The following is a 461373-nucleotide window of genomic DNA, read 5'->3' as shown; positions in this document are numbered from 1 at the left end:
CTATTAATCTACGGGTGTTTAATAAATTACTTACTAAAAGTAGCCCTGCCAACCCTACCATTTAAAGGGTCTGCTTACATGTAAACTCTCATACATTTTCTACTTCTATCCACACCCGCCGCTTCCAAATAATAGTCATCTTCATTTTATGCAAATATAATATATGGGAGGTGTAACTTAATGCCTTGTGTCCGAAAAGACTTACAGCAACCGGTTTGTTTAACTATTGTCTATAATCTTTCCACCGGCTCACTCATTTCTTCTTCTGTTAAATGTGGTAGGTGTACTCGAAGCACTAAGTATAATTCAGAAACTAAGAATCTAACCATTAAGGTTCCATTGATTGTCGAAGGTATTCTAACAATCAACGATAACTTCCAAGCAAGCTGTGTTACGGCGAATATAACCCTACCAAAAAATAACCGGCAGAATAAGTAGTATGTTTAACTAGGAAGAACACGCCCAAGCTATATATCTAAAAACAGATGATGTTGCCTTTTGCATTAATTCTGTTTGTGATCGTTCGAATCAGGGCTCATGCTAGCGGCTCTAAGGCAAAAAAGGATCGCCCCTAAGAGCCGCTACGCACCAGTCCTTTTCGGCAATCGGTACAGGTTCATGTCTCTTTTCAACAAACAAGCGGCTACAGCTCACGCTTTTATCATTTCAAATAATAATTAAACCCACTAATTTATAGTGAGTTTATAATGATTATTTGTAATTGGAATGCTAGCTTAGTTTTTTACCATTTCCTTTTCTTGTTATATCCAAATAAAGCGAGCTTCAGCAAATAGGCTCCGTCTTTTTTGATAAAAGGGATGATTGCAATTCCTAGTGCAACGAGATATATAAACGCAGCCGTAAAACAAGCTGAGGTAATTTCAGAGTACTTGAACAAACTCGGAGTATCCGTAAAGTAGCAAATGATTTTCAAGATGAATATGTTCAGGGCTGTGGAGACCAAGGAGACAAAACCTGAGAATGTACGTCTCCCCTCATTTTCAAATTTTTGGGCACGAAAGATGAGCGACCAGAACAACGATGTCCATAAATAATATAGTATAACAATCACAAACCAAATTAGCCATAAAAATCCTAAGATTACCATAATCATGAATCCCAACTCCCTTCGGTGAAAGCGCAGCTTGGTGGATGATGTCGTTGTTTGGAGGATGGGTGTCTGTTCTCCATCAGACCATATCCAGCATCCTCTTCTGTAAAAATATTAACGGCTTCTACGATCATTTTCAAATCTGTCAAGTCAATAAGCAGGATTGGATCTGATATACACATAACAAAAAGACCGCAAATGATGCGGCTCTCACGGTTATCTGTTTCCTCTCGGTCCGCCCGTTAACCAACAGACTACAGCTTCAATCGATATACCCCAGCCTCACCGGGAAAATCTTCCCGGGTCAATCCTTTTTCTCCAAGCAATATCCGATAATTCGTTATGGTACCATCATGTGATATCACGAATACTCTATTATATCTTTCCCCGATCCACTCTATTAACCGCTTAGCATATCTTTCAAAGATATCTTGCCCAATCTGGTTAATTCCTTCTTTCCAGCACTCCACATTGAGATCAAGAATTTCTGTATCTCCATACAGAATTCGAATTTCAGTTTTAGAAAGGATATGATCACATGCTAGAAAAGGGAGTTCGGGGTTCAGAGGAAACATTCTCGGACCAACAAACGGAGAAATCACAAAGTCCAAATCATTTTTTAAAATAGCTGCCGTCTCTATTGTGCGTTTGGTTGGACTGACAAGAACTAAATCATCAGAATCGATATTAATGTCATTTCGCAACTGCCCTACTTGAAATTTGCCGTACTCCGTAAGACCAGGATGCAGAGTATTCAACCGATTTGGATAATCGATCAGATGCTCTCCGTGACCGTGCCGGATAAATATGATTTCCAATTTTCTCCCCCTTAACGACATGTCCCGATTTGGTTTTCCATGCTTGGATGGAGCAATCCAGCCGTTAACGTAATGAAACTTCCGATCAGGGCTTCTTCTACGTTGGAAATTCAGCTATTTGTCCGCCTTACCTTAACATCTATTTGTCCGCCAGGATCGTAAATTCCCAAGGGATATTTTCATTATTCCATCCACGATGCTCATCGAACCTTTTCAATCTGAACCCGGATGCGACGACCGAATTTATAATATCGCTCAACGTGTACAATCGAATGGAAACATCGGGGAAATCCTTCTGTTCGTCGACATCAAATGCCCCTTTATACGCCACGTCTCCATTTTTTAATTCCGTATCAAAATAATTGACCTCGCCGTCAGAAGAGATACATCTTCCTAAAGGATGGAAATCACTTAAAATCAATTGTCCACCATCATGCAATAAACCGTAAAGAATATTCATGAACTTGTCCAAATCACCGAAATAGTGTAGGATCCCTCCCTCTAAATATAAAATATCGAAGTATCCTCCGTACGCTTTTAGGTCAATCTCATATATGTCGGTGACGATGAATTCTAATGGAATACCAGCGCTTGCAGCCAGCTCAAAAGCATACTTTCTGTTTTCCTCAGAGATATCGAATACAGTCACCTCTGCTCCTAGTAAAGCTAACGGAACAGCTTTTCTTCCATTGGAGCCGCAAAGGTTAGCAATCCTTTTACCTCGAACATGTTCGAATAGGCTTTTATGCTTTTTAAGCGCTGCTAGTGGGTTTTCTAATATCTGACGAGCTTTTTCCTGAGGAGAACCATCTCGTTTATGCCAAAATTCATAAGCACGATGCTCCCAAGCTTTCTTATTCATTCTACTTTGTTCACGCACTTCTTTTCCCCTCCTTTTTACGTACGTATCACCTCATGATACCACATATTGGAACCGCCATGCGGTTAGCATAACAAAAAGGCAACCGATCACCAATGATGATCAGCTGCCTTCTTCATTTGATTGATTGACCTAGCGTTTTGCCGTTCCTTTTAATAAACCTCATTTATTGTCTTATGCAACCGAGCCCTTATCGATTAATCTCCCTTAACTTCATTATCGATCGGAACTAACTCATATAATGCACGAACATCACAACCGATGGAATCGGCGATCGATATGGCAATCTTGAGTGGCATTACTCGTTTGTTTTCAATAAAATCGTAAACTCGTTCCGGTTTCATTAACAGGTCTTTGGCCAGCCATTCCGCTGACTTTCCGGATTCCATCAATCGTTCATTCAGTAAGCAGCGTCCTAGTTCATATTTCAAGAAGCGATAACCTCCCGCATAAGATAATCCTTAACCTTAAGCGTTGTCCGTTGCCAGTATGAATATACTTCCTATAAGAGACTCTTCACGATGAAGTTCCTCGTCATAAAAAGGAAAGCGAGAGACCATCTGCATTAATGAAGGTTAGAATGATGATTAGCACAAGAAACACAACGGGTGTCACCGTTTTGCCGAACGGATCCTTAACCCTTATATGCGCAAGGAACGCCACCAGCATCGTAATTCCAAGCCAAATCCCGGCCCATGCGACCGCTCCATCAACCCAGTAGCCGATGATGAGTACTATGGCACCTACTAACTGAACTAATCCGGTGACGATCCGAAACCACTGAGGCAATCTAAGCGTGTTGAAAATATCGACCCAATATTTTGCGCCCATAACCTTTGCAGAACCTGAAAAGAGGTAGTACAGGATCAATAAACTTTGAATTACAATCGAAAATACAGTCATTAGGTAACCCACCTTTTACTTACCGGTCTACTAACATTAGAACTGTCCAACCATGTTCACAAAATCATAAACCACTTCGCTTATTTTCAGAAAATGGGGATTCAAACAGCGGTCATACCCATCAACTCCCTGAAATCGTTTTGTTTGATACAATTCAGCCTCTGGTAAAAGTATAGAGGAATTGCGAATTGCGGGATTGTAAGAAACAAACATCTTTTTGTACAAAATTACCATCCCATGACATTCGTAAAAAGAAAAAAGCCACAATGAATTGTGGCTCCAGGCTGTCGAGAAAGTCTCGACAGCTATTTTCTTGTGAATTTAATTCAACACGACACCGCGTTAATGTTGTATAATAATAGTAAATAAACCGTTCGGAAGGGTGTTACATATGTTGCGTTCGAATCGAGAAAAACAGCAGGCTTACGAATTTGTTTCGATTGAAGAATTGGTTCCTCAAGATCATCTGCTCCGTAAAGTGGACAAGTATATCGATTTCTCTTTCATCGACGAAAAGGTTCGTCCGCTTTACTGTGCGGATACTGGGCGGCCTGCTATCGACCCTGTCGTGTTATTTAAGATGATTTTCCTCGGTTATTTTTATGGCATCCGTTCCGAACGCCAACTCGAACGTGAAATTCAAACCAACCTTGCTTACCGCTGGTTTTTGGGGTTAGGTTTAACCGACAAAGTGCCGGACCACTCTACGATTAGCTGGAATCGTCGCACGCGCTTTAAAGACACCGAGATTTTTCAGGAGATCTTCGATGAGATTGTGCTTCAAGCTATCCAGCACCGTATGGTGGGCGGACGTGTCTTAGTTACCGACTCAACCCACGTCAAAGCGAATGCGAACAAGCATAAATACACAAAAGAACAGGTTTTGCAAAACACTCGTGGTTATGTGAGTGAACTTAATGCGGCCGTAGGGGCTGACCGGAATGCACATGGAAAAAAGCGCTAAAGCCAAGAGAGGACGTGATCGAGGAAAAGGAAGTTAAAGTGAGCATGACAGATCCCGACAGCGGTTATATGATTCGTGATGGGAAACCGGAAGGATTCTTCTATTTAGACCACCGTACCGTGGACCTGAAATATAATATGATTACGGATGTCCATGTCACCGCCGGAAATGTCCATGATTCTGTACCGTATTTGTCCCGTTTGGATCGTCAACAAGAACGATTTGGTTTTAAAGTCGAAGCCGTTGCTCTGGACTCCGGGTACTTGACTTCACCCATCTGCAAAGGGCTGCAAAGCCGAAACATTTTTGCCGTTATTGCTCACCGAAGATTTCACCCGACCCAGGGTTTATTCCCTAAATGGAAGTTCACGTATGATGCGGAGCGCAATCTTTATGTTTGCCCTGCAAAGCACGAATTACCATACAAGACGACCAACCGTGAGGGATACCGACAGTACGCTTCGGATCCACAGCACTGCAAGAACTGCCCGTTATTAAATGAATGCACGCGGTCTCGCAACCACCGAAAGGTGGTAACTCGTCATGTCTGGGAGGACAGCAAAGAGTGGGTGCGAGGCAACCGGTTGAGTCGATCCGGGAAATATCTCTACCGAAAACGAAAAGAAACGATTGAGCGAAGCTTCGCGGATGCCAAAGAGCTCCATGGGTTTCGCTATTGCCGTTTGCGCGGGCTGCAAAACGTCAGGGAACAGGCCCTGATGACAGCAGCTGTACAGAACATGAAGAAGATGGCGATCCACCTGGATCGCCTGGAAAAACGGGGGTAATCTCCCCGTTTTCACTTTTGAAGTGACCACTTGAAATTGAGAAACCCTGCACTTTAGAAAAAAGTACAGGGTTTCTCGACAATCTGAAGCCACAATGAATTGTGGCTCTCATGTTCTTTAAACGATCCAAGTTGACATGTATTCTCTCGGAGACAACCCAGTAATTCGCTTAAAATGGCGATTCAAATGACTTTGGTCGGTAAATCCGAGAATCCCTGCAATTTCTCCCACTGTAAATTCACGGCTCTTGATAAGCGTCTTCGCTTTATCAATCCTTAAGTGCAAGAAATATTGATAAGGACTTAATCCCGTCGTTTGTTTAAACATTCGAATCAAATGGGTTTGACTTAAATTGACCAGTTTAGCCAACTCTTCAAGCGAAATATCCCGATCAAAATGGACATTCATAAACTCAATGGCTCTTGCCAGTTGTTGTTCTGATAAGTTCTTCGAAACATAAAGCTGCTTATGAGGGGAGGTTTTATTCATCTCCAACAGATGAAGGGCCATCAGATTGGATAATGATTCGACGTATAGCTTTCCTCTTGCTCCGTTGTTATTGATTCCATCTTCTAACCATTGACTTAATTGAAATAGTTTCGAATCATATAAAGATATTTTGTTTATTAATTCACCATGATCGACTATATTCAAGTCAGCTTGAGTTGCCACTTGTTCAACCAACGAAGGAGACAGCATAATACAACTAAAAGAAGCCTCCACCTTCTCCAAACGAAAGTATTCTAAATTGCCAGGCATGAATATAGCGGTCTCACCAACTCTCGCCAGTCGCTCGTTGTCACGTCCTTCGAAACGCGACACCGCCTTAATCGGTTCTGGGGTTGAATTTACGGTAATCAAATAATAAGGCATTGATTCAACGTAGCTTTCCTGAGGGGCAACTTTACTCCACTTCACGTATTGAATATGTTCCCATTCCAGATGATTGCTGTTTAATGCAGGCTTGCCATCTATCATATAACGTATCGTCATCTCGATTCCCCTTCTCAATGGCTCAGCCAATCAGAATATACAACAATTATAATCCATTGCAGAAAAGTTGGGTACATTTTCCTCCTTATGTAGGGAAAACTGACCTCAGTATGTTACCCCGTTGTTAGCTGTCGAGTTTTTAATTAGATATGTGTTCATTCGAAAAAAACGAGTTCATATCCATTTCGGGCAATCGGAACAAGAACCTGTACCAATAAAATAAAAAAGCCGCTAAATAGCGACTTTCAATCGAATGATGTTCATGTGCCTCCTAAATCGGACGCCCCTGTCTACTCAAACGCCTCTGCGTCCCCAGCCAAAAACTTTGACGTGCACGATCGCTTTGGTTACCCAATGCAAGAGCACATACAACACGATGAACAAAATGAGCAAAGGCCTAAATAATAGCATTGCCACAACCCAGGTGAGCAGAATCTGCCAGTTCTTCATTTTCCGCAAAAATTTTACAGGCCACAAGCATATTTTAAATAACTTTTCGTTATGCTGAAGCGCATCTAAATATTCATCCTGGAACTGTTTGCTGTCCGGGTCCAAGCGGACGGCATTTCGCATATACGTCTCTTTCAGCTTGTATTCCCCACGCTGGCCAGACGCCAAGCCGAGGAAAAAATATACATTTGGCGATTCCATATTATTGTTGAGGGCTTGCCTTTCCAACCTGGCAGAATCCTCTAAGTTTGTCAGCAACGCTTCCGTATAGCTTAACAAAGCCAAATATAATGGTGATTCCGGACGCAGTTCAAGCGCATGTGAAAGTGCCGTCTTTGCTTGCTTTGGCCTCCCCTTTTTGTTCAACGTATTTGCCTGCAGATAATAATAATGAGGCTCATAGGGATCTATCCGTAAAGCTTCTTGCAGAGCTTCTTCGAAAGCCCGATCCTTATCCGTATAGTAGTAAACGCTGACGCGCACAAACCAGGCCAGCTCGTGCTGTGGTTCCCGTTTAAGCGCCTGATTGGACCAATGCAGTGCTTTGTCGTATTCATCCATGAATAAGTGAATTTGCGAGATCAGCGCAAAGACGTCCGGGTGCTCCGGTACTTGGCTTATTAACTGCTCAGCTTCCTTTAAAGCTTCTTTATACCGCCTCCATTTGATAAGCTGCTGCGCTTTCGTATAAGCGGCGTAATTATGTACGTCCTCCACCAGCCCTATCCCCTCCTATACATTACGACTTGACGCCATGCTTCTTAATGTAATCCAATACGGTTTGATAATCCCCGTTAACGTCACTGAACGTCGCGTAATTCTTTGCAGTAGCAAACCAATCCAGCGTTGTTGCCTTCCGGCCCTTTGCGGATCTCTTTAAATCGTCCTGAGTGATAGGCTGGATCTCACCCTTCTCAAACGTACGCTCCATCGCTGATTCTACGGCATCATGGACTAACTGCTCTAAGTCGGCTCCGGAATAAAACTTCGTCTCTGCAGCAATTCTGGGCAGGTTCAGCGAGCCCAGCGGCTTACCGGATAGCTTCAGTTCCAGAATGGTTTGACGCTCTGCCTCTTCAGGCGGCGGTACAAAAACCAGATGGTTAAAGCGTCCGGGACGTCTCAATGCGGAATCAAGGTACCAAGGCGTATTGGTTGCTCCGATGACAAACACGTTATCGTTCTCCGCCTGCAGACCGTCAAGCTCCAGCAGTAATTGGTTAACAAGCATGCGGTCATGATGCTGGCGCATTTGATGCCGGCTGCCTCCAAGGGCATCGATTTCATCAATGAAAATAACGCAAGGTTTGTTTTCCCGCGCTTTTTCAAATATATCGTGTAAATTATGTTCGCTCTGGCCAGAATACATCGAAAGAATTGACTGAAGCTCTACTTGAAAGAAATTAGCATCGATCTCGCCTGCCACCGCTCGTGCCAAAAATGTTTTGCCGCATCCGGGTGGCCCGTACAGGAGCAAGCTCCCTCCAGCTTGTTTGCCGTATGCAGCATATACTTCCGGCTGCTTCAGAGGTAATATAAAATTCATTCTGATTTTCTTCTTAACCTCTTCCAAGCCTCCGACGTCGGCAAACGTCTCTTTTGGCTTCTCAGACTCGACAAGCGATTGATCCTCTTTGCTGAAATGAATAAGCCTTAAATTTTTGCGTCTTTGCGCTGCTAGTTCATCATGTTCCGACATCCTGCTCTCTCCTCTGTAATATTCTCTCATAAGAATATCATATTCCCATAAATTAGGGAGCTGCTAAACAAAAAAAGACTGCTCACAAGAGCAGCCTCTACCTTATCTTCATTATTTCCCTTCATATATCGCGTTTGGAATGCCAGTCATCACCCTTTTCTTCGGGACCACAAGACAACCGGTATAAGAAGCAATGACAGAAAACCTCCGGTCAAGGAGAGCATCGAATAACTGGACTGAGCCACAACCATCCCCGACAAAGCACCTCCGGATGCACCAGCCAAAGCGATAAGAACATCCACAGTTCCTTGAGTCTTCGCGCGCATCTGCGGAGGCGCGGCATCGACTATCGCTGCAGTACCGCTAATTAAGCCAAAATTCCATCCTAATCCGAGAAGCGCAAGCGCAAGAATGAGCAGGATCATCGAATCCCCGGGTGCAAATGCAGCTAGTAAACCCGCCAAAAGCAAAGTAATGCCGGAGGCATAGGACATCGGCAATCTTCCGTACTTATCAACGAGAACACCCGTCAGCAGCGATGGCAGATACATGGCTGCAACATGGATTCCGATCACAACGCCAACCTCCTTTAGTCCGTGTCCGTGATGCTTCATGTGAACGGGTGTCATGGTCATAATAGCAATCATAACAACCTGGGTTAGCACCATGACTGACGCACCAACTATGATTCCTCGCTTATTAATATTCGCTTCCAAAGCATGCACTGGCTGTGGGTTGTTTTGATTATCTTTTGCCAACTGAACTTCTGTAATGGCTTTGGCCACGATTAAAGGATCAGGCCGCAGAAAAATGAGAAGTACTAATCCTGCTAAAATATACGCGATAGCTGCCAGAATAAATGGCCCGGATAAAGCAGGAGCGCCAAGAGAAGTCGCTATCCGGCCTGTAATATTTACAAGATTCGGTCCGGCAACCGCACCAAACGTCGTGAAGACCATAGCCGTACTAATGGCTTTAGCCCGTCCTGTCGGGAGTGCCAGATCCGTACCGGCATATCTTGCCTGCAGGTTAGTTGCGGTCCCTGCCCCATAAACCAGCAGCGAAAGAAAGAGCAGCATTATATTATTGAGGTTGGCTGCCAAGACGACGCCTGCAGCACCAATTCCGCCAGTTAAGAAGCCGGCAGACAGCCCGGCACGACGGCCCAAGCGTTGGGACAAGCGACCGACGGTTAACGCTGCAGCAGCAGAGCCTAGCGTAAACAATGCTGTTGGTACGCCAGCATATTTGTCTGTTCCGAGCATATCCTGCGCAAGCAGCGCCCCTACCGTGATCCCTGCAGCCAATCCCGCGCCACCAAAAATTTGAGAGACAATAACGATAATCATCGTTCTTTTGTGCAACTGATGCAGCTTTCGGGGGGAATCCAGAAATGGCCTCAGTGATTCCCCAATGTTGTCTATTTTCTCTTTAACTAACGCCGTATGGGTCGACATGCTTCCATCCCTCCTCAACTTTATACCATTGTTTCCATTTCATCGAACCGGTGCCACACTTCCATCATGCATGACCTCCTATCCATTCAGAAATCTCTGAAACTGCCTTTTCAGCTGATCGAAGTGCACCTTCCAAATGCCCGCCGAATTGCGAATCCGTCTCTGTACCAGCAAAGGAGATTTTCTTCTCCCAATTCCCGACTAATGGCGGTTGGCCGTATACCGGATAATTCTTAAGTGGATAGGAATCTTCTTTAACAGCCGTTTCTTCATCTTCAGACCAATCTTTGTAAAGAAACGCGTTTATTTGATGAGACGCGGGTCCAAACATCCGAACCAATTGGCCAATGACCATTTTTTTCAACTCCTCCTGCCCCAGCTCATGGCGTACTTTTGCCGGTATTCCGAAGAAACCGAATAGTGCTCCAGAGGAGCCTGCATCAGGAGAAGAATCATGGATTTCCTGCAAGGGTCCGACTCGGCTCGACGCGAAACCGGAAAGCCCCAGTTCTCTCCAAAAAGGACGATCGTAGATGACAACTGCCTTGGCCTGTCCTGCCATCCACGTAGGTTTGCTGACAAGATCAGTAATCAGCTCTGGGGGAAGCGGCGGGGAGAATTCCATATGTCGGGCTGCAATCCGAGGTGGCAGGGCTAGGATCACCGCACTTGCTGATATTCGTCTTCTCTCTCCATCAGAAAGCTCCGCTTCTATCGTAACTGCACCACCTTTATCGAGCTCCAGGGCTGTAACACGTGTTCCTAACTTGATTGTCCCGGGAGGTATTCTATCGGCCAATGCATCGATAAGAGATTGCACCCCACCTCTTAATCGAAATGAGCTTATATTCGCGTTAGCTGGCAGCATATATCGCTCGGGCGATTTGTTGTGCGACCGTTCCAGCAGCATCGCTCCATTGGCATATTGAATAAATGTTTCCAGGTTCAGTTCATTAACGAGCTTGGCAATCCTGGTCTCATACTGCGGCCAGAACCATGTCGGTCCAAGATCATATTTGCCCAAGTCAGGCCGGTCAAGAACCGAAGTGCTCAAGACTCTGCCGCCAATCCGGTCTCTTGCCTCTAGCACCCTGCATGGGATACCATGCTCATGCAGTAGAGACGCAGCTCGAAGGCCGCTTAAACCAGCCCCAACGATAACCACTTGATTGTTCATTTCGTGCCTTCTTTCCTCCAGAAAGGGCTGCACCCAACCCTCTAATCAGATTTGCCCCATCATAACACGCGCAAAAAAACCATACAATATTATAATTGTATGGCAAACAATATTTCTATTAAGTCAGCTCTTTAAGTAAACATTGAAGGATCCTCAATCCTTCCTCTAGTTCTTCAAGTGTTTCTGGTGCACAGACTGCAATCCTTACTGCCCGCTCCGGGGAACTATTCCCCACAACGAAGCGATCTGCCGCATACACCTGTACCCCCCGCTGAGCTGCCAGCCTTTCGAACTCTGCGCCTGTGATCACGCCTGGTAACAGCAGCCAACGAAAGATGCCTGCTTCAGCCCCAAAGCACGTATAGTCTGCTAAATACCGGTTTACGATTTGGTTTCTGCGAATGGCTTGTTCCCGATGCCCCTTAATTAATCCCTCGAATTGATTCGATACAATCGTACGTGCTGCCAGTTCAGTAAATAACGGCGAAACGGACACATTCAAATTATAAATCGCCTTTGAAATCGGGTCCTTGAAGGCACTCGGAACGGCTGCATAAGCTAGTCGCAGCCCCGGTGCGATTGATTTGGATAAACTCGCAATATAGATCGTATGCTCTGGTGCAAAGGAGGCGACTGCTGGAAGCGAATATTCGCATTGGAGACTGTAAGCCGCATCCTCAATCACGAACTGATTATACTTTTTTGCAATTGCTGCAATCCTTTTGCGATTGTCTACGGACATCGTGATAGCTGTCGGATTATGATAATCTGGAATCAAGTAGATCCCTTTTATATTGTCATTTTTACACGCATATTCCAAGGCGATTGGATTCATTACATTGTTCTCGGACTTTATCGGTACAATCTGGATACTGAGCATCGCTGCTGCTGTTTTTAAGCCGGGGTAAGTATGTGTATCGGCACCAATGCGGTCTCCGGGCTTGCATAAACTAGCAAGTGTGGCCGCTATGACGTTTTGCCCCCCATTAGCCAATAAGATTCGGTCAACTGTTGTTTCAAAGCCGCTTCTTCGGATTAACTTAATCGCTGCGTCCTTTTGCCAAAGGCTTTCACCTGCCCGGCCATAGCCAAACCACTTTGCATAATCCGTTTCTTGCAGCATGCTTTTGAGTTGCAGCAACAACGGCTCGTATGAAGCATTATCTGGCAATGTGGCTCCCATTTCGATTAAATGTTTCGGCTTCGCCTCTTCAAGTAAATAGGCATTCGATAACGCATCATAAGATACGAATGTCCCACTGCCAACTGCTGCACTTAACAAGCCTTTCAACTCGCACATTTTAAACGCTTTTGATATCGTGCTCAAATTCAAGTCTAAATAATCGGCCAGTTCACGCTGTGAGGGAAGTCTTGTTCCAGGTAATAAAACGCCGTTCAAAATGTCCTGGTACAACTGCCTTGCGAGTGCTTTATAAATAGGTTTTTGCGTTTTATCAATCGATGGTTTCCAGCTCATTGGATAGTTTTCAAATGAATTAATTGGCAAAATCATCGACATCCTTTTTCAATTTGGTAGTTTTGTAGTCGGCTGGGCTTTAACCCTCCTACTGTTCCTATGTTTGCTCAAAGCGCGGGTTGCAGTGCGCATTCGTTTTTAATTTTTTGTAAGCCAGCGGCGTCATGTTCATCGACTTTTTGAATGTTTCGATAAAATAGCTGGTGCTGTTAAATCCAACCTTGTATGCCACTTCGGTAACGTTAGAACCGGATTGCTGCAGCAGGAGCAAACTTTTCTGAAGTCTGTAATCGATCACATAATTCATCGGTGTCGTGTTTAGCATTCGTTTGAAATAGCGGCAGCATTCCGAACGGCTCAAATGGCCGGCTCTGGCAATATCATCTAACGTGATTTTTTCGGCGTAATGGTTATCGATCCAGCTTAGCATCCGCTTCATCCGCTGACTCCTGACAGCCTCCGACTGGTCGTAAGTGAGTTGAAAGCCATTCATGATTAGGTTTCTCCAAATGAACGTAAGATTCATGGCAACATCGATTTCATAGTAAGGCTGTTGTTGTTGAACCGATTGATAGATATTCACGATGGCATCTAAAATGTTTTTCGCCCAAGCCTGATTAGAATCCATACACAAATATGGCAAATTCGTAGCTTGGGTATACGGAACAACATGAGTTGCGTAAAGCTCTCTCGGTACAACAAAATGAGGGGAAACATTTAAACAAATATAAACACAGTCCGATTGATTCATATCTTCCGCCATGTGCAAACAGCCGCTGTTGATAAAGATCCCTTCGCTTTGCCGAAGGGTTAATTTCACTTCATTGACTTGAAAAACCGCTTCCCCTTTAACAATCCGAACAAACTGGATTTCATCATGCCAATGGAGCGGAATATGACCGTGAATATTTTGGTTAATGGTCGTTTGGTAACAGGCAAAAGGCAGTACGACCGTTCGATGCTCGGTTTGTTCCTTCAAGTTCTGATCGATCCTGAAATCTTTTATTTGCAAGGGATCTCTACCTCAATATCCTTATATTTTTATATCCAATTACGGTATCCTTGTACGATTTTTTCACCTATTATAACACTATTATTACATTTAGGGTGGAGAATCAGCCATGGATAAAGCAGCTAGGCGAAAAGGATTATTTCTTGTTACAACAGGAGCGCTATTTTGGGGGATCAGCGGTACCGTCTCCAAGAGGCTCTTTCAGCAAACCGCAATTGATGTCAATTGGCTTGTAACGACACGTTTGCTCATCGCCGGGATTTTACTATTAACTGTTCATTTTCTAGCCAAGGATCGCTCGCAAATCATTGGCGTTTGGAAAAACCGGAGGTCTGCGATTCAACTTATTGTTTTCGGTTTGGTTGGTATGCTTTCGGTTCAATATACGTATATGGCATCGATTCAGCACGGTAATGCTGCTGTAGCGACGCTGCTGCAGTACTTAGCGCCTGTCATGATCATCATCTATTTGATCCTGCGGAGACAAATGACTCTAACGCTAAAAGATTTGGTATCCGTGCTCCTTGCTGCAGCAGGCTGTTTTTTCTTGTTAACCAACGGCTCCATATCCGGAATTTCCGTGCCGCCCACTGCCATCGTTTGGGGTATTTTATCTGGGATAGCCCTGGCCTTCTATACCTTGTACGCAGTTCCGTTATTAAAGCAATATGATTCCCTCGTCATTGTCGGATGGGCGATGATCATCGGCGGTTTGGGATTAAGCTTGATCCACCCGCCTTGGCAAATGGATTTTAGAAGTCTGTCGATCGGCACCTATTTGTATCTTATATTCGTAATCCTATTCGGCACGATGCTCGCATTTTGGTTTTATATCGAAAGTCTGCAAAGCCTTACACCTAAAGAAACAAGTCTCCTAAGCAGCATAGAGCCGCTGGCGGCCGTGATCACAACCGTATTTTGGTTAAAAGAGCCCTTTGGTTCGTTTCAATGGCTGGGTACTGCCTGTATTATCGGATTGATTTTGGTATTGGCATGGAGTAAAAAGCCCCGCATCTCATAAATATCAAGCCACAAACGAAAAAAGGCCATCTCCGCGCGATTGAACGGAGATGACCGGTATGACATGACAATACACGGGGGGCTTTCCCCTTAGCTTGCTTTCGCGAGTTTCGTGCCCCGAACGGATGCCGCTGCGTACACGACGAGTGCTGTCCAGATGAGGGCGAAGCCGATGAGCAGAACCGGCGAGACCGATTCCTTGAACACGAATACGCTCAGTAACAGCATGATCGTCGGCCCGATGTATTGTACGAAGCCGAGCGTGGACAGCGTCATCCGGGCAGCCGCCCGGGCAAAGAAAAGCAGCGGCAGCGCCGTTACCACGCCGGAAAGAAGCAGTTCGATGAACATCGACGGAGGCAGCGTCCATGCCGTTGTCTTTCCTACGGCAGCCAGATAGATCCAGTAGCCGAGCGCGACGGGCAGGACGACAGCCGTCTCCGATAGCAACCCTACGGAAGCGTCTTGCGCGATCTTCTTCTTCGCAAGACCGTACAAGCCGAACGACACGGCCAGCGAGATCGCAACCCACGGGAACCGCCCGTAGTCAATGGCGATGATGAGCACCGCGGCACCCGCGATGGCAATCGCAAGCCATTGGCCGCGGCTTGGCTTCTCGCGAAGGAATACCACCGCAAGCAGTACATTCAGCAACGGGTTCAAATAATAGCCGAGACTTGTCTCGACAACATGGCCGTTGTTGACCGCCCAGATGAAGATCAGCCAATTCGCAGCGATCAGTAATCCGCTGGCAGTGAGCGACAGCAGCAGCGAGCGGCTAGCTGCAATCTTCCTGAGTTCACCCCAACGGCGCTGGAGCGCGACAAGAATGCCCATGAAGACGAACGACCAGACAACCCGATGTGACAGAATTTCGCCTGCCGGCACATCGTCAAACAACTTCCAATATAGTGGGAGAATACCCCACATGATATACGCAATAATAGCGTTGACCAATCCATTATTCATGATTACGTCCCCTCTTCTCTCTCCGATGTCTGAAACGGATTATACGCCTCGATCCTCGTTTAAGTAAAGTAAATAATCCTGTATGTGCTTACGCAAAAGAAAAAAGACCGCAATATGCGGCTTTTAAAGTCCATAGGTTCTAAACGTTCAAATATCGCAGCTGCCCGGTACGCACATACCGTTCCGATTCTAATTTGTCTCGTTCCTTTTTGTCAATATTCAGTGAGCATGAAAGCATTGTCTAAATCAATACTATAAATTATGATGGTGTTATCTTGAAAGGGAGGAAAACTGTGCTAATACCGACAAACATAATCAGAAAACGAAATACCTGTGTTGTGCTTTTGCTTTGTTTATTGATTACATATCTCGTGCTTCTGAATACCGTCATCTTGTTCGACCTTTTAGGCAGCCTCACAGCCTCTTATGAAAACGGATTCGGATTGATGATTGCACTTGTCCCTATTACTTGGTTGTACTCCCTCTTATGCATCTCCAGCATCGTATTCTATGTGCTCTATCTTTCCTTTAGAAAACCTAAGTTCATCTTAATCGGGACCCTGCTGCATTTAGTGTTTACTTTGCTGTATCATTTGATTGTTGAATCAATGACATCCTCCCGCTCCTTTACCTGGGGATATCTCGTGATCGTCATTGAAATCGCTGTTTATTCTTATTTCATTCGGAGAAGCCCGGAAAGATCGTCTTGAAATAGCCAGCAATATCCGAACTATTTCTGTAACTTTCAACAACTCTTCGTTATTAACAACAAAACCGCAAGGAATATTCTGAGACCCATAGCCCATTTGACAATGGGCTGTTTGCCGTTGTGCTTTTTTACGTGTAGTGAAGGGATGAACCCTGCTCTTTGCACAAAATCACCATCCGTTCATGAACAGTCATCCCTCCCCATGTAATCGTAATGAATTGCCAATTCATCACATACTGTATTAGCGGTCAATTTTTAGCAAGAGAAATTCTTCTCGGATCATCTGGTTACAATTGGCGATTCAGCATCGCAGCTTTCTTATACATCAGCTTAAGTTAATCATTTACGTGGAGAGGATGAATGAAATGAGTCAAGAGGTATTAAACATCGAAGCCGCAGGAGGCAACAATGTTCTGGCTTTTGTGGATTTGACGATTCTGAACTGTAATCTCAAGGGCGTCTATCAGTATCAAGTGATCAAGGGGCAAAACGGGGAAGACGAAAAGAAAACAAAGATCCTCGTGATGCCTACCGATCCTGAGGCTCAGAGCATGACGCTGACGGAGCTGGTCACCGAAATCAATAACATTATCGAATCGTTTGGCGGCGGTCAGAAGGTCACCGAAGAAAGCATGAAGTCTACGCTTGAATCGCTGGGCCTGAAAAACCTCGCGGATATTCAGGTACAAATCCGCCAGCTCTTCGTTTACGTTGATTCGTCCAGCATCAAGGCCAACTCCAAGCCTTGCGAGTATGCCTTTAACTTTGTCATCTTAAATCCGGTTCATCCGGATGAAAGCTTGAAGCTCTTTAATATCAAGTCTCTCGGCATCGCCGTCTATAACACCAACCGCCAAAAAATTATAGAACGCATGAAGCTTGAAGATATTAACCAGCTCTTAACTTAAACCAAGGAGTCGTCAAAAAGATGAAAGCTTACGATGCTGAATTCGCCAAATCATTGACTGTCGTGCTTCACAGCGAGTTTTATATCGGGGAGGCCCTCTTTCAAATTGTTTTTCTCAAGAAAAAGGAAGGCCTTGTCGTTGCAGGGAAATGGGTCAACCCGAACATCTCCTTCGAATTGAATGAGGTGGCCGATAATTTTGGTATCCTGCTTCCGGAGTTTTTGAACTTCGAATTGGTAATCGAATCCATCGGAATCCAATATTTTTCCGACGAAAACAGGTTTGTTTTTCAAGGTGACATACGTCATTTTGGCAATTTGTCGCTGGAAGCGTGGAAAAACCCGAACCAACCGGCAGGAAGCTATAAATTGGCTTTGGACTATGATCGGAGGTTGGAACTCTCCAGCCTTCCGATCATCGGTCGGTTCTGTAATCCCGGAGACGGCTTCATCTTTAAAGGATTGGATTTGCGTTACACGGCAAATGTTGATTTCAAATTCTCATTTCTTGCTCAGCTAGTCATTAAACAGCTTGCCGTTAACCTGGATATCGAGTATATCCAATCCTTGAAAAATAAGCTTGCACTTCCTCAGTTACCGGAAAATGCTTCTCAGCTTCCGAAAAACACCATCCATTGGCTTGATATCCATAAAGGCTTCGGTGTCCTGTATTTCTCCAAAATCGGAGTCAGTCTGGTCGAATCCGAGGTTACGTTATATCTCGACGCAAGCTTTACGATCTCGTTAATCCGGCTGGACTTTTATGAACTGAACGTGTCGACTTCTTTAAAAGACCTGAGTGATTTCGACTTTGGACTGAGCGGTTTGATGGTCACGCTGGAGAAACCCGGGTTCAGCCTGACGGGCGGATTATATAAATCACCCGAAGAAAAGACGCTTTACAACGGGGTTTTGGGCATAAAAATCGGCCAATACAGCCTGCAGGCTCTCGGCTCCTACGGCGAGATGCCCGGCAGCGGAGAAATGACCTTTTTTGCTTACCTGATGCTGGGATTACCGCTCGGGGGCCCGCCCTTCTTCTTTGTTAACGGCCTGGCGTTTGGGCTCGGGGTGAATCGGTCCTTAAAGCTGCCCGACTTGACCCAAGTCCGATCCTTCCCTTTGGTGCAAGCTGCTATGGGAGATAACACGGCACTCCGGCCGGACACACCGCCGATGGTGGTCTTGGGTGCCTTGAGCAAGTCGATTGTCCCCGCCTCGGGCCAATATTTCATATCGGCAGGGGTTCGTTTTACGACATATGGCGTATTGGAGAGCTTTGCGCTGCTCAATATCGAAATGGGTAATCGGCTGGTCATTTCCCTGCTCGGTCTATCTAATGCATCGATGCCGCCAAAAGTGACCGGAGTAAGCCCGATTATGCGGGCCGAACTTGCACTGAAAGCCGTATTTGATCCGGGAAATGGCGAACTGTTGATCATGGCGGCTTTGACAGACCGATCTTTCTTGTTTGACCCGGCTTGTAAGCTCAAGGGAGGCTTTGCAATCGGGTTCTGGTTCAGCGGGACCTATAAAGGCGACTTCATCATCACCTTGGGGGGATGCCACCATCCGGCATTCCATAACATCCATTATCCAATCATTCCGACGCTCGGTGTTTCCTGGATCATCAACCGCAATATCTCAATTAAAGGCGACGCTTATTTTGCCGTGACCCCTTCTTGTATGATGGCCGGCGTCAGCCTGCAGCTGTTGTTTGAGTCGGGAAATCTGAAAGCCTGGTTCTATGCTGCAGCCGATTTTATTTTGAAGTGGAAGCCGTTCTTTTACCAAGCCAGAGTTCGGGTATCCGTCGGCGTATCCTACCGCGTTAAAATCTTCGGCATCGGCAAAACGTTCAAGGTGGAGATGGGAGCAGATTTATCGCTCTGGGGGCCCAAATTTTCCGGAAAAGTCAGAATCAATTGGACCATTATCTCCTTCACCATCGGTTTCGGGGATGACCATCCTCGTGAGACCCGAACCATCGGCTGGGACGAATTCGCGGACAGCTTTATTCCCGGTTCCTTCGGAGACGGAAGAGCCAGGCTTGCGCTGGGGAGTTCTACAGCAGCCGGAGCTGCCAGACTGGGCAGCATCTCTATTATCAGCGGACTTCTCAACCAATATCAAAAAGCGGACGGCAAGGTGGTATATATCGTCGATGGTTTCAGAGCAGGATTTAAGATCGAGCAAAAAACGCCTTGCTCTGATTTGTACTTTAACGGACAGAGGCTGCTTCGGAACAAAACGGAATTTGGGATCGTGCCCATGGGGCTGAGCAATGTTCGCATGGAACAGCACGTCACCATCAAGAGACTGGAGGATGATCAAGCCCTACCGTTTCTGCAAGCCGTTCCCGAGGTGAGAAATATGCCTTCCGCCTTATGGGGAAACCGAGCCCCGGGGCCGGACGCTCCTTTGATGAGGGATATGCCCGTTGGCATGTCCATTACCGTTCAAAATCCGGTTTCGTTAATTCATATCCTTCCCCGGGAAGGCAGCTATGCCGAATCGGTTCTAAGCTCATCAGAGCTGATTATCAGAACAGCCGTTTATCACTCTCCCGCATTTGAACCGCCAAAGGTGTTTCCCAGCGAGCCTGAAACTGTACTAAATGTCATTAAAACCACGATAGGCAGCAATCCCCGACGGGACCAGCTTCTTATGGATACGGCGGCGGCCTTTGGAACATGGAATCAGGTACAAACGCGAGCTTTGTCTGATGATCCGCAGGCCGTGCTTTTCGCAGTTCCCGTTCTTCGTACCACAGGCAGTCATGGAAGCTAGGTCTAACCGATAACACGAAAGGAGCCTGATTATGGGAGAATCCATTCGTTTCTCACAAAGATGTGAACCGCCGTTAAAAGCCGGGACCTACCGGGTCCAGGTTGAGCAGGTTACCAATATCAACTGCCGGCTCTCCAGTGAAACAACCGACTTCAAGGTTTCATCCGAAAGATTTCAACTGTCTCCAGAACAAATCTATTCCGTCTACCCGCCTAGGGAAGCTGTAGGCAACTATGCGGAATGCCTTCCCCATATTGTGCTGAACCGCAGAACCCTTCCCTGGGAAAGGGCTTTGCTGAAGGGCCAGTCCCACATGCCCTGGCTGGCGCTCCTTGTGTTTGACGAGACGGAAAGCATTAAGCTCCACGAAAGCACGATAGGAAAAGCGTTGCAGCCGGAAGGCGGTGTTTTTGTTCCTTCTCTCCTCCTCGAGGATCATGAGAAGCCGGAAGATCCATGCACCTATGTACATATTCCGGCGAAGCTTCTTTCGGAAATATTGCCGTACCCTGAAGCATTATCGCTGCTTGCCCACGGAAAGGGCGTAAGCCTGGATCGTAAGGTAACCGACGCTTCCGTCAAGGATGACTGGTTCGCATCGATTGTTTCAAATCGGTTCTGCCTGGCCCCTGACGACGACAGCCAAACCATTCGACATACTGCCTGCCTCGTATCATTGGAAGGATACGAGGCCTGTCTCAGCAGCAAGCAAGGCCGATCGGACACCTTGGCACATGTCCAGACGGCCAGGATGATCGTGCTGGCAAACTGGAGCTTTTCTATGGCAAAAGTTGACTTTGATTTCGGGTCGGCCTTCACGTCACTAAATGCAGCTATGCTGTCCACCCCTTATCAGGGAAGCAGTGAACAAATTCAAAAGCTGTGCAAACTCGGCTACTTTCCAATCAATCATGTTGTTCGGGACGGAAGCCAGGTTGTATCCTGGTACCAGTCTCCGCTCCTTCCTTATGAGGAGACGAAGGCCCCGGTCAAGTGTGCTCGCTTCGCTGACCAGCTTCTGGCTTATGATCCCGATATAGGGATGATGGATATTCGCTATTCCAGCGCATGGCAGATCGGCAAGTCGATGGCACTGGCGGATCAGTCTTTTGCCCAAAAGCTGTATACATGGCGTCAAAGCAATGAAACGCTGGCCCGGACTTCAGTCTATCAAGGGCTCTTGAGCCTGCACCTTACTTCACCTTCCAATGAAAAACGGGTTCAGGATTGGAAGGAAGAGAGCTCCATCGGGTATTCTTTTGTCAAAACAGCCCTGGCGCCAGAGGGAATGGACCCTCAAACCAAATCCAGCGGAAAACAAATCCTGTTAGAGCAGTTGAACGATCGATACAAAACTTTGCTGAATGAGGTGATTACAGATGCACGTCCGGATGGATTGGGATAATTCGCCTCAGCTTGTCCGCACGCATGTCCGCCGTGTGTTTGGTGAGCTTGCTGCACTCACGAAAGATCAACCTGTGAGCCTGGAACATCAGGACGATGAATTGATCGGCTGGCTGAGTCAATTATGCCTGCTGGTGAACTTGCCTTTTCATTATCTGATCCCTACGGAATCGATGCTGCCGGATGACTCTATACGTTTGTTTTATGTAAACCCCAACTGGCTTCAGGCGTTGGTTGACGGGGCTTGCAGCTTAGGAAGAAACGCTTCCCTCGATCTGACCCATGACCAGGAATTAATCGATGCGGTCATTTCCCAAATCGGCAAAAGAATGAAGGCGGTCCGCCCCTTGCTTCAAAGCAAGTCCGTTACGGCAAAGGAACTGGACGAGGAAGTACAAGCTATCGGGGGATTTCTCCTTCGATCGCCTTTGGTCCGCGGCTGGCGCGGGCTGGAGTTTAAGGCCCTTTCTTCCCAAGGCACCCCTTTGCGTCCGCTGCGAATCGAATTGTTGTCCGACGATGTGTTGATCGGATTGTTTGAAGGGATCCCCTATACGCTCGAACTGGATCAACCGCCGGAAGGATATTTTTTCGGGTTCAACCATATTAACGGCAGGTACATGAAACGGCTCAGAAATTTGGACAGCGGCGAGCTGCTCTCTGAATCGGATTCGATTGAGGTCGCCGTGCAAAACGAAAAGATGCGAACTATTGATGTCTATCAAACGGCGAAGCATATGGAGGCTTATTTTAAAAAGGAGATAACCTCCGCCGAGTTTGCACTTCAAATGATCAAAACTCCGTATATCGGAAAAGTGGTCCGGAAAGACGAATAAAGATTGAATTGCTTTCGCGGTATTAAACATGGAATGAGGCGAGGTGCCGGGGAATGGAGATACCAAGTTTACCCAAAAATAATATATTGTGCGTTCCGATGAAGGTCCAGGCGATGATGGTCGGAAGAACCCCAACGCCTACCGTTTTTGCCGATATCGCCGATAATTTCTCCAAAATCGGCAGAGATCCGCTGGGCAATCAAGTTCCCGCTCCGGTGATGAGTGAAAAGGCGCAGGAAAAGCCTGGAATCCATCTGAGCTGGATTTTGCCTGAGGGCCTGAGACAGGGATATCAAACGCACGAAGAGCTTGAGCCCGAATATCCTAGAGTTCCTAACCGGTGGATCGTCTCCCGGCTGTGGTCGACGAAAACCCAGCCCGAACGGGTATCCTGCAAGCACTGGGTTGTGGAGAGCGATGCGATGGAAAAGAAAAAAGGCCCGGAATTCGGAAATGAAGACAGCTTGACGTTTCCCAAGCTTGATGATCCCGACTTTCCTTACAGGATCCTGGGCCGGTCCTTCCCGATTGAAACGAACATGAGTGAGCCTTTGGAAAGATTTCAGCAGCTTCATGCGCTGGGACCCGGGAACCCCGCTTTCTCTGCTATGTATCCGTATCATGTCAATGTATTCGGCTTTTATGATGATTTATTGGCGGGCGACAAATTTGGGAATCGTCTTGAAGATATCAGAGTGAGTTATGTGATACGGGGTTACTATCAAAATCAGCCGGCACTGATCGAATCGGAGGAAATTTGCAGGTACCGGTTTGGCTGGAAGCCCCCCGAGGGCTTGATTTACCCCGCCTTTCCGGTTCTGCACGGGGTTGTCACCGGCCTTCACTGGGTGGATGACGAGAAGGATTACAACGGCCACTTCATCTTAAGACTTCCTATGCCGAAGCTGGCTGTCGGAAATACTTCCGTTGAAGCGGTTTCCGCTCTGCATGCGACAAACCAATCCTCGAACGAGCGTTTAATGCGCGTGTTACTAAATGATCAGAGTCATAAGCTTGTGAACCTGGACGGGATTTATCAGGCTGACTATATGGATCATAAGAAACGTTTCCAAATCGTTGCGGAACAAAACAGCTTTACGCTTCAGAGCAAAATCAGCAACAGCGACAGTGATCATCAAGAGCTGCCGGAATTAACCCCAGACGAGCAGCATCTGTACCGGAGCCTGCAGCAGGGACTTGATGAGCTTTATAAGCAGCGATTTAATGCTGATGCAAAGCGATCGTTAATCTATGATCTTTGGTGTAAATATATCATTACTGCCTACACCGTCGAACCGTTGGGAAATGACCAGGCAAGAACAAGTATGAAGGAATATGAGGAGGCTCTGGCAAAGGAAATCCATGCGCTGGGACTTACAGAGTCCGCCTTGGAGGAGCTCGGGGAACACCTCAAGATCCTTGAACAACAATTGGTCGGGTCTATTCACAGCTTCTATAATCTGGAGCAAACGGCAGACCACCGGTTCTACGAGCCGAATTCGCCGGTTCTTCTTCTCTCGGGCGCAAGCCGGGGAAATCTCTTTGATTCGAACCTAGCCCCGGGAGAGCTTTTAAAATGCAGATTACTCGGAGAAACGATCCGGTCCTTTACCATTGACTTTAAATTCAGAGAAAACGCGTATTCGGTATCCTGTCATACTGATCAGCTGCTCGCCAGGAAGCAAGTTAAAGGAAACTATCCTGAATTGCTGCTTGAAGCGGTGCTGTTTACATCGGACTGTGCCGAGCTTTTGGTTACTTTTATCGCTCAGCAGCTCGATCTTTTGCCATTGTCGGAAGATGAGCATGCCTATTTGCATACTGTTGTTAACCAGGCACTGGAGAACATCACCAAGAGAGGGATATTGGATAAAGGGCAGGAGCTGCCTGCCCCGCTGTTTTTAAATGTTTGGAGTGAACCTTGGAATCCTGTAATCCTTAGCTGGCGGGCGCTGTATTATCCGGACCAAAATCTTGTCAGCAGTCATCCGAAGCTTGATCACTGGAATTTTCAAGGCACTGACTATGTATATCACAATTCGGAGCCGGATACCCGTGAGTCTGTGGTGATTGAGGGCAGCATTTTTTTGACCCCCATATAGCGGAGCAGCTTCATGCGATGACGCTCAAGCAATTGGGCGCAGAGGAAGCGCGGAAATTTGGGAACCTGACCCAGATGGATTACCTGTCCCAGACCCTGGAAGGCTTTAATGAACGATTCTTGATGAGTCAGCTTGCACTGCGTTTTCCTATTATGGTTTTCAATGTTGGAAGTGCGGAGCTGGCATCCCGGGTCAGGGAGGCATTAGGGGAGTATAGCGTAGAAAAACCATTGTTCAATACGTTTTTTTCTCCTTTAAGGGGAGGCTGGTTTAAACTGGATAAACTCAGATTGATTGATACCTTCGGACAATTTCAGGAGGTTCAATGCAGCCAATATGCCATCGCTGAAGATATGAGAATGTCGCCTCTCCCGATTGGACAGTACATGATGCTTCCTCCGCGCTTCATGCAGCCCACCCGGCTGGACTTCAACTGGATTCAGGCCCGCAGCGGGGAAAAATGCGATTTTAATCTTCCGGATTCCCCCATTTGCGGCTGGATGATTCCGAATTATATGGATCAAAGCTTGCTGATTTACGATGAGGACGGCTATATGCTTGGAAGTCTAATCGTGACGGCCTACGAAGGGGACCGGGTCCATTGGAGAAATGCGCCGGGCACACCGGAGAGTGCGCCTTCGATAGGAGGATCCGCAGAACTGCCAGATGGTATAAATCCGGATATGAAAGCTTTCTTAAGTGAGTTTTTGCGCCGAAGCCGTGAACATAAGGAAGATGTGCTCACCCCTTTTCTTGACCTGGTCGACTCGGCCTTGTGGGTAATCCATCAGCCCGATTCCACTGGCTCAACCGGTTTAAGCCAATATGCTGGAAAACCGCTGGCTTTGGTGAAAGCACGTGTCGAGCTGGTGCAGGCCGGGCCCCCTGCGGCTTATAAATTTTTTGAAACCTTTAAGGGGCCGGATTCCCCTCCGGATATCTCCATTAACCAGTTTAAGATGCCGTTATGGATTGGCGAAACCCATCATACGGGGGACGGTATGATCGGCTTTTTTGTTCATGACGACGACCATGACCACACGGGATATAAGCAGTTCAACAGCGCTTTTGCCGATACGGGGTACACATCCGATTATTTCAGGCATAATCGTCAGGTCGATGTTCCCGCTAGTGAATATACGGGCGGAACGGCCTTGTCCCTGATTATGGACCCGTATGCAACGATACATCTCATAAGCGGTATGCTGCCTGTCGTTGAACACCGCCTCCCTCCGGATCGGATTGAAGCTGCATTAAACAGGCTCTATCTGACCTTTTATTTAGGTCCACTGCTGGCCGGAGGACAAAGCTATGTAATGCCGCTGACGCAGCTGCCCAACAGAGAATGGGAATTTATCACGCCCGGAGAGAATGGAGCATGGGTTGAAACTTCCAATCTCTACCCATCCAACGGAAACGCCTTTCTGGTTCCGTCTCCCATCAAAGCGGTAGAAGGCTGGCTGAAGTTAAGGTTAGGAGAATCGCCTGAATCTCAATAAGGAGACAATTGGATACAGCAAAAACCTCTCCTCCAGCTATAGATGGTTGTACTTCCATCTCACCGAAGGAGAGGTTTCTTTTTTCGTTGCTTTCTCGGCTAGCAGCGGGAACATGTATACTGGTCGACGTTATGCGATGACGCTGCCGAGGACGAATTAGCTACTTCCGTGTATAATAACATGCAGGTACCTTCTCCTCCGCTTCGGGATGTGGCCGCGATCCGCAATATATTATCGGCATCTGGACCAGCCGGATCGCCCTACAAGGTATGTTACAAGTTCATCGTCGAAGCCGATCCCGAAACCCGGTGTGGTCGGAATATGGATCTCGCCATTTTCGATTCGATATCCAGATACGTCCATTCCCTCAATTGTAATATCATCATATTCCACAAATTCGAAGTTACGTACCGCTGCTGCCAAATGTCCCGACGCGTAAATGCCGTAGGCATTGCCGTAACAATGAGGCGCAGACCGCAAGCCATGGGCATCCAGCTTCTCGCCTAATTCCATCCAATGCGTGAAGCCGGGCCAAATGATATCGTACTGCAGCACATCTACACGGCCGCGAATCGCCCACTCAACAAGATGAGGTGCTGCAAGACCTTCCCCATCGGCGATAAGCACATTCTGTCCGCGTTGGCGGAGCCATTCCTTCAGGTCCTCGTACAAGGCTTCATCCTCATGAAAGGCTTCTTCCACCCAGTATAAATTCACGTCAGCCAAAGCTGCCAAAACCTCTTTGGTCAAGTTCAAATTATATGCATTATTCGCATCGATCATGATCTTGCCTGCGGGACCTGCCACTTCCGATATCCCATGTACGATCGCGATATCTCGTTTGGTCCCTTCCCAGAGCGGCATATGGCGTCCGCCTCGGCCAACCTTAATCTTAAAATGACGTTGGCCCTTCGCATAACCTTGCATGGCTTCTTCTTGCATCAATGCGACTGCAGCCCGCTCATCGGGCAAATGCAAATCATCGAAGTAAAGCGAGGTATCGTAACAAGGGACAACCACAGGAGTTCCCGATACCATGTGGGCACCGGATACTAATTGGTACACGGGTTTACCTTCCCGCTTCCCTAACCAATCGAACACGGGATATTCCAATTGTAAATGATACGCTTCATGCAGTCGGCCACGCTCATCGAATAAGTCAAGCAATCGGCGGCCAATTATGTTTTCGGCCCACTCCGGCGTTATATGAATCGAGCTGCCGTAACCTGTTTGTCCATCGATCGTAATTCTGGCGATATCCACTGTGCAGCTTTTGCCATGAATGCCGATTCTGCCATTGGCCCCCGCGCTTCTGGCTCGTTCTCCGGTTAACTTGGCGAATTCGATTTTTTCCACTTTCCAATCAGCCTGTATGCCCGCAATGTTCATAGGATCCTCCTTAACCGACTCGACGGTATCATGTCCCTATTTAATTCGTGTGCAGAACACTGTTTTAGATTTATATTGTTAGTAGATAAGAAAAATTCTTCATCCATGGAGTTCTGTAATAAAAGTTCACGGTTTCAACAGTCGTGAGTAAAAAAATTACCCGTCCCATTTTGTTATTGGATTATCATGACAAGTACTGTCACTATTATGAGACTTAATGTAGATGTATCCATGAGTGGAGCTACGAATAGACATGTAAAGGAGACGGGTAACAATGTTGAAAGCGATCCCTTTTATTATGCTGGACGGAAAGGTTGAAGAGGCAATCCGATACTATGAGGAAGCGTTAGGCGCGACAATCCTGTTTAAGCAGACGCTCGGAGAATCGCCAGGCGGCGAAAAACTGTCCAAAACGGAGAGAGCCCGACTCGCTCACTCTATTTTGCGAATCGGCGACACGGAGCTTTTTGCGGCTGACATTGATGCGGATTTTCCCTACAAGGAAGGAAATCAGGTGAATATTTGCTTGACAACACCAGATGTAAATCAATCAAAGCGTTTCTTCCAAGCTCTGCAGCAAGGAGGTCAAGTGAATATCCCTCTTGGAGAAGTTCATTTTAGTCCTGCATATGGCGTTGTGACCGACCGGTACGGCATTACGTTTCAGATTTTCACAGTGAAACCGCAATAACAAACTGTCACAGGCTGCCCTAACTACAAGCTGGAGGGCAGCCCTTTTAAATTCTGCCTGGCAGGCAAGTAGATTAATTAAACGAATGGATTCGCCTAAAGTTTAACACCTAATATCCTGCTCTTTGGCTAATGATTTGGGAGCATTGATAAGAAAAGTATCATCGACGTTTGCTGTTCCGGTGGTGTTCACGCGTAACGACGCCAAGGGAACAAGGCCGGAGTGTCAATCCATCGGAGGATGTATTGAATCAATCATCTACCCCTTAGCTTTATAAGACATTTTGGCTTCACTCATAAAATTAGCGCTCGCCCACTTCCCCTCCATCTTAAACAACTCATAAACAGCCTTATGGTCCATTGGCGGTCCATCAATCCAATTAAGCAGAGTGTGAATGATGGATTTCTTTTCTGGGAAGTGCTGAAGAAAGACTTCAGCTTGCTCGTGAAGTCGAGTCGTCCATATCTGAGAACGCACCATCACCATGGAATAGAATGTTCGGATTAGTTTACGAGCGAAGCTTTTTGTTATGGTTTTATAAGCTTCTCCAGACGCTGTTGTTAACCTTGCTAACTTCCGCTCAAGGACCTGTTCAATATCGCCATTAAAACGGATTGGTATCTCTGCTGTAAGCTTATAAGGGCCAAACCGTTCTCCTAGATCCTCTCCATATACACAAACACAGAGCTCTTTAAGAAAGGCATTTTCGAAATAATTTGCAGGGTCAAGCGTATAATCATAATACGCTACAGCTATACCGACATCACGAACTAAAGAACGATAATTTTTAGATAGTTCTCCAGCAAGTAAGTTTAATTCTGCTAACTTATCTGAACTCAATTGGGTATTGAACATAGCGATAAGGTCTAAATCGGATTTAATTGGAATCGCTTCTCCTCTCGCTACACTACCATACAGATAAACACTATGAAGTTGTTGATGAAATGCCTGTTTAAGGCACTCGATCGATTCGTGGATGCAAGTCATATAGACATCATCAATTTTGTCTTTGCTAACATCGCTTACTATGAAACCATTAGGGTCCAGACCATAACCAGCTATCAATATTCTCATTCCAATCACCGCCTTACATCAAAACAAGTTGCGAGCTGCTGTAATCTCCTGAAAATGAATGATGATATCAAACCATTTGGCGAGAGGCCCAACCATGTGAAATGTTGAATCTTTCTCCGGGTCGTAATAAGGACCAATCACCCGTATTTTGGTTGGTGTGTTGAGCCATGCTCGGACTGTGTCCGGTTGAGTAGCATTCAGATTCAGGAGGTAAGAATCCAAATCGACTTCTCCCAGGACTGCTTCTGCAAACTCTGCCGACGGTTCAGGAATGTAGTCTGCACCCAATCCGTGATGGAAGGTTACGCCCAGAGATGTGTAACCCGATCCAAAGTATTCATGCAGATAGCTTCCAGCACTGCGCCCCGTCGCGAGGAGACTGTCTTTGGCTGTATGTGCAATCCCTCCCCAATAAACCACTTTGTCACTTGTGTTCTCCTGCCACCAAATCATGTTATTTGCCATTCGATGATCGAGGTCAAGGCTCTCAAAGCCCTCGTACTCATAGAAGCCTAAGATGAAACGAGAGTGTTGAAGCGCCAATTCGTGCCCGTCATTTCTCGGGAGCTTGGCAATGAGCTGGTAGGCCAGTCGTGCGTGATCAATGAATGGCTGTTTATTTAGCTGGCTGGAGTACCACTCGACATGCTTGTCTATTTCACCCGAGGGACGAAGAAACAAATAATGAGTCTCTAGCTCATCCAGCTGTTCCGGCGCATTTATACGCACATAGTTAGCTACTTCGTCGAATACCTGAACATGCCCTGCACCGAAGTACCCACCAAAAACTCGAATGGTATCGTCCGGGTTCTGTACATTATAGGAGCGCATCCAACATAGAGCATCGAGAACCTCTTCTGTCTGTAAAGGGCCCCAAGCTGCAGTAAGCAAAGCTTCTGGGTCCCCCTTGCCTGTACGCAAGTACTCATTAAGCTGCATACCTACAGTCCAGTCCGTTTCCAGAAAGAGCGTACGGAATCCTAGATATTCAACAAGAAATCTCGTAAGTCGGTCCTTAATGAGATATATCTGGTGAGCGCTTCGGGCACCGCGAGTCGACTCTCCAATCCCGATGACAGTACTGTTGCGAAAGATATTGGCTAAGGGCTCTAAATCAGTGTAAGGAGCCTGGGGATCAATTGTGGCGATAGCGTAAGCATTACTCCTGATCCACTGGGTCACCGCTTCCTCTGCTGAATCTGAGTTGGTTCGTACTTCTTCCACAGTAATCATCCCCTTGACTTTTTAAACTTCACCTTATGCTATATACTATCCGAACGTTCACTGATTGCTTTATTTGCTTGGCGCAACCCCTTTTATCAGCAATTCCGTCCATTGGGCGGTATAGGGCATTATCTTCGAGTAGATATGCGGGCTGGAGATCCCTTCAACCAGGGCCTGGAAATAAATCAGCAGAAACTCATCCGAATATTTCAGATCGACCTTCCCTTCTTTACGACCGCGGTGAAACAAATCCAACATGAGACTGTAGCTCTCCTTAACGTGCTCCTGCATCATCAATGATAATCCGTCATCGTCCTTCTTTGTAAAATAATCCATTAAATCCAAATAAAACTGCTTGTTGATCTTCTCCAGAAAGTGAATTTTCATCTGACTCATGGCAATGATCGTTTCTTCGAACGGTTTATTTTCGGCCATAATTTTTCGGGCCTCATCCCCCATTTGAGTTATAAAATACTTAAACACCTCATGGATCAGGTTTTCTTTGCTCCCAAAATACTTGAAGATTGTCGTTTTACCGACATTGGCATGTCTAGCAATCTCATCCACCGTTACATTTTCGATGCCGACTTCAGTATTTATCAAGTTAAAAGTTGCCTCCAGAACTTGATATTTCTTCGCTTGTGTCCTCTTTTCAAAACCATTCATTCCTTATTCCTGCTTTCTGACGATTATGACTAAAAAAAATTTTAAGGAAGATTTAGTTCGTATTTTCCCTTCCTATTTATTATATAGCGAAATTATGAATGATCAAACAAATATGAGTTCTAAACTTATGTTTTTTTGCATTGACTATGCGGAAATTCGGGTGTATAACTGAAACTGTAAATGAACTTTGGTTTAAAACAAGGCGATTATCATATAAATACGAACTAATATTAATAATATAGTTCGCTAATTATGAGATTGAAGCTTTGTATTAAACTGGAAAGCACGTTACTAAAACTGGTTATGAAGGAGTTTTAGTGCTATGACAAACATTGTGAAAGTGCAAGGCCTGCAAAAAAGCTTCGGGAAATTCAAGGCGTTGCATGACGTTTCATTTACGGTAGATGCCGGGGAAGTTGTCGGCTTTATCGGGCCGAACGGGGCGGGGAAATCCACAACGATTCGTACACTCCTCGGGATCATCCATCGGGATGCCGGGGATGCGAAGATCTTTGGCAAGGATGTATGGAAGGACAGCCTTGAGATTCACAAACGACTTTCTTATGTTCCTGGGGATGTGGCGCTTTGGGGCAGCTTAACAGGCGGCGAAATCATTGATTTATTTATGAAATTGCATGGCGGTGGAGACAAAAATAAACGCGACTATTTGATTAAACGGTTTGAATTGGATCCTAAGAAGAAGGCCAAGGGCTATTCCAAAGGAAATCGGCAAAAGGTCGGCTTGATCGCGGCTTTATCCGTTGACTCTGATCTGTATATTTTCGATGAACCGACTTCCGGCCTTGATCCTTTGATGGAAGCCGTCTTCCAGGATGAAGTCGAAAAAATCAAGCTTGCAGGAAAAGCCATCTTACTGTCCTCCCATATTTTAAGCGAAGTGGAACGACTGGCCGATAAAGTGGTTATCATTCGCCAAGGCAAAGTGGTTGAAACCGGGACATTGGATGAGCTTCGTCACTTAACCCGTTCTACAGTAACTATGGTAACGCAAGGCAATGTCGCTAAAATGGCATCCGTGAACGGTGTCCATGATTTCAAGCAATCCGGCAATCAAGCGACATTCTCTGCGGATAACGAGTTTATCAACGATATTTTGTCCGAAGCGGCAAAATTGGGCGTCAAGAAGTTTGAATCCGTGCCGCCTACGCTGGAAGACTTATTCATGCGTCATTATGAAGTCTAAGAGCGGAAACGGAGGAGACTAAAATGCAAGAAAAATTTGCGCGTTCGCGTATACTACTCGCCCAATATTTGAAACGTGATTGGAAAAAAATCATCATCTGGGTTTTAGGCTTAGGCTTGTTTTCTGCCGGATTTGTCCCGGCTTTTGTAGAAATCGGCAAAGGGCAAGGTTCACAGGGAATGTATGAAACCTTGCAAAATCCTGCCATGATTTCCATGGTTGGTCCGACACCGGTTGAGACGGGAGCGGATTACACATTAGGTGCGATGTATGCGCACGAAATGTTGTTATTCTGCGGTTTGTTTGCAATGATCATCGCTGCTTTGCATGTGGTAAGCCATACTCGCAAAGAAGAAGATCTCGGGCTTACTGAACTCGTACGCTCTTTTCAAGTTGGTCGTCAAGCCAATTCGCTTGCGGTGATCGCCGAAGTCGTTATGATTAATATTCTATTGGCGCTTGTGATTGGTGGAGTCATGACCAGCTATGGCGTAGATACGATTTCGGCCGAAGGATCCTTTTTGTTTGGCGCATCCATCGGGATGGCCGGGATCCTGGGAGCCGTGATCGCTTTGGTTATGGCGCAATTGATGCCGACCTCCTCCGGGGCAACCGGTTCATCGCTCGGAATTGTAGGCTTGCTTTACATCTTCCGTGCCGGAACGGATGTGTCGAATGTTGATTTTTCTATGATCAATCCTATGGGTTGGACATATCTGACCTATCCTTTTACGGATAACAATTGGTTCCCTCTCATTTTGGCCGTAGTCTTCAGCGTCATTGCCGTGATCATCGCGTTTGCCCTTGAAGACGGCCGAGATATGGGGGCCGGTTATTTGCCAGAGCGTGAAGGGCGGGAGTCGGCAAAAAAATCATTACTGTCCGTACCCGGTCTGTTTGCCAAGCTGAATAAAGGCGTAATGATCAGCTGGTTGATTGCCTTCGTTATCATGGGAGCGGCCTATGGTTCGATTTATGGAGATATGCAGGCTTTCCTTGAAAGCAATGAAGTCATGAGTCAAATGTTTACGATATCCGGCGTTTCCATCGAAGAATCCTTCACCGGGACCATTATGATGGTCATGATCGGAATGGTTTCCATTTTGCCGATTGCGATCGTGAACAAACTGTTCTCGGAAGAAACGCGGCTGCATTTAAGTCAGCTTTATGCTACCAAAGTGACGCGAGCTCAGCTCTATTGGACGAGTGTCATTTTGGCCATCGTCGCTGGAATCGTTGGCATTTTGCTCGCTTCTAGCGGTCTAGGCGGGACGGCCATTTCTGCCATGGGTGACCGCTCGTCCATGAATATGCGGGATTTTTTCGTGGCTGGTTATAACTTCTTCCCTTCCGTGTTATTCTTTACGGGACTTGCCGCTTTGGCTTTAGGCTGGGCCCCAAGACTAGGGAAAGCGGTATATGGGTATCTTGGCTATTCTTTTGCATTAAACTACTTTGGCGGCATTTTGGATTTGCCGAAATGGTTCGCAAAGACAGCCGTTCAAAGCTGGATTCCGCGGATGCCTGTAGATCCGTTTGATCCGGCAACCTTTATTACGATCTCGGTGATCAGTGTTGCTTTGATGGTTATGGGCTATATGGGATATCGCAAACGGGATATGGTGGAAGGAGCTTAGCTGAGACATTCAGGCTTTGAGAGTGATTATGAACAAAACGGGCTGAAACGTGTATTTTCGGCCCGTTTTTTGTGCATTAACGAAGTTTATCCGAAGAGCAAACCGATATTGCCAAACTGCTCGCCCGCCATCATTCGCTGAAACGCGCTTCGTGTCTCATCTATCGCGTACATACGGTCGATCAGCGGACGAATCCTGTGCTTGTCCATGAACTGAAGCATCTCAGCAAACTCCTCCCTGCTCCCCATCGATGTACCGATCCAGGACAGCTGAGGAAAAAACAAAGCCCTAAGCGGCACCTCTACCGTATCGCCGGAGCTGGCCCCGAAACTGATAATCCGCCCATTGGGCTTAATCACCTTTAAGTACTGGGAAAAGGTAGCCGGACCGATGCTATCCAGGATCACGTCCACCTTCTCCCCTTCCAGCTCTTCGTTCCAATCCCCGTCGCTTGAAAAAGCCCTATGTAAAGAATTCCTACGAGCTTCAACAAGCTTGGCTTCACTGCGGGATGTAACACTCACGACAGCCCCCGCAGCTTGGGCCATAAGCATAGCATAGGTTGCAACCCCGCCTCCTATGCCCGGAATGAGCACATGCTCGCCTGCCTTGATTTGGGCCCTTGTAAACAGCGCACGGTAGGCTGTCAGAGCCGACAAAGGAAGTACTCCCGCTTCCTCCCAACTCAGATATAATGGCTTTCTGAAGGCATTGCCCGCCGGGATCACTGCCGTCTCGGCAAACGTGCCGTCCATCGGTCCTCCCAAAATCTCCGGTACCTCCGGGACCTCTTGGGTCCGCTCCCAGCCGATCGTCGGATGGATGATAACCTCGGTGCCGATAGTGAGATCGCTAACTCCCTCACCCACTTCATCAATGATCCCTGCCCCGTCTGAACCTAGAATGAGCGGCCTGTCCGCTGCCTGCCTTCCCTCCATTAAAAATAAATCGCGGTGATTGAGACCAGCCGCCTTCAAGCGGACTCTAACTTCACCTAGCCCCGGTTGTTTCATTTCCACATCACGGACCCGAAGTCCGTTCAGGCCGCTTGAGCCATGATGAATAACTGCTTTCATATGAACCCCTCTCTTTCCTCCAGCCTGTTGGCCGTCCTGGGTTCATTGTAAGATTCACCCCGATGCATGTAAAATTGTTAGTAATGAATATGACATTCAGTAAAAATGAATCCTGGAAGGTGAACCGAATGGAAAGTGGAGATTTACGGATATTTTGCACAGTAGCGGAGGAAGGCAGCATCACCCGGGCTGCCCAGCGTCTCCAGTATGTGCCCTCCAACGTCACGGGTCGGATCCGCCAGTTGGAAGAAGGTCTGCAAACAACACTGTTTATCCGAAGCAACCGAGGGATGGAATTGACTCCAGCGGGCAAGATCCTGCTTGGATATGCGCGTGAAATTTTAAATTTGCTGGATGAAGCTAAGAAATCCGTTCAGGCTGAGGATAAGCCGCGGGGACAGCTGCGAATTGGAGCGATTGAATCGACCGCTGCGGCTTATCTTCCGGAACGCCTCGCCGATTATTATGCTCGATACCCTGAGGTCAGTCTGTCTCTTAACACGGGCAATTCAGCCGTACTCATGCAGCAAGTACTGAACCGTGAACTCGACGGGGCTTTCGTGTACGGCCCTGTAACGCATCCTCAACTGAAACAGATTCCTTCCTATCATGAAGAACTAGTGTTGCTCACCGGAGTTGAGGCCGAGAGTCTGCAGGAGCAATTGCACAAGCCAATGCTGATCTTATCGACGGGCTGCACACACCGGTCCAGAGTGGAGCGCCTGCTGGCAGAAGCCGGAGTCCATCATCCTCGTATCATGGAGTTCGGTTCGCTCGAAGCCGTGATCGGAGGAGTTGCTTCGGGACTCGGCGTAGCTCTCCTTCCGAGGTCCAATGCCGTAACAATTTCCAAGGAGAGCAACATGAAAGCCATGACGCTTCCAAAGTCCTATCGTGAGCTAGTGGTGCATTTTATTTTTCACCGGAACGTCCCGGTCAGCAGCGCTCTTCGAGCTTTTCTAAAGCTAGATAATCCATAGTGGTTGAAGTTTCTCTCTCTGAAACTTCAACTCCTCTTTCTCTAAAAACGCCGACTTCCCCTCCGTGTTAGGGCTTACTTGCCTTGATTACAGCTGATACGATGTAATCCTCGATATTCGATCCTTGAACCCAATCTTTAATAAAAGCTTTGGACTCATCCTTCGGTTCGATGGAGATATCGGTATATATGCTTTGTTGAAGCATGGTATATATCTCGCTGATTGAAGATGCTCCTGATATGCAGCCTGAATACAGTTCATCCAAGTCATTCTTTATTTCTGAAGGAAGCACGGCTGTTGTCACAATATCGGAAATCGCCAGTCGGCCGCCACTTTTAAGAACACGAAACGAATCATTAAACACCTGCTGCTTATCTGGCGAGAGGTTGATAACACAGTTTGAAATGATGACATCCACGGTGTTATCAGCAACAGGAAGATGCTCAATTTCTCCTAAACGAAAATCTGTATTCGAATACTCCCCTCTAATAGCATTGTTACGTGCACGGCTAACCATTTCAGGTGTCATGTCAACGCCGATCACTTTACCGGTCTCCCCCACCTGCCGGGCCGCTAAGAAACAGTCAAAGCCCCCGCCGCTGCCTAAGTCGAGTACGACTTCACCAGGCTTTAATGACGCAATAGCTTGGGGATTGCCGCACCCCAAACCAAGATTTGCACCTTCAGGCACCGCGCTTAGTTCATCATTCGAATATCCAAGCTTACTGGAGATCGAATTGAAGTCGGAAGGTGTGCTGCAGCAGCTGGTTGCTTGCGTGTCGGTTTGACAACATGAACCGGCATAACTTTCTTGAACAGCCACTTGTTTATAACGGTTACGCACATTCTGACGGATTTGATCCTTCGTTACTTGATTCATAGATATCCTCTCTCCTTCAAGTTTTTTATACAATCAGCAACAGCTAGGTGCACAACAGGCTATTGTATTCGTAGGTTGCCGTCTCCAAAGAAGTTGGTTCAACACTCCCTCCTTTGGCTCCTTCCATTTCCAGGCTTCCCTTACGGAGCGCTCAATTTCGAGCTGCTGCTGTTTCAAAAGATATTCTTCGGCCCACCAATTTAAATACATAGGTAATACCCTCCCTACAAATGATTTCTTATTTTCAAATAACGCATAAGCTTGCGTACAACGTATTTCGCGTCCGGCCCCACCCCCCTTAATGTTGCGGAAGCAAAGGAACGCTGTCCTTCTAAACCGACATAATAAAGTCCTGGAACCGTAAGGCTTATTCCTGCTTTATGGGTCGGTTTTCCCTCAATGTCAAGTGCCCCGATGGGTTGCAGGTTAGATAGATTGGGGCGATAGCCGGTCGCAAAAATGACGGTATCTACCGGTTCTTTCGTTCCATCTGGCCAGATGACGCCCTCGGCGTAAAAAGAGGTAAATATCAACCTTTGATCTGGCTTCCGAGCCTTTAATCGTGCACGGTAATCATCCAAGTCGGCAACGGAATTCGGGATTGGCGGCTTTTTGCCGAATCTCCAGAAAGGAAATGTATCCAAACCGACGGCTCTAAGCCAAAAGTGCAGATCAATTCCTAGTACTTTTGTTTTCGTAAGTTGAACGGGCCGAAGCACAGCAAGCGATGTATGGCTGTTGTCAGCAAGCTCGACCGCAATTTGAACCGCAGAATTCCCACGCCCAACGACCACGACTCGTTGTCCCCGGTAACGAGTCGGATTTCGATACGCGGAAGAGTGCAGGATTTCCCCTTGAAAAACCTCCGCTCCGTTTATGTCAGGCGTATGTGGATTATGAAAGGAACCTGTCGCATTGATGATCGTGCGGGCCAGATAGACGTCTCCTGCTGCTGCCTGGACAGAAAAACCGTTCTCTGTTTTCTCCACGGCAATAACTCTTTGATTCGTTCGAATCGGTAAGTCCAAACGCTGGGCATACGCTTTAAGGTACTGAATCACTTCATTTCGGGACGGATAGTGGGTTGCAGCCCCGGATATCCTCATCCCTGGCAATGAGGACAGCCTTACAGGCGAAAACAGCTTTAAACTATCGTAATAATTTGGCCAGGACCCCGTTGCATGCTCGCCTGCTTCCAGGATCAAAAATTTCAGTCCGTTTTTCTTCAAGTAATACCCGGATGCAAGACCGGCTTGCCCGCCTCCGATAACTATTGCATCTAATTCTGATGCCATCTTATTACCTCCCCTTATTAATTGCACTTTGCAAGTAATTGAGGTTAAAAAAATTTAACCGATAATGGGGTTGCAGCAATTATCCGATTTAGCCATGGCCTCATTCATTAGCTTGATGGAGCGAAGGACCGTCTCTTTCTCAAATTCGGTCATAAATGAGAATACTTCATCAAAATAAGCATTCATTTGCTGGTCGATCGTGGTAGCTACGTATTTGCCCTCGACCGTTAAGGTGAGTATGGATATCCGTCGATCAGTAGGATCAGGCGTCTTTTTAATTAAATTCATTTTGATTAGAGACTGTACTTGTCTGCTGAATGTTGTAATATCAGTCCCCAAAGTATCTGCGATTTGCTGGATCGAAGGATGATGCTGACGGTCGACTTCAAACAAAATATGACTTTGGACAGGAGTGATATCATTTCCACCCACAGTGCAGCAGTTTTTGTTCAATAAGCCGAAACGGCGTGTCATAATCTGAAATAGTTCGCGAGTGCTTTCCATGTTCTGTTCACCTCTTGATTCATTTATACACGAATAATTTGCAAAATGCAAATGTTATTTTGGAGATGAAAAAAATTTTCTTTCATTTGATTTTTTATTGGAATCCGAATATTATATAATCGTTCACTTATATAATGATCTTTAAACCGATAAGGAGGCGTTGGCTTGGAGCAGATCCACCAAATGGCTGATAAGTTGAAGCTGCTAAGCGATGGTACCCGTCTCACCATTCTATCCTTGTTGAAGGAGCGGGAATATTGCGTATGCGAGCTCGTTGATGTCCTGGAGATTTCTCAACCGGGCGTAAGTCAGCATTTAAGGAAGTTAAAATCCCAAGGCCTTGTAAAGGAAGACAAACGCGGTCAGTGGGTATATTATTCCTTGAGCGTAGATGTTCCGCCGTATATTAAGTCGGTACTCGATTATACGCCTGATTCTATGGCCATTCTAGCCGCACTTAACAAGAAAGGAATAGTTACGGTTTGCAAGTAAGACCATTGCAACATCCTGAAGTCAGTTATTTCTTGTTGTTTATAGTTGTTTATATAAGTATATAGTTATATAATGATTCGCGATGTTCATCGATGACAAAGACTTTCGCAATAAACGGAGGACGAGATGGTAACTGTTGTATTAGCATGTCTCATTTTTTTGATCACCCTGGCCTTGGTCATCTGGCAGCCTAGAAATTTATCCATCGGATGGTCGGCCTGCGGCGGTGCTGTGCTAGCGTTACTTGCAGGAGTAGTTAGCATTCAAGACGTTTGGGATGTAACCCAAATTGTATGGAATGCCACATTAGCATTCGTAGCGATCATCATCATCTCTCTAATTTTAGACAGGGTCGGATTCTTTGAGTGGGCTGCCCTACATATGGCACGCGCTGCACAAGAAAACGGAATCCGCATGTTTGTATATGTTAGCATTTTGGGGGCTGTTGTTGCCGCCTTTTTTGCGAATGACGGAGCAGCACTCATTTTGACACCGATCGTATTGGCCATGGTAAGGGCACTTGACTTTGATGAGAACAAGGTGTTCCCTTTCATAATCGCGAGCGGGTTTATCGCCGATACCACTTCACTTCCGCTGGTCGTAAGCAACCTGGTCAATATCGTATCCGCTGATTTTTTTGGAATCGGCTTCGCGGAGTACGCCGGCCGTATGATCATTCCGAATTTGTTTTCACTAATTGCCAGCATCCTGGTCCTGTATTTCTTCTTCCGTAAAAGTATTCCGCGGCGATTTGAAGCCGCCCGTTTGAAGGAGCCTGCCGATGCCATCAAGGACCCCTTCATGTTCCGGATCTCCTGGTATGTTTTAATTGTTCTTTTAATCGGTTACTTTATCAGCGAGTTTCTTAGTATACCTGTATCCCTTATAGCGGGTGTCACAGCTGTTTTGTTTCTACTACTTGCCCAGCGCAGTCGTGTCGTTCCAACCAAGGAAGTCCTTAAAGGAGCTCCGTGGGCAATTGTCTTTTTCTCCATCGGCATGTATGTCGTGGTATATGGTCTCCGAAACGCGGGGCTTACAGATTTGCTCTCACAAGTTATACAAGCCGTTGCTGACCAAGGATTATTTGTAGCGACAATAGGGATGGGGTTTATTGCGGCTCTTCTGTCATCTGTCATGAACAATATGCCTACGGTTATGATTGATGCGCTTGCCATCGACGCTACCCAGACGTCCGGAGCAATTCGAGAAGCATTAATTTATGCTAATGTGATCGGCTCTGATTTGGGGCCTAAAATCACGCCGATCGGTTCACTGGCAACATTGCTTTGGCTTCATGTGCTTTCCACCAAAGGGGTCAAAATTTCTTGGGGAACTTACTTTAAAACCGGGATTATCCTCACGATCCCAACGCTGTTTATAACTTTGCTCGGGCTCTATTTGTGGTTAGCCGTTTTGTAGTTTATATAAAAGGAGACGATTCATTATGGAAAAGAAAACCATTTACTTTCTCTGCACCGGCAACTCATGCCGCAGTCAGATGGCTGAAGGCTGGGCTAAACAGCATCTAGGGGACAGCTGGAATGTATACAGTGCCGGTATCGAGGCTCACGGGCTGAATCCCAATGCTGTTCGAGCTATGAATGAGGTTGGGATCGATATTTCCAACCAAACCTCGGACATGATTGATCCGAAGATACTGAACAACGCGGATTTGGTTGTAACGCTGTGCGGTGATGCTGCAGATAAATGCCCTGTTACCCCGCCGACCGTAAAAAGGGTTCATTGGGGATTTGATGATCCTGCGAAAGCTCAAGGTACAGATGCAGAAAAGTGGGCTGTATTCCAGAGAGTTCGGGATGAGATTCGGGATCGAATACTTAAGTTTGCTGAATCAGGCGAATAAACTTGTACCCGACAGATGCCGACGGGGGCATTGGCCAAGTCGACCGACTACGGCGAAAGCTGCGACGTCCTTCCCACCAAAGCCCTCGTCATCATGTGCAATGGGTGTCCGATCAAAATGGTCGGACGTCGCTGCTAACTGCCGCTTCATTTTTTTCATTACAATTGGTTGTAATGCTCATCCGTTACAGGTTCCAACCATTCGGGCGTACCTGCTGTGATTGCGATATGTCGAACCAGCCGTCTTGGCTGCACCATGCCAGTGTTTTACACCATCATGGGTAACAATCACATCTCCGGCTTTCAGGATTGGGCAGGTTTTCCGTCTTCCTGATACCAGGCAACGAGAATATGTATCGGATTGTCCATTAAATGCTCCTTTACCACCTCTTCGTTCCCGATCAAAATTTTTGCCATCCAAATACCGGCCTCAACATCTTGCGAATCCAATATGCAATGATCGTCCCTGGGTTCCATGAACCGGGATTCTGCAAGTACTCCATGCATTGATCGTTGATAATATAAGTCCAAGTGGAGGTAGGGCTCTTCAGGCCGAACTTTTCCCACTCCTCAGGATCGTTTGAACCTCCGAGCTTTTGGAGCATATTTGCATGCAGCGCGCAATTTAACGACGATAGCAAATGACTATTATGGCTATCATACAAATTGCCGCATCCCAGCAGCGATTCCGCTTTCGCAGCGCCCGCTTCATTCAAATAAACATTGCGCTTGAACTCATCGAAATCGTAATGCTTATCTTGCTCAAGCTGCCGAGCCACCTCAGCGAAGCGAGTATCGTTGTCCTTGGAAAAGCCCGGCTCACCGGCGATGACCAGCGGCACCCGCGCTTCGTCGAGAAGCAGCGAGTCCGCTTCGTCGACGATGACGTAGCGAAAAGGACGATGCACGGTATCGGCTTCGTTTAGTGCGATCGTGTCGCGCAAATAATCGAATCCTGCTTCTTTGGCCGTAACATAGGTTATATCTGCGGCGTACGCTTGCCGTTTTTCCAACAGACTCATGCCCGCTTTAACCGATTTTACCGTTAACCCGAGGAAACGATAGATAGGGCCCATCCACTCCGCATCCCGATGTGCCAGTCAGCACATGAACGCCTTCGCCGGTTAACGCATTTAAATATGCAGGCATAACCGCAGAGAGCGTTTTTCCTTCGCCGGTATGCTGCTCGATCAATAATCCTTCATGAAGAGCGATGGCGGCCATGATCTGGACATCGTAGGGTTGTAATCCAAGCCTTCTCTTCGCTGCCAGACCAGCGCATAGGCATCGACAAGCAGCTTGTCCAACGGTGTGCCAGATCGTGCTTCTTGTTTCAACCGGAGAGATTCCGCTTGAAGCCTTTGATCGTCCCAGGCTTCCAAATTCCGCTGCCTGATGAGCACCACTTTGCCCCGGTAGCCTTTCAGCTTTGTCTGGGTATCAAAGTCTTTGATTTTTTGCATCAACTTGACGGCTAAATTCATCGATAATCGATCTTAATTCATATCGATTCTCCCCTTACAATATGTAATGAAAGTAAAAATCAGGATTTCATGAAATAGTATACTATAGTTCGAGCACATCTCCTAACTTGTACCGATACACAAAAAGACGCCAATATGGCGGCTTTCTATGGCCCAAATTTGGCCTCAACAATATTTTAAATAGGTTGTTATCCATTATACTGACATGAGCTTGATGCTTAAACGACAAAGTCGTTAAGACGCTGCAATCAGCCCTTTAAAATGGCTTCATGACCATAAGCACCAGTATGGCAATCATCAGCAGCTGCGCTGCCGTCTCGATGGGCACGAGCTTCTTTTTGATCAGCAGTCCGAACTCGGCGGGTATTTCATTACCCTGGTCGTAATTTTCAGAAATGCTCTTCTCGATCTTGTTCAAACGGGGCTCGATCCATCCGTCAATCAGGACGACCGTGAGCAGCGATAAAAGGATGGACACATTCAGCCACATCTGGGATAACCCCATCTTGGTTATGATCATAAGCCAAACCCCGGTTAAAATAAGGACGGTCCCGCCGATTTTAGGTAGGATAGACAGTCTGTTTGCTATACCAAATGCAAAGTGCAGCTGTCCGACGGTCTTGGCGGACCTTCGTATGATGGGCAACACGAAAGTGGGGCCAATGATAGCGATTGAAGCCAATATATGCAAAACGAGCAGGATTCCAAACAAACCCATAGTCCCCTCCTCCTTAGCCCACCGTCGTATTATGGGTTTGATAGGCTAGACCGATCCTTTTTCCATTAAACGGTCCTCCAAGCTCAAGATGTTCCAGCATACATGTGACCACATCGTCATACGCAACATTCAGCTCATGAAATCGACTGAACAAGTAACCGGCAATATCCGCCTCGGAATATTCCTTGATCGTCTCTTGAACCGGAACGGGTAAGGTTTCCGTTGTTACAAGAAGAGGAACCGAATCCGGCTGCTCTCTCGACACTGTCATGGTTCCCGGACACATCATGGACCAATCGAGTCCAGTCTGCTGCAGCCTTTCGAAGTTCCGGTTGTGATTCCTGTATTCAGGTGGGAAGCCGGGTAAATTGTTGCCGATAAGATCTGTATAGGGTATATCCAGCAGTCCGGCTCCCCCCATTACCCATACCCTCCCGGAGAAACTTGGCACCGATTCACATTGGCTTATAATGTTATCGACGATCCGAATAAATTCGTCTCCCTGCCCCGCATGTCCGGCTGCAAGAATAGCGGCGTCTTGGTGCGCCAGCGCCTCACCGACGCTAACCGGGTCCATCATATCGCCCGCGATAACCTTCACATGCTTGGCGGAATGCTCGCCTAGTTGTTCATAAAGTTTCTCCGAATTTCGCACAAAAGCGGTCATTTCATGACCCATTTTTATCCCTTGTAGCAGCACTCTCTTCCCTGTATTCCCTGTCGCTCCAAACACAACAATCTTCATTGGTCGTTCCTCCTCTTTCGTGTCCCCATTATTTGGTTAGCTCAAGCTTAGCATCGCCCTTGCATGATGTTAAGAACCCACTTTAAAGTAGGGTCCTTACTAAAAAGTAAGCATGACAGGAAAGATATCAATATTGACGTGGACGCCGGGAGGATTGGAATCTTTTGTAGGCAGATTGATGGCAATTCTACTAAAATGGGCATTTATGATCTAAATCCCGTTAATGCATGCCACATGCCAAGAGGGATCGAGTTCAATTATTTGACGCAGACGTTCATCATAGGATGGTGCATATATTTTAAAAAAATGTTGTCATTTTGCGACCGTAGGTAAAAATAAAAGCCGCCCGGGATTCCGTGGCAGCTTTTGTTTGGATTATTGAATTCGTGAAAAGGTACCTTGAGACCCGTGTATTACGCTGACTCTTCAACACTCCGCTTATTATGATTCTCTCCCCAAGCACACATGACTTCTGCTACAGGAATCAATGTTGTTCCGTACTCACTGAGAGAGTATTCTACTTTTGGAGGAACCGTAGGGTAGACCGTTCTTTCGACAATGCCTTCTCGCTCAAGATCCCGGAGATGTTGGGAGAGCATTTTTTGTGAAACCTCAGGTATAAGCTTCTCCAGATCATTGAATCGCTTATTGGAGTCCATCAAATGCCATAGAATCATGGGCTTCCATTTGCCGCCTAAAACATGAATGAGTGTCTCAATCGGACACTGACGCTGATGAATCATGGATGGATCATCCCCTTACTTTCAAGTAAGTGCATTACCTAAAAATTGCCATAAGTAAATCTTACGTCAGCTCTGCAATCAAGTCAATCATGAAAACAAAAAAGGATTCAGACTTTAACCAATACAGGCTACACCTCTCCCTCCTTGTGATATCCATCTAGAATGAGATGAAGTCTTCTTAAGATTGGAAATGGAAGGTCCTCTAATCCCTTCCCTTCAAATATTATTCTACACATAGTTGGAATCCCTTTAACGGATATGGTTATCCAGAGCATCGATGGCTGCTTCAATAGAAGCAATGCGTCTTACCAGAAGCGTCTTTTGCGGGCTGCCTTCTTTAGCGTTTTCATACTGGCTCTTAACGGAAGGAAGAATTCCGGCTATAACCGTTCGGGCTTCGAGGATGTCGGACATCTCATATGGAAAATCCGTTCCGTGCCAAGCATGTTCTAGACTATCTAAGGCGATTTTCACTGCATCCCGTCGTTTCTTAATGAGCGATGTGTTCGCTTCTTTCTCGGTCATCCTTTTAAAGCCGCTTTCGAGTTTTCTTAAAGTTGACTGCATCGATTGTATCAGCAATTTTTGGCGTTCTGTGGTTACAGCTTTCATGTTCATCCCTCGCTTTTTATATATTTAATCGAGTGTGGACCTCTATTCCTATGGGCCTCCCAAATCCATGGGAATGCTGCTCCCTTCTCTACAAGGTGCCACCGGGTATTAGCGCTGTACCTAGGAACTCCGGAAGAATCCCTTTCTTTCGTTTCCAAATATAACTGTACAACATTCATGCAAGTGCAAAGAAAAAGCGGCGTATCATTGATTCTGGCTCTAAAAAGATTATCAATGTACTTTAATGTTTAAGCTTAAGCTCTATGACAGCTTATCCAGTCAGCTAAGCATCCGGTTCTTATCGATGCCAAAGAAAAAAGCGCTAAAACCTAAGGTTTTAACGCTTGCCTGATTTACTACCGGTCCACTCTTCATGCAACCTGTCTGTCGGACTCCCCTGTACGCGATATCAAAACGGTTCTAATCAGCCGCCGTCGCCATGCTCTCAAGAAATCCGACGATCAGTTCACATTGCACCGTAGCCGGTGGCATCAAAAATCCCGCATTATTAATCCGCTAGCTAGTAATCCGCCTGCTTGGCCCGATGCACCGTCAAAGTCACCCGATTGGTTTCACACATGAACGTGGAGAGATGTACAGGCTCGTCCTTGGCGTCGAAGGCGACCTTCAAAATCCGAAACAAATTGGCCCCGACATCGCATTCCAGCAGCTTGGCATAGTCTTGTGTCGCGCTAATGACATCGATTTCTTTATCGTTGCTTACGATCTCCGTCCCGTATTCCTCGGCCAAAATTTTATACGTGGACTCATTCATCGCGATTTTCTTCTCCAGATCGGGGAATCGGGTCAAGGAATAATGCGCGATATCGTAGAACAGCGGACGTTCATTGACATACATGAGACGCTCCAGCTCCAGGACAGGGCTGCCGGCTTCAATGGCAAGATGCCCGGCCACCTCTTCCGTCGCTTCAATGACATTGCTTCGTAGAATGCGGGAATTCGGAATCATGCCAAGCTGGTGGCTGAACTCCGAGAATCCGCTTACAGACAGCAGCTCGTTGTGAAATTTGTTGGAGGCCACAAAGGTCCCCCGTCGCGGAATCCGGGTAAGGGCTCCTTCCCGCACCAGTTCCTCAATCGCTTTGCGGATCGTTATCCGGCTTACGTTATAAATATCGCACAGCTCTGCTTCCGTCGGTATTTGCTCATCCGGTTTGTAGCGTCCGTGCTGGATGTCATTCTTCAACATCTGCCGGATCTGCATATACAGCGGTTGAGGGGTCGAAGGATTTAAATTCATCGAACATTCATCCTTATCCATCAATGATCATTTTCTTATCCCTCTATTATACATTGATGGCCGCCCCCAGTCACCATGCGGCAAAATAGCTTATCGTTTTCGCGGCCCTTTGCGCGCCTTGCTCCAGGCATTTATCGACCGGAAGCCCGTTCAGCGTCCCGTAAAGAAACCCGGCAATAAAAGAATCCCCGGCCCCCAGCGTATCGACGACCTCCACTTCAACGATCCCATGCTTATAAAATTGGACGCCGTCATAAGCCAGCGAGCCGTTTTCACCCAGGGTGGCCACGACAATTCGGGGACCCCGGGCCTTAATTTCCCTCATCAGATTCCGGATATGCTCGTCATCCTGCGTATAAGACAAAAACGGATAGTCCACATAAGGCGCAAGCGTCGTTACGAGTTCATGGTCCAGCTTATCGGCAAAGTCAAAAGAGGTCAGCAGCCCCTTTTCTTTAAAATAAGGAAAATAGCGGTCGGCATGGCCCCATATTGCGGAATGGACGAGCTGGAACGACTCCGTAAACCGAAGATCCTCCGGACTGAGGGAGAAGCCGGACATTACGCCTTCCTCATAGTCTCCCAGCTTTCTTTCGCTGCCTGCCATTTCGACGTAGGTCACCGCAGTGGTTCCTTCTTTGGCCGATACCCTTGACGTATTGACGCCCTTCTCCTGGATCGCCCGGACCATGATCTCCCCATAACGGTCGGTTCCCACCCAGCCAATATAAGCGGTGTCCGCGCCCAATTCAGTCAAATAGACGGCCACGTTCACCGGGTTTCCTCCAGGGTAAGCCTCACCGGTAGACTGATACACGTCCATGCAGTTGTCTCCGACGGTCACGATTCGCATCTTCTTTCACCTTCCCTCTGTTCAAAGAAGGAGTGCCGCATGGTATTACAGCAATTACAGCACTCCCGATGCATATTAATATTCCATCTTGCGGTAATATCTTCTCAGCGTTAGCGGATGGTTTCTTTCACGTTCTAAGTAGACGCTGATCCGGCTGAGCAGTGCCCAGTTGATGCTGACTGCGAAATGCTTCCGGAACTCTTCGCTGATACCTTCCATGGCAAAATCCTTGGTATCGATGACCGTCAGCCGCTTCGTGACTTTTTCGGCAAAACGTTCTACGCGATCTGTCAGCGGCCGAGTCTCATCCTCGCCCTTCAGCAGGATGACGCTGGTATCTTCCACCACAAGCTCGAGCGTACCGTGGAAGAACTCGGCTGCATGAATCGATTTGGCCTTGATCCACTGCATCTCTTCCAGCACACACATGGCATAGGAATACGTATTCCCCCACAGGTTACCGGAGCCGACCATCATGTGGTAGTCGGTGTCTTTATGCTCAATGGCAAAAGCTTCCGCCTTGGGGTCGAATGCTTTGACGGCGTCCAGAATGGCCCGCGGAAGGAGGGATACTTCTTTCGTGAACTGCTCGTATTGAGGGAACTCGTTACGGTTATGCATGAACCGGAATACGACCATATACAGCAGCATGAAAAACGTATCAAAGGAATGTTTCTCCGATCCCGTCGTGATGCAGTGGTCCACCAGCTTGGTGATCGGCGTATCCGGCTCGGCCACCAAAGCAAATGTTGTTGCTCCCCGAGATTTGCAGTATTCGATCGCCTCGATCGTCTCCTTGGTGGTTCCCGATACCGAGGTGAAGATACATATCGAATCTTTGCTGAAATGCTTGTTGTTCATCACCACGAATTCGGCGGCAATTTCGGCGTGCACGTCGATCGTCGAATTGGATTTGAGGATATATTCGTAAGGGTACATCATGGCAATCGTGCCGCCGGCACCGATCATGAAAATGTTGCTGTATCCTTTCCGGCAGATCCCGTCCACAATCTCCTCGATTTGGCTTCGGTACGCCAGCCCTTCTGTTTCAACAAGTCTTAGGAAAAGCTCTTCGTCAAATTTAAACATCGATCGATTCCTCCTGTACTGGAGCAGGCACGCTCCATTGATTATTTGTTATGTCTTGTATTATATTTTGACGATACATTTGTTGCAATCATTTTTTAACGACAGATAGTTACGCCACGATATGCGGTTTGTTGTCCTGATCCCTTGTTCGGCCATATTTCTTTTCCCAGTAATAGTAGACGGGCAGGCCGGTAGCGATGACGATCAAAGCCGCGATCATTCCTTCAAGCGGAGCCCAGGTAAACGTCCCCCAGGCCAGCCACGCCGCTCCAACAATGGCCAGAATCGTTGTCACCCTCCAAACGGGCATTCGGTAGATCGGTTTATAATCCTCCCTCTTCCGGCATTTATAGACGGCCGCGAAGTCCATAATGTTGATGACCAGCTGAATTAGCGTAAAATACCCGAGCAGGGAAGTTAAGTCGCTGAAGAACACGAGGATGCAAGCATAGGTCACCTGGGCCACAATCGAAAAACTTGGCGTTTCATATTTGGGGTGGACCTTGGCAAACCGCCGAAAGAACAGCCCGTCCTTGGCCATGGCGTATTCCAGGCGAGGCTGGAACATGATGCAAGAGCTTAAGGAGCCTAGGATGACAATGATGGCCGTGACCGCCACGAATGGGGACGCGATGTTGGCCAACCCCGGAATATAGCTGACAGCATCGGATACGGCGGCGCTGGAACCCAGCAACTTGTCAAAAGGCATGAGCCCCGTAATGCACACCGAAAGCAGCGTGTATAATCCCAGGACTATCAGCACCGAGCTAATGAGCGCTTTCGGCAGCACTTTGCCCGGATTTCGGATTTCTCCCGCCATGAAGCAGATCGAGGCCATGCCCGTGTAGGCCCAGGTTGTGGCTGAGATGCCTCCAATTAAGCTGCCGCTAGCGGAGCCGGGCTCGGGGGTGTAGGAAAAGTGATCGTAGTTCATGTACATCAAACCTAAAACAATCACGATCAGAAACGGAATGATTTTGATCAACGTAATGACGACTTGAAAACGCCCCCCCTCCTTCACGCTGCGGTAGTGAATGGAGGTGATGAACAGAATGATCGCGATCCCCAGCAATTTGCCGGCGATTCCCGAGAAAAACGGGAAAAAGGTTGCCAGATACGTGACGATCGCCAGTGCCATGATCGAAATGGACGGGGGATCCAGCGCCCAGAACGTCGCCCAGCCATACAGGAACGCAAGCGGTCGCCAGCCCGCCTTGTTCAGATATACGTAACCGCTTCCATTTTCGGGATAGGCCGTTGACAGCTCCGCTAGCACCATGACTTGCGGTATGGCAATCACGCCGCCGATAATCCAGGCCAGTATCGATATCGAGGGCAATCCCGCGGCTCTGGCTACGTCTCCGGTCGAGACGAATATCCCGGAGCCGATCGTCGTTCCGACAGCCAAAGCCAAAGCGGACCAAAAGCCCAGCTTTCTTGTAAGTGTGCCATTACTCATCGTGAGTTCCTCCAATCAAGATGATAAGAAGCCCAGGTCCCTTATCTTTCGGATCGAATGCATAACGGTATCGTGCGGGTCTTGATAATAATGGAATCCCATGATTTCCAAAGTACAGGTGCCTTGATATCCATTACGCTTGAGGCTTTCAAGGTAACCTCTCCAATCCAGCGCCCCGTCATCCAAGGCCAAGTGAGCGTCCGTCGATCCATCTCCGTCGATCAAGTGGAAATGGCACAGCTCCGGCAGCGTGGAGAAATAATCCTCCGGCGTCTCCCCGGCCAACTGCATCGCTACGGCATCGATCATTCCATGGAGTGACGGTGACCGGATCTCGTCCATCATTCTTTGAATGCCTTTGACGTCGGTGATGAGGTTCGATTCGAAGCGGGTTAAAGGTTCCAAAGCAAGCGTGACTCCCTCCCGCTCAGCCACCTTGCTCAGCTGGCCAAGCGAGTCGGCGGCATATTTCCAGGATTCCTCGCCGGCTGCATGAAAGCTCCCGATTCCCGAAGTGACCAGCATCATGTTGGCATCCAATTCCAGCGCCGCGTATACATTTTCGACAAAGTAATCCACGCTTTTCTGCCGCAGCTCCTGATCGGAAGCCGCCAGATTAAACGGATAGACGCATTGTTCGGGGGTGTAGCAAACCACCTTCATGTTTCTTGACTTGAGATTCTTTCTAATGCTCCTTAATCGGCCAATCCCTCCCCGGTAAACGTAAAAATGGGGTTCGCCTGCCCACAGCTCAATCTGGTCCACGCCCAACTCCGTCATGGAATCGAGAAAGTGCTCGAACGGAAAATGCCTGTACGTAATATTCATCCCTGCAACTTTCATAGCTTCACCCCCTCTTTGAAAACGCTTTTATTTGTTATGTCTTGTATTATATTCAATCAAGACATCGATTTCAATCTATTTTGCAAAAAAAATCCCGTCAAGACTTCCCTAAAAAGGGATGTTCTCTTGACGGGGTGTAACTTCAGGAAGATGCAGGCAGAAGCTGCTCGCATTCGGTTCCTTGTTGCCGCAGAATGAATTAGTTCATGGAAGGGGAAGGATTTTCGGGAGGACCTTGGATTACAATTGCTTTGCTGATCCTGCCCCAAATCTCCCTTCACTTTTTATTCGCGTTCTTATTTACCGCTTTGTAAACCTCATGATCAATAGATTCACGATAGACGTCAGCGTAGGTTTTTGAATCTTTGATTAGATCATCGCAGAAAGCCGCCACGTCACGGCCCGTCACTTCGAGCACGCCCTTCCCTGACGCCGCGCCCTCTTCAAATAAATCGACAAGCCCTGAGAGCAATCCCGTCCCTTCGGTAAGTTCAACAGGGCCGACCTTAAAGAGATATTTTTGAATTTCTTTATAAACAATCTGATAATCTTGCGGGAGCGCTTTGACGCGAGCCACATGCGCTCGCCACTCTTTTTTGCCTTCGATGATATCTCGAATTCTCATGTTATCCTCCCTCCTATTTCCCTAATTTTTTTGCTATATTCTGGTTGAGCTGCTCGCGCCACTTGTCGCGTATTGATTTTGCTCCTTCTTCGCCTGCCAGCGCTGAACAGAAGCCTTGGATATCGTCTCCCAAAACCTCTTGCACGCTTTGTCCGTCCGCTGCCGTTTCTTCGAGCAGTCCAAGCACACCATCAAGAATGGGCATGAGGTTGCGACCGGTAAAATCGGAGTGGGGCCACAGATAGGCATTGATTTGTTCCCATGCCGCTTGATAATCAGGCGGCAGCTTTTTGGCTCGCGATTCAAATGATTTCATTTCCTTAGTCATATCGCTGCCGGTGATTCTTTCCCAAAAATTCATGGTCTCGTCTCCTTTAATTCATTTATTTTTGATGATAAGAACTCCCATTTTTCCCAAAACTTCCGCAGCTCCTCGCGCCCCTCGTCGTTAATGGCGAAGAACTTTCGGGGAGGTCCCATGTCAGAGGGCTTCTTGGTGATCTGCACTAATTTATTTTTTTCAAGCCGGATCAAGATGGTGTACACCGTACCCTCCACCACATCGGTGAAGCCCAGAGCGTTCAGCCTTCGCGTGATTTCGTAGCCGTAGGTTTCATTACGGCTTATTATTTCAAGGACACAGCCCTCAAGCACTCCTTTGAGCATTTCCGTTAGGTTTTCCAGCATACTCACTCCTTGCTATTCTGTAAGACTGGTATGAAGTATTACTGACTACTTCTATAAAGTATCACGTAGTAGTTGAATTGTCAATAGCGATTGCCACGAAACCGCCAGCGCGGATGTTGATCGTCCGTTTCGATACGCTTACGGTCCGTGTTCATGTAAAAGCCCTAGGTTTTAACAAGTACCTTACCGATAAAACAAAAAAAGCCGCAGCTACGCGGCTAAATCAGCTGGAATCAAGCTTGCTCCTCTAAATGATACCTTTAAATAACTGGAAACAATACACGTCTCACGCCTAAAACTTGAGACAATAAACCTCTCGCGCCTAAAAATTGAACTTGAATATGGACTAAACGACATAATAATACAATGTCTTCTCTACTGTGCCGTCAATATAATCGGACCATCCGCAGTAACGGCAATCGTGTGCTCGTACTGTGCGGAGAGCGAGCCGTCGGCGGTTCTGGCGGTCCATCCGTCGGCATCAATCGTCATTAATGGTGTTCCGGCATTTAGCATCGGCTCGATCGTTAATACCATCCCTTCCTTCAAGCGGAACCCTTTGCCCGGTTTCCCGATGTGGGGATAATTAGGTTCCTCGTGCATCTCCCTTCCTACGCCATGACCGAGCAGATCGCGAACCACGGAGAATCCGTTGTGCTCGGCATGAGTTTGAACCGCATGCATGACATCCCCAATCCGGTTTCCGACGACCGCTTGTTCGATGCCAAGGTATAAGCATTCCTTCGTTATCTGCATCAGTTTACGGGCTTCATCCGAAACCTCGCCGACCGCATAACTCCAAGCTGAATCGCCGATCCAGCCATCCGCTTCCGCGACGATGTCGATTGTGACGATATCGCCCTCCTTGAGCGGCTTCCGGCTCGGAAAACCATGCGCAATGACGTCGTTGACGGAAGCACATGTCGCAAACGGATAACCGTTGTAGCCCATCGTATAAGCCTTGGCTCCATTCTCCTTCAGGAATCGCACAGCGAACGACTCGATATCGAGCGTTGTGACACCCGGACGGATCATATCTGCGATGGCTTGATGAAAAGCCGCGACAATGCGGCCGGCTTTTCTCATTTCTTCAATATCTGCTCTCGATTTTAGGATGACCATGCCATTCATCTCTCCTTTGACTGTATTCCTGAATACACCATATCGACAAACCCTTCCACATCCATCTCGCTTTGCATATTGTGGTGGATGTTCAAGGCTGCACAGCCAACAAGAGAGCCAAAGATCAGATTAGCTGTTTTCTCTGGTGATTGGGAATCGATTCCTTCACGAATCATTTCCACGAAAGGCGAATAGATCCGTTCCTGAAATTCGGCAAACAGCTTGATGAACCGGTTACCGGGGAAATGGTGAAAGTTATCCGCAACCGACTTAAGCAAAATAAATACGGAAGGATCCTGGATGCACTTTCGCAAGAGCAGCGTGGAGAACGGCTTGGCTTTTATTGAACTCCCATTATCCCCCGCCAACGCGGCCTGTACTGCCGACTCCGTGCGACTCAGGGCATCCCACAATAAATCTTCCAGAAGCATGTGCTTATTTTTGTAATAATGATACACGGTTCCGTAGCCGAGCTCTGCCTTGACCGCAACATCGCGTATTTCCAATTGAATGCCCTTCTCCAAATATACTTCCGCAGCTGCTTGCATAATTTGGTTCATCCGCATCTCCCGGATCGCATCATTCTGTTCTTTGGTACGTGGTGACATGGCTCCTCCTTTTTTTGACCTGCTGTAATGTCAATGCAAAATCAATATACATCATGTGGAAATATAGTTCAAGTGCCTCATCATTCGTTGCTCTCTTCTGCATAAATAAGTTACACTGACACATGATCACCCTTTTCCAACCTTTACCTACTCTATTTTATTGGAGGATTTCATGAAGCTCGCTACCTTTTTCCCTTATCGAAACGACGCAAGAAAGATATTGATCCCTTATTTAAATCATTTAACTGAAGAACAGTGGTATGCAAGGCATCCGGATCACCCGAATTCCATCGCTTGGATCATGGAGCACATCGCGCGCAGCGAAGACGAATGGATTAACGTGATTGCTCTTAAGGAAGAGTGTCGGCTCCAATGCGTTCTGGATCAGCCCCAGCAGATTCTCCAAGCATATATCGACATACGGGATCATACGGACCTTAAACTCAGCAGCATGGAATACGATGAACATGAGCCAGCCTTACAGCTCCCTTCATATTCAGACGGCTGGGAACCGCCTTCGCTCCCGACGCTACGATGGGTTTTCCATCATGTTTTCGACCATGAGGCATACCACATCGGTCAAATCGGCGTCATCGCACGTTTGAACGGGTTCGACGGGCCGCTTTTCTGAACGCTAAGATCATTTTAGTAGACAAGGCTCATGTTGGATTGATAAAAAAGCACGCTTAGTGTATGGGAAGGAGTAAACCAATTGCTTTCAAATCAACAATTAGTTATAGCCAATTTTGAAGATAAATTGAAAAAATTCACTCGTGCAGTTCATGGGGACTTTACAGTGGAAGATGACTTTGTCATAGCCAATACAAATTTTCCTACGGATACCTTCAATGTTCTATTACCTAAATCCCCGACGATTCAAAATTCCTTCGAGTTAAGACATGGAATTAGCCACTTCTTCATTAAAAACAAATTTCCATTCAGTACATGGATTGATGCTCGGTATTTAAACGATGACTGGAAGAAGCTCATGCAAGAATATGGCCTGAAAGAAGCGGAACGTAATGTCATGATGAAACTGGATCATACGCTTCATGTTGAACCAAGAAGTTCTTATGGCCTTAAGATTTCCCATGTAGAGGCGCAAGAAGAACTGGTGAAGTATGAAGAGGTCTTTATGAGTCTATTCCAAGGTACACCGGAGAAAGAGGCGTTGCAAAGCTACTTTAATGCATTTTTTTCGCCGGCTGATTTAGGGTCATCTGTTCGAATGTTTATTGGATGCATAGGTGAAGTGAACTGTGACCCATAAGATGGACACTTTGAAAAAAGTGACTTCTTGTGGGTCATTTGTGTTTTAATCAAGGTATGTGACGAGGAGTGATACGAGAATGGGGAAGTTGAAACGGGTGCTCTTTACCGAGGAGCAAATGAGGAAGCTGGAGGAGAATCCAAACGTACACCATGTGACCGAGGCGGCCATTACATACACACCTGCATTCAAGCTGGAGGCGCTGAAAGCCTACAAGCAGGGGCAGACACCTTCAGAAATCTTTATTCGTGCCGGCTTCGACCTGGACGTTATTGGTCATAAGAAGCCCAAGGACAGCTTAAAACGGTGGCGTGAAACCTTCGAACTGTACGGTGAGGAAGGTTTGGCTACAGAGCGGCGCGGTAAGGGCAGTACAGGGCGCAAGCCAGCTGGTCAGTTGTCAGCCGAAGAAGAATTGAAACGGGCTAAGGCCCAGATCAAACTGCTTGAAGCTCAAGTGGACATGCTAAAAAAGCTCGAAGCGCTCGATCGGCAGAAGAAGAAACGCTGACGCCCTCCGAGCGCTATGAGATCATAAATCGCACCATTCGGGCATATGGCCTGAAACGAATGACACGCTATCTATGCGAGCTCGTGGAAGTAAGTCCAAGCGGCTATTACAGGTGGCTGGGGACGGAAGAAGATCGTCAACTTCGTGCTGCCGCCGACGAGCAGGACATCCTTCTCATCAAGCAGCACTTTGACGCGCTCCGCGGCAAAGCAGGTGCGCTTGTGATTAAGATGCGGCTGGAACAGATAAGCGGCGTTGTCATGAACCACAAGAAGATTCGCCGGCTTATGAAAAAGGCAGGCTTGGTGGCCGTAATCCGTCAGGCGAACCCCTACCGCAAGATGGCTAAGGCAACTCAAGAGCACAAGACGTGTCCGAACCTGCTGGAGCGAAAGTTTAACCAAGGCGAACCTGAGAAAGTGTTTCTCACTGACATCACTTATTTGCGCTATGGAAGCGGACACTGGGCATACCTTTCCTGCGTGAAGGACGGGGCGACCAGGCAGATCCTTGCCGACAGCGTGGCAGCAACACTCGAGCTTCCAATTGTCGAGCGGACGCTACAGCGTCTTTTAGAGCGATTAGATGGAAACATTCATCCAGAAGCGATTCTGCACTCCGACCAAGGGATGCACTACACGCATCCTAAAACCCGTCTTCTCATTGCTAAGGCAGGATTTAAGCAGTCGATGTCGCGCAAAGGCAATTGCTGGGACAACGCCCCGATGGAATCATTCTTCGGTCACTTGAAAGACGACGTTGATTTTAGCGATTGCCAAACTATTGATGAAGTGAGGGTGCGAGTGAAGGAGTACATAAGCTACTACAACTCAGAACGATACCAGTGGACATTAAAAAAGATGACCCCCGATGAATTCAGAGGTCATCTGCTTGCTAGCTAAGCTCTAGGCGGTTTATTTCAAACTGTCCACAAATCGGGTCACAGTTCAAAGTGGCTGTTACTGCTGGTTTATTAATAGAGAGTAAGAATAGTTACGGCATTTATGATGTGATGACCAAAGAAGCCTTTAGAGGTAGCGGATATGGCAGTGAAATGTTTCATTTCCTTCTGAATCAAACCATGGATAAACAAAAACCAGTGGTTCTGCAGGCATCAGAGGACGGGAAAAACCTGTATAAACGCTTTGGATTTATAGAGGTTGGTGAAATGGTTGTATTTGAAAAAAAATATTGAACTACAACCTAACCATGTGAGCCAGCAGGGTAAAGCCGGCTTGAACACAGACCTGTTCACCCGCCAGACCTTACGGTCGGCGGGTGGTGTCGCTGATTATCATTTATCGAATAGTCCTCTGCGAATCAAATTTGCGGTAACCGGCTTCTTTCCGATTTCTCGTGCCCATATGGACAATTGACCGATATGGTGAATCTCATGGGCGATCACGTGCCGCATCACTTCACCGAATGTAAATCTTTCCTGCTCCCCATCCTGGTTAGTATCAACCATAATACGATCTTCCAGGCTATCATTCCATGCATAGATGAAAGGTGCAATGGCCAGATGGGTCCGGGCCGAATAATCTCGTAAACCTTGCACGCTGGCACAATCCTCGAATGAAGGGATGTCGAGCTCTTTCCCTTGCAAATCCCCGTATAACCAGGCATATTCTACGGTCACGATGTGATATAGTGTGTAGAGAATGCTGCCTATCCCGCCGGTGCGTCTTGCCAGTAGCTCTTCCTCGCTCACCGTGTCGCACCAGTCAAACCAATCTTTGCGAACTTGCCAGTTATATTCGAATAGCTTCAACATGTCGCCGCCTCCTATTATAAGAACTTTGTTACTACTAACCATAGTTCGCGATCTAATCCAATTATCCTCCGTCTGTGAAGATATGCTCAGATGCATCCACGCTCTAGGAACTTACATCTCAACTATAGGGTTGAAACACTGACAGCATAATGTCAGTGTTTCATACGTCGGGTTACACAACCAATAGCTGTTCTTAACCGGCTCCATGGTTTTATCAGAGGCCATGAAACTGACTGGTCGTCCGGAAGGATTCGACAATGTTCTGCGAATGGTGATGTCCGGTGAATTATCAATTCCTTCAAGGGTCATTTCAGCTTCGAATATCTCTGGAATGGCGTTGTGAAAGGGCAGACGAACATCATTACGCGATCATTTCAAAACGAATCCCATTTTATTTCCCGTGTTACCCTTGCTGATCCGTTCGAGCATAATGAGCGCAAAAAAGGTCAACCCTTGCGGATTGACCTTTTCTTGACTATAGATATTTATTTACTGATGGGCTGTCCCGCAAAAGCTTGAACATCTAGCGGAGCTGTCAAGTATTTTGGTGCTTGGGCTACGAACGCCTGAAAATGGCTGCTTGCATTGTGAGCCCCTACTGCATCTTGATCTTTCCACTGTTCAACCATCACATAGGTGTCATTCTCTTCCGTATCCTTCAAGAGCTTATACGACACATTCCCCGCTTCCGCGCGGGATGATGCAATAAGATCTTGAACGGTCTCCAGAAATTCTGATTCCAGTTCGCGGTTAACCTTCATGTTTGCATGAATAATAATCATGGACATAACCTCACTCACTTCCACTCTGCAACGCGGTCAACCGAGAGACGAGTCGTTCGACGCGCCTCTTTCGCGGCTTTACCTACAGAAATAAGCATAACCGGAACATAACGTTCCTTATCCATTCCAAATGCTTCCGCAATTCTGGATTTGTCGTATCCGCCGATCGGGTTCGTATCATAGCCACGGGCACGAGCAGAAAGCATAAGCTGCATGGATACCAAGCCGCAATCAATAAGAATCATTTCGCGGAAAGCTTGTGCCGGTATACGTGCAAAAAGATCCGTATAGTTTGCCATCATTTGATCTTTAATCTCTTGCGGCATATATCCTTTTTCCACAGCGGTCCCCATAATTTCGTCGGCATTGTCAAATGCGTTCATATCTCCGAAGACGGCAATGACGGCAGAGGAAGTTGTAACTTGCGTTTTGTTGCCTGGTGCAAGCTCTTCAAGCGTAGCTTTACCTTCTGGACTGTCTACAACCAGAAATCTCCAAGGCTGAAGGTTTACGGATGACGGTGCCAAAGTTGCTTCCTCCAGAATTTCAGTCATTTCTTCACGGCTGATTTTGACCGCTGGATCGTATACGCGCACAGAGCGACGCGAAGTAATAATTTCTTTATAGTCATTGTTCAGTGAAGTTACAGTCATGATATTCTCTCCTTTTATCTCTATAATGAATGGGTCTTACTTATTTTCTTTCATTTGTTGAATCTTGCTGTTCAGCTTCTGTAGAGCTTGAATAAAGCCAAGTCGTTCCGATTGCGTGAGGTCTGCCTGCAGTTCCTCCATAAATCGATCTTTCTCCGCTTTAAACATCGCTACCTTTCTCTTGCCTTCATCGGTTAGCTGAACTAACGTAATCCGATTATCGCTCTCACATCTTGTTCGCAGAAGTATTCCTTCCGCTTCCAGCTGCTGAACATGACGGGTCACCGCAGCCGGATCAATAGACACTGCCTTCTGCAGATCCGATTGGCTAATCTGGCCGCCCGTCAGTTTGCATAGGAGTTCGAGCCGATTGGGACTAACCCCGGCACACCGTTCAAATCGGGTCGCAATATGCTTGTTTAGATGCATTAGCAAGTACAGCAGGTCTTCTGTATGACATGTAGAGATGGCCTACACCTCCTCCAATTCATTGACTCATCAATAATTGATGGGTCAATCATACATCTTTGTTTATAGAAAATCAAGTCCCTTGAATCGTTTTAAGCTCAATCCGTTAATTTTTCCTCTGAAGCAGTGATCCAACGGACACTATTTATAATGATCTGTTTGATCGGATCGGCTTTAATCACATTTTCCCTGTGACCTGGATGTAAGTAGACGACCTTCCCCAACCCATATTTCTGTTCCCACGCAGACGGCCATCTTTTTCCTTCGTGCTCATATTCGAGAAATACGTTACGAGGTGTGTACGAATCAAATTCGAACCTATAAGGCTCCTCCTCAAGCGTAAAATTCTCTACTCCTTGTAACAGAGGATGCTCAAGTGTTGTCCTGTGAAAGTGAAGTGGTTGATATGGGGGATGAGTTACAAACTTGGCACCGATGACCTGCAGCAATTCATATCTGCCCGCCAATGAAATGCCATTATGAATCGCTAGCAAACCTCCTCCACCTGCCACGTATTTCAATAAACCGGCAATTTGCTCGGATGTAAGCGGTCGATTCCAACTATCTGCATAGGAAATGCACGCATCAAATTGATGCGTATCGAGACTCGATAAATCCTCATAATTGGTAGATACGGTTAACCGAAATTCTCCATCTAGTATCTTTTCTAGTTCTTTGGCTACAGGGCCGAGAGGATGCCAGGCACCTACATGATCATCGCCGATCAGCATAATTTTCTTTCTATCCATTTCAACCACTCCTCCACAAATTTAATGTTACGCTTGGAAGACGGCTTGAAATAGCAAATGGACGCAAAATTTCAGAAAAAAAATTTATTTGGCGGACGGGTTGCTTAATTTTAAACAAGAAATGTTTGTCTTCCAATTAGATTCTTCAGTCGATCCCGAATGCCAGGCGAACTCAGCCGGCGGTGCCCGACCCGTCTGCGCCAGGCGAATGATTCGAAACTGCCGCCTGCCGCTTTATGCGCCGTTCCAGGCCCATGCTTACCGCAAACACGAGGAGTGACAGCGCCGTCATAGCACCTGAGAAATAGCCAATTTGCCCGACGGTGGCGAAGCGCACGACTGCTCCTCCAGCCGACGCACCTAAAGCGCTCCCCACGTAAATGACGGAAGACTGTAACGACAAGACAATGCCTGATGAGGGCCCCGACAGTCCAATCAGCCGATGCTGCTGCGCAGGATTGAACATGTAACCGCTGAAGCCGTACAGTGCCATGGCACCTACCGCCAGGGCGAGAATGCCAGGACGTCCGGCAAAGCCGTATAACGCCGACAGAAGGAATAACGAGACTGTAAGAAGGGTCAACGCCAGCGGGATCGCACGGTTGGGGCCAATCCTGTCCGCGGCTATACCACCCGTCCGCACCCCGATGAAGCTGGCAATACCGGAGAGGCACAGCACGACGCTGATCATCCGGCCGCCGCCCCCGTAGCCGGAGAAAAGCTCGGACACGTATGTAAAGAGCGAAAAAATTCCGGTCGCCCAAGCCAATGTTGTCATCAAGGCGAACAGCAGCTCCGGCTGCTTCAGATATGACAGGCGCTCGCGCATGCCGACCGCCCCGGACGGCGCCACCCGCGGGAACTGCAGCTGGATGGCTAGCGCAGCGAGCAGTGCAACCACGCCCACGATCCAGAACGTTGTGCGCCAGTCGAACGTCAGGGCGACCCAAGTGCCAAATGGGACTCCCAAGATCAGGGAGACGGTCTGCCCAGCAATGACGATCGATACGGCACGCCCTCGCTTCTCGGGCGCGGCCAGCGTGGAGGCAACAGCTACGGCACCAGGTGAGAACAGGCCTGCTCCCAGTGCAGCGACGATCCGCCCGGTCAGCATCAAGCCGTACGAGGAAGCGACCCCACACACGACGTTTCCGACGGCGAGCAGTAGCAGCGACCCGAATAACAGCTTCCTGCGCTCCATTCGCCCGGTCAGTGTCGTCAGCAGCGGCGACGAAACGGCATAAACGACTGAGAACGCAAACACCAGCTGTCCGGCAAGCGCCGTTGAGACGTGCAGCGCCTCCGCCAGTGTCGGCAGCAGACCACCGATCATAAACCCCTCCGTGCCGATGGCGAACGATCCGAGTGCTAACCAAAAAATTCGTTTGTCCATGATATCCCTCTCCTTATTAAGGAATCGATTGTTCATTGTAACCGCATTAGTTGCAATGGAGGATAGAACATGCTCGTTCGAACCTATACATTGAACTCTTCTTGCCATCAACGAAACCAAACCAATTACATTGAAGACCGAACTGCGCCGATTCGCTATCCGAAATGCAGCTACCGTCCTAATTGGGATGCAGTTTATCAGCCTCTCATTGAAACTGAACCAGTTACATTGAAGGCCACAGGAAAAAACGCGGATCGGTCTTCAAACGTCCGGTGCCGAGCCACTCGTTGTTTCCTATGGTTTCTCTTTCCTGACCGCCCCCGCAAGAGATTCTCCTCGGATGCTTGCCGCTGCCGGCGGCGTTACCGCTTCCCGTGCTCCAGCGACGAAGCAAGCAGATCGGCGATCGATTCCTGGGCCAGCTGGCGCTTCAACGCTTCCTCGCTGTCTCCGTAGACCCGTTGCAGAGCTGGCTGAATGCCGTTACCGATGATACAGCGCGGGTTCGGCTCGCTGTGGTGCAGCTCGAACAGGGGGGCAGGCACAACGGCTTCATACACGTCCAGCAGGCTGATCTCCTCCGGACGACGCGCCAGCTTCCATCCGGCCCCGGTCCCGCCGTGCTGCACGAGAACCAAGCCCGCCTTCCCGAGCTGTCCGAGGATCCGCCTCAGAAAAACCGGGCTCGTTCCCACGCTGTTCGCTATCCGATCGGATGGGAAAAATTCATCCTTTTCTGCTGAGAAGGCAAGCCAAGTCAAAATATGAAGAGCGATTGTATAGCGGCTTACGATAGCCATGTTCGGCATCCCCTTTCAATAATACCATTGTAGTTTCATTGAATCCCTTCGTCAACGACTCCTTTGCCAAAGACTGTTAAAGAAATCCATGGGTTCATCATGATCCTGAGCTTTCAAGCGTATCAATACTGAGGCAGAGGCTTGCAGCTTAAATCATTTTTCTAATAAGACTGTGATCGAGCCTGATAAATTTAAGGATCCCTATCTGCATTTTTACATCCTTATCGACGCCAAACAGGAAGGCGCCATCCAGAGTGTACTTTTTACTTGTCAAATGGGACATCCCCCAACTGCTGCGAACCACATCCCGTCCATCGAAGAAATGGATTTCGATGCTCCTCATCCTTCTCCGTCCTGAGACGGAGACGAAAACCATCCTCCCGCCCGTCACTTCCCATCAGACCGATACGATATCTTTAATGTAAAGCCTGTTGATGTACCGCTAATCACGCTGAGGCATCATCTCATCTACGGCATTAGGCAGCCAATGAATTCATTCGCACTTTGGGTTAGACACCCATCAGCAAAAACATAGTACGAACAGAAAGGGGCAAGAATCTTGAAGCTGATCTATCAATTGGAGCAGGTCAATAAAACGTACAGAAAAGGTAAGGTTGTCGCCAATCAAGACATAAGCTTCGACGTTCAGCAAGGTGAAATTCTCGGTTTGCTCGGGCCGAATGGCGCTGGTAAATCAACGCTAATCAAGCAAATGGTGGGTCACATGGCTCCCACCTCAGGTACTGTACGATATAAAGGAACAAGCGTACAGACACAAACCAAGCGAGTTGCCCAGGAGGTGGCCTACTATTCGCAAGAGCCTCATGCCCTGACCAGTTTAAAAACCTGGGAGGCATTGTATTTTACAGGAAGATTGCGGGGATTAACGAAGGAGTCCGCCGTAAAGCAAACAGAGGAATTGTTGGACCGCTTTGGAATGCAGGACCTCCGCCATAAGCTGCTGAAGAACGTCTCCGGCGGACAGAAGCGGTTAATCGGGATCGGCACTTGCTTAATCGGATTTTCCCCCGTTATGATCCTGGATGAACCGACCAACGAGCTGGACCCGAAAAAGAGAAGGCTCGTATGGGATCTGATCCAGGAACGTAATCGCCAAGGGGTAACCGTAATTCTAGTGACGCACAACGTGCTGGAAGCCGAACAGGTCGTGGACAGAGTAGCTGTCGTAAATCACGGCAAGCTGCTTGCCATCGATCATGTGAGTGTTTTGAAACAAAGAGTCGATCAGCGGATGAAGCTGGAAATCACGACCTCCTTCGGCGAAAGCGACTATGTGTGCCGTAGCTTAAGTGCACTGGGAACGTGGACCAAAACGGGAGAAAACCGAATCCGGACGCTGATCGAGAAGCAAGACGCCAGTCACGCGATTGACGTCCTGACTCAGCAGCCATTGCCGATTGAAGAATATTCTTTGGTTCCGCCGAATCTTGAAGATGTCTATTTTCATATCGATGACGAACAGGATAAGACTGCGAAAGCGGAGGTGGTCTAAACATGGAGAAGACTCAAGCATCCCTGCAAAGCCAAGACTTCCAGCTGCAAGAAGCGATCTTTCTCCAAGGGCAGAAGCATCAGGGCACGGTTCGGCGCCGCATCATGGAATGGCTGATCCTGGCCCGCATTCAGTTCACGATCATCCGTGAGGCCTGGGTTTGGATTTTCATTATGGCATGCATGTTTCCATTAACGACGCTGCTGTTCCTCAAATTCTTTACCGTTGATCCCACGCCGGCCGTCATGACTCGGATTATTACGGGTAATATGCTCTTCGGTTTAGTCGTAATGGGACTCAATTCCATGGCTCAGGAGATTTCTTATCAGAAGCACCAAGGGCATTTCACGTACTATTCGTCCCTGCCGATTGCAAAGGTAAACTTCATTTTTGCCAATCTGCTGCGCGGCTTGATCATGAGCGCACCCTCTTTTATCATCCTGGCGATGATAGGTCAGATGGCTTATGGCATTCAATTCCACTACAGCTGGGGACTTATCCCTGTACTGCTGCTCACCGTCTTTAGCGTGGTTGGCGCGGGTGTGCTGATCGGCTTCTGGTCGCCCAGTCATCAATTGACGAATATGCTAGTTCAGGCATTAATGATGTTCATCTCGTTTTTGACGCCTGTCATGGTGGATATGGATCAATTACCTCCGCTCCTGCAGTGGTGTTCATATATCTTCCCAACCACTTACGCAGCCGAAGCCATGCGGGAGGTGCTGATTTCGGGCTGGTCCAGCTCCGTCGCCTGGAACACACTTGTACTCATGTTATTCTCCTTGGTATCCATTGTTCTTATCTTGAAAAAGGTAGATTGGCGTGTAGAGAAGTAGGAGATGTTCAATCTCTGGATCTACTAATGTGTGTTAGTCCGAAATATGAATAGGCCGTCCTTGATTGGACGGCCTATTAAATAGCTCAGTCCGCATTGGGCTGAGACAAGCTGTTATGGAGAGATGATGAGATGTCCAATCTGGTTGCACTCCTCAGCGAACCAAATGTCACCCTTGGCATCAAATGCTATACCGTGGGGCTCGGCGTGAGGTGTTGGGATCGGATACTCCGTAATCAAGCCTTGTACCGTAATCCGTCCGATCTGGTTAGCCCCCCATTCCGTGAACCAGAGATCCCCATTCTCCCCCGATATGATCGCATGCGGCTTGGCATTCGATGTCGGTATCAGATATTCGGTTACCTCGCCTGAAGTTGTCATTCTTCCGATTCTATTGCTCATAATTTGCGCAAACCATAATGCCCCGTCAGGACCGCTCGTTATGCCTACAGGACCGGAATCCCGGGTAGGAATCGGATATTCCGTTACCTCCCCTTCGGCGGTTATTCTGCCGATCGAATTACCTCGATTCTGTGTAAACCATAATGCCCCGTCTGAGCCAGGAACAATAAATGATGGGAATGTGTCTGCAGTAGGCAGTTCAAACTCGGTCAATTCCCCCGATGTGGATAATCTTCCGATCCTGCCGCTGTTCATTTCCGTAAACCAAATTGCACCTTCCCTGTCTTCCGTTATGCCGAAAGGTGCTGAATTTGCGACAGGAAGCTCATATTCCGTAAAATTGCCCTCCAACGACATTCTTCCAATTTTATTAGCCTGGTACTCGGTAAACCACAAGTCTCCGGCCAGATCCGATATGATCGACATCACTCCGGCGTTCTTTGTCGGCAGATTGAATGAATTGACCTCGCCTGCGTTATCGATTCGTCCGATCCGATTGCCTCTTTGCTCCGTAAACCACATGGCACCGTCCTTTCCCCTCGTTATACCGTATGGCCCGGAATCCTGCGTTTTGACTAAATATTCCTGTATCATAACTCTCATGCGTATCAACTCCTCAAAATGAATCATGTTAAGAGCGTTGCTTCTTTAATTCGTCGAATCCCGATTGCGATCTGTTCCCTTTCATGTTCGATCAGCGAATAAAGTTCAGGTGCTCTAGGGATGTCGAATTTCAGATGAGAATGAGGGATTTCGGTCAATAACGTTCCAATGGGCTGCCGGTTATTCTTCCTACGTATAACATTCCAGAACATTCTGGACCTATTTTCTTCGGTCCCCCATCTTTCAAGAGAGTTGCGGAACAGCAGACATCTCCCGATTACGAAATCATTCTCCTTCATAGGCTCCGCAGCTTCGAACCCGGCAGCCTCCAGGCTATCAAACAGTGCGGGCATTAGCTGATCCAAATAGAGACCATAGGCTGCATCCTCAATTTCTTGAAAAGCGATCGTCAACTCATCATACATTGCGTTGTATCGGTTTTTCCATACGGATCCGATATACTGATTACCTGCCTCACAAATTTCCTCGATGGTCATATCGGAACGCAATACTGGTTTTACGGTCATGTGAACGCCTCCTTGAATTGGATTATTTCCATCATACAACATGTAAGCCAATTGGAAGGTTCAATGAATTTATATAAAGGAAATCAATACATCATACAGAATAACATTACAAAGATTTTAAAGTTGCGCATTTTTTGCGAAGGTGGGATTAACACATGATCTTACGGCCGAAAGAGCTGGCAGAAAAATACGGGTTGAGCGGCAACACGATACGGAATTACGAAGCGAAGGGGCTGATTCCACCTGCTGAACGATCATCCAACGGGTATCGCATGTATACGGAACGACATGAAGCTTATCTGGCATGTATTCAAGCCATGACTGCCGCATTCGGTATGGAATTAACAATCGAGGTGATGCATTGTATTGGGCGAAATGCGTTGGATGACGCATTGTGGCTCGTGAGGGATCGAGAGGTTATGCTGCACAGGGAAAAAGCAAGTTTAGATCAACTCGTAAAGGAGTTGAAATCGTATACTGAAGGCAGGCAAGCTTTCGACTTAAACCAACATTTCAGTATCCATGAGATTTCCAGACGGACGGGGGCTGCGAAATCGGCCATCCGTTACTGGGAGCAGAGCGGTATGTTCACTAGCGAACGAGACCCAGATAACGGTTACCGTCTTTTTAATCAAGGGCATCTCTTTAAAATCAGAATGATTCTGGTTCTGCAGAGCTCTGTTTATTCCGAAGAAACCGTGGGCCTAAAACAAGCCATAGCACGCTTGGATTTTGAGAACATCGAGCACGCGATGAAGCTTTCTGAAAGTATCCAAGCTTACTTGCACAAAACGATCAAACTCCAAGTGCGGGCTCTTTACTTTCTGTATCGCTTGATTCAAGCATCAGGATTAGCCGCCGAATGAGTTGGCGAACAATGGAGTTCGTTCATTTATTTAAACGAGCCCAGATCCGATCCAAGCCTAAGCAAGCGGTCAGGGCTCGTACCGAGAAGGATCTCGGTTTCTTAAGTTGTAAGCAGGATTTCGATTCGTGTTCCACGGTGAAGCTTGCTGTCTACATGAATATGTCCTCCATGCGCCTTCACGATATCGTTCGCGATGGCCATCCCAAGACCGGATCCCTTATGCAGCTCTCCCGTATGGGTCCCGCGGTAATACCGGTCAAAGATCCGCTCCAGCTCTTCTTCCCGGATCCCCTTGCCATGATCCTCGACAACGATTCGAACCGCGTCGTTTATCTTATCGACGCGAACCAGAATGGAAACATCCTCATCGTTATGAACCACCGCGTTGTAGATCAGATTGGTGACTGCACGGCGAATCAGGATGTCGTCCGCCTCCAACAGGATGACTTCCTCACAGTACTGGAAATCGATATTGCGGTTACCGTAACGGGCATCGTTCAACGTATCGATGACAGCGCTTCGGACGAGGCTGACGATGTTAACTTTTTTCAAATTCAGCGTCAATCCCTTGTTTCTAAGACGGGTGGAAAGGTTCAGGTCCTCGATCACCTCTTTCAAATAGTGCGACTTCCGTTCAATAATTTCCGCGTAATCCCGCATTTCCTCGACTGTAAACTCATAATCCCTGTCCCGCATCATTTCGGCGTACCCCTGAATCGAAGCAAGCGGCGTTTTGATATCATGCGATATGTTCGCGATCCACTCCTCTTTCATCCGGTCCAGCCTTTTCCGTTCCATTTCGCTTGTCCGAAGCTCCTCGGTCAGCATGTTGACATTGAAAAACACGTCCTTGTAGATGCCTTTCGTTTCGTAATGAACCCGGTAGTTTTTATGGGCCAGCTGCTTAATCCCGTCGATGAGCGCGGAAAGCGGCCGGGTTAACCTCTTGCTGAACAGATAAGCGATGCAGAGCGCAATGAAACCGTCGACGCAAATCACGGTCACGATTCCGATTTGAAGAAACCGTCCAACCTTCCGAATATCATAGGTGAAAATATTCCGCTCCAGATAAGGGTCCTGAAAGCCGATCAAATAGCTCAAGCGCTCCCCGTTCGCCTGCTTTTCCCCGATAAATACGGTCGACATCAGTTCTTTTTCCATGTACTTGTAAGTCTGAACGATATCCATCGGCGTATATTTGGTTTTGGCTTCCCGCGGCACACGAAAGCCATAGACCTGATTACCGTTTTCGTCCAGGACTTGAATCCAGGCCTGATTGCGCTCAAGCGTCTCCTTTCCCTGTGCGGTGATATCCATTCCCGATTCGGAAAGGACGATCTCTTGTCCGAACGAGCGGGTGATGGCCTCAGCTGAATGGTCTCCGTGACGAAGCGGATACTTTGGCGATTCACTCTGATATACATAAAGCCCGATGATCACGAAAAGGTTAATGAAAATGACGATAACGACAATGAGAACGACGGATGCCAAATATCTCCCGGTCAGCCGCCATTTCATCGCACGATTTCCTCCACGGCCAGCTTATATCCGAGCCCCTTTACAGTCACCAAAAATTGCGGGCTTGAGGGATCCTCCTCGATCTTTTCCCTCAGCCGCCGAATATGGACCATGACCGTGTTGTCATAACCGAAGGAATCCTCCCCCCACACCTGATCGTACAGGCTTTCCTTGCTTATAATCCGGTTCGGGTGCTTCAGCAAATAGCTAATCAGGCCAAGCTCTTTCGGTTTGAGCTCAATAATTTCGCCGTTTTTCTTCAGTTCCAATGTATGTTCGTCAAGCTCGAACGGGCCGGCCTTCAGCGTATGTTCTTTCTTTATCTCATCCTGCGCAGTCTCCGTTCTTCTGAAGCGGGCTTTGATCCGGTAAGCGACTTCCTTCGGACTGAACGGTTTGGTGATGTAATCATCACCGCCGATGGCAAATCCGAGGATTTTATCGATTTCCTCGTTCTTGGCCGACAAGAAGAATATCGGCACGTTCGAAACGCGCCGGATTTTTTTGCATACATCATACCCTTCGCCATCCGGGAGCATGATATCTAAAATGACGAGGTCGGGCTGCTTGTCCTGAAACCGAATCCATCCTTCTTCGGCGGAAGAGGCGGCATACACATGCTCGAAGCCTTCCTTATGGAGTACGGTTTGCAGAAGCTTAACGATATCCTCCTCATCGTCGACGATGAGGATTGTTTGACTTAGGGGCAATCGGTTCGATCTCCTTTCTGTAAGCAGGGAAAAAGACCGGCAGCTGAAAACTGCCGAGTCTTTAGTAATCATCTTCTCCGCACTTCCAATACTATAACCATATAACGGAATGGGCAATATTGGCCAGAGACTCTATTATTCGCCGAAAAATTTCGCCATCGGGTTAGTGATCTTTTTATCGGCTGCGACATGACCTGTTGTGCTCAAAACGTAATACTGATAAAAGTCACTGCTAAAAACGAGCGATAGCAGCATTTGCTCCGCAAACGGCTCGACCGGGCTGCCGTTCAGGGCGTCACCATTCCAGAAAAAATGCAGCAGCAGGCGATTTTGATTATAAGGATGCTTAATGACGTATGCCCCTGAAGATGCTTTTTGGTTCATCCTGCTTTTCCAGTCGAAGCCGATGGCCTTCGATTTCTGAATGATTCCGGGCTTGAGAGCCTGAATGAGCCCGTTCGTCTTCGCGCTGCCGATGGCAATGATATTGCTGGTTCCGAGCTCCTTTTTCAGCTTTTTCTTAAGGGTTTGCCGGTCGGAGACGACCTCGTATCGAATGCCCATAATCCCAAGGGTCCCTTCAAGCTGAGCCAAGATGGTCTGCTGCTGCTTTTTCGCTTGGCGGCCAGCCTGATCACTAACCACGATCGTCAACGGTTCGCCTTGCAGCGCCTTATTCACGATGCGGCTCATCGTTTCCGCCGGAAGATTCGCAGCTTGGGTCAGGGACAAATGGTATGATTGTTTGAACTGCTCATGAAAATACGCGGCTGTTTCCGCCTCGGACAATTGAAATTCGGGTTTCAGGACAAAATGAGGATCGTGCAGAATCTTGTCCATGTCCTTTCGTGCTTCTTCTCCTAACGTATCCTGGATTGTTTGCAGCAATCCGCTGATCGTTGCGTTTTTGTACACGTACCGTTTGTAATATTCTTTCATGAACATGTCGAATTTCTCTTCGCCCACGGTTCGGTACAGCTGGTAGATGGCCTGGCGTCCTTTATTGTAAAAGGTTGGACTATGCAAGTCCTCTACTTCCGTATTGGTGGCCGCGATCGGCTTGTCTAATGAGGACAAATCATCGATTTGGATCGATTTGAATCCGTTCAAGTCGTCACCTTGTTTTTCAGCGAAGTAGACCTTTGAAAAATCGGCAAACCCTTCATCCAAAAACGATTCGGTCTCCGAGTTATTGCCGATCAAAGCATGGAACCATTGGTGGGCGATTTCATGTACGAACACATAATCATGCGCCGGATCACTGTTGGGCCGGATTTGCCCCATTTGGATAACCCGGGCAAACTCGACCGCCACACCCTCTACGTACGACTCCGCAATCCGGAATTCAGGGTAAGGGTAATTCCCGAATTTTTCGCTAAAAAACGAAATAGCCTTAAACGCTGTATCAATGTACTCATTCACGAGTTTATTCTTGTCGGGCATGTTGTCGAAATAATAATACTCAACCGTCAAGCCATCACGCGTTACGCGCTCAACCTTGTAATTCGGGCTGGCAAAAAAGACGAGCTCACGAGTGTTATCCGCGACGGCGGTTACAATTTTACGGCCGGGCTCCTTCGGGTCCACCTGCGTCGTAATGTTCCCCGGCAACAGGATTTGATAGGCTTCCGGCACGTTAAAATGCACTTCGAAATCCGATAACTCGTAATAATCCGTCTCAAAGGACTGGCTGTACGGCGTTTTGTCCCATGCATGCTGATCTTCGTTGTAGACCGACATGACCGGGAACCAGTGTGCGCCGTTGATGATGTCTTTGTAGTAGGATAGCCGCTGCATGCCGTAAGGGATCTTGACTTCAAAGCCGATATCGAGCGTTACTGCTTCTCCGGGCTTTAGCTCCTGTTGCAGCTTCACGGTCAAGGCCTGATTGCTGTTCGAGAAGGACAGGGATTGTCCGTCAGCAGCCGCGCTCCGGATATCGATGCCGCCAAGAAAGTCTTCCGGCTTCTTCTGCGGATTTTCCTTCCGGATCTCCTCGTTGTTTCGTTTAAACATCGAAGTTTGGGTCGCTTGGGATCGGTTGGCATCGGCAAACGTATGGAATACGATTTCCCGCAGCGTGTCTTTGGACATGTTCCGGTAAGTGACCGTTTCGCTTCCCTGGATTCGCATATTTTTCTCATCCAGCTTTGCATGGATCCGGTACTGGACCTGAGCATGCTGAGCATGATCTGCCAGGACTGACCGGGCGGATGAAGCCGCCGGCGCGGCCCAGGCTTGGGTGACTTGAATCAAGGGACATGCCGCAAGCGCGACAGCCAGCGAGCAAGTCAGTGCTTTTTGGGATACCGATTTGAAGTTTGTTTGAACCATAAGTTTCTCTCCTCATTAATATGTTTAGTAGACGGTATCCGGTTATCCCGGATGAAGCATTTATTGCCCGGCACCGACCAGCTTCTGTTTCGCTTGCTCGGGCAGATCACTGGCCGATACTTCCTGGTAGGAGCTGACTTGATCCTTTTTCACATAGATCCGCAAATAAGCGTCCTTGCGCAGCTCCTTGCCAGCCGTAAAGGTGAGGCTTTTCTCCTTTCCGTCAGAATCGAAGCCTTCCAATGTGTACTCGTACGATACGTACTTCTGTCCACGGTCCGACTTATCTTCCATTTTCTTTCCGTCATGAGTAATCTGCACGTAATACTGCTGCGCGCCGATGCGGTTCAAATTTACGTTTTGGATGAATACGACAAATCCCACCAGTACGATCAATATGGCAGCTGTAGCGATAAACCCCTTTTTCATTCCTGTTCACTCCTATTTTGTATTGGTAACGATTTTGCAGTACGCATGCACAGTCAAGAAATAATAGATCAAGTAGATGCCGACGTAGACACCCATGCAGGTCACGACCGGAACGACCAGATTGGTCATCATCATTTTCGATAAGGCCGATAGGGCGACGGCGCAGTGGGCAATTCCGAAAGCAAGCGGCAGAGCAAATATGAACAGCACTTGCTTGGCGACGGATTTGTGGATTTCCCGTTTCTTGACGCCGATTTTGTGCAATATCAAATAACGGGCCTTGTCGCTGCCGGCTTCCGTCAGCTGTTTGAAGTAAATGATGCTGCCCGTCGCCGCCAGGAATACGAGTCCGAGGAATCCGCCCATAAACATCAAGAGACCGGAGGATTCCATTCCCCGTGAATAATCGCTGTAAAAGCTTGAAAGCCCGGCTGTCTCCGGTACTATTCCTTCCAATTGCTTTGTCAGCTCTTTCGCCTTGTCCTGATGCGTGATGCCGTAAGCTTCCGCTACCAGAGCCTTGGCACTATGCTTAAGCTCCGCAAACAAGTCATCGCTCACGACAATGGTGGAATAGACCGATCCAAGATTCAGCACATTGTATTTTTTTAAGGTATTGAAATGGATGGTTTTTTTGATTCCGCTAACCTTCAGCTCGATCGATGAACCGACATACTCCGGCGAAATGCCTTCCATATAGGCAGGTTCGAGCGCTGCGGCTTCGCTGCCTTCAAGGCTTATCGTGTCGTCCCGCCCCTGCAGCTTGGCCATCCGGTTAAAATCTCGGCTTGATATGACCGTAAACGACTGCTCCTCCTCTCCTAAAGCGTTATTCATGCCGGAGATGTCGGCATCCACCTCGAGCAGAGGAATGGACACATGGTAAAGCAATTTATGTCCCTCAGCCTGCTCGATCACCTTATCGGTTTTTGCTGCGGCCGCACTGTCAGCTCCGATAAACATATAGCTGTTCGGATTCGCAAGCTCCGCATTCGTCCGGGTGTTGTAATACGTGCTGTACGCCGTTCCGACCGCCGTCAGCGTTGTTGCGCTCAGCACGGCGATGATCGTGAGCGTCCGGGCGTTGCCCTTCATCCGGTACAGCAGCTGGGAAGTCCCAATTAGGTTCAGTCCACGCCAGTAGCTTGTTTTGTGTTTGCGGGCCAGCTTCAGCAGCGTTACGGTTAACGTGTTAAACAGCAGGTATGTGCCCAGGATGACCGAGATCAGTATAACGAGCGGAGTGAGCATATACCCGATCGCAGCCCATGCTTTGGACGTCAGCAAATTTTGCAGCGCAAGCCAGTATCCGAACCCAATCATCGCTACGGATAGTAACGCAATGACCGCCGAAGACTTCGGCTCCTTCTCACGCTCCTGATCCGCCCGGAACAGCTCGATCAGCTTGAACCGGTATATCAGGCGATAGCCTTGAACCGATGTGATCAGCGAGATAATCATGAACACCAGGAACGTATTCAAGATGGCAGCCGGTGAAATGGAGAAATCCGCCATGACGGCGTAACCCATCACCTTCATTAGAATCATGACGAAAAACCGGCTAAGCACCGCTCCAAGCGCGATTCCGACAATCAGAGCCAGAATGCCCATCAGGAAATTTTCATAAAACAGCATTCGCCCGATCTGTTTTTTACGGACACCCAGCAGCGAGTACAATCCGACCTCCTTTTTCCGCTTGCGCGTGAAAAACGAGTTGGAGTACCAGATGAAAACTGCCACGAACACGATCAGCACCACCGCCGCTCCGCTGAAAGCCGAGCTGATTTTCTGCGATCCATCTGATGCCGTTTGGATGGTGCTGTCGTATTTCAAGGATACGAACGTAAAATAAATGACGATGCTGAAAATCATCGATGCGAAGTAAAGAAAATAATTCGTGAAGTTCTTCCGGATATTTTTCCCGGCAATCTTAAACAGCGTCATGATGTCCACCTCCGAGCATCGCTAACACCTCAAGAATCCGCCCGAAAAATTCTTTTCTGGTCATGCCTTCCTTATGAAGCTCTTTGAACAGCTGGCCGTCGTTAATGAAAATGACTCGGTTGCAGAAGCTCGCCGCATAAGCGTCATGTGTCACCATCAGGATGGTCGCTTGGTTATGCTGGTTCAGCTTGCTCAAGCTTTCCAGCAGGCCGGTTGCCGATTTCGAATCCAGCGCGCCGGTTGGCTCGTCCGCCAATATCAGACTTGGATTCGTGACGATTGCCCGCGAAGCGGCCGCACGCTGCTTTTGTCCTCCCGAAATGTGGTACGGGTACTTATCGAGAATCTCGCGAATACTGAACATATCGGCGATTTCTTCCACCCGCCTTTCGATTTCGGCTGGCGGGACTTTGGAAAGAGCAAGCGGCAGCAGGATGTTTTCCTTGACCGTCAGCGTATCGAGCAGATTGTAGTCCTGAAAAATAAAGCCGAGTTTATGACGGCGGAAATCGGACAGCTTTTCTTCGTTCATGGAAACGATGTTTTGCCCGTCGATCGTGATTTCGCCGGAGGTCGGCGTATCGATGGTCGAGAAGATATTCAGCAGGGTCGACTTTCCAGCTCCTGATGGGCCCATGATGCCGACATATTCTCCTTCTTTTATGCTCAGATTGATGTTTTGAAGTGCCGTATACAGGTTTCCTTTCGTGCCGAAGGTTTTGTTTACGTTGGTTGCTTGCAGTATGGTTTTCATGGTTTCTCTCCTTAGGCGTTAGGTTTCATGAATGTATATCCAATCTTAAAGATCGCATCTTACACCGTGTTAATCCCAACCTTACAGCAACCTTAAAATTAAGCTAAAACCCCCAGGATACGCTCCGCAAGCGTTCCTGGGGGTTATGAATTCGAACTATTAAATATTATGAAGCCTACTTTAATGAAAGTTAATTTTAACTCTCAACGCCGATTCAGAGCAGAGATGTCGTTAGTGTGCCATCATTTCATGGGCAATGCTGTGTCCGTCCATGTCGGACGGGTAATAAGTAGGCCAATTCGTAACTTCTTCAAGTAGAGCCTTGCGATCGTCTCCCCAGTATAAATGGAAATGATCCGACTTGCTGGGGTTGATCCGGTGGTCGCTAAATTGAATGTAACGAGGCAGTCCCTCGACTTCTTCAACCGACTTAAATATGTATCGAACCCCGCGGTTGCCGGCCTCGTAGGTCAGTATTTCGTATCCATCGGATTGGTACTTCCCTGAATGTTGCTGGCCCTTCGTGAAGAACGTGACCGTGTCTCCTTCAATCACAATGCGTTCGGTATCTGTCTTGTAGCCGACGTCATAATATTCCTTATACTCCTCCGCCGTCATTTTCCCGGAATCCTCCGCTTTATGCGCAAACACCTCATCCAATGTACCATCCAGCAAATATGGATAAACCGATTGCCAGTCTCCTTCCCAATCTGAAAGCGTACGGTTCTGGACTTGGCTGTCCTCAAAGAATCCCTTGTAGATCGCCTCTGCTTCCTCATCATGATCATGATTATGTCCGTGGTTGTGGTCATGGTTATGTTCATGGTCATGGTCATGGTTATGGTCGTCCTCCTCGTCATGAACATGATTCGTGTTGCTTTCATTAGTACTGCTGCTTTCTTGTGTACCGCTGCTCTCCTGAGTGCTACTGCTTCCATTCGTACCGCTGACTGCCTCGGTTTGATTCAAAGCGCCACTGTCGTTAGAACCAGCGCTTTGACACCCGGTAAGCCACAACCCCATTACTGCTAAAATGACTCCAATCCCAAGTTTTAGTTTCATATTCTCCTCCATTTAATTGTAATGTTTACGATTAAAGATTATACGGAGGCTGGATTTCTTTGTCAATGAAAATCGTAATCTTTTTTAATTACATCTTAAAATAATTGCCTCACGCTGATTGATGCCTTAATTGAGCACGCCTGCAACTACTTGTTCTGCATGGACATTTAAACATTATTTTTCCTTGGTACTAAATTCGCCACATCGTCAAAATAAAAATTTCGCTTCCCTTTCTTGAAGAGGACGACGGTTACATGGATAACTAATATGACCCACATCATAAACAGGAATGCGATTGCAGCCACGCTGATCCATACATGATAAGGATAAAGTTTTGAATCCATATCTAACTCAATACCATTAAAAAAGCGCAGTAACCATGATGCCGCTAAAGGCAAGTAAAGCGCAAAGGATCTTTTTAAAAAGGACGGCCACGGAGGTGTTCCCCCATCCAATGTAGTCAGGTTAAATCGCAGTATATGGGTTCCGATGGTTTTTCCACCCCAATAAAATGGAACTACAGCGAAAAGAATAACAAATAAAATCGTTGTATAAAGAAATTCTGCAAATTCGCTAGTGCTAAATAAACCTAGAGTAAGTGTCCAACTAATCTTAATCAACAGATAATCGACAAGCACAGCAAGTAATTGCGGCATCGGAGGTACGAGCGGACTTTCCTGCATTTTTTCTGCCTTAGCAATAAGGTTACGACGAGACGGAAAAAGAGCAAGTATGACAGGTGCAATGATGAATCCAAACAAAGCACCCGTACTGTTTAGTATAAGATCATCCACATCGAAGATTCGATATGGGCAATTGTAGATCCCGTAGATCCCGGTAATTTGGGTTGTTTCATAGAAAAGGGATAACGCAAATCCCAATCCAAGCGCTTTCTTCCAATTTCCTCTATGCTGAAAAAAATACCTTAGATAAACGCCAAACGGCAATAACAATAGGAAATTGAACGCCGCCTGCAAAAGTACACTGTCCTTAAGTACCCGCACGTAAGTCGATGGCTGAGGCCAAACAATTGAACGACTATGAATAATCTCCCAAATGAAATGAAATGGGACAAGCGAATAATGAACGGTATCGGGTGATTGCAAAGCGCAGGTATTTCGTGTTTCCGGAAGTGGCAGGAGAACTAAAAACAATGCCGATAACATATAAAAAACAAAGGAATACGCGACGATGGAAGCCCAAAGGAGGAATCAAACTCTGCATTCAAACATAATGAAGAAGACACCCCACTACGGGGTGCCTCTTGTTGAAATGCGAGTCATTCCATTATTTGTTGAATGTGACCTTCTCCGTACCGCTCTCAAGAACGATTGAGGTGTCCCGCGGCTTCGTTTCCGCGATTTTGCGTCCGCCTCTGAACGAATAAAGCACTGCTGCCTGTTTGCGTATAGCCTCGTATTCGTTCTCCGCTTCAAGAACGATGAAGTTGGCAGGCTTGCCTTCTTCAATCCCGTACACATCCTGGATATGCAGCGTTCTTGCGCTATTTTTCGTAATAAGATCGATCGAGTTCACGATTTGGTCGTAACCGAGCAGCTGCGAAGCATGGATGCCCATGTGCAGCACCTGAAGCATGTTGCCCGTGCCTAACGGATACCATGGATCGAAGATGTCATCGTGACCGAAGCACACGTTAAGGCCAGCTTCTTGCAGTTCTTTAACGCGAGTCAGCCCTCTTCTTTTCGGATACGTGTCGAAGCGTCCCTGCAGGTGAATGTTAACCAAAGGATTGGAGACGAAATTCAGGTCAGCCAGCTTCAGCAATCTAAACAATTTGTACGTATAGGCATCGTTATATGATCCCATCGCCGTGGTGTGGCTTGCCGTTGTACGGGAGCCCAATCCGCGTTCGTAGGCTTCTTTGGCGACAACCTCCACGAAACGGGATTGCTCATCATCGATTTCGTCGCAATGGATGTCGATAAGCCGGTCATATTTTTCCGCGAGATCAAAAGCAACCTTCATCGAATCGACGCCATATTCCCTTGTGAATTCGAAGTGCGGAATGCCGCCAACGACGTCAACGCCCATCTTAAGCGACTCCTCCAACAGTTCCGCGCCGTTCGGGTAGGAGTGAATGCCTTCCTGCGGAAAAGCAACAAGCTGGATGTCAATATAGGGTGCCATTTCCTCTTTCACTTCTAGCATCGCTTTAACTGCGGTCAAGCTCGGATCCGTGACGTCCACGTGGGTCCGAACGTGCTGGATCCCCTGAGCCATCTGCCACTTCAGCGCCGTTTTGGAGCGCGTTTTGACGTCTTCATGCGTCAGGAACGCTTTGCGTTCGGACCAACGCTGGATCCCTTCGAACAGCGTGCCGCTCAAATTCCACTCCGGTTCACCGGCCGTAAGCGTTGTATCCAGATGAATATGAGGTTCAATGAACGGCGGCAGCACAAGCGAACCGCCCACATCAAGGACTTCCTCGTTCGCCGTTGGCTCCAGCGACTGCGTAATTCGTTCAAACTTCCCGTCCTTCACGACGATATTCCATAATCCTTCTTTACCCCGCAATTTTGCGTTCTGTATAATCATTGGTTTTCCCCTTTTCTATGGTTTCTTTGGCAGGAACAATCAACATGAGCACGAAGTAAACCACCGCCGTGCCGATCAGTGCGTTCAATGGCGTTACTCCCGGAGCCAGCTGGGCGAAGGCTACGCCGATGGCCCAAGCTGCCATCGCTATCCAGTTTACCTTCTTAAAAGTCATATCGGCAAACGGTTTATAGTTTCTGCGCTTTACAAAGAAGTAGTCCGCGATGATGATCGCCCCGATGGACGGGATCGCCGCCCCCAGTACATTCAGAAACCCGACGAAATTGTTGTACATCCACATGGCGAATACGGTACCTATGATACCATTGACTACGACGAAGAACTTTTTCGAAATCTTCGTGATGTTGGCAAAGCCCAGCCCGGAAGCATACAAGGCATTGTCGTTAGTCGTCCAGATGTTCAGCCCCAGCACGATAATCGCCGGAATGATCAGACCTTGCAGGAACATGACCTCCGAGATATCTGCCAGATTATAAGCCATTGCGCCAACCGCACCGAACAGGAACATGAGTGAGTTCCCCAGGAAGAACGATATGACCGTTGCGATCACCGCCTGACGGGAAGTCCGTGAAAACCGGGCGAAATCGGGCGTCAGCGTTCCGCCGCTGATGAAAGACCCGATACAAATGGTCAACGCTGCTGCAACGGTCAGCGACTGTGTCGGCGTGTAATCGAGCAATCCTTGCAGGCCGCCCAGTGAATTTGTTCCTTCGAACACGGAGTATCCGCCAAGAATGGCAATGGCCGGAACTGCAACATAGCCCAGAATGACAAGCGACTTCATGCCGAAGATCGCGGATGCTGTCATGGCGAGACCAAACAAGAAGATCAACAGGTACACGTTCCAATCCATCGCCCTTGCGACCGGAACCGCGAACATGGCTACGCCGACCCCGAACCACCCGACCTGCGTGAAGCCGAGCAGGAACGATGGCAAGTAAGAGCCTTTCTCCCCAAACGCGTATTTTGCAAGCAAATGCGTGGAAAGGCCCGTTTTGGCAGCGATATGCGCCAGAGCTCCCGTATAGATGCCGAGTACTAAATTACCTCCAAGCACAATAGCGATGAATTCCATGAACGTCAAGCCGACTCCCAACGTCCCCCCTGCCATCATGCTGGCCGAGAAGAAGGTGAACGCCAGCATTACGGAGAACGTCTTAATAAAATTGTTTCTCTGCGTTTTCGGTACCGCTTGCCACGAAAACTCTTGATCTTGTTTGCTCATCAGAATACCTCCAGGTTCAAGTTTCCTGATACCAAAAAAGCAGAAAAAAGAGGCTACTCGTCAAGTCTTGAACTGACAAGTAGCCTCTCCTGTACATCATAATCCGCACGAAGACACAGAGCATCCCCTGACGGGAAATGCACTAAATCTCGTGAGATTATAAACATCCGCTGCCCTTGCCAGCCTCTCTGGACTGATTTAAAGGTACCAGTATTCAATTACATACTATTATTTTGGAAAAGCATGCGATTGTCAATGTTATAATTATCCAATGGTCAAGGTACGGCTATCTTCCATGTGGTCCTGGGGAATTCAATGCAAGCTTTAATAGTCGTAAAAGCACAATCCATTAGTCGTCAAATCGGTAGTTAACCGCAGGCAAAGTGCCATAGAATACGTTTGAGAATCATTTAAGAGCTTCCAGGAGAGGTGGACACGGATGGAACTATGGTTACGATCTAGAGAATTAACCCAAGCATACTGTCGGAAAATTTTAATGCCTGAAGGGGCGACCGAAATTTTGGTGGACATCACCGATAAAATAAACCAGGATCCTCGACTTTTTGAAATTTATCGGGATTTCTATAAGAGTTATATAGACAGCGGATACTGGACGACGATTTGGGAACCGTTGACGATCCATCCCTACGTAAGAGAAGTCATCGGAAAGGAAGCTTCGCTGTTTTATTTGCATGCAGCACTGCAAAGGCTGCCTCTTACAGAGCAAAAGTATTCCGAAAAAGGGCTGAGTCAAGAGCTGTTTGTAGAAACCCTTAAAGATATCGGTGTATGGGTCCAACATGCCTATCAGTTAGTCGGTTACTATGCCATTGGTAATTTCGGGTGGATCTGGCGGCATCTCGAGGCCAAGATGTTTCGGCTGGGCGGAATGCAATTCATGGCAACCCCATTTTCCGGTGTCGTAAAAGGCTTTTACAACTTCAAAGAAGATGTCCTTCTGCTCCTATGCGGCGATGGGCTCGAGCTAAGGGCAAACGGCGATATGCAGGGCGTATGTAATAAAGAGAAGACAACCGATGGCTTCGTAACGGAATATCTGGAAACGGAAGATTATTACATCGGACATCCCGTTACTTCAATTGGCAAAGGCCTGAACACACAAGTCAAGCTGGAAAAGACGAAGTGGACAAAAGTGCTGGACAAGGATGATATTTTGCTTGAGGTTCACATTCCAAGAGATACCAAGTTTGATATGGACTCTCTCCAAGACACCTATAAGCAAGCTAAGGCGTTTTATGCAGCCTACTTCCCGGAAATCGAATACAAAGGTATGGTAAGCCATTCTTGGCTCTTTACCCCTCAGCTCCAAGAGATGCTGCCTTCGTCCAGCAATATCGTAAAGTTCCAAAAGCAGTTCTACCTCTATCCGACCGCGGGTTCCGAGCGTTTTTTATGGAATTTCGTATTTAATGAATTGACCGAGATTAAGGATGCAAAACCCGACACCTTGTTGAGGAAACAAGTCCTACGCTATCTTGAAGAGGGTAAAGAGATATTCGATATGAATGGCGTATTTCTTGATATATGCGGAGACTTCGGAACCGTAACCTACGAAAGATGAGATTGGAGAGGCCCAGCTGTATTGATATTTCTGTGCGACTTACGCGATATTCTCAATCGGCCTATTCCCAGACGGACAAAGCGGTGTCCATGAATTATGGAGGCGTATTTGGGGGGAATGGTTTCCGAGCTCTGATTACGAATTCGCAAACGGTCCCGAGTTTGAAATGACTTATGATCGAGGCAGCCATTTGTATGAAATTGAAGTCTGGATCCCTGTTATTAAGAAGCCAAGTGCTTAAAACAGAGGGCAGCACAAGTGCCTGACACGACATGCTGCTCTCTACATATCTCACTCGTATATCCGTTTAGAAACGCGTTCCCCAATCCCCTATATAGTTATTCCTTTATTAACAAGCAGCCATGTTATAAAGCTGTCTTCCGAGCTTATCTTATCTTCAAGGACGGCCGTATAAATATCTACACTAAAGAATTGTTTCCGGTATAGCGGGTGATTATAGAAGCTCTTCTTTAAACTTAAAATCGCTATCCGTTGTTCCGGATTCACTTTTGCTTTCAATTCTTGAATCTCTTTATGTTTTTGGGCAAATTCATCCGAGGATATCGCCCAGATATCAACCTTCCAGGCACTTGCAGTAATATTTGTGTAACAACCCCAATAGAAGCCCCGTGGCAAGCGTTCAGTACGACCAATATACTCATTTCGGTAATTCATCTTGGATGGCCTAATTCACAATGAGATGTTTTTGCCCAATTCAAAAAAAGACTCTTCATTCATTATATCGCTAGATAAATAAATGTCTAAATCTCTCCAAGTCATTAAATTGAGGAAGTAGCTTCCGCTTACAAATGGCTTCCCGAAACTATGTAATACTCCCATTAAACCATATTCGTAAAGGATTTCATCCGCTTCTGTTTGGATCATTAAATTAAGCTCTTCCAGTTCAGAAATCACCACCCCAGCCTCCTATTCATCGATTTCCGCTTGTTTTTTTATTGAATGAACCGTGTGTGTGAATGCTTCAGCAGCTTTATATGCATCTAATGCATGTTGAAGACGTTTGACTTGTTGATTCAACTCATTCCTGTTGTCTTTTGCTTTTATTGTTGCTCGCGCAGTCTCAATAAGATCTTCCATTGCTGCCTTTATCGCACGATTATGAGCTTTTTCAATGAGCTGTACGGCCATATGAGTATAAATCGCTGCAAACTCTTTATCGCCGATCTGCTGCTCACGGGCAGCCAAGTCGCTCTCACTTATTATCCAATCTCTGGAGTCACTTTTCGAAGCGGATAATCGCCCGTCATTAATCATGTTAAGAATGGTTTTATAATGAACCCCAAGTAACGACGCTGCCTCTTTAGCATTCATTATTACTCAGCTCCTTATCCATAGTTATCCATATATTAAGAGATAACATAATGCAAGTAAACAAAAATAATAAGGTCCTGGTTTCGTTTCGCAGACCAGCATAATGAAAAAGCCGCTCAAGTGAGCGACTTTCTTTGCTGTGTATGTTACTCAGGTTTTGTTCAGGGTTTTCGCCAGTTCGCTCATATCGCGTCCTTGCAGCGCGCCTGCTACAAGCTCTGGCAGCATGGCAGGCGTGCAGGCGAAGCACGGCGTGCCGTCCCGGGATAGCTGTCTCGCCAGCCGCTCGTCATAGAACGGCCGTCCGCTATCCGAGAGCGACAGCAGGCAAAGTGTCTGCACACCCGATTCACGCATCTCCCGCATGCGGCGCACCAAGGCTGCTTGATTGCCTCCCTCGTAAAGGTCGGTCACCAAAATAAACAGCGTCTTTTTCGGTTCCTCGATAAACGACTCGCAATACGCAACCGATTTGTTGATGTCCGTTCCCCCGCCAAGCTGGACGCCGAACAACATATCGACGGGATCATCAGCGCACTGCTCCGTCAGGTCGACAACTTCGGTATCAAACACAACGACGCGGGTATCCAGTGCCGGCATGCTGGCGAAGATTGCGCCCGTTACCGACGCCCAAATGACCGACTCCGCCATGGAGCCGCTTTGGTCGATATCGAGAATAACGGTCCATTCCTTGTTGCGACGGGCCCGGTCGAAATAATAAAACTTTTCCGGAATCAGGATGTTACGCTCCCGGTCGTAATGCTTGAGGTTGCGCTGAATCGTTCGCTTCCAGTCCAGCCCGGTGAGCGAGGGCAGCGGCGTATGCTGCCGTTTGTTTAACGCTCCGGTTACCGCTCGCCGCATGTCTTCCTGTAAGCGGGCCATCAGGTCGTCAACGACGGCCTTAACGAGGAGGCGCGCGGTCTCCTTCGTCCGCTCAGGAATCTTCCCCTTGAGTGCCATCAACGTACCGACCATCTGAATGTCCGGCTTTACCGATGCCAATAGCTCCGGCTCGAACAACAGCTGCTTCCACCCCCTGCGCTCGATCGCATCGTTCTGGATAATGGAGACGACATCCTCCGCAAACAGGCTGCGTACGTCTCCGAGCCAGCGGGACAGATTAACCGAGCCTCTTCCTCCACCCACTCCTCGGCCGGAGGCGCTCCCCGAGCCCCGGCCGGAACCACCGCCGGAGCTGCTTGCTTCCGTGTCGTCGTAAATCGCGGCCAGCGCGGCATCCATGATTGCTTCTTCTTCCGTCAACTGCAAGGCCTCGCTTCCCGCCAGCTCTTCCAGCTTACCCTGAGCGGCCTCACCTAGGATCAAGCGCCAGCGGGATACGGAGGGTTCCAGTCTTTCATTCGTTTGATCTGTCATATTAAAAGTCCCCAAAATCGAATTCATTCAATTCATCAAGCATCTTATCCTCTTCCTCCTTCAGATCCCCGGTCAAAATTTCTGCCGCCTGCTCTGCATGAACGCCCCACAACTCACCCAGCGTCTCGGCGATCATCGTTTTTTCGTGCGGCGAGAAGGAGCTGAACGCCCGGCGCAGAAATACGAGCGCCCGCTTGAATTGTTCATCGTCCAGCGAAAGGATGTAATCGTTCAGCTGCTCCCACAGGCTCATTCGAGACAGCAAGGCGTAACGGTTACGCATGGACAGCCCTTCGAACCAGCCTGCCCCGAGGTCGGACGGAATGCCCGGCGACAGCCGTCTCGACACTTCGGCAGCGCATTGTTCTGCATCCATCTCCCCTCGTTCCAGCAGAAGGGCGCAAGCGAAGCCGGAAAGCTTCGGATTACGGTCGTCCCGCTCGGACAGTTCATTCAGACCGGCTAACCAGAGCGGCACATCGACAATTTCGTCATGCTCCTGGGCGATCCGGTTCAGGTCACCCATGGCGGCGACCATGCCGTACGCCGCCTCGTCGCTGCAATTAGCCGAATCGGACAGGTACAGACAAGCGCGATAGAAAAGCTGCTCCAGCAGCGGCACGAGAGGTGCAGTATCCGCTCGGCGAATATCGCCGTAGGCGATTATGCGCGACAGCTCGGCAGCAGCGGCTGCGATCTGCGCCACGTCACGGCTGTCCGCAGCCAGCGACTGCAGCACGCGGCGTCCGTCCTCCATTTGGGCGGTCATGCCGCAGCGGACGGAGACGCCGATCAGCTCGGAGGCCTCCGCGATGGAGGTGCAGCCTTCCAGCTTCTCCCTAAGCCGATGAGCACAGGCAATCTCGATCGTTTCGCCTAGCAAGGTGGACTCGATCACCCGGATCTCAGCCTCCGGGGTCCATTGGATAATCCAGTCCTCGGCCCATACAGCACGGTCTCCGGCTGCTGGACGGGAACGCACAAACGGAATCTCCAGCAGTTCCAGCCGCCGGAACAGGAAGGATCGGTGCAGGTCGAGGAATGCCGCCTCCTGCGACGTTACCCGGCGATTCTCGCGCAGGTCAAGCGACAAGTCCGTTGCGACGGCGGTCTTGTATTGGGTCAGCTTGAGCCGCTTCAGCTCGCGGTTCAAGTCGTCCTGCAGCGGCGTTTGGCTGACGCCTTCGGCCAGGGAGCCGATCTCCGTCCCGACGTCGACGCGTGCCAGCGCCTCGGCCACCACCGACAGCTCGCCGCGGCCGAGCAGCGTTTGGGCCGCGTCTCGCAGCTCCATCAGCGTCGGTGCGCTTCCGCCGTGCAGCGAAGCCAGCCCTTCGGCCAAGCGCACGGCTTCAATGACCTCGGCAGTGGAGCGGTGCGTGCCGGATGCCCGCAGCAGACGGGCAGCACTCGAGAGGTATAGTCTCGACAGCTCCTCCGGCCGCCCGTTCTCCATCGCCTCCCACATCATCTGGTAGTAATGCGGAGCGGCGTTGCCAGCCCCGTAGCCTGACAGGCTGGACAGCCGATAATACGAATACGGCATCAACGTCAGCTTGGTCCGACGCGAAGGTATCGCTGCCAGTTCTTCGTCGCTCATCGAACCGGACGAAGGATATTCCAATGCAGCTGCATGGTACGCGCCACAGACGACCACGATCTTCGCAGGATCATGTCCCGATTCGATCGTTTTCATAATCTGCCGCCGCATATAGGCTTCCCGCACTTGGTTGTATGCGAACTCTTCCGGTTGCTCGGCTCGCTCTCGCGCTTCACCGAGACTTCGTATCTCTGCGGAGAAGGTCAGGATGGCTTCCCGGTACGCGTCCGAATTGGCGTTGTGCTCATAATGCCGTTCCCAATAAGATTCGTAATCGTGCTCGCCGGCCAATTCGGCGATCCGTTCGTAAACGGAGCGTTCCGATAGCGAGTTCTCGGGCCCGGCTGTCGACGTGCCGGTAGTTGGCACCATTTCCTGGGCTGCTCCCTGAACCAATGGCGACTCGCTGCCCATCCCTTCCGGCACAAGGCTCTTCCGGCGAGCGCGTTCTACCTCATTGCGCCGCCGCCGATCCTCCAGAGCGATTGCCGCGTCCGACGGCAGATCGATCAACTCGCAGTGTGCGCCGTTCTTGGCTGCCCACCGCATCGCCTGCAGCTCCGGCGAATAGATGGCGAACGGCCACAGCGCTGTCCGCACAGGCATTTCATCCGTAAAGGCCAGCACGGCCACAGGCGGCACGGACAACGGATGGATCAGGTCGCCGATCCGATCCGTCGCATCCGATGGTCCTTCGATCAAGACGGCTGTTGGCCGGACTCTGTCAAGATACTCCAGGAGATGGCGGGCACCTCCGGGGGAGAGGTGCCGGACGCCGAAGACGGAGACCCGGACGTCTTCCGAAGCGGTCTTCACTCGTTCAACTCCCTGCACGCCTGATACAGTCCGCGCCACTCCGATCCCCGTTTCTTCATGACGTTGTCAAGGTACTCCTTCCAGACCAATTTGTCTTTGTCGTCGTCTTTCACGATGGCACCCTGCAGACCGGCAGCCAAATCTTCGTCTGTTAGTTCGCCGCTACCGAAGCTCGCCGCCAGCGCCATGCTGTTGGTGAGTAGCGATATGGCTTCAGCGGTAGAGATCACGCCCCCCGGAGATTTCAGTTTCTCCTTGCGGTCAAGCGTCATGCCGCTGCGCAGCTCGCGGAAGATGGTAACAACCTTCAGCAGCGCTTCGTCTGCCGGAGGAGCCGCCTGCAGCTGATACGAAGCGGCGATTTCGCCCACGCGCTTTTTGACGATGGAAAGCTCAGTCTCCAGATCGGAAGGCGACGGCAGTACAATGATGTTAAACCGCCGCTTGAGGGCGGCGGACATCTCGTTGACGCCGCGATCGCGCGTATTCGCCGTGGCGATGATCGAGAAGCCTTTGCGGGCACTTGTCTCACTGCCGAGCTCTGGAACCGAGACGGTCTTCTCGGACAAAATGGAGATCAGCGCGTCTTGAACTTCTGAGGCGCAGCGCGAAATTTCCTCAAAACGGGCGATGCTGCCACTTTCCATCGCGCGCATGATCGGGCTTCGTACCAACGCTTCCGGCGTTGGGCCGTTCGCAAGCAGCATCGCGTAGTTCCACGAATAACGGACCTGTTCTTCGGTCGTCCCGGCCGTGCCCTGCACGACAAGCCCGGAATTTCCGCTGACGGCGGCCGACAGGTTCTCGGACAGCCAGGATTTGGCCGTGCCCGGCTCGCCGATCAGCAGCAGCGCGCGGTCGGTGACGAGCGTCGCGATCGCCATTTCAACCAGCCGCCGATTGCCGATGTACTTAGGCGTGATATCCAATTTGCCGGCTTTGCCACCGGTAATATACTTCAACACGGCGCGGGGCGACATCTGCCACCCCGGGGGAACCGCTCCCTTATCTTCTTTAATAAGCGCTTCGATTTCATCTCGGTACAGCTGTTCCGCCGGAAGGCGCATGGCATCCTGCGCTTGCTTATTCGCTAACGTCATATCACGTTCTCCTCTCGATAATGAATCTGTTGGTTAAAGGATTTGCACTCCAATGCTGCCGTTTTTAATCCGGCAACGACCTTACGGACCAGTCCGTAGCAGATCGGTCATGTCTTACATGCGCCGGTTATACCGAAGCAGCCCGCCGGCGGAGCGCATGAATAATCTCTTCGAGCTTTTCTTTTAAGCTGTCATACCGGACATCCTTAAGCAGCGCCTCCAGGCGGTCCGCGCCTTCCGCAGCCTTATGATCGGGGACGCGAAGCAGCCGCTCGCTCTCCTCCTCATACATGCTGTACGTGCGTTTCCAGTCTTTACGCTCCATCCATTTCATGAGAAGTTCAAATTTGGTGTCTCCATCCGCGTCGCACGCATCAAGCGAGGTGAAAATATAGTGAGCTTCATGATGGTTTGCTTTCTCCATTGTCCGCTCAATATACGGCAGCAGCCTCGGATTACCGGGAGCAGCCAGCGCGGATACCAGCTGCAGGTCGTCGCGCTCGATGAGCCAATCGAGCCAGCGCGGATCCCATTCCGCCTCGATCTGCTCCTGCGGCAGCCGGATGCGGACATACCCTTGGTAGGAATATAATTCATCTCTAAGCGTATCCAGCAGCGCTTTTTGGGCCCGCTGGGATTTTTTCGATACAACGGTTTTAAGGCGTCCCCAACCGGAACCGACGTACTGATCATACAGCTCAGCTGGTGTGAGCCTCCGCTTTGACGCATGGAAGGCGTAGGGCAAATAAATCGGGTCCTGCTCCTCCAGACGCTTAAGCACATCCAGCGCCTCATCTGTATCCGTATTTTCAAGGTAGGTTGCAGCGTGCCTCAGGATGCGAATGCAGTCCCCTCCATGGAGCCTTCCCAGCGCAGGGTAAGCCGACTGGTTCCCCGCCAGATCCAGGTACAGACGCTCCAGGTCGGGATGGCGCGCATATTCGAACGCAGTCAGGAACGGCTCCAGCTCACTCCACTGCTTTTCTTTCGCCTTCTTATCCACCTCGCCAGCGTCTTCCTTCCGAAGCCGCTCCTCGAACAGCGGAAGCAGCATGTCGATCATTTCGGCGGAGGGTGCATAGCCGATCGCTTCGGCCGCAAGCAACGCATCCTTCCCCTTGAACGCATCGTACAGCCGGTCTCGAGCCGCTTCCGAGTTACAGACCGCCAGTGCTCTGAGTGCGCCTTCCCGGACCGCCTTTTTCTTATCCTGCGACCACTCCAGCAGCCGTTCTTCATAAGCCGGGTGCGGGCCCAAGCAGGCGATGGCCGCGGAACGAATCTTATCAGCCCCTTCCTCGGCCGCATGGACAAGCCGTTTCAGTGACTGGGCGTCATCCGGATCGACGCCAAGCTCCCTTACAACCTGCAAGCGCCGTTCTTCCTCACGCCCGCCTTGAATATCCATCTCAGACAGAAGATATGGCACGATGGCGCGGCCGTAGCTAGGCAGAATGTTACGGGCGGCGAAGTCCGCGATTTCCGAATACGAATCGCCGAGCGCCTTCATGGCAAAAGGAAACAGCCGCAAATCACGAAACAGCCCCTGCTCGTACGCCGACGTCACAATTTCATAGCGGCCTCCCCCAGATTCAGACAACGCGTTCTGTACCTCCGCTAATTGACGGTACGAATGCATTGTCGTCAGCTCAGGCAGCTCGTTATCCTTCTCCCGTTCTGTTACAACCTGTGTTTCTGCTGCCGTGGCTCCCTGCGTCGACAGCACTGAATTCAGCAACAACGATACGTCCTGAAGGCGGACCGCTCTCGCTTCCGGTTCCGAAGGGCCTGTCAGGGCAGCCACTCCTTCGGCCAGCTTTTTGAATACAGGCGCCCGTTCCCCTAGCTGTTCCAGCTTCGGCTCCAGCCGTTTGAGGCGGAAATCGTCAGCCGCCAGGTCGCTGCCTGCTATATATAGTCGGCGCAGCTCGCCTTGAAGTTCCTGCAATAAAGTCGTGCTCATTCGTTTCTCCTCCCGATTCCCCGTTTTCCATATTGTTTCATGGCGCCGATGGCAGACGATCAGTACAGCAGCCGGGCGATCCGGCCTCCTTGCAGGACCGTGAGCGGCTGGGCAATGAGCCTGCCTGTATCCATCCGGTGCTCAAGCATGACAAGCACGCAGCAGTCGGCCATGAACGATGAATCGACCAGCGACAGAAGCTGCGTCGAAGCCTGCGGCAGCCGGTTCACGTCGCCGAGCTGCAGCGTGTTACCCGCGGAATCCATCAGCGCATATTCGCCGTTTTCTGTGGACGCAATTTGAGATACCTTTAGCAGAATGACCGGCGAGCGGTCGGCCAGCGGATCTTTCAACTGGTTTTTAACGGCCTTGACCGCTTCGGGAATCGATGCCCATGCGGCGGCATATGCAGCTTCCAGGTCGGCGTGTTCCATCGTGCGAGGCAGAATCCCCTCAAAGCGCACCCTTGCGTTCATGCCGCCAGGATAACGATAAAGCTCGGCGATTTTCGCAACGTCGAAAAAGCTGTCTTCCTCCTTCATAAACTTTACCGCTTTGAACGGCCGATACTGCATGGTACGGTGAATGCGATCGCTGCCGAGCTCCAGCCAGAAACCGGTGTCCACGTATTCCCGCCGCGCTTCATCTTTGTAGCTGTAGAAAGCGAGCTGAAGCAGCTCGACGTTCTCGCTTATCCGTCCAGCCTCTTTCAATTCAGCCAATTGCCAGGCGTGACCCAGCCACTCCTCGATCGTTGACTCCGTATCCGGCTTCAGGTCGGGGTCTTCATGCTTGGCCTGCAAATATGACCTGCCCTTCTTGATAAAAGCGTGCAGCAGCGTTAACTGCTCCGCCGCATATGTATAACTGCTCTCGCGGTCATGCTCTTCCAGGAGCAGCGCGAGCCTGCGCAGCTCGTTCTCCGCCCCGGTCAAATAGCTGCTGCCAAGCCGCTTGGCGTGCTCGTTTAAGCTTTTAACCGTCCGGGCATCCGTTGTACCTAGACCACCGCGCACCAGTGACAGCACGAGCTTCTCCAGTTCATCCAGCGCTTCGAGCTGCTTCGCGATCTTCTTCTTCAGCGCACTTTTGTTGACTTTCTTCGGCTTATCGGTCAGTTCCCCGCTTTCCCGTTTAGCCTTGCTTTCCTCCCGCTTCTCCGCTTTCTCCCGCTTGGACGCAATGTCCTCCGGCACAGAGCCCTTCTCGAAGCTCAAGCCATCTGCGTAGGCGTACATCAAACCAAGCGCATGCTTGCACGGAAATTGCCGGCTCGGGCAGCTGCAGCGCGCGACTGGGTCGTCCGGCGCGATAAAATCAACGGAGCAGACGTAATTGGATTTCCCGCTGCCCAAGCACTCCCCGAACAGCAGGTCTTCTTCCTCGGATACGTTGAGCTTAATAAACTTGCTTTTCTGTACAAGTCCCCGTCCATTCTTGGCCGCGGCCGCATTCGGTGCAAGTGAATCGATGTAAGATGCTGTCAGTTGAAGCAAATGAAACGTCTCCTTCCCTGTGATTCCTCTTCCAATGAAATGAATATTAATCTTTGCAGAGCTGTATGAACACTTGATATTCTCGCTAGTAATTAATTTGCTATCCGCATTCTCTAATTTCATAGACAACGATAGAATGCAGTATCTTCTCCGAACGATTGCGCTGCATAAATCAGCCCACAACTATAATGAAAACTTTTTATTCGCGAATAATATATGTAGAGCGCCAATGCATCTTATCGTAACGAACTTGTTCCAATCACATCCCTTCTGCTTCAAAGGCAAGGTAATCCATATTCATCCATTATATCAAATATTGATCTATTGCAGATAACCGATCATTGGGGATGCTGTGCACGGCCAGATTGCTCGCTGCCGAATCCGGAAATAACCCCTTCCCTTCCCACCTAAACAGGCATCTTCTCTCACGCATATCTAAGGGAACATCGCAGCATTTAGCCTGAATTAACGGAGCCGAACAAAACACAAAAAAGCTTCCGTGAGGAAGCGTTTTGTGTTAGTAACTGAGCTTCGCGTTGCTTACGAAAAATTCCTCCGCAAATATCAAGCCTTCCAATCGCTTACAGATGGGAGCTCTTCGACGAGGGCATTCCTTACCGGGTGCCTCTTCCGGCGCGCGGTGTATTGATGACTGCTGGACGATGCTTAGCGTCGACGCTCGCAGGACCGAGCTTACCTCTTTAGGATCAACGGTAAAAAGCTGGTCCCGTATTCGGGAGCTCCAATCCCGGCATACTCCGCCATCGTGGCTGCAATATCCGCCATCGTGCTCCGTTCACCGATGGATACCGGCTGAATCTGCTTGCCGACAATCAGAATCGGCGTCTGCTCCCGCGTGTGATTGGAATGACCGATCGTCGGATCATTGCCGTGATCGGCCGTAATGATAAGCATATCATCTTCCCCCATCTCAGGTATGAAGGTTTCCAGGAACCGGTCCGATGCTTCGAGCACTTCCTTATACCATTGGCAATCTTCTTTGTGACCGGCTAGATCGGTCTCCTGAACATTCACCAGAAAAATGGCATTCTCCTCGGCCTCCAAATACTTCCGGCGGTATGTTGCCAAGACGTCTTTCGTCTCCACGACCGGATCACCGAACCCGCCGGCCTGAATGACGTCTGCCGTTTTACCGATGCGGTATACGGGCAGCCCGCATTCCTCGGCCATATAAGCGAATTGTTTTTCAAAATCAACCCCGTAACCGAGATGCACCACCTGGTAGCCTTCGCCGTATACGTTGGCCTTGGGCGCGTCCACCCCCCATTGGCCCGGATGTCGTTCCCTTACAACCGATAGAATCGTATCGATATCGGTCTTTTTATTACCGAATACGATCACCCGGCTTGTTTCCACATGGGCGCGGACGACTTTTCCGATTTTCACGACTTCTTCAAAAGGCAGCTTATTCAAATCTCCGACGACATTGATAATGTTGCCGAGCTGAGATTCGAGGTTATCGCCTACAACGACGGCGCCTTCCACCAGCAGAACCGTTGCTTCCGCAATAGGGAGCTCTACCCGATATCCGGCTGCCTCCAGCGCAGACCTGATCCTTGGACCGATCTCCGACATTAGGCGCTGGGCCGGCATCCCGGGCTTGCTGCCCATCAGCTCCTGATGTCCCATAAAGGTATCGGCCCCGTAATGAGCCAGATTGCTCCGGCCATAGGCCCCGAGCGGCTCGCCGGCATCGTCCACCAGCTTGCCGAGCCCTAAGCGGTACAAGACCGGAATCGTAAGTGGCACCGTTTCCCGAATATGGTTATACGTATGGGCATCCACATCCTCGGGCTTAAGCGTCCGGCAATCCCTCATTGCGCCAATACCGAAACCATCGAGTACAAGTAAGGAGAGTTTTCCCATGTTACATCCCTCTTTTCTGGAAATGAACCAGTTCCGGCTTGAGGCTGTTCACTCCTCTTACATAAGCGACATGAGCCCGGGTTACGAAAATTTGCGTGCGGAACGCATAGATCACGGTATCGCCGACCTTCATCGGCTGCTCCCGTTCCAAGCATCCGTAGTAATCGATATTTTCCGCCGAGTATTGGCTGACCTTCGCCTTTTGGAACGTAATATCGCGCGGGGTTGAACCGTAAAGCGCCTGCTGCATATGCGACCTCGGATAAAATCCGCCGGCTATCGTATAGGCGTATTCGTCGTCCATGTGGGAAATCTCCGATGCATAGACGATGCTCGGGAGTTCGGGAAGCCGATCGTTGAATGCATGAAGCGGCGTCGTGCCTGTCAGGGCATGACCGGGCTCGCCATGGGTGACGCCGTGTCGTTTCAACAGCGGGATGGTGTGACAGCTCGTCGCGCTTGGAGCATTCACTTGCCGAATCTCAATGCCGTGCGTCCGTAGGGTCTCCACGGCGGTCAGAAGCGTCTCCAGATTCGGCGTAAATGCAAAATCCGTGTTCTCGGCGTTGATTTGCAGCACTGGAAAGCTGGTCGCCCCCGCGATTCGGATGCCCTTCAGCTTCATCAGCTCCGGGAGGAGCCGCTCAAGCTCATGGAGCAAAAATCCGCCGAATTGGCCGGGGAATATCGCATCGCCGGGACGGATGACTCTCAGAATGACATCTTGTACCCGTCCAAGTGCCACAGCGGCTTCCGACAATTGGACCGCCCGTTCAAGAGAGAACAAGGTGACCACTTCGGGCTTGATCTGGCGCAGCACATCCGCCCATTGGCTTTTGCTCGGCTGTACAATATGTCCGATGTTACCGATGCGGCAGCCGGCTTCGGACAGGGCATAAGCTTCATCGATGTCCACCGCCACCGCTTGCCTGATTCCGCATTGTTCGATCAGCTTTCCGGCATAACCGCTTCGGCCAATTTGTTTGGTCATGTAATAGAGCGTCATGTCATACTGTTCCGCCATTTCGGAAAGAACTCGGGCGTTATGCATGAGACCATCCGCATCGATTACATACGTATTGGCCGGTATATCCCCCCTCTGGTGAAGGATTGCCGCCGTACGAATCAATCCCTCATTCCGTTGTAAAGTCATATCTACAAACATGCAGTTACCCCCTAAATTCCTGCAGAACATTTTCTAAGATGCGGATAACCGTATCTGCCGATGCTTTCATCGGATTGATGCGCAGACCATAATCCCTGAGCTTGGGCTCGCTCTCGAGAAAGCTTCCCGATACCCGGTATATCATCGGAACCAGCTCAAAGCGCGATTCCGCCCCTACCGGATAAGTGGCCGCGCCATAATGGGATGCGCGCTCGATAACCGCCGAGGCAATCGGCTGCTCCAGCTCAACGATGACATTCTTCGACTGCGAATTGGTGATATAGGCCTCCTTGATGCCCGCTACTTCACCTACTGCCAGACGCTGGCACAGTTTCTCTACCTGCTCGTTTTGAATCGCCAGCATGACGGGGGCAAACACCATGCTGCGCAGCAGCTCGTGCGCTTCGTATCCCTGCACTTGTCCACCGCCGGAGTAGTTGCGCTCGTGCAGTTTCTCGATCCCTTCCCGTTTGCCGATAATCACGCCGATTCCTTGGGGTCCCATCAGCTTGAATCCGGAGAAAGTGGAATAGTCAGCCCCATATTCCGAACCGATACCAAGCATTTTCATCGCGCAGTAGTTATCATCCACTACGATCGGCATATCGGGACGCTTCTCTTTCACGAGCGTGATCAGGTCCTGGAGAAGATACGTATCCGTAGGCTGCTGCCGCGCATGCTGTACATAAAATACCTTGGAAATCCGATCGTTCTCGAGCAGCTTCGCCACGGCATCCATGTCATTAAAGTCGGCTTGGGACTGCCGCAGTCCCATTAAACGAAAGGTTTCCTTGGTCGTGGTGTACATCGGTGCCGTGTGTACGATAACCGAATCCCCAGGCTCGGCCAGCACGCTTAATATCCCCCGGATCGCCCCGGTGCCGCTGCCCCGCACCAGCGCGCAATGCTCGCCTCCAAACGTACGGGCAAGCACCCTCTCGACGCGGGCCGTAACAAGCGGCCTGTGGAACTCCGGATGCAGTCCCACATCGCCGACTTGGAAAAATTCGTTGTTCGCAAACTCTCTCGTAATTTCATCGATCAATGTAAACTGCAGCTGCTGAGCTTGCTCCATCGTGCGGTTTTTCAATACCGATTGTTCATATTTCATGCTGACATGTCACCCGCCTTTCGAATACTGAAAGCCCGCTGCGGATTGCCCACCAGCAATTTGTTGATCACTTCATCCGTGATTCCCCGTCCGCGCAGGGCAGGTATGAACGACCTCAATACCACGTCATAGCCCTGTCCACCAAACGCTCGCAAATGCGATTTTCGCGTCAGGTCGGTGGATAACAGCAGACGGTTCTCGTACCCATGCTCGATAAACTTCAATAAGGATTCCAGGCGAGCATTGTCGCTGCGGTAGTTTTCCTTGCCGATCGTATCCAGCGCGACGTAAACGCCTGCCTTCAGCACCTCGAGCACCACTTCATCCTGCTCGTTCAGATCCTGGTGACCGATAATCACCTGATCCAGCGGCATCCCTTCAGCAGTAAACAGCTCGATCTGCTCCAGCGCACAGGTTCCCAGCGTTGTATGCGTGGATAACGGAAGCCCGGTTTCCTTGGCCGCGGCGACGGCTCCGTGGAACAGCTCCGTCTCGACCGGTTTGAATTCGTTCAGGCTGCTGCCGATCTCGCCGATTACCCCCGGTCTGATCCCCGTATCCGCGATACCGGATCGAATCTCTCGAATCATCCATTCGGCGAATTGATCCCGGTTCCAATGCTGCTTCTCTTCGGGAATGAAAGGGTCTTTATAACACCCCGTGCTAGCAACAATATGAATATTGGAGGCTTTACTAATCTCGACAAGCTTACGTGCATCCCTGCCCATTCCGTCGTTGGTCACCTCGATGACGGCACGGCCGCCATAGGCGTAAAAGCTTTTCAGATCATCCATAACAAGCTCCGTGTCTTGCAGGCAGGTATCCTCGTTCTTCTTAATGCGGCTCAAATCCACGTATAGATGCTCGTGACAGGCGCATACGCCAAGCTCCTCCGGTTGTATGGGCCCAAGTACGGTCTGGATGTGCATTTCTCTCTCTCCTTACTGTGGTGGTGTATACAATCCAAGCAGAACCAGTATGTTCCCGAGAATACCGACGGCGATAGCTCCCACAGGACCTACGGCCATCCGAACGATCGGACGTCCCGCCGCCTCATTCAACAGATAGAAGCCGGCAATTCCAAAGTAACCGAGCCCCGGCACGATGGCATTGGCTGCATTCGCTCCCCCGATCAGAAGCGCGACCTCAAGAACGCGGGTCATCGAAGTCCGGATGCTTTCGCCCGAGGCGCGGATACCGGGGTACCGATCCAGAAATTTGGCCATTTTGGACAATAACTGAATTTCCAGGAAGATGACAAGGGCGCCGAGCAGCGCTGCAACGAGCGGATTCGGAGAAAATATCCCCACTCCGAATACGAACGTAAACCCGACTGGGCCGAATACGCCGGTAGCGATCGCCGTACTGGCGATCAGCGGGACAAATCCAATGGCTTTGGCCAGGGAGGCAATGCCGCCTTCCGAGATTTTTCCGTCAGCCAGCAGGCTCAGCGAGATCGGATCGCCGGCAATTAGCAGAAGATTGGTGGCTGCCGCGGCTAAACCCCCGCTGATCATGACGATCCACGAAAACTTTTTAATGCGTGTCACACGATCCGTAAACATGGAGGCGAGCGTGGAAAGGCTCTGATCCTCGGATTTTTCCTTCATCGCAAACGTGATAAGAAACGCCATGCCCACGATCAACGCGATGCCTTCCGGACTCAAAACAACCGGCGTGCCGTCAATTTGAATAAGTCCTTTTGTGTTGCTGAAAACAACGAGCTGTCTGGCCAACGCCGCCACCAGAAAAGCAATGACGCCTTTTTTGATCGAAAATTGAAGCGCGATGGCCAGGGCGGGAAATACCATAAAGGATACAACGACGGGCTCGCCAATTTTGTTGAATCCGTCAATAAAATTAAGCGGCAGCATTTCAAACGCCTTCACAACTGCCTGAAGTCCGAAATAAATACCAGCCCCGTACACGCCGCCTAAAACTCCGGCAGCAGCTGTGCTCAGTTTGCCTCGTTTGAAAGACAAGCCGATGATATCCGTCCCGAGCAGAATGCTATGGATTAGCAAAATGCTGCCTGATATCGAAATGGGGATTCCATAACCGATCACGAGCCCAAAGCTCATGGCAAAAGCGGTGACGCCAAGCTCCTTCCGGCTCATCCGCCCTTCAAGATTTTCAGGGACGATCGGTCTAAGACCGTCATTAAATACGGCGATCCCCAAATTGGCCATAATTGCAGTCACGATTCCTAGCCCGATTAACAATAAAGCTTCCAGCATACGATGTCCCCCTAATCATTTGACGTAACGCTTACTTGGTAAGTGCTTTCATAAGAAGCTCCACGGCCTTCTCTTTATGGTCACCGGTAAAACCGAATGCTTTTGCGCCTTGCGCGACGGCCTGATCCACTTTCTCCTGCGTCGGCGGCTGCCCCGGCATGGATATCGTAGCGCAGTTCGACTTGCCTACCATTGCGATGGCCATGGCCAAAGCGCCGCCTCCGCCGGTATAACAGGCACCCACATAATAATCCGCTTGTCCCATCTTCAGAGCCATTGCGGCCTCCAAATCCGATTTAACGGTTACTTCTACGCTCGCTCCGCCGTGCTGTTTGACCAAAGCTTCGATTTCTTTCTTTTCCACTTGCCCGCCAATCACGATTTTCATAACAATTCTCCTCTTTTCATATGTTTTTTACATTTCTGAAGCGTTAACAAAATGCATGATCAGATACTGTCTTTCCTCATCCGGAAGCTCGACGTCCATCTGGGATTCGATCCACTTTACATTCTCTACAGCTTGGGGAAAATGCTGAGAGCATCTGATTTCCTGCATGATCTCTTCAGGGGGAGCGTTCAGCTCCTCGTCCCGCTCGATCCGTGTGACGGCCATCCCCAGATGCGTCACCAGCTTTTTATATCGCTTCTCATTGTCCGGCTGTACAAAATTTTCAATCGTGGCCTCGCATAGCTTCATGGCACCGGGTGTAATCGTATTGGTTGAAAATAAAATATCAAGTCGTTCCCTCAAAGCACTCACGCTTCTCCACGCTCCCTGTCAGTATTTCGGAATGAGCACGCCAAGCTCCACCTGTTTCTGAATCTGCATGACATGATCGGTTGAGATCTGGTTGAACATAAACTCCATTTTCTTATTGTTCTTGTTTATGACGCACACAGCCTGACTCATTTCTTTGTCCATTTCCAACGCTTCCTTGGAGGATAGCTCGGACAAAAAGAACGAACCTTTGTCGATTTCATCCACATTCCAAACCATAGCGTCAATCGACTTGGCTTTTAAATGCTCCAGCAAATGCATGTAGTTCAGGTTGATGAGCTCGACATCCTTGTCCTTTACTTCAAGATTCGTTAATACTTGCTGGTCGATCGAGTAACTGTCGATGCCGATTTTCATCCCATCCCGGATTCCGTTTGTTTCCTCCGCAAAGACAACCGCATGACGGGAAACGTATGAACCGCCTCCAAATTCCTTTACAATAACGAGATCATCCGATTTGCGGATCGCCGACATCGCGGCATATTTGGATACCAGCGCGAAATCATATCGGCCACCAATGACATTGTCCAGACGAACGGTCGCTCCGCGCATAAAAGCACAGTGCAGAGGGATCCCGATTTTTTCGAAGCTGGCATGCATTGCCGTAGCCAGTCCCTCGTATTTACGGGAGTACGGAAGCGGCATAACGCCGATAATGCTGCTCACCCCGCAGCATTGAAGCAGCAGGTCCATGTTTTTATTTCGGAGAAAGGTGCCGAGATGACCTCTGGACTCTAGCGTAATGCATTGGCTTTCCTCCATTTTTTTCAAAACATTTTGAATCGTGCCACGGCCCACGCCATATTTGCCCGACAACTCCTCGATTCGGGGAATCCGGGAATCCAGTTCGATAAAGAGGAGCTCTTCCGCTAGGCTTTTAAGAACGACGCTGCTTTTCGAATTCAATCCTTGAATCACGATTTCGGTTCACCTCCTCAATATACAATATTCTGTATTTTGTATTTGCACACATCATACCATCGCACTTCATGGACTTCAATACTTTTTACTAAATTTAAGTCAACTTATTTCACATCAACCTCGGGAGGTGTTCGGTCAACTTTGATTGTTAATGCGTTTTCATACGGGGTTTTGAGCATTTATCCAGGGATTAGGGGCCGTTTCGGCTTTTCTGTTTGCAAATGTTGAAGATATTGTTTTCTGAAAATTTCACGGGTTGTCATTATATATAACATGTCCTGATATTCCTTACATGGTTCACAGCAGGAGATCGGATACAACAAACCATGGGAGCAAATGGACCTGAACTGCCTCGTTGTTACTTAATCAATTTACGATTTTAGCCATGTTCCAACTGATGCTGGACAAGACCTAATATAAATAAACAAAAAGAAAGCCGCATGTTATGCGACTTTCAAAGGAAAACGTCGATCCCTTGCTTCACCACCTGGTAATGGATCCCTCAAAACGATCTGCCAGGCAGTTGGATGCCCTGCCAACCGGTAACATCGCATTGGCCGGTACGATTTCCACCAACAGCAACCACCGTGCCGTCCGATTTAAGACCGAGCGAATGAGTGCAGCCTGCCGCAACCGCCACAATATCCCGCCAGTCGCTTACATTGCATTGGCCATGCTCATTCATCCCCACAGCCTCTACTGTGCCGTCCGATTTAAGGCCAAGCGTATGATAACTTCCCGCCGCGATGGCGACAATACCACGCCAGCCGCTTACTTCACATTGACCATGCTTATTCAAGCCCACTGCCGACACGGTGCGGTCCGATTTAAGGCCGACAGTATGAAGGTAGCCCGCTGCTGCAGCCACGATGTCACGCCATCCCTCAACATCGCATTGGCTGTAGCGATTATTACCTGCAGTCACGACCGTACCGTCAAATTTAAGACCAACGGTATGCCAGTCACCCGCTGCAACAGCCGCAATATCGCACCACCCGCTTACATTACATTGACCCTCATTATTCCGACCTGCAGCAACCACCGTACCATCCGATTGAAGGCCGAACGTACGGCGCCAACCTGCTGCTACTGCCGCAATATCCCGCCATTCGCTTACATTGCATTGGCCGTAATTATTCCAGCCCACAGCGACCACGGTGCCATCCGATTTAAGCCCGACGGAATGAGCTCGCCCCGTGTTCGTCGCCATATGAACATTACCGACCGCAACCGCGACGATATCGTGCCAGCCGCTTACATCACATTGGCCGTCTTTATTATCCCCCACTGCTGTCACCGTCCCGTCCGAACTAAGAGCAACGGTATGACGGCGACCCGCCGCAATGGTATGTTTAGGCCACCGCTTCACCTCTAGCACGGCTTCATTCGGTAAAGTAAAGTCCATGTTTTACCTCCTTGAACATAAGAAATATTCTACTGTAAAAACGTCTCTTTACGTGCAAATGCCGCGCAATCGGACTTCAGGGCTTAGCATCTTATTTCTTTACGGCGTGAATAAAGTGGATGGTCTCGAATGCAGATAAATAATCCGTCCGATCGCGGAAGAAAAGCTCCTGGATCTTTGTTGGCGAGAGATGTTCATAAATCAACAAACCCGATCTTTCCAGTAATTTTTCGATTTTTTGATAAGAGAAGCATGCTTTCATCGGTTCTCCACTTGCTGCAGCCATTTTCACCATATTTTCAACGCGATTAAACTTTCCTTTTTCTACGAAGAAATTCTCATCCGCATAATCAAAAACGATCGAGCTTCCTGATGGGACATTGGCAAACAATTGATGCAGCAAGGTTTCATTTTCTTCTTCAGATAGGTAGTAGGAAACGCCCAAGAGGCTGAAGAACGTTTTTTGGTGTTCAAATCCTATGTTTGATAAAGATTCATAGGAGAACTGCGTGGTAAAGTCTGTTGAAACAAAATAAAGATTACTCGGAATATTGAGTTCTGCAGTCTCCAACCTCTTCTTTTTCATCTCCTGAGTAGCCGGGTGATCGATTTCAAATACATTTAAGCTGTGCTCCAGCTCCGGGTATCGGAAACAGAATGTGTCCATGCCTGCTCCCAGTATGACATACTGTTTGACACCTAGCATGATTTCATTGAGCAATACTTTTTCACAATAGGCGGAGCGTGCTAGGGAAACCGGGGAAAGCTGGATCTGTGTGATCCATTTCAAAATTTCAGCTGGAGCCTCTTTAAATTGCTGCCCGATCTCACGATTGAAAAACTGTATGCCATTAATCATGTTTTTGCTGATTGCCGAGAATTCTTCTTCGGATATCAAACGGTTTGCCATAAAATCATCAAAAATTATCGGTGTGTCATATTTGCTGTGATATGCCCGGCCAAAAGCCGATATCAAGGACGTTAAACTGGATTCATTTTGTTTCATGCTTTGTTCTCCCATAAAAATAAGATTCCCCTGGCCAGGAGAATCTTATTGTAAATCAAATGTTTATGGATGTAAATTATAGCATAAATAAATAATTTTGTCAAGTTTTTTCACTCGCAGTCCGCTTCCCACGTTTTCACCTTAGCACCTAAGATATACTTTTTAACTCTCCTCCTCTATAGCCATAAGCTCCCTGGCTGTCTCTATGAAGGATAATATGATCGGTGAAAGCCACTTGTCTTTATGCCATAGCATCTGTGTATACACGTGCAAGTCGGGAATTTGCCAAGGAAGTGCAACAAGCTCCCAGCGTTCAACCTCGGCTTCTACGACGATTTCAGGAAGAAAAGCAATGCCGATACCCGTAATTGCGCATTGTTTAATGGCTTCGGCACTTTGAAACTCCAAATACGTAATGCTATCAATGCCCTCTTTCTCAAATGACCGGTCAAACATGGTTCGATAGGGACACCCTTTTTCATTCGTCAGGAACACTTCCCCGTGAAAATCCTCTAACTGCAGCTCCGTTCGTTGCGCTAGCGGGTGGTCCGGAGCGGCAAACAATCGGAACGTTTCTTCCAGCATCGGCTCCACTGCAAGTCCGCTTGAGCGAATGGGCTCGTCCAACATAAAGACGACATCCGCAGTTCCATCAAAGAGCGATTGCTTGAGTTCCTGATTGGGAACGGAGCGGAAGATGAGGCGCACACCCGGATGACGCGAACGAAAACGTTGAAAAACTGCGGGAAGCCGATAAGCGCAAAGAACCTCGTTGGCACTGATCGTCAGGATACCGCTTAAGCTTTCATTGTTATGAACGACGCTGCGAGCTTCGTCCAATTGGTTCAGCACGCCTTCGATATGCGTCAAAAAGCGTTGGCCCGCCGTCGTGAGAACGAGTTGCTTGCCCAAACGGTCAAACAGACGAACGCCAAGCTCATCCTCCAATGCTTTTATTTGCATCGTGACGTTGGAGGGGACATAGTTCAGCACTTCCGCAGCTCGACTGAAATTTAATGTGGATGCAACCGTGCGGAACGTATTCAGTTGACGCAATTCCATCCTCCGATCCTCCGTTTACTGTCAAATTTATTGAACATAGCTTTGAATTTCAATCACTTTTATTGAGAGTATCACGGATCTATACTAACAACAAGAATTCCATTCTTATATCTAGGATTACATTTCTGAAGGGAGCAAACAATACGATGGATTATGAAATTTTTAATTTGGGCGACGTTGCCTTGCAGTCCGGGGTGACGCTACCAAACGCTTTTCTTGCTTATAAAACCTATGGACAATTGAATGAAAAGAAAGATAATGTCATCGTCTATCCTACGGCTTTTGGTGACCAGCATGTTCAGAATGAATGGTTGATTGGTAATGGTATGGCGCTCGATCCAAGAGACTACTTCATTATCGTTCCAAATCTGTTGGGCAATGGCTTATCCTCGTCTCCCAGCAACACGCCTCCCCCATTCGACCGGGCTCATTTTCCGCAGGTAACCATCTATGATAACGTTAATTTCCAGCATCGGCTGGTGACCGAAGCATTCGGCATTGAAAAAATCGCGCTCGTCGTTGGATGGTCCATGGGAGGCATTCAGGCATTCCAATGGGGAGCAAGCTATCCCGATATGGTGGAGAGAATTGCCCCTTTCGCCGGCGTTGCGAAGACCTGGCCTCAAACGTATGTGGTCTTGGAAGGAATGAAAGCCGCGCTTATGGCTGCAGTCCGCTTCGACTCCCATCAACTAAACGAGTTGACCGCTGCTGACATGCGCGCCGTAGGCCGCGTCTATGCGGGATGGGGCTTATCGCAGGCGTTTTACAGGGAGGAGCTTTATCGTGAGCTGGGATTTGATGCATTGACGGATTTTGTGGCTGGCTTCTGGGAAGATAGCTTTATGCAGATGGATCCGCACAATGTTCTCGCCATGCTATGGACAGGGCAACATGCAGATATTAGTGCAAATCCCACCTATAACGGAGATTTCGATAAGGCGCTCAGAAGCATTCGAGCACTTGCCTGCGTCATGCCAGGGAGCACGGATCTCTTCTGCCCGGCGGACGATAACGAATACGAGGCGAAGCGTATACCTAATGCTGTATTTATGCCGATCGCGTCGATCTGGGGACATTTTGCGGGTCGGGGAATCAACCGTGCTGATAATGAGTGGATTGATGACAATCTTAAACGCTTATTAGCGCTTCGTAAGAACGGATAGTTTAACAATTACTTGATCGATCCATTTAATATGTGATCGTACTTGCCGGGCCTGCCCGAAGGCAGCCAATCCTGGATTGGCTGCCTGCTTGTTTTATAAATGTTCCTTGATGAGTCGCACAATCATTTATTAATGCTCCCTTTTTCAAGAATATAGTCTTCGTTGGAATTCTTTATGACCAAGTCAAAGTTACGATGATAAGGATGCATAAATAGATCATATTGAATTCTTCGCTCTTCATGCGATTTTCTTAAATAATGGATATCCGTCCCTCTTTCAGCAACATCACGACTGCTCCCTCTCAAGAGCTCGGTTTCCCCATCCGTATATAAGTAAATTTTCAGATCATACAGATTGGGATCCGTAAAGGCAACGGTCATGCCCTCCACGATATTAATTTTCTTTTCAGAAGAGACCAACACACTCTTTGTGAAGTTCGTTCCTATCGTATAAAAATCCAGCCCGTCTCTCAACATATGAATGTCTCTTTCTAATGCGAAAACATGATGAGCGGCAGGATGACAAGCCGTCATTTTCGCTTGATGCTGTTCATTCCTGTATTCGTAGTCTATTAACGTGTATTTCCTAAGTTGAGAACCGATAATATAAGGATCGGTGTTGATGTAATTTACGCTGTCATGCCCCAGAAGCTTTACAAGATTATGGGCAAACGTTGTTTTCCCAGACGCGCCATGACCTGATATCCCAATGATAACTCTGTTATCTTCTCCTCTAACCGAATTGGCTATGGTTTGTAAAATAAGGTCCATTTCCCCCCCCATTTGCTTTTATTATTTTATGGTCGATATTTTACCATACGTTCTTTAGTTTTCTGTTCAACTAATCTCTCCGTTCGTGTTTGGCGATGGCATAATTTTGAATGGCTTCTTTGAAGCACGAGATCGTTTCTTAAAATACAAACGGTACGCAAAGCATACGGGATTCCTAATGGAGAGAGCATCCAAAGGCTCGGGAAAGTAGCTGCTTGGATTTATACCTGAAGTACATTTCAGTTAGTTCCTTTCAGTTAGTTCCAATACTCACTTGATGCACCCGCTAAAGAATCCTCTCTAATAAGTCCCCCACTTTTTCTGCCATTACCCGCGGTGGGTAAGGCATCTTATTCTTGAGCCACCATTCCACAACGCCAACATAAGCATTGGCTGCAAACTCAACTACAATATCTTCATTTTGACCTAGATTTTTACCTTTGGTGATATCCACGTCTTTTTTAAACTCTTCGATATGATGCTGGACAAACCGGCTGCGGAAATATCGGGCTCCTTCACTCGCCAGCATTGTCGAAAAAAACAAGTAGTTCCGTTCAAGATATTCCATGCAGTGTACCGTTCCTTCAATCCAATCCAGATCGGCTTCAGCTTCGCAAAGATCACTCATGTTCTTGACATGTTCTTCAATGATCTTATCCAGCAAATCAAATTTGTCCAAATAATGAAGATAAACCGTCGCACGGTTAATATTGGCGCGATCCGAAATTTCCTGAATGGTAATGCTGTCGAAATCCTTTTCGGCCATCAATTCAAGAAATGCCTTTTTAATGGCTTCCTGGGTTCTAATTATTCGGCGATCCACTTTTACCAAAATTACCCCTCCTGCATTCCATGAGATCATCGACAATTTTTATTGATTTGTTGTTTAAACAATAAAATCGATGAAATTAACGATTTATAAGCCTTGTCTTCCATTTTCATATATTTTAAATTATAGACAGATGTCGTGAATGCATCAATCGTAGTTTTATTGCATCCTTGGCAAACATGATGAGGCTTCGCCCAAAAGACTTCTAGATTCCAAACCATAGGAGGTATTATTCATGATAATTGCTAAAGCAAGAGCTGTGGATGGTCCGGACAAACCGTTTCGAGCTGCTGAAATACAAAGACGTGATCTTGATTCGCACGATGTGCTGATTGAAATTAAATATGCCGGCATCTGCCATTCTGACATTCATACGGCTCACGGTGAATGGGGACCTGTGAACTATCCGCTCGTACCTGGACATGAGATCGCGGGAATAGTCACGGATGTTGGCCCGGAGGTCACAAAGTACAAGGTAGGCGACCGGGTTGGGGTCGGCTGTATGGTGGATTCCTGCGGCGAATGTGAGAACTGCCGTAAGGGCGAAGAACAATACTGCCTTAAAGGAAATGTCCCCACCTACGCCGGCGTTGACAAATACGGCGAGCCTACACAGGGTGGATATTCTACCCATATTGTTGTTACCGAGAACTTTGTAGTCCGAATCCCGGATAACATCGCGCTTGATGCAGCTGCTCCATTGCTTTGCGCAGGAATTACGACATATTCGCCGTTGAACCACTGGGGTGCGGGTCCGGGTAAAAAAGTAGCGGTGGTTGGTATGGGCGGTCTCGGCCATATGGCTGTCCAAATAGCTCATGCCATGGGTGCCGAGGTGACCGTTCTCTCGCAATCCTTAAAGAAAAAAGAGGATGGGCTGCAATTGGGCGCGGATCACTACTTCGCCACAAGCAACCCGGAAACTTTCGAGAAGCTTGTGGGATCCTTTGACTTAATTATTAACACGGTCAGCGCCAAAATCGACATGGACGCATATTTTTCATTGCTCACGCTTGACGGAACCTTGGTTAATGTCGGTGCTCCCGGCGAACCTTTGTCCTTGAACGTGATGTCGCTCATCGGTCATCGCCGTTCGTTCGCCGGATCAATGATTGGAGGTATTCAAGAGACTCAGGAAATGTTAAACTTCTGTGCCAAGCATAACATTTCCCCTAGGATCGAAGTGATCTCAGCGGACCAAATTGACGAAGCTTACGAACGCGTATTAGCCTCCGATGTGAAATATCGCTTCGTCATTGACACTAGTACGATGTAAGGAATGGATGTGTCCGAACGTTAACTTAATACCCTTATCGTTATTTATTAACAATGCCCCCATGCTTCATGGGGGCATTGTATATTGAAGACAGGACCAGATTTTATCTCGCTAAATCTTATTGATATTCTTATTGACTGTGTGAATTTTCGGCATTCATATTTTCAAAAAGTCTATTGCTTCAGTGACATTTACGACAGTTTCGGTCATTTCATTCATGTCTTTTAATCTTAGGTTACCAGCCGAAGCCTCATTCTCGCCAATAAATATCACATAAGGGATGGCTTTTGATGAGACACTTGCAAGTGATTTTTTCAATTTCCGTTTACTATTGTCTATTCGTACCCTTATCCCGCTATTCCTTAGTTCGGCCGATACTCTTAGTGCCTCAGCGATTGTGTCCCCAATGGGTATGACAACGACTGAAGGTGGCTTTATTGGAGTGTTGCGGTTACTCATCATCTCTATGATCGATTCCATACCGAATGAAAGTCCTACTGTGGGATATCGAACGTCTTTTTTGCCGACCAACTGCCCAATGATGGAATCATATCTGCCTCCCCCGCCTAGGCTTGACTTATATGAATTTGTAGCATCGAAAATCTCATAAACCGTGCCTGTATAGAATGATAATCCACGTGAAAGAAATGGATCAAATTTGCAGATTCGCTCTAATCCCAGTTTCACGATAAGCTCTTGGAGAGCCACCACTTCTAAGGCACCTGGATATTTCTGTATTCCACACTTGCCTGATATTTGTTCAAACGTTGGGTTTTCTATAGCAATTAACTCTAATATTTCACTAATTGATGAGGTATTCAGCCCTTTGCTTTCGAGTTCCTTGATAATATCCTCCCTTCCGATTTTATTGATTTTATCGAGAGTCAACATAACGGTAAGTTTTTTTTCAGGAGAAATACCGATGGATTCAAGAACTTCGCCCAAAAATCGTCTGTTGTTCCATCGTAGAACTATTGGTATCTCCAATCTTTTAAACGCCTCAGTGGCTAATTGCATTAATTCTGCTTCTGCCTCGGGGCCTACTACACCAACAACATCCACATCACACTGTATAAACTCGCGTAAGCGTCCTCGTTTGACAGGTCCATCCCTAAAAACTTTTCCGATTTCGTATCTTTTGAACGGAAGCTCAATGCCTGGGTTAAGCGCAATTACTTTTGCAAAAGGAATCGTCAGGTCATAGCGGAGTCCGAGGCTCCGCTTACCTTGATCGGTTAATTGGTACATTTCCTTTAGTATTTCATCACCACCCGCATATTTCGATGTTAAAAGATCGAGCTCATTCAATACCGATGTATCCATTCCATCAAAATCATACAACTCGAATACTTCCTCGAGGGTTGCTTGAACATTTTTTCGGATCGCTTGCTCCAATCCAAAATAATCGTAGGTACCTTTAACATTTTGCATACCATCGTTCTCCTTTCTTTTTTGGAAAATAAAAAACGCGCCGGACCTCATGGTCCTGCGCGTTTGATATGCCGCAGGGAGGCCAACGCGAGAAGCGTTAGCCCGCCCTGTTGTTTACAGGTGTGCTAACGCTGTTTGTGATGATGAAGTTGATTTATCATGATTGAATACATGGCTGATCTCCTCCAAAAATCCTTAATTATGGAAACTATAACAGACTCTGAAGTCCCATGCAAGATTGTTCAGTCTCTTATTACAAACATTCCCAAGTTAAATGTAAATATATCCGAGGATTTTTATTCTGAATGAAGATCGTTATATAATTCAATCGGGACGGAAAACTGGTGTATTACTCAAAGCCCACACTTCAAATAAGCATCATTGCTGCGAGGAGGATGATTATGGACATCCCCAAAGGGACATACGGCTTTCGATTCGCTGAAGATCAGGAGCTCCAGCTGTGCGTGTTGTTTGCGGCCGGCTATGATTCGATCACAACTTCTTCCTATCGCTGGGACGGACTGGAGCGGACGGATGGACCTCTCCTGCTGTTCCAATATACCCTCTCTGGCGAAGGCGTATATGAATCCGGGAACCGGGCGTATCGCGTCACTTCCGGACAGGCGATTCTCGCCGAAATTCCGGGCAACCATCGCTATTATTACCCCGCGGCGTCCAAAGAGCCTTGGGAATTTATCTTTTTGCTGTTCCGGCCCAATCTGATTCTCCCCCATTGGCGCAGATTTCTGCGTGAAGCCGGTGAAGTTCCTTTTCTGCCCATAGACAGTGCGCCGGTCCGCTTATCGCGAATGATTGTGGCCGATGCCGGGGCAGGAAGAATCTCCGATCCCCTGATCGCATCGTCTTGCGTCTATCAGTTTGTGACAGAACTGGCCAGAGTGCAGGTTGCTACGCTGCGGGACAGGGAGAACTGGCCGCAGAACGTAAGACGCGCAGCTGAATTCATCGAGCTCAATTACTCCCGGATGATCAGCATCGACCAGCTTTCCGAGCATGTATCCCTATCCAAATACCATTTGATCCGCCGGTTTTCCGCCAGTACGGGTATGACGCCCGTCGCTTATTTAACGCGTGTTCGTATCGAAAAAGCCATGGAGCTGCTTCGGGGAACCGAGCTTAGCATTGAGGCCATTGCCGAGCATATCGGATATTCCAGCGGAAGTTATTTTATCAAAGCATTTCGTAACTTGACGGGGCTCACCCCGGGAGAATTCCGCAGCGGAGAAGATAGCCTTGCTTATCGCAAGCTGTTCTTCGATTAACCGCAATATTGTGCTACTAACTCTTCAAAATTACTATAGAAGTTGCCAATCTCCTTTATTATGATGAACATGAAAAGAGCAATAATGAATGAGTAAAGGAGCTTTGAAATGAATCATAAGCTTGCAGCACCTACTCCGCCGCTTGGCTGGAACAGCTGGGATTGCTACGGCGCAGCCGTTACGGAAGAGGAGATTCGAGGCAATGCGCAATACATGGCGAAGCATCTCAAAGCCTTCGGCTGGAGCTACATTACCGTCGATATCCAGTGGTACGAGCCCTATGCGAATTCCTCCCAGTATCGACCGTTTGTTCCGCTCGTCATGGATGAATATTCGCGGCTCATGCCCGCCGAGAATCGGTTTCCCTCAGCAGCGGGCGGCCAAGGCTTCAAGCCGTTAGCCGATTATGTACACAGTCTCGGATTGCAATTCGGCATACATATCATGCGCGGCATTCCCCGGCAGGCTGTTCACGCAGCGACTCCGATTCTGGGAACGACGGCAACGGCGCGCGATATTGCGCATCCGAATTCGATCTGCCCTTGGAACACGGATATGTACGGCGTCGATGCTTCGAAGGAAGGAGCACAGGCCTACTACGATTCGCTCTTTGAATTGTACGCAGAATGGGGCGTCGACCTTGTAAAGGTTGACGACATCGCCGCCTCCAAATTGTACGACACCCATCAGCCGGAGATCGCCATGATCTCCAAAGCGATCGAGCGATGCGGCCGGCCCATGGTGCTAAGTCTGTCTCCAGGCCCTTCCCCGGTGGAATATTCAACGTTCTTCGCCGAGCATGCCAACATGTGGCGAATTACAGATGACTTCTGGGATCAGTGGCCGCTCTTGCTTGATATGTTTGACCGGTGCCGGACATGGCAAGGCATACCGCAAGCAGGCTGCTGGCCGGACTGCGACATGCTGCCGCTCGGTCACATCGGCATTCGCTCGGTGGATAGCGGGGGCTCGGACCGCTGGACCCGCTTCACGCGCGACGAGCAATTGACGATGATGTCGCTCTGGAGCATCTTCCGCTCACCTCTGATCTTCGGCGGTGAGCTGCGAGATTGCGACGACTGGACGCTGTCGCTGCTGACCAACCGCGAGGTTCTGCGCATGCACCAGGAGAGCGGCGGCGCCAAAGAAGCAATGCGTGAGGGCGATCTCATCGTTTGGACGGCGGAAGGCGCCGAAGGCTCCCGCTATGCGGCCTTTTTTAACATTGGCGAGCCCCCCCTGCCGTTGGACCTGTCCCTTGAACAGATCGCCCTGGCGGGCGCTGCCTCAGGCATCGAGCTGTGGAGCGGTGCGTCAGCCGATCTTTCATCAGATGTGCTGCGGGCCACGGTGCCGCCGCATGGGGTACGTCTCTATCGGTTCTTTTATTCATAACGTCTCGACGTACGCTTAAAGAAGCCAAGCTGCGTTCATCGGTCGTTTTCTTACGTATCAGGTGGCTGAGCTTCCGAAATTGATTCATACTGATGTCATACAAAGAGATCCGTCCACTAAGACGGATCTCTTCCGCATTGATATCAACCGAACATTCTCCAAAATGACGATAACTCCCCTGCTGATCCGTCCCGAAACCGAATTAATGGTCGTCGTTAAGGTATGCACGGATCACAATGTCTTGGTCGTGATTGCCGAATCCGGCCCCATAGAGCGTCAAGCCCCCTACGTTGATCGCATGCTCATCCACCGCGAAACGAAGCGTCCAGAACGGTTCCCACAGCTTGATATCCCCGAGGGTCACCTCTGACATCCTTACATCATCCAAATACGTACCCGTTGCATCAATTCGAATCGTCTTCAATAACCCATATTGATTCACGTTCCGATGCCACCATTCAGGTGTATATCTCCCCCGCGCCGCTCTTCCGAAATCAGCCGGACTTGTCCACGTGCCGAGGGGGATCCCGTTGAATGTGAATTCGATATCCGATGGCCAATAATCTCTTAAACCTGGAGCCTCCGAAGCAATCTCCATGGAGATTTCAACGGCTTCCGCGGTTTGATCGGCCAACAAAAAGTTAGGCATCTTGTATTCAACATAGCCCCACCCAAACCACAGAATGGCGGCGTGTACCCGTTCGGGGTCCAGAAAGTACCGCGGGTCGTCCCACACTCCGATTTCTTTCTCGCGGGTGCCAAGCCCGCAAGTCGGATGGATCTCGAATGCCGTGTAATGACCGACTGAAATATGCTGCTCTCTGATCTTCGGGGGCTGGCTGGCAAAAGGCAGCTCAATCTCGATGGTTTTTTGTTTGAGGAAGCACATTTTGTGCGTTCCCCCGCCCTGCCGCACCCTGCGACTTCCAATGAGTCTGGCTTGTTCGAGTTTCCGGATGTGCATCGTGACGATCGATGGACTGAGCTCCAATCGATTGGCAATGTCCTTCACATTCATTTCCTGATCGGCAACGAGACGCATGATGTTCCATCTGACCTCGCTGGCTAACGCTTCATATAACGGCATAAATTTCGGTTCCCCGTTTGCTTTGATGATCATCTCAATCTCCCCGCCGCTTTTTTTGAAATCACATATACATTAATTTAATAGATTTAACAAGGATGATCAAACTGTATCCATTGCAAGAGTTTAAACCTTGGTGTTTAATTTTCTTTAGCTGCTAATCGCTTTAGATTTATATACTTGTGAATTTATGAAAGAGGTGCTCATATGAAATACAGTAACCCGGTCATCAAAGGCTTCTATCCGGACCCCAGTGTATGCAAAGTAGAAGATACCTATTATTTAGTATGCAGTTCCTTTCAATACTTCCCCGGTGTTCCGATTTTCGAGAGCAAAGACCTGATCAACTGGAAGCAAATCGGTCATTGCCTGACCAGAGAGAGTCAGATTCAGCTTGGCAACGTAAGCAGTTCCGGCGGAGTGTTCGCCCCCACGATACGGCATCATAACGGAAGATTCTTTATGACCACGACCAACGATACCACCCGTCAAAATTTCTATGTTTGGACGGACGACATCTACGGGGAATGGTCCGAGCCGATTTATGTAGATCAAGGGGGGATCGATCCCGATTTATATTTTGAAGACGGAAAAGTATTCTTTATGAGCAACGGAAAAGACGATAACGGGATTGGCGGCATTGTTCAGTGTGAAATTGACATTGAAACCGGCGTCAAGCTGTCGCCAAGCCGTTGCATATGGCAAGGAACCGGAGGACGTTATTTGGAAAGCCCTCATATGTATAATATCAATGGCCGGTACTACCTGATGGCGGCTGAAGGCGGTACGGAATATGGACATATGGTCACTTATGCACGGGGGGATTCGATCTCCGGCCCGTTCGAAGCCTACCCGAACAATCCCGTATTGACCAATCGTAATCTGGGCGGGTATGAGCTGCAGGGCGTTGGACATGGCGATCTGATTCAAGATAACGACGGAAATTGGTGGATGCTCCATCTGGGATTCCGGCAAATCGGCCAATGGCTTACCTACCATCATCTTGGGCGCGAAGTTTTCCTAACGCCGGTTACATTTGGCGAGGATGGCTGGTTTACGGCAGGACATAACGGCACCGTCCTAACGAGTTTTGAGACCGACCGGATTCCCAGTGATGTTGTCCAGCAGGAAAAGAAAACCTTTACGTTCGAGAACACGGACTGGAATCTGGACTGGTGCTTCCTCCGCCATCCTGATGCCGGGAACTATCGGTTAACATTCGATAAGGCACAGCTTACAGGGACTGAAGTGAGCTTGGATCTACCGGAGTCCCCGACATTTATCGGCATTCGCCAAAGAGACTTCAATGCGGAAATTTCATGCGACGTACAGCTTACGAGCGGAGAAGCGGGCATCACGCTTTATATGGATGAACATCATCATTACGATTTAGCCATTCGTAAGGAGGAGACCGGTTATAAAGTGATCGTGCGCCTGAATATCGGTGATATTAAATCCATTCAAACTGAAGTAGAACTGGGAAATGTCAACCATGCTACTTTGAATATACGGGCAAGTCATGAGCGATACAGCTTCTTCATTCACGCTAACGGCAAGGACACTCTCTTAGGAACGGCGCAAACCAGATACCTTTCCTCTGAGGTCGCCGGAGGATTTACAGGCGTACTCATCGGTTTATATGTCTTTGGAGAAGGCTCCATGGCTGAGTTTTCACAATTTTCATGCAATTATTTTTGAAATTTCTACCTCCTGAACGGGTTGTATAAATAAATAGAGAGCCGGTTACTCAGGCTTAGCCTGGGTACCGGCTTTCATTGTAACCATGGTTTATTTTATTTTCTTAAAAAAATCAACCAAAATCGTACCTTTTCAGCATCCTCATCACGGTTTGCTGCATACAGCACCCCTCTTCGCCAAGTTGTGTGGCTGCCTTATTATATACAGAGGAGCGTTTATTTTGCCCAAGGTTTCCTCCTGATTAAATCCTTTAAACCAATAACCTGTATAAAAAGTCTCTGATCTAAATACGTGAATTACTCTCCTGTTTTTAATTCGGGACCATGTTCGTAGACATATCGTTTGCCGATGCAAGCGGATTTATATGAACTTATCGTCCGTATCATTTGACGAGGATCAAGCAGAGAGACTTTTCTTCTTCACGCGTCGCATCAACAACCATCCGATTCCGTTGACCAATATGAGCCCAAAAATCGTATTTCCTAAAGGCGCCCAACCGTCCTCCCCGGTCAACACAACGCTCAGCACAACTTTTCCGATTAACGCTATATTCAGAATGATCAATCCCATTTTCAAAGAATGCTTCCAAAATGCAGTACCAATCGCAACGACGAATGCCATCATTAACGTTAAAGTGATCAAGGCCGTAACCGGATCGCTTAACAGCATCTTTTCATATTCCAAAACGGTTTGCATTTGCGGATTGATTGTATCCGGAGCCGGGAACCAAACCATGCTGCTCATCATCAGAATAAAAGTAAGCAGGAGCCCTTTCCAACTGCGTTTGTAAGCGTAAAAAGCCAGAATTACAAGAAATACAGGGCGGATATACCAGCTTAGAGGGTTTAAGTGGCGCTGAAACGCCCAATCTAGCCACTCCTGGATCATCATGTTCTTATTCTCCTTTCACCGTTCCACTTTTGTGTGTTTTGAATTATTATCATTCATTATATTCATTTTATTCACAAAACTACATGGCGTCAATAAATTTTGAATGATTTAACTTGTTTTTATTCAAAACATTGCGTATGCTAAGCATGGAGGTGTACTAAGAATGAACGGATATCAAGCCCGTACAGAGATGAAAAAGGAACGTATTCGTAAAGCGGCGCTCGAGTTGTTTAATAAATGGGGGGTCGAGAAGGTAAGTCTTGCCGAAATTGCCAAGCATGCGGACGTCTCCCCTGTAACTATTTATAATTATTTTGGAACAAAGCCTCAGCTTGTGCGGCATGTCCTCATAACGATGCTGGAAGAAGCGTGGCAGCAGCGCATCGTCTTGTTGCAAAGCAACCTGCCATTTCATGAAAAAATTGAAAAGATGTTCTTCTCCACCACGGAGATGGCGGAAAACGTGGCACCTGAATTGCTGGAACCGTTATTGTCGAACGATCCAGAAATTGTCAATGCAGTGGAAGACATCTATCGGAAATATGAACCGGAGCTCATCAGCTTCATCGAAACCGGCCGGGATGAAGGTTACGTAAATCCGGGTGTCTCATCGGAAACGATTCTGTTGTACTTCACGATCCTGAAGGAGGTCAGCGCTAAAATCAAACGATTCGACGGAAGCGAAGAAGCTGCCCGACAGACGCGTGAATTAATGGAGATCGTATTTTATGGTTTCCTGGTCAAACCTTCCCGCTAATTTCCCGCCTGGTAATGACCTACCTTTACATCTCGTCCTAAACGAAAAAAATGACCGGCAGTTCGACCGGTCATGCTCCATTAAACTTCCGATGACAGCATAAATCTCTTCATTCGTGCAAGAACCCGATGTTCACCCATAACTTTCATCAAATCAAATAAATCAGGTGTATGGGTTCTGTTGGTTAGAGCAACTCTAATGACCATCGCGACATCACCGACATGCCCTTTGTACCGGTTAGGATCAGCTTTATATTGTTTCATGTCTTTGGCATATCCGAGTTCCGCAGCAAGCTCTTTCAAGGTTTCGAACCAAGCCTCCTTGTCATGATTAAACCTATACGATGTGCTGAAGCCCCGTACAATTTCTTTCGCAGCATCGAAGCTCACATTGGCAGGTAACTTATAGCCGCTTGTGACTTCCATCTCAAACCATTCGTCATAAAAGAATGCAATCATGGTCTTCACATCTGACCACTTGGCATAATCCTTTCTTGGTTTTTCGATCGTTCGACCTATGTTTAGAATGTTAATCGTGTATTCCTGGTTCTTGCCGATAAAAGCAAATAGCTCAGGATCATGTTCCTTAGACCAAGTGGATACATGGTCAACAACTTGTTGATCCGTGAGCCTTGAGATCACATCCTTGCTGATATCATGAAGTTTATTCATGTCTAACAAGGCACCACTGGCATTCATTTTGTCCGTATCGATCACAAAATCTCTAAACGAAGCATTAGGGTTTGCCTTCCTCCATTCTTCGAAGTCCGAATTGGCCAGAGTCATAAAGTATTCGCCAATTGCTATTCCGGGGTATCCTTGTTCTTGGTAATACATAGCGGTACCATCAAGATCCTTGCGTTTACTGAACTTCCGTTTCGAAGCTCCGACTTGCTTCATGATGGGGGCAATATGTCCGTATTCCGGTATTTTGAAACCTAGTGTCTCAAACAGCTGAATATGGACAGGCACAGAGGAAAGCCATTCATCGCCCCGAATGACATGGGTTGTACCCATCAGATAATCATCTATTACATGAGCAAAATGATAGGTTGGTAAACCATCCGTTTTCATAATAACAATATCTTGCTCATTTTCAGGTAACTCCATCGGGCCTTTCACCAAATCAGTGAACAACACCCTTCTGTCGGATGAACCTGAAGATCGAAGTCGAATCACAAACGATTTGCCATTTAATATCTGTTCCTGGGCTTGCTCAACCGTGATATCCCGATGTTTAGCCCAGCTGCCATAATAACCAGTTGTAACTTTTAACTTTTGCTGGGTTATTCTTAACTGTTGTAAATCGCCCGAATCACAGAAACATGGATAAGCCAATCCGTTTCGAACCAAGCCCTTCATAAATACTTTATAGATTTGGATTCGCTCGCTCTGTTTATAGGGTCCGTATGCTCCTTGATCGACACCTGAAAGGTCAGGTCCCTCATCATAAGGAATCCTGAAGTATGACAATGAATGGATCATGTTTTCAATGCTGCCTTGTACCTCCCGCTTTTTATCGGTGTCCTCGATCCGAAAGATAAAGACTCCATTGCTTTGGTGAGCTAACCGTTCCGATATGAGAGCTGCATAAAGCCCGCCAATATTCAACGGTCCCGTTGGGCTCGGCGCAAAGCGCGTCACCATAGCCGATGAAGGCAGATTTCTCGGCGGATACAGGGACTCCATATCAGTCGGTAACTGCTTAACATCCGGAAACAACAGGTCCGCCATTCTATCATTTGACAAATTATATCCCTCCCTGGTCCAATAAAAAAAGCCCCTCATCCTGTCAAAGGACGAAAGGCTTTGCTTCCGCGTTACCACCTAAATTGGTTATACACCCGCTCATCATGCAGCAATCATGACGGTTGCCGCACATTTCGTTAACGGGAAATTCCCGATAGACCTACTCCGATTACTTTCGGTCTACAGCTCCAAGGCTTCCTTCATTAAGCTCGAATACCCAATCTCACCAGCATGGGCTCTCTAAGATTCGAGGGATTAACTACTCTTCCTCTTCCTTGCATTTTACAATATGTGGTTATGTTTGCTATTACAATAATGGATCATATTCAGGTTGTCAAGAATTGATTCGAATGGATGAAGTTAACTATGACTTACGATGGGATTGAAATATTGATTCGCAGCCGGGCGATACATAAAGATTATTGCAGCAATTACGGCCGCTATATGAACGAACCGGCTTATTCCAAACAAACTGGAGAATACCGTCATGCCGGTAAAGGCTGTATCCAGCGAATTTCCCTCCAGTAACCATTGAATGGGGTCTACTAACAAGCTAACCGTTCCAATTCCCCCTAGGAGGACGGTTAAAGCGATGCGGGCCCAACGTTTTCCACGTTGCATTTTAACAATAACATATACGAGTGCGGCAAAAATGAGGCTTCTGATTCCCACTTGAATCATAAGGCCAAACCCGGCTTCTGATCCGCTTGACAGCGTTTGAGCGACAGCTATAGCCATTTCAAATACCCCCGCTCCGATTGCAACAAGCCACAACAAATAAGACTTTTTAATATCAGATGGAATCCTTTTATTCATCATACACTATTCCTTCCATTGGGTTGTTATCGTTATGTTACTCGAATGAGGGCTTGCTGCAAAACCGCCTCAAGACGGATTGAAGGCTCAATCTTCAGCATCAAATTCCGAACTCAAATTATTCAAGAGAAATGATTTATCTCGACCCTATATGGTTTTCCATAAAATCGAACGCCAAACTCTATCAAAGATGTATAATAGAACATCATATGGTAAAGGGATGTCTACTTCTATGCTGCAGGTTCTGAACCAACGCTTGAATCGTATCATGCCCCTGATTACACCGGCCAGCATTCTGATTGGCGTGCTTTGCGGCGGGTTGCTCTCTCCTTATACCTTCCTGTCTCCATGGCTGTTTGCTTTTATGACCTTTGCAGGCAGCATCAGCCTTAGCTTTCGCGATTTGGTCGGAGTACTTCGCAAGCCGCTTCCTCTCTTTGTATGTCTGTTCATCTTGCATCTTGCCATGCCTCTAGTCGCTCTCGGACTCGGCCAAATCGTCTATCCTGCAGATGCTTACACCATTACAGGAATGGTGCTGGCCGCCGTGATCCCTACGGGGATATCCAGCTTTGTCTGGGTGTCGATTTATCGCGGCAACATCGCGCTCACGCTGAGCATCATTCTGATTGATACACTGCTTGCGCCGTTTATCGTTCCAGGAATCATGTCACTGCTGCTTGGTACGAGCATTCATCTGGATTCGGCAGCCATGATGGGCAGCCTGTTCTGGATGATCGTGGTTCCCTCCCTGCTCGGCATGCTATTGAATGAGTGGACCAAAGGTGCCATCGCACCGGTTTGGGGCCCCAGGCTGAATCCCTTTTCGAAGCTGTTCATGGCTATCGTGGTAGCTATTAACGGATCCGTGGTTGCCCCTTATCTAACGGATATTGACTGGCCTCTCGTTGGCATGGCCCTTGTCATCATTCTGCTGGCTGCCACGGGATATCTGTTATGCTATCTGAGTTCCCGCCTGCTGAGATGGAATGACGCCGATCAGGTAGCTCTCATGTTCAACGGGGGGATGCGAAACATTAGCGCGGGTGCCGTACTGGCTGTTGCCTATTTCCCTCCCCCGGTCGCGGTTCCGGTCATCCTGGGGATGGTTTTTCAACAAATGATGGCTTCGCTGATCGGTTATTTGATCGGTCGCCGCTCGGAGCTTCAGCAGCGTTCCAATAATGCCAATGCAGCTTAGGTGCAGACCACCGGAAACGTATAACAAACCTGGCTGTAGTAACACACATAATTTGGGTCTACAAATAAAGATCCCCTTCTGTCAACAGAAGGGGATCTTTATATCACATTGTATGTCGTCATTTCATCCGATGCTATGAATTACGATTCGTTTGATCACGAATTGAAGCAGCCTTGCCTACCCCAAAAGCGAAATAACTGATCGCCACAATGCCTAAGAAAATTATGCCGGAAATCAGGGAAATCCGGGTTTCGTCGTTGATCCACATACCGACTAACACCATCAGCAGGAAGGCAATCGTCACATAGTTGGTCACTGGAGCAAAGGGCATTTTGAACGGATGACCCTCCAACGACTTCCCCTTGATTTTTCTGAATTTGATTTGACTGATCAGAATGACGAACCATGGCACCATACCGGGCAGCACGCTGGCGCTGTAGACGTGCACAAACAGATTTTCCGGTGCGATATAGCTTAAAATCACGCCAATGCCTAATCCCGCTAGTACGCCTATCGTTCCCAGCAAGGGCACGCCATTCCGCGACAATTTCGTAAATATCTTGGGCGCCTGTCCATTGACTCCTAATGTATAAAGCATGCGTCCTGCGCTAAAAATTCCGCTGTTACATCCTGACATGGCCGCGGTGATGACGACAAAGTTGATGATGCCTGCCGCTGCGGTAATGCCGATCTTCGAAAATGTGGCAACGAACGGGCTGCCGATCGCTTGCAATTGATCCCAAGGGTAGACCGTTACAATCACAAAAATCGCCCCGATATAGAAGATCAGAATCCGCCAAATAATGCTTTGGGTCGCGCTCATTAGCGTTTTTTGCGGATTTTTTGCCTCACCTGCCGTAATGCCGATCAGTTCGACGCCTTGATAGGCACCGATCACGAGCGAAAGCGCAAAGAAAAAGCCCGACCACCCACCGGCAAAAAAGCCCCCATGCTCCCACAAGTTGGATAATCCGATTGCATTCCCGCTATTACCTATCCCGAAAAAAATCAGACCTATGCCTGCAACAATCATCAATAGGATCGTTACAATCTTAATCAGCGCAAACCAAAACTCAAACTCTCCGAAGGATTTCACGGAGAACAGGTTGGCTGCACCAAGGATCGCCATGGCGATTATCCCTGGTATCCAACCGGGCAGGTCCGGAAACCAATAGTTCATATAGGTCCCGACGGCAATGATCTCTGCCATCCCGACAATCACCCATTGAAACCAGTTGCTCCAAGCCGTCATATACCCTGCTAAAGGATGAATGTACTTATGGCCAAAGGTTGCAAAGGAACCCGTGCTCGGTTCAACGTACTGCATTTCCCCCATGGCGCGCATGATGAAAAATATAAATATCCCTACAATGGCATATGCAAGCATTACCGATGGACCTGTCCATTGGATCGTGCTTGCAGAGCCCATAAACAGACCGACACCGATTGTGCCGCCCAAAGCGATCATCTGAATATGACGTGCTTCGAGCCCCCTCTTTAATTCATTGTTTTTCATTGCAGGTTCCCCCTCTGCTGCTCTCTTTGCTGTTCATTTGGACAAATTGCAATATTTCATAACGAGAAAAAATAGCCGACAATTTTATATTGTAAGCGATAATCCAATTGTAGTCTCTTCTTTATTTGAAGACAATTATTTTCATTTGGTAACGAAAGCCCGAAGGGAAACCGCAAAATGCCCTCATTCAGATAAAGGCTCACCTGAAAGAGGACATTTTCATACGATGTGAATCAAACCCTGTTCACATAAAATGATGCTTGACTATGATATCGGCGACGGCATATACATCAACCATCCAGCAACCTCCTTGCGTATCTTGTTCCTCCACTCCAAATGAAGGTTTACGGTCTCATTTTTCTCAGTATCTCCATATCACCGCTTACAATCGCGCCCATATATTGATTGATAACTTCGATCTCGCAATCCCACCATCTGATTTCCAGTAACTCTTGAATAACTTCGGTGGAATATCGCTTGCGGATTTCCCTGGCAGGATTTCCTCCAACGATCGTATAGGGTTCCACATCCTTTGCAACGACCGCTTCAGCGGCAATGATCGCCCCGTCGCCGATCCGCACACCTGGCATGATCGTGGCCCGCCTTCCAATCCAGACGTCATTTCCGACGACCGTATCTCCCTTGATCGGCAATTGATCTAAAGAGGGAGTAAAGGTTTCCCAACCGTTTCCAAAAATATTAAACGGAAAGGTTGAACCGTCCATCCGATGGTTCCCTCCATCCATCATAAATCTGGCTTCGGAAGCGATGGAGCAAAACTTGCCGATCCTTAATTTCGTTCCAATGAATTCATAATGGTACAGTACTTGATCTTCGAAGGATTCTCCGTTTAATGCATAGTAGTAGGAGTAATCCCCTGCAATAATATTAGGCTTGGTGATCGTATTCTTAATAAATTGGAGATTTTTATCCCCAGGTATAGGATATCGCTCGTTTGGATTTGGTCCTGCCATGGTTACATCATCCCTTCTCTTCGCAATGGATCCGGCCGGAACGCTACTATTTTTCACCCCATAATCGGCGCATAACAAAAAGCCCCCTTTCCGGTCATCGGATAGGAGGCAGGTATACAACCATAAAGACGTACTGCAAGCCAAAAAAGCAGTCGTACTCTAGGTTAATATAAAAAAGCCCGCACGAATCCTATCCCGAAAACCTGTAAACATAGCTTTCTTTTGTGGATAGGATTAGTAAATCATCGGCTTTTGGTCACCCTTTCTTTACTGAATAAGACAAATTTACCATACCCTATAGGTCGAATCAACTCCAATTTACCAATGATAACCCTACGACTAGTAGTAGAAAGCCAAAGAGACCTCGCTTAACAGACATGCTTAGCCTTCCGTAGCTGCTCCTACGGCAATCTCATTCTCCTCATAGCTGATCCAATCGCTCCAACTTCCTGCATACAATTTTACCTTGCGGTATCCGGCTTCCTGCAAAGCCAGTACATTCGGGCAAGCCGAGAGCCCCGAGCCGCAATACACGATCACTTCATGCTCAGGAGGTATCGCGGCAAAGCGCTGCCTTTGCAGCTCGGTCCCCTTCAGCATCCCATGCTCATCGACCCCGTCCTTCCAGAAAGCGTGAACCGCCCCCGGAATATGGCCGGCCACCGGATCAAGCGGCGCCGTTTCTCCCGTGTACTGTTTCCAGTCCCTTGAATCGAGCAGGGTTATACCGGCCGCACCAATCTTTGCTCTCACCTCGTCCACGTCAGCCAGCCAATCCTTCCGTACGTTTGCGCGGAACACACGCGGGGCTGAATGGCTAATCGCCGGTGTGAGCGGATATCCGGCCGACTTCCAGCCCGAGAACCCTCCATCCAAAATATATGCCGATTCGTGGCCCAGGTATTTCAAAACCCACCATAACCTCGCAGCTTCAGGCCGAAGGTCATCGTCATAGACAACGACAGGCGTATCCGCATCGATCCCAAGCTTCCCGAGTCGCCGGGCCAGCTTTTCCGGGGACGGCAGCGGGCTCCGGCCGCCGTGCTTCTGTGGGGTATCCATTAAATCCTTTTTCAAATCAACGAATACGGCACCGGGCAGATGCTCGCGCTGATAGGCTTCGAAACCGTAACCCGCATCATCCGGACGAAAGCGGACATCCGCAACGATCATTCCACGCGGATCGGACCGCAGCAGCTCGAGCACCCATTCTTTACTCACGACATTTGACACAAGCTCCTCATCCCTTCTGATTTCAAGCTGCTGTTGCCGTTTAAATCGTAATTTCCAAATCTGCTTCCGTCTTCACGTCATAAATCGCGGAGTAGATTTCGTTCTGAATCTTCAGAAGGCGGGCATCCTCCCGCTTCCTTGGACGCTCGTTGGAAACGTCAAAAATATGATGAATGCGGCCTGGACGCGGGGACAACAGGACAACCCTGTCCGCAAGAAAGACAGCTTCAGATACGTCATGCGTAACAAAAACCACCGTCTTCCTCTCCTCTTGCCAGATGCGGAGCAAATCTTGCTGAAGCTGAAGCCGGGTAAGATGATCCACTGCACCGAACGGCTCGTCCATTAAGAGGATATTCGGACTGCCCGCGAGCGCCCTTGCGATTCCTGCACGCTGCCGCATGCCTCCGGATAGATGATGGGGATATTTCGCACCGAATCCCTGCAGGCCAACCATGCTCAGGTATTTGTCTACAAGCTCCTCCCGCTCCGCCTTTCTCATGCCGCTCAGCTCCAGGCCGAGACCCACGTTCTGCGATATCGTTCGCCATGGGTACAGGGATGCATCCTGGAATACAACGCCTGAGCTCCGCGAGGGGCCCTGTACCTTCGCGCCATCCAGTCGAATTTCGCCTTCCGTCGGAAGCTGCAAACCCGCCAGCAGCTCCAGCAGCGTGCTCTTCCCGCAGCCGCTTGGACCGAGGATGCACAGGAATTCGCCGTCCCTAACCTCCAAGTTGATATGCTGAAGCGAGACCGTAGGAAGATCGCCGTCATACACTTTCGAGACATTCTCCACCGTAAAGCCGGCCATATGCAAGCCTCCTGCCATAACTTTATTTTTTCGGAATAAACCTCAAATCAAGAATGTCCTCCAGCTCGTAAATCTCGTCCTGGAAGCCCAAATCCTTCTGAATTTGCTGGGTGTCGTTCAGCGCGTTGATGTCAACGTCCGGATTGTTCTCCCACAGCACCTCTTCACGCTTTAGCGCGAGATCCAGCACCTCGGGATCGATCTCGATATTTTTCAGATAGTAAGCCTTATACTCGTCCGGATGGCTTTTCGCATATTCCTGCGATTTGAAGTAGGCCCGCAGCAGTTTCTCAACCAATTCCGGCTTTTCTTCCAAAATGCCATCGCGTGCTGCCAGCACCCCGGTGTGGAAGGTCGGCAGATAGTCCCAGCCTGTTGCGATGATATGACCTTTTCCCTGCTTCTCCGCCAGGGACGCGAACGGCTCATGGATGATGGTTGCGTCGACCTGTCCGGTCTCCAAACTCGCGTAAGCGGCCTGATGCGTGCTGTTGGCAATGAAAGTCACATCGTCTGGCGTCAATCCGTGTTCCTTCAGGATAAACTGCGTATACACCTCCAGCCCGCTGCCAAACACGGCAATCCCCACCTTCTTGCCCTTCAGGTCTTCCACGTTCTGGACCTCCGGCGAGGCGATCAGGTAGAACGGTCCTTTGGTCCGAAACATGGAGGAGACGATTTTGACAGGTGCGCCTTTACCTGCAGCCACAATCGCCGTCGTTGTAGCAACGTCCACCACGTCAATGTCCTTGCTGGTCAAGCCTGCAATCGGATCCTTGGTAGAGATAAACTCGACATCGAGTCCTTCCTCTTCAAAGAAACCCTTCTCGGCCCCGAAGGACACCCCTAATCCGCTGATGCCGCTAAGCGGTGCGTAACGGATCTTCTCCAGCTTGCTGCCTGCCGCGCTTTCTCCGTCCCCACCGGACGCAGCCGCTCCATTGCCGCTGTTTGGACCGCTTGCGCAGCCTGCCGTCATGGCGATCAGCCATATCGCCGCAAACGCAATTATGTATGAACGTAATTCTCTTCTGAACATATGGATCTCTCCCCCCGTAAGTAAGCCATTTTCGATGATCTATGACGATTTCCATTTCAAAAACACGCTGCGTTCCAACCAATCGATCAATGCAATGATGAGTACGGATACGACGGTAACGAGCGCTACGATAGCAAAGGCCTGGGCCGTATTATACAGCGACGTAGCCTTCACAAGTATGTTGCCAAGGCCATCCTTCGAGGCGAGCATCTCCCCAAACAGAGCTCCGACTAATCCGGTTGCCGCCGATAATCGAAGACCGGCAAAAATCGTGGGCGCAGCTGATGGCAGAATTACCTTCATGATCGTTTGGTAGCGCGTAGCCTCAAATACTTTGGCGACCTTCAGATGATTATCCGCCGTCTGCTTGATCCCGGTCATCGTATTGACTGTAATCGTAAAGAAACAGAACAGGAACACAATGGATATTTTATGCGTGATCCCGATCCCGAGCCAAAGCGCAAGCAAAGGAACGATCGTGACCTTCGGAATAGCCATCAATGCCGAGAGATACGGTCGAAAGAATTGCTCTGCCCAAGGGATCAGCACCAGAGCCATGCCGACGGCCAAACCGCCAAAGGCGGCTAAGCCGTAGCCTACAGTGAACTCGGCCAATGTAACGTACAGATGCTTCCAGATTTCCCCGTCGCCTAACAGTTTGAGCAGCTCTCGAAATACCTGGGAGGGTGCGGGCAGATACAAGCTGCTGACGGTCTCCGTGCGAACCAGAAGCTCGCAGATCCCCAATACGACCAGAAGCAAGCCGGCTTGTCCCGCCCAGATCATCTTCTTTTTCTTGGCTTTCCTTGCTTTCATCAGGCTCACCCCTTGGCAATCCGTTCAAAACGGTTCCGCGGGCGACTTAATCCCAGATGCTCACGGAAGGTTCTGCCTTCATACTCGGTACGGAACAAGCCCCGACGCTGAAGCTCGGGCACAACCAGCTCCAGGAACAGGTCCAGACCGCCCGGCATATAAGGAGGACATACATTGAACCCGTCGGCGGCTTCATCCCTGAACCATTCCTCGATAATATCCGCAACCTGCTGCGCGCTTCCGACCACGAGCAAATGTCCCCGCACCGTTACGGTAAAGAAATAGAACAGATCCCGGACCGTAATATCCTCTCGCCCGTTAGCCGCTCTGGCCAAGTCAGCCCACTGCAGCGCGGTTTCCGAAGCGGATACATCCGGCAGCGGATCGTCCAGCGAGTATCCCCTGAGGTCGATTCCGATCTTATCGGACAGCGGCCCCAAATCGTAATCGGTAACGACCAGTTCATTCATTTCCGCATATTTAGCACGGGCCTCTTCTTCCGTTCGGCCGACGATCGGAACTAAGCCGGGAAGGATCTTCAAATCCGAATCCTTCCTCCCATACTCCCGCAAACGCCCCTTCACTTCCTTGTAAAATGTCACGGCGACTTCCTTCACATTCGTTCCTGTAAAGACCATGTCGGAATATTTGGCGGCCAGCATTTGACTGCGCAAGGAGGTTCCAGCCGTGATCAGCGGCAGCTGTCCCTGTATCGGACGCTGAATGTTCAGCGGCCCCGCAACGGAAAAGTGTTCTCCGACATGGTTCAGCTCGTGCACCTTGCTGCCATCGGCGAATACGCCGCTAGCCTTGTCCCGCTGGAGTGCATCGTCCTCCCAGGTGTCCCACAGCCCGCTGACGATTTCGATAAACTCCTCGGCATAATCGTAGCGCTTGGCGTTATCCCAATGCTTCTCCCGGCTGAAATTCAGCGCAGCCCGGGTATCGGAGCCAGTCACGACATTCCATGAAGCTCTGCCCCGGCTCAAATGATCCAGCGAGGCGGTAAACCGCGCGATGTTGTAAGGCTCAGCATAGGTGGTATTCACCGTTCCGATCAAACCGATTTTATCCGTTGCCGCTGCCAGGTAGGACAGCATGGTGAACGGCTCGAGCCGCGTCATTTGCGAAGGAAATAAGTACTGCATATCTGTGCTCGTGGCCAGTCTGTCTCCCAGGAAAAAGAAATCGAACTTGGCTTTCTCGAGCTTTTGGGCAACCTCCTTCAGGAATTGGGGATCGTAAGCGCCGTCGGTTTTCCCTTCGGGCAGCCTCCAGCCCGCGGGATGATAGCCTGTCCCGAATAGAAACAATCCAAGATGCAATTGACGTTGATTAGAACTCATAATGATGTCACCTTCCTGATCTGTAATGGTGCCCGGACTCCGGTTCTCCCCAGTGCTCTATACTGCATAGTCGCTGCATCCTCTTAAAGAACCGAATAAAAAACAACCGGAAGACGCACCTCGGACCACATTCATGATCCAAGGATGCATCTCCGGTTGTCCGGTAGAATACGCATCTCATAATGCTATTGATTTTGATATAAAAGTTATCGAGCGCTACAGACCAATCGTTCACTTCCAGCAGTTCGGTAAGTGAAATTGACTGTAATTATATTATTTCCGATAAGTTAAGTAGGATTATAGCACCGTCTAAATCCCTCGTCAATGGATTTCTTGTTGAGTTCAGCATGAACATCAGAGTGCCAAAACGGTGATTAGCTCATCCCCTATAATCTCGCCGTTGTCAATGAATCCGAAGCTCTCATATAGTTTTTTGGCGGGTAAATTATCTGCCTTATATGAAATCCAGCAATATCGCGCAGGCCCAGCAGGAAATGTGCGAATAAACTCCAAGATTTTGTTCATCGCTTCCCGCCCGTAGCCCCGATTCTGGTGATGCTTGTCAATCATCAGCCGTAAAATACAATAGCCGTCGTGCGCCACTGACGGGAGTTCATACCCGGTAATTCCATAAGTCATCAGAACGAAACCGACCGGCTGCCCATCCGAGTAAATGGCGAACGGAAATGGACGGCCTCCATTGGTTTCTAAAACATAGCACGAAGCCACGCTCGACAAGTTAGACGCAACGAAGCGCCTTTGTTCCTCGGCTACTTCCAGGTTGAAGATGTCACGTCGGTTATCCAGGGTTATTTTTCTTAACGTAATCATGCATATCATGTCCCTTCGTAGGTTCTCGAATTGCGCCGCGGTCGCATAAATAACATACGGTTTTTACCGGAAAATAAATAGACTTATGTTGATTTTTTTTATATATTATTATGTACCCATGTCTTTTTTAGAGGTTTTTTTACATATCAAAATGGATAAACCGGCACATCATTGTGCCGGTTTTATGCTTATATTCATTTTTCGTACGTTAAGTTCCCGGTTAAGTCAATGCAATAATACAGCTGCTCATGTTCCTCGATCCAAATTATATTCAAGCCATCCTATAAATTTTTCGCAGCCTCCACCAGCTGCTCTTTACTCATTGCAGGCGAGTCGCTGCCTAAACGATAAATGACCGACTTGCCGCCCTGTTCAATCATCCAGCTGATTTCTTGATAGAAATGACTATCGGTGTATACATAGGAATCGTTTTTAAAATAATGAGCCGCGTGTCCATTTAGGTCCAGCTCTTCATGTTCAGCTGAGGGCGGGGCTAACAACTGTATTTTCACTCTGGAATCGGGGGCGTTTTCCATGATCAAATATAACGTTGCATGATCTGCATTGCGGTACACGGTGGTGTACGTTAACAACGGTAATGAGGCTGGTGCGGGCGTTTTTCTCCAAATGTAGTCTTGTCCCGTCTCCTCAATCTCGGCCTTTAACTCTTCCAGCAAAGCTGCGCTATCCGTTTCGGAGCCCATATAAGTACCGAAAGGAGAAAGCTCCATTCCCCCAGCGAACCTGTACGTTCCAAGTATGGAATCCGGAGGCATCCTATCAAAATGACGCTCCTTTAATGCCTTTCGCCAGGCATCGAGGTCCTCGTTCACGTCCGGTTGCGAGACTGGAATGAACGGCAAGCTTCTAACGTTGCCCAAATCGGTTAAATAGACAACGGCGGATTCTCCCGGATTCAACTGGGCTTTCACCTCATTTCGGGCCTGGCTGATCCGCTCGAGCTGAGACTTGCTTAACTTTAACTCCTCCAGCGTTATGGCAGACATCGTCATATTGCCTCTCGTATCTTCGAACAGCAGCGTTCTCCCCGCATAAGCAAATCCGCTTACGACCGCGATCATCAAAATGACCATTACCGCCTTGGGCCATCTCCGCCTTCTTTCCATAGGTTGATCCCCCTTCTTCTCCTTCACTTGCTCCTTGTAGGCGCTCATTACTCGCATATCGATAGAAGGAGGACACACCACGTTTTTGGCGTTATGTTGAAACTCATCTTTCAATTGCTGCTCAATAGACATAGCCGTCCCGCTCCTTTCTGTGGTCGCGCTGGCCATACATGTGGCGCAGCCGCTTCAGGGCATGATGGTGCCTTGATTTTACCGTCCCTATTGGAACCTTCACCAAATCGGCGATTTCTTCAAGCGTCAAATCCTGATAATACCTGAGGACGACAACCTCTTTCAGCTTCAAAGGCAGCGCTTCGAGCATCGGAATCAGCTCCAGCCGATCACTCAGGAGGGATACGCGATCTTCCAACGCCAAAGGAGGCGGTTCGGAGAATACTCCCTTCACCCTTTCCAGCATACGGCTCCTTCGCCAGCTTTTTCGCTTCCAGTTCCGAACTTGCCGGATAATCAAGCCGTTGAACCAAGAGCTGAATTTCTGCTCTTGCTCATAATTGTCCAGGCTCTTGATCAGCTCGATATATACCTCGCTCATAATGTCGGGGACATCTTGTTTGTTGGGAGCCAGGTAATAGATTAATCCATATGCCTGATCGCGCGTGAAATCATAAACTGCCCGGAACGCTTCTTCATCGCCCTGGCTCATCCGGATGAGCCAAGGTTTAATATCCATTTCATTCATAGGGCCTGCCTCCATTTTCGGACTTACACTTGATATTGGCTCCATCGCCCAATAAGGTTCAAATTTGATAAAAAAACTTCAAGTGTCTCTTCCTCCGTTCAAAACCGCAGCCTTGGATAAGCTTGCTCTCATCCAACGAAAAAGCGCAGCATTCCCGCTGCGCTTCATCGAAATATGAAGTTAGGGTCATTATGGGTTTATCGCCATATATCTGACTAGCGGTTGATTCCCAGCTCCGCTCCACCCTCAAGAAGTGCCGACTGCAATTGATCAATCGGCACTTCGGCGGCACGGCAATCGATACGAGCTGCCAGAGCCGCCGCCGCGCCCGCCGCTTCGCCTATGGCCATGCAGCTCGGCGTCAGGCGCGTCGTTGCTTGCGCTTCATGGGTAGTTGAGATACAGCGTCCGGCAAGCAGCAGATTATCGACATCTCGTGGAACGATGCTGCGGTAAGGAATGTCGTAAGCACCGCCTTCGCGGATGAAGTTAGCCGTAACGCCTGCCCCTTCCGGATTGTGAATATCGATCGGGTATCCGCTTCTTGCAATGACGTCAGGGAACCGCCTCCCATCCAATACATCCAAACCGCTCAGCACATATTCGCCAAGGATTCGTCTTGTCTCCCTGATGCCGATCTGCGTGCCGACTGCGCTGACAACGGCCTTCTCGAACCCCGCGATGTGCTCCCGGAAAAACCGTTCGAGCAGGAGCACCTGTTTCCTGCCTTCAATCTCTGCAGCGGTAAGATGTTCCGCATCCGTCGGATCTAATCCCGAGACCCGCGATACGTTAACTAACACCTCATCGAGACCAGGTCCGGTAAAGAACAGCACGCCATCTCTAGGAATCGGCAGTCCCGCCTCTTCCCACGCTTTGTAGAATCCCATCACTCCCGTCAACGGAAGCTGATCCAGTTCGGAGATTAGCGACTTCTCATAAAATTGTTCCGGATTACGCTGCATGTATGCCTTGACCGCTGCAAGATCAACGCCGCGCATCCGGAATTTCATGGTCATCGGCTGCACTTTCTTGCTCTGATTCCCCTGCTCCCAAGCCGCGCCGGCTGCGAAGGCAACATCCCCGTCACCCGTCGCGTCGACGAATACTTTGGCAGCGATCCGCCTGCGACCGCTTTTATTCTGAACGGTTACCGCTGTAATGCGCTGGTCTTGTACATCAACGTCTGTAACATATGAATGCAGCAGCAAGTTTGCCCCCGCTTCTTGCAGCATGTCAAAGGCCAACACTTTATACACTTCCGGGTGATAGGGAGTTAATGAATATACAAAACCGACCGTATCCCGCAAATGTCCCGGAGATGCTCCAAGCTGCATTAATCGATCCACAATTTCTTGCGCAATGCCCTTAATGACCTGATCCCCAACAGCCGTGTGGAACGTCATCCATGGATAAACCAATGCCAATGTAGACATACCACCAAGGAAGCCGTAACGCTCGATCAGAATCGTTCGTGCTCCGCTCCGGGCCGCACGGATGGCTGCAGCGATGCCGGCCGGTCCTCCTCCCAGAACTGCGACGTCATAATGTTCACTTTGTTGCAAACTGATCCCAACCTCTCTTTTACAGCTGTGACGAGCCTAATGTAACAATCGATACTGTCCTCTTCCTGCTGCAAGTCCTTCGAAGAATGGATCCCTTGATGTTGCTTATTTTTCTTATTCGATACATTGGTTTTCAATCCTATGTAACCGGATATTTTAAAAGAAAAAAAGAAAGAGCGGTTCATTCCCGCTCACAGCATGATGATAAAATAGAAGAGTGCCGCCAAAACAAACCGGTACAGCGCAAACCATTCCAACCGAAGCCGCTTAATCAGCTTGATAAACGTTACGACTGCAATCATGGCCACTAGAAAGGATGTCGCAAAGCCAATTAACATCAATACGACATCATCCGAGCTTAGCAAATCCCGACTATCGTATAAATCCAGCAGGGTCGCACCAAACATAACCGGCACGGAGATTAGGAAGGTAAAATCTGCAGCGGCTTTTTGGCTGGTCCCTAGCAAAAGTCCGCCGGATATCGTCGAACCCGATCTCGAGAATCCCGGCCATAGTGCCAAGCATTGGAACAGGCCGATCCCGCAGGCTTGTTTATAATTTATCCGATCCATCGTATCGGCGGTTTCGGTTCTCCTGCTCCTGGCTGCGATGATCATCAATACGGCACCGGCCACTAGACCGATCAAGACAGGGGTTGGGCCGAACAAATGACTTTTTATCGTGTCCTTGAGCAGAAGATATACGATTAACGCCGGTAACATAGCCAAAACCATATGTATGACATTTAATCCTCGGCTTCGGGAAAAATCCATGCGAATCAGATTAGACCCAATCGCCATATACCTTTTCCAATAAAGGATGAGAACGGCCATGACCGCACCCAACTGAATAACAATTTTAAAAGTTATCGCAGCGTCTCCCTCAAAGCTTAGCAAGCTGCCTGCTAATATCAAATGTCCAGTAGAAGATACCGGCAAAAATTCGGTTAAGCCCTCTATAATGCCGAGTATGATTGCTTTAATTACATCACTCATTAGTGGATGCCCCCTTCGGAAATCTAACATTTCCAGTATAAGGGGGACATCAATCTTTTCCCATCGATTCCTATTACAAAACGATGTTTCGAGTGACAACATTGTCACATAGCTCATTCCTTACGCTTGCTGTCCGCCCTGATAGATCGTTTCATCCTGACGCACGCTGCGTCCTGCTGCCTTGGCCAGCTCAAGCAGCTTTGTCGCATCATCCTCAGGTTTGTATCCGATCAGTTCCTCCAGATAATCGATGTTGTAATAGTTATCGCTGTTGGCTGATGTACCGTACAGATTCAAATATTTCAGCTCGTCGTCAGCTTCAATACAACAAATGATCAATTGAAGCATATCACGCTCGGATATCCAGATATGACCCGCACGCTCAGAATGAGGACGATCATCCCCGGGAAAGTTGCCAATACGAATATTGAACGAGGAGATCTTGCCTTGATCCGAGTAAAGCCTGCCCAGCAGTTCAATATAACATTTGCTGAGCCCGTAAAAGCTATCCGGACGGTATGGATCATGGGGACCAACCTTCTCGTCAGTCCTGTAATATCCGGTTGCGTGATTGGAGCTGGCAAATATCATACGGCGCACGCCGTTTTTCACCGCCGCCTCGAATAACTTGTAGGCACCGCTCACATTGCCAGCCAGGACCTTTCCTAGAAAATCGCCCTCGTCTTTGATCCAGGCAAAATGAATCACTGTGTCAATCCCCTGCGTTAGCTCTACCAGCCGGGCTTCATCACCGATATCCATTTGTATAATGCCCTGCATTTCGTCCGCCTGTATATCCGCTCCGACAACGTCATATCGGTGGTCCTGTTGAAGCCCCTTGAATATTGCGCTTCCTATAGTACCTGCCGCTCCCGTAATTAACACTCTACGCTTCATTTCCTCCAACCCCTCTCTCCTTCACGTGATTACTGTCCTGTTAGTTATTACCCGCTGGGAAAAGGAAGTATACGGAAATATTCCGGGGTGGTTGCTTTTCAAACCGATTCGTGCACGGACAAGCGGAACCTTGGCTATTACTTTTTCTCGCGGATATCCTTCAAAACTTGGTCCTTGAAATCGTCCACTAGCTGTACTCCAAGGTCTCCTTCGCCACGTTTCCTCACGGCGACGGTACCGGAGGCAACTTCGTTTTCTCCGAGTACGAGCGTAAAGGGAACCTTCTGCAGCTGAGCCTCTCTTATTTTATAGCCTAGCTTTTCGCTGCGCCCGTCCACTTCTACCCGAATGCCCGCATCGCTAAGGGCTGCCTTAACTTGAAGCGCATAATTGAGATGATGATCCGATACAGGCAACAGTTTGACCTGAACCGGAGCCAGCCAGAGCGGAAACGCGCCGCTATAATGCTCTGTCAAAATGCCGACAAAGCGGTCGATGGAGCCAAAGATCGCCCGATGAATCACAACGGGCCGGTATTTCCGGTTATCTTCCCCGATGTACGAAAGATCAAATTTCTCCGGCATTTGAAAATCAAGCTGGATCGTCCCGCACTGCCAGCTTCGCTTTAGAGCATCAAGAATGTGGAAATCAATTTTGGGCCCGTAGAATGCCCCATCGCCTTCATTCAATCGATAAACGATTCCCATGCGATCCAAGACATTTTGCAGGGCAGATTCAGCCTGGTCCCACAATTCCTCGGAGCCCATTGATTGTTCTGGCCGAGTCGACAGCTCAATTGTGTATTCAAAGCCAAACACTTGGTAAATCCGGTCAATCAATTCGATGACTCGGCCGATTTCATCCTCGATCTGGTCGGGTCTTACAAAGATGTGCGCATCGTCCTGACAGAATGTACGCACACGCATCATTCCGTTTAAGGCACCCGAAAACTCATGTCGGTGTACTTGACCGAATTCGGAAATGCGGATCGGAAGTTCCCGGTAGGAATGCAGGCTGTTTTTAAAAATCAGCATATGTCCCGGACAATTCATTGGCTTCAGGGCAAATTTTGTTTCGTCGACTTCCGTGAAGTACATGTTTTCATGATAATGATCCCAGTGACCGGATTGCTCCCACAGCTTCTGGTTCATCATAAACGGTGTGCGGACTTCTTCGTAGTCCTGCTTCCGCTGTTCTTCACGCGAGAAATGTTCAAGTTCATTGCGGATGACCATTCCTTTTGGCAAATAAAAAGGCATGCCGGGCGCTTCTTCGGAGAACATAAATAATCCGAGCTCTTTGCCCAGCTTCCGGTGATCGCGCTTCCTGGCTTGTTCGAGCATCTGTAAATGTTCATTCAGCTGAGCCTTTTTCGGAAACGCCGTTCCGTATATCCGCTGAAGCATTGGATTGTTGGAATCCCCACGCCAATATGCGCCCGCAACGCTCATCAATTTAAAGGCCTTGATTCGACCTGTAGAGGGCAAATGCGGTCCGCGGCAAAGGTCAAAAAACTCGCCCTGATCATAAATCGTAATGACGGCATCCTCAGGCAGATCCTGAATTAGCTCCAGCTTTAACGGATCTTCGCTGAAAATCTTTACTGCTTCTTCACGGCTGACAACACGGCGAACGATAGGAAGATCCTCTTGGACGATCCGCTCCATCTCTTTCTCGATAGATGCAAGATCATCGGTAGATAACGGTTGACCGAGGTCTATGTCGTAGTAGAAGCCGTCTTCGATGACAGGTCCTATTCCAAGCTTGACTGCCTGGTTTCCGTATAAGCGTTTGATGGCCTGCGCCATTAAATGGGCCGTGCTGTGTCTGAGGATTTCGATCCCCTCTTTACTGTCAAGCGTAATAATTTCGACCTGACAGTCCTCCTCGATCGTCCGGCTTAAATCAACCGGTGTGCCGTTGATTTTTCCGGCAGCCGCATGCTTCATCAAGCTTGCACCTATAGATTTTGCAACTTGCTCAAGCGTTGTGCCCCGCTCATATTCCCGAATACCTCCATCGGGCAGCATTACTTTCAATTTCATGTGAGTTCCTCCATTCAAATAGCGAAAATTTTGAACGCAAAAAGGCGCACCTGCCCGCAAGGGACGAGTGCGCTCGTGGTTCCACCCTAATTTGACCCGCTGGTGAAGCGAATCCTCATATCATCCTGTAACGGGAATCCCCGGCGACGTTTACACTCAAGGGTCATCCTTGATTTCCACATCGCAGCTGCAAGGCGGTAAATCCTTAGAATTGCCGAAGAGGATTTCAGCCCATGTCCTCTTTCTCTGTACGGCACTTGTCTAAGGATTCATGTCCTTGGTCAACGCTTTTCTTTCTTTTCATTTCATTTCGATCCACGCAAAAAAGCACGCTAATCCCGCAAAGGGACGAGCGCGCTCGTGGTTCCACCCTAATTCGACCCGCTGATGAAGCGAATCCTCATCTCATCCTGTAACGGGAATCCCCGGCGACGTTTACACTCAAGGGTCATCCTTGATTTCCACATCGCAGCTACAAGGTGGTAAATCCTTACGGTTACCGAAGAGGATTTCAGCCCGTGTCCTCTTTCTCTGAACGGCACTCGTTTAAAGATTCGTGTCCTTGATTACAGCTTTTATTGTTTTTACATGGTACTTGAAATCTTTGCCGGCGTCAAGCTGGAAGTTACTCCACACGTACAAGCCCGCCATCTCTTCACTACATACATCTGATCGGCTGCAACTAGATTCACTCATTTATAATTGTTGCGTCCTAATCAATTCCAGCCACTTTTCAAGCGTTTCTTTTATCTCGTAGCGATTTCTAGACCGCATTTCCTTTAATGTATCCCAGTTATCATTTACGACCACCAACAGATATTCTCCGCTGGCACTCGAGTCCGGTGACCAGCCTAAGTCGATAATCAATCTCTCCTGCCCGCTTTTGGGCACGCTCCATTCACCCTTCTCCAGCCTCATCTGAATGATTTGCAGCAGATCCTCGGTGAAATAGTGCCAGTTCTTGATAAATCCATCTGCATCCGGCTCAGGTTCAACATCATAAAACTTATTGTAGCAAACGGCAAAACCCGCCGGAATTCGAAGCTCCATCATTTCCAATGTTCATGTACTCCTTATCAATGTCCGCCAAGCTTCTCAAACTCTTTTCTGTACCATTCATATTTAACCGCCCACGCATCTTTGCGGGATTCTATCGGTCTCTCGTCAACTCCACGGAATGATTCAATCGGCGTTCGAACCGGACGCTCGTTCCAAACTCGTCTTGCTCTACAACAGCCCACATCAGATACCTCCTTCTCGTCATCGACAATGTATCGAAATTGTTGTTTACATTTGATCCATTGAACCAAAAACCTCGTAGGTCATCTTAAGCAATATCTCCAGATCATCCAGTTTAACCTGCCAAAAATACCGCCAAGCTCCAACCAATGAAGAATGACCGTCAGGAGCTTTGCAATCAAAATTATACAATAATTAAGTGAATTTCAGAATGATTCCATTGACTTTAAGCTAAACCTACGCTTCCCTTAATTTAGGAAGAACTATCGCTTCATACACATCTGTCCCATAACAACCGTTGGCTTCATATCATTTTCGGTTTTGAAAGGAGTTAGCTCTATGTCCGGAATAACCTTCGTTCGCAGCCCCGAATTGCCGTTTCTGGAGCTGAAGCAATGCGATTCCCTGAATCAGCTATCTTATAAAAAACATTTTCATGAAGAGCTCTCCATCGGTTTGGTTGAGGAAGGATCCACTCGCGTCTGGTCAGAAGGACAGCAGTTTCAGGCTTCAGCGGGACAAGTCGTCTGCTTCCCCCCGCTGGTTCCTCATGCCTGTCATCCGGACAATCCCTCCATTTGGAAATATACCATGATATTTATTCATCCCGAATGGTTTGCCGGTGTGCCTTGCGATCTTGAGATCCATCGTCCGCATTTTCCGGTTCTTCTCCAAGGGGCTCGGGGGAACCGATGCCGACAATTGATCCTTGCTTGCCGGTCGCTGCTTCGCGAGGATGCCTCGCCCCTAGAGATCGAGTCGATGCTTCTGGAATTGATGCATCTCACGGAGGTCGTTGTGCAGCCCTCCCCTCCCGTCCCGGACATGGATCGTGCAGCTCCGGCCGTACTTCAGGTCAAATCATATCTAGACCTTCATTACAAAGAGCGCATCACGCTGGATACATTGCAAGAGATCTCGGGTGTCAGCAAATTCCATCTGATCCGGCTGTTTAATGCGACGTTTCACCTTGCTCCCCATGCCTATCAAAATTTATTGCGCATCAATTATGCCAAGCGGGAGCTGCTAAACGGCCGGCCGATTGCCGACGTGGCTTTTGACGCGGGATTCTACGATCAAAGCCATTTTACGAGAACTTTCTCGGGCTGTGTCGGCACGACTCCGCTTCAATATATAAGGGCAGCTTCAAGTTGACCGCAATTTTTTACAAGACCGCCTTGCACGCGAATTGTACAATCAAAAAAAACTCATAAGATGCGAGGTGTGTTATGAACCTGCCGATATCGGAACAGATGTTTGCTGACGCTTTGAAGTCCATCGCCCGAAATTTACAGCTTAAAGACCAAATACGGCAATCGAAGGAGCTGTATCCGTTGCTGCTGCGCGTTGCCGAGCGTTTTGTTGCAGGCGAGCATCGCCTGCAGGGACTTGCATGCAATAAGTCCTTGCTTAACAAGGGCTATCTCACCTCACTGGAGTACATCGGGGAGAATACACTCACAGAAGAAGAGTGCACGAAAGCCGTTATGGAGTTCTCATCGATCATCCAGACTTGTTCGAATGAATCGACGGAGGGACTCCGCATTTCGCTCGACCTGTCTCACATTGGATTATCCGTCGATCCCGGTCTCGCTTGCCATCATCTGCTTTGTCTCGCCGAACAAGCAGAACAAGCCGGATTACAGCTCATGATCAGCATGGAGGAATCGGCGAAGACGGATGCCATTCTCTCCATTGTTAACAAGGTATCTCCTGCATACCCTAATGTCGGGATCACACTGCAGGCCCATCTTCCCCGTACGCTTACTGATCTGGAGATGATCCTTTCCGGGGGCAGCGCGCCGATCCGGATCGTAAAGGGAGCCTATCAGGAACGGGAAGGCGAGTACATCCCGCGCTCGCCGCTACTTAACGAACGCTACATTCAGCTTGTGGACATGGGGATCCGGGCAGGCAGAAAGGTTTCGGTAGCGACCCACGATGACCGGCTCATCGAACATATCCTCTGCAATTTCCAGGAAGTCCAGGGTGCCGTCGAAATCGAGATGCTGTACGGCATCCGCCCGGAATTATCCAAGCGCCTGAAGAATCAAGGCGTACCCGTACGCATTTATCTGACATACGGCGAGGAGTGGTTTCTCTATCTGTGCCATCGTATCGCCGAGCATCCGCCGAATCTCTACGATGCGGTGACGAGAATGATCCAGGGTGGAGAGGACAGTTTAACGCTCTATTGACGCGAATTGCTCCAGGACAACCAAGGAAGATACCCCGTCATTTCGGGTTACTTCCCTTGGCAGTCCTCCCCAATGCATTAGTGACTGTTCGGATGGGATGCCGTCTATCAGGTCAAAGCCTTTTTCCTTGAATTAACCGTTCATTCCAATACTTCAACATAGCCTTCGGTTCCATTCACCCGAATATGCTGCCCATCCTTTATCCGTTTGGTAGCATCCTCAACGCCGACTACGGCCGGTAAGCCATATTCACGCGCAATGACCGCGCCATGGGTCATTAATCCGCCAACTTCGGTGACCAGGCCTTTGATGGATACAAACAACGGTGTCCAGCTCGGGTCGGTAAAGGAGGTGACTAAAATATCCCCTTCTTCCAGATCCGCGTCTTCCATGTTTAAGATAACGCGAGCTTTTCCCTCGATAACGCCGGAGGAAACGGCCAGACCTGCCATGGCCTCGTCCGGAAGGTTTTCTCGATTGTACTCCCCCCTGATGATTTCGCCATCTGATGTCATGACACGCGGTGGGGACAGTTTTTCATATACCTTGTACTCTTCTTTCCGTTTGCTGATGATCTGTCTGGTCGCAAGCGTTGCTTGCTGTTCTGCCCTGCAACCCGGATCATCAAGCTGGTTTGTGCGTACGACTTCGTGAAGCTCATCGAAGAAGAGGTAGAAGATATCTTCTTGTTCGTGAATAACGCCCGCTTGTACGAGGCGTTTGGCTTCTTTCAGCAAACTCTGCTTATAAACGAAATAGCGACTCACCATGCCGTACTTCGGGTATTCCCGGTAGCCGATGAAATTCCGGATGAGATCGATCATTCGTTTCGTTTCTTTGGCTTTTTGCTCGCCGTCCGGCAGCTGCTTCAGCCGCTCTAACAATTCATTTTCCTTGTCCAAAGCTTCGAGCTTGCCTTGCTCAAATCTCCGGCTGCTTTCATTAGGCTCAAAGTGTTTGATGTTGCCCAGAATCAAAGGGACGAGCGTACTTGGATTTTCGCTCCAACGGGTTCTGGTGATATCGATTTCTCCGGCACAACGCATGCCATATTTGTCAAGGAAACCTTGGATCGCGTCACGGGCTTCCTGCCCGCCATCCAGCTTAACCAATTCATCCATAAAGTTGTCATCTTTGACATGCTGCATATAATCAATGACTTCCGGATAAGGACGAATCACATCCGCGACATCCAATAGCGCCAGCCCCATTTCCGAGGTAATATTGCCCGGCACTGATTGAGAAAGGGTGTCTGCCGCGTTCTTTTCGCCCAACCACGCATTCATGTTCTCATTGGTCCATGCTGAAGCATTCATGGCAGCCATAAACACGGCCGTGCTTTGCGGGTCAAACAAAATCCTTCTTAACTCCTGGATATCTTCCAAGATAAAATCCAGCAAATCCGATCCCGACTTCGTTCGGATGTTTTGTTTTAATTCTTCGATCGAAGCCTGACTACGCTGAATCAAATCCAAAACGATTACGGGATCGTTATCGATCAGCGACGTCGAATCTGTATTACCTCTTCCCGGAACCTGTACTGTTGGATCATCGGGTAACAATTTTATATAATCCCGCTTGATGATGGTCATGAGGGCTCCTTTTATAAGCGGATCCGATCCTAATGTATGCATTAAAGCTTCCCGGCCGGCACGCGTGGCCAGCCGGGGTGCGATATCAACAAACAACCTTCCGCCCGCCGTACGCATGGGTGCGGGTGTGGTTAACAGGTAAAAAGACAATCCCAATGGTTTTATGGGATCCGTCATCATTTGTTGATGACCCACAGAGATGTAGACGTGGTTGTCTTGGTCCTTCGCTTCAGGGATCGGAAATAATGTCGTAATGGGCCGACTCTGAACAATATAGAAGTTATCCTGAGCCAAACACCACTCGATATCTTGGGGCTGACCGTAATAGGCTTCAATCTGTCTTCCGATGCGTCCCAGCTGTAAAATTTGCTCATCCGTAAGGGTCTGAGACTTTTGCTGGTCGGGATGGATCGGTTTTGTTTCGGTTCCGCCTTCGCTTCGAGCATAGATCGCCATCGTTTTGGCTGCGACCCGCTTCTCGATGATTTCATCTTCCCTTATCTTGTAACCATCGGCGGATACCAAGCCAGAGACCAGCGCTTCCCCAAGTCCATAACCTGCATCGATAGAGACCACCTTGCGGCTTCCGGTCATCGGATCTGCGGTAAACATAATTCCCGAAGCCTCCGGGAAAACCATTTTTTGTATGATCACGGACAAATAAACCTGACCATGGCCGAAGCCATTTTGCATTCGGTAGATGACCGCGCGATCCGTAAATAGGGAAGCCCAGCATTTGCGGATGTGCTGCAGGATAGCATCTTTACCGATGATGTTTAAATAGGTGTCCTGCTGCCCCGCAAAAGAGGCATGCGGCAAATCCTCGGCGGTCGCGCTGGATCGCACGGCATAAGCATGCTCCTCCCCGAACCGGGAGAGAGAGTCCGATACTGCTGTCACTACTTCGGGAGGGATCTCAGCCTCCAGAAGGGTTTGGCGTATCTGCTTGCTGATCTCACCAATGTGATCTCGATCTTCTGCGGATAACATGGTTAGCCGATGGAGCAAGGCGTGATAGGTTTCGTTGTGTTCGATGGCTCTTTGATATCCCTCGGTCGTCAAGCAAAATCCTTCAGGAACCAGGATTCCTTCGATTTTTGATAATTCCCCTAAATGTAACCCTTTTCCGCCAATCAGCCAAAGCTGATTGCTTGCCATTTCCTTAAAATCGAGAACCAACGAACTCATTCCACATCTCTCCTAACCATGAATTTTCAAAAAAAAACATTTGACAAGAGATTTTCGGGCATGATACAATAAAAATGTAAGATGAGATACTTATGACTATTTATAAAACCTCAGGTGTTTTCTGATTATATCATCACGCCTGCTCATATGCAATACTAAAGAACCTGGTCCGGCGACTCAGGTTCTTTTTTGTGATTTCTATTTGATTTTGTCATATTCAAACCAATCAAAGCGTTCATTTGATACAATGAAAAATAAATGATTTGTTTTCAGGACTTGCTTGTTTAAACTCCCAATCACCATACGTTGTGACTTGCTTAAAACCTGCCTTTATCAGCGAATCGGTAAGCTCTTCCCGCTTCCGGAACCTGATCTGCATTTTTTCATGAATCAGCACTTCGCCTGTTCCTGCATGTTTGACGGTTTCATAAAAAGTGAAGATATCTCCCTCGAACCCTTCATATTGCGTATGGATTTCAAGCGGCTCTCCGGTTTCCATGTTTTGGGCTAATTCAGGAGCCGTATCCTTCTCCCACTCTTCCCAAGCCTTAGCTAACGGGTTTCGTGTATCAAAAATATAATGTCCCCCGGCTTTCAAGGACCGGTAAACATCTGAGACCGTTTGCTCCCAGCTCTCATCGGTCAAAAATACCTGTGCAACATTGGCTGTCATTATAACGGCATCATAAGCATTGGTTTGCAATTTCGTGCTATCTCCAATAATCCAGGTGACACGGCTTGCATCGTCTTTGGCTCTCGCCACTTCAATTGCTTCCGCATTGGGGTCAATAGCTGTAATTTCATAGCCTTTCTGAGCAAGATGCATTGTCCATCTTCCTGTGCCGCAGCCTAAGTCAGCAACCATTTTCACATCCAAGCCCTTTAGCAGGGCCAGGAAAAATTCATCGTCTTTTCCCCAATGATTAATCTGGTCATACACCAAGGGTATCATATGAGAAGTCCACCCGCTTTCTTCTAGATATTGTCCGAAGACGAACGATATCGCCTTGCAGGAAAATCAACATGAATCGATTTACTTCCTAACGACCGGAATCCACATTTCACCAAACACAAGACCGTTTCGCTGCCCCATTTCCACCGTTGCGTTGGGCCCGCCGACATAGGCAACTTCCTGTGTTTCCGGCAGCGCTTGTCCAAAGGCGATGCCTGTAAGCATCTGACTCAACTCATCAGCGCTCTGCGCTTCTCCCTTTACAACAAGGTACTCCCCTTTTGGGAATTGGATCACTCTCGTCGCTTCCGGCAGCGCTGCGTCAGTCATTACGCCTGCATAATACATCATTTTGTTATTCACTGCTTCGTTTACGGCAAAAATGTAGTCGTTCGCGGCTACGGACTTTAACGTATCAAGCCTTCCATCCTGTTTGACAGCTTCCCAAAAGTCGGTCTTTTCCTTGTTGATGCCGGCATAGTCTGTGTAATCGCTTTGCAGCTCCGTTCCAAACCCTAATACGATAAAGCTGTCTTTTTCCTCAAGCGTGTAATTGGTCATATTCAAACCCTTCCTCTTCTTAAAATTTATCAAATGATTTGTCTTTTCACTTGATAGGTTTATAATAACTTTAAACCATGTCAAAAAGTGATACCGTTTAGGGGGACCCGATGAAAAAAGTTGAACGGATCAATACCATCATGCGGTATATCAACAACCGTGCCCACTTTACCATTTCGGAAATCATGCGGGAATTTAACATCTCTCGCTCAACCGCGATTCGGGATATCAGGGAAATCGAAGCGATGGGGATGCCGCTTGTTGCTGAAGTCGGGAGGGATGGGGGGTATTTTGTCATGAATAACTCTGTCCTCCCGACGGTCCGCTTTACCGATAATGAAATTAAAGCATTGTTTATTGCCTTTATGGCCACAAGAAATCAACAGCTGCCTTATTTAAAGAGCCGTCACTCTTTAGCTGAAAAATTGCTGGGCCTCATCTCGGAAAACCAGCAAGATGACCTTGTGCTCTTAAATCAAATCCTGCTGTTCGAAGGGACGAACCCCCATAATCCAGACCTGCTCGATCTGTCTGACCTTCCGCATCCGATGCTGGAGCATCTCATTCAAATTCTTCTTGGGGACAGGTATTTACTCCTCTCCGTCAAAGAAGATCAGGGAATCACCTCTTCCCCTATATATCTCCTGCATCTGTATCGGGAAAAAAGCCAATGGCAAATTGACGGCTTTGACCTAGAGCATGGAAAAAGGCGGATCATTCCTGTGGATCATCTCACTCATGTAGAACCTTACCCTGCAAAGAAAAGAATCGATAAGAAAAAGATTTTAGAACTAAGTAAGCAGGAGGAAGCAGCCAACCTTGTCCTTGATCTCGGTCCGAAGGCGATTGCCCAGTTTAAAAAATACCACCCGTTAAAGTTTTCGATTGCTTATACGAATCCGTATCAAACCACGGCCACTTTAAAAACTTTTATTAATGTTCATCATTCGGGAGAAGTAACCGAAACCACCAATTGGCTGCTTTTCCTAGGGGAAGATATCAAGATCAGGGAGTTGCCTAGAGAAGTTGCAGAAGGCATCAAAGACAGATTAAGCTTATACGCGCCCTAAAGAGCAGTCGATCAAGGAGGATGTAGCCGGCGTCTGGTCAGGAAGGTTTAATCATCCTTACAAACCGGCAGCGTAAAATAAAATTCGGCTCCGGTGCCCTCTGTACTCCTGACCCCTATCCGGCCGCCATGATCTTCCACGATTTGTTTGCAAATGGCCAGTCCCAGACCAGCGCCTCCGAACGCTCTGGAACGGGACTTTTCACCTCGGTAAAACCGTTCAAACAAATAAGGCACATCCGCTTCAGCGATGCCGTTCCCATTGTCTTTGACCGCAATGAGCAGCCATTCTCCTTCATCTTTCATATTAACGGTAATTTCCGTAAATTCTCCAGCATATCTTTTGGCGTTTTCGATCAAATTCTCAAACACTTGGGCAATACGATCAGCATCCGCCTTTACAAGTCTGGAGGGAAATGGCCGTTTAACGGACAATCCAACCGGAGCATCCTGAAACTCGATCTCGTAAGGAGCTATGATTGCTTCAAGCAAAACTTGGCTATCCATGACCGCAGCGTCCATACTTAAATGCCCCGCCTCCAACTGGGCGAATTGAAAAAGGTCTTCAATCATGCGATCCAGCTGATCGGTTTTATTTTTAATCACGACCAAGTATTTGCTCACCTTTTGTTCATCGCGCGCTATACCATCCTGCAAACCTTCGACATAGCCGCGGATCGAGGTTATCGGCGTTCGCAAATCATGGGAGATATTGGCGATCAGTTCATTGCGGGAACGTTCGTAAGCGGTTTGCTGATCCAGGGATTCCTTCAACCTTGCACGCATTAATTCGAATACCTCGCTGAAGCGTCCTACCTCGTCATGGTAGCGATTGCGGATTTGAAAATCCAAGTTGCCGTTTATAATTTGGTCCGCAGCATGGCTCAGCTCCTTTAGCGGCAGAAGGACACGTCTTGTAATCACATACGCCAGTATATATGCGCATAAAAGATACGCCATCACTAGCGTGCCGATGACGAAAATAAACATCCCCATAGCTCCGCCGCTTGGGCCCTGCTCTTTCACGTGCACCCCGGATATACTCATCAAGATTACAGGAACAAATATAATACCGGTAAGTGAAGCGATCAGTTTAAAGCGGATTCCGATCTTCATCGCAAACCACCATCAAGCTTGTAGCCTACGCCCCATACCGTTTTGATCAAGGTCGGGTTGGCGGGATCCCGCTCAATTTTCTCCCGAATTTTCTTAATATGGACGGTTACCGTGTTCAAGTCTCCGCGTTCATCGAACCCCCAAACATTTTGAAAGATCTGTTCGCGAGTTAACACCTGATTGGGATGAAGGGCCAAAAAGCGGAGCACTTCAAACTCCTTCGCCGAGCATTGAACAGGTCGATTTCGAACGCTCACTTCATAAGCTTTGAGATCGAGCTCCAAATCTTGATATCGGATGAGATCCGATTGCGGCATAGGTGACGACAGCTGATTCACTCTGCGAAGCTGCGCCCTGACCCTTGCAATCACCTCGCCGGGACTGAAAGGCTTGACCACATAATCGTCCGCGCCGATTCCTAGCCCGAGAATTTTATCGACATCGCTCTTCTTGGCGCTAAGCATGATAATTGGTATGGACGACTCGGAGCGAATCGTTCGGCACACTTCAATCCCGTTTAAATGGGGCAGCATAATATCCAAAATCATCAATTGCGGCCGGGTTTCCCTGAACAATCGAACGGCCTCAAGCCCGTCTTTAGCTACGATGACTTCGAAGTGCTCTTCTACCAGGTAATCCTTTAACAAATCCGCAATTTCTTTCTCATCTTCCACAATCATAATCCGGTCAAGCTGCACGGGTTCACCTCATTCCTATCAATATACATCCTTCTCCAATATCATAACACTCGCTTCGTAGTTGTTACCATAAAACCGAGAGTGAACATGCCTTCCTTGCCAAAATTGCCTTGAAGGGTTTATCGAAAACCATGAGCAGGAAGGGCCCCTCCTATTGGATTAGATCTTTTTTCTTGATGATCAAAGCACTGGCTGCATAGAACAATACGATGTATGCTGCGATAATCGCGGTGTTCTGAAACACGGCATCCCAAGTAGCCTTAAGGACGATTTCATGAAAATAGTACATGTGATTCACAACGGAATAGGGCTTGATCTTCTCGAACGCATTCAGGGATTGTGCAGCAGTCAAAATTCCGATGGAGAGCCCGATGGTTGTACTGATGTTCGTGGCCATGACGGCAAATAAAACGACAATCATTCCGCACGCCATGTACGGCAGCAGCATCGAGAACGTCAGCCGAAGCGTTAACCATACCCCTTCCGCCCCCGTATACTTCTCTCCAGCATAGAATGTATACTTGCCCCAACCGAATGAAAGCGTTCCGATCGCGTATTCTGCTGCGAGGGATAAAACAACCAGGACCAAGATGAATACGAATAATGAGGCGATTTTGGCATTGAGCCATTCGATCCGTCCGACGGGTCGCAGCAGCGTCAGCTTGAACGTGCCTGCTTTTATATCACCAGTAATCAAGTCCGCCACATACACGGGAATGAAAATGGTCATGAATTGGGCCATGCTGTTTATGAGCGCTAAAGGAAGGGATTGCCCATTCGGCGTAACAATGACCGACTTCCATTCCCCGCCAGACTGATAAAAATAGACGGTCATGCAAGCATGGATGATCAGGATGGCTATAAAAATATACATTTTCTTTAATCTGAATGTTTTATAAAGCTCGTTTTGAATCAACCGAATCACAACCTACCCTCTCCTTCCGTTATGTTCAAAAAGTATTGCTCGAGCGTTCTGGATCCACCGGATGCGAGCAGCTGCTGGACATCGCCTTCCGCCACCAGCTTACCGCATCGGATAATGCCGATTTTGTTGCACATTTGTTCGACTTCATGCAGCAGATGGCTAGAGATGAGGAAAGTGATGCCTTGCTCTGCAGCAAGCTGTCCGATCATTACTCTGATCTCCTTCATGCCTTGCGGATCAAGGCCATTCGTAGGTTCATCGAGAATGATCAGCTTCGGCTCGTTTAGAAGTGAACCCGCGATCCCAAGTCGCTGCCTCATGCCCAGCGAATAGGATCCAACCTTGTCTTTTGCCCGATCGGTCAAACCAACGAGCTCCAGAACTTCCAGCACGCGTGTTCGAGTCACGTCCTTCAGAAGGTTCGCTGCTAACATGAGATTGTCATAGGCGGAAAGATAGGCATAAAAGGCCGGTTGCTCTACAATAGCGCCAACAAGCGCTATTGCATCTTTAAAATGCGATCTCAGACGATATCCTCCAATCCTCACCTCTCCTGCATCGGGATGAATCAGTCCCGTCAGCATCCGGATCGTTGTAGTTTTTCCGGATCCGTTCGTTCCGAGGAAACCGTAAATATCGCCTTGCTCAATCCGAAGATCGAGACGATCGACAGCGGTTCTGGTACCGAAGGTTTTCGTCAATCCCTTTGCATCAAGTAGGATATTGTTTTCCATAAGCGTTCTCCTCCACATTTTATTGACCTTGTTTTCTTAATCTTAAAGACAGGACATAAAGAGTTGATTTTAGATTAATGAAAGATTGATATTAAAAATATGAACATTCCATAAAGGAGGGGGATATGATCCATTGTTTATTGAGGGGGCATATCATGATCATGATCCCTGACAGGCAACTCTCTTAAGCTAGAGAAGATCACAATAATGACTCCGATGCTTAAGAAGGAATCAGCTGCATTAAAAACGGGGAAGTTGATAAAGTAAACTTGAATCATGTCCACGACGCTATTATGTAGTAAAGGACCACTTCGACAACTCCTCTCTGTATTTTTTAAATCCTTCTCATCAGAATAAATGCATGTTCTTAAGAGCGGGCTTTATAGAAATTAACAGTTTATATTGAAAGGATTAACATTCGATAAACTCGCAAAAAAGCACCCCCCAACTCATTATGATTGGGGAGTGCTCCAGACATTCACTAAAATCATATATCTTCCGTCTTAATAATGTTCTTGAGATCGCTACAATATCGACTTATATCTTACGTTCCTCATATTCAAAGGGTTCTTTGCACGAATAGATCTCATGGAAAAATCCTATATACGGGATATCGTCCTCCATGCATTTTATTAGATACGACAGCTCCTCGTCACACCCCGGCTCCTCACCCGTATTGTGCATCACTTCGAATGCATCCACAATATTTTCCATGACGCATGCCTGAATAAATAATGGCAGCTGATCCAACATCGTATCTTCGAGCTTGGTCTCAGATCTGTATCCCTCAAGGACCGTTTCAAAGTAATCATCCATAAAGGCTTTACGTTTACCGGCGTCTGGTTCGAACTGGATCCAGCCCATTCCGTTTCTCCATACACTGGCCAAGTCATACATATACCAGCCGAAGCATGAATTATCGAAATCGTATACCGTGATTTGCCCGGTATCATAATCGATCGAATAATTTCCATCGTTGTAATCAAAATGGATCATACCGTAAGTCTCATGGCTTCTGTCCAATCCTTCTAATGCATGAAGGAGCTCTGCCAGCTTCTTCTTCAGCAGTGATAGGGAGTCAGGAATCAGTTTATCGATATATTCGGCATTGAATTTGTCAAAAAAATGATGCCGATGGTGGACAGGCGTGTATTGTGTTGATAATTGGTGGAGCTTCCCCAAAACTTTACCGCAGTTGTAATAGTATTCGGATATTGCAACTCCCTCTCGGTACCGATAATGATTTTCCGCAAGCCTTTTCCCTTTAGCCTTTTCAAACAGGCAGATAAAGAAGAGATATTGATTATGGGTAATCTCCTCAAGCAGATTCCCATTCAGGGAGCTGATTACATTGGATACGCTGCCTCCGTGCTTAAATAAATAGCGGATATACTCAACCTCGGCCAGAAAATCATCCCGGCTTCTATCAGGTAAAAAAGCGATTCGGAGTATTTTTGCGTCGGCTCCTTCTTTCTCAAGAACATAAACGATATTCCGCCCTCCTTCATGGGGTGGAATTAGCTGGATTTCATAACCCTCCAACCCGTACAATTCCATAACGGATGGAAGGAAATGTGCATCCATGATTTGAATAACCTCGTTATATTTCATAGCATCTCTCCTTTTAACTGATCACGTAATATTTTTTCGCAACAATTACCTCTTAGTTCCTTGTTAGATGAAGTTTTGACCCTCTTTCTTTTATCAAGCATTAACTTCCTGTTCAGCACATACAGCGTAACCCCTAATTATGAAAGGTTACAAGGTGAAAAATGGTTTTAGCCATTTCCGAGGACGGTTCGCATTGGCATCGCTCATTGTATATTTATTGATGCAGCAGCTCGATTTTGAATTTTCGAGCCTTGACGCGTAAATACTCCCTGCGACCAGAAAACCTCACCTCGAACTTTTAACCCTTTACGATGCTGGACTTTGGTCGAGGTTCAGTACCTCCTGCGGACGGTTTCGAATCATGGATATTTTCGTTATAATTTTGCCAAGTATGTTGGAGGAGCGATGGAGCATGAGCTACGAACATAAAGTACAGAGGGAACTTGCCGACTGGGAACACAAGTTGTTCAGACCGCCCGGATGGCTGGAAAAAACATCGAAAACAATCGGCAATCGAATTAATCATTGGATTCCCCCGAAGGTGCACAATATCATTACGACCACCATTCGATCGATCGTGCGCACGGCATTGTTCGGCGCGGAATATACGCCGAGTCGGCAGGTGGAGCGTACTTTGGACCTCGAGGCTGCGGATCAAGAAGCGCAGGAATTATTTGCCCTGTACCAAAAAATTGCGGTTGCCGAAGGCGCTGGAACGGGAGCAGGCGGCATTATGCTTAGCATGGTGGACTTTCCCGCTTTAATTGCGATCAAGATGAAATTTCTGTTCGAGCTGGCTCATGTTTACGGCTATGACACCAAGCATTTCTCTGAGCGGGTATTCATTCTCAAGGTGTTCCAAATGACGTTCTCCGGACCGGAAAACCGTGCGAAGCTGCTCAAATCCGTCAAGCATTGGCATATCGAAAAGGAACAATGGATGTCCGACACCGAGTACGCCCGAGATATGGACTGGGAGACATTTCAGATCGAGTATCGCGACGCCATGGACTTCCGGAAAATGCTGCAGATGGTGCCTGGGATCGGCGCTGTCGCAGGAGCTTGGGCAAATTACACCATTCTTGAGGAGCTGCGTGAATCCGCCATGAATGCTTACCGCCTTCGCAGATTGCACGATGATTTTGTCATTGTAGGTTAAATCTTCCCTCATTCGCCATAACCACAGTTATAAACATGATATCATGAACAATATAGGCAGCTAATCGGTATGATTAGCTGCCTTTAAAATTGCCTACTATTGTAATGCTCAAACTCCATCCGAAATTGTGAGCCCCATCCCGAAATCCCATGACTCCTATATTTTGGTAAACAGAATTATAATCATGTTGTAACCGCATTCATTTTGACTTCCAAGACAACATGTACCACTTTATAACAAAGGGGTGTTGCCGTTTCAAGCCCAATTGCGAAGTTCATTTTATCCCCATACCAAAGGAGGAACTTTTAATGATGCGAAAGGGATTCTCTTATATGCTGGTTGTGTCGCTTCTGCTAACCTGCTGTACCTTCTTCGGTACGAAGGCGGAAGCCGCAGACTATACGCAGGGCGTCGAACGATCCGGAAACACAGCTACCATATGGTTCAAATCGTCCGTCAACACGAGTTGGGTGGATGTTCATTACAAAGTGAATGACGGCGTGCAGCAAAATTTGAGAATGGCGTACAACGCTGGCAAATCCCGATACGAACAAGCGATCACAGGCATAGCCGCTGGCAACGTCATTGCGTATTGGTTTACTTATAATAACGGAACCCCAGCCTACGACACCAATATCTTTACGTACACCGCTGGTTCCACGCCAGATCCCCCTTCATCCGGTTCCATATATGACATTCTCCCGTCCTCGATTCCCATGCCGCCAAACGGTGCTGTTTCCGTAAAGATCATGAACGGGACCCGTGGCGCTTACAACGACCAGCAAATATACTGGGGCGTCCTCGGCATCAATCCGGTCAATGGTCGTTGGAGTTACCTGGATTTGAATGGAAATCTCATCCCGATCTCGAACGCCTTGAATGATGCGCCAGGGCACTTAACCAAGAACGGGGTCCATTACGCCAACATTTACCACAAGGTCAGCGATGCTTCCTGGTTTACCTTGCCTCAGATCACATCGGGCCGAATGTTTCTTAGTGTCGGTTCCCCAATGTATCTGAAAACCTTCGATTATGGATTTGCCGGACCCGATCTGAATAATCCGACGGATCCCAACCGCGATATTATTTTCGATTTCGTTGAATTCACGGTTGACCATGCCGGCTATCACGGCAATACGACACGCGTCGATGGGTTCGGTTTTCCGATCCAGCATCGGCTAGTCAACCAGTCCGGTTCTTTTGACCAAACCGTAGGTGAGCTTGAATCCGAGACTCGAAGCGGAATATTCGCCAAATTCCAGGCTGAGGTTCCTGCCGAATTCAAATCGCTGGCAACGGTTCAAGCTCCATATCGCATCGTTGCGCCAATTCACGGCTCTTTCGCCCAGGGCGGAGCAAATGCCAACTATTTCGCCGGGTACGCGCCGTATAGTACACAGGATATTTTCCGGTGCGACGGCGCTTTGACGGATGCTGCAACGTGCGCAGCCATCAATCGCCATGTATATCCGACGAGCGACTGGAACAACGTGTCGAATTACTATCAAGGCGCACCGGCCAATTATTACGCAAAATTCTGGCACGATCACAGCATAAACCGCTTGGCCTATGGATTTGCATATGATGATGTCAACGGCCAAGCTGCTTATCTCGAAGTGGGCGATCCGAAGGGCCTGATTATTCGTGTAGGATGGTAAGTGATCCCTCATGTCTTTAGATATAAACAAAAACGATGACGCGCGGTCATCGTTTTTGTTTTTTTCACTATCGGCAGCCTGCATGAGTCCCACAGTTTATGCTTAGTTAAAAAACAACCCTACACGCTGAAGCCTTATTTGTATCCCACTATTAGATATTATTCATTTTCAAGCGCAATAAATATCCTTTCAGTGGTCTATGCAGGTTTTGGTCATAATGAAATCCCTCTGCTCTTCGTCTCCCATGTAGAATGTGTGGGCACCAGTTTGAACAAACCCCATTTTCTTATAAAAAGCAATGGCATTTTCATTACGCTCCCAAACGCCAAGCCAAACGTTTGGTTTATTACGTGCGAGCGCGATGTCCATGGCTTTATTGAACAGAAGCTTACCCAGCCCATGCTTTTGATATCGGCTCTTAACATATATTCTCTCGATTTCAAGTGAATCATGACCCATCATTTCGGTTTGAGCATCATCGGTGTTTACCTTTAAGTATCCTGCGATCTCCCCATTATAATAGATAAAATAAAATTCCGACGAGCTATTGCGCATCTCTTTTTCTAATTGGTTTAAGTTAAATGCTCTGTCTAAATACGCCTTCATACTTTCAGGTGAATTCTGATCCTTAAATGTCTCATGAAATGTTCCGACACTAATATCTTGAAGTAAGCCTAGGTCTTCCAGCGTGCATTTTCTTATATCTATAGTCAATTGAGTTCTCCTCCCTCTGTAATCAATACAGTCGCTTGTTGCCCTTCTTCACAAACTCCCAGTCTTTCTCTACGTTCTTTCTGACCCTCTGCAAGAGATTCAACAGGTCTTCTGCCTCGCTTTCAGATAACCCCTCTAACGCAACCCGATTGGAATATTCATGCTCTTTTATTATAAAAGGATACACGTATTTCCCCTTCTCTGTTGGGAAGAGCTTTTTGATTTTATGATTATGCTGATCATCTTTCTTTTCAATAAAGCCATGAAGCTCAAGCTTCTTTATCGCACGGGCTGCGGTTGTCCGATCGACTTTTATCATCTCAGCCAGCTTCTCTTGAATGATTCCCGGATTCTCGCACACTCTCACAAGGTATAAATACTGTCCCTTGGTTAGGTCATATTCTTTAAATTCAATATTGCTGATCGAATCTAATGCTCTGGCGATCATTCCAATTTCACGAAGAATTCCCATCGTATACTGACTCCCTCGATCTCATTTATATTGCAAATGCAACAATACGTACTTCTAGTTTAATTTAATAATGTTGCATTTGCAATAATTAATAATAATAAAAATGACCATTTCGATGATTGCTCCAGTTCATCAAAATGGTCATAAGATTGAAGATGCTGATACTGCCTCAACCCGTACAAAGCGCTGATTCATCGTAATCGAGGCGAATTAGAATCGATGCGAGACTTTGTTCTTAACCGTTTATCTGTCCAGGCTGTTTACCTGAAATAGAGAGATCGAATCCGAACGGCAGCGGTCTTGAACCCCGGCATTTTGCAGAAGGGGTCCAGCTCCGGCCGGGTAGCATGATTGACGTTCTGTACCCCACCCCAATGCATAGGGACAAACAGGGTATCTTGCCGAATAGAATCTCCAACTCTGCAGCGGACCGTAAAAGAGCCATGCTCGGACACAACTTCGACCCACTCCCCGTCCCGTACCCGGTACCGCTGCGCGGTAATCGGATGAATCTCTGCGAAATTCTCCAGCTCGCGTGCAAGTAAAGATGGGCTTCTCCGGGTCTGCACTCCGGTCAGATAATGGGACAATACACGTCCATTGGTTAGGATTAGCGGGTATTCCTCGGACACTCCTTCCCAGCGCTCTCCTTCTGTAATGGTGAAAACGGCCTTCCCGTCCGGGTGGGCGAACGATTGCTGGAACAGCAAGCCGATCCCAGCCTCCTCGGTAGAGGGGCAAGGCCAGTACACCCCTTCCTCCCTGCGCAATCGGTCATACGTGATGCCGTAATAATCAGCAACCCCGCCTTTGCTCGCCAGCCTCAGCTCGTTAAATATCTCTTCAGGCCCGTTGAAGCGAAAATACCTTCCCTTTCCCAGTTGGTCTGCTATGGAGCAGAGGATCCTCCAGTCATGACGCGACTCACCGGGCGCTTCACGGCCGGCTTTCCGCAGAAGGACCCGCCCCTCCAGATTGGTCAGTGTCCCTTCATTCTCCAAATAGGAGGTCACCGGCAGCACGATGTCAGCCAATTGGGCCGTTTCGGACATGAACATATCGGCAACCACCAGCAGATGAAGGCTCTTCAAGCCTTCCACCACATGCCCGGCGTTCGGATTCGAAACCACGGGATTGGATCCCATCACGAAGAGAGATTTGATCTCGCCCTGATGAACAAGCTCCATCATCTCATAGGCCGAGACGCCTTTTCCAGGTAAGCTTGAAGCTTCAACACCCCATACGGAGGCAACGTACTTACGGTCCTCCTCATTCTCGATCGATCTGTAGCCCGGCAGCTGATCAGCCTTTTGCCCATGCTCTCTTCCGCCCTGTCCATTCCCCTGACCGGTGACGGCTCCATATCCGCAGCCTTCCCTGCCGATTTTGCCTGTGGCTAACACCAGGTTAAGAAAATGCCGAACCGCAAGGTGCCCATCCGTCTGCTGTTCTACCCCCCGGGCGGTCAATATCATTCCTGTGTCCGCCATGCCATAGGCCCTTGCAGCCTCCCGGATCTGCTCCAGCTCCAATCCGCATAGATCAGCAGCCCGATTCAAATTGAACCCGTTCATATAGGCTCGCAGCTCATCATAACCATTTGTTCTGGCCCGAATAAATGCTTCATCCACGAAGCCCTCATCCATGATGATGCTAAGCATGGCATCAGCCAGCAAAGCATCTGTACCTGGTTTGATCGGCAGGTGGATATCCGCAATGGCCGCTGTCGCCGTTTTCCGCGGGTCGATGACCACGATCTTCGCTCCGTTCTCTTTCGCTTGGTTAAAATACGGCAGCAGCGTCGGCTGGCACTCTGCGATATTGGTACCGGCGAGCACAATGCAGCGGGCCATAGGAATATCGGTCAGCCTGAACGTCAGTCCCCTGTCAATCCCAAAGGTTTTACTCCCCGCAGAGGCCGCTGCCGACATGCAGAAACGACCGTTATAATCGATATATTTCGTGCCGAGCGCCACTCTGGCAAATTTGCCGAGCAAATAGGCCGTTTCGTTGGTCAGCGATCCACCGCCGTATACGGCATTCGCATCAGTACCGTACTGGTCTGAAATCGTCTGTAACCGATGGCTTATCACGTGAATCGCCTCGTCCCAGGAACAAGGAACGAGCTCGCCGTTGACACGGATCAGTGGTTCCAGCAACCGCTGCGAGTGGACAGCATGCTGATGCGCATTCATGCCTTTGACGCAAACTCTGCCCTGGGAGGCAGCGTTTGGCACTCCTTCAATCTGGTAGGCAGTTCGGCGCTGACCCGAAACGCCTGTCTCCACTTCAGTAACCGTCATCTTACACTGTACACTGCAAAAAGGACATTGAGTCTCTACCTGGGCAGAAGCTCTCTCTATATCCAAATCCGTATGAACCATCTTAGACCACCTCTCCCTCGATTTCTCGATATCTCCTCCGTTTAACCGGCATAAGCTTTCAACGAACGTCGCGACAGCTTTTCTGCAAGCTCACGCTGCATCTCTTCGTCAAGCACAATCTCCCGGATCGCAAGGACATCTGTACGTTCCACCCACGCCCACAGCGGTTCATCGTAGAAGCCGTTCTGCCGATACCACTGCAGACAAGCGGATACGAGCCGAACGACGTCTTCCTCGCGCTCTGCAACACCGATCAGCTGTCCTTCACGGACAGGATGCTCCGCATGTCCGCCGAGATACGCCTCCCAACCCGCGGGGGAAGCTGAGATCCCGATCCCCTGGACAAGAATTCCAATGGGCGACCCTGTCCCATATGACACGCCGGCACTTACCGGATAAGGAAGCGTTACATTTTGCCAGCTGCTGCGGAGCCTTTCCCCAATGCGCTGAATGCCAGCCGCGATCGGGTCGGAAGCTTCCCCCTCGTCAATCCGTATCCGCACGCCCTGATAATACGATTGATCTGCATAAGAAACATGGCTATGTGCCTTCCTAGCCGCTATCCGCTCTTCATCGTTAACATCGCCCGCCATTTCCAGATAGAATCGTATGATCGGGAGGCATAGGGTACATCCGCCCGCCTTCTTCCAGCCCAGATGCGACATGATGTCCGGGATGGTACGACAGCCTTCATTCACTGCGTCAGTAATGGCTTGCTTCATTGACGGATGACCATGAACCGTACAATCGCATACAGGAGCTTCCGCCGGGGTTCCGACTTCCTTTTGTTTCTGCGGCTTATCCTTCGTTCTACTGCTTTGCATATATTGGACAATTCCAACCACCATAGGCCGGCATCCGCCGCAAGAAGCAGATGCTTTAGTATGCGCCTTAACTTCTTCGGCACTTGTTAAATCGTGGTCGGTTATGGCATGAATGATCGCCGCTTTGCTGACACGGTTGCAAGCGCACACCGTTTCATGGTCCGGCAGCGCTTCAGCCGCCGCTTCCGCCGGGCTGGCAGCACGCTCACGCAAGAGAAGCTCTGCTACGGCCGCACCCCGTTTCACAAATGCCAGCAATGCAGCTCCTTCCGCCGTATCCCCGAACAGAATTGCCCCGGCAATCTTGCCGTTGTGCATGGTTACTTTTTTGTATGTGCCGCAAATGGCATCATAATTCTGAACAGCGGTTTCAACCCCTTCACCCGAGATTACGCCGGCGGAAAAAACATCTACATCCGATATTTTAAGCTGGGAGGACGGGATCGACCCGTTATAGGGCTCAGTCTCGTGTCCGCAGATGACGCGGGCAAGCACCCTCCCCTGCTCATATAAGGGGGCTACCAGGCCGTAACTTACTCCCCGGTGTTCCGCGCATTCCCCTACGGCAAAAATGTTCGGATCGCTTGTTCTCATGAAGTCATCTACGACGATCGCCCTCCGCGTTAGAATACCGCTTCTTTGGGCCAGCTCTATGTTCGGCCTGATCCCCACGGCGAGGACGACCACATCCGCATCAAGCCGCGCTCCGTCCATAAACCGAAGCCCCTGCGCCCTTGTTCGTCCTGTAATTCGCGTGGTGTTTTTCGCCAAATAAAATTGCATCCCTTGGCTCTCGAGTTCTCGCTGAAGCATATCCGCAGCGACGCGATCCAGCTGTCGATTCATGATATAAGGTGCGTTATGAACCACCCGGGTCTCCATACCAAGATGAAGCAGCCCGCGAGCTGCTTCCAAGCCTAACAGCCCTCCGCCAATGACAGCCGCTTTTCTATAGGATTTGGACATTTCGGACATTCTCTCGCAATCGTCAATCGTTCGAAAGGATATAACCCCTTCCTTATCCGTTCCTGGGATAGGCGGTATGAATGGAGATGAGCCGGTTGCCAGGATTAATGCATCATACGTTTCGCGTAGGCCGGAGGCTGTCTCGACGAAACGCCGTTTGGCATCGATATGACGAACGGGCTCACCAGTCAACAAGCGGATCCCATGCTGCTCATACCAGGACCAGTCGTTCAGAATAATATCCTGCAGCGCATGTTCACCTTGCAGGACTTTGGATAAGAGGATCCGATTATAGTTTGGAAAGGCCTCGGCTCCGAATATCGTAATATCAAAGTGCTCCGGAGCAAGCTTTAGGATTTCTTCAACACACTTTATCCCCGCCATGCCATTCCCGACGACTATAAGTTTTTTTCGCTGCATGAAATTCCTCCATTCAAGCTATGTCATCTTCATGTGAGAATAATTCAAAAATGCCCTCCCCCTGCACGCAGGGAAAGGGCGTCATTGCCTCAAAACCGGCACAGCATTGTGCCGATCTTCGATTATGATGTTAAATACAGATTAGTTCATGTTGATTGTGATGTCAATATATATTACATTTAGAGTGTGGTAAATTTATAAATTTAAATTTTTTAAATTTTTATGTTATGTATATTGACACAATTTCACCCTGCTGTCTATAATGTGAACATCAAATCAGCTGAATAGTTAGACGAAAGACACAATGACGTGTTTTTTGTCATGGGCAATGTGGCCGCGAATCGTTCTGGAAAAGAGCGACTTGCGGCCTTTTTTGCCTGCGGCTGGGGATTTGGCTTCATGAAGCAGAGAGAACAGAGAAAGAACACATTTGGATGAGGAGTGATAGTCATGGAGAGGAAAGGTTTTTGGCAAAGCGGGCATAAGCCCTCCCTGTTCGGCGCTTTTCTGTATTTCGATATCAGCTTTATGATTTGGGGCATGCTTGGGCCGCTTGCGGTCGTCATTGCCGCGGATTATCCGATGGACCCGGTTCAGAAGGCAAATCTGGTGGCGCTGCCTGTGCTGGGCGGCTCGATCCTCAGACTTGTATTAGGCTTTCTGGCTGACCGTCTCGGCCCCAAACTCACAGCTCAGATTGGAATGATCGTGACCCTGATCCCTCTGTTGCTCGGTTGGTTATGGGTAGATTCACTCGATCAATTGTACGTCGTTGCCGTTCTGCTGGGGGTCGCGGGAGCCTCGTTCGCCGCAGCGCTCCCTCTCGCTGGTCAGTGGTATCCCAAGGAACATCAAGGCCTGGCGATGGGGATCGCGGGTGCCGGGAACAGCGGTACCGTCCTTGCAACGCTGTTCGCCAATCGTCTAGCCCAGCATTTCGGAAACTGGGAGATTGTGTTCGGTCTTGCCATCATACCTATTGTGCTGGTATTCATTTACTTCTCGCTGTTTGCCCGCAACAGTCCGAATCGGCCTGCCCCCAAACGGCTGTCCGAATATGGTCATGTCCTTAAACAACGCGATGCTTGGGTATTCTGCGCCCTGTACTGCGTGACCTTTGGCGGCTTTGTCGGGCTCGCTAACTATTTGACGATCTTCTTTAACACCCAGTACGGTCTCTCTGCGGTTCAGGCTGCAGACATTACAACGATCTGCGTCATCGCAGGGAGCTTTTTCCGACCCGTGGGGGGATTTCTGGCCGATCGAATCGGCGGCTCCCGGATGCTGATGATTCTCTATGCCGGGGCAGCGATCATGCTGATCGGCGTCTCCTTCCTGCCTCCTCTTTGGGTCGTTGTCACGCTGCTGTTTATCGGTATGATGTGTCTGGGGGCGGGTAACGGTTCCGTGTTTCAGCTCGTTCCTCAACGGTTTGCCGGCGAGATCGGCCTGGTTACCGGGATTGTCGGTGCTGCCGGTGGACTTGGAGGCTTTGCGCTGCCGCTGATTCTGGGGCGGCTGTACCAAGCGACAGGCTCATACGCCACAGGCTTCATCATTTTAAGTTTTATCGCGGCGGCTTCGTTGACGCTTACGATCGTAATGCAGCTGAAATGGCGCCGCAGCTGGCTCCGCAGTGTGCCATCCGGCCCACAAACCGGATCGGCTAAGGTTTAATCTCGCTATAGCCATACTAACAGCACATTGAGCAGAACAACTACGTGGAATCGTGTTGTTTTGCTCTTTTTTTATTCTGCGGAACGGAGTCATGTTTGGTTCTCCTAAAGAATACCTTCAATTTTATTGCTGATTATTAAGAGAACAATCGGACGTTTTCAAAGTACAAGCCCAAAATATCAAGGCGATCATGCTTACTAGAACCCCCAGCATGCACACGCCGAACCACCCTGCCCAAGAATAAATCCAGGTTGACGCGATTGCACCTGTTGCACTTCCAAAGGAATAAAAGATCATGTACCCGGCAGTTAACCTGCCCCTTGCTTCCGGACGAACACTTAGAATCATGCTTTGATTGGTAACGTGAATCGCTTGCACTGCGAAATCCAACATAACGATCCCTATGATAAATAGCCACATGGAATGCAGTAGTAACCCGATTGGGAGCCAAGAGCACAATAACAGTAATAATGCGATTCCCGTTGTCCGTTGTCCTAATCCCCGATCTGCCAGTCGCCCGGCGCTGCTTGCGGCCAACGCCCCCGCTACACCTGCGAGTCCAAACAATCCAATTACGCTGTGGCTGAACGAAAGTGGAGAGGAGCTCATCGGCAAAACCATCGAGGACCATAAAATACTAAAGGCCGAAAAAATGAAGAAGGCAAGGAGGCCGCGAATTCTCAATAGGGGAATTTGAACGAATAAATCTTTTATGGAACGGAGTACTTCCCTGTACGAGTTTTTGCTTGGCGGACGCTTTGTATCGGGTGTAACGGTTAGGAACACCAATGCCAGTGAGATCATGATCACCGCCGAGACGAAATAAACGGACCGCCATCCGGCCATATCCGCTAAGGTGCCCGCAAAGGTGCGGGCCAGTAATATCCCTATTACAATTCCACTAGTAACAACTCCAATCGTGCGGCCACGTCTGTATTGCGGTGCTCGATCAGCGGCAAGAGCAACAAGCACTTGTGCAACAACAGCCAGGAACCCGACCATCCCCATGCCTAGGAATAGAAACCAAGGATTTGAAGCTAACGCAACTATACTTAATACGATCGTTAATAACACGATCATCCCCGTTACAAGCCGACGCGGATTAAACATATCCCCTAACGGGACCAAGAACAATAACCCAAACGCATAACAAAGCTGGGTCACGGTTACTACCGTACCGATGATAGAGCTATTAATTCCAAACTCAATAGCCATCATATCGAGCAAAGGTTGGGAGAAATACACCGTTGCTACTGCCGATCCGCAGATAACCGCATAAAGAAAAACCGCCATGCTCGATAGTTGAGCTTGTGATTCCGTGTAATTCGGACGAAGCTTAGGTGAACTAGCCATTGAATAACCCTCCCTAAATGTACCGATCGGTATTTTATTTTGAGACCAATTAACTCACAGAAATGGTTGAATGTCAACCGTTCGTTGACTTGATCGATAATTTTAGATAAAATATTGTGTACCATAAGGTATTTAATCAGGAGGGGTTATGGCTAGAATTCGTGAATTTGATGAACAGCAGGCATTAACGGAGGCAATGCATGTTTTTTGGGAAAAAGGATACGAGGCGACTTCACTCAGTGACTTAACATCTCGAATGAAGATTCAGAAACCTAGTTTATATGCTGCATTTGGAGACAAATTATCTTTGTTTGAATCAGCCCTTCGAAAATATAACGAAATACATGCTAAATCCGTTCGCATGAAGCTTAACGAAAGTACGAGTGTCAAGGCAGCTTTCAGGCACTTGTTCCTGGAAGGGGCGTTCCCTAACGGAACCCATGGACAGAATGGGTGCTTCTGCATTAATACGATGGTGGAGCTCGCTCCGCACGATGCGAAGTTTGAAATTTTGACGCGAGAGCATCAACAATATTTAGCGGCGATGTTTGAAGATGCTATTAAACGAGGGGTACGCTCCGGAGAGATCGATGAATCGGTCAACGATCGGGCAATAGCCCAGTCCCTTGTGGTAGCTTTCATCGGAATAACGGTATTAAAGAAATCCAATCCTAATCGGGAATGGATCGATAGTTGCATCGACTCAGCGTTATCGTCACTCTCGGCACCCCCACGTAAAGAACGTGACAGCAGTGATTAAATGCAAGGAACACAGTTCATATTAGATCCGTGTTCCTTGCACGTAGGACTTGTCCTCCAACAACCAAATTTGTTATGTTATGAATAGTCCTGTGCTTGTTGTTAATAAGCAGAGCACGCAAAAAATGCCGTTAAAGTCACGGCATTTTGTACGTTATAGGTTAGGGGAGTTATGGATGAGAAGTAGACAGGAAGCCATTGAATACTGCTTGAGTTTGGGCCATTCGTATGAGGATCAACCATTTCGCGATAAAAATTGGACAGTGATTCGGCATCAAGATAACCATAAGGTTTTTGCTTGGATTTTTGAAAAAGAAGATCATATTTGGATCAATGTAAAGTGCGAACCCGGCATGCTCGAGTTCTTACGGCAGGCATACACCGCAGTAGTTCCGGCCTTTCACCTTAATAAAGACCATTGGAATTCGATTATTCTGGACGGCACCGTACCAGAGGCAGAAATCCACGACATGATCAAACAAAGCTATCTTTTAACTAAAACATCTTCCTGAGGTCAGCCTGGTTCACTTTTCGCTTCGGCTTAAATGATAAATGAGCTGCACGACTCCTGAAGAGAACGTTCTTGCATCCACCAGCTTTAAATTCAACCTTTGCTTGATATCCATAAACAACGGTTTTCCTTCTCCCAAGATGACAGGGTGAACCGATAATCTAAATTCATCAACCAGCCCTAACTGAATAAAGGTTGTAATAAGGCTTGCTCCCCCATATAACCAGATGTCTTTACCCGGCTTATTCTTTAATGCATTTACTTCTTCAAGGATATGATCATTGATGTATGTCGCTTTATGATCGCTCCCTGTTTGCGTCCTGGAGAACACATATTTTTCTTTACTGTGAACGTTTGACCATAATTCTTGCTCAGCATCCGACGGATCCATATCTGGCGTGAACCGCCCCCATAAATCATAACTTTTTCTTCCATACATTATCGTATCGATTTGATTTAAAAAATCCGCAAACCCCATCTCAGGGTCCATGATGCACCAGTCAACTTCCCCGTTCTTCCCTTCAATAAAACCATCCAAAGTAACGGCTAAATCTAAAATGATTTTACGTTTCACGATTTGTAGCTCCTTTCGGGATATATCACTCATTGTAGATCATAATTATGTCATCTTATGTCTTATTTCATAAATGTATTTTATCTGCCCGTTAGCTTAAAAAAGACAACCGATCATAATGATCGGCTGCCTTCTTCTGTCACGATTAAACTATGGTTCTCTGATAATACAATGAGAACTCGTAACTCGTACGTTACAATGCTAGACGGTAAAAGAAGTCCACTTTAGAAACCGCCTCTAGAATGAATAATTTGTCCGGTAATCCATTGTGAATCTTCACTTGCTAGAAAAGCGATCAAACGGGCCGCATCCTCGGGAAGACCAATCCTCCCCATTGGAAATCTCGGAAGCAGGGCTTTTTTCACCTCTTCGGACATCCAGCCCGAATCGGTAGGACCGGGATCGATAGCGTTCACAGTGATATGAAGCGGAGCCAGCTCTGCAGCCAATGATTCGGTAAAAACGGAGATGGCTCCTTTCGTTGCAGCATAGATGAGATTACCGGGCATTGGGCCTTTTCCTTGTCCAGAGGTAAGATTAATGATTCTTCCGCCGGGTAACCCGTCGTTATGTGTACGTTGCTCTGACTCAAGCATACGAGCGAATTCGGCACTTAGCATGAAAGTCCCTCTAATGTTTACAGCACAATGGGCATCGATAAGAGCTTCATTTAATTGACGAAAATCGGCATCGACGCTATACGTAGCATTATTGACAAGGATTGTCGGAAGCCCGATCGTAGTTCGAACTTCTCGCAGCAGTTTGACAGCCGAACCGGAATCGGCTAAGTCCAAATTCATATGTGCGGCTTGAACGCCCAACTGGCGAAGTTCGTCGGCAAATAAATTTGGCCAACTCTTGTCTGCGTCATTCGGATATATTGTTTTATCATAATCATATAGATGAGTGTAGAATAGATCGGCACCTTCACGAGCCAATGTCCGGCATATCGCGGCTCCGATTCCCCCCGGACGGCTTACGCCAGTGACGATGGCAATTTTCCCTTGCAGTCTCTTCATGATTAGAAATACCTCCTACGGTAAAGAGAAGACAAGAGAATCGTTCATCATGGGAGATGAATTGCTTCCGCTGCCTTAACCAAAAAAAGCGGATACATCAAGTATTCGCGCAGCGGGTGAAATGAACGGTCTCTCGCATCCCTTGAAATGGTTGAGGATGGCATGATTCACCAAACCTATGGCAAATAGCCAAGGTCGAATCACGCGATCACCTACAATCAAACCATTACAAGAAAATCCACATTGGAATACGAGTCCCCTTTCCTTCATCTCCAAAAACAGATTACAAAATATAACCAATTCATGTCAAGCAAGATATCCAAAGTATAGTACCTTGATTGAACTAATCTGACACTTCGTTAAACAACAGCCTGAAATCACAGCCGCAACCGAACGGCAACCAAAAGAGCGGGAGGCTCCTCCCGCTCTACGTTAATCCATTAACATGATACAAACTCGTCTTTATTCTAACTCTTAAGAAGCTTCCCTGCTTTTGACCAGGTAGTTGTACATCAGCTCTGCTGCCATTGCCCGACTGGTAACAGACTTGGGTGACAGTTTGCCTCCACCGGTGCCTTGAATCATTTCGGCATCCAGCATGTAGTCCATCGCTTCCTTGGCATAGCCGGATATGTCCTTCGCATCGGTATAGCTTTCGAGCTTCTTTCCTCCGCCCGGCAGCTCGCTGCCAACCGATTCCATCATAGCATGGAGCATGACGACCATATCCTGACGCGTGATCGAGTCCTCTGGTCTGAACCGGTTATCTCCCGTTCCATGAACCAGTCCCAGCTTCTTCGCTGCAGATAAATACGGCGTATAATAGCGGCTGCCCGCATCGGAAAAATTACCGTCTTCATCCGTATTTTCCGGATTTATGCCGAAGGCGTTCATCGCCATGACCAGGAAATCGGCCCGGCTGATCTCCTTCTGCGGCAGATACCTTCCTCCTCCTGCCCCCTTAATAATGTCCCGGGCAGAAAGGAAATGGACGGCGTCTGCATACCAGCTTCCCGGTTCCACATCCCGATAGGATACCGGCTTATATGCAATCGCATACGTGCCAAGCTTGCCTGTCTCGAACGTCAAAGCACGAAGCTCTTCATTGTAAAATGCGTTCAGGACAGAGGTTATCGCCCCCATCGCATCGACTTCCCACGCGACCAGCTGATCGGCTCGTTCATCAGCCTTGGCTTCATAGTGGAGCGAGACGGTTACTGGAGTAGTGCTTCCCGGCCATTCCACCGTCTTGCCATCGATTTGCAGCAGCAACTGAACGACCGGTCTATTACCGATCCCGGCAAGCCGATCCGCTGGCAACAGGCTTCGATCACTCGGTCGAATGACAAGGCCAGTATACTGCCCTGCCTCCGGCAGACGGTTCAGCATATCGGACGCCAGCCTCACGGTTGCCTGCGGCGTAACGATCTCGATCCGTTCCCGTGCGTGATTGCGGTTTAAGTAAGCTGACGGAACCTGGATGACGATTTCGCCGTTGAACGAGCGGGCGCTTTCATCCAGCTGAATCGTCACGGTCTTGATTCCGCGCGCGTTCGCAGCGACGCTTTCGAAGGCACTGCTGAGCTCCGATTCGCTGACGGCTGCTTGAGCCCTCTGGCCGTTTATGGCGATTTGCGCCGTAATCGTTCCTGGTCTGGAAGGTCCGGTGGCCGGCGGTTTTCCACCTGGCTTGCTTTGGCCTGGTTGATCACTGCCGCTGTTATTGCCGTTATTGCCGTTATTGCCGTTATTTCCGTTGTTGCCGTTATTACCGCCGCCCCCATTGTTTCCGCCTCCGTCATTTCCGCCTCCAGGCGGAGACGTTTTCGAGGTCGTAAAGCGATAGATCGGGCTCAACTGCTTGGCACCGAATTCATCAGTAATATCCATATACCAGTAATACGTCTTGCCTGCTTCAAGCCCATTCCATGCGGCTGAGGCAATTTCTCCGGATTTCACGTCCTTTTTCTCGCCAATCAGCTTGTTTTTGTACACGTTGACTGCAAAATAATCGGTTGCCACCCGTTTTTGAATGTCCCCGAACGCAAACGGCTCGGTAAAATCCTCGATGGCGTCGTCAAAGAAATTGTAGTCGTCCAAGTAAGGCGAGTACGTATCCACGTCCAGCGTACCTGTGGCCGGATCAAATTGAAGCAGGCGCAGATAGCCGTTTCCACCGTTCGGCCCCCCCTGATAGTCTGCCAGCATTTCGATCACCTGTCTCGTCGATCCGTCCGGATGCGTCACAGTCTTCACGACCCTATTCGCGGCATGATAATGCCCGCTTAGTACGAGCTGCACGTTTTTGTTCGGCGCAATGACCTGGTCAAACACGCGCTGTGCCATATTGGACAAGGTGCCGTTGCTCTCCAGATATGCGTGCATGCCCACGATCGCGATGCGGTCCGCATGCTTCTTCAGCGCCTCGTTGGCCCAAGCAATTGTTTCCGGTGTGTCTTCAAGTCCGAAGCCGATGTACAGGAAAATAAAGTCATGACCTCCAAACGATACGAGGTCGTAATGATTGCGGTTGTTATCCATTTCGCCGCCATACCACGGATTGTTCTTGTATCGGTCGGCCCCGACATACTTTCCGTAGTAGGAGTAATCCACGCCGTCAATGATGACATCGTGATTACCCGCGAGGACGCCATACGGTACGCCCGCTTCGTCCAGCTTCTTCAGGTTGCGGTCGGCTACCGCCCACTGCTTCTCGTCGTCAGCCACGTTCACGATGTCACCAGTATGAATGACATAGCTGAACAAGCCCTTTTTATATTCTTCCGCGATCCAATCGCCCAGTTTATCGAAAATATCCGGGTACGATTCCGCGTAATACTGCGTGTCCGTAAACCATAAAATGTTGAACGGCGCGTTCGCGCTCTTCACTTCATCCTGCACCATGGCCTGGATTTTGCCATTTCGCACGTATCGCTCAGGATCCACTTCAGCCGTTAGAGCAATATCGGATTCGCCTTCGTCGCCGGTGGCTGACTTTAATGCCGTCCACTTGACGGCATCATTATCCCATGCATACAGCGTCACGATGCGTCCCGGAAGCGTGCGTCCCTCCCAGTGCAGCTCTACCTTGTCCTGTTCGGTCCATGCTTCGTCCAGCTGGACTTCGAATCGATGATAAGGGAATCCGGAATCGGTATCCGTGGTTAGGTAATCCCCGTCCGGATAAGCCATTTTGTCGGCCTCTTCCTTGCCGATCCCCTTCTCGCCGTCCGGCTCCAGAGCAAGCGGCGGCTCCCGGTCTGCAACGTTGATATGACCTTCAATTCCGTCAGCGCGGGCAAAATCGTATTTATCCCCTTCCAAAAAGCGCACATCCATCGAGTCTCCGCTTGGATCGCTGAGCCGTGCTCTCAGGCTCGGATTCAAACCAACGTTCTCCGCGAAATCAGCTGGGGAAACTTCGCCCGGAAGAAGAGGCTTCTCCTCCTCAATCATGAAGGTGCGTGTGATCTCCGCCGAATTGCCGGCCCCGTCGAGTACGGTCACTTTCAGAATATGCTCGCCCGGTGCAAGCACCGTGGAAGACGTCTCGTAAGGAAGCGTGATCGTCTCACCATCAAGCTCCGCCATAACTTCGGCAACTCCGCTTAACTGGTCCGAAGCGACCACATCCAGCTTGAACGCTCCTTTGAGCTGCATGGCTTCGGTCAATAACTGTCCTTCCCCATACGATATTCCTTCAATCTCCGGAGCGGTATTGTCCACAGTCACGTCGATGGACTGGAAGACTTGTCCGTTCATCGACATGCTTAGAGGATAAATCCCGTCCTTTATCGTAGCGGTGTCAAGCTCGGCATATCTTGCCGTAAACTTCTCCTGCGGAATCGGGAAGCGGAAGTCGCTGATCATCGGCTTGTTCGGATTGCTGCCGTAATCCGCATCACCGAATCCATAGTAGGTATCCTCCCGGTAATCCATGGTTGATTGCCCCAGATTGCCCAGGTAGTTCAGCACCTTATCCGGTTTGACGACCGAACCGTCCGGCAGCACGAGATGAAGATTCATCACTTCGAAATCATCATGGTTGTTCTTGCCGAATACCTTGTCGTGATCTTTGACTTGATAAGGAGCGTTCTCATTTCCTGTATGCACGGAAACGGTCGTACCGGTTACGAAAAGATCCGGTGTCATATCGAACATCGACCATGCGCCGTCGATATATTTGGGCAGGATGCGTGCGAAAAAGACCGTCTCTCCGCTTGCATTCAGCGCGCTTGCCGACGCTTGGTAGATCTGATCGATGCCACGGGTCTGCATGCCGAGCTGTACCTTGCCTGGCAACGCTTTGCGAAGAGGCATCGGATTTCCGTCGAAGCGGACCTGGATATCGTCCTCGGCACGAGAGCCGTAAGCGTAGAAGGATGCATTCCCGCTAAGCATGCTTCCGTTTGCAATGGATAACCCCGGGTTCGGCAGCTCCGTCCCCGTGCTTTCTTCATTAACGGTCAGAAGGCCGCCTCTGGAGTTATATGGAACCCGTGTACGATTGCCGCTGCTGTCGACCGCGTCGATGATATAACGATAGACGCCGGTTTCATTCAGTGTGATCGAGCCTTGGTAGACGTAACGTCCGTTTTCCTGGGACGCAAGAGTCAGCGCATGCTTGTCCGTAAAAGTCGTCGGCTCCTCGGAGGCTGCTCCGATCAATACCTCAACTGAAGCAAGAGGCTCGTCGCTGGTCACGGTCACCGCATATGCCTGCCCCTTGCCCAAATTATAGGCGGTCTGTTCATGCTGAAGCGTCGGTGCAATCATGTCCACGCCCGTTACAGGCGGCACCTGACCTGGATCAATGCTGCCAGGATTGGCATACATGCGGTTATCCAGCCTTTTCATGGTCGTTCCTGCATCCGGGTAGGCATATCGAACGACTGCGTTACGAACGTCGTTCACCAGCCTGTCCGGGCTGTCCGGCGTGCTCGGGTCATACCAGGCCTGCACGATGTACGAATTTGCCTGACCCGGTGCTGAAATGGCCAGCCCGCGATGCAGCGAATTCGGAAGATTGAAATCGGAAGCTTTTGAATTATCGTAGAAAATAATGTCGTTATCGTTCAGCGTGCTGTTAAAGTGCAAATTGAAGTCGGCCGTCGTTGTATATCCCTTGCCGTTGGCGATGGCTTCCTTCGCGAACCAGATGACGGCTGAGCTGTAAGGCTCGATTGCGGTATGATCCGGAATCGTCCAACTCTTCGGTGCCGTCTGACTCGGATACAGATACCACAGGGTGTAACCCTTGAGGTCCAGTACCTGATTCGAATGATTGTAGATTTCTACGTATTCGTACTGGTTGCCGCTTCCCCATCGGTAATCCCCGGCCGGGTTCGGGAGAATCTCGGTAATGAGAATGCGCGGAACGTCTCCGCCGGTGACGGCTCCGGCTAACGCCGTTTCATAATCGCCGGATCTTGAACGTTGAAGCCCATCCGCTGCCTCTATGTAATAATACAGCTTATCGCCGATCAACTGGTCGGCCGGAATGACCGCATCGAATTGATTCCCCCCGCGATCAATCATATTGATCATGCTGTATGGGTTATTGACAGCCGTTTTGTAATAAAGCTTGACGTCTAACGCATCGCCGTCTTCGTCATAGACGCTTGCACTTACGGTCAGAGGCTGCGTCCGGTCGGCCGAGGCAACCGGCGTGTGACTGATATCCGGCATGCGATTGTCAGGCGGCAACAACTGACCCGGATCGATGATTCCGGCGGAAGGTGCCGCTTCCCGTGCGTAAGGAATCATCCCTGGACTGGTGGAAGGGGGCTGAAGGTGCACGCTCTTCCCGTCGCCGACATCCTCGGCGGTATAGTAGAAGCTGCTGATTACGGCGGCATCATCGCCTTTTCGGGTTATGTATAAACCGCGGTCCGTGTTGTTGAGGCCGTCCTGTCCCCGAAGCTTGAATACCGGTACATGGTCGGGAACCGAATGGTACTGCCGGAAATCGGATTCCGTCAGAGCCGCGGCAGCCCCGGTTATCGACGAGCTGGTTCGTTCCACCCAGAGTACCGCCGGACTGTCGGCCGGGATGACCACGCCATCCGGTTTACCGTAAACCGTGTCTGTTACCGTCAGCGTCTTCACGCCCGTATTGTAGTCATAACGAATGTTGAACTCGTCGTTAAACGGGAGCGGCGCCCCCGAATGGTTGTAAAGCTCAACATATTCGAACAGATCGGCCCCGCCCGCACCCTCGATCGTTTGCTGATTCGAACGGTCATCAGGATAAATTTCCGAGATAAACACGGGCATCGCTCCCGAAGGGGCCGCATAAGCAGGGGTGCTTGCAAGCGCAAATTCAAAAAAGCTGCTGCCGATCAGTATGCCGGATAATAATCCGGCGATCCATTTTCGCTTCATGTGCTCCTCCTTCATGCTTTTTATCTCTAAAAGCCTAAAGCATAAAGGTTAAGTGAATATCAAACGAAATCGAGTATTTCGTAAACGTTAGACAAGTCGTTCGTCCCTCTGTGTGTTGAAACGTCTGAATGTTCTTATGCCGCCAGGGTACACTACTGAAGGAGGTGCATATGATGAGGAAGTTATTGATACTGCTCTTGGTAATTCCTTTGGTTTTTGGATGTTTCACGGCCGAAGTTTTCGGTGAACCCGATGTAAATCATAGCCAAGAGGAACAGGATGATACGATACATTCCTATAGACGCGGAGGATTTCGCTCGCCTAGGCGAACCTATAATCCGGGAATCGGTACCCCTGGGCGTACGACGCGGAGACCGGACCAAAACGTTCGCAATCCGGGCCAACCGAGAACAACTCCAACGCCGCGAACGGGGTTCGGCGGTTTTTTCGGAGGTTTATTCGGGGGATTGGCATTGGGGACAATATTGGGATCATTGTTCAATCCGTTTGCCGGTTTTTCGCTTGGGGTTCCATTGCTGTCACTACTTAGCATTGGGCTATGGATCATCCTTATTTATGCGATCATTAGATTGTTTCGCAGGCGGAAGCAATATTAATCAGAACCCACTGTATGATTTAACAGTGGGTTTTACATTTCAATGGGACCACTCGTTTCGGTGGGAGCTTTCTCGCTCGTATGCCCACCCGCATTGAAGCATGGTTAATCCGGTTCGGCGGAACACGCTTAACGCCGGGCAGAATCTTCTTCTGTTCCGGCAACCGAATCGAATACACCGTCCTCCGGAACGTTCGTGAGTTTCAACTGCTGCTTTATCTGGTTATTCATATGTTCATACCAGGACTCAAAGGAATCATCCAGCTGCTCCTCACGATTACGATCCTCATTCACATCCGAATCGATTTCGATGTCGCTGCCTAGTACGCCGTAGTCATCTTTGGGGTGATTCGTCATTCTCCTTCAGCTCCTTCTTATATGGATTGAATTATCCTCCCCTTTAAACCCAATTTTATGCTGCAGCTTTTACCAAATATCCATGACCTGCCGATCGGTCTATTCCGAACGCAGGCATGCGAAACGTAAAAGATATCACTTTACTTGAGCTGCTTAAAAATAGGAGTCCGCACCCCACTTCAAGTTGCAGATTAGATGGAAGAATCGGAAATCTCCCTCCTTATTTACCGGGCCCTTTTCCCGTTTCAACATCGGACCATTCTCCTAAAAAATTGATTGCAAGCTGGGACCCTCGGCATATATGATAAGATCACGAATCCGTTAAGGATTCCTTTATTCGGCGTGGATTTTATCATTTCATTAGGGGGATTTTATCTGAAACGTAAACTCATCGTCAAAGTAATGACCACGGCAGCGCTGCTGAGCGCATGCGCGTATCCCGTCCACGGGGCTTCCATTTCGCTGAACGATATCAATCAATCCTACGCCAAGGATGCGATTTTGGAATTAGTGGAACAGGGCGTTATCGCTGGAAAGGGCAACGGCAAGTTCGATCCGACCGGCAAAATCGAGCGCCAGGACTTTGCCATCATCTTGGCGAAGGCATTAAAGCTTGATGTTTATTCCAGCCCCGATAAGCCGACATTCAAAGACGTTCCGGAGGATCACTACGCTTACGCATTCGTTGAGGCTGCTGTCAAAGCCGGCTTGATTAAAGGCGTGGGCAACGAGTCGCTTGGCCTGGGACAGAACCTAACCCGGCAAGATATGGCGGTGTTTTTGATAAGAGCCTTAAGCGTCGCTGATATTGGAAAGGTTGAAATTGGAGACATGGATAGTAATTTGAAATTCTCCGATGCGGCAAGCATCGCCGACTACGCCAAGTATTACGTTGCAGCGGCTGTGGAGCTTGGGATTATGAAGGGAATTAACGACGAGATCTTTAACCCGACCGGCCAAGCGGACAGGCAATCCGTTGTTTTGGCCGCCAGCCGACTCCTGAAAGTGAAGGAACAGATCGAAACTCCATCTGAACCGCCGGTTCAAACGCCTGGGCCTGACGAGCAAACGCCTCCTCCTCCCGAAAAGCCGACTCAGAACCCAACGCCGCCCACCGGAGGCAGCGGCGGTGGATCAACCGCGCCAAGCAACCCGAATCCGGGCGGGAACCCAAGCACACCGGACACTACCGCTCCGACCGTGTGGCTATTGTCTGCCGACGCCCTCGTCGTAGGAGAGAACGTGGCTGTCACTAGCAGCGAAACCGGTATCGTTTACTTCGTTCCATATTCATTGAACGCATCCACGAAAGCCCAGCTTGAATCCTTTGTCACCGACAAGCTTGCCAACAAAACCATCGTTGCCGCTGCTCAAACCGAAACGCAGATTGCAACCTCAAATCTGTCACCGGGCGATTACAAAGTGTATGCGGTCGATGCTGCCGGCAATGTGTCGGCGCCTTCCGGTAAGATTACCCTTTCCGCACCACAGATGAAGCAGCCAACGCTGCATTTTTTCGATGGACGGTCACTCGCGATCGCTTACGACGAGACACTTAACCCCCTCTACGTACCAAGTGTCAATGAAATATCCATATATACCAAGGATGGAGAGCTGAGATTGCCGCAAGAAATTAAACGGATTGAGATTACGGGGCAATATATTCTCGTTACTCTTGCCGAGCCGCAGCCTATGGCAAGGCCGGTGGAAGTCGTGTATGCTCCGTTATCAGCCTCGACCGTCGTCCGCAGCGCCAACGGCAAGCCATCGCCAGCTTTCGGGCCGACCGCGGTTCAATATTTGCCGGACAACGTAAGAAGTCTGCTAGAGGAGCTGATTGCATCAGCCGAGACGCTCCGCGACAACTCAACTCCAGGGAACACGTCCGATACATACCCGCCGTTTGCGTTCGAGCAATTGGACCAAGCGATCCTGAACGCTTACTCTGTTGCGGACAGCCCAAATTCGACGATAGAGCGCCTAGCCAGTGCTTATAACCAACTATACCAACAAATCGAAGCCTTTAAGAAGAGTCGACTAAAGCCCCTCAAGATCTCCCCGGCTGAGGAAAATGCATCGTTTGTGTTAAACAGCAACAGGTTGAGCGTGAATGGTATGTCAGCACGAATTACGGACTCCTCATTGGAGGAAGACCGATATGATATAAGGAATATTGGAAACTTGATTGAGGTAACGAGAGACGATGCTTTCACAGAACTGGAAATCCATTATGATCCTGTCGCTTACGGGTTCCAGATTCAGTCAGAAGGCGAAACGATTGGACATATCGAGATCGAGACTTCCGATCCGTCGCTCATCCAGTTGACTGGCGGTGATCAGGGCATCCAGGTAGCGCCAGTTCCGAATGTTGATCAAGACCGCCCGGTCTCTCTCATCTTTAAGGTATTCGAGAAGGATGCCGAAGCGGGTAAGATCGAATTGCCTATCCGGTTTGATTCCGAGCCCCCGACAGTTACGGGAGTAACCTACGACAGCGCTCAAGGGATCTTCTTATTCCAATCCGCTGAACCGGTATATTCCTATCCTCAGACCATTCCACTGAGGGTCCAGGTGGATTACTCCGCTAACGGCGATTTCGGCCAAAATTCCATCGATATCTTCCCGTTAGTGGACGGAGAAGACTTCGAGTCAGGAATCACGCAGGATAAACGCGCCGTTATGATTCAGATTACCCCCAAAGGGCTGTCCAAGCTGGCCGGCGAGCTTCCTGGCGGTAAGTTCAGAATCATGATAAACGGGATGAGTGATTTCGCAATGAATTGGCAGCCGGAGATTCATTTCATTGACGCACCGAAAACGCAATGAGGAATAAGTCGGCAACGACAATAGAACCACCCGATTAACGGGTGGTTCTATTTGCGCATGCCTGCCTGCTGATTATATTGATAATGAAATGCCGCATGCGGCCCCTTTGTTTCTTAGAACGCATAAGTGCTCCATCATTTGGTCCAGACGACCTGTTCGCCGTAATCCTTTCCCCAATCGTACATCAGTTTCAAGATGGGCATTAAGCTCTCCCCGTAAGGTGTTAACGAATATTCGACTCGAGGCGGAACCTCGGGGTAAACGACGCGTTGGACCAGCTGATCCTCCTCCAGTTCACGAAGCTGGTTCGTCAGCATTTTCTGCGTGATGTGGGGAATCATTCGGTTCAGCTCGCCGAAGCGTTTAACGCCCTCCAATCCAAGATGCCACAGGATGATCAGCTTCCACTTGCCTCCGATGACCGCCAGGGTTAGCTCCTTATGGCAGTTAATTTCTTTGAGATTTATCCGTTTCTTGACTTCATTTGCCATAAATATCACCCCTTCTTTCTTAATAGTATACAACGGTCACGGAGATCCCATCAAAGCGGAACATACTGCGTCTCGGTGTGGCCTACTCCAGATTGGCATGCAGGCTGAACATCTGGTCCGATTGGAGCTCGCTTACTTCCATTAATCGCAAAATGATGGAATCCAGCACAATCAGCATCGTCTGCTCAAACAGAGACGCCATCGGCTGAACGGTCACGAGAGCATGCTCGTGCTGATCCTTCGTACTTCCCGGCAGGTGCACGATCGCATCGGAAAGCTTCCCGATCCGGGATTCGGGCCGGATTGTTAGGACGGCTACGTTCGAGCCGATTTGCTTGGCTTTCTGGGCCATCGCAACCAGGCTCGGCGTCTCTCCTGAACCTGAACCGATAACAAGCAAGTCGCCTGGCCGGATGGCTGGAGTAACTGTGTCGCCCACGACGTGAACGTTAAATCCCATCTGCATTAACCGCATGGCAAAGGTTCGCATCACCAGACCGGATCTGCCCCCACCCGCTACAAAGACGGCATCGGCATGCAGGATTCGTTCGATCAACGCTTCAATCTGGACGGCTTCGAGCTTCTGTACGGATTCGGATAGCTCTTTGGCGATTAGGACGGCCTGCCTAAAGATTGGATTGCTCACCTGGTTAGGCATCCTTAACCAATTGATTCATTTTAGCGGCCACGCTCTTCTTATCGGATTGACCCGTGATTCCACCGCCAACGATGACGAGATCCGGCTTCGCTTGAATGGCTTCAGGAAGAGTCTCCAGCTTGATTCCTCCCGCAACGGCGGTTTTGGCATGTTTAACGACACGTTTGATGGCTGCCAATTCCTCGAAGGAATTCTTGCCTTCCGCCTGGTGGTCATAGCCCGAATGGACGCAAATATAATCCACGCCGAAGGCATCAAGCTCCTGTGCCCTGCCCTCAATGTCTTTTACATTAATCATATCCACCATGACCTGCTTCCCCTGTTTCCGGGCTTCGGCCACGGCACCTTTAATCGTGGAATCGTCGGATACCCCCAGCACCGTTATGATATCCGCACCAGCTTCGGATGCTTTCATTACCTCATATCCGCCGGCATCCATGATTTTGAGGTCAGCCAGCACTCGCAAATGCGGGAAGGCCTCCTTGATCGCTTTCACGGCATGCAGCCCTTCGTTAATGACGACCGGCGTGCCGATTTCTACGATATCAATATGTTCGCCTACCTCGGCCACCACTTGCTTCGCTTCCGGAATGTTCACTAAATCCAATGCCAATTGAAGTTCCATATGGTTGATCTCTCCTTATGAACGTATTGGTTTGCTTACACGAGCATTGTAGAGGAAACACTGTGCAATCCGGAAGTACGTACTTGTAAGTGAGATACTAACCTGCAAGTAAGTAATAAAGGGAGACAAGGGTTTCGAGGCTTCATTTTTTATGTATAATTATTGGTTCAACGAACGGATACAAACTAGAGGCGGCAGCACGAGTGATTCTGTAGAAGAATGAAAGATCCCCTTCTCCTCTGTCACACGGACATTCTGAAAGGGATCTTTACGACATGGCCTTTGGATTTATAGCAGCTTAGCCACTGCTCCGATCCTGTCTTGCCTTTACCACTCTCGGTATCTTTTTCTCGTAAATGGATAAAACCTGTGAAACCAAATGCTCGCTCGGATTCGTGTTATCTTTCAAAAGTGCGTAGATAAGGTTCAAGAAAGTCTTAGCATCGTTCCCGGTTAAACTTCGGATTGATTCCATGATCTGATCGTTTGAAGTACGCTCATCCTTCGACTCCATCTTATTCCTCCGTCGCTAAATATGATTTTATTCTTCCTGCAAAATGAGATAAAAGCATTGTGTCCGTGCATTTGTTAGTAAATGGTTACACCGTTATTTTCGACTTTACCACCACAGGATCCTGCAGCTAGCAAATGAAAAGGCAGCAGATCATCAGACCGGCTGCCTTCGCGTATTTCTTCTACGATTTGTTTTCATTATCATCGCAATCTTTTTAAATCCAGCAAGATTACGTCTCTTGCGCAGTAAGTACATGCTCAGGCGCTTTTTGCTTCATGATCGGCACCATGACCAACGCACCAAGAAGGAATAAGATTCCTGCTCCGCCATAGATCGTGCTCAGCGAGAAAGCATCCTTTAGCGCGCCGGCGAACGACATGGATATGACCATCATGCCGACGAACATCGGATTCAGAACTCCATTTACGCGGCCGACAATGGAAGCATGTGACCATTTCAGGATCATGGTGCTGATTCCGATATGGATGCAAGGGAAAACCAGCCCATTTACAAATTGCACGGCCAGCGTGACCGGAACGCTCGTCGAATAACCGACGATGGCCGTGCAGACCGCTCCTGACAGCATGCCCACAGCAAGAAGAAGCTGAGGCGGAACCTTCTTGGCAAAAACTGCGACAACCCCGCCGCCGATCAGCATGGCTCCGCCATTGACCATCAGCAGGTACTGCAGGAACTCCTCGCTTCGTCCCAGACGCTCCGTTACGATAAACAGATTGAGCGCTTGGGCTACGCCAACAGCGAGTCCCGCGAGAATAAATGCGAGTCCGAGCATGCGCAGAACTTGGCTTTGCCAAACATAGCGAAAGCCTTCGGCAAAATCTTTGCGGAATTGCCCTTTTACTGCGGCCGTTTGCGGCTTCAAATTATCCTCAGGCAGGCGGACGAGAACTAGCGCGGACAGCAAAAAAACCACGCCCATGACAGCGATCGATATTTCCAGTCCAAACGTACTGTATACGAAGGTGCCAAGCATCGGGCCAAGCACCATAAAGATGGCCATCAGCGATTGGAATAGAGCCATCCCTTGCTGCAGCTGTTCCTCAGGAACATGGTACTTGAACAACCGCATGCTTGAAGGCTGCGAGAACTGCGAAAGAATTGCCGAGATGAACGCGACCAGGTAGACGAATTGCCATGAACCGTAATGGATGGTCAGAAGCACTGCGAATACCGATACCGCGGATAATAAATCGCACCAAATCATCGTTCGTTTCGGCCGCCAACGGTCGGCAAATGTACCGCCAATGAACGAGAACACAAAAATAGGCGCGAATTCCGCCACGCTAATTAAAGAAATGGCGTATGGATCATTATTGGTCCGATCCGCAACGTACAAAAGAATGGCGAAATTACGTACCCAGATCCCGATCTGCAGAAGCACGCTTGATAATAAAATCGTCTGCAGGAACCGATTGTGAAGCAGGCTTGGTGCATGGGTGCTTCTTTCTTGCTTCAACCTTTTCAACCTCCAATTTGTCTATAAAGATATCCATCTTGAGTCATGCTATGGCTCTCCTTTCCATTCTTAATTATAAGAACCTCAACATGGTTGACCTCCTACTAAAGACTGATATTTCGGAGTGCGTCAAAAAAATTTTTCTCTGTAGATGGTCAGCGTAATGATCCGCATCGGTTCTTGAGGAATTACCGGTTATTGATGCATAATTGAGTGCTTGTATCATCCGCTGTCAGGATAAAACGGCAGCAACAAACCAAAATGAACCAGACCCTCTTCGGGGTCGGTTCATTATTCGGGATCGATTCGTTATTCATAAGCTGATTAACGGTTTCACGATGGAGGGCTGTATCCGTTACGGGTTCTCATAGTTCTTTAACGGCATCCCTACATATTCACGGAAGCAGCGGATCCGCTCCCCCTCGAATTCAAAGACGATAACCAGCTCATTGCGAAAATCCCGCCCATTTAACAACCCTTCCGAGCGAAATACCACCATGCCGTTGTCATCATTCTCCAGCATAATGAGCGGGGTCAACTGCATCTGGAAGACGGAGCGTTCAAACCGGATCAATTCCTCGAACCGTTCCTTGCCTTGCTGCTCGTGATCCCATCCCTCTAACGGGAGCGGAACGAAGAAATGAAAATCCTCCGTAACCTGTTGAAGAAAATGGGACGTATCCCCTGATTCCAAAGCATGCTTGAAAGCATCAAAGCCTTCTCGAGTTCGGGATTGAACGGATTCCAGTGATTTCTCCATGAACATTTCCTCCTCATTATGGTTTATTGACCGCTCACGATTTGAACGGAATAGGTTAATTTGACGACAGTACCTTTAACTGGCTCGAAATCGTTCCAAGATGAAACGCTTCGTGAATCAGAATAAAGTTTAACAACTCACCTGATGTGTTGAAATGAAACGGTCCCAGGGCAAACGGAGTCGACAGCTTCTCGCTCAGCATTTCAGGCGTCAGCTCAGATAAGCGGGAAAGCTGCGCAGTTAGCATCTCGATCATCGCATCCTTTGATGGAGGAGCGAACGTCCAGTCCAAAGGCTTGGTTCCAGAGTCAAACAGCGTTTCATAAGTGTCCGGTATGACTGGCGGACTGTTGAAGATCAAGGGAGAATACTTATCCATCCAATACACCATATGGCCGATATTCCAACGGACGGTATTGTTGAAACCCGAGGGTTGAATATCGAAGAGCTCCTCCGGGATCGCCTGCACCTGCTGCAGCAGCATTTGCCGCGCGGTTGTTGCCGTGCTGATAATCATTTCAGACATATTATGTTCCTCCTTTGTCATGAGAACCGCTTGATTTGTTCCCATTGTACGTCTCACAGAACAGAGCATCAATGCAGTGCACGTTACCGAGACGTTAAGTATCAGTTAACGATTATTCGTTGACAGAAGAAGAAGCCGGAGCAACAATAAGCATTAAGCATGATCAATGACACGCATGCAATAGGAAAGCAGGTGAGAAGGTGGAGTTAAAACAGCTTCAATATTTCATGGCCATTTGCGAAGAGCTTCATTTCACGAAAGCAGCCGAAAAAATGGGAGTCAGCGCACCCAATATCAGCCAACAGATCCGGCGATTAGAAGAAGAATTAGGCGTGTTGTTGTTCGACCGTGTGGGAAAAACGATTGTCCTTACTGATGCTGGCGCGATTCTTCGTGAGCATGGTACCGCCGTATTCAAGCATTTGCAGCAAGCGGGAGACGCCATCGCGGATCTGAAGCAAATGCAAGGAGGATCTCTTTCCATCGGTGTCCTGCCTGGTGACGCGGATTTGATGTTCAATGCCATGCTGCTCAACTTTCATCAGACGTATCCCACCATTTCACTGTCCCTATTGGAAACCACAAAGGTAACAGAACAAGTGCTGGACCGAAGCATCGATGTCGGCGTAACCATCGGACCGGTGATCGATGAGCGTCTCACAACGATTCCTTTGTTCCATGAGGAGTTTTCATTGGCAGTAAGTGTACACGATCCACTAGCCACGGAAAGTTTCATCCCTTTGAGCAGGCTGCAAACCTTAAAAATGGTCATGTTCCCGCCAGATCATCAATGCCGGAAGCTGATCGATCACTTTTGCAGGGAGAGCGGATTTGCACTGCAGCCGCATATGGTGACGACAACATTATCTTCCCTTCTTCAAATGGTACAGAGCGGGGTTGGCCCTTGTGTTCTGCCAAGACTTCTATTGGAAAATCTCCTCAATCCCGACATCAAGGTTGTTCACCTGAGGAACCCTACGCCTTCACAGGACATTTGTCTGATCTACCGCAGTGACCGATATGTCGGATACGCCATGCGCACCTTCATCAAGACCTTAAGAGCCTACATCGAGACAGCGATCCAACATGCGAAATCTTCATAGAGGCGCTGCGGAATCCATGAGATAAGATCGAGATGCAGGATCTTGCGGCAAAAAAAATCAAAAAGCCGCGTTGGCGCGACTTCCATGTTTAGCGTACGTTCTTGTTCTCCGATAGCTTGAGATTCCCTTGTTAACCTGGTATTAATCAATGAAATTAACTAATGATGTCAACAGCATCACAACTAGCGGGCCGATCACCAAGAAGCCTAGCAATAATGCAATGAGCTTAAATGGCGTTGACAAGCGCTGGTTCATTTTTTTAGCTCCCCTTCGGTAAACACCGCGTAATCTTTATCCATACTATTTTACAATATATGGGGCATGAATACTAGAATGAGTCCCAGCATAATCTTCCCATTGTATTTGGAAGAGAAAAGGCGCCGCCGATCGGGGCAGCGCCTGTTTCACTGTAAGAAAGGGGAGCAGCAAAAACCATTTATCGGGTGGTCATCTCTTCCTAACCGATATCAATTCGCCAATTCGTACAAATCAGCATTCATTCCCTCCACGAACGGCGACCAATCTCCGGTCGCATATAGCAAGAGCTGATGCATGGCCCTCGTACATGCTGTGTAGAGGAGCTTGCGGTCGCTGTCTCTGCCGTAAGCTTGGGATGATGCCTCGTAGATCAATACCGCATCGAACTCAACCCCCTTGGCGAGATACACGGGAATAACCAACACACCTTTCTCAAAAGTTTCGGTTTCCTTCGTAATGAGCTGCACACCTTCGCTTCCCAGCTTCTGCAATGATTCGAAGGCTGAGCGGCTTTCAGCAGCCGTCTTTGTAATGACAGCAATGGATTCGAGGCCTTGGGCTTTAAGCGCTGCGATGTCCTTCATTATTCGGGCGTCACGCGTCTCTCCGTCTTCCAGCTTCACAAGCAGCGGCTTCGGTCCGCTCCTTTCAAACGGGACGATTTCCGACTCATCGGAGAGCAGCACCCTCGTAAATTCCACGATCTCCCGAGTTGAACGATAACTGCGCACTAGGCGGATCAACTTGGTTTCGGCTTCTCCATAGAGCCGGAACAGCGGTGAATCGGCATCCTGCAGATTCGTTGATTGCGTAAAAATCGCCTGGCCGAAATCACCGAGTACTGTCATGCGGGCACGTGGAAACAGTTTTTTGAGATACTCGTATTGAAACGGCGAATAGTCCTGCCCCTCATCAACGAAGACATGCCGAATCTCCGTGTTCGTCCGAACACCTTCGATCAATTCTTTTAAATACAAATACGGAGTGGCGTCCTCATAGAAAATTTCAAACTTCTCCAGCTTCTCTCTGGTTTGCTTACAGATTTCAGACCATAGCTCCGGGATATCGGCCTCATTCGTTTTCTCCCGATAAGCGGCTTCATCGATGAATAGTTGGGAATACAGGCCGTGAACATCGATAAATGAAAATCGCTTAACGCTTTGCCGGATCGGTTTGAAGTTTACTTTTACGATTCTTTGGCGGAGTAGATCCTCCTCGCGTTCCGCGAAGTCAAAATCGCCTTCGTCTTCCCTGCGCTTGTTGGTTATTTTCTCGTGAACGACGGCGTAGTGCTCAGCAATGTCAAGCACTTCCCTTTCCTTATGCAGCTCACTGAATACTTCCGCATAGTGCTCGTTGTCGAGGTAATGGAGCTCCTCCTCAACCCAGGAGGCCCCACGCTCCTTGCGTTCTAGCAGTGAAAGCTCCTTCAGAATCCACTTCTGCAGGAGGTCTACTCGATTGGCCAAGCTCAAGGAAGGGTCGTAACCGTAAAATTGCGATCTCATTTGCTCGGCGGTGATCAGAACACGATCCCTAAAGTGAATGCCGTTGAACAGCATACCTTCCCGCCCCAACCACTGCGCATAGTACTGAAGGGCTTTCATGAAAGCCTCGGACGCCTTATACTTCATCCCTTGGAGGCGAGCCTCATCGTTTGACGTTGATTGTGCGGTCAGCACATATTCGATCTGACTGAAGGGATCCTCCACTTGGAAGGATGAACCGAGCCAATATTCGAGATATTCCTGAAAAGTCGTCTGCTGCATATTCTCCTCTCCCAGCTCGGGAAGGACGGAGGATACATAGCTGTTAAACATCCGGTTTGGTGAGAGTAGAACGATCTGATCCGCCTTAAGCGAATCGCGGTTTTTGTAGAGCAGGTAGGCCACGCGCTGTAATGCTGCGGAGGTCTTCCCGCTTCCTGCTGCACCCTGCACGATAAGGAGCCGGCTGTGATCGTTCCGGATGATGGCATTTTGCTCCTTCTGAATGGTAGAGACGATACTTTTCATTTGCGAGTCCGCGCCTTTGGCCAGCAATTGCTGGAGAAGCTTGTCGCCGATCGTAACGCTCGCATCGAACATGCGACGGAGGTGCCCATTCTGGATCTGATATTGCCGTTTCAGCTCCATCGTCCCCGTGATCCGACCGACCGGCGTGTCGTAAGAGGCCGTGCCGGGGGAGTGATCGTAGTAGAGACTTGCGATGGGGCTCCGCCAATCATAGATCAGGAAAGTCAATCCATCTTCATCGACGAAGGAGGATACGCCGATATAAATCTGCTCGCTCCCGTTCAAGCCGTCCTCCATAAAATCGACGCGGCCGAAATACGGAGAAGGCAGCATTCGATTGAAGCTCCTCCATTGCTGCGACAGAAGCCGGTGACGGCGCTCCCTCTCGGATAATACAGCGGCCTGTTGTTTGATCGTATAAAAAGTTTCTTCAAATTCCTCGTCTGTACTCGTGTTGACCGTAACCTCTTCCCAGAATCTTCTGCGAATCTCGGCAGCCTGATCCTGCAGACCGCTAACTTCCGGTTCCAACACGTCGATCCTAGCCTTCAGCTTTTCTCTAACGTGATCCAGCCGTTCTTGCTCTAACCGCCATTCCTTTGCTTCCATCTCGCTTGAACACACTCCTTTTCATTCTGGTCTGAAAAAAGTGCATTGACAAATCAGAGGTCGCTGATGTACAATTAAATCAGGGAAATTAATTATAATATCAGATCAAACTTGATTCTCAATTGCGCTACTGATTATAACATAGCGCTTTTTCGCGTTCAATTATTTTTTTGTCTTTTGCCCCCTTGGTGTTTAAGCCTAGCTTTTTTTATTTTTCGTAAAATCGAACGTACTCGCTATAAACCGGGAATGAGCATACAGCGACTAAATTAAATAAAAATAGGAGTGCGGCTAATCGATTGCCGGCACTCCTATTTTCACGTTCCAGGGCAGGCCTCTTAAGTCCAGTACCCTGTTAATGACAAACCGTTCAAGGCATAATCCCACACTGCTATATCATTGGGCCGTTCGAGGGGAACCTGCAGCGTGCTGATGCCGCCTAGTTCCCAATCGATCTCCTGAATCGACTCCAAACCGGATACAGGCTGCATGAATAAAATGCTGCAGCTGGCCGGCGTCAACGAGGACTGGATGGCACGCAGCGCAGCGGCTTCTTGTACCCCGATCTCTCCCCACCTGACAAACAGAACGGAACGGTGGAGCACATGCCAAAATCGTTGAATACGACGGGTAAGCTTCTCCTTATATGCACCGTAGGACGCCGTCCAATCCTGGTGCGGAACGATCGGGAAATCATGGACAGAAATGACGTTATAGGTCGTATCGAGAATAAAATGGGCTCTTGTTGAGAACATCTACTCTATTCTATGCATTCTGACAAATTACCGTATAGATGTTCGGGCAACAAGCAGCGATTACTGCCTCTGTTGTTTCGATAGGGCAAAACAAGTTCGGGTCAGGCTTCGACAACTTCAATGACTGCCGCCAGGAACGCCAGCGCCAAACCTTGTCCCCAGCCCTGAGCCCATTTCCGGTCAATGCCGAGATATCCTTCGATATCGTTCATGACCGCCGTACCTCCGGACACGTTCAGTACCCGTCCGTTGTCCGCTATATTGGCGAGTACGCCGTCCAAGGCTCTTCTCACATATTTCGCGTGCAGCGGATTGCCCTGCAATACCATGGCTGCTGCAATGCCCGCTGTAGCCGATACTTCGCCGTAGGCTTCCGGGTAATCGAGTACGGTACCCCACAGCCCGTCCTCATGCTGCAGCCGCTTAATGGCTGCCAGCTGGTCGCGCAAGGAGCTCCATATATGCATCATGGGAGGATAAAGATATCCTTCCGGCAGCCCCCTTGCCGCACGGGACATCGTATAGGCTGCCCAGGCATTGGCGCGTGCCCAATGGATGGCGGACATATGGTTCTTTTTGATATGGTTGTACCCATGGTACCACAGCCCGGAATCCTCATCTTGCAGGTAATGAATATGCCGTTCGAATTGATGCAGCGCATCGTCAATAAGCGTCTTCTTGCCAAGCGTCACGCCGACCCGAAGCTCCAAATATGCCGCCATGAACAGCGTATCCGCCCAGCACTGCTCCGGAAAGTCATTGTTGGCCGACACCGTATGCTGAAGGACCCGGTCGCCGAAACGCAATGCATGATGCTCCAAGTAATCAATCTTGCTTAAAATAAGATCCAGATATTTCTGATCCTTTGTCTGATCGTACAGGGTCAACAGCATATGCCCCATCGCGCAGGAGTTCACGGTCCATTCTTCCGGGATGCCCGCTTCGAAGTACTCCTCCACCCAATCGATCATCCGATCCAGGTAAGCGTGCTCGCCAGTTACCTCGAACAGACGGCTAATCCCATAGAATGCGACACCGCCCGGCCAGTCCCATGTCAAATCCATCCCGAACGTATAGTCCGCAATGCGCTTCGCGGATAGCTTTAAATCTTCCAAAGCAATATCTAATTTTAGATTCATATTGCCCTCCATATTATCCAGAGCCCCCGCTTGCGGCAGGAGCTCTGTGTATTGGTTGTACGATTACTGTACCGTTTGGGGCAACCGTACGAAATGTTCATACGGTCGCCGCTGCTAGCGGATTTCTCTATTTTAATTATAATCGGATCATTTCTATCGTCCAACTTCGTATATCGCAAGATTATTACGATCTACCTGAATTGGCCTGCATCAATCGCTTTTTGCTTCTCGTCCAAAATCTCCTGGTAGCCTGCGTCGAGGAATTTCTGCTTGGCCGCTTCGTATTTCGCATCGAACTGATCGGCCGGCGCAAGAATAATATCAAGATACAGCTCCTGGAAGAGGTTGTTCAAATCCGCCTTGTACTCGGTAACCTTCTCGAGGACTACGGTGAACAGCGGATCCGGCGTCTGGTATGGTTTGGTCTCGTTACGGTATTTAATCATGTCCTCGACAATCTGCTCGTAACCCGCAGGCGTCCAGTTGTTTTTGTTGGCTTTAAGCGTCAATTCCGGCGTCGCAAAGGATGGCGCTTCCGCTCGGGAATAAATGGTCGCATTTCGAGATGAGCAAGTAGCGATGGTAGCTGCGTGTTTCCGGGTTGTTCCGGCGGCTTATATAGTTCCGATAACCGTTGATGGATACCACGGCAACAAGAAAGTGCAAATCCGGGAAAATCTCTTCCGCTTGTGGCGTCACTTCACCCCGCAGCAAACGATGGATGGCATAGCTTTGAGCATCCTGCTCGTGGATACTCAGAAGCTTATACAGCCCTTCCTCCTCTTCCTGCATCCGCCGGAATGCCGCATCCAGAAAGGCAAGCTCATTCTTATCTTGAGCCCCAGGATTGATGCGTCCCCGAACGGCACGAACCAACTCCCTGGCCGGCCTGGACAACCATGTGGCAATAAAAACAGTCAGGATGGATCCCGCGAAAATAATCACGATCGTAAGCAAAATAATGCTTCTCTGCAAAGCGTGGGGCTTATTCATCAATTCATCGACCGAGTAGATGCCTACGTTCGTCCAGCCGAATTCTTTCGTACGGGACCACGCATACAGTAACCGCTCACCATCATGCTCACGGAACATGTAGCCTTCGGGTGCTTGCCGGGAAATATCGAGGATGAACGGCTCATCATAGGCGTTCTTAAGCAGTAAACTCTTGTCATGATGGGAGATAATGGTGCCGGTCGGCTTCATAAGCAAATAGCTCTGCTTCCCTGATTTCGTTGACTGCAGGTACTGCTGGATCTGACTCTCCTTCAAATTGACGACGATCGTTCCACGAGTCGCGGTGGAAAGCCGATTTAAAGGCAAAGCGAACGATAGGACGTTAACGCCCGAATCAAGCTTGCGCGGATACCATACGCCGCGTATCCCTTTTTGCTCCAAAAGCGCCTCGTTCAGCCAGTCGATCGACTCGTATTTATCCAAGCTGGTAATGCCTTTATCCGTCGAAATCACGTAATTCGCATCATCGAGATAAAAGAAAGAGGAATACACACCGTCCACGCTCTGATTCAGATTCAACAGCTCCTTGAGTACCGCCATCGCCTTGCTTACATTCACGTATTTCGTTTTGAGATCCGCCAGTGACTTGAACGGGCGGATTCGATCGAAGATGTCGGTGCCGCCAAGGCGTACCGTATTTTGGGAAAGATTGTTTAGAGCGTTCTCATTATGCTCGCGATTGGCATTTAATTCTGCAAGCGAGGTTTCCGCGAAGGCATGCTCCGAATTTTGCAGGATATGGGAGCTGCTGTACCAGGTTAAGATGGCCATCGGTATAGCCATGATGAAGAATAGGATGAATGCCAATTGCATCATCATTGGAAATCGCTTCATTGGACCCCTCCATCCCTTAGTGGGTTATTTACGAGAAGAAAAACACTTATGTATTAAGATAACTAAAGCGCTTTCATTTGTCTTCATGCTTCGGTGTCTATTTTGTTCAGATTTCGCACTATATGTTAATCCAATCTGGACCAGCTCGTAAATCGCCATAACTGATCTTCTTTATCAAAATTTGATCCGCCTTCGACAATGGGATCAGATTTTACCAGGATGATCAATAATGTCATACAATAGCAATTACATTAAGGTCATCACCTTTTTCGGCCAAAATAACATTTATCATCCCCAAGCAAAGGTTCGCGGTGCAAATCAACTTGTTAGAGGTGTTTACCGTCGAATGGATAGCGGAAAACATAATACAACCAACCGCCGATCAGTGACGGCGGTTGGTTGTTGTCTAAATCTATAACTCAATGGTTAGCCCTTACCCAAAAGTCCAAAGTATAACAGAGAATTTAAGTCTTTTAGGGTAGTTGGGCTTGCTTGTGTAAGGAACCCGGGCCGGGTGATGGCCTCTTTAAAAATCTGAAGGTAGAGCATAACCGCTTCCGAGGAAATGTCCGCGTTGATGCTGTCCGTCCGTTTCCCCTCCTGAATCAATTTATTAAAAAAGGGGATGGTTTTGGTTTGATAAAATTCTTCGATTTCCTCCCGGATCATGGGGTGCTCCATAACGGTTTTCAATAGGTCATGTTCTAGAAAATTCACGTTTTCTATGTTGTCAAACACAATTTTCTTGATTTTCTCTTGGAATGGAAGGTTCTCTTCCATGATCTCCTCGTACTCTTCAATCTTCTGCTCCATATAATGAAACACTGCGCTGCGAACAAGTCCTTCTTTACTGCCAAAATAATTGTATATCGAAACAGGAGATACTTTCGCTTTCTTTGCAACCTCAGCAATACTCATCTTATTGATGCCAAAGCTGAGGATGAGACCGAATGCTGCTTTTAATATTCCTTCCTTTTTCTTTTCCGTACGAATTTGATATCCGTTCATTAGTTCCCACCTCACCTATACTTTAATTAATGTTTTGTAAGATTACAATATATTTTATTCAAAATTATATTGACCACATTACATAACGGGAATAAAATGAAATAAAAGTAATGGATTATTACATTTCATACAAAACGAGGTGCTCCATGAACCATTTAAGACGTCCAGACAGCAGTGCTTCATCACAAGCAATTCCAGGGCCACGATCGATGTTTGGTTGGCGAATGAATATGCTTCGATTTTATCGACAGCCGTTTTTGTTTTCGCGCTGGCTTTATGAGAAGTATGGTCAGGTTGTTGCTTTGGGTCATGGAAATCAGCCTGCTTTTGTTTTTGCCTTTGGGCCGGAGTTAAACCAACAGATTCTGACGAATCCGGAGTTATTCAATGTTAGTACGGCGCTTCTAAAGCTCCCTGAGGAATCATTGCTGGGAAGGATGTTCTATAACAACCTGCTGCTTATGACCGGTGAGAAGCATAAGAAGCATCGTCGCTTGATGCAGCCTTCTTTTCATCGGCAACAGATCGCTTCGTATTGTAATGACATGGTCCAGCTCACGCAAAGCTTAAGTGAGAGCTGGCAAGGGAAGCTTGAAATAGAGTTGAATTTTGAGATGAAAAAATTAACGCAACGAATTGCTGTTAAGACACTGTTCGGGTTGTATAACGAAGAAGATTTAGATCAAATGGGCTCATTAATTCAGCGGTTGACAAGAATGATGCCGCTAATCTCGATGGCGCCAGTCAAGTTTCCCGGTTCCCCATACCATCAAGCCCTACGCAGCGCCGAGCAGCTCCATGGGCATATTCAAGAAATGATCACAGAAAAGCGTCTGAGTCCAAATTCGATGGATGTCCTAGCATCGCTAATCCAAGCTCGTGATGAGGACGGTGCCCAATTAAGCGACGACGAGCTCATCGGACACGCATTTAGCCTATACGTTGCGGGACATGAAACATCCGCAAATGCTTTGACGTGGTCCCTCTTTCTACTCAGCCAACACCCACATATTGCGCACAATTTGATGGAAGAGATTGACGACAAACTCGGCGGATCAGATCCTACCATTGAAAAACTTGGATCCCTCTCATACCTGGATGCAGTTGTGAAGGAAACTTTAAGGCTAATGCCGCCAGCCGGGATTGGAATCCGAGTCACGTCGGATGCGTGTATCTTGGGAGGATACATGATCCCTAGAAATACCAATGTGATGTTCAATCAAATGATCACGCATCGAATCCCAGAGCTTTACGAAGATCCTGATCATTTTAAACCGGAACGCTGGAGTTCCATCAAGAGAACTGCATTCGAACACTTGCCTTTTAGTGCGGGAGAGCATATGTGTATTGGATGGAACTTTGCACTCCAAGAAATCAAAGTTGTCCTTGCCGTTCTCCTTCAGCGACATCGCTTTTCTGTAAGACCTAATGCTAATATTTCACCAAACATGATGATGCGTCCCCTTCATGGACTGCCGATGGAAGTCGTTCCCCAAGACCGAAAGTTCAAGCGGACTCCCGTTCGTGGAACCGTTCATCATCTCATCCATTTTTAGTAGTCGCCTATTCATGTCGGACGATCGAAATATGGTACTCAAAAAACAAACCAAGTGATTTAGTTCAGGGTATGGTGAAGGAACATAAGAAATCAAAGCTTAACCAGGCTGAAAGACGTTCTTGGAAACTTTTCGGGGACATCATGCTTTGGGCAATCGAGAACAGAAAGGAAACGACCGCCATCACTATCGTACGGCGGTCGTTTAGCTCATCGATAAATCGTTGCCAAAAAAATTGGTCCCCCTCTTCCTCGTAATGGAATGATAGCTTGCCTGTTCGAACGTTGTAGACATGTCATACACGCCCTCAGCTTCATTAAAATAATGCTGATTCGGTTTGCCGAGCCACCGCATGAGTGTATCCGGGTAGGGGGATAAGAACTACACAGGTTCACATAAAGCAGCTCTTGTAAAGAAAGGAGCAAAGTTTACTACATTACAATCCGTGCAGCTTGGTCTCCATTCGGTCAATGGTACACATCCATGTTTTGTTGCGAGCATATTGACTCATCCTTCGATTTCCCCCTGTTAAAAATGTTTTTTTGTTATGAAAGTTTATTATCTTTTTAACATAAGATATCGATGAATTCTGTGATATTGATATGATTTTAGGTCTTAGAACCAATGTCCCTGTCCATGACCCAAACGTTTCCCCCACCTCCTGCCGCTTAATGATCCAAACAATTGCGATCCTTGGTTTCCCGAGACGAGCACTTGCTGAATCCTGCGAACTATGATATTTTAGTTTCCGAGTAAACAATATGGAGTGTGAATCGGAGCATGGATTACCCTGACCGTATCAAGACGTTAATTCATGAACAGCTGCTTCATTTTTCCCATTTGCATGAACAAAGAATGGAGCTGGAGCTTAAAGAAATCAAAAAGATGGCGCAGCTTCAGCAGTTGAAAGACGTGCCTGGGAACTTATCGACGATCCATGTTCTGGATTGTATCGGCGATCATGAACCGATCAATCATTCCGCGATTGCCGAGAAATTAAAATTGTCAAAGGCCAGCATTACCAAGATTAGCAAAAAGCTGCTTGAGCTTGATCTTATTCATCGGACCCAGCTTAATGATAATCGCAAAGAGGTGTACTTTCGTCTTACCCCCCAAGGGAAACAGCTGTTTGAAATGCATCGATCTATGCACGAAGCGGAAGAGCAGCGATTTATGCGTTTTTTGGACCAATACTCCGATGATGAGCTGCATACGATTTTGAAGTTCTTTCAGGGAATGGCCCGGTACATAGACGAGAGATAAACAAATTTTTTTAATCATTTTGTTTACAAGTAAACAAAATGTCCGAGGAGGAATTACATTGAATTATTCCCAAACGATAAGAGAGCGCAGAACCATCCGGAGATTCAACCCAATCCCGGTTGACCCTGATATGGTCGTATCCTTGCTGACCGATGCAGCCACATTGTACGAGGCCGAAGGTACACCGCGCTGGCGCTGTCTATACGCCGGCTCGGCGGAGTCGCGTCAAAGACTGGTTGAGAGCATGATCGCCAAAATGAAGGAAAGCAAATTCGGCAAGCTTATCCCTGCTAAAATGATCAATTATTTCATAAAACAGATAACGGATATTCCCTCGCACCTGATCTTCATCGCGGAATCCGTATCCGATCAGCGACAGCGCGATGAAAATTACGCTGCCGTATGTAGTATCATGCAAAATTTTCTCCTGCTTGGTTGGGAGCACGGGTTGGGCGCGCTGTGGGACACGGATCCGATGCTTCAAAGCGAATCGTTTCTTGCGGAAATCGGTTTGCAAGAGGGTGAACGTTTTGCTGGAATTTTACACGTGGGATATTTCGATAAAGTGCCAAGAGCCCGAAGAAGAACGCCGGCGGAACAGAAATGGACCTCGATCGTCGGAGACGGACAGCCGGATGAAAAGCAGTCGAATAACGCCCGAATTTCAGAGCAAAGCATTCTGGAGGTTTTGAATGACGCAGTCTGGGCGCCTAACGACGGATTAAGGGAACCGTGGCGTTTTATCTATGTGACGGGCAGCGGGGCAGTCGGAAAGCTGCCTGTCTTGCAAGGGAATCCTTCGCCTGCCCTTCTTCTAGTCGTAGCCAAGGAAGAAGCAGATTCCCATAAGCAGGAGGAGGATTATGCAGCGGTATGCTGTTTAATCCAGAACTTTCAATTGCTGGTCAAATCCAAACCGTGGTACGCACGCCGAACGGTCCCGGAATGGATCTATGACCAGGATCATTGCAAGCTATTCGGCATCCGTCCACTGGAGCGGATCGTAGCAGTGCTGGAGCTCGGGGAAGATGATCCATTCTCACAATCAGCACCGTCTGCTCCCCCCTTGCTGAACCTCACGCATTTATGACGATATAGGAAAAAAAGGACATTCGTTCCTTCAAACGAATGTCCTTACGCCCCTTTTAGAAAATACGATGGATCCTGCTTGCAATATCAAACGAGCAGCTCAACACCAAGGAAGAGCAGCAAGCTGCTGACACTGGTGTAGGCGCTAAGGAGGTGCTGCTTGGATTCCTTATTGAAGCGTCTTTCAACAACGGATCGGAATGCATGCAGAAAGGCTAGCACAAGAATCAAGTCCTGATAAGCCTCCCATCTCCATTCCAGAACAAGCCTCGTGTAGAAGAGGGCGATTAAAGAAACCGCAACAATGATGAGCTCCCCCATGAGATGAAATCGGTTGATATGCTTATACAACGGCCCATTTGAATTGTAGGTGACTTTCATTTTTTTTCTCATCCATAAGTAACCGATAACGACTACGATTGCATACAAAATGATACTAATCTGAAACATTCAACTGCCCCCTTTCTAAGATAACGGACAGTATCACTTTAGACTTAACGATCAGGTTTTTGCGCAATTACACGAATCTGGTAAAAAAGGTTTCATCTTCCCTTTAACATACACTAATTTTTTATTTGAATCAATGACTGATGAGAACCAATCTGCTTAATGAAGGATCGCAAATACTCTAACGATCCAGTCTTAGTCTCAGCAAGGGTCAAGGGCTTCAAGGGTAACAAAAAAAGCCGCGGTTTCCGCGACTCCACATTAAGCAGTTTTCAACATATATAGCCGAGAGCTGATCTCATCAAGCTTCTCTTTAATCAAAATCGCCTCGGCATATCGGGCTGGAATGCCCTCATAGCCGTAGTAGATGCCTGCCAGCCCTCCTGCAATCGCGCCTATCGTATCGGAATCACCGCCAAGATTTGCCGCCTTCTGCACGACTTCTGCAAAATCTGACGTGTGGAGCAATATATGGAGCACCCACCGGAAGGTATGTACCACAAACCCGCTGGTCGGGCATTCCGGTTCATCTTCAATGACACCCTTGTATTCGCTTCCTTCCGCTTCGGACAAGATCACCGTTCTTAAGGGTTCTCCCTGCAGAAGACGTTGAGCCATTCGGTTATAGATGATGCAGGCTTCGGTACACCTTGGATCATAATGCGTCATTCGCGATTGCATGGCCGTTATACGGTCTATGTCCGCCGGGTCCTTGTAAGCCAGCGCAGCCGGCAGGCATCGCATAAGAGATCCGTTCCCGCCGCTTTGTCCCAAATCCATGTGCGCTATAAAGGCGGCTTCGAACCAGTCGCCCTCATACTTTTGAAACACGTAACGGATGATATTTCCTATGTCTTTGGGTCTCGATTGGTACCATTCCATAAAAAAACGCCCGATTGCCTCCATTGGCTCTACAGGATGTTCGAGGATTCCTGCTGCCACGCACAAGGTCATCATCGTATCATCGGTCACTTCCCCGGGCTCCAGATGCCATACTCCACCGCCAATGATCTCCGTCAAATAACCATGCTTCTCCTCGATCTCCCGTTCACTCATGAACTCCGTCGTTCCGCCAAGCGCGTCCCCCACAGCCACCCCGTACAAGCCACCCTTGATTCGATCAAATATTATGTTTTCCATGCAAGCACCTCACATTTTATTGAAGTTCCTCACTCGTCCGCTTTCTTTGGGGATGTATAGGATTATAGCATACGAAGAAGGCTGTCAGAGTCTCAATAAATCGTCATAAGTAATTTTAGAGGTCGAAGTCACCGGCTCAAAGATGCCCCTCTCCAGCATTTCTTGTCCGATGGACTGCAGGAAGGATAACACGGCTCTATAAGGTCCCGAACCGGTGCTGATTCGTTGGATGCCGAGCGCTTCAAGTTCATGGGCCGAAGGCAATCCGGGTGCAGCCAATACATTGATGGGAGCGTTAATTTCTTGCCTGAGTGTCCGGATGTCTGTGAGCGTCTTGATACCGGGGACAAAGATGCAATCTGCCCCTGCTTCCTGATAAGCATGTGCCCGTTTAATTGTTTCGTCGAGCTTATTGAAAGGAGTCTCTAACTTGATCCAATAGGGATCCGTTCGGGCATTGATAAAGACAGGAATGCCAAGGCGTTCCCCGAGCTCTCGGATGGCGTCGATTTTCTTTTGCTGAAATGAGATGTCTTGCAATGGCTTTTGCGGATCCATGGTGCTGTCTTCAAGATTGATCCCCACCGCCCCGGCGGTGATTACCTTTTTAACCGCCTCTGCAGCGTCTTCAGGCGTCTCCCCATAGCCGTCCTCGATATCCACGGTTACGGGAATGTCGACAGCATGGACGATGTTGCGGACGGCATCCAGCATCGTGTCAAACGGCATGCTGCGGTCCGCATATCCATAAGAAGCGGCAATGCCTGCACTGGTCGTACCCAGGGCTTTGAAGCCGCATTGCTCGAAAATTTTCGCGCTTGCCGCATCCCACGCGTTAGGCAAAATAAAGAAGTTCGAGTGAAGCTTTTCGAAATCGATTGCCTTTTGAATGGATTGTGTCCTTTCCATTGTACGCCTCCCAATTTCAAATTCTTCATTATATGTACCCGAGTCCATGATAAACCGAATACTATTCGATTGGGATCGAAGTGTGGAATGCTTGTGTTCACTCCGCTCCTGAGTACGCCAGAAAAAGAACAGAACCGTTCTCGGCAAACCGTTGAGCCAGACCATAAACGCTCCTACTCGTAAAAGAAAAGACAGCCTCAGGAATAGATGTCGGCTGCCTTCAATTATTATATGGAACGTTCCGTCAACTGTGTAAGCTAGATATAATGTCTAAGGTCAATCGAATTGGCAAGAAAGCCTTGTTTCATCCTCACCTACGATTGTCGTCATAACCACTTATTCCAGTGATTTGCCAAGTGCATCTAGCATTTCATTCGTGCCATGCTCGCGGATCTCCGGTGAATCATGCCCGTCGAAAAATGCCCCTTGCTCGGTGAATACCAGCCTCGTGCCGCCTTCGGTCGGGATGAGCTCGACGGTTGTGATTGAAACGGACATCCGAATATCGTCCGAATCCAGGGAGTAGCTATAAACGATCCGCTCCTCCGGCACAATCTCCTGATAGTATGCGTCAAAGGTAAAGACCGGCCCTTCCGGCGGACCTCCGCTGCTGTACTCCCGTCCACCGACACGGAATTCAAAAATTTCGGGTTTCGAGAACCACTTTGCTTTGGAATTGGCATCGGACCAAGCTTGATAGACCCTTGCAGGCGATGCGGCATAAGTTCGCTCCACAACGAAAGTGGCGTGTTTAACAAAACGTTCAGTCAAGGTTATTCCTCCCTAAGTGTTGATTCTTCTTCTCCCACGGCAAGAAAATCGCCCAGCAAATCAAGTCGCTGCTCCCACACGGTCCGCCGCTCGACAACCAGTGCCTCATGGCTTTTTTTCATCATTTGCAAGAGTTCGGTGAAATCTTCCACAGCTAATGGAGCATTGCCCTCTATCGATTTGGATACATGCTGAAGCTGTTCAAGGAGCATTTGCTGCAGCTTGATTTGCTCCTTAATCCGGGTCATCTGCAGATTGATGATCTCCACCGGGCTGATCTGCCCGTCTTTTAGGACCGACTTGATCTCCTCCAAAGATAAGCCCAATTCCTTCAGTGATACAATCTGCTGCAACTGAGACAGGTCGGATTCGTTATACAGCCTGTGACCCGACTCGGTCTGAGCGGATGGCGAGAACAAGCCGATTTGATCGTAAAATCGCAAAGTTCGCACGGTGAGCCCTGCTAGTTTGGCAAGGTCCCCCACTTTCAAATATCGTAACATCAGAAACTCCTTCGTTAGCGCTAACGGTTTGCCGGTAGCTTCAGTATAAAAGATGACGTAACGTAAGGTACAAGCCATAATTTCATTTTGGTATAAAAAAATGTCCAGCCCTCCTGAGGAGAAGCTTGATTCCGGTTCTTTATCTTCATGCGATAATATCCAACTCAAGTTTCGTGTTTATCCTAGAAGTGCTTTATGAATCCTTAGATCTAGCTGATATGTAATTTCGGACATCCTCTCCATAAATATTCCTTTACAGGAATATTCCTAATGTGGTATATTGAATTCAGTAAATAATTTCCTGGAAAAAGGAGCTGAACTGGATTGAATCAAGAAGTAACCTCTTTTATCGAAAACCTTGGTAAACCTTGGCAGGTTGAAGTTTCGAATCGCCTTCGCGAAATGGTTCATGAAACCATCCCGGAGGTCGAAGAGCGTATCCAGTACAAAAAACCGCATTTTCTTAAGAATGGACACTACGCCGCAGTTATTTCGCCCTCCAAAGACGCGATTGCATTCATGATTATGAATACTGCCGAGCTGGAAGTGCCGAAAGAATTTGAAGGGCCGCCCGAGCGGAAGTGGTTGAAAATCCGTGAAGGCGATTTACCGGACTACGGACGTTTAAGTCAATTGCTCGAGAAGGCGTCCAGTTCGCTTTAATATAATCGAGTAGGCAACTTGTATAAACCAGTTCAATGGATTGGAGCATGATGTGCAGGAACTTCAGATGGATCATCCTAATTAGGAATTCAAGGAGGAGATATAATGAATGAGAATCAGATTGAGAATCATGAATTGATATTGACCCGTGTATTTGACGCTCCACGTGAACTCGTATTCAGGGTATGGACAGATCCGGCACACTTTGGCAATTGGTGGGGCCCGAAGGGCTTTTCACTTAACATCGCAAAGATGGATGTACGTCCGGGCGGCATGTTTCTGGGCAGCCAGAAATCTCCCGAGGGTCATGAGCTATGGGGTAAGTTCGTTTATCAAGAAGTGATAGCACCGGAAAAACTGGTGTTTGTTCAATCCTTCTCAGATGAAGGAGGCAACACGGTTCGGGCACCTTTCGATCCGAATTGGCCGCTCGAAATTATCAATATTCTGACACTTACTGAAGAGAACGGGAAAACTTCGCTCACCTTGCGCGGAGGCCCATATAACGCCACGCAGGAAGAGCGGAACGCATTTGAAGGAATGCGACCTATGGTGCAGCAGGGCTTTGATGGCACATTCGAACAACTGGACGATTACCTGTCCAGCCAGAAATAATATCGATTGTCTTATCTTGAAGGCACCCGGAAAGAACGGACCAACCGTCATTTTCCAGGTGCTTTTTTTGCAGTCAAAGAAAAACTTGAACAGTAAGTTATTACCATTATAATCCAACACATGGCAGCAGTCTATCAGTCTTGCAGGGTAGCTTCCTCTAATAATTGTCTTCTCAGGGGGATTACATGGATCTCTTTGCTTTTGTTGAAGCTTGCCCCCTTGATTATTTTGTTGGGCAGAGGATAAATCGAGATGAGCTGTTCATATATTTCCATTACCTCTTCTCGGTTATCCTTTTTAATATGGTGAGCGAGAGCTTCAAACTTCGAAATATCTTGTTCCCGATACCAGTCATAACCAAGTGCTATAGATTCGGCGAGCATATCACGGGATTCTTGAGGAACTTCTGTGTGTTCAAGATAGATCTTTACGGCGTACATCATGTTCGACCCGTACAATTCCCCAGTTCGGTTAGATTCTTGGCCTTCAGACTCCGTTTGCGGCTTGAGATCCACAGTCTCTCCTGCATCCTGTGCCGAAGCCTCTTCGGGAACGGATGGATGGTTTCGTTGATTTGCCTCCCCGGTGCTATTGCTGCACCCGGCACTAAAGGCGAGTGATAAAATAATGGCGATTTTACCCCCATTTTTAACGAAATGCTTCAAGTTGAACTCCCCCTCATGCTTCAAAAAAAAGATTTTCCACTGTGGCATTATTCTACTATAAAACCATTATTTTCTTTCAATTAATTTTCCACCCCTTCCTTTTGGCAAATAAGTGATAGTAGAAGCATGGTGCCCGCGAACCGAGCAGAAGCAAGTATCCTTGCTACGCTCGTACAACCATCCTGTTCCAACAGATTTGCTTATTTTAGTAGGCGCATGAAGCAACGCATGAAAAAAGCCGCCATTGGCGACTTTTGCGAGTAACTTCGATCTTGTTCAAACCGCATTTCATGCAACTAACGTTACCGGTTCATCGCTTCGTTAAGAACACAAGTGCAATGATTCTTCTAAAGCGTTAAGCAGAACCCGGCAACGGTAAACTTGTCGTTCCCAGGAGGTATAACAATGCTGCCGCTTCCTTGCGTGTCATGACCTGCTTGGATCGGTAATCGACGGAGCCATCGGAGGACGATAACACATCTGGACCGTAGAACTTGTTTCCGACGATATTGCTCACCGCGTCAACGGCCCATGAATCGGTCTCCCCGGTTAGCTTTGCTTGCTTTGGCGGATGTCCTAGCAGGATGGCAAGACGCGAAGCCATCGCTGCCGCCTCCTGACGGGTGATCAGACGGTCCGGATTAAACAAGCCCTCTCCGGTCCCTGTCACAATCCCCATATCAAATGCTGTCGTGATTTTACCCGCCTCGATCCGGCTTGCCGTGTCCCTGAATGCAGGCGGGCTCTTTGAAGGGACAGCACCAAGCCAGTTGACGAGCCAAATGGCGAACTCGGCTCTACTTATCGGTGCATCCGGGGAAAACCTTCCATCCAGCCCGGCTTGAACAACGTGAAGCTGATGCAAGCCGTCAATGTAGGACGCGTAAGGATGGTCCTCGCCAACATCCTTGAACCTCTCGGGAACAGGCAGCTTCTCCGACCACGCCGTCGGGTTCGATTTGGAGAATAAGAATCTGATGGTCCCGTCCTCGTTTTCTTGAAACGCCACCGGACTTCCTACCTCATCCTCGAACAGCAGCGGTTCGACTTGTTGAAGCGTGTGTTTTCCCATTAAATCTTCAAGGATAAGCACGCCATTCTGTGCCTTGATTCGAGTAGTCAAATAAGCGACCCGCAAATCCCGATAGATGCCTTCGAATCTTTCCAATTGATCCTTGGCAGGTGTAATGTAAGTTGGTTTGCGTTCAGCCGGATAATACCGGTCCATGAACGCTTCAAATAGATGGTTTCGAAGATCGGAGTTATTGTTGTACACAATAAAGGCGCCAACTTTCTGCTCGGGAAGCAGCCACATCCATGAAGCAAAGCCGGGGATGCTCCCTCCTTTTCCGATCACGTATTGATCGTTGAAATTGTGATGCATAGCGAATTCAAACCCGTACGTCATCGTCGGCACCTTCGGATGAATCGCCTTTTGCACGCTTTGCATCTCTTGTACCGTTTCTTTCTGAAGTATGCGTGCCCCTCCAAGCGATCCTTCGTTCAGATGGGCGAGCATAAACTTGGCCATATCGCTCCCCGTCGTCAGCATGCTGCCCTGGGGCATATCGGTTGGAATCGTATTGTAGGGCGGCAGCGCCTCTCGCCGTTCATTGTAACCGGCAGCAAGGCTTGATTCCATTCCAGGGGTTAATACGAACTGGCTGTTCTTCATCCCAAGCGGCTTGAAAATGTTATCATTCACGTATTGATGAAACGGCTTACCGGACACTTGCTCGACAATATAACCTTGCAGCATGGAGGCGAAATTATCATATTTATATACTTCGCCCGGTTTATGAATGACCGTTGGCATCGTCTTGATGATGTAATCTTTAAGCGGCGTAACGGCGGACAAATCGCCTGTGATCATGTCGCCCGGCGGCGGGTCTACGAGATCAAAGCCGGTCGTATGCGTAAGCAGATGCTCCATCGTTAGCCGCGAGCCGGTATTATTTTTTAGTTTCACGTCGCCCATGTACTGCTGGACGTCCTGTTTCAGGTCAATTTTGCCTTGTTCCACTAACTGCATAACGGCTGTGGCCGTTATGGCTTTGGAAACGGATGCGATTCGAAACCTGGACTGTTCCGGGTCTACGGGTTTTCTTGCCTCGAGGTCAGCGTATCCGTACCCTTTCTGCAGCAGCACTTCTCCATCCTTTACGACAACAAATAGCGCTCCGGGCACTTCTAAAGCCTGAATATCGGGGCGGTTGAAAAACGCGTCGGCAAAGCCTTCGATATCACGCTCATTCAATTTGGCTGCCCTCTGGGCCTGCGCCGAATTTTCTTGATGCGCTCCGGCTGCAGGTACCACAGGCACGATGATACAAGCGGCCGTAACAACCGCCAAAGCCGAAAGCATCGTTTTTTTCCACATGGGGATCGTTGCCATGTAAGCTGCTCCTTTCTCACTCCAATCCGCGATTACAGCGAAATTGCTAGACATGCATAGAGGTCTTGTCTTCGATGCCGGATCCGACTTTATTATTGTATTTCTCCGTTCTTTCTAATGACTTTCCCGAATCTTTCAATTACCTTACAAATAAAGCAGAGACATATCGTCGTATTCCAAGCTCTCTAAAAAGACAAAAGCCGCCAAAGGCGACTTTTTCAAAGGACTTTTTGTCTTGCCCTCCATCTAATGCTAATTAAATCCGCCATTAATGCGGATCGTCTGTCCGGTTATCCACCGGGCTTTGTCGCTGACAAGCAGTTCGATCGCATTGGCAATGTCCCCGGGTTCGCCAAGTCGTCCGAATGCGTTCATTCGGCGATAGGAATCAATCAGCTCCGGTGACTTGCCGCTTAAGAAAAGCTCAGTTGATATTTGGCCGGGCGCTATGCAATTGATGACGATATCTCTGGGACCGAATTCCTTCGCCAATTGGCGGGTCAGCTGCTCGACTGCACCTTTCGTAGCAGCGTACACGCTGTACGTCGGAAGCATCGCTCCTGATATCGAGGTCGAGAAGTTAATGATCGCCCCCCCTTGCTCCATATGCTTCATCGCTTGTTGACAAGCGAAATACGTTCCCTTCACATTGATCGCGAAATGCCGGTCAAAGCTCTCCTCCGTCACGTCCTCAATCGCCTTACACTCCATGATGCCGGCATTGTTAACCAGAATGTCCAGACGTCCAAACCGCTCAATCGTTTCCGCGAACAACGCTTCAACTTCCCCTACCTTGCTTACATCGGCGCGAATTGCTGCCGCTTCCCCGCCGGATGCCTCAATGGTCTGAACAACCTCCTCCGCTTTCCCCGGATTCGAGGAATAATTGACGACCACCTTCACTCCGGAAGCAGCCAGTTGAATCGCGATCTGCCGTCCGATTCCCCGGGAAGCCCCGGTAACGATTGCCACTTTTCCATGTAAATTCATATTCGTTCACACCTTTACCTTCAATTTATGTCGGTTACCCGACTGGATTGACTCTGTGAACTCATTATATGGAATGAATGGCTTATGCCGTTAGAACATACCTATTCAATCCTTGCCTAATTCTCTTCCTTCCCGATATGATAATAGCAACACACTCCGACTGATCTGGAAAGGATTTTGTAAATATGGACGAATTCCTGCGCAAGGAGCAAGCCTTGAATCAATTGGCGGATTTAATACGCCGCCACGCTCCGTCGACTGGGACGCATTTGACGCCGATCCCTTCGTTGATGCTGATGCATGCCACGACATTGTCTGAGCCGATGGAATCCGTATATAAGCCATCGATTTGCGTCGTAGCGCAAGGAGCCAAAACAGCAACAACAGCCAATGAAACCTACCGATATGATCCCTCGACCTATTTGGTGACTTCCGTCGAACTGCCAATCATCGGAAGGATTATTGAGGCTTCGCCCGAAACCCCGTATTTAAGCCTGAAACTGAGCTTCGATGCAGACATCATCCTGGATATTGTCAAGGAGTCGAATCCCTCCGATAGATCACCGAGGGAAGCTTCCCGCGGCATAACGGTGAACCGTACTTCTCCACCTTTGCTCGAAGCCATGGTTCGTCTTATGCAGCTGCTCGACGAGCCAGATCATATTCCTTTCCTGTCACCGCTCATCATCCGCGAAATTCTGTACCGCATGCTCCAGGGTGAGCAAGGCGCGCTTATCTATCAATTTGCAATGATCGGCAGCCAAGCACATAATATTGCCCAGGCGATTCAGATGATTAACCGGCAATACGACCGTCCGCTCGTCATTGAGCAGCTTGCTCAATCTGTCAACATGAGCACTTCGGCTTTCCATAAACATTTCAAGCGGGTTACGGCAATGAGCCCGTTGCAGTATCAGAAAAGCTTGCGCTTGCAAGAAGCCCGCCGACTAATGGTGACGGAGGCCGTGCAAATCTCAGAAGCCGCCTTCCGCGTAGGCTATGAGAGCCCCTCGCAGTTTAGCCGCGAATATGCCCGTATGTACGGACGGCCGCCCATGCTGGATATTCAGGAGCTTCGGGATTCGATATGAGTCATGGTCCGTATTCCGATTAGGGGGAGCGTTCCTCATCTTGATTGCATTTCATTGTCATTGTTCATTGAGATATAAAGAAGCGGGCATTTTCAACACCGCTTTTAATCCTTTCTCTGAATCGCTCGCCAGTATCAATTCACCTTGATGAGCTTTGGCAATCCTTGCTACCATCGGCAGCCCCAAACCATGACTTTGAAGGTCGGATCGGATTCGTCCGGAAGCGTAGGGAAGTGATATGACGTCGGCAAGTCGTTCTCTCGGAATGCCTTTCCCGTTATCGGATACCACAAACAGATTGAACGATGATCCAGCAGCCTCCGTCTTCAATTCAATTTTACAGCCGTCCGGGTTATGACTAATGCTGTTCTGCATCAGGTTGGTGATCGCCCGATACAATAAACGTTCATCTCCTCTTACGCTCAAACTCTCGTCCGTAATATGAATGGAGATCTGATACCGTTCATCAAGACCGTTGTTTAAAAAGTCGGATACAACCTGCCTAGCTAGTACGGAGAGACGAATCGTCTTTAACTTTAACGGCTGCATTTCGTATTCAAGCATGGATACCAAATTCAGATCGCTCACCAAGGATCGAAGGCGTTCCCCTTGACGACGAATAATAGCAGCATGCTGTCTCTGTTCGGTCGATAATTCCGGCTGCTCCTCCAGCTCACTCGCATAACCCATAATCATGGACAACGGCGTCCGGATATCGTGAGATATGCCTGCAATCCAGTTCGATCTTGCCTCGTCCCTCGCTTTGAGTGCTTCGTTCTTCTCCTGAAGCATTCGAGATGTCGAATTTATGCTTTGGGACAAGTCATTGAATATCCCCTTCGTATCCAACTGAACCGTATCCCCGTTGGAAAGCGCATGTATTCCTTGAATCAGCGGCCTAATTCCTTTAATCACTCTTGTTCCGATGAGCACCGATACCAGCAGTGCGAGGGCAACATTGCACGCTAACAGCAGTAATGCTCGTATAGGTAGGGACCTCAGCCACTCCGTCAAGAAGTCAAACTGGTATTTTCCATAGGTGCTTTTAGGATATCCCAGTACCAGTAATCCGTCCGTATGCTCCCACATGAAGACCGGGTAATCCATCAGATAGTATCGTGAGAATTTAGCTACGTCCGTCACATCATAGGATTTCGGTATTTCCGAAGGAAGTCGTTCACTCCACTGCACCTTCCCGCCCGGACTCAGCAGCATGGCCCAGGCCCGGTTCGTTTTCAGCTGTTGCGCAGCCTCATGTGTCAGCACGTATTTTCCATGCCTCTGATCTAATCCATACGCAATCTGCTGTACTACCGCTTCAGGAGAAGGACTCTTATGATGTTCCTTAAAGATCAGTGAACCAAGCAACACCAGATTGAACAGCAGCAGAAGCAAGGAGACAAGAATCGTCGTTCCGACAAAACGTCTTAATATCCGAATGACGCCATCCATCAATTGGACTCCTGCGTCAACAGTTTGTACCCAAGTCCGCGAACGGTTAACAGAAAGACCGGATTCGACGGATCATCTTCGATTTTTTCTCGAATGCGGCGTACATGCACCATCAGCGTGTTCTCATACCCGAAGCTCTCATCTCCCCACACAGCTTCGCACAATGCGTCGGTTGTGACGATTCTGCCCTGATTCTCGTACAGCTTTATCAGTATGGCGTGCTCCTTGGCTGTCAGCGAAACCTCTCTGGATGTTCCACGGACGACGGCACTATCCAAGTCCACCGTTTTGTTCCCCAAACGGAATACAGGCAATCGTTCCACCACGTTGGCGGCGTAGACCCGCTTCAAAATGGCAAACAATCGCAATATAAGCTCTCTTGGAAGAAAAGGCTTCACAATATAATCATCCGCACCGAGGCCCAGCCCGAGCAGCCTGTCCTCATCCTCCCCCCGTGCGGATAGAAACAGTATCGGCATGTCGGAGAACGACCGAATCGAAGAGAGCAGCGAAAAACCGTCTCCGTCCGGCAGCATCACATCCAAGATGGCCGCATCAGGCTTTTCCAATTTGCTTATAGCCAAGGCGTTCACGGAATTGCCCGCGGCATAAATTCGGAAGAAGCCTTCCTTCCGAAGAAAACGTTCAATCATTTCCCGAATCTCGGGTTCGTCATCAACAATCAGTATTTTTTTATTCTTCATCGCGTCCAAATCATATCACCCATACCAGTATACATGATAAGGACGACCACCCGATATTTCCCAACGTTATTTAAGGTAAATGTAAGATTATCTTCAGGCGAGCGCAAGCATCTTGTTCTATATTGGAGGGCAGATACATTCATGAAATGGAGTTGATATCATTGATCAGAACGTCATTCCCGATCGTGGAGACCCATAATCTGTCCAAAACTTACGGTGGCTCGCACAGCGTAAATAAGGTGAATCTGGAAGTGCATGCCGGACAAATTTTCGGTTTCCTGGGTCCGAACGGGGCAGGTAAGACGACCACGCTAAAGATGCTCCTTGGCCTCATCAAACCTACCGAAGGGAAGATAAAAGTGTTTGGTAAAGACTTGGAAGCCCACCGTCCGGAAATCTTGAATCAGACAGGCTCTCTGATCGAATCCCCTTCCTATTACGGCCACCTGACCGGATATGAGAATCTGAAGGTCATGCAGCGTCTTCGGAGCTTGCCAAGCAAGAATATTGACCATGTGCTCAAGATCGTCAGGCTTGAGAATCATAAGCATAAGAAGGCCGACCAATACTCTTTGGGTATGAAGCAGCGACTCGGCATCGCCATGGCGCTGCTTCCCTTTCCCAAATTGCTGATACTCGATGAACCAACAAATGGACTTGACCCGGCAGGTATCGGCGAAATCCGAGAGTTGATCAAATCTCTGCCCCGGAAGTATGGGATAACCATCCTGCTCTCCAGCCATCTCTTGTCCGAGATTGAACAAATCGCCACGTCTGTAGGTATTATCAATGATGGAAAGCTGCTTTTTCAGGGAACGATGGAAAGCCTCCAATCCGGGAACAAGACGACTATTTCTTTTAAGACCGCGGACCCGGCAAGAGCCGAGGACCTCTTGTTAACGCAAGGATACTTGCCCACAATCAAAGCGAAGCAGCTTATGTTTAACCAACTAGCGGATGAAGAAGTTTCAAGAATCAATCGGCTGTTGGTAGAACAGGGTATCCCTGTTACCCGGATTGAAGAGCACAAAAAGAACCTGGAAGACATTTTCCTTGATCTTACCGGAAAGGAGCGGAGCCTGTAGTGAAAGCTCTCTTCCTTGAATATTTCAAAATACGCCGCAAACGTATTTGGATGATGCTCACTCTCTTTCTGGGGGCAGAGATGGCGTGGGCCTCAATGTCCCTGAGCATCTCCATCTCTCGTAACACGGACAATGCCAGCTGGGAAGCCTTAATTTTCAGCATCTCCTCTATGAACGGGCTGTTTCTCCCGATCATTTCGGCTATTGTGGTCTCCCGTGTTTGTGACATGGAACATAAGGGAAACACGTGGAAGATGCTAATGACAACCAATACGGGTCGCAATCAAGTCTATGCAGCAAAGTACATATGCGCAAACAGCCTGATCCTGTACGGCATTATTGCGCAGGCTGTATTCATCCTTGGGTTCGGATGGTTCAAAGAGATCGGAGGGGACATGCCTTTCCTGCCGCTTCTTCAATTCGTCATCGGAACGATGATCACAACACTGTTAGTTATCGCCCTTCAGCAGTGGCTATCCCTAACGGTACGCAATCAGGCCTTCGCCCTATGCCTGGGACTGCTGGGCGGATTTATCGGAACGACATCCGGCCTGTTCCCGCCAGGGATTCGCCAGTTCTTGCTCTGGTCCTACTACATGGATCTTAGCCCGGTTACGTATGTATACAGCACTGCTTCGACAACAGGCTCGTATGTATCCGGCATGCCGCCCGCCGGTTTGCTGATCGCCGCCATGCTATTGACCGTTATTCTTTATTTTGCAGGGAGCTTTCACGCTTCCAAACAAGAGATTTAGGAGGGAATGCCATGATAAGGATTTTATCCGCCGAGTGGCTCAAACTTCGCCATTCCCGAATCGGTATGGTACTGGCGATCCTGCCGGTGATCAGTCTGCTCATCGGATGTTTTAATTATTATTTCAACCGGTCGGCCCTGCATAACGGGTGGTACAGTTTATGGACGCAGGTCAGCTTGTTTTATGGTGAGTTCTTTCTGCCGATTCTCATTGCCATTTGCTGTGCTTTTATTTGCCGTCTGGAACACATGAATCGCAATTGGAATATGATCCTGGCTGCCCCGATATCCATCACCAATCTATTTGTTGCCAAGTTATTTACCGTAAGCATGATGATCTTTGCTGCTCAAGCCTTTTTCATGTTGATGTATTGGTTTGCAGGTCAACTCTTCTCAATTCCGGGTCCTTTCCCAAAGGAAACCGTGTTGTGGAGCTTGCGCGGATGGTTCGCATCCATCTCTATTTCAGCGCTGCAGCTCGGGCTTTCCATACGGTTAAAGAGCTTCTCAACGCCAATCGGCATCAGCCTATGCGCCGTTTTTCTCGGGATCGGTCTGTATGTTCTAAATCTCGGCATGCTATTCCCCTACTCCCTGCTAACCATAGGCATGGGGGTTCTGAGTCAAAAAGGTCTGACCTTTGCGGAAAACATCGTGTTTATGATAATGAACATTTTTTTTATCCTGTTACTTGGTACCTGGTCCATCAGCCGCTTGAAACATAAAGACGTCGTTTCCTCTTGATCCCAAGAATAAAAATGTACTAAAGATCAAAGACTTCGGCAGTTTGATCCTATGATAAGTGCTCCATAGCCAGTTTTAATGAGATTCACTTCCCCTTTAGAACAATGAAGAGACAATCTATTCGATCGAATAGATTGTCTCTTCAGGCATGTTACTTGCCGCGATGTTTTGCTTTCAACCTTTGGATGCGCAGCTCGCGCTTCCGTTCCTTTAACGCCTCACGCTGATCCCGGGACTGGACTTTCTTCTCCTTTTTACGCTGAGCATATTCAAGCTTCAAGGCTTCCTGAGCAAATGAGGATACGCCTCTTCGCTCAAGCTCCCGGGACACCTTTCTGGCCAGACGCTTGGGATTGACCCTGCGGTCTCGCTCAATGGAACCTGCGAACACTTCCTTAGACAAACGGGTGATGATTTGATCCAGATCATTCTTAATGAAATCTAATATCTCCTGATCCTTCGGCTCCTTGCCGACCATCTTGATCTGCTTTTATCAACCGCCGGCAGCATATACGGGCTCTCTGTGACTTCTCTAAGCGTCTTCGTTCAGCTGCCTGCCTCATCGGCCGATGGACCATAGAAGCCCGGAACCGGAATATCCAGCAGCCGCAAATACACCCCGAGCTGCGCCCGGTGGTGAATCATATGGCTGATGCCGAAGGTGCGAAGCGCGGTGACCCGAGGCTGTCGCAGGATAATATGGTCGCTGCTCCGCAAGGTCCATTCCTCGCCAAGGGCCGCCTCATCACATTCAGCTAGCAGCTGTTCAAGCTTGACGACGTTTGCGTCGAATTCCTCCAATACGTCATTGGGTCTTTGTAAAGCCTCACGCCGAAGCGGCACAGATGCAAGATCGAATTCAGGGTACTGAAGAATGGCGATTTGCCAGTTCAGAATGTTGATCAGATGCGTGGCCAATCCGCCAAGCGTCATGGATTTCTCATGCGGCTTCCACGACATATGCTCTTCGGGCAAGCGCTCCAGAATGCGGCGTGTAGCACTCAACTCCTGCTTGGCGTCTCCTATAATCCATTGTTTCACCATCGTTTTCCTCTCCTTCCTTATAAAGCTAGCATACTATAAACCCGGTCGGGTGAACATCATGGATTGGTCGCTTGTTTACCAGATCTAAGTAAGAGAAAGCTTATATACCTTACCTTTATTTTTAATATCCAGAATGCATTAAAATCATGAATCAACGGGTACTCTAACTGGGGATTCAGGTGCAGCGTGCTGTAACCGGAAAGATCAATAAGGGGCGTGACAGGATGAAAGTAGTGGTGACCGGAGCAGCCGGAAAAATCGGCCGATGGACGGTGAGAACAATAATGGAAGCCGGTCATGAAGTGATAGCGACCGATCGAAAATTGAGAGAGGAATCGGCTTCCAAAAATTTTATTCAAGCAGAGTTGCGTGACTATGGTCAGGTTTGTCAGCTCTTGATGGGATGTGACGCTGTAGTTCATCTCGGGAATATACCAACCGATGTGCGAAATACCCCGCAAGCTATATTCGAAAATAATATGCTGGTTAACTTTAACATTCTTGAAGCTTGTAAGGATTTTAAAATCCCGAAGCTGGTTTGGGCGTCAAGTGAGACTGTGTTGGGTTATCCGTTCGTTCCCGAGCAGCTGGCTTACCTTCCAGTGGACGAAGAGCATCCGACAACAGCAAAGTCGTCTTATGCCATGGCCAAGTTACTTACGGAACACCTAACAGGAATGTATCATAAGCTGACGAACCAACAGCTGGTCTCCCTTCGCTTTGCCAATATGTATGAGCCTGACGAGTATGGAAAAATCCCGATTATGCATTGGAATGAGGAACAAAAAGATATTCAAAAGAAAAACGCCTGGGCTTATTGTGATGTTAGAGATGCCGCAAAAGCTTGCCTGCTTGCCATCGAGAAGGATCATTTAGGAAACCAGGTGTTTCATATCACCGCACCGGACACGATTATGCCTGATCTTAGCGGCGATTTGGTTAAACGATATTTTCCCAATGTACCCTTAAAGAAAGAGGTTCAGGGGCACGAGACCTTGATGGCAATCGATAAGGCCAAGAACGTTCTAGGATATGAGCCGCTGTATTCATGGCGAAATGTACTCAATCCAGATGGTACTCCGAAGGTGCTGCCTGACGACCAGCTAGCTCTATCGAAAACCAACATTTAAAATCACATTCAAATACCCGAAAAGCAATGGTGACCTACGTTCATCTATTGCTTTTTTATGTTCCTTTATCAATTTCCATGGCAGTGCCATTCTCCAAACGAATGCTATTCATCCTCTACGGAGGGAAAGACTGCCGAAGTTACCAGCAGTCTTGGTTAAGCATTCTATGCGATTCTATGAATCTATTACAATCATGGTTTGGAATTATGACAAATATTTTCCCGTTATCGACTGTTCAGCATGAATGATATCCGATGGCTTGCCCTCGAACACCACTCGGCCTCCCCGGCTTCCTCCGTCCGGTCCCATATCGATGATCCAATCCGCCTGGCTGATCACCTCGAGGTTATGCTCGATGACGATGACCGTATTGCCGGCATCTACAAGACGGTTCATGATTCCTAGAAGATGCCCGATGTCTGACATATGTAGCCCAGTTGTGGGCTCGTCCATCACATAGATGCTCCCCTTCTTATACAGCTCGCTTGCCAGCTTGATCCGCTGGCATTCCCCGCCTGAGAGCGTGCTGAGCGGCTGGCCGAGCGTAATATAGTTCAACCCTACGTCATACATCGCTTGAAGCTTGCGCACAACTTCTTTTAGCTCAAAGAATTCCAAGGCCTGCTCTACCGTCATCTCCAGCACTTCTGCTATGGATTTGCCGTTCAGCTTGTACATAAGCACCTCTTCCTTAAACCGTTTGCCACCGCATACTTCGCACGGCAGCTTCACGTTATCGAGGAAGGCCAGATCTGTATACACGACACCAAGTCCTTGGCAGTTCTCGCATGCCCCCTTGGAGTTGAAGCTGAACAAGCCTTGATTGACTTTGTTGGCGGAAGCAAACGCCTTGCGCACATCATCCATGATGCCCGTGTAGGTTGCAGGATTCGAGCGAGTTGACGCGCCAACAGCAGACTGGTCGATGACGATGGCATCCGGCTGCTGGCTGAGGAAAATATCGTTGATCAGCGTACTCTTCCCCGAGCCGGCGACTCCTGTCACGACGGTCAGTACGCCGGTAGGAATATCTACGCTGACATTCCGAAGATTGTGAAGCGTGGCTTCCCTGATCGGCAGCTTGCCGGATGGCTGTCTGCATTCGCGCTTCAGCTGCAGCGGCCGCTTCATATGGGTGCCTGTCAGCGTACCGGACTCCAGCAAGCCCTGATAGCTTCCCTCGTACATGATCGTACCGCCCCGGCTGCCGGCGTGAGGTCCGACGTCAACGACATGGTCCGCCACCTTGATCACATCAGGATCATGCTCGACGACAATGACGGTATTCCCCTTGTCGCGCAGCTTCTGAAGCAATTCATTTAACCGGTGTACATCCCGGGGATGCAATCCGACGCTTGGCTCATCGAATATGTACGTAACATCGACCAGACTGCCGTTCAGGTGCTTCACCATTTTGATTCGCTGCGATTCGCCCCCGGACAGCGTATCGGTCTCGCGGTCCAGCGTCAAATAATCAAGCCCGATATCCACCAGGTGCTGCAGCCGTTCAATTAACGATTTAACCATCGGAGCAGCGACAGGATCGTCGATCTCACGAATAACGCGGATGAGCCGGCCGACCTCCATAGAAGACATCTCGGCAATATTCATTCCATTAATCCTGCAGCTAAGCGCTGTTTGACTAAGTCTGGCGCCGCGGCAGCTCAAGCAAGGACCTTCGGAAATGAAAGGAGCGACTGCTTTTTGCGTGCGTTCGGATTTCGTCTTCACATCCTGCTTGATGTACTTGTTGGTGAACTTCTCAATGACGCCCTCCACGGTTATATTCGTTGCCTTACCGGCAAAATCCATTTTAACTTTTCTTGCTTTGGAATACAGCAGCTGCTCAAGTTCCTCCTCCGTATAATCGCTCAGCTTCTTATCGAGATCATAATCGCCCGACTGCACGATCATGTTCCACTCCCAGCCGTTCACCGAGTAGTCAGGCAGCATAATTGCCCCTTCGTTGAGCGACTTTGACATGTCCACCGCCTTGCTCATGTCAACGCCCAGTCGACGGCCGATCCCGCTGCACTCGGGACACATGCCTTGGGGATCATTAAACGAAAACATGTTGGCTTGTCCGATATAGGGCTGTCCAATTCGGGAGAAGAGAAGCCTCAGAATGGGAGAAATATCGGTGATCGTGCCCATCGTCGAATGGGAACCACCGCCTAGCCGCTTTTGGTCGACAATAACGGCCATGCTCAGATTCTCAATTGCGTCCGCGTCCGGCTGCGGATAACGTGGGAGAAAATTGCGTACGAACATGCTGAAATTCTCATTCAGTAATCGCGTGGACTCGGCAGCGATCGTATCGAACACAATGGATGACTTGCCGGATCCGGACACCCCGGTGAAGATGGTGATTTTACGTTTGGGAATACGCAAGGATACGTTCTTGAGATTATTCTCCCTTGCCGATGAAATCATGATATATTCCTGATTCGATTCGCTCATGGCCGACATCCTTCCAAATCGTGCGATTTTAATAGGAAACTAATTAGTGACGATTTGATTGTATGACACCATTTGGTGTCGTGTCAACCGATTGCTGCCAACTGTGACAAACGTTTTACTCATTAGCACATCCTAGTCATTTAATCCCTTCCCATCAAGAATATGCTGCACATATTTTTCAACCCTCGACGCACGGGTTTTAGACTGCCTGGGTTGAGAGAAATAATGAAGATACGCTCTTTGCCGTCCCGGCGTCAAGCCTTCAAATGACGCTTTTAAGCCAGGGATTTCCTCGAGCTTGTGCTGAAACTCATCAGGAACAGAGTAATCATCCGTCTTCTTAAAATTGACTTCCAAGCCGGCCTTTTCAATCTCAATGGCTTCATAGATGTAGGCTTTCAAGATTGGTTCTAATTCATCAATTTCTGCAGCATTGGTAAACCGAATTTGGCGCGCAGCCTGTACATTCTCCGTTTGTTGGATTAGGATCCCATGGGCATCTTGTAATAAGGCGCCTTTGTGAAACAGCAGCGCACAATATTCTTTAAATCCGTGGATTAGCACGATGTTCTTATCCTCAAAGGTATAGCAAGGATGCATCCATTTAAAATCTTCGGTCAGCTCACAGTCAAGAACAATAGCCCTTAACTTCTCATATTCTTCTTTCCACTTTCTAGCTTTACTTAAAAATTCATCAACCTTCGGATTCAGATTTTGAGTCGTCACTTTAAGCCCCCTCCTCCATTACGTCGATCCTTAGTTCGACAAGGAATGATCAAATATAAATCAGTATGTCACGGTACCATGATATTAATTTAAGTGACGATCCATTTTGAAACAAGCCTTAATTAACGAACGACATTGTTGATAAGCCATAGCCATCCTTGGTTTCAATCGAAGCAAGCCAGTGTTAATCCGGCAGGCTGCAAAACAAATGAAAAATGGCCACCCCTCTACAGGATGGCCATCTGTCATTCATATAGGAAGCTCGAAGGTTTAGCCTAAAGCGTATCGGCTTGTGACTGTTTTTTATTCGCAGGCGCAAACCAACCGAGAAGGGCTATCGCCACCAATACGCCATAGAAGATCAGCGTCCAGGCTGTGCTATGCGGAAAATGATGATCCAGCACAGCTATATCCTCATGAGCCAAAGTAATCACGACAAGCTTGACGCCGACCCATGCTACGATGGCATAAGCCGTGGTCTCCAGTGCCGGCCGTTGAGCTAGCAGCTTAACAAACCAGGTCGCCGCGAATTTGATCAGGATGAGCCCGGCGACGCCGCCAAGCACGACAACCATGAATTTACCGGCGTCCATACCGCCGAAATCTCCAAGCGGCGAATCCGGCAGCCCCAGCGCCAAAGCCACTGCAGCAAGAATGGAGTCAATCGCGAAGGCGAGATCCGCAAGAGCAATCTTACCTACGGTAGGCCAGAAGCCTTTTCCCTTAACATCCTTCTTGATATCCTCGCGAATATTTTTGTTTTCCTTGCCGAAACGCGCTTTGATTATGTGTTTTAAGCCGAGGTATAGCAAATACGCAGCCCCGATCGCTTGAATTTGCCAGACGTTCGCAATAAACGAGATGGCAAACAGGGCAGCGAACCGAAAAACAAAAGCCATGATAATTCCGTAATTGATGGCTTTCTTCTTCTGGTCATCCGGTAAATGCTTCGCGATTACCGCCAGAACAAGGGCATTATCCGCTGATAGTAAACCTTCCAATCCGATAAGAATCAGTAATGCCCATGCATACTCCAACCAAAGTGACTCCAACAGTACTTCCCCTCTCTGATGTTTAGAATGTCATGACAAGCTCCCTGCTTTGAACCTCCAAGCTTAGAAGCAAAGGGGATTTTCCTACTTACATGGTACCCCGTATCCCCTTTCGATATTTACGTTGTCATTTAACGTCTCGTTTCATTCATCTTCCGGTTGTTTTATCTTGTTTCGTAAAAATCTCAACACCTTTCATTAAAATTGCCACCGCCACACTTTTTGTCGATGAATATAAATTAGTGTCCTTTTCGGCTAAAGATAGTATACCAACAGCCTGCCACGATTCATAGTGACTGTTGATATAAAAGAACCAGAACGAATTTGGATACAAAGTCGCAGAAATCGCGAGCTTCTTGTGTAAACCTTCCAACTCTCTTCATCCGTGTACGTCAGGATTTATCGCAGGACTCCCAAAGTAAATATCGATTAATTTAGATATAAAAAAACCGCTAAACACGAAAGAACATTGTGTTTAGCGGCTTCATCATGTGGAAGCTCCTAATTAGAGCATGGCACGTCAGCTATTGTGTAATCATTTATTATTTAGCAACTGGTTTCTTCACGCCGCTGATCTGTCCGCCATGCTGAACGACAAGCACGTCCTGTCCGATGAGCGTCGGCAATGGCGCACCCTTGTACTGAGCGGTGGCCAATGTACGTCCACTGTTCGTATCAAGCGCCAGCAGTTTACCGTTTTTCAGTCTTACATAGGCAAGGCCCCCATCCCCGAGCGACCACTCAGCTACACCTGTTTCAAATTCATAGGTTTTATCCGGCTCGGCTTTGGAACGGCTATCCGTCCGGAATCGGGAGACGACAGCTTTCTTTTTACTCTCGTCATACTTTTCAATGACATAGAAGAATTCACCATCAGATACGACATCGGATGCACTTTGGTCTTCCACGAAATCCACCGGTATGTAGGAGCGGGTAGCAATCCGTTTTCCGTTCTCCAAGCTAAGTTCATCGATGTTAGCTGCATATCCGGCATCAATGCCCTCGGTTACGTCTCGCGAATAGAACGATTTGTCATTTGAGAAGAGAATGTCCTGATGATCACCGTCGTTTTGTGTCCATTTTACTTTGCCGTTCTGAGGATCGATTCCCTGTAACCCGCTCGTGGTCAAAGCACCGTCGATCATCGTGGTTGCGACAAGGATTTTTCCTGTTTGCAGCAGTTTGTACCCATGGGCGCCGCCCTTCAATTTCCACTTCACCTTTCCGTTTGATGCGTTGTAGGCCGTCAGACCGAACGCATCCCCGACATAGATCACACCATCGGCTGCATGCAAGCTGTGATTCACATAGCTTTCTTTCTTACCTGGCTGCGATTGGGTTTTAACCTTCCATTGCAGCTTCCCTGTTGCGGCATTGAGCTTGATCAATCGGCCAGTCGCATCCGTAAACCATACCGATTTGCCGTCTGTTACGGTCTGCGAGACCGCGGCGGCAGGATACGTCCAGCGGGTTTTGCCTGTCAACGCGTCAAAAGCAATATATTTCTTCCCGACGGAATAGTAAAGGCTGTTCTTAATTAATGTGGTTTGGGGGCTGATCTTGCTTGGATCTCCCAACGTCTTCGTCCACATCGGTTTCAGATTATAGGAAGACATGTCCACAGCTGACGCAGCAGAAGCTATATGTCCCGGCCCCGGCAAAATGGAAGAAATCGGCGATGCGAGAAGAGCCGCAGCCATACTTGTTACGACGAGACGAGAAATGGCTTTCTTATGATTCATATTCATTGATGTATTCCTCCTATGATTAGATATACATATACCAGACGCTGAGGTAAGACAAAAGGTTGCATAATAATGCTACAAAATCCAAAATATTAAAAGGAATTTAAAATCATCCAGAATCAGCATTCTACGAAACTATGAAGTAACTGGATCGGACTCACAACGACAACAGGGATATAGGGTCGTGAGAAACCTTAACAAGTTGAACCGACTTGTGAGAGCGACACGACCATCCTCTTTATGGATAAATGTTATTGTATTATGACTGAATAGTTTTTTCAAGAACCACTTGGTTTTATCACAGGCGTACGAAATGACGCATTTGCTTGGATGCTATGGCCCCTCAAATGCATCTTCGTATGTTTAGTCGAATATAAACAGCTCCTCAATGGGCGCTCCAACTGCACGGGAAATATCGATCGCCAGCTTTAAGGAGGGATTGTATTTCGCCGCCTCCAGACGGATGATGGTTTCTCGGCGAACCCCTACCTTGCCCGCCAGCTCATCTTGGGTCATTCCCGCTAACTGCCTGTATTTTTTCAAATTGCATTTGAATGGTTCCATGGGCATCCACCTAACAATATTTATCCAGATAATAAAAAGTTATGGAATACGTCAGAAACGTAGCTGCCCAACCCGCTGCGCTCACAATGATCATGAATTCTCTCGTTCCGAAGGCGAACATGCTGCCCATTCCAATGATAAACAAACATGCGGCCGGCACCCACATGGTGATGGACCTCGCCTTCTGAGCATTCATGTAATACCGTTCATCCGGCATCTCAGCTGCCAGCTTCCCATTGAAATAGAAACTGAAAAAACTAAAAAAACTAAAGTAAAACAACATGGCTGGATCATGGGTCTTAAAATACTGCAGCCCGTTAAACCCCAACAGGCCGAGCAGCCATCCGTGCTTTCCAATCCGTACGTAACGCTTCCTCTGTCCCTTATACATTCCTGATTCCTCTCCTGCGGTTAAAAATCAACGCCACCTCGATCCCTACCAGCAGAGCGATAAGGTATACGGCTGCATCCATGCTCATCACCGCGGCTGCCAGCAGGCACATCATCAGCGGCACGGCATATTTGCGGGGATGGTGCCATAAGTCGCTCTCCACCCGCCATTTGTGCACGGGATATTTCCACTCGAGCCAAACGGCCGCAATGGCGGACTGGGCGGCAAATACGATGCTAATTACATAATACACGATTTCTACGGACCCATGAAATAGAAGCCAGGAGACTAAGAAGATCATGTAGATGAACAGGTTTACGATCAGTATAAACAGACCATACGGAACGACGGTACGTTGAAGCTGGCCCGGCAGCATTTGGATTTTCCGGTGCAGCCCGCGATTGCTCGACAGCAGGATGCCGATCGGCGTGTTAAAGGACAGCACCGCGAATGCGAGCGGCAGGTACGAGCCCAGATGCATCTGCTCGAGCATAAACGCCATGAAACCCGCAAATACACATAACGCAAGCGTATTGTATAAATAGCTTTTATGCGAGATTAGGTAGCGTACAATGTACCGCAGGAACGAAGAGCTTCGAAGCGGTGCCGCATGGCTATCCTTCATCCTCGAGTCCTTGTAGAACCGGTAAGAATCCGTCCGATGCAGCACGAACCCTTGGAGGATGATGCTAATCAGCAGCCCCGTCAACCGATAGGACGGCTCAGGGAGCAGACAGAGCGCCGCTTGGAGGAGTATCCAGAGGCAGGCTGCGATCCTATTGCCGCCGTTCAGCAGGGCAAATACGATGAAAGCAGTCAGACCCGCATTCAAGAAGCTCAGCAGAAATGCTGGTACATGCATAGCCGTGAATGAAGAAAAAGCAAGGTAGAAAACAAGGATGTACGAAGTCTTGGTAACCAGGGTATACAGAGCAACCGCATAAAAATAGGCGGCGTTGAAAATACCAGGCCTGAATGGAAGCATGAACGCTCCCTTCAGCTTCCTCCGGTTATCGTCCGATGCCAAGGTTTTCAGTACGATACCAAACGTAAATACGGTTATCGCCGTCATAAATACGAGCAAGGACACCTCATAATGGCGATCCAGGCTGCTCAGCGCCGCATAGATCGCGGTTAAGGCTATGGCATGCTTCCACAATCGATCGTAACTTGCCCCGAGGAGCTTTTTGGCGAACCCATGAAATGTCGAGATCACTTGTTCAATACACCTCTGATGTGCTCGGGATCCATCTCTCCTTGCAGGAAAGTGTGACGGATCGAACCGGCTTCCAGGATGATGATGCTGTCCGAGGTTAAGCACAGGCTCTCAAGCACATGGGATGAAAACAAGATCGACCCATATTTCCTGTACTCGTTCATCAACCGGTACAAAAACTCCGTGCTCTCAAAATCCAGCCCATTGACCGGCTCATCCAGCAGCAGCAGCTCCGGACGAAGAGCAAATCCCGTGATCAGATAGGCCTTCCTCCGGCTGCCCATCGATAATTGGCCCAAGAATGAGCTTCGGTATTTCTGAAAGTTGAAGCCCTCAACGAGTTCATCCAGGATATCATTACGAACCTCTTGTCCGTAGGATTGGAACACATGTCTTACATATTCCTCGAACGTGAAATACTCAAACGACTCGTCCTCTGAGAACACGGTATACCGGTTTCGCTTAAAAGCGGGACTTGTGAGCGAAGCATCCTCCTCCTTCCATTGGAGCCGCTCAAGGGAATATTGCCGGTGAATGCCGCTCAGGACATGGATCAACGTGCTCTTGCCGGCTCCGTTCAATCCTACCAAACCGATAATCTGATTCGGGCCGATATCCAATTGAAGATTTGAAATGACGGCGTCCGTTTCCGCACGGTACCAAGCACGCAGTCCCGTGATGGTTAACAATTGCTGCTGCCGTGTCCGGTTATTGATTGCGGACTTTCCAACTTCTCCAGCCTGCATAGACAAATAGAACGCCTCCTGCTAGAAATAATAGAGCCAGCGGGTACGATTGTTGGATAATTCGTTGAACGCCAATCCCGATCCAGAGCAGGCCCATCCCGAAACGAAGAACCATTTTCATCCTCATCATCCCTCTCCAATGTGACTTATTTGTATCTTTATGTGATAAATATATCACCTTTTATACAGATGGTCAAATGGCTTCCGGGTTTGACACGCTGCAGGAAAGGTTTTACAATACGGGGCATGTGTCCTAAAAATACGTTGTTTAAACTGGAGTGAATACGATGCAGATTCGATTGATGACCGATAACGATATGGACAGCGTCATCGACATTTGGCTGGCTGCCTCGATCGAGGCCCACCACTTCATTCCCCAGGAATACTGGGAGTCCAAAGAAAAGGACATGCGGTCCGTGTATTTACCAATGGCCGAAACGTATGTGCTGGAAGAAGCAGCCGGAATAGTCGGCTTCATATCGACCGTTCAGCATGCTTTGGCTGCACTTTTCGTTCACCCTAGCCATCAGGGTAGAGGCTATGGGCGGACCCTGCTTCAATTCGTGAAGGAACGCAGCTCCAAGCTTGAGCTTAAAGTGTATAAAGAGAATGAGAACGCCTTTCGTTTTTATTCCCGTCACGGTTTCAACGTTGTTGAAGAAACGATCGACGAGGATACCGGTCAGGCGGAATACATCATGACCTGGGGAGAGCATTAATCGGGCGTATCCCGCTTCCTATGATTATTCGTTTCCGGCGTTAATCCGCTTGCTTGAATTGAACGAAATGGTACGCAAAAACAAACCCGCTGATCCTGAGTGATCAGTGGGTTTAAACATGTAAGATCTATTCAGTCCGTTGGAACAGGCTTCTTGAATACTTCGATCAGACTGGTGAAGCTATTCCCCGCTTGGCCATTTGCCATCCCACGCTTGAACACCTCTAAGACAGCTGCGGGAAGGGATGTGTCGATTCCGGCATCTTTGCTCGTATGTACAATGTGGTCAACACTCGCCGCGCCCATGCCAAGCCGGTCTACATCCCCTGGATGCTCGCCTGCATCGATCCTTGGCGTATAGAACTCGATGAACATCGGCAGTGATTGCATTGTCTCAATTGCGTATGGTCGGAATTGCTCAGCCGTAATGCCATTCGCACTGGCCAGAGAAAGGGCATGTAAATAACTGAGCATAGAGGTCCAAAACATATCCATCTGAATCTGATAGTACAGCGCAGCAAGCCCCGGATCCTCGCCCCGATAGTCGGCGCCCGTCAGAACCTCAAGCGTCTTTTTATGAGCTTCGAATACTTCTCTTGGACCGCTGTAGTATGTTGAGGATTCCGCTTTGCCGATCCCCGATGGCGGGACCTGTACGCCGCCTGTAATCTGGCGGGCTCCACGCGCTTCGAGCCACTTCGCCGCCTCTCTGGCTTTTTCCGGGGTGTCTGAACTCAGATTGACGAAAACTTTACCGCTCAAGTCCCCTGCCTGTTCGAGGATTGCGTACATCGCTTCATAATCCGTGAGGCTGAGGATGACCAAATCATTGGCAGCTATCGCCTCGTTAACATCAGAGGCTTTAATGGCACCCTTAGCTGCTAGGGCGTCCGCTTTGCCGGCAGTCCGGTTCCACAAGGTTACCCCATAGCCCCGTTCCAGAAATACGGCTGCCATCGCCTGGCCCATCGGGCCCAGACCGATAATGGTTACCGATGTACGGTTACGTTCCCCTTCTGTCGCTTCATGTCTTGATTGTCGATCATTTTGATTCATACAAAATATCCTCCTTGAATATGATGATCAAACAAAACAGTTTTGTTTCTAATAAGGCGAAGGTTCCCCCCTTGTTTATTGATCTCAATCCAGTGTGCTTCCACGCATGATCAACACTTCAATTCCTTAACGCAGCACCTTGATCAGCGCGCCAAGCTCTTCATTTCCGTAACCCGAATCCACAGCTTTTTGGAAAAGTCCCAAAGCGAACGTTGGAAACTCAGCATTGATTCCCGCATCCCGCGCTTGCTCCACGAACATTTTGACGGTTACCAAACAGGTGTTAAGAGAACTTTGCGGCTGCTCAAACGTATCGGCATGAATCATATCCCCTTCGTATTTGATCATTTCTCCCATTGCTGGAGAGAGCGAAGAGATCATGGATCCGAATTCATCAACACGCAGGCCATCGGATTCAATGATGCGCGCTGCATGAAAGAAGCCCATCATCGAACCGAATAGCGTTGACAGAAATGCCAAATCGGTTGTGGAAGCTGCGCTGACCTTTTCGCCCAGGTAAGGGACGTTTCCTGCCAGACTCTTGAGCAGGGCCTCACTTTTCTCGTAAGCCGATGTCGAACCTGACGTAAAAATGGTCGTTTCCGGTCTTCCAATTTGCGGTGGTGTTGCGGGGATGGCCCCATCCAGATAGTCGACTTCACGCTCCAGTGCCCATGCAGCGTTATCTCTTGCCTCTTGCGGAGTGCCCGTGCTTAGCTGCACCAATACTCGGCCGGCGAGAGCGGCCGCAACCTCGGGTGTATCCATAACGCTGTAAGAGATTTTGTAATTGGCAACGCAGACGATCGTAACCGGGCTGGCTGCTACTGCAGAAGCTGGATTGGGAGCAAGAATTGCCCCTTCCCTGACCAATGGCTCTGCTCTTTCTGCCGTCCGATTCCATACGGTAACGCGGTGACCATTACGGAGCAGCGCCTGTGCGAGGGCGGCACCCATGGGTCCTAAACCGATCACTGTTACATCACTCATTTGAATTCCTCCATCCTTCAATTGATCAAACAAAACTGTTTTGTTTCGTTTGAGAAAACAATACAGCACGACGTAGCATCGTGTCAAGATATTTCTTCCATGTCCATATGAAATTAATAACCCCATCCAAATGACGCCAAGACTTGCTTGCTTTTCCGTGCGATCATCCCTTATTCCTTTTTAGTCCAGAGCGTCCGTATATATTTCAATAAAATGGCAAAAAAACCTAAAGCCGTTAACCGGCTTTAGGTTCGTGGTCAATCTATTGGTTCGTTTGGCCGAGATATAGCTCGATCAAATGTGTAGATAACGCTTTAAGCTGGGCTGCGGGACCTGAGAAGCCGTAGACCGAAACGGAGGACAGCGCGCCGTTAATGACAAGCATTAATTGATCTGTCAGTGTATCGTCATTCACACCCGCTAATTGCGTCAAACGGGATAAACGCTGACGTATGGCACGATTGTACTCTACGGCGAGTAAATGGACAGGGTGATCTTCTTCGGAAAATTCAGCAAGAGCATTTAGAAAATGACAGCCTCGATGATAGCCCGGCTCGAGCATTTCGATCGTTGCATCAATCAAAGCCAGTAACTGCTCTTTAGGTTTTCCCTCTTTTTCGGCGATCACTTCGTCAAAGTGCTCCCAATTGATATGATCCTGTTCTTGGAGATATGCCATAACTAAATCGTCCTTGGTCGGGAAATGACGATAAAGCGTGGCTTTGCTCACACCGGCTCGTTCAACAATGGTATCGATCCCAACTGAACGAATGCCTTCGCGGTAGAACGACTCTGAAGCCACGTTAAGAATATGCTGGCGTGCTGAAGCGCGTACCATTTCCTTCACCTTGCCTTCTTCATGTATGCTAAACGAAACATTTCTGTTTCGATTCGAATTGTAGCATGTTTTCTATCAGCGCGGCAAGGAATCTCTTACGACGCGGAAGCCGCAATTGCCCGTCGAGCTGTCGGGCGTATTCCCGCTGCGAGCTGCCACGCGGTACCGGTTGCAATAGGATCTGTGGCACAGATACGAGCCCCCGCGCATTGACCTTCTCCCGGTTGGTTCTGCGTAGAACGGATCATGCACCGAAGTTTGTTGATGATAAGACGGACTGAACCAATCGGCGCACCATTCCCATACGTTGCCTGACATATTATACAATCCGTATCCATTTGGCTTGTAAGCATCCACCGGCGCCGTCCCGATATACCCGTCGCTGGCGCTGTTTTTGATTGGAAATTTGCCCTGCCAAATATTGCATTGGTGCTCCCCATCCTGCTTCAGCAGGTCGCCCCATGGATAGGTCCTGCCCTCTAATCCCCCGCGCGCCGCATACTCCCATTCCGCCTCCGTCGGCAGCCGCACGCCAGCCCATTGGCAATACGCCATAGCATCGTTCCATGAGATATGCACCACCGGATGGTCCATCCGGCCTTGCAGATTCGAGCCTGCTCCCTCGGGAGCAGCCCAGTATGCGCCTTCCACCACCAGCCACCACGGCGTTTCTTGCGGGACCTGCGAGACCTTTGCTTTGGTCTCATCCGAGGCCATCAGTTCAAAAACATATGACCATCCGAAATGCTCAGCTTCCGTTACGTAACCGGTTTTCTCTACAAAACGTTGAAATTCCTGATTCGTAACGGCATACGGCGAAATTTCGAATGTGGAAACTGTAACGCTGCGCGCCGGTCCTTCGCCATCATTAGGGAAGCCTTCTTTCGAATTCGTCCCCATCGTAAACGTCCCCGCAGGAATCGCGATCATTTCTGAGTGAGCATTCTGATGCGATTGTCTATGCTCAAGACTTTCACGCACCATGACAGGTGCACGCCCCATCGTATCGGCTTTCGTAAGCTGAACGTTCGATCTGGACCCCGTACAGCAAGAATGATGATCTCCCACGGTCGATTCCTCCTAATCCTTGATACAGAGAACAGGACAACCATAAAAGTACGGTTATCCTGCTTCAATTCGCCGCAGCAATGCCTTCTATTATACAAACTCCCGAGGATGGCGCCGCATCAGCTCGGGTACCGCTTCTCCCCGGCCCGTGCTCTTCAGTCGCTCGACATACTGCGGCAGATGACCTTTGGCATGATAAGGTCCCCCCTCTTTCATGACCGTCCAAAGCGGATCCACGTCAAACGGCATCGTGGACATCATCTGATCATGCCACTCATTCAGCAGATAGACCGCTTCCCTGCAAAGCTCCGGTCTTTGAGACGCTTGGTTGTGCTGTTCATGAGCATCTTCGGAGATATGGAACAGCATCTCTTTGTCGAACAGGTGAAAGCCGTCATGATAGGTCCGAATGTAGAGCCATTCTCCGAAACGAACGCTTCGCTGACAAACATGGGCGCACTGCGATACGACCAGATACTCTCTGCCGCTCCCTTGCCCGGTCCGCAGGCTATCGGCGTAACTGATGCCGTCCCAGCTTGGAGCCGGATCGACGTTCAGGTAGTCCGCCATCGTAGGCAGCAGATCCAGATGATAATGCAGGTTAGGGTCCGTGATTCCCTTCATGATCCCTGGTCCCCGGATAATCATCGGGATACGGCACGTCCCCTGATCCGCTGTTCCGTGCTCTCCATAAATGCCAAGCTCTCCCATGTTCTCGCCATGATCGGCGGTAATGATAACCACCAGATCATCCATGATTCCCTTGTTCTCCAGCAATTCGAAGATCGCACCGATATGCTCGTCCATATGGCGAATGCCGCAATCGTAGCCGTCCACCATCTTCCGCAAATCCTCCATCGATTTGATCTCTCCGGGGTGTCGCGGATATTTTGGGGATACATCACTATTATACATGTTAATTTCGTTTGCTCCATGCGGGCCGACCTTCTTTCGATGCTCCTCAAGCACCTCTTCCGTAATCCAAGCAGGCAGAGGATCTTGTTCGAAGGGATTTCCCAACGACTCGGGTGCCCGATACGGTGTATGCGGATCCCAGAAATTCACGTACAGCATCCAGTTATCCTCATCCGCATGACGCTCCAGCCAATCCAGGACGACAGGCGACACTTCTTCGGCTGACTCCATGCCGCTCTTCCCGGTATTATAGATTTCGTTGAACCCCGCATAAAAAGTCCATGCCGAATGGCGTTCTCCGAACGGACTGATTAAGGACGTCTTCATGCCGGCCCGGCGGAATATCGCCGGAAAGCTCTCCTTCACGAGCTTGTCGTGAAAGTCACGGGTAATGCCCTCATGCCGTACATCGGCAGCCGTACCCCCATGACCGACAACGCCGTTATGTATGCCGAACTTGCCGGTCATCAACGCGGTCCTTGAAGGAAAACATGGCGCATCGGAGGTATAGTAGTTGTCAAAACGTACGCCCTCCGCAGCCATTCGGTCAATATTAGGCGATGTATTCCGGTGATAACCGTAGCAGCCCAGATGATCTGGTCTGGTTGAATCCAAATCCAGCAGTAATACTCTCATATCCCCATCGTTCCCTTCCTCTTTGTTTACCCTTAGCAACCCATTGAAGGTTCTAAGTATATGGTCAAATGTGTTGTTGCTTGAATTATAGGCCGCCATGCATGCGGAGTCGATGTACATTTCGTTATTTTGTTGTACGATTCCACTTCGATTTTATATAAGGAATTCATAGAAATGAACGTATACCTATCTATTAGAAGTACAGATATGCTAGGCTATAGGTATAAAATCACTGCGAGGTGCTCAAATGTGCTCCAATTGATGAGCGTGAATTTTGATGATTATATCCCGAATTGGCGGACACAGCTGGAGACGATCCCGTACAATGTCCTTGTTGTGGTAAGAGAAGGCAAGGTACGATATGAAATCAACGGCGAAGAAGTCATTGCGGAAAAAGAAGACGTCCTCTTCATCCCGCAGTCTACTAGACGAAGCGGCGGCAACTGGAACGAAACTCCACATCAGAAGCATACGATCCTATTTACGCTGGATCGCCAAGAAGCCACAGGCATTCCTTTTCTGGACGCAGGCCAATTCTTGAAATTCAATCTTACGCAAATTCAATATGCCTATCGTCGCTGCGAGCGATTATACGAGGAAATGCGGGGCGGCAAAAGCTTCCGAAAGATGATCTGTCAAGGCATCCTGCAGGAGCTGATTGGGATGCTGGCCCGTGAGCTAGAGAAGACTGAGCTTGCGCCCAGCAAACGCAACTACGCGGATATCATCAAATCGTATCTGCTGGAGCATTACCGCGAACCTATCGAAATCGATTCACTGGCGAGAATCATCCATCGCTCTCCGAGCTACGCCGCAGCCCTTTTCAAAGAGGTGTACGGCCTATCTCCGATTCGATATATGCACCAGCTGCGGGTGCAGGAAGCTTGCAGCCTGCTGATTCATTCGGACATGACGATCGCTCATATCGCCGATTATTTGGGCTATTACGATACTTCCTATTTCTATAGGATATTTAAAAAACACACCGGCCTCTCGCCATCCGACTATGTACAGCAACACAACTTACTATGAACCCAATCAAACTTATCAAGCTATACATAGTATTAAGTATTCGGAGATGAGAGGAGGTTTCCTTGTGGGTGAAGTGAATGGATATGGCGGAGGCTACTCGATAGGAGCAATCCTGGTTCTCTTTATTCTTCTGGTTATCATTGCTCGTTCTTTCGGTTTTGGCATTGCTTAATAGGGAAGCATAAATTCGCAGCAATAGAAGCAGGATTTTATTCTTGCAATATTCCCGTTACCAAACGATGAATTTCCGAACTAAACACCAAGAACCCGCGGTTAGTTATCGCGCGGGTTCTTGGCATTATGGAGTTTAAGGAGTCGAAAGAAGGACTTGAGCCACTACATAGGAAAGGCCTGCTTAAAGATAGGCGTTGCAGTATTCAGAATGGAAGATATCTCTCCTCCCTCCCTAATCGGCTATCCCGCTCCGCGGCGCTGCAGCCGTCGTTCCTCGCTCGACCAGCTTGACCGGCACCAGGATTTTGCCCGAAGCCTGCTTGCCCATTTCAAGCCAATTCACGATGATCTCGGCGGCCTGGCGTCCGATCTCATAAAAATTCTGCTCAACCGTCGTCAGCGGTATGATGACGTGCTCTGTAACCGGATTGTTGTCGAATCCGATAATCGAAATATCCTCCGGAATGCGGATGCCTCGATCCAAACAGAGATTCAGCAGGTTGGCGGCGATGAGATCATTCTCGGTCTGCACGGCCGTAATGCCTTCCGCACGGTAGGTATCAAGCAGTTCATTATAGAATCGCTCCACGCCGACTTGCTCCCGGTAGCCCTTCATATTCAGCCAAATATAACGGCTGTCCAGAGGGATCCCGTGATCCTTGAGCGCTTGGCAATAACCGAAATACCGGTCGCGGACCGAGGAGGTGGATTCGATGCTTACAGCCGTAAGAAATGCAATTCTGCGATGGCCGAGCTCGATGAGTCGGGATACCGCCTGGTACGAGCCGCTAAAGTTGTCCGATACGACCGCGCCGAGCGGCAGGCTGTCGAAATACTTATCAATGGTAATGATCGGATAGTCCTCCAGCGTAAGCCGATGAAGGATATCATAATTCGTCTGATCGTTCCTGGGATACAGGATGATTGCCGCTATGCCTTTTCGCGTCAGCAATTCCAGCAGATCACGCTCTTTCTGTGAGTCATAATCGCTTTGATGAATGCTAAGATAATAGCCGTTCGCATTCAGCCAGTCCGACGCCCCGCGAATGTACCCCATCGTGCCCCGGTCATCCTCGGATGGCAGAATCAGGGAGATCATTTTTCCGGTGCCTTCCTCTCGTCCCTCCAACCCGCGGCTTCTCGGCTTGACAAAGCTCCCGCTTCCTTTGATCCGGTAGATCAAGCCTTCCCGCTCGAGCTCTTCCAGCGCTCTTCGCGTCGTAATGCGGCTTACCCCGAAGGCCGAGCTCAGCTCGGCCTCCGTCGGCAGCTGGGATTCGGGAGGGTAGCGGCCCGAAACAATTTGTGATTTCAGCTCGTCCATCATAACGCTGTACAGCGGTTTATTGTCTTTGGTCAACTTCGCTCTCATCCCATCTTTAACGTACTTGCACGTGCCTCGCTTGTTACGCTAAATTATAGCGTTTCTATCATCGGCATGTAAACTCGCTGCGAAGGAATTCACCCTCCCTCGAAGCCTGAACACTGCAGCGGTCGAGTCGCTGTAATCTCTGGGGTCTCGTTTGTCATTCATGTTAGGGGATCATTTGACATTCAAATATCGTTCGTATTGCGCACGCTTGATCTCCAGGTACTCCTTAGCCCCCATTTTGTCGAGCGTCTTGACGTATCCGTCCCAATCGGTATCTAAGCTGGCTTTGCCCGTCACGAACTTGACCCTCATTTCCTGGATGTATTTATTGATATCGGTCAAAATCGCGCTCGTTGTGTTCGCTTCCTCATCCGTCGGCACGAAATCCGGCCACAGCTCCTTCGGCGCGAATTCATCCAGCTCAGCCGGGTCCGCCTTAATCTCTGCGGCTACCGTTGTTCCTCTCGCTGCCATCCGCAGCTCGTCGTCCGGCTCCACGTAAGGATAATATGCTCCATACACATTGTCGACGTATTGGAACGCCCCGAGCTGCACGCCTCCCTTATAATTCAAGATGTCTTCCTTGTACCTTGGCTTGCCGTCTACAAGCTCGTAGGTTTCCCCCTCTAACCCGAAGGTGCCGAAGTTAATGCCCTCCTCGCCGTAGAAATAATCGATCCATTTGATCGTTTCAACCGGATGTTTGTTCTTGTTCGTGATAATGAATCCGAATATGCCTTTGGCAGGCGGCCCGAGCGTGCCGGCAACCTTGTCCCCGTTCGGTCCTTCCAGCGCGTTAATGCCCACGTACTGCTCGGCAGCCTCCTTGCCGATATATCCCGGACCTTCCCATACGAAGGAGCCGATCTTTCCGCTTGCGCCGTCCGCCGACCACTTGGCGTAGTCGTAGCCTGTCGTGAAATTTTGCTGCGCAAGGGAGCCGTCCTTATACAAATCGCTCATATACCGCAGCAGCTCCCGGTACTTCGGATCGTTGAACGTCGTTTGGACCTGCCCATCGGCGTCCTTGTACAAATATTGGCCGAACGCCTTGGCGCCGCCTTCTCCCATGCCGAAGCTGCCTGCGAGGAAGCTTTCCAGGAAGGTCCAATACTGCGTCTCAAGGACCCAGCCCAGGCGGGAATCATCCTTCTCCCTTACCTTCTTCAGCGCCTCGCGGAGCTCTGCGGTCGTCTTCGGGACGTCAAGTCCGGCTTCATCCAGCCAGGATTTGTTGATATATAACCGGACCGAATTAAATGCCTTCGAGAAGTCGACATAGGGCAGCGCGTAGATATGGCCGTCGGACATCGTGATCGCTCCCTTGATGTCCGGATTCTCGTCCAGCAGCTTGCGCAAATTCGGCGCATGCTCCTCGATCAGTCCCTCCAGGGGAATGAACAACCCTTGCTTGCCGTATTTCATCAGCTCGTCCGTTCCGAAGGCGATGCGATAAAATGCATCGGGAAGATCATTGGAGCCGAGCATGACGTTTTTCCGCTCCGTCACGGCAGCGCCGGCCAGTTCCTCGAATTCGACCTTAATGCCGGAAATCTCCTCGTATTTTTGCCACATCCACAGCTGATCGGCCGGAGGATGAACATCAGTATAACCGCGCTTCACGATGTGCAGCGTTATGCTCCCCGGATCCCCTTCAGAATCGGGTGCATCCGGAGATGACTCGCCCCCGGACCCGCCGCAGGCGGTCAGGAGCAAAGAGAATGTCATGGTCAAGGCAAGCAGAAATCGAAGTCTTTTTTTCATATCAACAATCCCCTCTTTCCATCATTATGGTCCCAAGCCAAGCGTTCGACGGTTCCTGCTTGAAACCCGTGTTATCCCTTGATCGCTCCCACCATGATGCCTTTCTCGAAAAAACGCGACAGCAGCGGATACAACAGCAGCAGCGGCAGCGCGGACAGGACGACGATCGCATACTTCAGCCCTTCCTTCACCATCATCTGGTCCGCATACTCAGCCCCGACCGATATGCCGGCCATCTCCTTGAAATCGTTCTGCACGAGGATTTCCCGCAAAATAAGCTGCAAAGGAAACTTCTCCCGATCCGTTAAGTAGATCATCGCGTCGAAGTAGGAGTTCCAGTGGCCGACGCCGTAGAACAGAAGCATGACGGCAATGATCGGCATGGATAGCGGGAGCACGATTTTGTACAGCATCTGAAAATCGCCGCAGCCGTCCACATAGGCGCTCTCTTCCAGCTCGATTGGAATCCGCGTCTGAAAATACGTGCGCATGATAATCATGTTATAGGCGCTGATCGCCCCCGGCAGTACAAGCGCCCATACCGTGTTCAGCAGCCCTAGCTGCTTGTTAACCAAGTACAAGGGGATCAGGCCTCCCCCGAAAAACATCGTGAACGCAAACAGCAGCGTAAACAGACCTTTTCCGTAAAAGCGCTTGCGGGACAGCGGATAGGCGGCGAGCACCGTCATGATCAGATTGATCGCGGTTCCCAGGAAAGCATACAGGATAGTGTTCAAGTACCCGCGCCAGATCTCGCCGTTCTCGAACACCTTGGCATACGAATCGAGATTGAAGCCGGCCGGATATAACAGCAGGGGCTTGTCCCATATTTGACGCGGATCGGAGAAGGAAGCAAACAGCACGAACACGAGCGGATACAGAATGATGACGGTGACCAAGGCGGCGAGCACCAGAATGACGATATCCGCCACTTTCTCGCCTGGCGTTCGTTTGATGTTCAGCAGCACGACATAGGTTCCCTCCTTAACGTACAGTCCGCATTTTTCCCTACCATAAGCTGGTTTCCCCAGCCTTGCGGGCTGCCGCATTGACGATAATCAGGATTATGAAGTTAATGACGTTGTTGAACAGGCCGACTGCCGCGGAGAAGCTGTACTGGGTGTTGATCAGCCCGCTTTTGTACATATAAGTGGAAATCACCTCGGAGGTTTCCAGATTCATCGGGTTTTGCATCAGCAGAACCTTCTCGAAGCCGACGCTCATAATGCTTCCGGCGCTTAAAATCGATAAGATGACGATCGTCGGCAGAATTCCGGGGAGCGTAATATGCCAGATACGGCGGAACTTGCTGGCACCGTCCATGTAAGCCGCTTCGTATAAATCCGGGGAGATGCCGGATATCGCGGCGCTGTAGATAAGCGACGACCAGCCGATTCCCTGCCAAACGCCGGACCAAACATACAAATGCCAAAAGTTGGACGGCTCGGCTAGATAATCGACGGGCTCTTTCCCGAGAGAAACCAGAATGGAATTGAAAACGCCGTTCGTCGGCGAGATGAAAAAGAAAAGGATACCGACTGCGACCACGACGGAGATGAAGTGAGGAGCGTAAGAGATGGTCTGGGCGAATGAGCGGAATTTGCGGTTCCGCAATTCATTGAAGAGAAGCGCCAAGAGAACAGGTGCCGGGATGCCGACGAGCAGTCCGTACAGGCTGATGCCGATCGTATTTTTCAGGATGGTCCAAAAGTAATACGCATCAAACAGCCGCTCGAAGTGCTCAAATCCGACCCACGGGCTGTTCCAAATGCCTAGTCCGGGCATAAAATCCTTAAACGCAATTTGTACGCCGTACATCGGCCAGTAGTGCCAGATCAAGAAGTAAAGTACCGCTGGTGAAATAATGAGATATAGTCCGATATTCCGTTTCAGCTGCTTTTTGACATGCTTCCATTTGCTCGGCCTCTGTACAGGCTGTGCGGATGCCGAGGATAGGCGAGCGTCCATTTGTGGCCATGACCTCCTTCTTGAAACAGGTTAACGCGGCGGAGATGTTATCCCGTGTAAGAACGCGGCGGTTAATCTCCGGAATTCAGCAATTCATCATCCCCTTTCATTGATTTGTTATGATACATACAATGTCAATTTCTAAGTTGTTATAACACATTCTAGGTCCGATTCTCAGCACCGTCAAGACAAAATCATGTAAAAGATTGGAATAGACATAAAAAAAGACCGCGATTAGGCGGTCTTTCTTCTGTCATTTCATCTCACGAATCCTGATTTAATGGGCGCTCACCAGAATCTTCACCTGGTTCTTTTCCTTAAGCAGCGCTTCAAATCCACGCTCCAATACTTCATGAAGCTTGATCTTCTGCGTCACGAGCTTGTCGGCCGGGAAGAAGCCCTTCTCCATCAGGCTGATTACGGCCGGGAATACGTCTCGATAGCCGATGATGCCGGTGATGCTCCGTTCATTCATAACGATATCATTCGGAATGATCGGCGCGGAGGTTTCGAATATGCTGACGATCATAATCTGCCCGCCGATCTTCGTAGAATGGATCGCTTGGGTCAGCACCGGCGGAACGCCGGTCACTTCATAAGCGACATCGACACCCCTGCCGGTACGCTGCTTCAGCTCTTCGACGACATCGCAGGCCTTGGGATCAAGGACGATTGCCCCTAACTCCGCCGCCTTCTGTTTGCGCTCTTCGGACAGCTCTACGGCGTAGATGTCCGAAGCCCCTGCAGCCTTGAGCGCCTCGATGACAAGCAGTCCGATCGGCCCGGCGCCAAACACGACGGCACGGTCTCCGGCTTTCAGCTGGCTTTGGCGAACTGCATACAAGGCAACGGCCGACGGCTCAACCAATGCCCCCTGCTCATACGAAACGGTGTCGGGTATTTTGTGCACCATATGCTCATCCGCTGCGACGTATTCGGAGAATCCGCCGCCTCCGCCGGCAAGTCCCAGGAAGCCCATTTTTTCACACAAGTTGTATTTGCCTTGACGGCAAGCATCGCAAGTCCCGCATGAAAAAACAGGCTCGACGACAACGCGTTCGCCGGCTTTAAAGCGGGTTACTCCCTCCCCGACTTCAACCACTTGGCCCGAAAATTCATGTCCCATAACGATCGGCGCCTGTTCTCCGGTAAGCGCATGCGGGGTTGATTCAGGTATAAAAATCGGTCCGGCTACGTATTCGTGGAGGTCACTTCCGCAAATACCGCACCATTCCACCTTGATTTTCACTTTACCTTTCGTTGCTTGAGGCTCCTCGATGTTCTCGAGCCGCAGATCCTTCACACCATGCCAGCGTAATGCTTGCATCGTTTTCATCTCCTTATGAATTCGAAAATTAAAGAATAAAATAGGAAACGTTTCCGAAATCAAATATGTCACAGTTTCGCCATTCTGTCAAATCTTCCTCCTTAAATGTGAACTGTGTTATAGCTGATGAAGGATCCTTTCCGTTAACCCGCTAAAAATCCGCAATATCCGGCGTCCCCTGAGTATCTCAAGCACCGTATCCGCTTAGTTCCGAAGTTTGAGCCCAACATCAAAACGTCTTCTGAACTCGGAAATCCCACCCTGCCCCGGCCTTTAGGAATTAAGGAAACATGCATGCTATAATAGAGGTGGTAGCCTCAATCAGCCAACATATTCGAACTCATACAGGAAACGTTTCCGACAGAGAAAGGGTTAGAGGATTATGTCGAAATCAAAAAAAGTAACCATAGAGGATGTTGCCAAAAAAGCGGGCGTCGGTATTGCCACCGTATCCAGAGCCATCAACAACAGCAAAGGAATCAGTCCGAAAACGAAGGCCCTGATCATGCAGGTAATCGAAGAAATCGGCTTTAGCCCGGATACGTCGGCTCAAAGCTTGAAGGTTCGGCAGACGAATCAAATCGCCTTGGCCGTACCGGATATCCGAAACGCCATCATCCCCGAGATCGCCTGGTCGGTTGAACAGACTGCCAAGCAGCACGGGTATCGGGTTGTTCAGATCAATACGGCCGGCAACGCCCGGAACGAGCTTGAAATCGTGCGGGATATCAAAAAGCTGCATGTGGATGGGCTGATCATCATGCCGCTCGCTTACCCTAAAACGCTCGGAGATCTGATTAGCAAATCCAGCCTTCCGGTCTCCATCATCAATTATGGCAAGCAGCTCGGCGACGAGTACAAGGCTGATATCGTCGGCCTTGCCAGGCAGGAAGGCAGACTTGTCATGGAGCATCTCATCAAGATCGGGAGAACGCGGATCGCTTATGCCGGCGCGCCGAAGGATAAAATCGAGGAACGTTACTGGGCATATGAGCAGTCATTGAATAGGGTGGACCCCTCCCTCGTTTATTTCGGCGAGGATTTCTCTTTCGAGACAGGCGTCCGTGCGGCGGACTACTTCTACGGTCTCAAGCATATGCCGGACGCGATCTATGCCGTCAACGACATGGTGGCCATCGGTATCGTGAATCGATTCAAGGAGTTGAAGATCAAGGTTCCGGAGGATGTCGCCGTCGTGGGCATCGACAACAATGCATGGACCACCGTGACTACGCCTCAGATCAGCTCGGTGTCCATTATGGGGGACGAGGTGGCGCGGCTTGCCACGGAGCTGCTCTTGAAGCGTTTGCGGGAAGGTACAAACGGCGGCTACGAACGCGTTCAGTTCGAGCCGCGGCTGATCGTGCGGGAGTCCAGCGTATCCATCACCCGAACGATCGCCGCGGATTAACGGTTTAATAAATATGCGCGAAAACAAAAAGAAAGACCGTGCAGGAGCTGCACGGTCTTTTCTATGAGTTGCGCGAGTCGGTGTTTTATTCATTAACCTCCTTCGGGGCACTAGGAAGCAGCTTTTACATGTTGCTGACTCTGGTGTTGATGTATTGGCTGGTAACATTAAAACCGTCCCTCCCAGGTGACGATCCATTTATGAAGGCTGTAGGATTGGTAATTGCTATAATCGTCACAGCCGTTGCAGGTATGACATGTTTTACGATCACAGGCTTATCAATAAAGGAGAACGGGAATAAAGCTCGAACATAACCTGCTGTTCCTTCCCAAGCGATCAGTCGGGGTCAAATTGCGATTTGTTCTCGACTGATCACTAATTTCTGGTGTTTTTTTCCGAGTATTTAAAAGATGAGCAGAAGAAACATTAACCTTTGTGTTCCATATAAAAAAGGTGGTGACTTCTTCACATGCCCCTATCTCCGCGATTGTATCACTGGTTTGTCCGGCCTCAATGGATTACAAAGAAATACATTCATGACCATGTTCGGCATCATGTTCCCTTGGAAGATAAGTCCGTTCTTGATTTTGGATCGGGCACTGGCGCCAATTGCTCGATTTGTCATTCAGATCGCTATCTTGGCATTGAACCCGACAGGAATCGGGTGTTTTTGGCGAGAAGGCTGTACCCCAACCATAAATTCGAAGTATTTGACGAGCAGAATATCCCGATAGATAACAGCTCGATCGATTATATTTTTGTCATAGCTGTCCTTCATCATATACCGGACGAGTTAATCCAGAGCTACTTGCTCGAATTCGAACGCATCTTGAAACCGGAAGGCAAAATTATCGTCATGGAGCCGTATCTTTGCAAGGAACGAAAATTAAATAATCGATTTATGATTTGGTATGATGATGGAAAATATATTCGCAGCGAGCATGATTACCTTGATTTATTTCATGCAGGTCGCTATGAATGTCAGGTCGTAAAAAAATTCACGAAATGTTTCTTATACAACGAGATTTTTTTCACCGCAGTACCGACTGCAAAGCGAGAACTTTAGCGGTTGCGCCTCTACTCAAATGGAAGCTATACGGACGGGGGGCCGAATACCGGCGCTAATTTCGATGCAGAAAGCTGCTCGCTTAGCCCGAAATATTCGCAAAAATTCATGATCATCGGATTCCATTTCGAAGGATCGATATAGTTGGACTGGCCGTCCATAAGAAGCTTCTCTTCGATATGCACTTTTTCAATATGAACTTCCATGGCAACAAGCGAACTTGGTTCTTCAAAAGGATGAAGCTTCACAAGCCTGGCTTCCAGGTGGACGGGACATTCCTTGACGCGAGGCGCTTCAACGAGCTCAGACGGAAGCGGAGTTAACCCGGCAACTCCAAATTTATCCGCCTCATGCTGATATCCCCTCTTGGCTTTAGATTCCGGGACGGGATTGCGACCGGTCAATAGCGTTAAGCGATTGATAGCGGCAACCAAGTCAATCGACGGAAGGTTCAGCACGCACTCGCGTTCACGGATCAGATTTTGAACCGTCTGGGATTTACTGCTCATGCCAAGCATGCAGGATTGATTAAGCCACCAGGCAGAAGACATCGGTGCCAGGTTGGGTGTGCCGTCTTCGTTGATCGTACTGATCAAGATGACCGAAGTGCCGAAGTATAGGATTTTGGGCTGAATTGCTTTATGCATAACAAATACCTTCTCTCCCCAAGGATTTTTAAGTAATGTATCACGAGACCCTTTAGGGAAGATAGGGATTTAGAATAAGACCGCAAGATCTTGAAATTTAACCGTTCACCTTCCCTCGGGCCCAGTGTCCCGCATTATGCACGAAGTATAGTTGTTGCCCTACCAACTAAATAAAGCAGCAATGATAGGATGCTCCTGTACACCAGGGGCTAGCGATCTCATGCTCCCACAGCGGACCAACGAGAAAAGCTGCCCCCGATCTTCAGGATCGAGTGCAGCTTTTATAGAGCCTTTGCAATCGTTAATATATCAGAACATCCCGCTATTACGGGGGAAATGGAGGGGTTAGCCTGCCACCTGAATCATGACGAATACAGCACGGATTGACCCCCGTTAAAGGTATATCCGTCACCTCATTTATGTTATCAGCGGAACTTCCCCGCCCGGATACAATGTCGAGCTGGACAGCCGCTTCGTCTGCGGCAGTGGGTTACCCGAGATTGGCTCATTTAAATCTGCCTGCTTGCTCGAATAAATGGATGCGGTTTCATTACTGTAAATAATAACTTGCTCCGTACCGCTTCCCCATAAGTCGGCATGGACGGCATAGCCCTCGTCAGGAAACTCCACGACCGCATTCATGTGGCCGTCATACAATGTGGGCAAGATTCCTCCGCCGCGGCGGTAGGCCAAAATATAGTCCAAAGCTCCTTCTGTCCATCCGCTTAAAGGCTCGATAATCGTTAGCCAGCCTGGTGTTTTGCGGTCTTCTTTCCAAACCTCTCGACCGCTGCCGTCCAGCAGGAACAAGGCGTCCTTTCCGACCATGCCCTTCCCGTCGTCCTCTCTCACAAGCCGGTCCAGCCCCGCGATTTGCAATCCCGGCAGGTCGCTTCGAAAGCGGCCGAGGGCGATGTGCTGCGACTCGATGGAGCCTTCGTAGCGCCATAGCTCCCTCCCGTTTCGGTCATACATGACCGTGACGCTGCCTCCGATCACGATCTCCGGGTCTCCGTCCCCGTTCACATCGCCGATCCAAATGCAATCGGCATGGTCATCCAAATCGCGGCAGCTCCATAACGGCGTGCCGTCATGGTCCAGCAACGTATAGCCTGCCATTACTTCGTCGTATCCGTCGCCGTCCAAATCGTATACCCAGGGGAAATGGCCCGGGTTACCCTCGTGCGTCCACAGGACATTGAATTGATGGTCCATCGCCCACAAGCGGCGATAGCGATCCTTTAAGATGATATCCCGCGTGCGCGGGCTACCTGTCAAATTCGCAACGATAATGCAGTCATGCGCCTCCGGATCCGGCAGCTCATGCGATGACCTGACGCTGCCGTCGTGCCCGTTAATGACCAAGACACGATTCTCCATAACGCATACCACTTCCAGATGGCCATCTCCATCGATATCGACAATTTGGGCGGGATAATCCGAGCCTTGACTGCCTGCGCCTGGGTCCGGTTTGCCTGTTTGCCACAGCAAATTTCCCTCCAGATCGTACGCAGTGAGGCATTGCACCTGATGGGGAATGTACCGCACATCCTGACGGTTGTCGGGTTGAACAAGCAGCATTTCCATCCGGCCGTCACCGTTTAAGTCGCCAAGCAGCATTTTACAACGCGGCCCTGCTGCCCGAATATCCAGTCTGCCGATGAGAACAGGCTCCATTGTCTTCCCTTGGTCTTGGTTCATCCGTGATCCCTCCTTTTGACAAAAAATTTCTTGAAAGTGCCTGATGCTCCTGGAGCCGCCGCTTCGGCACCGCTATAGCTTGATCTGTTCACCGCCTTTCACTTCAACGATCTGCCCGTCCACGTCCAGCCAAACGCTTAACGCTGATGGATTGTAGACGAAATCCAGCCCCGCTGCAAACCTCAATCCTTCGAATGCCTTCGTATAATCGACCAGCTCGATGTTCGTGCAATACCAGATTTCCGCTTTACCTCCTACATAAGAGCAGAACTGTTCCATAAGCTCCCAATTATGATCGTTATCGAATTCGTAGCTATGCCCCCATACGTTCATCAGATACAAGTACTGCTTTTTATGCATGCTCACGAAGGTCTCGGCGTGCTTCATCAAATCACGATTATGATGGCAGGTCGGCTGCCATTCCAGAAAATCGTCCGGCATTCCGAAATGTCCCGAACTCGCAACGACTCTCGCATAGTCGATACCGAGACCCGGCAGCATTTCTTTGATTCTGCGGCTATAAGAGCCGTTCGGATACGACATCCCCCGCACCGTGTAACCTACGATACGCTCCAAATTACGCCGGTCTTCCATGACTTCATGCACGATTTGCTCATTCGGGCAGCGAGCGATCGTCGGATGGGTCAACGTATGCGCCGACACCTCGTGACCTACATAAAGCGTTCTGACCTCTTCTACCCCCACCCTGTCCGGCGTTCCGAGGAGCCCGGAATTGATATGAAAGGTTCCTTTAATCCCATGCCGGTTCAAGATGTCCACCAGCCGCCGATCGGCGAATCGTCCATCGTCATAACTTAAAGTCAGCGCTTTGTGCCTCCCTTCAGGAAAGCACATCATAATTTTGATCATCCTGTTTCCTCCTCATCGGATATGATACACATCACGTAATACACTCCTATGACGGGATACGCTCCTCGTGACGAGATATGCTCCTCGTGACGAGATTTGCTCCTCGTAACGGGATATGTCCCTCGTAACGGGATATGCTCCTCGTAACGGGATATGTTCCTCGTAACGGGATATGTTCCTCGTAACGGGATATGTTCCTCGTAACGGGATATGTTCCTCGTAACGGGATATGCTCCTCGTGGCGAGATATACTTGTCGTGATGGAATTATCCCTCTTGTCACGATTACCTTTGGCTCGTGCGGGGAAGATATAGTTGCGGAACAGGAACCGCTGCCCAATCGGTATCGGAAGCAAAATAAAAGCTTGGATAACTAGGCTGGTTGTATACGACGTTCTGCCATGCAATGCCCGTCCGGTATTGCGGATCGTGCATCAACGTATACAATTTCCGGTCCGTTACCTCGGTGCTCAAGTAAATTCGGATCGCCGAGCTATCCTTTGTTCGAACCAGCAGTTCCTCTCGCCAATCTCCGAACACGTCCGCAACAAGGCATGGATTTCCCTTCGTGCCGTTGTTGGAAACCGTGCCTTCCGCGGTGAGCAGCCTGCCTCGTTTCCAATCGTCGACCGTAACCGGCTCGTCGAATCGGCCGTTGATGATCTGCGTGGTCATATCAGCCGCCCACTTAATGCTCATGTTCGTGCCCGGAGCCTGCGCTGCAATCCGATCTCCCGTACATGTCATCAAGCCGAATGCTTCATCGCTGTCATACCCTTCGCTGCACCATGTTTGAAGTCCGCGATAATGCTTATCCACTTGCCCGATCATTCCGCGTCCAACGTCTTCGACGGCAAAGCCGCCGTATAACACCTGGCCGGTTGCCGCATCGCGCAGCGTGTATCCATAGGGTCCCGAGGCGCCGCTTTCATGCACCATAAATATTTCCAACCCTTGCCGGTCTGGATCGATATGGGCAACATGCAGTGCATCGCCGTGACCCAGCTTGGCCATTTTGCCAGGCTCCTTGCTCTCCGGGGGCATTTCAGCCCGGGAGCTGTACAAAATAGATCCGTCATGGTCGATGGTTGCCGCCCCGTAAATTATTTCGTGGCAGCCGTCTCCGTCCACATCAGCGACGCTTAATGAATGTGCGCCCTGTTTAGCCAGGCTGCCAAATTTCTCATGGCGGCCGTCCTCTAGACGAAGCGTATCATGAAAAGGATTATTCATCGAAACCCAGCCACTGTCGATGAACCATGTCTCCTTAAGGCGCCTTCCATCCCAGGAGTAGGCTGCAACGGCAGCACGGGTATAATAGCCCCGAGCAAAAATCGCAAACGGCTGTTTGCCGTCCAAATAGGCTACGCCTGCCAGGAACCGGTCCACGCGATTGCCGGGCTCGATGCGGTTCCAAGCATAATCCCCCCACCTCAGACCGTCATCATGCCGCCCCGGTTTATAGGGGATCGTCTCCAATTCCTCGCCCGTATGCCCGCGAAATACGCTTAAATACTCAGGCCCATCAAGAATGAAGCCCTCGAATGACCGCAAGTTGTTGCGACCGCTCCGACTGGGAGCATACACATCGAGGAAGTAGTCGGCGAGCCGCTCTGCATCCCTCCTGGACAACGGGTAATTGTAGCGCTGCTCGATCCCAAAGCATGCTTCCAGCGTGGAGGGCCATCGTCCGGCCACAACCTCCTCATGCGAGTGCCAGCGCATGAACATAGAGACGATATGATTATAGTAATCCTCGCTGCTCATTCGATAATCGTCCGAATGGCTGTACCCGGCAGCGATATCCTCAGGCGGCATCGTTATATAGGTTTCGGAGATCGTTTGCCCTTCCTGATCGTACCGGATGATTTTCGTTCCGGGTGCGGTCTTGAACATCAGCTCGGCTTTTCCGTCTCCGTCAAAATCGTAGACGAGGAACTGCGTATAGTGAGCACCGGCCCGTATGTTCACGCCAAGGTCTATTCGGTACAAGAGAGTTCCGTCCAGCTTATAGCAATCGATATATACCTGCCCGGTGTAACCGGAATGCGATACATCCTTTGCATTCGAAGGGTCCCATTTGACAAAATACTCATACTCGCCGTCGCCATCTACATCCCCGATGCTCATATCATTCGCCGAATACGTATAGACTTGACCGGCCGGCGTTATGCCATCAGCCGGTTTACGCAAGGGCAATTCATAATACGGGACTGCCCAGGGAGTGACGTCGGCACTTCGGTCGACCTCTTGTCCGTCGACAACGGCACAAACATAGTAAACCGAGTCTGGCGTCCCGCCGGGATCCAAATAATTGGTGCTGTCGCGGACAACTGCGATCATGGCGTCATTTCGATACAGGTTAAAATCAGTTCCGGTCAATCCGTTACGGCTATAGCCGCTCACTTCATTCCCAAAGAGTCTCCAGCTGAGAAATATTCCTTCGGACGTGGCAGCCGCAACCAGTCCGCGATCCAGGTATTCCAGCTGAAAGCCGGAATTCTTCCTCGTTTCATATTTGTGCTGCTCATGGACGGTTTTCATTAGTAGCCCCCCATCTTAAGCCTTCAATTTGTTGATTATGTCTCTACGAATCCACTGCACGACCACTCCGCCAGAAGGACCTATTCGATCTCCATCTAAATCATCCAAACGACGAGTGAACCAACCGCTCTCAAAAGGATGTTTTTCTTTCGGCATACACGGTTAAATTGGCATATTCACCGATCAGCGGGGCCATCTGACGGAAACCAACCTTGCCGCCGGCGAGTTTCGGTCCGAACGTATGACCGTCGTCCGTCCATGAGAACACCGGCAGGCCATTTACGGCAAACGTAATGCGGCTGCCGACCTTGACGATGAGCATCCGGTAAGGACCGAACGCGTCCATGACGCCCGGAATCGGATCCGCACCTTGGGCGACCAGATGGAAGCCGTAGCTTTTGCGCAAATTACACGTGTGAAACATCCGCTCTTCCGCCCACTTTCTCCGGAAGTAAGAGACATGGAAGGCGTTCATTTCGCCGTGATGATACTGGTCATATTCGCCCGTCCGCGGCTTGATCGAAGGATCGAACAAATCCCGCCCCTCCGTTCCGGTTGCGCATACAAACATCATGGCCAAGCCCGGCTCCCGCACCGGCCAAAAATCCCAAGAAACAGCCGCATCCGCCGGAAAATCCTCAGGGCACCACAGCACGAAATTGGCGCGCTGTCCCTCTTTCTCGTCCAGGAGACTCTCGAGTCGCATCCGTCCCACAGGAAACGTGACCGAGGCACTCCCTTCCAATCGAAACCTGCGGACATGTTCGGGCTTGGCGAGCGGATTCGCGTAGATTTCCCTCCAGCCTTCAGGGATAAGCGAGCTATTGGCCTGCTCCGGTAATCCTGATTCGGTTGTATTTTCATTCATCGGAGGTGATGCTCCTTTCTTCCAGCTTCGGGCAATTGCCTGCCAATGCTGCAGGGCAGACGTGACGATAACCCGGCTTCAGTAATTCTTGGCCTGTTGCCGTTCCGATGGCGCATGCTCCGGCAGCGCGTCCGGGATCAGTTCCAGGCTGATGATCGTGTTCAAAGACCACTGCGACGCCTCGTTCGTGTTCATCCAGTCAATCTCCTTCAGCTCGCCGGCGTATGTAACGTCAGCCGCGTCCTTCTCCAGGTCTGTGTTGGCAAAAGGATGCCGCAGCAGCGTCTCCCAGGCAAAATCGGCCGTCCGTCTGTCCTTACGGTACCAAGCGCCGTAAGCGACGAGGGCCAGCGTCAGGACAGGGTGCTCGAACCGCTTCGCGCTGATTGCACCGCCCGTAATTTGATCCTTGTCTTCCTGCGAAAGATTATAGAAAATGCCGAAATCAGCCATCATTTCATCCCACTGCTTATCCATCAGCATGCCGGACAGCTCAAACCACACCTGCGGTGCGCCCATGCATAACGCCAGATGCCGTCCCCAATTGTCGTCTCCCATCGACGCGAGCATGCCGGTGGTCGGGTCATAACCGTATGTCGGACCGGAGATCAGGCCGAAATTCGCCTGTTTAATGCATTGTATGCCGGTCATCAGTTTGTCACGGTAAAATGGATCCTCTTTACGCTCCCACTGGGTCATCCAATTGGAGCTGAATGCCGCCCAATCCGGGCCGACCCGGATATGCGTCTTATGCTCGTCCTTCGGAAAATAGGCGCGCATCGGATCGATATGAACGGTTGTAAAATCGGCGTCCTTCACCTCGTCCATCATGTCCCCGATTCGTTCGTCCCCCGTCAAATAATAATAATATCGGTGCAAGCCGGCCATGCTGATCCGGGCTTCCTTGCAGCCGCAGCCCCAATGGACGACGTTATGCCGGGAGCCGAGGCCTGCGTATTCACCGAAGTGGTAGACGTCAACCTCGCTCGTATGGCGCGTCATCGCCTCCGCCATCCGGAAAATATCTTCGCGTCCCGAGCGCAAAAACATCAGCCACAGCCACATGTTCGGGACCAGTTCGGTATTTTGCCACGCACATCCGCCGAGATCATAATTCCAGACATGACGCGCAGGATCATAGCTGTGCATGAAATCGCCGTAATCCCAGAAGCCGTACCAGCGCCTCTGCTCCACCTCCCGTTGGTAAAAGGCGATGATCCCGTCCAGCTTCTCTTCGAGGCGGGCCTTGATCGGCGTTCCCCGGTCCGGCAAGCTCCAGATGCCGAAAGCGCCCTGGCTCCGCAAATAATCCGGCTCGCATACAAGCTGGGGCGGCGAGTCGTTATAGGCCGCGTAAGCGTCCAGCTCTACCGTCGACGGCGTCGACGCCCGGCACCAGATCGTCAGCTCATTCGTATTGCCGACGCCGTAAGGGGTTGCGCGCAGCTCTTCCGCGCCTTCGTAGGAAGACTCAACATGCGTGCGCGTATCATAATGGCGCATGTCCATGGCCGGGGCTTCCGGCGACCAGAACCAGGCGGTCAGCTGGGCCTCGTCCGTCGTGAGGCCACGTGCTTCCATGCCGGAAGGGTGCTTTTGCCAGAAGTGGCGCATCGCAAGAGCCAGGCCGCCGCCGGGCCCGCCGACGTACGTGACGCCGCGCGCTCTCCGGCCTTCAGCGGATTTGAGCCAGCTGCAGCCGTCCATGGTCCGCTTAGCCATCAGGTAATGGTCCGCTGAGAACTGCGTCAGCTTATAGCCGTCCCAGCACGCGGAATCGTGCAGCAGATTCATGAAGTATGGGTCGGCCATGTCTTCATCGGAGAGCGTTTCCCCATTGAGCTGACGCATGAACAGCTCCAAATATTTGCCTTGCGTACGGCGCGTATGGAGCGTCTTCGGCGATTCGCTTACAAAACCGCTGTCGCCCGCGAACCGGACGTGGCGGTTATAGAGCGGCCCGCGCATTGGCAGCCCGAAACAGATGCCGAGTCCCTTCACGAAATCCTGGTTCGGATTGCCGTCATAAAAAAACGTATGCACGATCCGGATCGACCCCAGTCCCGCGTATGCGTACAGGCGAAGCGAAAAGGGCAGCCATTCGCCGGTTCCGTTGACAGCGCGGTGACGGCCCGTCAGCTTGATGACCGCTCGTACCGGGCCTGCTTGCTCCACCTTCGTCTCATAAATTTGGGATTGATACCGTTCCTCCCGGATCGTTCGGCTGCCGGTCAGCTCGCTTACGGTTTCCTTGATGGCGATCAATTCGCCATAAGAGCTTATACTGACACCGTTTCGTTGAACATCGGCGATCATTCGACTGCCGGTTTTGGGGACCCGAAAGGTAATAACGCCCGTGTCGATGGTAAAGTCATTCTCCGTCTCATTCACGGACAACGAAGCTGCTGCTGGTAAAAGCCCGGGTTCTCCCTTCACTACGGCGTACCCGTCAGGAGCGCCAGCCGGAAGAGCGGCCGCATGCGCCGTCCACTTTACGCTGCCGTCCGGCCAATAAGCAGTCGGCCAGCTTTGCAGCGCATATGTGGTCCCACCCTCCATATGCAGCGACAGCCGGTCGTCCCGCAAAAGCTCCCCCTCCTTCCACGGCATCCCCCACGTCACCCCTGCCGGAATAGATGCGGCTGCCTTCAACCAACGCAGTTGTATGCGCGTGTCGTTCATGGAATCATCTCCTAACGTTTTTACTCACTTCCGACTTCTGTAACGACCTTATTGTAGAGAGCTTAGGTTTTCCCGGCAATGACACTTTATTGATGACCTCCTCCGCCCTGGCTTGCACGATTTCTCAAGCATTGCACTTTATTGCACGCTAAGGTTCAACGAGATATTCTCGACGTCCGAAGCTGTATAACAAAGCCGGCAGCGTTCGTGTAATGAACGACTGCCGGCTTCTTCCCCAAGCTCAATTGTTCGCAGCTTGCATTCTACTCGGCCCGACTCAGCTCGCGGTAACGGGTAGGGGTCATGCCCTCAAGCTTTTTAAATATCCGGTTAAAATAGCTGTGACGATATCCGACTTGTTCGGCGACCGTGTTAATTTTCATTTCCGATTCCCGGAGCAGCTCCTTCGCCTTTTCCATGCGCAGCTCGGTCAAATAATCGATAAAGTTCTTTCCGGTTACCTGCTTGAATGATTTGCTCAGGAAAAATGGGTTCGTGCCGATGTGATCGGCGCAATTGTCGAGCGATATATCATGCATATAGTTGTGCTGCATATAGATCATGGCTTGCTCGATCAGCCGTTTGACCTGGCCATCCGTCCTGCTTGTAAGCTCCTTCATGAAAGGGGCGATCACCTTCATTTGGAACCATTCCCGGGCACCTGCAGGCTCTTTGATCTGGGAAAGCTGCTCATACAGGTTGGCGCCCTTGAACAAACGATTCGGCTGAATGCCGGAGATGAGGATTGCATGCTGGACGGAACCCAGCAAATGAAGCATTCCCTGCTGGACGTCGATCGCTTTCGCCTCTTTCACGGACAACGCTTTCTGGAACTCGACGAGCAAGGCGTTGGCGTCCGCCTCCTGCCCGGTCCGCAGCGCCTGAAGGAACTCACGTTCCAGCGTGAACGGGTACTGCGGCTCGGACGAATCTTCAAAATCCAGCTGCTCCATCTCGAGAATCTGATTGTCATTATCGAATTTACGGAAGCTGGCCGCATGCTTCACGCCCTCGAAGGCGAGCGGAATGTCGCTAACCCGGGTGACAGCCCGGCTGATCGCTACCGTCACCACCATGTTGAGCAGCCGGTTAATCGTCCGTGCCAGCTCTTCGCTGAATGATTTGATCGTTTCCGCAAAAGGCTCCCCTTCCGGCAAGATCAGCAGCACGCCGGATCCGAGATCGTGGAAATTGATCGTGCTGCTTTGCTCGAAATACGAATCCGCCAGTTCTTCGATCATGTTGACAGACGCAAAGGTAACCAATCCTTCGTCGCCGAATTTGAATTTCCCTTCCATGCTGGCGATTCCCGTAAGCTGTACGTACAGCACGACGAACTGCTTGCCGCACACCTGCCATTTATACCGCTCCATCCGTGACAAGAGGTCCTCCTCAGTATAGGCGTACAGATAGCCCTGCAGCAGCTGGTGCAGAAAACTCTCCTTCACGTGCGGCAGCTGCTCGACCAGCTTGGCGTTCAGCTCCCGGCTCTCGCGGTTTAAATGCTGCCATTGCCGCTCGATCAGCGTGAACTCGTCCTCCCGGCTTCCGCCTATCAAAGAGGCGCTCGGCAGCAAGTCCATCATCAGGCGCTTGACAGGTGAGTACATTCGGTTCGAAGCAAGCCAAGCCAGCAGCACCGCCAGCATGAGAGCACTCAGGCTGACCGTCAAGATGACTTTGGATATAAAGACGACCGGCGCCGTGATATTGGTGATCGGTGAGGCTGAAACGTACAGCCAGCTGTCCATGATTCGTGCGAAATAACCGTATGTAACCGCGTAGGTTTTGTCGTTCCATTCGTACAGGAACGAGCCTTCCGTGCTTCCGTTCGATTCGACCTCGCTCCTGACCGCCATGACAAACGTCGAGTCGATCGTGCTCCCGTTGGCGGATACGTAGAGCTGCCCGTCCGGCTCCATCAGAAAGTTCTCGCCGTCGGTATAAGGCGTAATGGTCCGCAGCGCCTCCGCGACCTGATCGTTGTCCAGACGAACGATCAGGGCGCCGATCGGTTTGGGGCTGCCCCCGGGAACGAGATGCACAAAGGTTATTTCCCGTTTTCCCGGCTGATCAGGGTCAAGCGCCAGCTGTGTCCAATAGGTCGTTTTTCCCTCGTCGAGCAGACGGTCGTATAGCGAAATGACACTTGCGTCATGCAAAGCGGAGTATTCCGGGTAAAACAATACCGGCTGATTCCCGCGCAAATAGAGGCTGACGTTACGGATCATCGTATTGGAACCCTGCATGACGAGCAGCGTATTCGTAATATCGCGGGTCTTCTCGAAATCGCGCACGAAGTCACGATCGCTGAGCGAATAATCGAAGCTCGTATCGAACGCCCAATGTGCAAGCATCATTTCGAGATTGGACAGCTGTTTATTCAGATTTTGCGACCGCTGCTCAATCTGGTTGTTATGGAGCTTCAGCAGCTCCTTTTCCAGCTTCCCCCCTGCCATGGAATATACGAGCACTCCCGTTATGATGCCGGGAATGCCGGCAACGAACAGGAACATGACCAAGCTCTTCCTATAAAAGCTGCCGGATCTGCCGGACAACCGGGCCAATAACGTCTTCCATCCATTCATCCTCAGCTCACCAACCATATCTAAAATTAGTTTTGCCTTGCCATGTCAGGCGGACCTTTAATCTTTCAGATATGTAAGCGTATTCAATTTCTGCGAAATAAAACCGTTTCCTTTCAATAGCATAATGCGGACCTCCCCATAAAGCCTGCATGTTTTCAGAGTAAATTGTTCAAAAAACAGAGGAATCCCGAATACAGCAACAACGTGGAGTCTTGGATATAAAGCGGCCATACTCATCTTGCAGGTACCTGAGCGGTCAACCTCTTATTGCGAAAAAAGAGGCCCTATGGCCTCTTCTTCCGCTGGAACGACCCGACTGCAAATGGCAACGCCTAGGATTTGGATGCCGCGTACAGCTCATTGATTTCCTTAACGTAATCGTCGCCGCCGGATTTCTTCCACAATTCGATGGCGTCGCGCCAGCCTTGCTCGTCGATTTGGCCGACGATGAATTTAATGCGGGCGTCGTTAATAATATTGCCGAGCTGCTGCCCTTTTTGCGAGTAGACTTCAGAAATGAACGGTTCGGCCGGGTTGGCGACGATCGTTTCCCGGTTTTTCAGCTGAACCTCCGTTTGCTTCAAGCGTAGCGGCGTCTGAGCCACTTGCAGCCCCTTGCCCTCCGGAATGTAAGGTACCATTTGATTAAGTCCTTCGACTTCTGATTCAAGGAGCACAGCGTCGGTGCTTCTCTCCAGTGTTTGATCATCGATCTTAGTATAATGCACGCCTTCCAGCCCGAAGCTGGTCAGCGTTTGCAATTCAGGCTCGTTCAGCTGGTCCAGAAATTTCAAGATACGGTCGACTTCCTCTTCGGTCTTCACACTCGACTTCGGAATAGCCAATAGGCCGGCGAATCCGGAGGTAGGCAGCGTCCGAATCTGTCCATCCGGACCGGTTACCGCGCCGAACACGTCCATGTAATGCTCTCTATCATCCTCTTTGCCTGCCGCTGCGTTCGCGGCCTTGATTTTGTCGTCGACTCGAGCCGCGCCGTCCACGACGTCGATAATGACGCCGGCTTGACCATTCACGAGCGGATCGATCCACTTCGCGGAATCCATGACGGCAAAATCTTGATTGACGAGTTTTTCGTCGTACAGCTTTTTCATGAACTTGAGCGCTTCAAAGTATTCGTCAAATTCAAACTCCGGCACGAGCTGGCCATCCCGTTCACCCCAAACGTTAGGCGCACCGAACCACAGCTTGATCTGGTCGAAGCCCGCTCCCCAGCCGGCCGTCCATTTGACCATGACCAAGCCGTACGTGTCGTCCTTGCCGTTTCCGTCCGGATCCTTCTCCTTGAACGCTTTCAGCATATTGTAAAATTCATCGATCGTTTTCGGCTCCTCAAGGCCCACGTTCTCCAGCCAATCCTTGCGGTAATAAACGCCGTTGCGGCCAAGCTCGCGCCCGCGATATACACCGTAGGTTCTGCCATTGATCGAGGAGTTGTTCAGGATGATCTCGCTGGCCTGGCTAAGGTTCGGATAATTTTTGAGCTTGTCGGTCAAATCCCAGAACGCCCCCGATTTCACCGCGCTAACGAAGCTTGGCCCCTTCGAGTCCGGCACGTAAATGATTTTCGGTAAGTTGCCCGAAGCGAGCGTAATGTTGAATTTATCGGCATACGAAGCGTTGGGAACCCATTCGAAATGAATGTCCGTGCCCGTCAGCTTCTCGAGCTCAGCTGCTACGGGGCTGTCATCCTTGGGATAGTTGGTTTTAAAAATCGGAAGCATGATGTTCAGCTTGAATGCTTCCTGCGAGTCTGGGGAAGCGCTTGCAGGGGGAGCCGCCGTCGAGTTATTGGGAGAATCCGTTCCCCCGCTGCTTTTGCCTGACGAGCAGCTTGCCAGCAACACGATACACATCGTGCCTAGAATAAGGAACGTGGATGCACGCTTCGCTTTCATTGACTTGTTCTTCATTAAATAGCCTCCCTTTATCATTAGAATCCTATCGTAAACCGCGCGACTCTAAGAAAGCGTCTGCTTCCCGGTATATTACAGATAGAGCCAGGCGGATTCACACAATTGAAATGCAAGCTCTACCCTTTCACGGAGCCAAGCAGGACGCCTTTGGCGAAGTGCTTTTGCAGGAACGGGTACACGCACAGAATCGGTATCGTACCGACAACGATCACGGCCATTTTGATCGATTGATCCGGCGGCTTCACAAAGTTAGGGTCCATCGAGTTCAAATCCCCTGCAGCCGCTTGCGACAGCAGAACAATCTGGCGCAGCATGACCTGCAGCGGCCATTTCTCCGGATCGTTGATATACAGCAATGCCGAGAAGAAATCATTCCAATGTCCGACGGCGTAAAACAAAGTAAAGGTAGCGAGAACAGGCATCGACAGCGGCAGCACAATCCGCCACAAGAGGCCGAGCTCGGAGCAGCCGTCGATGCGGCCGGCCTCCTCGATCTCCTTCGGAATTTCCTGAAAAAAGTTTTTGACGATGATCAGGTTAAAGGCGCTGATCGCCCCCGGCAGCATGAGCGCCCAAAGTGAATCGAGCAGCTGCAGCTCTTTGACGACGAGATAGGTTGGTATCATGCCCCCGCCGAACAGCATGGAGAAGATGACGAGGTTCAGCACCAGATTGCGGCCGTACAATCCTCTCTTCGCCAATGAATAGGCCATCGTTACCGTGAAAAACAAGTTGACGAGCGTGCCGATGACGGTTACGTACACGGAAACGCCGATGCTTTTCACGATCGTAGCCGTGGAAAAAATAAACTCGTAAGCATTTAACGTAAATGTTTTGGGTATGAAAAATACCGCTCTGGACGTAAGCTCCGCATCCGAGGCAAAGGAGCCCGCGATCACGTAAACGAAAGGGAGCACGGCAGCCAGCCCGAACAACGTGAGCACGATATAATTGGCAGTGTCGAATGTGATGCCTGCTGCGGTTCTGTATTGCTTGGCCATGGATCAATTCCCCTTTCTGCTTAATAAAGCCCGGATTGGCCGAATTTTTTCGCCAGCCAGTTCGTGCCGAGGACGAGCGTCACGCCAACGACCGACTTAAACAGCCCGACGGCCGTGCTGTAGCTGAATGCGCCTTGCGTAATCCCCATCGCATAGACGTACGTGTCGAACACCTCGCCCACCGAGCGGTTGAGCGGATTTAACATCAAATAAATTTGTTCAAAGCCGTTGTCCAGCACGCTGCCCATGCGCAAAATAAGCAGGATAACAATCGTGCTGCGAATGGCCGGAAGGGTTATGTGCCAAAGCTGCCTCCAGCGGTTCGCCCCGTCGATCGTCGCGGCCTCGTATTGCTCCACGTCGACGGCCGACAGCGCCGCCAGGAAAATGATCGTTCCCCAGCCGCATTCCTTCCAGATCGTCTGCAAAATAATGATGGGACGGAACCATGACGGGTCGGACAGAAACTGGATTTTGTTCCCCGTATATTGGAACAGCAGCTCGTTGACGGTGCCTCCTTCCGTGGTCAGGAACACGTACGTCAAGCTCGCCACGATTACCATCGAGATAAAATGTGGGACGTAAATCATCGTTTGAATCGTGCGCTTAAAGAACGAAAGCCTTACCTCATTTAACAAGAGCGCCAATATAATCGGAGCGGGAAAAAAGAAAATGAGATTATAAAACGATAGCAGCAGCGTATTGCGCAGCAGCATAAAAAACTCGGGGTTATTAAAAAACAGGCGAAAATGCTCGAAGCCCACCCATTCGCTTTTCAGAAAGCCGGTAAACGGCTGGTAGTTTTGAAATGCCAGCAGTACCCCCCACATCGGCACGTATTTAAAAACCAAAAAATAAAGCAAGCCTGGGAGCAGCAACAGGTATAGCCATTTGTCCCTGCGAAGCCTTGCCGCGAAGCTCGTGCGGTGATCCGCCTGCTTGGACGTTTGCGGAAAGTCCCTTTGAGCCGTAGCTTGCTTCATCATCATCCACCTCCATTTGTCGTTCATCGCCTCGCGAGCGGTGTGGCCTTATTATGCAGGAGCGCTTTCTTTTCCGGCAATGAGACATTTTTGAAGGCAGAAGGAGCGGTTATCGATCAACCGTTTTAAAGAAAGTGCAAAGTGTGCAAAAGAGTCAAAAGACGTTAAACATAAAAAAAGCCGAGGTCCTTGGCGTGACCACCGGCTTCCCTTTCCTAATAGGCTAGGAACGTTTTGAATGATTAGCGACATGAATAGTTTCGCAAAGACCCCTTTTCCAGGAGATGGCATAGGGCGGGCATATGCCTAACCTCTTGTGAAAATAGGAGTAAATCTCATACACTCATTACATGACATCCTCTTCACTTGGTAGACATGCATGCTGTTCGCTCATCGCTCGCCGCCGATCATGCAGCACCAATACAAGCGTCATCCCCATCACGATGCCCAAGACGATCCCGGCCTGCGTGGTCAGCATCCGAAGCACCGGGTGCTCGGGTGAGAGCTGGGAATCCGTGCGGATCGCTGAGAAGAGATTATACGAGAATAACATGCCCGAAGCTAACCATACGGCTGCCATCCAGGGAACAAACCTCCGTGAGCCGCTGCTGGAAGTAAGGATCAACAGCCCCCATGCTCCGGCAAAGGACCATACGCCCGTGCTTAATGTCAGCAGATGCCACCACATATCCCGCTCCCCCAATCTTGCCGGGTCCAAGCCGAGAGTCCCTCCCGCCACCCAGAATACCTTGATCATGCCGAGCAGAATACAACCGACGCCAACCAGCCTGCCCAAGGTTTGCTGCAGTCTTAAGGTGTTCCCGGGCAACCGGCTGTAGTCCATCGAATTGCCGAATGCCTCCGGCCAGCGCGTCCTCGCATATCCTGCCAGGGCGAGTGGAAGACAAATGCCGACGCCAACCAGCGATATCATAACGAATAATTGTTCGAACGCCCATACGTCGGCGGCACCGGCCATCTGATCCCGGAGCATGGCAGCCGGACCCAGCACCGGGGCCAAGAGAAGCAATGGAACAAGCAGACCTGTGCCTATCCACACGGGGATGGCAACCAGCCACGCAGGCAGTCGTGTCCCCCATGGCATACTGAACGCTAATGCGAGCAGGATTCCGATTGCCGCGATTACGGCGGTAGCTGCGTTGATTGCGCGCCAACCGGCGTCGCCCATTTGATCAGTCGGAAGGAACAGCCCTAACGTCCAAGCGATTTTCAACACAAAATACGGTATCACCGAGATGGCAGCTCCATAGCCGTATCCGCGCCTTATTGTCGACCATTGCCATTCCCGCTGTTCTTTCAAAGCTGTCGTGTGATCCTCCATCATGCTGTACACCTGCCTCCTTAACTCACGCTGTTTGATCCCATTCTATCTTCCGGATCGAAAAATAAAGCGACCCCAAGGTTAAGATCAGGTTAATTTTCGCACCGTGGGTAAATGGTTCTCCCAGCATAGAGATACACAAAAAAGCTGTTTTCATATCATCTGCTTCCGATGAAAACAGCTTTCGTCCCAAATATGAGCCTGCATAACTCGGCGGAATCATGAAGCCATGCCTTGGCGTACCTTAATCCGCTAGCTGCTGCGAATCTTTCCAAATGCAAAACGTACATCCCGTGAGGCCGGATTTCATTTCCCACTGCATCCCCATCTCCTTGGCCATCAACGAAACGATGGATAAACCGATACCTGCGCCTTTCTCCGGAGACTCATTGCCGATTCCGGGGCCTTTGTCTCTAATCATAAGGGTTTGCTTCTGATCTTCAGTTATTTGAATTGCGATGTATCGGCCCGCTCCGGCGTGACGAACCACGTTCTGAAACACGTTGTCGAGAATCCGACGGAGCCACATTGGATCCGCATTCCAGATCACCGGCTCTTCAGGAAGCTCGACCTGAACCTCAAAATCCCTGGCTTCGAATATCGGATACCATTCGGCCACCCGATTCCGGACTTCTTCCGCGATATCGACGGGTTGCAGGTGCATGGGATATTTTCCTGCCGACAGCAGCGAATAGGATAATAGATTATCCATCAGCTTATCGACTTCATTCAGCTTGGTTTCCATGATGGTAAGGGACGTCTGGCCTTGAGTCGATTCCGGATTATTGCGAACCGTATGGATATGCTGGCGAATGACTGTCAGCGGGGTACGAAGATCATGGGACACATTCGAAATGAATTGCTTGCGCAGATCTTCCTCTTCCCGTTCCCGCTGTTGGCTTTCCCTAAGCTCCCGCACCATGCGGTTAAAAGCGCCCTCAAGCTCTCCGATTTCGTCGTTTTTGCTAATCGTGACTTCATTCGGAATATCATTTTTTCCGCTTACGCTCATCGCAGACTGCAGCTTGATCAGTCTTTGGCGAAGCTTAACGAAGAAGAACCAGGACAACCCAACGAAGCACAGACAAATCATGAAAAATAAAAGAATCAGCGGCAGATTTCCCGCGAGCGACATTTCAGCCGACAGGATATGGGATTCAGGGAGCCGCATGACCATAAATCCTTGCTTGGGATCGTCTCCGATGAGAGAGGCTAAAGTAAACGATCCCGGTTCATGGCTCTTCAACTGGAAAGAGAGCACATCCTCATAATCCCACTGCTCGGGTATATTCTCCGAAAGATCTTGGACCGCATGCGTTCTGCCTGACGGGTCAACCCAGAATATTTCGGCATCCGGAAACTCGCCATTCAACTCGGCCAATCGGTCATGAATCGTCACCCCGTCCACCCCGTTCAGCTTAACGGCTTCTTCATGCCACTTCCGGGATATTTCTTCCGGACGGTAGATCGGATGATCGCTAAGCAGATAGCCCGGAAAATAAAACATTGCGGGAATGACCGGCCAAAGCATCATCGCGGCCATAATCAGGATCAGGTATTTGGTCATTAACGAGCCGCGAAGTTTCATGCCCGCACCCGGTATCCGACGCCGCGGATAGTCTCGATAATTTGGGGAGCCGCCGGATCCCGTTCGATTTTCTCCCGCAAATGCCGAATGTGGACCGTCAACGTTTTATCCCCCGCCATATGCGGTTCGCCCCATACCGCTTCATAGATCTGCTTCTGCGTTAAGATGTGATTCAAATGGTCGAGAAAGTACATAAAAATATGAAATTGCTTGCCTGTAAGCACAATCTCTTCCTTCGATTCCGTATGCCATATCCGGTTACGGTTCCGGTCAATCGTCAAATGACGGAGCTGAAGCCGTTCCGGTTCCGAAGCGCCCGACCGTCGAAGAAGCACTTGAATGCGGGCTAGCAGCTCATCCGGATGATAAGGCTTCGTCATGTAGTCATCGGCAAAAGACAAGCCAGTCAGCTTATCCTCAATGGCCGTTCTCGCCGTCAGCATCATCATGGGCAGCTCGGGCCTGTGCCGTTTGATCCGTTGACCGACCGTAAAGCCATCCAAGCCCGGGAGCATAATGTCGGCGATCACCAAATCACAGCGGTCCAATGCTTCTTCTACGTCATAACCGGATGTCTTCCATATTACCTCATAACCCTGCCCGCTTAAAAAATCCCTGGACCAGGCACCGATCTCCTGATCGTCTTCAATATACAAAATCGTGAATGTCTTCATTCATCTCGGACTCCTAAATAGTGGTATATGAGTAGTCTAGCATATCAGGCATCTAAGGGAATGAGAAATCGATGTTTTTTACATCGTGTTATGTTGAAGTCAAAGCACTATCGCGATAATTGTGCTCAAGGAAGCAAAAAAATAGCGACCACCCGTGAGATTTCCTCCCACGGATGATCGCCTTTCCTTTATCGGTCTTCCTCGAGTTACGGTTTGACCGGAATGATCATGTTGCCGCCGTCAGAGCAGAGTGCTCAGCGCCTTCCGTCCGTGACTTCCGATTATTCAACCATTCATTTATCTCTTCGGAGTCCATCGGTTGACCGTAATAAAATCCCTGCATCACATGACAGCCCAGCCCGGTCAAATAGTCGATATGCTCCTTGTTCTCGACGCCCTCGGCAATGACCTCCAGCTTCAGGTTTTCCGCCATTAGCACGATTGCATTGATGATCGCGCGTTTGCTGGGGGTATCGAGATCATTCGTAAACAGGCTGTCCAGCTTTAACGCATCCAGTGGAATCCGGTCCAGCAGCCCGATGGAGGAGTATCCGGTTCCGAAATCATCCATCGATACTTTGACGCCGAGAGAACGGACCTGCTCCAGCTGGCGAATAACGTCGTTGACATCATGGAGCACCATGGATTCCGTGATTTCAAGCTCGAGCAGACGCCCGTCAAGCTGGGCTCGGTTCAGCGCGGATTCCACGAGGTCGTATAAGATCTCGCCATAAAACAATTTGACCGACAAATTGACGGACACGGGCTGATCAATCCCACGATCCTGCCAAGCTCGACATTGGCGGCAAGCCTGCTCCAGCGCCCAGCGCGTTATGGGGAATATTAGACCCGTCTCTTCCGCAATCGGAATGAATTCCACTGGAGATACCACCCCGAGCCGTGGATGCCTCCAGCGGATCAATGCTTCAAAGCCGACCAGCCGGTCGGTCTTCACATTCCACTTCGGCTGGTAGACGACGAAGAATTCCTCAAGCTCCAGTGCCCGATGCAGATCCTTCTCCAGCTCCATCCTGCGAACTTCCCGGACCCCCATCTCTTCCGTATAGAAGCACCGCTGATTCTTGCCGAGTCCTTTCGCTTTATACATCGCCGTATCCGCGTTCTTTAATAGGGTTGATCGGTCCGAGCTGTGAATGGCCCCGATGCTGATTCCAATACTCCCGGTGACGTACAATTCATTGCCGTCAATAAAATATACTTGCTTGATCAGCTGCAAAATCTGATCTGCCAGCTTTTCCGCGTATCGCCGGTCGCACTCCTTCACCATCACAAGAAACTCGTCCCCGCCGATTCGGAATACCTGCTGCTTTCCAGGCTTGATAAATCTCCTCAAACGCCCCCCTACCTGCTGAACCAAGCCATCGCCTACATGATGCCCAAGCGTGTCGTTAATGGCCTTGAACTGATCCAGATCAATAAACAATATCCCGATGTTTTTTTCGCCTGCGCTGTTTTCGAAAAAGCGGTTCATCTCGTTGCGGTTGGGAAGCCCTGTAATACTATCCTGAAACGCCAGCTTCTCCAGCACATGCCTGTCGAAAAACATGGCCCCCCACGAAACAAGCAATATGATGAATATCGTCCCCGTGACTCCGTACAGTAAAAAAAAATCCAGCGTTTGCTGGTGGTCAGCTGCCGCACCGGCATGAGGTTCAAACCGGGCAGCCTTCATGCCGGTATAGTGCATGCCGCAAACGGCAAAACCCATGACCACCGCCGATATCCACTTCAGGAGGTTGGATTGATAACGCCTGCGGAACCGCAGAAATAACAGCAGCGCAGCATAAGATGCGGCAAGCGCAATGACCGCGGACAATATCCAGAATACGGGATCATAACTGAGATCAGCCGGCATGATCATGGCTTCCATCCCGATATAGTGCATTGCCACAATACCGCTGCCCATGAAGAAACCTCCGACAGCAATTTTCCGCCAGTCGATGTCCGTCGGCATCGTAATATAGAACGCGATGAAGGATGAAACCACGCTGGCCAGCATGGAGATGGCCGTCAGCTTGACATCGTACCGCACATTCATATGCATATGAAAAGCGAGCATGCCGACAAAATGCATGGACCAAATCCCGCTGCCCATGACAAGCGCGCCCGAGAAGAGCCAAAAGAACTTCGTTTTTCCCTGAGCTTCCGAAATTTTAGAGGTTATGGTCAGGGCTGAGAATGATGCTAGAATGGCTATGATAATCGATAGTCCGACTATGTACAAGTTATAGCTGTGGTTCATTGAGCTGTGACCACTCCCTTTTTACGTAATCCCTTAAGTTTCAATCCATCCCTATTCGATGACGCCGTTGCAAATATGCACTGCTCGCCCAAATTAAAGAGCGCTGCTCAAATTTTCAGTCCTTCGAATCATCGTCCGTCACAATTATACAGGATTCATTGAACAATTTCTCGACAAGATTCGCTAGAAATTCCAGAAAAGATTAAACACCACTGATTTAGCATCAGTGGTGTTTATATTTCATTTTAATTTTTCATGGGCTCTTCCAAATTCATCTTGGGAGACACCGAAGATTCAAATCAACTCATTTAGGCTGCTTGTGTTCTTTACTTGTGCAAAGGTATCCTGCAATGATGCCAAAAATGTATGGTGCACGGTTTGGGCTGGAATCACGGTTCCTTCCCATTCTAAATCTCTGGTCGCACATGCATCGCCAAGCAACATGACTTCATAGCCCAAGCGACTTGCGCTTCTCACGGTAGAATCAATACAGATGTGGCTCATCATGCCGCACACGACTAACCGCTCGGCCTGAATGGATTCAAGATGCTGCTGCAGCTCCGTTTGATAGAAGCTGTCAGGGGTATGTTTTACAATGACTTTTTCGTCTGATCGGGGAGTTACCGCCGCATGAATGTTGATCCCTTCCGTGCCGGGAAGAAAGAATGTTGCGTTTTCATCCAGCAGAATGCACTGAATATGGACAATGGGTAAATTCTTCTCCCGAAACAGCGTCAATGCTTCCTGGGCACGGGCAGCTGCTTGATCGGAATTGAACAGTTCATTTCTCCCTCCCTTGAAATAATCGTTCTGAATGTCGACTATTACTAGTGCTGTATTCATTGATCATGTCTCCTTTACTCGTAGTAAAGGTATTATAATATCGGAAATCGTGCCACGTGAATTACCCACTTTTTTGTGGGTATGGGATGCCTTTTCGATCGAGAAGCTCGGTTTGCCCCAGCTCAACCATGTATTCAATTCCGATCTCTTGCATGATCAGGACCGCATCTAACAATCTTCTTCCGCGCTTCGTTAGGTAGTACTCTACGTGCAGCGGGTAACCTTCCGTTTTGATTTTATCCACGATCCCGCAAGATTGAAGCTCCCTTAAATGCTGCAACAGCATTTTTTGGGTGATCTGGTCAATTTCACGCTCTAGCTGAGCTAAGGATGCGTTCCCATTTTTCAGCTGATATATGATCATGGTCTTCCATTTACCTTTAATAATGTCATGGACAATCTCCAGCGGGCAGTTACGTATTTCCCGAATGATCATAAACTCACCTCCATGCATCATAGCCGGGTTTTCCGGTATTGTTCCGGCGTCATGCCGGTTATTTTGGCAAAGGCTCGATAGAGCTGGCTCGGGCTCGAAAATCCGAGGTTGAAGCTAATGTCCGTAACCGTTGCGTCGGACTGCTGCAGCTGCCGGATCGCTTCCCTTACCCGTAGCTGAAGTACATATTGATAGGGGGTTACGCCCATAAGGGATTTGAACGTACGAATAAAATGATACCGACTTTGCATAGCTAAGCCTGCCAGGGTGCTAATGTTGAGCTGTTCCGTGTAATTTGCGTGTATGTATTCCAGCACACGGGCGTGATGCTGGTTATGTTCTTCATGGGAGATCTGCATCGCAGGACTGACAGGTAATCCCCCACTCCAGATCAGCTCCTGTAGATCGGATATCATGCGGGTCTCCAACTCTTCCTCTTCCAACGGGTCGTCCAGATCGCGGTTCATCATGCCTGAGGTCCATTGCCCGAAATACCGTGAAATCCGCTTCACGTCAAACTGCTGCCGGTATTGCGGTTCTCGCTGGCTTAGAAGTCCTTGAGGATACATGCTTTCCTGCCTGACTCGGATGATGACCAGACTCGCACCATCGCCGATATGCAGCGAATGCTGGTCCCGGGGCATAAGCACGATCCCTTCCCCTGGAGGGAGGGACAAATATTTATGTTCGTGCTGGAAATGACAGGTCCCCTTTATTGGAATCGTAATCTGGAATTGATCCTCGTGTGTATGCGCCGTATTTTCGAACGAGCTGTAAAATCGATGGATTTCCACTCGTGGTAATATGATCTGCATTCTCAAGTACCTCACCCCACTAAAGTATAGCATAAAGTGCTCCGTCCAAATGGCAATTTTCGCTGCGACTTTTAAAGTTGCGATCCGCTATCATGAAAAAAACAAATAAGGATGTGGGGGATATGTCAAAAACGGTAATGGCGGGGAATACGACGGAAAAAACGACATTAGTCGTACTGCTGGGAGTCAGCTTCGCCCACCTGCTAAACGATGCGATGCAGTCGGTGGTGCCCGCAGTGTTTCCTATTTTTCAGCAGCAGATGCAGCTGAGCTATGCCGAGATCGGATGGGTTGCTTTTACGCTCAATATCACGGCTTCCATTCTGCAGCCGATCATCGGGTTTTATACCGATCGTAAGCCGCTGCCCTTGCTTCTTCCGTTAGGAATGGGCTTTTCCCTTTTGGGAATGGCAGGGTTGGCATGGTCTCCATCGTTTTGGTGCTTGCTCATCTCTGCGGCCTTGATCGGAATCGGTTCCTCGGTGCTGCATCCGGAATCCTCCCGTGTGGCCCATTTGGCGATGAAGCGCCGTCGGGGACTAGCACAATCCGTGTTCCAAGTTGGCGGCAACACAGGTCAAGCTTTCGCCCCGCTTATGGCTGCTTTCATCATTGTTCCGCAGGGGCAGGCAGGCTTCCTGTGGTTTACCATCATTGCCGGCTTCGGAATCGCGCTGCAGCTTGGCGTCAGTCGTTGGTACAGCCAGCAATCCCGCCCTCTGCATGCAGCGGCACAAGCTGTCGATCGAGCGAAAAGCAGCTTCAGGAAGAGCTTTATCGTTTATGTGCTCGGCATTCTGATCCTTATGCTGTTCTCCAAGTTCGTGTATCTGGCCAGCATGACCGGTTATTATGCCTTCTACTTCATGGATAAATATCATTTGCCGTTAAGCACCGCTCAGATCAGCATCTTTGCTCTCCAGTTCGCAGGTATGGTCGGAACGTTCCTCGGCGGCCCGTTAGCCGACCGGTTCGGTCGCCAGAAAGTGGTTTGGTTCTCGATTCTGGGCACATCGCCTTTCTCGCTCCTCCTTCCCTATGTCGGGCCGGCAGGCTCGGTCGTTGTATGCGCGGCAATTGGCTTAATCCTAATGTCCGGGTTCTCGGTCATTATCGTCTATGCACAGGAATTGCTTCCCGGTCATGTAGGAACGGTTGCGGGTTTGTTCTTTGGACTGGCATTTGGGATGGGCGGTTTAGGGTCGGTTATGATGGGGTGGCTGATGGATACCCACGGAGTGGAACGGATGATACAGGCGTGTGCTTTTCTGCCGTTATTGGGATTATTTGCGCTGCTTCTGCCCTCGGATCGTGTGATTATGGGAAAACCTAAGTCATTTGTCGCTTAACTGAAGGGATAAAGGGATGGAGGGTGCTCATTCAATTACTCAATATGGCTGCATAGACACTCCGAAAAAAAAGTTAACTTTCAAACGGGCTCTGACGATTATACCTCAGAGCCCGGCTTTTTAATGAGCCTGAGCGATACGTTATGATTGATCCCGATTTTCTTTGCCCGGTGGCCGGGGATCTCCCTGCGTTTGTATTCATTAAAACCCAATTTATTATAGAGCTTCATTGCTGCGGTATTGGTATCGGCGACTTCTTCAATCAAGTAAACCTCGTAAGGTGTATGCTCAAGGATATGTCGAATCAATTGCGTCGCTACGCCCTGTCCCCTGAATGCTGAAGCTGTCCCTACAAATTCAATAGAACCTGTACGGGGTAACGGTTGAGCAAAAGGGGTTTCAAATTCCTTCTTCAGGAAAACGCCGGCCAACGTGCCTTTATACAAGCCTAAATGTTTACGGAGCTCCTGTTTATCCAGTTTAACCGAGAGTGCTGTTCCATTCGTGCAGGCAGCCATTCCGATCACTTGCCCCTGGTTTAATGCCACATAAAATTGATCCAGAACGAACATATGGGCGAACGCTGCAGCAAGTTTTTTCGGATCCTTGGAGAAAAAGCCAAGCCACTGCTTGAAGCCATCCGCGAATAATTCAGATAACCCCGGCCTTACATCGATTTCAGCCTGATCGGCTTTCACTATGGTGATCATTAGGGTTCACTCCATTTCCTTAATTAGAAATGCTGTCAGGACTGACGGCGAGGGCATCGTAAAGTTGCTTTTGAGCAGGATCTTCATTTCGGCCAAGCCTTGAATGGAAGCGTAAAAATAGACGGCCATCTCATGCGGATCACCCAAGCGGAACTCTCCAAGCTGCTGCCCCTTGCGAATGAGTCGCGCCGTAGCATCAAGCAATCTTGCATTGACCTGAAGGATCTCATCGTGCTGGTTGGAGTTGGAGTCTGTACCGGCACTCGCAAACAGTGCTTGATTGATTAGGATCAGCAAATTGGCAAGCTCCTCCCCGTTCAACAGGTCGGTGTAAACCTCATTGACAAAATGTGATATCAACTGTTTGGGAGATTGATCGGATTCAAAGAAATGAACGTTGCGCTTCAACCCCTCGACTGCATAGGCAACCAATTCTTTAAGCAATTGATCCTTTGTCCTATAATGCCGATACAATAACCCGATGCTGATCCCAGCCGTATCCGCGATATCTTGAACATTCGTCGAGCCGAAGCCTTGGTGAACAAACAGCTGCATCGCTGCTGAGCGTATTTTGTCTCTGGTGGCATTCCGCATTTCTTCAAATTGTTCTTTGGTCCGTGGCAATTTCACAGCTCCTTCTTATGAGTGAATTTTTACTCATTATAAAAAAGTTGAACTGGAATTTCAACCTAATAAGTAAAAATAATCTCTAAGAGGCCACCCTCGACATTCCCCAAAAAATATAAAGGATATAATACACAGCTAAATACCCAAGCTCTTGTCGATAAGTTAACTGTGCGTGAACTTGGGTATTTAACCAAAATAGAGAAGCTCTATTGGAACAAGCGAGCCAATGAACACTACGCTGGACTCGATTTGCAGCTGATTCACGCGAACGCTGATGATCTCGCCGGCTCAACTCCGCCTTCCGTCAGTATCCACGTTAGAAGCTCGGTTATGCCCTCCCTGCTTGCGGAGTTTGAGCGCATGCATTCCGACGATCAAGAGCCATGCGATATCGGCAACAATCAAGAATCGTCCGAACAGACCTGCCAGAATATCAGGACCAAACTGGCCGTCTTGGGGGATATGCAGGACGAATGCGACCATGGCAGCGAGCGCAATCCCGGCGCTGATGAGCAGTCGTCTGCGAACGGGTCTCCAGGCTTCGCTGCGAGTCAGCGCCAGGCTTAGCAGCAGAGCCGAGACCGGAGTATAGTCGAGCGTGGCGCCAATGGAATGCAGCTTTCCGCTGAACGTTGCATTCTCCGGGCTCACGGAAATCGGATCGGTGACGAATATGGCGGCGATCAGGACGCCCGCCGCGCTGATCCCAAGGATAGCGAGCCCGATGTATCCTGTTATGGAACGAATTTGCGGGAATACTGCAATTGCGACGCCAATCTGTGCAGCAGACAACAATGCAAATGCGACTTGCATGAGCCATCCAACGCTGCCAAGCGCATATTCGCTAACAAAACGCCAAGTAGGATCGAATTCCGGCTCCAGCACATGCAGGCTGGCTAGAATCAGGACGAACAGCGTTCCACAGAATACGGATCCGAAGGCGAACTTGGAAGCATTCGCAGATACCGGTGTCGCTGTAATTAGCGGTTTAGCCATTTGTTGCTCCCCCTAACGTGACTCTCCTCATCAACGATTCATATCCTCCGCCACCTGGATAGCTCCATGCCCCACTATTTGTGTTCCCGTCCGAGCTGAACGCTCCCTTGAAGTAAGTATGAGATCCTTTCTCGCCGGCCCAGATGATGAGTGTATCTCCTTCCATCTCGTAAACATAATCAAATGTGTTGCCCATCGTATCATAATACCGGGATCTGATGTCCTGGCTGGGTTCCTCTCCAAATGGCTTTACGTGTCCGATAACCTCAATGCCTCTAACTTCTTGTCCATGCTGCATAAGCTGGACGTGTTGAATCAAGAAATATCCGCCTTCCATCCATTCATAGGTTACGGTTCCTTCTGCACCTCCGCTGATTTGCCATGTACCGACTAAACGGTCCAGCACTTGAAGATCAGTCATTTTTCATTCTCCTTCCAATAATCAAATCGGTTATTGTTGTGGATTTCGGACTTCTTCCCATCGGCAGTCATCCTCTTGAGATAATTTTCCAGTCGGTCGAGCCGCTCATTCCAGATGGTATGATGGTGGTTCTGCAGGTAGCTTGAGAGAAAACTGTTGAAAGCCGTCATTTATCCTCCTCCTTTTAGATACTCGAACTAAAATCTCCGAACGATTGAGACCCTCTTCCCGACTTGATACGGGCAGAAACCAGCCGATGCCCAGAGGGGTCTGGTGTTAGCCTTTGTTCGATGTTCTGCTCACGAATAAATATACATATATACATATATACACGTCAATACATATAATAAGATTTGCAAAAATTCGTTTCTTAATCAATCTGCGTATTGAGCTCTGTCCCGAAAAAATGGATCTTCATAACCAGGTCTGAGGTTATTTTTTATTTGACCAAGTTTTGTTTATCAAGGTCAGTAATGTTACTGGATCACAAAAAAGTAAACCGCAGATGTATTATCATCCGTGGTTTACTTTCAGTGAAAAGCTATTGAACTTTAGGTATATACGATCTGAATCTTCATGAGCTTTTCCCGCTAATCGCGTCGCTGAGCTAAACGCTTCAAGCTGCTCATGCCAGGTTTATGCTTCGAATCGATTCCATTTTCACTTTCGGCTTTCGATCGATCGTCAGTAAGCCGTTCACTTCCTGCTGCACGTCCGTAATTTGCGTATAGCAGAATCCGCTCACATAAGGCAAATTTTTAATCGCTTGCGTGATGCCTTCGTAACGTTTCAAAAATTCCTCCTCGGTGCGAACCTGATTCCCGTAACCCCAGCCTTCTTCGCTTGTAAAGGCGATGCCGCCGTACTCGCTGATGATGACGGGCTGACCGCGATAGCCATAGCCCCGTGCGAAAGGATAACGATGCTTGTTGTGCGCGAACGCATTGCCCAATAGCGCATCTTTGTGGAGGTATCGCTCTTCCAGCATCGCCCCCAGTTCTTCATAGTCATGAAGCGTAATAATATCCGATACCGTATGCTCCCATCCGTCATTCACGATCACCGGCCGCATCTGATCGAATGCCTTGGTCAGATGATAAATCGATTCCGTAAACTGCTGCTGCTTGCGATCGGTGAAAACCTCGGATATCCCCCATGACTCGTTAAACGGTACCCAGGTGATAATGGAAGGATGGTTGTAGTACTGCCGAACGATGGCCATCCACTCGTTCGTGAACCGCTCCACAGCCTCGTCCCCGAATTCATAGGTTGACGGCATTTCCGACCAGACCAGCAGCCCTTTGCGGTCGCACCAATATAGATAACGGGGATCCTCCAGCTTCTGATGCTTGCGCACGCCGTTAAAGCCGAGCGCAAGCGTTTTGTCGATGTCTTCCAGCAGCGCTTCCTCCGATGGAGGGGTCAGATGCGACTCACTCCAATACCCTTGGTCCAGCAGCAAACGCTGATAAAGCGGTGTATGATTCAGCAAAATTTGATCCCCTACAATACGAATGCTTCGCATGCCGAAATAGGAATAGACGGTGTCGATCGGTTGCCCATGCTGCTTGAGAATCATCTCGATGTCGTATAAATTCGGATGATTCGGGTGCCAAGGCCTGATCTTCCATTCACCCGCTGCCTCATTGACGACACTGATGTCGATCGTTGCCGTGCTGCGTTCGACACTAATTTCCGCAGATCGGATCAGCTTTCCGTCAAACCGGATAATCGTCTCCAGGGTTATACCTTCGTAAAGAAGCCCGGTATTCCCCAGTTCATAACAGAAGCTCGCCGATCCGCGTTCCAGCTCCGGCGTAATTTTCACCCGGGAGATATGGATCGGGTTAACGTACTCCATCCACACGGTCTGCCAAATGCCGGTGGTCTGTACGTACCAGCAGCCAAAGCTGTCCTTCATCCAGCGCTGCTTGCCGCGCGGCTGCATGCAGTTGTTGCTGTCTGTAACTCGAACGGTTATCCGGTTCTCCCTGCCAAGCTCGACCGCTTCGGTGATATCGAACGAAAATGCGGCGTACCCACCTTCATGCGTGCCGATCCTCCTGCCGTTGACCCATAGCGTCGCCGCGTAATCGACAGCTTGAAAATGCAGCAGGATGCGTTTTCCAAGCGCCTCTTTAGGTACGGTAACCAACCGCTCATACCATACGCAAGGGTGGAATGATTCGTCTCCTATGCCGCTGGCCTTTGTCTCATAGGTGAAGGGGACCATAATTTTACGGTCAGCATTCAAACGTTCGAACCACTTGCCGCCCTCCCCCTCCAATGCATCGTCGAATCGATAATCCCATTCTCCATTCAAATTTTCCCATTCCTCGCGAACCAACTGCGGCCTAGGATAGTCCTTAATATATTTGTGCGAGCTAGACATTCTGTTCCACTCTCCATCTTCTGTTAGTTTATCGTTTCTGTTTGTTGCCTATGGATTCCACCGTGATGTCTCCGAGCTCGATCTGCTCCGCATGAACAGACCGTATGCCCACTCTTCCCTGCATGAAAGCCCAGGGATCCTCAAACGTCAGAACCGGCTCATTCCCGCCTAGAGCATAAACTCGGATCGTGCCGCGAACCGCCTCAATGCTTAAGCTTGCAAGCTCATTGGGTTCCAGTGAGAATTTTACGCTTTGCAGAAGCTCGGAATCGTAATTATGTTTGTACAGCTCGAGCTTCGTAGCGCTGACGGCAAGAAAATATCCCATCAGCGAATCGCTCACTTGATCCCGGAATTCCGACTCGTTCGTCACTCGGAAGAGCACGCCCGCCTGACCGGACGGGTCATTGCCAAGCTTCACGGTCGTCCGGATGCGATAGTCGGTCCATAGAGGACTTCCTCCATACATTTTGGCATCGGAGTCAGGTGCCCCCGCATACCCTCCATCCGTTGTAACCCACTCGCCATGAATATCTTCGGCGCTTGCTTGTTCGAGAACACCCTCGATTTTGAAATTTTCTTCGTTTACCAGCTCAAAATCCATCGATGTCCACTCCAGCGTTTGGCCGCTGTCCAATTGGATGGTAAGGCTGTGAAGCCCTTTTTCGAGCTCGAGCGATCCGACCCGGATTTTGACCCAAGGCTCGCTGCCGGAGTAATCACTGCCATCGGCTTCAAAGCTGCCGGCTTCCTTCTTGTCCACGAGAACCTTGATGGCCGACGGATCCGCCCCGGACTTGACCGTTAGGTCCAGCGCGTACGTGCCGGATTGCGATACGTTCACCGCATAGCGCAGCCAATCGCCTTTTTCCGTCAAGGCTGCCGAATAGCTCCCGTCCCCCGCCGGCTTAATCATCGTCCCGTCCGAACGTCGCCATGCTCCGGCATCTGATGGATGGCGGACCGAGAATCCCCTGCCTTCGCCGCTTAAGTAATGAACGGCTTCGATGCGGCCCGGAAGCGGCTTGGCTGCTTCAAAGTCACTGCTGCCGGAAGCTTGGTTCGAGAACGCCGTATACGAAAATTCCGGTGCGCCGTTTTCGTACAGATATCCGATTTTGCCTGGTCCGAACGCATCCGCCGATTCATCCAGCACCAGCAAGCTGTTCAGATAAACCCGGAGCCGGTCTTCCCCACGCTCGACACGAATGGTATGCAGCCTGGACCAATCCGTGTCTTGAGGGATCTTCGCCTCGGCAAGCACCTTGCGGCTTCCGTCCTCCATGGTACCCAGGGAAAGCTTGTTTTCCTTCGGCTCCATTTCAGCGAAAGCGTATTGATTCGAGTTCTGATAAGCGAACAATACGGCGGCACGCTCCTGATGCGGTACCAGGTTATATTCAGCCGTATAGATTGGACCCGTGCCTTTCTTGCTGATGATTCGACCGCCTCCTGCTGTTTTCTCTGCCTCCCACCGCGCTTCGTCAATATCAGCTCCATCCAGCCTGTCGGCAAAGGCCGGCCCTCTCGGGACCGGCTGATCGTAGTTCGTCGGTCCGAGAATCTCCATCCTGTCTCCATTGAAGACCAGCCGGTCGATGTTCATCCGACGAACAGGCGGGCCCTCCTGGGATCTTCCCGCCAGGTTATGGTATACGAGATAATATGAATCGAGATCGGGTCCCAGGACAGTCGAGCTGTGACCGAGTCCGTAGAAGTCCGGCTTGGTGCTGATGACGAGCGGGTTATTGGCCGGAACGGTATACGGGCCAAGCGGCGAATCATGGGACACGGCATAGTTAATGCGATATCCCTTGCTGAATACGTGATTGCCGGTATAGGTCATATAATAGGTTCCGTTCCGTTTAATAATCATGGACCCTTCGGTCCAGTGGCCCAGGTACGGGCCGGGAATCGTCTGCCCCACACCGAAACCGGCAGGACCGTTCATGGGAACGCCTACGATGCCCGAGGAGCCTGCATGCGTAAACAGCCAGGAACCGTCATCATCGATGAACACCGAGCCGTCGATGCTCATGCCAACGTTCTCGGAGATGCGTTCGAACGGGCCTGTCGGCGATTCGCTCCGGAACACGTAGTGGCCCCTTCCTGCCGGGGAAGTATATAGGTAGAACCAGCCGTTCCAATAAATGACTTCTGGCGCATAGGCCCCGGTCGAGACGGGATCTTCCGTCACCAGCCCCGAATAACGCCAATTGACCAGATCATCCGACACCCACGCCTTGATTCCCGTCCGGTGATCCTTCGTGCTGACATACAGATAATAGCGGCCGTCATGCCGCAGCACGTATGGATCTCCGTTGCCGTAATCCTCCCATTCTTCCTCTAAGGATGGAAGAGGATTGGCATACGTTTGGATCTTGTAAATTTCCATATCGATCGCCTCCGGTTTCGTGATTGTACTGCAACCCGACATTGCCAATCCGGCCGCTAATCCTAATGCACCAAGGGATCTGGCGATTTTCCGCAAGTGCGATAAGACTATCGGCATACGCCTCACCCCTTGATTCCGCTGATTGCCATCGATTCAATAAAGTAGCGCTGGCAGAAAAAGAATACGATGATCACCGGCACCATGGCGATGATGGCGGCGGCCATAATCATCGGGTAATCCGACTGACCGATGTACATGGCCTGCATGGAAGCGATCAGTACCTGGATCGTTTGTTTCTCGGGCGTGTGCAAGTAAATCAGCGGGCCAAGGAAATCATTCCAAATGCCCATAAAGCTGAGGGCTGCCTGGGCCGCAAGCGCCGGCTTCATGATTGGCAGCGCGATCTTGAAGAAAATTCCCGGGAAGCTGGAACCGTCGATCTTCGCCGCTTCGATCAACTCCGTCGGCATCGCGCTTTGCAGGTATTGCCGTATGAAGAAAATGACGACGATGTTTCCGAACAAGCCGGGGATGATGAGCGGCAGCAGCGTATCCACCCAATCGAGCCTGGAAAAACCGATATATTGCGGGATCATGACGACAGAATAAGGAATCATCATGGTTCCGAGCAGACCCAGGAACAGCACTCCTTTATAAGGAAACTCAAATTTCCCGAACGCATAGGCCGACATGGCGGATACCAGCATGCCGACCGTCAGGACGATCACAACGATGATCAAGCTGTTCATAAACCCGTTAAGCAAAGGCGACTCCTGCCACACCTTCGCATAGTTGCCAAACGTAAACGGATCGGGAATCCACTGCGGAGGAATTTCGAATACGTTTCGCCGATCCTTAAGTGAAGTCGAAATCGTCCAAATGAACGGCGCGACCATAAAGATCGAGCCGAACAGCAACAGCAGCAGCGACCAGAGGTCGGTCCATCTTTCCCGTCTCACGATAATCCCCCCTAGTCCTGGTAAACCCATCGATTGGAAAGCTTGAATTGAATCAGCGTCACGATGAAGATCAGAATGCCCAGCACCCATGCAACCGCACTCGCATATCCCATGTTGAAATACTCGAACGCATGCTGGAATATGTAGTAGACGACCGTAGCGCCGCTATATTCCGGTCCACCGTCCACCGCCAGCACATAAATTTGGCTGAACGACTGAAACGCCCCGATGATGCCCATGACAATAACGAAAAAATGAATCGGCGTGAGCAGCGGGATCGTAATCCGTGTCAGCTTGTGCCAGGCCCCTGCGCCGTCAATTTCCGCAGCCTCATAATACGTTGAGGAGATCGACTGCAGACCCGCCAAATACAGCACCATATTGCCCCCGATACCGCTCCACAGCCCGATCAGGATCAGCGAAGGCTTCACCCATTCGGGTTTGCCCAGCCAGTTCGGCCCGGTTATCCCGAATACCTCCCACAGGAAGTTGTTGAGCAGCCCGTAATCCTGATTCAAGATCCACTGCCACAGCAGCGATACCGCAATAATCGGCGAGATAACCGGCAGATAATAGATCGTGCGCATGAACGAAATGCCTGCGAATTTACGGTTCATCAAGATCGCCAGCAACAGCGACAGCACCATGCCGATCGGAATGCCGATCATCAAATACACGGTGTTATACAAGGATTTGAACACCTTTTCGTCGGCCAGAAGCTCCTTATAATTGGCAAGTCCCATCCACTGCGGATCGGACAGCATATCCCATTTGTGAAAGCTGATATAGATCGAGAACAAGATCGGCACGAGGCCGAACAAAAGAAATCCGAGGACCGGCGGAGCGACGAACAGATACAGCCAAGCCAGTTCCTTTCTGCGATAGCCGCTGAGCAGCTTCGTTCCCATATTCATTCCACCTTCGCCTGTATTCCTTATGACAGGGCGTTGTTCATATGGCGGGGAGCGCCGGCATCATCGGCCGGCAGCCCCCTCGCGCCTTATCATTTGTTTCCCTTATCGTAAAGCTCCTGCATCTTCGGCTGGATCTCAGCCGTGAAGTCTTTGGCCGACATATCACCGTTCCATACCTTGCTCGCGTTCTGGTTAAAAGCATCCATCCATTGCGTGTCCTTCGAGAAGGCTATAACGTCCGGGCGCCCGTAATCTTGGATAATATCCAGAAATACTTGACGAGTTTGCGGTCCTTTATCCATTTCCATAAACTCGCCCTCGGCCATGTCGATCAGGTTGGGAACCGCTTGGCCAAGCTGGTAGTTTTCGCGCTGCCCTTGCTCATCCAGCGACAGGAACGCCGCCAGGTCGAACGCTTCCTGAGGGTGCTTGGATTTCGCCGATACGGCAAATCCCATCGAACCGAGCCAGGTCGCCGTTTGCCCCGTATTCGGGCTTGCCGGCCATGCCGCAATATCCCAGTTGAACGGCAGCTCCCAGAATGCCGGCTGATCCCAAGGGCCCATCGCAAACATGGCCAGCTGTCCGTTAATAAAGCGGGTGTATGCATTCATCGCTTGCTCAGCTTCCTGATTCGGACTCACCTTATGCTTCAGATTCAGGTCGGCCACGAATTGCATCGCCTCGTAAAACGCCGGCTCATTCACTTTTACCGTTCCGGTGTCGTAATCGATGTACTCGCCGCCGTTGGCCCAAACCGCGGACTCCAGGCTGTATGCGCCAACCCCGTACTGCTCCGGCTTTCCGTCGCCGTTGTTGTCAACCGTCAGCTTCTTGGCGGCCTCCAGCATGTCGTCCCACGTCCACTCTCCGGCTTTGGCGGATGGAGGCGCCACGCCCGCTTGATCGAACAAATCTTTATTGTAGACAAACGCCCACGGGCCTACATCCTTAGGCAATCCATACAAGTCCCCGGCACCAACCTTGCTGCCGTCGAAGCGGTAACGGTCCATCGCCTGCTTCCACACGTTGTCTGGTTTAAACAACGTCGTCTGGTCCAGATAGGATTGAATATTGAGGAGCGTTCCGGCTTCCGCAAATCGATAGAATTCGGGCCCGCCGACGTAGAATACGTCAGGCACCTTGCCGGAGCTGATCAGTGTCGTCATCTTCTGCGAGTACTCACCCGGAGGCACCGATGTATATTTAACGGTGACGTGCGGATATTTCTCCTCGAAGGAAGCGATCAGCTTTTCGAAAATCTTCTTTTCGTTCGGATTGCCATGGCCCATAAACTCGATCGTCACAGGCTCCTTTTTGTCCGTCCCGGCGGCAGCCTCATTGCTTGGCGCCGAGCTGTCCGGGTTGTTGGAGGAAGCTGCGCCGTTTGGACCGCCTCCGCTGCAAGCGGATAACGCAAACATCAGTAACAGCATGATCATACCTGCAAATTTGCTCTTCGATTTCATGCGATTCCCCTCTTCTTCAAGGTATATTGTAAGCGCTTTACGAAGTCATAATAACTTATAACAATATACTTTTATATACTCAATTTATTATAAAATTGAAGAGTTTGAATAATTCGCATACGAATCACATTATTCCTTCACGAGATGGACCGGCACAACAATTCTTCTAGCCTCAAAGACCCCCTCAATTTGCTCGGTCAGCAGCTCGATCGTCAGCCTGCACATTTCCTCCTCGTTTTGCCTGATATACGGGACGTTCGGCAGATCCGGCGGATCGAACGTAATCAGCTCCAGGTCGTCAGGCACCTGCCGGCGGCAGGCAACTGCGGCTTTGTAGGCATTTCTGCACAGCTCCGTGTTGGCTGTAATGACACCGGTTATATCGGGACTGCCGTCTAAAAAATCCCGGATGCGTTCAACCGATTGACCCGATGCGATCTCATCCAGCGGAAGGAGACACCATAAGCTTTTGTCGATCGACAATCCGCGCTCGAGAAAAGCCTGCTCAAACCCCTGGGCTCTTTCGTCTGTTACGGTATTCGTAATTTCCGGCGAGATGAAAGCGATGGACGAATGGCCTTTGCTCAGCAGATACGCCGCAGCTTCCCTAGTGCCGTTCATGTTATCCGAGCTTACGCTGTACGTCTTGATCTCCTTCAGGAACCGGTCAATGAGGACAAACGGGAATCGATCCAGCGAAAGCCTCAATATCGAATCGTTGTACGTCTCGTTTTCAACCGGGAAAATGATCATGCCGTCCACTCCCTGCTTCAGAAAGGACGTGATGACCTTGGACTCCTCGAGCTGGGACTCGCGCGTAATTCGCAGCATCACTTCATACCCTGCAGCGGTGGCGTACTTCTCAATGTTATCCAGAAAGCGCTGGTCCACTTTCGTTTTCATCGTCGGCAGCACCAGCCCGATCCGCCCGCTTCGGCCGGCTCCGGTTGTCCATTCGCCCAACTGGTCAAGCACGGCAGCGTTCTCCGGCCTGCTCATCACGAACGTCCCCTTCCCTTGGATCCGGACGAGCAGCCCTTCCTCCATCAGTCCGACCAATGCGTTTTTGCTTGTAATTTGACTGACCCGGTAACGCTCGGACAGCTCCTTCTCTGAAGGAACCCGGTCGCCCTCCCGCAGCTTGCCGATGGCGATCAGCCGCTTAATGTCTTCCTGGATTTTTTTGTACAGCGGCAAGGATTTCAAAGCCCATCACAACCTTTATGATTTAAATAGTATATTTAGTATATTAATATAACATTACTTTGGGTTTGTAAATATAAAAAAAAGCACCCCAGCTGTGGGTGCTTCTCATGAAATTTATTTTTTTCGACGTGCAGCCTTCTTGCGGCTACGCTGCTGCCAACGAAGCCTTCTGCCTTCTGCGATATGGGAGATCCGTCGGTGCTCGTTATGATGAGTTGAACGATGTCGTTGATACCTTCTCCTTGAATCGAACGATGAACCATGACATGCATCTGGCCGGGGTACCTCCGCGTTCTGTTCCCTCCTATGAAACGGCATCGATTGACTTTTCCTCTAGAACGGGCCGTTTATACCGTTGCAGATGTCTTGACAGCACGCCATGCTTCGGCGACAGCAGAAAGCTGACAAGGAACACGATCCCGGTCGCGAAAGCCATCGATCCCGATATGGACGTATCCAGCCATACGGCGACGTAATAGCCCGCGAAGGCAGAGACTACACCGAAGGCTCCGCTGAGCGCCAGCATGATGGACAGCTTATCCGTCCATAGATATGCCGCTGCTGCGGGAGTAATGAGCATAGCGACGACCATAATCGCCCCGACGGCATCGAATGAGGCAACCGTTGTTATCGACACTAACGACATGAACACATAGTGCAAGAGCATGACCGGTATGCCGATGCTGGCGGCTAATGCCGGATCGAAGGAGGTAATTTTCCATTCCTTGTAGAAGGCCAGGATAACAACCAGCACGACCAGCAGCACAGCCGCCAGCATGAAGGTTGCCTTAGGCACTTCGCCAAGGAGCGGTATATTCATGACCTCCCACGGCACGAACGCTATCTCGCCCATCAGTGCGTGCTTGGTGTCCAAGTGGGCATTGCCGACCTGGGTGGCAATCAGAATAACTCCGATCGCGAACAATGTCGTAAACACCACCCCGATGGAGGCATCCTGCTGAACCCCCCGGGAATGGAACCACTGAACGAGGAGAGCCGTAAGCAGACCTGCGATCACCGCGCCGATCAGCATATGGGGTCCGCTTAATTCCCGCGTAATCAGAAAGGCCGTTACAATACCCAGCAGCACGGTATGACTAATGGCATCGGCCATCATGGCCATTCTTCGCAATATGAGAAACACCCCGACAATGCCGCAGGACAAACCAACCAGAGAAGCAGTAAGCAAGATCCAGCCTGTATATGTCATCCTTTATTCCCCTTCCCTGATGACCGGAACCTTCGTCCAGCTTGAATTTGAGTCCTGCACCTGCTTCTTCTTTTCGGATCGCAGTTGAAGTGCCTGAATCAGCATCCCTTTCTCCGAACCGAACACAAGCGATACCGTGAATAATACCGAGGAAGCCAGCACGATAAACGGCCCCGTCGGCCAGCCTTTCCCGAGCGTGCTGATCAACGTTCCGATCAGTCCGGAACCGCCGCCGAATATCGCGGACAGGACCACCATCGTTCGAAACGACTGGGTCCAGTACCTTGCGCTCACAGCCGGTATGATCAGCATCGCCGCCATCAGGATAACGCCTACGGCCTGAATGCCGATCACGATCACGAGGACCAGGACCGCCATGTAAACCGCGTTCATCCATCGGCTGCTCAGTCCGAGACCGCGGGCAAAATCCGGATCGAACAAAAACAGCTTCCATTCCTTGAAGGCGACCGTTACGATCGCGATGGCCAACAGGGCGAGGGCAAGCATGGTAAAAACGTCTTTACGGACCATGGATGCGGCCTGACCAAAAATAAAGTTATCCAGTCCGCTCTGGTTGCCCCCAGCTGTACGATTGACGATCGTGAGCAGCATGATCCCGAGTCCGAAAAATACGGACAGGATCATGCCCATCGCCGTATCCTCCTTGATCCGGCTGGAGGAACGGATCCACCCGATTAACCAAGCGCCGATCAACGCGCTGACGGCGGCCCCGATGATCATGATCAGCAGATTTTTGGTACCGGTAAGCGCGAACGCGACGACAACGCCCGGAAGGGCAGCATGCGAAAGCGCGTCACTCATGAGGCTTTGTTTTTTCCAATACGCCAGACTGCCGATCATGCCGGCGGCCATGCCCAAGATCAAGGTGCTGAGCAGCACCCATTGTGTATTTGGGGATAATAATGAATTCAACACATGTTACGCCTCCTTCATGAAGCGAAGGGAACCGCCGTAGGCCCGGTTTACGTTGTCCTTGGTAAACACGTCCTCCGTCTTCCCGTGGGCAACGACGGTACGGTTGAGGAGAAGAACATGATCGAAGTAATCCTCGACCGTCTGTAGGTCATGATGGACGACCATCACGGTTTTTCCCGACATCTTTAAATTTTTCAGCGTCGTCATAATCGCTCGTTCCGTCGCAGCATCCACTCCGGCCAACGGTTCATCCATGAAATACAGGTCCGCATCCTGCACAAGAGCTCTTGCCAAAAACACGCGCTGCTGCTGCCCCCCGGACAGCTGGCTGATCTGCCGATCCGCAAATTCGGCCATGCCCATTTGATCAAGGGATGCCATCGCCTTCTCTTTATGGCTCTTGTTCGGCCATTTCAGCCACCCGACGCGGCCGTAGAGTCCCATCATGACCACGTCGAGCGCGTTCGTTGGAAAATCCCAATCCACCGAGCCGCGTTGAGGCACGTAGCCGACTCTCGTCTTGGTTTGACTCAAGGTTGAGTCAAAGAATGATACGTTTCCCGAGAGCTTCGGATGAAGCTCCAGCATCACTTTCAGGAGCGTGGACTTGCCGGCCCCGTTGGGACCGACAATACTGGTTAACGAACCTTGCTCCACCTCGAACGAAACATCATGAAGCACCTTATTTTTACGATAGGATGCATGCAAGTCCTGAACTTTCAGCACACTCATCTTATTCACCGCTTCCTGTTAAAGCATGATAAATCGTCTCCACGTTATGGCGATACATTCCGATGTAGGTTCCTTCCGTCGTTCCCTCTTCCCCCATCGCATCCGAGAACAGCTCTCCGCCTAGCTTCACGTTAAGCCCTTTCTTGGCTGCTCCTTCAATAACCGCGTTGATGGAAGCCGGGTTGATGCTGCTCTCAACGAAGACGGCCGGGATGTTGTGTTCAAGCAGCGTATCGATGGTCCCGTTGATATCCGAGAGACCGATCTCATCCTCGGTGCTAAGTCCCTGCAGCCCGACGACCTCCATGCCGTGCATGCGGCCAAAATATCCGAACGCATCATGCGCAGTTACGATCACGCGCTGCGCTTCAGGGATTTGACTGATCTTGTCTTTGGCCTCTGCCTTCAGTTCATCCAGCTTGGCGAAATAATCCTGCTTGTTTTGCTCAAAATATTCGGCATCTTCAGGCGAGAAGGCTTTCAGCTCTTCCACAGCCGAATCCAGTGCAAGCTTCCATAGATCGATATCAAACCACACATGGGGATCGATCGCCTTCGCTTCATCCTCAAGCAGCTGATCCTTCGGGATCGCATCCGCAATGGCCAGCACCGGTTTATTTTTACCGATCTGCTCAAAGATCTCCGTCATATTCCCTTCGAGATGCAGACCGCTGTAAAATACGACATCGCTGCCTTGCAGCTTCTGAATATCTCCTTGCGTAGCATTGTATAAATGAGGGTCAACCCCGGGCCCCATCAGGCTTTGGACATCTACCCGGTCACCGCCGATGACGGAAATCGGCTCCGCTATCTGACCAATCGTCGTCACAATATGAATTTTCTCATCAGAGTCCCCTGACGCTTGCTTCGTCTGCGGCTCGCCTGAAGCACACCCGGATAGCACCAATGCCAGACTCAGCATGGCCGCCCCCAAAATTTTCGCCTTTTTACTGAATAATTTGGTTTTCATCGTTCCTTTTCTCCTCCTCCAATGAATTGCCTTGTGCGACAGTGCGCTTCTCCAGCCAGAATAATTATGCATCGAGTCAAATGTAATGCCTTGTACCAATTGTTTTGCCTAAGGTAAACATTAATTGCTATGTACAAAAAATAATCCATCATTAGGTATTTGTCAATATCATTTTGCCGTTATTGCGCAGGCGTTGACGAATATCAATCCTCGGAAACCCTTATGTAATCCGTGTTTTCGGTTTTTTTTAACGCATGCAAAATATTTAGGACCGGCTAATTTATTTTCCTTTGAGAAATGAAATGACTATAAAAAGCAAAAAAAACGAAGCCCCTGTTCAGGTCTTCGCTTATCTCTGCTTTTATATCAATCGATTAGAATTCATCCAAAAAACCGAACGTGGGATAGCTTCGTTTTCATACGGTCGAGCTGTTTTCTGGCACGGCTTCGGTGATCGGGAAGCAGTTGTATGCCGGCTTGACCGGCAATGACCGAAACGACCTCGTCGATCGACAGCCGATCCGTATCGATGTGCTGCCGGAATACCTCCTGCGATAATCCGCTGATACATCGGTCTATCTGCTGCGCCGCCCAGGAATTCGATCCTTCATAACGGCTTCGGAGACGCTTGAGAAGGACCTCCCTTGATGCGCACAGGGTGAAATGCCGAACTTGAACACCGTCCCGCCGGAGCCTTCCTACGATTTCATCGAAATATTCCGGATTAGTCACCGTCATGGGCGCGATAATGATGCAGTCGGATTCCCGGTCCATGTGCTTGAACATGGCATAGTTAAACTCCCGCCACATGGGGTAATGCTGGAAATCATCCCGCTTGGCATCCGGCGGCAGGTTAGACCGAATGAAATAGCCGGCATTTTCCGGATCGTACACGTACGAATTCGGCAATCTGCGATGAAGCTCGTGAGCAGCTTGCGTCTTCCCGGAGCCGAAAGCTCCGTTAATCCATAGAATCATGGTTTACCTCCTGAATAAGGGCCCTTATTTTCGCAAAAAATCCGGCGTTCTTGTCAGCGTCTTGCCATGATCCCGCACGAAGCCGAACTGCTCGTACAGCCCGTGCGCATCCCTTGTTGCCAGTATGCCGAATAAGTTTCGGTAATCCGGATGTCCGGTAATCGTTGCGATTAGCTTTTTGCCTACGCCTTGAGCCCGGTAAGCCGGATCCACGTAGACGTCGCATAACCAATACACGGTCGCCCCGTCGGTGACCACACGGGCAAAGCCGATCTGCCGCCCATTGTAATAAGCCCCGAAGCACACAGAGCCCTTTAATGAATCGAGGATTTTGGATTCGGACCGACGGCTGGCCCAATAGCTGTCATGCAGAAATCTTAGAATGGCTGCTGTATCCAGCAGGGAAGAGTCGCTGCTGATCATGACATCTTTGAGATCTAGGGGTTCCTTCATGAGGCAAGATCCGATCGATTAATGTGAAGCCTCTTTTGCTCCAGCATCTTTTCTCTCAGCCTTTCGCATTGCTCGTTAATGCGGAGAAATTTGCGCCGCGTCAGAAAACGGATGAAGACAAGCAAAGCATACTGTGCTCCGACCGGGCCGAATGCTGCCTCGTCGTCACGGTGATAAAAGTCTGGGTTCATAATCCCCCTCCTCAACCTTATCCATCCATTTAGAAAACCCTCCCAGTTATCATATTATGATATCCTGATGGAGAAAACAACGCCCCTGGCGGCAGCTTGGCATGTCATTCGGCAGCATGGAGACAACGAAACACGGTTCGTATCAATAAAAAAGGCTCCGGACCGTTATGCCGGGGCCTTTCCCTTCGGATTCGTCAAGCAATCGGGGTTCCGTCAGGCAGCTTGTATTCCGGCCGCAACAGGACGACGTCCCCCTTCTCCGGAACTCCGCCCAAGACAAGCACCTCGGATTCAAAGCCTGCGATGCGTCTCGGCGGGAAATTCACGATCGCCGTTACCTGGGTGCCGATCAGCTCCCCGGCATTGTATCGGCGCGTAATTTGGGCGCTTGTCCGCTTGATTCCAAGAGGACCGAAATCAATTTTCATTTTAATCGCCGGAACGCGGGCTTCCGGAAATGGCTCGGCGTCCACGACGGTTCCAACACGGATATCCAGCTTCAAAAAATCCTCGATCGTTGCCATGTCGATTCGCTCCCTCACAATAGTTACCGAAGTTCCTTCATGAACTTCGTATGGTGGGAACCATCATAACACCAGCAGCGGAAAGGCCGCAAGTTCGAGAACGGTTATATTTATTTCATCTGGGGACCAGCCTGGCAATGAAGCAGGCTTCATATGCTTTGAGCTCGACCGTTCTGCTCCTCCATCTCCCTTAACCAACGTTCATGGAGTTTGGTGATTTTGTCCCATATCCCTTCACGCTCCAGCTCCGAATAATGGACGAGCTCCTCATAGAAAAGATCGGCCAGCACTTCCCTCCATTGAGCCTTGCTATCAATCTCTGTGGTATGCATACCCGATTCATCCCAGGATTTCAATATCCGACCCTTTAGCTCATGGATTCTTTTTGCGCTACGCTGCCTTACAATGAACAGCTCGCGCCAAGGCGACTCGGGAGATCGGCTGTAAAACGCATGGTTGGCAGTGAATACATCCAGGGTATCAACCGCTTCAGGAGCATAATCAATCCCTTCATAGGAATTCGCAGGATCATGTGTCAGACGCCAGCCTCCATTAGCCACACCGGATGCCATAAGATCATAGGTGAAAGGTCCTTGACGATATGCTCCATATCGTAACGGTATCGGTTCATAGGGCATGTCGCCTAGTCCGACATCAACGATCCATCGTTCCTCCTGCCCTTCGTCATTGGGTAAGCTAACGGTAACCCCAAGATGAAATCCGTTAATCCGCGGCTCTTGCCCGATTGGCTGGACTCCGCCACGATGCCATTGGATATTATAGCCCAGTGCCTGCAGCAGCGTGCTGAACGCACCGTTCAGATGAAAGCAATAACCGCTGCGCCGGCTCAGCATCAGCTGAATTGAACTCCGCACGTCCATAGCGGTCGGTTTCCCCGCAAAAATATCAACGGTTTGCCAAGATATTCGCTCTACATGCGCTTGATGCAGCTCGAACAGAAATGTTTTTGTCGGAGCCTTTCGATCGAGAATTCCCAATCGGGTTAAATACGCCTTGATTTCCGTATCTGTAATCATATCCCTACTCCTATTCTCTGTGATCTGTCTTCTGTCATATATGCTACCTCGCTGCTGACCTGAAGAAAATGGTCAAAAAATGCAGCTTTTAAAAGACAGTTTAGTCACGACCGCCAGATCATAGGCGCTACACGGGGAAATCATGGCCGCCAGATCATAGAGGCCAGCACGGGGGCAAGTCATGACCGCCAGACAAAGACGTGTAATCACGTCGGTTCATGATTCAAGCGACCAGGCTTTTCGCAGCAGCTGGATTCCGTAATCCATCTCCTCTTCCCGCAGCCCCGCAAATCCCATATACAATCTCGGGTACTGTCCGGTGTCCTGCGTTCGCCCGATCCACATTTTTCGCAGATCATATACCCTTACTCCGTGTTCCGCCGCTAGGCGAATCAGCTCATCCGACGTGACGGGCTTCTTAACCGTCAGCTGGATATGCAAACCGGAATTTTGGCCGGAAATTTCCACATGCTCGCCCAGATAAGCATGGAGGATGTCAATGAGGTATCGATGCCGTTTCCGGTACAAGCTTCTTGCTCTACGGATGTGACGGTACCAATGCCCTTCCTTGAAAAAGGACTCCATAGCCCACTGCTCAATCCGTGAAGGTGCAAAAAACAACTCCTGCCGCATCTTCTTTAACCGAATCATCAACTCCGGCGGAAGAACCAGATAGTTCATCCGCAGCGTCGGCGTCAGCACCTTGGAGAAAGTTCCCGCGTAAATCACCCTTCCGCTCCGGTCCAGACCCTGGAGGGAAGGAATCGGCTTTCCATGGTAACGGAATTCTCCGTCGTAGTCATCCTCGATAATATACGCATGGTTATCCTCAGCCCACTGAAGCAGTCGTTCCCGCTCGGGATACGGCATAATGCCCCCCGTAGGAAATTGATGGGAGGGGGTGACATACACTAGCTGTACCTGCCTCCGCTTCAATGCTGCAATCGATATTCCGGTATCATGAACAGGGATCGGCAAGACCTGAAAGCCGTTTAACTGAAATTGATCACGGACGAGGCTGTAGCCGGGCTCCTCGAATCCCACCGCCCGGATGTCCTTCAGCATTTTGGAGAGGACCCCTATGCTGTATGCCGTGCCGGCACCGATAACGACTTGCTCGGGCGTAGATTGTACGCCTCTCGAATTTCGCAAATAATCGGAAACGACCATACGAAGGCCGTATTCGCCTTGCGGATCACCATAATGACCGATTTCATGCAAATGATGGTCCAGCGAATCCTTAAGCATTTTATTCCAGACACGCACTGGAAAAGCCCCTGGGTCAAGTGCCGTCGGATTAAAATCAACTTGCACCGGAGGAAAGCTGTATCCGGTTCCTTGCACAGAGGCCGCTGGAGTAGTTTTATCCGCCTCCGCGCTGCTCATAGCTCGCGCTGCTCCCCGCTGATCCGGGTTAACGGCATACAGGCCGGAACGAGGCTTGCTGATGACATAGCCCTCAGCCGTCAGCATCTGATAGGCCGTCTCAATCGGGGTTTTGCTGATATTCAACTGATGCTGCAGCGATCGGACGGAAGGCAGCCGCTGCCCGTTTGCAATTCCCCCGCTTCGGATGCTGTCGCGTATGAGGGAGTACAATTGCTGGTATAGCGGCTGCTCGTTTTGCTCCGGTAGAAGAATGTCGAACATTAGGAGCGCTGCCCCCTTTCTGATGTTGTATGTCGATTGATATGGAATTTATACGATCTATAGATCGCATTCATATCGAGAACGATTGACCCGCATAATTTATCAAAAACTGTCCATTTCATAATGGTCAGTTCTATTTTATGATATAACTTGCTTGCCGGCTAGATCCGAATGCGCCAGCATCGGTCTCTCCCTTGTTTAACTGCATCCTGACCGTGTGAGCCCCATTAGGATCAGTCAAATCCGCATCGTACATGTCGGGAGGAAGATTAAAATGAACACAAGCATTTATCTAAAAGACAAAATTGGCCAAGGCATAACCATTCAGCAATTCATGGAGACCATGCAGACTCGTGAAATGATTCTAAGCGGCATCCCGGATACGAAAGCTCGATTTACCGGCGTTTACGAGCAGTTTCAATGGCAGAAGGGAGAAGATCTGAATTTCTTCACAGCCTTGCAAGAACACCACCGTCTGCACGTTCTCATTCTCTGCACGGATTGGTGTCCGGATGTCATATGGAACGTTCCGGTTCTGTTCCGTTTGATGGAGCAAAGCGGCATTACGGCAGAAATTCTGTTGATGGAAGAGCATTTGGAGACAATGGATCTATTCTTGACCGGCGGCGGCCGCGCACAGCCTGTAGCCCTCTTCCTTAACGCCCGCAGCGGACAGGTCCTTGGCCGCTGGGGCGCCCGTCCTGCCTACATCCAAGCGGTCATGGACCAGTTCAAGCGCGATAACCCGGACAATGAAGCGGATGAATATCAGACACGCCTTAACGATACATACCGACAGATCGGCCGGCTATACAACGAGGGAACATTCTATCAAACCGTGATCATCCAAGAAGTCAAGGCTCTGCTGCAGACGATTGCCGCATCCGGCATTGAACCATAACCATAAAAAAATCGCAGGCTCAGGCCTGCGATTGTAATATGCAACATTATATACTTGATCAACTGCTAGTCCATTGTTGTTGTCTTTTGCTGAGTTTAATCATCAAGCTCCCAAGCGGGATTCCAGCATACTTCCCACAGATGCCCGTCCGGGTCAAGGAAGTGGCCCGAGTAGCCTCCCCAGAACGTATCCTGAGCGGCGACGGTTACGGTTGCCCCAGCCTTCACGGCTTGCTCCATAACCTCATCGACTTCTTTCTTGCTACCGACATTATGGCCGATTGTCATTTCCGTCGAGCTGGGCGCATGATGCGGGACATTCGCCTCCGCCGCCAAGTCCTTGCGGCTCCAAATCGCCAGCTTCACGCCGGACTGCAGATCGAAAAAGGCAACAGCACCATGCTCAAACTCGGTGCCGACAATCCCCTCTGTCGGCAAGCCGAGGCCGTCGCGGTAAAACTTCAGCGATCGCTCCAGGTCATCTACGCCAAGCGTTAGTACAGATATACGCGGTTTCATGATACATTCCTCCTAAACGTACGGCCTTCGCCTTCAAGTTTAAATTCCTGCCACTATATATTTTGGCTCCAGAACCCTCAAAAAGATTGTAAAAAACGGACATCTTGCACGCTAACCCGGGCTGAACGGGGCCTGGAACACCTGCTGAGGCGTAGCACCGTAGAATCGTTTGAAGGTGTGGATGAAGTGCGACTGGTCGGAATAACCGTATTTAGCGGCGATATCCGGATATCGGTAGGACCGGGCATGAAGCAGCTCCCGCAGCAAGTATTGAAAACGGATGATGTCCGTCATTTCTTTGGGACCGATGCCCAGCTCCTTCTGAAAAGCCCGACGTACCGTTCTTTCGCTGTAATGAAGCTTATCGGCGAGGGATCTGACGCTTAGCATCCCCTTCTCGTCGTATAGATAACGAAGGCCTTGAAGGAGGATCGCGTCATGGGCAATGTCTGCCCGATTTAGCCTGTTCGATAAATAAACTTCCATTTGTTCGATCCGCCGGATCGTATCTGCAGCAGTCATGATGCGCTCGCCGAATTCAGCGCCATCCCTGCCCCAAATCTCATGCAGAAACACCTGTGCATTCCTGAATTCCGAGACGGGATAGCGCGTGAATAAACGAACCGTCTCCGAATAGAAGCGGACACCGAACAAGGCGTGATCCTCGGTCATTAAAAAAGCGTCCGGAGCGGTCATCACCCCTGCCACGAAGGCGCATTCGGAAGCGGAACGGGAACGGAGGTCGAAAATGATATCGACGCATCCGTCGGGCAGTATGCGATGCTGCGGCGGCCGAACGGATGACCGAACATCTAAAGTCCAGTAAGCGGCCACATAAGGACTCAGATTTGCGCTTGGCTGATATTCGCGATAACAGTAGGAAGCGTCCGGATGAGAAGTTTCGATTAACGGAGCTTGCAGCGGGATGAATGATCGCATGGTCTCCTCCCAGATCGTTCTGAAGTATTTTTATTATACGATATTTGGCCCCTCTCTTGGACTAGTTCGCGAATATGGATACGGCACTGAATATGAGCAACAGCCCCATCACGACATTAAACGCCCGCTCATGGCGTTCGAGGAAACGTTGGAACAGCCTGCCGCCTAGTGCCCAGGTCAAGTTGGCGCTAACCCCGACGACCGTCAGCAGCAAAGAATACATGACCAATTGAAGGCGAGAATCCGTCACAGGCATGACGAAGGACGAAATGGCCGTAAAGCCGTATAGAATCACCTTGGGATTGATGAACTGGAAGAATAATCCGAACCAGAAGGTATTCATGATGCCGGCCGGGTCTTCATTTTGCTGCGGCTTGCTTCTTATGATTTTCACGGCTAAATACAGCAGATATAAGCCCCCCAACAAATCCAAAGCAAACTTGACCCTCGGAATCCATTGATATAATGCGAAATTGAAGTAACCGGACAACAGCATGATAGCGAAGCACCCCGCTGCAACCCCGCCGATAAACTTTAGAGCGGCCTGATACCCGTATTTTCGGGCATGGGTCATTGAGATTATGTTGTTCGGTCCCGGGGTAAATGATGAAACGATAGCAAACATTAGCAATGGTACGAGCATGGTCTCCTCCCTTCCTCCACTTGGTTGTATGATATAATTACCTATATGTGCACTATAACGTACGTGCGTTATAATTATACATCACATACGTTATAACGCACAATTCAAATCTTGATCCACAGGAGGCAATCAAACATGAAGCATATCAATCACATTCTCGCTCAAAACTTAAAGCGGCTCCGGGAGGAACGCAAGCTTAGCCTGGATAAAGTGGCTGATTTGACCGGAATCAGCAAGACGATGCTCGGCCAAATTGAACGAGGCGAATCCAGTCCCTCGATTGCTACCGTATGGAAAATCGCCAACGGGTTGAAAATTTCCTTCACCTCCCTGATTCATGAGCCGGCATCGGATACCGTTGTCGTACCGGCCGATGAGGTCCAGGCATTGGTTGAGGATAACGGGAAGGTCCGGATCTATCCGTTGTTTCCGTTTGAGGACGGACGTCGATTTGAAATCTATTCGCTTGAGATGGATCCAGGGGGATATTTAAGCGCGGAGGCTCACATCGACGGGACGGAGGAATTTATTACGATGTTCGAAGGGGAGCTGACGATACGGATCAGTACCGATGAATATACGGTGCGCCGCGGGGATTCGATTCGCTTTAAAGCCGATAAGCCTCATGTCTATCACAACTCCGGCGAAACAACGAATCAGTTCAGCATGGTGATTCATTATAGAGAATAAAGCGGGGAATCAGGCAAAATAAACGCATCCTGACGATAGGATGCGTTTAACGGGGATATGTTCAGTATTAACGTCGAACCGAATGGGTGCTGACCACCCCGTATCGGGATAACAGCTTCCTGCCGAGCAGCGCTACGGCACGATCGGTCAGAAAACCCATTAAGCCGAGGCAGATGAGTCCCACGAATATCCAGTCCGTACGGAAGAACAGCCTGGAATTCCAGATCAAATACCCGACGCCTTCGTTGGATGCGATCATTTCTGCTCCGATAATCGCCATGAACGAGGTCCCCATGGCAAGCCTTACCCCCGTGAACATATACGGAACCGTTGCGGGAATGATGACATGGAGCACCGTTTGCCATTCGGATGCGCCCATGCTCCGGGCGGAGCGGATTTTGTCCTCTTCGACGGACAACACGCCGGTCAGCGTGTTCAGCACCACGATAAAAAAGGTGGCGTACAAAATCAGGGCGACTTTTGACGTTTCCCCGATCCCGAACCAGACCAGAAACAACGTAATAAATGCAATCGGCGGAATAAAACGGATGAAATTAAGGAAAGGCTCTGCAATGGTCCTTATGGCATTCACCTTGCCGATTATGAGCCCTGCGGGAATCGCAAGCAGGCTCCCCAGCGTCCAGCCGAGCAGAACTCTGTAGGAGCTGATGCCGATGTAGCTAACCAGCGTTCCATCTTGAAGCAGCTCATACCCGCCTGCTGCCGTATAGATCGGTCCCGGCAGAATTTCCGGCCCATAGACCGACGCCAGAAGCTGCCACACCGCCAGTATGACAATCCAGAAGATGAGGTGGCGAATGCCTTTGATCATCTTATTGCTCATCGTTCTCCAAACTCCTTTCTTCGCTTCGCTAGTCGTCAAAATGCTCTTGGATTTGGTTATGGAGCCGGTGGAGCTCCGGATCGGACAAATCGCGCGGATAGGACAGAGGGACGTCATAGATATCCGTGATCCTGGAGGATGGTCCTGCCGACATGATGCCGATCCGTTCTCCGAGAAGCAGCGCTTCCTGGATATCATGGGTAACAAAAATAACGGTTTTATTCGTTTTTCTCCAGATATTGACTAATTCCCTTTGCATCGTGCGTCTCGTCATGGCATCAAGCGCCCCGAACGGTTCATCCATAAGCAGAATTGCAGGATCGTTCGAGAGAACTCTGGCCAGTTGAACGCGCTGCTTCATACCGCCTGACAGCTCCCTCGGGAATTTTTGCTCGTGCCCGTCCAGCCCAACCAAAGAGATATACCGATCCGAAATCTCTCTTCGTACCGAGGCAGGCATCCGTTTCATCCGCAGGCCGAATTCGACATTCTCCCGGACGTTCAGCCACGGAAACAAGGAAGAATCGGCTTGCTGGAACACGACGGCGCGATCCTGTCCGGGACGATCGACTTCCCGTTCCCCGACCTTCACCTGACCCGACGTCTTGGATACGAAGCCGGCGATAAGACTGAGGAGTGTTGATTTGCCGCAGCCGCTCGGCCCGAGGAGAATGAAGAATTCTCCGCCTTTCACCGTCAGATTCACATCCTGAATAATGTAATGCAGTTCCCCTGCTCCCGGCTGCGAGAAGCTTTTGTTCAGCTGCTCAATATATATTCCGTTCGTTTGCGGAACAGCGCTCATGGATTGCCATCCCCTTTCTTGATATCTATCACGCGATCGGGAAATGCCTCCCTCACGATCTCCAAATCCAATTTGTCGTTCAGGTCAAAGTCCTTCTCGATGATGCCGCTGGATACCATATACTCCTTCTGACCTTGCAGCCCTTCGTACGCCTTATCCGAGAATCCGATGCTCCAAGGATTGATCGGGAGGTCCTTCAGGGTTGCTTCTTTCGGCTGCTTGACTTCCTCGTACATGATCTCGGCCGTTTCCTCCGGATGTTGCTGGGCATAATCCGAAGCCTCATCAAGCGCCTTGAGGAACTGAACAAACCCTTGGCGGTTCTTCTTCAGAAGCTCGGTCGGCGCGATCAGTCCCGTGCCGATCCGTACCGGCGTCTTCGACATATCGGTCAGCTCGCGCGCCTCTGCAAGGGCGCCGAACTTTTCGTTCAGAACAGCGCCGTATACCCATGCGGCGTCAATCTCCCCTTTTTTCAGCGCGACATAAGCCTCATCGAAGCCTCCCTGGCCGACGAGCTCCACATCAGAAACCGCAATTCCGTTCTCGGCCAGGTACACATCCCATAAATAAGGAATAAAGGTTCCTCTTGAGAAACTCAGCTTCTTGCCTTTCAGATCCGCGGCGGTTTCGATCTCCTTGCGGACGTACAGCTTCCATTCGCTTGCGCTGAGATCCGTAGCCGTTCCGGAAGAAGCAAAAATGGTGTAGTCGCCCTTGCCGGCAGCGTTCAGAAGCGGAAAGTCCGCGCCGAATGCAACATCCACCTGTTTAATAAACAGGGAGTTTACGCCTTCGGCAGGCGTCGCGAAGTTTACCAGCTCCGCATCGATGCCATGCTTATCAAAGATCCCCTTGGCTTTCGCAACGCGGAATGTCGTATTCGTGGAAATATCCGCAACTCTGAGCTTAAGCCGGATTCCCTGCTCCTCACCTGCTGCGCTGCTGCAGCCGCCGAGAAGACCCGAGATGATGAATGAGCACAGAAGGAGCAGGACAAAGCGTTTGCTACCATTTCCACTAGTTCTGTTCATGGCGATCCCTGTCCTTTCTGGCCGTTTCATCCGTTCTGGCCACGCAGAGGGCTCCCTCACCGTAAGAGATCGTCCCTTCTACTTCAACGGCTGTAATCGCGCCGCGCGGTGCGGCTCCCGGAAGTCGATAATCGGCAACATCCAGCTTAGGGATCTCCGTTTCGACGGGCTTCTCAAGCTGCGGAATCCAATCGTAAGGCACGCGGTACGCCCGGTAGACCATATTGGAGTTCCGGCTGTTTTTATACGGAGATATGTACTCCCAAACCAGTTCATGCTCCCGCGTCACTTCGAAGATCCGCCCGTCCGCGCCTTCCGTGATCAGCGTGTTGCCGTTAGGGAGGCGCTGCGCCGAGCTGATGTACGGACTGTAGAAGCGGTAGGAGTCCAGCGGTGCCTGAAAGCCCGCTTCCGTCGGCGTGTACTGCCATTCGATCTCCAAGGTAATTGGATTGATCTCCAGTACGCGGGAATGATCCCGGCGAGCAACCTTCAGACCGTCAGGCGACTCCGGATTGGGACTGCCATATCCGCCCCAGCCTCCGTTGTCGAAGATGAGGATATTTCCTTCGCCCGGCAGCCCCTTTGGGATCAGATGAGCATGATGCTGACCGATGATCCAGCCAATATGCTTCACTTCCTCTTGATCATAATTCGGGCCCAGCTTCCAGACGATTTCGCCTGTGCGTTTGGAGATGATGGCAATAATATTGCTTTCTCTGGCATCCCAGATGATATTGTCGGGATGAAAACGCTGGTCTCCCGCATCATAATGCTTGTTAGGCCCTAATACCGACACCGAATTGATATGCATCCAGTCGCCTGCATGGACGCCGAAGCCGCGGGTGTTCGGGTCCCGATACAGGGACTGCTTCGCATGCTCGTCAAATCCAAGCTCGGAGAAATGATCGCTTACGGACCACTCCCATAAGATACGCCCTTCCCAATCGACTTCAATAATCGTGTCGTCAAGCAGCTCGATGCCCGCGATTTCGGGACGGGTGACGTTTTTGTGCGCAAGGATGATCGTAGTGCCCGAGTCGAGCTTGGGTTCCTGCCCCGGCGCATAGTAGCCTACCGGGTTGCCTTCCCGCTGATAATCATGATGCTGACGAGCCATCCACTGCGGAGGATGGCCCGGATCCTCAATGAATTCATAGCGGTCAAATTTCCATACGATATTGCCTTCCCAATCGACCTGAACCAGATTGCTCTCATCCTGGAAGCCATATTTCGGGTCCCGCTCGGAAGTGCTGCCTAGCACAAATCCACCCGGAAACAGCTTGTTGGGAAATCCCCGCAGCCCTTTCCACAGGTGTACCTCTCTGCCGTTCATGTCAATCAGGAGCGCGCCAACATCAGCCGCCTGAAAAATCGTATAGCCGCTCCAGGCTTTGCCGGGCAAATATACCGTCGCACCGGTAGGATAAATCGTCGGATGTCCCATAGTTCAATCCTCTCCTTAACAACAAGATCATTAATACGAGATAAAGTCCCGGTTACGCCGGGGAGCTGCAGATCCGCCTTTCCCCGATGCTCCTTCGGCAGCATTGCGGTACTGCTGATGAATCCGTTCCGAGAAGCCCTCCAGCGATTCGTGGACCCGCTTAAAAAAATGGATTTGCTGAATTAACTCCTCTTGTGAAAAAGTTCCGAACAATACATCGATCATGCAGGTGCCGACCTCCTGATTTCGAAGCAGCATCTCTCGCCCCTGTATCGTAATATCGAGCACGATCGAGCGCCTGTCGGTCCGGCTTCTCTGCCTGACGGCAAACCCGGCGGACTCCAGCTTGTCGCAGAGGGCGGTAACTGCCCCGGACGTGAAATCCAGAACCTCCGCAAGATCGCCTAATCGCTGTTCGCCGTTTCGCTCAATCGTCTTCAGGATCAACAAGCCGGGAAGGGATACGCCCTCCACCGATATCTTGTCGCGCTCTTTCACAAATCTTCGCACAAGCTTTCGAAAATGCCAGTCCGCCTCTTCCATCAGATTCCAATCCTTGTTCTTCTCCATATCGCTCCTTTCCCGGTAGCTGTCATCCCCTCCGTCTGCCGGTCGGTGAATCAGCCTTGCTTTCCTTGAAAAGCGGTCTTTCTGCCATCGTGAAAGCAGAAAGGCTCCTGCCATTCTCACCTCATACAAGGAAGCGAGAATGAACAGGAGCCTTTGGTGGACCAATCGGCTGATCATATCGTTCAATACTAAGATTATGAGCGTTCATTTAATGATAAATGAACCATTTGCTTGTGCTTAGATTAAACCCATTATTTCAACCTGTCAAGTGGGAATTAATCAAAATCGCTGCTCATTTCAAATATTCCGGCTTTCCTTGACGTTCGCTTTATCCCATTCGCCCCATTTACCACGGTGTTTCCCCAGCTTGTTAAGCTTCCGGAGGGCCCTGCCGCCAGATCAAGATAACTTAGTTCCGGGCTATTGCCGTACCATGACCATGCCAACCAACCGACACCCTTCTCCTGCCCGTATTTCATAACCGCCATTTCATCCACATCCGCACCTTGATGGTATCCTCCGAATTCACCGATGATGAGCGGCAGCCCTTGACTCAGAACAAGCTCCATATTGGCTTTCACGGTCGCAGCATCCTTCCCGGCATACTCATACATATGGATGGAGAAAATGATATTCCTCTGCGGATCAGCCTCCGACACCGCCGTACCGTACTCCGCGATGGATTCCGTTTGTTGTCCCCACCCGGCCGCGTCGACGATCAACGTATTTTTAATGCCCGCATTCCTTAATTTCGGTATCGCCTGCTTGTAGCCATCGGCCCATTCCCTCCCGCTCCAGCTGCCATGCCATTCATTTGCGATATTCACGATGACGCGGTCTTCCTTGCCTATAATCGCTTCTTTGATATCAATCCAGTAATTTACCGCTGCATCCAGGGAAGCATGATCATCCTTGCCGGTCGCATCGTGCACTTCTAGCACAGCGATCATGTTGTTGTCATTGACAAGCGAAATGATGCTCTTTACAGCATCCACGTCGTCTCTTGTCCATTGAGTTCCATTCGATAACACAATCCGGACCGAATTGGCACCCGTATTCGCGATGGCAGGAATGGCAGCATGGAGGTCGTTTTTATACCAGGTGTGGGCATGATTCATCCCTCTCATCACAAAAGCTTTTCCTGTTGAGTCATATAGTTTGGTGCCGCTTACATGAAACCCGTCAGACAACTCAGTTCTCGGTAATCCGCTTCCGACCACAACGAGCATAAGAGCAGCTAACAAATGAATCCTCCATCCGATGCATAATGGGAACAAGCTTCATCCTCCTTTAGGGTTTGTATATATTAATCCCCCTGCTCACAAAAGCAAGGAACCTGTAATCGTTTGGTATGAATGAGATTCACGAGAGTTTTCGAACCTATCAGATTAGGTTAACGTTAAGTTCACAAATGGAGTTTATAACGTGATCAAGCAATAATCAATCCGCTTTAAGAGGACCTACTTTTTAGGCAGTGTCGAATTTTTGCGTTGACTTATATATTCCTGACCAATTAGATTATTGTTAAGGTTATCGATTACTTTATATGGAGGCTGTTATGAAAACACTTGATCCAATCTTCAACGAGATTCGCAAGGAATGGCTTGATCACATTCTGCCTTTCTGGGCCCGTTTAATGGATGAGGCATATGGCGGTTATTACGGCGAAGTCGATGCTTCCCTTACCGCTAAGCCTCTTGCTCCGAAAGGGTGTATTGCGAATTCAAGAATCTTATGGAGCTTTGCCGCAGCCTATCGCGTGACGGGAACCGAAGATTACCGTAAATGCGCCAGCCATGCGTTCTCTTTCCTAACCGAGCGGCTGCTGGATCCCGAGTTTGGTGGGTTGATCTGGATGGCGGACTATGAAGGGAATGTACTGGACGCACGCAAGCACATCTATAATCAAGCCTTCGGCGTATACGCCTTAAGCGAATATTTCCGTGCAACCGGCGACGCTGACGCGTTGAAGCTCGCGCAGGAGCTGTACCGGACGATTGAAGCGGTCGGTTACGACGAGCAAATCGGGGCATATCGGGAAGAGTTTGACCGGGAATGGAACGAGCAGCCTAATGAAATGCTGAGCGGCAGCGGCGTCGTAGCAGACATCACGATGAACACGCATATTCACGTACTTGAAGCCTATACCACGTTATATCGCATATGGCCGGACCCGCAGGTACGGCAATCGCTGGACCGCCTGCTGTCGATTTTGCATGATCGAATGTTTGATGCGGAGCTTGGGCGGCTGAACGTCTTTTTTGATAAGAACTGGGCATCACTGACGGATGTGACTTCCTTCGGACACGATATTGAAGCAAGCTGGCTGATTCAAGACGCGATTGAAGCTGCGGAGCTCTCGAATCCTAATTATAAGCAAATGGTCCTTGCCCTCGCGCGTTCCGTATCCGAACATGCGATACAATCGGACGGCTCGGTGATGAACGAGCAGGAAGGCGGCCGGCTGGATACGACCCGCATATGGTGGGTGCAGGCTGAAGCGATGGTTGGCTTTCTGAATGCGTATGAGCTCACTGGCGAAGCAGGCTTCCTCGAGCTTGTCCGCAAGATATGGAGCTATACGAGCGGGAAGCTCATCGATCCCCGTCCTGGCGGCGAATGGTACTGGTCTGTTGACGGGCAAGGCAATCCTGACGGACGTGAAATCGCTGGTCCCTGGAAATGTCCCTACCATAACAGCCGCTTCTGCATAGAGGTGCTGCTTCGGTTGGAGCGGCTGTACCAAGAGGCTTAATGATGCTCCTAGCAACCAGCACTCGTCTTTATTTGTCATTCCCAAGCAGGTATACTGGATTTTGAGCCAGGCGAGCATTCTCTCAAATCAAGAGCCTGCCGGCATCAGATCGAACAAATAAGACTTGCAACCATTGCTGATAAGGAGAGACCGTGCAGTGAGCAAACATATTACGATGAAGGATATCGCAGAAAAGGTAGGCGTCAGCACGGTAACGGTATCCAAAGCGTTGAATGATAAAGAGGGCGTTGGCGGCGAGCTGAAGCAGAAGATCAAGGCTGTTGCGATGGAGCTGGGCTATCGCTTGAACACGGCCGCCAAGTCGATGCGTGAAGGATTAACTTACAATATCGGTGTAGTCATTCCCGAGAGGTTTACCGGGCCGGATCAGTCGTTTTATTTAAGGGTCTATCAAGAAATCGCCAAGGCGCTTGAATCCCACGGCTATTACGGCATCCTCCATATTCTAAGCAGCTCGGATGAGCAGGAGCTCCAATTGCCGCGCGTATACTATGACCGGAAGGTTGACGGTATCATTCTGCTCGGTCAAATCAGCAAGCCTTATATCGAGCTTATGAATTCGACGCGGACGCCGATCCTGTTTCTCGATTTTTATGACGATCATTCCGATATTGACGCCGTTGTCACCGATAATTTTTACGGTGCCTATGAGATGACGAACTATTTAATCCGTCTAGGGCATCGGAACATCGCATTTGTGGGAAGCATCCATTCCACGAGCAGCATTCAGGACCGCTTCCTCGGATACTACAAATCGCTGCTTGAACACCGGATTCCGCTTCGCCAGGAGTGGGTGCTTCATGACCGCGATGAGCACGGGACCTTGATCGATATCGCCATGCCCGCTGAACTTCCGACGGCTTTTGTATGTAATTGCGATCAGGTAGCCTATCTCGTAGTCCAACAGTTGAAGAATAACGGCCTGAGCATTCCGGAGGACTGCTCCGTCGTCGGATTTGACAACGATATCTACGCCACGTTGACCGACCCGCATTTAACGACAGTGGAGGTCGATATTGAGCAGCTGGCGCAATCCTCTACCCAGACCATGCTTGGTAAAATTGCTTCGCCCGACCTGCGGCACGGCCGCATCGTCGTTCCGGGCAAAATTATTTACCGCGATTCCGTGCGCGAGCTGTTATAAACCTCCTGCATGTAAGTCACATAAAAAAGGCAGCTGCTTTATGAACTGAAACTACTCTCCCTATTGTTAGACTTTACTAACAGTGGAGGGGCAGTTCATCTCAAGCAGCTGCCTTTTATTCACTTTTGCTTCCGGTTAACCTCATTTGCCCCATCTTGCAGAAAGAGCTGGCCTGGTCAGGGAATACATCGCGCACACCAGGGAAATGACGACAACCCCGCCTCCAACCCATGCCGTACTGCTGACAGAGCCTCCCTGTTCCAAGACGAGTCCCCCAATAGCTGAACCAAGGGAAATGCCGAGCTGCAGCGCTGAGTTGTTGAAGCTTTGCTGGATATCGGACGTGTCCGGGTCCACCTGAATCAGGTAATTTTGCAGCGGCGGAGCCAAGCTCCAGCTTAGCGCCCCCCAGATGACCATCACTGCCATGAACAGGAACATGTAGAACGTCGTGAACGGCAAGACAAACAGTACCAGCATAAATGAAGTGATGATCATAATAATACTCTTACGTGATCCGAGAGCATCGGCGAGCGCTCCGCCAAAAGCGCCTCCACCTACGGCCGATAAGCCGAACAGGAAGTAGAAGATACTAATCCAGTATGGGCTAAGCCCAAGCTCCGACTCCAGAAACGGCGTAAAATACGCGTACACGGTATAATGACCGGCCAGCATGAATAAGCACGCCAGATGAGCACCGGCGATTTTTGGATTAGCCAGCGCCTTAATCTGCTCCCGAAGCGGCGTCAATTGATCCGGCTCGATCCGGTCCAGGAAGAAGTAAATAAGCGCCATCGACCCGATCGATAGGACGCCGATTCCGAGGAACAGAACGCGCCACCCGAAAGCTTCGCTGATCATGATCCCCAGCGGCACCCCCAGCACCAGAGACGAGCTAATGCCCATATAAATGAATCCAAGCGCCTTTGCCCGGTGGGCCGGCTCCACCACCTTCGCCGTAATGGTCAGCGACAGCACGATAATGAGCGCCGTGCTCATGGCCGTCAAAATTCTTGCTGCCATCAGCATCGTAAAGCTCGGACTTACGTATGCCATTACGTTTGCAATAAAGAAGACGAACAGCGACAGCATATATAACCGCTTACGCTCCATTTTTGCCGTCAAAGCAAGAAGAACCGGTCCCGAAAAAGCATAGATCAACGCGAATACGGTGATCAGCTGCCCAGCGGTACCGATTGAAATATTCAAATCTTGAGCAATTTGCGGCAAAATGCCGCCGACAATCAATTCCACCAATCCAACGCATATGGTTGAGATTGCAAGGATAAGCACCTTCAAATTCATTTCGCCATCGATCTCCTTCCATCATCGCATGTATAACTTCTGCGGCCAAAAAAAATAATCCTGACGACGGAAAATGAAAAAGCCATTTTCAGTAGTCAGGATTTTTACGGTTCCTGGTAGAGACCCTCAGACCATATTAATGAGGTTATACACGTTGAATATTCATTTGTAGCACTGTTGAATAATTTATCACATCGTTTGTGAATGATCAACCCTGTGAAACAATTTTCAGAGAATTTCAAACCTTCTCTCGAAAGAGAGGTCCTGCAACAGTCGTACTTTTGGTTTTAAGCAAATTCATTGAGGAACGAGCCGATCCGTCTTGCAGCTTCGCGCAATACCTGCTCCTCCTGCACCAGCGCAATGCGCACGAACCCTTCCCCTTCAGAGCCGAAGGCATCGCCGGGTATGACGGCGACACCGGTTTTGAGCAGCAGCTCCCTGGCAAAACGTCGCGAGCTCCAAGGCTGATCCCGCTGCAAGAATGCGGGCGGAAGCTTGGCCCACAGGAACATGGTCGCGCACGGCTTCTGCACCTCCCACCCGGCTTCAGCCAGTGCTGCCACCAGCACGTCCCGTCTGGACTCGTACAGCGATGCAGCCTCATTTCCGGCTTCGGCTCCAGCCATAGCTTCCTTCAATGCAGCAGCTGCAGCGGACTGAATCGGCTTAAATACCCCGTAATCAATATTGTCCTTGAATTCGCGAAGCGAAGCGACAGCCTCCGGGTTTCCAGTCAGAAAACCGATGCGGCAGCCAGCCATATTAAAACTCTTCGAGAATGAATGAAGTTCAACCGCGACATCCTTGGCCCCGTGAACCTGCAACACGCTGAGTGAGCGACCGCCGTCAAACACAAGCTCGGAGTAGGCCATATCGTGAACAATCAACACCCCATGCTTCTTCGCTTTATCCACCAATGCTTCGAAGAACGGAAGGTCGGCCTGCGCCGCAGCCGGGTTCCCCGGGATATTCAGCAAGATGAAAACCGCCCTCTCCCACACATCCTCCGGAATGCTATTCAGATCTGGAAGAAAGCCCTGTTCCTCTTTCAATGGAACTAACCAAGGCGTTACCCCGGCGATTGCAAGGGAGCCGGTATAGATCGGGTACCCTGGATCGGGCACGATCGCAATATCCCCCGGATTGCAGATCGCCTGCGCCAAATGGGATAGTCCATCCTGAGAACCCATCAAAGCTAATATTTCCGTATCAGGGTTTACCTGAACTCCGAAACGGTATGACATCCACGCTGCGCACTGGTCGCGAAATTCCGCTGTACCCGTGGTGCCCGGATAGGAATAATTATCTTCCTTCAGAACTTCCGAGCTAAGGTGTTCACGAATCGATATGGAAGGTCCGCGATCCGGGCTTCCGATGCCCAAATCGATCACTTGCTTTCCTGCTTGCAGTGCCTCCTGTTTCCACTTCGCGACCTCCGCAAAAATGGAAGATCCGAGATGTGACAGCTTATCGGCGCGCCAAGAACGGCGTGTTGCCAGATTAGTCAATGTTTCCACCCGCCTTTTGTTAGTTATCAGTGCGTGATCTTTTGTTAAGCAGCTTGTTAAAAACATATTTAAATTTTAAACAATGTGATGGAATGGATAAATACCCAAAAGGGGGTACGATCGTAAAGCTGTTCACTTGATGATCTAAACCATACCCCAAAAATGGTTGTTTGTCTAAGTCCCTTATAGGTACTTGTGCACTCAACGCTTGCACAGGGTACGTATGATATACCAATTCATGGGGAGGTGTTCGCGGATGGGATGTCCGTCTAAGAAAAAGAAGCGATTCAAAAAAAAACTAAAGCTGGTTTGCAAACCAAAAAAAAGAAAACGCCGGTGTATCATTATTAAGAGAAAAACGGTCCGTGTGTCGGTTCCGCCCTCTGCCGGAGCGCAAGGACCTCAAGGAGTACCCGGACAACCGGGGCTCCAAGGAATGCCAGGACCGCCGGGACCACCGGGACTGCAGGGAATTGCCGGACCACCGGGGCCGCAAGGCATACCAGGTCCGCCGGGGCCGCCAGGAGAAAGCCCGGAGGATGTTTGCCTGGAGGATATGCGATCCACGCTGCAGCGGTTAGACAGCCAGTATATCTCGGTCTCGACCTCAGGAGTTGCAGACACCATCGAAGGTCGAATAAGGCGTACAGAGGAAGGAACCGTTATTTTAACCGGCGTCTTCGGAACGCGAATCATTCCCATATGCTCCATTAATTCCGTTGATTACGGCCCATTCGCATACGCCTTATTTACGTTTAATGATGTAATTACCGTAATCAATACGGCTACAAATACGATAATGGGCTTTATCCCAGTCGGCGATAGCCCGAATGACATCGTGTTCACCCCGGATGGAACAAGAGCCTATGTCACAAACTTCAACGATGATAACGTGCTGATAATCGATACCGCAACCAACACGCTGATCGGCATGCCCATCCCGGTTGGAGACGGTGCCAACCGCAATGCCATCACGCCTGACGGATCAAGGGTATACGTCACGAACTTCATTGACGATACCGTTTCCGTCATTGATACAACGTCCAATACGGTAATCGGTCCTGCAATTCAGGTCGGAAACGGTCCAACGGGAATTGCCATTACCCCTAATGGCCTCCGTGCTTATGTTGTCAATTCAACCGATGGAACCGTCTCCGTGATCGATACTACAGCTAACATGGTGCTCGGACTACCGATTCCCGTCGGCCTTTTGCCTAACGAAATTGCTATTACGCCCGACGGTTCCCGTGCTTATGTCGTTAATTTCTCAAGCGGTTCGGTATCGGTCATCGATACCGCCTTCAATCTGGTCATTGCAACCATTCCTGTCGGCCCTAGTCCCACTGGAATCGCCATTACCCCGGACGGTTCCCGTGCTTACGTCACCATTGGCGGGAATGACACCGTCGTCATTATTCACATTGCCATGAACACGGTAATTGCCCCGACGATACCAGTTGGAGACAGTCCAAGCGGCATCGCGATAACGCCGGACGGGACACGGGCCTATGTCACTAATACGCTATCCCCATTTATATCCATTATTAACACTTCATCGAACACCGTAACTTCATTGGCATTAACCAACACGGGATATTCTGGCATAGGGATTACGCCGATCACGATATAATAAGCAGGATAAATCCTACATTATAGGAGGTTTATATGCAAAAACAAGATATCCGAGCAAAGATTGAGAAGGAGTTGGAACAGCAGCCGGACATAACAAGTCTCGAGCTTGCTCATAAATGCCAAATTCCGCTTCAAATAGTGGAAATTTTTCGAGCCAAAATAACGAACACCCTTCAATCGTTAAACGGATGAGAATAATCTAATCAATGAGTGTTACCCAGCCTTGAATAAGTAACTTGAAGATCCTTTTTTTTGCATGCTTAAGAAACGGGCACTTTGGTTTGACTCCAGATATAAAGCAGGAATTTTTACAAGAAGTTATTGCTTGAATCGGAGAAGAGTGCGCGATCAAAAGTCTAACGAAGTGCCTCGAAGGATATGCGTAAATCGAGACAGGTACGTGCTGTCCCACCCGATTAAAGGTGTATACCCTTTTATTCAATCCTCGCTCCTAAATAAAAGACCCCACTCCTTAAGCCGAAGCCGTAAGAGTGGAGTCTTTTATCATTTCATAGATGATACCCATCCATTATTGCTTTAATTCCGGCATCTGGGTAAATAACAGATTCACCGGCAGATTGCTGCCTGGGGCCGCGGTCAGAATAATGTCAACCTGCTGTTCATAGTCGCCGGTCCGGTATAGAACCGATTGTTCCCCAGGGGATACCTGGCCTAACGAGTAGATCGGCGTAATCGTTCCGTTAACCATCGCATAGCCTGAATACTTTCCGCCGCGCGGGTTAAACGAAATCAGCGTATTCGGCGCAACGCGGTCCAGCGTAATTTTGTACAGGACGCCAAAATTGCCCGTATTCGAGGTAGTATCTCCGACCATCGGATCCGTTCCTTGAAGGTTCGGATCATCCATATTATCCCCTAATACCAATCGCTGAGGATCTGCCCCCACAAGCTCGGAATAACGGATGATGCGGGTGGAGTCCGGATACGTCCCACGGTTATGCACACCGTCTCGGTTCAAGATCGGCAGTTCCGGCAGAACCTTCAGCGGGTCGGATTTCTCGTCGATCATGATGACGTCAAATTGAAGCGGCAAATCGCTGTACATATCCGAGTATAAAGAGATGACATGCCCCTGCTTCATCCGCACGGCGCTAAGCTCGGTCATCACCAGCTTCTTCTCGCCCGGTGCAAGTGTTACCGACATTTGCTTGGAGCCATCCTGCATCGATTGGAAATAATTCAGCACCGATTTCTTCCCTGCCGCCGTTGCGATCGGGGAAGGTCCCGCGAAACCAAGATAATCCTGACGAAGCGTTACCGGCGTGCTGTTTTTGTTCGTTGCCACGACGTACATTTTGACGTTCTTATTCAAGTTGTTCACATGATGGATCATAAACCGCATATCTCCAGATGCCGTTTCCCGATATACAATGCCCTCGCTGTTGACGGTCTCCGGGCTGTTGCTGCGAATCAACGTGCTTGGTTCGTCATAGAACTCGTAATTGATTTTATCCCTGGACGTCACCGACCCCGTGAAAGTGAATTTCTCGCCTTCCGGAATAAAGAGTTTATTGAAGTCTTCTTCTACATACAAGGTTTCGTCCGTAATATTGATCGTATGCTCGTAAGAGGAGCTGAGCCCCTTTCTGTCCGTTACGGTCAGCCGGATCGTATGAACTCCCGGAGTAAAGTATGCATACTGCTTGTTTTCCCATTTGTACGTCAATTGCTCGTTCTTGTCTATGTCGTCATAGCTCTGATCGATGATCGTGACCAGTTCACCCATCTTATATTCGCCCTTATCGGTATCGAACATGGCGACAGGCGGCTGGTTAGGCTGAACGACAGTAATTTTCACGCTGTAAGGATCACTCCAGGTTCCGGTAGAATCCTGAACGGCATAAGTAACGGTGTACTCTCCCGGCGTATCGAATATGTCCTGTCTTCCTTCCCAGCGCTCATTAATAATCTCGCCCTGGGCGTTTTCAACCTCTGTGGTGTATGTAACGGTCGTTTGTCCTGCCAAAATCTCTTTCGGACCTACGGTGAATTTGGCTACCGGCTTGGTCTGCAAATTCATAATCACGCGCTTGCCCGCATTATCAACGGAATACGGAATCTCTAATGCCTGCGTGATGGCTGTCAGCGGAACCATGAAGGTGCCGTTCGTCTGATAAGAAGTGCCTTTCATGTTCTTGGATACCCCGTTGACGGTGTATTTGCTGCTGTTGGTTTTGAATCGGAGCTCGTTGCTTCCTTTGGTGATAACGGTCTCCTTCGTTTTCTTGTCATAAGAGACCTTGAAGCCGACCCGGTCTACAAGGGCGCGAATGGGAACATAGGATATGCCCTTCTTCACTTGCATCGGCTGTGGCGCATTGTAGGTGACGCCGTCTTGAATCATCTTGGTGCTGTTGAAATAAAGAATAAGTTCTTTGCCGCCAGCGCTTGTCTGGTTATTGGAGTTATTGGAGTTATTTGAGTTGTTTGGATCGTTCTGATTATCCTGGGCTTCGCCAGGAACAGTCGGCTCTTGTACGCCGCCCGTGCCTTCTGCTGCCGGATCGGTCGTCCCATCTTGCTCATCCGTAACTTCCCCTGTTACTGTCTCTGTCGAAGCAGCGTCCGTTTGAGAAGTAGTTTGCGAGGTCCCCTTCGTTTCGGCGCTCTTGTTCGTTGCTGTCTGTTCGTACACTTCCTGGGTCACTGTTCCCGTCTTGTCTTCCGGGACACTTGCATCCGCACTCGCCGGATATGCCGCAGCAAGTTGAGCTACAGCGAGCACAGCAAGCAGTGATCGTTTCTTCAGTTTCATTCCTAAGCTCCTTCTAATCCTATTTTGTTTATAATGAAAGATGTCCATACTATTAGACGCAAATATTGGTAAAAAAGTTTCTCTCATTCCTCAATTATTCTGATAGAAATTAAAAACAAGTTCTGCGATGTGCCAGTCGTCATGGTTCTCAGGTATCGCTGTTCCCTGTTTTTCGCAGCTAAAAAAGGCTGCCGGCGCGATTGCACCAACAGCCATTCACCCATACCGAGAGCTTCATCGATGGGAAATCCTGCGATATTTTACTAACAACACGGCATGGATCCAATCGGCCGCCATTAGAATCAAGTGGATCATGATCGCCGTCAGCGCTTCCCGGTTCGCGCAGACAAGATAACCATTCCGATCACGCTTCGATTGATACATGCTTGCTTCATCGTTGGATCATCTCCTGAGCATCCGTTCCCTCTTTCAAATGATTGCCAGTTCTTTCACGAGATACAACACCAGGTCGTCATCGGCACGAACCATCTCTCCGGGTACTACCGGGACATTATGGTACATGACGCCGTGTCCATCCGGTATGTAGCCTCTACGGCAGTATATCCGCTGCGCGGCTCCGTAATCCTTGTACAGTCCGACACCGATGCCGATGCGATGCGTCGTTTCACGGGCGATGTGTTCAAACTCTTCGATGATCCGATTGGCAATGCCTTGCCTTTGGTACTCCGGAAATACGTTCAAATCGTTAATTTCCGGGATGCCGTTTTCGCGAAAAAACGGATAATCCGACTCATATTTCAAATGGGAGACGCCGGCCAGCTCTCCGTCCGCCAACGCCAGCAGCGTTACGCGCTTTCCGGTCCGGTTCTCGAGGTCGCACCGATCGTAATATGCCTCCGGACGATGTATTTGATGCTGCGCGAACGCTTGCTGCCAGGCATTTTTGAGTTCCATGCTGTCCAATCTCTTGATGGTGATCTCCATGATGGCCATCCCCTCACTTTCTGCCTTTTCTCACATTAGGTTTAATCTCTATAATAACCGATTTCCTCATGCTGGTAAACGACCTTGCAACCTGTAATGCTGCTTAACGCGCAGCCGAAATCAACAGAAACATCGGCCGGTGGCGCTCCTCCTCCCATTCCGGGTGAACGGCCAGCTGTTCATCCGACGGTCCCCAATCCTCTACATGGGAAATCGAAAAGCCAGTTCCGATCAAAAGATTCAGATACGTTCCGATCGTCCGATGCTGCTTAATGACGTCTTCCGCCAACCAATTCGTGGTTCGAGGTCCCTCGTATTGATAATGATCGACAGGCCATGTCTTGTGGCCGTCCGGATGATGGATCCATCCAGCTCCTTGCGATGCCGTATAAATCGGATGCTCGATCGAGCATACCAAACGGCCGCCAGGCTTAAGCGAACCATGCGCCTGCTTGAAGAGCCGCTCTAGATTCTCGATATAATGAAAAGCAAGCGAGCTATATACCAGATCATATTTCGCCCGCTCCAGCTCAACCGTTTCCAGATCCGCCTGGACGTATGAAATTTGCGGGTCCTGCGTTTCATTCTTGGCCCTTGCAAGCATTTTGGCAGACACGTCGATTCCTAAGACGCTTACGGCACCTTGCTCCATAGCCCAACGGCTGAACCAGCCGAAGCCGCAGCCTAGATCAAGCACATGGGTCCCCTTCATGTCGGGCAGGAGCGACCGAAGCGCCGCCCATTCCGGTGCGCCGCCTAGCCCCTGGATGGAACGATTCAATTGAGTGTAGCCTTGAAAGAACTCCTCGTTATCATAAATGTTTTGGGTCATCATGATCACTCCCTGTTTTCTTCCGTGTTCCTCTAAATTTATCGCGCTCCGCGATGCAGCTCAAGTTCAAGAACGATTCGGATTCGAAAAGGATCACCCCATAAAAAAAGCGATATTTGAACGATCGCGCTGACCGCGTCAAATATCGCCTCACTTTAACGTTTCAGCTTGTGCTGCCGGATGATCCTCCGGATGGATTGCTCCGTAAGATAATGCCGCTGCGCCAGCTGACGGATGGATTCTCCTCGGCGGTAGCTATCATAGATCTCCCGGTTCCTGCGGGTTAATTCCGCTTTGGCCCCTGTCCGCTCTCCCCAGCTTGCACGGCGGCCGGCCTTTCTGGGGATGTAAATATAACCGCCATCTATATACTGTTGAATTATCTCGATCACATGTTCAGGCAAAAGATGCTGTGCATTTTCATATTTCATATTTGCCGCCCCTATCTACATTGGAATGGTCCGTTTTGCCGAAACCTCATGTAAATAGCGGGCAAAGCATGCACAAGTAACAATGACGCCTTAACTCGAAGCAGGCTCCGAACAAACCGTCTGTGTTCGTAGTTTCCTTGCTGTGCTGCTTTGCCCGGAGCCTGTTTTAACCTTCTGAACGGTGGTGCTTCTATGATAAGCCATGCGATTATTCACCTCGCGTTAATGGAATCAAATATAACGATTGCGCAATGCTCTTATTCTAACAGCATGCTCGTCGTCGACAAAACCATGAAAATCAATCATCCTTCAACTCGTGTAGTTTGGTTAAACCAATGCAGCACGCTTAATTTTCTCATCCAGCAGACGGAAAGCCATCATCAAGTCTTCTTTCGGCACCTGGCTGTAACGGTCCCCGATATGCACCTCGGTAAAACAGCTATGATCGTCTGTTTCACGCAAATAACTGACCAACCCAACCCCGGTTTCGTCAAGCACGTCGACCAAAAGCGGCTCCAGCCGCTCCATACTCATCCGAAAGTGGACATGAAACATGTTCGATACTGGAATTTCGGGCCGGGTCTGAATCCCTTCGCACTGGTTGAACAGCATGGCCAGTTCCTTGGCCTCCTCATAATACTGCTTCATTCGTCCGATTCTGAGTTTGTAATAATAATCCGAGCTAACGATGTACGGATACAAGCTGACCAGATCTCCACCATGCCTCCGTTTCCATATTTTCGATTTCGCCGTAAACTCCGCATTTCCCGCCAGAATAGCCCCGGCAATCCCGCCGATGCCCTTGTAAAACGAAACATACACACTGTCAAAAAGAGCGCAGATTTCTGCAGCGGACTTTCCGTAGTACGGTGTAATTTCAAACAGTCTTGCTCCATCCAAATGCAGCTTAATCCCGTTAGCGCGGCAAAAAGCCGATATCGCTTCCAGCTCCCCGTAATCAGGAAGCTGCCCGCCGATCTCCCGCTGCGGCAGTTCCAGCAGCAGGCATGATATCCGTTCATCCAGACGCTGGACATCCTCAAGCGTAATCAAGCGGTCTTTATCCGCTAGAAGGATCGGCTCAATATGATGTAGCTCCTTAAGGCCGTCCTCTTCATGGATTTCCAGATGACACAGAGGATGATAGGCCACCTTCTTTAATCCTGCTTCATCACACCAGATCCGAAGCGCAATCTGCTGCGCCATCGTCCCGCTCGGGAAGAACACGGCCGCCTCCTTGCCGAGCGCCTCAGCCATTCGGCTCTGGAAGTCTTCGATAATCGCCCCGCGGCCATACATGTCTGCCGATTGTCCGCCGTCGACATCGTCGAATGCCTCCAGCAAAACCTCAGCTGTCCGGGCACCATGTCCGATTAACGGATAAGCAGTCTTGCTATAAGATTCATTTAGAGATTTTTTATTCTGCTGCATAAATACCGGTATCCCCTTCCCCTATCGGGCTTTAACGAAAAGTTTCAAACCTCATCCGCTTACTACTCGCCTGTTCATGCTTAAGCATACTAGATATTTGGGCTACAGAATATGCTTTTCACTAAAAATGAGCCGCAAGAAAGGAAAGACTTGACAAAGGCGATGCTGCAAAATTATACTTTTATATGAGCATATGTTCATATTCGATTAACAAGATAACCATTGCCTCAAAGTCCAAACCGCTAGCATTCGATTTTTTACTTGAGCGCTTTGCCTGCAGACTTGAGGCGTACGAAGGGAGCTCATTATCATGCATCATCATAGCCATCACCATACTCATGATCACGGACATGACCACAGCCACCATGATCATGTCCGTTCTGGGAACAAGAAAGGCTTGGGCATTGCGCTCACCATTACACTCGGCATCATGATTCTTGAATTTGCCGGCGGTCTTATCACCAATAGCCTTGCATTGCTTTCGGATTCCGGCCATATGCTGAGCGATGCAAGCGCACTGCTGTTAAGCCTCGCGGCAATGTGGTTCGCGACCAGGCCGCCTTCACCGAAGAAGACCTACGGCTTTTACCGCTTTGAAATTTTGGCAGCCCTGTTAAACGGCGTCGCTTTGTTTGTAATCACGGGGATTATTGTCTGGGAAGCGATACAGCGCTTCAGCGAGCCTCCTGCCGTTGCCGGCGGCAGCATGATGCTGATTGCCTTCATCGGTCTGTTTGCTAACCTTATGAGCGCTTGGTTCTTGATGAGAACCGGGGATGTCAAGAATAATGTGAATCTTCGCAGCGCCTATCTTCATGTGCTCGGGGATGCTCTGGGTTCGATCGGCGCCATTGCTGCCGGTATCGTCATGATTGCCTTCGAATGGTATATCGCTGATCCGATCATATCCGTCTTCGTGTCTCTGCTCATTCTGCGGAGCGCATGGCGAATCATTCAGAGCACCGTTCATATCCTGATGGAAGGCGCCCCCGCCGGAGTAGATACCGAAGAGGTGTCGAAGGCGCTGCTTTCCCTTGAAGGCGTTGTAGGCATTCATGATCTTCATATCTGGACGATTACGTCCAGCATGGATTCCCTCAGCTGCCACTTGGTCATAGAGGATGATAAGGACGGGTACAGGGTTTTGCAGCAGGCCATTTATCTGCTGGGGAAGCAATTCCATATGGACCATGCAACGATACAAATCGAGAACTCAACGATCATCCACAAGGAAATCGAGGTTTAAAAGTGAGGAACAGCTGCGTAAGTGAAAAGGGGAAATCCTCTTGATGAGGTTTACACTTTTTACGGATATGAATGGCCTCCATAATGAACGTAACACGACATTCCACGTTCATTCATTCAGACGTAATCCAGAATGTCTGACAGGAGGCAATAGTGATGTACGATGGCTACACGCTGGAGAAGCTGCAGGAATATCGGCAATCGGAATGGGAACGGCTTGAACGCAGAGGCTTATTTATTCAACATGATTCTTTGGAGAAACATTTCCTGGCGGGCAAACGAAGCCTTCTTCATAAACTTTTCGGCTTATTTGGAATGGGGAGATCTCGATCAAGCCAAAAATTCCTCTGATGCGAAACAGAGCAGGTGCGGATTTACCGCTGCCTGCTCTGTTTTTCATTTATACCCGCCAAATTTGCCTGAAGTCGAGCCAACCTAGCCGGTTAATGACAATCCCCTTATAGGAAGCATTCAAATGGGCATAAAACCTCGTATGTGCAAGGAATAGAATTTGCGCTTCCTCCCGCATCCGATCTTCGATTTTCTTCAAATGGCCGAATCTCTCTTTGGCATCCCGGCTCGCTAAGGCGCAATCAATGCACGCCCTGACCCATTCCCTGAGCGCCGGATCCATGAGCTCTTTCACAAAGCTGCTGTTCTGCTCATAGTTTTCAACCAGGCACACTTCTTCGCCGGGCAGCACCAGCGCATGCACAATGCAATCCATCTCTTTCATTACATCCGGGCGAAGAATCGTATCCATCCGCTCTTCGCGGATGATGACCGGTATTCCGATTTCGGCGCAGCGTTCCTTGATCCATGCTGCGTCCTTGGCATGATTCGCGATCGTGCCCAAGACAATCGGCATTCCATCATAGCCTGACTGTTCCAGCAAGGATTGTGCAAGCACCGGGTCGCACAGCTCCTGGTATTCACTTGTCTTCTTATCCCGGATAAAGCTTCTGGCCGGAAACAGACGGTGTTCGCCGAGCTCCCGGACCAAGGCTTTGCGATCAAGGACCAGATCTACGGCACGCCGGAACAACACGGATTGATACGGACCTGGTTTTGTCATATTCCATGTCATCATGCTCGTGCACCCTTCGGTGGTCTCCACCGTCACCACGTCGCCGATTCCGTTATCGGCCTGCGATGCATCTTCATCCTGAAGCAGATTCTCCCAGCTGACCTCATAATGCATTGCTTGCTCCGGCATGATGACAATGTGCACGGTGTCCAAATGGGGACGACCTTGATAGTAATGCGGATTGGCGTGGAGGACCAATCGTTCTTCGTTCCAGGTCTCGATGATGAACGGACCTGTGCCCGTCGGGCGGGCCCAATACGAAGCTTCGTCCGGTTCGGCCAGGTGCCTCGGAAGAATGGACATACAGATCGCGCTGAGGAACCGGATAAAGATCCGATTCGGTTTGTTCAGCCAAAATCGTACAATGCGCGGCGTGACGATTTCGACCTGATTCAGCTCACGAACGATCCAGCCGTTGCGTTTTCCTTGTCGAAGCCGTTCGACCGTATATTTGACATCATGTGCGGTCAATTCGGTGCCGTCATGAAACAGAATCCCTTTTCGAAGATGGAAGGTCCATACCGTTCCGTCATCGCTGCACTCCCAGTAATGGGCGATGGCCGGCAGATAACGGCCGGTTTCGTTGTCGTAGTTCACCAGCCTGTCGAAGATTTGTTCAATCATATGGGACTGAACGCTGTATACGCAATCGGCCGGGTCCAGCGACTCAATAGTCCTGTAGATCGGAAGACGTAAGGAATCCTTGGCCTGTTCACCTTCCTGCTCTTTGCAAAATCCGAAATGACCGTTCATCCATTCCACAAACGACTCATTTGTGCGAATATCGTTTCCATACGTCCGGAGCAGCTCAAACGCCCGCTTATACTCCCCCTTCTCCGCCCATTGCCGCGCCGATTCCTGCAGAAGCTGCTCCCGATTGGCCAGAAACGTCAGTACGGAACGGTTTCCCCGTCCCCGGCCTGCCTTCCAGGTTATCCAAGCCTTCTCCTCCATTTTACGCAGGACAAGCTTCGCATTACGTTCCGTGCAATACAAGGTGGCTGCGATCACTTCAAGTGTCACTTTCGTCGAAGTGCCCTCCGCCCCGTCAGCCAGCTTCCGATGCAGCATCAAATATTGTTCGCCAAGCAAGGCACCTCACTCCCCCGTCACGGATATATACCTTGTATTCTACAGGGTGTTCCGGGTTCGCGCGATACCTAATTATCGTTTAAGCTTTTACTCTAAACGATGCCTAACCAATTAGCGGATTGCATCTTCAGCCAGCCCTTTACACGGTTCTTAACCAATGCCGGTGAGCTGCAATGGCTCCGATGAAACTTTGCCCGAAGGATTTCAAATCGTCGCCCTCGCGGGCTGTAACGATACCGTCGCCGCTGGCCGAAGGCAGTAAATTGACGCCCTCGTCGATCGCTGCAATCGGCTTGTAATGCTGATAGGCCTCTCTTACGAAGTCAAGTACCTTTGGCTCGCTCAGAAGCTCGGATACACTGAGTGTCCCTCCCGCTACGAGCACCGCGTCAAATAAGACCGAATCGGCTCCGAGCAGGGAATGCTTCACTTCAAGCTCGCCGCTGGTCTTGCCGCGAATTATGCCAAGCTTGGCGCTTACGATCTCCGTTATGACACCGGCCTGCTGCAGTTGGGTAAGGACGAACGGCAGCTCGTCCGAATATCCGTTGCCGGCCAACACGGCAACTTTACGGGTAAGCGGTAGCTTCACGGTATTCATCATGCTCAGGGCTGGTGAGACCAAGCTGGATGCGGAACCGCTTTTTTGCGGCGGAATCGTGCCGATGCCTTCCGATATGCGGGTGGCGAGCTCACCGTCCACGTTCGCGAACACGTCGACAACCTGCTGGCGAATTTCCTTCCGCTGCACCTTGCCCAGCTCGAACTGGAACGCGGAGACGATATGCTGCTTCTCGACTTCGGACATGCTGTTCCAGAACATGGACGCCTGGCTGAAATGATCCTTGAAGCTGTCGCTTCGCTCTCTCACCTTTCGGCCCTCTACCTTTTCGGTATAATGTTCATAACCTCCGTACTCACCCGGCACCGGTGCCGGCGTATTCCCTGCGATTCCGTTCTTGTGATAGCTGACCGGACCTTTGTTGATCGTCATGCGATGCATGCCGTCCCGCTGGTTATTGTGGACCGGCGCAATCGGACGATTGATCGGAATCTCGTGAAAGTTCGGTCCGCCGAGACGGGACAGCTGCGTATCCGTATAGGAGAACAGCCGGCCTTGCAGCAGCGGGTCGTTGGTGAAATCAATCCCCGGCACGACATGTCCGGGATGGAAGGCGATTTGCTCGGTCTCGGCGAAGAAATTATTGGTATTGCGGTTCAGCGTCATTTTTCCGATAAGCCGCACCGGGACGAGCTCCTCCGGCCATATTTTCGTAGGATCCAGAATGTCGAAGTCAAAGCGGAATTCATCTTCCTCCGGAATCATCTGCACACCAAGCTCATACTCCGGATAATTCCCCGATTCAATCGCTTCCCACAGATCGCGGCGGTTGAAATCCGGATCCTTTCCCGCAAGCTTCTGCGTCTCATCCCAAACTAAGGAATGGGTGCCAAGCACCGGCTTCCAGTGGAATTTCACAAAATGGGCTCTGCCTTGCTCATTCACAAACCGGAACGTATGTACACCGAAGCCCTCCATCATCCGGTAGCTTCTCGGCAGCGCACGGTCGGACATTGCCCACATCACCATATGCACGCTCTCGGTATTATTGGCCACGAAATCCCAAAATGTATCATGCGCGGACTGGGCCTGCGGAATTTCGTTGTGCGGCTCCGGCTTCACGGCATGGACGAAATCAGGAAACTTCATTGCATCCTGAATGAAGAACACCGGCATATTGTTGCCGACAAGGTCGTAATTGCCCTCCTCCGTATAAAACTTGGTCGCAAAGCCCCTCACATCCCTGACCGTATCCGCAGAGCCTCTGGAGCCTGCAACCGTTGAGAAACGGACGAACACCGGCGTAACCGTTGACGGATCCTGCAAGAACTTCGCTCTGGTAAAAGCCTTCATGGATTCGTACACCTGAAAAAAACCATGAGCTCCGAAGCCTCGCGCGTGGACGATGCGTTCAGGAATCCGTTCATGGTCAAAATGGGTCATTTTCTCCCTGAAGTGGAAATCCTCCATGAGGGTCGGTCCTCGTACGCCCGCTTTCAGCGAATGCTCATCCTCGGATACCCGAAGTCCCTGGTTGGTAGTCAAGTCCTTGCCGTCATTATCCACCGTGAACTGATCCAGCTGCTGGTCCTTGATCGTCTTCTTGCTGCTGTTGTTCGAATTGGAATCCTTCATGCGTCACGAACCTCCTGGTTTGAAGTTGGTGCGATTCTGCCGCCGCACTTGAGCACCTTCTTACACGCAGGCAGCAGAATAACTAGGCATCGACAACTATTACCCGGCAATATGGAAAGCGAATCCAGGTCCATCCTTCCTTCATGAACCCATCCTTCATATTCACAAAAACAACTCCTGTTATAATGCCTTGCTGATAGAAAACGACACCGGTTTGACCATTCAGTTCCCTGATCTCGATTAACGGCGTCCCGCCATCCTCCAGCTGCGCGTTGTGCAGAATCCCCAACAGGAAGCGGGCAACCTTCTCTCTCGATTCAAGCGGACGGGCAGCAGCGAGGATCTCGCCTCCGCCATCCGAGATGAGGACAGCATCTTCCGCAAGCAAGCTTAGTACATGCTCGGCGTTCGCTGCCGATAATGCGGCAAAGAAGCCGTTCCCCCACTCCTGCTCCTCCGGGCGAACTCCACTGCTATTTATTTTAAATGCCCCATCCAATATCCTCCCGATGAGCCGCGGCAATTAAACGCCCCACTCCTTCCTCCATCCGGTCCTCGGGGATAAACGAATAGCTAAGCCGAATCCACGAGTCCATAGCATCAAGCGGGTCGCAGATGCGGCCGGGCACAAAGGCCACGGACGCTTGCAGGCATCGCTGCAGCAGCGCATCTGCGGATAACGGCTCGGGCAGCTGTACCCACAAATTTAAGCCCCCGCCCGGACTGCTCCATTTCCAGCCGGTCGGAGCAAGCAGCGCCTCCATTTTCTCTTTGCGCAGCTCCAGTGCCGTGCGCAGCTTCGCCACATGATTCTGAAGACGGCTGGAGAAGAAGTACTGCTGAAATATCTTTTGCGTCAATAGCGGCGTGCCGTTATCGGACAGCGCTTTGACGGGAACGATCGCCTGCATCATTTCGGGTCGTGCGGCAAGCACGGATATCCGGAGCCCCGGTGCAACATATTTGCTAAAACTGCGAATGTGAATGACGTAGCCTTCGGTATCATAGTAAAACATGGGTGCCGGCGGCATCGCGCCGAAATACATATCATGGTATACCTCGTCCTCCACCAGAACGCACGCATAGCGCTCGGCCAACTCGACCAACTGCTTCCGCTGAGGCACGGGGACCGTGTAACCCGTAGGGTTCTGGAAGGTCGGATTCATATAGAACAAGGAGGGCTTCTCATCCCGCATAAGCTGCTCGAGCCGGTTAAGGTCATAGCCCATTGGCGTGATCTCCACCGGGACGAGCTTCACGTTTTGCTGGACGAACACATCAATCGCCGGGCTGTACGTCGGCCGTTCGATCAAGATGGTGTCCCCGCTTTTCACTAAGGCACGGGATATCAAGTCTATCGCTTGCTGCGAGCCCGTCGTGATCATCAGCTCCTCGGGATGCAGCGAGATGCCTTGCTTTTGCATGAAATACTGCGTTAGCTCTTCCCGCAGCTCCGGATCGCCCTTCACCGAGGAATACGTGCTCAAGACTCTCGGATACATATCAAAAACTTGCTTCACGTGGTTTGATAAAAACGCGTTCGGCAGCAGATTGGGATTGATCAACGCCTCCGACATCTGATAATCCACCGGGATGCGATGGATGTCCGACAACCGGCTGCGATGGATATACTGCGATTTGGCAGGATATATCCATGCTTGTTCCTTGAGATTGACTCCTGCCGTTCCCTGGCTTGCCGGCGCTACGAAATAACCGGATTTGTACTTGGATACAACAACGCCCTCATCCTGCAGCCGCTGGTATGCTTTCAGAACCGTCAATCGGTGCACCTGCATTTCCTCGGCCAACTGCCGGACAGACGGGAGCCGCTCACGCTCCCCCCACTTTCTGGACTGAATCCCCTCAATGATGACATCATAAACCGACTGATGAAGCGTACGCTTTCCTGAACCTGCTTCCCGGGACGATTGCACCTGCACCCACTCCTCCTCCGATCGCTGTGTAGTACGACAATCTGTTCTATTTCTTGCCGATCTGTTCTATTAGCTTCCTATTATAGTATACAAAAAGGAGGAGGTACCATGATTATTTTCAACTATTTGCTAATGTGCGCCATCTTCAGCACAACATTTCTCGTCATCAAGATCGGCGTCGAGGCCGGACTTCCGCCGTTCTTCTCGGCGGGGGTACGATTTTTACTCGCAGGCGCGCTCCTCTTCCTCTGGATGTATTGGAAGGGTAAAGCCAGTCTGCGCCTGCTCCCGCGCAAGGAATTCATGCTGATCGGGATGACCAGCACGTTTATGACCTTTGCCACGCTGTACTGGGCGGAGCAGCATGTCGATTCGGGTCTTGCTGCCATTTTGTCCGCCACGGGGCCGATGATGATCCTGATCATCCAAGCCGTGTTCCTAAGAAAAGGAAGCAGTCCCAGCGACTACATAGGCTGTATCGTCGGCTTCATGGGTGTCTGCGTGCTAATCCTGCCGAAACTGGTGTTGGAGCATGAGGGCATATGGATTCTAAGCTGCATCCTGATTCTCATCGGCGAAGCCGCATACGCTGTCGGCAGCCTGGCTACGCGCAAGCTCACCTTCGATCTGTCGGATGTGTCGCCGATCACCCTGAATGCGGTGCAAATGCTATACGGAGGAGCCGCATTACTGCTGTTATCGTTGTTCACGGAGCAAATGACGTTGGAGCAACTGTCATCCTGGCCTGCCGCCGGTTCGGTCCTATATCTTATGGCTGTCGGCTCCATGCTCGCGCACAGCCTGTATGCCTGGCTGCTAAAGGCAACAAATGCTTACTTTCCATCGACGTGGCTCTTCATTTCCCCGATGGTCGCATTAGGGCTCGGGGCGCTTATGTACGGAGAACACCTAACGAAATACTCGATCCTGGGCAGCATGCTGGTCCTGTTCGGGATCGTCCTGATGCAGTGGCGGGGCATCCGCTCCCGACTGCGGGCACGAAGATACGGAACGCCATCGGCATAGGATGAAGGTATAAAGGATGAAGGCGGCTGTCCCGCTTTCGAGTGACATAAAAAAAACAGCTGTGTCGATCGTAAGTCTCGCTTTACGAACGCGCAGCTGTTTTTCTTGAACTATTCTGTCCACCATCAATGCGGACCCTTGCTTACTTCATTTAATCAACCTTCGCTCGGTACGCATCAGCACTGAGAAGCTTCCCAAGCGCTTCCTCCACGTCGCCATCCACCTCAACTTCAACGAGCCAACCGCCTTCATAGGGTTCACCGTTTACCAGCTCCGGCTGATCCTCCAGCGCTTCGTTAATCTTCGTAATTTTGCCGGGAACCGGACAATACAGCTCCGATACGGTTTTCACCGATTCAATCGTGCCGATGCTGTCTCCGGCGCTAACAACAGTACCCGGCTCTGGCAGCTCAACGAATACGATATCGCCAAGCTGGCATTGCGCATGATCGGAAATGCCCACGCGCACCACATTGCCGTCCACCTTCAAAGCCCATTCATGGTCGTCGCTGTACACCAAGTTCTCTCTGATTTCGCTCATTACGGATACACCCTTTACTTTTGGAATCATAATGAAGTGAATATATAAAAAAAGGACGAAAAAAGGCCTTCGCCTTCTCTCTGTCCTCGGTACCTGAGAGTTTATGACGGACCGCTGGTCGATCGTCCCGTCTTTCCCCTTGGGTGGCTTGCGCACTCTCCAGAGCTGCGTCAGATGGCGGTACTTTTACCTGAGAGATTATTCGTTATCCCGGCAGGGCTAACGGGTTGCTCCTTCGGTGCCGCTAAAGGCTGCATGCGCCTTGTGTTGCGGTCTCTCCCGTCCATCGTCATCCGCTTATTCGGTTGGGTGATTCTCCCACAGAATAAATCAGGGCTTATCGTTATGTCAAGATATCTGACAGAAATTTTATTTTCAGAACACGGGGAATGGATTCCAGCTACTACCGATACCAATTTAAGCGAACTGCCCGTTTTCCCCTTCTCTGTTGCTGGGATGTCGTTTCCCTCGGGATTATGGCAAAACCCCCGATATTTCGCATCTCAGCTTGAAATAATGGTTGACACATTATGGAGAAGGCCGTTTATAATAATCAGAAGAACGACACAGGTAAGTTAACAACTTCATAACAAGATATGGCGAATGATGGTAGCGGGAGAGATTACCGGTCAGCCCCGCTTGACTGGTAACGCCGAAGGAGTAAGCCGCTGGATTGCGGTGAATCTCTCAGGCAAAAGGACCTTTACCGGACGCACCTCTGGAGAGCATTCTACAGTGTAGAATCACCCACGGGGAAACTCACACGAGCTCTACATAACGACGAACATCATGAGATGTGGGGTAACTCTCAGGTACAAAGGACAGAGCAGAAGATCGAAGAAACGAACGTGCTAGTTTTAGCGCGTCTTGTTAGCTTCCCTTCTGTCTGTCCTTTTTTGATGTCCCTCGCATTTCTACCAATCCGAAGAGGTGAAGAGATGAGTTCATTACTGCGCACACCGCTTTACCCGCTTTACTCCGATTTCCCTTCTGTCCGCTGCATCGACTTCGGCGGCTGGGAGCTGCCCGTGCAATTTACCGGCATCGTTCAGGAGCATGAAGCCGTTCGCAAGCATGCCGGACTGTTCGATGTCTCCCATATGGGCGAATTTTTCGTTGCCGGTCCGGATGCCGAGGCCTTTCTCCAGAAGATGACGACAAACGACGTGACCCGGCTATCGGTCGGCCAGGCCCAATATACTTTGCTGTGCAACGACAACGGCGGAGTTGTGGATGATCTTCTCGTCTATAAGCTGGCTGACGCGCGCTACATGCTCGTTGTCAATGCATCGAATATCGACAAAGATTTTGCCTGGCTTCAAGATCATCGTTTCGGCGACATCGAGCTCCGTAACATATCCGCTGAGACGGCATTGATCGCGCTGCAGGGTCCTGCTGCCGAAGCGATCATATCGGCAGCCGTCCCGGAAGCCGAAACACTCCAATCCCTTCCTTCCTTTCATTTCATTCAGGATGTTCACGTATTTGGTTCCAAGGCCCTCGTCTCCCGAACGGGATACACCGGAGAGGATGGTTATGAAATATACTGCACCGCAAACGAAGCTCCGGCCATTTGGAGAGGCCTGCTTGACACAGGTCGGACGCATGGACTAGTCCCCGCAGGTCTCGGCGCTCGCGACACGCTCCGTTTCGAAGCCAAGCTGCCGCTCTACGGACAGGAGCTATCGGCAGACATTTCCCCGCTGGAAGCCGGCCTCGGATTTTTCGTCAAGCTGGATAAAGGCGATTTTATTGGACGTGAAGAGCTGATTCGGCAAAAAACAGAGGGTGTTGCCCGCAAGCTCGTCGGCATCGAGATGATCGACCGCGGCATCCCGCGTTCTCACTATACGGTTCACGACCAAAACGGTGATCCGATCGGTGAAGTAACGAGCGGAACGCAATCCCCTACGCTGAAACGCAGCCTGGGACTTGCGCTTATCGACAGCGCCCATGCAGCGCTTGGATCCGAGGTGTGGGTTGAAATTCGCGGGAAGAAGCTAAAGGCCAAAGTCGCCAAAACCCCATTCTACAAAAGAGGAGCTGCCTTAACATGAAGCATCGCTATTTGCCTATGACCGATCAGGATCAAGCCGACATGCTTGCCGTGATCGGCGCGAAATCGATCGAGGATCTGTTTGTCGACATCCCAGCGGCCATCCGTTATAACGGCGTTCTGCCCATGTCGGAGCGAATGAGCGAACCTGAGCTGCTGAAGCATATGCGTGCCCTTTCGGACCGCAACGCCGACTTTGACCGCTACACCAGCTTTCTGGGCGCCGGCTTGTACGATCATCATATTCCCGTCGTGCTGAACCACGTCATTTCCCGCTCGGAATTTTATACCGCCTACACGCCGTACCAGCCGGAAATCAGCCAGGGCGAGCTGCAGGCCATATTCGAATTTCAATCCTATATCTGCGAGCTGACCGGCATGAAAGTGGCGAATGCCAGCATGTATGACGGCTCTACCGCACTGGCTGAAGCTGCGGCTCTTGCCAGCGGCGCCACGAAACGAAGCAAAATCATCGTTTCCCGCGCCGTCCATCCGGAAGCCCGCGAGATTCTGCTCACATCCGCCCATGGCTTGGGTCTGGAGATCATCGAGATCGGATGCGTGAACGGCGTGACCGACCAAGCGGCGCTTGCTGCCGCGATCACGGACGAAACGGCCGCCGTCCTGCTCCAGTCGCCGAATTTCTTCGGATGCATCGAGGATGTGAAGGCCATCGAGCCTAAGGTTCACCAGCATAAAGCACTGCTCGTCATGAGCGTGAACCCGCTCTCGCTAGGCTTGTTGGAATCGCCGGGGGGCATCGGGGCCGATATCGTCGTCGGCGATGCCCAGCCGCTCGGCATCCCGGCCTCTCTCGGCGGGCCGACGTGCGGTTTCTTCGCGGTCTCCGAGCCGCTCATGCGCCGCATTCCCGGACGGATTGTCGGACAGACCGTCGATAAGGACGGCAAGCGGGGATTCGTATTGACGCTGCAAGCACGCGAGCAGCATATCCGCCGCGAGAAAGCAACGTCGAATATTTGCTCCAATCAGGCGCTGCTCGCTCTCTGCGCCTCGGTATACATGTCCACGATGGGGAAAGCGGGGATGCAGGAAGCCGCACTCTTGAATGTTCGCAAATCCCACTATGCAGCGGATCGTGCTGCCAAAGGTTCACTCTCCCTTCCGTTCAGCGCGCCGTTCTTCAACGAATTCGTGGTGCAGCTGCCGGAGGGAACGGACATAAACGCCGTTAATCGGAGGCTCCTTGCGGCCGGCTTTATTGGCGGATATGATCTCGGAGCCGCCTACCCCGAGCTGCAAGGGTGCATGCTGATCGCCGTTACCGAACGGCGGACGAAGGAAGAAATCGACCGATTTATCGATGAATTGGAGGCGATCGTATGAAACCGGATAAAGCATTGATATTTGAACTCAGCAAGCCGGGCCGTGTCGCCTATTCGCTCCCCGAATGCGACGTACCGGAGACGGATGCAGCCTCATTGATTCCGGAGCATCTGCTTCGCAGCCAGCCGGCCGAGCTGCCGGAGGTCTATGAGGTCGATGTCATCCGTCATTATACCGAGCTGTCGCGAAGAAACTTCGGCATCGATAACGGCTTCTATCCGCTCGGCTCTTGTACGATGAAATACAATCCGAAAATTAATGAGGACGTGGCACGTTTCGCGGGGTTCGCCAAAATCCATCCCTATCAGCCTGAAGAAAGCATCCAAGGCGCGCTGGAGCTTCTCTATACGCTGCAGCATGATTTGGCCGCGCTGACCGGCATGGATCAGGTTACGCTTCAGCCCGCAGCCGGCGCTCACGGGGAGTGGACGGGGCTGATGCTGATCCGGGCATACCACGAAAGCCGCGGCGAGAAGCGCACAAAAGTCATCGTTCCCGATTCCTCCCACGGCACGAATCCGGCCAGCGCTACCGTTGCCGGCTATGAGACCATTACCATAAAATCCAACGAGCGCGGCATGGTCGATCTTGAGGCGCTGCGCGCAGTCGTAGGCGAAGATACCGCAGCGCTGATGCTGACCAATCCAAGCACCCTCGGCCTGTTCGAGGAGCAGATCGTGGAAATCGCCGAAATCGTGCACGAAGCAGGCGGCCTGCTCTACTATGACGGAGCCAATTCCAACGCGATCATGGGCATTACGCGCCCGGGTGATATGGGATTTGACGTCGTCCATCTCAACCTTCACAAAACAATGAGCACCCCGCACGGCGGCGGCGGTCCCGGCGCAGGCCCTGTGGGGGTCAAGAGCAAGCTGATTCCGTTCCTGCCGAAGCCGGTCGTCTCCAAACGGGATGACGGCACGTATTATTGGGATTACGACCGTCCGCAATCCATCGGGCGGGTCAAAGCCTTCTACGGCAACTTCGGCATACTTGTTCGCGCTTATACGTATATCCGAACCTACGGTCCGGAAGGATTGCGGCGTGTATCCGAGCTGGCCGTCCTCAATGCGAATTACATGATGCATCGTCTGGCGCCTTATTACGAGGTTGCTTACCCGGGCCTCTGCAAGCATGAATTCGTGCTGTCCGGCAGGAAGCTGAAGGAGTATGGCGTTCGGACGCTGGACGTAGCCAAGCGTTTGCTGGATTTCGGCTACCATCCGCCGACCATCTACTTCCCGCTGAACGTTGAGGAGTGCATCATGATCGAGCCGACGGAGACGGAAAGCAAGGAAACGCTTGACGGCTTCATCGATACGATGATCCAAATCGCCAAGGAGGCACAGACCGATCCGGAGCTGGTTAAGAACGCGCCGCACACCACCGTCGTAAAGCGTCTTGACGAAACGACGGCTGCACGCAAACCGGTGCTCAATTGTACGTGCGGTTAATTGCGGCAGCATCAGAAAGGAAACGAGCAAGAACTCTTCGGCATCCAGCATCAGCTTTCATCCTGATTGCGGGAATGTAGCGACAGGCCAGTCGCAGCTCACAACCTATATATGCATGATCAAAGGGATCCCATACGCCGACATTGCGGCGCACGGGATCCCTTATTGGGTAACGTTATTTTTTTCTTGCATCATATTATGAAGTTCAGTGGCTCAAAGCTCCGGCTCAATGTGCAGACATTAAGATTTCAAATCCGGCCTCCAGATCAGTTCTCCCGATACCGCATCAATATACTGGAGTGTGGCCGCCTTTTCGGTCCCGTCCACAGCTCTCCTTCGCTTCACAGCAGGCTCATAGATCAGCCGATAGCGCCCTGAATGGTCATCTCCGTCATAGTACCAGCGCATTGACACTTCCAGCCGCTCCTCCACTTTTCTCGACGCCTCTTGTTCGCTGATCTTCGCGATGAAGGGATTCTGTTCAAGCTCCCGAATCTTCTCGATGGACACCCCGCGATACATTAGAACATGACCGGTGATACGGCATATACTGATCGTTACGCCTTCCAGGCGTACACGGTAGGGACCGATAAACAACAGGAGATGGAAAAACTCCCGGTCAGGGTCCTTCTCTTCTTCCTCTTCCAGCACCAACTGCAAATATTTCGCGTACTCAGGACAGCACTGATGAAGGAATTGCTGCGCTTTCTCCCAGCACTCCGCACGGGTTAACGATGGTTTCCTCATATGATCCGGTTTCATTTTAGTGTAATAACTAACAAGCTGCCCCGTGGAAATCTCGATTTGGAGCATATGCGATGCATTCAGCCTGTTTACGGCCTTCCCCCATCTTCTCGACATATATCCGTCCACGGAGAGCGGATCCTCTTGGTCGCCGCTAGTCCGTTCTTCCGTCGACTTCCGCTCAGTGTAGAAGAGATACAATTGTTCACCGTCATCCTTGCGCTCCCCTAATGCATATAACAAAGGATCAATCCTCAACACGGTCTCCCAATAACGCTGGGCTGCATTCCAATCATTGAAATCCATGTTATTGATCGAAACATTCCCACGATATCCCGCAGACTTGTCCGGTTTCATCGCATCATCCTGAACGTTAGGTCCGCTCCAGTTGAACTCGCTGACGGGACGGCTCGGCGGATACAGCGCATGCAGAAGATTTTGCAAAGGCTTGCCGGACACCGCATCATACTTACGATGAATCGTAACCGGCTCATAAACGAGACGATGCTCCATCGTGTCCGCTGTCGTTTCATTATCGCCCGGATACAATGCAGCAATGACGGGAACCAAGCACAGCTCCTGTATCATTGTTCGTCTTGCCGCATCCGGGCTTATCCTCTCGGCAGGCCATTCCGGCAACCTCACCGGGGGCGTTTCGTTCCGGTAACGAACGACCCGCATATCCCGGCCGATCCGTAGCGTACAACCGGTAACCGGCACTTCCAGTCCGCCGACTTCCATTCGGTATTTGATGGTGTACACGTGATCGGTCTCGTCGATCCGGACCCGGGTGAACCGTTCATGCCCCGGAAGGTGTTCCTGCACAAAGGCATTAGCCACAGCTCTTGCAGCCTCCTTAGAGGCTTCGCCCGAAGGCCCAGCCTCTTTCCCGGTTCGGATATATAAACTCATTAAACATCCTGTTTCAAGGGATAGCGAGATCTCGATATTGTTGTCTTCGCTGCGTGGATCCTCCCATATGTAAGCACACTCCCTCGGTGCTTCGCCCTTCGGTGTATGATCCGCCATGACCAGCCGATAATGCTCAGGGATATCGACAACCGCCTTTGCTGCAGCCAGCAGCGCCGATTCTTCAAGTGCCATAGGTGCGCCCCCTTTCCATTCCTTTTTCCATGGGTCTTCATTTCCATCCTTCAAGAATAGTATATAATGAGAAATATCTTGGATCGATCAAGCTCAAAAATAATAGAGATGCGGTGATACCTTGAACACAACAACGGAAACCCTTAGCGCAACAAAATATCTGGAGCGAATCGGCTATTCCGGCCCGATCGTCGAAAGCGCCTATACGCTGGCCAGATTGCAGGAGCAGCATGTGCATTCGGTTCCCTATGAGAACCTGGATATCCTAGCACATGTACCGATCTCCCTCGAGATTCCGGCGCTCTATGATAAAATCGTGAACCGGCGGCGCGGAGGATATTGCTTCGAACTCAACGCACTATTCGGGTGGCTGCTGCAAGAGCTTGGGTTTAAAGTAACCCATTATTTCGGGCGCTTTTGGCAAGGAGAATCGCTAACACCTCCGAAAAGGCGGCATCAGGTTCTGCAGGTAACCATCGGGGATCAGCGTTTTATTGCTGATGTCGGCGTAGGTGGAGCGGGTCCCCGTCAGCCGCTGGAGCTGGTCGACGGTCTAGAACAGGTGCAGGGCGACGAGACCTACCGCCTTCGGGCGAATACCGACTACGGCTGGATGCTGGAGCAGCAGAAGCAAGGCGGCTGGGAATCCGTCTTCTCCTTTACCGAAGAACCCAATCTGCCGCAAGACTTCATCACCACCTCGTATTGGTGCGAGCATGCCCCTGATTCGCCGTTCAACAAATTCGTAAGAATCTCCATGCGGACAGCGGAAGGACGAAACACCGTAGAAGGCGAGGAATTCCGGATTTTTACGAGCGGCGGGGTCCACACCTTCAAGCCGAGGTCTGAACGGGAGTTTGAGGATGCTCTGCATACTTATTTTGGAATCAAAATTACTGATCAAATGAGGCAATAATCCGTCTTTTACTATAAACGCACGGGCTTCATACTTAGAGGTTATTTGACGGCCTCGTTCATGACAACCGGGTTCCCTTAGGGAGCCCGGTCCTTTGTTATTTTGTTCAGGGCTGCTGCTGAGTATCAACACGGAACGCTGTGAATAGGCACTTCAGAGAATCGGTCCGCGCAATAAGCAACCCTTAATATTCGATTTTTCGTTCGGCAGAAGACCATGCTTGAAAAGGCAGCAAGTAATCAGGCGGCTGAAGCAGCATCATCGGGATGGAACGCTGTTCCATAGGCTTTGCGATCTCTTCATAGATGAAATGATCGTCAAACCCGATATTGGCAGCATCCTTCTTCGTGCTTGCATAATAAACCGCATCCGGCCTGGACCAATAGATAGCCCCCAGGCACATCGGGCAAGGCTCGCAGCTGGTGTAGATTACGCATCCGGTCAGCTGGAAGCTCTGCAGATGGTTGCAGGCTTCGCGAATCGCCTGAACTTCAGCATGTGCCGTCGGCTCGTTTAGTGCTGTGACGAGATTTCGCCCTTTGCCGATCACCTTGCCATCCTTGACCACAATCGCCCCGAATGGCCCTCCTTCGGCTTGCTCCACGTTACGATAGGCTTCCTCAACCGCCATCTTCATCCAATACTCATGACTGTATGCCGTCATCTAATAATCGCTCCCTTCCTCGCTTCATGTTTCAACAAAACGGAATCATTTTATCTTTCCGAGCAATTTTCCCACTGGCTTGTGTCCACCCAAAATATCATATCACATCCGATCTGAATCACTATAATTTTTCCAAATCCTGAGATGATCCATGCTGTAAGCGTGAGGTGTGCTAAAATTATGGCTTGACGATGTGTATACATATGTATACAATCAACTTAACTGGTATACAATTGTATACATTTTGCATTTTGATTGCTATACATTTGAATACGATCATTGCAGGAGGTGAACGGAGTGAAGCACGAAGACCCCATTGAAAAGATTCAACATCGAGAGGATTTCGAAGGCAGCCAAAGACGCGGGGGTCGGCATAGTCGGCACCGGGATGACCGGGGCCACGCTGGCAGGGAGCACGGCAGGGCCCAGACTTTCCGTCGAGGTCGTGCGCTGGCATTTCTGGACCAGTTATACGTGAAGCGGGACTCGTTAAAGCGGCAGGTGAACGACCCCGATTTTGAAGCGATTCGTCAAGTGGTGAGCGGGGAATTAAAGGCGGTGGATCAGATCATCCAAGAGTATATCCAGGCTTTCGATCTGCATGAGTCGCACAGCACGGAGAATTGAAAGGCCAGATCCATGATCCAGACCCATTCTGTATGGTAGCATCCCCTACATATTCGTTATAAACTTGGAGCGTGATTTGATTTGATACGAAGGTTTTTCTCTTATTACCGTCCCTATAAGGGCTTATTCATCCTTGATTTTACGTGCGCGGTTATTGCCGGATTGCTGGAGCTGGCATTTCCGCTCGCCGTCAGCAAGTTTATTGATGACCTGCTGCCCGGACAGAACTGGCCCCTGATTCTGATCGCTTGTCTGGTGCTGCTGTCCATTTATGCGCTGAATACGGCGCTTCAATATATCGTGACCTATTGGGGGCATATGCTCGGCGTGAATATTGAAACCGATATGCGCGCAAAAATGTTCTCCCATATCCAGAAGCTGTCCTTCCGATTCTTCGACAACAACAAAACCGGCCATCTGATGGGACGTGTTACGAATGATCTGAATGACATAGGCGAAGTTGCCCATCATGGACCGGAGGATGTATTCATCGCCGTCATGACCCTGCTGGGCTCCTTCTCTCTGATGGCTTACATCAATTTGGAGCTGGCGCTGATTACGTTTATCATCGTGCCGTTGATGGCGTGGCTCATCATCAAATTCGGAGGACGAATGACGACAACCTACCGTCAATTGTTCCGGGACGTAGGGAACTTCAATGCCCGCATCGAGGACAACGTTGGCGGCATCCGCGTCGTTCAATCCTTTGCCAATGAGGAGCATGAGAAACAGCTATTCGAGGCGGAGAACAAGCAATTCCGCGCGACCAAGCTGCTTGCCTACAAGACGATGGCAAAAAGCACGTCCGTCAGTTACATGTTAATGCGGCTGATTACCGTGTTTGTCATGATTTGCGGTGCCTGGTTCTTTATCCAAGGAAAAATCGAGATGGGCGAATTCATGGCGTTCCTACTGCTCTCCAATATCTTCTTCCGGCCGATCGAGAAGATCAACGCCGTGATCGAGAGTTATCCGAAAGGGATTGCGGGCTTCAAACGGTATTTGGAGATTATGGATACCGAGCCGGAAATCGCTGATGCACCTGATGCCATCTCTCTTAGTGCCGTGCGCGGAGATATCCGATTCGAGGGCGTCACCTTCGGCTATGAGCCGAACCGGCCGATCCTGAACCATATCAGCCTTTCCATCCGTGCCGGAGAAACGGTCGCTTTCGTCGGTCCATCCGGCGCAGGCAAGACGACCATATGCAGCCTGCTGCCGCGGTTCTACGAAGTAGACCAGGGCCGAATTACCGTCGACGGCATCGATATCCGAAACATTAAGCTGCACAGCCTGCGCAAGCGTATCGGCATCGTTCAGCAGGACGTGTTCCTGTTCTCGGGTTCGATCCGCGAAAATATCGCATACGGCGATCTGTCCGCGACAGACGAGCAGATCTGGGAAGCCGCCCGCCGGGCTTCGCTGGACGATCTGATCCGCAGCCTGCCTGAAGGCATGGACACGATTATCGGGGAACGGGGCGTGAAGCTGTCAGGCGGACAGAAGCAGCGCTTGTCGATTGCCAGAATGTTTCTGAAAAACCCTCCGATCCTCATCCTGGACGAAGCCACCTCCGCCCTGGATACGGAGACGGAAGCCCAAATCCAAAAGTCGCTCTCCGAGTTGTCCGTCGGAAGAACGACGCTCGTGATTGCGCACCGGCTGACAACGATCCAAAACGCTGACCGCATCATTGTCGTCAATAAAGATGGAATTGCCGAGCAAGGCACCCATCAGGAATTGATCCGATCGGGCGGCGCGTACAGCAGGCTGCATCAATTGAATTAGTCCGGCGGCATGCATGCCGGCACGATAAGGACGGATCTCGACTCAAGCGGGAGATCCGTCCTTTTTTTGCGCTATTTTTCGAAATCTACTCTATCTCCCTATTTACTAAGGTCTGCATATCGAATATACATGATAAAATAATATCAAACGCGTTATTCCGATAAGGGGGCTGCAGTTGCGATGAAACCGAAAATTGCAGTGATTATTGTCCACGGATTGGGTAAGCAGAAGAAGAGTTATGCCGATAAGTTCAAGAAGCAATTAAGAGAAGCTTTTGCAAAAGCCTCCGGCCAATCCCCTGATCTGCTGGAGATCGAAGCGGTTCACTGGGCCGATGTATTTGCACGCAGAGAAACGGAATTGGAACAAAATATCATCGCACCCTACCGGCTGCGATACCGCCACCTTCGCCGATATGTTATTCATAATCTGGCCGATGCCGTTGCCTACCAGCCGGTCGACTCCGAATCCCAAAACTATGACGCCGTGCATATGACGATCAGTCAAGCGCTGCACAGATTAACCGCAGCAGCCGGACCGACCGCCCCATTATGCGTGATCGCCCACAGCCTGGGCGCCGTTATCGCGAGCAATTTCTTCTATGACCTTCAGCACTCATCCCGGGGACACAAGCTTGTGATTGACCCCGCCTCTCCCTTGGAAAGAGGGGACACCCTCTCACTCTTCTATTCTCTTGGCACGACGCTACCGCTCTGGAGCTTGCGATACGGCGACTTTGACCGTCCGATCCGTGTGCCTTCCGATCGATTAAGAGACTATCACAGCCGCCTTGACGGCGGCGAATGGGTCAACTTCTACGACAAGGATGATATCCTTGGCTATCCGCTGAAAGGCGTGGATCCTGCTTATCGGGATGCCGTACGCGAAGATGTCGCCGTTAATGTCGGAGTCTGGTGGAAAAGCTGGAACCCCCTGTGCCACAGCGGATATTTTGCAAGCCCCATCATCCATGAGTATATCGCGGGCAAGCTGACCTCGGTCATGCGCAGCATGGCTCCTTATCCATCAGACTGATTTAACACCGGTGCTGGAAAATTAAAAAATCCCCTCCCAGGCAAGAAGCCGGCGTGTTGCGTATCACCGGCTTCGCTGAAGGGGATTTTTCTTTTTTGGTAATTCCAGGGCCAAAGGTCATTGAAATACCATTCGATTGGCCATACCCGACGATCAAGTGCCGGTTTCTTCACCATACCATAGCTGCCGGAAGCTTTCACTTGAGCGCAGCAGCTCTTCGGCTGTTCCTTCCGCCTCAATCACACCGCCGTTCAAGACGATAATCTGATCTGCATGATTCAAGGCCGCTCTTCGATGGGATACAACCAGGCAGGTCGCTCCCCTCCGCTCGCGGAACAGTCTTTCCCACAGCTTGCGTTCCGTCTCGACATCCAGCGCGCTGGATAGATCATCAAAGACATAGAGTTCTGCATCGCGGACCAGCATCCGGGCGGCAGCGGTACGCTGTGCCTGCCCGCCGGAGAGCTTTACGCCCCGGGGCCCGACCATCGTCATGAGGCCGTCCTGCAGGTGCTTAATATCCTCCTCCATTACCGCAGCATGCAGCGCACGATCCAAACTTCCGGGCTGCTCCTCGATTCCAAGAAGGATATTGTTCCTCAGCATATCGCTGTACAGCCTTGGAATTTGCGCCGTATAGGCACTTTGCGGTGGAACGAAGAAATCCGCAGGGTTGTCGATCCGCTCTCCATTCCAGCGTATATCGCCGGCTTCGGCCGGAAGCAGGCCGAGCAGCGTCCGGACGAGCGTGGTTTTGCCGCTACCGATCATACCGGTTACAACCGTAAATGACCCCCGGGTCAGATTAAGGCTAATGTTCTCGATGCCACGGCCGGTCTCAGGATAACGGTAGGTCAGCCCTCTCGCTTCAAGCTGTTGAAGCGGCGGTGCACAGATCGCCGGAGGCGTCGGATTGAAGCCGGATTCAGGCTCCTCGACGTGTATGGTGCGGCTCATGGCCCGATTTTCCGTAAACGATTGATCTCTTTCGTTAGCATCCGCTGCCAAACTACCCTCGTGCTTGTGCTTGGTCCTTGTTCGGCCAATGCCGATATCGTTCGCCGCTGTCAGCAGGGTCGCGGGTGCGCCTTGAAGCATCGACACCATTCTCTTGAAGCTGACCCCCATCTGCTTGTAGTAGGTCATAAAGTTACCGACATTTGAAATGAGCTGAGTGACAAACGTTAAGTAATAAACGAATAAGGACAAGTCGCCCACGGTAAATTCGCCGTTGCGCATTTTATAGCTGGCCAGCACAAGAATAAGACCGGTGCCCAGATTGACGGAATTGGTAAATACGGAAGACAGCGCCTCCGTCAGCAGCTTATCCTTAACCATAGATTGGCGGCGATTCTCGCTAAGCCTTACAAAACGGTCGACGACGCGCTTCTCGGCCCCTGCCACCTGGATCGCTTGAACGTTCGCAAACATTTCGCTGATGGCGCCGGTAACTTTGGCTGTCGACTCGCGGCTGGCCGCCCTGTATTTCTGGATCCTAGCCGTTGCAATCTGGGCAGCCGTTACGACGAGTATCAAAGGTACGAACACTAACACGGTCAGCTGAAGATCGATTGAGATCAATATCCAGCTTGCGACAATGACAAAGCCGATCAAACCTAATGTATCAACGGACCAGCTTGTAGCCTCTTCCGCCTGATCAACATCGTCGCGGAAATTGCTTATCGCTTCGCCAGGCGAGCAAGGAATCGCCCGGGCACCCGGCTCCTTCAGCACATGAGCGAGCATATTGCGCCGAATCAAGGTGGCGATCCGGAACCGAAAATGAACGTCGGTCATGAAACCCCCGTAGATTAGGGTGATTCTCGCCAGCGCCGCTCCAATCAGGAGCACCGCGATGGCCCATACGCCATACGGAAATTCATACGTGCCTTCCAAATGATCGAAGAAGGCTTTCGTAAGCAGCCCCGGGAGGAGCGGAGCCATATGGATCAGCGACCATGCAAGCAAATTCAGCAGGTATAAACCCGGACGGTAAAGCAAGAGCCGCCAGAAAAAGTGCCTTGTTTTCATACCAGTACCTCCTCCGCGCCCACCGCAAGCATTCGGCTGAATCGTGATGCCGGATTCGCGGCAAGCTCTTCCCTTGCCCCGCACTCGATCGTCCGCCCATTCTCAAGGATGAGAATGCGGTCCGCCCGCTGCACGGTGGCCAGTCGGTGAGCAATGATAATGCAAGTCTTCTCCCGTAAAAGCTTCGTGATTGCCGCCTCGATCCGATGCTCGGTCAAGGGGTCAAGCCGCGAAGAAGCTTCGTCAAGAATAACGAGGCCCGGGTCGGTCAGGAAAACGCGGGCGAATGCCAGCAGCTGGGCTTCGCCTGCGGATAAGCTGCCTCCCCCCGACGCCAGGCTCGTATTGAGCCCTTCTGGTAAGGATGCAAGCCACGCCCCCAGTCCCAGCTCTTCCAGTACCGAATGAATGCGCGGATCAGGAATCCGTTCATCGAACAGCGTTAAATTATCGCGGACCGTTCCTTCAAGGATCTCGATATTTTGCGTCACCATCGCGACCTTCCGCCTCAATTCTTGCAGCTTGCAGGCGCGAATATCCGTTCCCGCCAGCTCAATGCTTCCCTGCTGCGGATCGTAGAACCGCAGCAAAAGCCGGGCGATCGTGGTCTTGCCGCTGCCGGTCCGTCCCAATAAACCAAGCGTTTGCCCCGGTTCCAGCCGCAGGTTCAGCTTATCGAGCGTAGGCGGGCCATCCGCTTCGTATGAAAACGTCAAATCACGGAATTCAACCGACAACGGACCCGCAGGCAGCGGTGCTCCCGGACCGTCCTTGATAAGCGGCTCCGTAGCCAGCAGCTCCCGTACCCGCATCAGGCTTGCGTCCGCCTTTTGCAGGTCCTCGAGCTGGGTCCGGATTTTCTCGATCGGCTTCGCCAGCAGCTCCGTATAGTAGAACACCAGGTAGATGGAACCGATGGTCAGCCCTCCTTGCCCGTTCTTCCATAGCAAGGCGCAGACGACGAAGGCAGCCGCGTTGCCGAGCGCAAACACGAGAATCGTTGTACTCCACATCAGAAAGAATCCGATGAAAGCCCGCACCCGGACCGGGAGCATTCGCCTGGCCAGTTCAAAAAAGCGGTTCATGACGTAGCCCGCCGCCCCGTTGGCCCGGGTATCCTCCGTTCCTTCAAGATGCTCCCCAATGAAGCCGTAAAATTCCGCATTCAGCTCCCGCCAGCGTTTCCAGACAGGTATCGCAAATCTGCGTATGTATTGGATGACATAAATACTGCCGATCACAAATGCTGTCATGACCAAACCGATCCAGAAGCTCTCCCGGAACAAGAGAACCAGGATGCCGATCATTAACAGCAGATTGCCGAACAGGTGTATGATAAAGCTGGAGAAAAAATTGGCGAGCGCATTCACATCGCCGTCCACCCGTTCGATCAGCGAGCCGGACGTCTGCGTCTTATGGAAGCTCATATCCAGCGACAAGCAGTGCTCCGCCAGCTCTGCGCGCAGCTTGTTGGTGGTCGTCCAGCCCAAATTCTCGCTGAAATAAGCGGCTGCAACCGATACGCCCTGCTGCAGGAGTGAAAAGCCAATAAAGAAGCCTGCAGCGTAATACAATGCCGTCAGGCTTCCTTCGCCTTGCGCCGTATCAATAAAATAGCGGATGATCTGCGGGTTGATCAGCTGCAGTCCGATCGACAGTAACAGCAGCACGGCAAGTCTCGCAAGCATTTTTTTATGAGGCAGTACATACCTGACCAGCATGTCCTTGTACATCCCGAGACTTGTTGTCCTTCGCTTCGTCCGGTATAGCCGGTCCGTTTGCATATATTCCAATCTCCTTCCTCTTGTTGGATCTTTGAAGCCAAGGATCACCTGGATCTCCGTGTTATACCGTAGCGGCTGCGGTGGACGATTCGTTTCAACGTTAACCCAGTCTGATGCATAGCAATGATATGATAATAATAATGGCTACAGGAAAATATTACAAGAACATAAGTTCTTGTTCGGTGACCAATGTGGCGAGAGAGGAAATTGCCTGTTAGCGGTCGAAATTATAGGATGACTTACACCATGATCGAGAGAAGGCCTCGACATGTCCCTGTTTGCAGGGGAAGGAAATATCGGCCACATGGTTGAGCAGGTCAAGATGAACAGAGAGAGGCTATGGGAAGATTGAAATCGAGGCTGGCTAAGTTTTATCGGAGGATATTAAAGGCCGCCTTCCAAGAAGGCGGCATAAGTATAAGTGTTCATTAATTCGAAAGCAGACCGCTTTCTCCTTCATGTATGGAATTACGTATCAGAGACCATCGTCAGAACCTGGGCAAGCAGTTTATCGGTATTGCCGTGGCTGTTCCCGGAAATGCCGTGTTGTGCGTTATTGTCGGGATCCTCATTATTAATAGCCTTGTTGAGATCGGCCCTATTGCCGGCTGTCCCGGTTTCTTTGTTTTGTACGCTTCCGTATCCGTTCGCCGAGCTTTCCTGCACAACTTGCATGGTGAACCCGGAGGGTCCGCTGCGTGGAGAATCCACCGCGCTTGCTTGTCCGCCGCCTATTGCGTTCTCGCTTCCAGCCAGCATGATCATCAGCAGCGTGCTGCCAAGACCGATCGACCATAGGTTCATGTTGTTTGTTTTATTCATTTGTGCTGCTCCTTTCATCACCTATCGTGACACCCTTATTCTAAACGGCCAACCTTAGTGAGAAATGAAGACAACCTTAAAATCTTATTCATATTCATATTCGTTCCCGTTCACAAATAGTTTACATAATGTATCTTATGTGGAGTAATTAGTATCTTATTCCCAAACTTGATCGAGCTTATCCGCATAAAACGCAATCGCCCTTCGGTAAGACCTAATCCCTTCATCTTGAGTCGTCTCGGCAAGCTCCGTCAGGAGCAGCTCCATCGCCTGCTGATAGCCTCCTAAATTGTATAACGTCATCGCGTAAAAAACGTTGAATTCCCTTGCTTCAGGGTATTCCTTCTTCGCCAGCTCAAAGATTTCTCTGGACTTGTCGTACTCGCCCAGCGTCCGATACGTGGAGCCCAAGCCGAGCAGTGCTCCTCGCCGGTCCGCCCCGGTCAGCCCTGAGGAAATCGCCTTCTCGTAATAGGGAACAGCGGCTGTTTCGAGTCCGAGCATGTCATGGACCCATGCCAGCTGATAATTTAAATCGGGATCGTTCGGGGAATGGCGATGAAGCGCCATCAACACGCTCTTAGCTTCCTCCGGCTTTCCTTCCTCTCTTAGCTTGATCGCATCCTGCAGCGTTTCCATCCTTTTCACCTCTGATTCTATTGCAATTCATTCGCTTCCTCATCTTACCAATCGGTCGTTCCTCGTGTCAAAACGAAACCATCCGCGGGATCAAGCACGTGCTTGCCCCAAACCGTAATGGACGACGATCCACCCGAACCTAGCGCAGAGAAAAAGGAGAGAACAACGGTTGCTATGAGCTAGACGACAGCCACGACAGATCGCAAGTAAGCAAGAAGCAGCAAGGCAATTAAACCGATGACGACCGGGATAATCAGCCGGGCATCATGCTCGCCCTCGATTACCGTATCAGATTGGGTTGCGGCCTGGCCGCTGATCCAAACTGCTTTCTCGGGATTCTGTTCGCCGATCAGTGTATACCTTCACGGGAAGGACACTCTCCGGAAGAGACGAAAAGCAAATCCTACGTAGTTTCCCGCGCTTGCGCGCACGCTCCGCGCTCATGTCCGGCGTCCTTGAATTGAACGGATTGAATGAGCCTCTTCCAAAGATCGCCTGCAATGCCGGTACCAGAGTTAAACTGACGATGAACTTCACTAGGATCGACAGGTTGAACGTTTATTTTGAAAATGATCGTTGTTTATCATACACTATAGGCAGGAGGTCATCATGTCGAAGATACATAATCCACGGAATCCCGGACGTCCGAAAGCGGCTGCCGACGAAACACCCGTCCAAGAAACGATACTAAGAGTCGCCTCCACAATGTTTATGGAGAACGGCTATGAATCGGTATCCCTTCAGCAGATTGCGAAAACTTGTCAGGTGACGAAGGCTTCGATATATTACCATTACACAAGCAAACCCGAACTGTTTAAAATAGCGGTGACAACGATGCTTCAGAAGGCTTTCGAGTCGACCCGTCGCTTTCTTTCGGAGAGCGATACGCTTAGAGCTGGCCTGATTGGCATTGCCGAAACCAAAATTTCCCGCCCCCATGCAGAAATGGAGACCATGCTGCGTGAAGCAGAGCCATTCTTAAGCGAGGAGCAGCTGACAACGATTCGCCGGGCAGAGCAGCGATTGCATGAAATCATCGCCGAACGTTTCAGCCAAGCCATGGCACAGGGAGAGCTTCGGCAAGGCAACGCGATGCTAATGGCGCAAGCCTTTTCCGCAATCCTCATGCTGGGCAACCGAGAAGATACGAGAAGCGGTTATGCGTCCCCGCATGATATGGCGGTTGATATCGTGGATCTGTTCCTTGACGGTGCTAAGAAAGCTTAATCGTCGGAAAATATGCGAATGATGCAAACAATTCCACCCAAAAAAACAGAGGTCAACTGCGAACCTCTGTTTTTTTGCGTCTCTGATTTAGTGACAAGCGATTAATTCATTTCATTCCAGAAAGCAATATCTTCAAGCGGAAGCCGTACGGTCGGACGGGCCGGCGTTGCCGCTTTCCCGATCGCGATCAGCATAATACTCCGGTACTGGGAAGGAACTTGGAAAGCCTCGACAAATTTTTCTTTGTCATAACCGCCCATCGGCACCGTATCATAACCTCTCGCACGAGCAACCAGCATGAGCTGCATGGAAATGAGGCCGGCATCGATATCCACGATGCTTTCTTTAACGTCCTTGTCCATGCCGGCATAAATGTTTTCCGCCGTGTAAATAAAACGCTGCTTGACCTCTTCGGTCATATATCCCGCTTCCTGGGACATGGTATAAATTTTTTCGCCCTTCTCATACCATTTCATATCCCCAAGCACGGCAATCACTGCGGATGCCTGCAGCACATGCGCCTGATTGTTCGCGATCGGATGCAGCTTCTCCAGCAGCTCCGGCTTATCGATGACGAGAAAGCGCCAAGGCTGAAGGTTGCTCGATGACGGGGCCAGCGAAGCTTCCTTTAGCATTTCTTCCATTTCTTCTCTTGGGATTTTTACAGTCGGGTCGTAGGCACGAACCGAATGACGTTCTGCAACAACGGTGTGAAAATCAGGTTTCGTTAGAGTTGACATGGTATTCCCTCCATTGTATATTGTGCATTTAAATGCACAGTTTATATCGCGAGTAAACTGTGATGATTTATGCACAGTATAATTCAGCGACCATTAATTGTCAACTACTTCATTGAATGAAATTCATACCGACCGCTCGACGATATCCGCGATCGTGCGGGATCTCAACACACTGAGCGTGTTCTCTTCAATCTCGGACAGAATATCGGAGAAGGATTCTCTGATCTGATCGGCAAAACAATGCCCTGCCGTTGCATCCAGCATGCTGTCGCTCAGCGAGCTGTGAACCTGAAGGGCCGTATATACTTCGGCCAGCGTTATCTGTTTGGCGTCCTTCTTCAGCCTATAGCCGCCGTCTCGTCCTTCGCGTGATTCGATCAGGTTCTCTTGGGCGAGCGTCTTCAGGATGCGCCTGATTAACGTTGACTCCAAGTGCAGATAAGATGCCAGGTCGCCGCTGGAGCATTTCCCCGAATGACGCTCAAGGGCCACCAATGCCTGCACGGCAAGACTAAAGGTTTTATACGTGGACGGGCAGGCCATCGGCGCTTTTTTGTCCGCTGCTTTTTGTATACTCATGATCCTACCCCTTTCTTGTGCTTTCTCCATATTGTATCGTAATGCACACATCCCTTCAAGCTGAATAGGCGGGAGCTTCATAAGCTCTCGCCCTGATCCATCGCTTGCGTTTCAAACAAATTGGCTTCCCGATAATTAACATCCATTCTGAAGTGGCTTGCCAGCGTCCGGTCAATCTCTCCCTCTTCGAACTGCCTCTGAATCTCATTTCGCTCAGCCTGGATGGCTTTCAGCTCCAGCTCTCTTCGCTCACTGTTCATCTTGCGGACCGTACGGCTCCACATCCGGTCATTGCACAGGTAGAGCTCCATCGCCCGGTAATCCGCCACGACAGCCTGCAGCGCTGCCGGCCTCTCCGTTCGTTCCAATCCTTCGAGCTTATTAATAGCCGTGTGAATGGCTGCGAGCTTGAGCTTCTTATACTCCTCCCAATCCGGATGATCCGTTGACATGGCCGGCTGCTTCGGTCGCCCCCCTCCCTTCAAGAGGCGCATGACATGCCTCCACAGCGATTTCATGGTCAAACGGGGCCTGTAACGGCTCGTAAGAAGCAGCTCGACTTTGTTCAAGGAGGCGATAAATTTCTCGGCAACCCTTGGAGCAATCCGTTTATCTCTCAACCATTGCTCGGCGACGGCACGCTCGGCCTCCAGCCCCATTTTCCTTATTGCGATCGTAGCTTTCCAGGCACCTTGGATATCGCCCGTTCCCGATAGTCGGGTATGCTGAAGCTTCCGGGTGTAGACAAGCATTAATTGAAGAGCCTCTTCCTTGTTTTCGTCGTTCATTTCTTCCCGCACCGTCTGCAAGCCTGCTTCCAGAACCCGGATTCTCGCTTCCCGATCGTGAGCTTCCTGCCCGGTGGTCGCCTTATGCTTCTCCCTCGTAAGCAGTGGAAGCAGGCTGCTGGCCATAAGAAGGGTCAGCAATATAACACCCGCGCAAATGAACAGAATAAGCGCCCGCTCCGGGAACGGACTCGCATCCGCAAGCGTTAACGGAATCGAAAAAGCGGCGGCAAGCGTCAGAGCTCCTCTTACCCCTGATAACGCGGTCAGAAGCGCGGATTTGACATTCCGGTTTGTGGAGAGCCATACCCATACAAACCGAAGCACAAGAAGCACGGCTGTAATTAATACGATATATCCGATAACCTGGCCGTTATTGTAGGCGGGATCGCTCCAAATCTGATTGATGACCCCGGGAATTTCATGACCGAGCAGCAGAAAGACAAGGCCGTTTAGCGTATACAAAATGACGGACCAGGTGCTGTCCGATACGACACGCAGCCTCATTGAGGCGGACCGCATCCGGTCCCTCTCCACCGCATGGGTAACCCCCGCCGCAACGACGGCCAAGATGCCGGATAGATGAAATTCCTCGGCGATCAAATAGATGACGAACGGCGTCAGAATGATCACAAGCATATGCAGCGTCACGTCTTCCATCCCGAGTCTTCGCAGCAGCATCCTGAACCAGATAACGGCAAAACCAAGCGCCGCACCGATCGCCAACCCACCCACCGCGATGACGAAGAAGCTTCCTATTGCCTTCGGCAGCGAAAAATAGCCGGTCACCGTTGCCGCAATCGCAAAATTGAAGGCGACGAGGCCGGAAGCATCATTCATCAGAGCTTCGCCTTCCAGCAAATGCATGATTTTGGGCGGAAGCTTGGCCCTTCCCGATAAAGAGCTGACGGCTACGGCATCGGTAGGCGACAGAATCGCCGCAAGCGCAAAGGCAGCCGATAACGGAATGGTCGGAATCAGCCAGTGGATAAACGGACCCGCAAGCAGTACCGTGGCGAAGACCAGGCCGAGCGCGAGCAGCAAGATATATGAGCGGAGCTTCCAGAGCTCTTTGCGAGGCGTTCGTTTCCCGTCGTTAAACAGCAGCGGGGCGATGAATAGAACCATGAACAACTCGGGATTCAGCGGGACATGGTGAAATGACCTGACATATGCCGCGCCGATCCCAAGGCCGATCTGGATCAGAGGCACAGGCACAAATGGGACGAACCGGTGGATCATGTTAGAAATGCCGATTAGCACGAGAAACATCAAAATCATCAGAAAAATTTCCATTATCTATCCGCCTCCATCCGAAACAGTACGATCATCCTCGGAAGCAAACGTCATGTTTGCCGGGTACCCTGCCGCACAAAGCCATGGAATAGGTTGTGTAGAATAATGGAAATTTATTTATCGGTCCTCTTAATCTTTGAATTCGATCGGGGAGGATAATACGGTCATCGTCGTGGTGTGCCCGTATGCGCTGCATGTCATAATGAACGCTTCTAGGGACTGCATGGATTCCGTCATGATCTTCATGAGATAGTTATATTGCCCGCTCACCTGGTACAGCTCTACAACCTCGTCTGCCTGCCTGCAAAAATCCAGCAGCTTATCGCATGAACCGGCCTGGATTAGAATAAACGCCGTCACGCCTTTTCCCATCTTATCGTGCGCAAGAATCGTCCGATATGCCTTGATAACGCCTTTCTCTTCCATTCTTCGTACCCGCTCCGTTACCGCGGGCTGAGTCATATTGATGTGCCGTCCCAATTCGGAGTACGACATTCTCGCATTGTTCGCCAGCAATTTCAGTATGCTATGGTCGATCTGATCCATCATCTCGCTCCTTTTGCCAGTCATTTAGAATTTCTAATTAGCCGATACGAATGAACTTTAATTTCTAAGTATTTCACTCCGAATACCTTGAGTTCCTTATGTAAATATACTCGATTTGAACGTACAATGAATCCACAAGTCATAATTCAATCCATATCCATACTTAAGGAGGAACACGAAAATGAGTACCTATGTGCACAATCCCATACAGATTGGAAGCTTAACGCTAAGAAACCGGATCATCATGGCGCCAATGCAGCAAAACCAGGGCACCGCCGAAGCCTTTGCGACCGATTATCACGTCAGACATTACGCTGACCGCGCCGAGGATGTCAGCCTCGTTATCATCGAGTCGACCGGCGTATCTCCGAACGGACGTCTTTTTCCCGACGATATCGGCATCTTCACCGATCAGCACGTTGAGCCTCTTCGTCGGATCGTGGAGGCTGTTCATCAGAAAGGGACCCCCGTCTTTATTCAATTAACGCATGGCGGCCGGAAGTCTTGGCCATCCCTGACGAGCAAGCTTATGGGACCGAGCGCTATCGCCTATGATGAGGAATACGGCGTTCCCCTTGCCATGAGCCTCGACGATATCCGGACGGAAACCGAGCGATACCGCCTGGCAGCCCGAAGAAGCTTGGAGGCCGGTTTTGACGGAATCGAGCTTCATGCTGCACATGGACACCTTCTGCATCAATTCCTGTCCCCGCTATCGAACATGAGAAAGGATCATTACGGCGGCAGTCTGGAGAACAGGGTCCGCATCCTTAACGAGGTGCTGGAGGCGATCCGTGCCGAAGTCGGACCCGATTATCCGGTGCAGCTGCGAGTATCCGCATCCGATTTTGCAGAAGGCGGACTAACGCCGGTTGAAGTGGCGACGGCACTGACTTATCTGGAATCCAAATTAGATGCGGTCCATGTATCTTCGGGAGGACTGGTTCCGAACGCTCCGTTAGCGACGCCGGAAGGTTACCAATTGCCCTATGCGTCGCTGATTAAGCAGTATGTTAAGCTTCCAGTGATTGCAGTCGGGAACATTCGCACGCAAGCTTTCGCCAATTTCATTCTAGCAGATCAATTAGCAGACGCAATCGCTATTGGGAGACCGTTAATGGAAGATGCCCGTTTCGTTGAGAAAATGCTTCTTCATGCTTAAATGGACATCGATAACAGCACAGGGAACGGCTATCGAAATCCACCGATTTCAGCCGCTCCCTGTTTCAGCATATCCTGTAAGGTTCGTTCATTTAAAACATGACATCCAGCGTGCTCTCGACGATTTGAAGGGCCCGATCACGATTCAAGGTAGCGGAGTTCAGTACCCGAAGACCGTAATAGCTGCTTAAAAAAAGCTGTGCCAGCTTAATGGCCGAGTGCTTGCCGCTGATCTCACCGGATTGAATGCCTGCTTCAATGGCTGCGATGATGTGCTTTTCCAGCGTCTGGAGATATTCGCCGAAGGTCCGCTCGACCATCGGATCTCTGCCGGCCCTCTCCATGCTGACATTGACAGCCAGGCACCCCCGGTGATTCGGATCCGCAAAATCCATATCGATCGCCCACATGAACAGCGCCCGCAGCCGCTCCTTCACCGGAATGGGACGGCCAAGGATTTCGATGGATCGTTCCAGACCGATCCGACTGTATCGCCGAAGCACCTGCTCGAACAGCTCGTGCTTGCTGCCGAAGGCATTGTAGAGACTCCCTTTGCCCAGACCCGTCCGCTCGCACAGCTCTTGGGTGGAGCTCGCTTCGTACCCTTTTTCCCAAAATACCTCCATCGCTGCATCAATCACTGCTTCATCCTTGAACTCGCGGGGTCTTCCGTTCGTGCTCATAACACTCATCCCTCTATAATGAAATCGGTTCGTTGATTCGATTATAGGATTTGTGTACCACTCAGTCAAATATTTATTTCTCTCTAAAAATTCTCCTTACCATCTCATAGGCAAGCTTGGGACGGCGATACTCGTCGACCAGGCCTTTGCTGTTTCGGGTGCATGAGCGGGATAGCAGCCACCCCAGCCCCTCAGTGACCCGGCAGTCGCTGAATTGCCAGATAAACATACCGGAAATATAGTCTCGGCCCATGTACGCCTCCAGGTTGCTGCGCAAAATATCAGCCTGCCGCTCCTCGGAGCCCTTCTCCCGATTTGGACTTCGAAAGCCATAGAAGCCGTCTGCCCCGAATTCGCTGAGTATCATGGGTTTGCCTCTCCCGCCGAGTGCATCGGCCCAAGCTCTTGCCTGATCCGCCAGTTCGCCAGGATCTTCATCCGTATACCAACCGGGATAGAGATTAAACGACACGATATCCGCCAAATCAAAGCACAGTTCCAGATCCCGATGATGAGACGCAAAGGAGCGTGGGCGGCTTGTATCCAATTCTTTTATAAGAGTCAGCTGTTTCTCGTAATGCAACCTGCCTGCTTCGGTATCGCTGGCGCATTCATTCAGCACCGCCCAGATCAGAATGGAAGGGTGATTGAAGTGCTGCTCCACCATCTCCCGGGTAACCTGCTCGCTTTGCCAAGCAAAATTCGGATTCATCATCTGCTCCAAGGATAACCCTCGGGCATGGTTCTCCTCCCACACCGCGATTCCTCGTTCATCGCACATATCCAGAAAACGTTCATCATATGGATAATGGCTTGTTCGAACCGCATTGCACCCCAGATCAGCGATAAGCTCAAGGTCCTTTGCCATCAGCTGAATTGGAAATGCCGCCCCTGCCAGCGCATGGTCCTCATGGCGATTCACTCCTTTGAGCACCAGCTCACGTCCGTTCAGTTGAAGTTTGCCATGACGGGTCGTTATTTCGCGGAAACCGATCCGGTCGATCCAATCGTCACAATCGGATCCGTCAACCGTTAGCACAGCTCGAAGCTCGTAGAGATTCGGCTGCTCCAGCGACCACTCCTGTACAGCGGGGTATGGCAACGTCACGCAAAGCTCCTCTCGCTCGCCCGGACCGACGACACTGCTGCCCAGGGGCAAGCTTACACCTGCCAGACATCCTTGGACATCTGCCTTTTTAGCCACTTGACCGATATTCCGTATGATCACCTTCCATTGCCCTTGCCAGCCGCCTTCGTCTCTCTGAGGAGTAAACATGACATTCTCGATATAGAGGTCCCCAATCTGTTCAAGAACGACAGGCCGGATAATTCCCCCGTATGTATAGTAATCGTTGGGAACGTGAAGCGCGGAAGCTTCGCTGAAAGCATTATCGGAATAGACCAGAAGCTCATGCTCCCCCGCCTCGACCTCAGGGATGACCGCATCGAAAGCGGTGTACGCATTGTAATGACGGGCGACCAGAAGCTCATCAAAGTAAACATGAGCCGTGTGGCTGATTCCTTTAAAAACCAAGCGTAAATGGGTCTTCTCTGTTAACTTTATCCGTTTTCTGTAGACTCCCGTCCCCCTGTAGATTCCGAATTGGGGATGCATTTCCCAGCAACCCGGAACGGGGAGCTTATAAGGAAATGCTTCCGGACGTTCCCCGGGAGCGGCAGCAGGCGCAAATTCCCACATCCCCTCCAGCTCCTCGATCTTACGGATATGATGCGTATTGAATAGCCTGATCAACTTGAATTCCTCCTCCGCGATTTATTAAGCTCCCAGAACATCCGATATCATCACTTTGCGGCCTGTCTTGGCGCTTTCCAAGGCGGCGAGAACCATAGCCATGCTGTAAATATTATCGCTGCAGTCGGTTTCCGGCTTCGTCCCGCTCATAAGGGAATCGAACATATGCTCCAAACAGCCATGATGACCGGTCTTCGCCATCTCCGGGAGCACTCCGTTTATGCGCTCATATTTCCGGATAAACTCGCCCGTTTGATCGCTGGCAGCGACAACCTCCGCATAAATCTCGTCATGTCCGTCCCAGATGGCGGTGCCCATCTCCCCCGTCACCCGCCAAGCGGCTTCCCATGAGGTCTGAACCCCTTCCGCGCACCAAGAGCCGCGGTAGTTGAATACTGAACCATCCGACATCTCATAGATGCATACGGCCATCGCATTGCCGGCATACCATGACCCCGGCGGGTTGAATTCGTGACAGTATACAGATACGGGATCCGCTCCGCTGATCAAGCGCGCCTGGTCGAATGTGTGGATCGCCATATCCAGCAGAAGTGGACTATCCATAACATCCCGGAATCCGCCGAAATGCGGACCCAGGAAAAAATCGGCAGCCATAAAGCCCGGCTTCCCAATGGAACCGCTGTCAATCAGTTCCTTGAATGCCCGTATGCGCGGATCAAAGCGGCGATTTTGCATCACGGCATGCGTTCGCCCCGTGTCTTGCGCCAGACGCACGATTTCCAGACATTCCGGCATGGATTCAGCAAGCGGTTTTTCACTAAAAACATGACATCCTTGCTTCAGGGCGGCAGTACTGATCGCGAAATGGCTGGCAGGGACCGTTACGTCAAATACCACATTGGCTCCGGTCGATTCAATTGCGTCGGTGACATCGGTAAATACCGGGCAGCCTAAACCGTGGCGGTCAGCCATGGCTCGGGCGAAGGATTCCTGGATATCCACCAGACCTACGATTTCGGTATCCGCTCTTCCTTTTGCATAGTCCACCCATGTATTCGACATATGGCCGCAACCGGCAACAACGACTTTAAATGGTTTATTCATTATCTCAGGCTCCTCACATCAGATTTTATTTTAGGCACGCTCCATCCCTGGACTTGGGAAAAGCTTGCGGATTAGCCGCACAAATCGATTTCCCAGTGAGAGATACGTACCCGGTTGAAATCATTCCGATATTGGCTTACTGTAAATGAAGCAACTTCATTATATAAGCAGATTTTTACTTAATCTCTATATAACCTTGTGCATTACCACTCTGATCTTGCGGTTTGAGGTGAGCCCATGTCCAATCCGAAAGAGCTGCACGAAAACACCAGGCTTGACTATAAAGCCTACCCGGTCCAGGTCTTCCGCAACTTTAATCCGAACGCGCGTAATCGGGACTGCATCCTTTATCTTCACTGGCACGAGCACTTCGAAATTATTCGCATGCGAGAGGGCCATGCCGTTTTTCATATCGACACGGCCCCGTATGCGATGAAGCCCGGCGATGTCATGATTATTCCTGGCGGAAGCCTTCATGTCGGCTTTGCAAGCGAGGAAGGGGATATTCGGTTTGATTGCATCGTGGTCAACGCATCGCTGTTTAACGACTTCATCCATGACCCCCTCCACAGCCGGTATGTAGCCCCATATCTTGAAGGTAAGCTGCGTTTTCCCGTAAAGCCTGCCGAGGTCAAGGCGGAGACCCATCATTACGATAACCTGATTGAGGAAATCATCGAGGAATTAAGCACCCGGCCCCCGGCGTACCAGTTGATTGCCAAGACCAAGCTTTACACCCTGTTCGTAGAGCTAGCGCGCGCCTTTCTGCCCACTCAGCTGGCGGAGAAACCGTCTGAGCCGTATTTTGCCAATCGGGAGCGTTACAAGCAGCTGATCAGCCGGATCGAAACCCGAATCGGCGAGAAAATCTCCGTGGAGGAAGCTGCCGCGCAGGTTGGCTTGAATCCTTTCCATTTCTGCAAAATGTTTAAAAGGCTTACCGGCCGGACCTTCGTTGACTTCGTCAACCTCACCAGGATGAATGAGGCGGAGAAGCTGCTTCAGGAGCAAACCTTAACCATCACGGAAATTGCCGGGATCGTCGGCTGCAGCAACCCGAATTATTTCACGAAGCTCTATAAGCAGTACAAGGGGATGACCCCCTCGCAGTCCCGGTCTGCAGCGGAATAAGCGGGATACAGGGGAGCAGGGCAATGGAATTAAACTCTAAAGTTCCAATGGGTCTTCCTAACTTGATGCCCCTACGAGCTACCCTTGATTATGACATAACAAAAACAGCAAGCGCCTTTCCGTGGCGCTTGCTGTTCGTTATGCTATATTGAGTCGGCCATTCAATCGGCGGCATCGGCATCCTCAATCGGTATCCTTAATCGGCAACTGAATGAAGAAACGGCTGCCGTGATTCGCGCCCAGGCTCTCGGCCCATACCTGGCCGCCGTGGGCGGCTACCAGTCGCTTCACGATAGCAAGTCCCATGCCGCTTCCGCCGCTGTTCCGGTTTCTTGATCTATCCCCGCGGTACAATCTTTCAAAAATAAAGGGCAAGTCGTCCGGACGGATGCCATCTCCGTTATCCTCGATACGCACCAGCACATGCTCATGATCGGCGATTAGCTCGGCTCGCACCCGTCCTCCCATAGGCGTATGTCGGAGGGTATTGCTCAGGATGTTCACCAGCACCTGGTGGATTCGATCGGCATCGACCATCGCTGGTATCGGCGGACCGCTGGAATACGCCAGCTCCACCTGTTTTTCAAGATACATGGGTTTGACAAGCGACACCGCCCGCTCCATCAGCTTCGACATATCCTGCGTGGCGAGGCTGAGCCGGAAACCTGGCGATTCCATATCATGCAGATCCTCAAGCTCGGTGACGAGGTCGATCAAGCGGTCGATCTCCTGCAAGCAAGTGTGAAACCGATCAGCCGTGGGCTCCCAGATTCCGTCTTCCAAAGCACGGGTGTGGCTTTTCAACGTGGTTAACGGCGTTCGCAGCTCATGCGCGATATCCTGGGTCATGCTTCTGCGAAGCTGCTCCTGCTTCTGAAGCTGCTGAGCCAGCTCGTTAAGCGAACCGCCAAGTCCTGCCAGCTCGTCTTCGCCGTGAACATGTATCCGGGTGCCCAGATCGCCTCGCGTCATCCTTTCGGCTGCCTGCTTCATTTGAACCAGCGGAGCGGAGATCCGCCTGGCCACGTAAATGCCGGTCACCGAGGCAAGGGCGATCGACAGAATACAGGTCAGTATGATCGATTGCATCTGAGCCTGCTCCAAATGGTAATTCAGCTGGTCGATCCCGTGCCCTTCCGCGGTCTGCTGCTGATACATCGCAATATGATAATGATTGGTCAGAATACTGATCACAGTAAACATAATCAAGATGCCCGTCGTGATGCTGATGATGATGGCAGCCAGCCGCAAATCCAGCCTTCGCTTCATGTATCCTCGCCCCCGAACCGGTAACCAAAGCCGTACACCGTGATAATAAACTTCGGTTGTTTGGGATCCTCCTCGATCTTGTGCCTAAGATTTTTGACGTGCTGGTCTATGGTGCGGATATCGCCGTCATAATCATAACCGAGAATACGTTCAACAAGCTCCTCGCGGGAGAAGTTCCGCCCCGGATATTTCGCCAGCAATACGAGGAGTTTATATTCGTTGGGCGTTAAGCCCACAGCCTGTCCATAACAGGTCACCTCATGCTTGCCCGAATGAATGACAAGAGCTCCGTGGCGATACACCGTAACGTCCGACAGCAGCTGGGCATCATCTCCTGCCCGTCTCAAGATCGCTTTGACCCGTGCGAGAACCTCCCTGGGATCGAACGGCTTCAGTACATAATCGTCCGCTCCGGAGGAAAAGCCCTTGAGCCGGCTGCTTGCTGCGGACTTCGCCGTCAGCATCAGGATCGGAACCGGGCTGAATGAACGGATGCGGGCACAGAGCTGCTCGCCTTCCATATCGGGCAGCAACAAATCCAGTATGATCAGGTCAATCCTTTCGTCTCGCAGATGTTCCAATGCTTCTTTACCATCTGCCGCCTCCAGCGTCCGGTACTGTTCTCTTTGGAGATACGACACAAGAACTTCCCGGATATTCGGCTCATCGTCGATGATCAAAATCGTCCTCATTCCCGTCTCTCCTTGCTGGAAATAAAATTTCAAGATTTAAGTGTTCTACTATTTTAGGTTGACCGGGGTATTCCGTCACGTCTGAACCGGGATCGGAGCGGGCTGATCGGGTCTGCTCAGCTTTTTCATGCTCCAATAATACGCGGTTCCAAGCGGAATAAGCGCACCCAGCCAAGCCAGCGGATTGGCAAGACATGCCCCGGGGAATCCGATCAGCGCCGACAAGAACATGGCGGCAACGACCCGCATGATCAGCTCCATAATGCCGGCGACTGTAGGGATGAAGCTCTGGCCCAGTCCTTGCAGCGAAAACCTGTATATGAACAGCAACGACAAGAGCAAGTAGGTTGTTCCGTTCGCTAAGAAGTATTGCCCGCTGAGATCAAGCAGCTGCTCCTGTCCCTGACCGACAAACAACGAGACGGCGGACGGGCCTGCAAAAAGAACAAGTGCCCCCACCAGGATGCTGAACGATCCCGAAAGCAAAATGCATTGCTTGACGCCGAGCCGAATCCGGTCGATCCGGTTTGCCCCGAAATTTTGCGCCGCAAAGGTTGCCATCGTAACGCCGAAGGAGTTCATCGGCTGGGTTGCGAGCATGTCGATTTTCTGGGCCGCTGTGTAAGCCGCAACCGCCATTGCACCGAGCCCGTTCAGCGTAATTTGAAGAATAATCGCGCCGATCGCGATGATCGAGGCCTGGAAGCCCATCGGGAATCCCACCCGCATATGCTGACCGATAAACGCCCAATCGATCGACCAGTCGGCCGTTTTGAACTGCAGCAGCGGAACCTTTTTATGGATATAGATCAGGCAGAGCAGGCAGGAGAACAGCTGCGAGATGACGGTAGCAAGCCCTGCCCCGGCTACGCCCATCTTAAAGACAAGAATAAACACTAGATCCAGCAAAATATTCAAAATGCTGGCGATCACCAGAAATAATAACGGAGTCCGGCTGTCCCCAAGCGCCCGAAGCAGGTTGGCCAGCAGGTTGAATAGCACTGCCGCACCGACACCTGCATTGATTACGATCAGATACGAATAAGCATCATCCAATATTTCAACCGGCGTATTCATCATGACGAGGGCCGGCTTCGTAAACACGACACTAAGGATGGTCAGGACGATGGTAAAAACGATACTGATCCAAAAGCTCGTACCGACGCTTTTACGCACGCCTGCGATATCCTTAGCCCCGAACCTCTGGGCAGTTATGATGGAAAGGCCGGCCGTCAAGCCTTGCGCAAATCCGATAATAAAAAACATAATGCTTCCGGTCGATCCGACAGCCGCCAGTGCGTTCACGCCGATCGTGCGCCCGACAATGAGCGTATCGGCCATGTTGTAGAATTGCTGAAACAGATTGCCGATTAACAGCGGGATCGTGAACATGATGATCAGTTTAATCGGACTGCCTTGTGTCATATCTTTCATTGCGCGCATCTCCTATGATGTGATAGTCGTCATTCAACATCTTGTTTCTAATATGTATGGTTTCGGACTGCATGTTAGATCACTCCAGCGGCGATTGGTCCGTCCGCAGCACGAATGCCGTTTTCTTGTGTATCTTATCATGAACAACGGCAAATGTGATGCAGGTTTATGTTCAAAATCTAAATAATTTCCATGGGATGCGTAGCCGATCGTCAGATCGCATGTAGGACATATGGATCTATCGTTATTCTCTTATGAAAAAAAGGCCAGCCGGATGCAAACCGGCTGACCTCTCGCTAAGAACCCTATTCTATTCTTCAAGAGCCATTGATACCAAGGTTAAGCGAACAAGACGCACTCCCGAACTCGGTTATCGCTGCCGTTATCCTTCTTCCACCGCAAGCTTGTCCAATGCCTGCTTGGCACGGGATCGCGCTTCTTCCACCTCACCTGCGGTCGACAAGGCCACCGCCACTCTTCTGCCGGCCTTAGTAACAGGTTTGCCGAATAGACGAAGCTGGGTGTTCGGAACCGAGAGCGCCTGCTCGGCACCCGTTATCACATAATTATCCAGCTCCACCGGTGCTTTCAGTGGCCGGCTGGCACCCGGGGTCATCAGCTCGATTTCCGGGATCGGGTAACCAAGGATAGCCCGGACATGAAGCGCAAATTCGGAGAGATTTTGCGTGACCAGCGTAACCAATCCGGTATCGTGCGGGCGCGGCGATACCTCACTGAAATACACTTGGTCCTCGGTCAGAAACAGCTCGACGCCGAACAAGCCGAAGCCGCCCAATTCATCGGTAATGGCCCTTGCGATGCGCTCGGCTTCCTTCATCTGCAGCTCGGATATCGGATGAGGCTGCCAGGATTCGATATAGTCACCGCTTTCCTGCACATGTCCGATCGGCGGACAGAAGCTCGTCCCGCTCACCGAACGAACCGTTAGCAGCGTGATTTCCGATTGGAAGGTGATGAACTCCTCAATGATCACCCGGCCGTTCTGTACGCGCCCCCCTTCCATTGCGATATTCCAGCATGCTTGGATGTCGCTCTCCGATCGGCACACGCTCTGGCCTTTTCCCGAAGAGCTCATAAGCGGCTTAATGACGCACGGAAAGCCCATATCCCTTACCGCAACCTCGAATTGTTCATAGTTGTCCGCGAAGCGATATCTGGCCGTCGGCAATCCGAGTTTCTCCGAGGCAAGCCTGCGGATGCCCTCCCGGTCCATCGTCAGCTTGGCCGCTCTTGCGGTAGGGATGACGCGGAAGCCTTCCTCCTCCAGCTTTACCAGCTCGGATGTGGCCAGGGCCTCGATCTCGGGAACGATCAGATCTGGCTGTTCCCGCTCAATGACCTCCCGGAGCTTGGCGCCGTCGAGCATGTCGATTACGTAATTGCGATGTGCGACGTGCATAGCAGGCGCGTCGGCATATCGGTCAACCGCCACGGTTTCCACGCCTAATCGCTGCGCTTCGATAATGACTTCCTTTCCGAGTTCCCCGGATCCCAGCAGCAGCATTTTTTTCGTTTTATACATCGTTGTCCATTCCCCTTTTCAAGATAAAAATATTAAAAAAGAGGTAAAGGAAAATAAACTTCCCTTACCTCTGCCCAGGCGTACGGCTGTCGTCATCCATGTGCTCCCTCATGGTTCCCCATGTCGCGCCAGTCACACATCGACCTATGCATTGTCAGCTAAATCATACTGAATATTGAGCATGAATGCAATATGGCGGCCCCGGTGATTACAGGAGAGCCCCATTGTCTATCCGTTCATGGACCGACTCTCCTATTCTATTCGCTCCTGTCGTTGATGAAAGCGCATCCTGAACATATAATAGGGGGTAATCAAACCATACAGTCAATAGAAAGGAGACTTGCTGTGCTCCCCTATTCTGTCCCTTATCAGGATTTTGCTTTTGAACACGCTATCATGGGAATGGCGATCGTTTCAATGGAAGGAGAAGTGCTTCAAGTCAATGCAGCTTTGTGCGAGTTATTAGGCTGTTCCAAACAAGAAGTAATGGATGGAACGTTCAGAGCGTTAAACGACGGAGGAATTCTGGAAGTGATCAGGCAAAAGGCAGCAGATGGTCGATTGGAGCCTTCCCCGATGACGGCACTCCACGTTGATGTGAAATACGAACATCCTGAGGGACGGAATCTGCACTTGAAGCTTCACTTCTCGGCGTCCGCTGAAGCGCCAGCGCCGATCCGCCATTGCTTGGTCCAATTTGAGGATCTGACACCTGTTTACGAGCTGGAGGAACAGCTTGTACAGAAGGAAATGAAACTGTCTGAGAGGGAGGATGGCTTCCTGGAACTGCTGGAGGAGCTCCCGCTATCCGCGTTCATTACAAAGAACGGAATTGTCCAGTACGTTAATCAGGCTACGCTGCGGCTGCTTCATGCCTCGGATGCCGCTGACGTGATCGGAATTTCAACCGATGTCGTCGTAGATCCTTCCTCGCATCATAAGCTTGCAAGGCGAAGGACGCGTTACGCGAAATATCGGGAAATCGGGCCTGTTACATACCTGATCAATTGTTTCGACGGACAACAGAAAATCGTCTCCGGTTTCACGCTCATCACGACCTATCAAGGAGAGAAGGCGGCGCTTAGTATATTCAAAGATATAACCGAGCAGAAAATGGAGGAGGATCGCATCATGCAGTCCGAGAAGCTGACGACGGCAGGACAATTGGCTGCTGGCATCGCACATGAGATCCGTAATCCGCTAACGTCGATTAACGGGTTTATCAAGCTTCTTCGTACTTCGGAGAAGAGCAATAAGCTTTATTTTGATATCATCGAATCGGAGCTCAAACGGATTGAGCTGATCGTCAATGAGCTGCTGGTGCTGTCCAAGCCTGAAATCGCCCATGTCAGCAAGCCGCTTGACGTGCTCGACATCATCGAACAAATCGTTACCCTGATGAAGGTCCAGGCCGCGATGAACAATATCGAGATCATCCCGCGTTACCCGGCCGAGCCCGTGTACGTTCACGGGGAAACGAATCAACTGAAGCAGGTATTCATCAATCTGCTGAAGAACGCCATGGAGGCGATGGATCAAGGAGGAACGATTACACTCTCCATCCACCAAAGTGACAGCGATGTCCGCATCATCGTCCAGGATGATGGCATTGGCATGACGCCGGAGCAGATCAAGTCATTGGGACAACCCTTCTATACAACGAAGGACAGCGGAACCGGGCTCGGGTATATGATCACGAAAAACATCGTCCATAATCACGGCGGATCGATTGATGTGAAGAGCTCTCCGGAACGGGGGACCAGCTTTACGATTCAGCTGCCCGTATTGTGATTAATCAGCGAAAAGGTGACAGCACTACATAACCCGTGTAATAAAACATTTCCCTAAGAAGAAAAGGAATCTTACTTCGGAGGGTTCGGTATGCGCTCCGATCCGTCGGTGACGGATATGCTATCATTCCATAATCCTCTGCCATCGTCATCGCTCGCTTCATATGAAGCGGGTCGCTGACGATCAAATACGTGGATAATCCTTCACGTTCACCTGCCGCCTGGGCATAGGACAAATTCTCTTCCGTAATCTTGGATGCCGTTTCGATCATAATATCTGCTTCCGGAACTCCCCGGGCAAGCGCGTAATCCCGGGCAACCTCGGATTCGGCTGACTCAAGGGCGGAGCCCCGTCCTCCCGTAAAGATCAGCTTATCTACATACTGATGCTCATACAGCCATAAAGCATGGTCAATGCGTCCCTGGAATACGGGAGAGGGTTTTCCGTCCCACACAGCGGCCCCTAGCACAATGGCCGCATCGGATTTTACAGGCTCGGCCTTTGCTCCGAAAGTCCAAATGACAACGCCCGCATACACTACATAGGCCATAATCACGGCAGCAGCTGAAAGGACGATTCGCCGGATCGTCCTTGTTCTGCTTCCTTTATTTTTGTAGGAGCGGCTTACATTCTGCATCACTTCCCCCGACCTTCCCTGAAACTCTTTATCGGCGTATCGTTATTCATAAATTCATAGGATCAGAATCCGTTCAGATAATTCCATTTTACCACATCTGCGCTCTCCCCCGATATTTTCCAGGCTGGGCCGGGCGCGCACGACACTTGCCGCAAACGAAGAAAGGAAATGAAAAAACAGGGATCTATAGGATCCCTGTTCAGCATTCCGCCATGAAGGCCGGAGATTGTTAATCTTTCACTCATCAAAGTCAAACCCGCGCCAATGTCATTTCTCATTCAGAATCTCGTATTTCGGCTTCACGTTATTAAAATCGGGGTTTTCGCCGCTGACCATCAGCCCCATTCCCCAATCAAAGTGAACGTTCGCCGTCGGAAGATCCGAAGCATCCCGATATTGGAACAACACGTTTCGCCTTGTTCGCTCGCTGCGGTTTACGTCCGACCCATGGATGGTCAGATAGTTGAAGAAGAGCACATCTCCCGCCGAGGCCGGGCAAGGCGTCCCTGAGGATATAGGGTATTCCTTGTGGTTCAGGTAGTACGAGCCTACATGAGGGAGTATTCCTTCTTTGTGCGAACCGGGTACGACACACAGGCACCCGTTCTCTGTATCCGCATCATCGAGGTGAATGCTCGCCGCAAGCATGGTATGATCACGATGAGGGAAGTAAGGATAATCCTGATGCATGGGGAAGGCCGCTCCGTTTGAGGGAGGCTTCACCAGCATTTTGGAATGATGCAGCTGCACATTCGGTCCGATGATTTGCTGCAGCACGGCGGTCATTCGCGGGTGAATGGCGGCGCGCATGAAAGCGGCATCATGATAGTGCACATCATGAAACCCTTTCAGCACCAGCTTCTTCAGCTGCTCGGGCGGCAGATAATCGCCCTGCCAAGCGTGGTTCTGATCCGCCTTGGCTCGCGCCGCCCTCCGGATAATCTTCTCAACCGCTTCCCTCATCTCTTCCACTTCCGCCTGATCGAACACGTTCCGGACCAGCAAATACCCATAGTCTTTGTAAAATTGAACATCTTGTTCATTGATCATGCCGTAGAAACCCTCCTCAATCTTGTTATGGTTCTGGTTTCATTATAGGCAGGTCATGCATCGACGTATTTGCACAGCGAGGACCACTATTTGTACAATTACGCCAAGGAGGTGTTCATACAATGATTCAATGGACTCACAGCGAGGAACGGCTCAATCGGTATGCCGGGCATCTTCCGGGCGAGCATCTTTCCTTCCTCGTGCATTATTGGGGAAGCGTCCGGAATTTGGCTACCAACGCGATGCACAAGCATTCCTTCCTGGAGATTTGTTACGTTGACAATGGCGAAGGCGTCTATACTGAAGCCGGGGTGGATTATCCCTTGCAACAAGGAACCGCCTTTTGTTCACGGCCGGACATTTATCATAGAATCCAAAACGTCCACCAACTGGATCTGTTATTCGTTGCCTTTGAAGTACGGAACGATCCGGCTGAGGATCACGCCATGAACTACTTACGTGTGCTGGAAGGAGGGCCGGTATGGATTGAGGATGCCCGCGAAGCTCCTTCAATCCATCTGTGGAAATCGCTGCTCATCCATGAACAGCCTGGACAATCACTGCCGGTTACGCTCTTGCCGCCCCTCGCACATGCGCTGCTCGAGTCCTTTGCCGTACTGTTCGGCCGAAAGCCTTCGCTCCCGGAAGGACCGGAATCTTCCTCCGGCTTCTCCCATTCCGCCCAGCTCGTTCAGCGGGCAAAGCTCTACATCCGGGATAACTTGGGCCGCCAGCAGCTGTCTTTAATCGAGGTTGCGCGATTTTTGAATATTTCCTCGCGCCAGCTGTCGCGTTTGTTCGCTACCTGCATTCATGAGTCATTTTCCAGCTTCGTCCGAACGGAGCGAATTCGGGCCGCTGAGCTAATGCTGACGAATTCCGATGACCCCATTAAGCTCATTGCAGAGCGTACCGGCTTTTCGTCCGTTCATTACTTCACGCGATTATTTACCATGACGAAGGGCATACCACCGGCAGCATACCGCGCTAAATTTAAAGCAGTCTTGGCAGCACGTACCGAATAACAGCCATCGATTTGGCTTGATCGTTTCTGCTTTTAACCCTCGGTATATCCGGTGGTGAACCATTGATTACGGTATGGGGCCGGCTCAGGTATGGTTTCTCCCAGCTGCTCGGCTGCCGCCCGTGGCCAGAACGGGTCTTTCAGCAGGGCGCGGCCAACCGCGATGATATCGGCCTGACCCTTGCGCAGGATCTCTTCAGCCTGCTTCCCGGATGTAATCAGACCGACTGCAACGGTCGGCATGCCGGTCTGACGTCGGATCGCTTCAGCATAGGCAGCCTGATAGCCTGGGTATACCTCCGGTTTTTGATCGGTTACGCCCCCGCTGCTCGCGTCGATGAAGTCGACCCCTTGCGCTTTCATCCGCTCGGCATAGTCAAGATGATCCTCGATATGGTTTCCAAGAGGATGGTATTCTTCAGCAGAGATTCTAACAAATAAAGGACCGCTCCAAACCTGGCGCACCTTCTCGATGATCCCCCCGAGGAAGCGGTACCGGTTCTCCCTTGAGCCTCCATAAATATCTTCTCTCTGATTCGTTAATGGGGACAGAAAGTCATTGATGAGATACCCGTGAGCACCGTGCAGCTCAATGACGTCAACGCCTGCTCGCCTTGCACGGACGGCCGCGTTTTTAAAGGCCTCGATGATTCTTTCCGTCTCTGCAATCGTCAGCGGATTCGTCCCTCTCCCCCGATACGCCGCCCCTGACGAGGAATAGCCGATGCCTTGCTCCTTCTTCCTGCCGGCATGACCCAGCTGTATGCCGACAGCCGTCCCTTGACGGTGCAGCATGCTCACAAGCTCTCGAAGCCGCTGCTCCTGCCCGTCATCCCATAATCCCAATCCTCCCGGATCGGCTCCCATCCTCTCGACTGCCGTCACCTCTATCATGATTAATCCCGCTTGGCCTATTGCCCTCGCGCCGCTAATGCAAATACTGCCATTCGGTTAGCTTCCCTTCTTGGTCTGCTGCCAACGTTCCCATCGGCGACATCATGATTCTGTTTTTTAACCGGACGCCGCGGATGGTAATCGGACTGAATAACATGGACATAGCTGCTCTCCTCTCCGTTTTTTATGCTTTGCATCTCATGGCTTAATCCTATATGATAAAGGCGCAGGCGAGAATGGAAAATTAAAGGTTTTTCATGATTATCACCGCGAATTTCAAGGAAGTTTCGGGATTTTCGCTTTATTTTCTAAGGAGGTGTGTAAGTGGATCGAACGGACGTGCAAATCCTCGAAATGCTGCAAAATCAAGCACGGCTTTCCATGACGGAGCTGGGCAAGCTCATCGGGTTGTCTCAGCCGGCGGTAACCGAGAGGGTCCGCAAGCTGGAAGAGCAGGACGTCATTATCGGATATCGGGCCGTCGTGTCGCCTGAGAAGCTGAACAAGCACTGTATGGCGTATTTACTGTTCCATACGAAGCATTGCGAGAATTTCATTGCTTTCTGCGAGCAATCGAACGAGGTTGTCGAATGCCACCGTATCAGCGGTCAACATAATTATCTTATAAAAGTGGTCTGCGACTCGATGCGTGCACTCGAAGCCTTCATCAACCAAACAGGGCAATTCGGCGATTCCACGACCTTGATCGTCATGTCGTCCCCGATTGAGAACAGGGTGCTGCTGCCTTCACAGGTTGAAGACTAGCCGGATGTCGGTAACGCCGAATCGGTTAACAAAAAAAGGTCTCCATCCTTTGATAGGACGAAGACCTTTTTCAATTGGCATCCTTAATCGACTTTAAGGCCGATTCCACATGCTGGTTATCTCGCCGCTAGGCTCCGTTCCCCACACTTGAGGAGCCACCTATTCCGTATCCCTGCCGTTCCGGCTTGAACGAAGCACCCATTCCGCTTTCAGCACAGCATAATAGTATTCGTCCCACCAGGTGGCGTCTTCGATTGGAATGCACTGGATAAAATGTCCTTCCCTGCGCATGCCGATCTTCTCCATCACCTTGTAAGAAGCGATGTTCTCCGGCTGACAGGTAGCCACGACCCGATGCAAGCCAAGGTTGCAGAAGGCAAATTTAAGCGTGGATGCAGCGGCTTCCGTTGCGTATCCATTACGCTGGTATCCGGGATGGAATACCCAGCCGATCTCGTACGTGTGCTCGCCGAACCATGGGTGAAACACGATATGACCGATCAGCGCTTGTCCCTCTCTAAGGGTAACCGCATAATTTTTGGCGTTCTTGCCCTGATGGAGCAGCACGAACTGCTTCGCTTTCTCTTCAGTAAATACGCCCCCGGGGATATATTTCATCACGACCGGATCCGCGGTGTATGCCAGTACTTGATTCCAATCATTTTCAACGAATTCCCGTATGATCAATCTTTCTGTCACGATATGCATCTTAAAGCGCTCCTTATTAAAGTTATTTAATGATCTAATAACTTCAATAGAGTCGCAAATGCGGTTCGTCGAATAAAGCGATGTGCTTGAATAACTACGAATCAGCCCCCTTTGATCATCCTGCCATTGTTGGCATAAGCGTCACATTCGTTATGAATATGATCATTCCCTTCATACGCTTAAGCATTCTCAACTGATTTAAGGTTGAATCCGTGCAAAAGCGTCCGTTAAAGGACTTCCAGCCATGGCTACTTTACGTACGTTACCCTATTCAGGATCGTTTTGATTTTATCAAAATGCATGCCTTCATGGTAGAGACAGAAGCTAAGAAATTCCTCTACGGTCGTGAGCTTCAAGCCTTTGGAGGTCGTATACGGGGATTTCACGGCTTCCTGCAAACGATGGGCGTATCGCTCCTCGATCCGTCGAACCTGACCTTCAAGATGCTGGATGATCTCCTCCATCGACGGCCATGCCCCCTTAAATTCTCTTGGCTTCGACCCGGATTGGAACAGCTCCCGGTATGCTTCCGGCAGCTCCGCCGGTTCGCCGTTCACAACGAAAGCAAACGATTCCAGCGTATAATAAATATGCCCTGCATTCCACTTTATATGGTTGTTGATGCCCTCCGGGATCATCTCGGCTTCCGCGTCGGACACCTGGTGGAGGATATTCATTGTCTGATTCCGTACGAAATCCAAATGCTCAAATATAAATTCTCTCATGCTAGGCGCCCCTTCTTATTAATAATCGTGTATTTGTAATTCTCCTTATTTCCATACAGGCTTCGTTTCCCTTACTGGCTTGATGTGTACCCTGCGGCCGGTCTTTGATCGAAGGCCGGCATTATTCGCATAAACATGACGATACCGGCAGTTCCTGTAAGTGTAATGAGCAGCGTTGTCACAAAATCCGGTACATAGGTGCTAATGAATACCGTGACCGAACAAATTAGCAGCGTCAGGTTGTGTTTCAGACTGCTCACGGCCAAATAGGAGCTTCTGGCATGCTCAGGCGGCAGCGATGCGAAATAGCTTTGTTCGATGGGTACCCGCACCACTTCAGCCAAGGAAGCCACAACCATCATTAGGACCAGAAGCCATGCCTGGGTTGTGTACGAGATGACGGCATAGCTGCCGACAAATACGATCCAGCTCAACCACAGGATGGTCCGCTCGTTTCGCCTTCTCAATGTTTGCGCCGCGAACAAAGCCAGAGTCACCACAAGAATCGTGTTCTCGGTTCGAAGGATGCCGGTCATTTCTATCCCCCTTATGTTCCACCACAGCAGCCGCTGCTCAGGCATCTCCCCGGCAAGTCTCATACCAATATAATGGCTCAAGTGAAACTCCATGGAGAGAACCAAAGCCGTTGATACCACAAACAGGATGAACGTCCGGTCAGCGAATACATCCTTATAACTGCTCAGCATGAGCCGCAAATGCCGGCCCGCAGTGCCTTGCTGTTCTACCGGGGGCTTGTAAGGATCTTGAATCAGAACTACGATCAGCAACCAAATAATGAATGAAGTAATAACAAGGGCAAGCAGCAGTTCAAATAAATATTCCCGGAACATAAAAGCTCCAATCAGACTCCCGATGGCAATAGATAGGTTGTTGATCCAATAGACCATGGAGTAAATCCCTTTACGCTGTTCGGGCGTGCTTACATCGATCAGCATAGCTTGATTGGCTGGCCCAACCATTCCGGAGCACACGGCATGGATGACCAGCATGCCCAACGTCACCTCAGGAATCGTTAGATCAGGCGAATTCCATACCGCCATGACCCCAAATGCGATGCATCGGACCCCCTCCGCTGCAGCTATCAATCTTTTCCTGCCGAAACGGTCTCCTATATATCCGCCTAACAAGCTTGCAGCGATGCCAAGAATGACATTGGTTATGAGCAAGACGCTAACCAGCTTCGGGTTGAGGTGCCCGGAAATGTAAATGGACATGAACGGGAATATCATATTTCCGATCGTCGAGCTTAAGAAAATTTCGATAAGACGTATTTTGATGTTGTTATGAATGATCGATATTCTCTCTCCTCCATACTCGTAATTGGCGCCCCGGTTATCCCGAGTGTATCGTATGGCATGAAAAAAGAATAATATGGATTTCAAGCGGATTCATAAAAAAAATGGATGAATCATAATTAAGCGCATCTCATCCTTCGATTGTCTGGTCTGCCGTCCTTATATCGGATTGGATAAAGGAAATGAATAAGCGAATGACGGGCGATTCGGTCCCGTGCTTTCGCGTGCACACCCGAATTGGATGCGGCAGCTTCACACCTTGGACATGGATCCGCTTAAGCTGACCGGAAGCAAGCTCTTTCTTCACGAACAGCGAAGGCAAAAGCGCGATGCCGAAGCCTGATTTAACGGCCTCAGCCGTTTCTTTCAGTCCTTCGATCAGGATCGAGCAGCGGGGCTGATCGTATCCGGCGGATCGCATGATCGCGAGCAGTTGGTTGCGCGTGTAGCTCCCCTCCTCTCTCATGACAAAAGGCTCCTCCACCAGTTCATCGAGCGTAACCTCCCGCCCCGCAAGCCCGTGGCTGTCTGGGACTGCAAATATCAGCTCATCTTCCATGATGGTGAAATAATCAACGGCATCATCCTCAATCGGCCAATTGCCGAAAACGACCGAAATATGGACCTGTTCCTCCAGCAATCGCTGCAAAGCAGATCGGGCATGGCCCTTGAGCAGCTGGATCGCCACTTCGGGATGCTCGAGCTTATAGCGCGCTACCCAGCTGTGCAGCAGCGTATGTTCCGGAAGCTCCGTCGCGCAAATTTTCAAGCTTCCCAGGAGTCCTGATTTCATCGCAGCCATGACGCCCTCGATTTCAGCCTCCATTGCGAATAACCGCTGTGAATGCTGAGCCAGAAGCTCACCCGCTTCGGTAAGACCGATATTCCTTCCCCTGGCCTCAACGAGCTTCAAACCGAGCTCGCGCTCAAGATTTCGAATTTGCGCGGTGACTGCCGGCTGGCTTAAGAGGAGGTTTTGTGCTGAACGCGTGATGCTTCCTGTTTTGGAGACATCGTTAAATATTCGAAGAGCATGAAGGTTCATAACGAATTCCCCCTTTGATTACTCCATTAACATCCATGATCAATTAGATAACTTATATCCTATATCAAGCCGAATTGTAAACCGGAAGTTTATCAATTGGAATACGGCGATCCTGTTCATCCGGTTAAAAAAATAGTCTGAGCTTTTTGCTTCCCGTTTTTTTGCGGACTGCAACCTTTGCATCTTTTTACCGTCTATGACTATGAATCCAGCACATTTTACCAAGAAAATCGTGCCTGGTTACTTCCTATCGCGTTAGGACAATCTACATAATAATGGAGGAGACCCGTAATGAACAAAATCTACAAAGTACTCGCAACGACAACACTCCTTGCGATGGCAGCCATGCCGGCTGTTAGCGCGCAGGCAGTGTCTCCCACCTTAAATTCAGGTCAAGGCAGCGTACAGCAGCAAGTGAAAGTTGTGCCTGGAACGATGGGTTATATCACGGATTACGCAAATGACAGCAATGGGAAATGGATTACCGTAACCGGACGCGGGCTCGGGCCTGCGGACCAAAGCGAGATCCGTTTGTCGGTGAACCAAGATACGAAGATCATCGACGCCAAAGGCAATAAAGTGCAGCTGCAGTCTATTATCGATAAGAACAAAGCGATCAAAGCATTTTACAGCCCGAACATCACCAAAAGCCTGCCGGCACAAGGTCAAGCATTGACTATCATCGCGCTGGACAGAGACTTTGCGGCGATAGACGGAACCATCTCTGAAATCAGCAAAGCCGGTATCCTTGTGGAAGGACACAACCTCTACACATCCAATGAGGAGACCATCCGGCTCCATCTTGATCCGAAAGCTAAAATCATTGACCAGAACGGAAATACGCTGGACGAAAGCGAGCTTAAAGCCGGCATGCAGGTGAAGTCGTTCTATGGTCCGGCCGTTGCCATGAGCCTTCCTCCGCAATCGACAACCAACTATATCCTGGTTAACACCGAAGCTGCAGAGCTGCCTGATCTTGACCAGCCTGCGGGAACGACCGGCATCATCACGGACACGACAGATGGCACGATCACCGTCATTGGTCAGGCTCTTGAAACCGGCGGCGTGAATTACGTCATCTTAACGGTGGACGAAGAGACGGAGATCGTAGACAAGAATGGAGCTGCGCTCAGCCGCGACGTTTTGAAGGAAGACGTGCGCATTGAGGCATTGTACTCCCAGGTGATGACGCTGATTTATCCTGCCCGGACCCATGCCGACAAGATTGTGGTATCCGATACGAAGGCTCCGAAGATCGAAGGAACCGTCGCCGAATCGGAGCGGAATTCAAAGGAACAGCTCTATATCAATGTGGGATCGGATTCCTCCACCAACAATGACGTGATCCTCAACATTTCGAAGGATACACAGATTATTGCCGGACTTGGCCCGGATGCAGAGCTTGCACCCGGCACCAAAATTACAGCATATCATTCGCCGGTCATGACGAAATCGCTGCCGCCAATTACGGCTGCCGAAGTGATCATCGTTCATCAGGATCAAGAGTAATCGGCCTCCGGCCATTCCTCGCATGAGCATGTATATTTTCCGGTGAAACAAAAAAAACCATCGAGCTCGTCTGGAGACTAAGTCCCGTCTCTAAGAGCTCGATGGTTTTTTTATAATTTAAGTCGAGAATGTATTAAAGCTTTAATCTTCAAACTCCACGTTATGATACACCTGCTGGACGTCTTCGAGGTCTTCCAACGCATCGATCAGCTTCTCGAACTGGGCAACTCCGTCCTCCGGCAGGGTGACGAAATTTTGTGCCAGCATCGTCAGCTCGGCAACCGTAAATTCGGTGACCCCCGCATTCTTGAACGCTTCCTGAACCGCATGGAATTGATCCGGCTCTGCATAAACGATAACTCACTTTTATGTATGAAATTTTATACATTTATCATATCAAATTATAAGTGACTTTACCATCTTAAAATATATGTATATCCTTTTTTATTCAATCCCTCTCATGTTATGCATACCAGATTCCAAATGAAAATTGTCAATAATGGAAGGAGCTAATTTGGCTTGGTGCTGTAACTAATTAAATAACAATACCCCTTCTCTTCTTCCCGTGTCAGCCATTGAGTAAAACGGTTTACTTGCATTAGCCCTACGACTCTTGAAAGATAGAATGATGCAGGATATGTTTCCGACTTACCATTCCCAAAATTAAACTTTATCAATAAATCAGCGTTATCATCGTCAGGATTAGCGTTTTCCTCAAAAAAAGCTTCATAAGATACGTAATTATTTATACCGTGAAATTTGCATATTGAATCTACTATTTCCAATTCTGACACTCTAACCATTACCCTCTCGCTTAAATACCTTGGAGTACCCAATAACATCATGTATTCAAGTTCTGGAATAACCTCTTTTTTAATGTTCTTACCACACGTTTTTATTAAAGCCTTGCTTATATACTTTCCAACTCTCTCTACAACAGCGATTTTCTCTTCTGTTAGCAAAAGTTTACTACCATGTACAACGGTACTTCTGAAATTGTAGAATTTTCTAACATCTTCTCTAATTTGAAGCCGCTCACTGTAAGTTTCACCAACAAGCAGTGCAAGATGAAGTCTTAATTTATATCCTATTTGTTCATTATCGAAGGAAAGCAAGCTTTCAAGAGAAACAGCTAAGTCCAGTATGGCATCCTCTGCGAAGACTTTACACCTTCCAGAGGTATATTTAGTTGCAGCTAGGAGCCACTTTTTTTCTTTACCTTCTACATATTCAGTTGCCATTTGTTCAAAGAATTTCTTAACCTCATCATCAAACTTTTTCTCATTCTTGTAGCGATTAAAAAACGAATGCGGCATTGTATCCAGTCTGAACAAATCCAAGTCCAACTCTACATTTCTTCCAGAAATTGATGGGTCAGATAACCCATAACTCCCATGACTTCCTTTTAGAAAGCCGTACACTTCACCTAAACTGTAAGGTGCATTATGGAATATACACAATGCTTGATGCGCTAAGGAAATAGACGATAGTACATCACTTACCTTATTTAACTTTCTAAATGGCATAGAGTATCTTTTGTCACTTGATATTCCCACTAAATAATAGTCAGGTTTTATTACATATGGTCCTAGTCTTGGATGATATAAATTATCGAACTCTTCCCTTTTACTCATAATAAAAATGTTATCACTGAGTTGAAACTCCGATATACTCTCTCCATACAATCCAGCCAAAGCTATACTTTGTGCATCTGGAAATAATTCAAATAGTTTCTCGTAAATACTCATAACTTTCCCTCCGGTGCGGAAGTATATAGTATCAATAGAAGGAATATCAGCCAACAAACGTACGGAATCAAAAACTATTCTCACCAAGTCATTCTCTGTAATTTTTCTCTAAGCTCTGTGATGCTTAATACGTTGTATTTCTTCCTATGGAGCATCCTATGACAATTTGAACACACGGGTGCAAGGTCTTTTTCTGGATCAATTATAACTTCAGCTTGAACTGTATTAAGAGGATTTAGATGATGAACTTCAATAAAATCTTTTCCCCATTCTCCGTAAAAATCCTCGAAATTAAAACCACAGACAACACAATTTAATCCATGAGATTCTATAGCTCTTCTTCTATTCTCTGGATTTCTTTCGTACCTTTTACCATGGTATTCCTTAACCGCACCATCTTTATAATAAGAGTCTTCTTCCGATAACTCAGCTTCAATGTCTGCTGCTATTATATTACCTAGTCTCTCTTCTTCTATAATGTGTATTTGGATTTTTTCAAGAAACTCAACTACTTTGCTGAAATCAGCTTCCTGTTTTTTTAAGTTTAAAATAGCAGCTTCAAGAGACACATCCTTAAAGATACCCTTATGATTATCCCGAAGACCAATATGATGTAGGATACCCATCGCTTGGTAGCCTCGACTCTCTTTCGGATCTAATCCTAATATACTTTCGTCCAATTCTCTATGAGACAAAGAGTTGAACAGATACTCGTATACAACTCTACTTTTATATTCATTATTGTAGAGCTGATATTCTCTTTTTCTATCTTTTGGCTCTAACGTTGGAATCGTAGTGATAGAGGTACTCCCCTCTAAGAACTGATCGATATGGCGTTGCAATTCTATATTAGAATCTTTCACCCATGGATTACCATTTGGCCTGTCTTCTTTATAATGAATCATGCTTAACTTTGTTGTGTTTAACGCTAATCGGTCAACGCTATAAAGCTTAAGCAAAGAGGAATATTTCGCAAGTTTTAAACCGTCTTCATATCCTTCGTATATAATCGTACCATCTTTAATAATCATAAATTTATATTTCTTTTTATCAATCTTTACCGTGACGATATAGTACTTTTTCGTGGGTCCGATTAAATAATCCTTTTTGATAAAACTTTCCTCAAAACGTTTAATCTCCATTATTTTATTCCCACCTATTGATAATAATTTTACTAAATATCGGCTGGTCGTTTCTATATATAGCATTTTTTTCAATAAATTGTTAAATTATTTAAAAATGGAGTTAATTACTTTCTTCAACAAAAAAAGGATTGCTTGTTGTCCCAACATACCATCCCTGACGAAGAAGATTACAGATGAATTTGAAGTTTCGGATCGGGTGACTTCTAAAAGTAATTAGTGAAATAAGTAATGAGGGTTTCCCCGGCGCTAACTTAGATCTATAATACCATATCAAATACACATCATTACTTATACTTATCAAAGTTAATAAGGAACTCACAAAAATATGAACATAAAAAAGAAGTAATCCACCCCAACCCTGACAAGTTGATGGATTACTTCCCTCTGTTAGTGACGAAGTAACAACCCAACAGGCTGTGTACTTGTCCCTTAAATAACATTATACCTATACTTCAAATTAATACAAATGACTCCCCACATATTGACTGAGATTGTCATCATTCATTTATTCAACCTTCAGGTAATTTCCACATGCCCAGATTTCGCAATTTCCTATGAGATACCTCCCTCCATTAACCTCTAATGCATTATCTGTATAAGAAAGTATTTCTCCTATGTAATCTAATTCGTCTCCAACGTATATCTCTACTGTAACTTTTGAACAGATACAGTTTATTAATTGTAATTCTGTGTCAATAAATATCACTTTTTTTCCATTTGTTTTCATTATATTTCCCTACCCTTTCATAAAATAAGCACCGCTAATAATGGGCTGTATTTACCCACGATTAGCAGTGCTTCTGCTAGTAATTTGAATAGTATTCAGTGTATAAATTATCAATTTTTCAACATTTAAAACTAACAAATTTTATTTTATTTTATTCCTGTTAATATTATACATTTTTAGTATATGATAATATTTTATATATTTCAATTCCTGTTTTTTGATGGTATTTGTGTTAGAGTACCAATTATGTTGATGTCAAAGAGTCGAGGTTTATTAAAAGCGGAGGTGCCTCCAAAAATGTATAAAGATTTTGAATCTTTTCTCATAAAACATCAAGAAACAATACGTAGATTAAGTAATATTGTTATCACTTCTTGTGAAATAACAAACGATATTTCTAAGGCTAATTACTGGATACCAATTGATGATCCAACATTTAAAATTAAATCTCAAATTACTCTTGGGAAAGGGTATAGATTATTTTGGGACAAATATGAGCAAGAAACCTTAATTGTTGACGATTGCGGAAATTTCTCAGCCATTCCTAATTGCCACAATGGTGAATTTCTAATAATTAAGTAACTTGTAATGGGCGCTCATATTATCCTCACCGACGACCCACGATTTTACTTGTACGTTAGATAAGCCTATTGATTTTTCGCAAGCCGGTGGAGAAGAATTTATTAATACGAGGTGAGATAGTGAGATATGCGTCGAAGACAATTTATAGATAATAACTTCACAATTCCATATGAAGAGATAATAGTAGGTATACCTGACTTCCAAAAAATTCTTGCTAAAAGCGGTGTATACAAAATATACAATGAAAAACAGGAACTAATGTATGTGGGACAATCACGTAACTTGAGGAGAAGGATTCAAGAACACTTTCACGGAAAAAGAAAAGGATATTTCATTCATCAGGTTGGTGTTTTTTATATTGAGAACAAAGACAACTTTATGGAGGGTGTTCTACTCGAGACTTATGAAACGGAATTAATACGAAATCTTAGACCAAGATTCAACAAACAAAGTAAAGCCCCAACTAGGTTTATATAATAATAATTAGTTATAAAAACTTGGTTGGATGATCGATACCTGCTTAAATTATAGGGAATGATCCTCATATAGCTGATAGTCATCTGACAGCTTGCCGGTTTTGTGTTAATCGTCCGTGAGTTCCTTTCACTGGATACCATCGTATTGAGTGGGGGAGCAGGTAAGATGCTTCCACATTCATCGAATGCAAGACTCTTTACTTTGAAGATCACTGATACTACAGCACCTTCTATGAAGGCGGCATACGATGTTGTAGGCAGCCAGTATCAAGCCTGTTACGATTTCACTAGTGTCTGGTTGACCTGCTGTGCACAGCCTATTCAGAATGGTTTAACTTTTAATAAAAGTGATTACCATCCCCCCCACAAATAAAAACAAATCATATCCCATTGTAACAAATTCCTGTTTTCAAATTCTATTTATTGTCTTCAGCTAGAATGATTTATTCTGGTATTTGCTGGAGGCCATCAGATAATGTCGATCACTCTTCCATTATATGATTCAAGTTATGATTCAATAGCTATCTATTTGCAATATAAAAGAGCCACCTATATTAAGTGGTGACTCTTTTACCTCTTATTGACTTATAGGTTGATGTTTGTATATTCTTTCAAAAAATTCTGAACAATCAATAATTGCATCATATAATGATGCCTTCCAGTAATTCACACCGTATTTTCTCACAAAGCTGTCTTTCTTCATTCTCAGACTTTCAATGTGTTGATTCTCCGGTAAATGGGTATTATAGGAAATTTCATCATATATATTTGACAATTCTTCTTCAACATATTCTGAAAGTTCATTTAAAAGATTAAGCTCCTCATAATGACTTGAGATTAATCGGAATTGATTCTGACTGATATTTGCACTATTTCTCAATTCAAACTCTACTCTTGGTTCTGTAGTATTTTGGTTGAAAATCAGTGAAGCATATAAAAACTTCGTTGTAACAATCTGATCATAGTAAAAGTTCAAAAAAAGTCGCTGTCCATTTTTTAGCCACTTTTTACTCTTTTTGCTATTGCAGTATCCGCAGCATGGAATTAGATTAGGGGGATAAATTGAAAATTCAGGAAAAATACTTTTTGGTAAATAGTGATCGATTGTTCTTGGCTTATCCATGCCGCAGTATGGACAAGAGTTTTTATGTTGTGGAGATTGAAGGGCAATAATTGTAGCAACTACTTCCCCTTCTAAATAACCATCTTTATTACGAGTGTAACAACTCTCTAGCGCTTTAATGTCATCTTCATCGGTTATGTCGCTTTCACTTATAGATTCAAGGTTGTTTACCTTACTTTGATACACTTCATATCTCGAAAAAACTTTATTTTCCAGGTCGATTAATCTCTTTTTTTTGTCTGGGTCCCTAGCGTTATCTTTAATTTGCATATACACTTCAAAAGAATCTAACTGTGGAGGAAGTAAATTCTTCAATTGTATTCCTCCTGTTGATTCTTATTGTAGTAAAGAGAATTTAAATAGGTAAGAGCATTAAAACTCAGATCATTCTCAAACAAACGTATGATTTCATCTTTTGAATAATTTAAAGACATTTTTTTAAACCATGTTTTATAATTGCTCTCATGTTCTCTTACTTCAAATACATCATTAGTAATAGTACTAATATTCTCCCCAAAACATTCATTATAAAGACTTTGAACTATTGGAGTGTTAGAAATCCTTGAAAATATGCAAACATGTTTTGAAGGTATTTCCTGGATAATTAGTGGAGAATGTGTTGAGAGAACAGCGTAGGATTCAAATTCTTCTAAAATTTCATAAAACATTCTCATAAAATTTGCAATTGCATTGGGATGAAGATGAATTTCAGGTTCATCAAATAGAAGTATCGAGTCTATTTCAATATTTGCTATAACTTCGGTCATTGTCGAAATTAGAATGTTCTGACCAGAGCTAAACAATGAATTTAAACTTTTCTTATTGTCTTGTTCTCTAATTGTTTTAATTAATTCTAAACTCTCGTCTTCCAATACATTACTCATAATTTTGGTCCATTGCTCTTCCCTGCCTTTAGTTATAACTTCATCATAAGCTTTAAAAAAATTTTCTTCTATATCTTCAAGTGATAAAATACCCTTTTTTGTTCTTAAGCCACAATAAATATAACTAAAAAAGACAGTCTCTTCCTTTCTAGTCTTCTCACTATCATTAAAATCATTTTCTTTAATGTTCGCATCGTTTTCAAACGGCTTATATAACTCATCAAAAGCACTGTATGAGATTGCTATCACTTTACTAAATGATGGTCGTTCAGGAGAGAAACTATCATAATCTCTCTGTGCTCCACTTAATTGACTAGCTAACTGCGTTAGTATTTTTGTTTTCCCAGTAGCATTTTTTCCAACAAAGCAGTTAATCCTATATGGTAGATCAGATTTATTAAAATTCAAATTGACAATGTGCGGGGAAGTTGCATTAGGAATCTTATAAGTAAAGACAAAATCTAAATTCTTTGCTTCAATTACTCCCCCAAAATACTGTCGAGCTTCTTTTAATGCCTTACTCGCTTCACTCCAACGTAATAGTGATTCTTTGAATCCCTCTTCTTCTTTAAAGGAAAGGTATTTCTCATTATTCAATGCTACATCATTAAGACAATCTAGTTCTGTCTTTGTAAAACCAATTTTCCTCAATTTTTCATAGAACTCAATATTTTGTCCCAAGGAACAAAAATTATCTTCAAGTTTATCGAAAGTTTTTGGAATAGAATATCTGGTACGGTGATTTAATTTGTCCAAAATTTTATATGCCCCAATAAACTCATGTCGATCAGGCTGGTCAAGGTAGTAAAAGTGAAAATAAGTTTCGTAGCCGAAGTCGTTCCAATTGTCACTCATTAAAACAACACACGGATATTCCGTAACTTCTTTTGGTATTGAAAAATGTCGAGTAAAGCTAGTTACATAAAATTTCATTGTGAAACTCCTTTAAATGTATTTTACTAAATTTACTTGTTCGTTCTTCTTGGATTTTTCTTTTTACTCCAGCATTTCGCCACATTGTTTCAGTAACAAGCTTTTGATGGTATAAATAAAATCACGATTTTATTTATACGAAGATCACCGTTAAGGGTTTAACGCAAACAGCAATAGTCCATTACCTTTTTCAATTAAATTATCTATCGTTAACGTATTAATCAAACAGCATTGGCAGAGGTGAAGACCTCGTATTCCTAAGACACATCATCTTCAAAAAAATTCTTATACAATTGACACGAACAAGAAATAGCCTGTCCTCCACACTTAGGACAGCTTTCATCATCACAATTAAATGCATGGAAATACCCTTGTTTTACCGCACAATCTGGACAAAGTTCACTAAGATAATCAACACCAGATTCTTCTCCATATTTGATTCGTTTATATTTAACTCCCTCAACCTCAAAATAAGGAAATAATTGAGACTCAGCTACAACTATTGGGTGATTTCTATGAACACTGATGCCATTATACGGAACAAACTCACTTTTGAATTGTTCAATCAGATAACCCTCTTCCTCCCAATATTGTTCGTGAATATGTTCATGGAGCTCTACTCCTAAAAATCTGTGGTGAAATGAATACAGAAACTCGAAGACGATAGTGTATATAGTTGAGAGTTCCCTGACATTAAGTTCTAATTCAAAATGAGTAATGAGATTTCTAAGTTCAATAGCTCTTTTAATTATTCTCTCGTCTGATTCATCTATATCAATTTTCACAATATTCTTCAATCGATGTATCGCTGTAGTAACAGAAACAGTATTCTTTGGCTTATCAATATTCTCATAAATGAATATTTCATTTTCTCTTCTCAGTACTTCCTTAAACATAAGTTCCATAGATTGTATTATATTCACAATAGAAAATTTCCAAAATCGTTTATAGTCATCTGGATATTCTTCATAAGTAGCGAGATGGTAAAAATATAGGGAGTTATGCAAGTAGTCATATGCATTTTCTAATAGACTCATCTTTATTTTCAAATATCCTCAGCTCCATGCATCAACAGTATAAAAGGACAATCAAAAATATAATGTTGTCCCCCTCCTATAATACAGTTGTTGGAAACTCTTGTACACTGGAACCGTTGAAGTACTCTAGCATTCATTTTTTCTTAAAACCATGATTATACCAATTGGGCGACTTGATGTTTGAAAAATACCTTTTGTGATTGAAAAGCAAAAGGTATCCATTTCAGGGTTATTATAATATACGTTGATGACAGTATATTAATTTCAGACAAACAGACATATATTTAATAACCCTGATTTTGATACCTTTTACTTTTCACTATCACCTTAAGGCAAACCTCCTACGGTTAAAATGGTAACATACTGTCATCTAAGCCAAATCTGTTTTCGAGATTTTTATATCCGTTATCCGCTTTTTCGTTCTTTTCTTCTTCAAACAGCTCTGGGTTGTGTTTCTTATAATTGTACAAACTTATTACTTTTCTTTTATTGACCTCACTTATACGGAAATCAGAAACTTTATTAACTTTATAGTTATTTGCTTTCCTTAGATGTTGTGGTAAATTCATCACAAATTGCTGTATGTCGCCATCAATCATCTTGTGTTTCATAAGAGCTTCGAGGTAACGATCCACACAATCCTTTCTTATACCTGTTTCGGTTATTAGCCTTTGATGGGAAATAGTCACATCATTTTTATATAAATCACTTTTACACTTTAGATAACTGTACAGGTAAAAGCCAATACAATTTATATCATCATGTTCCATACAGTAAAGGAATACTTCAAACGGTATTTGATGTGTATTTTCTATTTCATAAAACGTCCCATCAAGCAATTGTTCGTTCTGTGACTCCTCTGTCCTATGAAAAGCCTTAACAGGGAACTTGACTTTAAAGTTTCTATCTTGTATGTTTGGCGATGTTCCATACATAGCCTTGTGATCCTTAATAGTTGTGAAATGCAAGATGTTATCTTCATCGAGAGTCCATGAAATTGGATAGTCTGTAGTAGTAGCTGTATATCCAACTTGATCCAAAAGTCCATTTTTTTTGATAATATAATCTAACTTTTTATACTTTCTCCCGTATCCCAATATTTCCTTTATGTCTTCCCTGGTAATTTTATTATCCTCATTATATTTACAGTATCTATATAGCCAGTAGTTTAAATAAACATAGGAATAAGCAAACGCAATATGACTGGAACCTCTCTTATGTAGAATAGTAGAACTCGAAAGATCCTGAAATATTTCATTTGGCAAGTAAATCTTGGGGATTTCTTCTTCACTAGTCATCCGAATACTCAACTTTTTCACTATATCATTTGCTTTCATTAACCATACAACTCCATTCAATTATCATATTTAAGACATACTAAAACTGGTTCTAAACCATGTTTTATATATTTATCTAAGGGAAGTATTTAGTTTTTCACCACGTTTACTCTTTTGGGTAACTGTAAACATAATTCGTCATCTTCCCCATTGCTTTTTCAACTTACGGCACTAAAAAAGACAAGCCCCTCATTTGAGGAACTTATCTAATCTAATACCACGTAGTTCGTATTCTGCTCCAGAATCATTGTAGTGCCCATCCTTAACTTGGAATTAAGATCCTATAATCAATACGGTTACATTTATCTGGTGTTGTTTTGCTATTTTAAGACTAAATGTATTATTTCTACCCTTAAGCAAACTTCGCTGTAACATTCAAACCAGAAACGGCGGCATTCGCAAAATTTATTTTTGTTCCTGCAGCATATTCAACAGTCTTTGTATCAATCCATAAATTATCTGATTTAATTCCTATTGACCACCCTGGTGAGCCGTAACCCCATATATATGAACCGTTGTTAAAATAAACTCTCTTGTTAGAAGAAGATGATTGATTACCCAAGTAAATGTTATCCCCAACCCTTAAATTTGTATCAATGCTAATTGTTGTTCCTGAAATCGTGCCACCTTTAATTAAATCCGCATTTATCGTACCAGCCACAATTGAGTTAGCATTAATCTTGCCTGTCCAAATACCTTGGCTATCGATATATGTACTCGGAATCGCTCCAATCTCTGTAGCATTAGTAGGAATCCATGGTTTGTCCCCCACGTTGGACCAACTAATGTAAGCATTCGGTCCCATAACAACGTTTCTGCCTACCTCTAGGGGCTCGATTCCATTTGCGCTAATCTTTCCATCTACGGTTAATACATTAACCCCTCTGACTTTTAATGCAGAAGCATCGATCTCACCATTCACTTTTAGATTTCCTGTTGCGGCCTCATAGAACAACATCTTGGTCCAACTTCCACCAGACTGCCGCTTTTCAAAAGAGAATCCTTCAGTTGCATTCAGAATGGTTCTTACGGTGTTGTCTGTCTTAGTAATAACCAACCCGTTCACAGCATCGATCACAACGCCGTTGTAGCTCTTGTTAAGGTTGACCAAGCTGTCTTTGAAGGATGGGTCTAACTGACTCGGAGGAAGCCCTCCAGTGATCGTGAGAGCGGTTCCAGCAATGGTTACACCTCTGCTGTCAACAGTGAACGTCTTGTTTCCTGAAGAGTCGCTTGCGTCAATTACTAGGTTTACACCTGCAATGATTTTACCCATCAATCGTTCTGCGATAATAAGATGCTGAACTATTAATCTGTAATAAAGCTCTTCTGTGAGTACTTTAATACCCACAGGTTCACTTATTGCCTCATTAAGAACCTCCATAATTCCAAATTGAGTTACTTGCTTAACTATTAAAAAACCCCCTACACATTCGTAAGAGATCGTTTCATATGCTTTACGAAATATACTCGTAACTGAGAAGCCCTGAGTTATTAACTTCTGAGCAGCTTCAACTAATTCAGTAGTTTTAATACCCGCCGCCCAGATTGCTATCCCCTCCTGATCCTTACTCATTCTCTGAGTAATAATTTCAAAGTTATTTTCTGGACTGATCTCATAAATAACTGATCCTTTACTGTTAACTTCCGTAATAACAACAGTTAGTTTTACTGTGGTATCATTGCCACAAACCTTCTTCATTATTTTTTGTAAATCCTGAAAAGTACCATCCTTTGTTCGTTGATATTCAAGCATTACTTGATATGCCATATCCATCACACCTGAACAAAATATCACCTTGTTACCTCTTTGATAAAGCTTAATTCCACTATTATCAAGTCTAAAAAGTTGGTTATTAACTTTTGTTGATACGGCTGTATCTGCACCAATAAAAATCTGAGTTGGTGTTTGTAATATTAAACAAGCACTCATTTTACGACTCCACCTTTCTCCTTTGTGTCAATGTAATTCATGTACATCAAAATTTTCTCTTTTGACATGTAGCCTCTATCATTCTCCCAATTACTAATCTGTCCTACTGTACAACCTATTGCCAAAGCAATTTCTGTTATCCTGATTCTTCCTTTTAGCCGTCTTGCTCTGTAATACTCTTTTAAAATATCCAATTTTCTCTCCTCCGTATAAATTTCTCCTAAGAAAACAAAAAAGAGAAGCCACTAAGTATGGCTTTCTCTTTGGGTTTATTCTCTTGATTTATAAACTGAGTATATCATAAAAATATATAATTGTCAATTATTGGTTATTCCTAATGTTTTATTGGTTTTTCTATTGATCACAAAATATGTTGTAAACAAGAACGAATAAAAATTTCATGGTATATTTATTTTTAACGATACCGACTATACTAAGTAACATGAACTTAAGCTTATAAGCTTATAATGTGGAGGAATACGAAAAATGAGCAACAAACATATTAATAACGGAAAGGCTTTAATATCTGATCCTAGTAATAATGTCAAAAAGAAAAGTCTACTTGATGTCGTGGGAATTTTAGGACCGATACCCAATGAAGTTAAGGAGAAATCGAAAGTCAAATCCTTCCAGACAATAAAAGAAGAAGCAATTACTAAGTATTTTCAGGAAAAGTATGAAACTAGAGAGGAAACGGACCAGCAAGAAAAATAATTAGAAGGGAAAGGGATTACCACGTGTAAAAGAGACCAAGGCTATTTATCCTTGGTCTCATCGGAGATTCATTTGAATTAAATGCAACATCCTAAAATATCAAGAAAGCTCCTAAACAATAAACTCAATAAAAACTGGGCTCCGTAACATCCCTGATCGCGTCCAGTTCCTCATCTTCACACGCGCCCGAATCCGCGGCTCAACATAAACAAAATTGCGATCCTCTCCGATAATAAGCGGCTTTACAACGTTATAAAACGCCTTTTTATGTGTGGGATTTGCCCCTAACTCAATAATACCTGCTGGTCGGATTTTTGCGTTGTGTGACTCAGACACGGCTACCAGCCATCCGAACTCTTCTTTGCGATATCCAGTGATAAATACTTCAGAGTACGACCAGTTAATAACCTTGCGCCATTTATCTGATCGGCGCCCCGTTTCATATACACTATCCTTTCGTTTACCGACAATGCCTTCCATATTTCGCTCCTTAATCTGCGTATACAACGCCTCGCCGGCTCCCTCTATGAATGGAACAATGCCGAAACTGGAGGAAGGCAACGGAATAGTCGAGAGTATTTCTTTGCGCTCCATAAGCCGCAGCGCGCGGAGATCCTTACCGTTATACTGCAACACGTCGAATATAACGAAAGTGGATGGTAGGGTTGCAGTTAATCCAGTGATTTTATCCGCTTTCTTTGCCTGGAAGCGTATCATAACGGATTCGAAGTCAGAGATGCCTGTCGCTGGATCAACGCATGCAACTTCGCCGTCCAAAACGATGTCATGTGGAAACAGAACATTAGTTGTGCCGTTTATTTCTGGATATTGACGCGTACAATCGTTGTTATTCCGAGTGTATAGGCGGACGGTATCCTTCTGCTGCGAGTAGATCAAGCGGTGACCATCGATTTTAGGTTCGAATATATAGTGCAAGTCCGAGAACGGGGTTTTTGCTGTTGCGAGTAACATCGGTTCAATAAACATAAAAACGCCTCCTTATCGAATTATAGCGTTTTGCTAAACGATAAGGAGGTGGTAAATGTTAGAAAAGACCTCGATAATTTACAAGTTCATTAATGGACTTGTTGTTTTTGCCAACTCAATTATCTGTTCATCTTGAATTGACTGTAGATAACGATTAGTGATTACAGTCGACTCATGTCCTAATAATCTGCTAAGACTGTAAACATCTAACCCTAATCTTAATTGTTTTTGAGCATAGTAATGTCTCAGTGTATGAGGACTGCAACGAATGTGTTCTCGAACCTTAGCCTCCACTCCAGCTTTTTTGACTATTACCTCAATTGCAACAACAGTAAGAGTTTTACCATTTTGGGATAGAAAAAAATTGGAATCAGTCATGATTTTATCTTTAAAATATGCCTCTTTTACTCTCTCGTATTTGATAATGTACTTTTTCAAAAGAGGTGAAATGTATAAATGTCTTTCCTTATTCCCTTTTCCATGGATCTTTATAACACTATCTCTTACATCAAGAGAACTAAGAGTGCATAATTCCAAATTTCTGATTCCTAAGTCCACAAAGAACATCAGAATTAGCTTATTTCGTAAACTTAAATAGTAATCCCCTTTAAAAACGTTAAGCATCCTTTTCACTTCATCATCATTGAAAGTCTGAATTAGAACCTTTGGTTCCTTCATCCACTTCAAACCTAGAACAGGATTTCTTTTTTCAGCAATATATCCTTCTTCTACATTGAAACGGAAAAACGAACGAATGTTTTTTTGTATTCCATTGATATAGGTTTCAGATAAACCTTTGTCTTTTAAGTTCCTAAGATAGGCTTTGATATGGGAAGTATTAACTTCTTCCACTTCAGTCACTTCAAATTCATTAATTAAAAAATTTAAGAATGCTCTGTTATTATTTCTATATCCTTTTATAGTTCGGATACTATAATTCTTGATCTCCAAATCAAATAGAAACTCTTTGTAAACATCCTCTAATAACATTAAAAACTCACTCCTTGTATAGTTATTTCATACAAAAAGTGAGTTAAAATAATGAGCACTTCTGAAAAAACGTTCATCACAATTAATTTCATCAATCAACAAATTGTATACCATCGCTGATTGAGAAAAACGGTGATATTCGGATATCTCCCCATGGTTGAATCAACAGTAAGAGCATCTAAACACTGAATTTAAAAGGAATCTTGTATCCTAATCTTCAAACTCCACGTTATGATACACCTGCTGGACGTCTTCGAGGTCTTCCAACGCATCGATCAGCTTCTCGAACTGGGCTACGCCATCTTCCGGCAAGGTGACGAAGTTTTGCGCCAGCATCGTCAGCTCGGCGACCGTAAACTCGGTTACTCCTGCATTCTTGAACGCTTCCTGAACCGCATGGAATTGATCCGGCTCTGCATAAACGATAACAGCCTGATCCTCTTCAATAATGTCACGGACGTCCAGGTCCGCTTCAAGCAGGAGGTCCATAACCTCCTCGGAAGTTTTGCCCTCTACGCCGAATACGGCTGTTTCATCGAACATATACGTAACCGATCCGCTGACACCCATATTGCCGCCGTTTTTATTGAACGCTGCGCGTACAGCGGAAGCTGTACGATTCACATTGTTCGTCAGCGCATCGACAATGATCATGGAGCCATTCGGCCCGAAGCCTTCATAACGAAGCTCCTCATAGTTCTCATCGCCGCTGCCTTTGGCTTTCTCGAGCGCACGGTCAATGATAGCTTTCGGCACGTTATATGTTTTGGCACGCTCCAGAACGACCTTCAGTGCACGGTTGGATTCTGGATCCGGCTCACCCTTCTTCGCGGCGACATAAATTTCAACGCCGAACTTCGCATACACGCGACTTGTATTCGCATCCTTGGATGCTTTCTTCTCTTTAATATTATTCCATTTACGGCCCATACTTTTCCGCTCTCTTTCATCATTGAATCTGTAGCCGGTATTCAACAAATACCCTCGTCCATTATATCTCTATTAGAGAATATGAACAAGTTAAGAGCGAAGAAACAGGGGATGTAAAAGGATAGCAGCCTTTCGGTCATCCCGAAGCTGCGTCCGATACCAAACTGGTCAATAGGACGTAAAGTAGCTCGTATAACACGGATAATAACCTTCCTTCTGTACGAAAACTGATGTTCGTTATTTACTATCAGTGTAGTTTCTGCCCGGCTTGAGAAGTTTGCAAATCGAGCCACAAAATGTTGATTTCTTGTCCTTTGCCGCTGTTTACGATTCACCCTCCTGTTAGTGTAGATAGCCATCGGCATTTGTCCTATTGCACTTTTACAAGATCCGTTGCAATTTTCGAATAAAAAACATTGGAAAATCCAATACACGAGCAACTCCGTATTCTCGAATAACCCGTAAACATGAAGAAGCCCGGCAACTTGCCCGGCTAGCCTGAAACGATGCTCAGTAGGGGTTCGAATGCGGCGTTGCAAGCCGGTAACTCTTCACTCATCTCCCACCTTCCAATAAGGAAGCGACCGTTTCTCCTAAGCGGGAAACGGCCGCTTCTAATTTTTATGGTTCGGTGGTTCTTCGCTCGTTCCTTTAAATAAAGAACGATATACTTCAAATTACTTTCCGAAGACTTTTAATGTTAGTGCCAGGCTGTATTCCCGGTTCGCGTACAGGATATGCTCCGGATGAGGCTTTGCTCCCCAGCTGTCGTCACCGCCGACGCCCATTTGCTCCGCCATGAGCCGGATAACGGTTTTGTCGGAAGCCGGCAGCTTATAGGCATGATCGCTCGCCTCGATTTCGGACGGCGTATACGGCAGCGCATTAAATTCGAACCTGGTGTTACCTTCGAACAAGAAGCCCGTTCCGGCTTTGTTCTCCACCGATGCCCATCGAACTTCCGTCTTGTTTCCGCATTCCTGCGGCCGCAAATATGGAACCCATTGATCTTTGACGAGTCCTTCATATTTACCGATCTTCGCTCCGCTGTTCCGGTCGGAATAATTTTCAAACGGGCCCTTTCCGTACCACTTGATTAGATCGAACGAGCCTTCCATTGCAAACAGTAAGCCGACTTCCGGGATTTCCGGCAAGCCCTCGCCGGGTGTGAGCCGCATCCGCACATCCATCGTTCCGTCGCCTTGAATGCTGTATTCCAGGGTACAGCTGGACTCCGGTACGGTCGGCAATGCATAGCGCACCCTGACATCTGCAGAAGCCGGAGCTGCACGATAGGACGACTCGAGCAGCCTCCGCTCCATGCTGGCTGCGCGCCATATTCCGCTGCGCTCCTCCAGATTGTTCCCGCGGTCATTATCCACCATGGCCCGCCAGAAGTTCGGACGGAGCGGCACAGCGATAAGCTCTACGCCTGCAGCCGCGTAAGAAACCAGTTCCCCCGTGTTCGTATCAAAGACAACCGCGAACTCCTCCCCTTTTACGGAAAGCTGATCCTCATTCTCGTCCACCTGTACCGGCTTCCCTCCAGAAATCGCGTTCACTCGAGGCTTCTGAACGGCCGGAAGCACAAACTGTCCGAAGGCAACCTCATGCCCCCGTTCAGCCCATGTCGTGCCTTCTTTCAACTGAAATCCGAAGGTTGCGATGTATTCGTCGCCGGCCGATCCAGCTTCCGCATGCTTTAGGATGTCCGTGACGTCAACCTGGATGACGTTCCCCGGCGCGCAAGGAATCACGCGTCTTCCTTCCGCGACCGGATCGCCGTTACGCATGAGATTCCATACAAAATCAAATTCCGAAAGATCCGTAAACAGATACTTGTTCGTTATGCTCAAGCGGCCTTCCGATAGCTTGCTTCCGTCAAATCGGACGCTTTGATAGCATTTTTTCACTTCAGCGATCTTCGGCGACACGGTTCGATCCGCAAAGATGAGGCCATTGCCGCAGAAGGTGCCGTCATGCGGCGATTCGCCGAAATCTCCGCCATAAGCCAAGTACTCCTTGCCGTCTTGGTTGCGGGTAAGAATGGCTTGATCGATCCAATCCCAGATAAACCCTCCCTGAAGCACCGGATACCGGTCGAACAGCTCCCAGTACGCGCTTAATCCCCCGCAGGAGTTGCCCATAGCATGGCTGTACTCGCACAGGATGAACGGTTTGGACGGGTTGCTTCGGGCATAGGTCTCGATATAATCGAGCCTCGTGTACATATGGCTTTCGATATCGGAAGCCGCATCCGACCGGCGATCGTGGAACACGCCCTCGTAGTGCACGATGCGGGAAGGATCCGTTTCTTTAAAGTAACGGTGCATGTGCAGAAAATTGTCGCCGCCGAACGATTCGTTGCCTAATGACCAGATCACGATCGACGGATGATTTTTATCCCGTTCATACATCGACTTTGAGCGGTCCAGCACGTTGCCGAGCCATTCCGGCTTGCTCCCGGGAATCGTATCCTCTTCCTCTTTCTGCCCGTAACGCCAGGTTCCGTGGGTTTCAAGATTCACTTCATCTATCACGTACAAGCCATACTCATCGCAAAGATCATACCATTTGGGGTGATTCGGATAATGAGAGGTCCGGACGGCGTTGATGTTATGCTCCTTCATCAGCTTGATATCCTTCAGCATCTCTTCGATGCCGATCGCGCGGCCCTTCAGCGGGGAAAATTCATGGCGGTTGACGCCCTTGAATTCCACCGTCTGCCCGTTAATCTTCATCAGCCCGTCTTGAATCTCGAACCGGCGAAAGCCTATTTTGCAGCTTACGTATTGAACGGGCTCGTTTCGTTCATTTTTCAAACAAACGACCAGCGTATACAGATTCGGATATTCCGCGCTCCATCGCTTTGGAGAATCAACCTGGCCCGATATGGTAATCGTCTGCTCCTTGTCGGAGCCGAGCGTGAGGACTTCCGATACGACATTGCTCCACACCGGCTGCCGATTGTCATCAAACAACTGCATTTCCAGCGCCAGATCCCCATGATGCTGTTCGCTATAATTATTGATTCGCAAGGCTACGCTCAGAGAACCATTCTTGTAATCGCCATCCAGCTCAGGGAGTGCCTTGAAATCGTAAATATGGGCATCCGGCGCCGTATAAAGGTACACGTCTCGGAATATGCCGCTCATTCGCCAGAAATCCTGATCCTCCAGCCAGCTTGCATCGCTCCAGCGGTATACCTCGACGGCGAGTTTATTCTCACCCTGCACCAGGTATGGGGTAAGATCAAATTCGGCGGGCGTAAAGGAATCCTCGCTGTATCCAACCATCTCTCCGTTCAGCCAAACATAGAATGCCGATTCAACGCCCTGAAAGCTGATAAAGACAGGCTGGCCGCTCCAATCGTCCGGAACAGCGAACGTTCTTATATAGGAACCGACGGGATTATATTTCGTCGGCGCGTAAGGCGCCTTCAAATCCTCCTGCTCGACCCAGGGATAACGGACATTGGTATACTGAGGGTAATCGTAGCCTTGAAGCTGCCAATGCCCGGGGACGGTAATCTCTTTCCAGCTCGAAGCATCATAGTCTGGTTTATAGAAATCCTTGATCCGCTTTTCCGGATTTTCCGCCCAAGCAAATTGCCACGCTCCGTTTAAACTCATGTAGCTTCGGGAATCCTCAAGCTTTCCTTCTATGGCTTCCTCTAAAGTGTCATATGTAATGAGCGTGGCATGGGCATCCATGCGATTCAATTGATAAATTTCAGGGTTATTATTCCATTCGGGATAACCGTTCGCTGGCGGGCTGTAGGTCCATTTCGTCTTTCCCAAATTCCGTTCACTCCATTTCTGTTATAATTATATTCACATTATAGAGTGATGAATTTTCTTTTTTCCATTAAAGGATATTCAGCATGATTTAAATATTTGAAACCGAGGTGCCGACTTCTATGGATATTATCCACTTCTGCCATCTGAGTGAATCGGACAAACGTCTTCCCGTATACCTAACGTCGGCGGGGCAATGGAACCATCAGGAGCCCGTTCATAGGCCTGACGGCTTCGCATCCTACCAGTGGCTCATGATCTTGTCGGGTGAAGGAGCTCTCCATGCGGATGACAATGTCTATTCTGCCAAAGCGGGGCAGGCCATTTGCCTGTTCCCGGATGTTCCGCACCGCTATCACGCCGTCCAGGAGCCTTGGCAGCTGATGTTCATATCCATGGAGGGCAGTCTATGCGGTCCGCTTCTGGCCCAGGCCGGAATTACGAAATCGGGCGTGTTTACGATGCTGGACCCGGTTAAGATGCAGGCGGATTTCTCAAGCATCATTGAGAGTGCCGGCTCAAGCGATAGCCATGCCAGCGTGGAATGCTCCAAGCTGCTTTACGCTCTGCTCCTGGATATCCCCATGCAAACCCAGGCCAAGCAGCATACCCGGCATCAGCATTTCGAGCGGCTGCAGCCCGTCATTCGATACATTAAGGAATATTGTCAGCTTCCGCTATCGATCGATCTCTTGGCTCAACAGGCTGGAGTTACCCCGCAATATTTATGTCTGCTGTTCAAAAAAGCTTTCAATTTAAGGCCAATGGAATACGTAAACCGGGAGCGTATTCAATTAAGCAAAGAGCTCATGGTCTTGGAGCCGCAGCTTAAAATCCAAGAGATTGCCGGTATGGCCGGTTTTGAGCACGCCAGCTATTTTTGTACGGTTTTCAAACGATTAGAGGGGATTTCCCCTGAAAAATTCAAGAATTCTCAAAGCTATTAAATGTTCCGGGTGCGCTTTTTAATTTGGTGGTCCCGTGTTACTTGCTCGTTACCGCGAAGGCAATCCTCCCAGTCAATGGACTCCACAAGCCCTTCCCTCGTGTAAACGTCATCATCTGCAATCAGCACTTTCATGCGGATTCCTCCTAATGTCCTATAAATTCTGAGATTGTATAAACTACGGATAGCGCTTTCATATAATTCTAATGAATACGCTCTGCTATTAAATATACATGATGAAGCCTGGGTCTGGTATCAGTTCCGGCAGTGACTGGCTTAAGACATGAAAAAGCCGCGATCATCGCGGCTTCCATTCGTAAAAGTCTCAGCTTGGCTTATAAAGTTAATACCACTTTTCCACGTCCATGACCGGTCTCCACCAGACGATGCGCCTCCTGCGCCATTGCCAGAGGATAAGATTGGCGAATAAGGATTCGAACGGCCCCTTCCTCATACAGATCGGTCAGCTCTTGGAGCCTGTCTGCGGTTCGCGTTCCCTCAAGCGCAGGTATGCCAAGCTCGCCAGCGAGCTCCCCGGCTACCAATGTCCGTATCCTTTTCCTATCCGGAACAAGCTCTACCGAAGCCCTGAGCGCCTCGGCTCCTGCGGCATCAAGTGCAGCATCAACGCCCTGGGGTGCAATCGCGCGTACCCGTTCCACAAGTCCTTCCCCGTAATGGACGGGGATGACGCCGAGTAAACGCAAATAGTCATGGTTTGCTTCGCTAGCCGTACCGATGACGACCTTGGCCCCCCAGCGCTTAGCCAGCTGGCAGGCCCATGTGCCGAATCCCCCTGCCGCGCCATGGATGATCACGGTATCGCCATGCCCGATGCCGATCGCCTTCAGTGCCATATGCGCTCCTTGGCCGTTGCCGGATAAACTTCCTGCAATATCCCACGGCATATACGGCGGCTTCTTTACGATTTGGTCTGCACTGACTACGATATACTCCGCATAGCTGTTGAATAGGGAGAAGCCTAGCACCTCCATACCGGCCTTGAACCCTTTCACCCCCTCGCCCACTTGATCAATGATGCCGGCAAATTCATTCCCCGGAATAATGGGAAACGGCTGATTGCGGACATAGGATATCGTTCCTTCCCGTACACGGCAATCAAAGGGCATCACGCCGGCAGCTTTCACCCGAACTCGCACGGTGCCGGGACCTGCGGATGGGTTCTCCATTTCCATCAGGGTTAAGACTTCCGGAGGACCGAAAGTGGATACAGCCATGGCTTTCATATATAACCTCTCCTTTATACGAAATCAATTTTGACAGACATAGCTTCCTTCGCCCTTTCCGCACCTGGACTTTCACCCTGTAGAGGAAGCATTCTGAAGCTTCTTCGACCGCCGCATGAACCCTGCAGCATAGATCATGACGACCGCCATCATCAACACGGCCAGCAGCAAATAAATGTTGCTGAAGGTATCGGCTTCATCGCCTTTCTCTCCCATCAAAGGGTTCCAGGCGGAACCGATTCCTTGGTCCACCATTCTTCCGTACAGGCTGGCAAAAACAGCCCCTGAAACAAAATTCAGCATCGACATCAGCCCCAGGCCAACACCGCTTTGATCCTTCGGTAGGGCCAGCGATACGGTTTTGGTAAGCGAGATCGACATGAACGCCTGGCCTACCGTACCAAAGATTAGGAACAAGGCGATGAAAATCTGCGCACCCATTGAAAATGAAGACATCATCAAGAAGCAGATCATGTATAGCGTCGATGCTAAGAAAAACAGAAAGCTGTTGCCCTTGCGATCCGCCGTGCGCCCTCCCGTCTTGCTTAAAAACGCTGCGAGGACGGCAGCGGGTACCAGCACCCAACCGGCCCTGCCGTCTCCCATCCCATGCAATTCGGACAGCAGGGTCGGTGTCAGAAATGCCAGCGAGTAGCCGATGCCGGTTGTCATAAAGACAATACCCAGGCCCAGCGCATAACGCCTATTCGAAAAAAGCCGGGGACTGATAAAAGGTTCTTCAGCTCTCGTTATTCTCAGGAGCAGAGCCGCCATAAGCAACACGAAGCCAATGAATGTCCATGGTGCAACCGACGTTACGAACAGCAGGAGCATGGCAATCGTCCCGGCAAGCAATCCTCCTCCAAGCCAATCCATCCTTACCTTGCGGCCTTGCCGATCATCCTGTAAATATTTGTAGTAAAGCGGCAATAACAGCAGGGTCAGCACAGGCAGCAGGAACAATAGCCGCCAATGCACAACGCTCGACAGCAGGGCTGCCAACGCGGGGCCTGCGGCGCTGCCGACAGCGCCGCCCGTCATCGTAATCCCCAGGGCTCTCCCCCTCGTGGATGATGGAACATAACGAACAGGGATTATTCCTGATACAGCAGGGATTACAGCCGCGCCTGCGGCTTGCAGCATCCGCCCGGCAATGACCATGCCATAGGATACCGACAGCATCCCGACCAGCGAGCCCGCCGCAAAGGTAATGAATCCAAACGTAATCAGGGATTTTAACCGGCAAGCATCTGCGAGTTTGCCGTACACTACGCTGCCGACCGCAAACACCAGCAAATATGTGGTGCTCACCCAACTGACCTCTGACATGCTTAGCTTGAATTCATGCCGGATCTCTGGAAGCACAATGTTGAACATCGTTGCATTCATAACCGTAACGGCAAGGGTGAGGGCCACTAAGACCATGAGGCGGTCCGTGGGTGACTTGATTGACCGTTTCTCCATGCATACCACTCCTGACTTAAATGGAATCCCCGATAAATAGAGGAATAACTCTGTTTCACTTGTATTTTATATGGCTTCTGGAATAAACTGAAATATATATCCTAACATGTTGATCATATACTTCAGTATATAGGGGGATGAAGATGGAACTGCTCCAGCTGCGTTATTTTCAGACAGTCGCCAAAATGGAACATATGACGAGAGCCTCACAGGAGCTGCACATCGCTCAGCCTGCTCTTAGCAAGACGATTGCAAGGCTGGAAGCCGATGTCGGCGTCCCTCTTTTTGATCGTTACGGCGGACGGATTCGATTAAATGCATTCGGTAAACTATATTTAGACAAGGTGGATCGCGCACTGCGGCTGCTTGAGGAAGGTCAGAAGGAGGTTCTGGAGCTGGCAGGTCTCGAGCAAGGAAGCATCCACTTGGCAACCTCTACGCTCGACCTGCTGTCCGATCCGCTCAGCCGATTTATTGAACGATATCCTGACGTGAACTTCAAGATCTCCCAGGTCAGTCCGGATGAAATGATCCAACTGGTGGAAGACGGGCGGGCCGATATGTGCTTTACTGCAATAGCCCTGGAGCAGCCCTTTTTGTCCCAGGTTACCGTGCTGAGCGAAGACATCTATTTAGCGGTACCGGCGGGGCACCGGCTGTCGGATCGAACGAGTGTCCGGTTGTCCGAGCTTAGCGGGGAATCGTTTATCGGTTATAAAGAAGATTTTATTTTTCAAAAGATGTATGATCAGTACTTTCGAGAAGCGGGAATCCGTCCAAAGTATGTATGCAGGGTGGATGAGCCGCCGGCGGTTGCCAGCCTGGTTCGGGCGGGGATCGGAGTCGCCTTGTACGGATGCAGAAGCGCTCAAGACAGTAGGCTTACGCTGATTCCGATCACGGAACCGCAGTGCAGGCGAGATTACCGGCTGGTCTGGCATAACAAACAATATCTGTCTCTGGCCGCCAGCACGTTTCGCGAGTTCTTGTTGGATTATTTCAAGGATCCCGGCTTGAGCACGGCCCTGTAAACAGACATAAATCAAAGAGCCACCCCTATCATCAAGGGAGTGGCTCTTATTTCGTCTACCTGTACGTTTAGGCGTGAAGCTGCAGGCCGTCCAGTACCTCCTGCACATAGCCTGCACGAACGATAATATGCCGAAGCATACGCCTATTCCTCTGCAGCATCATAAACACGGAAAAATAAACACTTGTTATTTTATAGACATTTTATTATTATGTCTATGTAATGAACATCGTTTTGCGCATTCGTTTGTTTGATTACGTATTTAGCTTGATTTATACGATAGCCTTAGAAAGGAGCCCTAATTCCGTGTTTAACAATCCCTATGTCCGCGTCATTATGCTGTCGCGGGTGTTTCTCAACCTGGGCATTTGGGTCCGTAACTTCGCGATATTGCTATACGTCACGGATTTGACCCAAAATGACCCGCTGTACGTGTCGCTGATATCCGTAGCGGAATATGCGCCAATCTTCCTCTTTGCGATTATCGGGGGAACGTTTGCCGACCGCTGGCAGCCCAAACGAACGATGCTCGGGGCTGATATGCTGTCCGCCCTTTCCGTATTTCTCGTATTGATCGCCGTTCACTTCGGATCATGGCAGGCTTTGCTTGGACTAACCTTTTTCTCAGCTATCGTCTCCCAATTCTCGCAGCCCTCCACGATGAAGCTGTTTAAACGTCATGTACCGGAGGAGCAGCTTCAATCGTTGATGGCGATGTTCCAATCATTGGTTGCTTTCTTTATGGTCATCGGTCCGATCGCTGGGGCATTCGTCTACCAACGGTACGGCATCGAAATATCACTGGTCGTTACGGGCGCGTTATTCAGCGGATCCGCGCTGTTTCTGTCCCGTCTGCCAAGAGACGAGAAGAGCGCTCAGCCAGCTCATAAACCAGATTTTAAACGCGAGTTGACGGAAGGGTTTCGTTATGTCTGGAATCGGCCCGCTTTGCGATCTCTTGGCGCGGCGTTTACTGCCGCCGGGCTGGCGGCAGGCCTGATCCAGCCCTTATTGCTGTTCGTCACGATCGAGAATCTGGGGAAGGACAAAGCGTTTCTTCAATGGCTGCTGACGGCGAATGGTGCAGCTATGCTCGTGGGCGGCGGATTCGTTATGTGGTTGGCGAAGAAGGTCTCCCCTCAAGCTTTACTGGCCGCTGGGCTTGCCGTCAGCGCCATTGGAACAATGGGGATCGGCTTTTCTACCAATATCCCGCTAACGCTGCTGCTTCAAGTCGTGAACGGTTTTTTCTACCCGTGCATCCACATCGGCATCAATACGCTGATCCTGAAAAATACCGAAAGCTCTTTTATCGGCCGGGTAGGCGGCATTCTCACGCCTATGTTCATGGGCATGATGGTCATCGGCATGTCGCTGGGCGGTACGTTGAAGGGAGTCTTCTCCTTGGTTGCCGTCTACTCGATCAGCTGTATTCTATTCCTTCTTGGCGCCTTATTCTTGGTTCCGTTATTGAAACGAAACGCGGTTTCCAAGGGCAGCCCTAACCGAAATAATTAATAAGCCTCACCCTGCTCAGAAGGGTGAGGCTCTTCCTATTTTTCTCAACGGATTATGCGTGGAACTGCCGGCCGTCCAGTACCTCCTGCACATAGCCTGCCCGAATGACAAAATCGCCGAAATGCTCGCCATCGTGCCGCTCTTTGGCATAATGGGCAATGATCGGACGAAGGGAATCCAATATTTCCGCTTCCCCGATGTTCTCTTTATACAGCTTGTTCAGACGATGACCGGAAAAGCCTCCGCCCAAGTACATATTGTATTTGCCAGGTGCTTTGCCGATGAATGCAATCTCCGCAAGCATCGGTCGTGCACAGCCGTTCGGGCACCCGGTCATGCGAATGACGATATCCTCTTCTTGCAGTCCGTGCTCCGCAAGCATCGGTTCGATTTTATCCAGCAGCGAAGGCAGATAGCGTTCGGACTCCGCCATTGCGAGGCCGCAGGTTGGCAGAGCCACGCAGGCCATGGAATTTCGGCGGAGCGAAGAGCCGTGCTTGCCGTCCGTCAGTCCGTAGGTTTGGATGAGATCCTCGATCTTTTTCTTCTTATGGCTGCTGACATTGGCAATGATCAGATTCTGGTTCGCCGTAAGACGGAAATCGCCGTTATGAATGTTGGCAATTTCCCGCAAACCTGTCATCAGCAAATAATCCGGTTCGTCCTTCACCCGGCCGTTCTGGATAAAGAGGGTGTAGTGCCAACGTCCATTGCTGCCTTTAACCCAGCCATAGCGGTCACCGTTATGGTCAAAATGGAACGGACGCGCCTCCTCCAGCTCCCAGCCGAGCCGGCTGCTCAGCTCGCCTACGAACCAGCCGATTCCGCGGTCATCGATGGTATACTTGAATCTGGCATGCTTTCGCACGGCCCGATCGCCGTAATCCCTCTGAATCGTGACCGTCTTCTCCGCAACATCGATAACCTGCTCCGGTTTACAGAAGCCGATCAGCTTTCCGACCTGCGGATAAGTCAGCGGGTCCCCGTGCGACATTCCCATGCCGCCGCCAACCGTTACATTGAAGCCCTGGAGCTTCCCGTCTTCCACAATCGCGATCAACCCCAGATCCTGCGAGAACACGTCGACGTCGTTCGAAGGCGGAACGGCGATGCCAATCTTGAATTTACGCGGCAAATAGACTTTGCCGTAAATCGGCTCCTGCTCTTCATCCTCGCGGCTGTCGACGACCTTTTCCCCATCGAGCCAAATTTCGTGATATGCCCGCGTGCGGGGGTCCAGATGGTTGCTGATCTTGCGAGCCCATTCGTAGACCTCCGAGTGAACCTCGGATTGATATGGATTCGGATTCAGCATGACGTTCCGGTTCACGTCACCGCATGCAGCCAGCGTGCTCAGCATCGCAGCGTTTACTTCCTGGATTGTGCTTTTCATATTCCACTTAAGCACGCCGTGAAGCTGGAACGATTGGCGGGTAGTCAGCCGGATCGTCCCGTTGGCATACTTCCGGGCGACCCGATCCATCATCAGCCATTGCTCCGGCGTCACCACGCCTCCGGCGGCCCTAACGCGAAGCATGAATTGATAGGCAGGCTCGAGCTTTTGCTTATGGCGCTCATTCCGCAAATCCCGATCATCCTGCATGTAGCTGCCGTGGAACTTCATGAGCCGGTTATCATCCTCCGGGATGGAGCCCGTGATACGGTCCTGAAGCGTCTCGACCAGACTGCCTCGCAGATAGTTGCTTCGGCGCTTAATATCTTCTACATCGCTATGCGGTGCACTATTCGGTGATAATAAATTATTGTCAGACATGTCCCTGCTCTCCTCTCGCAATCACGGGAATCCGTTCAAGATTTAATAGACGTCCCGCTGATAACGTTTCTGTTGCTGCATAAGGGTAAGGTATTCCGTGGCCTCTTCCGGGCTTAAACCGCCTTCCTGCTCCAGAATGGTGCCAAGCGCGGCATGCACGTCATGAGCCATCTTCTTCTCATCTCCGCATACATAGACGCAGGCTCCCTCTTGCAGCCACTGATATAGCTCTTTGCTGTTCTCCAGCATGCGGTGCTGCACATATACCTTCTCCTCGGTATCTCGGGAAAAGGCGACGTCCATCCGGGTCAGCACTCCTTCCTTCAGCCAGCGCTGCCACTCGATCTGGTACAGGAAGTCCGTTGCGAAATGCTGATCCCCATAAAACAGCCATGATTTCCCGGAGGCGCCGGTCTCCTCGCGTTCCCCAAGGAATGCCCGGAACGGAGCAACGCCCGTACCCGGTCCGATCATAATAATCGGTGTATCCGGATCCGCCGGCAGCTTGAAGTTCGGGTTATGCTGAATATACACCGGCAGCAAATCGCCGGCTTCCAGCCGCTCGGCTAATTGAACCGAGCAAACGCCGTAACGGTTCCGTCCATGCGCCTCATAACGGACGGATCGGACCGTAATATGAACCTCGTCCGGATATGCCTTCGGACTGCTCGAAATCGAGTACAGGCGTGCCGGAATTTTGCGCAGCACCCCTACAAAATCACGCGCAGGCACTTCCCGCAGTCCGTAGTCCTGAACCAGATCCAGCAGGTCGCGTTCTTGAATGTAATTTCGCAGCTCCTGTTCGTGGCCTGGCTCGAGCAGGCCCTTCAGCCCTTCATGGCCCGTCAGCTTCGCCACTTGTTCAATCAAAGGCTTAGTCAGCACGGTAATCTCATAATGACGCAGCAGGGCATCGCGAAGCTTGCGCACCTCGCCGTTCTTGTTAACCACAACCTCTTCGTCCGCATTCCATCCCATGGCCGAAATCAGCTCATCCACCAGCACCGGATGATTTTCCGGGTAGATCCCCAGGCTGTCCCCCGGTTCATATTGGAGGCTGGAGCCTTCCAGGGATATTTCGATATGGCGGGTCTCCCGCTGCGAACCCCGGCCGTTCAAGTTCAGGTTCTCCAGCACTTCAGCTTGAAACGGATTGCTTCTCGAATATTCCGATTCCGTACTCTCGCTCAGAGCTAGCGCAGCAGCTTCACCGGAAGCAGCCGCAAGCCCGCTGGACTGATTCAGGGATTGAAGAACTTGAGCCATCCACTCGGATGCCGGTTCATCAAAATCTACGTCGCAGTCCACTCTCGGCGCCAGCCGTTGTCCGCCCAATTCTTCGAGCCGCTTGTCAAAATCCTTTCCGGTCTGACAGAAAAACTCATACGAGGTATCTCCCAGCGCCAACACGGAATACTGCAAACCGTCCAATTGCGGCGCCCGCTTGCTGTGGAGGAATTCGTAGAAAGGTATCGCATTATCCGGCGGTTCTCCCTCTCCGTGCGTACTCACGAGAATGAGGAGATGCTGCAGCTTCTTTAGATTGTTCGGTTTGAAGTCGCTCATGGATGACAGCGTGACCTTCATCCCGCTCTCCTCGAGCTTCTTGGTGAGCTTCTTCGCCAATCCATGACAGTTGCCGGTCTGAGAGCCAAATAGTACGGTGATTTCCTTCGGCGCAGAAGCCGCGCTGACCGAGACCGTCGCTTGCGCTGCAGCAGCAGGAATAGCCAGTGCTGCTGCCGTACTTTGGAGAGCTGTAATATAGCCGCTGAGCCAGGTTCTCTGCGCTTCCGTCAATGTCGGCAGCAAACGGTTCAACAGATCAACCTGCTCCTGGTTGAAAGGGCTGTTCGTTACTTGAAGTTCCAACAATATCCACCTCGCAAAAGCATCCGATTTTAATTCCTACTAATACGATACAATTAATTTTATTACTCCTCTGAACCTATCATAGCTAAGGGGAACGGTCAATTCGAATGTTCTTATAGCAGTTATCAGATCTGCTGATAAATCAATAAGTTCGGGATATAAAGGCCTCGATGCTCACCATTTGAAGGAGTTGGTGGTCATTACTGGGAACGGTTCATCATGACGCAATGTTTACATTAGGTGGTGTCTGTTTGGAGCAGTGCTTCCTTGGAGCGGTTATTACATGGACCGGTTGGTACATCGACCTGTATTCGCATTGTGCTGTGTTTGCCTATGTTTGCACGGGACATTGTCCACATGGAGTGTGGCTTGTGAGGAGCAGCCCTAGCCCGAAGAATATACGGATGGGGGAATGGTAAAGATACCTAAGGATAAGGAGGGAAATGCATGGAGTCAAGCAAGGAACATTGTAATTTTGCCCCACTGAAGCATAAGCTTGAAGAGCATCTCATCGAGATCGAGCAGCAGATCCGTCAAATCATTGAGAAGCTGGATCAGGATCAAACCTGCCTGCTCAATGATTTGGATCATGTCAGATCCAAATTTCTGGAGGCCGAAGCCCTCTCCTCCACCTATTATTTGAACTGTTTTCTCTATCCTTTTACGAAAAAATATAAAGAGATCGCGACCTCGATCTATCACTTAAGCCAGAAGAAGATGGGTGCGCTGATCGTAATTCAACGAGAGGATTTGCTGGAGTCTTTTATCACTCCGGGAATATCGTTGTCTGCCGAAATCACAAGCCCGCTGCTCGAGTCCATCTTCATTCAAGGCAGCCCTCTTCACGACGGGGCCGTTCTTGTTCGGCAGGATATGATTATCTCGGCTGCCAATGTATTGCCGCTAACTGGCCGAACCTACGGGGAACGGAAGCTGGGAACCCGACATCGGGCGGCTATCGGTTTAACCGAACTGTGTGATGCGCTCGTCCTGGTCGTATCGGAGGAAACCGGCAAAACATCTTTTTGCATGCAGGGGACATTATATCCGCTGTCAATTCCAACCCCCTAGCCGCGAACTTAGCAATTAAAAAAATCGTCAGGGAACTCGATGCGATCATTGCGGGAATCGGGCATAGGAACAAGTGCCCTGCCCGTGCAGCATTGGAAGGGAGTGCCCTGCTCATCATTCAGCATGCGTGAGTAGAGTGCATCCAGATAAGAGAGTACATACGCATTCGAACGGACAAGTTTTGATAAATGCAAAGAAACCGCTCCTTTTGAGAGGAAGGGCAGCGAAGAGCAGCCAACTCTCAGAAGAGCGGTTATTAGTGTTTAACTATTGATCATAGGAGCAGTTGTTATCTCAAGACGTACATACTACCGGATCCAAGCACGACAAACGTAAGATGCCGGGATCTCCACTCGTACCAATACAGTCAGTAGCTCTTAAGCAATGGTGTCAGACCTCTTAAGCAAATGTATATGTCCAGAAGCGCTCGGTTCCAAAACGCTGTTCGATTTCCTTTGTCTTCAGCTGCTTCTTGCCAAGCAGCTCCGCCGCCTGGAACTGCGAGCGATGAGCCTGAATCGAGTTCATCTTCTGCACAATAAACATGGATACATCATGAACAACGTCCGGCTTGCCGAGCTCCTCTTCGCAATTCCTTGAGAAGGCCAGACAGTGTACAGCCGGTCTCTCCTCCGCCGGCATCCGCTCAATGGTACGCGTGACTGCAGCGCCGGTTGCATCGTGGTCAGGGTGTACGCTGTAACCGGGATAGAACGTGAAGACAAGGGAAGGCTTAATTTCCTCAAGCAAAGATGCAATAACGCCATCCAGTTTATCTTGATCCTCGAATTCAATCGTTTTATCGTGGAAGCCCATCAGCCTCAAATCCTGGATGCCGATGGCCTTGCAGGATTCCTCCAGCTCGGCTTTGCGAATGCTCGGCAGTGTAATGCGGTTGGCAAACGGCGGAATGCCCATATTGCGGCCCATCTCGCCGAGTGTCAGACATGCATAGGTGACATGCGCGCCTTCTACGATATATTTAGCCAGCGTCCCGGATAAGCCGAACGCTTCATCATCCGGATGCGGCAGGATAACCAGTATGTTTTGCCCCATTCTCCTCAGCTCCTCTCTGTATTTAAAAAGGTTCCCGACTAAGCTGCAGTGCGACAACCAGCTTCCCTTGACTGTCATGGCCTGCCATGATCAGCCGATCCGTATCGGATTGCTCGAAATGCGTCAGTCCTTCGGTGTAAACCCAGCCATGGCTCATCTTTAATCCGACCCGGTAAGGGCCGTTCCCCGATATAGAGCCGTGCTCGTATCGGATGACTGCGTTCGTGATGAAATTGGCGGCAGGATGCTTCGAGCTATCATAATGAGCCGCATATGCCCCTGTCGTCATTTCAAGATGAATATATAAATCCTGATTCTTCATTGTATCGATCATTTGCTGAACTTCAGCCGGATTTATGAGTTCCATAGTTCCCTCCTGTATTCAATAGATCGTCTCAAATCTCTCAAGCGTATGGTCCATTCTACCATATTCTGCGCGGGTGGCGAAACAAGCTGTACTACAGACAACAGCTGCCTCTCTTAGGCTCTGGCATATTGGCTTCCCGCTCAAAGAATACTGACGCCCTCATTTAAGTATCGTGATTCGCGGCCCGATTGTCAACGAACGACCGTGTAGGGTTAATGCTCACAATGGCGAGGCAGCCCATACGATCCGGGAGAATAGACAAAGGGTACGTAAATTGCAATGAACAACAATCATTCCCGAAAGCTTACCGGACGGCCAGAGGCACCTTCTTTAAGAAATGGTCCATTAGCAGCGGCAGCGAGATCAGGATCGGAGGATCATCCAATCTGGGAACGTGGAGAGTTACTTCTAATGGAGGAACCTTAGTATAAGGTGTCACGACGATCGGCTCCCTGGAACGGGTGCGGAGCGTTGTAGACTGGGTAAGAAGAACATCTACGGCTTGCATGCCCCATTGAACGGAGGTTGCCATCAAGTAATACGTTCCGGGTTTAACATCCGTGAATCTGAAGGGACCCAGCGATGGAAGGAGCGTGCCATAGAGTGGAAGGCCTTCGGGTATCGGCTTCGCAAATAATCCGATCAGAATGACGCCTTGGAACGGGGCCTGGGCATGAACCGTGCCTTCAATCGTCGCATTGGGATTCAATACCGGCATGGATTGCCGCCAGTCGCTTAATCGTTGAAGCGCTAACAAACGCTCGTCCACTTCGTCCCTGGAATTGCGGAAAGTAGAAGGAGAGACTCCCACCCTTTCGGTAAATCGGGTCGTAAAGGTGCCGAGACTTTGCTGTCCAATCTCGAGCGCGATATCGCGGATGCTCAGATGTGTATGCAGCAGCAAATCCTTCGCCTTCTCCAGACGCAGCGAGGACACGTAATACAAGGGCGGAAGCCCGATGCGTTCCTTGAAGATCCGGGAGAAGTGATATGGACTGTATCCGATATAGCTGGCTAATAATGACAACGGCAACGGCTCATAGATGTTCTTATGTATGTATGCGATCACTTCATCGATCTCGGCATAACGCTCATTCATGGACAGCTGCACCTTCCCTATTGATAAAAGGTATGGATATACAAAATGGTTCATTCAACCACCTGACAGAACGATTGTTCGCATCAGCTGAATGATACCATATTCATGCATAAAATGGAAGAACTCAGCTTCATATTTCATGCTGTTAGGAAGTATGGACAGCAACGCACAAAACGATCATTTATGAAGAACGGATGTCCGGATTCATCATCACTGCCATTACGACAAAAAAGCCGCGCACAAGGCGCGGCTTTCACTCACTCTAATCCAAATTCGGAATATGGATTTCCACTTCTTTTTTGGTCTGGGAGGAACGCAGTATCCCGTCCAGAATCGCCTGGTTGCGCAGAACCTGCTCGCCAGGGATCGGCGCGGGACCACCTTCGCGGACCGCACGCACGAAATCCTTAATTTTCTCCTCGAACACGTTAATCTGGTGGTTGATCAGCGGAATCGGGCTCTCCGTGTGATGCCCCTGGATGTCATGGAATACCGAGATCGAGCCTACTCTTCCGTCCCATACACCGCTCCATGGCCCCGTACCGGCCGGCGTTATCTTCATCCCCGCATCCGTTCCCAGGAACATCGTGGCGCCCAGCGTATCCATATGCATCGCCCAGGATGTCTTGAAATTCAGAACAAGATCCCCTTCAAAGCGCACCATCGCAACCCCGAAATCCTCGACGTCAAACGATCCGGCCTCCGCATGGTATTTCGGATTCGTACCGAAATGGTTGGATGTATACGCCGAAACGGTCAACGGCTTCGGATATCCCATCGCATTCAATGCCATATCCAAAGAGTAGCAGCCGATATCGGCCATGGCTCCGGCACCCGCAATTTCCTGGCGGATAAACGTTCCGCCCGGCATGCCGCGCCGGCGTCCGCCGCCCGTCTCCACGTAGTAGACCTTGCCAAGCTCCCCGTTCTGGATCAGGTCCCGGATGATTCCCATATTCGGGTCATACCGCGGCTGGAAGCCGACGTTGAGCATTTTGCCCGTCCGCTTCGAGGTCTGCACCATCTCAATGGCTTCATCCAGCGTAACGGACATCGGCTTCTCCAGCATGACATGTTTGCCAGCGGTAAGGGCGTCGATCGTTGTGCGGTAATGCGCAACGTTCGGTGTGCAGATGCTTACGCCGTCCAGCTCCAGATCCAGAAGTCTGCGGTGATCATCGAACCCGATCGCGCCTTGCAGCCCCCAGCGCTCGATGAACTGATCGGCTCTGCCCGGCAGAATGTCCGCCACAGCCACAATCTGGACATCTTCAATTTGTTTATAATATTTGGCATGCTCTCCGGCGATACCGCCGCTTCCGATGATGCCGATTCGAATGGTTTTCCCCATGTCTGATGTTCCCCCTACGATTTCACTTTCATCGTTCTGTAAGTTGAAGGCGTGAAGCCATAACGTTTGCGGAAGACCGTATGCAGATAGCTTCCGCTGGAGAATCCTTCATGCAGCGCAATCTTGTCGATCGACCAATCCGTGTCGAGCAGCCGCCGGCACACGGATTCAAGCCTTACATCCTCAAGGATTTCGCTGAAGGAACGCCCATCCGCCTGATCCTTGAATATCCGCTGCAGCTGCCTTGAACTGATGTGCAGCTTCTCCGCAACATCATCCAGCACGACCTCGCCCGCCGAATTGGCATAGATATATTCCATCGCCAGCTGATAGCGGTACGCCTTCATGTCTCTTGACGGCAGCTCCGCCTCCGTCGGTTTCGACGCATAGGCCCTTACCGTCCGGATCAGAATCTGAATAATGCAGTGCTTGATGGTCGTATAAAGCCCCGGGTATTTCTCCTGGGAGGCTTGATAGGCCTCCAGAAAATACGGCATGGCCCGATGGATATCCATCGTCGGCTTTAACGGCAGCTCCTTCAGTTTCTCCATGCAGTCTTCCGCTTCGGCGATCTCCCAAGGATCCGCAGCCGGCAGCGACCGATTCTCCTTTTGCAATTCCTGCTCATCCACTTGTGTAATGTCCACGTGAAGACAGAGCTCATCCATCGGCTCCGCCGGATCCGCTTCCTGATAATGCAGCACGTTTGGCCCTGTAAGATAGAACATGCCTTCACGGAGTGAATAGGGCGTTTCTTCCATGATCACGGTTCCTTTACCGCGCGGAATGAAATGGAATTCAAATTCGGCGTGCTTGTGGAAGGATACGATCTTTCCCGGCGGGAACGTCGTCAGATGAAAACGCAGAACCCGGATTTCATACCGGCCCCAGTAAATTTTCAAATCCAGCCGCTCCAAGGCATCCTGTCGTTCCTTCATGCTTTCATATGGAAAATGGGTGCTCATTGCAGGAAATTCACCTTACCCTTGCGCTTATGCCTGCAGTTCATCCAATCGGACGGCACGGCGTTCCTTCGCAGAGCGGTTGGAAGCCTCCATCAGCCTGGTCAGTTCCACAGCGTATTCGATGTTCTCGTCGGCATTCGTGCCTTCGTTAATATGTGTCACCCACTGTTCAAATGCACTTTCGCGGTTCGCCGGTACAGGAAGCTCTACCCAGCTTTCGCTGTACTCCTTCTTCTTCGAGGAACGAATAAGCAATTTGCTGTCCGGAGTGCCGTACAAAATCGTGCCATCCGTACCGTGAATTTCAATGGCGAACGGCGAGTAATTGTTCACGAACCCGGCCTCTACGATGCCTACGGCACCCGATTCGGTCGACAGTGTGGCCACCGCATTATCCTCGACCTCTTTGCCGGTAATGTAACCGTAATTCGCCTGCACATCGACCGGCGCTTCGCCAAGGAACAGCCGCGTCAAATACATCGGATGGCATCCCAGATCAATCAGCGCGCCGCCATGACATTCCGACAGACTGAAGAAGTGCTCCGGCAGCCAGCCTGCGGTCGCGCCGTTATGCGACAAACGCACCCGAACCAGCGTCACCTTGCCGAGCAAGCCCTCCTCCAGAATGTTCCGGATCGCAAGCGTATACCCATCATTCAATCTTGGCAGCGATACGGTCAGCTTCACGCCATGCTGCTTCACAGCCTCTAGAATTTCATTCACCTCGTGAAGCGTAGACGCAATCACCTTTTCCGTAAAAATATGCTTGCCGGCCTTTGCCGCCTTCACCATCACGTCACGGTGCATCGATGTCGGCGCATCCACAATAACGCCATCGATATCTTCGCGTGCCAGCATTTCATCCAATGAATCATAGAACGGTACGCCCTGCTGGTCTGCCGCTTTGCGGCCGCGCTCCGGATTTTCGTCCCATACCGCAGCAATTTCCGTGCCCGGATGCTCCTGGGCTTGTTTCGTATAGTCCCACGCGTGAACATGCCAATAACTGATTTTCCCGATTCTGATCATGATCGTCACCCCAGTATTAAATATTAAGACATCATGCACTAAATCTATCACAGGAATATCCGGATTTACAGTGTAATATTACGACAAGCAAGTTAGATATCACGACATGAACGAATGAAAAAAAGCTCCGTCTCAGACGGAGCCATCCGGTAATTTCCTTATATGGCTAATCGTTCGCGCAGGGATGTAATGTGAGCCGTATGATGCTTCCCGTGCCACGCATACATACCGGTTGCATAATCCAAGCTCATGGTTTTTTGGGATTCGGGATGGTAGAAGGTTCGAGCGAAATCGGTCGGATCCATGGCGTTTAATACAGCCGCCCACCGGGCATGCAAACTTTCGATTAGAGATAGGGATACTTTAACATTAACGATGGTCGAGTCCTGCATCATCGCCCACTTCTGCTCGTCGTAAGGCTTAATCGTCGGATTGTCCTCCGTCAGCGCCAGCTTAAACCGGATGTAACTATTCATATGGCTATCCGCGAGATGGTGCACCACCTGCCTGATGGACCAGCCCCCTTCGCGATATGGAAGGTCGAGCTGATCATCGCTTAAACCATGTACGGCGGCCGAGAGCAACGAAGGCAGCTTCTCGATATCGCGTATCCAATCCTTCCGTTTCTCTGCAGCAGCGGTTCCTTCCCAAGCAAATGTGCCGATTGGATATCTCAAGTCCATGATCTTCTCACTCCTGTTCAACATCTAAGTATGGATGCTATGATTTCTCGTCGAGCCGAGGGCGCCCAATTGTGCTGCTCGATCATTCGTACAAAGATTGCTGCGTCTCACACGTATAGGCCGGATTGGTACGATATTTCGTACAAACCGGATTGAAGCCTACCATAATTACATATTCGTTCATGAAGTATCAATCTCCTCCTCTTCAAAAAAATGGAGTAATTCGAAATTAAAAAACGCTGCGTTTGAATTCTATACGAAAATTCCTGCATTCTATCCCCGCTCTAGTACAAATTACCGCCATATCCGTTTCCTCAAATCCGGCGATGTGAACTTTTTATGTATCTCGTCTGATTTTCATGCGTAAAGCCCCTGGTTCCGGGAACCAGAGGCTCTTCTTAACTTTCCTGAATTACATGGAGCGTAGAATATCGTCGATTTCCTTCATTTGCGATTCAGACAGCGGCCCTTTTCCAATCGCGCCTGCCAAATCCACCACCTGGCTTACCGTCTTGAATCCCGGAATCGGTATGGCCGCCGGGCTGCGCGCCAAGATCCAGGCAAGCGCACCTTGGACCAAAGTACGGCCGCCGCTCGTTAAGATTTCCCTTACGGCCTCCAGCTTGGATAGGAACGATGGAACCGCCTTGCCTTCATGGAAATAAGTCACCCAAGCATGACCGCTTCCCCTTACATCGGAGATCGGAAGCTTGGAGTCAGCCGTAAACTTTCCGCTTAACAGCCCCATGGCCAGCGGCGAGTTGTTGATGCTCGCAAGCCCGTAGCGTTCACATACCGAGATCATCTCCGGGTCGTCCCTCAGTACGTTCAATGGATGCTGGATCGCTGCGGCCAAGGATCGTTGAGCGAATTCCTCGGCACGCGCGGCATCCCAGGTACTCCAACCGTAGCTGCGGATCATGCCCTCTTTCTGCAGCCCATTCAACGTATCGATGACTGATTCCATTTCCTCTGCGCTCAAAGAGCCGACGTGGATCTGGTAAAGATCAATATAATCGGTCCCGAGCCGTCTCAGCGACCTTTGGCACGCCTCCCGAACGTATCCGGGGGAAACGTCATGCAAACCATACACTTCCTTGGTCGCCTCGTTATTCGTGAAACCGAATTTCGTGGCGAGGACGACCTCCTGACGCCTTCCCTTCACGGCACGTCCCAGCACTTCCTCACTATGTCCCGTGCCGTAAGCGTCTGCTGTATCAAAGAAGGTTACCCCTCTCTCCATCGCCGCGTGAATAGCCTTTATCGATTCTTGATCATCGACCTGCCCCCATCCATCCGGAAGACCATCCAGCGTAAAATGTCCCCCGATCGCCCAGCAGCCTAAACCGAGCGGGCTCACGGGAATGCCCGATCTCCCTAAAGTGTGATTCATGCACATTTTCCTCCCTTTTCGGATTGGTATGGCTTCATTATAATAAGGAAAATGGTTGATCATTAGGTCCAATTCCATAGTATTTTGAGGAACCAATAAGGAGTTGAAGAACAATGTACGGCATCTATATCGACCGAAGCTCCTCCCTTCCCGTTACGCGGCAGCTGTGTAATCAGCTTCGTGAAAGGATCGAATCCGGCCAGCTCGCCGCCGGAACGAAACTGCTCCCGACCCGGGTGCTGGCCAAGGATTGGGGCATTGCCCGAAATGTCGTCATCGAGGTGTATGAGCAGCTGACCGCCGAAGGCTATTTGGACTGCCGTGTCGGATCAGGGACCTATGTCGCCGATGGAATTATCCCGAGTGCGGCTGCAACGGTGCATCCCGTCCCGGCGAAGATGAACCCCTCCATAATATCGCCGGAGCCTCTTGATCGGACACTCATCGATTTTGCAACCGGCATCCCCGATCTAAATCGGTTTCCCGGTAAGATCTGGGCCAAATATTTAAAAGAGGCTGCGGAATCAAGTCCTCATGAATATAATTACGGCGATGTGAAAGGAAGCCTGTCCCTACGCCTAGCCCTGCGTGACTACTTATTCCGTTCCAAAGGCATCAGTTGCTCTGCGGATCAGTTGATTATCGTGTCCGGCGCCTCCGAAGGATTCCTTCTTTTGGCGAAGGCCTTATCCGCCCAGTTTGATTCCATTTACCTTGAGGACCCAACCATCGATATTGCAAGAGACATATTTCGCATGATGAATTATTCCCTCGTCCCGGTTCAAGTGGATTCCAACGGCATGCAGGTTGATGCGATACGAACGTTCCTGCCTGGACATTTACTGCTGCTGACACCGTCACATCAATTCCCTTCCGGCAGTCTGATGCCGATTCAGCGGAGGCATCAAGCCATTCGCATGGCGGAGGAGGCGGATGCCTATGTGATCGAGGACGACTATGACAGCGAATTTCGTCTCAAAGGCATTCCGGTTCCGCCCTTGCAGATACTCTCACCTTCCCGGGTGATCTACGTCGGCACCTTCAGTAAGACCTTGTCACCGAGCCTTCGCATCGGATTTCTGATCGCGCCCCCGAAATTATTGGATGCCATCACCTTGGCAAAGGACAGGCTCAATCTGCATACCCCTGCCGTGATTCAGACAGCGCTGGCTGCTTTCATCCGGGACGGACAGCTGGAACGACACATCCATACCATGAAAAAACTCTACAAAAAGCGGCGAAACCTGCTGACAGAGCGGCTCGTACAAGCATTCGGAGACCAGATCTCCATCACAGGGGATGAAGCCGGCATGCATCTCCAGGTCCTGTTTCATACGCAAAAGCATGCCGATTTGCCATGGAACGACACGAGCGCTTACGGATTCCGGGTAGAACGTTCGGAAGACTACAGGATTGGGGATGGAAGCAGCGAGAGCGGCATTGTCCTGGGATACGGCAACCTGACTTCGGACCAGATTACGGAAGGAGTAAGCCGAATGCACAGATTTGTCTCAGCTTTTGGGGAGTCTATGTAAATTTATAATTCCCGTATCTATCATTTGAACGCAATACAAGAATCTCCCCGCTCAAAAAAACGGTTCGCTTGCTTATTAAGCAAACGAGCCGTTTCTCCATCCATTTTCCGGACATCCATCATACACTCTTTTATTCGAGCTGCTGAGCCGCTTCTATCCGTTTAAAGTTTCTCAGCGTTCGCAGCGCGTCCGTTTGCTCGTGTGACAGCAGCTTCATGACGGCTCCAACTCCTCATAAAACGTGATTCTATTGCCGAAGGGATCGGTTACGCACACCTCTTTGCTATTCCAAGGTGCCGTCTCAACGGCAGGTCGGGCATAAGGATAGTTCTTCGAATGGAGCTCTGCATGATATTGCTCGATCTCCGTCATTTTAATGCGAACAGCAGACCCGGGCGTACAGTCCCCATGATGCTCGGTCAAGTGAATGGAAACCTCCCCCTTGGTTACCTGCATGTACAGCGGAGCCCCCTCTTCAAATCGATGCTCCCAATCAACCTGAAAGCCAAGATAATGAACATAAAATTCCCTCGCCTTGTCCACATCAAATATTCGAAATATTGGAATAGTGCCCAGCATGGGATGGCCCCTCCTAATTCTTATTCGTTATGGTTTCGTTCAACTTGAAATTGGGAGACCCTGTAATCCTGTTCCGATATCATTTCAATTTTCATAACGGCCCCCTTAAATTTCCGTTCATCTTATACATGGAAAAAACCCAGCTCAAGAAGATCCTTCTTTCAGCTGGGTTCATTTTTCATGATGTTATCTTCCATTATACAACGGGGAAGGCCACAATGGAATCCTTGGCATGATCATCCGCAACCTCTCGAAGAAAACCGGATGAAGTAAACGTCACCTATTCCCCAATCTTGCGGACCTGCTTCATTTTCTTCCCTTCGGCAAGCTTTTGCGCTCGAGCGCGCTTTACCCGGCTCCATACCAGCAGAATCAACAACGAACAGCCAAGACAGATGAAGATGACCTTCAAATAATGTTCGACCAGGTTCAATATAATCTGCCACTGCTCCCCGAAGATAAATCCGATACTGAAAAAGCCGATGACCCACGACGCAATGCCCAAGTATCCATATAAACAGACGGTCCGGTAAGGAACACGGATCATCCCGATAAAGTACCCGATAAATTGCCTGACGCCGGGAATGAAAAAGCTAATGATCAATAGCTTATTGCCGTATTTATCATAATAGGCCTGCGTCTTCTCTACCAGGGACGGCTTCAGAAACAACCACTTTCCGTATCGCTCGATGAGCGGCATGCCCAGCTTATAGCCCAGCACATACGTAATCGTTAGACCGATGGCGGCGCCGCTGAAGGCAAACAGGAGTGCCGGGGCAAAGCTGATGACTTCCTTATACACCAGGAAGCCGGTATATGTCAGCGTGCTGTTCCCGGGAGGAATCGGAAGCGCAATAAAGTCAAGGGGCAGTCCGATCAGAAGCACCATATATCCATATTGTTCAAATAATCGTTCAACGATTTCGAATAAATTCATCGGTCTGCTCCTTCATCTTTTAGCGGAAGCTGTCCACGTAGTGCCCTTCATAATCTTGCATGTATGCATCCCTGGATAACAATCCATAAGCACGGGAATCGAGCTCATGCAGCCAGTTACGCTGTGCGGAACGGCTTTGCAGCAGGGTCATTAATGCTGATAACACGGAAAGCGCCGAATCTTTATGACTGTATCGCGCAGCACAACGTTTCATCTCTGTCAGAATGGACGGATGTTGCAGCATGCGGATGAGCCGGTCTTTAAGCTCTCCCTCATCCGCCTGCTGGGCTACCCCGATCCCGACCAAATAATCCGCATTATCCTGCTCCTGACCCGGAACCGGCTTGAAGAGCAGCATCGGCAGTTCCATCGTTAATGCTTCGGAGATCGTGAGTCCGCCCGGCTTCGTGATCATAAGGTCGGCAACGGCCATCAATTCGTGCATTCGATTTACATATCCCATCACCCTAACCTGCGGATGATCGGCGAAGTCTTCCTGCAGCGATTGATACAGCTTGTCATTGCGTCCGCATACAACGATAAACCTGACATGCTCGGGGTAAGCCCGTGATTGAAGCAGCTTCACGATCTCGCCGTCGATCATTCCTTCGCCGCCTCCCATCATGAGGACGACTTGGTCAGACGCGCTCAGCCGGTAGCTCTCGCGAACCCGGTCACGATTCACCGGCTGCGTGTACAGCGGATGGACCGGTATGCCCGTGACCGATATTTTCTCGCCGGCTATTCCTTTCCGCTGCAAGGCCTCCTTGACCTTGCCCGATCCCACCATATAGTGATCGGTATGCTCATGAATCCAATAGCTGTGATCCGTATGATCCGTAATCACCGTGACGACAGGTACATCCGTGAGTCCCATCGATTTCAGCAGCGACATGCCTGCAGCCGCAGGCGGGAACGTGCTGATCACCACGGACGGTTTCTGATCTTCTAGCAAACTGCTCAGCTTTTGCAGACTGAATGAGCTCAAACGCTTTAGGAGCTGGATGAGCGTGTTCTCCTCCCTCGTCTTTTGAAACAAATAACCGTACAACGAAGGAAAGTGCTTTACCCACTGAATAAAAAAGTATTGGCCTGCCACATGCAAACGTGGATGCGTCAGCTCCATGTAATCAATGACTTTAACGCTCAGATGCGGGGAGTTTCTCTTGGCTGACTCCACAATGGCCCTGGCTGCCTGGTTATGTCCTTCGCCCAGGCTGCCGGTTAGTATTAATATTTGGTGCTCATTCATGGATTTCATCGATACGACTCCTTATCAGACGTTAAGATATTCCTGCAGCATTCATGAGGTACACGACCAGCCAGCCGGTCCCGAATCCGATTGCGCCGCCGGCCAAGCAATCCGTCGGGTAATGATAGCCCCAATAGATTCTGGATAACCCGACCAGTACGCCTAGAAACAGCAACAAACAGGTGTACATCGGGGACACGAGAAATAATACCGGCGTGATCACCGCAAAGATCGCTGAGGTATGACCCGATGGAAACGAATAGTCCTTAAGCGGGAAGTTCCCAACCTTGACTTGCTCCAAAGCCCGGAACGGCCGGTTTCTCCGCACTCCTTTTTTGATCAATACCACTATAATGTGGCTGATGAGCAGTGCGATCGCGCTTTGGTACGCCGATACATCCCACGCCTCGTGGGCAAACCAGGCGATCAGCAATGCGCTCGCTATCGTCGAAATGGCACCCCCCAGATGTGTAATCCCGCCGAACAACCGGTCAAATATCCGGCTGCTGATCGATTGGTTGCACCATACGAACAATTGATAATCCCACCGTTGAACGCGTTCCAGCATATTAGTTCCCACCTGCCGATACTTGATCTTGATCCGCTGCTTCTGTTCCTGTTGGAGTATGCAGCTGCTCCGCTTGCTTCTTCTTTCGTTTCTTCACCGTATGGATCGTAAACCATATCCCCCCGATGAGTGCACCGGCAAACAGCAGAATGATGGTCAGCACATGATCAACCATATGCTCGGCGGCTCTGCCGTATATATAGAACAATACGCCGACCGTGTAAAATTTGAACGCCCGCCCGATCGCCGCATAGCTGAGGAGCTTCCACAGCGGGTAGTTCATGCAGCCGGATAAAATGGTAAAAATTTTGAAGGGGATGGGCGTGAATGCACCGACCAGAATAGCAGCCTCTCCGTGTTTCTGAAACAAGCCTGTTGCCGAATCATACCATTTCTTCTTGAGCATCTTGCTGAGAACCAGATGTCCGGAAGCTTTGCCGATGCCATAACCGATCGGCGTTCCGAGAATACATCCGATAAACCCGATCGTTGCCAGCCAGATCGCTCGCTCCGGGGTTAGTACGCTTAAAGATAATTGCGAAAACAACGCAGGGATCGGAAAAATAATGGCATCAATCATCGCATGAATAAATAAGCCGATATCGCCTAAGTTACGTAAAAACTCCATTCAATACGTGCTCCTCTGCTTGGTTACTTATATTACTGCCGGGTCATCAATCATCCGGGTAATCCGTGACATTCCGAAAGATCGAGGCAATACATCCTGTTCCCGCCTATCTCCTGCTCAAGTTAATGAAAGGATACCATGAACGAGTGGCGATATCTTCCGTCTCCAGACGATAATCATCCTAGACTTAGGTCTAGCTATTAGTAGCTGCTATTATATTAACGAGGATTCATGTAGATTAGTTGGCTTCATTCCACAATACGTAAAAAATAAAGCCCAGCCCTTACAAGGACCGAGCTGTTACAAGCTAACTCTTCAGCTGGCATATTGCGCCCACTTCCGCGATGGATCGGACGACATAATCGGCGGCAGAAAGATCCTGATTACCGGAATTTGGATTGACATAACCGATACATTGCATGCCGGCCGCTTTGGCGGCAGCAATACCATGCCGTGCGTCTTCGAGCACCATGCAGGAAGCAGGCTCCACGCCAAGCAATTCGGCTGCCTTCAGATATACATCCGGTGCAGGCTTGCCCCTCTCGACCTCCTCCCCGCTTACGATACAGTTAAAGGCGTCCAGCAGACCGAACTTGTCAAGCACCGCTTTGATAAATACAGGTGGCGAAGAGGAGGCGATCCCGACGGGAATGCCGCTGGCCTTCAAATCCGCGAGTAGCTCGCGAATTCCATCAATCGGCTCCATTTCGCGGGCCGTCAGTATTTTGATTTTATTGGATAATTGATAATCGATGATTTCGGATACCGTCCGCTGCAGGTGGTATTCTTCCCGGATCAGCTTCCACATTTCGGGATTGGTCATCCCCACATATTTCTCAAGCTGCTCCTGCGTGATCGAAGCCCCAAAATCCTTCATAACCTGAATGTCCACTTCGAAATGAAGCGGCTCGCTGTCAATAATGACACCATCCATATCAAAAATAAAAGCCTGAATCATACATGTTCCTCCTTAATGGTCTAAACCCGGAATCCGAGAACAGTTCATGGGGATCCCTAAGGTTTTATTCGAATCTTCATCGTTCGCTTTAACGCAGCCCTTGACAAGGTTATTTATAACTCCCGCTCATCGAATTTCATGGGCTGGATCTCGGACTCATGTAGAAAAGCTCCTCCGGCGTTTGCGGAATGCCGCATATCAACTCGAGATCAAGGTCATTCAGCGGCCTGTATGTATACAAATTCGAACACTCCCTTACGGTCGGAAGGCTAAGCGGCCACCTGCACACTCATCCCCCCATCATTGGTACCGATAGCATGGCAGACCAACGCCGACTTGAAATAAAGACCCGTCTTAGACAGCTTATCTAAGACCGGGTCTTCAGGTTAGCTTCTCCCATGATTATACAACCGATCGGCCGATTGAGTAACCCCTGGGTCACGAAGCTTCAACTTACTTCTACACTCTGCTTGCGAAATACCTAGCATCGCGGGTAGAGCACTTCATTCAACATGCTTCGCCCGGTACCAATAAGCGTATAATTCCCGGTAATGCAGCCGGTCATATAGCCGATTAGCCGGAAGATTCGTTTGGACGACTTGAAGATAACTGCTGGTCGCCCCCTTTACTCTTGCCCATTGAAGAATATGTAATAAGATTTGCGTGCCATAGTCCCGCTTTCTATACGCAGGCGCGGTTGCAATATCAAATATCCCCACAACGTTCTCCTCCAGCGCGCCGATTCCGCAAGCCGCCGGCCTGCCTTGATCATATAAGGTAAAGAAGCCGTAAGGGATAGAAGAGCGGCTGAACAGCTGCTGTTTAATCTCCCGGTTTCTTGCCGAGAGCCCCGTAATCCCAGTCAGGTCATCCATCCATTCGCTGCTCAACTGTTCATAGACGGTCACGTCCTGATATGTCGGAGCGGGCGCATGGTCCAGACTATCCAGCACTTTGAGACTCGTGGGGTCAAGAACGGAGTAGCCTTGCTCCTCTAGAATCGAATCGAGCTCAGGCGGATTGAACGGCGTTATTTTAAACACAACGTCGAGACCTTCTCTTGCGTATACGCGTTCGCAATATTGAATCTGCTCATGCAGATCAACTGACGGCTCCGAGTAGAGCGCGCTGACCGAGTTGGAACGCTTCGTGAAACCGGACGCTAACCGGAGCAGCCACCCGTTACGGACGATCGTTTGGAATGCCGGCCAGGCATTTAACGTCATTTCCTCAATCCGCTTATCATCCATTGTTACCACCCCTAACCTAGTCGGATAGGAGTTATAATACACTCATATGGATTTTTATACAATCAATAATGGAATGCTCGTCCATTCCTTCCATGAAAAAAGAACCTGAACAAACGACCTGCCCAGGTTCTTTCTCCGCGAATCAATTTAGTCGCACTCACACCGGATTCGGTACAAAATCTCCACCTCGGCAGCGCTTCAAATAATGAAGTGCGTGAACCTGTCCGGTCATCTCAAGCTCCCCGTTATATACCGGATCGTGCCAGCCTTCGATATCGATCGTGCCCTGATAATTGCCCTGCCGCAAAATCGTAATGATATTGGTCCAGTCGGTGTCGCCGAATCCCGGGGTTCGGTGCCATACATAAGGCTTGGGCCCGTGAATGCCATATTCCCTCACGATATCCCAAGCAATCGTCGCATCCTTGCCGTGGACGTTGAATACTTTATCCACCCATTTCCGCAGCTGCGGAATCGGATCGATCAGAGACACCATCTGATGGCAGGGCTCCCACTGCAGGCCGATATGTTCCGAAGGGATGGCGTTGAACATCATCTCCCACGCCGTCGGGTTATGGGCAATATTCCAATCCCCCGTCTCCCATGTCCCGCCCATGTCGCAGTTCTCGAACGCAATGCGGACGCCCCGATCCGCCGCTCTTTTGGACAGCTCGCCGAACACCTTTGCATATTGCGGAATCGAGGCGTCGATGGGTTCGCCCGTCAATCGTCCGGTAAAACCGGAAACGATATCGGTACCGAACAGATGGGCATGATCGATCAGACGCTCCCAGCTCGCCAAGGTATCGGCATTACCGCCTTCTCCGGTCAGCGGATTGCCGAAGATCCCGAGCGTCGACACGATAAAACCGTGTTCAGCTTGCAGCTCACGAACCCGCTTGGCCGTCTCCACAAGATCGGTAGCGCCTGTCGTCTGCCAGAAGGTAAGGCCGAACGATTCAAAGCCGTGGTGCGCGATCTGAGGGATGACCCGAACAGCGTCCCCGCCGCCAACCAGCGTTCCGATGCGCAATAAATTCGTCATGTTGATTTACCACTCCCATTTGACGTAGTATGCGTTTGCAAGTCCAGTATATCTGGATTTCCCTGCCTTTACTCGTCCTATCTTGTGCTTTGTTAGCTGAATATTGCGGGAGTTTCTTGACTCGACTCGCCAGCATGGTCATCGGATTCCATGGCATAGCGAATGTCCTGTAGAAAACCATCCATTTACCGATCCGCTACCGTCTCTTTGCTATAGAACGTATAGGAACGTCCATTCTCGCCCACAAACGCTACGGGCTCGAAGCCGGGAGCCTCCAGCCGGCAAGGGCCGGAAGCTGCGCAAGTGACGACGGCTTCCGTAACCTTGCCCTCTGCCCAAACGAAGTCGACGGTATAACCTCCCCTTGCCCTCAGCCCCTTGACGCTGCCCTCGCTCCAGCAATCGGGTACAGCCGGCAGCAGCCGGATTGCCCCGTCGTGGCTTTGCAGCAGCATCTCGGCGATGCCTGCCGTCCCGCCAAAATTGCCGTCGATTTGAAATGGCGGATGATCATCGAATAGATTCGTCAGCGTGGAGTGCTCCAGGAGCGCTCTCACATTGTCGTGAGCTTTAGCTCCGTCTTGCAGACGTGCCCAGAAGTTAATGATCCATGCCCGGCTCCAGCCGGTGTGCCCCCCGCCGCTGGCAAGCCTGCGTTCCAATGTTGTCTTGGCGGCCTCAGCCAAATCCGGCGTTCGCTCCAAGCTAAAGCCATCGCCCGGGTAAAGGGCAAATAGATGGGAGATGTGGCGGTGCCCCGGCTCCACCTCCTCGTAATCCTCCATCCACTCCTGAATTTGGCCGTATTTGCCGATTTGAGGTTTGGGCAGACGCTTCAGCACGTCCCCGAGTTCCTCGCGGAACGCCTCGTCCCTACCCATGATTTCCGAACTCCGGATGCAGGCATCAAACAGCGCTTCGATGATCTGAAAATCCATCGCGGCTCCGACGCAGAGCACCCCCGTCTCGCCGTTTGGCAGCTTATACCGGTTCTCCGGGGAGACGGAAGGACATGTGACCAGCCGCCCTTCGCCGTCCTCGATCAAATAGTCGAGCAGGAACAACGCCGCTTCCTTCATCGTCTCGTATGCCTGCGCCAGAAAATATCGGTCCTGACCGAACCGGTAATGCTCCCACAGATGCAAACACAGCCAGGCGGCACCCATCGGCCAGAATGAAGCCGGAAGATATGTATCCTGCGGCGCCGTATCCGCCCAAATATCCGTATTGTGATGCGCGGTGAAGCCGCGGCAGCCGTACATGACTTGTGCTGTCACCCGACCGGGCTCGCGCATCCGTTCGATCAGCTCGAACAACGGCTCATGGCATTCGGCCAGGTTGCAATTTTCCGCATGCCAATAATTCATCTGTGCATTGATATTAATCGTGAATTTACTATCCCACGGCGGGGAGAAGCTGTCGTTCCAGATGCCCTGAAGATTCGCGGGCAAAGAGCCCGGCCGGCTGGAGGCAATGAGCAGGTACCGGCCGAAATGAAAATAAGTCGCGATCAGGCCGTGGTCCTCTTCTCCTTGTTGAAACTGCTTCAACCGTTCGTCGGTCGACAGGACGGTTTTGTCCGGATTCTCGGGCAGCTTCAGCTCGACCCGATCGTACAGCTCGCGGTAATCGGCGACATGCCGGGCTAGCAGTTCGGCATACGGAACCCGGCTCAGACTCTCCAGCCGCCGTTTGGCATCAAGCTCGGGATCCGGATGCCGGAACGTTGTTCCGGCTGCGACCAGCAGCGTCACCGAGCTTGCGCCATCCACCAGCAAATACTCCCCAAGGGTGCGGCATACGCCGCCCTCAGAGACCGCTTTCAATACTGCGGTAAAGGAGCTGCCTCCTTCGCCGCCGCAGTCCCCGCGCATGACCAGCCCGCTTTCCTTCCATTTGACCGTCTTCTCCAGGTATCTCCAGTTTCGGCGGTTGAACCGGGCTTTGAACGAGACGGCCCCCTGTTTGTCGGCGGATATCCGGATCATGATCGCCTGATCCGGATAACTGGCGAACAGCTCGCGCGTATACCTGATCTCGCCGATCCGATAGCTGACCCGGGATATGCCGTTCTCCAAGTCGAGCTCCCGTACATATTCGTCGGCAGGCTGATCATGATGGCCGAACGACAACAGCAGATCGCCAAGCGGCATATAGTGTCGCTGCGCTTCGGGCAGCCCCGCCATCGTCATCGCTGCCAGCTCCTCCGCCTCCCGCAGTCTTCCCGCCATAATCAGCTTGCGGATCTCGGGCAAATGAGGCAGCGCGTCTTCGTTATTGCGGTCGCGCGGGCCGCCATACCATACGGAATCCTCGTTGAGCTGCAGCTTTTCCTCCGCCGTGCCGCCGAAAATCATCGCGCCCAGACGGCCGTTTCCGATCGGCAGCGCCTCGTTCCATTCGGCCGCCGGTTTCCTATACCACAAGCGATGCTTCTGTTCCTTGCTAATCCAGCTTGTCATGTTTCTCCTCCAATCCGCTTTATAGATTGCACAATTTCAGCTCCATCACCATGCCGAAAGACAAATCGTCAAAGTTTGCACCGGTATATCGGGCGTAATCCATCCGTTTAATCGTTACAGTCGATTCTCCAATCATGCGGATAGGATTCCATGCCCCCACAAGCCACCTGCATTCCACCTCATTGTAACGATCCGATCGAAGAATAAAAATTGCCGAATCTCGCATATTTGTACCTTATTTTGATATCACGGCCCCGAAGACTTCGTGGAGGGGCTGTCGAGCCTCGCATGGCAGCTGATGAGCGCCCGGACAGGCTTGACTTAGCGAAGCTTCATGTTTTTTCGTACCCCCGGATGCATGATGGAACAAGAGCCCCGCTTCCTGCGCGCTAGGCTCCTGCCCCCATGAATCCGAGCTTACCGCGCCGCAGTCTACTTCGATATCGTCGATGAGTCGTAGGCGGCCTGCATGATTTCAAGATAACGCTGCATGTTCAAGCCCTCCAGTCCTTTCACGTAATCCTCCCAATCTTTATCCAGACTCTTGGCGCCGGTAATGAACAGCAAAGCGTTCTGGTCGACATAGTCTTTGATGTTGGTCTGCATCATGCTGGCTTCATCAGCGACCAACGGATCAACCCACAGCGCCCAGTGGGGGAATATTTCCTTCGGCTCCTTGCCTTCCATCAGTAACGTTGCCTCGTACAGGCGGCGTTCGTAACCATCGTTCGCGTAAATATCCGTCCCCTGAACCTCGGCATCGCGGTATGCCCGGTGATGGTTATATTGGGTTAGTGCCCCCCAGCTGTCATTGCGGGGCTGCTCCCCGGATTCAAGCGGGATCGATTTATAGAGCGGCTCCACTTTGTCGTTCAGCGCGATTTCTCCATCCTGCGGCTTGCGCCAGCTCTTGCCCTCTTCACCGAGATAGGAGAGCATTGCCCCTTCTTGCGTATAGAAATAATCCAGCATTTTAATGGCGGCGATCTGCGTCTCTTTGCTCGCTTTATTCGTCAGAACGAAGGATGCGCCCGGATCGATCGGATAGTTGAACGTTGCATAATTGGCGTGCGGTCCTTGCAGAGGCGGAAGCGGGTTGTAGTCCTTGCTGTAGGGTGCATCTTCTCCTGTGGTTAAGAACAGCGCGGGATGCATGCCTGCTCCGGCACCCAAAAGCTGTGCGTCGGCGTTATCCCCGATTTTTTTGTACGCGCCTGCATTTTGCGTAAACGCCCCCGGGTCAATGAGTCCGCCGTCATACAGCGATTTGATGTAGGCCAGCGCTTCCCGCCATTCCGGTTTGTTCGCCGCGGTGTCGACCTTGCCCTCCTTCATGATGAGATACGTTCTGTCGTCGTTGTAAATAAAGCCGTTCATGAGATACGGAATCACGTGAACGCCGAAATTTTCGACGGATCCGCTGAGCGGCACTTCGTCCGCCTTGCCGTTTCCGTTCGGATCCTGCGTCTTGAAGGCTTCAAGGACCGCTTTGAATTCTTCCGGCGTCGTCGGCTGCGCAAGTCCGAGCTGATCAAGCCACTTCGTATTGATCCACATTTTATTCGGGTATGAGCAGTGGAAGCATTCGTTTAAGCCGGTCAATCCGTAAATCTTGCCGTCAGGAGCCGTGTTCATGGCTTTATAATATTCGTTGTTCTCCAGCACTTCCTTAATGTGGGGAGCATGCTCTTCGATCAGGTCGTTAAGCGGAATGATCACCCCCTGCTGCCCGAACTTCAGCAAGTCCGTCTGCGAGAAACGGTCCACCCAAGGAATAAGCATATACAAATCCGGATAGTCGCCGGAAGCAAGCGAAATTTGGCGTTTTTCGGCCGCACCATCGAACGGAACGGTTGTCCAGTTGAACTTGATGCCGAATTGCTCTTCCATTTTTTTCGTAAACTTATTGGTCTTCAGATCCACATCCGAGCTTTGATGGGCAAATACGTTGATCGTAACCTTCTCACCGGAATCCTGTAAGCCGCCTTCTGTCCCTTCGCTTCCTTCGTTGTCGTTTCCGCCGGAGCATCCGGCAAGCACCAAACCAAGCATCAGTATGAGTACAAGCAGACGGGTTCCTGTTTTTCTCAAATCAATCTCCTCCTCACGAATTGGTCAAGCAACACAATGAGAGCAGCCCGGGATCAGCCCTTCACGGAGCCAATCAGCATGCCCTGCACAAAATAACGCTGTACGAACGGATAGATCACCAGCACCGGGAGGCTTGCCACCACAATGAGCGAGTATTTCATCAGCTCGGCCATTTGCTGCTGCTTCACCATCTCCCCGGCGTCCATATTGCCCGTTCCGCTGCCCAAGATGAGAATGCTGCGGAGAATGAGCTGAAGCGGATAGAGCGATTGCGATTTCAAGTAAATCAGGGCATCGAAATAAGCGTTCCACTGCCCCACCGCATACATAAGCGAGAGCACGGCGATGATCGGTTTGGCTAGCGGAAGAACGACGCTGAAAATGTAGCGGATGTCGCTGCACCCGTCGATATCCGCCGCCTCGGAGAGCTCATCTGGGATCGAGGTCTGAAAGAAGGTTCTGGCGATAATGACCTGCCACACCCACACGGCATTCGGAATAAGCAGCGCCCAGCGCGTATCGATCATGCCCATCGATTTGACGACCAGATAGGTCGGGATCAATCCGCCGGAGAACAGCATGGTGAAAGTAATGAATACCATAAGCGGCGTGCGGCCGAAAAACGACTTCTTCGACAGCGGGTATGCAACCATGATCGTCAGGGATACGCTGATGAACGTGCCTGCAACGGTATAAAACAGCGAATTGGCATAGCCTGTCAGCACCTGGCCGTTTCGGAACACCGCCTCGTACCCTGCAAAGGATACGTCGACCGGCCACAGCCATACCTTGCCTGCAGAGACGGCGCTCGGACTGCTCAGTGATGAGCTTACGATGTAAATAAGCGGATACAGGACGGCAATTAGAACCAAGGTCAGCAAGATATAGGTCACGGTCAGAAAGATGCGGTCTCCCAGCGACTCCTTGATCCTCACGCTCCGGCGGCTTCCGGAACTGGACCGCAATGCGTTCATGTCACTCACTCCTTTTTTCATATCTACCAAAGGCTTGTATTGGAAGCCCGCTTGGCAATGGCGTTGACGACAAGGAGCAGCACCAGATTGATCAAAGAATTGAACAATCCGACCGCCGTGGCGAAGCTGTAGTTCGCGTTCAGCAATCCGATTTTGTACACATACGTGGAAATGATCTCGGACGTGGACAGGTTCAGCGGATTCTGCAGCAAGTACATTTTTTCGAAGCCGAGCGCCATGATGTTGCCTACGCTGAGAATCAGAATGATGACCGCTGCCGGCAAGATCCCAGGAAGATCGACATTCAGGATCTTCTGGAACCGATTGGCGCCGTCCACCTTGGCCGCTTCATATAAGGACGGGTCCACGCCAGCCAGAGCAGCAAGATAAATGACGGCGGAGTAGCCCATGGTTTGCCATACGTCGGACAGCACGTAGATCGTGCGGAACATGCCCGGCTCTCCAAGATAATTGACCGCTTCAAAACCAAGCGCGCCGGCAATGGTATTCACGATCCCAAGACGCGGGGACAAGAACAGCATGATGATGGACACCATGACCACTGTGGAGATGAAATATGGCGCATAGGTGACCATCTGTACGGTTTTTTTGAACCTTGCGCTCTTCACCTCGTTCAAAGCCAACGCCAGCAGAATCGGAATCGGAAACCCGACGATCAATTGATAGAACGAAATGTACAGCGTATTTTTGATCAGCGTCGCGAACGCCGGGTTGCGAAAAAACATCTCGAAGTACTGCGTGCCGACCCATGGGCTGCCCCATATCCCTTTCACCACGTTATAATTTTTGAAGGCAAGCACGGCGTTTGCCATAGGCAAGTACTTGAAGATGATGAAATACAAGACCGGCGGAATGACCAGCAGATACAGCTGCCAATGTCTTCTGAAGCTTCGGGAGGCAAATCTCCCGATTTCCGAGCGTGTATTGCTCGGGGCTCTGACCGTTTTGAACTTGGAAAATAGCGTACTCAGTTCCATCCCTCCTTCAATGGGCAGCTGCCAATGAAGCCAGAACTTATTTGGCAGCGCTTTCTTGTGCGTAATCATAAAATTGCACGCTCCGCGCCGTAAAGGCACACTTTCTCCCTGGCCGTACAATTTCGGAAACGGATGCTTTCCAAGCCTTGATGCTCCGCGTTTTTTTCATATGGCGAATACGATAAAAAAAGTCTGTCAAAACGTTCATCCATGCATTAAGCAGATGCAGACCAACCCTATCGTTAAAGATGACGAATCCGCCGTTTCCTTAATCGGCCATTTGCCGAAATGTGCTCGGCGACACGCCGCGAACCCGCTTGAAGGCCCTCCTGAACGAATGCGCGCTGTTATACCCTACCTGCGCGGCGATCTCGTCAATCGTCAAAAGGTTCTGCTGCAGCAGCTCGCCCGCCTTGCCGATCCTCACCAGTTCAACGTAATCCGAAGGATTCGTTCCCGTATGCTCCTTGAACATTTGGGATATATATTTCTCGGGCTTCCCAATATGCTCCGCGATACGATAAAGCGTCAGCTCGGCGTCGGAATAACGCTCGTGGATGTAGCGGATAATCTCACCCACGGTCTCGGCATGCATGTCGCATTTTTTCTTCCGGACATCCATGCAGATCTCTTGAATGAGCTGCCCGAATCGCTCCCTGAGCTGATCGATCCCGTCCGTCGTCGCAACTGCAGCGATCTGCTCTTTGATATGGTCGGTGAGCGACTCGTCGTGGAATATTCTTTGTTCGGCCAGCTTCAGAAAGGTTCCCTTGAGCTCCATCACGAGCTGCTGCGTCATATCGTACGACAGCTCCCTCTCTTCGAAGTTCCGGCTGAACAGCTGGTCAAGAAGGCGGCTTGTTTCCTCGAGCTCACCCGCCTTGAGTGTATTGAGCATACGCTGTTCGGATTCAATCGGATAATAGTACAGCTCCGTTGCCTTCATCGCATCCTCAAACCGGGTGATGCCGACTGCCCCGGTGTGAACGGCATATTCCAGCGCTTGCTGCGCTTCGTTGAAAGAGTCGGCCACGCCGTTCCACGCTTCGAACGCCGAACCCAGCCCGATCGTGATCGACAATCGATGCTGCCGATATACGGCATCGACCAGTTCAAGCAAACCGGCATCCAGGCGGCGAGTAAAGACGTCCAGCGCCTCTTCGGCAATCGGATGCACGAAAGCGATCTGGTCCGAACCCCAGTCCGTAACCAGCACATCGGGTTCCAGCCGGCTCAAAGCCTGCCGGACGATCAACCGGGCAACGCTGAGTTCCTGGATGATTTCTTCGCTGTCGGCACTGCCATATCCGGCGACTTTCAGAATGCCTGCGCGTCCTTGCTCGCCGCGGAGCGGGACTCCCGTCTGACTAGAGACCGCCTCGAGCTCCCGCAGCGTATAGAAGTCGCCGGTCAGCAGCCGTTTGATAAACGCATCCCTAAGCAGCGGGAGCTGATCGTTCAGTGAGGACTCCAGCAATTTGTTGTTAGCGATCAGAGCCGCGATATTGCCGGCCAGGAAATCGTACTCGTTGCCGATCTTCTCCCGGGAAATGTGGTTTTGCTCGCGAAACACGGACAGGAGCGACTGGACCTTTGCACTGTGCCGGTAAGCGAGGACAAGTCCAATCAGCAAGCCAATGAACAGCGCAGTCAGCGTAAACGTCGTCGTGACCCGCTGGATTCTATCGGCCTTCGTCATCAGCGCCTGCTCCGGTATTCCGGCCATATAGGTCCAGCCGTTCAGATCGGACCGGATGGAGATCAACAGCCGTCCGTCTCCCGTGGGGCTGACCTCGCCGTTCTCATCGGAAGAAGCTGCGGTGAAGCGCTTGGCCTCCTCTTCTCCGATGCCCCTGGACAAGATCAAGCTGCCTTCCCGGTCCGCAACCAACGCCCAGCCCCCGTATTGGTCCACGATATTTTGCAGCAGGCTGCCCATATGATCTTCATCGATCAGTACGCCGATCATCGCCTGCGGATTGTTAAAGCTGTTAAGCGGAATCGATTGCAGAAACGTGACGGCAGGCGTCTCGACAAACACCGTGTCGCGGATTTCCCGCCTATATTTCTTAAGCGGCATCATCTCGTTTAGATGCGGTTTTTTCAATACGGCCTCCTCCCACTCCTCGAACGTCAACCCTTCAAGCCGATTCGCCTCGTAATAATGCTCGGGCCGGTAATAGACGGTATTCGGCGTAATAATGGCGTTATAATTACGTATGTAGATGAAGAAATCGGAGAGGTAATCATTCGTGCTGCTGTACATGGACAGGCTGCGCTGCATACGTCCCAAGCCGTAAACGTTGTTGCTGTCGAGCGGCTTGGGATCAGCGATCAGACGATATAGATCCTGATTGATCGCAAGCTGCTTCGTGAAGGCTTCCACCTCCACCAGATGACGCTCGATGATCTCTTTTCCCAGATTCAAGGAACTCAGGCTGTTTTCGATTGAGCTTGCTTTCGCCACTTCAATCGAAGTCCTGTACGATGCATAGCCTGCAATTTGGGGGATCAAGAGCACAATCAAGTAGGAAATAAGAAATCTGCGGAATACCGGGGAGAACTTGGACCATAAACGCTGCATACGTACCCTCCTCAATAGTAAGCGTTTTCAAAGTAAAGCAATACGATGATACACTTGACTGTTCGCAAGAAAAAGGTACAATTCCTTCCTCGGGGTACAATTGCTTACCAAGGCTATAGGCTGGGAGCGAAGTGACGCCAACTCCTTACAAGGCAATAGAATAACACCGGAGCCATCGCCTAGGGAATAGGAGGAGCCCAGAACTTGCTTTGCTCCCTCTCATGCATCCAGCCGCGCTTACGGCTGAAATTGCGGATTAATTCCTGCCCAGAACAAAGAGCTGCCCTTCCAAGTCGCCTGCATGACCTGGAGACAGCTCTTTGTTAAAACTGCTGCTTATTATTGATACCAACACCTTGGACGATAAATTACCGCCTGAGTTCGCTTACAAAGGTCGTAACGCTCTGCGCGGGAAGATGGGCCCAGAAGTTGCTCCCCGTTACGTTGAGAGTCGTACCGGGTTGTAGATTGCTGCTGCCGCTTGTGATCCACCTTGATACCTGCGAAACCGATCCGTTTTGCAGTACAAAGTTCTGATTGACCCCGGCGCTGCTCCGGTTAATCGCAACGATAACGATTTTGTTGTCACCTTTATAGGCTGATACGTAAACGTTGGATTCAGGATTTTTCGTGGCATCCACCCTGACATAGCCGGGGCGGACGAATTTGGAGAAATGAGCCATATTGTAGCCGCGTTTGCTGATCGTGCCGTCCTCCTTCATCGGACCGTAAGATCTGCGGATATACCACCACACGTAGGCTTGAAAATCTCCCTCTACCAGCGCATTGTGGATATGGTAAGACACATCAAGGGCTTCGGGCCAGCGATCCGCCGAGTTGTTGTCGCTGTTCGGGTAATATACCTCCGTCATCCAGAGATCTTTGCCCGCTCCTTTTTGTTTGAATAACGGATAAGCGAAATTGCTAATCGGGGTCCCGTACAGATGAGCGCCGAGAATATCCATATTGGCAAGCGCCTGGGGATCGTTCAAAATCGGATCCGACATATTTTTCAGATACTGGAACGATTCCGGCGCGATGACTCTCGTGTTGATCGATCCGGCATTTTCTTTCATAAACCGAAGCATTTCCTGCGGTGTCCACCACGTCCAGTCATGTGCATAATCGGGCTCGTTTTGAACGGATATCGCATACAGATCGACGCCATTGTTTCTCATGTACGTTACGAAATCGTTAAGATGCTGGGCATACGCGGCATATTTGTCGTAACGAAGCCGCTTTGCCGTCGTATCGCCGTTATGGTTGAAGGTCTCAACCATATCGGCCGGAGGATTCCATGGGGAAGCAAATACGATGGCTCCAAGGGCAATGGCCCGTTTGGCCGTCTCCACCTCACGGTACCATTGATTTCGGTCTTCATGCACGTAGATTCTTAAGATCGAAAAACCTAACTGGTTCATTCCGTTTCCGAAAGCGGTATCCCTCTGCGCCGCCGTCAAATCGCCGATCCATGCCGGGTGGTTGATGCCTCCGAAGCCGCGAATCACTTGCTTCTCCGAGGAGACATTGATGACGGCATCACTGGCTGCGGCAGTATTGCCAGGTGCAGCCAGAATGGACAAAGCGATGGCAAGAGACAAACATACGCATAAGTATTTCTTAAACCGTAAATTCATGAGAAAGCTCCTCTCGAATTTTTTGGCTCCTCAAACCAAGGTCACGTGTTGAATCCATATTCAGCCTGTCAATTCCATTCCATTCCTTGCTCCGCTAACAATCGCTTTATCGCTTTGGATGCCGCAACGAAAAGCCCCGGATTCGTGAATCCCTCGAATGTTCCGGCGGCCCGCAGATGCGGCTCCAACGACATAAACCCTGAAAATCGCCTGCGGCTGAGCTCATGAATGAGCTCGCGGAGCTCGCCGTCGCCATCGCCTGCAGGTACGACGGTCCCCTTCCCCATGATGGCGTCTTTCACATGAATATACGACGTATAATCGCCTACCAGTGGATAGGCCTCATTGACGGGCTTCACGCCGCACTGCACGAAATTCGCCGGATCAAAGGCTGCCCGCAAATGGAAGGATGAAACCGTTTGAAGCAGATCCAAACATCGCTCGCCGGTGTCTCCATAAATATGGCTTTCATTCTCATGAAGCAGAACCACGCCTTCGCGTTCAGCCAATTGAGCGAGTCGTTGCATGCGCCGTATCACTTCAGGCCGATGCTTCTCGTAGTCCCCGTCCGGAATGTAAAAGGAGAACACGCGTACAAAAGGCGCCTGGAAAAACTTGGCTAGACGTACGGCGCGCCGAGCGTCCTCGAGATGGGTTTCAAAGTCGTCGGTGATTTGGATTTTCCCGATCGGCGAGCCGATCGAGGAGACTCCGACCCTCCGCTCCGCTAATCGTTCTTTCACGGTCAACGCTTCCTCTTCCGTCAACTGCAGCACATTTTTGCCCCAAACGCCTCGAAGCTCAAGATAACGGATGCTTTCGGATTCCAGGACATCCAGCTGAACATCCAAATCCGGGGATATCTCGTCTGAAAATCCGGTTAACGTAATCATTGGACCCTTCCCTTTCTTAACGGATGATTTCACATGATCAAGCGGCGATACATTGGGAAAAGACCATCCAACCACAGGTTGTAAATGTTCATGTGGACATTACAATTTGTTTAAAAAGGAGGCGATATCCGCATGGAGCTTGAATATCACCCACATCTCGTACCGAATATTTTTCTGTTCGTGGACCGCAGATGTTATCCGGATTGGAGAATCCAGAAGGCCCGGATCGGGTTTCACGATTTGACGTTCGTCGTTGATGGCCGGGCAAACTACTACATTGACGGCAACAAATTTGCAGTTGAGGCGGGCGATCTGGTGTACGTTCCGGGGGGAAGCGTACGGGAAGCCCATACGTTCAAGGAATCTCCCATGCATGCGTATCCGTTCAATTTCTTCTGGGCCGAGCCGCACAATCATATCCGGCTTCCGTTTGGCGTCGTTACGAAGAAATTGATCACCAAGGAGATTCTTGCCTACATCCGGGAGTTCAACCACGTGTGGATGAATAAACAACCGTTTTATATGATCCATGCCCGTGCATTGTTCGAACTCATTCTCCACCGGCTGCTTCACGGCATGCATCGCCAAACGATCATGCATATGGACCCGCGAATCAAGAAGCTGACCGCCATCATCGAAGAACACTATGCGGAAGACTTGTCGTTTAACGACTTCGCCGAGCAGTTCAACCTCCATCCCGTTTATTTAGGGAAACTATTCAAAAAGAATACCGGTTCGACCTACAAGGAATACCTGCAGCGGATACGCGTGAATAACGCTGAGCACATGCTGATGGCCGGCGGCGTTACCGTGACGGAAGCCGCCGAATCCTGCGGCTTTCAAGATCTTTCCTATTTCAGCAAAGTGTTCAAGGAAGCGAAAGGCTATCCACCGTCTGCCGTTAAGAAGCATTGACTTGGAATCGCTTCCATTTGTAACAGCGTACCTGACTCATCCCTTCAAAATGACGGGAGGACTGGCTGTGATTCCATTTTGAGACCACGTTTACTTTTTCCAAACCGCATCAATCGCTGCCTGGAACGGCCCTTTATATTTCTCGACGACCGTCGATACCGGGATGCCTTCCATGATTTCCCCTATAAATTCGTAATAAGGCATCGATGGGTATCCGCTCTCGGTATCGATCACTTTAATGCTCTCACCGGCCAGCTTGGCATTCTGAATATCGTCCTCGTTGCTGAATAAAGTCTCCAGTGTAGATTGTTTCGGATAGTCGTAGATCGAGTCGATATCGTTGATTTTTTCATAAATATAAACCAGACGTTCGGGATGCTCCACGGCGCTTGGAATCGTCAGGTAATTCGGGATCGTATTATGCGAATGATAGCTTGATGCGCTTGGCCCTTTCGGAAATGGGAGAAATCCGATATCGTAATCCGGCATGTCCTGCTTGAAGTTTTCCATTTCATAATCGCTGCCTGCAACCATCAATGTGTTGCCTTGGCGGAAAAATTGGCCCGGCTCGGTCCAGTCTCCCCCTTCCGTTGGTCTCCCAACCGACTCGGTTGCGAGGCGCGACAAGAAGTTCAGCACTTCCAAGGTTTTGGGATCCTCAAGACCTTGCTTATCGAGAATGACCAGATTCGCTTCGTTCGAGGCCATTGCGGGAACCAGCAAGGAAGCGGATGCAAGCCCCCAAATATCCAATTTGCCGTCGTTATTGGAATCTTTGTTCGCTTCTTTCGCGACCTGAATGAACGTATCCCAGTTCCAGTTGTCCTCGTTGACGTATTCCTGCAATGGCTTCATGCCCAATTGATTCATTAACGTGCGGTTATAGAAAATGCCGGATGACGCGCCGTTGATGCCCGTCCTGAACCCGTAGCCCCTTCCTTCGTATTGGGAGTACTCGTTCGTGTACTGCTGGATGAATACCTTCTCGTTCTTCGTGTATTCATCCACCGGCGCGAACAGACCTTGATTGACCAGCGTCGGAATCATCCATGGCCTCGCTACCCGGATGATGTCGCCGATCGGTTCTCCCGCCACCAGCGAGGCTGTCACCTTATCCTGGTACTCGCCGAAATCCACGATCACGTATTCCATTTTAAAATTATGTTTTTTCATCAGCTCTTCCAAGTTACGTTTCCGTTTAATGTTGTCAGGATTGTCTTCTTGAATCGATTCATCATACCAGGACACCCATTTGATGGTTCGGCCGCCCATATCAAATTCCATTTCCGGCGTGCCGGTTAATTCTTCCTCGCTGCTTGATTCGTTTGTCGGCTGCTCGTTTGTCGCTTCCGCAGGCGCGTTGACGGCCTCTTCCGCTTGGCCGGGCTCGACTGTCTTCGCGTCGCCGCCCGAGCCGCTGCTGCATGCCGTCATGATCACCAGAATCAGGCTGCAGAACAGCAGACTGATCTTACGCATCCACATGCGTTAATTCCCCCCCTTAATTTTTGGTTGCATGAATATGCAGCGCTTTCATTTTGATGCTCACCAAGATCATATAACTGCTTGCGAAAACGAACCATAGAGAAACTAAACACGATTTGTAATTACTAAAAGTGTTGATGCTCTGGCCAACGCAAACGGCCGGAAAGTGGAAAGCGCATGAGCGTCGGCTAAACGGTGTGCCCAATCTGAATCCATCATGGATGGCCAAAGGATTAACCTCGGGTTCACGTCGTCAAAATTGCAAAAGAAGCGCTGCGTACCCACACACGGGAACACGGCGCTTCTTTTGTTCTTCACGTTCTCGTCAATTCGCACAAACCCAGAAAGTTGTTGTACCGTCAACCTTCCACCATTGCTTCCACCAGCACATCCAGGTATACGGACGCAAGCGCTGGGTTCAAGTCTTTCTCTTCCGTCAAGCCCAGCATCGGTTCACCGTCAACGTCGAAATGCACGCGACGGAGACCCGAGCAGCGGGGCTCTCCGATGCCTGGACGAGCGTGATATACGCTCCAGATCGTTCCGTCGTCGTCCTTCACATAAGAATTGTGTCCTGGCCCGTATTCGCCCGGCACGCTTCTGGAGGTTAGCAGCGGGTAATTTCCCTTCGTCCATTGGTTCGGGTCAAGCAAATCAGCATCAGAATTGACGCTGAGCATGCCGACGCAATACGTGGCATCGACCAGAGCACCGGATATCGTCACGAAGATTTTCCGGTCTGTCATGAGTGCAAAGGGTCCTTCCTCCACGAACGTTTGATTGTTCGCCCAGCCGTAATCGGGCTTGGACAGCAGGACAGGCTCCGATATCAGTCTCCACGGTTCCCTCGGATCCGCCTCGGCGATATAGATCCACGAGCCCAGGTCATGCGGTATCAATTCCCTTTGAGCCCAGAGCGCATATAAACGGCCTTTCCGCTCTAATACGGTCATGTCCAGCGTTATGCCGGCTTGAAACAGCGGGCTTCCGTCATGCCTGACGACCCGGATCGGCGTCTCCCAATCCGCAGCCATACTCGGATTGCCGCCCTTCTTTAACCGCATAACATGCGACTGAATGTCTTTGAAATCGCCGCTGCTGCCGGCAAGAAAAATATACAGCTCCCCTCCGATGCCATGAAGTTCGGGTGCCCACAAAAATCGCTTCAGATGATCATGCATGCCTGTATCCAAAATTATGGTTTCTTCTGCCGAGACCAGACCGATGATGGAATCCGACTCCCGGATCGAAATCGTATGGTTGCCGTCAGCATCATTGGTCGCGACAAAAAAATACCTTCCGTCCCACTGCGCAATGCAAGGGTCGGCACGGTTCGTTGCTATCGGAAATGTAAAGCGATCCTGCCGAATGCTTCCGGAAATGCGATAAGTTCCGGGCCGGCTCCAATCGATTTCGGACGCATCCCAATCAATCGGCTTAATCGCGGTTGTGCCATCACTGTATATCGCCGTCACTTTAACGGCTTGTAACTGTTCTTTGGACGTAACGGCCACACGCTCCGGCAGTTCATTACGCACATGAACCGGTACCGTTAGCTTATGAATCAGCCTCTGTGCCACACCTCGCGATACACGTATCGCATTGCGGGGCAATGCTCCTTCAATGTCGACGCGTTTCGGGCTCAGTGTGAAGGCTTTGCAAGGCTTAGGGTTGGCGGCGGCGTCCGGGCATGTCAGGTCCGTCATTTCCCTTTGATAATACCTGCCGTCCTCTTCACGCCAACGAAGAATATACCTTCGGGAAGCATATTCATAATCGCACATGATATCTTGTACATGAAGCCCGTTCGTTAGGTTCAGCAGGCCGAGCTCCCGATACTGCAGCAAGTCCGGGGAAGTGAACAACAGCACCGAGCCCTTGCTCTGCTGATCGGGAGAACCGTCCGCTTCCGTCCGAATGGCCAGTACGCCAAAGCTTCCGTCAGCCATGTGAAACAGGTACGGATTTTTCAAACTCTTGGCGGACAGCGTGCCGTTTGAGAGCTCGGCGGCTTTAGCGAACAGCACCCCCGAGTTATGATTAAGCTCCCGATAAATCATCCCGTCATCGGTGTAAGCGAGATGCATGCTGTATGCAAGCTTCGGGGAATAGATTTCAGGTTCAAGCGGTTCTCTCGTATAGCAGAGAACGCTGTGAATATCATTTTCCATATGCTGCTTCTTCCCTCCTAACGGAGATAGTATTTCAAGCCTTCTCCTACGATGAACATCCAGATTACCTGAAACATTTCATTGCAATGCACTGGCTGCCCTAATGTTGGCAGTGTTATACCACCGCGGAAGGGTCGCTCTTGCGGGACATGCCGCGCTGGGCGGAGATCAGATTATAGTAGATCCCCTGCTTTTTCATCAATTCTCGATGCGTGCCGATTTCGGCGATCCGCCCCTTATCAAGGACGATAAGCCGGTCGGCATTTCGCAGCGTGGAGAGACGATGCGCGATAGCGATCGTCGTGCGATTTTTCGTCACCCGTCTCAGTGCCTCCTGGATGGCCGCTTCCGTCTCGATATCAAGCGAAGCCGTCGCCTCGTCCAGAATGAGGATTCGCGGATCGTTCAGCACGGCCCTCGCGATGGCGATCCGCTGACGCTCGCCTCCCGACAGGTTGTTCCCGTTTTCATCCAGCCTTGTGTCGTAACCGTCAGGCAAGCTGATGATAAAATCGTGCGCGTTGGCGATTTTGGCCGCCTCGATAATCTCTTCCAGCTTCGCGCCAGGCTTCGAGTATTGAATATTCTCGGCGATCGTCCCGCTGAACAGGAACGTCTCCTGCAGCACGACGCCGATTTGCGAGCGCAAATCCTCCTGCCGGATCTTCCGGATATCGATGCCGTCAATCCGAATCTCCCCTTCGTTTACATCATAGAAACGGGAAATCAGATTGATCGTCGTCGATTTGCCCGATCCGGAATGGCCGACGAGTCCGATCATCTCCCCCGGCTTCACGGTGAGGTTGATCTCCTTCAGAACAGGCTCATACGACCGATAGCCAAAAAAAACGTCGCGGAACTCGATCGAGCCCCGAATCCGGTGGCCCACCGCGTTGTTTGCATCCATGACTTCCGGCTGCTCGTCGATTACCGAGAATACGCGATGCATCGAAATGACCGCATTCGCGATCCAGCGCGGCATGAACATCAGCCAGGAAATCGGCCCGAAAATCATGGCGGCATAAGCGCTGAACTGGATCAGCTCGCCTACGTTCATCTCCCGGCCGATAATCATGTAGCAGCCGATCAGAAGTACGAGATATTGGCCGATCTGAATCAAATAATTCGAGATCGGCGATAAAATGCTGTACAACTTCTCGCTTTTCAACGCAGCAGCAGCGAATTCGCCGTTATATGTCCGGAATCTGCGAATCTCCCGCTCTTCCTGGCCGAAGGCCTTCACGACCCGAATGCCGCTGAGGACATCGTGAAGAAACGAGTTTGCCTTGTCGGAGATGCGCCACTGCTTGTGAAACAGCCTGTTTAGGACATGCCTCCAAATATAGTAGTGCAAATAACCAACGAATGGAGCCGGAAGCAGCACGATCAGCGCCAGCCGCCAATCGGCCGAAAAAAGCAGCGTCGCTGAAGCGATCAGGATGAGCAGTTGGTGGATGGCCGTCGTGCACATTTCCTGAATCAAGTGGCGGATGCGGTCCGTATCGGCCGTCACTCTGTTCATCAGGTCTCCCGCTCGCTGGGACGTCAAAAATCCGAGCGACATGCTCTGAATCCGATCGAACACCGTTTTGCGCAAGTCGGCCGCAATGCCCGTACTGACGCTGGCCATGATCCGGTTTCTGGCAATGCCGAGCAGCTCCCCGAAAGCCAGGGTGAACAGCATCCCAAGGAGTGCAAGCCAGAATACCCTTAGGCTGGCCTCATGTCCGGAAGGGGGGAGCAACGCCGCGTTGACCAGCAGCTTCTGGAAGTATGGCCCGGCCATCGCCAGCGCCGAGGCAGCGATAAGGACGCCTAGTCCAAGCATCAAGCTTCGCCAGTGCCTTTTGGATATAAGAAGCAGTCGTTTGAATGCAGCTGCCTTGCTCATGCATCTGGGACACACCCGCGTACCCGGGACGAGCGCGCTTCCGCATTCCGCGCAAACCGGATCCCCTTCGTCACGATAAATCCGGACGGGACGATTGGCGGCCATATCGTTCAGGATTTGGGCGATATAGCCGTACCTGGACGCATGCTGCATCGTCACCCTGACGATGATTCGTTTCGTCCCGTTCTCCGTAGCTTCAAGCACCGCATTGCCAACGAACGGCACCAGACAATAATCGCAGGCGTCCGCGATGTTCCCGTGATCCCGCACTTGGCCGTCCTGCACATGCGCCCACCTGCCGCTGCCGATCGCCAGGTATCCCTCCACCCGCCGCCCATCCAGCGACAGGTCGGCAGGGACGCAATAGTCGATCTCCTCTCCGATGACTTGCCGTGCTGCCGCGAAATTCTGCTCCGAAAGCGTGAAGTTTAAATTCATCGATATTCCTCCGTTGCCGCCGTCTACAATCTCGTTTCGATCATGCGGTATTCCTTGTCGCTAAGCTGATCCACGTGCGGGATGACGAACCGGTTACCGTCGACATCGATGATCAGCAGGCGGTTCTCCGCTGCAAACTTGACGCTGCCGCTGCCGTTCCGCACCGTGAACCGGCACCGTCCGGCAGTCGTTTCAACTTCCCAATAGGAATAGCCGAACTCCTCGCTTACGGCAATCACCTTGGTAATTTCCGGCGTAAAATAACGGATCTTCAGCTGCCTTTCAATGATAGAAGCCGTGCTTTGCGGAAAATCTTCAAGATAGCGGATCAAACCGATCTCCTTGTTGTCCGCCGTTCGAATCGACAAGAAAGAGCGCTGGTTCGTATGCGGGAAGGAGCAATGAACGTAAACCGGCGAGTGCACCTCGCCTTTGGTCCAGACGGACAGCAGATGGCCCGTCGTCTCCGCAAATTCCGAATTGCTCGGTGTCAAATAACGGATGCCCGCGGCATCCGCCAGCTCCATTCCCTGGTGCTCTTCCATCCTCATGCGATGATTTCCCCTTTCATTTTAAGCGCTTCATCATGTTTGCGAACGAGCTCCCGGTAGACGCCCTCATTCGCCATCAGCTGGTCATGCGTGCCCGCTTCAACGACGGTGCCCTTGTCCATCACGACCAGATAATCGGCTTGCCTTAGCGTGGACAGCCGGTGGGCGATCGCGATCGTGGTCCGTCCTTTGACGAGCGAATCAAGCGCCTTCTGGATTTGCAGCTCCGTCTCGGTATCGAGCGAAGCGGTTGCCTCGTCGAGAATGAGCACCTTCGGGTTGTGCAGCACGGCCCGCGCGATCGACAGCCGCTGCTTCTCCCCGCCGGACAAGCTGTAGCCGCCGGAGCCGATCTCCGTATCGTATCCGTCCGGCAGCTTTTGAATGAAATCGTGCGCGTTCGCGATTTTGGCCGCATGCAGAATGTCTTCCATCCGGCAATCGGGATCGGCGTACGCGATATTTTCTGCGATGCTGCCAGTAAAAATATAGATATCCTGAGAGACGATGCCGATATGACGACGCAGTGAAGCAATCGAAAGCTCCTTGACATTGACGCCGTCGATCCGGATCTCTCCCTCGGTTACGTCGTACAATCGTGACACGAGATTGACCAGCGTCGACTTCCCCGCTCCTGAATGGCCGACGACGCCGATCATTTGCCCGGGTCTCGCGCGCAGGGACACCTGCTTCAAAATCGGTTTGTTCGGCTCATAGCCGAACGAAACGTTGTCGATCTCGATGTCGCCTTTCATTGTCACTAATGAAACGGCTCCGGGACGCTCTGCTACGCTAGGTACGGCGTCCTGGATCTCGAAGATACGCTGCGCAGCCGCCATGCAATTGGACCACCAGCCGATAATATTATTCATGAACTGAATCGGCCCGTACAGCATCATCATATAGTTGACGAACGTAAGCACGGAGCCAAAAGACATCCGGCCTTGCATCACGTACCAGCCGCCGAACGCCCAGATCAATATTCCGCCCGCCTGCGTTAGAAAATTGAGAATCGGAAACACGGTTCCGCTCCATTTATTAAAGCGCTGCTCGGCCCCGGAGAATGCATCGTTTGCCTGCTGAAAGCGGCTGATCTCCATCTGTTCTTTACCGAATGCCTTGACGACCCGCGAGCCGCGAACCGAATCGCTGATGATCGAATTCAGAGCGCTTACCTTGCGGTGCCTCCGCCATGACAAACGCCATAGCTTCGGGAACGCAGTCCGGACAAGCCAGAAGACCAGCGGCATCGGCAGCAGGCAGATCAGCGTAAGCCGCCAATCCATCCATAGGAGCACGGCAATGATGCCGATGATGTTCATCGCATTCACGATGAAGTAAGAAAGCCCGTCAACAAAAAAATATTGCAATTCCTGTGCATCGTTGTTCACGCGGGTCATAAGATGGCCGGTCTGCCTCCGCATAAAAAAATCGAGCGACAACCGCTGCAACGAGGTAAATACCGCCGCTTTCAAATCGAAGGCAACCTTTGCCGCCAGCTTTGCGATGATGGTGCCGAACAAGATGCCGAACAACAGCGACAGCGTTCGGAATGCGAGGATGATCACGATGACCAGACCGATCCGCCCCGCAAAAGCGCCATTGCCGGCAAGCGCCTGGTCAAACAGCACGGTGCCCTGGAAATAAGGAATGACAAGACCGGTCGCCGAGTTCAGCAGCATAAACAACACGATAAAAAAGATGGACAGCCTATACTTGCCCGCAAATGACAGCAAACGTGCGAATACCGCATGCCTCTTCATGCATTTCGGACAGAATGGCCTGCCTTCTTCGGGGTACATCAATCCGCATGTCGGGCATGAGGCCCCGCCCGATTTTCCGTCAATTTCGAAGGCTTCAAACGGCTCGTTGTTCTTCAATTTATCGAAGGCTTGCGCAAACCGGACGGCCTGATTCATATGGCCGCTTGTGAATACACCGATCACTCGCTCCTCCTTCTCCTTGGCAACGACCATGCCGGAAGCGACCAGATTAACGATGGTCACGGCTTCGAGCCGTTCGAGGGGAATGCGTTCCCAAGCCCAATCGCCGGAACCCTCTTGCTCCGGCTTGCCGGCAGCTTTGCGCCGGCCGGCTGCATAACCCGAAAACGTCTTCTCCTTCGTAACGCCGCTGCCGCGAAAGATGTGGAGGTGTTTTCGGGACAATACGAGATAGCTTTCTGAAAAACCGCCGTCCGGCAGCCGGTCACACTCCATCCCGTGCAGGAGATCAGCAGCTTTTATACCGTTTTGGTCCAAAATGGACACAATGTCCTTCGGCAATAACGTCATGATTTTACCCTTTCGTTTTTGGCTGAAAGTAAAAAGCCCGGCCAACATGGCGCAAGGCTTCCTTCAACATCAGTTATCTTTAAAAAGAAGCTGGGAAAAATGATACAAATCGTTCTTCCATACGGGCCAATCGTGTCCTCCGCTTTCCTCATACCAAACGTGAGGAACCCGATGCTCCGACAAATACGCGTGCGTCCGGTCGCTTATCTGCTTCAGATTGTCCTCGTCGCCGCATGACAGCCACAGCAATTTGAGCCGTGCCGACGTTTCTTCCGGATTCGGGACGAGCTGCTCCGGAGATTTCGTATTCGGAGCCGGGGAAAAAGCGCCAATCCATGCGAAGCGGTCAAGATGCTTCAAGCCGATATTCAGGGATTGCCCCCCGCCCATGGACAGCCCCGCAATCGCACGGTTTTCCCGGCCTGTCGATACCGAGTATCGCGACTCGATAAAGGGAATCAGATCGCTTAGCAGATCGATTTCGAACGTCTCGAACGCTTTTATTTTGTCCGGAGCAAACAGGTCCCCTTCCGCCCGATCATTCGGCATCGCACGGCCATTTGGAAACACGACGACCATGGGCGCGAGTTTCCCGTCCGCATATAGATTATCTAGAATCGTCTGCGGATCGCCATGACGGTGCCATTCCGATTCATCACCTCCGATGCCATGCAGCAAATAAAGAACGTTGTACACGTTGTCTTCCGCATATCCCGGAGGCGTGTAAATCATCGCCTTTCGATCATTGCCTACCGTTTCGGATGCATATTCCACCGTTTCGATTTTCCCCCTGGCGATCTCCCGCGGAACGTCGTATCCAGCCGGTGCCGTCTCCTTCATCTTCCTCTCCCCTTCATCTTTTTGATTGAGCGCCGCTTGATGTCCAATCAAGCTTACCCTCGGAACGTGAAGCGATTTAATGCAATCTTATGGGACGTAACCGAAGCCCAGAATCGTAAATCGCTTATCCTCGTGGCCTTCCGCCATCTGGATCTCTACCGCATGTTCTCCTGACTTCGACTCATTGTACAAAATCACAGCGCTGCAGTGCGTCCAATTGACTTCATGCGGATCGGCGGTCTTCTTCAGCTTCCCGTCTACCCATATCTTCGCGGTCCCGAATGCCCGGCTTCCCGAATCTTTATAAACAAGGATAAGACGCTTGCTCCGGATAGTCATCTTAAAGCTGTGCTCGCCGGAATCGGCCGTGTGCATCCAGTTGTGCGGAAATTGCGGCGTCCCGTATGCATGATCGTCCAGCTCCGCCATTTGAAGATCCGTGTCGGTGTCCGAAAAACCGCCGGGATCAATGCGGGCGATGAGATCGCCATTCCTGCGATCGAGCAGCTGCGTTCCGGAGAAGTCATTTCCGATCAGCGGAGGCTGTTCACCCGTCAGGTCCTCCTCGTCGAGGGAGGAACGATCGGTTACTTCGAATAACCAGTCCAAACAATCGGCCATCACCCGATGGCCAGCATTGGTTGGATGATAAATGTCGTAGAAAAACTGTCTTTTCTTAATCACGTTCCCTTGCTCCTTGGTCCATCGGAACTGCTCCGTGACCGCATCCTTCACGCTGACCATCGGAAGATTGTAATGCCAACCGACCGGGGCCAGACGGTCTTGAAGATTCCAGTCGTTCACGAATACGCTGAACAGCAAAATCACCGCGGGTTTGTGATCGGCGCAAAGAGCCTTGAGCACCAGGCTCTCGTAACAATTTCCTTTCGTTTCGTCGCCGGCGTCGTTGACGGCAAACTCAACGATCACGATATCCGGCCGTACCTCCCCTTCTCGAAGCACATCCCGGTCATAGCGGACGATGCCGAGCTCAGACGGCGTGCCGCCTACGCCAGCTTTGACAAGACGAATCGGGCTGTCGCCGGCGGGTGCAAACCTTCGCTTGAACAGGTCATAGGATTGGTATGCGTAGCATTGGGAATGGATGGGGACAGCGCCGGCCCCTTGGGTAATGGAACCGCCGATGTAGGCGATGGTTACGGGCTCGCCCCGCTTCGCTTTTTCGATTGCCGCCTTTAATCGTTTGTTATGACCCGGGTTTATGAGCGATTTCTTAATCATGTCTTGATATGCTTGTGATTCCACATCGACCGGGGGGTCGACTTCAGCCTCTGGGACTTGGTAACCGTCACGCAGATAGAATACGATGCTGACCGTTGCCAACACGCCCCCTCGCTCAAACTCGAAGACGAATTTGCCTGGAACATCGTCATCCGGATATCGATCTTCGTCCTCATTCAGAGCCAGGAGCGTTTCCGTGCCGTTGGCTGGACAGGTTATACTCTGCCGGGATCCCGCTCCGTATGGTGGATTCGCATTTCCCCATTTCCAAAATGTGAACAGAACGCTCGATACGTCCCGTTCATGCGCATGAACGGATATTCCGATACAGTCCACCAGCCGGCGAAGACCCCTGCTGCTCTTTAGCAGCTCAAGAATGCCTTCATCCGTCACCCCCCCGGTAAATCGGGCTTTATCGACGAGTTGACTCCCGTCCAAGTATATCTCTTGCGTGTACTTCCCATCGGGACGAGTCGTCGCTTCGATGATCGTCTCATACAGGATGTACAGTCCGCGGCGTTTGACTGCAGGATCCTGCGGCGCCACTGGACCTTCCGTTTCATTTCCCGCTGGCGTGAAATGGCCTGCCATCGTTCATCATCCTCCACACCTTGCCGCTCTCCACCTGTACAGCAGCGTCAATTTACGCTGATCAACTGCCATTGCTGATGCAAATCCCCTCGATAAGGATTCTGCTGGAGCTTCGCTCCGTCCGCGGACGAACCACCCGCCACTTCGACGGCTTTATTGCTGTTCGCGTTAAGGATGCTCCAGTATCCGTTGCTTAGCTTGATCAGGCGGAATCGCTGAGCTTGATTCCCATAATCCTGCATGAGCTGTATTGCTTCCCCGTTGTTTGTGGAACCGTTTCTAACATCCATCACCTTGCCGTCGCTCGAACTGACGCTGCGAAGCCGGTATACATTGTTGTATGCTCCCATATCGTCCGCAACCCATCGCTGCGCCGTGGCGTTATTGTCCGGCCATTGCTGCAGCTGCAGCGAATTGCTGTTTTGTCCGCCCGGGACGTCGATCACCTTCCCTGAGGCACGGTTCACGATTTTATAGGTTTCTCCCGATAAAATACCGTTCCATATGCCGTTCCATGGATGAAGCTGCGCACGTTCGTAATACCATTCGAAGATGAAGCGGGCCATGCCGTCCCGTGCCGGATCGCCGTCGAAGAGCAGCCCTGCCGTCGGATCGGCAAACGTGCTTCTTGCCCCCGGCTGCAGAAGAAAACCGTTCATGTGGACCGCGATGCTGACGTTCCCGGCTGCCGAAAATATGGCCTTGGTGTTTTTGCCGAAGCCTTCATTCGAGCCGTTGAACAGCTCCCAGTACTCCGAGTCTCCCGGCAGCCGTTTGAACCAGGTCGTTTCCGTAATATTGATCGGATAGTTGTCCGCGCAGGGCTTAATGTTGGTATCCCATTGCTGCTGGAGTATCGAGCCGTTATCCTTTGCTCCGTAGCCCGGGTACCAATGCACGGCATATCCGATATTGTTCAGCGGATCGGTTAGCGGACGCGTGGCGCATAACTGATAATATTGATCCCATCCAAGGCCTGCGGCCCATATCACGTTATCTGCCCCTTGACTGCGGATCGTGGAAATGATGGAATTTTGAAAATTGCGCAGCGAGTCCCAAAACGCCGGAAATTCGGAATCGGACGGGTGTCCTCCCCAGCGACCGTTCGCATAAGACAGCACCGGTTCATTGATGATCTCGAACATGACGTTGTCCGCGCTTTTGATCGCAGGCTGTGCCGCAAGATATCCCCAGATTTGATTAAATTTCTCGAGATTAGCTTGCGTCGTTGCCTGATTATCTTGGAGCGTGAAGTCGAGGCCTAGCGTAACGTAGATTCCCTTGGTCTTTGCATACTGGATATAAGGCACCACGACGTTCTGCGTAAAGGACTGGAGACCGGCAAAATTATACGTTCCGGCCGCCACGTCGCCCATGTCTTCACGGTCGATAAAGAGCCTTACCTGGTTCATATACCAGCCGTGACTGTTGCCGTACTTCGGAGAGGTATCGGAAAATGTGTCGGTAATATCCTTTAAATACGCCAAAATGGCAGCATGGCGATTCCCACCGCTCCGGTTCAGGTAGTAATCGCTTCCTTGATACGTCCAGTACGAGCCCCCGGGCTGGTGCCACCCGCTGAGGACAACGGGCTGCCCCTCGCTGTTTACCAGCTGATTGCCGCTGACGCGAAGCTTGGACATCGGCATGCCCGACCATGCGTCAGCCGCGCCATTATGGAGCTCCAGCATTGCCGGCAGCAGGAGCAGCACGGCCAATAGCAGCTTAAACGTCCATCCTGTTTTTTTCATACATCGATCAACTCCTCTTCACTTCGGTTACGCGCTCTAACGCTCGGCTTTTTCGTAACGAAAATAATCGAAGTCGGCATGGCCGCCGGTTTGCCTGGTCGCATAATAATAAAGCCCGATGCGATAACCCATAAAGTGATCCAAGGTATACCGCATGTTCAGCTCACCGCCGATCGGCATCCATTCGGCCCCATCGACAGAATAATGAAAGGAGGCCACATCTTTGCTGTTCTCAAAATCAAAATCAATTCTCAAATGCACTTCCCTGCCGCGATACCGAACCGTTTCCAGCACCTTCTCCCTGCCGCTCCCATCGTTCACGCTCATCGCTATGAACTTGTCGCCGTTCTCCGCGACCTTGACGCCGACGGTGCCGAAATGGCTTTGCAGGGCAACAAGCCCTGCATGATCGCCGGGCTTCATATGCTCCGTGTCCAATAAAATAGTCCCCGTGCATGCCGGCCCTTCCGTGCGCTGCGTCAGCGTATTCCGGGCCTGTAGCACGCCCGCCGGTGCCAGGCTTCCTGTTGTCAGCCTTAGGTAACCGGGACGTTCGGTCACGGACCATAACCGATGATCCGGGTTGTGGTTCCATTGCCAATTCAGAGCCAGCTTATTCGATTCGTATTCGAAATCATCGCTGATCACGAGCGGCTTCACAACGGCTTGCGGCAAGTCGACCTCAAACCGTTCCGGCACCTTGCCTTCGATGCCGAACACGGGCCAATCCTCCTCCCAGGCTACCGGGACCAGGCAAGGGATTCTGCCGACGGCATCATGATCCTGGAACAGCATCGCGTACCACTTGCCATCCGGCGTATCAAACATCCCGCCTTGGGCGATTCCCTTGTTATGGTAGCCGAGATCATCATCCAATACGATTCTTCGTTCATAAGGGCCGAGCAGTTCCCGTGACCGGTAACAGATTTGTCTGCGCCGGCCGCTGCCGAAACCTGCCTTCGGCCATTCGATGAACAACAAATAATAGTAACCGTTGATGCGGTAGGCATGGCAGCCTTCGCAGCGCAATCCGATGCCCTCCGTTTCCGTTTCAAAGAGCCGCTGATGAATTCCGTCCGACTTAAGGGCCGCTGCATCGGCAGTCAGCTCGGTAATGTAAATATCCCCGTTGCCGTAGATCACGAACACCCGGTCATCATCAAAAAGCAGGCCCGGATCATGCCGTAGTCCATCGATGACGGAACGCTGCCACGGCCCCTGAACGATATTATCTGTGCGGTACACGTAAAATTTCCTGGTATCGTTGCTGGAGAAGCAAACATAGAATGTCCCCCGGTGATGGCGCAGGCTTGCCGCCCAAGAGCCTTGCCCGTAGATATTCTTGCCGCCTTCCAAACGATGGGCCTCGTTGTCTTCGAACGTATCGTATACGTAACTAACGACTTCCCAATGCATCAGATCCTCGGACCTCATGATCGGGCAGCCCGGCATCGAATGCATGCTCGTACTGACCATATAATAGGCGTTCCCTACACGGATGGCATCCACATCCGGCACGTCCGCCCAAATGATCGGATTCGTGACATGCGTCTTGTTCATCTGATGGATTCCCCTTTCAAACTATGGCGACAACCGAAATACGACTTACGAACGTATCTCTTGGAATGTTCTTTCGGGATTGGCTTCCTTCAACAGGTTCCAATAGGATTCCTTCGGAAGATGGTTCTCGTCGAAGACGAACGGCCAATTTTTGCGGCCCCTTACCGGAAATTGATCCAGCCAGGTATAATCGTCCGCCGCTCCCCAGAAGGTCACGGAAGTGACGCTGCCGCTGTACTCTTTAAGCAGACGGAACAATTGACCGTAACGCACCGCCTGGCGCTCAAGCATTTCTTCCGTCGGCGCCGCCAGATTGGTCCGCTTATCCTCATGCGCGAATACGGATACGTCAAGCTCCGTGATATGCAGCATCATGCCAAGGCTTGCATATCTTTCGATTGCCCTGCGGATATCGTCAAGCGATGGAAAATCCAAATTCCAGTGGGCCTGAAGCCCGACGCCGTGAATCGGCACATCCTGCTCCTTTAACGATTTAAGGAGCGTGTAAATCTTCTCCCGCTTCTCGGGCACCGATTCGTTGTAATCGTTATAAAACAGCAGCGCTTGCGGGTCTGCTTCGTGCGCATATTCGAAAGCCTTGGCGATAAAATCCTCCCCGATCGACGCAAGCCACGGGGAGGAACGAAGCAGATCGCTTCCACTGTCGGCAATGGCTTCGTTTACGACATCCCAAGCATAGATATCTCCGCGATAACGGCCGACGACCTCATCGATGTGCGATTTCATACGAGCGAGCAGCAGCTCGCGGCCGGCTGTCCGGCCGGAACTGTCTTGAAACACCCATTCCGGCGTCTGATTATGCCATACGAGGGTATGTCCTCTCACCGACATTCCGTTCGATTTGGCAAACGATATGATCTGGTCGGCTTGCTCAAATGTATACACCTCTTCCGATGGGTGCAATCGCTCGAACTTCATTTCATTTTCTGCCGTAACGCTGTTGAAGTGGTGTGCCAACAATTCCTTTTGGGTCACCATCGTAATTGGATTCACGGCAGCGCCGATCTTGAAACTATTGCCGTAAGCTTCATGGAGCTTGGGCAGCCTTTTCATGCTTCTTCTCATCACTCTGCTTTCTCCTTATCAACGTTTTTTTAGTGAGCGGCAGTAAGGTATGCGCATTCATTCTCGTTAGCCCGGCAATCCGAAAACTTCGGTCTACAACTCAGATCTTGCCGCCTTAACAACAGCCCAAAACGCCGGTTTGGGCTGATGCTGTCGGTCGAACAGCAAAGGCGCATTGGTTCGTGCGACCGGAAAACCATGAAGCCAGGTATGGTCGTCGGCGATGCCCCAAAAAACGACGCCGCTGAGGATGTCCTTGTTTTGACGGAATGCCTTGAACAACTCGCCATACCGATCGGCTTGCAGGTTCAGGATTTCATGCGGAACTTGGCCGTAATCACTGCGGTCATTCCACGCATAAATGCTCATATCGAGCTCGGTGACAAGATTGTCGAGGCCCAGCTCCGCGAATTTTCGCATCGAGGTGATGATGGAATCCACCGATGGGCCATAAATGTCAATATGCGTCTGATGTCCGACCCCGTCGATCGGAACACCTTGCTCCAGCAAATCTTTCACCAGCTGAAACAAAAGGTCCCTTTTCAGAGGGTTATCCGTGCCGTAATCGTTAATATATAGCTTTGCTTCGGGTCCTCCGGCTTCCCGAGCCGCTCGGAATGCCGTTGCGATGTAATCGGTACCGGCTATTTTATACCATTCGCTCGCGCGCATTCCGTCCGGATCCCCCGGTTCAATGACTTCATTCACTACGTCCCAAGACGTAATGTCGTCCTTATATCGGCCGACGATCGTCCTTACGTGGGTATCCAGGCGTTCAAGCAGCAATTTTTTGTTCGCTTCCTGTCGCTTGGGATCTGTCTCATCCACCATCGGCTTGCCTTCCGCATCTTGGAAAAACCATGCCCCGACTTGGGTATGCCAGACCAGCGTATGGAAACGGACCTGCATGTTGTTCTCCTTGGCAAATTCCACGATCCGGTCGGCATTTGTCCATATAAATTGGCCTTCCGACGGCTGGATCGCATCCGGCTTCATGACGTTCTCCGCCACCAGCCAGCGGACATGCTTCTTCAGCAATTCCGATGAAGGACCGCTCGTCTGGTTCGGTTCGATCGCGGCGCCGATCGGAAAATCCTCCTCAAAAAGTTCATGCAGCGAGGGAATATCTTGCGCTAAGGACTGTTGTGTCTTCGACTCAGTTGACGCCGTTTGATTAGTGCCGGCAGGGGGTTCGGCATTCGGTTTTCCGTTCGACGCATCGGAATCCCCTGTTAGCTCCGCTGCTCCTTCCCCCGGTTTTCCTGGGGCCTGACTTTCGGCGGGGGGCTTGTCACGGCTGCCCATTTGGGGCAGGATTAACAGGACAACGACGGACGCTGCTACCGCAGCTGCCACTGCCGTGGCCGCCCATCGGCCGCGTTTAGGCATTCGAAGCAAAGCATGACCTCCTTTCCACTTCGAGCAAGTGATAGGGATCCCGCTATGGGACCCGGCCCGAATAAATCATAACTCCATATTAGCGCTTACATTTTATTGAAACAACCTGCCAAATTTGGGATCGTTCACCCGTCCAATCTCGGGTTGCCAATGTTTCTTCCGCGTACACAGGCCCCTTATATTTATGTAAGAAGTAAATATCGGTTAGAAATATAAAAATCGGCACATTGTGATTCGGGTTTCCGTTCCCCATAATGTTATCAAACCGTATGAAAGCGTTATTACAACGAAGTTGGGGGGAAGCTTTTGTGCACGATGTTCTGTTTGTTGATCTGGAATCCCATGATGAAGCAACACCGGGAATCCGGCCGGATTGGAATGCGTTGAGATGCTCGCGGCTCCGCTGCGTCAGGTCCTCCTCGTCCGCCATGCAATTCATTGCTTTGGAGCCTTACACCTTGGTGATTATCCATGCGCTCGGTTCAGATTCCGAAGGTATGGAGTTATGCGCAAACATCCGGTGCGTAAGCCAGGTTCCCATCATTGTTACCGGAGGCAGCACGGATTTTTATTGGACCCGGAAAGCCTTGCAGCTGCAAGTTCATGATTATCTGCCTGCACCGTTCACGGTCGAAGAGCTCAACACTTGCTTGCGGATGATCTCGCCGGCAACCCATTCCGGTGACGGGCATCCGGAAAATAGATTGTCCCATGTCCATGCGGAAAAGGAGGATCAGGTCATTCAAGAGGTCAAGGAATACTTGAAGGATTCGATGTACCAAAACATCACCTTAAAAGAAATTGCCGAGCGGATGCATTTCAACTATTCCTACTTGGTGCAGAAGTTCAAGTTCCACGAGAAAATGACGTTTAACGAATATCTGCTGCAGCAGCGAATGGAGAAAGCGAAATTCTTGCTGACGCATACCGACATGAAGATATACGAAATCGCTGACGCGGTGGGATACAACGATATGGATTGGTTCTATAAAAAATTCAAGACTTATGCCGGCGTAAGCGCTAACATGTATAGAAAATTGCATGGATCCCGTACGGTTCCCGTTGCCTCTGGCCAGCACTAACTTGTACGTACATTTTTACCTGAAGCACCTAAAAAGGCGCTGCTTGACACGCGAGCGCCTTTTTAGCTTGCCATCGTCACGTTATGAATGGACGGGATGTATATATGCAATCACAACTCAAATTGCCATGCTTCGAAATCAAATAACTTCTGATCCTGCTTTCCGGTAAATACGAAGTAAAGATGATGGATGCCGGATGCGCCTGAAACTTCAATGGATATTTCCTGACGCTGCTTCGCACCGGATGCTGGCGGTACGTTCACTGTGCCGATCCGTTCTCCTTCCGGATGATCCAGCCGAAGCTCCAGGCTTCCTCCTCCTTCCACTCCCGAGACCCAAGCCGTAAACGCGGATGCTCCTTTTCCGAAATCAACATTGGTCACTGCGATCCAATCCCGGTCGTGGATGTCCGTGACCGCCAATATCGGGCTGTCCTGCGAGTCTTCAGCAGCAGTAGACGGATTGACTTGAATTCCGGCATTCCATGCCATCGTTACTGCCTCCGTTCGCTGGAAGGGATTGTGCGGCTGGACCCCCTTCACGCCTTCCATGTCAGCGTCTATCTCCCGGATGCTACCGTCCGTCTCGAAATAAACGCGGTTCAGATGGGTTGAGCGATAGCCTTTCGGAACTCCCATGGATTTTGACAACGTTTGGGCGTGATAGGCAATATACCAGTTCTGTTGGAACTGAAAGATGGCGTGATGATTATTCCCTCCGACCCCGAAGAAATGCCCGGGATTTTTCAAAATGGTCCCTTGATACGTCCATGGGCCCATCGGATGCTCACTGACCATATAGGCGATTTCGCCGGGAGGCGGACTGTTCTCCGGCCGCGTTCCTTCCGAGAAATTGGAGCAGTACGTATAGTAATACTTTCCGTCAAATTTGTTAATTCCTGAATCCTCGAACATATAAGGAGCCGGAATCGTGACGGCTTCGCCAAGCACGCTGATCATATCGTCGCCAAGCTGCATGACGCGAGCCGTATTCGGCATTTCGGCTTCGCCTTCCGGAATGCCGCCGCCAAAGTAGATATAAGCTTTCCCGTCGTCGTCAACGAGCACGGCGGGGTCAAACAGCCACGTGACACCTTCCACGCCCGGCGTGTTTCTGGTGATCAGCGGCTTTCCGATCGGATCCGTCCACGGGCCAACAGGGCTGTCGCTCGTCAGCACGCCGATGCCGCTGGCATTGTTGGCAAAATACAAGAAGAAGCGGTCCTCGCCGTCAATCACCTTGTGCGCGGCTGCAGGCGCCCACGATTGCGTTGCCCATGTGGCAGCGCCGGTCGGTCCTGCGACCTGGATTGCTCCGTGATCGGTCCAGTTGACCAGGTCCGAGGAAGAGATGACGGACAGCTTGTTGATCGTGCTGTAGCTGTTGTCCTTGACATCCCCGTCACCGTCATACTCCAATGCGTCGTACGTGTTATATAAATAAACACGTCCGTCAACTGCCAGCGCATAGGGATCCGCGCCGAATTTATGGGAGACGACCGGATTCCCGTTCGGCGGAATCTTGCCGATTGCGGCCGCAGCCTCCCCGCGGGTGCTGTCCGCATCCCGGCTCGCAACATTGCCGCTGCTTCCCTGGCCCATCATTTCAGTTCCTGTTTTGCCGGCTTTGATTTCATCACTCATCTTGTCACTCAGCTCCTGGTTAAACATTTTTGAATCGTCTTGGCCACGACTCGCTAGGTTTGCAAAAACAACGATTATGCAAACGAAAGCTAATACGGTAGATATGACCAGTAACGGCTTTCCGGGCTTCATCCCTGAACACGCCCTCCTTCATCGTTACTTGGTGACCTGTCATTCCGATCTGGTCAATCCCAATGCGGGTCGACATGAACGGAATTGTTCGTAAAAAGTGTACCTTTTGGTAAGCAAGACAACAACCGGACATTCCATCTGAAAACACCGGGCAAATGATAGGTCGCCTGCCTATTTTACAAGATGGTCCCGGTATTCCTGCGGCGTTAAACCCGTCGCCTTTTTGAAGAAGCGGGTGAAGGAATGGGCGGCATCGTATCCGACTAGAGGCGCCACGTCCCTTACCTTCAAATCCCCTTCCTTAAGCAGCTCCTTTGCTCTCCGTATTCGGCACTTTTCGATATATTCCGAGAGATTGATTCCCCGTTCCTGCTTGAATAAACGCGAGAGATAGGAGGGATTAAAAAAATAGCGTTCGGCTAGATGCACAAGGGTGATGTCCTGATCCAGATGCTCCTCGATATACTGGCATACCCGATCAATGACATGCGCCGTTTTGCCTCGTTCATCCATGCGCTTGAAATCGAATATATCTTCGGCCGTTCGCCTCAAATACCGAAAAGCTTCCTTCATGGAATCATGACCTTCCAAGTCCAGCAGCTTCCCCCGTTCACCGGTGGGGTCTTGAAGCCCAAGCCGGGTCAGCTTCGCATACAGCACGAGAGCGATAGAATAATAGGCTTGTGCAGCATGCTGATGATGATCGTCTCCGTTCAGCACGAATTCCGACAATTGCTCCAATTCACTCATGAATTCGCTCTCCCTTCCGGCCTCCAAATGGGCTTCCAAGACGCCTGCCTTATGGCTCGTCTCCACTCCTTCCTTGCAGTGAGACGCCTGGGAAGAGTTGACTTGATCCTTCAGGATCATCGGAATGCCGTCGCCCATCTTTAACTGCTGGAGTCTCCGCAGCCTTTCATATTGAGGGGTTACATCCTCCCACCGGCAGGGGAAGCCGCTTATGGTGAACGATACGGCAAGTCCCAGAGAATCCAGGCAGGCTTCCTGGATCAGTTCAAGCGTCCCTTCCAAATAAAGAACAAGACGATCACCGGATGGATTTTCGGACCGCGGCTGAAGCATCCATAATAAATCCCCATGTTTGTCCAGGACTCCGATGCTTCGGACATGCTCATCCATAAAAGAATTCCAAATCAGCCTTACCGAGCGATGGCTGTTTTTCTTTTCTGCATACGCTTTACCTGCTGAATATGCTACGCGGCCAAGAGCCAGCAGCACAGGGAGCTTCGGATCCAATCCGATGTTCAAGGTCCGGAAATCGCTCAGCATGGCTTCCTTGTCCTGTCCAAGCAGGCTGCTGTCCGCGACGAATTGCCGGAAGTATTCTCCCTGCTCCATCCATTCCAGCGCTTCAATCTGCACGCGGGACTGCATGAGCCATTCAGTCATGCGATTGCCGCTCTCGATTTCATGAATGACTTCCTTCACGATCTCCATGACCTTATCGAAGCCTTCCGTCTTCAACAAATAGCGGACATTGGGCATCTGAATCGCTTGATAGGCGTAATCGAAATCGCTGTAACCGGTCAGAAAGATTATTCTGCACCTTGGCCAGAGAGCCCGGATGCTCTCCGTCAATTCCAATCCGCTCATGCCCGGCATGCGTATGTCCGTCAGGACGATGTCGATTCTCGTGCGCGACATCCAATTAAGCGCTTCCTTGCCGGAGTATGCCCGGCAAACGTCAAGCTTCTCGGGCATCCACTGATGAAATACTTCGTACAAACTGTTCGTAATAATCTCTTCATCGTCGACGACCAGCAGTCTATACATGTTCATTCCCCTCCGTCAGCCTGATTCGAATTTGGACCCGCAGTCCATTCAATAGACTCCTTGAAAGGACCAATCCGCTGCTTTCCCCGTACGTCAGGGCAATTCGCCGATGGATGTTGATAAGCCCCGTCACTTCAGAGGATTCGGCGGATTCGGCTGTGCGTTCAAGCCGCTTATTTAGCATGTCGATATCGTTATCCGTCAGCCCGTTCCCGTTCTCTTCAATCACGATGGAAGCTTCTTGGTCATCCAGATGAAACGACACACGCAGCAAGCCTTCATCCTGCATCTTTTCGAGGCTGTGCTCATAGGCATTTTCGATAATGGGCTGAATAATCAATCGCGGCACCTTGATGGCCTCCATTTCCTTCGGCAGCTCGCCGAATTCTACGCGAATGCGCCTTGAAAATCTGAGCTTTTGAATCTCGGTATAAATGCGGGAATGCCTCGTCTCTTCCAGCAATGGAACGTTGTCCGCATCATTGCGGGTAATGAATCGAAAGTATTCTCCCAGCATGTTCGTGAACAACTCGATTTGCGTGACATCTCCCGTTTTGGCCAGGGAGCTCAGAATGAAGAAGCTGTTATATAAAAAGTGGGGATTGATTTGGGATTGGAGCTGTTTCAGCTCTGCCCTTTGCATCATGAGCTTGTGCCTGAAATCCTGGTCAATCAGATGCTGCAGCTTGATGAGCATCTGATTGAATCGATCGTACAAATAGCCGAACTCGTCCCTTTGTCCGTGCTTGATCCGGATATTAAACATGCCATCCTCCATTTTTCTGAAGCTCTGGACAAGCAGAAGCAGCGGTTTATGAACCAATTTGTACGTCGAAACTGCGTAGATGGCAATCGCCAAGAGGGTCGTGCCTGCAAACAGCCATGCCCAGACATAAAATTTACTTAACGGCCGTTTCACCGCCTCAGTGGGCAAGTACGTGAACACGGATAGGTCCAGCTTGTCGGAATACGCCTTGTCGATCAAATACCTGCCTGTGCCGATATTCAGAATTTGACGATTCGCATGTTGGATGGCCTGCACGGCCTCTTTCATTAAACGATCCGCCTCCTCATGGCTGGCCAGGGCAAAGCCGGACGGCTCGGAGACGATAAAAGCCCCGCTTTCCGGATATACGCTGATTTGCATCAGGGATTCCCTGAGTTTGCTCTCATCCAGTTCGATCTGAACGATCAGAAGCGGCTCTTCCCCTTTTCTAGCTCCGTATTTGGCCGCCACAAGATGGAAAGTATCGTCGATCTGCAGCAGTCTTTGATTGCCGTTCGCCTCTCCTGCAAACAGATGGTTGTACCGTCTCGAGTCGAATGCATTCATCGCGGTCATGGCTGAAATCGTTTTATCCATGCTGCGGATATGAATGAATACGTCTTTTATGTAGACACTGCTGTTTTTGATGGAGACCAGCCGCGGCAGCAAATAATGCAGGCTTGCTTTTCTTTCGACCGTGCTCATCATATCCCATGTCAGCACCATTTTGTTCAGTTCCTCATCCTGCAAAATATCGTATTGCTGGATTTCCAGCCATTCGATCTCCCGGTTCAACCCGTCCAGGTAAGCCGAAAGCTGCGCCTGCGAATTTTTGGATACTTCCTGGCTAGCGTATTGGTAACTCCAGTTATACAGATAAACACCGAGAATGATAAGCGGAAAAATGACGAAGAGATAGGTAGCGACCAGTCGAATAAAAATGGTATTACGAATGGAATTCACGGGTAACTTAAGCAATTAAACTCCTCCGATGTGTGTGAATATGCGTGTTAATCGGCCGCCTGCCGGCCTTTAAAGCCAACCGTGCGGGTGCGGCACATTTTTATGGACGGCTTTTTTTGTCCTCATGCCACTGATTCACTTCAGCCGTAATGTCAGCACCGCCAAGCCGATCCCATTCCTCCACGAACCGGTCGAATTGTTCTACGGATTCGCCGAGGATGATATTGACAAAATAATCATGCTGAAGATTGTCCAGAATCGTTTGTTTTTCAATCATCGTTTCAGTCGGCGCGCCGGCAAAAGCATCGAACAACAACTGATGGTTATCCTCGTATTGGTCGAGAATACTCATCGCACCGGAAGCCCCGTAGATCTTCTCCCAACCCCAGCCGGATTCGCCGTCTTCTTTCTTATCCAAATATCGATCGATTCGCCCTTGTATGAATCCGGGCTCGCCCTGTAACTGAGACGTCGTGCCCTGACGACGCGCTTCGGTGATTTGCCGGTAAGCCTTGAGGTTCTTATCAGCCGGGAAAGGAGTCACGGGAGACAGTCCCCACACAGGCATGACATTGTTGTAGTAAGTTTCGTACTCTGCCGTTTCGCCCCAATTTTTTTCAAGATGCAGATTGAACATCTTCAGAATTGCTTCCGGGTAAGCAAAATCCTTTCTTACGGCGTAAAAAGAACTTGTGGTAAATTTAAGCGGAACCTTTGGCGCTATGCCCGAGTCAGTAACAATGGGAAAAGCTTGCCACTCCGCATCCGGATCGCCGCTGCGGCTGGACTGAAGCAAGAATGCTCCCCATTGCTCGCCATAGACCATGCCGACCTTCCCATCGGCAACAAGCTGTTTGGCTTTGCTTCCGTTTTTAAATATGAATTCACTGTCGATTTCATGATGGCGATACATATCCTGAAGCGCCTTGAGCGCCTGTTTCACTTCAGGCTGAATGCCTCCGTATACGAGCTTGCCGCTCTCGTCTTCAAGCCATATGTTCGGGTAAGCTCCATAACCGGCCATGAATCCGGTTAAGCCCATGACGGGGTCCCACAAATATTGGGTAGCCGCTATCCCATAGGTGTCTTGTTGGCCATTTCCGTCAGGATCCCCCTCTGTAAACGCTTTCGAAATTGCAAGAACGTCATCCATCGTTTTCGGTGGCAACAGCTCCAATCGGTCCAGCCAATCCGTTCGAATCCACAGAAACATCGCCTTTTCAATGGAGGAATCGGTCTCCGGGATGCCCATCAGCTTGCCGTCGATCATGCCGGATTCCAAGGTACCGCTCCCTTCTTGGCGGTGAACTTGCTGTGTCAACGGTGAAGCATATTCCTTGTAAACCTGCGTCAGATCTTGAATCAAACCGGCGTGGCTCAGCTGCCTGAGCTGCTGGGCATTGACCTTGACGATATCCGGAATGTCCCCTGAAGCCAGCATAATATCCAGCTTTTTGTGATATTGTTCGCTTCTCACAGCCCATTTGTATTTGATTTGAATGCCCAGAACTTGTTCGTACAACTGACTCCAACGATTGTCCTCCAGCGTTTCATCAGGCAATGCCTTCAGAATATCTTCCAAGCCGTCGCCGATTTCTCTCACAAACGTGACTTCGATCGGCGGATGATAAGCGCGTAATGACTTATCGCTGTATACGCCCTCCCCGCGTGTTTCCGGCCCTCGATTGTGGTCGATACCGCTGCTTTGGTGACATGACGCCAGTGTTGAACCAAACAGTAAAGCGCTTAGCATGACTTTGGAGAAGTTCTTTACGATGATCAGCAACAGAAAACACCCTTTCCTATCGATTAATTGTATTATTATACTTTAAAGGCCCCGGCCCACAATAAACATTTTTTTACTTCCTATCCCGTTATTTACGTGTTGCTCGTATGCAAACAAAAACCGCCAACCCCTAGATTCGGGGTGGCGGTCTTCAACTTGAAATGTTAACCTACGATACCCGTACGCTCGATACTTTCCACGAAATAGCGCTGAACGAACAAATAGATGACGATCAAGGGAAGGATCGCCAGCAAAATGCCGGTATCCTGCACCATGCTCAAATAAAATGGGTCCGCCTTCGACGGATCGCCGCCCAGCATAATGGACAGGTTGTACGGCAGCGACGACAGCTGGGTGGACATGACTTTGCTTGAAGTCAGATACGTCGTCGTGTAGAAGCTGTCGTTCCACTGCCAGACGAAGGAGAACAACGTCGTGGTAATGATGGCAGGAATCGCGTTCGGCATCATGATGCGGGTAAAGGTGGTTCCGACGCCCGCGCCGTCAATATAAGCCGCCTCCTCCACTTCCTTCGGAATGCCGCGGAAGAATTGCCGGAAAATAAAAATGTACAAACCGGCTTTAAGCGAATTGGCGGTCAGCGAAGTCAGAATGAACGGCCAATAACTGTTCAACAGATTGACGGACTTGCCGGTGATGAGCGGAATCAGGCCCATCAGCGTAAAATCCTTCAGATTCAAATAAATCGGGATGAGAATCGTGGTAGGAGGCACGAGAATCGTCAGGACGACACAGGCGAACAAAAGCTGGCTGCCTTTGAACTTCAAACGGGCAAAGCCGTAACCCGCCAGCGCGCAAGAAGCGGCCGTCAAGACCGTCGTCGTCGCCGACAGCGCAAACGTGTTGAACAGCGTTTCCCAGTAATCCATGATGCGGATCGCATCAAGGAAATTGCTCATTGTGAAATTTTCCGGAATCCATACGACGACCGGTGAATAAAGATCGGCCTTGTCTTTGATGGCCGTCGAGATTTTTTGCAGAATCGGATACAGAATGACAAAGGACAGGCCAGCGATCAATGTTAAACGTATGAAAGACCAGAGCCATCGTTTCCAGCTTTCGAGCGATAGCCACCGAGAAACCGACATTGCATTCACCTTCTTCTATTCATGGTAAAAGACCTTCCTGGATACAAAGTACGTGCTGATCAACAGGATGATGGAGATGGCCAGGAAGTAAATCCAGGCCATCGCTGAGCTAAGGCCGAAATCGAATTGGACGAAGCCCGTGGTCTTGATTAAGTCTGTCAGCTCATTTCGGGAGAACGAGTCGATAATCGTATAGATCATGTTGACCAGAATCAGCGGGCTGACCATCGGAAACGTGATTTTCCAGAAGGCTTCATAACCCGTAGCTCCTTCCATCTTGGACGCTTCGTACAGCTGGGGGGATATCGTCTGTATGCCTGCCAGGAAAATAAGGATCTGCACGCCGGATTGGCTTACGATCTCATAAATACGATCCACGGCTCCCGTTAAATAGTTTACGATCGTCTCGCTTACGCCGGCCTGAAGCATTAATCGCTCAAGTTCAAAGCTTCCCAATGCGTTAATCAGCCCCCTGGAACCGGCATTCTGATCATTGATCGCCTGAACGAGACTGCTGCTTTCCAGGGTCAGAATGACCCCGGAAGCAAGAATGACGGGCAGGAAGAATATCGATCGGGCAAAGGAACGGCCAAGGAACTTCTGATTCAGGACGACGGCCAGAAAGAGACTGAAGATAACGATCAGGGGCACGTTCACCGCCATGTTCACGATCGCCTCGGTCAGCATTCGGTTAAAGCTGGTGTTGACCGTAAAGGCAGTCACGTAATTTTTCATCCCCATAAACGTTATGCCGATTCCTTCGGAATTTGCCGTTACGGTGCTAAAACTGTAAATCAGGGAAGTCAGCAAAGGGATCAGGAAGAAAAAGATAAAACCGAGCAGCCAAGGCGTCACATAAGCAACGCCCCATAATGCCTTCTGTTTCCCATAGCTTCGCTGCTTTCGCCCAAATCGCTGGGTTATGGATTTCATGGCGCTTCACCACCCGTCACATAGCTTTCGGCTTCAATGGTTACGCCGTCTATCGTCACCGGCGCACGATTGTAATTCACGATGACGTAAACGCCGCTCTCGTATGTCGTCTTGAACACGCCGTCAGCCAATTCGTCATGCCCGACGATCCGCTCATGGCGAACCTTTTTCAGAAATGCATTGACTTCCTCATAGATGCGGGCGGCCTCGTCGATCCATAACGCGTAATTGGCAGAGAACAGTTCGTTATGCTCCGTGTCCTTTATTTTGTGATTAGGTTCATAGAACCATTGAAAATACACGCCAGCACCGTACTCCAAACACTTCAAAATATAAGGTTTGGCGTCGGTATACGCCGACAGGTTGTAAGGCGCACCCGTGTAATCGATATGCCCGCGGACAACCATTTGATAGAACGGAATTTCCGCGTCTTCGATTTTAAAGCTGCTGCTAGACATGGGCGCATGGGTGATATCGGTTAAGAAAGGCAGCGCATAAGCGTTTCCTCCGTCAGCCATGACCTGAGGATTGGCATCTGAAACCTTGTTCAGCGCATCCAGAGACAACTGCTCGGACTCCGTACGGTCAATTTGACGATGCTTGCGAAAATCGCTGTCCAGCTCGGCGGCAAGATCACTCAGCGAAACGCCAATTGCGCCGTATTTTCCATAATCCTTTAAGAAAGCTTCCGTGTAGCTACCTATGAACCGCGGCGATATGACATAGGCAGGCGAACCGGTCCGATCCCCCCGGTTCAGCGCCGGATTGAAGGAATAGATCTCTGCGGGGATGCCTCGCAGCGTTCTGGACGCCTCCTTCGCCTCGTTGAACCCGGAACCGGACAACGCGGTAAGGATAGCGACATCCGGATACAGCTTTACCCCATTCTCGTTCGCATAGGAGAGCAGACGCCGAAGTCCCTTCTCTCCCCCTACCTGTTGATCAACGGAGACGCTGCCTGGAACCTCATGAGCCAGCCCATTGTTGAACCAGCCGCTATATTTCAATTTGATGTCATGGATGCCTCGCTTGCCCATCTCTGTCAGAATACTTTGCGCTTGTTCGAACGTTGTGAGCGGCTCCAGCGCCCGATACGGAATTCCTGCAAAATGCTTTTTCTTATAAATGCTTCCTACGAGCTGAAGGTAGAACGGCATATTCTCCTCATTCCTCTCGGCAATTGCCGGGAGGCCTCCCTGTTGCTCCAAGTAATTCCTGTAATAGGCGGCGAGTCCCGGATAGGAAGCCGACTGCTTGCCCACGAACGCATACCGGACCGAAAAATCGCTTCGCATCGGATTCTCCTGGAACTTCGGGAGCGAGCGCTGCTGGCCGTTCGCATCCAGGCTTAAGTCGCCTTTGTTGATTACCGTGAACGTAGGGTAGACGTAATTATAGCTGTTAAGCCTGCCGCTGACGTCGGCATTGATCGTCGCGGCCGGAGCCCCTTCCTCGATGATGCCGATAAATGCCCCGCCTTCACGGATGATGCCGAACACCGGCAGCCTGACGTCCTGGCTGCTGTCCGCCGTTTCGATTCCGCTCATCGTTCGGTCCATTCCGTACACGCTCTGCTGGTAGGAAGGGTACCGCGTCTTGCCGTTATTAAAATGGATCAGCGCTCCCGATCCGTCCGGAACGAGGATTGAGCCCTTATCCTCCGCCCCCCCTGCACCGAAGAAGCTCAGGAACGAGATCGTGTTCACCGGATATTCAGCGGGGAAATCAATGCTGGAAACCGGAAGCTTGGCGATCAGACTGTCGCCGTCCAGCGTATATTCGATCGAGGCGTGAAATACCCGCGGTTCAGGCTTGGTCTGATCCAAATGGTTCTCCTCGATGTCCACCAGCAAATCGTCCTCGGTATATCCGGCATCCTCAAAGGCTTTAAGCGCACGCTCCAGCTGCAGACCTTTGAGAGCGCCGTCGGACCGGACATACACCCCTTGCTCGGCATCTTCCGTGTACGCGATTTTCAGCGTTCGCTGGCCGGCGCTGTCCAGCTTGCTTAACAGGTTCTGTTCAAAGCGGGACTTGCTGATCTTCTTGGGCATGTCGTCAATCGTTTTTTTGTCCGTGCCGAACCGGTAGTTAACGCGAACGCCGTTTGGGATTTCCTCCATGCCGATTTGCTTGTAAGCCGCGCTGTCGGCGTGCGAATTGACCGAATTTATCTGTCCGAAGCTGTTATAAAAGTCAAGCTTCAACTGAGAGGACAACAAGCTTTTGTTCACGCCCGCGGCCAGCGGATCCGACTGATGGCCGGGGGGATTGCTGTGCCAAATTTCGCCGCTTGCCTTATGCACGACGGCGATCGCCCCCGTCTGATCGTCCGCCAGCAGCTGGAGCTGATCGTTCTCGGCAATGCCTTTCATGCCTTTGACGCTCGGGTTGACGAACGATGACTTAAGGGCTGCTCCCGGCGTGAAGCTGTTGGCGGGCCCGTTGCCTTCATCGCCAGCTGCCTTTTCCGGTCCTTTATCCGTACAACCGGCCATAATCAGCGCTGTCAGCACACTGGCAGCAAGCAGCATGTATTTAGCGAAATTGCCCATCCTTCCTCCTCCTTAAGTTCTCATGACCAATTCTTGATAGATGACGGAAATAAAGGCCACGATCTGTTGGACCAAGCTGAAAAACAGCAAACTGATAAAAGCCATAAACCCCATGGCGACCAGGGTCAGCATCATAATTCCGATCGTTTTGGACGGGGAAAACTGATGCACCGTCATATTGCCGACAAACAGCAGATAAACGAACCAGAGAACCGCAACGGAGTTTGAAAAATAATAGAATGCGGTCTCTTGCAGCGACACGAGATTGCTGAGCCAGATCCATGGAAACTGTATGATCACGAGCGGCAGGAGCGCGAAGCAGGTCGACGTAAAAATTTCGACGAATTTGCCCTCGCCGTCCATCAAGGTCGTAAGCGACCAGTTAGCCACGCACCAGAACAAGATCGGCACGATCACATATACGATTTCCATGACGCTGTTCATGCTCTCGGGATTGTACACATGGACTAGAAAACCGCTGTACTGGCTCCCCAAAATGTTCGTAACGGCAACCAGAAACAATACGCAAAACGAGATGATCAACGTGAATTTTCGATTGCGATCGTATTTCAGGTCCCAATAGCCCTCAAAGGGATGAACCATGAGATTTAGGGGAAACCGAATCCATTCCCTGCTCATGCGGAAGCCCCCTTTCTTCGTTCCTTCACTTTCCGAAGCCTGGATGCGGCAAATATCCCGATTCCGGCCAAGAACAGCATGGTCATGATCAACGGAAAATGTTCCCTCATGACCGCTTTGCGGTATAGCAGGAATGCTTTCGAATAGTTTTTCTGATCCAAGCTGCGTTTGAAATGCATCATGGCACCCTTATAATCGCCTTGACGAAGCAAGGCTTTGCCGATCCCCGCATAGGCGAAATCCAGATTGGCATTCATGGCGATCGTTCGATTAAACAACGCAAAAGCGGTCTCTTCCTCGCCACGATAATAGCTTTTGACGGCTTCATTCAGCGTTCGACCGTATTCGGTCGTTCGGAAGACGGTAATTTCGCCAAGCGCTTTATCCAATACAAGAAAATCCTCGCCGATTCGGTCGATGGCGGCCGGCGTATGAAATTGGCCCATTTGGTTCCCCAGCCCGCCGAACACGTACATCAGATGTCCGTCCCCGTTGTAAGTGAACACCCGTCCCCGCTTGCCATCGAGAATGGAGTAAATCTCGCTGTCGGTAACATCGATGTCGATCAGCTTAGAAGGACCTTCGCTGCTGAGGTAAAGAATGTCGCCCTGCGGGTCGGAATACCCCGTTCTTCTTAAAATATCGCTGCCTTGCGCATTAAGCTTCTTAATGTTATTTCCCCACTGGTCCCCGTTCGTGGCATAGATGAACCCTTCCGAGTCAATATCCAGATTCGTAAACTCCGTAGGCGTAAACATGACCATCTGACTGCGCTGCGCCTTGGTCGAGATTTGCTTCCAGAAATATTCGATCGGATCGATATAAACGCGATTCGCGCCGATGAAGGTAGTAAACGCCCCTTCGGCATCGAATTCCATGAACCCGTCAAACACGCCGGCAGCCATGACGTAAATTCGCTGCGCATGGTCCATGACGACCCGGACGGGTTCGAATTTAAAGGAATCCTGCAGTAGCTCCGACTCCGGCGAATCGATGATCTTGATCAGTTGAAACTCCGAATCCAAGTGAACCACCCGTTTGTTTCCTGTGTCCGCTACGAGCACCTCACCGTCATCAGTCACGAAGATTCCTTGCGGTTGTAGGAATGTATCCGGCTCGCCCTCTCTTGTGAAGGAATCCACGGTGGTTACCAGCTTTAAATCATGGTCCAGCACAACGATCCGATTGTTGCCGGAATCCAGCACGTATACGCGATTGTCGGCGGTGACGTGAAGATCGCTCGGCTCTTGGAAAGCTCCCGTCCCCAGATCCGAGCCGCTTATCAATTCAGTCGCTACATAAGCGGCCGGCGCTGCCGCAGCATCGCCCCAATAGGAATAAATATAGGAGTCCGAGGCGCTCTCGGCGCTTACGTTCCCCGCTCCTGCCCCAACCCCCAATAAGCAGCAGATCATGATGAGGAGAGGCGTTTTCAGTTTGCGCAAGCTGTTCATCAATCTGACATGCCTCCTTTCTAGTCCTTCATCCCTGAAGTGGCCATCGTCTGCATGACACTGCTCTGGGAGATGATAAAGAGCGTAATGGGAACGATCATCAGGAGCAGTGCAACGGCCGCGCCGACGCCGGCTCTTGCGATTCCGCCCTCCGTGATCTGTCCGAGCGCGAAGTGTAACGTCTTCAGATGCTCGCTGTAAATGAAGCTGCCCCCATCGCTGCCCCAAAGCGCCGGAAATTGTAAAATCATCAGCGTCAGCCAGGCAGGCTTCACGTTCGGCATCACAATGGACCAGTAAATCCGATATTCGCTGGCCCCGTCGATTTTGGCTGCCTCAAGCAGGGCATCGGGAATCTGCTCCATGAATTGCTTCATCAGAAACAGCCCGAGCGGAAATGCCAAGGAAGGCACGATGATGGAGGCATGCGTATTGATCCAACCCAGCCAAGACATGACCATATAGTTGGGAATCGCCGTAACATGGGGCGAAAACATCAAGGCGAGCACCACAATGGAAAACAGCGCCCTTGAGCCGGGAAACCGGTATTTGGCCAGCGGATAGGCTGCTGCAGACGCCAGCAGGATATGTCCGGCCGTGCCAATGATGGTGATCAACAGCGTGTTTGCGAAATAACGCGATAAGGGCACCCACGAATTCCCCATTAACACCATCAAATCCAGGAAATTATCCATCGTCGGATTGTTCACGAAGAACCGCGGAGGGAATATGAACAATTCGTCCAGCGGCTTGAATGCGTTGTTCACCGCGTAAATCAAGGGCAATGCCATGAAGGCTCCGAACAAGGCGAGCAGCGCAAACAGCAAAATGCTAACGGGCAAAGAACGGTTCAGCGTTCTCGGCAGCCGGAAATATCGAATCATTTTCGCAGCCAACGTTACTCACCTATCTTTCTCAACATTTTTTGCGTTAATTTGTTGGTCCCGACCATCAGCAAGAACAGGAACGTCGCAATGGCCGATGCGTAGCCGAGTTCGAAGCGGATCGTGCCGAAGTCCATCAGATGGGTAACAATGGTGTGCGCCGCATAGTTAACGCTCGGAAACCCGGCGAGCGCGATCGAGATATCCGCGACCGCGAATGCGGTTGTGATCTGCATCACGGCCCCGAACATCAGCTGCGGCCTCATGGACGGCAGCGTAATATACCAGAGCTCCTGCCAGCGATTCTTGATGCCGTCCATCGCCCCCGCTTCGATCAGCGACTTGTCGATCGTTTGCAGGCCGGCGATAAACGCCAAAAAGCTGGTGCCCAGGCTCAGCCAAAGCTGCACGATAATCACGATCCATAGAATATAGTTTTCATTCAGGAGCCATTGAATCGGTTCCAGGATAAAGCCGGCCTTCATCAGAAACCCGTTTAAATACCCATAGCTGTCACCGGAGAAGATGATGAGCCAAATGAAGTAAACGTTGCCCGATATCGAAGGCGCATAAAAGACCAACGTCATGAACGCCCGCACTTTGGGCGACAATTCATTAATGATCCATGCGAATACAAAACAGGCGATATAACTGACGGGACCGGTAATGACGGCGAACATCAGCGTATTCTTCAAGGCGATCATAAAGATATCATCATTCAGAAACAGCCTCGAATAATTTTGCCAACCGACGAACCTCGGAAATTCCAGCATGTTGAAATAGAAGAAACTTAGGGCAAAGGAAAAAACCACTGGAATGACCGTAAACAGAAAGAAAATAATCATATACGGACTCATCAGCAAATAATAGTGCTTGCTGCGCTTCAACTCTTTTATGAAAGAGACCCAACGGCTGTTCTTCTGCACATTCGCTTTGGGGCTCTTTACGGTTTGAATTACTGGTTCTCCTTGCATTGACTACCGCACCTCCCCTGTTAATATGGCAAATTGAACTCCTTCCGCTTGATCTCGATTTCATCGTTAATGTACAAAATATAATCGGATAAGGCTTCGCGCGGATTTTCGCTGGCATTTACCACTTTCCTGAAAGCATTGTCCAAATGCCGGCCCGTGAAATATCCTCCGGGCACCTGCGGAATGCCTCGTACCCACCGCCATTGGTTATCCAAATTCCGATAATCCTTCACCGGCCATGGCAGCTCCTCCAGCGCTTCGATGTTGGCCGTCGGATAGCGGGCAGCCTCTCCCATCAAGCCTTCCATCTCTCGGCCATACGCAATTTGCGTCTCCTTGTCGGTCCACCACTTCAGAAATTCCCAAGCGGCCGCTTTGCTCTTCGAATTTTGAAGCAGCATGACGGCGGTCGTATGGCTGGCAACCTCGTGGTTCACGGTGCCGTCCTCGCGTTCAGTCCCCGGCACAATCGTGAAATCCCACAGCCCCTTAATCTCGGGGGCCATGACCGTCAGCATGTTGTACGTCGTGTAATCCGCAATCCCGATCGGCATTTCCCCGGTCCGGAAACGGTTCGGGAAATCCGCTTGCAGCGGGAACTTGTAGCTGGTATAGAACTGCGTCCACTTCTTGAATGCCTCCATGGAGATATCCGAGTCGAGTGCACTCTTCGTATCGTTATCGCGGTAAAACTGCCCGCCGTTCTGGTACAGCAGCATGGCGAACGTCGCATTCGGGACCAGGCTTGCGTTGGTGGCTTCCAGCGGCAAATAAAATTGCATGTTGTGCTTCTGAAGCACGGAAATCATGTCATAGATTTCTTGCCAGGTCGCGGGCGGCTTCAAGCCGAGTTCCTCCAAAACATCCTTGCGATAGAACAACATCGGGAAGGTCTGCTGTTCAGGCAAGGCGTACACCCCGCCGTTATATTTGTACGGCTCCAGCCCGCTGTCGCGGAATCGGGTGACCACCTCTTCGAAATCATCGAATTTCGTTAAATCGGCTGCAGCCCCCCTCATCGCGTAGTTGACCGGCACGTCCTCGCCGATTTGCATGGCGACATCCGGACCTTCACCGGCAAGCGTGGCTGGCAGAAGGATGTTTCCCGGAACAAGCCGGAGATGCACCGGAATACCCGACTCAGGCGTAAACGTGTCGTCGATCAATGCTTTCAGTACTTGCGCCTGATCGCGTCCGGTCGTTATCCACACGGTAATGGCATCCTCTTCATCGCCGGCGTTCCCGATGGTGTCATAATCTTCCGTATACGAAGCTGCGTAAGCGCCTAACTCATGGCCCGCGACCTCGAAAAACGACGCGTCCGGTTTGGGCAGCTTGCGATCCGGCGAATGAACGATCAGATAATCAAGCGAGATGGGCTGCTCTTTTATCTGCAGCATCCAGGTTCCGAGACCGCCCACATTCACCTTATACGTGTCCAAGCGCTTGGCGACGGTTTCGGGATTTTCGGCGAGCTCGTTCAGCTGGTGCACCATTGAATGCAGAACGGCCACCTTGTCGCTTCGCTCGCCTGTCGCTTCTTCCAGGTAATCGGCCACGCTTTGAATGATTTCGGCCTGCTCGGTGAACACCTCCACCATATCCGGAATCCGCTTCTCCAATTGATAATCCCGGAACGGATCCGGCGTATTGGAGGTGATCATTAGTATTTTGCGGTACATTTCGTTCAGTTCCAGCACGCTGGATTCAATCGTCTGCAAGAGCGGCGCGATCTCGCCGAGAGACACCATCATTCGGATCCGATGCGTCCCTTTGGTGAAATGGAATAAATAAGGTTCTTCTTCGCCCAGCACATTCATTTGCCAATCGCGGTCATAATGAAAGCGGATTCGTTTCATTTCCTCAAAGGGAAACTCCCCGTCGATCATAAGGCTTCGTGTGGCAAATACGCCCCGGAGCTGGTCCTGCTTCTGCTTCAAGGCGATTTGGTACAAACCGTCTTCTTCCACCTCGAACTCCCATTCGATCCATTGCCCCGGCAGCTTCCAGTTAACGCCTCCGATGGTGTTGATTCTGATTTTGGAAACGTCGTACGGCTCAACGGTCGGGCTGGATCTGTCGGATGTAGGATACAAGGTCGGCGACGATTTCCGCTTGGCATCCTCCGCCTGAATCAGAATGTACTGATCCCGGGTCGGCTCCAAGCCCCCGGACTCATATTCATTCGCCAGCTCCTCGTATGTTTTCAAGGCATGATCCTGGTACAGCTCGATATAATCAATCGCCATCGGCTCCCGCAAGGACGTTAGCGTAAGCTTCTGCTTGCCCTTGTCAAAATAAAAGGAATACGGCTCATCATAGTAGCCGTACCGATCGGAGAGCGGCGCAAGCTGCCAGGAAGGCTGCTCGATCTGCCTTGGCCGCAGATCGTTTCCGCGGTTATCCTGCCTGATTTCCTCGTCCCGGTTTCCCCATACTCTGTCGAATAGCACGATATCCGCTCCCTTGAAGGGCACCTTGTCATTGATAGAGAATTGCCTTTCGATCGCCGAGCTCTTCCCTTCAATCGGATAATATCGGATCCGGACATGGTATAAGCCCGGTTCTTCCACGTTCACGTCCCATGAGATGGAGCCAACCTCTGGCGTGATCACGGATTTCCCTTCGGAGCCGTGTAATTTCTCCGCGATCTCGAATCCCTCCCCGGAGGTTGATACAAAGGACTCGCCTTCGATGCGGACGATGCGGTCCGGGCGGCTCGCCGATGCATGAGCGTCTAAATACTGGCTGTACCCGTCCTGCCCCTCCGTTTCTATGACCGCTTCAAAGTCGGAGATCGCTTGAACGAAGCCTTGGTTTGTCGATTTCGAAGGGTAGAAGGCCCATAGAGACAAAAAAAATAGGACGATGACAAGTATGGCGCTACCGAAACGCTTCTTCCTGGTGTTCAATTTCTCTCCCTCCCATACGGTTAATCCATCCAATGACAGTCCCTGCCGCAGCAATGCGCTGCGCAGGGACGATCGGTTCTTCGGCTAATGTTCAAGGTTACTTACCATATACTTCGTCGATAGCCGCTTGGAACGTTGACTTGTATTTCTCAACAACGGTGGAAACGGATATTCCTTCATTCAGCTCGCCGACGAAATCGTAGTACTTCAAATTCGGGAATGTATGGTGGTCAAGAATCATCATGTTTGGCGCCACCATTTTGGCGTTATTCAAGTCGTCTTCGCTCGAGAATAGCGTTTCGTACGAGGCTTGGTCCGGATAGTCGTATACGGAATCAATGTCGTTGATTTTCTCCCAGATATAAAGCAGCTGTTCCGGATTTTCGACCGCTTTCGGAATGGTAAGCGCCTGGAAGAGTGCTTCGGCAGAGTGGTACTCCGTTGCGTTCGGCCCTTTCGGAAAAGGTACGAAACCGATGTCGTAATCCGGCATATCCGTCTGCATGCCGCTCAACTCATGGAGGGCACCGGCGTACATTAATGTATTGCCTTGACGGAAAAATTGGCCTGGCTCCGTCCAATCGCCGCCCTCGGTCGGTCTTGCTATTTTCTCGGTAGCAATTCGGGATATGAAATTAAGTGCATCCAGTGTTGCAGGATCATCGAGATTTTGCTTATCTTCTTTGGTCAGACCCGTATTGTTGGAATACAATGCATGATCCATAAGCGAGGAGTTTGCTAGCCCCCAAGTGTCCAGCTTGCCATCGTTGTTCGTATCTTTGTTGGCTTCTTTAGCCACTTGTATGAATGTTTCCCAATTCCAGTTATCTTCGTTCACGTACTCTTGAAGCGGCTTTAATCCAAGCTGGTTCATAAGTGTACGATTGTAAAAGATGCCTTGAACCAGATTTGCTTGATTTTCGGTGAATCCGTATCCCCTGCCTTCATACGTGTAGTATTCGTTTGTAACCTTTTGGTTAAAGGCAACGGGATTTTTGGTGTATTCGTCAATCGGCCAGAGCAGATCCTGTTTAACCAAAGTAGGCACCGTATAGGTTTTTCCAAGGCGAACGATATCGCCGATCGGCTCACCAGCGAGCAGGGAAGCGGTAACTTTCTCTTGGTACTCGCCGTAGTCGATGGCCACGTACTCCACTTTAAAATTATGCTTTTTCATCAGGTCTTCAAGGTTCTTCTTGCGCTGAATATTGTCCGGGGTATCCTCCGGAATCGTCATATCCCACCAAGAAACAACCTTAATCGTCTTACCGCCTAAATCGAAATCCATTTCCGGCGTTCTGTAAACTTCCTCTTCCTCCTCGCCGTTGTTCCCCGTCTCGCCAGGTTCCTTCGACGTCTCGTTTTCAGTGCCGCTATTCGTCTCCGATTCCACGGTTTCTTGGGTGCCGCTGCTTGGGTTACCCGAGCCACCGCTGCAGGCTGCAAGCAGCAGAACCAATCCTAATAACAGAACCATTAATTTGCGAACACGCATCTTTAATCCCCCTCAACGTTTGATGTTTGGTCCAGATTCATCCAAAGTTTAGCGCTTACATTTCCATGCAACAACCTGGGGAAATCGGGATATTCTACCCCTGAAACGCTAGAAGGCAGTCTCCTGCAACGGCTTGTCCGCCGATCTTTTTCAACCCAAGCTTTGCAAGAAGTAAAGAACGGTTAGCAATGCAAAGAAAAGCACATTGTGGAAAAGGGGCGCCGGACAACATAATGTAAACGTAACCAATTTAATGGATATTCCGCTTATCGCAATATATGGGGAGGGAGTCATCATGTCTAAGTTACTGTATATCAATCTGGGCTGCTGCTCCGATGATACGCTTCGCCTGCAGGATTGGGGCAAATGCGGGATGAACATGGAAATCTGCGATGATGATTCTGAGGTAACGCTGCATCGGATTGAGAAAAACGGCTATTCACTGGCGGTTATCAACATGAACGGCAGCCCAAAGAAAGGGCTGGAGCTGTGCGGCCGGATCCGGAGGATAAGCCGTTTGCCCATCATTGTTGTCGAGGATACCATGGAATTTGCCTTCATCCGCAAAGCGCTGCAGCTGCAGGTAAGCGATTACGTACCCAGCACGTTGCCGGCTGAAGAACTGGTGAAAAGCGTAGCTGCTGTTAACGCGAACCAACGCCGCACTGAGGATGACGTCATTCACAGGGTCAAGGAATATGTGGGGAAAAAGCTGCACGAAAATATTACGCTCAAAGACATTTCAAGCAAATTCCATTTCAACCGCTCCTATCTTGGCCAAAAGTTCAAAAACCATGAAAATATGAGCTTTAACGAATATTTGTTCATTCAGCGCATGGAAAGAGCGAAAATGCTGCTGGAGCAAACGGATCTGAAGATTTACGAAATTGCGAATGAGGTGGGCTATACCGAAATCGACTGGTTTTATAAGCGATTTAAATCCTATACCGGCGTAAGCGCGAACGAATATCGTAAGATGGTCGCCTCCTAATCTGCCTGCCCAATGCAAATAAGTCCTTGGGTTATCCAAGGACTGCTGCCTGACCATACGCCTGGTCGCTGCGCTTATTGCGCTCCATCGCGGCTTAGCCTGACGGTTCGGTATTCCTGCGGCGTCAGGCCGGTCCATTTTTTAAAAAAACGGGTAAACGATTGCGGCATTTCGTATCCGATCAAACCACCGACCTCGGCTATCTTCAGTTCTTCCCTCTTCAGAAGCTCCTTCGCTTTGCGGATCCTGAGTTCGTCCATATAATCCGATAAATTGACGCCCCTTTCCTGCTTAAACAGCCTTGATAAGTAAGATGGATTGAAATGAAATTCATCCGCCAGCCTGACAAGGGACAGATCCTCGCTGAGGTTTTGTTCAATGAATGAACAAATTTTTTCAATGACGCCGGCAGCCCTCTTCTGTTCTCCGCTTTTCCGGAGGGAAAACAAAACGTCAGCAACGCCTTTCAAATAACCGAAGGCTTCCCTCCACGAACGATAGTCTTCCAGCTTCATCAGGCCGAACGAACCGATCTCACGGATTTCCCACCGATTGATGTAAGACAGAAGCACAAGCGCAACCGTATAGCAAAGCTCCGTCATATTGGGATCTCCCCGCTCGAGTTCGTAAGCTGCCGGTTCGGTCAAGTCATCGAACAGCCCCATGAACTCCTCTCTTCTGCCGGCTTCCAAATGGACGGCCAGCGCCTCGAACTTATCGCGCAAGGATCTGTTAAGGATCATAGCGGACGGCGCGGATTCCTCGCTTGGAAACACCTTCTGAACCATCCGCGTTCCGTCACCGGTCCGATCATGCTGGTACCGTCTCATTTTATCGTACATGGCAGGCAGTCCTTCCCAGGCGAATGCCTCACCGCATAGTGTCACGGCAACCGACGCGTCAAGCGATTCCAGGCAGGATTGCTGAACCAGCTCGAACGTTCCCTCCAGAAACATGACCGTCTGTGCGAAAGCGTCCGTCCATTCCGATCCGCTCCACCGCTTGGGCTGGATGAGCCAGATCAGATCCCCGTATCGATCGATGAATCCGATGCTGCTTGTCCGCTCTGCCAGGAAAGCCTCTGCCAGAAACTTAACCGCAAGCGCCGTCTCCCGACGGTCGACATACGTGGGGGATCTCTCCGCGGACCCGCCAGACGTTACGCTGCCCAGCCCGATCAGAATCGGCATGGACGCATCCAAGGGAATTTGCAGACGCCTGAAGTCTTCCTCCAATTCCCGTTCGAAGAGCACGTCGTGGAATAACAAATTTCGAAAATAGTCCCCGTGGGCAAGCGTCTCCAGCGTATCCAGCTGCTCTTTCGACCGCCGGATCAGATCATTCGCCCGCAGCGCCTCTTCCAGTTCCTTGAGCGCTCGCTCGACGGCCGCGATCAATTTCGGGTAGCCTTCGTTTTTGAGCACGTATTGCACGTCCGGCTCTTGAATCGCTTGATAGACATAATTGAAGTCGTTATGCCCTGTCAGGAACACGATTTTGCACTGCGGCCAATTGAGACGTATCGTTTCCATCAGCTCCAGGCCGTCCATGCCTGGCATGCAGATGTCGGATAGTACGACATCGACCCGCGTCCGGTTCAACAGTTCCAGCGCCTCTTGCCCCGAATAGGCTTTGTAGATGTCCAGGTCAAGGTTCAATTTTCCGAAAATATCCGCCAGCCCATCGGTGATAATTTCTTCGTCGTCAACGATCAACATTCTATACACTTGACGGTTCACCTCCATCGCCAAGAAGTATGGTTACGGCAAGCCCCCCAAGCTCGCTACGTTCTGTCCGTAATCCGGCACCCTCCCCGAATGTGATGCGGATCCGGCGATGAATGTTCACCATCCCTGTCGTTTCGGCCTGGTCCTGTTCCTCATACAAGGACTTCCGGATCTGCTCCAGCGCCTCGTCCGTCAACCGGTCTCCGTTATCCTCCACGATGACGCGAGCCTGGCCGTCCGCCCCTTCGAATCGCACCACAATCAAACCATTCTTCGTCTTTTTTTCTAGGCTGTGCTTGAATGCGTTTTCAATGATCGGTTGAACGATCAACCGCGGCACGGGAAGCGGCCGCAGCTCATCCGGCAGCGGATCAAAGCGTACCTGAATCCTTCTCGAAAACCGTAGCTCTTGAATTTCTGCATACATTCTCGCATGATGAACTTCCTGCTCCAATGCAACCAAATCCGATGCATTCCTCGTCACAAATTCGAAATACTCCCCGAGCAGCGTCGTAAACTGTTCGATCCGTTCCGTATCTCCCGTCTTGGCCATCGTATTCAGGATAAAAAAGCTGTTGTATAAAAAGTGCGGGTTGATTTGCGATTGCAGCTGCTTCAGCTCCGCCCGCTGCGTCATGATTTTCTGCTTGTAGACTTGATCGATCAAAGAGCGCAGATTGTCCACCATCTGGTTGAACCTGCCGTATAAGTACCTGAACTCGTCCTTGGATTCATGGGCGATATGGATGCTCAGATCCCCGTGCTCGATCCTTCTGAAGCCTTTAACTAAAGCCAGCATAGGTTTGTGGATGAATTTATAGGTAGACAGCGCAAAAACGCCAAATATCCCCAGCGCGGCTGCGGCAAATCCCCATGCCCATTTATAGAACTTGCTCAGCGGCTTCTGTACGACCTTCTCGGGAATGAAACGATAGATCGACAGCGCTAGCTCCGGCGAGTGCGCCTGCACGGCATAGTACTGGTTCCCGTTTACCGTCAGCCGCGAAGGAGTGTCCTTCAGGAGCCCCGGGATTTCCCGCAGGAAAAGGGGGAGGCTGACGTTAGCCAGCTCCCCTGTCCCGTTCGCGACGGCAACCTTGGCGCTGTCCGACAGGAGCAGCGTTCCGCTGCCGGGGTACGTATTGAATTGAGCGAGCGCTTCCTGCAGCCGCTGCTCGTCCAGCTCGATCTCGACCGTGAACAGCGGCTCTGCCCCTTTGATTCCCCGCTGTTTCATGGCGCCAAGGAACAAGCCTCCGTTCCATTCAATGAGCTGAGAGCCGCTGCCAAAGACGGAACGGATTTCCCTGAAGCGTTCAGTCCTGAATTCACGCACCCCATCGCCGGCTGAAATCGTGCGGCCGATCGCCGCAATATGAACACTGACATCCTTGATATACATGCTGCTGTTCTGAACGGTATACAGCCGCTTGATCAACGAATTCATGTTCTCGGTACGGGCGATCGTCGCCATCGTCTCCCAGGTCAGGACCAGTTCATTCAGGTTATCATCCTCCAGCAGGCTGTACTGCAGCATTTTCATGCGTTCGATTTCGTTTTCCAGATCGGTCAGGTAGAATTCGGATTGCGCCGCGGCCGTCTTGGTAATGTCGGAGCTGGCCGTTTGCACGTTCCAATGGTAAAGATACACGGCAAATAACAGAATCGGCACCATAATGAGCAGAAACGTCACGATCAACCGGAGAAATATCGTATTGCGCAGCGAAAAGTCCCGTCGGAACATCAATGGCATTGCCCCCAGCATTTTTTATTCGATTATAGCCTACATTTCGTCAGGACAGCCAGACTTATGTCGGGCAACATCGACTTGCGCTGTGTCCTTAGCCCTTCACGCTTCCGAGAACGATGCCCTTTACGAAATATTTCTGCAAGAACGGGTATGCCAAAATAATCGGAAGCGAGCCGAGAAAGATCTGCGACGATTTCAATGTCCGATCCGAAATCAGCGCCAAATTCAGCATATCGTCCCTCGACATATTCGACAGGTTTTGCTGGATTACGATCGTTTGAATATAGCTTTGCAGCGGATAATTGGACGGGTCTCCCATCAACAGCAGTCCGTCGAACCAGCTGTTCCAGTGCTCAACCATGGAAAACAAAGCAAGCGTGGCAAGCGCAGGCTTGGATATTGGGACAAATATCGACCACATGGTCCGCCAGTGGCTTGCTCCGTCGATGAGCGCCGCCTCTTCAAGCTCCTTCGGAATTTCCCTGAAAAAATTAAGCAGCAGAACGACGCTGAACACGGGAACCGCGCTCGGCAAAATCAATGCCCATATCGTATCCAGCATGCCGTATTCTTTTATCGTTGAATACCAAGGAATCAGGCCGCCATTAAACAGCATCGTGATGAAAAAGATCCAAGCGTACGCGCTCCGAAGCCGAAAAGAACGTGTCTCTTTCGATAACGGGTAGGCAATCAACACGGTCAGCAGCAAATTAAGCGGAGTCCCCAAACCGATCCGGGTGAGCGACACCAGCATCGAATCCCAAAACTCGTGGCGGCTTGCCGTATACATGTAGGAAGCCAGCGTCACGTCGACAGGCCACAGCTTCACATATCCCGCCGAAGCCGCCGCGCTGGAACTAAAGGAAACCGCAATGATGTGAATCAAAGGAAGAACGCAAATCAGCGAGATCAAAATCAAGAAAATGGCATTGATCAGGGAAAACCACTCAAACCGCCTTTTTTGCCGGATACGGCCCCCTTCAGCCGAAGATGGCACCAATCGTTGCTGCATCGTTTCCCCCCCTTAAAATATCCGGTATTTCGCAAACCGATAAGCCAAAAAGTAGGAGCCCGATATCAGCGTGAGCGATATGACCGATTTAAAAAATCCGACCGCCGTCGCCACCCCGTACTGGGCATCAAGCAAACCGATCCGATAAACGAACGTATCCAGAATGTCTCCGCTTTCGTACACTTGCGGGCTGTATAAATTAAACACCTGATCGAAGCCGGCATTCAGCAGCTGTCCCAGGCTTAACACCGACAACAGGACAATTACCATGCGCATGCCCGGAATCGTGATATGCCATATTTTCCGCCAACGGTTCGCCCCGTCGATCGTTGCCGCCTCGTATAACCCCGGATCGATCCCCGTAATCGCGGCCAAGTACACGATCGTGCCGTACCCGAAGTTTTTCCACACGTCGGAAGCAATGAGCGTGAACGGAAACCATTCGTTATCGCCCAGGAAAAAGATCTTGGGGATGCCAAGCAGGCCGAGAAACCCGTTGACGATGCCTCCCGACGGGGAAAGGATATCGATCAGGATGCCGCCAAGCACGACCCAGGACAGGAAATAAGGCAAGTAAATGGCCGTTTGGACCGATCGCTTGATCACATTGTTTTTGAGTTCGTTCAACAGGACGGCGAACACGATTGGAACAATGAGCCCCAAAATGAGCTTGAAGCTCGAAATAAACAGCGTATTCCATAAAACCTGCGTAAAATTCGGCAGGCTCATCACATACTCGAAATTGTCCCATCCGACCCATTGCTGATCGCCGAAGAGGCCTTTGGCAGGGATAAACCTCTGAAACGCGATCGTGATGCCGGCCATCGGAATGTACGAAAATAAAACGATTAGAATCAATCCCGGCAATATCATCACATGGAGCGGCAGCTCTCTTCGCCATTTCGCTTTCATTCGTGAACCTCCAATTCGTAGGTAACAGGTTCGGAGGGAGTAACGACAAGGTTCTCCCTCCGGCCCGGATTATCGCTTCGCCTGTTCGTACCACTCGTTGACTTCTTGCGTGATTTGATCCCCGCCGAGCTTTTTCCAATCCTCTACGAACCGGTCGAAGGTGTCGATGGATTCGCCTAAAATAATCTTGACGAAAACCTCGTTTTGCATTTTTTCGAGCGTCGTCTTGCGCTCGACCATCGTCGGCGTCGGAGCGCCGACGAATTTTTCCTGCAGGAATTGGTCGTTTTTATCGTATTGGTCGGCGATTCCCATGGAGCCCTGTTCCCCGTATATCCGTTCCCAGCCCCATAGCGCAAAGCCGTCGGATGAGCCCGATTCGTAAGCCTCCAGTTTTTCCTGGATCGTCTTGGCCTCTCCGGTTAACTTCGAGAAGTCGCCGGCCTTGCGCGCCGCATCGATTTCCCGGAATGCATCCACGTTCTTCATGACCGGATACGGCGTGACCGGAGACAGCTGCCACACGCTTTCGGCTTCCGGCGGCGCAAAGTATTTATCGAATTCGGCGGTTTTCCCCCAGTTTTTCTCGAGATGCAGATTGAACATTTTGATGACGGCTTCCGGATGGGCCGCATCCTTCTTGACGGCGAAGAATCGGGTGGTGCTGAATTTGAGCGGCACCTTCGGTGCTTCCCCCGATTCGGATACGATCGGGAACGCTTGCCACTGCGCATTCGGATCGTTATCGCGGTTCAGCTGAAGCGGCCAAATGGAATTCCACTGCTCGCCGTACTCCATACCGATCTTGCCGGCCGAGATTTGCTCCGAAACCTTGCCTCCGTCTTTGATACCGAACTCTTGGTCGATCTGACCGTTTTTGGACATCTCTTGCAAAACCTGAAGCGCCTTTTTCACTTCCGGCTGGATGCTCCCAAAGACGAGCTTGCCGGAGTCATCCTCGATCCAAATGTTAGGGTAGGCATTATAGCCGGCCATAAATCCCTCAAGCCCCATCGCGCCCCCCCATAAATCCTTCGTAACGCCAAGTCCGTACGTATCCTGCACACCATTCCCGTCCGGATCGTTCTCCGTAAACGCTTTCGATATGGCCAGCACGTCAGCCATCGTTTTCGGCGGCGCAAGTCCCAGCTTCTCCAGCCAGTCCGTCCGGATCCAGATGTACATGGAACGCTCGATCGAGGATTCCAGTTGAGGAATTGCCATCAGTTTTCCGTCGAACGTCGCGGCGTCAAAAGCACTCGTCCCTTCTTGAAGCAGCACTTCCTTCGTCATCGGGGAAGCGTACATT

399 protein-coding genes, 5 pseudogenes, 5 riboswitches and 2 other annotated features (1 of these 411 running past the window's edge) are annotated in these 461373 nt (G+C 49.8%); of the genes and pseudogenes, 91 read left to right on the top strand and 313 right to left on the bottom strand.

The genetic code is table 11. From position 1 onward, the window contains the following. Window positions 1-742: 742 nt before the first annotated feature. The 5 genes from BBD41_RS29145 to BBD41_RS29125 form a co-directional block, all read right to left on the bottom strand. Complete coding sequence (locus BBD41_RS29145) at window positions 743-1114, bottom strand: hypothetical protein (protein WP_099480274.1); 372 nt, start codon at window positions 1112-1114, stop codon at window positions 743-745. Between the two features lie 251 nt (window positions 1115-1365). Next, the gene (locus tag BBD41_RS29140; RefSeq protein WP_099480271.1) at window positions 1366-1929 is read right to left on the bottom strand and encodes a histidine phosphatase family protein; all 564 of its coding nucleotides are present in this window, start codon (window positions 1927-1929) and stop codon (window positions 1366-1368) included. A 139-nt stretch (window positions 1930-2068) separates the two neighbouring features. Continuing rightward, window positions 2069-2809, bottom strand: a complete 741-nt coding sequence (locus BBD41_RS29135) for a class I SAM-dependent methyltransferase (protein ID WP_099480269.1) — start codon at window positions 2807-2809, stop codon at window positions 2069-2071. Window positions 2810-3006: 197 nt separating this feature from the next. Then, complete coding sequence (locus BBD41_RS29130) at window positions 3007-3240, bottom strand: transcriptional regulator (RefSeq protein WP_077566406.1); 234 nt, start codon at window positions 3238-3240, stop codon at window positions 3007-3009. 103 nt (window positions 3241-3343) lie between these two features. Next, window positions 3344-3712, bottom strand: coding sequence for a DoxX family protein (locus tag BBD41_RS29125; protein ID WP_077566407.1), 369 nt, complete (start codon window positions 3710-3712; stop codon window positions 3344-3346). Window positions 3713-4103: 391 nt separating this feature from the next. Between BBD41_RS29125 and BBD41_RS29120 the strand changes: the two genes are divergently transcribed. After that, window positions 4104-5464 (top strand): IS1182 family transposase gene (locus BBD41_RS29120; protein WP_099476497.1). Its coding sequence is split into 2 segments (ribosomal slippage): window positions 4104-4671 and window positions 4671-5464, totalling 1362 coding nucleotides; the frame shifts between segments, so codons are not numbered across the junction. A gap of 117 nt (window positions 5465-5581) precedes the next feature. Here the strand turns inward: BBD41_RS29120 and BBD41_RS29115 are convergent. The 7 genes from BBD41_RS29115 to BBD41_RS29085 all read right to left on the bottom strand — a co-directional run bounded on the left by BBD41_RS29115 (window position 5582) and on the right by BBD41_RS29085 (window position 13729). After that, the gene (locus tag BBD41_RS29115; RefSeq protein WP_206098275.1) at window positions 5582-6457 is read right to left on the bottom strand and encodes a helix-turn-helix domain-containing protein; all 876 of its coding nucleotides are present in this window, start codon (window positions 6455-6457) and stop codon (window positions 5582-5584) included. A gap of 294 nt (window positions 6458-6751) precedes the next feature. Further along, a complete protein-coding gene (locus BBD41_RS29110) occupies window positions 6752-7624 on the bottom strand; it encodes a tetratricopeptide repeat protein (RefSeq protein WP_099480266.1) in 873 nt (290 codons plus the stop codon). A gap of 22 nt (window positions 7625-7646) precedes the next feature. Then, window positions 7647-8606 carry an ATP-binding protein gene (locus BBD41_RS29105; protein ID WP_099480264.1) on the bottom strand — a complete coding sequence of 320 codons (960 nt, stop codon included), beginning with the start codon at window positions 8604-8606 and terminating at the stop codon, window positions 7647-7649. A gap of 149 nt (window positions 8607-8755) precedes the next feature. Further along, the gene (locus tag BBD41_RS29100) at window positions 8756-10063 is read right to left on the bottom strand and encodes an MFS transporter (RefSeq protein WP_099480262.1); all 1308 of its coding nucleotides are present in this window, start codon (window positions 10061-10063) and stop codon (window positions 8756-8758) included. Between the two features lie 64 nt (window positions 10064-10127). Then, a complete protein-coding gene (locus tag BBD41_RS29095; RefSeq protein WP_099480260.1) occupies window positions 10128-11240 on the bottom strand; it encodes a flavin monoamine oxidase family protein in 1113 nt (370 codons plus the stop codon). A gap of 118 nt (window positions 11241-11358) precedes the next feature. Beyond that, entirely contained in the window at window positions 11359-12747 is a 1389-nt protein-coding gene (locus BBD41_RS29090) for an aminotransferase-like domain-containing protein (protein ID WP_099480258.1), read from the bottom strand. Between the two features lie 67 nt (window positions 12748-12814). Further along, on the bottom strand, window positions 12815-13729 hold the full coding sequence (locus BBD41_RS29085; protein ID WP_099480256.1) for an AraC family transcriptional regulator: 915 nt from the start codon (window positions 13727-13729) through the stop codon (window positions 12815-12817). A gap of 109 nt (window positions 13730-13838) precedes the next feature. Between BBD41_RS29085 and BBD41_RS29080 the strand changes: the two genes are divergently transcribed. Continuing rightward, window positions 13839-14750: an EamA family transporter gene (locus BBD41_RS29080; RefSeq protein ID WP_099480254.1), complete on the top strand. Its 912-nt coding sequence runs from the start codon at window positions 13839-13841 to the stop codon at window positions 14748-14750. Between the two features lie 89 nt (window positions 14751-14839). On the opposite strand, the gene rarD is transcribed toward BBD41_RS29080, so the two are convergent. Then, a complete protein-coding gene (gene rarD, locus BBD41_RS29075; protein WP_099480252.1) occupies window positions 14840-15718 on the bottom strand; it encodes an EamA family transporter RarD in 879 nt (292 codons plus the stop codon). Between the two features lie 1074 nt (window positions 15719-16792). Here rarD and BBD41_RS29065 point away from each other — a divergent pair. The 6 genes from BBD41_RS29065 (at window position 16793) to BBD41_RS29040 (ending at window position 25965) form a co-directional block, all read left to right on the top strand. Then, window positions 16793-17335: a hypothetical protein gene (locus BBD41_RS29065; protein ID WP_157929349.1), complete on the top strand. Its 543-nt coding sequence runs from the start codon at window positions 16793-16795 to the stop codon at window positions 17333-17335. Between the two features lie 20 nt (window positions 17336-17355). After that, window positions 17356-20124 carry a DUF6603 domain-containing protein gene (locus tag BBD41_RS29060; protein WP_099480246.1) on the top strand — a complete coding sequence of 923 codons (2769 nt, stop codon included), beginning with the start codon at window positions 17356-17358 and terminating at the stop codon, window positions 20122-20124. Between the two features lie 31 nt (window positions 20125-20155). After that, window positions 20156-21529, top strand: coding sequence for a hypothetical protein (locus BBD41_RS29055; RefSeq protein ID WP_099480244.1), 1374 nt, complete (start codon window positions 20156-20158; stop codon window positions 21527-21529). Further along, window positions 21504-22364 (top strand): hypothetical protein, encoded by an 861-nt coding sequence (locus BBD41_RS29050; protein WP_099480242.1) that lies wholly within the window; start codon window positions 21504-21506, stop codon window positions 22362-22364. Before BBD41_RS29055 ends, BBD41_RS29050 begins: the two co-directional genes overlap by 26 nt. A 113-nt stretch (window positions 22365-22477) precedes the next feature. After that, a complete protein-coding gene (locus BBD41_RS29045) occupies window positions 22478-24466 on the top strand; it encodes a hypothetical protein (RefSeq protein ID WP_099480240.1) in 1989 nt (662 codons plus the stop codon). 17 nt (window positions 24467-24483) lie between these two features. Beyond that, on the top strand, window positions 24484-25965 hold the full coding sequence (locus BBD41_RS29040) for a hypothetical protein (protein WP_099480238.1): 1482 nt from the start codon (window positions 24484-24486) through the stop codon (window positions 25963-25965). A 231-nt stretch (window positions 25966-26196) separates the two neighbouring features. Here the strand turns inward: BBD41_RS29040 and BBD41_RS29035 are convergent, their stop codons facing one another. Beyond that, window positions 26197-27354, bottom strand: coding sequence for an enolase C-terminal domain-like protein (locus BBD41_RS29035; protein ID WP_099480236.1), 1158 nt, complete (start codon window positions 27352-27354; stop codon window positions 26197-26199). Window positions 27355-27628: 274 nt separating this feature from the next. On the opposite strand from BBD41_RS29035, the gene BBD41_RS29030 reads away from it, so the two are divergent. Then, window positions 27629-28045: a VOC family protein gene (locus tag BBD41_RS29030; protein WP_099480233.1), complete on the top strand. Its 417-nt coding sequence runs from the start codon at window positions 27629-27631 to the stop codon at window positions 28043-28045. A 258-nt stretch (window positions 28046-28303) separates the two neighbouring features. Here the strand turns inward: BBD41_RS29030 and BBD41_RS29025 are convergent, their stop codons facing one another. The 3 genes from BBD41_RS29025 to BBD41_RS29015 form a co-directional block, all read right to left on the bottom strand. Next, window positions 28304-29119 carry a nucleotidyltransferase family protein gene (locus tag BBD41_RS29025; RefSeq protein WP_099480231.1) on the bottom strand — a complete coding sequence of 272 codons (816 nt, stop codon included), beginning with the start codon at window positions 29117-29119 and terminating at the stop codon, window positions 28304-28306. A gap of 18 nt (window positions 29120-29137) precedes the next feature. Next, window positions 29138-30343 carry an erythromycin esterase family protein gene (locus tag BBD41_RS29020; protein ID WP_157929348.1) on the bottom strand — a complete coding sequence of 402 codons (1206 nt, stop codon included), beginning with the start codon at window positions 30341-30343 and terminating at the stop codon, window positions 29138-29140. A gap of 69 nt (window positions 30344-30412) precedes the next feature. Further along, window positions 30413-31009: a TetR/AcrR family transcriptional regulator gene (locus tag BBD41_RS29015; protein ID WP_077566422.1), complete on the bottom strand. Its 597-nt coding sequence runs from the start codon at window positions 31007-31009 to the stop codon at window positions 30413-30415. Window positions 31010-31331: 322 nt separating this feature from the next. Here BBD41_RS29015 and BBD41_RS29010 point away from each other — a divergent pair, with 322 nt between their 5' ends. Together BBD41_RS29010 and BBD41_RS29005 are read left to right on the top strand one after the other, a co-directional pair. Then, window positions 31332-32213 carry an ABC transporter ATP-binding protein gene (locus tag BBD41_RS29010; RefSeq protein ID WP_099480227.1) on the top strand — a complete coding sequence of 294 codons (882 nt, stop codon included), beginning with the start codon at window positions 31332-31334 and terminating at the stop codon, window positions 32211-32213. Between the two features lie 23 nt (window positions 32214-32236). Next, window positions 32237-33850 carry an ABC transporter permease gene (locus BBD41_RS29005; RefSeq protein WP_099480225.1) on the top strand — a complete coding sequence of 538 codons (1614 nt, stop codon included), beginning with the start codon at window positions 32237-32239 and terminating at the stop codon, window positions 33848-33850. An 86-nt stretch (window positions 33851-33936) separates the two neighbouring features. Here BBD41_RS29005 and BBD41_RS29000 read toward each other — a convergent pair whose 3' ends face one another. After that, a complete protein-coding gene (locus BBD41_RS29000; RefSeq protein WP_099480223.1) occupies window positions 33937-34926 on the bottom strand; it encodes a zinc-binding dehydrogenase in 990 nt (329 codons plus the stop codon). Window positions 34927-35054: 128 nt separating this feature from the next. On the opposite strand from BBD41_RS29000, the gene BBD41_RS28995 reads away from it, so the two are divergent. Continuing rightward, window positions 35055-35906, top strand: coding sequence for a LysR family transcriptional regulator (locus BBD41_RS28995; RefSeq protein ID WP_099480220.1), 852 nt, complete (start codon window positions 35055-35057; stop codon window positions 35904-35906). A 67-nt stretch (window positions 35907-35973) separates the two neighbouring features. Here the strand turns inward: BBD41_RS28995 and BBD41_RS28990 are convergent, their stop codons facing one another. The 3 genes from BBD41_RS28990 to BBD41_RS28980 all read right to left on the bottom strand — a co-directional run bounded on the left by BBD41_RS28990 (window position 35974) and on the right by BBD41_RS28980 (window position 38585). Further along, window positions 35974-36786, bottom strand: coding sequence for an arsenite methyltransferase (locus tag BBD41_RS28990; protein WP_099480218.1), 813 nt, complete (start codon window positions 36784-36786; stop codon window positions 35974-35976). Window positions 36787-37010: 224 nt separating this feature from the next. Further along, the gene (locus BBD41_RS28985; protein WP_099480216.1) at window positions 37011-38081 is read right to left on the bottom strand and encodes a flavin-containing monooxygenase; all 1071 of its coding nucleotides are present in this window, start codon (window positions 38079-38081) and stop codon (window positions 37011-37013) included. Window positions 38082-38135: 54 nt separating this feature from the next. Further along, window positions 38136-38585, bottom strand: a complete 450-nt coding sequence (locus BBD41_RS28980) for a MarR family winged helix-turn-helix transcriptional regulator (RefSeq protein WP_077566429.1) — start codon at window positions 38583-38585, stop codon at window positions 38136-38138. Window positions 38586-38750: 165 nt separating this feature from the next. On the opposite strand from BBD41_RS28980, the gene BBD41_RS28975 reads away from it, so the two are divergent. The 3 genes from BBD41_RS28975 to arsC all read left to right on the top strand — a co-directional run bounded on the left by BBD41_RS28975 (window position 38751) and on the right by arsC (window position 40944). Next, a complete protein-coding gene (locus tag BBD41_RS28975; RefSeq protein ID WP_077566430.1) occupies window positions 38751-39077 on the top strand; it encodes an ArsR/SmtB family transcription factor in 327 nt (108 codons plus the stop codon). A 126-nt stretch (window positions 39078-39203) separates the two neighbouring features. Continuing rightward, entirely contained in the window at window positions 39204-40499 is a 1296-nt protein-coding gene (locus BBD41_RS28970) for an arsenic transporter (protein ID WP_077566431.1), read from the top strand. A gap of 25 nt (window positions 40500-40524) precedes the next feature. Beyond that, window positions 40525-40944, top strand: coding sequence for an arsenate reductase (thioredoxin) (gene arsC / locus BBD41_RS28965; protein WP_077566432.1), 420 nt, complete (start codon window positions 40525-40527; stop codon window positions 40942-40944). Between the two features lie 592 nt (window positions 40945-41536). On the opposite strand, the pseudogene BBD41_RS28955 reads toward arsC, so the two are convergent. The 15 genes and pseudogenes from BBD41_RS28955 to BBD41_RS28885 form a co-directional block, all read right to left on the bottom strand. Then, window positions 41537-42427 (bottom strand): annotated as a pseudogene (locus BBD41_RS28955) (preprotein translocase subunit SecA); the annotation flags it as partial. A gap of 256 nt (window positions 42428-42683) precedes the next feature. Beyond that, window positions 42684-43145 (bottom strand): DUF2269 family protein, encoded by a 462-nt coding sequence (locus tag BBD41_RS28950; RefSeq protein ID WP_099480214.1) that lies wholly within the window; start codon window positions 43143-43145, stop codon window positions 42684-42686. Window positions 43146-43158: 13 nt separating this feature from the next. Then, entirely contained in the window at window positions 43159-43890 is a 732-nt protein-coding gene (locus tag BBD41_RS28945) for an NAD(P)-dependent oxidoreductase (protein WP_099480212.1), read from the bottom strand. Window positions 43891-44303: 413 nt separating this feature from the next. Then, window positions 44304-44633, bottom strand: a complete 330-nt coding sequence (locus tag BBD41_RS28940; RefSeq protein ID WP_099480210.1) for a winged helix-turn-helix transcriptional regulator — start codon at window positions 44631-44633, stop codon at window positions 44304-44306. A gap of 249 nt (window positions 44634-44882) precedes the next feature. Further along, window positions 44883-45245, bottom strand: a complete 363-nt coding sequence (locus BBD41_RS28935) for a hypothetical protein (RefSeq protein ID WP_099480849.1) — start codon at window positions 45243-45245, stop codon at window positions 44883-44885. A 520-nt stretch (window positions 45246-45765) separates the two neighbouring features. Beyond that, window positions 45766-46506, bottom strand: a complete 741-nt coding sequence (locus BBD41_RS28930; RefSeq protein ID WP_099480208.1) for a GntR family transcriptional regulator — start codon at window positions 46504-46506, stop codon at window positions 45766-45768. Between the two features lie 70 nt (window positions 46507-46576). Further along, a complete protein-coding gene (frlD, locus tag BBD41_RS28925) occupies window positions 46577-47359 on the bottom strand; it encodes a fructoselysine 6-kinase (protein ID WP_099480205.1) in 783 nt (260 codons plus the stop codon). A 75-nt stretch (window positions 47360-47434) separates the two neighbouring features. Continuing rightward, complete coding sequence (locus tag BBD41_RS28920; RefSeq protein ID WP_099480203.1) at window positions 47435-48448, bottom strand: SIS domain-containing protein; 1014 nt, start codon at window positions 48446-48448, stop codon at window positions 47435-47437. Between the two features lie 109 nt (window positions 48449-48557). After that, window positions 48558-49907, bottom strand: coding sequence for an amino acid permease (locus BBD41_RS28915; RefSeq protein ID WP_077566439.1), 1350 nt, complete (start codon window positions 49905-49907; stop codon window positions 48558-48560). 15 nt (window positions 49908-49922) lie between these two features. Then, window positions 49923-50750: a TIM barrel protein gene (locus tag BBD41_RS28910; RefSeq protein ID WP_099480201.1), complete on the bottom strand. Its 828-nt coding sequence runs from the start codon at window positions 50748-50750 to the stop codon at window positions 49923-49925. Between the two features lie 277 nt (window positions 50751-51027). Further along, entirely contained in the window at window positions 51028-51375 is a 348-nt protein-coding gene (locus BBD41_RS28905; RefSeq protein ID WP_077566441.1) for a DUF1048 domain-containing protein, read from the bottom strand. Window positions 51376-51388: 13 nt separating this feature from the next. Then, a complete protein-coding gene (locus BBD41_RS28900; protein WP_077566442.1) occupies window positions 51389-51736 on the bottom strand; it encodes a DUF1048 domain-containing protein in 348 nt (115 codons plus the stop codon). Further along, complete coding sequence (locus BBD41_RS28895) at window positions 51733-52062, bottom strand: PadR family transcriptional regulator (protein ID WP_077566443.1); 330 nt, start codon at window positions 52060-52062, stop codon at window positions 51733-51735. Before BBD41_RS28895 ends, BBD41_RS28900 begins: the two co-directional genes overlap by 4 nt. Before the next feature lie 375 nt (window positions 52063-52437). Further along, window positions 52438-53184 (bottom strand): type I methionyl aminopeptidase, encoded by a 747-nt coding sequence (gene map, locus BBD41_RS28890; protein ID WP_099480199.1) that lies wholly within the window; start codon window positions 53182-53184, stop codon window positions 52438-52440. 5 nt (window positions 53185-53189) lie between these two features. Continuing rightward, window positions 53190-53792: a TetR/AcrR family transcriptional regulator gene (locus BBD41_RS28885; protein ID WP_077566445.1), complete on the bottom strand. Its 603-nt coding sequence runs from the start codon at window positions 53790-53792 to the stop codon at window positions 53190-53192. 172 nt (window positions 53793-53964) lie between these two features. Here BBD41_RS28885 and BBD41_RS28880 point away from each other — a divergent pair, with 172 nt between their 5' ends. From BBD41_RS28880 to BBD41_RS28865, 5 genes and pseudogenes are all read left to right on the top strand, one after another. After that, window positions 53965-54423 (top strand): DinB family protein, encoded by a 459-nt coding sequence (locus BBD41_RS28880; RefSeq protein ID WP_099480197.1) that lies wholly within the window; start codon window positions 53965-53967, stop codon window positions 54421-54423. An 81-nt stretch (window positions 54424-54504) separates the two neighbouring features. Then, window positions 54505-55062, top strand: coding sequence for a GNAT family N-acetyltransferase (locus BBD41_RS28875; protein ID WP_099480195.1), 558 nt, complete (start codon window positions 54505-54507; stop codon window positions 55060-55062). 79 nt (window positions 55063-55141) lie between these two features. Continuing rightward, window positions 55142-55573 carry an HTH domain-containing protein gene (locus BBD41_RS30395; RefSeq protein ID WP_237086953.1) on the top strand — a complete coding sequence of 144 codons (432 nt, stop codon included), beginning with the start codon at window positions 55142-55144 and terminating at the stop codon, window positions 55571-55573. Next, window positions 55570-56475, top strand: a complete 906-nt coding sequence (locus tag BBD41_RS30390; RefSeq protein WP_335582737.1) for an IS3 family transposase — start codon at window positions 55570-55572, stop codon at window positions 56473-56475. The genes BBD41_RS30395 and BBD41_RS30390 overlap by 4 nt, the downstream gene beginning before the upstream one ends. Window positions 56476-56531: 56 nt before the next feature. Next, a pseudogene (locus BBD41_RS28865) lies at window positions 56532-56768 on the top strand (GNAT family N-acetyltransferase); the annotation flags it as partial. A gap of 99 nt (window positions 56769-56867) precedes the next feature. On the opposite strand, the gene BBD41_RS28860 reads toward BBD41_RS28865, so the two are convergent. Then, window positions 56868-57347 carry a DinB family protein gene (locus BBD41_RS28860; protein ID WP_099480191.1) on the bottom strand — a complete coding sequence of 160 codons (480 nt, stop codon included), beginning with the start codon at window positions 57345-57347 and terminating at the stop codon, window positions 56868-56870. A gap of 187 nt (window positions 57348-57534) precedes the next feature. Between BBD41_RS28860 and BBD41_RS30740 the strand changes: the two genes are divergently transcribed. Further along, window positions 57535-57690: a kanamycin nucleotidyltransferase C-terminal domain-containing protein gene (locus tag BBD41_RS30740; RefSeq protein ID WP_418304262.1), complete on the top strand. Its 156-nt coding sequence runs from the start codon at window positions 57535-57537 to the stop codon at window positions 57688-57690. Between the two features lie 142 nt (window positions 57691-57832). Here the strand turns inward: BBD41_RS30740 and BBD41_RS28855 are convergent, their stop codons facing one another. The 6 genes from BBD41_RS28855 to BBD41_RS28830 form a co-directional block, all read right to left on the bottom strand. After that, window positions 57833-58129 (bottom strand): putative quinol monooxygenase, encoded by a 297-nt coding sequence (locus tag BBD41_RS28855; protein ID WP_077568985.1) that lies wholly within the window; start codon window positions 58127-58129, stop codon window positions 57833-57835. A 14-nt stretch (window positions 58130-58143) separates the two neighbouring features. Then, on the bottom strand, window positions 58144-58782 hold the full coding sequence (locus BBD41_RS28850) for a nitroreductase family protein (protein ID WP_077566449.1): 639 nt from the start codon (window positions 58780-58782) through the stop codon (window positions 58144-58146). Between the two features lie 36 nt (window positions 58783-58818). Next, window positions 58819-59211, bottom strand: coding sequence for a MarR family winged helix-turn-helix transcriptional regulator (locus tag BBD41_RS28845; RefSeq protein ID WP_206098339.1), 393 nt, complete (start codon window positions 59209-59211; stop codon window positions 58819-58821). 137 nt (window positions 59212-59348) lie between these two features. Continuing rightward, the gene (locus BBD41_RS28840; protein ID WP_099480188.1) at window positions 59349-59999 is read right to left on the bottom strand and encodes a ThuA domain-containing protein; all 651 of its coding nucleotides are present in this window, start codon (window positions 59997-59999) and stop codon (window positions 59349-59351) included. A gap of 172 nt (window positions 60000-60171) precedes the next feature. Further along, window positions 60172-61428, bottom strand: coding sequence for an MFS transporter (locus BBD41_RS28835; RefSeq protein ID WP_237086951.1), 1257 nt, complete (start codon window positions 61426-61428; stop codon window positions 60172-60174). A gap of 326 nt (window positions 61429-61754) precedes the next feature. After that, window positions 61755-62192, bottom strand: a complete 438-nt coding sequence (locus tag BBD41_RS28830; RefSeq protein ID WP_077566452.1) for an Rrf2 family transcriptional regulator — start codon at window positions 62190-62192, stop codon at window positions 61755-61757. 559 nt (window positions 62193-62751) lie between these two features. Here BBD41_RS28830 and BBD41_RS28820 point away from each other — a divergent pair. After that, window positions 62752-63705 carry an ABC transporter ATP-binding protein gene (locus BBD41_RS28820; RefSeq protein ID WP_099480182.1) on the top strand — a complete coding sequence of 318 codons (954 nt, stop codon included), beginning with the start codon at window positions 62752-62754 and terminating at the stop codon, window positions 63703-63705. 2 nt (window positions 63706-63707) lie between these two features. Beyond that, entirely contained in the window at window positions 63708-64541 is an 834-nt protein-coding gene (locus BBD41_RS28815; RefSeq protein ID WP_099480180.1) for an ABC transporter permease, read from the top strand. Window positions 64542-64654: 113 nt separating this feature from the next. Here the strand turns inward: BBD41_RS28815 and BBD41_RS28810 are convergent, their stop codons facing one another. Both BBD41_RS28810 and BBD41_RS28805 read right to left on the bottom strand, forming a co-directional pair. Further along, the gene (locus BBD41_RS28810; RefSeq protein WP_099480178.1) at window positions 64655-65545 is read right to left on the bottom strand and encodes a Vgb family protein; all 891 of its coding nucleotides are present in this window, start codon (window positions 65543-65545) and stop codon (window positions 64655-64657) included. 23 nt (window positions 65546-65568) lie between these two features. Next, window positions 65569-66072, bottom strand: coding sequence for a DUF6022 family protein (locus BBD41_RS28805; RefSeq protein WP_099480176.1), 504 nt, complete (start codon window positions 66070-66072; stop codon window positions 65569-65571). 155 nt (window positions 66073-66227) lie between these two features. Here BBD41_RS28805 and BBD41_RS28800 point away from each other — a divergent pair, with 155 nt between their 5' ends. Then, window positions 66228-66938 (top strand): MerR family transcriptional regulator, encoded by a 711-nt coding sequence (locus BBD41_RS28800; RefSeq protein ID WP_099480174.1) that lies wholly within the window; start codon window positions 66228-66230, stop codon window positions 66936-66938. Between the two features lie 101 nt (window positions 66939-67039). Here BBD41_RS28800 and BBD41_RS28795 read toward each other — a convergent pair whose 3' ends face one another. The 10 genes from BBD41_RS28795 to codB form a co-directional block, all read right to left on the bottom strand. Further along, window positions 67040-68458 carry a sensor histidine kinase gene (locus tag BBD41_RS28795; protein WP_099480172.1) on the bottom strand — a complete coding sequence of 473 codons (1419 nt, stop codon included), beginning with the start codon at window positions 68456-68458 and terminating at the stop codon, window positions 67040-67042. Next, window positions 68455-69168, bottom strand: coding sequence for a response regulator transcription factor (locus BBD41_RS28790; protein ID WP_099480170.1), 714 nt, complete (start codon window positions 69166-69168; stop codon window positions 68455-68457). The genes BBD41_RS28795 and BBD41_RS28790 overlap by 4 nt, the downstream gene beginning before the upstream one ends. Window positions 69169-69303: 135 nt before the next feature. Continuing rightward, on the bottom strand, window positions 69304-71502 hold the full coding sequence (locus tag BBD41_RS28785; RefSeq protein ID WP_099480168.1) for a M1 family metallopeptidase: 2199 nt from the start codon (window positions 71500-71502) through the stop codon (window positions 69304-69306). Window positions 71503-71562: 60 nt separating this feature from the next. Beyond that, the gene (locus tag BBD41_RS28780; protein ID WP_077566461.1) at window positions 71563-71931 is read right to left on the bottom strand and encodes a YxeA family protein; all 369 of its coding nucleotides are present in this window, start codon (window positions 71929-71931) and stop codon (window positions 71563-71565) included. A 12-nt stretch (window positions 71932-71943) separates the two neighbouring features. After that, window positions 71944-73875, bottom strand: a complete 1932-nt coding sequence (locus BBD41_RS28775) for an ABC transporter permease (protein WP_099480166.1) — start codon at window positions 73873-73875, stop codon at window positions 71944-71946. Further along, window positions 73862-74629 (bottom strand): ABC transporter ATP-binding protein, encoded by a 768-nt coding sequence (locus BBD41_RS28770; RefSeq protein WP_099480164.1) that lies wholly within the window; start codon window positions 74627-74629, stop codon window positions 73862-73864. The genes BBD41_RS28775 and BBD41_RS28770 overlap by 14 nt, the downstream gene beginning before the upstream one ends. 231 nt (window positions 74630-74860) lie before the next feature. Continuing rightward, window positions 74861-75691: a metal-binding protein ZinT gene (locus BBD41_RS28765; RefSeq protein WP_099480162.1), complete on the bottom strand. Its 831-nt coding sequence runs from the start codon at window positions 75689-75691 to the stop codon at window positions 74861-74863. A 167-nt stretch (window positions 75692-75858) separates the two neighbouring features. Continuing rightward, window positions 75859-76857: a VanZ family protein gene (locus BBD41_RS28760; protein ID WP_099480160.1), complete on the bottom strand. Its 999-nt coding sequence runs from the start codon at window positions 76855-76857 to the stop codon at window positions 75859-75861. 121 nt (window positions 76858-76978) lie between these two features. Then, window positions 76979-78247 carry a cytosine deaminase gene (locus tag BBD41_RS28755; protein WP_099480158.1) on the bottom strand — a complete coding sequence of 423 codons (1269 nt, stop codon included), beginning with the start codon at window positions 78245-78247 and terminating at the stop codon, window positions 76979-76981. Further along, window positions 78216-79493: a cytosine permease gene (gene codB / locus BBD41_RS28750; RefSeq protein ID WP_099480156.1), complete on the bottom strand. Its 1278-nt coding sequence runs from the start codon at window positions 79491-79493 to the stop codon at window positions 78216-78218. Before codB ends, BBD41_RS28755 begins: the two co-directional genes overlap by 32 nt. Before the next feature lie 439 nt (window positions 79494-79932). Here codB and BBD41_RS28745 point away from each other — a divergent pair, with 439 nt between their 5' ends. After that, entirely contained in the window at window positions 79933-81075 is a 1143-nt protein-coding gene (locus BBD41_RS28745; RefSeq protein ID WP_157929346.1) for an acyltransferase domain-containing protein, read from the top strand. Between the two features lie 46 nt (window positions 81076-81121). Continuing rightward, window positions 81122-81316, top strand: coding sequence for a GyrI-like domain-containing protein (locus tag BBD41_RS28740; RefSeq protein WP_077568986.1), 195 nt, complete (start codon window positions 81122-81124; stop codon window positions 81314-81316). 89 nt (window positions 81317-81405) lie between these two features. Here BBD41_RS28740 and BBD41_RS28735 read toward each other — a convergent pair whose 3' ends face one another. From BBD41_RS28735 to BBD41_RS28645, 19 genes are all read right to left on the bottom strand, one after another. Then, entirely contained in the window at window positions 81406-81750 is a 345-nt protein-coding gene (locus BBD41_RS28735) for a hypothetical protein (protein ID WP_099480152.1), read from the bottom strand. 15 nt (window positions 81751-81765) lie between these two features. Then, window positions 81766-81990, bottom strand: coding sequence for a hypothetical protein (locus tag BBD41_RS28730; RefSeq protein WP_099480150.1), 225 nt, complete (start codon window positions 81988-81990; stop codon window positions 81766-81768). 12 nt (window positions 81991-82002) lie between these two features. Continuing rightward, complete coding sequence (locus BBD41_RS28725) at window positions 82003-82407, bottom strand: helix-turn-helix domain-containing protein (protein ID WP_099480148.1); 405 nt, start codon at window positions 82405-82407, stop codon at window positions 82003-82005. A 150-nt stretch (window positions 82408-82557) separates the two neighbouring features. Continuing rightward, a complete protein-coding gene (locus BBD41_RS28720) occupies window positions 82558-83787 on the bottom strand; it encodes a VWA domain-containing protein (protein WP_167392998.1) in 1230 nt (409 codons plus the stop codon). A gap of 1 nt (window position 83788) precedes the next feature. Continuing rightward, window positions 83789-86203, bottom strand: coding sequence for a DUF5682 family protein (locus tag BBD41_RS28715; protein WP_099480144.1), 2415 nt, complete (start codon window positions 86201-86203; stop codon window positions 83789-83791). Further along, complete coding sequence (locus BBD41_RS28710) at window positions 86200-87303, bottom strand: AAA family ATPase (RefSeq protein ID WP_077566472.1); 1104 nt, start codon at window positions 87301-87303, stop codon at window positions 86200-86202. The genes BBD41_RS28715 and BBD41_RS28710 overlap by 4 nt, the downstream gene beginning before the upstream one ends. Before the next feature lie 127 nt (window positions 87304-87430). Further along, complete coding sequence (locus BBD41_RS28705; RefSeq protein WP_099480141.1) at window positions 87431-89266, bottom strand: HEAT repeat domain-containing protein; 1836 nt, start codon at window positions 89264-89266, stop codon at window positions 87431-87433. A gap of 59 nt (window positions 89267-89325) precedes the next feature. Further along, the gene (locus BBD41_RS28700; protein WP_099480139.1) at window positions 89326-90762 is read right to left on the bottom strand and encodes an SWIM zinc finger family protein; all 1437 of its coding nucleotides are present in this window, start codon (window positions 90760-90762) and stop codon (window positions 89326-89328) included. Window positions 90763-91455: 693 nt separating this feature from the next. After that, window positions 91456-92649: a phosphopentomutase gene (locus tag BBD41_RS28695; protein ID WP_099480137.1), complete on the bottom strand. Its 1194-nt coding sequence runs from the start codon at window positions 92647-92649 to the stop codon at window positions 91456-91458. A 1-nt stretch (window position 92650) separates the two neighbouring features. After that, window positions 92651-93814 (bottom strand): YhfX family PLP-dependent enzyme, encoded by a 1164-nt coding sequence (locus tag BBD41_RS28690; RefSeq protein ID WP_077566476.1) that lies wholly within the window; start codon window positions 93812-93814, stop codon window positions 92651-92653. Between the two features lie 4 nt (window positions 93815-93818). Then, the gene (locus BBD41_RS28685) at window positions 93819-94925 is read right to left on the bottom strand and encodes an aminotransferase class V-fold PLP-dependent enzyme (RefSeq protein WP_099480135.1); all 1107 of its coding nucleotides are present in this window, start codon (window positions 94923-94925) and stop codon (window positions 93819-93821) included. Continuing rightward, entirely contained in the window at window positions 94922-95854 is a 933-nt protein-coding gene (locus tag BBD41_RS28680) for a phosphotriesterase family protein (protein ID WP_099480133.1), read from the bottom strand. Before BBD41_RS28680 ends, BBD41_RS28685 begins: the two co-directional genes overlap by 4 nt. A 12-nt stretch (window positions 95855-95866) precedes the next feature. Beyond that, complete coding sequence (locus BBD41_RS28675) at window positions 95867-97162, bottom strand: YhfT family protein (RefSeq protein ID WP_189636028.1); 1296 nt, start codon at window positions 97160-97162, stop codon at window positions 95867-95869. 31 nt (window positions 97163-97193) lie between these two features. After that, entirely contained in the window at window positions 97194-97550 is a 357-nt protein-coding gene (locus tag BBD41_RS28670) for a DUF2620 domain-containing protein (RefSeq protein WP_077566479.1), read from the bottom strand. 27 nt (window positions 97551-97577) lie between these two features. Then, entirely contained in the window at window positions 97578-97922 is a 345-nt protein-coding gene (locus BBD41_RS28665) for a PRD domain-containing protein (protein ID WP_099480131.1), read from the bottom strand. Between the two features lie 18 nt (window positions 97923-97940). Beyond that, window positions 97941-98858 (bottom strand): GntR family transcriptional regulator YhfZ, encoded by a 918-nt coding sequence (yhfZ, locus tag BBD41_RS28660; RefSeq protein ID WP_077566481.1) that lies wholly within the window; start codon window positions 98856-98858, stop codon window positions 97941-97943. Between the two features lie 505 nt (window positions 98859-99363). Next, the gene (locus tag BBD41_RS28655; protein ID WP_099480129.1) at window positions 99364-100266 is read right to left on the bottom strand and encodes an RCC1 domain-containing protein; all 903 of its coding nucleotides are present in this window, start codon (window positions 100264-100266) and stop codon (window positions 99364-99366) included. 91 nt (window positions 100267-100357) lie between these two features. Beyond that, window positions 100358-101272 (bottom strand): class I SAM-dependent methyltransferase, encoded by a 915-nt coding sequence (locus BBD41_RS28650; RefSeq protein WP_099480847.1) that lies wholly within the window; start codon window positions 101270-101272, stop codon window positions 100358-100360. Between the two features lie 162 nt (window positions 101273-101434). Continuing rightward, a complete protein-coding gene (locus BBD41_RS28645) occupies window positions 101435-102334 on the bottom strand; it encodes a LysR family transcriptional regulator (RefSeq protein ID WP_099480127.1) in 900 nt (299 codons plus the stop codon). A 146-nt stretch (window positions 102335-102480) separates the two neighbouring features. Between BBD41_RS28645 and BBD41_RS28640 the strand changes: the two genes are divergently transcribed. Continuing rightward, window positions 102481-103500 carry an alpha/beta fold hydrolase gene (locus BBD41_RS28640; RefSeq protein WP_099480125.1) on the top strand — a complete coding sequence of 340 codons (1020 nt, stop codon included), beginning with the start codon at window positions 102481-102483 and terminating at the stop codon, window positions 103498-103500. Window positions 103501-103622: 122 nt separating this feature from the next. On the opposite strand, the gene BBD41_RS28635 is transcribed toward BBD41_RS28640, so the two are convergent. Both BBD41_RS28635 and BBD41_RS28630 read right to left on the bottom strand, forming a co-directional pair. Then, window positions 103623-104270 (bottom strand): uridine kinase family protein, encoded by a 648-nt coding sequence (locus tag BBD41_RS28635; protein WP_099480123.1) that lies wholly within the window; start codon window positions 104268-104270, stop codon window positions 103623-103625. Window positions 104271-104556: 286 nt separating this feature from the next. Then, window positions 104557-105102, bottom strand: coding sequence for a TetR-like C-terminal domain-containing protein (locus tag BBD41_RS28630; RefSeq protein ID WP_077566487.1), 546 nt, complete (start codon window positions 105100-105102; stop codon window positions 104557-104559). 232 nt (window positions 105103-105334) lie between these two features. On the opposite strand from BBD41_RS28630, the gene BBD41_RS28625 reads away from it, so the two are divergent. Further along, window positions 105335-106375 carry an NAD(P)-dependent alcohol dehydrogenase gene (locus tag BBD41_RS28625; RefSeq protein WP_099480121.1) on the top strand — a complete coding sequence of 347 codons (1041 nt, stop codon included), beginning with the start codon at window positions 105335-105337 and terminating at the stop codon, window positions 106373-106375. A 156-nt stretch (window positions 106376-106531) separates the two neighbouring features. Here the strand turns inward: BBD41_RS28625 and BBD41_RS28620 are convergent, their stop codons facing one another. Continuing rightward, window positions 106532-107806 (bottom strand): histidine--tRNA ligase, encoded by a 1275-nt coding sequence (locus BBD41_RS28620; RefSeq protein ID WP_099480119.1) that lies wholly within the window; start codon window positions 107804-107806, stop codon window positions 106532-106534. Between the two features lie 401 nt (window positions 107807-108207). On the opposite strand from BBD41_RS28620, the gene BBD41_RS28615 reads away from it, so the two are divergent. Both BBD41_RS28615 and BBD41_RS28610 read left to right on the top strand, forming a co-directional pair. Beyond that, window positions 108208-109089 (top strand): AraC family transcriptional regulator, encoded by an 882-nt coding sequence (locus BBD41_RS28615; protein ID WP_099480117.1) that lies wholly within the window; start codon window positions 108208-108210, stop codon window positions 109087-109089. A 108-nt stretch (window positions 109090-109197) separates the two neighbouring features. After that, entirely contained in the window at window positions 109198-110484 is a 1287-nt protein-coding gene (locus tag BBD41_RS28610; protein WP_099480115.1) for a glycoside hydrolase family 27 protein, read from the top strand. Between the two features lie 202 nt (window positions 110485-110686). Here the strand turns inward: BBD41_RS28610 and BBD41_RS28605 are convergent, their stop codons facing one another. Next, on the bottom strand, window positions 110687-111601 hold the full coding sequence (locus BBD41_RS28605; protein WP_206098337.1) for an ArsR/SmtB family transcription factor: 915 nt from the start codon (window positions 111599-111601) through the stop codon (window positions 110687-110689). Window positions 111602-111775: 174 nt separating this feature from the next. Between BBD41_RS28605 and BBD41_RS28600 the strand changes: the two genes are divergently transcribed. Then, entirely contained in the window at window positions 111776-113266 is a 1491-nt protein-coding gene (locus BBD41_RS28600; protein ID WP_099480112.1) for a glycoside hydrolase family 43 protein, read from the top strand. A 396-nt stretch (window positions 113267-113662) separates the two neighbouring features. On the opposite strand, the gene BBD41_RS28595 is transcribed toward BBD41_RS28600, so the two are convergent. Next, window positions 113663-114157: a hypothetical protein gene (locus BBD41_RS28595; RefSeq protein WP_077566494.1), complete on the bottom strand. Its 495-nt coding sequence runs from the start codon at window positions 114155-114157 to the stop codon at window positions 113663-113665. Between the two features lie 163 nt (window positions 114158-114320). Here BBD41_RS28595 and BBD41_RS28590 point away from each other — a divergent pair, with 163 nt between their 5' ends. Beyond that, window positions 114321-114914 carry a TetR/AcrR family transcriptional regulator gene (locus BBD41_RS28590; RefSeq protein WP_099480110.1) on the top strand — a complete coding sequence of 198 codons (594 nt, stop codon included), beginning with the start codon at window positions 114321-114323 and terminating at the stop codon, window positions 114912-114914. An 80-nt stretch (window positions 114915-114994) separates the two neighbouring features. Here the strand turns inward: BBD41_RS28590 and gltX are convergent, their stop codons facing one another. Next, a complete protein-coding gene (gene gltX, locus BBD41_RS28585) occupies window positions 114995-116662 on the bottom strand; it encodes a glutamate--tRNA ligase (protein WP_099480108.1) in 1668 nt (555 codons plus the stop codon). A gap of 43 nt (window positions 116663-116705) precedes the next feature. Then, window positions 116706-116947: a binding site (T-box leader), on the bottom strand. A 75-nt stretch (window positions 116948-117022) separates the two neighbouring features. Then, complete coding sequence (locus BBD41_RS28580) at window positions 117023-117481, bottom strand: hypothetical protein (RefSeq protein ID WP_223260471.1); 459 nt, start codon at window positions 117479-117481, stop codon at window positions 117023-117025. 229 nt (window positions 117482-117710) lie between these two features. Between BBD41_RS28580 and BBD41_RS28575 the strand changes: the two genes are divergently transcribed. Then, on the top strand, window positions 117711-118679 hold the full coding sequence (locus BBD41_RS28575) for a bile acid:sodium symporter family protein (protein ID WP_099480106.1): 969 nt from the start codon (window positions 117711-117713) through the stop codon (window positions 118677-118679). A gap of 133 nt (window positions 118680-118812) precedes the next feature. Here BBD41_RS28575 and BBD41_RS28570 read toward each other — a convergent pair whose 3' ends face one another. From BBD41_RS28570 to BBD41_RS28500, 15 genes are all read right to left on the bottom strand, one after another. Next, a complete protein-coding gene (locus BBD41_RS28570; RefSeq protein ID WP_099480104.1) occupies window positions 118813-120195 on the bottom strand; it encodes an amino acid permease in 1383 nt (460 codons plus the stop codon). A 344-nt stretch (window positions 120196-120539) separates the two neighbouring features. Then, window positions 120540-121169 carry a streptogramin A O-acetyltransferase Vat(I) gene (vat(I), locus tag BBD41_RS28565; RefSeq protein ID WP_099480845.1) on the bottom strand — a complete coding sequence of 210 codons (630 nt, stop codon included), beginning with the start codon at window positions 121167-121169 and terminating at the stop codon, window positions 120540-120542. Between the two features lie 381 nt (window positions 121170-121550). Beyond that, window positions 121551-122402, bottom strand: a complete 852-nt coding sequence (locus tag BBD41_RS28560; RefSeq protein WP_099480102.1) for a sulfurtransferase — start codon at window positions 122400-122402, stop codon at window positions 121551-121553. Between the two features lie 40 nt (window positions 122403-122442). Next, window positions 122443-123216, bottom strand: a complete 774-nt coding sequence (locus tag BBD41_RS28555; RefSeq protein ID WP_099480100.1) for an ABC transporter ATP-binding protein — start codon at window positions 123214-123216, stop codon at window positions 122443-122445. A gap of 22 nt (window positions 123217-123238) precedes the next feature. Further along, window positions 123239-124255 (bottom strand): ABC transporter substrate-binding protein, encoded by a 1017-nt coding sequence (locus BBD41_RS28550; RefSeq protein ID WP_099480098.1) that lies wholly within the window; start codon window positions 124253-124255, stop codon window positions 123239-123241. A gap of 39 nt (window positions 124256-124294) precedes the next feature. Continuing rightward, window positions 124295-125071, bottom strand: a complete 777-nt coding sequence (locus BBD41_RS28545; RefSeq protein ID WP_099480096.1) for an ABC transporter permease — start codon at window positions 125069-125071, stop codon at window positions 124295-124297. A 5-nt stretch (window positions 125072-125076) separates the two neighbouring features. Next, window positions 125077-126417 (bottom strand): LLM class flavin-dependent oxidoreductase, encoded by a 1341-nt coding sequence (locus tag BBD41_RS28540; protein WP_099480094.1) that lies wholly within the window; start codon window positions 126415-126417, stop codon window positions 125077-125079. A gap of 354 nt (window positions 126418-126771) precedes the next feature. After that, window positions 126772-127248, bottom strand: coding sequence for a GNAT family N-acetyltransferase (locus BBD41_RS28535; RefSeq protein WP_099480092.1), 477 nt, complete (start codon window positions 127246-127248; stop codon window positions 126772-126774). A 281-nt stretch (window positions 127249-127529) separates the two neighbouring features. Continuing rightward, window positions 127530-128507 carry a hypothetical protein gene (locus tag BBD41_RS28530; protein ID WP_099480090.1) on the bottom strand — a complete coding sequence of 326 codons (978 nt, stop codon included), beginning with the start codon at window positions 128505-128507 and terminating at the stop codon, window positions 127530-127532. After that, the gene (locus tag BBD41_RS28525; RefSeq protein ID WP_099480088.1) at window positions 128497-129075 is read right to left on the bottom strand and encodes a sigma-70 family RNA polymerase sigma factor; all 579 of its coding nucleotides are present in this window, start codon (window positions 129073-129075) and stop codon (window positions 128497-128499) included. The genes BBD41_RS28530 and BBD41_RS28525 overlap by 11 nt, the downstream gene beginning before the upstream one ends. A gap of 215 nt (window positions 129076-129290) precedes the next feature. Further along, entirely contained in the window at window positions 129291-130640 is a 1350-nt protein-coding gene (locus tag BBD41_RS28520) for an FAD-dependent oxidoreductase (protein ID WP_099480087.1), read from the bottom strand. 191 nt (window positions 130641-130831) lie between these two features. Then, window positions 130832-131635 carry an undecaprenyl-diphosphate phosphatase gene (locus BBD41_RS28515; RefSeq protein ID WP_099480085.1) on the bottom strand — a complete coding sequence of 268 codons (804 nt, stop codon included), beginning with the start codon at window positions 131633-131635 and terminating at the stop codon, window positions 130832-130834. Window positions 131636-131755: 120 nt separating this feature from the next. Next, window positions 131756-132532 carry an NAD-dependent epimerase/dehydratase family protein gene (locus BBD41_RS28510; protein ID WP_099480843.1) on the bottom strand — a complete coding sequence of 259 codons (777 nt, stop codon included), beginning with the start codon at window positions 132530-132532 and terminating at the stop codon, window positions 131756-131758. Between the two features lie 137 nt (window positions 132533-132669). After that, window positions 132670-134577 (bottom strand): threonine--tRNA ligase, encoded by a 1908-nt coding sequence (gene thrS, locus BBD41_RS28505; RefSeq protein WP_099480084.1) that lies wholly within the window; start codon window positions 134575-134577, stop codon window positions 132670-132672. A 56-nt stretch (window positions 134578-134633) separates the two neighbouring features. Then, window positions 134634-134871: a binding site (T-box leader), on the bottom strand. A gap of 402 nt (window positions 134872-135273) precedes the next feature. Then, window positions 135274-135630, bottom strand: coding sequence for a hypothetical protein (locus BBD41_RS28500; RefSeq protein ID WP_237087135.1), 357 nt, complete (start codon window positions 135628-135630; stop codon window positions 135274-135276). A 525-nt stretch (window positions 135631-136155) separates the two neighbouring features. Here BBD41_RS28500 and BBD41_RS28490 point away from each other — a divergent pair. Further along, complete coding sequence (locus BBD41_RS28490; RefSeq protein WP_077566512.1) at window positions 136156-136971, top strand: AraC family transcriptional regulator; 816 nt, start codon at window positions 136156-136158, stop codon at window positions 136969-136971. Window positions 136972-137045: 74 nt separating this feature from the next. After that, entirely contained in the window at window positions 137046-138014 is a 969-nt protein-coding gene (locus tag BBD41_RS28485) for a proline dehydrogenase family protein (protein WP_099480080.1), read from the top strand. Between the two features lie 140 nt (window positions 138015-138154). On the opposite strand, the gene ppsA is transcribed toward BBD41_RS28485, so the two are convergent. The 3 genes from ppsA to BBD41_RS28470 form a co-directional block, all read right to left on the bottom strand. After that, a complete protein-coding gene (ppsA, locus tag BBD41_RS28480) occupies window positions 138155-140794 on the bottom strand; it encodes a phosphoenolpyruvate synthase (protein WP_099480078.1) in 2640 nt (879 codons plus the stop codon). A 235-nt stretch (window positions 140795-141029) separates the two neighbouring features. Further along, window positions 141030-141746 (bottom strand): class I SAM-dependent methyltransferase, encoded by a 717-nt coding sequence (locus tag BBD41_RS28475; protein WP_077566515.1) that lies wholly within the window; start codon window positions 141744-141746, stop codon window positions 141030-141032. 81 nt (window positions 141747-141827) lie between these two features. Next, a complete protein-coding gene (locus BBD41_RS28470; RefSeq protein WP_077566516.1) occupies window positions 141828-142307 on the bottom strand; it encodes a GyrI-like domain-containing protein in 480 nt (159 codons plus the stop codon). Between the two features lie 110 nt (window positions 142308-142417). Between BBD41_RS28470 and BBD41_RS28465 the strand changes: the two genes are divergently transcribed. Further along, window positions 142418-143377, top strand: a complete 960-nt coding sequence (locus BBD41_RS28465) for a helix-turn-helix transcriptional regulator (RefSeq protein WP_099480076.1) — start codon at window positions 142418-142420, stop codon at window positions 143375-143377. A gap of 47 nt (window positions 143378-143424) precedes the next feature. Here the strand turns inward: BBD41_RS28465 and BBD41_RS28460 are convergent, their stop codons facing one another. The 6 genes from BBD41_RS28460 to BBD41_RS28435 all read right to left on the bottom strand — a co-directional run bounded on the left by BBD41_RS28460 (window position 143425) and on the right by BBD41_RS28435 (window position 148460). Beyond that, the gene (locus tag BBD41_RS28460; protein ID WP_099480074.1) at window positions 143425-144492 is read right to left on the bottom strand and encodes a sensor histidine kinase; all 1068 of its coding nucleotides are present in this window, start codon (window positions 144490-144492) and stop codon (window positions 143425-143427) included. Next, entirely contained in the window at window positions 144489-145190 is a 702-nt protein-coding gene (locus BBD41_RS28455) for a response regulator transcription factor (RefSeq protein WP_099480072.1), read from the bottom strand. Before BBD41_RS28455 ends, BBD41_RS28460 begins: the two co-directional genes overlap by 4 nt. A 151-nt stretch (window positions 145191-145341) precedes the next feature. Then, on the bottom strand, window positions 145342-146115 hold the full coding sequence (locus BBD41_RS28450; protein WP_099480070.1) for an ABC transporter permease: 774 nt from the start codon (window positions 146113-146115) through the stop codon (window positions 145342-145344). Beyond that, the gene (locus BBD41_RS28445; RefSeq protein ID WP_099480067.1) at window positions 146112-146849 is read right to left on the bottom strand and encodes an ABC transporter ATP-binding protein; all 738 of its coding nucleotides are present in this window, start codon (window positions 146847-146849) and stop codon (window positions 146112-146114) included. Before BBD41_RS28445 ends, BBD41_RS28450 begins: the two co-directional genes overlap by 4 nt. Window positions 146850-146986: 137 nt before the next feature. Beyond that, window positions 146987-147208, bottom strand: a complete 222-nt coding sequence (locus tag BBD41_RS30735; protein ID WP_418304261.1) for a signal peptidase II — start codon at window positions 147206-147208, stop codon at window positions 146987-146989. Window positions 147209-147386: 178 nt separating this feature from the next. Then, on the bottom strand, window positions 147387-148460 hold the full coding sequence (locus BBD41_RS28435; protein ID WP_206098274.1) for a phosphotransferase enzyme family protein: 1074 nt from the start codon (window positions 148458-148460) through the stop codon (window positions 147387-147389). A 412-nt stretch (window positions 148461-148872) separates the two neighbouring features. Here BBD41_RS28435 and BBD41_RS28430 point away from each other — a divergent pair, with 412 nt between their 5' ends. Both BBD41_RS28430 and BBD41_RS28425 read left to right on the top strand, forming a co-directional pair. Further along, window positions 148873-149619: an EcsC family protein gene (locus tag BBD41_RS28430; RefSeq protein ID WP_099480065.1), complete on the top strand. Its 747-nt coding sequence runs from the start codon at window positions 148873-148875 to the stop codon at window positions 149617-149619. Between the two features lie 308 nt (window positions 149620-149927). Next, entirely contained in the window at window positions 149928-151277 is a 1350-nt protein-coding gene (locus BBD41_RS28425) for a glycoside hydrolase family 64 protein (RefSeq protein ID WP_189636030.1), read from the top strand. Between the two features lie 189 nt (window positions 151278-151466). Here the strand turns inward: BBD41_RS28425 and paiA are convergent, their stop codons facing one another. The 4 genes from paiA to nirB all read right to left on the bottom strand — a co-directional run bounded on the left by paiA (window position 151467) and on the right by nirB (window position 157057). Then, window positions 151467-151991: a spermidine/spermine N(1)-acetyltransferase gene (paiA, locus tag BBD41_RS28420; RefSeq protein WP_077566523.1), complete on the bottom strand. Its 525-nt coding sequence runs from the start codon at window positions 151989-151991 to the stop codon at window positions 151467-151469. A 22-nt stretch (window positions 151992-152013) separates the two neighbouring features. Beyond that, the gene (locus tag BBD41_RS28415) at window positions 152014-152463 is read right to left on the bottom strand and encodes a MarR family winged helix-turn-helix transcriptional regulator (RefSeq protein WP_077566524.1); all 450 of its coding nucleotides are present in this window, start codon (window positions 152461-152463) and stop codon (window positions 152014-152016) included. A 260-nt stretch (window positions 152464-152723) separates the two neighbouring features. After that, window positions 152724-154847, bottom strand: coding sequence for an assimilatory nitrate reductase catalytic subunit NasC (gene nasC / locus BBD41_RS28410; RefSeq protein WP_099480063.1), 2124 nt, complete (start codon window positions 154845-154847; stop codon window positions 152724-152726). Between the two features lie 41 nt (window positions 154848-154888). Next, entirely contained in the window at window positions 154889-157057 is a 2169-nt protein-coding gene (gene nirB / locus BBD41_RS28405) for a nitrite reductase large subunit NirB (protein WP_099480061.1), read from the bottom strand. A gap of 450 nt (window positions 157058-157507) precedes the next feature. On the opposite strand from nirB, the gene BBD41_RS28400 reads away from it, so the two are divergent. Then, window positions 157508-158734, top strand: a complete 1227-nt coding sequence (locus BBD41_RS28400; RefSeq protein WP_099480059.1) for a nitrate/nitrite transporter — start codon at window positions 157508-157510, stop codon at window positions 158732-158734. Between the two features lie 123 nt (window positions 158735-158857). On the opposite strand, the gene BBD41_RS28395 is transcribed toward BBD41_RS28400, so the two are convergent. Further along, complete coding sequence (locus BBD41_RS28395) at window positions 158858-160087, bottom strand: MFS transporter (protein WP_099480057.1); 1230 nt, start codon at window positions 160085-160087, stop codon at window positions 158858-158860. Window positions 160088-160235: 148 nt separating this feature from the next. On the opposite strand from BBD41_RS28395, the gene BBD41_RS28390 reads away from it, so the two are divergent. Next, entirely contained in the window at window positions 160236-160847 is a 612-nt protein-coding gene (locus BBD41_RS28390) for a TetR/AcrR family transcriptional regulator (protein ID WP_099480055.1), read from the top strand. Between the two features lie 175 nt (window positions 160848-161022). After that, a complete protein-coding gene (locus tag BBD41_RS28385) occupies window positions 161023-161358 on the top strand; it encodes an MmcQ/YjbR family DNA-binding protein (protein ID WP_077566530.1) in 336 nt (111 codons plus the stop codon). A 12-nt stretch (window positions 161359-161370) separates the two neighbouring features. Here the strand turns inward: BBD41_RS28385 and BBD41_RS28380 are convergent, their stop codons facing one another. The 4 genes from BBD41_RS28380 to BBD41_RS28360 form a co-directional block, all read right to left on the bottom strand. Beyond that, window positions 161371-161931, bottom strand: a complete 561-nt coding sequence (locus BBD41_RS28380) for a dihydrofolate reductase family protein (RefSeq protein WP_099480053.1) — start codon at window positions 161929-161931, stop codon at window positions 161371-161373. Window positions 161932-162155: 224 nt separating this feature from the next. Next, a complete protein-coding gene (locus BBD41_RS28375) occupies window positions 162156-162950 on the bottom strand; it encodes an SDR family oxidoreductase (RefSeq protein WP_099480051.1) in 795 nt (264 codons plus the stop codon). Between the two features lie 474 nt (window positions 162951-163424). Beyond that, complete coding sequence (locus BBD41_RS28370) at window positions 163425-169334, bottom strand: S-layer homology domain-containing protein (RefSeq protein ID WP_099480049.1); 5910 nt, start codon at window positions 169332-169334, stop codon at window positions 163425-163427. 745 nt (window positions 169335-170079) lie between these two features. Further along, a complete protein-coding gene (locus BBD41_RS28360) occupies window positions 170080-170307 on the bottom strand; it encodes a hypothetical protein (RefSeq protein ID WP_077566535.1) in 228 nt (75 codons plus the stop codon). Between the two features lie 342 nt (window positions 170308-170649). Here BBD41_RS28360 and BBD41_RS28355 point away from each other — a divergent pair, with 342 nt between their 5' ends. Continuing rightward, complete coding sequence (locus tag BBD41_RS28355) at window positions 170650-173133, top strand: S-layer homology domain-containing protein (RefSeq protein WP_157929345.1); 2484 nt, start codon at window positions 170650-170652, stop codon at window positions 173131-173133. A gap of 134 nt (window positions 173134-173267) precedes the next feature. Here the strand turns inward: BBD41_RS28355 and BBD41_RS28350 are convergent, their stop codons facing one another. From BBD41_RS28350 to BBD41_RS28320, 6 genes are all read right to left on the bottom strand, one after another. Next, entirely contained in the window at window positions 173268-173624 is a 357-nt protein-coding gene (locus tag BBD41_RS28350; protein ID WP_077566537.1) for a winged helix-turn-helix transcriptional regulator, read from the bottom strand. 82 nt (window positions 173625-173706) lie between these two features. After that, window positions 173707-174270: a 6-phospho-3-hexuloisomerase gene (gene hxlB / locus BBD41_RS28345; protein ID WP_077566538.1), complete on the bottom strand. Its 564-nt coding sequence runs from the start codon at window positions 174268-174270 to the stop codon at window positions 173707-173709. 4 nt (window positions 174271-174274) lie between these two features. Continuing rightward, window positions 174275-174907, bottom strand: a complete 633-nt coding sequence (gene hxlA, locus BBD41_RS28340; protein ID WP_077566539.1) for a 3-hexulose-6-phosphate synthase — start codon at window positions 174905-174907, stop codon at window positions 174275-174277. A 743-nt stretch (window positions 174908-175650) separates the two neighbouring features. Continuing rightward, a complete protein-coding gene (locus BBD41_RS28330; protein WP_077566541.1) occupies window positions 175651-176898 on the bottom strand; it encodes an MFS transporter in 1248 nt (415 codons plus the stop codon). Between the two features lie 355 nt (window positions 176899-177253). Then, a complete protein-coding gene (locus tag BBD41_RS28325; protein ID WP_099480045.1) occupies window positions 177254-177658 on the bottom strand; it encodes a nuclear transport factor 2 family protein in 405 nt (134 codons plus the stop codon). Between the two features lie 55 nt (window positions 177659-177713). Continuing rightward, window positions 177714-178184 carry a DinB family protein gene (locus BBD41_RS28320; protein WP_077566543.1) on the bottom strand — a complete coding sequence of 157 codons (471 nt, stop codon included), beginning with the start codon at window positions 178182-178184 and terminating at the stop codon, window positions 177714-177716. A 200-nt stretch (window positions 178185-178384) separates the two neighbouring features. Here BBD41_RS28320 and BBD41_RS28315 point away from each other — a divergent pair, with 200 nt between their 5' ends. Then, a complete protein-coding gene (locus BBD41_RS28315) occupies window positions 178385-179287 on the top strand; it encodes a LysR family transcriptional regulator (protein WP_099480043.1) in 903 nt (300 codons plus the stop codon). Window positions 179288-179754: 467 nt separating this feature from the next. On the opposite strand, the gene helD is transcribed toward BBD41_RS28315, so the two are convergent. The 6 genes from helD to BBD41_RS28285 form a co-directional block, all read right to left on the bottom strand. Then, window positions 179755-182169, bottom strand: a complete 2415-nt coding sequence (gene helD, locus BBD41_RS28310; RefSeq protein WP_099480041.1) for an RNA polymerase recycling motor HelD — start codon at window positions 182167-182169, stop codon at window positions 179755-179757. Between the two features lie 338 nt (window positions 182170-182507). Beyond that, the gene (locus BBD41_RS28305; protein WP_206098272.1) at window positions 182508-182924 is read right to left on the bottom strand and encodes a DUF1796 family putative cysteine peptidase; all 417 of its coding nucleotides are present in this window, start codon (window positions 182922-182924) and stop codon (window positions 182508-182510) included. Between the two features lie 101 nt (window positions 182925-183025). Further along, window positions 183026-184063 carry a glycoside hydrolase family 88/105 protein gene (locus tag BBD41_RS28300; protein ID WP_099480839.1) on the bottom strand — a complete coding sequence of 346 codons (1038 nt, stop codon included), beginning with the start codon at window positions 184061-184063 and terminating at the stop codon, window positions 183026-183028. A gap of 191 nt (window positions 184064-184254) precedes the next feature. Continuing rightward, entirely contained in the window at window positions 184255-184572 is a 318-nt protein-coding gene (locus BBD41_RS28295; protein ID WP_237086948.1) for a DUF3502 domain-containing protein, read from the bottom strand. Beyond that, window positions 184562-185911 carry a cache domain-containing protein gene (locus BBD41_RS28290; protein ID WP_237086946.1) on the bottom strand — a complete coding sequence of 450 codons (1350 nt, stop codon included), beginning with the start codon at window positions 185909-185911 and terminating at the stop codon, window positions 184562-184564. Before BBD41_RS28290 ends, BBD41_RS28295 begins: the two co-directional genes overlap by 11 nt. A gap of 426 nt (window positions 185912-186337) precedes the next feature. Further along, window positions 186338-186919 carry a TetR/AcrR family transcriptional regulator gene (locus BBD41_RS28285; RefSeq protein WP_099480039.1) on the bottom strand — a complete coding sequence of 194 codons (582 nt, stop codon included), beginning with the start codon at window positions 186917-186919 and terminating at the stop codon, window positions 186338-186340. Window positions 186920-187065: 146 nt separating this feature from the next. Here BBD41_RS28285 and BBD41_RS28280 point away from each other — a divergent pair, with 146 nt between their 5' ends. The 3 genes from BBD41_RS28280 (at window position 187066) to BBD41_RS28270 (ending at window position 190828) form a co-directional block, all read left to right on the top strand. Continuing rightward, on the top strand, window positions 187066-188475 hold the full coding sequence (locus BBD41_RS28280) for a cytochrome P450 (protein ID WP_099480037.1): 1410 nt from the start codon (window positions 187066-187068) through the stop codon (window positions 188473-188475). Window positions 188476-189255: 780 nt separating this feature from the next. Next, entirely contained in the window at window positions 189256-189738 is a 483-nt protein-coding gene (locus BBD41_RS28275) for a MarR family transcriptional regulator (protein ID WP_099480035.1), read from the top strand. Between the two features lie 58 nt (window positions 189739-189796). Next, window positions 189797-190828, top strand: coding sequence for a nitroreductase family protein (locus BBD41_RS28270; protein WP_099480033.1), 1032 nt, complete (start codon window positions 189797-189799; stop codon window positions 190826-190828). 86 nt (window positions 190829-190914) lie between these two features. Here BBD41_RS28270 and BBD41_RS28265 read toward each other — a convergent pair whose 3' ends face one another. From BBD41_RS28265 to BBD41_RS28245, 5 genes are all read right to left on the bottom strand, one after another. Beyond that, entirely contained in the window at window positions 190915-191277 is a 363-nt protein-coding gene (locus BBD41_RS28265) for a DUF4181 domain-containing protein (protein ID WP_099480031.1), read from the bottom strand. Window positions 191278-191535: 258 nt separating this feature from the next. Next, window positions 191536-192414 carry an ADP-ribosylglycohydrolase family protein gene (locus BBD41_RS28260; protein ID WP_099480029.1) on the bottom strand — a complete coding sequence of 293 codons (879 nt, stop codon included), beginning with the start codon at window positions 192412-192414 and terminating at the stop codon, window positions 191536-191538. A gap of 84 nt (window positions 192415-192498) precedes the next feature. Further along, complete coding sequence (locus tag BBD41_RS28255; protein ID WP_099480027.1) at window positions 192499-193323, bottom strand: isocitrate lyase/PEP mutase family protein; 825 nt, start codon at window positions 193321-193323, stop codon at window positions 192499-192501. A 336-nt stretch (window positions 193324-193659) separates the two neighbouring features. Further along, the gene (locus BBD41_RS28250; RefSeq protein WP_099480024.1) at window positions 193660-194094 is read right to left on the bottom strand and encodes an SRPBCC family protein; all 435 of its coding nucleotides are present in this window, start codon (window positions 194092-194094) and stop codon (window positions 193660-193662) included. 2 nt (window positions 194095-194096) lie between these two features. Then, on the bottom strand, window positions 194097-194597 hold the full coding sequence (locus tag BBD41_RS28245) for a MerR family transcriptional regulator (RefSeq protein ID WP_099480837.1): 501 nt from the start codon (window positions 194595-194597) through the stop codon (window positions 194097-194099). Window positions 194598-194921: 324 nt separating this feature from the next. Between BBD41_RS28245 and BBD41_RS28240 the strand changes: the two genes are divergently transcribed. Both BBD41_RS28240 and BBD41_RS28235 read left to right on the top strand, forming a co-directional pair. Beyond that, on the top strand, window positions 194922-195260 hold the full coding sequence (locus BBD41_RS28240; protein ID WP_077566555.1) for a DUF1801 domain-containing protein: 339 nt from the start codon (window positions 194922-194924) through the stop codon (window positions 195258-195260). A gap of 105 nt (window positions 195261-195365) precedes the next feature. Then, window positions 195366-195875, top strand: a complete 510-nt coding sequence (locus BBD41_RS28235; protein WP_099480022.1) for an SRPBCC family protein — start codon at window positions 195366-195368, stop codon at window positions 195873-195875. Window positions 195876-196009: 134 nt separating this feature from the next. Here BBD41_RS28235 and BBD41_RS28230 read toward each other — a convergent pair whose 3' ends face one another. The 3 genes from BBD41_RS28230 to BBD41_RS28220 all read right to left on the bottom strand — a co-directional run bounded on the left by BBD41_RS28230 (window position 196010) and on the right by BBD41_RS28220 (window position 199925). After that, window positions 196010-196540, bottom strand: coding sequence for a hypothetical protein (locus BBD41_RS28230; RefSeq protein ID WP_099480020.1), 531 nt, complete (start codon window positions 196538-196540; stop codon window positions 196010-196012). 355 nt (window positions 196541-196895) lie between these two features. Next, window positions 196896-198935, bottom strand: a complete 2040-nt coding sequence (locus tag BBD41_RS28225; protein WP_099480018.1) for a serine hydrolase domain-containing protein — start codon at window positions 198933-198935, stop codon at window positions 196896-196898. 252 nt (window positions 198936-199187) lie between these two features. Then, on the bottom strand, window positions 199188-199925 hold the full coding sequence (locus BBD41_RS28220) for an SDR family oxidoreductase (RefSeq protein WP_077566559.1): 738 nt from the start codon (window positions 199923-199925) through the stop codon (window positions 199188-199190). Window positions 199926-200110: 185 nt separating this feature from the next. Here BBD41_RS28220 and BBD41_RS28215 point away from each other — a divergent pair, with 185 nt between their 5' ends. Next, window positions 200111-201016 carry an AraC family transcriptional regulator gene (locus tag BBD41_RS28215; protein WP_099480001.1) on the top strand — a complete coding sequence of 302 codons (906 nt, stop codon included), beginning with the start codon at window positions 200111-200113 and terminating at the stop codon, window positions 201014-201016. A gap of 57 nt (window positions 201017-201073) precedes the next feature. On the opposite strand, the gene BBD41_RS28210 is transcribed toward BBD41_RS28215, so the two are convergent. Next, window positions 201074-202468, bottom strand: a complete 1395-nt coding sequence (locus BBD41_RS28210) for a sensor histidine kinase (RefSeq protein WP_099479998.1) — start codon at window positions 202466-202468, stop codon at window positions 201074-201076. Further along, entirely contained in the window at window positions 202468-203181 is a 714-nt protein-coding gene (locus BBD41_RS28205) for a response regulator transcription factor (RefSeq protein WP_099479997.1), read from the bottom strand. Before BBD41_RS28205 ends, BBD41_RS28210 begins: the two co-directional genes overlap by 1 nt. 152 nt (window positions 203182-203333) lie before the next feature. On the opposite strand from BBD41_RS28205, the gene BBD41_RS28200 reads away from it, so the two are divergent. From BBD41_RS28200 to BBD41_RS28190, 3 genes are read left to right on the top strand one after another with little or no spacing between them, the layout of a single operon-like run. After that, entirely contained in the window at window positions 203334-204257 is a 924-nt protein-coding gene (locus tag BBD41_RS28200; RefSeq protein WP_418304239.1) for an ABC transporter ATP-binding protein, read from the top strand. Then, entirely contained in the window at window positions 204257-205012 is a 756-nt protein-coding gene (locus BBD41_RS28195) for an ABC transporter permease (RefSeq protein ID WP_269467199.1), read from the top strand. Before BBD41_RS28200 ends, BBD41_RS28195 begins: the two co-directional genes overlap by 1 nt. An 11-nt stretch (window positions 205013-205023) precedes the next feature. Continuing rightward, on the top strand, window positions 205024-205755 hold the full coding sequence (locus BBD41_RS28190) for an ABC transporter permease (RefSeq protein ID WP_099479993.1): 732 nt from the start codon (window positions 205024-205026) through the stop codon (window positions 205753-205755). A gap of 151 nt (window positions 205756-205906) precedes the next feature. Here the strand turns inward: BBD41_RS28190 and BBD41_RS28185 are convergent, their stop codons facing one another. Further along, window positions 205907-206233, bottom strand: coding sequence for a DUF2992 family protein (locus BBD41_RS28185; RefSeq protein WP_099479991.1), 327 nt, complete (start codon window positions 206231-206233; stop codon window positions 205907-205909). A gap of 68 nt (window positions 206234-206301) precedes the next feature. Continuing rightward, window positions 206302-206799, bottom strand: coding sequence for a DinB family protein (locus tag BBD41_RS28180; RefSeq protein WP_099479989.1), 498 nt, complete (start codon window positions 206797-206799; stop codon window positions 206302-206304). A gap of 224 nt (window positions 206800-207023) precedes the next feature. Here BBD41_RS28180 and BBD41_RS28175 point away from each other — a divergent pair, with 224 nt between their 5' ends. After that, on the top strand, window positions 207024-207929 hold the full coding sequence (locus tag BBD41_RS28175; protein WP_099479987.1) for an NAD-dependent epimerase/dehydratase family protein: 906 nt from the start codon (window positions 207024-207026) through the stop codon (window positions 207927-207929). A 204-nt stretch (window positions 207930-208133) separates the two neighbouring features. Here the strand turns inward: BBD41_RS28175 and BBD41_RS28170 are convergent, their stop codons facing one another. From BBD41_RS28170 to BBD41_RS28135, 8 genes are all read right to left on the bottom strand, one after another. Then, window positions 208134-210389, bottom strand: a complete 2256-nt coding sequence (locus BBD41_RS28170; protein ID WP_099479984.1) for an ATP-binding cassette domain-containing protein — start codon at window positions 210387-210389, stop codon at window positions 208134-208136. 132 nt (window positions 210390-210521) lie between these two features. Next, window positions 210522-211115 (bottom strand): YdeI/OmpD-associated family protein, encoded by a 594-nt coding sequence (locus tag BBD41_RS28165; RefSeq protein WP_099479982.1) that lies wholly within the window; start codon window positions 211113-211115, stop codon window positions 210522-210524. 275 nt (window positions 211116-211390) lie between these two features. Continuing rightward, the gene (locus BBD41_RS28160) at window positions 211391-212167 is read right to left on the bottom strand and encodes a TerC family protein (protein WP_099479980.1); all 777 of its coding nucleotides are present in this window, start codon (window positions 212165-212167) and stop codon (window positions 211391-211393) included. Window positions 212168-212709: 542 nt separating this feature from the next. Then, entirely contained in the window at window positions 212710-213915 is a 1206-nt protein-coding gene (locus tag BBD41_RS28155; protein ID WP_099479978.1) for an outer membrane protein assembly factor BamB family protein, read from the bottom strand. 360 nt (window positions 213916-214275) lie between these two features. Further along, entirely contained in the window at window positions 214276-214476 is a 201-nt protein-coding gene (locus tag BBD41_RS28150; RefSeq protein ID WP_007128225.1) for a helix-turn-helix transcriptional regulator, read from the bottom strand. Between the two features lie 10 nt (window positions 214477-214486). Next, entirely contained in the window at window positions 214487-214867 is a 381-nt protein-coding gene (locus BBD41_RS28145; RefSeq protein ID WP_077566571.1) for a DUF2178 domain-containing protein, read from the bottom strand. Then, window positions 214860-216083 (bottom strand): hypothetical protein, encoded by a 1224-nt coding sequence (locus tag BBD41_RS28140; RefSeq protein WP_099479976.1) that lies wholly within the window; start codon window positions 216081-216083, stop codon window positions 214860-214862. Before BBD41_RS28140 ends, BBD41_RS28145 begins: the two co-directional genes overlap by 8 nt. Beyond that, entirely contained in the window at window positions 216080-216829 is a 750-nt protein-coding gene (locus BBD41_RS28135; protein WP_223260578.1) for an ATP-binding cassette domain-containing protein, read from the bottom strand. Before BBD41_RS28135 ends, BBD41_RS28140 begins: the two co-directional genes overlap by 4 nt. A 287-nt stretch (window positions 216830-217116) precedes the next feature. Between BBD41_RS28135 and BBD41_RS28130 the strand changes: the two genes are divergently transcribed. Beyond that, the gene (locus BBD41_RS28130; RefSeq protein ID WP_077566574.1) at window positions 217117-217548 is read left to right on the top strand and encodes an N-acetyltransferase; all 432 of its coding nucleotides are present in this window, start codon (window positions 217117-217119) and stop codon (window positions 217546-217548) included. Window positions 217549-217679: 131 nt separating this feature from the next. On the opposite strand, the gene BBD41_RS28125 is transcribed toward BBD41_RS28130, so the two are convergent. The 5 genes from BBD41_RS28125 to BBD41_RS28105 all read right to left on the bottom strand — a co-directional run bounded on the left by BBD41_RS28125 (window position 217680) and on the right by BBD41_RS28105 (window position 223050). Continuing rightward, the gene (locus BBD41_RS28125; protein ID WP_077566575.1) at window positions 217680-218603 is read right to left on the bottom strand and encodes an NAD(P)-dependent oxidoreductase; all 924 of its coding nucleotides are present in this window, start codon (window positions 218601-218603) and stop codon (window positions 217680-217682) included. Between the two features lie 126 nt (window positions 218604-218729). Continuing rightward, a complete protein-coding gene (locus BBD41_RS28120; protein WP_099479974.1) occupies window positions 218730-219593 on the bottom strand; it encodes an NAD(P)-dependent oxidoreductase in 864 nt (287 codons plus the stop codon). A 262-nt stretch (window positions 219594-219855) separates the two neighbouring features. Continuing rightward, complete coding sequence (locus tag BBD41_RS28115) at window positions 219856-220431, bottom strand: TetR/AcrR family transcriptional regulator (protein ID WP_077566577.1); 576 nt, start codon at window positions 220429-220431, stop codon at window positions 219856-219858. 75 nt (window positions 220432-220506) lie between these two features. Further along, the gene (locus tag BBD41_RS28110; protein WP_237086944.1) at window positions 220507-221499 is read right to left on the bottom strand and encodes a formylglycine-generating enzyme family protein; all 993 of its coding nucleotides are present in this window, start codon (window positions 221497-221499) and stop codon (window positions 220507-220509) included. A 90-nt stretch (window positions 221500-221589) separates the two neighbouring features. After that, on the bottom strand, window positions 221590-223050 hold the full coding sequence (locus BBD41_RS28105) for a sulfatase family protein (protein WP_099479972.1): 1461 nt from the start codon (window positions 223048-223050) through the stop codon (window positions 221590-221592). 249 nt (window positions 223051-223299) lie between these two features. On the opposite strand from BBD41_RS28105, the gene BBD41_RS28100 reads away from it, so the two are divergent. Beyond that, window positions 223300-224082 (top strand): helix-turn-helix transcriptional regulator, encoded by a 783-nt coding sequence (locus BBD41_RS28100; RefSeq protein ID WP_099479970.1) that lies wholly within the window; start codon window positions 223300-223302, stop codon window positions 224080-224082. Window positions 224083-224128: 46 nt separating this feature from the next. Then, window positions 224129-224254: a sporulation protein YjcZ gene (locus BBD41_RS30150; RefSeq protein WP_189636034.1), complete on the top strand. Its 126-nt coding sequence runs from the start codon at window positions 224129-224131 to the stop codon at window positions 224252-224254. Window positions 224255-224488: 234 nt separating this feature from the next. Here the strand turns inward: BBD41_RS30150 and BBD41_RS28090 are convergent, their stop codons facing one another. The 5 genes from BBD41_RS28090 to BBD41_RS28070 form a co-directional block, all read right to left on the bottom strand. Next, complete coding sequence (locus BBD41_RS28090; RefSeq protein WP_077566580.1) at window positions 224489-225616, bottom strand: GntR family transcriptional regulator; 1128 nt, start codon at window positions 225614-225616, stop codon at window positions 224489-224491. 183 nt (window positions 225617-225799) lie between these two features. Continuing rightward, window positions 225800-227392: a type 2 periplasmic-binding domain-containing protein gene (locus tag BBD41_RS28085; protein WP_099479966.1), complete on the bottom strand. Its 1593-nt coding sequence runs from the start codon at window positions 227390-227392 to the stop codon at window positions 225800-225802. A 71-nt stretch (window positions 227393-227463) separates the two neighbouring features. Then, window positions 227464-228360 (bottom strand): carbohydrate ABC transporter permease, encoded by an 897-nt coding sequence (locus BBD41_RS28080; protein WP_077566582.1) that lies wholly within the window; start codon window positions 228358-228360, stop codon window positions 227464-227466. 40 nt (window positions 228361-228400) lie between these two features. Further along, a complete protein-coding gene (locus BBD41_RS28075) occupies window positions 228401-229360 on the bottom strand; it encodes an ABC transporter permease (protein WP_077566583.1) in 960 nt (319 codons plus the stop codon). A gap of 277 nt (window positions 229361-229637) precedes the next feature. Next, the gene (locus BBD41_RS28070; RefSeq protein WP_077568997.1) at window positions 229638-230687 is read right to left on the bottom strand and encodes a 2,3-butanediol dehydrogenase; all 1050 of its coding nucleotides are present in this window, start codon (window positions 230685-230687) and stop codon (window positions 229638-229640) included. Between the two features lie 382 nt (window positions 230688-231069). Here BBD41_RS28070 and BBD41_RS28065 point away from each other — a divergent pair, with 382 nt between their 5' ends. Both BBD41_RS28065 and BBD41_RS28055 read left to right on the top strand, forming a co-directional pair. Then, entirely contained in the window at window positions 231070-232098 is a 1029-nt protein-coding gene (locus tag BBD41_RS28065) for a LacI family DNA-binding transcriptional regulator (protein ID WP_077566584.1), read from the top strand. Between the two features lie 469 nt (window positions 232099-232567). Continuing rightward, window positions 232568-233164 (top strand): class I SAM-dependent methyltransferase, encoded by a 597-nt coding sequence (locus tag BBD41_RS28055; protein ID WP_077566586.1) that lies wholly within the window; start codon window positions 232568-232570, stop codon window positions 233162-233164. Between the two features lie 26 nt (window positions 233165-233190). On the opposite strand, the gene BBD41_RS28050 is transcribed toward BBD41_RS28055, so the two are convergent. From BBD41_RS28050 to BBD41_RS27970, 17 genes are all read right to left on the bottom strand, one after another. After that, on the bottom strand, window positions 233191-233811 hold the full coding sequence (locus tag BBD41_RS28050; protein WP_099479964.1) for a flavin reductase family protein: 621 nt from the start codon (window positions 233809-233811) through the stop codon (window positions 233191-233193). Between the two features lie 417 nt (window positions 233812-234228). Continuing rightward, on the bottom strand, window positions 234229-235512 hold the full coding sequence (locus tag BBD41_RS28045; RefSeq protein ID WP_237086942.1) for an FG-GAP-like repeat-containing protein: 1284 nt from the start codon (window positions 235510-235512) through the stop codon (window positions 234229-234231). 72 nt (window positions 235513-235584) lie between these two features. Beyond that, entirely contained in the window at window positions 235585-236382 is a 798-nt protein-coding gene (locus tag BBD41_RS28040) for a polysaccharide deacetylase family protein (RefSeq protein ID WP_099479962.1), read from the bottom strand. Between the two features lie 284 nt (window positions 236383-236666). Continuing rightward, entirely contained in the window at window positions 236667-238925 is a 2259-nt protein-coding gene (locus BBD41_RS28035; protein ID WP_099479960.1) for a rhamnogalacturonan lyase, read from the bottom strand. 130 nt (window positions 238926-239055) lie between these two features. Beyond that, window positions 239056-239793, bottom strand: coding sequence for a DUF1961 family protein (locus BBD41_RS28030; protein WP_099479958.1), 738 nt, complete (start codon window positions 239791-239793; stop codon window positions 239056-239058). Window positions 239794-239871: 78 nt separating this feature from the next. Then, entirely contained in the window at window positions 239872-242475 is a 2604-nt protein-coding gene (locus BBD41_RS28025) for an exo-rhamnogalacturonan lyase family protein (RefSeq protein WP_099479956.1), read from the bottom strand. A 263-nt stretch (window positions 242476-242738) separates the two neighbouring features. Continuing rightward, complete coding sequence (locus tag BBD41_RS28020) at window positions 242739-245063, bottom strand: helix-turn-helix domain-containing protein (protein ID WP_099479954.1); 2325 nt, start codon at window positions 245061-245063, stop codon at window positions 242739-242741. 332 nt (window positions 245064-245395) lie between these two features. Continuing rightward, a complete protein-coding gene (locus BBD41_RS28015) occupies window positions 245396-246994 on the bottom strand; it encodes an extracellular solute-binding protein (RefSeq protein WP_077566593.1) in 1599 nt (532 codons plus the stop codon). A 119-nt stretch (window positions 246995-247113) separates the two neighbouring features. Further along, entirely contained in the window at window positions 247114-247998 is an 885-nt protein-coding gene (locus tag BBD41_RS28010; protein WP_077566594.1) for a carbohydrate ABC transporter permease, read from the bottom strand. Window positions 247999-248018: 20 nt separating this feature from the next. Continuing rightward, window positions 248019-248981 (bottom strand): ABC transporter permease, encoded by a 963-nt coding sequence (locus BBD41_RS28005; RefSeq protein WP_077568999.1) that lies wholly within the window; start codon window positions 248979-248981, stop codon window positions 248019-248021. A 346-nt stretch (window positions 248982-249327) separates the two neighbouring features. Next, a complete protein-coding gene (locus BBD41_RS28000; protein WP_099479950.1) occupies window positions 249328-250326 on the bottom strand; it encodes a hypothetical protein in 999 nt (332 codons plus the stop codon). Between the two features lie 241 nt (window positions 250327-250567). After that, complete coding sequence (locus tag BBD41_RS27995) at window positions 250568-251911, bottom strand: sensor histidine kinase (RefSeq protein ID WP_237086941.1); 1344 nt, start codon at window positions 251909-251911, stop codon at window positions 250568-250570. Beyond that, window positions 251908-252585: a response regulator transcription factor gene (locus BBD41_RS27990; protein ID WP_099479947.1), complete on the bottom strand. Its 678-nt coding sequence runs from the start codon at window positions 252583-252585 to the stop codon at window positions 251908-251910. The genes BBD41_RS27995 and BBD41_RS27990 overlap by 4 nt, the downstream gene beginning before the upstream one ends. A 226-nt stretch (window positions 252586-252811) precedes the next feature. Then, the gene (locus BBD41_RS27985; RefSeq protein WP_099479945.1) at window positions 252812-254848 is read right to left on the bottom strand and encodes a bifunctional diguanylate cyclase/phosphodiesterase; all 2037 of its coding nucleotides are present in this window, start codon (window positions 254846-254848) and stop codon (window positions 252812-252814) included. Window positions 254849-255142: 294 nt separating this feature from the next. Then, window positions 255143-255691: a cysteine hydrolase family protein gene (locus tag BBD41_RS27980; protein ID WP_077566598.1), complete on the bottom strand. Its 549-nt coding sequence runs from the start codon at window positions 255689-255691 to the stop codon at window positions 255143-255145. 61 nt (window positions 255692-255752) lie between these two features. Further along, window positions 255753-256127: a winged helix-turn-helix transcriptional regulator gene (locus tag BBD41_RS27975; RefSeq protein WP_077566599.1), complete on the bottom strand. Its 375-nt coding sequence runs from the start codon at window positions 256125-256127 to the stop codon at window positions 255753-255755. 17 nt (window positions 256128-256144) lie between these two features. Then, window positions 256145-256942, bottom strand: a complete 798-nt coding sequence (locus tag BBD41_RS27970) for an AraC family transcriptional regulator (protein WP_162292795.1) — start codon at window positions 256940-256942, stop codon at window positions 256145-256147. Between the two features lie 122 nt (window positions 256943-257064). On the opposite strand from BBD41_RS27970, the gene BBD41_RS27965 reads away from it, so the two are divergent. Further along, entirely contained in the window at window positions 257065-258291 is a 1227-nt protein-coding gene (locus BBD41_RS27965) for an MFS transporter (protein ID WP_237086939.1), read from the top strand. A gap of 98 nt (window positions 258292-258389) precedes the next feature. On the opposite strand, the gene BBD41_RS27960 is transcribed toward BBD41_RS27965, so the two are convergent. The 21 genes from BBD41_RS27960 to pdxR (BBD41_RS27860) all read right to left on the bottom strand — a co-directional run bounded on the left by BBD41_RS27960 (window position 258390) and on the right by pdxR (BBD41_RS27860) (window position 279061). Next, on the bottom strand, window positions 258390-259001 hold the full coding sequence (locus BBD41_RS27960; RefSeq protein ID WP_077566602.1) for a GNAT family N-acetyltransferase: 612 nt from the start codon (window positions 258999-259001) through the stop codon (window positions 258390-258392). A gap of 6 nt (window positions 259002-259007) precedes the next feature. Further along, a complete protein-coding gene (locus BBD41_RS27955) occupies window positions 259008-259625 on the bottom strand; it encodes a TetR/AcrR family transcriptional regulator (RefSeq protein WP_099479941.1) in 618 nt (205 codons plus the stop codon). Between the two features lie 291 nt (window positions 259626-259916). Next, a complete protein-coding gene (locus BBD41_RS27950; RefSeq protein WP_099479939.1) occupies window positions 259917-260624 on the bottom strand; it encodes a DUF998 domain-containing protein in 708 nt (235 codons plus the stop codon). Further along, window positions 260617-261045, bottom strand: coding sequence for a hypothetical protein (locus tag BBD41_RS27945; protein WP_077566605.1), 429 nt, complete (start codon window positions 261043-261045; stop codon window positions 260617-260619). Before BBD41_RS27945 ends, BBD41_RS27950 begins: the two co-directional genes overlap by 8 nt. Further along, window positions 261042-261215: a hypothetical protein gene (locus BBD41_RS30090; protein ID WP_167392997.1), complete on the bottom strand. Its 174-nt coding sequence runs from the start codon at window positions 261213-261215 to the stop codon at window positions 261042-261044. Before BBD41_RS30090 ends, BBD41_RS27945 begins: the two co-directional genes overlap by 4 nt. A gap of 455 nt (window positions 261216-261670) precedes the next feature. Next, the gene (locus BBD41_RS27940) at window positions 261671-263437 is read right to left on the bottom strand and encodes a glycoside hydrolase family 2 protein (RefSeq protein ID WP_099479937.1); all 1767 of its coding nucleotides are present in this window, start codon (window positions 263435-263437) and stop codon (window positions 261671-261673) included. Window positions 263438-263465: 28 nt separating this feature from the next. Then, entirely contained in the window at window positions 263466-265832 is a 2367-nt protein-coding gene (locus BBD41_RS27935; protein WP_099479935.1) for a family 43 glycosylhydrolase, read from the bottom strand. A 122-nt stretch (window positions 265833-265954) separates the two neighbouring features. Next, on the bottom strand, window positions 265955-266821 hold the full coding sequence (locus BBD41_RS27930; RefSeq protein ID WP_397311260.1) for a carbohydrate ABC transporter permease: 867 nt from the start codon (window positions 266819-266821) through the stop codon (window positions 265955-265957). After that, the gene (locus BBD41_RS27925; protein WP_099479934.1) at window positions 266803-267699 is read right to left on the bottom strand and encodes a carbohydrate ABC transporter permease; all 897 of its coding nucleotides are present in this window, start codon (window positions 267697-267699) and stop codon (window positions 266803-266805) included. The genes BBD41_RS27930 and BBD41_RS27925 overlap by 19 nt, the downstream gene beginning before the upstream one ends. Before the next feature lie 95 nt (window positions 267700-267794). Next, complete coding sequence (locus BBD41_RS27920; protein WP_099479932.1) at window positions 267795-269174, bottom strand: ABC transporter substrate-binding protein; 1380 nt, start codon at window positions 269172-269174, stop codon at window positions 267795-267797. A 129-nt stretch (window positions 269175-269303) separates the two neighbouring features. Next, window positions 269304-270380, bottom strand: coding sequence for a GntR family transcriptional regulator (locus BBD41_RS27915; RefSeq protein WP_099479930.1), 1077 nt, complete (start codon window positions 270378-270380; stop codon window positions 269304-269306). 304 nt (window positions 270381-270684) lie between these two features. Further along, window positions 270685-271590: a metal ABC transporter permease gene (locus BBD41_RS27905; RefSeq protein WP_099479926.1), complete on the bottom strand. Its 906-nt coding sequence runs from the start codon at window positions 271588-271590 to the stop codon at window positions 270685-270687. 3 nt (window positions 271591-271593) lie between these two features. Beyond that, a complete protein-coding gene (locus BBD41_RS27900; protein ID WP_099479924.1) occupies window positions 271594-272526 on the bottom strand; it encodes a metal ABC transporter permease in 933 nt (310 codons plus the stop codon). 3 nt (window positions 272527-272529) lie between these two features. Beyond that, window positions 272530-273258 (bottom strand): metal ABC transporter ATP-binding protein, encoded by a 729-nt coding sequence (locus tag BBD41_RS27895; protein WP_099479922.1) that lies wholly within the window; start codon window positions 273256-273258, stop codon window positions 272530-272532. 1 nt (window position 273259) lies between these two features. Then, complete coding sequence (locus BBD41_RS27890) at window positions 273260-274228, bottom strand: metal ABC transporter solute-binding protein, Zn/Mn family (protein ID WP_099479920.1); 969 nt, start codon at window positions 274226-274228, stop codon at window positions 273260-273262. A gap of 381 nt (window positions 274229-274609) precedes the next feature. Then, window positions 274610-275206, bottom strand: coding sequence for an AAA family ATPase (locus tag BBD41_RS30780; RefSeq protein WP_077566617.1), 597 nt, complete (start codon window positions 275204-275206; stop codon window positions 274610-274612). A 24-nt stretch (window positions 275207-275230) separates the two neighbouring features. Further along, complete coding sequence (locus BBD41_RS27880) at window positions 275231-275659, bottom strand: GNAT family N-acetyltransferase (protein WP_077566618.1); 429 nt, start codon at window positions 275657-275659, stop codon at window positions 275231-275233. Further along, complete coding sequence (locus BBD41_RS27875) at window positions 275656-275850, bottom strand: hypothetical protein (RefSeq protein ID WP_077566619.1); 195 nt, start codon at window positions 275848-275850, stop codon at window positions 275656-275658. Before BBD41_RS27875 ends, BBD41_RS27880 begins: the two co-directional genes overlap by 4 nt. Before the next feature lie 194 nt (window positions 275851-276044). Beyond that, the gene (gene csaA, locus BBD41_RS27870) at window positions 276045-276374 is read right to left on the bottom strand and encodes a chaperone CsaA (RefSeq protein WP_077566620.1); all 330 of its coding nucleotides are present in this window, start codon (window positions 276372-276374) and stop codon (window positions 276045-276047) included. 149 nt (window positions 276375-276523) lie between these two features. Further along, window positions 276524-277411, bottom strand: coding sequence for an arylamine N-acetyltransferase family protein (locus BBD41_RS27865; protein WP_077566621.1), 888 nt, complete (start codon window positions 277409-277411; stop codon window positions 276524-276526). Between the two features lie 216 nt (window positions 277412-277627). Beyond that, on the bottom strand, window positions 277628-279061 hold the full coding sequence (gene pdxR / locus BBD41_RS27860; RefSeq protein ID WP_099479918.1) for a MocR-like pyridoxine biosynthesis transcription factor PdxR: 1434 nt from the start codon (window positions 279059-279061) through the stop codon (window positions 277628-277630). A 274-nt stretch (window positions 279062-279335) separates the two neighbouring features. On the opposite strand from pdxR (BBD41_RS27860), the gene BBD41_RS27855 reads away from it, so the two are divergent. Then, window positions 279336-279962 (top strand): thioredoxin family protein, encoded by a 627-nt coding sequence (locus BBD41_RS27855; RefSeq protein WP_077566623.1) that lies wholly within the window; start codon window positions 279336-279338, stop codon window positions 279960-279962. Window positions 279963-280057: 95 nt separating this feature from the next. On the opposite strand, the gene BBD41_RS27850 is transcribed toward BBD41_RS27855, so the two are convergent. The 3 genes from BBD41_RS27850 to BBD41_RS27840 all read right to left on the bottom strand — a co-directional run bounded on the left by BBD41_RS27850 (window position 280058) and on the right by BBD41_RS27840 (window position 282062). Continuing rightward, on the bottom strand, window positions 280058-280480 hold the full coding sequence (locus tag BBD41_RS27850; RefSeq protein WP_077566624.1) for a VOC family protein: 423 nt from the start codon (window positions 280478-280480) through the stop codon (window positions 280058-280060). Window positions 280481-280591: 111 nt separating this feature from the next. Further along, complete coding sequence (locus tag BBD41_RS27845) at window positions 280592-281419, bottom strand: helix-turn-helix transcriptional regulator (protein ID WP_099479916.1); 828 nt, start codon at window positions 281417-281419, stop codon at window positions 280592-280594. Window positions 281420-281480: 61 nt separating this feature from the next. Further along, entirely contained in the window at window positions 281481-282062 is a 582-nt protein-coding gene (locus BBD41_RS27840; RefSeq protein ID WP_077566626.1) for a LysE family transporter, read from the bottom strand. 135 nt (window positions 282063-282197) lie between these two features. Between BBD41_RS27840 and BBD41_RS27835 the strand changes: the two genes are divergently transcribed. Beyond that, window positions 282198-282752, top strand: coding sequence for a helix-turn-helix domain-containing protein (locus BBD41_RS27835; RefSeq protein ID WP_099479914.1), 555 nt, complete (start codon window positions 282198-282200; stop codon window positions 282750-282752). Between the two features lie 67 nt (window positions 282753-282819). Here BBD41_RS27835 and BBD41_RS27830 read toward each other — a convergent pair whose 3' ends face one another. The 6 genes from BBD41_RS27830 to BBD41_RS27805 all read right to left on the bottom strand — a co-directional run bounded on the left by BBD41_RS27830 (window position 282820) and on the right by BBD41_RS27805 (window position 288681). Beyond that, window positions 282820-283596, bottom strand: a complete 777-nt coding sequence (locus BBD41_RS27830; protein ID WP_099479911.1) for an ABC transporter permease — start codon at window positions 283594-283596, stop codon at window positions 282820-282822. A gap of 28 nt (window positions 283597-283624) precedes the next feature. Next, window positions 283625-284401: an ABC transporter ATP-binding protein gene (locus BBD41_RS27825; RefSeq protein ID WP_099479910.1), complete on the bottom strand. Its 777-nt coding sequence runs from the start codon at window positions 284399-284401 to the stop codon at window positions 283625-283627. Then, window positions 284398-285435, bottom strand: a complete 1038-nt coding sequence (locus BBD41_RS27820; RefSeq protein ID WP_099479907.1) for an ABC transporter substrate-binding protein — start codon at window positions 285433-285435, stop codon at window positions 284398-284400. Before BBD41_RS27820 ends, BBD41_RS27825 begins: the two co-directional genes overlap by 4 nt. Then, a complete protein-coding gene (locus BBD41_RS27815; RefSeq protein ID WP_099479906.1) occupies window positions 285422-286882 on the bottom strand; it encodes an aryl-sulfate sulfotransferase in 1461 nt (486 codons plus the stop codon). The genes BBD41_RS27820 and BBD41_RS27815 overlap by 14 nt, the downstream gene beginning before the upstream one ends. Before the next feature lie 30 nt (window positions 286883-286912). Further along, window positions 286913-287452, bottom strand: a complete 540-nt coding sequence (locus BBD41_RS27810; protein WP_077569001.1) for a MarR family winged helix-turn-helix transcriptional regulator — start codon at window positions 287450-287452, stop codon at window positions 286913-286915. A gap of 275 nt (window positions 287453-287727) precedes the next feature. Beyond that, complete coding sequence (locus BBD41_RS27805; RefSeq protein ID WP_077569002.1) at window positions 287728-288681, bottom strand: glycoside hydrolase family 5 protein; 954 nt, start codon at window positions 288679-288681, stop codon at window positions 287728-287730. Between the two features lie 329 nt (window positions 288682-289010). Between BBD41_RS27805 and BBD41_RS27800 the strand changes: the two genes are divergently transcribed. Both BBD41_RS27800 and BBD41_RS27795 read left to right on the top strand, forming a co-directional pair. Then, window positions 289011-290207, top strand: coding sequence for an AGE family epimerase/isomerase (locus BBD41_RS27800; RefSeq protein ID WP_099479904.1), 1197 nt, complete (start codon window positions 289011-289013; stop codon window positions 290205-290207). Window positions 290208-290364: 157 nt separating this feature from the next. Continuing rightward, a complete protein-coding gene (locus tag BBD41_RS27795; RefSeq protein WP_099479902.1) occupies window positions 290365-291372 on the top strand; it encodes a substrate-binding domain-containing protein in 1008 nt (335 codons plus the stop codon). Window positions 291373-291513: 141 nt separating this feature from the next. Here the strand turns inward: BBD41_RS27795 and BBD41_RS27790 are convergent, their stop codons facing one another. Both BBD41_RS27790 and BBD41_RS27785 read right to left on the bottom strand, forming a co-directional pair. Then, on the bottom strand, window positions 291514-292677 hold the full coding sequence (locus BBD41_RS27790; protein WP_077566634.1) for an MFS transporter: 1164 nt from the start codon (window positions 292675-292677) through the stop codon (window positions 291514-291516). Window positions 292678-292750: 73 nt separating this feature from the next. Further along, window positions 292751-292850: riboswitch (purine riboswitch) on the bottom strand. A gap of 114 nt (window positions 292851-292964) precedes the next feature. Beyond that, window positions 292965-294197, bottom strand: coding sequence for an aminotransferase class I/II-fold pyridoxal phosphate-dependent enzyme (locus tag BBD41_RS27785; protein ID WP_223260481.1), 1233 nt, complete (start codon window positions 294195-294197; stop codon window positions 292965-292967). Between the two features lie 427 nt (window positions 294198-294624). Between BBD41_RS27785 and BBD41_RS27780 the strand changes: the two genes are divergently transcribed. Further along, a complete protein-coding gene (locus BBD41_RS27780; protein ID WP_223260482.1) occupies window positions 294625-295818 on the top strand; it encodes a beta-propeller fold lactonase family protein in 1194 nt (397 codons plus the stop codon). Window positions 295819-296349: 531 nt separating this feature from the next. On the opposite strand, the gene BBD41_RS27775 is transcribed toward BBD41_RS27780, so the two are convergent. The 6 genes from BBD41_RS27775 to BBD41_RS27755 all read right to left on the bottom strand — a co-directional run bounded on the left by BBD41_RS27775 (window position 296350) and on the right by BBD41_RS27755 (window position 302235). Beyond that, window positions 296350-298596 (bottom strand): stalk domain-containing protein, encoded by a 2247-nt coding sequence (locus BBD41_RS27775; RefSeq protein ID WP_077566637.1) that lies wholly within the window; start codon window positions 298594-298596, stop codon window positions 296350-296352. 234 nt (window positions 298597-298830) lie between these two features. Further along, on the bottom strand, window positions 298831-298980 hold the full coding sequence (locus tag BBD41_RS29885; protein WP_157929344.1) for a hypothetical protein: 150 nt from the start codon (window positions 298978-298980) through the stop codon (window positions 298831-298833). Between the two features lie 45 nt (window positions 298981-299025). Further along, entirely contained in the window at window positions 299026-299541 is a 516-nt protein-coding gene (locus BBD41_RS27770) for a GNAT family N-acetyltransferase (protein ID WP_077566638.1), read from the bottom strand. Between the two features lie 103 nt (window positions 299542-299644). Beyond that, the gene (locus tag BBD41_RS27765; RefSeq protein ID WP_099479900.1) at window positions 299645-300373 is read right to left on the bottom strand and encodes a class I SAM-dependent methyltransferase; all 729 of its coding nucleotides are present in this window, start codon (window positions 300371-300373) and stop codon (window positions 299645-299647) included. A 155-nt stretch (window positions 300374-300528) separates the two neighbouring features. Beyond that, window positions 300529-300804, bottom strand: a complete 276-nt coding sequence (locus BBD41_RS27760; RefSeq protein ID WP_077566640.1) for a CD3324 family protein — start codon at window positions 300802-300804, stop codon at window positions 300529-300531. Window positions 300805-301131: 327 nt separating this feature from the next. Further along, window positions 301132-302235 (bottom strand): threonine aldolase family protein, encoded by a 1104-nt coding sequence (locus BBD41_RS27755; protein ID WP_077566641.1) that lies wholly within the window; start codon window positions 302233-302235, stop codon window positions 301132-301134. 310 nt (window positions 302236-302545) lie between these two features. On the opposite strand from BBD41_RS27755, the gene BBD41_RS27750 reads away from it, so the two are divergent. After that, window positions 302546-303481 carry a cation diffusion facilitator family transporter gene (locus BBD41_RS27750; RefSeq protein ID WP_099479898.1) on the top strand — a complete coding sequence of 312 codons (936 nt, stop codon included), beginning with the start codon at window positions 302546-302548 and terminating at the stop codon, window positions 303479-303481. Window positions 303482-303880: 399 nt separating this feature from the next. On the opposite strand, the gene BBD41_RS27740 is transcribed toward BBD41_RS27750, so the two are convergent. The 4 genes from BBD41_RS27740 to BBD41_RS27725 form a co-directional block, all read right to left on the bottom strand. Beyond that, complete coding sequence (locus tag BBD41_RS27740) at window positions 303881-305659, bottom strand: ABC transporter substrate-binding protein (protein ID WP_099479894.1); 1779 nt, start codon at window positions 305657-305659, stop codon at window positions 303881-303883. Window positions 305660-305798: 139 nt separating this feature from the next. Further along, on the bottom strand, window positions 305799-307856 hold the full coding sequence (locus BBD41_RS27735) for a catalase (protein ID WP_099479892.1): 2058 nt from the start codon (window positions 307854-307856) through the stop codon (window positions 305799-305801). Between the two features lie 82 nt (window positions 307857-307938). Further along, window positions 307939-308379, bottom strand: coding sequence for a sigma-70 family RNA polymerase sigma factor family protein (locus BBD41_RS27730; RefSeq protein ID WP_189636036.1), 441 nt, complete (start codon window positions 308377-308379; stop codon window positions 307939-307941). Continuing rightward, complete coding sequence (locus BBD41_RS27725) at window positions 308339-309790, bottom strand: aminotransferase-like domain-containing protein (RefSeq protein ID WP_077569003.1); 1452 nt, start codon at window positions 309788-309790, stop codon at window positions 308339-308341. Before BBD41_RS27725 ends, BBD41_RS27730 begins: the two co-directional genes overlap by 41 nt. Before the next feature lie 108 nt (window positions 309791-309898). Between BBD41_RS27725 and BBD41_RS27720 the strand changes: the two genes are divergently transcribed. After that, window positions 309899-310816 (top strand): DMT family transporter, encoded by a 918-nt coding sequence (locus tag BBD41_RS27720; RefSeq protein ID WP_099479889.1) that lies wholly within the window; start codon window positions 309899-309901, stop codon window positions 310814-310816. Between the two features lie 151 nt (window positions 310817-310967). Here BBD41_RS27720 and gcvH read toward each other — a convergent pair whose 3' ends face one another. Continuing rightward, window positions 310968-311357: a glycine cleavage system protein GcvH gene (gene gcvH, locus BBD41_RS27715; RefSeq protein ID WP_077566647.1), complete on the bottom strand. Its 390-nt coding sequence runs from the start codon at window positions 311355-311357 to the stop codon at window positions 310968-310970. 168 nt (window positions 311358-311525) lie between these two features. Then, a riboswitch (glycine riboswitch) is annotated at window positions 311526-311650 on the bottom strand. Window positions 311651-311960: 310 nt separating this feature from the next. Then, window positions 311961-312070: riboswitch (glycine riboswitch) on the top strand. A gap of 3 nt (window positions 312071-312073) precedes the next feature. Further along, a riboswitch (glycine riboswitch) is annotated at window positions 312074-312184 on the top strand. 111 nt (window positions 312185-312295) lie between these two features. Here gcvH and gcvT point away from each other — a divergent pair. From gcvT to gcvPB, 3 genes are read left to right on the top strand one after another with little or no spacing between them, the layout of a single operon-like run. Then, window positions 312296-313414 carry a glycine cleavage system aminomethyltransferase GcvT gene (gene gcvT, locus BBD41_RS27710; RefSeq protein ID WP_077566648.1) on the top strand — a complete coding sequence of 373 codons (1119 nt, stop codon included), beginning with the start codon at window positions 312296-312298 and terminating at the stop codon, window positions 313412-313414. Further along, the gene (gcvPA, locus tag BBD41_RS27705; RefSeq protein WP_077566649.1) at window positions 313411-314760 is read left to right on the top strand and encodes an aminomethyl-transferring glycine dehydrogenase subunit GcvPA; all 1350 of its coding nucleotides are present in this window, start codon (window positions 313411-313413) and stop codon (window positions 314758-314760) included. The genes gcvT and gcvPA overlap by 4 nt, the downstream gene beginning before the upstream one ends. Continuing rightward, window positions 314757-316214 carry an aminomethyl-transferring glycine dehydrogenase subunit GcvPB gene (gcvPB, locus tag BBD41_RS27700; RefSeq protein ID WP_077566650.1) on the top strand — a complete coding sequence of 486 codons (1458 nt, stop codon included), beginning with the start codon at window positions 314757-314759 and terminating at the stop codon, window positions 316212-316214. The genes gcvPA and gcvPB overlap by 4 nt, the downstream gene beginning before the upstream one ends. A gap of 240 nt (window positions 316215-316454) precedes the next feature. Here gcvPB and BBD41_RS27695 read toward each other — a convergent pair whose 3' ends face one another. Next, window positions 316455-318062, bottom strand: a complete 1608-nt coding sequence (locus BBD41_RS27695) for a YcdB/YcdC domain-containing protein (RefSeq protein WP_077566651.1) — start codon at window positions 318060-318062, stop codon at window positions 316455-316457. Between the two features lie 121 nt (window positions 318063-318183). Between BBD41_RS27695 and BBD41_RS27690 the strand changes: the two genes are divergently transcribed. Further along, the gene (locus BBD41_RS27690) at window positions 318184-318978 is read left to right on the top strand and encodes an arylamine N-acetyltransferase family protein (RefSeq protein ID WP_077566652.1); all 795 of its coding nucleotides are present in this window, start codon (window positions 318184-318186) and stop codon (window positions 318976-318978) included. A 184-nt stretch (window positions 318979-319162) separates the two neighbouring features. Here the strand turns inward: BBD41_RS27690 and BBD41_RS27685 are convergent, their stop codons facing one another. Next, window positions 319163-319642 carry a nucleoside deaminase gene (locus BBD41_RS27685; RefSeq protein WP_099479887.1) on the bottom strand — a complete coding sequence of 160 codons (480 nt, stop codon included), beginning with the start codon at window positions 319640-319642 and terminating at the stop codon, window positions 319163-319165. Window positions 319643-319939: 297 nt separating this feature from the next. On the opposite strand from BBD41_RS27685, the gene BBD41_RS27680 reads away from it, so the two are divergent. The 3 genes from BBD41_RS27680 to BBD41_RS27670 all read left to right on the top strand — a co-directional run bounded on the left by BBD41_RS27680 (window position 319940) and on the right by BBD41_RS27670 (window position 323092). Then, window positions 319940-320269 (top strand): hypothetical protein, encoded by a 330-nt coding sequence (locus BBD41_RS27680; RefSeq protein WP_077566654.1) that lies wholly within the window; start codon window positions 319940-319942, stop codon window positions 320267-320269. An 81-nt stretch (window positions 320270-320350) separates the two neighbouring features. After that, on the top strand, window positions 320351-322057 hold the full coding sequence (locus BBD41_RS27675) for an ABC transporter ATP-binding protein (RefSeq protein ID WP_077566655.1): 1707 nt from the start codon (window positions 320351-320353) through the stop codon (window positions 322055-322057). 180 nt (window positions 322058-322237) lie between these two features. Continuing rightward, complete coding sequence (locus tag BBD41_RS27670) at window positions 322238-323092, top strand: chemotaxis protein (protein ID WP_077566656.1); 855 nt, start codon at window positions 322238-322240, stop codon at window positions 323090-323092. Window positions 323093-323245: 153 nt separating this feature from the next. Here BBD41_RS27670 and BBD41_RS27665 read toward each other — a convergent pair whose 3' ends face one another. The 5 genes and pseudogenes from BBD41_RS27665 to BBD41_RS30725 form a co-directional block, all read right to left on the bottom strand. After that, window positions 323246-325123, bottom strand: a complete 1878-nt coding sequence (locus BBD41_RS27665; RefSeq protein ID WP_099479885.1) for an ABC transporter ATP-binding protein — start codon at window positions 325121-325123, stop codon at window positions 323246-323248. Next, window positions 325120-326907: an ABC transporter ATP-binding protein gene (locus BBD41_RS27660; protein WP_077566658.1), complete on the bottom strand. Its 1788-nt coding sequence runs from the start codon at window positions 326905-326907 to the stop codon at window positions 325120-325122. The genes BBD41_RS27665 and BBD41_RS27660 overlap by 4 nt, the downstream gene beginning before the upstream one ends. A gap of 468 nt (window positions 326908-327375) precedes the next feature. Next, window positions 327376-327729 (bottom strand): hypothetical protein, encoded by a 354-nt coding sequence (locus BBD41_RS27650; RefSeq protein ID WP_077566659.1) that lies wholly within the window; start codon window positions 327727-327729, stop codon window positions 327376-327378. Window positions 327730-327885: 156 nt separating this feature from the next. Then, complete coding sequence (locus BBD41_RS27645) at window positions 327886-328368, bottom strand: tetratricopeptide repeat protein (RefSeq protein WP_077566660.1); 483 nt, start codon at window positions 328366-328368, stop codon at window positions 327886-327888. A 105-nt stretch (window positions 328369-328473) separates the two neighbouring features. Continuing rightward, window positions 328474-328691, bottom strand: a pseudogene (locus BBD41_RS30725) (MMPL family transporter); the annotation flags it as partial. A gap of 286 nt (window positions 328692-328977) precedes the next feature. On the opposite strand from BBD41_RS30725, the gene BBD41_RS27635 reads away from it, so the two are divergent. Continuing rightward, the gene (locus tag BBD41_RS27635; RefSeq protein ID WP_099479883.1) at window positions 328978-329595 is read left to right on the top strand and encodes a TetR/AcrR family transcriptional regulator; all 618 of its coding nucleotides are present in this window, start codon (window positions 328978-328980) and stop codon (window positions 329593-329595) included. Between the two features lie 101 nt (window positions 329596-329696). Here BBD41_RS27635 and BBD41_RS27630 read toward each other — a convergent pair whose 3' ends face one another. The 4 genes from BBD41_RS27630 to BBD41_RS27615 form a co-directional block, all read right to left on the bottom strand. Next, entirely contained in the window at window positions 329697-330335 is a 639-nt protein-coding gene (locus tag BBD41_RS27630) for a nitroreductase family protein (protein WP_099479881.1), read from the bottom strand. Window positions 330336-330458: 123 nt separating this feature from the next. Beyond that, entirely contained in the window at window positions 330459-330914 is a 456-nt protein-coding gene (locus BBD41_RS27625; RefSeq protein ID WP_099479879.1) for an RrF2 family transcriptional regulator, read from the bottom strand. A gap of 77 nt (window positions 330915-330991) precedes the next feature. Beyond that, window positions 330992-332998, bottom strand: coding sequence for a Na+/H+ antiporter (locus BBD41_RS27620; RefSeq protein WP_099479877.1), 2007 nt, complete (start codon window positions 332996-332998; stop codon window positions 330992-330994). 129 nt (window positions 332999-333127) lie between these two features. Beyond that, window positions 333128-333544: an Lrp/AsnC family transcriptional regulator gene (locus BBD41_RS27615; protein ID WP_077566665.1), complete on the bottom strand. Its 417-nt coding sequence runs from the start codon at window positions 333542-333544 to the stop codon at window positions 333128-333130. Between the two features lie 181 nt (window positions 333545-333725). Between BBD41_RS27615 and BBD41_RS27610 the strand changes: the two genes are divergently transcribed. Further along, window positions 333726-334706, top strand: coding sequence for an oxidoreductase (locus BBD41_RS27610; RefSeq protein WP_099479875.1), 981 nt, complete (start codon window positions 333726-333728; stop codon window positions 334704-334706). A gap of 91 nt (window positions 334707-334797) precedes the next feature. Here the strand turns inward: BBD41_RS27610 and BBD41_RS27605 are convergent, their stop codons facing one another. The 3 genes from BBD41_RS27605 to BBD41_RS27595 form a co-directional block, all read right to left on the bottom strand. After that, a complete protein-coding gene (locus BBD41_RS27605; RefSeq protein ID WP_077566667.1) occupies window positions 334798-335388 on the bottom strand; it encodes a TetR/AcrR family transcriptional regulator in 591 nt (196 codons plus the stop codon). A 73-nt stretch (window positions 335389-335461) separates the two neighbouring features. Beyond that, window positions 335462-337141, bottom strand: a complete 1680-nt coding sequence (locus BBD41_RS27600; protein ID WP_099479873.1) for a glycoside hydrolase family 2 protein — start codon at window positions 337139-337141, stop codon at window positions 335462-335464. A 24-nt stretch (window positions 337142-337165) separates the two neighbouring features. Then, on the bottom strand, window positions 337166-338206 hold the full coding sequence (locus tag BBD41_RS27595) for a Gfo/Idh/MocA family protein (RefSeq protein WP_099479871.1): 1041 nt from the start codon (window positions 338204-338206) through the stop codon (window positions 337166-337168). A 237-nt stretch (window positions 338207-338443) separates the two neighbouring features. Between BBD41_RS27595 and BBD41_RS27590 the strand changes: the two genes are divergently transcribed. Further along, window positions 338444-339337: a helix-turn-helix transcriptional regulator gene (locus tag BBD41_RS27590; protein WP_077566670.1), complete on the top strand. Its 894-nt coding sequence runs from the start codon at window positions 338444-338446 to the stop codon at window positions 339335-339337. A 183-nt stretch (window positions 339338-339520) separates the two neighbouring features. On the opposite strand, the gene BBD41_RS27585 is transcribed toward BBD41_RS27590, so the two are convergent. The 4 genes from BBD41_RS27585 to purT all read right to left on the bottom strand — a co-directional run bounded on the left by BBD41_RS27585 (window position 339521) and on the right by purT (window position 344275). Continuing rightward, window positions 339521-340606 (bottom strand): sensor histidine kinase, encoded by a 1086-nt coding sequence (locus BBD41_RS27585; RefSeq protein ID WP_099479868.1) that lies wholly within the window; start codon window positions 340604-340606, stop codon window positions 339521-339523. Continuing rightward, a complete protein-coding gene (locus BBD41_RS27580; protein ID WP_099479866.1) occupies window positions 340603-341298 on the bottom strand; it encodes a response regulator transcription factor in 696 nt (231 codons plus the stop codon). Before BBD41_RS27580 ends, BBD41_RS27585 begins: the two co-directional genes overlap by 4 nt. Before the next feature lie 75 nt (window positions 341299-341373). Then, window positions 341374-342732 carry an MATE family efflux transporter gene (locus BBD41_RS27575; protein ID WP_099479864.1) on the bottom strand — a complete coding sequence of 453 codons (1359 nt, stop codon included), beginning with the start codon at window positions 342730-342732 and terminating at the stop codon, window positions 341374-341376. A gap of 382 nt (window positions 342733-343114) precedes the next feature. Then, the gene (purT, locus tag BBD41_RS27570) at window positions 343115-344275 is read right to left on the bottom strand and encodes a formate-dependent phosphoribosylglycinamide formyltransferase (RefSeq protein WP_099479862.1); all 1161 of its coding nucleotides are present in this window, start codon (window positions 344273-344275) and stop codon (window positions 343115-343117) included. Between the two features lie 65 nt (window positions 344276-344340). Continuing rightward, window positions 344341-344421: riboswitch (ZMP/ZTP riboswitch) on the bottom strand. 199 nt (window positions 344422-344620) lie between these two features. Between purT and BBD41_RS27565 the strand changes: the two genes are divergently transcribed. Then, window positions 344621-346066, top strand: a complete 1446-nt coding sequence (locus tag BBD41_RS27565) for an ATP-binding protein (RefSeq protein WP_077566675.1) — start codon at window positions 344621-344623, stop codon at window positions 346064-346066. 4 nt (window positions 346067-346070) lie between these two features. Here BBD41_RS27565 and BBD41_RS27560 read toward each other — a convergent pair whose 3' ends face one another. Together BBD41_RS27560 and BBD41_RS27555 are read right to left on the bottom strand one after the other, a co-directional pair. Next, window positions 346071-346703, bottom strand: a complete 633-nt coding sequence (locus tag BBD41_RS27560) for a YdcF family protein (protein WP_099479860.1) — start codon at window positions 346701-346703, stop codon at window positions 346071-346073. A 267-nt stretch (window positions 346704-346970) separates the two neighbouring features. After that, entirely contained in the window at window positions 346971-347753 is a 783-nt protein-coding gene (locus BBD41_RS27555) for a phytanoyl-CoA dioxygenase family protein (RefSeq protein ID WP_077566677.1), read from the bottom strand. Between the two features lie 122 nt (window positions 347754-347875). Between BBD41_RS27555 and BBD41_RS27550 the strand changes: the two genes are divergently transcribed. Next, on the top strand, window positions 347876-348778 hold the full coding sequence (locus tag BBD41_RS27550; protein WP_099479858.1) for a helix-turn-helix domain-containing protein: 903 nt from the start codon (window positions 347876-347878) through the stop codon (window positions 348776-348778). 32 nt (window positions 348779-348810) lie between these two features. On the opposite strand, the pseudogene BBD41_RS27545 reads toward BBD41_RS27550, so the two are convergent. Then, window positions 348811-349834: pseudogene (locus BBD41_RS27545) on the bottom strand (oxidoreductase). Between the two features lie 161 nt (window positions 349835-349995). Here BBD41_RS27545 and BBD41_RS27540 point away from each other — a divergent pair. Continuing rightward, window positions 349996-350436, top strand: a complete 441-nt coding sequence (locus tag BBD41_RS27540; RefSeq protein ID WP_077566680.1) for an Lrp/AsnC family transcriptional regulator — start codon at window positions 349996-349998, stop codon at window positions 350434-350436. Window positions 350437-350595: 159 nt separating this feature from the next. Here BBD41_RS27540 and BBD41_RS27535 read toward each other — a convergent pair whose 3' ends face one another. The 4 genes from BBD41_RS27535 to BBD41_RS27520 all read right to left on the bottom strand — a co-directional run bounded on the left by BBD41_RS27535 (window position 350596) and on the right by BBD41_RS27520 (window position 354230). Next, window positions 350596-351144, bottom strand: coding sequence for a GNAT family N-acetyltransferase (locus tag BBD41_RS27535; protein ID WP_077566681.1), 549 nt, complete (start codon window positions 351142-351144; stop codon window positions 350596-350598). Window positions 351145-351392: 248 nt separating this feature from the next. Then, window positions 351393-351869, bottom strand: a complete 477-nt coding sequence (locus tag BBD41_RS27530) for a DinB family protein (RefSeq protein ID WP_077566682.1) — start codon at window positions 351867-351869, stop codon at window positions 351393-351395. Between the two features lie 71 nt (window positions 351870-351940). Next, on the bottom strand, window positions 351941-353146 hold the full coding sequence (locus tag BBD41_RS27525; RefSeq protein ID WP_269467210.1) for an MFS transporter: 1206 nt from the start codon (window positions 353144-353146) through the stop codon (window positions 351941-351943). A gap of 169 nt (window positions 353147-353315) precedes the next feature. Further along, window positions 353316-354230, bottom strand: coding sequence for a LysR family transcriptional regulator (locus BBD41_RS27520; RefSeq protein ID WP_099479856.1), 915 nt, complete (start codon window positions 354228-354230; stop codon window positions 353316-353318). A gap of 291 nt (window positions 354231-354521) precedes the next feature. Here BBD41_RS27520 and BBD41_RS27515 point away from each other — a divergent pair, with 291 nt between their 5' ends. Further along, window positions 354522-355739, top strand: a complete 1218-nt coding sequence (locus BBD41_RS27515) for a peptidase (RefSeq protein ID WP_099479854.1) — start codon at window positions 354522-354524, stop codon at window positions 355737-355739. 141 nt (window positions 355740-355880) lie between these two features. Here BBD41_RS27515 and BBD41_RS27510 read toward each other — a convergent pair. The 4 genes and pseudogenes from BBD41_RS27510 to BBD41_RS29880 all read right to left on the bottom strand — a co-directional run. Further along, window positions 355881-356099, bottom strand: a pseudogene (locus tag BBD41_RS27510) (YebC/PmpR family DNA-binding transcriptional regulator); the annotation flags it as partial. Window positions 356100-356248: 149 nt separating this feature from the next. Beyond that, complete coding sequence (locus BBD41_RS27505; RefSeq protein ID WP_099479852.1) at window positions 356249-357487, bottom strand: HEPN domain-containing protein; 1239 nt, start codon at window positions 357485-357487, stop codon at window positions 356249-356251. Between the two features lie 80 nt (window positions 357488-357567). Further along, complete coding sequence (locus tag BBD41_RS27500) at window positions 357568-358629, bottom strand: HNH endonuclease (protein WP_206098271.1); 1062 nt, start codon at window positions 358627-358629, stop codon at window positions 357568-357570. Window positions 358630-359137: 508 nt separating this feature from the next. Further along, entirely contained in the window at window positions 359138-359359 is a 222-nt protein-coding gene (locus tag BBD41_RS29880; protein ID WP_157929343.1) for a hypothetical protein, read from the bottom strand. Between the two features lie 297 nt (window positions 359360-359656). Between BBD41_RS29880 and BBD41_RS27495 the strand changes: the two genes are divergently transcribed. Continuing rightward, the gene (locus BBD41_RS27495; RefSeq protein WP_099479850.1) at window positions 359657-359941 is read left to right on the top strand and encodes a hypothetical protein; all 285 of its coding nucleotides are present in this window, start codon (window positions 359657-359659) and stop codon (window positions 359939-359941) included. A gap of 126 nt (window positions 359942-360067) precedes the next feature. Continuing rightward, the gene (locus BBD41_RS27490; RefSeq protein WP_099479848.1) at window positions 360068-360418 is read left to right on the top strand and encodes a GIY-YIG nuclease family protein; all 351 of its coding nucleotides are present in this window, start codon (window positions 360068-360070) and stop codon (window positions 360416-360418) included. A 576-nt stretch (window positions 360419-360994) separates the two neighbouring features. Here the strand turns inward: BBD41_RS27490 and BBD41_RS27485 are convergent. The 6 genes from BBD41_RS27485 to BBD41_RS27460 all read right to left on the bottom strand — a co-directional run bounded on the left by BBD41_RS27485 (window position 360995) and on the right by BBD41_RS27460 (window position 367858). After that, window positions 360995-361855: an HNH endonuclease gene (locus BBD41_RS27485; RefSeq protein ID WP_099479847.1), complete on the bottom strand. Its 861-nt coding sequence runs from the start codon at window positions 361853-361855 to the stop codon at window positions 360995-360997. Continuing rightward, on the bottom strand, window positions 361852-363357 hold the full coding sequence (locus BBD41_RS27480; protein ID WP_099479845.1) for an ATP-dependent nuclease: 1506 nt from the start codon (window positions 363355-363357) through the stop codon (window positions 361852-361854). The genes BBD41_RS27485 and BBD41_RS27480 overlap by 4 nt, the downstream gene beginning before the upstream one ends. A gap of 257 nt (window positions 363358-363614) precedes the next feature. Beyond that, window positions 363615-364406 carry a hypothetical protein gene (locus BBD41_RS27475; RefSeq protein WP_099479843.1) on the bottom strand — a complete coding sequence of 264 codons (792 nt, stop codon included), beginning with the start codon at window positions 364404-364406 and terminating at the stop codon, window positions 363615-363617. Between the two features lie 335 nt (window positions 364407-364741). Next, on the bottom strand, window positions 364742-365731 hold the full coding sequence (locus BBD41_RS27470; RefSeq protein WP_099479841.1) for a hypothetical protein: 990 nt from the start codon (window positions 365729-365731) through the stop codon (window positions 364742-364744). A 352-nt stretch (window positions 365732-366083) separates the two neighbouring features. Continuing rightward, entirely contained in the window at window positions 366084-367664 is a 1581-nt protein-coding gene (locus tag BBD41_RS27465; RefSeq protein ID WP_099479839.1) for a hypothetical protein, read from the bottom strand. After that, window positions 367661-367858: a helix-turn-helix domain-containing protein gene (locus tag BBD41_RS27460; RefSeq protein WP_099479837.1), complete on the bottom strand. Its 198-nt coding sequence runs from the start codon at window positions 367856-367858 to the stop codon at window positions 367661-367663. Before BBD41_RS27460 ends, BBD41_RS27465 begins: the two co-directional genes overlap by 4 nt. 292 nt (window positions 367859-368150) lie before the next feature. Between BBD41_RS27460 and BBD41_RS27455 the strand changes: the two genes are divergently transcribed. Then, window positions 368151-368378, top strand: a complete 228-nt coding sequence (locus BBD41_RS27455; protein WP_099479835.1) for a hypothetical protein — start codon at window positions 368151-368153, stop codon at window positions 368376-368378. Between the two features lie 111 nt (window positions 368379-368489). Here BBD41_RS27455 and BBD41_RS27450 read toward each other — a convergent pair whose 3' ends face one another. From BBD41_RS27450 to lacZ, 4 genes are all read right to left on the bottom strand, one after another. Beyond that, complete coding sequence (locus tag BBD41_RS27450) at window positions 368490-369365, bottom strand: ATP-dependent DNA ligase (protein ID WP_099479833.1); 876 nt, start codon at window positions 369363-369365, stop codon at window positions 368490-368492. Between the two features lie 78 nt (window positions 369366-369443). Next, a complete protein-coding gene (locus tag BBD41_RS27445; RefSeq protein ID WP_099479831.1) occupies window positions 369444-370355 on the bottom strand; it encodes a tyrosine-type recombinase/integrase in 912 nt (303 codons plus the stop codon). A gap of 210 nt (window positions 370356-370565) precedes the next feature. Next, window positions 370566-371285, bottom strand: coding sequence for a YebC/PmpR family DNA-binding transcriptional regulator (locus BBD41_RS27440; protein WP_028407082.1), 720 nt, complete (start codon window positions 371283-371285; stop codon window positions 370566-370568). A 677-nt stretch (window positions 371286-371962) separates the two neighbouring features. Further along, entirely contained in the window at window positions 371963-375085 is a 3123-nt protein-coding gene (gene lacZ / locus BBD41_RS27430; RefSeq protein WP_099479828.1) for a beta-galactosidase, LacZ type, read from the bottom strand. Between the two features lie 119 nt (window positions 375086-375204). Here lacZ and BBD41_RS27425 point away from each other — a divergent pair, with 119 nt between their 5' ends. Beyond that, window positions 375205-376029, top strand: a complete 825-nt coding sequence (locus BBD41_RS27425; protein WP_099479826.1) for an AraC family transcriptional regulator — start codon at window positions 375205-375207, stop codon at window positions 376027-376029. Here BBD41_RS27425 and BBD41_RS29875 read toward each other — a convergent pair. The 3 genes from BBD41_RS29875 to BBD41_RS27415 all read right to left on the bottom strand — a co-directional run bounded on the left by BBD41_RS29875 (window position 376026) and on the right by BBD41_RS27415 (window position 378739). Next, window positions 376026-376163, bottom strand: a complete 138-nt coding sequence (locus tag BBD41_RS29875) for a hypothetical protein (protein WP_157929342.1) — start codon at window positions 376161-376163, stop codon at window positions 376026-376028. The genes BBD41_RS27425 and BBD41_RS29875 overlap by 4 nt on opposite strands. A gap of 200 nt (window positions 376164-376363) precedes the next feature. Beyond that, complete coding sequence (locus BBD41_RS27420; RefSeq protein WP_099479824.1) at window positions 376364-377275, bottom strand: NADP-dependent oxidoreductase; 912 nt, start codon at window positions 377273-377275, stop codon at window positions 376364-376366. A 72-nt stretch (window positions 377276-377347) separates the two neighbouring features. Beyond that, window positions 377348-378739 carry an MFS transporter gene (locus BBD41_RS27415; RefSeq protein WP_077566689.1) on the bottom strand — a complete coding sequence of 464 codons (1392 nt, stop codon included), beginning with the start codon at window positions 378737-378739 and terminating at the stop codon, window positions 377348-377350. Between the two features lie 143 nt (window positions 378740-378882). Here BBD41_RS27415 and BBD41_RS27410 point away from each other — a divergent pair, with 143 nt between their 5' ends. Together BBD41_RS27410 and BBD41_RS27405 are read left to right on the top strand one after the other, a co-directional pair. Then, a complete protein-coding gene (locus tag BBD41_RS27410) occupies window positions 378883-379770 on the top strand; it encodes a LysR family transcriptional regulator (RefSeq protein WP_099479822.1) in 888 nt (295 codons plus the stop codon). Between the two features lie 305 nt (window positions 379771-380075). Continuing rightward, window positions 380076-381287 carry an MFS transporter gene (locus BBD41_RS27405; protein WP_077566691.1) on the top strand — a complete coding sequence of 404 codons (1212 nt, stop codon included), beginning with the start codon at window positions 380076-380078 and terminating at the stop codon, window positions 381285-381287. 52 nt (window positions 381288-381339) lie between these two features. On the opposite strand, the gene cysI is transcribed toward BBD41_RS27405, so the two are convergent. Continuing rightward, on the bottom strand, window positions 381340-383061 hold the full coding sequence (cysI, locus tag BBD41_RS27400; RefSeq protein ID WP_099479820.1) for an assimilatory sulfite reductase (NADPH) hemoprotein subunit: 1722 nt from the start codon (window positions 383059-383061) through the stop codon (window positions 381340-381342). A 42-nt stretch (window positions 383062-383103) separates the two neighbouring features. Beyond that, a complete protein-coding gene (locus BBD41_RS27395; protein ID WP_099479818.1) occupies window positions 383104-384933 on the bottom strand; it encodes an assimilatory sulfite reductase (NADPH) flavoprotein subunit in 1830 nt (609 codons plus the stop codon). Window positions 384934-385380: 447 nt separating this feature from the next. Here BBD41_RS27395 and cdaS point away from each other — a divergent pair, with 447 nt between their 5' ends. After that, window positions 385381-386004 carry a sporulation-specific diadenylate cyclase CdaS gene (cdaS, locus tag BBD41_RS27390; RefSeq protein ID WP_077566694.1) on the top strand — a complete coding sequence of 208 codons (624 nt, stop codon included), beginning with the start codon at window positions 385381-385383 and terminating at the stop codon, window positions 386002-386004. A 399-nt stretch (window positions 386005-386403) separates the two neighbouring features. On the opposite strand, the gene bshB2 is transcribed toward cdaS, so the two are convergent. The 8 genes from bshB2 to BBD41_RS27350 form a co-directional block, all read right to left on the bottom strand. Then, window positions 386404-387060, bottom strand: coding sequence for a bacillithiol biosynthesis deacetylase BshB2 (gene bshB2 / locus BBD41_RS27385; protein WP_077566695.1), 657 nt, complete (start codon window positions 387058-387060; stop codon window positions 386404-386406). Between the two features lie 22 nt (window positions 387061-387082). After that, window positions 387083-387427, bottom strand: coding sequence for a YojF family protein (locus tag BBD41_RS27380; protein ID WP_077566696.1), 345 nt, complete (start codon window positions 387425-387427; stop codon window positions 387083-387085). 304 nt (window positions 387428-387731) lie between these two features. Then, window positions 387732-388526, bottom strand: coding sequence for a helix-turn-helix transcriptional regulator (locus BBD41_RS27375; protein WP_077569004.1), 795 nt, complete (start codon window positions 388524-388526; stop codon window positions 387732-387734). A 262-nt stretch (window positions 388527-388788) separates the two neighbouring features. After that, window positions 388789-389877 (bottom strand): Gfo/Idh/MocA family protein, encoded by a 1089-nt coding sequence (locus BBD41_RS27370; protein ID WP_077566697.1) that lies wholly within the window; start codon window positions 389875-389877, stop codon window positions 388789-388791. 14 nt (window positions 389878-389891) lie between these two features. Continuing rightward, window positions 389892-390842 carry an AraC family transcriptional regulator gene (locus BBD41_RS27365; RefSeq protein WP_077566698.1) on the bottom strand — a complete coding sequence of 317 codons (951 nt, stop codon included), beginning with the start codon at window positions 390840-390842 and terminating at the stop codon, window positions 389892-389894. Between the two features lie 27 nt (window positions 390843-390869). Continuing rightward, complete coding sequence (locus BBD41_RS27360) at window positions 390870-391871, bottom strand: Gfo/Idh/MocA family protein (protein ID WP_077566699.1); 1002 nt, start codon at window positions 391869-391871, stop codon at window positions 390870-390872. A 158-nt stretch (window positions 391872-392029) separates the two neighbouring features. Next, window positions 392030-392557 (bottom strand): YfiT family bacillithiol transferase, encoded by a 528-nt coding sequence (locus BBD41_RS27355; protein WP_077569005.1) that lies wholly within the window; start codon window positions 392555-392557, stop codon window positions 392030-392032. 409 nt (window positions 392558-392966) lie between these two features. Then, the gene (locus BBD41_RS27350) at window positions 392967-393947 is read right to left on the bottom strand and encodes an aldo/keto reductase (protein WP_099479815.1); all 981 of its coding nucleotides are present in this window, start codon (window positions 393945-393947) and stop codon (window positions 392967-392969) included. 113 nt (window positions 393948-394060) lie between these two features. Here BBD41_RS27350 and pdxR (BBD41_RS27345) point away from each other — a divergent pair, with 113 nt between their 5' ends. Continuing rightward, complete coding sequence (pdxR, locus tag BBD41_RS27345; protein WP_099479813.1) at window positions 394061-395482, top strand: MocR-like pyridoxine biosynthesis transcription factor PdxR; 1422 nt, start codon at window positions 394061-394063, stop codon at window positions 395480-395482. Between the two features lie 213 nt (window positions 395483-395695). Here pdxR (BBD41_RS27345) and BBD41_RS27340 read toward each other — a convergent pair whose 3' ends face one another. From BBD41_RS27340 to BBD41_RS27255, 16 genes are all read right to left on the bottom strand, one after another. After that, complete coding sequence (locus BBD41_RS27340; RefSeq protein WP_099479811.1) at window positions 395696-396061, bottom strand: glyoxalase superfamily protein; 366 nt, start codon at window positions 396059-396061, stop codon at window positions 395696-395698. Between the two features lie 280 nt (window positions 396062-396341). Beyond that, window positions 396342-396998 (bottom strand): DedA family protein, encoded by a 657-nt coding sequence (locus BBD41_RS27330; protein ID WP_099479806.1) that lies wholly within the window; start codon window positions 396996-396998, stop codon window positions 396342-396344. Between the two features lie 19 nt (window positions 396999-397017). Then, window positions 397018-398259, bottom strand: coding sequence for an MGDG synthase family glycosyltransferase (locus BBD41_RS27325; RefSeq protein ID WP_099479804.1), 1242 nt, complete (start codon window positions 398257-398259; stop codon window positions 397018-397020). A gap of 22 nt (window positions 398260-398281) precedes the next feature. Beyond that, a complete protein-coding gene (locus BBD41_RS27320) occupies window positions 398282-398818 on the bottom strand; it encodes a phosphatase PAP2 family protein (RefSeq protein ID WP_099479802.1) in 537 nt (178 codons plus the stop codon). Between the two features lies 1 nt (window position 398819). Then, the gene (locus tag BBD41_RS27315) at window positions 398820-399446 is read right to left on the bottom strand and encodes a YqaA family protein (protein ID WP_099479800.1); all 627 of its coding nucleotides are present in this window, start codon (window positions 399444-399446) and stop codon (window positions 398820-398822) included. A 307-nt stretch (window positions 399447-399753) separates the two neighbouring features. After that, entirely contained in the window at window positions 399754-400404 is a 651-nt protein-coding gene (locus BBD41_RS27310) for an HAD family hydrolase (protein ID WP_099479799.1), read from the bottom strand. A 503-nt stretch (window positions 400405-400907) separates the two neighbouring features. Beyond that, complete coding sequence (locus tag BBD41_RS27300; protein ID WP_099479797.1) at window positions 400908-401654, bottom strand: GNAT family N-acetyltransferase; 747 nt, start codon at window positions 401652-401654, stop codon at window positions 400908-400910. Window positions 401655-401811: 157 nt separating this feature from the next. Continuing rightward, entirely contained in the window at window positions 401812-402699 is an 888-nt protein-coding gene (locus tag BBD41_RS27295; RefSeq protein WP_099479795.1) for a sugar phosphate isomerase/epimerase family protein, read from the bottom strand. Between the two features lie 185 nt (window positions 402700-402884). Further along, window positions 402885-405161 carry a glycoside hydrolase family 95 protein gene (locus BBD41_RS27290; RefSeq protein WP_099479793.1) on the bottom strand — a complete coding sequence of 759 codons (2277 nt, stop codon included), beginning with the start codon at window positions 405159-405161 and terminating at the stop codon, window positions 402885-402887. 19 nt (window positions 405162-405180) lie between these two features. Next, entirely contained in the window at window positions 405181-405387 is a 207-nt protein-coding gene (locus BBD41_RS27285) for a hypothetical protein (RefSeq protein WP_099479791.1), read from the bottom strand. A 206-nt stretch (window positions 405388-405593) separates the two neighbouring features. Continuing rightward, window positions 405594-407252: an ABC transporter substrate-binding protein gene (locus tag BBD41_RS27280; protein ID WP_077566712.1), complete on the bottom strand. Its 1659-nt coding sequence runs from the start codon at window positions 407250-407252 to the stop codon at window positions 405594-405596. Between the two features lie 53 nt (window positions 407253-407305). Continuing rightward, on the bottom strand, window positions 407306-408226 hold the full coding sequence (locus BBD41_RS27275) for a carbohydrate ABC transporter permease (RefSeq protein ID WP_077566713.1): 921 nt from the start codon (window positions 408224-408226) through the stop codon (window positions 407306-407308). 23 nt (window positions 408227-408249) lie between these two features. After that, complete coding sequence (locus BBD41_RS27270) at window positions 408250-409293, bottom strand: ABC transporter permease (protein WP_237086935.1); 1044 nt, start codon at window positions 409291-409293, stop codon at window positions 408250-408252. 199 nt (window positions 409294-409492) lie between these two features. Then, a complete protein-coding gene (locus BBD41_RS27265) occupies window positions 409493-411808 on the bottom strand; it encodes a helix-turn-helix domain-containing protein (protein ID WP_099479789.1) in 2316 nt (771 codons plus the stop codon). 368 nt (window positions 411809-412176) lie between these two features. Continuing rightward, window positions 412177-413445 carry a glucuronoarabinoxylan endo-1,4-beta-xylanase XynC gene (gene xynC, locus BBD41_RS27260; protein WP_099479787.1) on the bottom strand — a complete coding sequence of 423 codons (1269 nt, stop codon included), beginning with the start codon at window positions 413443-413445 and terminating at the stop codon, window positions 412177-412179. A gap of 68 nt (window positions 413446-413513) precedes the next feature. Further along, the gene (locus BBD41_RS27255; RefSeq protein WP_099479785.1) at window positions 413514-414338 is read right to left on the bottom strand and encodes a sugar phosphate isomerase/epimerase family protein; all 825 of its coding nucleotides are present in this window, start codon (window positions 414336-414338) and stop codon (window positions 413514-413516) included. A 132-nt stretch (window positions 414339-414470) separates the two neighbouring features. Here BBD41_RS27255 and BBD41_RS27250 point away from each other — a divergent pair, with 132 nt between their 5' ends. After that, a complete protein-coding gene (locus BBD41_RS27250; protein WP_099479784.1) occupies window positions 414471-415253 on the top strand; it encodes an AraC family transcriptional regulator in 783 nt (260 codons plus the stop codon). Window positions 415254-415343: 90 nt separating this feature from the next. Here BBD41_RS27250 and BBD41_RS27245 read toward each other — a convergent pair whose 3' ends face one another. From BBD41_RS27245 to BBD41_RS27195, 11 genes are all read right to left on the bottom strand, one after another. Then, window positions 415344-416738 (bottom strand): ABC transporter substrate-binding protein, encoded by a 1395-nt coding sequence (locus BBD41_RS27245; RefSeq protein WP_099479782.1) that lies wholly within the window; start codon window positions 416736-416738, stop codon window positions 415344-415346. A 359-nt stretch (window positions 416739-417097) separates the two neighbouring features. Next, window positions 417098-418909 (bottom strand): family 43 glycosylhydrolase, encoded by a 1812-nt coding sequence (locus tag BBD41_RS27240; RefSeq protein WP_099479780.1) that lies wholly within the window; start codon window positions 418907-418909, stop codon window positions 417098-417100. A 115-nt stretch (window positions 418910-419024) separates the two neighbouring features. Further along, entirely contained in the window at window positions 419025-421238 is a 2214-nt protein-coding gene (locus BBD41_RS27235) for an ABC transporter ATP-binding protein (RefSeq protein WP_099479779.1), read from the bottom strand. Between the two features lie 23 nt (window positions 421239-421261). Further along, on the bottom strand, window positions 421262-421789 hold the full coding sequence (locus tag BBD41_RS27230) for a DUF1854 domain-containing protein (RefSeq protein ID WP_099479777.1): 528 nt from the start codon (window positions 421787-421789) through the stop codon (window positions 421262-421264). Then, window positions 421786-424083, bottom strand: coding sequence for an ABC transporter ATP-binding protein (locus tag BBD41_RS27225; protein ID WP_099480822.1), 2298 nt, complete (start codon window positions 424081-424083; stop codon window positions 421786-421788). Before BBD41_RS27225 ends, BBD41_RS27230 begins: the two co-directional genes overlap by 4 nt. A 69-nt stretch (window positions 424084-424152) precedes the next feature. Continuing rightward, window positions 424153-424923, bottom strand: coding sequence for an alpha/beta hydrolase (locus tag BBD41_RS27220; protein WP_099479775.1), 771 nt, complete (start codon window positions 424921-424923; stop codon window positions 424153-424155). An 87-nt stretch (window positions 424924-425010) separates the two neighbouring features. Beyond that, on the bottom strand, window positions 425011-426756 hold the full coding sequence (locus tag BBD41_RS27215) for an SGNH/GDSL hydrolase family protein (RefSeq protein ID WP_099479773.1): 1746 nt from the start codon (window positions 426754-426756) through the stop codon (window positions 425011-425013). Between the two features lie 47 nt (window positions 426757-426803). After that, complete coding sequence (locus BBD41_RS27210; RefSeq protein ID WP_099479771.1) at window positions 426804-428507, bottom strand: RICIN domain-containing protein; 1704 nt, start codon at window positions 428505-428507, stop codon at window positions 426804-426806. 36 nt (window positions 428508-428543) lie between these two features. Next, entirely contained in the window at window positions 428544-430067 is a 1524-nt protein-coding gene (locus BBD41_RS27205) for a glycoside hydrolase family 43 protein (protein WP_099479769.1), read from the bottom strand. 45 nt (window positions 430068-430112) lie between these two features. After that, on the bottom strand, window positions 430113-431153 hold the full coding sequence (locus BBD41_RS27200; protein WP_099479766.1) for an endo-1,4-beta-xylanase: 1041 nt from the start codon (window positions 431151-431153) through the stop codon (window positions 430113-430115). 93 nt (window positions 431154-431246) lie between these two features. Further along, window positions 431247-432551 carry an endo-1,4-beta-xylanase gene (locus BBD41_RS27195; protein ID WP_099479764.1) on the bottom strand — a complete coding sequence of 435 codons (1305 nt, stop codon included), beginning with the start codon at window positions 432549-432551 and terminating at the stop codon, window positions 431247-431249. A 308-nt stretch (window positions 432552-432859) separates the two neighbouring features. Between BBD41_RS27195 and BBD41_RS27190 the strand changes: the two genes are divergently transcribed. Continuing rightward, window positions 432860-433633, top strand: coding sequence for a helix-turn-helix domain-containing protein (locus BBD41_RS27190; RefSeq protein ID WP_099479762.1), 774 nt, complete (start codon window positions 432860-432862; stop codon window positions 433631-433633). Between the two features lie 110 nt (window positions 433634-433743). On the opposite strand, the gene BBD41_RS27185 is transcribed toward BBD41_RS27190, so the two are convergent. The 13 genes from BBD41_RS27185 to BBD41_RS27125 all read right to left on the bottom strand — a co-directional run bounded on the left by BBD41_RS27185 (window position 433744) and on the right by BBD41_RS27125 (window position 453672). Beyond that, on the bottom strand, window positions 433744-435408 hold the full coding sequence (locus BBD41_RS27185; RefSeq protein ID WP_099479760.1) for a glycoside hydrolase family 43 protein: 1665 nt from the start codon (window positions 435406-435408) through the stop codon (window positions 433744-433746). 171 nt (window positions 435409-435579) lie between these two features. Next, on the bottom strand, window positions 435580-437202 hold the full coding sequence (locus tag BBD41_RS27180; RefSeq protein WP_099479758.1) for a response regulator: 1623 nt from the start codon (window positions 437200-437202) through the stop codon (window positions 435580-435582). After that, on the bottom strand, window positions 437195-438946 hold the full coding sequence (locus BBD41_RS27175) for a sensor histidine kinase (protein ID WP_099479756.1): 1752 nt from the start codon (window positions 438944-438946) through the stop codon (window positions 437195-437197). Before BBD41_RS27175 ends, BBD41_RS27180 begins: the two co-directional genes overlap by 8 nt. Before the next feature lie 85 nt (window positions 438947-439031). Continuing rightward, window positions 439032-440717, bottom strand: a complete 1686-nt coding sequence (locus BBD41_RS27170) for an extracellular solute-binding protein (RefSeq protein WP_099479754.1) — start codon at window positions 440715-440717, stop codon at window positions 439032-439034. Window positions 440718-440881: 164 nt separating this feature from the next. After that, on the bottom strand, window positions 440882-441826 hold the full coding sequence (locus BBD41_RS27165) for a carbohydrate ABC transporter permease (protein WP_077566732.1): 945 nt from the start codon (window positions 441824-441826) through the stop codon (window positions 440882-440884). 15 nt (window positions 441827-441841) lie between these two features. Beyond that, the gene (locus BBD41_RS27160) at window positions 441842-442759 is read right to left on the bottom strand and encodes a carbohydrate ABC transporter permease (RefSeq protein ID WP_099479752.1); all 918 of its coding nucleotides are present in this window, start codon (window positions 442757-442759) and stop codon (window positions 441842-441844) included. Continuing rightward, window positions 442756-445314: a DUF5696 domain-containing protein gene (locus tag BBD41_RS27155; protein WP_099479751.1), complete on the bottom strand. Its 2559-nt coding sequence runs from the start codon at window positions 445312-445314 to the stop codon at window positions 442756-442758. The genes BBD41_RS27160 and BBD41_RS27155 overlap by 4 nt, the downstream gene beginning before the upstream one ends. 12 nt (window positions 445315-445326) lie before the next feature. After that, complete coding sequence (locus BBD41_RS27150) at window positions 445327-445953, bottom strand: Yip1 family protein (protein WP_007130191.1); 627 nt, start codon at window positions 445951-445953, stop codon at window positions 445327-445329. Beyond that, entirely contained in the window at window positions 445950-447410 is a 1461-nt protein-coding gene (locus BBD41_RS27145; RefSeq protein WP_099479748.1) for an NHL repeat-containing protein, read from the bottom strand. The genes BBD41_RS27150 and BBD41_RS27145 overlap by 4 nt, the downstream gene beginning before the upstream one ends. A 17-nt stretch (window positions 447411-447427) precedes the next feature. Next, window positions 447428-448291, bottom strand: coding sequence for a carbohydrate ABC transporter permease (locus BBD41_RS27140; protein WP_181469880.1), 864 nt, complete (start codon window positions 448289-448291; stop codon window positions 447428-447430). A gap of 14 nt (window positions 448292-448305) precedes the next feature. After that, window positions 448306-449265 (bottom strand): carbohydrate ABC transporter permease, encoded by a 960-nt coding sequence (locus tag BBD41_RS27135; RefSeq protein ID WP_099479745.1) that lies wholly within the window; start codon window positions 449263-449265, stop codon window positions 448306-448308. A 20-nt stretch (window positions 449266-449285) separates the two neighbouring features. Beyond that, entirely contained in the window at window positions 449286-452177 is a 2892-nt protein-coding gene (locus tag BBD41_RS27130) for an extracellular solute-binding protein (protein WP_099479743.1), read from the bottom strand. A 97-nt stretch (window positions 452178-452274) separates the two neighbouring features. Further along, window positions 452275-453672, bottom strand: coding sequence for an ABC transporter substrate-binding protein (locus tag BBD41_RS27125; protein WP_099479741.1), 1398 nt, complete (start codon window positions 453670-453672; stop codon window positions 452275-452277). A gap of 295 nt (window positions 453673-453967) precedes the next feature. Here BBD41_RS27125 and BBD41_RS27120 point away from each other — a divergent pair, with 295 nt between their 5' ends. Further along, window positions 453968-454663 carry a response regulator transcription factor gene (locus BBD41_RS27120; RefSeq protein WP_099479740.1) on the top strand — a complete coding sequence of 232 codons (696 nt, stop codon included), beginning with the start codon at window positions 453968-453970 and terminating at the stop codon, window positions 454661-454663. Between the two features lie 74 nt (window positions 454664-454737). Here BBD41_RS27120 and BBD41_RS27115 read toward each other — a convergent pair whose 3' ends face one another. From BBD41_RS27115 to BBD41_RS27095, 5 genes are all read right to left on the bottom strand, one after another. Then, window positions 454738-456381: a response regulator transcription factor gene (locus BBD41_RS27115; protein ID WP_237087130.1), complete on the bottom strand. Its 1644-nt coding sequence runs from the start codon at window positions 456379-456381 to the stop codon at window positions 454738-454740. A gap of 1 nt (window position 456382) precedes the next feature. After that, window positions 456383-458134 (bottom strand): sensor histidine kinase, encoded by a 1752-nt coding sequence (locus tag BBD41_RS27110; RefSeq protein WP_099479736.1) that lies wholly within the window; start codon window positions 458132-458134, stop codon window positions 456383-456385. Window positions 458135-458231: 97 nt separating this feature from the next. Then, window positions 458232-459152: a carbohydrate ABC transporter permease gene (locus tag BBD41_RS27105; RefSeq protein ID WP_007130200.1), complete on the bottom strand. Its 921-nt coding sequence runs from the start codon at window positions 459150-459152 to the stop codon at window positions 458232-458234. 12 nt (window positions 459153-459164) lie between these two features. Continuing rightward, on the bottom strand, window positions 459165-460064 hold the full coding sequence (locus BBD41_RS27100) for an ABC transporter permease (protein ID WP_028404878.1): 900 nt from the start codon (window positions 460062-460064) through the stop codon (window positions 459165-459167). Between the two features lie 69 nt (window positions 460065-460133). Further along, on the bottom strand, window positions 460134-461373 hold the 3' portion of the coding sequence (locus BBD41_RS27095) for an extracellular solute-binding protein (protein ID WP_099479733.1). It continues 470 nt past the right edge of the window; only the last 1240 of its 1710 coding nucleotides appear in the window; its start codon lies off the right edge, out of view; its stop codon occupies window positions 460134-460136.

Source organism: Paenibacillus ihbetae (genome assembly GCF_002741055.1).
In the GTDB taxonomy this organism is placed as follows: Bacteria; Bacillota; Bacilli; order Paenibacillales; family Paenibacillaceae; genus Paenibacillus_AQ; species Paenibacillus_AQ ihbetae.
Note: the sequence above shows the minus strand (reverse complement) of the source record. Positions and strands in the feature narration are given on the sequence as shown.

Coding starts and splice junctions, on each gene's coding strand:
- BBD41_RS29145 (WP_099480274.1), bottom strand. CDS start 1,114: ATGATTATGGTAATCTTAGGATTTTTATGGCTAATTTGGTTTGTGATT.
- BBD41_RS29125 (WP_077566407.1), bottom strand. CDS start 3,712: ATGACTGTATTTTCGATTGTAATTCAAAGTTTATTGATCCTGTACTAC.
- BBD41_RS29115 (WP_206098275.1), bottom strand. CDS start 6,457: ATGACGATACGTTATATGATAGATGGCAAGCCTGCATTAAACAGCAAT.
- BBD41_RS29105 (WP_099480264.1), bottom strand. CDS start 8,606: ATGTCGGAACATGATGAACTAGCAGCGCAAAGACGCAAAAATTTAAGG.
- BBD41_RS29100 (WP_099480262.1), bottom strand. CDS start 10,063: ATGTCGACCCATACGGCGTTAGTTAAAGAGAAAATAGACAACATTGGG.
- BBD41_RS29095 (WP_099480260.1), bottom strand. CDS start 11,240: ATGAACAATCAAGTGGTTATCGTTGGGGCTGGTTTAAGCGGCCTTCGA.
- BBD41_RS29080 (WP_099480254.1), top strand. CDS start 13,839: ATGGATAAAGCAGCTAGGCGAAAAGGATTATTTCTTGTTACAACAGGA.
- rarD (WP_099480252.1), bottom strand. CDS start 15,718: ATGAATAATGGATTGGTCAACGCTATTATTGCGTATATCATGTGGGGT.
- BBD41_RS29065 (WP_157929349.1), top strand. CDS start 16,793: ATGAGTCAAGAGGTATTAAACATCGAAGCCGCAGGAGGCAACAATGTT.
- BBD41_RS29060 (WP_099480246.1), top strand. CDS start 17,356: ATGAAAGCTTACGATGCTGAATTCGCCAAATCATTGACTGTCGTGCTT.
- BBD41_RS29055 (WP_099480244.1), top strand. CDS start 20,156: ATGGGAGAATCCATTCGTTTCTCACAAAGATGTGAACCGCCGTTAAAA.
- BBD41_RS29050 (WP_099480242.1), top strand. CDS start 21,504: ATGCACGTCCGGATGGATTGGGATAATTCGCCTCAGCTTGTCCGCACG.
- BBD41_RS29045 (WP_099480240.1), top strand. CDS start 22,478: ATGATGGTCGGAAGAACCCCAACGCCTACCGTTTTTGCCGATATCGCC.
- BBD41_RS29040 (WP_099480238.1), top strand. CDS start 24,484: ATGACGCTCAAGCAATTGGGCGCAGAGGAAGCGCGGAAATTTGGGAAC.
- BBD41_RS29035 (WP_099480236.1), bottom strand. CDS start 27,354: ATGAACATTGCGGGCATACAGGCTGATTGGAAAGTGGAAAAAATCGAA.
- BBD41_RS29030 (WP_099480233.1), top strand. CDS start 27,629: ATGTTGAAAGCGATCCCTTTTATTATGCTGGACGGAAAGGTTGAAGAG.
- BBD41_RS29025 (WP_099480231.1), bottom strand. CDS start 29,119: ATGAGAATATTGATAGCTGGTTATGGTCTGGACCCTAATGGTTTCATA.
- BBD41_RS29015 (WP_077566422.1), bottom strand. CDS start 31,009: ATGAATGGTTTTGAAAAGAGGACACAAGCGAAGAAATATCAAGTTCTG.
- BBD41_RS29010 (WP_099480227.1), top strand. CDS start 31,332: ATGACAAACATTGTGAAAGTGCAAGGCCTGCAAAAAAGCTTCGGGAAA.
- BBD41_RS29005 (WP_099480225.1), top strand. CDS start 32,237: ATGCAAGAAAAATTTGCGCGTTCGCGTATACTACTCGCCCAATATTTG.
- BBD41_RS29000 (WP_099480223.1), bottom strand. CDS start 34,926: ATGAAAGCAGTTATTCATCATGGCTCAAGCGGCCTGAACGGACTTCGG.
- BBD41_RS28995 (WP_099480220.1), top strand. CDS start 35,055: ATGGAAAGTGGAGATTTACGGATATTTTGCACAGTAGCGGAGGAAGGC.
- BBD41_RS28990 (WP_099480218.1), bottom strand. CDS start 36,786: ATGAATCAAGTAACGAAGGATCAAATCCGTCAGAATGTGCGTAACCGT.
- BBD41_RS28985 (WP_099480216.1), bottom strand. CDS start 38,081: ATGGCATCAGAATTAGATGCAATAGTTATCGGAGGCGGGCAAGCCGGT.
- BBD41_RS28980 (WP_077566429.1), bottom strand. CDS start 38,585: ATGGAAAGCACTCGCGAACTATTTCAGATTATGACACGCCGTTTCGGC.
- BBD41_RS28970 (WP_077566431.1), top strand. CDS start 39,204: ATGGTAACTGTTGTATTAGCATGTCTCATTTTTTTGATCACCCTGGCC.
- arsC (WP_077566432.1), top strand. CDS start 40,525: ATGGAAAAGAAAACCATTTACTTTCTCTGCACCGGCAACTCATGCCGC.
- BBD41_RS28950 (WP_099480214.1), bottom strand. CDS start 43,145: ATGGGTTTGTTTGGAATCCTGCTCGTTTTGCATATATTGGCTTCAATC.
- BBD41_RS28945 (WP_099480212.1), bottom strand. CDS start 43,890: ATGAAGATTGTTGTGTTTGGAGCGACAGGGAATACAGGGAAGAGAGTG.
- BBD41_RS28940 (WP_099480210.1), bottom strand. CDS start 44,633: ATGATTCATCAGCGTCAGTGTCCGATTGAGACACTCATTCATGTTTTA.
- BBD41_RS28935 (WP_099480849.1), bottom strand. CDS start 45,245: ATGAAAGCTGTAACCACAGAACGCCAAAAATTGCTGATACAATCGATG.
- BBD41_RS28930 (WP_099480208.1), bottom strand. CDS start 46,506: ATGAATTTAAATCCTTCGACCCCTCAACCGCTGTATATGCAGATCCGG.
- frlD (WP_099480205.1), bottom strand. CDS start 47,359: ATGCGAATCGTGACCGTCGGAGACAACTGCATGGACGTGTATCAGTCT.
- BBD41_RS28920 (WP_099480203.1), bottom strand. CDS start 48,448: ATGTTTAAATTTGACGAAGAGCTTTTCCTAAGACTTGTTGAAACAGAA.
- BBD41_RS28915 (WP_077566439.1), bottom strand. CDS start 49,907: ATGAGTAATGGCACACTTACAAGAAAGCTGGGCTTTTGGTCCGCTTTG.
- BBD41_RS28910 (WP_099480201.1), bottom strand. CDS start 50,750: ATGAAAGTTGCAGGGATGAATATTACGTACAGGCATTTTCCGTTCGAG.
- BBD41_RS28905 (WP_077566441.1), bottom strand. CDS start 51,375: ATGAGAATTCGAGATATCATCGAAGGCAAAAAAGAGTGGCGAGCGCAT.
- BBD41_RS28900 (WP_077566442.1), bottom strand. CDS start 51,736: ATGAATTTTTGGGAAAGAATCACCGGCAGCGATATGACTAAGGAAATG.
- BBD41_RS28895 (WP_077566443.1), bottom strand. CDS start 52,062: ATGCTGGAAAACCTAACGGAAATGCTCAAAGGAGTGCTTGAGGGCTGT.
- map (WP_099480199.1), bottom strand. CDS start 53,184: ATGGTCATCCTAAAATCGAGAGCAGATATTGAAGAAATGAGAAAAGCC.
- BBD41_RS28885 (WP_077566445.1), bottom strand. CDS start 53,792: ATGTCACCACGTACCAAAGAACAGAATGATGCGATCCGGGAGATGCGG.
- BBD41_RS28880 (WP_099480197.1), top strand. CDS start 53,965: ATGAAGCTCGCTACCTTTTTCCCTTATCGAAACGACGCAAGAAAGATA.
- BBD41_RS30395 (WP_237086953.1), top strand. CDS start 55,142: ATGGGGAAGTTGAAACGGGTGCTCTTTACCGAGGAGCAAATGAGGAAG.
- BBD41_RS28860 (WP_099480191.1), bottom strand. CDS start 57,347: ATGTTGAAGCTATTCGAATATAACTGGCAAGTTCGCAAAGATTGGTTT.
- BBD41_RS28855 (WP_077568985.1), bottom strand. CDS start 58,129: ATGATTATTATTCATGCAAACATGAAGGTTAACCGCGAACTGGAATCA.
- BBD41_RS28850 (WP_077566449.1), bottom strand. CDS start 58,782: ATGACTGTAACTTCACTGAACAATGACTATAAAGAAATTATTACTTCG.
- BBD41_RS28845 (WP_206098339.1), bottom strand. CDS start 59,211: ATGCATCTAAACAAGCATATTGCGACCCGATTTGAACGGTGTGCCGGG.
- BBD41_RS28840 (WP_099480188.1), bottom strand. CDS start 59,999: ATGGATAGAAAGAAAATTATGCTGATCGGCGATGATCATGTAGGTGCC.
- BBD41_RS28835 (WP_237086951.1), bottom strand. CDS start 61,428: ATGAACAATCGATTCCTTAATAAGGAGAGGGATATCATGGACAAACGA.
- BBD41_RS28830 (WP_077566452.1), bottom strand. CDS start 62,192: ATGGCTATCGTAAGCCGCTATACAATCGCTCTTCATATTTTGACTTGG.
- BBD41_RS28815 (WP_099480180.1), top strand. CDS start 63,708: ATGGAGAAGACTCAAGCATCCCTGCAAAGCCAAGACTTCCAGCTGCAA.
- BBD41_RS28810 (WP_099480178.1), bottom strand. CDS start 65,545: ATGAGAGTTATGATACAGGAATATTTAGTCAAAACGCAGGATTCCGGG.
- BBD41_RS28805 (WP_099480176.1), bottom strand. CDS start 66,072: ATGACCGTAAAACCAGTATTGCGTTCCGATATGACCATCGAGGAAATT.
- BBD41_RS28800 (WP_099480174.1), top strand. CDS start 66,228: ATGATCTTACGGCCGAAAGAGCTGGCAGAAAAATACGGGTTGAGCGGC.
- BBD41_RS28795 (WP_099480172.1), bottom strand. CDS start 68,458: ATGAAATGGCGGCTGACCGGGAGATATTTGGCATCCGTCGTTCTCATT.
- BBD41_RS28785 (WP_099480168.1), bottom strand. CDS start 71,502: ATGGTTCAAACAAACTTCAAATCGGTATCCCAAAAAGCACTGACTTGC.
- BBD41_RS28780 (WP_077566461.1), bottom strand. CDS start 71,931: ATGAAAAAGGGGTTTATCGCTACAGCTGCCATATTGATCGTACTGGTG.
- BBD41_RS28775 (WP_099480166.1), bottom strand. CDS start 73,875: ATGACGCTGTTTAAGATTGCCGGGAAAAATATCCGGAAGAACTTCACG.
- BBD41_RS28770 (WP_099480164.1), bottom strand. CDS start 74,629: ATGAAAACCATACTGCAAGCAACCAACGTAAACAAAACCTTCGGCACG.
- BBD41_RS28765 (WP_099480162.1), bottom strand. CDS start 75,691: ATGAAACTAAAACTTGGGATTGGAGTCATTTTAGCAGTAATGGGGTTG.
- BBD41_RS28760 (WP_099480160.1), bottom strand. CDS start 76,857: ATGTTATCGGCATTGTTTTTAGTTCTCCTGCCACTTCCGGAAACACGA.
- BBD41_RS28755 (WP_099480158.1), bottom strand. CDS start 78,247: ATGATTATACAGAACGCAAAATTGCGGGGTAAAGAAGGATTATGGAAT.
- codB (WP_099480156.1), bottom strand. CDS start 79,493: ATGAGCAAACAAGATCAAGAGTTTTCGTGGCAAGCGGTACCGAAAACG.
- BBD41_RS28745 (WP_157929346.1), top strand. CDS start 79,933: ATGGAACTATGGTTACGATCTAGAGAATTAACCCAAGCATACTGTCGG.
- BBD41_RS28735 (WP_099480152.1), bottom strand. CDS start 81,750: ATGAATTACCGAAATGAGTATATTGGTCGTACTGAACGCTTGCCACGG.
- BBD41_RS28725 (WP_099480148.1), bottom strand. CDS start 82,407: ATGAATGCTAAAGAGGCAGCGTCGTTACTTGGGGTTCATTATAAAACC.
- BBD41_RS28720 (WP_167392998.1), bottom strand. CDS start 83,787: ATGACAGATCAAACGAATGAAAGACTGGAACCCTCCGTATCCCGCTGG.
- BBD41_RS28710 (WP_077566472.1), bottom strand. CDS start 87,303: ATGACGTTAGCGAATAAGCAAGCGCAGGATGCCATGCGCCTTCCGGCG.
- BBD41_RS28705 (WP_099480141.1), bottom strand. CDS start 89,266: ATGAGCACGACTTTATTGCAGGAACTTCAAGGCGAGCTGCGCCGACTA.
- BBD41_RS28695 (WP_099480137.1), bottom strand. CDS start 92,649: ATGGGAAAACTCTCCTTACTTGTACTCGATGGTTTCGGTATTGGCGCA.
- BBD41_RS28690 (WP_077566476.1), bottom strand. CDS start 93,814: ATGTTTGTAGATATGACTTTACAACGGAATGAGGGATTGATTCGTACG.
- BBD41_RS28685 (WP_099480135.1), bottom strand. CDS start 94,925: ATGAAATATGAACAATCGGTATTGAAAAACCGCACGATGGAGCAAGCT.
- BBD41_RS28680 (WP_099480133.1), bottom strand. CDS start 95,854: ATGCACATCCAGACCGTACTTGGGCCCATACAACCGGAGGAGCTTGGC.
- BBD41_RS28675 (WP_189636028.1), bottom strand. CDS start 97,162: ATGCTGGAAGCTTTATTGTTAATCGGGCTAGGAATCGTGACTGCAATT.
- BBD41_RS28670 (WP_077566479.1), bottom strand. CDS start 97,550: ATGAAAATCGTGATTGGCGGGCAAGTGGAAAAGAAAGAAATCGAAGCT.
- BBD41_RS28655 (WP_099480129.1), bottom strand. CDS start 100,266: ATGGACTTTACTTTACCGAATGAAGCCGTGCTAGAGGTGAAGCGGTGG.
- BBD41_RS28650 (WP_099480847.1), bottom strand. CDS start 101,272: ATGAAACAAAATGAATCCAGTTTAACGTCCTTGATATCGGCTTTTGGC.
- BBD41_RS28645 (WP_099480127.1), bottom strand. CDS start 102,334: ATGGAATTGCGTCAACTGAATACGTTCCGCACGGTTGCATCCACATTA.
- BBD41_RS28640 (WP_099480125.1), top strand. CDS start 102,481: ATGGATTATGAAATTTTTAATTTGGGCGACGTTGCCTTGCAGTCCGGG.
- BBD41_RS28635 (WP_099480123.1), bottom strand. CDS start 104,270: ATGGACCTTATTTTACAAACCATAGCCAATTCGGTTAGAGGAGAAGAT.
- BBD41_RS28625 (WP_099480121.1), top strand. CDS start 105,335: ATGATAATTGCTAAAGCAAGAGCTGTGGATGGTCCGGACAAACCGTTT.
- BBD41_RS28620 (WP_099480119.1), bottom strand. CDS start 107,806: ATGCAAAATGTTAAAGGTACCTACGATTATTTTGGATTGGAGCAAGCG.
- BBD41_RS28615 (WP_099480117.1), top strand. CDS start 108,208: ATGGACATCCCCAAAGGGACATACGGCTTTCGATTCGCTGAAGATCAG.
- BBD41_RS28610 (WP_099480115.1), top strand. CDS start 109,198: ATGAATCATAAGCTTGCAGCACCTACTCCGCCGCTTGGCTGGAACAGC.
- BBD41_RS28600 (WP_099480112.1), top strand. CDS start 111,776: ATGAAATACAGTAACCCGGTCATCAAAGGCTTCTATCCGGACCCCAGT.
- BBD41_RS28595 (WP_077566494.1), bottom strand. CDS start 114,157: ATGATGATCCAGGAGTGGCTAGATTGGGCGTTTCAGCGCCACTTAAAC.
- BBD41_RS28590 (WP_099480110.1), top strand. CDS start 114,321: ATGAACGGATATCAAGCCCGTACAGAGATGAAAAAGGAACGTATTCGT.
- BBD41_RS28580 (WP_223260471.1), bottom strand. CDS start 117,481: ATGATGAATAAAAGGATTCCATCTGATATTAAAAAGTCTTATTTGTTG.
- BBD41_RS28575 (WP_099480106.1), top strand. CDS start 117,711: ATGCTGCAGGTTCTGAACCAACGCTTGAATCGTATCATGCCCCTGATT.
- BBD41_RS28570 (WP_099480104.1), bottom strand. CDS start 120,195: ATGAAAAACAATGAATTAAAGAGGGGGCTCGAAGCACGTCATATTCAG.
- BBD41_RS28555 (WP_099480100.1), bottom strand. CDS start 123,216: ATGGCCGGCTTTACGGTGGAGAATGTCTCGAAAGTGTATGACGGCGAT.
- BBD41_RS28550 (WP_099480098.1), bottom strand. CDS start 124,255: ATGTTCAGAAGAGAATTACGTTCATACATAATTGCGTTTGCGGCGATA.
- BBD41_RS28545 (WP_099480096.1), bottom strand. CDS start 125,071: ATGAAAGCAAGGAAAGCCAAGAAAAAGAAGATGATCTGGGCGGGACAA.
- BBD41_RS28540 (WP_099480094.1), bottom strand. CDS start 126,417: ATGAGTTCTAATCAACGTCAATTGCATCTTGGATTGTTTCTATTCGGG.
- BBD41_RS28535 (WP_099480092.1), bottom strand. CDS start 127,248: ATGATTACGTTAAGAAAAATAACCCTGGATAACCGACGTGACATCTTC.
- BBD41_RS28530 (WP_099480090.1), bottom strand. CDS start 128,507: ATGTCTATTGAGCAGCAATTGAAAGATGAGTTTCAACATAACGCCAAA.
- BBD41_RS28525 (WP_099480088.1), bottom strand. CDS start 129,075: ATGAATGAAATGGATATTAAACCTTGGCTCATCCGGATGAGCCAGGGC.
- BBD41_RS28515 (WP_099480085.1), bottom strand. CDS start 131,635: ATGAGTGATGTAATTAAAGCAATCATACTCGGCATTATAGAGGGCTTA.
- BBD41_RS28510 (WP_099480843.1), bottom strand. CDS start 132,532: ATGAAGCGTAGAGTGTTAATTACGGGAGCGGCAGGTACTATAGGAAGC.
- thrS (WP_099480084.1), bottom strand. CDS start 134,577: ATGAAATTGAAAGTAATGCTGCCCGATGGAGGTATTCGGGAATATGAG.
- BBD41_RS28500 (WP_237087135.1), bottom strand. CDS start 135,630: ATGATGGAGCTTCGAATTCCGGCGGGTTTTGCCGTTTGCTACAATAAG.
- BBD41_RS28490 (WP_077566512.1), top strand. CDS start 136,156: ATGTCCGGAATAACCTTCGTTCGCAGCCCCGAATTGCCGTTTCTGGAG.
- BBD41_RS28485 (WP_099480080.1), top strand. CDS start 137,046: ATGAACCTGCCGATATCGGAACAGATGTTTGCTGACGCTTTGAAGTCC.
- ppsA (WP_099480078.1), bottom strand. CDS start 140,794: ATGAGTTCGTTGGTTCTCGATTTTAAGGAAATGGCAAGCAATCAGCTT.
- BBD41_RS28475 (WP_077566515.1), bottom strand. CDS start 141,746: ATGATACCCTTGGTGTATGACCAGATTAATCATTGGGGAAAAGACGAT.
- BBD41_RS28470 (WP_077566516.1), bottom strand. CDS start 142,307: ATGACCAATTACACGCTTGAGGAAAAAGACAGCTTTATCGTATTAGGG.
- BBD41_RS28465 (WP_099480076.1), top strand. CDS start 142,418: ATGAAAAAAGTTGAACGGATCAATACCATCATGCGGTATATCAACAAC.
- BBD41_RS28460 (WP_099480074.1), bottom strand. CDS start 144,492: ATGAAGATCGGAATCCGCTTTAAACTGATCGCTTCACTTACCGGTATT.
- BBD41_RS28445 (WP_099480067.1), bottom strand. CDS start 146,849: ATGGAAAACAATATCCTACTTGATGCAAAGGGATTGACGAAAACCTTC.
- BBD41_RS28435 (WP_206098274.1), bottom strand. CDS start 148,460: ATGAAATATAACGAGGTTATTCAAATCATGGATGCACATTTCCTTCCA.
- BBD41_RS28430 (WP_099480065.1), top strand. CDS start 148,873: ATGAGCTACGAACATAAAGTACAGAGGGAACTTGCCGACTGGGAACAC.
- BBD41_RS28425 (WP_189636030.1), top strand. CDS start 149,928: ATGATGCGAAAGGGATTCTCTTATATGCTGGTTGTGTCGCTTCTGCTA.
- BBD41_RS28415 (WP_077566524.1), bottom strand. CDS start 152,463: ATGGGAATTCTTCGTGAAATTGGAATGATCGCCAGAGCATTAGATTCG.
- nasC (WP_099480063.1), bottom strand. CDS start 154,847: ATGGTTCATACGGATTTGGATATAGAGAGAGCTTCTGCCCAGGTAGAG.
- nirB (WP_099480061.1), bottom strand. CDS start 157,057: ATGCAGCGAAAAAAACTTATAGTCGTCGGGAATGGCATGGCGGGGATA.
- BBD41_RS28400 (WP_099480059.1), top strand. CDS start 157,508: ATGGAGAGGAAAGGTTTTTGGCAAAGCGGGCATAAGCCCTCCCTGTTC.
- BBD41_RS28395 (WP_099480057.1), bottom strand. CDS start 160,087: ATGGCTAGTTCACCTAAGCTTCGTCCGAATTACACGGAATCACAAGCT.
- BBD41_RS28390 (WP_099480055.1), top strand. CDS start 160,236: ATGGCTAGAATTCGTGAATTTGATGAACAGCAGGCATTAACGGAGGCA.
- BBD41_RS28385 (WP_077566530.1), top strand. CDS start 161,023: ATGAGAAGTAGACAGGAAGCCATTGAATACTGCTTGAGTTTGGGCCAT.
- BBD41_RS28375 (WP_099480051.1), bottom strand. CDS start 162,950: ATGAAGAGACTGCAAGGGAAAATTGCCATCGTCACTGGCGTAAGCCGT.
- BBD41_RS28370 (WP_099480049.1), bottom strand. CDS start 169,334: ATGAAGCGAAAATGGATCGCCGGATTATTATCCGGCATACTGATCGGC.
- BBD41_RS28360 (WP_077566535.1), bottom strand. CDS start 170,307: ATGACGAATCACCCCAAAGATGACTACGGCGTACTAGGCAGCGACATC.
- BBD41_RS28350 (WP_077566537.1), bottom strand. CDS start 173,624: ATGGCAAATGAAGTCAAGAAACGGATAAATCTCAAAGAAATTAACTGC.
- hxlA (WP_077566539.1), bottom strand. CDS start 174,907: ATGGAACTTCAATTGGCATTGGATTTAGTGAACATTCCGGAAGCGAAG.
- BBD41_RS28325 (WP_099480045.1), bottom strand. CDS start 177,658: ATGGAGAAATCACTGGAATCCGTTCAATCCCGAACTCGAGAAGGCTTT.
- BBD41_RS28320 (WP_077566543.1), bottom strand. CDS start 178,184: ATGTCTGAAATGATTATCAGCACGGCAACAACCGCGCGGCAAATGCTG.
- helD (WP_099480041.1), bottom strand. CDS start 182,169: ATGGAAGCAAAGGAATGGCGGTTAGAGCAAGAACGGCTGGATCACGTT.
- BBD41_RS28305 (WP_206098272.1), bottom strand. CDS start 182,924: ATGTTCTCAACAAGAGCCCATTTTATTCTCGATACGACCTATAACGTC.
- BBD41_RS28300 (WP_099480839.1), bottom strand. CDS start 184,063: ATGAATCTAAAATTAGATATTGCTTTGGAAGATTTAAAGCTATCCGCG.
- BBD41_RS28290 (WP_237086946.1), bottom strand. CDS start 185,911: ATGAAGCGATTTCCAATGATGATGCAATTGGCATTCATCCTATTCTTC.
- BBD41_RS28285 (WP_099480039.1), bottom strand. CDS start 186,919: ATGAACGGATATCAAATTCGTACGGAAAAGAAAAAGGAAGGAATATTA.
- BBD41_RS28280 (WP_099480037.1), top strand. CDS start 187,066: ATGAACCATTTAAGACGTCCAGACAGCAGTGCTTCATCACAAGCAATT.
- BBD41_RS28275 (WP_099480035.1), top strand. CDS start 189,256: ATGGATTACCCTGACCGTATCAAGACGTTAATTCATGAACAGCTGCTT.
- BBD41_RS28265 (WP_099480031.1), bottom strand. CDS start 191,277: ATGTTTCAGATTAGTATCATTTTGTATGCAATCGTAGTCGTTATCGGT.
- BBD41_RS28260 (WP_099480029.1), bottom strand. CDS start 192,414: ATGGAAAACATAATATTTGATCGAATCAAGGGTGGCTTGTACGGGGTG.
- BBD41_RS28255 (WP_099480027.1), bottom strand. CDS start 193,323: ATGGAAAGGACACAATCCATTCAAAAGGCAATCGATTTCGAAAAGCTT.
- BBD41_RS28245 (WP_099480837.1), bottom strand. CDS start 194,597: ATGTTACGATATTTGAAAGTGGGGGACCTTGCCAAACTAGCAGGGCTC.
- BBD41_RS28235 (WP_099480022.1), top strand. CDS start 195,366: ATGAATGAGAATCAGATTGAGAATCATGAATTGATATTGACCCGTGTA.
- BBD41_RS28225 (WP_099480018.1), bottom strand. CDS start 198,935: ATGGCAACGATCCCCATGTGGAAAAAAACGATGCTTTCGGCTTTGGCG.
- BBD41_RS28220 (WP_077566559.1), bottom strand. CDS start 199,925: ATGAATTTACATGGAAAAGTGGCAATCGTTACCGGGGCTTCCCGGGGA.
- BBD41_RS28215 (WP_099480001.1), top strand. CDS start 200,111: ATGGACGAATTCCTGCGCAAGGAGCAAGCCTTGAATCAATTGGCGGAT.
- BBD41_RS28210 (WP_099479998.1), bottom strand. CDS start 202,468: ATGGATGGCGTCATTCGGATATTAAGACGTTTTGTCGGAACGACGATT.
- BBD41_RS28190 (WP_099479993.1), top strand. CDS start 205,024: ATGATAAGGATTTTATCCGCCGAGTGGCTCAAACTTCGCCATTCCCGA.
- BBD41_RS28185 (WP_099479991.1), bottom strand. CDS start 206,233: ATGGTCGGCAAGGAGCCGAAGGATCAGGAGATATTAGATTTCATTAAG.
- BBD41_RS28180 (WP_099479989.1), bottom strand. CDS start 206,799: ATGGTGAAACAATGGATTATAGGAGACGCCAAGCAGGAGTTGAGTGCT.
- BBD41_RS28175 (WP_099479987.1), top strand. CDS start 207,024: ATGAAAGTAGTGGTGACCGGAGCAGCCGGAAAAATCGGCCGATGGACG.
- BBD41_RS28170 (WP_099479984.1), bottom strand. CDS start 210,389: ATGAGCGAATCGAATCAGGAATATATCATGATTTCATCGGCAAGGGAG.
- BBD41_RS28155 (WP_099479978.1), bottom strand. CDS start 213,915: ATGAATATGAATCATAAGAAAGCCATTTCTCGTCTCGTCGTAACAAGT.
- BBD41_RS28150 (WP_007128225.1), bottom strand. CDS start 214,476: ATGGAACCATTCAAATGCAATTTGAAAAAATACAGGCAGTTAGCGGGA.
- BBD41_RS28145 (WP_077566571.1), bottom strand. CDS start 214,867: ATGTATAAGGGACAGAGGAAGCGTTACGTACGGATTGGAAAGCACGGA.
- BBD41_RS28135 (WP_223260578.1), bottom strand. CDS start 216,829: ATGCAGGCTGGAGAAGTTGGAAAGTCCGCAATCAATAACCGGACACGG.
- BBD41_RS28130 (WP_077566574.1), top strand. CDS start 217,117: ATGCAGATTCGATTGATGACCGATAACGATATGGACAGCGTCATCGAC.
- BBD41_RS28125 (WP_077566575.1), bottom strand. CDS start 218,603: ATGAATCAAAATGATCGACAATCAAGACATGAAGCGACAGAAGGGGAA.
- BBD41_RS28120 (WP_099479974.1), bottom strand. CDS start 219,593: ATGAGTGATGTAACAGTGATCGGTTTAGGACCCATGGGTGCCGCCCTC.
- BBD41_RS28115 (WP_077566577.1), bottom strand. CDS start 220,431: ATGGTACGCGCTTCAGCACGCCAGCATATTCTTAACGTGGCTTCAGAG.
- BBD41_RS28105 (WP_099479972.1), bottom strand. CDS start 223,050: ATGAGAGTATTACTGCTGGATTTGGATTCAACCAGACCAGATCATCTG.
- BBD41_RS30150 (WP_189636034.1), top strand. CDS start 224,129: ATGAGAGGAGGTTTCCTTGTGGGTGAAGTGAATGGATATGGCGGAGGC.
- BBD41_RS28085 (WP_099479966.1), bottom strand. CDS start 227,392: ATGAAAAAAAGACTTCGATTTCTGCTTGCCTTGACCATGACATTCTCT.
- BBD41_RS28075 (WP_077566583.1), bottom strand. CDS start 229,360: ATGGACGCTCGCCTATCCTCGGCATCCGCACAGCCTGTACAGAGGCCG.
- BBD41_RS28070 (WP_077568997.1), bottom strand. CDS start 230,687: ATGCAAGCATTACGCTGGCATGGTGTGAAGGATCTGCGGCTCGAGAAC.
- BBD41_RS28065 (WP_077566584.1), top strand. CDS start 231,070: ATGTCGAAATCAAAAAAAGTAACCATAGAGGATGTTGCCAAAAAAGCG.
- BBD41_RS28055 (WP_077566586.1), top strand. CDS start 232,568: ATGCCCCTATCTCCGCGATTGTATCACTGGTTTGTCCGGCCTCAATGG.
- BBD41_RS28050 (WP_099479964.1), bottom strand. CDS start 233,811: ATGCATAAAGCAATTCAGCCCAAAATCCTATACTTCGGCACTTCGGTC.
- BBD41_RS28045 (WP_237086942.1), bottom strand. CDS start 235,512: ATGAACCAAGACCAAGGGAAGACAATGGAGCCTGTTCTCATCGGCAGA.
- BBD41_RS28040 (WP_099479962.1), bottom strand. CDS start 236,382: ATGATCAAAATTATGATGTGCTTTCCTGAAGGGAGGCACAAAGCGCTG.
- BBD41_RS28035 (WP_099479960.1), bottom strand. CDS start 238,925: ATGAAAACCGTCCATGAGCAGCACAAATATGAAACGAGGAAGAATTCC.
- BBD41_RS28030 (WP_099479958.1), bottom strand. CDS start 239,793: ATGAATGAAAATACAACCGAATCAGGATTACCGGAGCAGGCCAATAGC.
- BBD41_RS28025 (WP_099479956.1), bottom strand. CDS start 242,475: ATGAACGACACGCGCATACAACTGCGTTGGTTGAAGGCAGCCGCATCT.
- BBD41_RS28020 (WP_099479954.1), bottom strand. CDS start 245,063: ATGAATGGATGGAAGACGTTATTGGCCCGGTTGTCCGGCAGATCCGGC.
- BBD41_RS28015 (WP_077566593.1), bottom strand. CDS start 246,994: ATGAAGAACAAGTCAATGAAAGCGAAGCGTGCATCCACGTTCCTTATT.
- BBD41_RS28010 (WP_077566594.1), bottom strand. CDS start 247,998: ATGGCCAAGCAATACAGAACCGCAGCAGGCATCACATTCGACACTGCC.
- BBD41_RS28005 (WP_077568999.1), bottom strand. CDS start 248,981: ATGAAGCAAGCTACGGCTCAAAGGGACTTTCCGCAAACGTCCAAGCAG.
- BBD41_RS28000 (WP_099479950.1), bottom strand. CDS start 250,326: ATGATGGAGGATCACACGACAGCTTTGAAAGAACAGCGGGAATGGCAA.
- BBD41_RS27995 (WP_237086941.1), bottom strand. CDS start 251,911: ATGAAACTTCGCGGCTCGTTAATGACCAAATACCTGATCCTGATTATG.
- BBD41_RS27990 (WP_099479947.1), bottom strand. CDS start 252,585: ATGAAGACATTCACGATTTTGTATATTGAAGACGATCAGGAGATCGGT.
- BBD41_RS27985 (WP_099479945.1), bottom strand. CDS start 254,848: ATGAACCACAGCTATAACTTGTACATAGTCGGACTATCGATTATCATA.
- BBD41_RS27980 (WP_077566598.1), bottom strand. CDS start 255,691: ATGAATACAGCACTAGTAATAGTCGACATTCAGAACGATTATTTCAAG.
- BBD41_RS27975 (WP_077566599.1), bottom strand. CDS start 256,127: ATGATCATTCGGGAAATACGTAACTGCCCGCTGGAGATTGTCCATGAC.
- BBD41_RS27970 (WP_162292795.1), bottom strand. CDS start 256,942: ATGCAGATCATATTACCACGAGTGGAAATCCATCGATTTTACAGCTCG.
- BBD41_RS27965 (WP_237086939.1), top strand. CDS start 257,065: ATGTCAAAAACGGTAATGGCGGGGAATACGACGGAAAAAACGACATTA.
- BBD41_RS27960 (WP_077566602.1), bottom strand. CDS start 259,001: ATGATCACCATAGTGAAAGCCGATCAGGCTGAAATCGATGTAAGGCCG.
- BBD41_RS27950 (WP_099479939.1), bottom strand. CDS start 260,624: ATGGCTAAACCGCTAATTACAGCGACACCGGTATCTGCGAATGCTTCC.
- BBD41_RS27945 (WP_077566605.1), bottom strand. CDS start 261,045: ATGACTGATCTTCAAGTGCTGGACCGTTTAGTCGGTACATGGCAAATC.
- BBD41_RS30090 (WP_167392997.1), bottom strand. CDS start 261,215: ATGACGGCTTTCAACAGTTTTCTCTCAAGCTACCTGCAGAACCACCAT.
- BBD41_RS27940 (WP_099479937.1), bottom strand. CDS start 263,437: ATGTCTAGCTCGCACAAATATATTAAGGACTATCCTAGGCCGCAGTTG.
- BBD41_RS27935 (WP_099479935.1), bottom strand. CDS start 265,832: ATGGAAATTTACAAGATCCAAACGTATGCCAATCCTCTTCCATCCTTA.
- BBD41_RS27930 (WP_397311260.1), bottom strand. CDS start 266,821: ATGGGTTTACCAGGACTAGGGGGGATTATCGTGAGACGGGAAAGATGG.
- BBD41_RS27925 (WP_099479934.1), bottom strand. CDS start 267,699: ATGGGAACGAAGCTGCTCAGCGGCTATCGCAGAAAGGAACTGGCTTGG.
- BBD41_RS27920 (WP_099479932.1), bottom strand. CDS start 269,174: ATGAAATCGAAGAGCAAATTTGCAGGTATGATCATGCTGTTACTGATG.
- BBD41_RS27905 (WP_099479926.1), bottom strand. CDS start 271,590: ATGACATATACAGGCTGGATCTTGCTTACTGCTTCTCTGGTTGGTTTG.
- BBD41_RS27895 (WP_099479922.1), bottom strand. CDS start 273,258: ATGAGTGTGCTGAAAGTTCAGGACTTGCATGCATCCTATCGTAAAAAT.
- BBD41_RS27890 (WP_099479920.1), bottom strand. CDS start 274,228: ATGAAAACCAAATTATTCAGTAAAAAGGCGAAAATTTTGGGGGCGGCC.
- BBD41_RS30780 (WP_077566617.1), bottom strand. CDS start 275,206: ATGATTCTATGGATTAACGGAGCTTTCGGCTCCGGGAAGACGCAAGCT.
- BBD41_RS27880 (WP_077566618.1), bottom strand. CDS start 275,659: ATGAAGGAACCCCTAGATCTCAAAGATGTCATGATCAGCAGCGACTCT.
- BBD41_RS27875 (WP_077566619.1), bottom strand. CDS start 275,850: ATGAACCCAGACTTTTATCACCGTGACGACGAGGCAGCATTCGGCCCG.
- csaA (WP_077566620.1), bottom strand. CDS start 276,374: ATGGCAACGATCGAGGATTTTTTGAAGCTGGATATCCGTGTTGGAACC.
- BBD41_RS27865 (WP_077566621.1), bottom strand. CDS start 277,411: ATGATTACAGATACGGAAATCAAGGCGTATTTAACCCGATTGGGAATT.
- pdxR (WP_099479918.1), bottom strand. CDS start 279,061: ATGTTCGACATTCTTCTACCGGAGCAAAACGAGCAGCCGCTATACCAG.
- BBD41_RS27855 (WP_077566623.1), top strand. CDS start 279,336: ATGAACACAAGCATTTATCTAAAAGACAAAATTGGCCAAGGCATAACC.
- BBD41_RS27850 (WP_077566624.1), bottom strand. CDS start 280,480: ATGAAACCGCGTATATCTGTACTAACGCTTGGCGTAGATGACCTGGAG.
- BBD41_RS27845 (WP_099479916.1), bottom strand. CDS start 281,419: ATGCGATCATTCATCCCGCTGCAAGCTCCGTTAATCGAAACTTCTCAT.
- BBD41_RS27840 (WP_077566626.1), bottom strand. CDS start 282,062: ATGCTCGTACCATTGCTAATGTTTGCTATCGTTTCATCATTTACCCCG.
- BBD41_RS27835 (WP_099479914.1), top strand. CDS start 282,198: ATGAAGCATATCAATCACATTCTCGCTCAAAACTTAAAGCGGCTCCGG.
- BBD41_RS27830 (WP_099479911.1), bottom strand. CDS start 283,596: ATGAGCAATAAGATGATCAAAGGCATTCGCCACCTCATCTTCTGGATT.
- BBD41_RS27825 (WP_099479910.1), bottom strand. CDS start 284,401: ATGAGCGCTGTTCCGCAAACGAACGGAATATATATTGAGCAGCTGAAC.
- BBD41_RS27820 (WP_099479907.1), bottom strand. CDS start 285,435: ATGAACAGAACTAGTGGAAATGGTAGCAAACGCTTTGTCCTGCTCCTT.
- BBD41_RS27815 (WP_099479906.1), bottom strand. CDS start 286,882: ATGGGACATCCGACGATTTATCCTACCGGTGCGACGGTATATTTGCCC.
- BBD41_RS27810 (WP_077569001.1), bottom strand. CDS start 287,452: ATGGAGAAGAACAAGGATTGGAATCTGATGGAAGAGGCGGACTGGCAT.
- BBD41_RS27805 (WP_077569002.1), bottom strand. CDS start 288,681: ATGCTCGTTGTGGTCGGAAGCGGATTACCGAGAACTGAGTTGTCTGAC.
- BBD41_RS27800 (WP_099479904.1), top strand. CDS start 289,011: ATGAAAACACTTGATCCAATCTTCAACGAGATTCGCAAGGAATGGCTT.
- BBD41_RS27790 (WP_077566634.1), bottom strand. CDS start 292,677: ATGAATTTGAAGGTGCTTATCCTTGCAATCTCAACCATATGCGTTGGA.
- BBD41_RS27780 (WP_223260482.1), top strand. CDS start 294,625: ATGCCAGGACCGCCGGGACCACCGGGACTGCAGGGAATTGCCGGACCA.
- BBD41_RS27775 (WP_077566637.1), bottom strand. CDS start 298,596: ATGAAACTGAAGAAACGATCACTGCTTGCTGTGCTCGCTGTAGCTCAA.
- BBD41_RS29885 (WP_157929344.1), bottom strand. CDS start 298,980: ATGTATCAATCGAAGCGTGATCGGAATGGTTATCTTGTCTGCGCGAAC.
- BBD41_RS27770 (WP_077566638.1), bottom strand. CDS start 299,541: ATGGAGATCACCATCAAGAGATTGGACAGCATGGAACTCAAAAATGCC.
- BBD41_RS27765 (WP_099479900.1), bottom strand. CDS start 300,373: ATGACCCAAAACATTTATGATAACGAGGAGTTCTTTCAAGGCTACACT.
- BBD41_RS27760 (WP_077566640.1), bottom strand. CDS start 300,804: ATGAAATATGAAAATGCACAGCATCTTTTGCCTGAACATGTGATCGAG.
- BBD41_RS27755 (WP_077566641.1), bottom strand. CDS start 302,235: ATGCAGCAGAATAAAAAATCTCTAAATGAATCTTATAGCAAGACTGCT.
- BBD41_RS27750 (WP_099479898.1), top strand. CDS start 302,546: ATGCATCATCATAGCCATCACCATACTCATGATCACGGACATGACCAC.
- BBD41_RS27735 (WP_099479892.1), bottom strand. CDS start 307,856: ATGAAGGATTCCAATTCGAACAACAGCAGCAAGAAGACGATCAAGGAC.
- BBD41_RS27720 (WP_099479889.1), top strand. CDS start 309,899: ATGATTATTTTCAACTATTTGCTAATGTGCGCCATCTTCAGCACAACA.
- gcvH (WP_077566647.1), bottom strand. CDS start 311,357: ATGAGCGAAATCAGAGAGAACTTGGTGTACAGCGACGACCATGAATGG.
- gcvT (WP_077566648.1), top strand. CDS start 312,296: ATGAGTTCATTACTGCGCACACCGCTTTACCCGCTTTACTCCGATTTC.
- gcvPA (WP_077566649.1), top strand. CDS start 313,411: ATGAAGCATCGCTATTTGCCTATGACCGATCAGGATCAAGCCGACATG.
- gcvPB (WP_077566650.1), top strand. CDS start 314,757: ATGAAACCGGATAAAGCATTGATATTTGAACTCAGCAAGCCGGGCCGT.
- BBD41_RS27695 (WP_077566651.1), bottom strand. CDS start 318,062: ATGGCACTTGAAGAATCGGCGCTGCTGGCTGCAGCAAAGGCGGTTGTC.
- BBD41_RS27685 (WP_099479887.1), bottom strand. CDS start 319,642: ATGACGGCATACAGTCATGAGTATTGGATGAAGATGGCGGTTGAGGAA.
- BBD41_RS27670 (WP_077566656.1), top strand. CDS start 322,238: ATGAAACCGAAAATTGCAGTGATTATTGTCCACGGATTGGGTAAGCAG.
- BBD41_RS27665 (WP_099479885.1), bottom strand. CDS start 325,123: ATGAAAACAAGGCACTTTTTCTGGCGGCTCTTGCTTTACCGTCCGGGT.
- BBD41_RS27660 (WP_077566658.1), bottom strand. CDS start 326,907: ATGCAAACGGACCGGCTATACCGGACGAAGCGAAGGACAACAAGTCTC.
- BBD41_RS27650 (WP_077566659.1), bottom strand. CDS start 327,729: ATGAATAAAACAAACAACATGAACCTATGGTCGATCGGTCTTGGCAGC.
- BBD41_RS27645 (WP_077566660.1), bottom strand. CDS start 328,368: ATGGAAACGCTGCAGGATGCGATCAAGCTAAGAGAGGAAGGAAAGCCG.
- BBD41_RS27635 (WP_099479883.1), top strand. CDS start 328,978: ATGTCGAAGATACATAATCCACGGAATCCCGGACGTCCGAAAGCGGCT.
- BBD41_RS27630 (WP_099479881.1), bottom strand. CDS start 330,335: ATGTCAACTCTAACGAAACCTGATTTTCACACCGTTGTTGCAGAACGT.
- BBD41_RS27625 (WP_099479879.1), bottom strand. CDS start 330,914: ATGAGTATACAAAAAGCAGCGGACAAAAAAGCGCCGATGGCCTGCCCG.
- BBD41_RS27620 (WP_099479877.1), bottom strand. CDS start 332,998: ATGGAAATTTTTCTGATGATTTTGATGTTTCTCGTGCTAATCGGCATT.
- BBD41_RS27615 (WP_077566665.1), bottom strand. CDS start 333,544: ATGGATCAGATCGACCATAGCATACTGAAATTGCTGGCGAACAATGCG.
- BBD41_RS27610 (WP_099479875.1), top strand. CDS start 333,726: ATGAGTACCTATGTGCACAATCCCATACAGATTGGAAGCTTAACGCTA.
- BBD41_RS27605 (WP_077566667.1), bottom strand. CDS start 335,388: ATGAGCACGAACGGAAGACCCCGCGAGTTCAAGGATGAAGCAGTGATT.
- BBD41_RS27595 (WP_099479871.1), bottom strand. CDS start 338,206: ATGAATAAACCATTTAAAGTCGTTGTTGCCGGTTGCGGCCATATGTCG.
- BBD41_RS27590 (WP_077566670.1), top strand. CDS start 338,444: ATGTCCAATCCGAAAGAGCTGCACGAAAACACCAGGCTTGACTATAAA.
- BBD41_RS27585 (WP_099479868.1), bottom strand. CDS start 340,606: ATGAAGCGAAGGCTGGATTTGCGGCTGGCTGCCATCATCATCAGCATC.
- BBD41_RS27580 (WP_099479866.1), bottom strand. CDS start 341,298: ATGAGGACGATTTTGATCATCGACGATGAGCCGAATATCCGGGAAGTT.
- BBD41_RS27575 (WP_099479864.1), bottom strand. CDS start 342,732: ATGAAAGATATGACACAAGGCAGTCCGATTAAACTGATCATCATGTTC.
- purT (WP_099479862.1), bottom strand. CDS start 344,275: ATGTATAAAACGAAAAAAATGCTGCTGCTGGGATCCGGGGAACTCGGA.
- BBD41_RS27560 (WP_099479860.1), bottom strand. CDS start 346,703: ATGCAGAATGTAAGCCGCTCCTACAAAAATAAAGGAAGCAGAACAAGG.
- BBD41_RS27555 (WP_077566677.1), bottom strand. CDS start 347,753: ATGATCAATGAACAAGATGTTCAATTTTACAAAGACTATGGGTATTTG.
- BBD41_RS27550 (WP_099479858.1), top strand. CDS start 347,876: ATGATTCAATGGACTCACAGCGAGGAACGGCTCAATCGGTATGCCGGG.
- BBD41_RS27535 (WP_077566681.1), bottom strand. CDS start 351,144: ATGCATATCGTGACAGAAAGATTGATCATACGGGAATTCGTTGAAAAT.
- BBD41_RS27530 (WP_077566682.1), bottom strand. CDS start 351,869: ATGAGAGAATTTATATTTGAGCATTTGGATTTCGTACGGAATCAGACA.
- BBD41_RS27520 (WP_099479856.1), bottom strand. CDS start 354,230: ATGAACCTTCATGCTCTTCGAATATTTAACGATGTCTCCAAAACAGGA.
- BBD41_RS27515 (WP_099479854.1), top strand. CDS start 354,522: ATGAACAAAATCTACAAAGTACTCGCAACGACAACACTCCTTGCGATG.
- BBD41_RS27505 (WP_099479852.1), bottom strand. CDS start 357,487: ATGAGTATTTACGAGAAACTATTTGAATTATTTCCAGATGCACAAAGT.
- BBD41_RS27500 (WP_206098271.1), bottom strand. CDS start 358,629: ATGGAGATTAAACGTTTTGAGGAAAGTTTTATCAAAAAGGATTATTTA.
- BBD41_RS29880 (WP_157929343.1), bottom strand. CDS start 359,359: ATGAAAACAAATGGAAAAAAAGTGATATTTATTGACACAGAATTACAA.
- BBD41_RS27495 (WP_099479850.1), top strand. CDS start 359,657: ATGTATAAAGATTTTGAATCTTTTCTCATAAAACATCAAGAAACAATA.
- BBD41_RS27490 (WP_099479848.1), top strand. CDS start 360,068: ATGCGTCGAAGACAATTTATAGATAATAACTTCACAATTCCATATGAA.
- BBD41_RS27480 (WP_099479845.1), bottom strand. CDS start 363,357: ATGAAATTTTATGTAACTAGCTTTACTCGACATTTTTCAATACCAAAA.
- BBD41_RS27470 (WP_099479841.1), bottom strand. CDS start 365,731: ATGAAAGCAAATGATATAGTGAAAAAGTTGAGTATTCGGATGACTAGT.
- BBD41_RS27465 (WP_099479839.1), bottom strand. CDS start 367,664: ATGAGTGCTTGTTTAATATTACAAACACCAACTCAGATTTTTATTGGT.
- BBD41_RS27455 (WP_099479835.1), top strand. CDS start 368,151: ATGAGCAACAAACATATTAATAACGGAAAGGCTTTAATATCTGATCCT.
- BBD41_RS27450 (WP_099479833.1), bottom strand. CDS start 369,365: ATGTTTATTGAACCGATGTTACTCGCAACAGCAAAAACCCCGTTCTCG.
- BBD41_RS27445 (WP_099479831.1), bottom strand. CDS start 370,355: ATGTTATTAGAGGATGTTTACAAAGAGTTTCTATTTGATTTGGAGATC.
- BBD41_RS27440 (WP_028407082.1), bottom strand. CDS start 371,285: ATGGGCCGTAAATGGAATAATATTAAAGAGAAGAAAGCATCCAAGGAT.
- BBD41_RS27425 (WP_099479826.1), top strand. CDS start 375,205: ATGGATATTATCCACTTCTGCCATCTGAGTGAATCGGACAAACGTCTT.
- BBD41_RS29875 (WP_157929342.1), bottom strand. CDS start 376,163: ATGAAAGTGCTGATTGCAGATGATGACGTTTACACGAGGGAAGGGCTT.
- BBD41_RS27420 (WP_099479824.1), bottom strand. CDS start 377,275: ATGAAAGCCATGGCTGTATCCACTTTCGGTCCTCCGGAAGTCTTAACC.
- BBD41_RS27415 (WP_077566689.1), bottom strand. CDS start 378,739: ATGGAGAAACGGTCAATCAAGTCACCCACGGACCGCCTCATGGTCTTA.
- BBD41_RS27410 (WP_099479822.1), top strand. CDS start 378,883: ATGGAACTGCTCCAGCTGCGTTATTTTCAGACAGTCGCCAAAATGGAA.
- cysI (WP_099479820.1), bottom strand. CDS start 383,061: ATGTCTGACAATAATTTATTATCACCGAATAGTGCACCGCATAGCGAT.
- cdaS (WP_077566694.1), top strand. CDS start 385,381: ATGGAGTCAAGCAAGGAACATTGTAATTTTGCCCCACTGAAGCATAAG.
- bshB2 (WP_077566695.1), bottom strand. CDS start 387,060: ATGGGGCAAAACATACTGGTTATCCTGCCGCATCCGGATGATGAAGCG.
- BBD41_RS27380 (WP_077566696.1), bottom strand. CDS start 387,427: ATGGAACTCATAAATCCGGCTGAAGTTCAGCAAATGATCGATACAATG.
- BBD41_RS27375 (WP_077569004.1), bottom strand. CDS start 388,526: ATGAATGAGCGTTATGCCGAGATCGATGAAGTGATCGCATACATACAT.
- BBD41_RS27370 (WP_077566697.1), bottom strand. CDS start 389,877: ATGGGGAAAACCATTCGAATCGGCATCATCGGAAGCGGCGGTATCGCC.
- BBD41_RS27365 (WP_077566698.1), bottom strand. CDS start 390,842: ATGAGCACCCATTTTCCATATGAAAGCATGAAGGAACGACAGGATGCC.
- BBD41_RS27360 (WP_077566699.1), bottom strand. CDS start 391,871: ATGATCAGAATCGGGAAAATCAGTTATTGGCATGTTCACGCGTGGGAC.
- BBD41_RS27350 (WP_099479815.1), bottom strand. CDS start 393,947: ATGAATCACACTTTAGGGAGATCGGGCATTCCCGTGAGCCCGCTCGGT.
- pdxR (WP_099479813.1), top strand. CDS start 394,061: ATGTACGGCATCTATATCGACCGAAGCTCCTCCCTTCCCGTTACGCGG.
- BBD41_RS27340 (WP_099479811.1), bottom strand. CDS start 396,061: ATGCTGGGCACTATTCCAATATTTCGAATATTTGATGTGGACAAGGCG.
- BBD41_RS27330 (WP_099479806.1), bottom strand. CDS start 396,998: ATGAATTTATTCGAAATCGTTGAACGATTATTTGAACAATATGGATAT.
- BBD41_RS27325 (WP_099479804.1), bottom strand. CDS start 398,259: ATGAAATCCATGAATGAGCACCAAATATTAATACTAACCGGCAGCCTG.
- BBD41_RS27320 (WP_099479802.1), bottom strand. CDS start 398,818: ATGCTGGAACGCGTTCAACGGTGGGATTATCAATTGTTCGTATGGTGC.
- BBD41_RS27315 (WP_099479800.1), bottom strand. CDS start 399,446: ATGGAGTTTTTACGTAACTTAGGCGATATCGGCTTATTTATTCATGCG.
- BBD41_RS27310 (WP_099479799.1), bottom strand. CDS start 400,404: ATGATTCAGGCTTTTATTTTTGATATGGATGGTGTCATTATTGACAGC.
- BBD41_RS27300 (WP_099479797.1), bottom strand. CDS start 401,654: ATGGATGATAAGCGGATTGAGGAAATGACGTTAAATGCCTGGCCGGCA.
- BBD41_RS27295 (WP_099479795.1), bottom strand. CDS start 402,699: ATGACGAATTTATTGCGCATCGGAACGCTGGTTGGCGGCGGGGACGCT.
- BBD41_RS27290 (WP_099479793.1), bottom strand. CDS start 405,161: ATGACAAGCTGGATTAGCAAGGAACAGAAGCATCGCTTGTGGTATAGG.
- BBD41_RS27285 (WP_099479791.1), bottom strand. CDS start 405,387: ATGCGAGATTCGGCAATTTTTATTCTTCGATCGGATCGTTACAATGAG.
- BBD41_RS27275 (WP_077566713.1), bottom strand. CDS start 408,226: ATGAACGCATTGCGGTCCAGTTCCGGAAGCCGCCGGAGCGTGAGGATC.
- BBD41_RS27270 (WP_237086935.1), bottom strand. CDS start 409,293: ATGATTACGCACAAGAAAGCGCTGCCAAATAAGTTCTGGCTTCATTGG.
- BBD41_RS27265 (WP_099479789.1), bottom strand. CDS start 411,808: ATGCAGCGTTTATGGTCCAAGTTCTCCCCGGTATTCCGCAGATTTCTT.
- xynC (WP_099479787.1), bottom strand. CDS start 413,445: ATGAATTTACGGTTTAAGAAATACTTATGCGTATGTTTGTCTCTTGCC.
- BBD41_RS27255 (WP_099479785.1), bottom strand. CDS start 414,338: ATGATTACGTTAACCGGATTTTCAGACGAGATATCCCCGGATTTGGAT.
- BBD41_RS27250 (WP_099479784.1), top strand. CDS start 414,471: ATGGAGCTTGAATATCACCCACATCTCGTACCGAATATTTTTCTGTTC.
- BBD41_RS27245 (WP_099479782.1), bottom strand. CDS start 416,738: ATGTGGATGCGTAAGATCAGTCTGCTGTTCTGCAGCCTGATTCTGGTG.
- BBD41_RS27240 (WP_099479780.1), bottom strand. CDS start 418,909: ATGGAAAATGATATTCACAGCGTTCTCTGCTATACGAGAGAACCGCTT.
- BBD41_RS27235 (WP_099479779.1), bottom strand. CDS start 421,238: ATGAATTTAAACTTCACGCTTTCGGAGCAGAATTTCGCGGCAGCACGG.
- BBD41_RS27230 (WP_099479777.1), bottom strand. CDS start 421,789: ATGAGGATGGAAGAGCACCAGGGAATGGAGCTGGCGGATGCCGCGGGC.
- BBD41_RS27225 (WP_099480822.1), bottom strand. CDS start 424,083: ATGACGTTATTGCCGAAGGACATTGTGTCCATTTTGGACCAAAACGGT.
- BBD41_RS27220 (WP_099479775.1), bottom strand. CDS start 424,923: ATGAAGGAGACGGCACCGGCTGGATACGACGTTCCGCGGGAGATCGCC.
- BBD41_RS27215 (WP_099479773.1), bottom strand. CDS start 426,756: ATGGCAGGCCATTTCACGCCAGCGGGAAATGAAACGGAAGGTCCAGTG.
- BBD41_RS27210 (WP_099479771.1), bottom strand. CDS start 428,507: ATGAAAAAAACAGGATGGACGTTTAAGCTGCTATTGGCCGTGCTGCTC.
- BBD41_RS27205 (WP_099479769.1), bottom strand. CDS start 430,067: ATGAACAAGACGCATGTCACGAATCCGATCATTTGGGCGGACGTGCCG.
- BBD41_RS27200 (WP_099479766.1), bottom strand. CDS start 431,153: ATGAGAAGAAGCATGAAAAGGCTGCCCAAGCTCCATGAAGCTTACGGC.
- BBD41_RS27185 (WP_099479760.1), bottom strand. CDS start 435,408: ATGAAGCCCGGAAAGCCGTTACTGGTCATATCTACCGTATTAGCTTTC.
- BBD41_RS27180 (WP_099479758.1), bottom strand. CDS start 437,202: ATGTATAGACTGCTGGTCGTCGACGATGAAGAGATTATTACGAACAGT.
- BBD41_RS27165 (WP_077566732.1), bottom strand. CDS start 441,826: ATGTCGGTTTCTCGGTGGCTATCGCTCGAAAGCTGGAAACGATGGCTC.
- BBD41_RS27160 (WP_099479752.1), bottom strand. CDS start 442,759: ATGAAATCCATAACCCAGCGATTTGGGCGAAAGCAGCGAAGCTATGGG.
- BBD41_RS27155 (WP_099479751.1), bottom strand. CDS start 445,314: ATGGGCAATTTCGCTAAATACATGCTGCTTGCTGCCAGTGTGCTGACA.
- BBD41_RS27150 (WP_007130191.1), bottom strand. CDS start 445,953: ATGAGCAGGGAATGGATTCGGTTTCCCCTAAATCTCATGGTTCATCCC.
- BBD41_RS27140 (WP_181469880.1), bottom strand. CDS start 448,291: ATGATTCGATATTTCCGGCTGCCGAGAACGCTGAACCGTTCTTTGCCC.
- BBD41_RS27135 (WP_099479745.1), bottom strand. CDS start 449,265: ATGCAAGGAGAACCAGTAATTCAAACCGTAAAGAGCCCCAAAGCGAAT.
- BBD41_RS27125 (WP_099479741.1), bottom strand. CDS start 453,672: ATGCGTGTTCGCAAATTAATGGTTCTGTTATTAGGATTGGTTCTGCTG.
- BBD41_RS27120 (WP_099479740.1), top strand. CDS start 453,968: ATGTCTAAGTTACTGTATATCAATCTGGGCTGCTGCTCCGATGATACG.
- BBD41_RS27115 (WP_237087130.1), bottom strand. CDS start 456,381: ATGTTGATCGTTGACGACGAAGAAATTATCACCGATGGGCTGGCGGAT.
- BBD41_RS27110 (WP_099479736.1), bottom strand. CDS start 458,134: ATGTTCCGACGGGACTTTTCGCTGCGCAATACGATATTTCTCCGGTTG.
- BBD41_RS27105 (WP_007130200.1), bottom strand. CDS start 459,152: ATGCAGCAACGATTGGTGCCATCTTCGGCTGAAGGGGGCCGTATCCGG.
- BBD41_RS27100 (WP_028404878.1), bottom strand. CDS start 460,064: ATGAAAGCGAAATGGCGAAGAGAGCTGCCGCTCCATGTGATGATATTG.